We start from the raw sequence: 461373 nt of genomic DNA on the forward strand, positions 1-461373 counted from the left end.
GCTTGTATCAAGGCTTGAGCCGACGCGGGCAAAGCCGCCGGGCATGATGGTCCAGCCGTTCTCGGTGCGTGCCGCGTAGACGCGCAAGGTGATGGGACGTGGCTGCAATTTACCATCGACATAGACCGGCGCGGTCGAGAGTTGCACCTGTTCCTGACCGACGTAATTGGCCCCATTGGCGCGGATGCGTTCGATCAGGCGCGCCTTTTCGTCGGGCGGGATGGTCGAACCCAGCTTGGTGCCGCGCAGATCGTCAAAGGGCAGGTTGGTCGCAAAGGCAGGGCCGATCATCAGATCGTCGAAATTGTCGATGACCTGCTGCTGCTCGCCGGGCTGACCGCACCACCAGGTGGCGATTTCGGGCAGCAGCAGCGGCGTGTCGAGCAGTTTGCGCGAAAGGCGTGGCATGAAGGCTGCCAGAGCGCGGGTTTCCAGCAGGCCGGTACCCAGCGCATTGATCATCGATATCGACCCCTGCCGCAAGGCCTCGACCATGCCGGGCGTGCCAATGCGACTGTCATAACGCAGTTCGAGCGGGTCAACGAAAGAGGCGTCCATGCGGCGCCAGAGGGCGCTGACCGGCATCGGCCCCGCAACCGTGCGAACCATGACCTTGCCGTCCTGAACGATCAGGTCTTCGCCTTCGAGCAGGACCAGACCAAGATAGCGGGCGATATAGGCGTGTTCGAAATAGGTTTCGTTAAGCTGGCCTGGGGTGAGGATGCCCACCCAACCACCATCGCGCTTGGCATCGGCAAACAGCATGTCGCGGAAATCGCGGAAGAAGCCAGCCAGCCGCTGCACGTTCATATTGGCGTAGATGTCGCTCAGCGCATGAGTGGTGGCGACACGGTTCTCCAACGCAAAACCGGCGCCGGAAGGCGCCTGGGTCCGATCGCCAAGTACCCACCAGGCACCATCAGGACCGCGCCCGAGTTCGAAGGCGCAGAAGTGCAGATAATGACCACTGGCTGGTTTGACACCGACCAGCGGGCGCAGGAATTCGCTGTTCTGTGCAACCAGTTCGGGCGGCAGCAGGCCCTGCTGGACGAGATTGTTGTCGCCATAGATATCGGCGACGACCATTTCGAGCAGTTCGGCGCGCTGGATGAGGCCGGTGCTGATGCGTTCCCAATCAGCTTCGTCGATCAGCAACGGGACATGGGCCAACGGCCAATCGCGTTCCTTGGATTCTGCGCCATCATAGGTGCGATAAAACACCCCTGCATCGCGCAGATACTGGTCAGCACGTTCAAAGCGGGCGCTGAGTTCTTCCGCCCCCAGAGCATCAAACGCGGCCATCAATTCGGCCCAGCCCGGCCGGATATTGCCGGCCGGATCGATCATTTCGTCGGGGACACCCGGGCGCAGCTGGTAGTCAGCAATAATGCTGGGGCCTGCTGCGGGCGCGTCGGGCTCTTGGTCTGTCATGGTCATGGGTTACCAGAAGCGCGGCGGCCGACGCAGGTCAAGCGTCAACGGGAATTCGTCCGCAGGCTTTTCGGCGCGGAAGTCGAAGCCGCCTGCGGTGTAATTCTGCGGCAGGAAGCGCGCCAGACGGCGGGCTTCGGCTTCATTGCCATTGACGGGGAAGGTGTCGTAGCTGCGGCCGCCGGGATGGGCGACATGATAGACGCAGCCGCCAACGGGTCGCTGGGTCCACAGATCAAAGATATCAAACACCAGCGGCGTGTTGACCGGCAGGGCAGGGTGCAGGCCTGAGGCCGGCTGCCACGCCTTGAAGCGCACACCGGCCACGCTGACGCCCTCGGTCTGGGTGGGGCGCAGTGGCACAGGACGTTGATTGCAGGTGACGGCATAGCGATCGGGGTTAAGCCCTTCGAGCTTGACCTGCAGGCGCTCCACCGAGCTGTCAACGAAGCGGACGGTACCGCCAATGGCGCCCTGCTCACCCATGACGTGCCAAGGCTCAAGCGCCTGACGCAGTTCGAGCTTCATGCCCTCGTATTCGACCTCACCGCAGAACGGGAAGCGGAATTCGAGCTGGGCGGCGAACCAGGCGGGATCGATCTTGAAGCCGTGGCGATCCAAGTCCGCGATGACGTCGAGGAAATCCTGCCAGACGTAATGGGGCAGCATGAAGCGATCATGCAGCGTAGTGCCCCAGCGGGTAAAACCACCATCAAGCGGGTTGGTCCAGTAGCGTGCGATGATGGCTCTGACGAGAACTTGCTGGGCCAGTGCCATGCGGGCATTGGGCGGCATCTCGAAACCGCGGAATTCGACTAGGCCAAGACGGCCGGTCGGGCCATCGGGCGAGAACAGCTTGTCGATGCAGATTTCAGAACGATGGGTGTTGCCGGTGACATCTACTAGCAAATTGCGGAACAGCCGATCAACTAGCCAAGGCAGCGGTGCGGGCTGACCCGATTGCGGGTGCGGCACCTGCGACATGGCGATTTCGAGTTCGTAGAGGCTGTCATGTCGCGCCTCGTCAAACCGCGGGGCCTGACTGGTCGGTCCAATAAACAGGCCCGAGAACAGGTAGCTCATGGCCGGGTGCCGCTGCCAATGCAGCACCAGCGACTTGAGCAGATCGGGCCGGCGCAGGAAGGGGCTGTCATCGGGTGTGGCGCCACCGACAACGACGTGATTACCGCCGCCGGTGCCGGTGTGGCGACCATCGATCATGAACTTGTCAGCACCCAAACGGGACTGGCGGGCCTCTTCATAGATCGCGGTGGTGGTAGCGACGCAGTCGTCCCAGCTTGAAGCGGGGTGAATATTGACCTCGATGACGCCGGGATCGGGCGCCACGCGGATGACGTTGAGGCGTGGGTCATGTGGGGGCGCATAGCCCTCCAGGTGAACCGGCTGGCCGACATGTCGGGCGGCAGCCTCAACGGCGGTGATCAGTTCGAGATAGTCCTCGAGCCGTTCGACCGGGGGCAGGAAGACGCACAGGCGATGATCGCGAATTTCGGCGGTGACGGCGGTGCGTACTTCGCCCTCGATCTCGCTGATTTCCTGTTCGGTCCGGTCCTGTTGTTCGGTCGCGGCAGTGAAATCGGCGGTGGTCTGGGCGCGTGGATCAGCCTCAAGGCCTGTCTTCTGGCGCGCCAGAATTTCCTCTGGATCGGGCAGGGCGCCGCGCGGCGCGCCGGGGTCCTGGGCCACAACATGGGGATAGCTGGTGGCATCGATATGCTTGAGCGAGCTGAGCGGCAGGCGATAGCCGGCCGGGCTGTCACCGGGTGCCAGAAACAACTTGCCCCGCCGGGTCTTCCAGACTTCGGTCAGCCATGGGCTGGAGGCCGCTGCATTCCAGCGCTGGATGGGCAGGACGTAACCAGTGGGGTTGGTCAGGCCGCGTTCAAACACCTTGGCGATGCGCGAGCGGGCCTCTGGATCGGCTAGCTCGGAATTGGCTGGATCGACGTTCTCGGGCAGGTTGGCTTCCTTGAGCAGCCACTCGCCGGGATCCTCATAGGCCTCGGCGATGGTTTCGCCGGTGAGGCCGAGATTCTTCGCAAAGCTGTCGAGAAATTTGCGGGCATCTTCATGCGTGGCATCGGTTTTGACGCCTTCGCGGGCGATGAGCTTTTCGTCAGACCAGATCGGCTTGCCGTCCAGCCGCCAATAGAGCGAGAAGGTCCAGCGCGGCAGCGTCTCGCCGGGGTACCACTTGCCCTGTCCATAATGCAGCATGCCGTTGGGGGCAAAGCGCTCGCGCAGGCGACGGATCAGATCGTCGGCCAGGATGCGCTTGGTGGGGCCGACGGCGCCGGTGTTCCACTCATCGGCTTCGAAGTCATCAATAGACACAAAGGTCGGCTCGCCGCCCATGGTCAGGCGGACGTCGTTATCGGCGAGCACCTGATCGACCTGATGGCCGAGCGCATCAAGTTCTTCCCAGCTCTCATCGGAAAAAGGCTTGGTGATGCGCGGATGCTCGGCGACCCGGTCGACGCGCATGTCGAAGTCGAATTCGACTTCAGCATAGGAAGCGGTGCCCGAGATCGGCGCTGCATTGCGGTAGTGCGGGGTGGCGGCCAGGGGAACGTGGCTTTCGCCAGTCAGCAGGCCCGAGGTTGGGTCAAGACCGACCCAGCCCGCGCCGGGCAGGTAGACCTCGCACCAGGCGTGCAGATCGGTGAAATCGTGATCGGTCCCCGCAGGGCCATCCAGCGAGACCAGATCGGGCTTGAGCTGAATGAGGTAGCCGGAAACGAAACGCGCAGCGAAGCCGAGATTGCGCAATACCTGCACCAGCAGCCAGCTGGAGTCGCGGCAGCTCCCCTTGGCATTGGCCAGGGTTTCCTCGGGTGTCCAGACGCCGGTTTCCATGCGCACGACATAGGCGAGGTGCTGCTGAATACTGGCATTGATGCCGGTGACAAAGTTCACCGTGTTCATCGGTGTCTTGTCGATGCCGTCGATGAATTTTTGCAGCAGTGGGCCGACCGGCTCGGGTTGCATATAGATGGACAGATCGGGGCGGATGTCCTGAGGATATTCGAACGGGAATATCTCGGCGCTTTCTTCGACAAAGAAATCGAAGGGATTGTAGACCGTCATGTCGGCCACCAGATCGACTTCGATCTTGAGCTCGGTGACAGGCTCGGGAAAGACGATGCGGGTCAGGAAATTGCCATAGGGGTCCTGCTGCATATTGACGAAATGCAGGGACGGCGAGACCTTGAGCGAATAGCTCAATACCTTGGTCTTTGAGTGCGACGCCGGCTGCAGCCTGATGATCTGCGGCTGCAGATAGACCGGACGGTCATACTTGTAGTGAGTCAGGTGATAAACGGCGGCTTTGATCGACATGCGCGTGCGTCGCTCTCTTCAGGCCACAAAACAGATTGGCAGCCTATCGAGTGTAGCGACGGACCGCCAGCACGCATCTTGCAGATCAGACCATCGTGTCGATGATCTGTCTTTGGCGCAGCATTTCGAGGAATATCCGGTAGTCCTTGTCAAATTGCGGCCGGGCTGCCGCTTCGGGCGTACGGGAGCGGCCTCCCTGCTGCATGGCCGCGCATGCCTGATCAAGGCTGGGATAGAGACCTGCTGCGGTGGCGGCGACCATTGCCATGCCCAGCAGCGTCGCGTCCTTGGCGGCCGATTCCACGACGGTGCAGCCCGTTGCGTCTGCATAGAGCTCCATCAGAATGGCATTCTTGGTATGGCCGCCGGTGACATGGAGCGTGTCGATGGCGTAGCCGCGCGTATTCAAAGTCTCCAGAATATGGCGCACGCCCAGGGCAATGGAGACACAAGTGCGCCAATAGAGCCGACAGAGCGAGTCGAAATCGCTGTCCAGGGTCAGGCCAGAGATAACCCCCAGCGCGAAGGGATCGCCCAGCGGCGAGCGGTTGCCGTGAAAGTCTGGCAGCACATGGAGGCGATCGGAAAGTGCCAGCCCCTCGCTCTGGCGCAGTTGCATAATGCGGCTGGCGATGGCGCTGTGCATTGTTGAATCTGGTTCCCCCCCGGCGCTGTGCAGGCGAATGATGTGATCAAGCAGCGCGCCGGTGGCTGACTGGCCACCTTCATTGAGCCAGACCCCGGGCAGCACCGCCCCAAAATAGGGGCCCCAGACGCCGGAAGTTGGACGATCTTCGGCCGACAGCGCCATGACGCAGCTGGAGGTGCCGGCAATCAGTGCGAGGTGGCGGTCGATGGTGTCGACATCCCGGGTGAAGGCGCCCAGCACGCCCAAGGCGCCGGCATGGGCGTCGATCAAGCCGGCACCGACATGGCAGGCGGTGGTCAGGCCGAGATCGGCGGCGGCAGTTGGGGTGAGTGCGCCCAGATCGGCACCAACGGGACTGGCCTGATCGGGCAAGCACGCTTTTTCCAGCAGATCCTCTAGGCCGATGCGGGCTAGAAAATCGGCCTGCCAGCTGGGGGTCTTGTGGGCCAGATAGGTCCATTTGCAGGTCAGGGTTGATTGCGAGCGCGCCTGGGAGCCTGTGGCTTTCCAAGAGAGAAAGTCGGCCAGATCGAACATCATGCCGGCGCGGGCCCAGGTCTGTGGCAGATGGCGCTTGAGCCACATCAACTTGGGGGCTTCCATTTCGGGCGACATGACGCCACCAGCAAAATTGAGCACTTCATGGCCGGTGCGGGTGCATTCATCGGCCTGACTGAGTGCGCGGTGGTCCAGCCAGACAATGGTGTCCCAGCGATCGTCGCCGCTGGTCGAAACGGTCAGCGGGTGCCCCTGAGCGTCGCGAACCACAAGCGAACAGGTTGCGTCAAAGCCCAGCCCGACGACCTGTTCCGGCCTGGCCTCCGCAATGGCCATGGCCTGGCGGACAGCAGCACAAACGGCTTTCCAGATCTGTTCGCTGTCGTGTTCGGCATGGTTGGCATCGGGCCGGTTCATGGCGATCGAATGCTCGGCGCGGCCCAGGAGCACGCCTTCAGGCGTCAGTACGCCTGCTCGGGCACTGCCGGTGCCCACATCTACTGCCACCAAGAGCTTTGTCGTCAAACCTAGCGCGCCCTCTTCTCGGTTCGCAGCGAGCGTACTAGATCGGGAAGGGCATGCATATCGTCGAATATGGCGTCAGGGTGCAACGCGGTAATCGCTGGGCGCAGACCGCCTGGGGTGGCGTGGCTGCCCCCTACATAGCCAAGCACTCGCATGCCCGCGCGCTGTGCAGCGGTGATTCCTGCTGGACTGTCTTCAATCACCAGGCAATTGGCGGGTGCGACGTGCATCTGGCTGGCTGCGTAAAGGAAAAGGTCCGGCGCGGGCTTACCGTTGTCTACCATTGAGGCTGAATAGATATGCCCGGCGAAGTGGGGCAACAGTCCAGTCAGTTCAAGGCTGAGATGAATGCGTTCGGGCATGGATGATGAAGCGACGCAGCATGGTGTCTTGAGCAGATCAAGGACTTCGGGCAGTCCCGGATTGGCCCGCAGGCTCTGGCGGTAAAGCGCGTAGAGGTTGGTCCGCATGGACTGCAAGGCGGACGGGCCGAGAGGAGCGCCGTGATTATCGTGCAGGCTGGCTGATATGGAACTCAGCGAGCGGCCGAGGAAGTCTCGATAGGCATCCTCGGGCGCGATGGTGATGCCCTGCTCGGCAATGGCGTCTACCAGCACCTGCATGGCCAGCGGTTCGCTGTCGACCAACACCCCATCACAATCGAAAATGATCAGATCAATGGGCACCTGTGGGCGGTCTGGATGGGGTAGGGCTGACACGCTGGACCTAGAGGGTTCCGGCCAGATAGTGCTCGAGCGTCGCCTTGGTGCCCGATAACCAGAGGGTGTTCAGGGCGTGGGTGAAATCTTTGACGAAGCTCGTGTTGTTTGCCAGCTCGCCATAGATATCGCTCATGGACAGCCAGGCGCTTGGGTCGGCCTTGGCCAGGCCGGCCTGGGTGTTGAGCCGGTCCCAATTGGGATCATTGGCTTCGATCACTGTGCCGGCATCGGTGGTGCCAAAGCAATAGCGGCACCATAGGGCTGATACCAAGGCCAGGCCCTTGGCAGACTGGCCTGCTGTCACGCGATCCAGGGCAGACGGAATGATGAATTTGGGCTGGCGGTTAGAGCCGTCCAGCGCCAGCCGGCGGGTGGTGTCGGCAATCTTGGGATTGGCGAAGCGACGCTCGCAAAGGGCGAAATAGTCGTCGAGATTGGTATCGGGAACGGGCGGTACAACGGGGATGATTTCGTCGCGTTCGACCTTGGCCAGGAACGCCCCAACCGTGGGGTCTGCCATGGCATCGTGGACGAACTGGATATCGAGCAGGGCCGCAGGATAGGCGATGGTCGCATGTCCGCCATTGAGAATGCGGATCTTCATCAACTCATAGGGGGCGACGTCCGGCACAAACTGCACGCCGACCTTTTCCAGCGCCGGTCGACCGGCAGGGAAGTTGTCCTCGAGCACCCATTGCTTGAAGCTCTCGCAGAAGACAGGCCAATTGTCCTGGATCCCGAAATTGTCTGCGAGCAATTGCGTCTCGCGCGGGGAGGTGGCGGGCGTGATGCGATCGACCATGCCATTGGGGAAGGCAACGTTGTTGCTGACCCAGTCAGCCAGCCCCAGATCGATAAGCTTTGCCATGCCGATCACCGCGTTCTCGGTGACGTGCCCATTGCCGGGAATGTTATCGCAGCTCATCACGGTGAAGGGCACGGTGCCAGCATCCCTGCGGCGCAGCAGGCCGGCCAGGATCAGGCCAAAGGCAGTGCGCGGCGCGGCCATATTGGCAACATCGAAGGCAATGTCGGGATGGGTGGGATCAAACTTCTGGCTGGCCGGGTCGATGTAATAACCGCCCTCGGTGATGGTCAGCGAAACGATACGGATAGCGGGATCGGCCAGCCGCTCAATGACAGCTTCGCTGTCGCCGGGACGCAAATAATCGATCATGGCACCGGTCACCCGGGCGCTGCTGCTATCGGCTTCCTGCTCGACCACAGTGGTCAGCCAGTCCTGTTCAGCCAGCTTCTGGCGCATGGCCTCGTCAGCAGCGCGAACGCCAGCACCCACCAGAGCCCAATCGTGATCGGCACCGGTGGCAAACAGGTCGTCGAGATAGACGGCCTGATGCGCGCGGTGGAAATTGCCGATACCGAAATGGACGATGCCGGCGGTGAGGTCATCCCGACGGTAGCCCGGCACCGATGCCGTGGCAGAAATGGCGTCCAGGGTCTTGGCCGAGAGCTTGGTGGTCATGTGGGTGTCCTAGAGAGCCAGGCCTGCGGCATCAAAGCGGTAGATGCGCGTAGGGTCAGGCGTGAGATAGACGTCGTCGCCATGGCTGAAGGTCTGGTCGCCATCGGTGCGGATGGTCATCAGGCCCAGACCTTCGACCTGCACATGCAGGAAGGTGTCGGAGCCAAGCTGCTCGGCGACCCCTACCTTGCCCTTCCAGGTGTCAGGCGTTGGCTTGGTGGCCAGCTGGAAGTGCTCGGGGCGCACGCCGATGGAGTGGGCGTTGTACTTGGCGGCCTCGGGTCCATCGACGAAGTTCATCTTTGGCGAGCCGATGAAGCCGGCAACGAAGCGGTTGGCCGGCTTCTTGTAGAGATCAAGCGGGCTGCCAAACTGTTCGACATTGCCCGCGTTGAGCACCACGATGCGGTCGGCCATGGTCATTGCCTCGACCTGATCGTGGGTGACGTAGATCATTGTGGTCTTAAGCTGCTGGTGCAGTTCGGTGATCTCAAGGCGCATGTTGACGCGCAGCGCGGCATCGAGATTGGACAGGGGTTCGTCGAACAGGAACGCCTTGGGTTCACGCACAATGGCGCGGCCGATGGCAACGCGTTGACGCTGACCACCCGAAAGCGCGCGCGGGCGGCGATCGAGATAGGATGACAGGTTCAACGTGCGGGCGGCGTATTCGACCTTCTGGTCGATCAGCTCCTTGCTGGCATTGGCCATTTTAAGCGGGAAGGCGATGTTGTCGCGCACTGTCATGTGCGGATAGAGCGCATAGGACTGGAACACCATGGCCAAACCCCGGCGCGCTGGTGGCGCCTTGGTCATGTCGACGCCATCGAGCAGGATGGAGCCGCTGGAGGTGTCCTCAAGGCCGGCGATCAGGCGCAGCAGGGTGGACTTGCCGCAACCGGATGGGCCGACAAAGACGACGAACTCGCCTTCTTTGATCTCCAGCGAAATGTCCGGAATGATCTCGACTTCACCGAAGGACTTGTTGACGTGTTCGAGTGTTATGGAACCCATTTTTCTAGTCCTTACTTTACAGCGCCGAAGGTGAGACCGCGGACGAGTTGTTTCTGGCTGAACCAGCCCATGAGGAGGATTGGCGCGATGGCCAACAGGGAGGCAGCCGATAGCTTGGCCAGGAACAGACCCTGCGGAGAAGAGAATGAAGAGATGAAGGCTGTCAGTGTGCCTGCGCGGCCCGAGGTCAGCGTGATGGTCCAGAAGGCTTCGTTCCAAGCCAGGATGACGTTGAGCAGCAGTGTCGAGGCAATGCCGGGGACAGCCATGGGCACCAGCACATGGACAATCTCGTTCCAGAGTTCAGCGCCATCCATCCGGGCGGCTTCGAGGATATCGACCGGGATTTCCTTGAAGTAGGTGTAGAGCATCCAGATGATGATCGGCAGGTTGATCAGCGTCATGATGATGGTCAGACCGTGCACGGTGTCGAGCAGGCGCAGATCGCGGAAAATAAGATAGATGGGGATCAGCACGCCGACGGCGGGCATCATCTTGGTGGATAGCATCCACATCAAGACGTCCTTGGTGCGCTTGGTGGGTGCAAAGGCCATGGCCCAGGCTGCAGGGACGCCGATGACCAGGCCCAGCAGGGTTGAGCCGACCGACACCAGGATCGAATTGATGGCGTGCTTGAAGTAGTCCGAGCGATCCTGAACGTCGACGAAGTTTTCCAGCGTGAAATTCTGCGGGAAGAAGGTCGGGGTCGAGGCAATCGCCTCAGCCTCGGTCTTGAAGGCCGTCAGGATTGTCCACAGGATCGGCGCGAACAACAGGAGCGCGACGGTCCATGCGGCGATGGTGAAGCCAATCTTGGTGGGAACAGAAGCGGTGCGTGCCATGATTGAGCTCCCTTACGCGTCGAGGTTCTTGCCAACCGCACGCATCAGGAAGATGGCGACGATATTGGCGATGATGACGGCGACCACGCCACCGGCAGAACCGGCGCCGATGTCGTTGCTCAAGATACCGGTGCGGAACACCAGGAAGGCGATATTGGTCGAGGCGTAGCCTGGCCCGCCGCCAGTGGTGACGCGGATTTCAGCGAAGATGCCGAGCAGGAAGATTGTCTGGATCAGGATCACGATGGTGATCGAGCGGGCCATGTGCGGCATGATGATATAGTAGAAGCGGTTGATGGCGTTGGCGCCATCCATCTCGGCGGCTTCGCGCTGCTCTTCGGAGAGCGACTGCAGGGCCGTGAGCAGGATCAGGGTCGCAAAGGGGAGCCACTGCCAGGCAACGATGACGATGACCGAGAACAGCGGATACTGGTTGAACCAGTCGACCGGCTGCAGACCAAAAAACTCGTAGAGATGGGCCAGCATGCCGTAGCCGGGATGCATGAAGCCATTCTTCCAGATCAAGGCAGCCACTGGCGGCATGACGAAGAAGGGCGAGATCACGATGATGCGCAGAATGCCCTGGCCCCAGAGCGGTTGATCCAGCAAGAGGGCCAGAAACGTGCCGCCGATCACCGTGATCAGCAAGACCCCGCCGACCAGGATCAGCGTATTGAGCAGGGACTGCATGAAACTGGGGTCGCCAATGACATAAGCGTAGTTCGCCCAGCCCGCAAAGCCGGTCATCATCGGGTTGATCAGGCTGTAGTTCTGGAAAGAGAACCAGATCGTCATGGCAAGTGGAACAGCCATCCAGAGCAAGAGCACGATGACGGCTGGGGCCATCATGATGCGGGAGAGCGTTCGGGTTTGGGCGGTGGCCATTGCTTCCTCCAGTGGCCAGATCCGTCTGGCCGGGTCTTTGAAATCAGACCCCAAGGTGAACTTGCCGGTGATCGGCTCTGCAAGCTCACCATGGCGTCTCATGTCATGGTGATGTCAGCGTCAGTTTCGGGGCAGCCTCGGCAATTGAGGGGCGCCGTCCGCCTGAGGGCGGTTGGTGCAGCCGGGCGCCGAAGCGTCCGACTGCATGGAGGTCGGGAGGGGAACCGACTTACTTGATGTAGCCTGCGCGGGTCATGTCGCGGGTCGCTGCGTCCTGCGCCTGGGCCAAGGCATCATCTGCCGACATCTGACCAGCCAGCGAGGCTGAGAAGATCTGGCCGATATTGGTGGCGATACCCGCAAATTCGGGGATGGCCACAAACTGCACGCCGACATAGGGGACCGGCTTGACGGTCGGGTTGGTCGGATCAGCAGAGTTGATGGAGTCCAGCGTCATCTTGGCGAATGGCGCGGCTGCCTGGTACTCAGCGTTTTCGTACAGCGAGGTGCGGGTGCCGGGAGGCACGTTCGCCCAGCCTTCGTTAGCTGCGACAGTGGCGAGATAGTCCTTATTGGTGGCCCAATTGATGAACTTCTCTGCTGCCTCTGGGTTCTGGCTGCTGGTGGGAACGGCCAGCGACCATGCCCAGAGCCAGTTGCCGCGCTTGCCCAGACCATTATCGGGTGCAAGAGCGAAGCCAACCTGATCGGCGACAGTGGAATCTGCACCGGTCACGAAGGAGGCAGCAACGGTGGCGTCGATCCACATGCCGCACTTGCCCTGCTGGAACAGGGTCAGGTTTTCGTTAAAGCCATTGGAGGATGCGCCGGCGGGGCCCGCGTCATTCATGATCGAGAGATAGGTGTCGAGCGTGGCTTTCCACTCGGGCTGATCAAACTGGGGTGTCCAGTTTTCGTCGAACCAGCGGGCGCCAAAGGAGTTGGACATGGCAGTCAGGAAGGCCATGTTCTCGCCCCAGCCGGCCTTGCCGCGCAGGCAGATGCCGTTGATGTCATTGTCGCGGTCGGTCATGGCACGGGCGGCTTCGCCGATGAATTCCCAGGTGGGGGCATCGGGCATGGTCAGGCCGGCTTTTTCCATCAGGTCCTTGCGATACATCACCATCGAGCTTTCGCCATAGAATGGTGCCGCATAGAGGTGGCCATCGAGCGAGAGACCGCCGCGGATGGCTGGCAGCAGATCATCGACATCGTAATCAGCATCGGCGCTCAGGCCATCAAGTGGCACCAGCCAGCCCTGCTTGGCCCAGATCGGCGCTTCGTAGGTGCCGATGGTCATCACGTCATACTGGCCACCATTGGTGGCGATGTCGGTGGTGACGTTCTGGCGCAGGGTGTTCTCTTCGAGAACAACCCAGTTCAGATCAATACCGGTCTCTTCGGTGAAGGCAGAGGAGAGACCCTGCATGCGGATCATATCGCCATTGTTCACGGTGGCGATGGTGAGGGTTTCAGCGGAGGCTGAGGTCACGAGTGCGACGCTGAGTGCGCCGACGAGAATAGGTGTCAATTTCATTGGTTTTCCTCCCAGTGAGATAGGCGGGCATTTGTCCCGGCTGTGAGCAAATACTCACACATTATGCGGCAGAGTCAAGCGTGCTATGCGTAAATCGCCTAGCAATCGTGCGGCAGGGTATAGGTAAAAATGGCCTATTTTATCGCGTTTTCAGCGCGTTAGAGGTGTTTCAGCAGGCCTTCTGCGGTACGTTCATCAGTTATCAAGCCGTTAACCAGTCGCCGGTTGAGTGTGGCGTGAATGCCGGGCAATTTACGCGCGCCCATGGCGATTGCCACCACCAGAGAGCCTTCTCTCGATGGAATCGGTGCCGACGCAACGCGCTCATTGGTGAGCCCTTCGATCAGCTTGCCCTGGGCATCGAAACACCAACCGCAGATTTCGCCGACCGCGCCGGCCTTCTGCAATTCCCTGAGTTCTGCATCAGTAATGAAGCCGTCCACATAGAGTGGGGCGTCGGGGCCGATATCGCCGATGCCGACAAAGGTAACGTCGGCCTGGGCGGCCAGAGACAGTGTTTCGCGGATCATGGGCTGCTGGTGCAGCAGCTCGCGCTCGCGCGCAGAGGAGGCGATCACCGGCAAGGGCATGGGAAAGCTGCGGGCCTTGACCGCATCGGCCATGTTGAAAATCACGTTGTAATAGGCGGCCGAACCGTCGGGCGCGATATTGCCGGTCAGTGACACCACCTTGTGATGCGGGCAATCCATGGGCATGAGCTGCTCTACTGCCGCCTTGAGCGTGCGGCCGGTGCCAATGCCCATCACGACGGGGTCTGCGCGCTTGAGCCAGCGTTCGATCTCGGCAGCGGTGGCTTCGGCCAACCCGATGGTGGAGGAGTCGCTATTGGGGTCGGAGGGGACCACTTCGACCAGATCCAGGGCAAAACGCGATTTGAGACGGCTGGCCAGATCCATGCAACGACCAATGGGGTGATCAAGCCGCACCTTGATCAGTCCTTCGCTGACCGAGAGCGAAACCAGACGCTGTGCGGCCTGCCGGGAGATGCCCAGCTGGGTGGCGATCTCTTCCTGCGTGTTGCCGGCGACATAGTATAGCCAGCCGGCCCGTGCTGCGTCATCCAGACGATTGCTGGAGGTGTCTACTCTTTGCGCCATTAGTGGTCCTGCATCGTGTGTCCGGATTATTCGGCGATGCGCGGGCTGGCCGCAAGCCTTTATGACGGATCGCTTGGCCGCAGCGCCAATTGGCTGAGTGCAACACGGATATCGCGCTCGGTATCCTTGATGTGCACCCGCATCGCTTCGGCAGCAGTGCGACCGTTGCCGGCCTTGATGCAATCAAGGATGCGTTGATGCGCCTCAATGGTGTCATGCAGGGTGTGTCCGCGCTTCTCATGGCCGCGACGGCTGATGAAGAAGCCCTCGCGCAGCGGCTGTGACATTGCCTCGAACAGAAACCCCAGAATGCGGTTGCCACTGGCCAGAGCGACAGCTTCGTGAAAACCGACATCATGGGTGTGAAAGCCTAGTTCCTGAGCGTGCGTCATGGGTTCGCCGCGCACGCCGACAGTGTCGCGCATGCCCTGGAGTTCGCTTTCTATTGCAGCAATGGCCGCGCGTGAGGCGCGCTTGGCCGCCAGGGTGGCCGACTGCACTTCGAGCGAAAGGCGGATCTCCACCAGATCGAACAGCCCCTTGGGGTCATAGCGGATCACAGAGGTCAGGAAGTCGCCAAAGGCGGCGCCGTCGGGTTCGCGCACCACGGCCTTGCGGCCGCGCGCCAACTCGAGCAATCCACGCCCCTCAAGCAGCTTGACCGCCTCGCGAATGGTGAGCCGGCTCACCGCGTAGCGGGTGGCCAGTTCAGCTTCGCTGGGCAGGCTGGAGCCTGGGGCCAGTTCTGCCAGAATCATGCGTGCCAGATCGTCGGCAACAGCGCTGGCCGCTGTCGGCTGATCGACACGTGTGTCGCCGTCCGTCGTACTCACTTCCCCTCCAAGGTATCTGATACCTTTGCATAAAACGATGTCGCTTTGCGATCTTTTTCGTCAGATTTTGCCTTAGGCGAGACCAGAATAACCAGTGTCATGGCGAACTGCAATCGCCGTGGTGCGGCGTTATAATTAATATTCGACAATCGAAAAAAATGAGGGCAAGGGTCAAAGTTGCTTTACAAGGCTTGTCTGACTGTCTTAGGTTCTGCGCCGTGGGCTTGGGAGGGCCCTGACGGCAATCGCCGTCGTGCAGGAGGACTCCATGCAGTACAGACAGACCGTGCACCTTCGGGTGCCTGAATGGTCAGCTCTGGCCGCTGCGTCGGGTTCGAACTCGTTCGCGAGCCAAGTGCAAACCTGGCGCGCGCATGGCCTCAAGGCCTCTCCTCTGACGACCATCCAAAGCTTCTGAACTCGAATTATAAAAGGGAGTCGAGACGTGAAGATTTTCAAGACGCTTGCCACCGTACTGGCAGTCGGCGCAATGGCGCTGAGTGCATCTACCGCGGTGTTCGCACAGGACAAAGGTGCCATCGGCATCGCCATGCCAACCCAGTCTTCGCTGCGTTGGATTTCGGACGGCAATGAACTCAAGGCCGCTCTCGAAGGCAAGGGCTACTCGGTCGATCTGCAGTATGCAGAAGACGATATCCCGAACCAGCTGGCTCAGATCGAAAACATGATCACCAAGGGCGTCACCGCTCTGGTCATCGCATCGATCGACGGCACCACGCTGAGCGCCGTGCTGCAGCAGGCTGCTGATGCCGGCATCAAGGTTGTCGCGTATGACCGCCTGATCCGCGACAGCGGCAATGTCGACTACTACACCACGTTCGACAACTTCCAGGTTGGCGTTCTGCAGGCCAACTCGATCCTCAAGGGGCTGGGTTATCCCGAGAATGAAGGCCCGTTCAATGTTGAGCTGTTCGGCGGTTCGCCAGACGACAACAACGCGTTCTTCTTCTATGACGGCGCAATGAGCGTGTTCCAGCCGCTGATCGATGACGGCACCCTGGTGGTGAAGTCGGGCCAGATGGGCATGGAAACTGTTGGTACCCTGCGTTGGGACGGTGCTGTTGCACAGGCTCGCATGGACAACGTGCTGTCGGCCAACTACTCGGACGGTTCGCGCGTCGATGCAGTTCTGTCGCCATATGATGGCCTGAGCCGCGGTATCATCTCGTCGCTGCGCGGCGTTGGCTACGGTTCGGACGATCTGGCTTGGCCAATCATCTCGGGTCAGGACGCCGAGGCTCCTTCGGTCAAGGCAATCATCGCCGGCGAGCAGTACTCGACCGTTTACAAGGACACGCGTGAACTGGCCAAGGTCACTGCTGATCTGGTCGACACCATCCTTGAAGGCGGTACCCCAGAAGGCCTCGACACCACCACCTATGACAATGGCGTCAAGGTGATCCCGTCGATCCTGCTGACACCCTATGAAGTTGACGTGAACAACTACCAGGAACTGGTTGTTGACTCCGGCTACCTCAAGGCTGAAGACCTGCAGTAAGCCAAGGTTTACGCCAATTGGGCTCCGCGGCAACGCGGGGCCCTTTCCCGTCACCGGGAGATGGCGCTTGCGAGCGACGCCCGGGTGAACACGAGAAAGCAGTCCATGACCAAAACCATTCTGGAGATGCGCGGCATCACCAAGACCTTCCCCGGCGTCAAGGCGCTGTCGGACGTCAATCTGGACGTCCGCGAAGCCGAGATCCACGCAATCGTTGGCGAGAACGGGGCCGGAAAATCGACCTTGATGAAGGTGCTCAGCGGGGTTTATCCGGTGGGCAGCTATGATGGCAAAATCATCTACAAGGGCGAAGAACAGCACTTCAAGACGATTGCCGACAGCGAAGCCAAGGGCATCGTGATCATCCATCAGGAACTGGCGCTAGTGCCGCTGTTGTCGATTGCCGAGAATATTTTTCTGGGCAATGAGCAGGCCAAAGGCGGCGTGATCGACTGGGATGAGACCCGCGGTGGTGCGCGCAAGCTGTTGGGCATGGTGGGTCTGAGCGAAGATCCCGATACGCTGGTGACCAATATCGGCGTGGGCAAGCAGCAGCTGGTGGAAATCGCCAAGGCGCTGTCCAAAGAGGTCAAGCTGCTGATCCTGGATGAGCCAACGGCCAGCCTGTCGGAGAAGGACAGCGCGGCGTTGCTCGACCTGCTGATGGAATTCCGCAAGCAGGGCATCACCTCGATCCTGATCAGCCACAAGCTCAACGAGATTTCCAAGGTGGCCGACCGCATCACCGTGATCCGCGACGGGCGCGTCATCGAGACCATGAACACCGAAGAGATTTCCGAAAGCCGGATCATCACCTCAATGGTGGGCCGGTCGCTCGATGATCGCTATCCGGCGCGTGTGCCGCAGATCGGTGAGACGGTGTTCGAGGTCAAGAACTGGAACGTGTTTCATCCGCTGCACCGTGATCGTCAGATCATCCGCAATATCGACCTGAACGTTCGCAAGGGCGAAGTGGTGGGCATTGCCGGGCTGATGGGCTCGGGCCGCACCGAATTTGCCATGAGTGTGTTCGGCAAGTCGTATGGCCAGAAGATCAGCGGCGAGGTCTATCTGCACGGCAAAAAGGTGGATGTGTCCACCGTCGAAAAGGCCGTCGCGCAAGGACTGGCCTATGCTACCGAAGATCGCAAGACCTATGGTCTGAACCTGATCGATCACATCAAGCACAATACGACGCTGGCCAATCTGGGCGGCATCTCCAAGATGGGCGTCATCGACGATATGGCGGAGATGGACGCGGCCAATGAATACCGACGCAAGACCAATATCCGTTCATCGAGCGTGTATCAGGTCACCGGCAATCTGAGCGGCGGCAATCAGCAGAAGGTGGTGCTCAGCAAATGGCTGTTTGCCAATCCGGACGTGCTGATCCTGGACGAGCCGACACGCGGTATCGATGTCGGCGCCAAATACGAAATCTACACCATCATCAATGATCTGGCGGCGCAGGGTAAGGCGGTTCTGGTGATCTCTTCGGAGATGCCCGAACTGCTTGGCATCACTGACCGCCTCTACGTTATGAACGAAGGCCAGATCGTGGGCGAAATGCCGACGGGCGACGCCAATCAAGAACATATTATGCGTGCGATTGTTCGCGCGGAAGGGAAGGCATCATGAGCACCGAAACCGCCCCGTCGGGCGCGACACCGACCGGCGAGCAGCCAAAAATCCAGGTACTTTCCGTCTGGGGCGCACTGAAATCCAACATGCGCGATTATGGCCTGCTGGCGGCACTGATCCTGATCATGCTGTTCTTCCAGTATTTTACCAATGGCGTGCTGTTCAAGCCGGTCAATCTGACCAATATCATCCTGCAGAACAGCTACATCATCGTGATGGCGCTGGGCATGTTGCTGGTCATCGTGGCCGGCCATATCGATCTGTCGGTGGGTTCGGTATCGGGCTTTGTCGGCGCGCTGGCAGCCATGCTGATGGTGGGCTGGAACTTCCCGCCGGAGCTGGCTTTTCTGGCCAATCCGTTCGTCGCAGGCGCCATCTGTATCGTGGTCGGCGCCTCTATTGGCGCGGCGCAGGGCTACCTGATCGCCTATCACAAGATCCCGGCCTTCATCGTGACGCTAGCCGGCATGCTGATCTTCAAGGGTCTGGCTCTGGCCATTCTGGGCGGCAAGTCGGTTGGTCCGTTCCCGGCTGAATTTCAGCTGCTTTCGGCAGGCTTCATTCCCGATCCAATCGGGTCACTGACGCTGATCGAGAAGGCCGAAGGCGTGCAGCCACTGGTGCTGCATTCTACCACCATGGTGCTGGCGATCGTGGGCATCGTGACCATGATCGTGATGTCCATCCTGGGCCGCAAGCGCCGTATGGCGCGCGGTTACGAGAGCGAGCCATTTGCGTTGTTCGTGGCCAAGAATGTCGTGATTACGGCGCTGGTGCTGTTCTTCAGCTATATGCTGGCGTCCTATCGTGGCTTGCCCAATGTGCTGGTGGTGATGGCGATCCTGATCGCTGTATTCGTGTTCGTGACCAAGCGGATGACCTTTGGTCGCCGTATCTACGCGCTGGGTGGCAATCTCAAGGCGGCGTCGCTGTCGGGCATCAAGACCGAGCGGATGACCTTCTACGTGTTCGCCATCATGGGGGCGCTGGCCGCTCTGGCGGGCATGATCTATGCGGCGCGTCTGAACTCAGCCACTCCCAAAGCTGGTCAGGGCCTTGAGCTCGACGTGATTGCGGCCGTGTTCATCGGCGGTGCCTCGGCGCTGGGCGGTGTGGGCGCGGTGGCTGGAGCGGTGATCGGCGCGTTCATCATGGGCGTGATGAACAACGGCATGTCGATCATGGGCGTGAATATCGATTGGCAGCAGATGATCAAGGGCGTGGTGCTGCTGGCAGCTGTGTTCTTCGATCTCTACAACAAGAAGCGCGCTGGCTAGGGTCCAGCCCGAGCGTGAAGACAATGGCCGTCGGGGTAACCCGGCGGCCTTTTTTTTCTAGCGTTGGTGGCCGCTCCGGCCAGTCGGGTTGTTGTTGAAGTCGCCAGACGAAAGACCTATTTGAGGCTCATGCCAGCCAAAAAAGCCATTGTCCCAGCACTGACCAGAGAGTGGACGCTGCCGCCGGCTGCAACGCTTGGCTCGTCCGTGCGCACCAAGGGCATTTTGCTTGAGGTCCGTGCCCAACTGCCATTGGCCTTGAAAAAGGCGGTGGATGTGCGGGGAGCCGAGCTTATCCTGAGCATGCCCAAGACGGCAGCGGACGACTTCAAGGCGGTGTCGGCAGTGGTGTCCAAGACGCTGGTGGGTATTGAGAACCTGCCGGTCATTCCGCGCGAAATACAGGATATCCTGACCATCTCGCCGACGGAGCGGCACCGCTGGCTCAAGGATGGTCGCCTGCACAGCGCGGGGACCCGTACGGTCAAGCTGCGTGGGCGCGCCAAGAAGATCACCTTTCATGTGTTTGATCCCCGCCACGTCGAGGATGTGCTGGATCGCGATCTGATCGCTGTCTGGCGCGAGGATGATGCGGAGACGGCAGCCGAGAACAGGCGGCGGGCGGCGGGCAAGCGGGCGCTGGCACGGGTCGAGAAAACCCGCAGCAAGGCAGCGCCCGTTGCTGATGATGGTCCCGAGGATGCGGGGCGTCACAAGCTCAAGGGCTGGGCCGAGTTCGAGCGCGACGGTCTGTTGCGCTGACCGGTCGTCAAGACCGGCTGTTACTTCTCTATTTCAGCATCGTCGCGACCGCCCCACTCGGTCCATGAGCCGTCATAAACGGCGACCGATCGAGCGCCGGCCAGTTCAGCGGCAAGGGCCAGGGTTGCGGCCGTTATCCCCGAGCCGCAGCTGGTGATCAGCGGCTTGTCCAAAGCGATGTCGCGCTCGGCGAACAGGGTGGCCAATTGCTCGGGCGATTTCATCTGTCCCGCTTCGGTCAGCAGGCTGACCGGCAGGTTCGACGAGCCGGGGATATGCCCGGCGCGCAGGCCCTTGCGGGGCTCGGGGACTTCGGCGTGAAAGCGCTGGGCAGGGCGGGCATCGGCAATCTGGCTGGCGCCATCCTGGCTGCGGGCGCGCACGGTATCAAAATCCGCGACGCGATCCGCGTCGAAGCTGGTATGGAATTTCTGCTTGGGACGGGCGACCAGTCCGATTTCGGTGGGGCGCTTTTCAGCGCGCCATTGCGGGCCGCCGCCCGAGAGAATCCGCACGTTCTGGGCCCCCATGGTCTTGAAAGTCCACCAGACACGCGGGGCCGAGAACAGGCCTATCTCGTCATAGATGACAATGGTCATGGTCTCGGAGATGCCCAGTGCGCCGACCATGTGGGCGAAGTCGGCCGGCGCGGGCAGCATGTGTGGCAGGGGGCTGTCGGTATCGGCGACGCCGTCGATATCGAAGAACACCGCGCCGGGAATATGGCCGGCCAGATAGTCGGCCTGGGCGTTGCGCGCGGCATTGGGCATGTGCCAGCTGCCATCAAGCACCACCAGATTGGGGTCGCTCAGATGGGCTGCCAGCCAGTCAGTGGTGACGAAAGGGTTGTCCACGGCCAGTCCTCGTAGTTTGGCAGGAAGATGAGCCCGCCAGAGCGCGAGGTCAAATGCCTAATTGGCCAGCACCAGCAAGTCCTTGCTGGCGAGGCTGATGGTGATCGCCTCGCCGCGCTTGGGCGGGGCGGAGCGTTGATCGTTAAACGTGTCCAGGCTGACAATGTTGCTTCCCAGGGCGACACGGATGCGGATTACCGAGCCCAGGAAGGTGACGTCGGAGACGGTGCCTGTCAGCGTTACATCATTGCCCTCGCGGGCGCCAATGGTGAGCACTTCGGGGCGAACTGTCAGCACACTGTTAGCATTGAGCGCCACATCTGATGGCAGATCGGGCACGGTGAGGGGCTGACCGTCAATGGTAACGGTCTTGCTGGCCGGATCGGTGACGACAACATCGAGATTGTTGAGGTGTCCCACGAAGGTGGCGACGAAACGGGTGGCCGGCTTGTTGTAGATCTCGTGCGGCGCGCCGAGCTGTTCGATATGGCCGGCATTCATCACCACGATGCGATCGGAGATCGACAGCGCCTCTTCCTGATCATGGGTGACGAAGACGGTGGTGATGCCCAGATCGAGCTGGATGGCGCGGATCTCTTCGCGCAGCGACACGCGGATCTTGGCGTCGAGGGCGGAGAGCGGCTCATCGAGCAACAACATGCGCGGGCGCGGGGCAATGGCGCGGGCGAGGGCAACACGCTGCTGCTGTCCGCCGCTCATCTCATAGGGGTAGCGCTTTTCGAAGCCCGGCAGACCGATCAGCTTGAGCATTTCATCGACGCGGGCGCGTCGTTCCTCGCGCGGGACGCCAGCGATCTTGAGACCGAAGCCGATATTGTCGCCGACATTGAGATTGGGGAACAGGGCATAGGCCTGGAACACCATGCCGAGCTGGCGCTGATTGGGCTTAAGCGTGGTGATGTCCTGCCCATCAATGGTGATGCTGCCCGAGGTGGGCGTCTCAAAGCCGGCGATCATGCGCAGAATGGTGGTCTTGCCGCAGCCCGAGGGCCCCAGCAGAGAGATGAACTCACCCTGGGCAAAGGAGAAGTCGACGGATTTGACCACGGTGTTGGCGCCGTAGGTCTTGGTGAGGCCGGAGACCTTGAGAAAATCAGATGCCATAATCAATCGGTCCTGGCGGAAGTGCGGGGGGCGAAGCGGCCAAGCACGTTGATCATGCCCATGGCACCCCAGGTGAGGATAAAGGAAATAATCGCCAAAGCCGCTGGCTCATAGGCGCGGTTGGCGCCGATATTCTGCAGATAGGGGCCAAAGGCCGGGCGGTTGAGCAGGCTGGCAATGACGAATTCGCCGATGACGATAGCGAAGGTCAGGAAGGCGCCTGAGAGCACGGCCACCAGAATGTTGGGCAGGATGATCTGGCCAATGATCTGGAATGTATTGGCACCAGCGATCTGGGCGGCCTCGGTCAGGGTCTGCACATCGATGGTGCGCATGCCCGTATCGACGGCGCGATAGGTATAGGGCAGGGCCAGCGCGACATAGGCGAAGGTGAGCAGGATGTCGGTGCCCAGCGCACTGCCGGTGAAGGGGATGATCGAGCTGGAATTGTAGAGCCGCAGATAGCCATAGACCAGGATGATGGCGGGGATGATCAGGGGCAGCAGGGTGAAGAATTCCATGAAGGGGCGCAGCCAGGGCATGCGCAGCCGCACGAAATAGACGGCAGGCACGACAATGAGAATGCCCACCAGGATGGAGAATACCCCGATCATCACCGAATAGCTGAAGGTGGCCTGAAAGTTGGGATCGGAGAACACCGAGGCGTAGCTGTCAAAGCTGTAATAGCCGCGGCGCATGCGCAGCGAAAATTCAAAGGTGGCAACCAGTGGCACCACGAAATAGGCGGCACCCATGAGAAAGACGACCCAGGCCCAGAAGCGGTTCTGTTTCATTTCATCCACCTTTCGGCGCGGGCCGAGATGACCAGATAGAGCACATTGGCCAGCGCGGTGATCACCACCATGCCCAGCGCCAGCGCAGCGCCCAGGCCGGGGTTCTGCAGCGCGTCGCCCCGGATCTGGGCGTAGAGCAGGATGGGCACGATGTTGAGCGAGGAGCCGGTCAGGCCGTAGGCGGTGGCGATGGCGCCAAAGGCATTGGCGAAGAGCAGCGAGACGGTGCCCAGAAAACTGGGCCAGAGGATGGGCAGACCGATATAGCGCCAGAACTGCCAGGGCTGGGCGCCCAGGCTGGCGGCAGCTTCGCTCCACTCCTTTTTGAGCCCGTCAATGGCGGGCGCGATGATCAGGATCATCAGCGGGATCTGGAAATAGAGATAGGTCAGCGTCAGGCCCCAGAAGCTGAGCAGGTTGAAGCCGGCGCGATAGATGTCGATGCCGAAGACCGTCTTGGCGATGATGGTGACCAGTCCCAGCCGACCCAGAGTGGCGATGAAGGCAAAGGCTAGCGGCACGCCCGCAAAATTGGAGGCGACGCCCGAAAAGGTCATGATGGCCGAGCGCAGCGGGGCGGGCAGGCGACCGCGAATAATGGCCAGGGCAATGGCCAGGCCGGCCAGTGCACCAATGATCGAGGAGGCGCCGGCAACGCGGATCGAAATCCAGTAGGCGGCCATGATCTGGTCGGTGAACAGGCCCAGGATATTGTCGAATGTGAACTCGCCATCGCGGCCGATAAAGGCGCCACCCAGCAAATACAGCGTGGGCAGGACGAGGAACATCAATCCGAAAAGGATGAAGGGCGCGACGCCCAGGAATTCCCAGGAGAAGCGACGGCGCGGTTTGGCGGCGATCACGTCGGTCATGTCTGGCTATCGCTCCCAGAGTGCGCACATGCGTGCCGGAAACGCGATCAATTCCCCCTGATGGGGAAAGAGGAAGGGAGCACCGCCCCCTTCCTGCGCGTCAATCTATCGGATCTATTCGACGTTGGCGCCGACGACCGAATCCCACTGGCTGGTGATCACTTCCTTGGCAGCGTTCTGCTGTTCAATGGAGGGGAACACGGCCTTTTCGTAGGCTGCGGCTGGTGGCAGTGCGTCGAGCATTTCCTGCGGAATTGCACCCTTGGCGGCCAGGTCGTTGAAGCGGATCGGGTGGCAGTAGCCAGCCAACCAGCCGAGCTGGCCTTCGTCGGAGTAGAGGTATTCCATCCAGAGCTTGGCAGCGTTTGGATGCGGCGCGTAGGCGGAGATGGCCTGAACATAAACGCCGGCCACGACGCCATTCTGAGGAACGACGATCTCGGCGAGCGGATTGCCTTCAAAGCTGTCGCGCCAGGCGAGCAGATTGTAGTCCCAGGCAACCACGATCGGGGTGGTGCCCTGAGCCAGCGAAGCTGCCTTGCCGATGACGGGAACGAAATTGCCCTTGGCATTGAGATCGCCAAAGAACTTCAGACCCGCTTCAGCAGCGCCATCAGCATCGGCACCGGAGGCCAGACCAGCGGCATAAACCGACTGGATAGCCTGGGCGGATGCGCGTGGATCGCCAGCAAGCGCGACAGCATTGGCGTATTCGTCATTGGCCAGATCGGCCCAGTCGGTTGGCGAGGTGTCCAGAATGTCCTTATTCACCAGCATGGCCATCACGCCATAATAGTCGCCATACCAGTAGCCATCGGCATCCTTGGCATCGTCAGGGATCGTGTCCCAGGTCGAGACCTTGTAGGGCTGGATCAGGCCATCGGCCTTGGCGGCAGGACCAAAGGACAGGCCGACGTCGATCACGTCAGGTGCCTGTGGACCCATATTGCCCTGATTGGCCTTGATGGCTTCGATTTCGTCGGCAGAGCCCGCATCGGGGTTCAGTTCGTTGACGGTAATGCCGGGGTATTTTGCCTTGAAGCCGGCGATCACATCGCCATAGGCACACCAGTTGTGCGGCAGGGCGATGGTGGTCAGCTGGCCTTCTTCCTTGGCGGCTTCATAGAGCGCGTCAAGGTCGACCTGGGCAAAGGCGGGGGCAGAAACGGCAAGCACGGCAAGCACCGAGACGGATGCGCCGAGCGATTTCTTGATGGACATGTTCAGTCTCCCTGAAAAGTCGTACGTCGACACTCTTTGATGAGCATCGCGACGGACCGGGTGGGAGTAGTAAGGCCACATGACAAGGCGATGACGGCCCGATCAGCTCTGCTGATCCATCATCAGACGGACCGTTACAGTGCTGTCTTGCTGAAATTGCCTCCCTCGTGTGCCCATGCGCCCCCTCCGGCCGCATTTGTGACAGTGCGCTATTGTGACAGTTTCGTCCAGATGGTCAAAAATTGGATTTGCGGACTGTGGAATATCGGTTCGGGCGCAAGTGTCGAGACGCATTGAGGAAATTGGCAGCAGGCAAAACAAGAGTGGCGCTGCACATTAGAATGCTTCTAAGTTATTGATTTGTCGTTTGATTTTGTAACCTGACTTTGATAGTCCGCTTTCAAGTTCAACCTCAGGAGGATCAGCCATGATCTCGACCGGTGTCCGCACCCTGCGCAGCCTTGCCATCGCCCTTACCCTATCGGTGGCCCCCGTCGCAGCCTATGCCGCCGCGCCTGCAGAGGCCGATGTGCTCGCCAATTACGCCGATCTGGCGCTGGCGGGCTATGAGGATTCGCTGAGCACGGCCAAGGCGCTGGACGCGGCGATCGATGCGCTGATCGCTGATCCGAGCGCCGCCAATCTGGATGCCGCCAAGGATGCCTGGAAGGCCGCCCGCATTCCCTATCAGCAGACCGAGGCGTTCCGCTTCGGCAACCCGATCGTCGATGAGTGGGAAGGGCGCGTGAATGCCTGGCCGCTGGACGAGGGCCTGATCGACTATGTCGACGCCTCCTACGGCACCGAGAGCGACAGCAATGCGCTTTATGTGGCCAATGTCATCGCCAATCCCAAGATTTCCATTGATGGCGAAGAGCTCGATGCCACCGACATCACACCCGCGCTGCTGCAGGAACATCTGCAGGAAGCGGCCGGCGTGGAATCCAATGTGGCGACGGGCTATCACGCCATCGAATTCCTGCTGTGGGGGCAGGATCTGAACGGCACGGACGCTGGTGCCGGGGCGCGTGAGTACACCGATTACTCAACCGCCGAGCACGCCGATCGTCGTGCAGCCTATCTCAAGGCGGCCTCGAGCCTGCTGGTATCGGACCTTGAGGAGATGGTGGCCAACTGGACCGCTGATGGTGCCGCGCGCGCGGCGCTGCCCGATCTGGGGATTTCGGCGATCCTGACCGGCATGGGCTCGCTCAGCTTTGGCGAAGTGGCCGGCGAGCGCATGAAGCTGGGCCTGTTGCTGCATGATCCGGAAGAAGAGCATGACTGCTTCTCGGACAATACCCATGCGTCCCATCTCAACGACGCCGTGGGCATTCAGAATGTCTATCTGGGCAAATATACCCGCGTGGACGGTTCGGTGGTTGAAGGCCCTGCGCTGGCCAGCGTGATTGCCGACCATGACGCCGAACTGGACGCTGAAATCCAGGCCTTGCTGGCCGATACCGTGGCCAAGATGCAGGCGATGGCTGACCGCGCTGAAGCGGGCGAAGCCTATGACCAGCAGATTGGCGAAGGCAATGCCGAGGGCAATGCGGTGGTGCAGGCAGCCATTGACGGGCTGATCGCCCAGACGCGTGGCATTGAGCGCGCCGTGGCGCTGCTCGAGCTGGGCGATGCGGTGACCATTGAGGATAGCGACAGCCTGAGCAATCCGGACGCAGTGTTCGAATAAATCCAACCTGCCATTGGCAGTCCAATGACAGGCCGCGGCGTCTTTTACGACGTCGCGGCCATTTGAGTTCTTGCAGCAAAACGGCTAGTCAACGCGCCATGAAAACACCTCTGAGCATCGCCCTGATTGTCCTGCTGGCGAGCGGTGTCGCCCTGGCGGAAGATGCCGGGGTGCGCAGCGATCTGACGCCGGAGGATCTGGCGCGCGTGCAGCGGGTGACGGCACCGACGACGGATTTCTCCAAGGCGGAGAATTTCGAGGCCAAGCCGGCGGGCAAGGGCACCACGACGTTTGCTGCAAATGCAGACTCGTTCAGCCATTTTCTGGACAATCTCAGCTTTGAACAGGAAGGCCAGTTCAAGCTGGGCAATGCGCTGTTCCGCAAGATCTGGGTGAGCTCGCCCAGTTCAACCCAGGCGTCGGACGGGCTGGGGCCGCTGTTCAATGCGCGGGGATGCCAGAGCTGCCATATCAAGGACGGGCGGGGGCATCCCCCGTTTGAAGGGCAGGCCGAGAATGTCTCGATGTTCTTGCGCCTGTCGGTGCCGCCGGGCGAACATGATACCCGCGAGGGGATCGACGGGGTGTATGCCGGGGAGGTGGGTGACCCCACCTATGGCGGGCAGCTGCAGGATTTTGCCGTACCGGGCCTGATGGGCGAAGGGCGCATGGTGATCGATTATAGCGATCTGCCGGTGACGCTGGGCGATGGCAGCGTGGTGACGCTGCGGGCGCCGACATATTCGGTGGCCGATCTCAATTACGGGCCGATGGCCGAGAATGTGATGCTGTCGCCGCGGCTGGCCAATCCGATGATAGGGCTGGGGCTGGTAGAGGCCATTCCAGCGCAGGACATTCTGGCCCATGCCGATCCGCAGGATGCGGACGGGGACGGAATTTCAGGGCGCGCCAACTGGACGATCGAGCCGGCCAGCCAGTCCGTGATGCTGGGACGGTTTGGCTGGAAGGCGGGCAAGGCCACCATTGCCAGCCAGTCGGCAGCGGCCTTTGCCGGCGATATCGGGATTTCCTCGCCGCTGGTGAATACCCCGTTTGGCGATTGCACCGAGAACCAGCCCGAATGTCTGGCCATGCCCACGGGCGAGCAGGCGCGGCTGGGACCCAGCGAAGCGCCCGATCCGGTGATGGCGCTGGTGACGTTTTATTCGCAGACGCTGGGGGTTCCCGAGCGGCGCGATGTGGACGCGCCCAATGTGCTGGCCGGCAAGCAGGCGTTTTACGCGGCGGGCTGCGCCAGCTGCCACATGCCCAAATTCGTGACCAGCCGCGATGCGGAAAACCCGGCGCACCGGTTTCAGCTGATCTGGCCGTATTCGGATTTCCTGCTGCATGATATGGGCGAAGGGCTGGCCGACCACCGGCCCGAGGGCATGGCGGATGGCTTTGAGTGGCGCACGCCGCCGCTATGGGGCATCGGGCTGACCGAGACGGTTTCGGGGCACAGCTTTTTCCTGCATGATGGTCGGGCCCGCAATCTGACCGAAGCCATTCTGTGGCATGGCGGAGAAGCGCAGGCGGCACGCGATGCGTTTGCCGCCCTGTCACCGGCCACGCGTGACGACCTGTTGAGTTTCCTGGGATCCCTGTAAATGCGCATATTGCTGATCGCCGTGATGATGCTGGCTCTGGGCGGGGGCGCGCAGGGGCAGTCGCTGCCCAAGCCGATGGCGGCGGAGGCCGTGTTGCGCGCGGCGGTGGTCGATGTGATCCGGCCCAGCGTGATCCGGTTCGATGCGGTCAGTCGCGGGCTTAAAAGCGCCGTCGGTTCGCTGTGTGCGGAGCCGGATGCGGACGGGCTGGCGATCGCCAGGCAGGAATTCGGCCAGGTAGTTGTGGCCTATGGCAAGGTCGATTTCCTGCGCCTTGGTCCGCTGATGGAAGACAATCGTGCGGACCGGCTGTTCTTCTGGCCGGATCGCCGCGGCATCGGGCTCAAGCAAGTGCAGGCCATTCTGGCGGAGCAGGATGCGCTGGCGACCGACCTTGCGGGCCTGAAGGCCAAAAGCGTGGCCGTGCAGGGGCTGGGGGCCCTGGAATTTGTGCTGTTCGGCACCGGATCGGAAAGCCTGAGTGGCGCAGAGGGGGCGTTTCGCTGTGCCTATGGCAGCGCGATTGCCGCCAATATTGCGGAGATCGCCAAGGCGCTGGTGGCGGGCTGGTATCTGCCCAATGGCGTGGCCGACCGGCTGCAGGCGCCGCGGGCGGAGTATGCCGACTACCGCTCCAATATCGAGGCGCTCGAAGAGATTGTCGGGCTGGTAGCACATGGCAGCGAGGCGCTGCGCGACAAGCATCTCAAGCCCTTTATGGCCAGCGCGGAAAAGGCGGCAGCGCCCAAGCTGGCCGCATTCTGGCGCTCGGGGCTGACGATGGACTTTGTACGCGCCAATATCGAGGGCATGCGAGCGCTGGTGGCGCTGTCGGGCGTGGCGCGGGCGGTGGGCGAGAAGGATCAGGGGCTCGACAACACGATCGACTTTGAATTCCGCAATGCGATCCGGGCGCTGGATCTGGTAACGCTGCCGGTGGCTGAGGCAGTGGCCGATGACAAGCAGGCCAAGGCGCTTGATTATCTGGTGTTGGTGACGGGCTCGCTGCAGGGGATTGTGGGTGAGCAATTGTCGGCGGCGCTGGGGCTGAGTGTCGGGTTTTCGGCACTGGATGGCGACTGATCATGTGGCAGCGGCGGGCATTTTTGCAGGCGGCGGGTGCGGGCTTTGCCGCCAGTCTGATGCCGCGGCAAAGTCTGGCGCTGGAGCGCACGGCACTGGTGTTTGCCAGCGCGGTGCAGACGGCCAAGGGGCGCTATGGGGCCGTACTGCTGGGCGAGGCAGGCGAGCTGATTGCCAGCATTGATCTGCCCGACCGGGGGCATGATGTAACGATCAGCCGGGCGGCGGGGCGCGGGGTGGTTTTTGCGCGACAGCCGGGGACCTTTGCGGTGGTGTTTGACCCGGCGGGGCAGGAAGCGCCGCTGACGCTGACCAGCGTGACGGGGCGGCACTTTTTCGGGCACGGCGTGTTCTCGCCCGATGGCAGGCTGCTCTATGCCACCGAGAGCGATTTCGACGCCGCGCAGGGCGTGGTGGGGATTTATGACGCCACCGATGGCTATCGGCGGCTGGGCGAGTTTCCGACCCATGGCACCGGCCCGCATGAAATGCTGCTGATGCCCGACGGGGTGACGCTGGTGGTAGCCAATGGCGGGATCGAGACCCATCCCGATTATGGCCGGAGCGAGCTCAATATCGAGACCATGGACCCCTCAGTTGTGTTCATCGACCGACGCGATGGCGCGCTGGTGGGCCAGTTGCGGCTGGATGGTGGCCTGCATCAGCTTTCGATCCGGCATATGGCGATCGATGCGCGCAGCCGGGTGTGGTTTGGCTGCCAGTATAAGGGGGCACCGAGCCAGAGCCCGCAGCTGGTCGGCTATGCCAGCATGGACGGGGTCATCAAGCTGATCAACTTGCCCAATGATACGCTCCGTGACCTGCGCAATTATGTGGGCTCGGTGGCGGCCTCGGCCGATGGCAATACCATTGCAATTTCCTCGCCTGAGGGTGATCTGCTGGTGGCGATTGATGCCGATGCAGGGCAGCCCAGACTGGTGCAGGCCCTGCGCAGCGGTTGCGGGCTGGCAGCGGACGGCGCCGGCTTTGTGGCCAGCAGCGGCATGGGCGAGTTGATCGGTGTCGGTGAGAATGAACGCGCGCCGCAACACTATGATTTCCAGTTCGACAACCACATGCTGCGGGTGTGAGGCTGATGGCGGGGCGTATTCTGCCATGACGCTGGATACGCTGCGCGATGCCATCACCCAGGCCCTGGGCGCACCATCGCCATTGACCGCCATTGCCGGGGGCGACGAGTCTGCGGCCTATGGATTTGATTGTAACGGGCAGGCGTTCATTGCGCGGGTGTCTGCGTCGGCACGGGGTTTTCGAAAAGACCGGCTGATCCAGCAACGCTATGGTGGGGTTCTGCCTATTCCGGTGATCCGCGCGATTGTGCCCCTGGGGCAAGCGGAATGGCTCTGCATATCCGAGCGCGCCGAGGGCACGACGCTGCAAGACACAGAGGCGGCCGATGTGGCCCGCGCATGTGCGGGCGTTGCCGCCGTGTTGCGCGATATCGGGAGCATCGACATGGCGGATGCTGGCGGTTTTGGATGGCTTGATCAGGCGGGCAGGGCGCAGATGCCGAACTGGCGCCATTTTCTGGGCGCTGTGGCGGACCCGGTCCACTATGACTGGGCCCGCATTGCGGACCGGGGGCCGGCAGGCAAACCTGACGCGCTCCTGGCACGGCTGCAGGAACTGGCGGCGCATTGCCCGGAGAAAGCCTGCCTGGTGCATGGCGATTTCGGCTCCAGCAATGTGCTGTGTGCCGACGGCAACGTGACCGCTGTGATCGACTGGTCAGAAGCGCTGGTGGGTGACCCGCTCTATGATGTGGCCAATCTGGTGTTCTGGCGCGGCTGGCTCGATTGCATGGAGCAGCAGGCGCAGTTCTATGAACAATACGCCCCCGCCGCATTGGGCGACCCTGATGTGCTGGATTGCTACATGCTGCGGATCGGGCTGCAGCGCCTGTTCGAAGCGGTGCGCGAGGGTGACCGCAAAGTCGCCGACTGGTTGCTGGCGCGGTGCGTGGCTATTGCGGGCTGAGACCCAGCTTCAGCCCGTCAGATTGGCGCGGGGCCGGTGCTTTCGCGCAGGACCAGTTCGACGGGCCAGAGCTCGTGAATGTCGGCGGCCGGTTTGCCGCTGAGGATCTGCAGGATGAGTTCGGCGATACGTACACCGGCCTGATTGATCGAGGAGCGGGTGGTGGACATGGTGGGGTACATGTTGTCGGCGTTGAGATAGGGAAAGACGTCGTCATGGGCGATCAGGGAAATATCCTTGCCCAGTACCAGTCCGGCTTGGCGGATGGCGCGGAAAACCCCGAGCGCTGTCATCATTGATCCTGCCAGAAACGCTGTGGGGCGGGGCGTCTGAGCGAGCAGGTCATGAGCGGTACGGAAGGCGATTTCGTCGCTGAACACGCTATTGCTCATCAAGGCCGGATCGGGCGTGATGCCGCGCGCCGCCAGAGCCTTGCGATAGCCGGTCTCGCGATGCACGGCGAAGGTGCGATCCTTGATGCCGTTGAGCAGAGCGATGCGGCGGTGACCCAGATCCAGCAAATGGCTGGTGGCGCGTTCCATGGCACCGGCATTGTCGATGTCGAACCAGGCCAGAGGCGTCCCAATATCAGTGCGGCCATGGAGCACGAAGGGAATGCCGAGCTGGAGCAACAGTTTGGCGCGCTCATCGTGCAGGGTCGGGGAGTGCAGAATGATCGCGTCGACCTTCTGGCTGGCGGCTATGCGGCGATAGGCGGCAACCTCATCCTGATAGGACTGAACGGTGGTGACGATGATATCCATTTCTTCTTCGGCCAACCGTCCGCCGACGCCACTGAGAAACTCGCTGGTGTGGGGTCCGAATTCGGATGAGCCGCGCAGCACCATGCCGATTGCGCCAGCGCGGCCGGTGGCCAGCCGCAGGGCATTGGCGTTGGGGCGGTAGCCCAGCCGGGCTGCGGTTTCTGCAACGCGTAGCCGGGTGGCTTCATTGACCTCTGGATAGCCATTGAGCGCACGGCTGACAGTGGTCTGTGACAGGCCGAGATGCTCGGCCAAATCTTTCAGTCTCATAAGCGTTCATGGCTCTCGGCACAGGCGCGATTGCAGAAGAGCGCCTTGTCTGGCACATTGATCCAACAGCCTGTGTCGCGAGCAGCTGACCTGCGGAGTCAAGCAGATCGGCTTTCTCCTCCTGCTTTATTCAAAGCGATTTCAAATTTTCACGCAAGGGCACAGTTTGCGCTGGTGGGTGGCTATACAGCCAGTTTAACGTTGCAAAGGCCCAATTTGCTGCTGTGCGAGGAAGATCGCGAAAAACGCTGGTTTTTGCCAATCTGTATCGATTGCAAACGTCATATGCCGATGCTAGGTCAGTTGTGCGCTTGACTCAGAATGGGCGCTCTGTTTGTTTTTTGGTTCAAAGCGCTTTGAGATTTCTGGCCAGTCCGGCCGTATAATCGGGTGCTTGTCGGGAGGACGAGGCAATCCAGCTGACGCATCGCGCGTCGGCCGCCTTGGTATTGCCTCCCGATCATTCTGCTACTTGGGAGGAAATCCTATGAAATTCAATATGATGGCAACGGCAATGCTGCTCGGCGTCTCGCTGGCAGCAACCAATGTCCAAGCTCAGGAACTGATGTTCCCAAAGGGCGAAGGCGCGTTTAGCTGGAGCGCTCTGGAGGAGTTTGCCGCAGCTCATGGCGATCTGTCCGGCGATACGCTGACGATCTGGGGTCCCTGGCGCGAAGGCGGCGATCAGGAGATGTTCCAGAGCGTTCTGGCCTATTTTGAAGATGCCACCGGCGTGACGGTGAAATACGCATCCTCAGAAAACTATGAGCAGCAGGCACAGATCGATGCCGCCGCTGGTTCATCGGCAAACATCACCATCCTGCCACAGCCTGGTCTGCTGGCTGACATGGCCTCCAAGGGCTATCTGGTGCCGCTGTCGGCCGAGGTTCAGGCCCGCGTCGAGTCCGAGCACGCTGCTGGTTCCTCGTTCGTGTCGCTTGGCACATACAAGGATGCGGCTGGCGCAGACGAATTCTACGCCATTCCCTACAAGTCCGATCTGAAGTCGCTGGTGTGGTATTCGCCAGATAACTTCGCTGATGCCGGCTATGACTTGCCGCAGAGCTATGAAGACCTCAAGGCCCTGACCGAGCAGATCGTTGCCGATGGCGGCACGCCCTGGTGCATTGGTCTGGGTTCAGGCGGCGCCACCGGCTGGCCAGCGACCGACTGGGTCGAAGACATCATGCTGCGCATCAACACCCCCGAAGATTATGACGCATGGGTCAGCAATGACCTCAAGTTCAATGATCCAAAGGTGATTGCTGCGCTCGACGAATTCGGCTGGTTCGCCAAGACCGAAGACTATGTCGATGGTGGCGTTGCTGCTGTCGGAACCACCGATTTCCGTGAAAGCCCACTGGGTCTGTTTGCAGTGCCGCCGGCCTGCTACATGCACCATCAGGCTTCGTTCATCCCATCCTTCTTCCCAGAAGGCACCGAGCTGGGCGTTGATGCGGACTTCTTCTACTTCCCCGCTTCGACCGAGCGTGATCTGGGCAAGCCAGTTCTGGGTGCTGGCACCCTGGCTGTCGTGACCAAGGACTCGCCCGCAGCTCAGGCGTTCATCGACTTCCTGATGAACCCGATCTCGAACGAGGTCTGGATGGCTCAGTCGGGCTTCCTGTCCACGCTCAAGGCTGCCAATGTCGACACCTACGCCAATGACACCCTCAAGGGCGAAGGCGAAATCCTGCTCAATGCAACCACGTTCCGTTTCGACGGTTCGGATCTGATGCCAGGTGCCATCGGTGCCGGTAGCTTCTGGACCGGCATGGTGGACTTCGTGGGCGGCAAGTCGGCGCAGGAAGTTGGTGACGAAATCCAGGCCAGCTGGGACGCGATCAAGTAGTTCAGCTATAAAGCTGAAGCAGGGACCGGCGGCACGCCGCCGGTCCCACCCAAAAGAATTCAATGGGGAGGACGGCACGTGGGCGATGTGCTGCAGCAGATTTTTGGCGCCGCAATTGCGATCGCCGTGGCGCTTGCCGCCTGTGTCGCCTATTTCTGGGGCACCAACTGGCTCCTGGACCGGTTCCTCAATTCAGACAATGTAACTGGCGCAGACGTGACGCGTCGCGACAAGCTTCGCGACAGCATCCGGCCCTGGCTGTTCCTGCTGCCGGCATTGTTGTTCCTGTCGGTCTATCTGGTTTACCCGGTGTTCGAGACGCTGCGGCTGAGCCTGCTGGACAAGACCGGGCGCAATTTCGTTGGCTTCGACAATTATATCTGGGCGCTGTCGGACGGCAATTTCCAGCGCTCGGTGCTCAACAACGCCATGTGGCTGATCGTGGTGCCCTCGCTGGCAACAGCGTTTGGCCTGGTGATCGCCGTGCTGGCGGACAAGCTTTGGTGGGGCAATCTGGCCAAGTCGCTGGTGTTCATGCCCATGGCCATCTCGTTTGTCGGCGCCTCGGTGATCTGGCGGTTCGTCTATGACTATCGCGGCGAAGGCGATGTACAGATTGGTCTGCTCAACGCCATCGTCACCGGGTTCGGCCTACCGCCGCAGGCCTGGATCACCATTCCGTTCTGGAATTCGGTGTTCCTGATGATCATTCTGGTGTGGATCCAGACCGGCTTTGCCATGGTGATCCTGTCCGCAGCGCTGCGCGGTATTCCCGAGGAAACGCTGGAGGCCGCCCGCATCGATGGTGCCAGTGACATCCGGATCTTTTTCGACATCATGATCCCGCAGATCATGGGCACCATCGTTGTGGTGTGGACCACCATCACCATCGTGGTGCTCAAGGTGTTCGACATCATCTTCGCGATGACCAATGGCCAGTGGGACACCGAGGTGCTGGCCAATTTCATGTTCAAGTGGATGTTCGTGAACTTTGACTATGGCCGAGGCTCGGCCATCGCCGTGGTGATCATGCTGGCCGTGCTGCCGATCATGATCTGGAACATTCGACGCGCCAATGCAGAGCAGGGGACACGATAATGACCGCTGTCGCCGAAAACACCGAACTGACGCGCGCAACCACAAGCCGGCCGAACTGGCTGCGCAAGATCAAGATGGGTCGCCTGCTGACCCATTTCATGCTGCTGTTTCTGGTGGCGCTGTGGACCCTGCCGACCGTGGGGCTGCTGGTCTCGTCGCTGCGCGACAAGGATCAGCTGGCCGTTTCGGGCTGGTGGACCGCCATGAGCGCGTCGGAATCGCTGGGCGTGACCCGGATCGGCACCGCCGCGGATCAGGTGGCCGAAGGCGGCCAGTTCGTGATCAGCGGCAATGTGTTCGGTAGCGATACCAACAAGCAGCTGGGCGGGTTTGGCCTGAGCAATAGCGAGCCAGCGGCCACCGAGCCGGGCGGCAGCATGGAGATGAAAGAGGGCGGCACCATTACCGTTGCTGCCGATGGCAGCTTCAACTGGACCTCACCGAGCGAATTCACCCATACGCGCGGGCCGCGCATCTTCTATCTGGCGCAAATCGCGCCGCGCTTTACGCTCGACAATTACTACGAGGTGCTGACGTCCAACGGGGTGTGGCGCAGCTTCGTCAACTCGTTCACCGTCACCATTCCGGCCACGATCATTCCGATCCTGATTGCGGCGTTCGCCGCCTATGCCCTGGCGTGGATGCGGTTCCCGTTCCGCGGGTTCATCGTGGCGCTGGTGGTGGGGCTGCTGGTGGTGCCGCTGCAGATGTCGCTGATACCGCTGCTGACGCTCTACAACCAGCTGGCGCAGATGTTCGGGGCCGAGGATGGCAAGACCTATCTGGGGATATGGCTGGCCCACACCGCGTTCGGCCTGCCGCTGGCGATCTATCTGCTGCGCAATTACATGGTCGGGCTGCCCAAGGAGATCATGGAATCTGCCCGCATTGATGGCGCATCGCACTTCAAGATTTTCACCGGCATGATCCTGCCGCTGAGCTTTCCGGCGCTGGCGTCGTTCTCGATCTTCCAGTTCCTGTGGGTGTGGAATGATCTGCTGGTGGCCATGGTGTTCCTGGGGGCGCAACAGGATCGACTGGTGCTCACCGGCAAGCTGGTGAGCCTGCTCGGCTCGCGCGGCAATAACTGGGAAATCCTCACGGCTGGCGCGTTCATCACCATTGTGGTGCCGCTGATCGTGTTCTTTGCGCTGCAGCGCTACTTCGTCCGCGGGTTGCTGGCGGGTTCGGTCAAGTAAGTCGGGCAAACGGCCTGCAACTGCCCATTGGCGGTTCAATGAAGAAAGAAGAGCGGATCGTGACAAACCTCAAGCTCACCGACCTCAGCAAGCGTTACGGCCAAGTTGAGGTGCTCAAGCACATCAATCTCGACATCAAGTCGGGCGAGTTCATGGTGTTTGTCGGCCCCTCGGGCTGCGGCAAGTCCACGCTGTTGCGCTGCATTGCCGGGCTCGAAGAGATCACGGGCGGCACGCTGGAGATCGAAGGAGAGGTGGTCAATGATCGCGCGCCGTCCAAGCGCGGCATCGCCATGGTGTTCCAGAGCTATGCGCTGTATCCGCACATGACGGTTTACGACAACATGGCCTATGCGCTCAAAATCGCCAATGCGCACAAGGACGAGATCGAGACCAAGGTGGCGGCCGCCGCCGAGCAGCTGCAGCTGACACCCTATCTGCAGCGTCTGCCGGGCCAGCTTTCGGGCGGTCAGCGCCAGCGTGTCGCCATTGGTCGCGCCATTGTGCGCGATCCCAAGGTGTTCCTGTTTGACGAGCCGCTATCGAACCTGGACGCCGCGCTGCGTGTGGCGACCCGCATCCAGATCGCCAAGCTGCACGAGACCATGGTCAAGACTACCATGATCTACGTGACCCATGACCAGGTTGAAGCCATGACGCTGGCTGACCGGATCTGTGTGCTGCGCGATGGCCGGATCGAACAGGTCGGCACCCCGCTCGAGCTTTACGAGCAGCCGCAATCGCTGTTCGTGGCCGGCTTTATCGGCTCGCCCAAGATGAATTTGATCGAGGGCGACAAGGCCAAGCCATTCAACGCCCATACCGTCGGCGTGCGCAGCGAGCACATGACGGTTTCGCCCGATAGTGGCACCTGGAGCGGTACGGTGATCCATACCGAAAATCTGGGCTCGGACAGCTATGTCTATATCGACATGGGGCAGGAAGATCCGGTGGTGGTGCGGGTCGACGGGTCGACCAAATATCGCAGCGGCGACACGATCCACTTCTCACCAGTGGACGACAAAATCCATCGCTTCGACACCAATGGCAAGCCGATCAGCTGAGGCCGCCAGCCAAAGGCCGCGCGGGCATTTCCGGGCCCTGAGCGGGGCGGGAGCGGCGGCAGCGCGTTTATCAAGAGCGGTACAGGTCAGCCCTGTGCCGCTCTTTTGGTATCGGGGTCTTGCTGCGGGCTGAGTGGGTGTGCGGGATTGATCATCCCACCGGAAACTGGATTACGCGCGCGAATCCAAAGCGGTTTCAAATTCTCGGTTCGGCCAGCGGATGCGCTACAAGGTTTTGAGGTGCGTACATCATGGAGCGCACTATCCCCAGGCAGACGCAGAATTCTGATGCCCCCTAACACTTTGAAATACCTTATATAAACTCCCGCGCTGCGATTGTGGTGTCGGCAGTACTTTGTCAGGATGCTTGACAGATTTTGGACGCTCTGCTTCTTTTTGTCCAAAGCGCTTTGAAAACGCCGGCGAAACAGCTGCGGAGAGTGCTTTTGAGGGAGGAGAAGCGGGATGGGGCCAGCGCAATGCGCTGGCTGCAACTGCGCGCTTTCCCGAAAACTGCTTCATTCGGGAGGACTATTTATGAAAATCAACAAACTGCTCGTTGGCCTTTTGACCAGCGTCACGCTCGTCATGGGCTCGGCCCAGGCAGCCGAATTGTCCATGGTGTCGGGCGATACCGGCAATGGGCTGGCGTTTCTGCGCACCCAGCTTGACCGCTTCGAAGCGGAAACCGGCAACACCGTAACCATCGTGCCAATGCCCTCTTCGACCTCTGACCAGTTCGGTCAGTATCGTCTGTGGCTGGCCGCCGGCAATGCCGATATCGACGTGTATCAGACCGATGTGATCTGGGCGCCGCAATTGGCCGATCAGTTTCTGGACCTGACCGATGCGGCCAAGGACGTGGTGGCTGATCACTTCCCATCGATCATCGAGTCGCAGACCGTTGACGGCAAGCTGGTCGCCATGCCCGCCTTCACCGATGCGCCTGCGCTGTACTACCGCAAGGACCTGCTGGAAAAATACAACAAGCCCGTGCCCACGACCTGGGACGAAATGGCTGCTACCGCTCAGGAAATCATGGATGCCGAGCGCGCAGCCGGTGCCAGTGAAATGTACGGCTTTGTGTTCCAGGGCAATGCCTATGAAGGCCTGACCTGCGATGCGCTTGAGTGGGTTGTGTCCAATGGCGGCGGCCAGATCGTGGAGCCCGATGGCACCATTTCGATCAACAACGCACAGGCAGCTGCCGCGATTGAGCGCGCTGCCAGCTGGATCGGCACCATCTCGCCAGAAGGCAATCTGGCCTATCAGGAAGAAGAAAGCCGTGGCGTTTGGCAGCTAGGCAACGCCGTGTTCATGCGCAACTGGCCCTATGCCTATCAGCTGGGCAATGGCGACGATTCGGCTGTGAAGGGCCTGTTCGACGTCGCACCTCTGCCCATGGGTGACGGCGAAGGCGCCCGCTCGGCGGCAACGCTGGGTGGCTGGAACGTGGCGGTGTCGAAGTACTCGCCTGATCCTGAAGAAGCCATCAAGCTGGCTCTGTTCCTGTCCTCTCCAGAGGTGCAGAAGGAACGTGCCATCAACCAGTCCAACCTGCCCACCATCGTTTCGCTCTATGACGATGCCGACGTTGCCGCTGCCCAGCCGATCATTCCGAGCTGGAAAGAGGTTTTCCTCAATGCAGTGCCCCGTCCCTCGGCGCCTACCAAGGTGAAGTACAACGAGGTTTCCTCGCTGTTCTGGAGCGCTGTGCATGACACGCTTTCGGGCAATGGCTCGGCTGCCGAGAACCTCGAAATTCTCGAAGCTGATCTGAGCGAGCTCAAGGGCGACGCCTGGTAAGACCTCCCAAACCTGCAGGGCGGACGACGGGTCGTGCCGTTGCCCGCCCTGGCCAAAAAAAGCAAGAGGGGAGAGCATTAATGGCGAGCGATATGGTGGCGAGCGGTCCCGTCGTGGTGGTCAAGGGCCGAACGGAGCTCAGCAAGCAACGGCTGACGGCGGCGCGCTGGTTTCTGCTGCCGATGCTGGCGGCGCTGTGCGTGGTGGCGGGATGGCCTCTGCTGCGCTCGATCTATTTCTCCTTCACCGACGCCTCGCTGACAGATCTGTATGGCGCCGAGTTCATCGGTTTTGGCAATTACCTGCGCTGGACGACGCTCGATAGCGGCAAGACCATCTATCGCGGCCTGCTGGTGGATGGCGCGTGGTGGAATGCTGTGTGGAACACGCTGCGCTTCGCATTCTGGTCGGTGAGCTTTGAAGCCGTGCTCGGCATGATCGTGGCGCTGGTTCTCAATGCCGAATTCAAGGGGCGCGGCATTGTGCGTGCGGCCATTCTTATTCCATGGGCGATCCCCACCATCGTATCGGCCAAGATGTGGGCCTGGATGCTGAACGACCAGTTCGGCATCCTCAATGATCTGGGCCTGCGGCTGGGTCTGCTCAGCCAGAAGGTGGCCTGGACCGCCAGTGCTGATACGGCAATGACCGCCGTGCTGATCGTCGACATCTGGAAAACCACGCCGTTCATGGCGCTGCTGATCCTGGCCGGGCTGCAAATGATACCCAAGGATATCTATGAGGCCGCCGACCTGGACGGGGTGCATCCGGTCAAGCAGTTCTTTGCCATCACCCTGCCGTTGGTGCGGCCCGCGCTAATGGTGGCGATCATCTTCCGCCTTCTCGACGCGCTGCGCATTTTCGATCTGATCTATGTGCTGACGCCCAACAGTTCGGCGACCAAGACCATGAGCGTGCTGGCGCGCGAAAACCTGTTCGATTTCGACAAGTTTGCCTACGGCTCGGCGCAATCGACGTTGCTGTTCCTGATCATCGCGATCCTGACCGTATTGTATATCTGGCTGGGCAAGGTCCGGTTTGACGGGGGAGACCGCTAATGGGCGCGACATTCGATCTGTGGAAGCTCACCAAGACGGTGGCCTTCTACGCGCTGGTGGTGGTCATCGTGGTGGTCTCGGTCTTCCCATTTTACTACGCCATCCTGACCAGCTTCAAATCGGGCACCGACATCTTCCGGGTGACCTATTGGCCGGTCTCGTTCAGTCTTGAGAACTATACGGCGGTGCTTAATCAGGGCAGCTTTCCACGCAATCTGCTCAACTCCGTGTTTGTGGCTTCGGTCACGGTAATGCTGGCGCTGTTTCTGGCAGTCACGGCCGCCTTTGCGCTCAGCCGCGTGCGGTTCCGCGGGCGGGGCTTCTTGCTGATGGTCATTCTGGCGGTGTCGATGTTCCCCCAGATCGCCGTATTGGCAGGGCTGTTCGAGGTGATCCGGGCACTGGGCATCTACAATACGCCCTGGGCTTTGATCTTCAGCTACACCATCTTCACGCTACCCTTCACGGTGTGGGTGCTGACCACCTTCATGCGGGATCTACCGATCGAGATCGAGGAAGCGGCCATTGTCGACGGCGCCAGTCCTTGGGTCATCATTACCCGCGTGTTCATGCCGCTGATGTGGCCGGCGCTGGTGACCACGGGCCTGCTGGCCTTTATCGGCGCGTGGAATGAGTTCCTGTTCGCACTGACCTTCACTTCATCGAACGAGACACGCACCGTACCAGTGGCCATCGCGCTGCTCTCGGGCGGTTCGCAATACGAAATTCCCTGGGGGATCATCATGGCCGCGTCGGTGATCGTCACCGTGCCTCTGGTGTTCCTGGTGCTGGTGTTCCAGCGCAAGATTGTCAGCGGTCTGACCGCTGGCGGCGTCAAAGGTTAAGGAGCAAAACTCATGGCAAGCATCGAGCTTCGCAATATTCGCAAGGCCTTTGGCGCAGTTGAGGTGATCAAGGGCGTCGATCTGGAAGTCCGCAAGGGCGAGTTCATGGTGTTTGTCGGCCCCTCGGGGTGTGGCAAGTCCACCTTGTTGCGGCTGATCTCGGGGCTGGAGGACATCACCTCTGGCGAGATGCTGTTCGATGGCAAGGTGGTCAATGCGCTGGCGCCGTCCAAGCGCGGCATCGCCATGGTGTTCCAGAGCTACGCGCTTTACCCGCACATGACGGTTTACGACAACATGGCGTTCGGGCTGACGCTGGAAAAGGGTCAGACCAAGGACGCCATTCGCCAGCGGGTGGAAAAGGCAGCGGAGATGCTGCAGATCACGCCCTATCTGGACCGGTTGCCCAAGCAACTCTCGGGCGGGCAGCGGCAGCGCGTGGCGATCGGGCGCGCGATCACGCGCGACCCCAAGGTGTTCCTGTTCGACGAGCCGCTGTCCAATCTGGATGCGGCGTTGCGTGTGGCGACCCGCATCGAGATCGCCAAGCTGCACGAGGAAATGGACAACGTCACCATGATCTATGTGACGCATGATCAGGTCGAGGCGATGACGCTTGCGGATCGGATCTGTGTGCTGCGTGATGGGCTGATCGAGCAGGTGGGGTCGCCCATGGAGCTTTATGAAAAGCCCAATTCGGTGTTTGTGGCCGGGTTTATCGGCTCACCGAAGATGAATTTCATTTCGGGCGACAAGGCTGCGGCATTCGACGCCCACACAGTGGGTATTCGCGGCGAGCATTTGACCATCGTGCCTGAAAATGGCACGTGGTCAGGCAAGGTCATCCACAGGGAAAACCTGGGTGCTGACAGCTATGTCTACCTTGAAATGGGGACCGAAGAGCCGATTGTGGTGCGTCTTGATGGCGCCAATGACTACAAGAGCGGCGATGTGGTGCACATCTCGCCGGTCGCCGAGCGGATCCACCGCTTTGACGCGGCCGGCAAACCGATCGCCTAAAAGCTGATAATCTGCAGGGGGCGTCAAACTCTGGTCATCCGGAGCGCTCACTGCATCACTGTCGATCAGGCTGCGCCCCGTACTCCCTGCGGTGCCGGTCCGGTCGATCTAGCATGCCAACAGATTGTCGTGTCGCGCCTGTCTGCGACACCATCAAAGGAGAATTCCCATGGCTATCCGCACACTGGTCTGGGGCGAGAACGTCCACGAACAGAAGAACAAGGTCGTTGCTGACAATTATCCCGAGGGGATGCACAACCAGATTGCCAAGCTGCTGGCCAGCGACAGCAATATCGTGACCAAGACCACCACACTGCAGGAGCCTGAACATGGCTGCACCGTGGAGGCGCTGGCTGAAACCGATGTGCTGATCTGGTGGGGGCATGCCGCCCATGGCGATGTGGCCGACGAAATCGTCGAGCGGATTGCCCAGCGGGTCTGGGAAGGCATGGGGCTGATCGTGCTGCATTCGGGGCATTTCTCGAAGATCTTCAAGCGCCTGATGGGCTCGCCCTGCGCGCTGCACTGGCGCGAAGCGGGCGAGCGCGAGCGGCTGTGGGTAACCACGCCGGGTCATCCGATCGCCAAGGGCCTGCCAGCGTTTTTCGAGCTGGAAATGGAAGAGATGTATGGCGAGCCCTTCAGCGTGCCAGAGCCGCTCGAAACGGTGTTCGTCAGCTGGTTCCAGGGTGGTGAGGTGTTCCGCAGCGGACTGACCTATCGTCGGGGCGCAGGCAATATCTTCTACTTCCGCCCGGGGCACGAAACCTATCCGACCTATCACGATGACACGGTCGGCCTGGTGCTGCGCAATGCGGTGAACTGGGCGTATAACTCAAGCCAGCATCCCGAGCTGCTCGATGCCCCCAACACACCGGTGGATCAGGCACTCGAAAAGATCGAAGAGCGCGGGCCCAAGCTGCATCACGACGGCGAAGAAGGCTTCAAATAGGGCAATGCCGATGTCCAGGTGAGACAGCCCGAGCGGGCTATGGCCCGCGCGGCGGTGCACTCCCGGTTTGGTGAGGGTGAGCCCTCTACACGAACCTGACCGGGATATCGGCCCTTTGATGTGCGCCACGCAGAAGTGGATGGCACACCCGTACGCCGGGCCAAAAAACTCTGAGGATGTCATGTTGGCCTGCGCCGGCATGACATCGACAACAACTCCTAAGAGAGGTGACCGTGGGGTCGCCGAAGGATCAAGAATATGCGTCTGCTCATTCTGGGGACTGGTGGCATGGCCAACACCCATGCCAAGCACTTTGCTGCCATTGACGGGGTGACCCTGGTTGGCGGGGTGGATGTGGACCCGGCACGGGTCGAGGCGTTCAATCTGGTGCATGGCATTGAACGCGGCTTCGGCTCGCTGGATGCGGCCATTGCCTGGGGCCAGTTTGACGCCATTGCCAATGTGACGCCTGACTCGATCCATCACCCGACCACCATGGCGGCGCTGCGGGCGGGCAAGCATGTGTTCTGCGAGAAGCCGCTGGCGACCGATCATACCAAGGCCATGGAAATGACCGAACTGGCCGAGCAGATGGGCCTGATCAACATGGTCAACCTGACCTATCGCAATGTCAGCCAGCTGCAAAAGGCGCGCGAGATCGTGCAGTCCGGCGCGGTGGGCAAGGTCAAGCATTTCGAGGCCAGCTATCTGCAGAGCTGGCTGGTATCCAAGGCCTGGGGCGACTGGCGCACTGAAAGCCAGTGGCTGTGGCGGCTATCGAAAAAGCATGGCTCGAACGGCGTGCTGGGTGATATCGGCGTGCATATTCTGGACTTTGCGGCCTTTGGTGCGGGTAGCGATTTCTCCAAGGTCTTCTGCCGGCTCGAAACCTTCGACAAGGCCGAAAACAACCGGATTGGCGAATATGACCTGGATGCCAATGACAGCTTCGCCATGACGGCGCAGCTCGAGAACGGGGCGCTGGGCGTGATCCATGCCACGCGCTGGGCGACCGGGCATTTCAATGAATTGCGGTTGCGGGTTTATGGCGAGCTGGGCTCGGTAGAAGTGCAGCACCGCCATGACTGGAGCAAGCTGCTAACCTGTCTAGGCGACGATGCGGAAACCGGCGCCTGGACAGAAGTGGCTGTGGATCCGGTGCCAACCAATTACATGCGCTTTGTCGATGCGGTGCGGGCGGGCAAGAATGACGAGCCCAGTTTCCGCCACGCGACCAATATCCAGACCGTGCTGGATCTGGCGACCGCGTCTGACCGCGATCGGCTGGAGCTGAAGGTCTAGACCCACCGCGTCAAGCGGTGGTTCAGGCAAGAAAAAACCCCGGCCGGAAGGCCGGGGTTTCCCGTTTTAGGGTGATGATCGCTTAGGCGCGGTCATCGACATAAACGGTGACCGAACCATCGGCCTGGCTGTGCACGGCGACAACGTCGTCAGCAGCATAGCCCTGGGCTTCCAGCTTGGCCTTGATGGCGGCATTGCCGTCAATATTGTCGTGCAGCGTAGCTGCGCCTTCGGCATTGGCCGCGATGGCGCTGTCGATGCCAGCAGCTTCGGTGGCTGCGTCGCCTTCAAGTGAAGACAGCAGGACGATATTGACCTGGGCTTCATCGGTGATCGCGCTGAGGTCGACATCTGCCGAACCGGAGATAGCCGCGGTCACCGAGGCGTAGCTGTGATCAGCCGCATCGGCAGCGGTGCTCATGGCATTGGTCGATGCGTTGGCATCAGCACCGACAGTTGCGTCCGCACCGGCATCGCCAGCTGGGGTTTCAACGTTGACGCCGGCGCCAGCATCGACACCGACAGCTGCATCCTGTGCCAGAGCAGGCAGGGCGCTTGCGGACATCAGGGCTGCAATGGTGGTTGCGAGAATGGTCTTGTTCATTTGGTCTCTCCTAAGGTGGGTTATGCCCCCCACTTGGACAGTCGAGACAATGATGAACGGCGACGTTGGTTGCAGGAATTTCGATCACGAAATGAAAAATGTCAGGCACATTTTTGCCATAGTGTGCATCTTGTAACCCGTTGCACGCGTTCCAAATAATACGGGTACACAAGAGGAAGCGTCACTATGGGAATACTCTGGGCCATCATCGTTGGTTTTCTTGCCGGTCTGATCGCCAAATGGATCACGCCGGGCGACAACAAGCCGAGCGGGTTCATCCTGACCACCGTGCTGGGTATTGTCGGCTCGCTGCTGGCGACCTGGCTGGGGCAGGCCATTGGCTGGTATGGCGCCGGTGATGGCGCTGGTTTCATCGCCTCGATCGTGGGGGCGGTGATCATCTTGCTGGTCTGGACGCAGTTGGCGCGTCGCTAGGCATCAGCAGGCTGAACAGGTTGCAGTAAAAAGGGCGCCCGATGGGCGCCCTTCGTGTTTGCAACTGAAGGATCGGATCAGTTGACGATGGTGATACGGCCATCGGTCATTGGCGTGTACTCGCCGCCGAGCTTGGCGATGTAGTCGGCCAGGACCTGCTCAAGTGGTGGGCCAAAGTCGTATGGGTTGTCGCCCGAAGCGAAGGTGCCGTAACCGTCGCCGCCGCCACGCATGTAGTTGTTGGTGACCACGGTATAGGTGGCGTCTTCATCGATCGGCGCGTAGCTGTCGCCCGAACCAACCATGACGTCACTGATGCGTTCGCCAGCGGCATTGGTCAGGGTGGCGGTGTATTTCAGACCGGCAACCTGTGGGAAGCGACCTGCACCGTTTTCGACATCGCTGACGCCGTTTTCGAGCGCTTCGATGACGTCTGCACCGCTGATCTGCACGGTTGCCAGCGTGTTGGAGAATGGCAGCACGGTGACGACTTCACCCATGGTGATTTCGCCTTCGTCGATGGAGGCACGCAGTCCGCCGCCGTTCTGGATGGCGATGGATGCGCCCTGACCCGAAGCGCGATCAAGCATGGCGTCGGCGACGAGATTGCCCATGGTGCATTCCATGGCGCGGCAGACATCGCGTGAGCCTTCAATCGGGGTGGTGGTGGTGCCGATGACCACGTTCATGGCTTCAGCAATCGGGGCTGCCAGTTCGGCGAGCTGACCCTTGAAGTCTTCATTGCCGGTGACCGAGGCGTCGATCAGGTAGGGTTCGCCTTCAGCCTTGGTGACAACGCCGTTGTCGTCCCAGGTGATGGCGATATCGCCCAGATGCTTGCCATACTGGTTGGCCTGAACCACGGCGACTTCAATGCCGTCTGGATTGGTGACCATTGTGGGGTAGGGGCCAGCGGCGTTTTCATCGGTATTGGAGAGCAGTGTGTGGCTGTGGCCACCCACGATCACGTCGACCAGTGGCAGGGCTGCTGCCAGATCCATGTCGACGGTGTAGCCGATGTGGCTGAGCACGATGATCTTGTTGACGCCAGCGGCGTCGAGCGCTTCGGAGGCACCGCGGACATACTGGATGATGTCGGTGAACTCGACATCATCGCCGGGCGAGGAAATGTCGGGGGTATCTTCGGTGGTGGCGCCGATGATGCCGATCTTTTCGCCGCCAACTTCAACGACGATGGAGCCCTTGATCTTGCCAGCAAGGTTTTCATCGCGGGTGACGTCGAAATTGCCGCCAATGATGGGGAATTCGGCTGCCTCGATAAACTTCATGAATTCAGCGGGACCGTCGTCGAATTCGTGGTTGCCGGTGGCAACGACGTCAAAACCCATCTGATTGAAGAAGTCCGAGACCACCTTGGACTTGTAGGTGGTGTAGTAGAGCGAGCCCTGGAAATTGTCGCCGGCCGACAGCAGCAGGCTGTTGCCGTCTGCATATTTGGCGCGGGTGTCATCGATGATGGTCTTGAGGCGCGCGATACCGCCAAAGCATTCGCCAGCCGCATCGTCCTCGGCATTACAGTCCGCGTCGTATTTGGAGATCGGGTCGAAGCGGGAGTGGAAGTCGTTGATATGGAGGATATTCAGCGTGAAATCCGCGTGGGCAACGCTGGAAAATCCAGCGCAGAGGGTAAGCGCCGTAGCGCCGAGAAGTAGTTTTTTCATCCCTGTTATCCTTGTTTGCTTGACGGCCATTCTGTCCCGCAGCGGTGCGCGCTGACCCTGGAGCGATGTGCCATCGGGTCGGTGCGGTCCAGCCACGTCGAGCAATGAGTTAACCAGTCTTTTGTGACAGTGAAAAGTGGACCTTTTGGTCAAATGTCATGGTTTGCATGCATTCGTGTGACTTCAGGTTTTTTCAACCATGGCGCAAAACAGTGTTAGGCCGTAACGCAGGCTAAAGGCAGCGGCGCCCATAATGGGGCCTGACGCCAACCAGAACGGATCAAACAAACCCATGAGTGCGGCCCTTGAGAGCCTGATGCGCGATGTACCCCGTCCGGCCCAGAGTCGGCACGACTGGCTTGGCGTGTTCAGTTTTGTCGGCGTTGGTGCGGGTGGGGCGCTGGCCTTTGTGGTGCTGTCGAGCGTGGCGATCTGGATGCAGACCGGGCTGGCCGACTGGCTGGTCAACACGCTGAGCTATGCGGTGCTGATCCTGCCGGTCTATCTGATGCATCACCGCTATTCATTTGGATCGGATGCCGCGCATCGCCAGGCGCTGCCGCGCTATCTGGCCGTGCAAGCCATGGCGCTGGTGCTGGCGGCCATGTTTTCCTACGGCGCGCTGAACATTGTGGGACTGCCCACGGTACTGGCCTCGATTGTGGTGGTGGTGCTGACCGCAGCGGTCAATTATGTGGTGCTGCGCAGCTGGGCTTTCGCACAAGATCGGGCCGGCATTGCATTGGCAATGTAGGACTGGGGTTTCAATACCAGTTCAGTCAGGTATTCTCCGCGACGTTTGATTTGCGGGAGTATGCGGCATGAAGACTGCTTTGATTGTTTATGGCGGCTGGTCGGGTCACGATCCCGAGGAGTGCGCCGCCATTTATCGGCGCTGGCTGCATGAGGATGGCTTCTCGGTGCGCACAGCCACTGAAACCAGCGCATTTGCTGACCCATCCATTCATGACCTGTCGCTGATCGTGCCGATTTTCACGATGAGCAAGATCGAAAAGGAAGAGGTCGCCAACCTCACCAAGGCGGTCCAGAACGGCGTCGGACTGGCCGGCCATCATGGCGGCATGAGCGATGCGTTCCGCGAGTCGGTGGACTATCAGTTCATGATTGGCGGCCAGTGGGTGGCGCATCCGGGCGATATCATCGACTACACCGTCGATGTTGCCGATGCGGCGGACCCGGTGATGGAGGGGATCAAGTCGTTCCCCTACAATTCCGAGCAATATTACATGCATGTCGACCCGGCCATTCATGTGCTGGCGACGACCACGTTCAATGGCGAGCATGCGCCGTGGATTGATGGTGTGGTGATGCCCGTGGTGTGGAAGCATCTGTATGGCAAGGGCCGGGTATTCCATTCGACGCTGGGCCACCGCGCCAAGGAATTCGAGAACCGCGAAATGGCAACCATGATGCGCCGTGGCATGAACTGGGCCGCGCGCGAGGGCTAATGCCCCCAATAGCGTTGCAGCAATGAAAAAGCCCCCGGCGCGATCCGGGGGCTTTTGTTTTTGTCGGCGTGCACTACCAGCGCAGCAGGAAACGGCCGAGCAGCGCACCCAGACCGGCCACCACGGCAATGCCCAGCGTGTACCAGAGGGCCAGGAACATCACGCCGTTCTCGCCGCAGGCGAAGGAATAGATCCACGCGCCGGTGCCGCCAGCAAACAGGCCAGCGGCCAGACCGGCCAGTGTCGGGTTGGCAGGCGCGAGGCGGCGCAGGGCCATCAGCAGGGCGACAAGCACGGGCACTGACAGCGCGACAATGCGCCAGGGGCAGACCAGCGAGGTGCCGCCGATCACCAGCGGCATCATTTCGTCGGGCTCGGCGCCCGCCAGTTGCACGATGGCGGCAATGAAGACGCCCAGCAGCAGCAGCGGGGCGGCCAGCCAAGGCCAGCGAATGGCGCCATCGGGGCGCGACAATGCGAGCGTTGCCACGCCACCCAGCACAGCCAGGGCCAGCGTATAGCCGAACTTGGTCCAGAAGATCATTGTGCCCGGTGCCGTGGCGATATCGGCTCGGGTGCCCAACCAGGCGAGCATGGCGATGGCCGCCACCACGCCACTGGCCATGACGGCACCCACGACAAGACGGGGCAGGGCGTTGTGCCGGACGGGCTTGAGGTCGCTCGAGAGGCGGTCGATCAGCTCGTCAGTCATTTCTCGCCTCCCGAAAACCGGGAAACCAGCGATTTGAGGCCGCGGTGGATGGAGACCTTGGCGGCCGTTTCGGTAATGCCATGATGCGCGGCGGCTTCGGCAATGGTGGCGCCTTGCACCCGCGTGCGGCGAATGAGGTCGCTGGTGCGCTCGGGCACGGCGTCGAGCACGACGTCAAGATCGCGTTTGGCGGTCGCATCGGCATGGTCATCATGGGCAAAAATGGGGGCATCGTCCTCAAGCGGTACGGTCAGCCGGATGGACTGGCGGCGCACGTGATCGACAAATTTGTGGTGCGCCACGGCATGCAGCCAGGCGGTGAACGGACGGGTGCGGTCATAGGTCATGCGGCGGGTATGGATAGCGAGCAGTGTTTCTTGCACGAGATCCTCCGCGTGCGAGGCGAAAGCGGGGGTGAGCCGCCGGGTGAAATAGGGACGCAGGTGGCGGCCAAGATCGGCCAGCAGCGCGCGATATGCCGCCGCGTCGCCGTCCAGCGATGCGAGCATCAGTTCTCGCAAACGCGTCTCGGTCGGATCAGTCTGCATCGTTCACTCATTCGCTCCGTGCAGCCATATGGTTACATGGCAGCGAACACGTTTGGAACGCCCAATCGCCGATCACGAGCCCGTGATCGGGTAACGCAGACCCAAAGCGCCGCGAATAGCAGGGCATGGACACGCCGATAGGTGGGGCTCAGGACAACAAATGCACCGGCAAAGCCGTAACATCTGCGTGTTAATCGTCATTTGCCCTGCGCAGACCCGTTACTCATAATGCACAGGATCTGGTCCGGGATCGATTTGGGGAAGAGATGGCTGACACAACAGACGAGCCGGCTGCCAAAGGGCCGCTGATCTATCGCCAGTCGATCTGGACCCGGGGTACGCACTGGATCTGGGCAATCTGCCTGTTTTTCCTGCTGCTGAGCGGGCTGCAGATCTTCAACGCACATCCCACGCTCTATATCGGGCAGCAATCGGGCTTTGCGTTCGACAATGCCATTCTTGATATCGGAGCGGTCAATACGCCCGAGGGGCCGCGCGGACGGACCACTGTGTTCGGCCGCGAGTTTGACACCACCGGCGTGCTGGGCATGAGCGGCACGGCCGAGCGTCCGGCCTTTGTCGGCTTTCCCGGTGCGGTGACGATACCTTCGTTCCGCGATCTGGCGACCGGACGCGTGGTGCATTTCTTTTTTGCCTGGGTGTTCGTGGCGACGATGTTCGTGTGGTTCCTGGCCAGCTTCATCAACGGCCATATCAAGCGCGATATTCTGGTGCGGCCGCGCGATCTGGCCGCGGTGCCGCGCGATGTGGCCGACCACGCCACACTCAAATTCAAACATGGGCGAACATACGGCCCGCTGCAGCGTATTTCGTATTTCGGGGTGTTCTTCATCCTGTTCCCGCTGATCGTGCTGACCGGGCTGACGATGAGTCCCACCATGGATGCTGGATGGCCCTGGCTGCTGGATATCTTCGGGGGGCGGCAGACAGCCCGCACCATCCATTTCGGCGTGATGGTGCTGCTGGTGACGTTTTTTATCGTGCATATCATCATGGTTGTGGCCGCCGGGCCGATCAACGAGCTGCGCTCGATGATCACCGGCTGGTATCGCGCCAGCCCGGGGACACCGGGAAGTGAAGGAGACAAGCCATGAGCGGCATCATCACGCGGCGTAACTTCCTGCGCGGCACGGCTGTGGCCGGGTCGGGGCTGGTTCTGGCTGGCTGTAACCAGTTCGACTTTCTGGGCTCCAAGGAGAACCAGGTGCGCCAGGTGATGGAGCAGGCCAATGTGCTCACCTATAACGTGCAGCGGGCCTTGGTCGGGGATCAGGCGCTGGCGCGCGAATATTCGGCCAGCGAAATCCGGCAGGGTCAGCGGCCCAACGGGTCCACTGATCCGACCACGGCGGAATACCGGTTCCTGCGGGCGCAGGATTTTGCCAATTACAAGCTCAAGATCACCGGGATGGTGGAGCAGCCGCTCGAGTTCACACTGGATGAATTGCGCAACATGCCGGCGCGCAGCCAGATTACCCGACATGACTGCGTGGAAGGCTGGAGCTGCATTGCCAAATGGACCGGCACCCAACTCGGCCCGATCCTGGACATGGCGCGGGTAAAATCGGGCGCGCGCTTCGCCGTCTATCACTGCTTTGACAATATCCAGCGGACGCTGACCGGCGACATTCTCTATTATGAAAGCTCGGATCTGGTGGACGCCTATCACCCGCAGACCATTCTGAGCTACGGGCTGAACGATCAGGTGTTGCCGGTGGCCAATGGGGCACCCATTCGCCTGCGTATCGAGCGGGCGCTGGGCTACAAGCAGCCGAAATATCTGCACACGATCGAACTGGTTGATGATCTGTCGAGCTTCGGCAAGGGCAAGGGCGGCTACTGGCCCGATGTCGGCTATGACTGGTATGGCGGGATCTGAGGATTTCGGCCGCCACAGGCCTAGCCGCGCGCTGCCAGAGTGATGGCGCAAAGACGTTGGTGCGGTACCTGCGTCGTCAAACGCAGCCCCGCCATGCGGTGGCCGGGGGCGAATAGACTTGCTATTTCAGGCCTGTTGGCCCATATCAGCTTCATCGTCGCAGCTGCAACCACGTGTTGAGCACATAGACCAGCGACGGACTTCACTTCTTATCCCCTTGCGGTGAGCGGCGAAGTCAGCCCGGAAACAATTTGTCCGGGTTCGAGCCAGCACCCGCGCGATACCCCCAATTTATCGCCCGATTGCATCTGTTGACCCGCCATTCGCATGTGTGAATGGCGACACGCGCGCTGCAGTGTTCTGCGCGCGTCGCAGCGCCAATCCGGCGCAGAAAGACATGTTCTTTGAACGACTTTATTTCTCTGGGCCTTCCTGAACTCCTGACCGACAGCCTGACTGCGGCCGGGTTCACCACGCCCACCAAAATCCAGACCCAGGCCATCCCCAAGCTGCTTGAAGGTCGCGACATGATGGGCATTGCCCAGACCGGTTCGGGCAAGACGGCTGCTTTTGGCCTGCCCATTCTGGCTGGCCTGCTGACCCTGAACGGTCGCCCGCGTCCGCTGACCACCCGCGCGCTCATTCTCGCTCCAACGCGTGAACTGGCCGTGCAGATCGACGAAGCCATCCGCAAGTTCGCCGGCACCAAGATGAAGCTCGATACCGTGCTGCTGCTTGGCGGCGTGTCGCGCTACCACCAGGTCAAGCGCCTCGAGCGCGGCGTTGATATCGTTGTAGCGACCCCTGGTCGCCTCAAGGATCTGATGGATGACGGCAAGATCAAGCTGGCGGAAACCCGCTGGCTGGTGCTCGACGAAGCCGACCGGATGCTCGATATGGGCTTTATCGCTCCTGTGCGCGCCGTCGCCAAGGCCATCGGCCATCGTCGCCACACCATGATGTTCTCTGCCACCATGGCCCCTGAAGTGGCCGATCTGGCCAAGTCACTGCTGAACGAGCCCGTTCGCGTTGATGCTTCGGTTGCCGGCTCCACCGTGGTCAAGATTGACCAGCGCGTGATCCTGTCGGGCTCCAAGGCCAAGCGTGGCGTGCTCAATGAGCTGCTGGCCAACGAAGAAGAAGCCATGGAGCGCGTGATCATCTTCTCGCGCACCAAGCATGGCGCCGACCGGGTTGCCAAGAACCTCGAGATTGACGGCCACAAGGCTGCAGCGATCCACGGCAATAAGAGCCAGAACGCCCGCCAGGCAGCCCTGAAGGGCTTTTCCAGCGGCGATGTCCGTATTCTGGTGGCGACCGATATCGCGGCCCGCGGCATTGACGTTCCCGGCATCACCCATGTGGTGAATTACGAACTGCCAGACGATCCGGAAAATTATGTGCACCGTATTGGCCGTACTGGCCGTAACGGCGCATCGGGTCAGGCGATCACCCTGTGTGATGGCACCGAGCGCGGCAAGCTGCGCGATGTCGAGCGCCTGATCCGCCGCACATTGCCCTATACCGGCGATCTGCATCTGGCCAATGACACCGGCGTGGTGGAAGCACCGCGCTCGGCCTACAAGAAGCCTTCGGGTGGCCGTCCGGGTCCGCGTTCGAACAAGAACCCGCGCAAGGCGCCGGGTGATCGTCGTTCGCCAGCCGAGCGTCGTCCCTTTGCCGAGTTCGGCAAAGAAGGCGGTGGCCAGGCCCAGCCGCATCGTCAGCCAAGCGATACCCCGCGCAGCCGTCCGGCTGCCGAGGGGCAGCGCACCCGTCCAGCGGGTGAAGGCCAGCGTTCGCGTCCAGCGGGTGAAGGCCAGCGTTCGCGCGGTGGTGATGTGGCGCGTACGCGCCCGGATCACGCCCAGCCAGGCCGTGGCGTTCGCCGCGACATGGAAACGGGCAAGCCCATGGGTGCCAAGCCCGTCGGCGGCAAGCCCAAGCAGCGCTGGGGCAAGTCACAGAAAGACGCAGGTCGCGTTAGCCGTAGCAACGGCTAAGCACTGCAGGAATTGACAAAGGGCGGCCTCTGGCCGCCCTTTTTCTTTGTCGGGAGGGACGGATGACAAAAATCGCAATTATTGGACCGGGTGCGCTGGGCGGCACGATCGCGGGCTGGCTCTGCCAGAATGCGGCGCATGAGGTGATCGTGTGCGCGCGGACGCCGCTGGTCGATCTGCGGGTGGAGACGCCGGTGGGTACGCTGAATGCAGCGCCCCAGGTGCTGATCGATCCGGCGCCGGCGCAACCGGTTGACTGGGTGCTGGTGCTGACAAAGACCTATGATGTGGCAGCGGCCAAAGTCTGGCTCGACTCCCTGGTGGGGCCGGGCACGCGGGTGGCAGTGCTGCAGAACGGGGTTGAGCATGTGAGCCGGTTTGCCGCGCTGCTGCCGGGACAGGCCATCGTACCGGCGGTGGTGGATATACCGGCCAGCCGTTCCGCGCCCGGCCGCATGATCCAGCAGCGCCTGGGCAGCATCGTGGTGCCCGAGGGTGACGATGGTGCTGACTTCGTCGGTCTGTTTGGTGAAACCAAAATTGATGTCTCGGCAGTGGCGGACTGGAATTCGCGCGCCTGGGGCAAGCTTTGCCTGAACTGTGCAGGCGCGGTGGCGGCGCTGACACAGCGCTCGACCGGGCCGGTGTGGAATGATGATCTTGAAGTGCTGGTGCGCGGGCTGGTCAGCGAGTGCGCTGCGGTGGCGCGGGCCGAGGGCGCGGTGATCCCCGACAGTCTGATTGAAGGCGTTATCGAGGGCGCCCGCAACGCGCCTGAAGGCGCGGGCAATTCGATGTCGGTGGATCGCTTTGCCGGGCGGCAGATGGAGCTTGATGCCCGTAACGGCGTGATTGTGCGGCTAGGCAAAAAGCACGGCATCGCAACGCCGATCAATGCCTTGTTCGTCACCTTGCTGGCCGCCTCGGGCAGTCCCTGGGTGACCTGATCACGGCAAAAAGGCAGCGTTGACGCTGGCTTCTTTCATGTGCCGTCTGGCGGACGTTTTCAGATATTTTTGATCGTCGGTGTCATGGCGGCGGCGCTGCTGGCGCAGGCCGACGGACGCTGTGGCCGGTTGCCGGGGCGCGATTGCTGCCACCAAGTGAAAATCCGACTGCAGTGCTGGCGGTGGATCAGTCCCCACGACCATGGCAAGTCCTCGTGCGGGCGCGCCGAGCGTTCGGCTCGCCGATATTGCTGAACCTTGCATAACCCCGTAGCGCCCCGATGGGGCGTTACAAGGCCGTGATCCGGATGACCATGTGGCAAGGTCAGGCGACCGAGGACACGTAGAGAATGTCACGTGTGGCCGAACTGAGCCGTTCATCGGATGGGGTCAGACGTTCGAGGAAGCTGTGCGACCAGTTGTCGACGCTGTGCTTGTGGGCGGCGGCCATCAGGGTTTCCCAGCGCGCGATACGTTCCTTGAGCGGCATGTCGAGCGCCATGCGCAGGGCCTCGGCGGTCTCGTCGGTATCGAACGGGTTGACCAGAATGGCGTCGTCGAAGATTTCGGCGGCACCGGCAAAGCGCGACAGGATCAGCACGCCGGGGTTTTCAGGGTCCTGCGAGGCGACAAATTCGTGGGCCACCAGATTCATGCCGTCGCGCAGCGGGGTCACCAGTCCAACGCGGGCAAGGCGATAGAGCCCGGCCAGGCTGGGTTGGCCATAGGCACGTTTGACATAGGTGAGCGGGGACCAGTCGGGCTCGGCAAAACGGCCCATAACGCGACCGCAAATGGCGTCGAGCGCGTCACTGGTTTCCTGATATTCCTTGATGCTGTCGCGCGATGGCGGCGCAATCTGCATCATGTGGACAGAGCGGCGGAAATGGGCGTCGTTGGAGAGCAGCTTCTCATAGGCTTCGACGCGTTGCGGCAGTCCCTTGGAATAATCGAGGCGATCAACACCCAGGATCAGGCGCTGGTCGGGCAGTACGCGTTCGACGCGGCGGATCATCTTGGTCGCGGCTGGGCTGACGGCCATTTTGGCAAAGGCGTCGGGGTCGGAGCCAATGGGGAAGGCGCCGGTTTCACTGCGGGTGAAGTCGACCGATTTGAGCGGATTGCCGGAGATCGAGGAAGGCGACTGGTGATCGGCAAACTCGGTGAATGCCGAGACGTCGCGATTGGCCTGCATGCCCACCAGATCGTAGCGCGACAGGTCGCGCATCAGCTCATTATGGTGCGGAATGGCGTAGAGCGCATCCGTGGTGGGGAAAGGAATGTGCAGATAAAAGCCGATCCGGTTGCGCGCGCCCAGATTGCGCAATTCGCTGGCCAGCGGGATCAGGTGATAGTCGTGCACCCAGATGATGTCATCGGGTTTGAGCAGGGGTAGCAGGGCGCGGGCGAACTGCTGATTGACCGCGCGATAGCCTTCATACCAATGGCCTTCAATGGTCGCCAGATCGAGCCGGAGATGGAAGCTGGGCCAGAGGATCGAATTGGAAAAGCCGGCATAATAGGCGTGGTGATCGGAGCGGGTGAGATCAATCTGGGCGACGGAGAGGCCATCGATGTCTTCAAAGCGGGCTTCAGTGGAGGGGGCGTCCACGAGCTTGCCTGACCATCCGAACCAGAAACCTTCGCGCTCGGCCAGGGTCTTGCGCAGGGCCACGGCCAAGCCGCCGGCCGCCGGGCCCTTGCCAGGTGTACGGTTCGAAACAACGATCAGTCTACTCATGCAGTGCCCCCAGGCGTCGTTCAGTCGTTCAGTGTTTGGGTGAAAACTCGCGGTCGCGTGCGGCGATGTCGCCCAGTCCCTGCAGCAGGGCGCGGACCGAAACCACATCGGCAATGCGCATACGGGCTGCGGTGTCCCCATCGCCCAGCTTGATGCCTACGCCACCCAGGTCCTGAGCGGCGATGAAGCCATCCTCGTCGGTCACGTCGTCGCCGATGAAGATGGGCGTGCGGCCGATAAAGGGTTCCTCGCGCATGAAGGCGCGCAGCGCCTCGCCCTTGGAGACGCCGCGCGGGCGGGCTTCAAGCACCATCTTGCCGGGTACCAGGGTGAAGTGTTCATTGTCGGCGACGGCGTCCTGCATGGCGTGGCGGACGACATCTTCGAGCTCGGGCGCCTGTCGGAAATGCAGCGCGACCGCGCCTTCCTTGGTTTCCATGATGAGATCTGGATGGGCCTGGATCAGTGGCTCGATGGCGCGGGCGATCGCCTCGGCGCCAGAAAGAGACGCGGGGTCAATCTCTTCAACCACGCCATCGGCCCGACGGCGCTGGGTGCCATGCGCACCAGCGATCGGCAGAATCAGCGGTGAGAGGAATTTGTCGATATCGGCGATCTCGCGGCCGGTGAGCACGGCGAAAGCGCTGTTCATCTCGCGGGCGGTCTGCTCGATCTGATGAGCGAGAGATTCAGGCACATCAATGCCATCAGGAGTTTCCGCCAATTCGACGAGCGTGCCATCAAAATCGGTGAAAATGGCCAGCTGCGGGGCAGTTGTGACGTCGGTGGTGTCTGTCTGCGGCATTGATGGGCCTCATTGGGACGTATTCGCTACGGTAACGCATAGGTGAGCATTTGGTTCGCGATAAGGCGGCGCCAGGCTCACATGGCAGTCATGCACAATGGACTGTTCTGAACGCGATCTGAATGACGCATTGGTACCGCGTTCAATAGCCGACGGTATCATGAGGCCAGACTGCAATGCCAATTCTGCCTGTAACCGGATTGAACAGGATGTCCCAGATCGGTCTGACCGTGATGTTTGCGCTGGCGCTGAGCCTGCTGACGTTCGCCGCATCCTTTGCCGATGCGCCGCGCAGCGAGTTCATGCCTGAGCTGTCCACGCAGCCCTGAGTGATCAGGCCAGCGGAATGCCGCTGGCACCCTTGTCCTTCTGATAGATCGCCGACAGTTCGCCATAGAGCGCGCTGATGTCGTCGAACCGTCCCACCAGCGCTTCGCGATGATCGCGATCAAGCCCGGCGATCAGCTGGGCGATGCTGTGGCTGGTCCAATAGTGATTGGCGCGGTTGTAGAGCGGACGGTCAGGCGAGACGGTGCCGGTTTCCGGCTCGGGAACGGCATAGACCGCCTTGAGGATGGCGATGTCGTGGGGAATGGCGAAGCTGTCGCGCGTGTCCTGGTAGCTGAACAGATAATAGAAATTGTCAAAGCCCGACCAGGTAATGCCCGACAGGCAGAGCGAGCAGGGCTCATGGGTGGCCAGAAAGATGCAGTCCTTGACGTCGGGGCGCTGGTCCTCGGGCAGTTCGAAGAAGCGCTTGATGGCGTGCATTTCGCCATGCCAGAGCGGGTTTTCGATCTCGTTATTGGTCTCGGCGATGACCACCGAAAGATCGGATTTGCGCAGGATGGCCGCGCCGAACAGCTTGTTGCCATGGGTAACAGCCTGCCGGGTGAGCGGGGCGATGTCGCGTTCGATGACGTCGAGCAGGCGGTCGACAAGGGCAGCGGTGGTCATGGCTTTGGCCGTTCATTGGCTTGGGGATGGCGCACCAGATGGGGGACATCGAAATGGTGTTCCTGAAGATTATTGCCGTCGCCACCACGATCAACCACCAGGAAATCGGCTGCCTGCTCGAGGGGCGTGAGCACGCCGTGCCAGGTGTTCATGGCGATATTGACGCCCTGGCCGGGCCGGGTGATGAAAGCGCGTGGCATATCGGGCGTGCCCGACAGATCGCCGGCGACAATGACCAGAAACGGTTTGTCGCCCAGCGGATAGAAGGCCTGACTGCCCAACGGGTGGCGTTCGACCATGCGCAGTGTCAGGGGCAGGTCATAGGGCTTGCCGCGAAAGATCGAGATGAGCGGGCGGGGCCGGACGCCACCAAGCTCGACTTCTGCCAGATCGTGGTAGCGCTCGGTCATGCCATTGTTGATGGGATAGTGCTCGGCACCATCAAGTTCGATGACCTGACCAAAGGGGGCAAAACTCTCGGCAGTGAGCGGCTCGATCAGAATGGTGCTCATGGTCTAAAGGCCCAGCTTCATGTGCCGGTTGACGTCCTTGTAGAGCAGGTAGCGGAAGCGCTCCGGCCCGGCATAGCAGGCCTGGGGACAAAAGGCGCGCAGCCACATGAAGTCGCCGGCTTCGACTTCCACCCAATCGCGGTTGAGGCGATAGACGGCCTTGCCTTCAAGCACATAGAGGCCGTGCTCCATGACATGGGTTTCCTCGAACGGAATGACCGCGCCGGGCTCAAGGGTGACGATATTGACGTGCATGTCGTGGCGCAGATCGTCGGGTTCGACAAAGCGGGTGGTGCCCCAGCGCTCCCTGGTGTCGGCCATCCAGCGGATGGGCTGCTCGTTTTCATTGGTGACAAAGGCGGTGGGCTTGGCGATGCCCTCAACGGCTTCGTAACGCTTGCGCACCCAATGGAAGCGGGTGGGCTCGTGGCCCTTGTTGAGCAGGCTCCAATCGCTGCCGGGCGGCAGGAAGGCATAGCCGCCTGGGCTCAGCGTATGGGTGGTGCCAGCAATGGTCAGGCTGGCCTCGCCCGCCACGACGAACAGCACGCCCTCGGCCTCGGGATTGGGCTCGGGGCGGTCGCTGCCGCCACCGGGCAGCACTTCAACAATGTATTGCGAGAAAGTTTCGGCAAAGCCGGTCATGGGGCGGGCAATCACCCAGGCGCGGGTGTCGCTCCAATGGGGCAGGAAGCTGGTGACGATGTCGCGCATCACCCCGTGCGGGATCAGGGCATAGGCTTCGGTGAAAACGGCCCTGCCGGTGTGCAGCGCTGCCTGGGGTGGCAGGCCGGCACTGGGTGAAGCGTAGCTTGGAGTGTCCATTGTCGTTGTGGCCTGATCTCGAAAACGGGTACCAGCAAGGCTGGTCGGATTGGTGATGAAACTGGCAGGTCCGGCGCGCGGTGGCTAGGCGGTCTGTCGCACATCGCTGGTGACGGTGCCCGCCGCGTGAATCTCGGCCTCGTGACTGGGCTCGCGCCAGGTTTCCGCCGTGCCGGCATTGTACCACTCGATCAGCGCGGGCAGCGCCAGCAGGCGCGCGGCGTACTCGTTGGCAGGCTGGCTCAGGGTGAGGCCGTAGGTTTGCAGACGCAGCGCCACGGGGGCGTAGAAGGCGTCGGCGGCGGTGAAGTTTTCACCCGCGAGGTAGGGTCCACCGAATTCGGACAGGCCCTGGCTCCAGATTTCATCAATACGATCGAGATCAGCCTGCAGGGCCGGGGTGACCGCGTTGAGCTGCACGCGTACGCCGCAATTCATGGTGCACACGTCACGCAGGGCCGAGAAGCCGGAATGCATTTCGGCGCAGATGGCGCGGGCAAAGGCGCGCGCGGCCTTGTCGGATGGCCAGAGTTGGGGGTGATCTTCGGCGACGTATTCAACAATGGCCAGCGAGTCCCAGACGCGGGTATCGCCATCGACCAGCAGCGGAACCCGGCCGGTGGGCGAGAAGGCGCGAAACTTGTCGTGGCTGCCATGGTCGACAAAGGGCTGCAATTGCTCGGTGAAGGGAATGTCGAGCACGCGCAGTGCCAGCCAGGGGCGCAGCGACCAGGATGAGTAATTCTTGTTGCCGATGATGAGCGTGTACATGGCCGGGCCCCCGGAATTGAAGATTGGTGTGGTCGCCTGAACTGGCTAGGGCAGGATCGCCTTGAGGCGCAAGAGCGCAATGCGCTCGACCTGCGCGCAGGCGGTGGCGAATTCGGCTTCGGCGCTGTTCTTGAGCCGGGTTTCGAAGGCCGCCAGGATCGATTCCTTGGTATTGTCGCGCACCGCGATGATGAAGGGGAAGCCGAACTTGTCCACATAGGCGGTGTTGAGCATGGTGAAGCGCTGGCGTTCGCCATCGGTGAGCGCATCGAGCCCCACCGAAGCCTGTTCGGCGGTGGATTCGGCTGTCAGCCGCTGGGCCGCGGCGAGTTTGCCGGCCAGATCGGGGTGGGCGTTCAGAACGGCCAGACGCTCCTGTTCGCTGGCCATACGGAACTGGCAGCGCAGGGCGAAATGCAGGCCGATGGCGGTGTCATTGGCGGGAGCGAGTTCACCTTCCCAGGCGCGCTCGGCAATCCAGGGCGAGTGCTCGAAAATCGAGCCATAGCGCTGCACGAAGTCGTTCTTGTCGAGCTGGGACGGGATCACCTCGGGGGCGATATAGGGGTGTTCGGTCGCCCAGTGCTTGGCAATGGCGAGGCGGGTGGGGACCCAGACCTTGTCGAAGGTCTTGATGTAATCAACGAATTTCCTGAGGCCCTGGAAGCGGCCGGGCTGGCCCACCAGACGGCAATGCAGACCCAGGCTCATCATCTTGGGGCTGCCGGCCTGTCCCTCGGCATAGAGGCAGTCAAAGCTGTCCTTGAGGAACTGGAAATATTCCTCGCCATTGTCAAAACCGGGCGCGGTGACAAAGCGCATGTCGTTGGCGCTCAGCGTATAGGGGATGATCAACTGCGGCTTGTCCTGATGCACGCGCCAATAGGGCAGGTCATCATCATAGGTGTCCGAGATATAGGCAAAGCTGCCCGTTTCGGAGACCAGATCAATGGTGTTGAGGCTGGAGCGGCCGGTGTACCAGCCGCGCGGCGGCGCGCCCGTGGCGATGGTGTGCAGGCGGATCGCTTCGGCGATCTGGGCGCGTTCCTCGTCGGGCGGCATATCCTTGTGCTGCACCCATTTCAGACCATGGCTGGCGATTTCCCAGCCGGCCTCCTGCATGGCGGCCAACTGGGCTGGGGCGCGCATCAGGGCGGTGGCGACGCCATAGATGGTGACGGGCAGGTCTGCCTCGGTAAACAGGCGGTGCAGCCGCCAGAAGCCGGCGCGGGCGCCATACTCGTACATCGATTCCACATTGGCGTGGCGCTGGCCCGGCCATGGGGCGGCGCCGAGGACGTCAGCGAGGAAGGCTTCGGAGGCATCATCGCCGTGCAGGATATTGTTTTCGCCACCCTCCTCATAGTTGAGCACAAACTGTACCGCGACATGGGCGCCGCCGGGCCAATTGGCATATGGCGGGGTGGGGCCGTGGCCGTGCATGTCGCGAGGGTAACGCATGGATAGGGTGCTTTCGTCTGACTGATCTGGCGATAGTATGGGCTTGTCCGCAGCGATCAAGATGCACAAAAATGGACCAGATGGTAAAAAATGAGCATTGCGGATCGGCGGCGATGCGCTAGTCTCGGCGCGGGGACGACAAACGGAGCAGCAGAAATGGCGGGAAGTGGTCGCCTTACCACACACGTATTGGACACGATGCACGGCACGCCGGCGCGCGGCATGCGGATCGAATTGCACTATGTTCATGGCGATCATACGCACCATATTGCCGATAGCTATACCAATGCCGATGGCCGGGTGGATCAGCCCTTGCTGGAAGGCGAGCAATTCCAGATGGGCGAGTTCGAAATCCGCTTCCATGTCGGGCAGTTTTTCGAGCGCCTGGATGTCGGGGTCGAGAACCCGTTCTTGAACGTGGTACCGATCCGTTTCACCATCAGTGAAGACAAGCACTACCACGTGCCGCTGCTGGTCAGCCCATTTGCCTATTCAACCTATCGGGGGAGCTAGGGCATGACCGCTGTTTCGGGCGCCATTCGCTTCATCCTCAATGATGAGGAAATCAGCCTCACCGATATCAAGACCGATGCGACGCTATTGGACTGGCTGCGGCTGGAGCGGCGGCTGCGTGGCTCCAAGGAAGGTTGCGCCGAGGGCGATTGCGGGGCCTGCACGGTGCTGGTTGGCCGGGTGATGGGCGATGAGATCATCTATGACTCGGTGACCTCATGCATCCGTTTCATGGGCAGCCTGCACGGCACCCATGTGGTGACGATTGAACATTTGCGAGGCGAGAACGGCAATCTGCATCCAGTGCAGCAGGCCATGGTGGATCACCATGGCAGCCAGTGTGGCTTCTGCACGCCGGGCTTTGTGATGAGCCTTTACGGACTGTGGATGCGCACGCCTGATCCGAGCCAGGGCGCCATTGAAAAGGCGTTGCAGGGCAATCTGTGCCGTTGCACCGGCTATGCGCCCATCGTGCGGGCGGGCAAGGCCATGTCGAGCTATGGTCTGCCGCAGGGCGATCCGCTGCTGGCCGAGCGCATTGCGCTCAAAGGTCAAATCAAGGCCATTCTGGATGGCAGCCGGGTCGAGCTGGGCGCGGGCGATCAGCGCATTATCGTGCCCGCGACGCTGGACGATTTTGCCGAAGTTTACGCAGCCAATCCCGAAGCGACGATTGTTGCCGGCTCGACCGATGTGGGGCTGTGGGTGACCAAGTTCATGCGGCCTATCGGCCCGGTGATCTTCATCGGCCATCTACCCGAACTCAAGGCCATTGCCGACAATGCCAGCGAAGTGCGGTTTTATGCCGGGGTGAGCTATTCGGAAGCGCTGCCGGTGCTGGCCGAGAATTTCCCTGATCTGGGCGAGATGTGGAGCCGGGTTGCGGGCGAGCAGATCCGCAACATGGGCACTATTGGCGGCAATATCGCCAATGGCTCGCCCATTGGTGACACGCCGCCGCCGTTCATTGCGCTGGGTGCCAAGCTGACACTGCGCCGGGGCAGTCATCGCCGCGAGATCAAGCTGGAAGACTTTTTCATCGCCTATGGCAAGCAGGACCGGCAGCCCGGCGAGTTCGTCGAGAGCGTGACGGTGCCGCTGCTGCCGGCGGGCGAGAAGTTTGCCGCCTACAAGATCTCCAAGCGGCGCGAGGAAGATATATCGACGCTGTGCGGTGCGTTCCGGGTGTTTGTCAGCGATGGCGGCACTGTAGGTATGGCACGCATCGCCTTTGGCGGCATGGCGGCAACACCCAAGCGCGCCAAGGCAGTCGAGGCGGCGCTGGTGGGCAAGCCCTGGACGCAGGACACGATTGACGCGGCTGTCTCGGCCTTCGCCGAGGACTATCAGCCGATCTCGGACATGCGGGCGAGTGCTGATTATCGTCTGCTGACCGCGCAGAACCTGCTCAAGCGGTTCTTTCTGGAAACGACCGGAAACGGTCAGCGTCTGCGGCGGGAGGTGGCATGAACAAGCACGAGACACCCATCACGCTGAGCACAGTGCATAGCGACATCAAGCACGATAGCGGGCCCAAGCACGTTACCGGCACGGCCGAATATATCGATGACATGGTCGAGCCGGCGGGCACCATGCACGCCTATCTGGGGCTTTCGACCAATCCGCATGCCCAGATCGTCGGCATGGATTTTTCCGCGACCCTGGCGGCGCCGGGCGTTCTTGGCGTGCTCACAGCAGCCGATGTTCCGGGCGACAATGATGTCAGCTCCAACCACAGCCATGACGAACCGCTGTTTCCCGTCGATACCGTGCATTTCTGGGGCCAGCCGCTATTTGCGGTGATTGCCGAGACACGCGATCAGGCGCGCCGGGCGGCGCATCTGGCCAAGGTAGAATACAAGGATCTGCCGTTTGCCACCAATGTGCGTGACGCGCAGGCAGCCGGCGGCACGCTGGTGACGCCGCCACTCAAGCTGGAACGCGGCGATGTCGCTGCCGGGATGGCGGGCGCACCGCGTCGGGTCAAGGGCAGTATCGAGATCGGCGGGCAGGACCATTTCTATCTCGAAGGCCATATTGCCCTGGCCGTGCCGGGGGAAGATGAAGACGTCACGGTGTTTTCCTCGACCCAGCATCCTACCGAAGTGCAGGTGATGGTGGCGCAGGTGCTGGGTATTCGCCTGCATGCGGTGACGGTCAATGTGCGGCGCATGGGCGGCGGCTTTGGCGGCAAGGAAACCCAGAGCAATCTGTTTGCCTGCGTGGCTGCGATGGCGGCCAAGAAATGGAACCGTGCCTGCAAGATCCGGCCGGACCGCGATGACGACATGACGGCCACCGGCAAGCGGCACGACTTCGTGGTCGATTACGATGTCGGCTATGACGACAGTGGCAAGATCCATGCGGTCGAAGCCGTCTATGGCGCGCGCGCCGGATTCTCGTCGGACCTGTCGGGGCCGGTGACGGACCGGGCGCTGTTCCACGCTGACAATGCCTACTGGTATCCGGCAGTGCGGGTACGCAGTGAGCCGCTCTATACCAATACGGTTTCCAACACCGCGTTTCGTGGCTTCGGTGGCCCGCAGGGCATGATGGCCGCCGAGCGCTGGATCGAAGATATTGCCTATGATCTGGGGCGCGATCCGCTGGAGATACGCAAGGCCAATTTCTACGGCACCGACACCGACAATGTGACGCCCTATCACCAGACGGTGCAGGACAATATCGTCCACCGGGTGGTCGAGGAGATCGAGGCAAGCTCGGACTATCAGGCGCGGCGCGCGGCGATCCTCAAGTACAATGCCGGCAGTCCGATCCTGAAAAAGGGCATCGCGCTGACTCCGGTCAAATTCGGCATCTCGTTCACGGCCACCTGGTACAATCAGGCCGGCGCGCTGGTGCATGTCTACAAGGATGGCTCTATCCATCTCAGCCATGGTGGCACCGAAATGGGGCAGGGGCTCTATATCAAGGTGGCACAGGTGCTGGCCGATGCCTTCGGCGTCGGGCTGGGCGTGGTCAAGATCATGGGCACCAGCACGGGCAAGGTGCCCAACACCTCCGCCACCGCAGCGTCATCGGGGTCGGACCTCAATGGCATGGCAGCCTTTGACGCGGCGCGGCAGATCAAGGAGCGGCTGGTGGTCCATGCCGCCAAGCTCTACCAGTGCAGCGAAGCGGCAGTGGAGTGGGTGCCCGGTGGCATTCAGGCAGCGGACAAGTTCGTGCCTTTCGCCGAACTGGCGGCCTCGGCCTATATGAACCGGGTACAACTGTCGGCAACCGGGTTCTATCAGGTGCCCAAGATCCACTGGGACCGGGCCACCGGGCGCGGTCACCCGTTCTACTATTTCGCCTATGGTGCTTCGGTCAGCGAAGTCACGATCGACACGCTGACGGGGGAATACACGGTGGACCGTGTGGATATCCTGCATGACGTGGGCCGCTCGCTCAATCCGGCCATCGATATGGGCCAGATCGAAGGTGGCTTCATTCAGGGCATGGGCTGGCTGACCAGTGAAGAGCTGGTGTGGGACGATAAGGGCCAACTGCGCACCAAGGCGCCGTCGACATACAAGATCCCGCTGGCCAGCGACGTGCCGCCGGTATTCAACGTCAAACTGGCCGAATGGTCGGTCAATGCCGAGCCGACCATTGGGCGCTCCAAGGCCGTGGGCGAGCCGCCCTTCATGCTGGCCATGAGTGTGGTTGAAGCGCTCTCGATGGCGGTGGCCAGCGTGGCCGATTACACAATCGCGCCGCGACTGGATACGCCGGTGACGCCCGAACGCGTGCTGATGGGTTGCGAGCGGCTCAAGCGGGAGGCGCGCAGGTGAGGGTGTCTTGCGCGCTCCGTGCCGTACCCCCTTCTAGCCTCCCCCTGACAGGGGGAGGGACCGTTCCGCGACTAACCCATGATCTCATCACGGCCACAGATCGGCTCCTCCCCCTGTCAGGGGGAGGTTGGGAGGGGGTGCCTGCCCCATGAACCGCACCACCGAACTCGCTACCTTCTTTTCCACTAATCCGCACGCCATCGTCTGCGAGCTGACATCCGTGCGTGGCTCAAGCCCGCGCGCGCAGGGGACATTCATGCTGGTGGGCCAGTCGGGGCTGTTCGGCACGATCGGGGGCGGCGCGCTCGAATATATGGTGATCGAGCATGCGCGGCGGCTGATCGCGTCGGGTCGGGCCGAGGAAGCCATGGACGTGCCGCTGGGTCCTGAAATTGGTCAATGTTGCGGCGGTCGGGTCGGGGTCAGCCTGCGCCATGTCGATGCAGCGCAGCGTGCGGTACTCAGTGCGCAGGTCGATGCAGAAGACGCGGCGCTGCCGCATGTCTATGTGTTTGGCGCGGGCCATGTCGGTCGGGCGCTGGCGCAGATACTGGCCTTGCTGCCGGTGCAGGTGATGGTGATCGACACACGGCGCGAAGAGCTTGAACTGCTGCCTGCCCATATCAATGCCAAGGCGGTGGCGATGCCAGAATCGGTGGTGCGCAGCGCGCCACAGGGCAGCAGTTTTGTCATTTTGACCCACGATCACGCGCTGGATTTCCTGATCGCGCAGGAAGCGCTGGCACGCACGGACAGCCCCTATGTCGGCATGGTGGGATCGCGCACCAAGCGGGCGCGGTTTTCCAGCTGGTATGTGGGCGAGGGCGGCGATGCCATGGCGCTGGACCGGCTGGTGCTGCCGATTGGCCAGCAGGGCCTTGGGGATAAGCGTCCCGAAGTTATCGCGGCACTGGCGGCAGCGGAAATTATGGTACACATTGGGCAACGGGAAGCTGAAACTGAGCGCGCGAACGCCCCTGAGCCATTGGGGGTGGTGAATGGACGCTAGTATGCCGCATCGGCTGGTATTGACCGGTATCACCAAGCGCTTTCCGGGCGTTCTGGCGAATGACAATGTGACCTTCTCGGTTGAGCCCGGCGAAATCCATGCGCTGCTCGGCGAAAATGGCGCCGGTAAATCCACTCTCGTCAAAATGATCTACGGGATCATGCAGCCCGATGCCGGTGAGATTGCCTGGGATGGTGCGCCGGTGACCGTGGCCAGCCCAAAGGCGGCCCGCAAGCTGGGCATCGGCATGGTGTTTCAGCATTTTTCGCTGTTTGAAGCGCTGACGGTGCTGGAGAACATTGCGCTGGGCATGGATGCCAAGATTCCGGCCCGCGAGCTTGAAGCGCGCATCCGCGAGGTGATGAGCAAATACGGGCTGCTGCTCGACCCGCATCGCACGGTGGCGACGCTGTCGGTGGGTGAGCGTCAGCGCATCGAAATCGTGCGCGCCCTGCTGCTCGACCCCAAGCTGCTGATCATGGATGAACCAACTTCGGTGCTGACACCGCAGGAAGTCGAGCAATTGTTCGATGTGCTGCGCAAGCTGGCGGCACAGGGTTGCTCGATTCTGTACATTTCCCACAAGCTGCACGAGATCAAAGCGCTGTGCGATACAGCGACCATTCTGCGCGGCGGCAAGCTGGTTGATACGTGCGATCCCAAGCAGGAAACCTCGCGCTCGATGGCCGAAAAAATGATCGGTGCCGGGCTCAAGGATATCGTTCGGGTCGCCGACCGCGAGCTTGGGGCGCCCAAGCTGGTGGTGTCCAAGCTGTCCACTATCAAGACAGGGCATTTTGATGTGCCGGTCGATGATGTGAGTTTTACCGTGCGGGCCGGGGAAATCTTCGGCATTGCCGGTGTGGCGGGCAATGGGCAGAACGCCCTGCTTGATGCGCTTTCGGGCGAAGTGCGCAGCGATGACAGCCAGAGCGTGACCATTGACGGATTTCCGCTGGGCCTGCTCGATACCACGGGGCGCCGCAAATACGGGCTGTGTGCGGTGCCCGAAGAGCGCAATGGTCATGCGGCGGTGGGCGATTTTTCGCTCTCGGATAATACGGTACTGACGGCGCGCGACCGGCTGGGCATGGTGGTGCTGGGGCTGATCAATTCGGGTGCAGCCAAGACCTATACCGGCAAGGTGATCGCCGAATTCGCCGTCAAGGCGCTGGGCCCGGCCTCGATGGCGGGCTCGCTGTCGGGCGGCAATCTGCAGAAATACATAATGGGTCGCGAGATCCTGCAAAAACCCACGGTGCTGGTGGTCAGTCAGCCGACATGGGGGGTCGATGCCGGGGCGGCGGCCGCCATTCATCAGGCGCTGGTTGATCTGGCGGCGGCTGGCTCGGCCATTGTGGTGATCAGTCAGGATCTCGACGAGCTGCGGGCGCTCTGCGATACGCTGGCCGTGATCAATATGGGGCGCCTGTCGCCGGCCAAGCCGAATGCGGAGATGAGCGTGGAAGAGATCGGCCTGCTGATGGGTGGCGTGCACGGGGCTATGGAGGCGCAGAATGCTATTCCGGCTTGAGAAACGCTCCGAACCCTCCAAATTCATGCTTTACGCCACACCCGTGGCGGCGGTGCTGCTCACCATGGTGGTGGGCGCGATCATCTTCTCGCTGATCGGCTTTGACGGGCTGGGTGCGGTGCGCGAAATCTTCTTCACGCCCTTGACCAATTCGTACAAATGGCAGGACCTCGGGGTCAAAGCCGCGCCGCTGATCATTATCGGTGTCGGGCTGTCGATCTGCTACCGGGCAAATGTGTGGAACATTGGCGCCGAAGGGCAATATGTGATGGGCGGGCTGGCCGCAACATGGGTGGCGCTGGCGACCTATGGCATGACCGGCTGGTGGATCCTGCCGCTGATGTTTGTGGCCGGTGTTGCCGGTGGCGCAGCCTATGCGGCGATCCCGGCACTGCTCAAGACGCGGCTGGGCGTCAATGAAATCCTGACCAGCCTGATGCTGACTTATGCCTCGGTGCAACTGATCTATTATCTGGTGCGCGCGCCCTGGAAGGACCCCATGGGCATGGGCTTTCCGCAGACCCGGATCTTTTCGGAAGCAGCCCGACTGCCCTTCATCATTCCCCAGACCATCGTGCATCTGGGCGTGCCGATCGCCATTGTGGTGGCGCTGGTGGCCTGGTTCATCATGACCCGCTCGGTGTTCGGCTATCGCATGCGCGTGGTCGGGGCGGCGCCACACGCGGCTCGCTATGGCGGTTTTTCCGAGAACAAGACCATCTGGTTGGCGCTGCTGGTCAGTGGTGGGTTGGCTGGGATGGCCGGCATGCTTGAAGTGGCGGGTCCGTTCCAGCGCATGGTGCCGGGCTTCCCGACCAATTACGGTTTCACCGCTATCATCGTGGCGTTTCTGGGCCGGCTCAATCCGCTGGGGGTGATCTTTGCCGGCATCGTGATGGCGATCACCTTTGTTGGCGGCGAGGTGGCGCAGACCACCATTGGCCTGTCCAGTTCGGCCACAGGCGTGTTCCAGGCCATGATGCTGTTCTTCCTGCTGGCAGGAGACATTCTGGTGCGCTACCGCATCAAGCGGGTGGCACCGGCAAAGGAGGCGCAGGCATGACCAACGAGCTGATCATCGCCATCATCGTCACTGTTGTGGGTGCATCCACGCCGATCCTGATTGCCGCGCTTGGCGAGCTGGTGGTGGAAAAGGCCGGCGTGCTCAATCTGGGCGTTGAAGGCATGATGCTGGTGGGCGCGATCACGGCGTTTGTCGTGGTGTTCCTGACCGGCAATCATTACCTCGCCATTCTGCTGGCCGCCGCGGCGGGCGTGGCAACATCGTTGATATTCGGATTGCTGACGCTGAGCCTGTCAGCCAATCAGACGGCAACGGGACTGGCGCTGACGATTTTTGGCACCGGCTTTTCAGCGCTGGCGGGGCAGGGCTACAGCGCCAAGCCGGTCACGCTGCTGGGACCGCTATTTCCAACCGAGATAGCGACGCATCCGGTGTGGCGCGTGCTGTTTGGCTATTCGGCGCTGGTGTATTTCGCGTTGGTCATGGTCGTCGCCGTGTGGTGGTTCCTCAAAAAGAGCCGCAGCGGGCTGATCCTGCGCGCGGTGGGCGAGAATGATCATTCTGCCCATTCCATCGGCTATTCGGTGATCGGCGTGCGCTATCTGGCGGTTGCCTATGGCGGGGCCATGGCCGGCATTGCCGGGGCCTGTTTCCCGCTGCTGCTGACCCCGCAATGGGCTGACCGGATGACGGCGGGCCGCGGCTGGATTGCAGTGGCGCTGGTGGTTTTCGCGTCCTGGAAGCCATTCCGGCTGCTGGCGGGCGCCTATCTGTTCGGTCTGGTGATGACCATGGAGCTCTACGCCAAGGCTGGCGGCGGCCCCCTCAGCGCCATTCCATCCGAGCTATGGGCCGCGCTGCCCTATCTCGCAACTATCGTCGTGCTGGTGTTGATCTCCATTCGGCGCGATGCTTCCACCAATGCACCGGCCTGCCTCGGCAAGCCGTTCTTGCCCAGCAATTGAGGGTCACGGACATGACGCTCGATCAACCAAGAAAAGTTCTTCAGGAGAGACAGATGACAATCACTCGTCGCAATATTCTCAAGATCGGTGGCGCTGCCGCCGCTCTGCCACTGCTGGGTTCGCGCGCCTTTGCGCAGACCGAGCCACTCAAGGTCGGCTTCGTGCTGATCGGCACGGTCAACGACAATGGCTGGAACTTCGGCCATGCCGAAGGCGCCAAGTACATGAAGGAAATGCTGGGCGATGCCGTCGCCGAGCCAACCATCGTGGAAAACGTGCCTGAGGGTCCTGACTGCGAACGCGTACTGCGCGAACTGGCCCAGTCGGGCCACAAGCTGATCTTTGCAACCAGCTTCGGCTATGGCGACTACGTCATCAAGGTTGCCCAGCAGTTCCCCGACGTGAAGTTCGAGCACGCCACCGGCTACCAGCGTTCGGACAATGTCGCGACCTACAATGCACGTTTCCATGAAGGCCGTGCGGTGTGCGGCACCATTGCCGGTCACCTGTCGCAGACCGGCAAGGCTGGCTATATCGGTTCGTTCCCGATCCCTGAAGTTGTTCTGGGCATCAACTCGTTCGTGCTGGCTGCCCGCAAGGTGAACCCAGACTTCGAAATTACCCCGATCTACATCTCGACCTGGAACGACCCGGCCAAGGAAGCCGATGCGGCCCGCGCCATGATCGATCAGGGCATTGACGTGATTGCCCAGCACACTGACGGCCCAGCGGCCCTGCAGGTCGCTGAAGAGCGCGGCATTGTCGGCGGTTTCGGCCAGGGTGCCGACATGAGCGCATTCGCGCCCAAGGCGCAGCTGACCTCGATCATCGACCATTGGGGTCCGCATTATCAGGATGCTGCTGAAGCCGTGATCGCCGGCACCTGGGAAACCGGTGACCGTTGGCCTGGCCTGAAGGAAGGCGAAGTGCAGATCGGGCCATACAATGAGTCGATCCCCGCTGACGTCGTTGCCGCCGCCGAAGCCATCAAGAACGGCCAGATCGATGGTTCGTTCAACATCTTCACCGGCCCGATCAATGATCACACCGGTGTCGAGCGCGTGCCGGCTGGCGTGACCATGACCGATGGCGAGCTGCTGAGCATGGACTGGTATGTCGAAGGCGTGAACCCGCCCGCATAAGGTCTGCTTGCAAGAGCATTGAGAGGGGCGGGTTCGAGCCCGCCCCTTTTTCACGAATGAACAGGTGATCGAATGGGCGATTTTGCGATTTTTTACGAGTGGCTGATGTTTGCCGTGCGCTGGCTGCACGTGATCACGGCTATCGCCTGGATCGGCTCATCGTTCTATTTCATTGCGCTTGATCTGGGCCTGCGCAAAACCCCGAGCCTGCCGCCACTGGCGCATGGCGAGGAGTGGCAGGTGCATGGCGGTGGCTTTTATCACATCCAGAAATATCTGGTGGCGCCGGACTTCCTGCCCGAGCATCTGACGTGGTTCAAATGGGAGAGCTACTGGACCTGGTTCTCCGGCTTCATGCTGCTGGTGCTGGTCTATTATGTCGGTGCGGACCTCTATCTCGTCGACCGGACCGTGCTGGACGTGCCCGCCTGGCAAGCCATCGGGCTGTCACTGGCGTCGATCGGGCTGGGCTGGGCGCTGTATGACGGGTTGTGCAAGTCGCCGATTGGTCAGTCGACCACGGGGCTGATGCTGGTGTTGTTCGCCATTCTGGTGGCGATGAGCTGGGGCTATACCCAGCTGTTTACCGGGCGCGCTGCCATGCTGCATATGGGGGTGTTCACCGCCACCATCATGACTGCCAATGTGGTGATGATCATCATCCCCAATCAGCGCATCGTGGTAGGCGATCTCAAGGCGGGCCGGGTGCCCGATGCCAAATATGGCAAGATCGCCAAGCAGCGCAGCCTGCATAACAACTACCTGACGCTGCCGGTGATCTTCTTTATGCTGAGCAGCCACTATCCGCTGGCCTTTGCCACGCAGTGGAACTGGATCATCGCGTCGCTGATCTTTCTGGTGGGCGTGGTCATCCGGCACTATTTCAACACGCGCCATGCCCGCAAGGGCAATCCGCACTGGACCTGGGCGGTGGCGGTGGCGCTGTTTCTGGTCATCGCCTGGCTGTCGAGCGGGCCCAAACTGCCAGGCATGGCGGGAGAGGAGGTGGCGTCCCGGGCGGCCGAGAGCTTTCTCAGTGCCAGCCATTTCGAGGCTGCCAGCCTGACCGTGCAGACCCGCTGCGCTATGTGCCATACGGCTGAACCGGCCTGGCCCGGCGTGTCGCAGGCGCCCAAGAACGTGATCCTGGACAATGACATCGCCATTGCCAATCACGCCAAGGATATCGCCATGCAGGCGGGCTACGCCCATGCCATGCCGCCGGGCAATGTCAGCGAAATGACGGTTGAAGAACGCGCGCTGCTGGTGGCGTGGTTCCGCGAGGGTTCCGGGCAATGAGCGTGACCATTCTGCGCGGCCGCGTGCTGAGTTTCCTCAGCGAGCCGCAGGGGCTCGATGATACGGCCAGCTATCGCTATCTCGAAGACGGGGCAATCAGCATTGTCGATGGCAAGATCGTGGCCGTTGAGGATTTTGACTCTGCTGCAGTTGGCGATGCGGTGGTGATCGATCATCGCCCGCATCTGATCATGCCGGGCTTTATTGATACCCATCTGCATTACGTGCAGAGCCAGATGATCGCCTCCTATGCCGGCTCGCTGCTGGAATGGCTGAACACCTACACCTTTGTGGAAGAGCAGAAGTTCAGCCAGCAGGGGCATGCGAGTGCGGTCGCCAGCGCGTTTTATGACGAGCTGATCCGGCAGGGGACGACCACGGCGGTAGCCTATTGCTCAAGCGCGCCAGCATCGGTGGATGCCTATTTCGCCGAAGCCGAAAAGCGCAACATGCTGATGATTGGCGGCAAGGTGATGATGGATCGCAATGCGCCCGAAGCGCTGTGTGACACCGCCCAGTCCAGCTATGACGACACCAGGACCCTCATCGCACGCTGGCATGGCCGGGGTCGGGGCCTCTATGCCATCTCGCCGCGCTTTGCCATAACCTCGACGCCCGAGCAGATGGCGGCGGCGCAGAGTTTGGTTGCCGAGCATCCTGAGTGCTACGTGCAGACCCATCTGAGCGAAAACGACGCCGAGATCACGCTGTCGATGCAGCTCTATCCGGATGCGCCGGACTATACCGGCATTTATCAGGATTACGGCCTGCTCGGCCCCAAAACGCTGCTGGGTCACTGCATCCACCTCAATCGTCGCGAAACCGGGGTGCTGGCCGAAACCGGTTCGGTCGCCGTGTTCTGTCCGACCTCGAACCTGTTCCTGGGCTCGGGACTGTTTGACCACCAGCGGCTGAGCCAGCACGGTGTGCGCATTGGCGTGGCCACCGATATTGGCGGCGGCACCAGCTTTTCCATGTTGCGCACGCTCGATGAGGGCTACAAGATCCTGCAGTTGCGCGGGCAGCGGCTGACGCCATTCAACTCGTTTTACATGATGACACTGGGCAATGCCCGGGCACTGTCGCTGGAAGGCACGATCGGCACCATCGCGCCGGGCTGCTCGGCCGATCTGGTGGTGCTTGATTCGGCGGCAACGCCGGCCATGGCGCTGCGCATGCAGACGGCAACGCAATTGGTTGAAGAGCTGTTCCTGCTGCAGACATTGGGGGATGACCGGGCAATTGCGGAGGTCTATGTCGCTGGCGCACAGGCGAAGTCGACTATAGGTGGGTTGTGAGCGGCGCGTCCTTGGCCTAAATCTCTGGCAATTCAGGAAGGACACAACCTCATGAGCGACTACCAGACAAAATCCGGCCTCTCGGTTCATTCTCTGCTGGTCGACTTTGTCGAGAAAGAGGTCCTTCCTGGCCTCGAGGTCAGCGCTGAGCAGTTCTGGAGCGGCTTTGCCGGCATGGTTGCCGAGCATGCGCCGACCAATGCGAGCCTGCTGGCCAAGCGCGATGCCATGCAGAGCCAGATCGATGACTGGCATCACAAATATGGGCCGGTCTCGAGCAATCCGCAGGGCTATGAATTCTTCCTGCGCGATATCGGCTATCTGGTGCCCGAGCCTGCCGACTTCACCATCGAGACCGGGGGGCTGGACCCCGAGATCACCACGCTGTGCGGCCCGCAGCTGGTGGTGCCGGTTTCCAATGCCCGCTATGCCCTGAACGCTGCCAATGCGCGCTGGGGCAGCCTGTATGATGCCTTTTACGGCACCGACGTCATTAGCCGTCAGGGCGACATTGCGCCGGGCAAGAGTTATAATCCGGCGCGCGGTGCGGCGGTGGTCGACAAGGCCGCCAGCTTTCTGGACAACACATTTCCGCTCAGCGCCGGCAGCCATCGCGATGTGACTGCCTATAGCGTGGTCGAGGCAGGGGACAGTGCCAGCCTTGAGATCACCACGGCTGCGGGGACAACCGCGCTCAAGGATGCCGCGGCATTTGTGGGTCACGCCACCAATGGCGGCAAGTTCGAGATCGTGCTGCGCCATAATGGCCTGCATGTTATCCTGGTGATCGACAAGGGCAGTGTGATCGGGGGAACGCATGCGGCGGGCCTGAGCGACGTGATCATGGAATCGGCGCTGACCACCATTCAGGACTGCGAAGATTCCGTGGCGGCGGTGGATGCCGAGGACAAGGTTGGCGTTTATCGCAACTGGCTGGGCCTGATGAACGGCACGCTGCAGGACACCTTCGAGAAGGGCGGCAAGCAGGTTACCCGCAAGCTCAAGCAGGACGGTGTCTATACCGCGCCTGATGGCAGCGAACTGGTGCTCAAGGGCCGGGCGCTGCTGCTGGTGCGCAATGTGGGTCATCTGATGACCACCGATGCCGTGCTGCTCGATGGCAAGCCGATTGGCGAAGGGCTGATGGATGCGGCCGTCACCGTGCTCTGCGCCATGCAGGACAAGGTGAACAGCCGCACCGGGGCGGTCTATATCGTCAAGCCCAAGATGCATGGGCCTGAGGAAGTGGCCTTCGCCTGCGCGATCTTTGGCTCGGTTGAAAAGATGCTGGGGCTGGCTCCCAACACCGTCAAGATCGGCATCATGGATGAGGAGCGCCGGACCTCGGCCAACCTCAAGGCGGCGATCTATGAAGCGCGCCAGCGTGTGTTTTTCATCAATACCGGCTTCCTTGATCGTACGGGCGATGAAATTCACACCGCCATGGAAGCGGGCCCGGTGCTGCGTAAGGACGAGATCAAGAACGAGCGCTGGATCGCCTCCTATGAGGATCGCAATGTGCTGATCGGTCTGGCCTGCGGCCTTTCGGGTCGGGCGCAGATCGGCAAGGGCATGTGGGCGCGCCCCGACGACATGGCGGCGATGATGGAGGCCAAGGGTGGCCATCCCAATTCGGGCGCCAATACCGCCTGGGTGCCAAGCCCGACAGCGGCGACGCTGCATGCGCTGCATTATCACCAGATCGACGTGTTTGCTGCCCAGCATCGCCGGCACAATGAAGCCGTGCCCGGTTTGACCGCGCTGTTCTCCATGCCGGTACAGGCGCCGTTTGCGCTGAGCCGTGAAGAGATCACCCGCGAACTGGAAAACAATGCGCAGGGCATTCTGGGCTATGTGGTGCGCTGGGTGCAGCAGGGCGTGGGCTGTTCCAAGGTGCCTGACATCAACAATGTCGGGCTGATGGAAGACCGGGCGACCTGCCGGATTTCATCGCAGGCGGTGGCCAACTGGCTGCGCCATGGGCTGGTCAGCCGCGACGAGGTTACCGCCACGTTTGAGCGTATGGCGACGGTTGTCGACAAGCAGAATGAGAGCGATCCATTGTATCGGCCAATGGCGGAGAATTTTCAGTCCGTCGCCTTCCGGGCGGCGCTGGATCTGGCGCTGCATGGCGCCGACCAGCCCAGCGGCTATACCGAGCCGCTGCTGCATGCCGCGCGCCGCAAGGTCAAGGTGCGCGACAAGAGCTAACTGGCGAGACGATCGCGGTCAGCTGACGAAGTCGAACTTGTCGACGTCGAACAGGCCGCGATCGGTCATCTTGAGATGCGGGATAACCGGCAGGGCGAGGAACGCTACCTGCAGGAAGGGCTCGGGCAGTACGCAGTCGAGCGCCAGGGCTGCGTCACGCAGAATGTGCAGATCGTGCGAGACGGTCTCGAAGGGCTCAAGGCTCATCAGGCCGGCAATCGGCAGGGCCAGCTCGGCGGTGACCTTGCCGCCATCGGCCACGGCAAAGCCGCCGCCGAGTTCGATCAGGCGGTTGACCGCCACGGCCATGTCCTCGTCATTGGCCCCCACCACTGTGATGTTGTGGCTGTCATGCCCCACCGATGAGGCGATGGCGCCGCGCTTGAGACCGAAACCGGTGACGAAGCTGCGGCCAATATTGCCGTTCTTGCCATGCCGTTCGATCACCGCGACCTTGATGACATCGGCGTTCAGATCGGGCTGCAGGCCGCGCTCGGTGCTGGCCAGCGTGGCTTCCTCGCGGAATGTCAGGATCAGCCCGGGGCGCACGCCGATCACCGGGGTGCTGTTCTGGCCGGGACGGGGTTCGGCAATGAAGCTGTCGGCGGTAACCGGGGTGGCCTTCATCGAGCTCAGCCCCACCGCCGCGACAGGCGCGCGGGCATCGAACAGTTCGGGGACCACGAGGCGGCCGCCGGTGACGACATCGGAAACCGTGCATTCCTCGAGACTGTCGAGCAGGGCGATGTCGGCGCGCCAGCCCGAGGCGAGCAGGCCGCGATCGGTCAAACCGAAGATGCGCGCGGCCGAATGGCTGGCGGCGCGGTAAACGTGGTGCAGAGGACGCCCCATGGCAATCAGCCGGCGGATAGAGCTGTCGAGATGACCTTCTTCGGCGATGTCGAGCGGATTGCGATCATCGGTGCACAGCGCCACGAAGCTGGAGGTGTTTTCGTCGAGCACTTCGGCCAGAGCCTTGAGGTCCTTTGAGACGGAGCCTTCGCGGATCAGAATGGCCATGCCCTTGGCGAGCTTTTCACGCGCCTCGGCAGCGCTGGTGGCTTCGTGGTCGGTGCGGATGGCGGCGGCGAGATAGCCATTGAGTGCGGTGCCCAAGAGCAAAGGCGCATGGCCGTCAATATGGCCGCCCTGGAAGGCAACCAGCTTGGCCAGGATGCCCGGATCGGCATTGAGCACGCCGGGGAAGTTCATCATTTCGGCCAGCCCGATGACCTTGGGATGGTCGCGGAAGGGTTCAAGATCCTCGATCTCGAGCGCGGCGCCAGAGGTTTCAAAACCCGTGGCAGGGACGCAGGAGGACAGGTTGATGCGCACATCCATCACCGTCTGCTCGGCGCTGTCGAGGAAATAGCGAATGCCTTCGGCACCCAGCACATTGGCAATTTCATGGGGGTCGCAGATCACGGTGGTGACGCCATAGGGCAGCACGCAGCGATCAAATTCCAGGGGAGTGACCAGCGAGGATTCGATATGCAGGTGGGTGTCGATAAAGCCGGGCACGGCGTAGCGACCGGCGCCCTCGATCACCGTATTGCCCTCATAGCTGGCATGAGTGCCCACAATCCGGTCTTCAACGATAGCGATATCGGTGGTGGTCTCCGCGCCGGTGATGACGTCGAGCAGGCGCACATTCTTGATCACCACATCGGCCGGGATCTTGCCCTGGCCAGCCATAATCATGCGGGTGAGAGTGTCAGCGGTGGTCATCAAGTCATCCTGGTGTTTGGTCTGGTGCCGAGAGTCGGCGCGTGCCGAGCCCGCGTCAAGTGCCGCCGGGGAACCCCTGGCGGTCAAGCTGCGTTGGTTGGGGTAGTGTAATGGAGCCCAGCATGGAAACCTATGATCCCAAAAAGACCCAAACCGAAGTGCGTCAGGCCAGTCCGCGCAGCATGAACCTGCGTGTGCTGGTCGGCTCGCTGATCGGCGTGGTCGTGCTGTTTGCGATCATCTATGCGGTCTATACGCTGACCCAGTCCAACCCAACTTAGGCAGGGGTCTGTCCGTCCCCAAGCCGGGAGATCAGGCCGCCCCGCGGGCGATCATGGCGTCACCAACGCGGGCCTGCAATCGCTGGGGCGTATCTTCGGCAGCTCTGTCGCCAGCGTGGACGCAGTAGCGGTTACGACCGCCCGCTTTGGCTCGATAGAGTGCATCGTCGGCGCGGGTGACCAGCTCATTCTCGCTGCGGGCGTGATCGGGCGCGGTCACGATACCGATGCTGACCCCGATTTCGGCGACATTGTCACCCAGATGATAGGGCGCGCGTACCGCGCTTAGAATGCGGTTGGCCAGACCGGTCGCGTCCTCGGCGCTGGTGATGCCGGTCTGCAGAATGGCGAATTCATCGCCGCCCAGCCGGACCAGTGTGTCGGTGGGGCGCAGCACCGTGATGATGCGGCTGGCGACCTGGCGCAGCAGTTCATCGCCCGCTTCGTGACCATAATTGTCATTGACCTGTTTGAAGCGGTCGAGATCAAGCGCCAGCAGCGCCAGACATGGCGCGGTGTGTTCCATGGTACGGAATGCGCTATCGAGGCGGTCGCGGAACAACGCGCGATTGCCCAGGCCGGTCAGCGGATCATGCAGTGCGCGATGCTGCGCGTCGGCGCGCTCGGCGTGCAGTTGATCGCTGGCGCTGAGCAGGTTGCGCAGGAGCAGGCCGATGATCAGTGTCAGTACAAGCAGGGCAGCACCCAATGCGGGCAGGGTGTCGCTCAGAATGCTCTCGCCTGGCCGGTCGGGTAGCCATTTAAGCCAGACGGCAGGTTCACCCTGCGCGTTGTTCAGGGCAATCGCGGCTTCGTGGGTGGCAAGAGTGCCGTCGTCATCGAAGCGGACGCCGGAGAGCAGATAGCGGTCGGCCAGGTCATTGGCCACAGTGGCATCGAGCATTGTAACCGCGACATAGAGGGGCTCCATGCCGGGAGCGGCATTGAGATTGTGGTCTTCGGCCACAAGCGGGGCGACGCTGAGAATTGCCGGCTGTCCGTCGACCAACCCGATGTCGGTCTGGACCGGCGGGGCTTCGCGATTGCCGGCCTTGTAAGCGGACAGGGCAGCCTGCCTTTCTTCGGTGCGCAGTGCCTGGATAAGAGGGCTGATCAGCGGCTGTATGGCAGCGAAGGATGTTGGGGTAATCTCGCCGCCATCGCGCATGGCAAAGAAGGGGTTGAGATCGGGGTCGAGCACATAAATCCGGCTCTGGTGGTAATAGTCGAAGCCTTCAGTGCCGAATTCTTCGGCGAACCACTCGGTATCGCCATCCTGATAGGCGATCAGCGCTTCGTCCCAGGCCGCAAGGTCGGTCTGCGCGTAGCCCGCTTCTAGGACGCGATCGTGGAGCGCCAGTTGCAGCAATGTGGACTGACGGGTCAACATGGCATCGTCGGTGTGATCAATCGAGAGCAGGACAAAACCCGCAACCGCGCCAACGGTGACCAGAAAGGCCAGCGCAATAGGTCCCACCACATTGCGCAGATATCGCCATGTCGAAATCTTCGGTGCTGACACGCAACAGTCCCCCAATTGTCTGGGAGACAGTTTGCACGGGGGCGCTTAGCAGGGGATGAACCTGCCTTAAATTCCGTAGTCGCGGTTAATGAGAGTTTGCGGTTGCGCTTAGCGCGCGGCGTTGTTTGCGACTGATGAGCGCGTTTTCGGGCGCGGCAAAGATCTCTGTGATCTTTTGGGCAGGCACGCCGCCCGAAAACAGGAAGCCCTGCAGCGTATTGCAGCCCAGCTGGCCCAGAATGGTCGCCTGTTCTTCGGTCTCCACACCTTCGGCCGTAACTTCGAGCTCCATGGCGTGGGCCAGGCTGACAATGGCCTGGGTGATGGCCACCGAGACGTGGCCCTCGGAAAGCTGGCTGACAAAGGAGCGGTCGATCTTGATGCGATCAACGGGATAGCGCTTGAGATAGCTCAGAGAAGAGTAGCCGGTACCAAAGTCATCAAGGGCGATGTGAATTCCGGCCGTTCGGAAGGTGCGCAGATTCTGCGAAGAGATATGCTCATCATCAAGCAGGATGGATTCGGTGATCTCAAGTTCCAGATCCAGCGGGCGCATGCCGGTCTGGTGCAGGATATCGAAGACCTGGTGGGAGAAGCGCGGATTGCGCAACTGGGTCGGAGAGATATTGACCGCAACGGTGCGACCGGGAACCGTGGCACCCAACTCGCAGGCGCGGCGCAGCACGACATCGCCCAGTGCTTCGATCAGCCCGGTGTTCTCGGCCACGGGAATGAAGCGCGCGGGCGAGATCTGACCGTATTTGGGGTGGTACCAGCGCGACAGGGCCTCGGCGCCAACGACCTTGCGGCTCTGCTGGTCCACCAGTGGCTGGAACACTACCGAAAGCTGGTCGTCGCGGCACAGGGCCTCGCGCAGTTCAGCTTCGATGGTGTGCTGCAATTGCAGCAATTCGTTCATGTGCTCTTCGTAGACCACGGCACGGTTGCGGCCGCCGGCCTTGGCTTCGTACAGCGCGATATCGGCCTTGCGCACCAACTCGCTTGGCTCAGCCTGAATCCCCCGGGTCATGACAATGCCGATGCTGGCGCCGACATGGGCCTTGAAGCGGTTCAGGGTGAACGGGCGGCGGATCGATTCAATGACCCGGCCGGAAATCTCCATCACGTCTATCGGGCGATCGTGATTGACTGAAAGCACCGCGAATTCGTCGCCACCGAGGCGTGCAATCATGGTGTTGGGGCCAAAAATGGCGCGCAGGCGATCACCAACCGCGCAGATCAGTTCATCACCCGCCTGATGTCCGAGCGTGTCATTGACCTGTTTGAAGCGGTCCAGATCGAGCATGAACAGGCTGATATGGGCTGTCTCATTGTCAGGATTTGCCAGTTCGCGCACCAGATTGCCGTCAAAGCTCATGCGGTTGGGCAAGCCCGTCAGCTGATCATGGGCGGCCTGATGTTCGGCGAGGCGCCGCCCGGCTTCCAGCGCGGCCGAGGAGCGGCGCAGTTGGGTGAGCAGCAGAGAGATCATGATTGCGGCGATGATGAAGGCGGCCGCCATGGCGGGGCCGGTCTGGTGCAGCATGACCATGCCAGGGCGTTCGCGCGTCCATTCGAAGAAGGCGACGAAGCGACCGCTGGAATTGAGGATGGGGTGCACGGCACGGTCGGGGTCATTGCTCTGCACCAGCGTGAAGCTGCCGCCGGCAAACAGATAATCGCGGTTGAACTGCTTTGCCGTGGCCTGATCGAGAAACTTGACGGCCAGCAGCACGGGTTCAGTGCCCTGGGGCTGGGTGAGGGCGCCGGTGTCGGACACGATGGTCATGGCCGTCATGATCGCGGGTTCACCGCTGACGATGCCGTAATCGCTGACAAACCGTGCTGTGCCGGGGGCGCCGGGCCTTTGGGGCGCTGGGCGGATGGCCCGGAGCCTGTCGAGCAGGGGAAGGATGGATGGCGCCAATGGCGACATCGCCTGGGGCGTGCGCGAAACCCCCTCGGTCATCACGTAGAGCGGGTCGTCCTTGCCATCGAAGATGACAACGGCGTCGTGGCCATAGAAATCGTGCAGCCAGACACCAAGGTTGCTGGCCACCCAGGTCTGGTTGAAGGCCAGGCGTGTATTGATGATGGCGTCGTCCCACACGGCCACGCTGGTCAGTTCGCGCTCCATGGTTTCCCGTTGGCTTTCAATGACCTGGGCTGCCATGGCGCTTTGGCGTTCGAGCGCGCGCTGATCGATATTGTTGGTGGACCACACAACGAAGGCCAGCACCGAGGCTGCCGTAATCACGAGCGCCAGTACCACTGGCAAAAGCACAGCGGCGGAGAACTGCCAGCGGTCTCTGGTCGACGTCTTCTGGTGCATATAATAACGGCATCTGACGCGGGAATGTCGACCTTAGCCGCGGGGGCATTGAGGACTAGTTACCGGATCCGAATTTTTTCTGATGCCTGCCAGCTATTTGTCAGGCCTAGGAATTTTCCTTGAAGAGCACTTCGCGGTCCTGGGTAAAATTGGCCAATAGGGGCAGGCAGGCCCCGCCAATTTCGCGGGCGCCAAAGCCAATGGTCCCCTCGGCGATGGTGAAGGGCGCCAGACCTTGCAGGTCGAAGGCCTGGGTAGCATCACGCGTCGCCTGAACCAGCCGCTGACGTACGGCGGGCGGGAAGGCGCCATCTATCACCACACTGCGGAAGTCGATGATGGACACGGCGCTGACGGCGGCAATCGCCAGGCTCTGGGCAGCATCGTGGATCCAATGGTCCAGCGCCGGGCCGATATCGCCCCACTCGCTGGGGTCACGCCAAAGCACTGCAGGGTCACGACCTTGCTCCGTCAGCCGGTCGGCGAGCACGTAGATCGAGGCGCTGCGCAACAATTGCTGGAAGCCGCCGCCCGGCGCGGGTACGGGCAGGGGGGCGATGGCGCCGCCATAGCCGGTGCGGCCGGGAAACAGGTGGCTGTTGAGCACCACGCCGCCCCCGATGAACGAGCCCAGAAAGACATAGAGGAAATCGTCGCCATGCTGGCCATTGCCCAGCACCAGTTCGGCGGCGCAGGCGGCAGTGCCGTCATTGTGAAAATAGACCGGCCAGTGGCTGATGGCTGCGATCTCGGCGCGAATGTCGGCCTTGCGCCAGGCCGCCAGCACATCGGCAGGCGCGCCAAGCTGGGATTCCCAGTTCCACAATTCGAAGGGGGAAGCGATGCCGAAACCGGCAATGCGCTGCTGATCGGTTGGGCTCAGCGTGCTGGTGAGTTCATCAATGCCGCGCTGGGTCAGTGCCAGCATGATCTCGGGGGTCGGATAGGGATGAGGGTAGTGAATGCGGCCCAGAACCGTACCGACAAAATCCATCAGCACAATGTCGGAGCTGCGGCGACCGACCTTGAGACCGAGAAAGAACGCCCCGCGCGGGTTGAGCGCATAGGGAACCAGCGGCTGGCCGACCTTGCCCCGAAGGGGGTCGAGGCGTAGCAGGATGCCATCGGCCTCCAGCGCATTGACGATGGTGGAAATGGTCTGCGGCGACAGACCGGTGCGGCGGGCGATGTCGGCCTTGGGCAGACTGCCATGGCGGCGCACCAGCGAGAGGACAAGGCGCTCATTATAGAGGCGGACGCCCGTCTGGTTGGTGCCTCGGCTCAACTGATCTGACCCAACCCCACGGGTCACTGCACTCACCATCCCAAATGGCCTTTCGTTAAGATTTGACGTTTGGCGTCCATCTGCCATGAGCGGCAACGGCGCTGAAAATGCAATCGATTTCATAAGCTTGATAGCCAGCAATACCGTCAAATGAGGGCAAGTAGCTTCGACTGTCAATTAATAAATCAATTGGATTAACTTATTGACAGCCGGTTCTGGTTGTCGGCATATGGCCAGCAAGGACGGCCCAAAACAACGAGCTGGCCGTTTGGAGGAGGGGGTGTGAGACCGGTGCAGCCGGTCATGTCCCCGCGCAATATTTGAGGAGGACTACGCCGTGACTCATTTCAAGAAGACGCTTCTGCTTGGTGCAGCTGCCATCACCCTGATGTCGGCTTCGGCCCCTGTCATGGCCGCTGATCTGGCTTGCCTGATTACCAAGAACAACACCAACCCCTTCTTTGTGAAGATGAAGGAAGGCGCGGAGGCTGCCGCCACGGCAGCCGGGCTCGATTTCAAGGCTTATGCCGGTGAAAAGGACGGCGATGCCTCGCCACAGCTGACCGCCATCGAGAACTGCGTGCTGGCTGGTGCCAAGGGTATTCTGATCACCCCGTCCAATGACTCGGTTGGTCCGCTGCTCAAGGAAGCCCGTGATGCTGGCGTTCTCGTGATTGCACTCGATACGCCGCTGGCTGATCCAGAGGCGCAGGACATGACCTTTGCCACTGACAATTTCGAAGCTGGTCTGCTGATCGGCAAATGGGCCGCGGCGACGCTGGGTGATGCTGCCGCCGATGCCAAGATCGGCATGCTCGACATCAACAAGGATAACATCTCGGTCGACGTGGCGCGCGATACCGGCTTCCTGGTGGGTTTCGGCATTGACGTGCCAGACCTGACCGTGATGGGTTCGGAAACCGATCCGCGGGTCATCGGGCACGAAATCTCCGGTGCCAATCCGGAAGGCGGCGTGATGTCGGTGGAAAACCTGCTGGCCAAAGAACCAGACATGAATGTGGTCTACACCATCAATGAACCCGCCGCCGAAGGCGCCTATCAGGCGTTGACCAAGGCCGGCAAGTCCGACGTTCTGGTGGTTTCGGTTGACGGTGGTTGCCCCGGTATTGCCAGCGTGAAGGCCGGCGTGATCGGTGCCACAAGCCAGCAATATCCGCTGCTGATGGCATCCAAGGGCATTGAGGCCATCGTCGCCTATGCCAAGGATGGCACCAAGCCCGTGGCATCTGAAGGCCTGAGCTTCTTCAATACGGGTGTGAACCTGGTCACCGACCATCCGGTCGAAGGTGTGCCCTCGATCGACTCCGACAAGGGTATGGAGCTCTGCTGGGGCTAATCGCAGACCAAGGAACGCGCAGAACCGGAGGGTGGCGGCACCGCCGCCCTCGATCTGCGGTGTTACGTGCAGCGTTTCGGCATTTTCAGGGAGGGCACAGCATGAGCAAAGACGGCTCGCCTACCAAAACAATTTCAGACTTCGAGGCCGGTCTGGCCAAGGCTGACGCCAATGTGGCCAGCTTTGCCAAGGATGACCGCAACCTGTTCTACATGATGCGCGGTTTTCTGCGGGCCCACCCCACAACCATTCCCACGCTGGTGCTGATCGTCAGTGTGATAGCCTTTGGCATTATCGCGCCGCGCTTCCTGACGCCGCTGGCACTGTCGACTGTGCTGCAGCAGGTAACGGTGACCGGTATTATCGCGATTGCCCAGACGCTGATCATCCTGACCGCCGGCATCGACCTGTCGGTTGGTGCGGTGCTGGTGGTGACCTCGCTGATCATGGGCAATCTGGCAGTCCATATGGGTGTGCCACTGCCGTTTGCGGTGATTATCGGCATGTTCTTTGGGGCGCTTATGGGCTGGCTCAACGGTGTGCTGGTGGCCGTGATCAAACTACCGCCCTTCATCGTGACGCTGGGCACGCTGTCGATCTTTACCGCGCTCAAGCTGTGGTATTCGGGCTCTGAATCGGTGCGCAATGCGGACATCGTCGAGAAAGCACCGGGCCTGTTATGGTTTGGCGAGGCGTTCCGCTTTGGCGGGGCCAAGCTGACCTATGGCAGTATCTCGCTTGTCGTGGTGGCCGTGCTGGTCTGGTTCCTGCTCAACCGGACTGCCTGGGGGCGCCATGTGCACGCCATTGGCGATGATCCCGATGCAGCACGGCTCTCAGGTATCCGCACAAGGCGCACACTGATCTCGGTCTATGTGCTGGCGGGCGCAATCTGCGGCTTTGCCGGCTGGGTGGCCATTGGTCGCGTGGGTTCGGTTTCGCCAATCTCGTTTGAAACGGTCAATCTGGGATCGATCACGGCCGTGGTGATTGGCGGCACCTCGCTGTTTGGTGGGCGTGCCTCGATCATGGGATCGGTGCTCGGTGCCCTGATTGTGGGCGTGTTCAATACCGGCCTGTCGCTGGCCGGGGTGGATGATTACTGGCAATTGTTTGCTGCGGGCACTCTGGTGATCATCGCAGTGGCTCTGGATCAATGGCTGCGGAGGGCATCGCAATGAGTGAAATCCAGCCAATCATCAAGGCGCGTGGGCTACTCAAGCGCTATGGCACCGTGGTGGCCCTGAACGGCGCTGACTTTGATCTCTATCCCGGCGAAATTCTCGCCGTGATCGGTGATAATGGTGCGGGTAAATCGACGATGGTCAAAGCCATTAGCGGGGCCGTCATCCCCGACCATGGCGTGATTGAAATGGAGGGAAAGCCCGTCCATTTCCGCTCTCCCGAGGATGCGCGCAAGGCAGGTATCGAGACGGTGTACCAGAATCTGGCGCTGTCGCCGGCGCTGTCGATTGCCGACAACATGTTCCTGGGCCGAGAAGTGCGCAAGCCGGGCTTCCTGGGCAATGTGCTGCGGATGATGGACCGCAAGCACATGCAGAGCTTCGCCCGCGAAAAGCTCAGCGAGCTTGGGTTGATGACCGTTCAGGACATAAGTCAGGCGGTTGAGACCCTCTCGGGTGGCCAGCGGCAGGGTGTTGCGGTGGCGCGTGCGGCGGCCTTTGGCTCCAAGATCATCGTACTTGATGAACCGACGGCCGCGCTGGGCGTCAAGGAATCCCGCCGGGTGCTTGAACTGATCCAGGAAGTACGCTCGCGCGGCATCCCGATCATTCTGATCAGCCACAACATGCCGCATGTGTTCGAGGTCGCTGACCGCATCCACATTCACCGGCTGGGCAAGCGGATCGCGGTGATCAATCCCAAGGACTACACAATGTCTGATGCGGTAGCGATCATGACCGGCGCCATGGAGCCGCCTGAAGGTGCTGCGCCCCCCAAGCATTTCGTGGAGCCATAACACGCGATTGCCGCCTTCGCTCGAGCGCTGCAATACGATAGAACAAGGGGGTCGCCGTGCATCGCATTGGCGGCCCTTAATTCGCGATGTCCCAGGAAGTTGAACATGAGCAAAGTCCGCGCCCTCGTCCTTGAACAGCAGCACAAGCTGGCGCTGCGCGACATCGAACTGCCGCTCGATGTCGGGCCCGGCATGGTCAAGATCGCCATCCACACGGTGGGCGTATGCGGCTCCGATGTGCACTATTACACCCATGGCCGGATCGGGCCCTTTGTGGTCAACGAACCCATGGTGCTGGGGCATGAGGCCGCCGGGGTGGTCAGTGAGGTCGGCCCAGGCGTGACCCATCTCAAGGTGGGCGACCGGGTCTGCATGGAGCCGGGCATTCCCGATCCCAATTCGCGCGCCAGTCGGTTGGGCATGTATAATATTGACCCTGCCGTCAGCTTTTGGGCAACGCCACCCGTGCATGGCGTGTTGACGCCTGAAGTGGTGCATCCGGCCAATTACACCTTCAAGCTGCCCGATCATGTCAGCTTTGCCGAAGGCGCCATGGTGGAGCCGTTTGCGGTGGGGATGCAGGCCGCGACCAAGGCCCGGATCACGCCCGGCGATACGGCCGTGGTGCTGGGCGCCGGCCCGATTGGCACCATGGTGGCGCTGGCAGCGCTGGCGGGTGGCTGTGCGCGGGTGATCGTCGCCGATCTGGCGCAGCCCAAGCTCGACATTGCGGCGCAGTATCAGGGTGTTATTCCGGTCAATATTTCGGAAAACAACATTGTCGAAGCGGTCAGCGCACTGACTGAGGGCTGGGGCGCCGATGTGGTGTTCGAGTGCTCGGGGTCACCCCATGCCTGGAAGACCATTGTCGACCTGCCGCGTCCCGGTGGGGCTATTGTGGTGGTTGGGCTGCCCGTTGAGCCGACACAGGTTGATATTGCCAGCGCCTCAATCAAGGAATTGCGGATCGAAAGCGTGTTTCGCTACGCGCACCAGTATGACCGGGCCATTGCCCTGATTGCCTCGGGCAAGGTGGACCTCAAGCCGCTGATCTCGGAAACTTTCGACTTTGACGATTCAATCGCTGCGTTTGACCGGGCCGTGGAAGCGCGGCCAACCGATGTGAAGCTGCAGATCCGGGTGGCCCAGTAGCAGCTAGTTCGAGCGGGAGGAAACAGCATGGACTTGAATTTGCGCGACAAGGTGGCAGTCGTTACGGGCGGCACGGTGGGGATCGGATTGGCGGTGGCCCAAGGCCTGGCCGCTGAAGGCGTCAATCTGGTGTTGGTTGGCCGTGACAAGGAGCGGGCCGACGACGCGGCGGTTCGGGTGGCGCAGGAATTCGACATTATCGCCACGGCCATTGCTGCAGATGTGGCGACAGCCGAAGGCTGCGACGCGGTCATCTATGGCACCAAGCAGGCATTTGGCGGGGCCGATATCCTGATCAACAATGCCGGTACGGGATCGAATGAGACCATTGCCGAGGCCGATGACGCCAAATGGCAGTATTACTGGGACCTGCATGTGATGGCCGCAGTGCGGCTGGCGCGCGGGCTGGTGCCCACCATGAAGACGCGGGGCGGTGGCGTGGTACTGCACAATGCCTCGATCTGCGCGGTGCAGCCGCTATGGTATGAGCCGATCTACAACACCACCAAGGCCGCGCTGATGATGTTCTCCAAGAACCTGGCCAATGAGGTGGTGGGCGACAATATCCGCGTCAACACGGTCAATCCGGGGCTGGTGCTGACGCCGGACTGGATCAAGACCGCCAAGCAGATCGCCGGCGAGGATGGCTGGGAAGCCCATCTGCAGGAAGTAGCCAATGAGGCTGGCGGCATGAAGCGGTTCGCTTCGCCCGAGGAACTGGCAAACTTCTTTGTCTTCATGTGTTCGGACAAGGCGAGCTATTCGACCGGCTCGACCTATTTCGTGGATGGCGGGTGGCTGCAGACCGTCTGATGCTGCCCGAAACAGGCTCGGTTCTGGGCATTGATGTCGGCTGGTCGCTCAAGAGCGCGTCCAGCGGCATTTGCCGGCTGGACTGGGATGGCCAGAGCATTGGCTGGACGTTGCAGCATTTCAGCGGCGATCCCGATATCCGCCGCGCCACAATCAGTGCGGTCAGCGATGGCCGCAGACTGCTGGCGGTGGGGCTGGATGGACCGTTTCGCGGTGATCTGGCGGTGATTGATCGCTATCGGCAGGCCGAACGGGTTCTCAGCCAGAGGGCGATTGCCAGTCGCGTCAGCCAGCCGGGTTCATCGCGCAGCCCGGTGGGTCGCCTGCTTAATCACCATACCAATGCGTTTGCGGGGCTATTGATCGCCGATGGCCTGACAGCACGCGCCAGCCATCGTCATGCCGTACATGAACTGGCGCTGTTCGAGGCATTTCCGACCAGCTTTCTGGGGCTGATGCTGGAGGATGTCGAAAAGGGCGAACGGCAACAGCGCTCCGATCGCTATTTTATTGCTCTGGTGGCCAATGGTGGGTTGGAGCGTCTGTTGACCCATCACCTGCCCGGCCGGCGGCTGGCGGGCGATCTGGCGAATGTGCGCAATCACGACGAGCGGGCAGCGCTGGTCTGTGCGATCACCGCATTGGGGGTGGCACGGGCCGACTACCTCACCGTGGGTGATGCGGATGGCTGGATCATGCTGCCACCGCGCGCATTCATCGCCAGTTGGGCCCAGCCCATCGTGGCCGATTGGAACCATGGCTGAGCCCGTGGGGTTTGACCACAGCGTCAAAACTCAGGGAGCCCCGGCATGGATATCGGCAATGACTTTGGATATGTGCAGACCTATCTGCCCCAGCACATCATCGGCATCCGTCTGCTGATCGCAGCGATTTTTGGCGCCATGATCGGGTTTGAACGCGAGTGGCACACTTCAGCGGCCGGGCTGCGCACCCACATTCTGGTCGCCGTGGCTGCGGCCCTGTTCACCATTCTGACCTTTGAAATCTATCACACCCTGCCAGCGGGCGGAGACGCCAAGGCGGACCCGATCCGCGCCATCGAAGCGGTGACGGCGGGCATCGCTTTCCTGGGCGCCGGGGCGATCTTTCGCAGCGGCGGGAGCGTGCAGGGGCTGACAACAGGTGCCGGCATGTGGCTGGCCGGCGCGGTGGGGATGGCAACGGCGCTGGGTTATTACGCAATTTCGGCAGGCATTGCGGTGCTGGCTATTCTGGTGCTGGCTGCGATGCGCGCGCTGTCGCACCGCGTGGTGGGTGCGCGCGGTGACAAAGCCCCCGACACCGAGGGTGAGCAGGCGCGCTAGCAGAAAATTTTAGAAAAGCATGGGTCTTGCGAATGGGGCCGCGGGGAGAACCAGGGTTTGCGGTCTGGCGCCCGAGGGACAAACGCCTGACCAATCCTGTTTCTCCCCCCGTGCGCGCGCGACCGGGAGGTGTCGCGCTCGCGCCCCCTGTACCTGCCCCCTTGGAGTAGGGCCGGCACCCCCTCTCAGCTTGCGGTACAAGCAATCTGAGCGGGCAACTAGTGGCCGGAGGGACGCCTGGGAATGCAGGGCGGTTCGTAAACCGTCTTGCAGCGTCCCTCCCGACCTAGGCATGCAACCTGTGGACGCAGGAGTTACATGCCAACAGCAACCGGGCGCTGTGTGTGCGCCCAGAATTCAACAATGTCGCCAGCAACGCGCCGATAGGCGTCGCGATCAGCGTGGCGGACGAAAACGGCCGAGGCGCCACTTTCAAGCAAGGCGCGGCGCTTGGTTTCTTCAAGCAGCGGCGCAAGCACTATTAGGGGAACGCCGTTCTGCCGAATGAGATGCTCAATGGCTTCCAGAAATTCCAGATTGGCGTCGCTATGGGTCTTGAGGTCGACAATGATCAGTGCCGGACGCGCCGCGGCGGGATCGCTCAGCACGGCCTTGACGCGCAGAAAAGCCGCGCTCGCATCGCCGTAGCACTGAACGCCAGGGGCACTGTGGGCTACCAGCGTCCGCGTCAGCAGATGGGCCGAGTGCTCATCGTCATCAATCAACGCGACAAACGATGCATAATCCACAGAGTCGTTCACTGCTCACCTCAAGTTCCGTTCAACACCGGATAGGCAAATGAAATATCGAGACCGGTCCGCATCAGCGCACAGATCCTGAAGTTCAAACTGGGTGGTCAATATGTCTCGGACGGGGCCTAGCCGGCTGAGAACGTGTCACATAGATGACGGTGACGATGCCGGTATGATCGACGCAATCGCGTGCGGCTAGGCAACCTCACGTAAATTCGATGTAACTTGGGGGTTGTATTTTACATGTAACACGCGGCAATCTGAGGCCTCATCTGGAGGTCTTGTTGTCTGTTCCGACGCCGCAGCGCGAACCAATACTGGCTTCTCTTGAGCGACTGCTTGCGTGGCCAGAAATTGCGCGCTCGCAACAGTTAGCGCGGTTCCTCGAATATATCGTGCAACGCACACTGGCGGGCGACGAAGCGTCCATCAAGGCCTATTCGATCGCGGTGGATGTGCTGGGCCGGTCGGCCGATTTCGACCCCCAATCGGACCCCATTGTGCGGGTGCAAGCACGACGTCTGCGCGGCCTGCTGGATGAGTATTATCGTGGCCCCGGCAGTGCCGATCCGGTTCGAATCGGATTGCCTGTGGGGCGTTATGTTCCAGAGTTCAGCCCACTGGAGGATGCTGTAGCGGCCAATGGTGGCGCGGCTGTGACCCCCGTCACCCAAGATGAGGATATTGAGGACAGCGAGGACGATGCCAAGCCGGGGCGTCGGGCCCGTGCCCTTGGCGGGGTGACCCTGTCCTGGTTCGCGCTCGTGGTGATCCTGCTGGCGATGGCCGTGGCCAGTTTTGCCTTCATGACATTCGGGCCGATTTCTCCGCGACGCGAGGCGGTGATCACCGGACCACGACAGCCCAGCGTCACTGTCATCGAATTTCAGAACCTGACCGGACCCGACAATGGCGCGCCCAAGGTCGCGGGACTGGCCATCGAACTGGTCACCGACCTCGATCAGTTTGATGATCTTGATGTGCGCTATGGCGGTGGCGGCGATGTCAGTATTACGGTCGCTGATGGTGAGGGCAGTGACTACGTGCTGAGCGGTATCGTGCGGCGCGACGGGGCACTGGTGCAGTACAGCGCCATTCTGACCGACAGCACTGTTGGTGTCGTGGTCTGGAATCACACCATTGCCGTGCCGACAGCGAGTGCTTCCGATGTGGGGGTTCTCGATGACGTGTCGCGGCGGCTCAGCCTCATTCTGGGCAGCCCGCGCGGCCCCATGCACATCAAGGCCCGCGAAGCGCTGGCGCAAAGCCCGAACCTGAATGGTGGCGGCAATCTCTATCTATGTCGCATGCTGTTCAGCAGCTATCGCGAAACCGGCATGGCGGTGGACGCGGCCTATACCGACAAATGCCTGGCAAGCCTGCCGTCAAGCGAGCGGGAGACCGCCGTCGGGCTGGCCATCGCGGGCAGCCTACTTGCCGAACAGGGCATTGGGGCTAGCGAAGTGCCCAAAAGTCGCGATGACCGGCTGCGTCAGGCCGAAGCCCAGCTGGACCGAGCCATCAGCCTGTCGCCGGTCAGCGCCTTTATCTGGGAGGAGCACGCGCGCCTGCGGCTCGAAATGGGGCAGATTGATCGGGCGCGCGCCGATTATGGCTCGGCCATCCAGCTCAATCCGGCCAATGGTGATGCGCTGGCCGGTTATGCCCGCGTGCTGGCCTTTGGCGGGCAGGCAGCGCAGGCCGAGATCCTGTCGACCGATGCGGTGGAGGGCACGCCCAATCCGCCAGACTGGTATTTTGGTGTCCCGGCGCTGCTGGCGCTGCGCTCCGGCAATTTCGAGCAGGCCATAGAGCACGCGGGGCGCTATGCGCAGGTCGATCACGAACTGGGGCCGATCCTGGCCATTCTGGCCGGGCAGCGCGCCGGAGATGGTGAGATCGTCAATCGCTATCTTGCGCAGGTGCTTGATGTCTCCAGCTTCCGCACCGTCGGGGTGCTGCCCCGCTTGCGCGAGCGGGTGCAGGATGTGGCGCTGCTCGAGCAGATTAGGGGATCGCTGACTGCTGCCGGGGTACCCCCTCAGGCGCTGAACGGCCCCTTCTAGTCGGTACCGGGGCGCGGTTCTTGCCATGGCCGGAAAATTTCTCAACAATTGGTGGTGACACGAGGGGGACAAGTCGCATGCCCGATTTTGCTATTCGATGGTGCCTGATGGTTGCGGGCATGGTGCTGGTCCTGTTGCCGGGCACGGCGGCTGCGCAGTTGCACATGTGCAATGAGACGCCGGAGCTGCGCAGCTTTGCCATTGGCTACAAGGACGGGGCCGACTGGACTTCGGAGGGCTGGTGGTCTGTGGCACCGGGTGAATGCAAGACGGTGCGCGGTCAAGCCCTGCGCCACGCCTATTTCTACTATCGGGCGACGGCAGGTGGTGCCTTCAAGGGGCAGGGTTACAAATTCTGCACCAGCCCCGATCCCTTCACCATTGTGGGAGACAGTGATTGCGAAAGCCGCGGCTATGCGCGCGATGATTTCTCCCAGATCGAGATTGGCACGGCGAGCGAGTTCACCTTTACGCTGACCGCACCAGCCCCGGCGGCAGCGTCGAAGGATGCGCAGAGCAATGCAGCACCCATTGCGCCCGTCGCCTTATCGCAGGAACCGTGGGGCATGGTGATGTATGAGCCGTCGGATCTACCCGTCGCTGTCGCCCGGTTCGGGGATCAACTGGGCTGTGATCTGGGGGAGGCCATGCCGGCCTGGGGCGGACAGGGGATTGGTCTGGCCGATGGCAGCGAGATCTATCTGGTGCCGTGCCACAATGCCGATATCAATGTTGAACACTTCATGGCCATGCGCCCGGCCGGCATGAGCAGCTTCCGGCTCTATGAATTCGAAAGCCCGCCCGGCGATAATCTGGACAATCACCTGCTGATCTCGAGTGCCTTTTTCGATGCCGGCACCATGACGATTAGTGGCACGATGGCTTATGGACCCGATGGGGATTGCGGGCTGTTCGAGCGACACCAATATGTCGCGCAGGGCGATTATTTCGAGCTGGTGGAGCAGCGCGAGAAGGTGGCGTGCGACGGCCAGTATGATCTGCCCGAAAGCTATCCGCTACGCTGGACCATTGATGAAATGGGCGGCTGAGGCGGCGCCTAGTGGGCCGCTGATTTGGAGAACAGATTGATCACCAGCACGCCCGAGAGGATCAGCCCCATGCCTATCATGGCGGGCAGATCCAGCGTCTGGCCATGCACGAAATAGGCAATCAGTGCGATCAGCACGATGCCGGTGCCCGACCAGATCGCGTAGCCGATGCCCACCGGGATGGTCTGCAGGGCCAGCGAGAAGAAATAGAACGTGATGGCATAGCCAATCACCACAACCAGGGTCGGCACCAGTTCGGTGAAACCGTTCGACGCCCGCAGGAACGAGGTCGCCACAACCTCTCCGACAATGGCGATGGCCAGCAGAACGCCGCCGTTCATGCCGGGGTCTCGGCGAACAGCGCCTTGGCCAGGGCGACAAAGCGGTCGCCGCGCTCCTCGAAATTCTTGAACTGGTTGTAGGAGGGTGCGCCTGGCGACAGGATCACTGCGTCAAAGGCATCCTTGTGGGCGACGAGCGCCTTCATTGCCGCTTCGAGATCGGGCGGGGTCAGCACGGTGATCTCGGGGGCGGCCCTGGCGGTGGCCGTCGCCAGGCGTTCGCCCGTCACCGGCAGGCAAGCCAGCATGGTGACGCCATAACCTGCCAGGCGTTCTGCAAGATCGCCATAATCCTGTGCCCGCTCATGGCCGCCGGCGATCAGCGCCAGACGGCGACCGGGATAGGCTGCCAGCGCTGCCTTGGTCGCCTCGGGGGTGGTGGAGATGGAGTCGTCGACAAAGGTCATGCCGCCGAGTTTGTGCTCCTCAAGCCGATGGGGCAGGGGCGTGAAGGCGCGGATGCCATCAACGATGCCATCCAGCGTTGCCCCGGCAGCGAGCGCGATCTGAGCGGCTAGCAGGGCATTGTCGAGGTTGTGGGCGCCGCGCAGGCGTGACCGGGCTGCGGCAGACTCCACGGCGAGCTGTTCGTCACTGGTCAGATCGCGCAGCAGGCGTCGATGGTCGCGCGTGGCCTTGGCCACCAGGGCATTGCCCTTGGCGCCAGCACCCAGCGCCACGGGGAAGCCGCCATCGCGGTCAATCAGGTGCAGCTTGTCGGCATAATAGCGTTCGACGCTGCCATGCCAGTCGACATGCTCGGGATACAGATTGGTCACCGCCGCGATGTCGGGCAGGAAATTCATGTCGGCTGTCTGGTAGCTGGAAAGCTCGAAGATCACCACGGCGTGCTTGTCGGCGATGTCGAGTGGCGCCAGCCCCACATTGCCTGCCAGCCCGGCATCGATGCGCGAACGGGTCAGCATCAGATGGAGCAGGGTTGCCGTAGTCGATTTGCCCTTGGTGCCGGTAATGGCGATGACCGTGCGTCCATCGCGGTAGGTATGGCCCCACAGGTTGAGATTGGAGGTGACGGCGATGCCGGCGTCGCGGGCAATGTCAAACACGGGCTTGTAGCGCGAAACGCCGGGGCTCTTGATGATGTCACCAAAGCGGTGGGCGCGGATGGCGTCCTTGATGTCCTCAGGCGCCATGAAAGCGGTATCGGGGATATCGGCTGTGCCGCTATCGACGGTGACGAACACCTTGAGGTCGGGCTGAACGGCCTTGAGAAAGGCCCGGGTGGAGAGGGCTTCGCGGCCTGCGCCGTAAATCAGGACGGGTTCTTCAAACAGCATAGGCGGCGACCTTGGCGGCGAGCGCTGGGGGAATGTGGTGATCGTGGCTGTCCGTCAGGCACTCGGCCATGGCTGCCTGCAATTTGGGTTCGCCATACTGGGCCAGCAGATCGGCCTTGATGGCGCGCACCACAGCGGCCTGATGCCAGTCGGCATGGCGGGTCAGCGTATACAGGCATGCCGCGGCTTCAAGGATTTCGCCAACGCATTCCCATGGCTTCTGGCCGGCCAGTCCGGCCAGTTCGCGGAACGAGGCTTCGTTGGCAGGATTGTGGAGCAGATCCTTGCCGAAGATCGAAAGGAGGCGATCCTTGGCCATGAAGGGGGCAAAGATCAGGAAGACGAAATGGCATTTGGGGCATTCGCCGCACCAGAGCGGGCCGTCATTGCCGGTCAGACGGAAATTGCGGTTGCAGCTGGAAAACACGTGGTCGAACTTGTCTTCGTGGGTAAACAGCGAAGCGATGCGGGCTTCCGAATAGGGGCGCAGCAGGGAAAAATACTTCAGGGCGCCGCCGGTGGCATTGGCCAGCACGTCGGCAATCAGCAGCTCGAAACCGAGCGATTTGGAATATTGGTGATTGGTCTCGCGACCGTCGAACTCGACATTGCCTTCGCTGGCCGAGCGCTCGTTGGACAGGACGATCTGGTTGTAGCCAAACAGCAGAGAGCACAGCGCGGCGATCATCGAGTTGATCGCGGTCGAGGGCACGTGGCCGTTGTAATAGCCGGGCTGGCTGCCCAGACGGATCATCTCGGCATCAAGCGTGCGGGTGACATAGACCGGCGGGGTGCCGATGGTCTCGACCGATGTCAGGATGGGGCCCTTGGGATTGACCGCGAATGGGGTGAAGCTGACTCCGGTATGGGACAGCAGATCGACGCTGACCAGGGAATCCTTGCCGCCACCAATGGGCAGCAGGGTGCGGTCGGGCAGGTCGAGCGCCGGCAGTCTTTCCACCGGATCGACGGGGGCGTTGATAGTTAGTTTGCCGAAGCGAGGCAGATCGTTGCGAGCGTAGAATTCGCCCAGCCCGTTTTCATAGACGTCGATGGCAAAGGCGCGCTCAGCCTCGGACAGGGCAATTTCGGGCGCGGCGATCTCGAACGGCGCCTTGAGCTTGAAATAGCTCACGCCAAGCACAAATCCGGTCAGATCAAGCAGCTTGAGGAAGTTGGGGCTGGTGGCCGCGGCGCTATCGGCGCCAGCGGGCATGTCGAGGGTTTCGACGAAGTGCAGACCGCCCAGAGCATAGCTGAAACGGGCCTGGCCGGTGGCGGGGTCGAAGGTGGGGCGCTCGATAAGAAACTGATCAGTCAAAGCTGGACACTCGGCGGGGCTGACTTGGTTAGCCATCATATAGGTGATTTGCGCCCCCGAAGGGAGAGGAATGGCGGATCACGACATGTCGAACTTGTCTGTGCTCATCCGTCGTGACGTTATGAAGGAGCATGGTGCTCCCGCAACACGGAGAAATTGAGATGCGCGTTATGGTTTTTGTCAAAGCCACTACCGATAGTGAAGCCGAAGAAACCCCGGCACCCAGCGCGGAATTGCTTGAAGCAATGGGGCGGTACAACAATGAACTGGTCGATGCAGGCATTTTGCTGGCCGGCGATGGGCTCAAGCCGTCAAAGCACGGCAAGCGTGTGGCCTTTGACGGGGCCAGCCGTACCGTGATCGACGGGCCATTCGCCGAAACCAAGGAATTGGTGGCCGGTTACTGGCTGTGGCAGGTGCGCGACATGGATCATGCGCTTGAATGGGTCAAGCGTTGCCCCAACCCCATGCCGGGTCCCAGTGAGATTGAAATTCGCCCCCTTTACGAGATGAGCGATTTCGAGGCGACCATGTCGCCCGAGGCGGCGTCCCTGCACGAAGGGGCACGCAGCAAGCTGGGTAACTAGCAGATACGCATCTGCAGGCGCATGACGATTTCGGTGCCCAGACGCTGAAAGCCGAATTCGCGCATGGTGCAGGTCCAGCCATCACCGGCCCGCTCGATCCGGAACAGATTGTAGCGGGCTGGATCGTCCAGCGTGCCGCCCTGTGCGGCGCTGGCAGCGGCGACGCCGACCACGGGCACTTCGCCCTTATTGCCCGGAATGGAGTGGATTGAGGAGCGATGGGTATGGCCGTGCAGGATCAGCTCGGCGCCATGCTCGGCAATCACTTCGCGGAACAGTTTGTGACCCTTGAGGCCAAATGAGGGATGCTGCAGCTCGGGATTGGGCGGATGATGGATCAGCACGGTGCGGAAATAGTCCGCCTCGCCCATGACGCGCAAAATCCGGCCCAGCCGCTCGGCCTGGGCTTCGTCGAAGCGGCCGATGGCCAGGAATGGCCGGGTCGGCACTGCGCTTGAGCAGGAGATGACAGCCAGCTCACCAATCCGGCGGACAAAGGGAAAGTCGCCATCATCGAGCGTTTCGCCCTTGAGGTATTCGCCCCAGACCTTCTGTGCCGATTCCAGCGCACCGGGCACATAGGCGTCGTGATTGCCCGGGCAGACGGCGACCTTGTCGGCTGCGCCGAGCGCGTTCAGCCAGTCGCCGGCGCGCTCGATTTCAGCGGGCAGGGCCAGATTGACCAGATCGCCGGTGACAGCGGTGAAGTCAGCTTTCTGGGCCTGCAGATGGCGCACCAGAGCCGCCAGTGTCTCGCTGTTGAGCTCGTCGTGCCGCTTCAGCTTCCAGTTCAGATAGCCGGTGATGCGTTTACCCAACAGGTCGCGCCAGCCCACCTGGGGCATGGGGGAGAGGTGGATATCGGAGATGTGGGCAAGATTGATCATTGCGGGCGTAATGCCAGAACGAAGCTGGCAAGAAAATGCTCAATCGCCTCGAGCGTGAATTTTGTCATGATCAAGACTCTGCTACCCATGCGGCAAAAGGAGTTCTCCCGATGCAGATGAATCGCTTCCAGCGGGTGCGTGCCAAGGTGTTTTTGACGCTCAAGGGCATCTGGCACCGGCTGACAGTGGGCGCTCGTGTGATGCTGGTGGATGGCGACAAGGTTTTCCTTATTCGCCACACCTATGTGCCGGGCTGGCAGTTTCCGGGCGGCGGGGTTGATCCCGGCGAAACCGTGGAAGCAGCGGCACGACGCGAGGTCGAGGAAGAAACCGGCTATCGCGTGACGGGTGAAATGGCGCTGCAGCATATCTTTCACAATACCAGCACGGTGACCGATCGCGACCATGTGGCGTTTTACGTCGCCACCCAGTTCGAGCAGGCCTTTGTGTTCAAACCCAACCGCGAAATTGCCGAAGCGAGGTGGTTCGACCGCCGGGCGCTGCCTGAAAAGGTCACGCCCGCCACCTCGCAGCGGATCGACGAGTATTTCGACAAAGTGCCGCGCCGCGACGTCTGGGGCTACTGACCCAGCCGCGGCGCGTGCTCTTCCAGGCTAGTCGAGGAAGGGGAGTTCCGGTCCGATCGGGATGATACGGGTCGGGTTGATGGTGATGTGGCTCCAGTAATAATGCGTGCGGATATGGTCGAGATCGACTGTTTCCTTGACGCCGGGCACCTCGTAGAGCGCCTTGAGATAGTGCGAGATGTTCTTGTAGTCGGCAATGCGCTGGCGATTGCACTTGAAGTGGCCGACATAGACCGCATCGAACCGCACCAGTGTGGTGAACAGGCGCCAATCGGCCTCGGTGACGGTGTCGCCCGTCAGGTATGAGGTCTCGCCCAGAATGGCTTCTACCCAGTCCAGTGATTCAAACAGCTTGGCGACCGCCCCGTCATAGGCTTCCTGGGTAGTCGCAAAGCCGGCTTTGTAGACGCCATTGTTGATGTCATCATAGACGCGGGCATTGATCGGATCGATCGTGGCCTGCAGCGCTTCGGGGTAATAATCATCGGTGTTGCCGGTCAGCTCGTTGAAGGCCGAGTTGAACATGCGGATGATTTCGGAGCTTTCATTGGAAACAATGGTGCCGGTCTGCTTGTCCCACAGCACGGGCACGGTCACGCGGCCGGTATAGTCCGGCACGGCGTGGGTGTAGACCTGCCAGAGCTTTTCCTTGTCGAACAGGTGATCGCCGGTGGAGCCATTGGCCTTATCGAAGGTCCAGCCGGTCTCGTCGGCCATTTTATGGGCGACGACCGACACCGAGATCAGGTCTTCCAGATTCTTCAGCTTGCGGAAGATCAGGGTGCGGTGGGCCCAGGGGCAGGCCAGCGACACATAGAGGTGGTAGCGCCCCGCCTCGGCCTTGAAACCGCCTTCGCCCGAGGGACCGGCGGCGCCGTCAGCGGTTACCCAGTTACGGAAGCCCGCCTGGCTGCGTTCGAACTTACCACCGGTCTTTTTGGTGTCGTACCACTGGCTGGACCATTTGCCGTCAATCAACTGTCCCATGGGGCGAGCCTTTCCGTCATGTTCTCGACGTTTTGCTGGCGTGAACTTCCAGCTGTCATTTGCGTTGACTGACACATACGCGCTGGGCGCGCGAACGATAAGAGCGCAATGGCGTAACGAAGCGTTGTGTATTTTGAACACAGACTCGGTGCGGGTCTCGGTTTTTGCAGGGTCTGCCGATGAGTTTTTGTTTACGTCCAATCGCGGCGATGCTAATGCGGAATCTCGGCGTGGAGGCGCCCAGGATGGCGAAAGTATTGCAGGTAGTTCGACGACCGTAACGGGTCCTTTGAATCGGTGCTCAGACGAGCGCCGGGTTTGTACTACGCATTGCTTTGTCGGGTCTTGATATGTCCTCTCCTTCTGCGCCTCCGGCTGCGGCCGACCCTGCCTCCCCCAACGCTGTCCGGGTACCTACGGTGCGTGCCGCGACACGCGCGGGAGACTCTGATTTCATTGATGAACTGCAGGCCATTGCCTTTGGCCCGGGCCGGTTTGCGCGCACGGCGTTTCGCATTCGCGAGCGGTTTCCCATTGATATGAGCCTGAGCCTGATTGCCGAGGTGGACGGTACGCCGTGTGGCTCGGTTTGGATGACCCCGATCTCGATTGGCGGCATCAATGGCTATATGCTGGGGCCACTGGCCACCCATCCCGATTTCCGCAAGCTGGGCGCGGGCAAGCTGCTGGCCCGTGAAGTGACCGCGCGCACGCTGGCCCGGGGCGAAGGCAGTTTCGTCATGCTGGTGGGTGACCGCGACTATTACTGCCCGTTGGGCTGGGAGCCGACCACGCTGGGCAATATCGAATTTCCCGGTCCGGTTGATCCCGAGCGGGTGCTGCTGTTTGCGGCCGACAAGAGCCTGGCGCAAACGCTGGCGGGTCCCATCGAAGCGTTTATCGAGGACTGAGTCCGACCGTCAGCATGTTGACCAACAGGTCAAACAGTGTGGACCGGCCAAGGGCTGGTGCTCTAAGCTGGCTTTTTCGACGACGTATCCGGTGTTTGCTTGCCCCCCGACAATACCATTATCGACCGCCTGACGACGCGCCTGCTGTTGTCGCCGCCCGCGCTGCCGGCTGCGCATATGCTGACGCCTGACTGGGCGCCGTCGCGGCCCTTTGAGCGTCCGCCGGTTCCCGCGGCGGTGCTGATTGCGCTGGTGCGGCGGCCCGAGGGGTTCACTGTGCTCTATACCGAGCGCTCGCCAGACCTGCGGGCGCATTCGGGGCAGGTGGCGTTTCCCGGGGGCAAGGTTGATGCTGGCGATGATGATGTCGCTGCCGCCGCGCTGCGCGAAGCCTATGAGGAGGTGGGCATGGCGCGCAGCGATGCGCGGGTAATGGGGTTCATGCAGCCCTATTTCACCGGCACCAACTATCTGATCACGCCGGTGGTGGCGGTGGTTGAGCCAAGCGGGCCCTTTGTGCCCAATCCGGGTGAGGTGCATTCGGTGTTCGAGGTGCCGCTGCAGCGCATCCTGCGGCCCGAGAGCTATGGGCAATTCCGTATCAAGCGGGATGGCAAGGAGCACCGCACCTGGCAGATCGACCATGACGGTCATCGTATATGGGGAATCACGGCCAATATCACCCGCCAGTTCCGCGATATTGCCACCAGCGAGGCCGTGCCATGAGCGTTGAGGCTCTCAGGAGCGCCGAATGGCTGGTGCGTGCTGAAACCCAGGCGATCTTTGCCGCACTGGACGGGGCGCAGGGGCGCACCCGCGCGGTGGGCGGGGTGGTGCGCGACACCATTGTGGACCGGCAACGGCCCAATCCCGATATCGATCTGGCGACCGAATTGCTGCCCGAAGCGGTGGTGGCCCGCGCAAAGGCTGCCGGCATTGCCTGCTACCCCACGGGGATCGAGCATGGCACGGTGACGCTCAAGCTGGGCGAAACGCTGGCCGAGGTCACGACACTGCGCCGAGATGTGGAGACCAATGGCCGGCACGCGGTGGTGGCCTTCGGTACCGATTGGGGCGTGGACGCCAGCCGCCGTGATTTTACGCTCAATGCGCTTTATTGCGGGCCGGACGGCGTGCTGTTTGACCCGCTGGGCGGGATCGAGGATGCGCTGGCCGGGCGGGTCCGCTTCATTGGCGAGGCGGGCCAGCGGATCGCCGAGGATGGCCTGCGCGTCTATCGCTTCTTCCGGTTTTCAGCCAGCCATGGCGGCCAGCAGTTTGATCCCGATGGGGTGGCGGCCTGCGCGGCTGCGGCCGAGCAGTTGTCGCATTTGTCGCGCGAGCGGGTGGGCAGTGAGATCATGCGCATGCTGGACCTGCCGCAGGTGGCACTGACACTGTTGCTGATGGCTGAAGCGGGCCTGTTGCGCTTTGCTGATAGCGCTGCACGCGCACTGGTCGCCTATGAAACCATGGGCGGGCAATCGGCGATCTCGCGGCTGGCACTGCTGGCTGGTGACGGGCTGGGCGCGGCGCAGGATGCGTGGCGCCTGTCCAAGGACACGATTGCGCAGGCGCAAAAGGTGCTTTCAGCGGCGGCTTTGCTGGCCAAGGAGCATGTGGGCGAGGCTGCTTACCGTTTTGGCGAACATGCTGTCGAAGGACTGGCGGTGACCGCGGCCCGCGATGGCTGGGGTCAGGCGCGGCTTGCCGAAACCGCGCGGGCGCTTGCGGGCACGGTCGTGCCGCCGTTTCCAGTCAATGGACGCGATCTAACCGGCCTCGGCATGTCACCGGGACCGGAGATGGGTAACTCACTGGCGCGCCTAGAACGCGCCTGGATCGACAGTGGCTTTGTGCTGGGCAAGCGCGAGCTGCTGGCGCTCGTCCAACTTTAGGGTCTGGGGGCTAGTGCTTGGTGGCGCTCTTGGCGTCGGTGTCCACGATGCGCTCCTTGATCCGTTCGATCATGTCGGGCCGCACTTCGGTTTCCCCGTGCAATGTGCGCAGGTTATCGACGGCCTTTCGGACCACTTCTGCCTCGCTTTCCGCTTCGGCATGCCAGGTGGCACCTGGAATCAACGAGCCGGATTCAAATCGTTTCATGATTTCCTCCTAGGTTCGACTAAGTCGAAGAAACGCGTCAAAGTGCTGGAAGTTCCAATCATATTGCCACAATCAGCGTGCTTTTTCTGTCACAAGGCCGTGGTTTATCTGTAGGTTGCAGCCAAGACGGTGAGGAGTACCCGAGCAGCATGCGCGCAGGCTTGTGGAACAAGATACGGAACAATCTGTGGCCCCGCATGGGTATGCGGCGCTATAGCGCCTATCTGCGCAAGCGGGTGATGCGGCTCTCAGCCAGCCCCCATGCCATTGCTGCCGGGGTGGCATCGGGCGCGGCAGTCTCGATGTTTCCCCTGATCGGCCTGCATTTCTTTCTCGGTTTTGTGCTGGCCTTTGCCACGCGCGGCAACATGATTGCTGCCGCGATTGGCACAGTCTGGGGCAATCCGCTCACCTTCCCGCTGTTCTTTGCCGCCTCTTACGCCGTTGGCGACTGGCTGACGGGTGGCGGTGGCGTGAGTGTTTCCGAAGGCAAGCAATTGCAGGCGACCGGTGAACAGCTCAGCAATGGCCTGTTTTCCGAAGGCTTCCACGCCATCTGGCCGACCTTCAAGACCATGATGATCGGCGGTCTGCCGCTCGCCATTCTGGTGTTTGGGGTGTTTTACGTTGTGGTCCGCCTGGTGGTGACACGCTTCCGTGCCATGCGGCAGGCCCGACTGGCCCGCAAGCGTCCGGTGCAGCCCAAGACCACTCAGTCGTCAACAAACTCGCCGATCTGACTGAGCCCTTCGAGCCAGGTGCCGCCATGCTGGCGGATGACCTGACGGGGCAATATGCCGGTTTGATCGGCCAGTTCCTGCGCCAGAACCTGCGAATGGGTGACGATCCACACCTGGGTGCGTTGGGCGGCGCGTGCGATGATCCGCGCCAGGGCCGGCAGCATGTCGGGATGCAGGCTGGTCTCGGGCTCGTTCAAAGCGACCAGCGGGGGCAGGCGGTAGGCCAGCAGGGCGCCCATCAAGGCGAGAAACTGCAACGTGCCGTCCGATAGCTCATTGGCGGCAAAGGCGCGCTTGGGCATATCGGCAAACCGCATTGCAAAGCTGGCGAAGCGCTCCGGGATGGGGACCTCAAGCGTGGCGCCGGGGAAGGCGTGGTCGATCGCCTCATCAAGATCGACACTGTCCTGGCGAATATGGCGCAGCGTGGCAAACACGGCGGCGAGATTGGCCCCATTGGCGTCAAGCATCGGCGCGGTGACCGCCCGGGCCGGCTGGCGCAGAGGCGAGCCTGCATCGGTGCGGAAGCCATGATAGAAACGCCAGGCGGCAATGACTTCGCGCACCCGATCGATTTCGGGATAGCCGCGCAGTTCGGCCAGCGCAGTTTCGCTGGAGAGCAGAACGTTGTCGGCCTGAATGCGGGCACCGGCCGGGTCGCGAACCCAGATGGCCGGTCCCTTGCGCTCCATCAGCGGGACAGGACGACGGCCCATCAGGGTCAGCGTTTCGCGCTTGACCATGGCTTCGAGTGAGAAGGCCGCATCCACCTTGGTGGGAAAACCCGGCTCGATTTCATAGCTGCATGCGGGGCCATCGCCATCGGGGTCGATACTGTCCAGACCGATGCGCAGGCTGAGCCGAGGTTGTTCATGAGTTTTGCGCTCGCCGGCCCACATCACCGAGGCCAGCCCGCCCTCGCGGGCAATCTCCTGAGCGAACTCGCCGGTCGCCGCGGCGCGGACCAGTTCAAGCGCGCGGTAGAGATTGGTCTTGCCGACGCCATTGGCGCCAACAAGAACCGAGAGCTGGCGAACAGGAAAGCCGATGGTGCGGATCGACCGGAAATTGGTGAAATGAAGGTCGGTCAGCACCATCGCAGCACTCTCAGGGCCAGCGGACTTCTGGCGGCATGGATGACAGGATCGAATTCACATTGCCGCCGGTCTTAAGCCCGAAGGTCGTGCCCCGGTCATAGAGCAGGTTGAATTCGACATAGCGGCCGCGGCGGATCAGCTGTTCGTTGCGATCCTCTGGGGTCCAGGGCGTTTCGAAATTGCGACGGACCAGTTCCGGGTAGATGCCGGCGAAGGCTTCGCCCACGGCCTTGGTGAAGTCGAAATCGGCATCCCAGTCACCGGTATTGTGGTGATCGTAGAAAATGCCGCCCGTGCCGCGGTGCTCATTGCGGTGGGGCAGGAAGAAGTAGTCGTCGCACCATTGCTTGTAGCGATCATAGTCGACGCCGGGGCGGTCGATGCAGGCGGCGCGCATGGCGGCGTGGAAATCCAGTGTGTCGACATCGTCCTGGGTGCGGCGACGGTCGAGCACCGGGGTCAGGTCGGCGCCGCCGCCAAACCACTGCTTGCCGGTGACGATCATGCGCGTGTTCATGTGCACGGCGGGGACGTGCGGATTGCAGGGGTGCACGATCAGCGAAATGCCAGAACTCCAGAACTGGGCGCCCGCTTCGGTGCCCGGCATCTGCTTGGCGAAATCTTCTGAGAACTCGCCATGCACGGTCGAGATGTGCACGCCGGCCTTCTCGAAAACCCGGCCGTGCAACATGCTCATCTCGCCACCGCCGCCGGCAGCGCGATCCCAGGGGGTGCGCTCGAACTTGCCCGGCGGCGGATCGGCATTGGGGCCGCTGACCTGGGTCTCAATGGCTTCGAACTCGGCGCAGATGCGGTCGCGCAGGGCGCGGAACCAGGTTTGCGCGGTGATCTTCTTGTCTTCGATATCGGGGGGAAGTGTCATGGTGTCCGTGAAATGAACCGTCATTGTAGTCCTGTAAACCCGTCTGTCTGCCTTTTTGCTTCGCCCAAAATAAGCGTTGCAGCGAGCGCGACATTGATCGAGCGCAAACCAGCCCGCATTGGTATGCGCAAAGCCAGATCGACGACATCGGCAACGGCGTCAGGCACACCAGCGCTTTCGCGACCCACCATGATGATATCATCGGGCGTAAATCGGGCTGCATAGGCCGAGGTTTCGCTCTTGGTGGTCAGCAGGACAAGCCGGCGGTTTTCCGCACGGCGCCAATCATCGAACTGGGTCCAGCTATTGTGTTCGCGCACCACGGCATGATCGAGATAGTCCAGACCGGCGCGGGCCAGCGTTTTGGGCGAAAACACGAATCCGGTGGGGTGGATGACATGAATGGTTGTCTGCAGACAGGCGCATAGCCGGATCAGCGTACCGGTATTGTTGGCGATGTCAGGTTGATAGAGGGCAAGTTCGACCGGCATCACAATCCCCAGCACGCGAGCGTGGCACAATGCCCGCGATTGCGGGCCTTTGCTGGGTATAGTGTCGCAGTTGGGGGCTGTCACGGTGCGGATCACTGGACAAGCGGATGGGACAGTGCAAAAAGACCGCAACTGACGGGCCGCTTGAGGGTGGTTGGCTGGTGATTCCGCGTATGCGTAATCTGCACCGCCGCTACCGGCCGCGTCTGATGTGATAGTACGGGGAACGGACCTTGGCCACGGAAGCTCAACATTCAACGACACGGCGGGATTTCCTGTTCGTCGCAACCGGCGCAGTGGCAGGCGTTGGTGCTGCGGCAACGGTGTGGCCGCTGATCAATCAGATGAACCCAGATGCCTCGACCTTGGCACTGGCCAGCATCGAGTTTGATATCTCCAACATTCCCGAAGGGCAGTCGGTAACGATTCTCTGGCGCGGTCTTCCGGTGTTTGTCCGGCACCGTACGCCAGCTGAGATTGCCGAAGCCCAGGCGGTTCCGCTGTCGGATCTCAAGGATCCAGCGACCGATGAAGAGCGCACCAAGGAAGGCCACGAGCAGTGGCTGATCATGATCGCCAACTGCACCCATCTCGGTTGCGTTCCGGTCGGTGACTCGGGTGATTTTGATGGCTGGTTCTGCCCATGCCATGGCTCGCACTACGATACAGCCGGCCGCATTCGCAAAGGCCCCGCGCCAAGCAATCTGGTATTGCCGCCTTATGAATTTCTCAGCGATACGCTGGTCCAGATCGGTTAGCAGGGAGCTCCGCGATGTCTGAACATTCGACTTACACGCCCGGCTCCGGTCTCGAGAAATGGCTCGATGAACGTCTGCCGATCATCCGGTTCTCCAAAGAGCACCTGATGGACTTCCCCACCCCGAAGAACCTGAACTATTTCTGGACCTTCGGCGCAATTCTGGTGATGTGCCTGGGTATCCAGATCGTCACCGGCGTTATTCTGGCGATGCACTACACGCCAAATGTCGCCATGGCGTTCGACTCCGTCGAGCACATCCGTCGTGACGTCAATGGCGGCCGCATGATCCAGTCGTTCCACGCTGTGGGCGCCTCGATGTTCTTTGCTGCCGTCTACATCCACATCTTCCGTGGCATGTATTTCGGTTCCTACAAGGCGCCCCGCGAGATCCTGTGGATCCTGGGCGTGCTGATCTTCGTGCTGATGATGGCGACCGCCTTCATGGGCTACGTGCTGCCATGGGGCCAGATGTCTGGCTGGGCTGCGACCGTGATCACCAACATCTTTGCCGCTATCCCAGTTATCGGCACGCCGTTGCTGGAACTGCTGCGCGGTGGTTTCTCGGTGGGTAACCCCACGCTGAACCGCTTCTTCTCGCTGCACTACCTGCTGCCGTTCGTGATTGCCGCCGTCGTGGCGCTGCATATCTGGGCGCTGCACGTGCCGGGCAATAACAACCCGACCGGTGTTGACGTGAAGAGCAGCCGCGACACGCTTCCCTTCCATCCGTACTACACGATGAAGGACGCGTTCGGCATGGTGCTGTTCCTGATCCCGTTTGCCTGGTTCGCGTTCTTCGCGCCCGACATTCTGGGTCATCCGGATAACTACATCCAGTTCAACAGCCAGGTGACGCCTGCTCATATCGTGCCCGAATGGTACTTCCTGCCATTCTACGCGATCCTGCGCGCCATCGACTTCAACATCCTGTTCATCGATTCCAAGCTTGGTGGCGTGATCTTCTTCGGCGGCTCGATCGTGATCCTGTTCCTGCTGCCCTGGCTGGATACCTCCAAGGTGCGTTCGGGCAATTTCCGCCCAATGTTCAAGTGGTTCTACTGGTTGTTCGTGGTGAACTTCGTTGCGCTGACCTATCTGGGCGCGGCGCCGGCCGAGGGCATCTATGTGGTGCTGGCCAAGCTCTGCACGGCGTACTACTTCATCCACTTCATCGTCATCCTGCCTGTGCTTAGCCGCATCGAGAAGCCTCGGCCCCTGCCGACCAGCATCTCGGAAAGCGTGCTTGCCAAGTCGCACGCGTAAGGGAAGGGCAGGAAACATGTTCAATAGAAAAACGCTCCTGGCCACTCTGGCTATCGTTGCCGGCCTCGCCGGTCTGCCAGCCCAGGCTGCAGAAGACGTGATCCACATCGAAAAGCAGAGCTGGAGCTTTGCGGGCATTTTCGGCACCTATGACGAAAACCAGCTTCAGCGCGGTTTTCAGGTGTTCCGCGAAGTCTGTGCCAGCTGCCACGGCGCACGCCTGATCGCGTTCCGCAATCTGGCTGAAGAGGGCGGTCCATCGTTCTCCGAAGAGCAGGTCAAGGCACTTGCCGCCGAATACGAAGTCAACGATCCGGCAGCTGAGGGCGGTACCCGCACAGCGGTTGCAGCCGACCGCTGGCCATCGCCATTTGATACCGAGCAGGACGCTCGTGATGCCAATGGTGGCGCATTGCCCCCGGACTTCTCGGTGCTGGCCAAGGCCCGCGGCGTGCATGACGCCTTCCCGTTCTGGGTATTCAACTACTTCACCGGCTATTCGGAAGGCGGCCCGGATTATATCCACGGCCTGCTCACCGGCTACGAGGAAGAAGCGCCTGAGCACTTCGAACTGCCAGAAGGCAAGTACTACAACCACGCCTTCCCCGGCCACGCGATCGGTATGGCCCCGCCACTGGCGGACGGTCTGCTGAGCTATACGGTTGCCGAAGGCCAGGCTGCTGTGCCCGAAACGGTTGACCAGTACGCCACCGACGTTGCCGCATTCATGATGTGGATGGCCGAGCCGCACCTGGCCGGGCGCAAGCAGACCGGTTTTGTGGTGCTGCTGTTCCTGGTGCTGTTTGCCGGTCTGATGTACGGCACCAAGCGCAAGATCTGGGAAGGTATCGAGCACTAGTTGTTCGACACACCCGAAACGAATTCAAAGGGCCCCAATGGGGCCCTTTGTCGTTTGAGGATGTTCACATTGTCCGCAGGGCCTTGCGATTTTCTTCGCGGGCGGCAATATGGAATGGATCGGTCAGCCAGTTCGGGGGGAGTTCAGATGTCAGCTATTCGTCTTGCAGCCACCGTTGTCGGCGCGGCCATCAGTCTGAGCCGCAATCCTGCTGTGCGCGCCGGCATTGTCGCTGTCGCCAGCAATCCCAAGGCGCGCGAGACAGCCATCAATATCACCCGCTCGGCGGCCTATAATGCGGGCGTTGTCGCCCGGCACGTGGTTGGTCGCCGCCTACCTTAAGTTTCCCACTATCCCAGGTATGCCATGTCGCTCGACCTCAAGGCCCTCGTGCGCACGATTCCGGACTATCCCAAGAAGGGTATCCTGTTTCGTGACATCACCACGCTGATCGAGCATCCGGAGGGGTTCAAACAGAGCGTCGAGCAGATCGCCGAGCGCTACCGTGGGCAGGGTTTCACCCATGTCGCGGGCATTGAAGCGCGCGGCTTCATCTTCGGCGCTGGCGTGGCCATCGCAATGGGTGTGGGCTTTGTGCCGGTGCGCAAGAAGGGCAAGTTGCCCGGCGAGACAATCGGGCAGAACTACGCGCTCGAATATGGCGTGGACACCATCGAAATTCATGCCGATGTGCTGGGCGCCGGCAACAAGGTTCTGCTGGTCGATGACCTGATCGCCACGGGCGGCACGGCCATTGCGGCCGTGGGCCTGTTGCGGCGCACCGGGGCGACGGTCGAGGACGCGGCCTTTGTGATCGACCTGCCCGAAATTGGCGGGGCCGCCAAGCTTGAGGCGGAAGGCGTCACGGTCAATGCACTGATGGCCTTTGAGGGCCACTGAGGCCGGGCCATACGGACGAGAAAAAAGGGCGCCCATCGGGCGCCCTTTTGTTTTAGCTGTCGGTGCGATTGGTCTCGGGCACCGGCTCGATACCCATGTCGGGCTCGTTGCGGGTCTTGTAGAGCGAGTAGAGCACGCCGCCGCCCAGAATGCCCACCGTGACCACCAGCGAGAGCAGGGTGTCGATCTTGATGCCCAGGGGCACCAGGAAGATCTTGATACCCACCAGCACCAGAATGATGGCCAGCGAGGTCTGCAGATAGCGGAAGCGGTTCATGGCCGCTGCCAGGGCGAAGTAGAGTGCGCGCAGGCCCAAAATGGCGAAAATGTTGGAAGTGTAGACAATGAAGGTGTCCTGGGTGACCGCGAAGACGGCGGGCACGGAGTCCACGGCAAACACCAGATCGACGAATTCCACCATGATCAGCGCCACAGCCAGCGGCGTCAGCCAGAGTACGGTCTTGCCGGTCTTGGGGTGGGGCAGGCGCGCGGTAAAGTCGTGGCCGCGCAATTCCTTGGTGATACGGAAATGGGTGGTCAGGAACTTGAATACCGGGTTGCGCTCGATATGGGGTTCGTCGTCCTGGTGGCGGAACATGCGAATGCCGGTGAACACCAGAAAGGCGCCGAACAGGAACAGGATCCAGCTGTACTGATAGACCAGTGCAGCGCCCAGGCCGATCAGGATGGCGCGCAGCACCACCACGCCGATAATGCCCCAGAACAGCACGCGGTGCTGATAGATGCGGGGAATGGACAGGAAGGTGAAGATCGAGGCGATGACAAACATGTTGTCCATCGCCAGCGACTGCTCGATCACATAGGCCGTGTAGAATTCAAGGCCCGATTCAGCGCCGCGCTGCCACCAGACCCAGCCACCAAAGGCCATCGCTATGGCGACATAAAAGCCATACAGGCTCAGGCTTTCGCGCGCGCCGATCTCATGTTCATCCCGATGCAGGATGCCCAGATCAAAGACCAGCAGGCCGATAACGATCGCGACAAACGCGACCCAGAAATATACGGGTGTACCGAGAAATTCACCCATCAGGGCGCTAAGCAGCGTTTCCATCGCCGGACCATCTCCATGTTCGTTTGGAGTGGCTCCGACATCACGACAGCATGCGTTGCTATCGCCAGAGGGGCCCGGCGCCACAGGGGGGATTTAGTGCATCCGCCCAGCAATTCAAGCCCTGAGATGTAAAAAGGTTCAAATCAGCGTGGCGTGCACAGCATGACGATGGCTTCGGTGGTTTCGAGCTGGATGGCCGCACCGAAGCTTGGATCGGGGATGACCCGTCCAGCGGTGATGTTGCGGGCGGTCTTGAGGCCTCCATCATTGAAGCCGACACCATTCTCGTAGCCGGTAATGGTGCCGGTCCCCGAACTGGGATCGCCCGGCGTTGTCGAGGCAAAGCCGTAGACATTGCCATAAATGGTCAGAATGCCCGCCTTGGCGCTGGTGGTGTCGCGACAGCCCCAATTGCCCTCAAAGCTCTGGGCGAGCGTGGGCGTTGCGGTCAGGGCGGTGAGGGCAGCGATAAGGGCGATTCGGCGCATGGGCACACAGTGCCGGGCCGTGGCCCGGCTTTCAAGCGCGGCGTTTGAGCAAGGGCCCCACAATGGGCAGTTTGCTAAGGGCGAGCATGATCTTGAGCTTGAGCGGCATCTTGTAGTCGCGCAATTTCGAGAAGCCGACCAGATCGGCGCGATAGACCAGTTCGCCGTGCTGGTTGAGAGCGGTCAGCTTGTTGAACAGCAGCCCCCAGCCGGGAATGGAGTTCGAGGCGCGCTTGTCGGTGACCACCAGTTCATAGCTGACCGTATCGCCGGGGCGCACCGGGACCTTGAAGTCCATGGAGTTGACGCCGGGAGAAGGCCCCGAGACGCCGGGTTCAAGCCCCATCGCGCGCAGGCGCTCCTCTTCGGCAAACAGGGTGTCCACCATCAGGCGATGGCCGACGCTGACCGTGTGCCAGCCGCTGGCGACCAGCCCGCCGAAATGGCTGTGCTTGGCGGCCTCGGCGTCGAGGTGGAAATATTGCGGATCATAGAGCGTGGCGAAGCGGACAATCTCGTCGGCGTCAAAGGTGTGACTGCCGAGCGGGAAGACCTCGTCGATGATGATATCCTCAAACCAGCGGGTCATGCGGCAACTCCGGGTGTGCGGGTATCAACCAGATTGGCCAGACGCATGCTCATCACCGACGCGCCCTTCTGATTGCGGACATCGAAATCGAGTGTGACGATGCCCCATTGCGGATGGCTCTCGGAGCGGCGCAGGTCGACAATGGTCACCGTGCCGCCAATGGTGTCGTCGACCATGACCGGATTTTTCCACTTCAGATCGGAAAAACCGAGCCCGCCCGCCGAGGCGATCGTGCTCAAGAAGCTGTCCACCAGCATGCGCAGACTGAGCCCGCCGGTCTGCCAGCCACTGGAGGCGAGACCTCCGAGCAGGCTGGCCTTGGCGGCCTTTTCATCGAGATGAAAGGGGAAGGGGTCGAACTCGGTGGCAAAGGTGATGATCATCGCCTTGGTCACTTTGGTGTGGCCCAGATCGATCACCTCGCCAATGGCGAGATCCTCAAAATGGCGGCGGTCTTTGGTGACAGGATTGGTCATTTGCTTGCCCTATACGTCAACGTTCGTTTACCGCCTTTTCTTGTGGCAAGGCAACCCGGTTATCATGCGCCGACCGCCAGTCGCTGGGTGCGGCGCCAGGCCAGCGGGGGCATGCCGCGCTTGCGACGGAAGGTCTTGGCCAGATAGTTTGCGTCAGCAAAGCCGGTGGCGCCCGCAATGGCGCCCACGCTCATGTCGGTGGCGAGCAGCAGTCGTTCAATACGCTCGATACGCCGGCTGAGGACAAAATCGGAGGGGGAGCTTCCAGTCGCCTGGCTGAACTGGCGCACAAAATGAGCGCGGCTCATTTCGGCGATCAGGGCAAGCCGCTCGACCTGCAGCGGTTTAGTCAGATTGGCCTCGATATGGCCAACAACCCGGGCAATGGCAGGGGGCAGGGCCTGCGCAGGGGCGGCATTGGCCGCGAAGACGCCGTCATGCAGCGCCGCCATGGCCGCATAGGTGGCGCTGGAGGCTTCGCCGGGGGTGATGTCGGGGCGATCGATCAGGATCAGGCAGGCCGCTGCCAGTCGATCAATGACCGGGCCGGGCAGGGTGGAGACCGGCCCGGCCGCGTCGATGATCTCGCGGGCCAGCCGCAATGCTTCGCGCCCGTTGAGCACCATCCAGAAATACTGCCAGTGCTGGCCGCGTTCGAGCCAGTAGCGATGGGCATGGGGCAGGCTGAGCACCATGGTCTGGCCCGGCGTCAGCCGGTAATGGGTGCCCGCGAAGTCGAGCCGCCCCTCTCCCTCCAGCGTGTGCTGAATGACGATGAAAGGCGCGTCGCCACGCTGCTGGCCATCCCAGGAATAAACCTCGTTGAACCGCTGTTCATAGCCGGCGCCAATGGCCATGCAATGCAGCGGCACGGCGCTCTTGGGCAGCGTCAGGCCGCGCACCTTATGGCCATATTCAATCAGTTCAGTGAGCACAAAATTACCCGCAATCGCACAAGCTTTCTCTATCAGAAAAGTGTTCGCAGAGCTAGCAATGAAGGCAAGAAGACGCCATTGCGGATCACGCGGGGAGGATATTCATGTCATTCAAAGTTACCGTCATCGGGGCCGGCTCGATCGGCTTCACCAAGACGCTTATTTCGGATCTGCTCAAGGTGCCTGAATTTGTCGGCTGCGAGTTCGCCCTGACCGATATCAATCCGGCCAATCTGGATATGGTCAGACAGGTCATTGAGACCATCGTGTCGGTGAACAAGCTGCCAGCCAAGGTGACGGCGACCACCGACCGCCGGGCGGCGATCACCGGCGCGCGCTACATCATGAGCTGCGTTCGGGTGGGTGGGCTTGAGGCGTTTGCCAGCGATATTTCAATCCCGCTCAAATATGGCGTGGACCAGTGCGTGGGCGACACGATCTGTGCGGGCGGCATTCTCTATGGTCAGCGCAATATTCCGGTGATCCTTGATTTCTGCAAGGACATCCGTGAGGTGGCCGAGCCCGGTGCCCTGTTCCTGAACTATGCCAACCCAATGGCGATGAACACCTGGGCTGCCGAAGCCTATGGCGGGGTCAATGTTGTGGGTTTGTGCCACGGCGTGCAGCATGGCGCCTCCCAGATCGCCAAGGTGCTGGGCATTGAAGAGCACGAACTCGACTATGTGTGCGCGGGTATCAATCACCAGACCTGGTACACCGAAATTCGCGCCAAGGGCCGCACGGTCGAGGCTGACGAACTGCTCGCCGGCTTTGAGGCGCACCCGGTCTATTCCAGGCAGGAAAAGGTGCGGATCGACGTGCTCAAGCGTTTCGGGTTCTATTCCACCGAGTCCAACGGGCATCTGAGTGAATATCTGCCATGGTATCGCAAGCGGCCCGAGGAAATCAGCCGCTGGATCGACATGAGCGACTGGATCCACGGCGAGACGGGCGGCTATCTGCGCTACTCGACCGAGCGTCGCAACTGGTTTGAAACCGATTTTCCGATGTTCAAGGAACAGGCCAACAAGCCGCTGAGTGAGCACAAGCGCACCAGCGAGCATGCCAGCCACATCATCGAGGCCATCGAAACCGGCCGGGTCTATCGCGGTCACTTCAACCGCCGCAATAACGGCATCATCACCAATCTGCCTGATGATGCGATCATTGAGAGCCCGGGCTATGTCGACCGCTTCGGTATCAACATGATTGAGGGGATCACGCTGCCGACGGCCTGCGCGGCGACCTGCTCGGTGTCGGTCTCGGTACAGCGGCTGTCGGTCGAGGCTGCGATGACAGGCAATGTCGATACGCTCAAGCTGGCCGTGCTGCACGATCCGCTGGTGGGGGCCATCTGCACACCCGACGAAGTGTGGGCCATGGTAGACGAAATGCTCGTAGCGCAGGCGGAGTGGTTGCCTCAATATGCCCATGCGGTTCCTGCTGCCAAGGCGCGTGTGGCCAAGTCGACAGTCAAGACGCGGGACTGGGATGGCGCTGCGCGCAGGCGGGTGCGCTCGGTTGAGGAACTGCGTGAAGTTACCGGCGGGCATCACTGAAGGTTGATGATGCCTTCCTCCCGAAAACGGACGCCCTTGTGGCGTCCGTTTTTCGTTTTTTGTGGCACGAAATCTTGTGGCCGCAGGCATTGCATGGGATGAGTTCGCAGCGACTGCCACTCAGGCGAGCCTGAAAGGACGTGCGGTCGGGTCGCGCCGTCAGACTATGCTGTCCAAAAATGCGCTCTACGAGCAGCGGACTTTGAAAATTTCCATGCTGGCCACCGTCGTGGGGGCCACACTCAGCATTGTCTTTGGCCTGTGGGCCGCTTCGCGTTCTATTGTCTTTGATGGTTTTTACGAGCTGATCGACGCGGTCATGACGGCCATGGCACTGCTGGTCGTGCGGCTGATCGCGCGCGGCAATGATGACCGGTTCCAGTTTGGCTATTGGCACCTGGAAACCATCATGGCGCTGCTGAACGGCTCGATCCTGCTGTTTGCCTGCATCTACGCGTTCATCGACGGGCTCAGCGGCATTCTGGCGGGCGGTCGTGTCGTGCAATACGGCTTTGGCGCGATCTTCGTGTCGGTCACCGGGCTGGGCAGTTTCGTGATGTATCTGATCACTGCCAAGGCGGCGCGGCAGACCCGCTCGCAGCTGCTGCATATCGACTCGCGCTCGTGGTTGATGGGGGCCTTGCTCAGCCTGGGCCTGACCATCAGCTTTGCCAGCGCCTGGCTGTTGTCGCATAGCGATGAAGCTGCGCTGACTGCCTATGTCGATCCGGCCATTCTGATGGTGATTGCCGTGGTGTTGGCGCCGTTCCCGGTGCGCACCGTGATGCGGGCGGGGCGGGAGTTTCTGATCATCGCTCCCAGCGGGCTGAACGAGCAGGTGCATGCGATTGTCGAGGCCGTGGCAGCCAGGCACGGCTTTATCGATCACAGCTCTTATGTGCGCCAGTTCGGGCGCCAGCAGTTCATCGAGATCGGATTGGTGGCGGCCTCTGGCAGCGATACGCGCTCATTTGATGAGCTTGATGCCATTCGCAATGAGATCGCAGCGGGTCTGGGACGTTCGGGGCCGGGCTATTGGCTGTCGGTGGATTTTACCGCCGACAAGAGCTGGCTGTAAAAGCGTTCCGGCCCCGCAGTTTGCACTGCGAGGCCAGATCGGGGAGGAAAGCTTAGGCGACGCGCTGTTTGCGCGGACCCTGGGTCCAGTCGGGCAGCCAGGTACCGTGGGCCTCGATCAGATCATCGACCACGTTCCAGATCTGCTCGAGATCAAGCTCGGCTGCGGTGTGCGGATCCATCATGGCGGCATGATAGATGTGCTCGCGTTTTTCTTCCATCAGCGCCCGGACGGTGAGTTCCTGCACGTTGATATTGGTGCGCATCAGGGCGGTCAGTTGCGGCGGCAATTCACCGATATAGGTGGGCTGCAGGCCATTGTCGTCGACCAGGCATGGCACTTCGACCGCGGCATTGTTGGGCAGGCTGGTGATGACGCCGTTATTGCGCAGATTGCCGTAGATCACCGAAGGCTCGCCGGTCCAGACCGAGTTGACGATGGAGGAGGCGTATTCCTTGGACTGGGCCACCTCGATGCGGTCGGCTTTGCGATAGTCCTCGGAGGTCTTCTTCCACTTGGCGATCTGCTCGATGCAACGCTTGGGATATTCGTCGAGCGGAATGCCGAATTTCTCGATCAGGTCCTCGCGGCCTTCCTTGATGAAATAGGGCGTGTATTCGGCGAAGTGCTCGGAGCTTTCGGTGACGAAATAGCCCAGCCGCGTCATCATCTCATAGCGCACCTTGTTGGGGCAGCGCGGGTTCCAGCCGGGCTTGGGCGCACGGCCTTCGGCATAGGCGCGGTGCAGCTCGGGATAGAGATCCTTGTAGGAGCCGTCGGCCTGACGGTGCTCGAACTTGAGATAGAAGGCCATGTGGTTGATGCCGGCCGAGCGGTAGCGGATTTCCTCGTAGGGAATGTTGAGGTCGTGGGCCAGTTCCATGGCCGTGCCCTGCACGGAGTGGCAGAGGCCGACCTGCTTGATGGTGGGGTATTTCTCGGCAATGGCCCAGGTGTTGATGGCCATCGGGTTGACGTATTGCAGCATGATCGCGTCGGGTGCGACCTGCAGCATGTCTTCGCAGATGCTCCACAGATGGGGCACGGTACGCAGCCCGCGCATGATGCCGCCCACGCCCAGCGTATCGGCAATGGTCTGGCGCAGATTGTACTTTTTGGGCACATCGAAATCGATGACCGTGGACGGCTCATAGCCGCCGATCTGGAAGCAGACGACGACGAAATTGGTGCCATCAAGCGCCTGGCGCTGGTCGGCGAAGGTCTCGACAGTGGCTGACACGCCCAATGTGGCAATCAGCTTTTTGGCGATGATTTCGCTCTCTTCGAGCCGGGTGGGGTTGATGTCCATCAGGCGGATGGTGGCACCAGCCAGAGCGGGGCGCTGCAAAATATCGCCCACGATGTTTTTCATGAACACGGCCGAACCGGCGCCGATGAAAGTGATTTTTGGATTTGCCATGAAGGAATGCTCCGAGAGGTTAGGCGGCAATTTCGAATGCGGCGCGGACGAGCCGGGCCGTATATTCGGTTTGGGGGGTGGTCAAGACGTCGGCCACCGGCCCCTGTTCGACGATCTGGCCATTCTGCATCACCATGACGCGGTGGCAGAGGGCGCGAACGACTTTGAGGTCGTGGCTGATGAAGAGGTAGCTGAGGCCTTTTTCGTCCTGCAGCTTGCGCAGCAGATCGATGATCTGGGCCTGAACCGACAGATCAAGCGCTGAGGTGGGTTCATCGAGCAGGATGAATTCGGGCTCCAGCGCAATGGCCCGGGCAATGGCGATACGCTGGCGCTGGCCGCCGGAAAACTCATGCGGGAAGCGGTTCAGGATGGTGTCGGGCATGCCCGCATCGACCAGGGCCTGGCGCACGCGGTCGACCCGTTCGCGGGTATTGGCGCCGATGTGATTGACGATCAGCCCTTCCTCGATGATCTGGCGGATCGACATGCGCGGGTTCAGGCTGGCGAAAGGGTCCTGGAACACGATCTGCATGCGGCTGCGCAGCGGGCGCATGCCATTGCGGTCCTTGTCGTGAATGGGCTCGCCATCAAAGAAGATCTGCCCGCCCTGATTGCCGATCAGCCGGATCAGCGCCTGGCCGAAGGTGGTCTTGCCCGATCCGCTTTCACCGACAATGCCCAGGGTTTCGTGGCGCATCAGGGTGATGTCGAGATTGTCGACGGCCTTGAGCTCGAAGAAGTCGGGCTTGAAGAAGCCGCCGCGCTTGAGCGTGAAGCTGACCTTGACGTTCTTGCCTTCGAGCACCGTTTCGTGGGCACCTTCGACCAGCGGCAGGGCCGTGCCCTTGGGCTCGGATGCCAGCAAATGCCGGGTATAGGCATGCTGGGGATTGGCAAACAGCGCCTCGGTGGCATTGTGCTCCTGCACCCGGCCATTCTGCATCACATAGACGTAGTCGGAAAACTGGCGAACAATGGTCAGGTCATGGGTGATCAGGATCACCGCCATGCCGTATTTGTCCTTGAGCCCGTCGATCAGGTGCAGGATCTGGGCCTGCACGGTGACGTCGAGCGCGGTGGTGGGTTCGTCGGCAATCAGCACATCGGGGCGATTGGCCAGGGCCATGGCGATCATGACGCGCTGGCGCTGCCCGCCCGAGAGCTGGTGCGGATAATTGTTCAGGCGTGCCTTGGGTTCGGGGATCTGCACTTCCTCGAGCAGGGCCTCGGCCTTTTTCATGGCGTCGGCACGGCTCATGCGGTTGTGCAGATGGATGATCTCGCACAGCTGCTGGCCGATGGTATAGACCGGGTTGAGCGAGCTCATGGGCTCCTGGAAGATCATCGCCAGATCATTGCCGCGCAGCTTGCGCATGCCGCGATCGTCCATGGTCACGATGTTCTTGCCCGACAGGGTGATCTGGGTCTCGGGCAGGATCGTGGCGCGCTTGGTCAGCAGCTTCATCAGCGTGCGGGCGGTGACGGATTTGCCCGAGCCGCTCTCGCCGACCAGCGCGATGGTCTCGCCCTTGTGCAGCTGGAAGGAAACGTCGCGCACGGCGTTGACGGTGCCGCCCTCGACCTTGAAATTGACGCCGATATTGCGGGCATCCAAAATCAGTTCGCGGCCGTGGTCACCCAGATCGTGGCGTTCATCGGCAACAGGCGTGAAGTGGTTTTCGCTCATGAGCCTGCTCCTCAATAGGGGTCGATGGCGTCGCGCAGACCGTCGCCCAGCGCATTGAATGCGAAGACGGTGATCAGCACGAAGATGACGGGGCTCAGGATCCAGGGGTAGGAACCGATGACCGAGAAGGTGCCGGTATCCTGCAGCATCAGGCCCCATGAGATCAGCGGGGGTTTGACTGCAAAGCCCAGGAAACCCAGGAAGCTCTCAAGCAGCACCACGGTGGGCACCGCCAGGGTGATCGAGACGATGATGTGGCTGAGCACGTTGGGCAGGATGTGGCGGGTGATGATGCGGCTATCGGTGGCGCCCACGGCGATCGCCGCGCGAACATAATCGATGCGTGCCAGCGACAGGGTCTTGCTGCGCACTTCGCGGCTCAGCTGCGCCCAGCCCAGCACCGCCATGACAAAGATCACGAAGGTGAGGAACACGTTGGAGGGTGCAGTCACCGGGATCAGTGAGGTCAGGGCGAGATAGAGCGGCAATTGGGGGAAAGCGAGGACGAACTCGACGAAGCGCTGCACCCAGTTGTCGAGCCTGCCGCCAATATAGCCCGAGGTGATGCCCACCAGGGTGCCCACAATGGTGGTGATGGTGACCACGGCCAGAGCGATCATCAGCGAGATACGCGAACCGATTATGCCGCGCGAGAGGATGTCGCGCCCAAACTTGTCGGTGCCCAGCAGCTGGATTGGGCGTCCATCGGTGGAGCCGAAGAAGTGGATATTGGCCGGAATGAACCAGAGCAATCTGTACTCGTGACCGGTGACGAAGAAACCGGTCGGGGTCGGATTGTCCTTTTCCAGACCCGTCAGGGGCTGGAAGGTGATGGGGTCGAATTCGCCGGTATCGCCGATCGGATAAACCCATGGGACCAGGCTGAAATTGCCATCCGGGTCCTCAAAGGCAACGACGTCGGGCTGGGCAAAGGGAAGGTTGGGCTCCTTGGGGTCCATGGGCGCAAAGAAGTCGGCGAACACCGAGACCACCAGCAGGGTGATGACCAGCACCAAACCGATCATGCCCATGGTGGAGCGGCGGAAACGGCGCCAGACCAGCGTGGCATAGCCTTCGCTGCCCGCACCGAAGCGGGTGAGCACAGGTGGCTGTTCGATGGCTTCATCGGCGCCGGTTGGCATGGGGCCGCCGCCGGCGTCAGGTGGCAATGGAATGGAAGAGCGGGTTTCAGTCTTGGTCATTCTGCTGCTCCCCCCAGGCGAACGCGCGGATCAAGGGCGACCAGCAGGATATCGGAAATGATATTGCCGATGATCAGGGTGACGGCCAGCACCAGCATGAAGGTGGCTGTGACGAACACGTCGCCCACGCCCATGGATCCGACAATGGCGGGGCCCACAGTGGCCAGACCGAAGACGATGGCCACTTCGATTTCGCCGGTGAGCATGTAGGGCAGTACCACGCCCTGATAGGCGACCAGCGGGTGCAGGGCATTGGGCACGGCGTGCTTCATGATCACTGCGGATTCAGGCAGACCCTTGGCGCGGGCGGTCTCGACATACTGGCTGTTGAGCACGTCGAGCAGATTGGCCCGCATGACGCGCATATTGTAGGCCAGCCCGCCAAAGGTGGCGATGAAGATCACCGGCCAGATGTGCTGCAGCAGATTGACGAACTTGTCCCAGCTCCAGGGCGCGCCGCCATATTTGGCCGAGAAGAACATGCCGACTTCCGAAACATTGAGCCGGAAGACGAGGAAATACAGAATGATGATGGCCAGCAGGAAGCGGGGGATGGTCATGCCCAGAAAGGAGATGATGCCCAGCCCGGTATCGACCCAGCTATACTGGCGGGTGGCGGCGATGATGCCCAGGCCGATGCCGAGCACCGAGGCCAGGATATGGCAGGTCAGCGCCAGCATGATGGTGGCGGGCAGCCGCTCGGCGACCACGTTGCCCACAGGCTTGTTGTAGTACAGCGAGTGACCGAAATCGAAGCGGGTGACGATGCCGGTGATCCAGCGGAAATACTGCACGACGAGCGGATCGTTGAGCCCATTGGCCTCGCGATAGATCTCGGCCTGGGCCTCAGCCAGATCAGGCTGCACGCCGCCCTGATTGATCAGCATGGAGCGGATATAGTCCGCATAGTCGCCCGGAGGCGCCTGGATGATGGCGAAGGTCACCACGCTGAGCAGGATCAGCAGGGGGATCGCGCCCAGAATTCGCATGGAAAGAAATCGGATCATGGCCGCAAGCCTTTATCGAGGGAGGCAGGGGGACGGGTCCCCCTGCCGGAGTTCAATGCACGAAGAATGGACTACATCGCGCCGTCCGAACCGGGCGCGCCCGGCAGGGTCTCAGGATGCAGCTCGTGATCGCCCTGCTTGTCCTCAGGCACATACACACGCTCGCGGATGATGTTGTCTTCGGCCCAGTTGAACATGAAGATCGGGGCACCTGCCGGGATATTGGCAAAGCGCTTGTTGATGATCAGGGCGCCTGGGTATTGGGTCAGACCCACCGTGTAGACATTCTCGGTGTACAGCTTCTGGTAGGTCTTCATCAGCTCGGCGCGTTCGGCGGCGTCGGAGGTGTTGATGAAGGCATTGACCGTATCGACCAGCTCGGCCTCGAAGGGCAGCAGATCAACCGAGCCATCGGTTCCGGCGCGGTGGAAGTAGCTGGTGCGCGGACCGGTTGGGGCGAGTGCTGCGGTACCCTGCACCACCGAGACCAGTTCACTGCCCTGACGGCGCACGTGCCAGTCGAACTGACCGGATTCCTGCATGTCGTCACGGGCGGTGCCCTGCTGGAAGTTGGCAATCACACGCAGACCAAGCGGCTCCATCATGGCGATGACGCCTTCAGCGAGGCTGGTGTCAGTGCCATAATCGGTGTTGGCCAGCAGCGTGATTTCCACGTCATCCCCACCTTCGGGGAAGTTGCGGATGCCATTGCCGTCCGTATCGGTCAGGCCCAGGCCGTCGAGCAGTTCGCCGGCAGCTTCGAGATTGTACGGATAGTAGGTGGTGGACGCCTTGTCGTAATAGGCGGTACCGGCATAGAGGCCGCCGGGATAGATGGCGGTGAACGGACCACGCACCAGGGAGTCGCCCAGACGCTGACGATCAACGGCGATCGAGATTGCCTTGCGGAAATCGAGATTGCGGTTGAGTTCGCGCACGGACTGAGCGCGGTCATCGGGTTCGCCCCAGCCATTGGCTGACAGGTTCATCTCAAGTGTGTAGCCGATGGTGCGGGCACCAAACTGCAGGCGGGCTGGTGCGGTGTCTTCAGCAGAGCGCTTGAGGGCTTCCACGAAGCTTTCAGCCTGTTCGAGGTTGGAGAAATCGCCCGAACCGGCCACGGCCTGAACGTCACGATCGGCCCATGTCGACAGGCGATAGTGCATTTCGTTGAGGTAAGGCAGCTGATTGCCGGCCTCGTCGACCTTCCAGTAATAGGGGTTGCGGCGCATCACCACGATATCGTCGGGGCGGTACTCAACCGGCACCCAGGCACCCATCACCGGAATGTTCATATATTCGGGCGGGAAGGCGTTCTTGTACTGCTCATAGGTGTTGTCGGAATAATTCGGATGCTCTGGCCGCAGGATATGGGCCGGGCCGGGGCAGAACGTGCCATAGGCCATGGCGTACAGGTACTGCTCCGGGCGGGATTCCTGGAATGTCCACTTGATGGTGTAGTCATCTACCGCTTCGAGCGTGGTGCCGGGACCAAAGGTTTCCGGCGTTGCGCCATTGAGCGGGGAGACGTTGGAATCGAGCACATTGTCGTTCCAGTAGAACATCACGTCGTCAGAGGTGAAGGGCTCGCCATCCGACCATTTTGCGCCTTCGATCAGGTGCATGGTCAGCTCATGGCCGTCTTCGGACCATTCCCAGCTCTTGGCCAGATTGGGCAGTGGCGACAGTTCGTCCGCCTTGACCTCAAACAGCGGACCAGTGCGGGTCAGACACTCTGACATGCCGATATCAATGCCGCCCCAGCCCTGGGACTGACCACCGATATAGTTCCAGCCTTCAGGCCGCCCGCCAATGACATGGCGCATGGTGTCGCCGTAAACGCCCGTGCCGTCGGGCATGTTGGCGGTCTTGTAGACCATGGGCTCCTTGGGCAGGCGCTCGGCGACGGGCGGCAGGGTGCCGGCATCGACATATTTCGAGGTGACCCAGGCAGGCTCGTGATATTCGGGCAGCGCCTTGTATTCGAGAATGTCAGAAATGCTGACGAAGACCGGTTCGCTCTGTGCTGCGAATGCCGGGGGATCGGGCAGTTCGCCCGTCAGGTCCTGGGCCTGTACCGCCATCAGCGAGACGCCCAGCATCAGTCCAGCCCCACCAAGGGCCATTGCATGTTTTCTCATAAGACCTCCTACGGCAGGGGGCTGGCATTGATTGCCGGCGCCGGACGCTCCCTTCCGACTTCTTCCTCTGCTCGGCCAAAAGCGTACGCCTTGCCAGATGTGAAGCAATCCGGAATGATAGAGACTTATTCCGGTTTCCTAAGAAGTGCGCTGATAAGTATGACTGTTGATATTGCCGTACGTACGCCAAATCCGCGTGAGCGCGCGCCGCGACCGACCCCGCGTCCGGATCGCAGCTTCTACGCCTCGGGCAAAGCGTTCGGGCGGTTTGGCATCCGTTCATTTCCCCCGCAGATCATGCCCTATGCCCATACCCACGGGCATATCGAGTTCAACTGGCTGACCCAGGGCAGCATGGATTATGTGTTCGATGGCGGGGCAGTTTCGGTGCAGGCGGGGCGGCTGGTGGCCTTCTGGGCCGGCATTCCCCATCAGACCATCGGCCTGAGCCCGGATAGCGCGGAAGGTCGTCAGCTCAATATCTACCTGCCCATGGATGCTTTTCTGGAGATGCCGCAGCTGGGCCGGCTGACGGAAACCCTGATGGGCGGTGGGGTCATTCAGCTCAATCCCGATTGCATTGGCCTGGAAACGCTGGACCGCTGGCATCAGGACTATCGTAGCGGCAATGCCTTGCGGACCGAGATCGTGCGGGCCGAGATCGGTACCATGTTCCGTCGGGCCGCCATCACCGGCTGGGACACGCTGCTGCCGGCATGGGTGGAGGGGGCTGGGTCGCGCACCCGCACCGGGTCACCCGTGCGCTATGTGGTGCGCATGGTGCGCCATATCGTGGAGAACATCACCGATCCGCTCAGCGCTGACAGTATTGCCAAGGTGGTGGGGCTGCACCCCAATTACGCCATCAACCTGTTCACCAAGGTGATGCATATCTCGGTGCAGAAATTCGTCATCCGCATGCGCCTGATCCGCGCCCGTAGCCTGCTGTTCGACGGCAGCCTGTCGATCGCCAATGTCGCCTTCCAGTCGGGCTTTGTGAGCCAGACCCAGTTCTACGAACACTTCCGCAAGGCCTATGGCATGACCCCAAGCCAGATGCGCAAGGATACCATTGAGGGCTAGTGCGGCGTCAGGACGTAGCGGTGGGTGGCGTATTCTTCGGTGAGCTTCTCAAAACCCAGATGCACATAGAAGGCAAAGGCTGCCTCGGGCGCATTGGTGTTGAGATAGTCGAAATTGCGGGCCGCATCGTGCTGGATCGCGGCAATCAGGCGCTGCCCGATGCCCTGCTTGCGATGATCCTCGGCAACATAGAGATAGCGGACGCGGCCAGCGCGCAGATGGGGATCGTAGGGATCCACATTGCGCCCGCAGGTTCCCACCAGCGTGTCGCCGTCCCAGGCCCCCAGCATGATCTCGCCGGGGCGCGCAAAGACATTGGCGCCGGAGCGCCAATTCTCCTGGAAGTGGACCAGCATGAGATGCCCGCCCGCTTTGCTTTCAGCCAGAAGCCGACTGAAACCAGCCGCGTCAGGCGCGACTGGCGCGAGCGTGAACACCGTTAGGTATTGAACTTGAACAGCATGACGTCGCCATCCTTGACGACGTATTCCTTGCCTTCATCGCGGGCCTTGCCCGCTTCCTTGGCCGGGACTTCACCCCCCAGGGTGACGAAGTCGTCAAAGGCGATGGTCTGGGCACGGATAAAGCCGCGTTCAAAATCGGAGTGGATGACGCCGGCAGCGGCCGGAGCCTTGTCGCCCTTGTGGATGGTCCAGGCGCGTGATTCCTTGGGGCCGACCGTGAAATAGGTCTGCAGGCCGAGCAGGTCGTAGGCTTCGCGGATCAGGCGGTTGAGGCCAGCCTCATCCAGTCCCAGCGATTCGAGATATTCAGCGCCTTCCTCGTCGGGCAGCTGGGCGAGCTGGGATTCGATCTCGGCGGAGATCACCACCACACCGGCGTCGTGCGCCTTGGCGTAGTCCTCGACCAGCTTGCTCATCGCATTGCCGCTGGCGGCCGAGCCTTCGTCGACATTGCAGACATAAAGCGCGGGCTTTGATGTCAGCAGCTGCAGTTCCTGGAAGGCCTTTTCTTCCTCGGCATCGCGCTTGACGAAGCGGGCGGACTTGCCGTCGCGCAGCAGGGCCAGCGAGCGGTCGACCAGCTCAAGGGTGATCTTGGCATCCTTGTCGCCCTGCTTGGCCTTCTTTTCGAGGCCATTGCGGCGCTTTTCGAGGCTTTCCAGATCCGCCAGCATCAGCTCGGTCTCGACCACTTCGGCGTCCGCGAGCGGGTCGACCTTGTTGGAGACGTGGATGACATTGCCGTCTTCAAAGCAGCGCAGCACATAGGCGATGGCGTCGCATTCGCGGATATTGGCGAGGAACTGGTTGCCCAGGCCTTCGCCCTGGCTGGCACCCTTCACCAGACCGGCGATGTCGACAAAGCTCATGCGGGCGGGCAGGACGTTGATCGACTTGCCGATCTCGGCGAGCTTGTAGAGCCGCGGATCGGGCACCGAGACTTCGCCCACATTGGGTTCAATGGTGCAGAACGGGAAATTGGCGGCCTGGGCGGCAGCGGTGCGCGTGAGCGCATTGAAGAGGGTCGACTTGCCGACGTTCGGCAGACCGACGATGCCCATCTTGAAACCCATGGGGAAAGCTCCGGAATTTGTTAGCCTTCACTTCGTTCGGATGGGCAAAGATGTCAATGCATAGCGGCGTGCCGCTATTGGGCGCTGATGGGCCAAGACCGCTTGTCGGATCGGCCAATGCGCCCTATTAACGCTAACATTCTAGTTCTTCCCACCACACTATCGTCGGAGGTGCCGCATGGCCCTTTTCCTCAATCTGGTCATTCTGGCCGCCCTGATCGCCGCTTTTGCGTGGTGGTATTACCGCGGTCGTCATATGGGCGCGTTCAAGCCCGCCTTCGGTTCGGCGCCTGAAATTCCCAAGGCCAAGCCGCAGGGCGCCATGCCCATGCTGAAAATGCCGACCGCCAAGGGCTGGGCGCCGGGTGAAAAGCCGATCGCTGCGCCTGGTCTGAAGGTCACGCCCTTTGCGACCAATCTCAAGCATCCGCGCTGGGCCTATGTGTTGCCCAATGGCGACGTGCTGGTGGCCGAGTCGTCCTCGCTGCCTTCCACGGTAAGCAATATTCGCGACTATGCGATGAACCGCGTGATGAGCCGCGCCGGGGCCACGCGCCCCAGCGCCAACCAGATCACCCTGCTGCGCGACGCCGATGGCGATGGCGTACCGGAAATCCGCGAGGTCTTCCTCAAGGATCTCAGCCAGCCCTTCGGCATGGCTCTGGTGGGCGATCAGCTCTACATCGGCAATACCGACAGCGTGATGGCCTTCCCCTATGAGACGGGCCAGACCAGGATCACCGCGCCCGGCCGCAAGCTGATGGAAATGAAGCCCGGTGGCCACTGGACGCGCAATCTGCTCGCCAATGCCGATGGCACCAAGCTCTATGTGGCTGTCGGCTCGCAGAGCAATATTGGCGAGAATGGTCTGGAGGCCGAAGAAGGCCGCGCCTGCATTTTCGAACTTGATCTGGTCACCGAGAAGCACCGTGAATTTGCCGGCGGCCTGCGCAATCCGGTTGGCATGGCCTGGGAGCCGACCAATGGCTTGCTGTGGACCGTGGTCAATGAACGCGACGGGCTGGGCGATGAAACCCCGCCTGATTACCTGACCTCGGTCAAGGATGGCGGCTTTTATGGCTGGCCCTTCAGCTATTGGGGCCAGACTGTTGATGATCGCGTGCCCCAGAACCCGGCCAAGGTGGCCAGCGCCAGTGCGCCCGATTATGCGCTGGGCGGTCACACGGCCTCGCTGGGCCTGTGCTGGTTGCCCGAGAACACGCTGCCAGGCCTGCCTGCGGGCATGGTGATTGGTCAGCATGGCTCGTGGAACCGCTCCAAGCTGAGCGGCTACAAGTTCATTCTGGTGCCATTTGCAGATGGTCACCCCCAGGGTGCGCCGATTGATCTGTTGACCGGGTTCCTGGCCGATGACGAGAAGTTCTCGCGCGGTCGCCCTGTCGGCGTGGCGCTGGCCAAGGATGGCGCGCTGCTGGCGGTTGACGATGTCGGCGATGCTGTCTGGCGTGTGACTGCCGGCTGATCGAGCTGCCTGACATGTTGAATTCGCGGCGCGTCAGTTTCGACTGGCGCGCCGTTTGTTTTTTCAGTCGCCCTTGAACAGCTTTTTGAGCATGTCGGCCATCGGGCCCGATTTGGGCACTGCCGCCTGCGGGGCGGCCTGACGCGCCTGTCGCACATGGCTCTGGGCCTTGGGTGCGGATTTCGGCTCGGCCTGGGGCGCAGCCTTCGCCTCGGCTTTGGGGGGCGGCTCCTGATTGGCCTGGATCGCCAGGGCCAGCTTGTTCATGAAGCCGGCATCATCGCCCTTGATGAGCAGGTCGACATGCTTGCCAATGGCGTCGAGCAGCGGATCGAGCCAGTTCTGGTCCGCCTTGGCGAAATCGCCCAACACGTGGTGGGTGACGTATTCCTTGCCCGGATGACCAATGCCAAGCCGGACGCGCTTGTAGTTAACCCCGATCTGGGGGTCGATGGAGCGCAGGCCGTTATGGCCGCCATTGCCGCCACCAATCTTGACCCGCACCTTGCCCGGCGCCAGATCGAGCTCGTCATAGAGCACGATGACGTCGGCGGGATCGATCTTGTAGAATTTGGCAACCTGCTGAACGCTGTCGCCCGAGCGGTTCATGAAGGTCTGCGGCTTGAGCAGAATAACCTTCTCGCCGCCGATATTGCCCTCGGCAAGGCTGCCGGAGTGCTTGGAGCGAAACTGGGTAATGGAATGGGCGCGTGCTATCGCGTCGAGCGCCATGAAGCCGATATTGTGGCGGTTACCCTGATACTGGTTGCCCGGATTGCCCAGGCCGACAAGCAGTTTCATCACTCACTCCAGAAAACGAAAGAGGCGACCCGAAGGCCGCCTCGAACTTGTAGCAGAAAGTCAGCGGGACGATTACTCGGCCTCAGCTTCGCCTGCAGCATCTTCGGATTCTTCAGCGCCGTCATCGCCAGCGGACTTCAGAGCCGATGGAGCAACGATGGTGGCGATGGTGAAATCGCGATCGGTGATGGTCGGCGTCACGTTCTTGGGCAGGGTCACTGCCGAGATGTGAACCGAGTCGCCGATATCGAAACCGGTCATGTCGACGGTGATCTCTTCAGGGATCGCGTCGGCAGGAGCCGAGACTTCAACGGTGTGGCGCACAACATTGAGTGTGCCGCCGCGCTTGAGGCCCGGGCTGGCTTCTTCGTTGATGAAGTTCACGTGCACCTGAACGGTCAGGCGAGTGCCCTTGCCAACGCGCAGGAAGTCGACGTGGATCGGGAAGTCCTTGACGGGATCAAGCTGGTAATCGCGCGGGATCACGGTGTGCTTGGTGCCGTCCACATCCAGCTCGAGGACGTGGGAGAGGAAACCGCCAGCGTAGATGAACTTGTGCGCATCTTTGTAAGCGAGGGAGACGGTAACAGGAGCCTTCTTGTCACCGTAGATAACTGCAGGAACGAGTCCCTGACGACGCAGTTCGCGAGCGGCCCCCTTGCCAACTCCGTCACGCGCCTGTGCCTTGAGCACTTTAGCTTCAGCCATGGAAATATCCATTCTGGTTGGTGTATGCGTCACTACAACAGCATACGCGCCCGTCCTCCAGGGGTGACGAGCGCTTCATGGCGGCGGCTATAGCCCAAAGCGGGACCCTGAGCAAGCAGGAACGCTGGTTTGCCGCGTGTTTGAGTCAGATAGGAGCGCTTGGCGAGCGCTTTAGTCGAACAGGCTCGAAACGCTCTGTTCGCTGGCTGTGCGGGCAATGGCTTCGCCGATCAGCGGGGCAATGGCGAGCCGGCGGATATTGCCGGCCTGACGCTGGGCTTCGGTCTCTTCAATGGAATCGGTGACCACCAGTTCCTTGAGCTTGGAGGCACCGATGCGCTCGGAAGCACCATCGGAGAGAACGCCGTGGGTGATATAGGCCGAGACTTCCTTGGCGCCTGCCTTGAGCAGCGCCTCGGCCGCATTGTCCAGCGTGCCGCCACTGTCGACGATGTCATCGATCAGAATACAGGCCTGGCCCGACACGTCACCAATGATGTTCATCACCTCGGAGACGCCAGCACGCGGGCGGCGCTTGTCGACGATGGCCAGATTGGCGCCGATACGACCGGCAACATTGCGAGCGCGTACCACACCGCCAACGTCAGGCGAAACGATCATGACGTTCTTGACGTCGTAATTGTCCTGAATGTCGCGCACCATGACGGGTGCAGCGGTCAGATTGTCGGTGGGGATATCGAAAAAGCCTTGGATCTGGCTGGCATGCAGATCAAGTGTCAGCACGCGGTTGGCACCGGCCTGGGTAATCAGATTGGACACCAGCTTGGCCGAGATGGGGGTGCGCGGCGCCGATTTGCGGTCTTGGCGAGCATAGCCAAAATAGGGGATCACTGCGGTGATGCGGCGCGCTGATGAGCGGCGCAGCGCATCGGTCAGGATCAGCAATTCCATCAGGTTGTCATTGGCGGGAAAGCTGGTCGACTGCAGGATGAAAGCGTCTTCGCCGCGCACATTCTCATGCACCTCGACATAGACTTCCTTGTCCGCAAAGCGCTTGACCGTACAGTCTGTCAGCGGGAGCTCAAGATAGCTGGCAATAGCCTGGGCGAGGGCCCGGTTCGAGTTGCCGGTCACCAGCTTCATGGGCGCGATCCTGTCTCAACCGACCTCCGGGATCGAGGCCTTCCAGTTTCGCGGGCAGCTTTAGCGAGTCCATCCCGGACTCGCAACGCCGCAATTGGTCGATAGGTAAAGATTTACGTCAGACCGATGACGGCGATCTGTCGTCCGGTCTTGATCCCATGATGTGTGGCGTGGCGATGGGAGAAATATCGGGCCGGGTCACCATAGGTGCAGCTGCCCACCCTATCGATAGTTTGAACGCCCGCAGCACTTAGGCAATCGGCGACAAATCCGGGCAGGTCGAAATGCTCCACGCCCCCTTCGGGCACGAAGATGCGGTTGCCGGCGCTGGGGTAAAGGGCCAGCAGATCGGCAGCAAATTGTGGGCCGACCTCGTAATTGGGTCCCGAAATGGTCGGGCCGATGGCGGCGACAATGCGCTCGGGTTGTGCACCAAGCGCTACCATGGCGGCGATTGTGGCCTCGGCAATGCCATTGGCCGCGCCCTTCCACCCGGCATGGGTGGCGCCAATGATCCTGGCCTGTGCATCGGCAAACAGGATCGGGGTGCAGTCGGCCGTCAATATGCCCAGCAACAGGCCGGGCCGGTCGGTGACCATGGCGTCAGCTTCCACGATCTCCTCGGCCGCCAGCGGGGCGGCTACAACATGCACATCGGCGGTATGGGTCTGCTTGAGAATGACCAGATTGGGCGGCTCATAGCCCATGGAGGTCGCAACACCGGCGCGATTGGCGGTGACGTTGGCTTCGTCATCCCCCGTCGTGAACGAGACGTTGTTGCTGGCATAAGCGTCTGTTGAAACGCCCCCGGCACGGCCAAAAAAGCCGTGCCGGATTGTTCCCAGCGCAGAGCTGGTTTCAAACGGGATCGGCATTATTCGAATCCGGGTGGCTGCAGGCCGGGGCTGGCAGCGCAGAAGGCCTTGAACAGGGTGCCCATCTGGTCGGGGCCGATCAGCCGGTCCCGGGCCGCAGCCAGATCGTCGGCAGAACCCGGATTAGCCGCGATCAGGGCGCTGGTGCGCTCCTTGATGCCCATGCGGCTGAGGAACTGGCCCTGGCTTGCCAGCGGCTGGATGGCGAGGCCGGCCTTGGCCGCCACGGTGCCGAGCGCCTCGAAATCGACATGGGCCGACAGGTCCACTTCGCCGGGCGCGTCCAGTACGTCGGCAAACTGGTGGCGACGCACGCCCTGCAGGGTTTCGCCAGTCTGGGTGCGCGCATAGCCATAGTCGATGGCCAGGATCGCGCCGCCCTGGGTGGAAATGGTGCTTGCGAGCCGGTTCATCACCTCACCGCTGGCCAGGCCCACTTCGAGCACGGCATTGATTTCGGCGTCTCCCAAAATTTCGGGCATGGCCGAAGCCGGGATGGGGGTGGGGTTCAGCCCAAAGACGCGGCGACCATTATTGGTGCCGATCATGCGCTCGTGCCAGCCATCGGTGTCGCGCACGAACTGGCGGATAGGCAGAGCGTCAAAGAACTCATTGGCGATCACCAGCAGCGGGCCGGGGCCCACCTTGTCGAAGCCATCGATCCATTTGGCGCCATAGGGTTCCAGCCGGGCATTCTGTTCCGCGATCAGGGCAGGATTGGTTTCGAACAGGCGCAGGTCCAGCCCATCGCGAAAGCCTTCGGCGCGACAGGCGACGCGCAGGATGTCGGCCATCAGCGTGCCGCGGCCGGGCCCGAGTTCGAGCAGGGTGAACTCTTTGGGACTGCCCATTTGCTGCCAGAGATTGACGAAGAAGAAGCCGATCAGTTCGCCGAACATCTGGCTGATTTCGGGGGCGGTGACAAAGTCACCTGCCGCACCCAGCGGATCGTCGGTCTTGTAATAGCCCTTGGTGGGGTGCGTCAGGCACAGGCCCATATAGGTGGCTACCGACATCGGTCCGGTGGTGCGGATCTGCATGTCGATGATTTCGGACAGCGATGGGGATTGTTGTTCAGTCATGATCAGGCTCGCAATGCGTTTTGCTTGCGCGTCGTTGCAAAGGCCACAAGACCGATGCCGCCGAGCACCAGTGGCAGGCTGAGCACCATGCCCATGGTCAGCCAGCCACCAAAGAGATAGCCGATCTGCGCGTCGGGCAGGCGGACAAATTCGACAGCGATGCGCGACAGGCCGTAGCCGATGCCAAAGACACCCGCGACCAGGCCGGGGCGGCGCAGGCTGTAGAACACATGGGTGAAGACGCGGATGACCAGGAACAGCAGCAGGCCTTCGAGCGCAGCCTCATAAAGCTGGCTGGGATGGCGCGGCACCTGTTCGGGGTCGGTTGGAAAGATGACGCCCCAGGGCAGGGCGGTGGGCGCACCATAGAGTTCGGCATTGATGAAGTTGGCAATGCGTACCAGGAAGATGCCAATGGTGCTGACCGAGGCGATCAGATCGAGCGCGCTGAGCCAGTTGCCGTGCTTGGAGCGGGTGAACAGGATGGCCGCCAGCATCAGCCCCAGCATGCCGCCATGATAGGACATGCCGCCATCAAGCGTGTTGAGCATCTGGGTCGGGTTTTCCAGATAGAAAGGCAGATTGTAGAACAGCACATAGCCCACGCGCCCGCCGACCACGATCGAGAGCATGGTCCAGAAGGCAAAGTCCCAGATATCGGCTGCCTTGAAGGGCGGCTCGCCCTTGTGCCAGAGCCGGGTATTGGCCAGCATCAGATAGCCATAGCAGGCACCCAGACCGGTGCCGAACAGATAGCCCAGGGCATACCAGCGGACCGCGAAAGGACCGATGGCAAAGGCGATAGGATCAATATTGGGAAAGGGCACGCGCGGCTCCTGCGGCAATCGGCCGGACCATTGCCGCTTCGGCCTCTCTGGTCAAGTGAGCAGCCATCACCTAAGTATCAAGTCAAACAGGCCAACCGAATGGGTGTGCAATGAACCAGAGCAACAAGATCTTTGATGGCCTCGGGCGCGTTATGAACGAAGCCGCCGGTGTCGCTGATGGTGTTCGCCGCGAAGCTGAAACCGTGGTCAAGTCGCAGGTGCAGCGGCTGGTAGCCGATATGGATCTGGTAAAGCGCGAGGATTTCGATGCCCTGCGCGAGCTGGTCCAGATCCAGGGCGAAGAGATCGATGCCCTGCGCCAGCAGATCGCCAGCCTCAAGGGCGGCGCCAAAGCCAAATAGGGTTCGCAGCTTCGCTGCCGGAATGATGTGTACAGAGGCGCGCGGTCACCCTTGTGTGATTGCGCGCTTTTTCGTTTCACGCTCCGCAATCGGGGCGTGTCGGGCGCTGCCGCGGCGCGGGGTGCGCATGCCTGCTTCATTCTGGGGCAGAAAGAGCGGTTGATCCGGCCTCGATGTTAACAGTCTGTTAACGCTAAGGCACCGATCATCATCCACAAGAGAATGTCGTCTGCTGACTGCGTCGCGTGCCCTGAATCAGTTGTCACGTGTACGTTGAATTCATCAGGACGATTCGTAAGCCCTTGTGCGTGCAAACAGTTCCCTGAGTATCCCATATTTGCCGGCCCACTGGGCAGCATGCCTTCTTACTACGCGTTGCCAGGACGGAAGACGTCAATGTCACTCATCCAAGTCGAGCTCGATCGCAATGTTCACCCGGTGGACATCATTGAGCATATCGCCTCGATCAACGACTGGACCTTTGAGCGTCAGGATGCCGACGAGATCTCCATTTCTGTGCGAGGCGGTTGGAGCGATTACCATGTCTCGTTCAACTGGATGGAGGATCTGGAAAGCCTGCACATCGCCAGCGCGTTCGATCTCAAGGTGCCCGAAGGGCGTCGCGCTGAGGTCAAGCAGTTGATTTCGCTGATCAATGAGCAGTTGTGGATTGGCCATTTCGATATCTGGAACAAGGAAGGCGTGGTGCTGTTCCGCAATTCGCATCTGCTGACAGGGGGCGCCGATGTGTCGCCCCAGCAATGCGAAGCGCTGCTGCGCTCGGCGACCGATAGCTGCGATCTATACTATCAGGCGTTCCAGTTCGTGGTCTGGGCGGGCAAGACAGCCGCCGATGCCCTGAGCCATGTGATGTTTGAAACGGTCGGTGAAGCATGAACGCCGCACTGAGCAAAATTGGCCCCGTCATGCTGGTTGGTGCCGGCAAGATGGGCGTTGCCCTGGCGCGTGGCTGGCTTGATGCCGGGCTGCCGCCCAACAATCTGATTATCGTGCACCCGCGGCCCGGCGAGGCGCTGCTGGATCTGGCTGAGGATTACGGGCTGACGCTGAACAGCGAAGCGAGCGGTCTGACCCCAAATGTCCTGGTGGTCGGGGTCAAGCCGCAGGTGATGGACGAGGTGCTTGAATCTCTGGCGCCGGTGATTGCACCACACACGCTGGTGGTGTCGATCGCGGCCGGGATCGATCTGGCGCGTCTGGCCAGCAAGGCCGGCACACAGCGGGTCATGCGTACCATGCCCAATACACCGGTACAGGTGCGCAAGGGCATTACCGGGGTGGTTCCCGGGCCAGACGTGACGGCCGAGGATCGCGTGTCGATGGACGCGCTGCTGTCGGCGTCGGGGATGGTTGTCTGGCTTGAGAACGAAGCCCAGCTTGATGGTCTGACTGCGGTGTCGGGTTCCGGTCCCGCCTATATATTCCATATGGTTGAAGCGCTGGCGGCCGCCGGCAAGCGGCAGGGGCTTCCTGATGAGATTGCCGAGCAGCTAGCACGAGGCACCGTCATCGGCGCTGCCGCACTGATGGATGCCGGTACGCTGTCACCGACCGTGCTGCGCGAGAATGTCACCTCGCCCAAGGGCGCCACAGCGGCAGGGCTGGCTGTGCTGATGGGCGAGCCTGGTCTGACTGATCTGATGGACCGTACGGTGAGCGCTACCCGCCAGCGCACCGAAGAGTTGGGCCGCATCTAGACCGCATTGAACCAGTCATGAAAAAGGGCGCGTCACCTCCAAGCAGACGCGCCCTTTTTCCTATTCATCGCCTAGTGATCAGGCTGATGTCAGCTCGTCGGCTGCGGACTTGCCCGTCCGCTTGTCCTTGACGATTTCGTAGTTCACCTTCTGGCCTTCATCCAGGCCGTTCAAACCAGAACGTTGCACAGCTGAGATGTGGACGAACACGTCCGCCCCGCCTTCGTCCGGTTGAATGAAGCCATAGCCTTTTTGGCCGTTGAACCACTTTACGGTGCCAGTTGCCATGATGCGCGTTCCCTCGTGCAGTCTGCTGTAGGCGGGTTCGTCCACTATTGGCCGAGACCCTTAGTGATATCGAGTATCGGAAATTGACGTCAGCAGAGGCGAATGAGACTTCGCGTAATCAGATCAGTCGGCCGCAATATTCGATGCTCGGGAGCTTAGCGCCAAAATATGGTCTGTTCAATATCTGTATAGGTATGACAAATAGCCCGGCGGGAACACTGTTCTCGTCAGGTGGGTACGGCGTATCGTCAAGTATTTGCACCAAATTTTCGCAATCTGGTGCTGGTGCGCTATGGGTTAGGCATCCGGTCTGACCGGACGCTTGTCCTTGGCACCGTGTCACCACCCAGCATCGTCGCGCTGAACCTGACACCTGATGATAGCGGAAAAGGGAGACGCTGGAACGTTGAACTCAAAGCCGCGGGTGGCGTTGCGGTGATCGGGCCGCTTGCATTTCTGACGAAATGGGTGCAAATCCCCGCGCGCCGGGCGATTTGGGCCGGTAACCCTTCAGAGATCACATCGTCTTGACCAAGACGTCTTATTCTTCTGGCGATGCCATCGCCGATCGCCGTGCTGGCTATGCACGCATGCTGGCCGAAGATGGCGAGCTTGCGGCCGCCGCAGAGGTTATGCAGCAGGCTCTCGAACTGGCGCCGAACTGGGCCGCCGGATGGGATGTTCTCGGCGATTACTTTGACCGGCTGGGACGAACCGCGGAGGCTATATCGGCGTGGCGCCATCTGGAGGCGCTCGACGATAGTGGCCAGTTTGGCGCCCGTCTGAAGCTTGCGGTGCATGGCGCCGGGCCGGCTGGCGAAGGGACGGCGATCAGCTATGTCGAGGCGTTGTTTGATCAGTATGCACCCAAATTCGAGAAGTCGTTGGTTGGCAAGCTGGGCTATCGCGTGCCTGAAATGCTTGATGCACTTGTTGTCGAGGAGATGGCGCGGCTGGGCATTGCCCGGTTTGAGCGCGGTCTTGATCTTGGGTGTGGCACCGGCCTGATGGGCCAGAAGCTCCGTGACAAGGTGGGCTATCTCGAAGGGATCGATATTTCGGCGGCCATGATCGCCGAAACGGCTCGCAAGAAGATCTACGACAATCTCGACAAGGCCGAGCTCGTAGCAGCGCTCAGTGCGCGCCAGGCCGAGTCCGATCTGGTGACTGCGGCAGACGTTTTCATCTATTGCGGGGCACTTGAGCCGGTTCTGGCCGCGCTGGTGCCCGCCTTGTTGCCGGGTGGGCTGGTTGCATTTTCCCTGGAAGCCCATGACGGCGACGAAGCCGTGTTTCTGCGGCCATCGGTGCGCTACGCACATGGCGTGGACGCAACCCAGACAGCAGTCATAGCTTCAGGACTGCAATTGTTGCGGTTCGAGACAGTGGTGTTGCGTATGGATCGAGGTGCACCGATCAACGGCATGCTTGTCGTGGCGCGCAAGCCTGAAGTCGTGGCATTGGCGGCCAATGACGGCGCGGGTACTGACGGCGATGTCGCAGCCTAGACGGTAGGCAGGGGTGGGCGGATGCCGCTAAGCTGGCGGTATGCTCAACTGGAACCTGCCATGACTTCGATCCGCTTTGATTTTCGCTCCGACACCGTGACCAGACCATCGGCGGCCATGCGCCAGGCGATGGCAGAGGCCGAGGTGGGCGATGATGTGTTCGGCGATGATCCTACGGTCAAACAGCTGGAACTCCGCATGGCAGCGATGCTGGGCAAGGATGCGGCGCTGTTCGTGCCCTCGGGCACGCAATCCAATTTGCTGGCATTGATGAGCCATTGTGGCCGCGGCGACGAGTTCATCGCCGGGCAGGATGCGCATTGCTACAGACATGAAGCAGGTGGTGCTGCAGTGCTGGGCTCGATCCAGCCTCAGCCCATTGAGCATCAGGCCGACGGCACGATGGATCTGGACGCCATCGAGGCGGCGATCAAGGCCGATGACCATCACTACGCCACAACGCGGGTGATCGCGCTGGAGAACACGTTTGGCGGTAAGGTCTTGCCGGTCGGCTATATGGGGCAGGTTGCCGATATTGCCCGACGCCACGACCTGGGTCTGCATCTGGATGGCGCGCGGGCGTTCAATGCCTGTGTGGCGCTTGGCATGGATATCGCTGCGTTTGCGGCGCCGTTCGACAGTGTCTCGATCTGTCTGTCCAAGGGGCTCGGCGCGCCGGTGGGTTCAGTGTTGGTCGGGCGGCAGGAGCTGATCGATACCGCACGACGGCACCGCAAGATGCTGGGTGGCGGGATGCGGCAGTCGGGCATACTGGCAGCGGCTGGACTTTATGCGCTCGATCACAATGTCGACCGACTGGCCGAGGACCATCGCCGCGCACGAACGCTGGCCGCCGGGCTTGCCGCGTATCCCGCGCTGACGGTTACCATGCCCGACACCAATATCGTGTTTGTCGATGCCGATGCTGCGCTTGGTCAGCGCTTTACCGAGTTTTTGGGCCGACACGGCGTTGGCATTACTGGCCTTTATGGCAATCAGCGCTGGGTGACCCATCTTGATGTTGACGATGAGGCCGTCGAGAGCGCGCTTACCCAGGTTGGGGCGTTCTTTGATGCTGAAGCGGGCAGTGCATTTGTCGGCTAGATCGGAAAAGAGTCAGGGCATCGCTTGTGTAGCGACGCCCTGAGAGTTCTAGTCGGCGAAGTAGCTCTGCAGGGAGCGCACGGTGAGATTGCCGCCCCGGAAGGCCACGATGCCTTCAACGGCAGCCAAGGCTCCGTCAATGGTGGTGTAGTAAGGGATCTTGGCGAACAGGGCGGTCCGACGGATATCGCGACTGTCGCTGATCGACTTCATGCCGTCAGTGGTGTTGACCACCAGCTGTACGCCACCATTTTTCATGGAGTCCACGATGTGCGGACGGCCCTCGAGCACCTTGTTGATCTTGGTGGCGGCAATGTTGTTGTCGACCAGATAGCGCTGCGTGCCGCCGGTCGCCAGAATGGTGAAGCCGGCTTCGACGAGATGGCGCGCCATGTCGACGATCAGTTCCTTGTCGCTATCACGTACCGAAATGAAGGCCGTGCCGCTCAGAGGCACCTTGGAGCCGGCACCCATTTGCGACTTGGCGAAGGCCATGGCGAAGCTGGTGTCGAGGCCGATGACTTCACCAGTCGACTTCATTTCAGGGCCGAGTACGGTATCGACGCCGGGGAAGCGATTGAACGGGAACACGGCTTCCTTGACGGCGATATGCTTGAAGGTCTTTTCCACCAGGCCAAAGCTGGCCAGGCTCTCGCCGGCCATGATGCGGCTGGCAATCTTGGCGATGGGCTGGCCGATAACCTTGGCGACGAAAGGCACGGTGCGGCTTGCGCGCGGATTGACTTCGAGCAGGTAGATGACGCCGTCCTTGAGCGCGTACTGCACATTCATCAGGCCGCCGACCTTGAGCGCGAAAGCCAGTTCGGTGGTCTGACGCTTGAGTTCGGCCATCACTTCGGGGCTCAGATGCTGCGGTGGTAGCGAGCAGGCGGAGTCGCCGGAGTGAATGCCAGCCTCTTCGATGTGCTCCATGATGCCAGCGACGAAGACGTCCTTGCCATCGCACAGGGCATCGACGTCAATTTCTGTGGCGCCGGAGAGATAGGCATCAAACAGCAATGGGTTGTCGGACAGGACCGAGTTGATCTGGCCGGTCTTGTCATTGGGGTAGCGCTGAAGAATGTGCGGAGGCACCAGACCCGTCAGCGTATCCTGCACATAGCGTTCGAACTCGTTGGCCGAGTGTACGATGGCCATGGCGCGGCCGCCCAGCACGTAGCTGGGGCGGATCACCAGCGGATAGCCCAGACGTTCTGCAACCAGACGCGCCTGTTCCAGGCTGTAGGCAATCCCGTTCTTGGGCTGGGTCAGTTCAAGCTTGTTGAGCAGCTTCATGAACTGGTCGCGGTCTTCGGCCAGATCGATTGCATCGGGCTGGGTGCCCAGGATCGGCACGCCGGCCTTCTGGACGGCTTCGGCCAGGTTCAGCGGGGTCTGACCGCCGAACTGAACGATCACGCCATGCAGCGTGCCGTTCTGTTTTTCTGTTTCGAGGATTTCGATGACGTCTTCTTCCGTCAGCGGCTCGAAATAGAGGCGGTCGGAAGTGTCATAGTCCGTCGAGACAGTCTCGGGATTGCAGTTGACCATGATGGTCTCATAGCCCGCATCGGCCAATGCGAAGGCGGCGTGGCAGCAGCAATAGTCGAACTCGATGCCCTGACCGATACGGTTTGGACCGCCGCCTAGGATAACCACTTTCTTGCGGTCGGTGGGGCGGGATTCATCGGCCACCGCGCCAGCGAATGGCGCTTCATAGGTCGAGTACATATAGGCTGTGGGCGAGGCGAATTCGGCAGCCGAGGTGTCGATACGTTTGAAGACGGGGCGTACCGAGAGCGACTGGCGCAGCTTGCGGACATCGGAGGCCTTGAGGTTGGCCAACTGGGCTAGACGCGCATCGGAGAAGCCCATGGCCTTGAGCGAGCGCAGGTTCTCTGTGTCCTGTGGCAGGCCGAATTCGCGCACCTTGTTCTCGGTGTCGACGATGCCCTTCATCTGCTCGAGGAACCAAGGGTCAATCTTGCAGGCGTCGTGGATGTCTTCAAGGCTCATACCGAGGCGCATGGCTTCGGCGACATGCAGCAGACGGTCTGGCGTCGGCGTGCCGAGCGCTGCCTTGATGGCATTCTTGTCTTCGCCTTCACCCAGGCCGGGAATGCCGATTTCGTTCAGACCGGTCAGGCCGGTTTCAAGCGAGCGCAGCGCCTTTTGCAGGCTCTCCTGGAAGGTGCGGCCGATGGCCATGGCCTCGCCCACCGACTTCATGGCGGTGGTCAGGCGGTTGTCGGCGCCGGGGAATTTTTCGAAGGCAAAACGCGGGATCTTGACCACGACATAGTCGATCGATGGCTCGAACGAGGCGGGGGTCATGCCGCCGGTGATGTCGTTGTCCAATTCATCAAGCGTGTAACCCACGGCCAGACGCGCAGCCACCTTGGCGATGGGGAAGCCGGTGGCTTTAGATGCCAGAGCAGAGGAGCGAGACACGCGCGGGTTCATCTCGATCACCACCATGCGGCCATCGGCCGGGTTGATGCCGAACTGCACATTTGAGCCGCCGGTCTCGACGCCGATCTCGCGCAGCACAGCCAGGCTGGCATCGCGCATGATCTGGTATTCCTTGTCAGTCAGCGTCAGGGCTGGCGCGACAGTGATGGAGTCACCGGTGTGAACGCCCATGGGATCGATGTTCTCGATCGAGCAGATGATGATGCAGTTGTCGTTCTTGTCGCGAACGACCTCCATTTCGTACTCTTTCCAGCCGAGTACGCTTTCCTCAACCAGAACCTCATTGGTCGGCGAGGCATCAATGCCGCTCTCGCAGATATTGAGGTATTCTTCGCGGTTATAAGCGATGCCGCCACCGGTGCCGCCCAAGGTAAAGCTGGGGCGAATAATGCAAGGCAGGCCGATCACTTCGAGGGCCTGAAGGGCCTCGATGGTATTGTGTGCGAGCATGGAGCGGGGTGTTTCGAGCCCGATCTTCTTCATGGCGTCGCGGAACAGTTCGCGGTCTTCAGCCTTGTCGATAGCTTCGGCAGTCGCGCCGATCATCTCGACATTGTACTTTTCGAGGATGCCCATCTTGCGCAGCGAGAGCGCGCAGTTCAGTGCGGTCTGACCGCCCATGGTGGGCAGCAGCGCGTCGGGGCGCTCCTTCTCGATGATCTTGGCGACCACTTCGGGGGTGATCGGTTCCATATAGGTGGCGTCGGCCAGATCGGGGTCGGTCATGATCGTGGCCGGATTGGAGTTCACCAGAATGATCCGGTAGCCCTCTTCCTTGAGCGCCTTGCACGCCTGAGTGCCCGAATAGTCGAACTCACATGCCTGACCAATAATGATCGGACCCGCACCGATAATGAGGATCGATTTGATGTCGGTACGTTTTGGCATGGTGCTCGCTCGGCTCTAGGACGCAGGGGCCGGGCGAGGCAGAATCACCCGGGCTCAGGCCACCCGCACCACTTGGGCACAACAACTTGACGTTGCGACGCATGGGGAAGGCTTGGACGGGGTGGTTAAGTGGGCTGTCTAATGGAGATGACCAAGAAAGGGAAGGGGGCGCGGCGATTGAATGGGGAAGGTTTCCTTATCGCGCTTGCGCGGAGCGGTTCGGCGTAGCCATGCCCGGCCCTGGCGCGGCATCATGCTCACCCCAGCATCTCCACCAAGACATCGAACACCAGGCGGATCCTGCGGCTGGTATGGAGTTCGCGATGAGTGGTGAGCCAGATGGGCGCGGGGATCGGGGTGAAGGTGGGGAGGACCATTTCGACATCAGGCGTGCGGTCAGCGATCATCTTGCCCATCAGGCCGATACCCAGACCCTCACGCACCAATTGCCAGGCGATGGCGGCACTACTGGTTTGCCAGCCAAAATTGTCGCTGGTCACCGGCAGGCCGCGCGCGGTGAGTTCGGGGAGCAGGTCCCCCGCATTGGCAAAGCCAATGAAGCGGGCGTCTCGCACATCGGCAAAGTCAGTGGGGCGCCCATAGCGGTCGAGATAGCTCGTGGCTGCGTATAGATGGGCGCTGAAATCAGGGCATTGGTGCGAGATCAGTTCGGGCTGGGTGGGCGCGACATGGCGAATGGCGATATCAGCTTCACGGCGCATCAGGTCGCTGATCGAGTTCGACGCGACGATTTCGATTTGCAGCTTGGGCGCGAGTTTTTGCAAGCGCTTGAACACGTCGGGCAGCACATAGGTGGCAATTACGTCCATGGCGGCGATGCGCACAAGGCCATCGACCGACTGAGACTGCCCCGAAGCGGCCAGTGACAAGCCATGCGCTGCCTGCCCCATGGCCCGGACCGATACCAGCAGTTCCTGTCCGGCCCCTGTCAGGGAAAGCGATCGGCCGATCCGTTCGAACAGCAGTACCCCCAGATCGGCTTCCAAGGCGGCAACCTGACGGCTCAATGTCGGCTGGGTCAGGCCGAGCGTGCGGGCGGCAGCGGACAGCGAACCTTGTTCAACCGTGGTCAAAAAGGCGCGAATATGATTCCAGTCCGGCATCGGCATTGGGTCGTTCATGCATGAATGTATAAGCCGGCTGCAAATTTTGGCAATTCACCGCATTCTGCGAATATGCGAGCTTGCCGATGGTCAGCGTCAAAGCGAGTGGAGTGGTTATGGGTGATCCTAGTCGGTTCTGGAACAAAATGGCCGAGCGCTATGCGCGTCAGCCCATCGGCGACGAAGCGGCCTATCAGCACAAACTCAAAACCACGCAGCGCTACTTTCATCCAGAGATGGTGCTGATGGAGTTTGGCTGCGGCACGGGCAGCACGGCCATAACGCACGCACCATTGGTCAAGCATGTCAGGGCTACCGATTTCTCTGAAGCAATGATTGCCATTGCGCAGGACAAGGCTGTCGCTGCGGGCGTCAGCAATATCGACTTCGAGGTAGCCGCCATTGATACAATGCCTGTTGTACCCGAAGCCTATGACATGGTTCTGGGGCTGAGCATCCTCCATTTGCTGGAAGATCGGGATGCCGCGCTCAACAAGGTGTTTGCCATGCTCAAACCAGGCGGGCTGTTCGTGTCGAGCACAGTCTGTATCGGCGACACCATGGCGTTCTTCAAGTTTGTCGGGCCGATCGGCAAGGCGATGGGACTACTGCCGCATCTGGATGTGATGACCAAGGTCGACTTGATCGAGAGCCAGCATCGCGCTGGATTCATCATTGAGGAGGAATACCAGCCCGGCAAGGGCAAAGCGGTGTTCCTGGTGGCGCGCAAGCCTGGCTAGAGAGTTAGCGATACGACCTCTGGTCTGATTGAACGGGCACCCGTTCCGGGACTACGCAATAGCGAAATCAACGCCATGGACACCGCTGCCATTCTGGTTGGGCGGGGATCTGGCACATCAACGAAAAATGGGAGTGACCATAACAGTTTGGCGATCTGCAACGAATACACCGGCTGTTAAGCATAGAGCGCCGATAGTGCGACTGGCGGAGTCACTTTTGGGCTCCAAGACAGATGTCGCGGGTTTGTCGGGCGATTTCAGCGGCGTTGGCTGAAGTGGCTATTGATGAATTATCAAAGCGGAAGTTCGGTGCATGCGCCTCATTATTGGTATCATTGTTGTCTTTGGTTGCGTTTTCGGTGGTTACGCGGCGCTGGGCGGACATCTTGAAGTCCTGTGGCAGCCTTGGGAATTCGTGATCATTCTTGGTGCTGCCATCGGGGCATTCATCATTGGCAATACCGGCCCGATCATCAAGGGCACCATGGGCGCCATGGGCACGTTGATCAAAGGTTCCAAGTACAACAAGGCGGCGTATGTCGAACTGCTGGGCATGCAGTTCGCGCTCTACAAGCTGGTGCAGGCCAAGGGTATTCTGGCGCTTGAGCCGCATATCGAAAACCCGCATGAGTCAACGCTGTTCGCCCGGTTCCCTACCTTCGCCGGCAATCATCACGCAGTGGAATTCGTCTGCGACTACCTGCGTATGGTGACGCTGGGCTCCAACAATGTGCACGAGATGGAAGCATTGATGGATGAGGAACTCGAAACCCATCATCAGGAACAGCATCGATTGATCGGCGCTGTTCAGGCGCTGGCCGACGGTACCCCCGCTCTCGGCATCGTGGCCGCTGTGCTTGGCGTGATCAAGACCATGGGCTCCATCGCCGAGCCCCCCGAAGTGCTGGGTCACATGATTGGTGGCGCTCTGGTGGGTACGTTCTTTGGCGTGTTCGTGGCCTATGGTTTTTTTGGTCCGATGGCTCAGTCGCTCAAGAATATCTACGAGTCTGAATCGAAATACTTCCTGTCGCTGAAGGCCGGCATGTTGGCCCACATTTCCGGGCAGGTGCCCGTGATGGCCGTGGAGTTCGCCCGCAAGGCACTGATGTCCGAGGATCGGCCCAGCTTTGCCGAGATCGACGAAGTCGTCTCTAACATGCCTGCGGCAACCTAAGTCTGAGAGCGTTCCAGAATCATGGCCGGTTACGATCAGCCCATCATCATCAAGAAGGTCAAGAAGGCCGCCCATGGTCACCATGGCGGCGCCTGGAAGATTGCTTATGCCGACTTTGTGACGGCGATGATGGCCTTCTTCCTGTTGCTCTGGCTGATCAGCATGACCACGCCCGAGCAAAAAGAAGGTCTGGCTGACTATTTCGCACCGGCCAATGTGTCGCTGTCGACCAGCGGGTCGGGCGGCATGATGGGTGGCACTGCACTGGATACCAGCGGTGCCAAGATGGCCGGTTCGGCCATTGAGGGCATGCGTGATGTGACCATCGCGCCGGAAGCACAAAGCCATGGCGCGCCCAGCTCGGATAATGGTGGGCGCGACGGCGTTCAGGGCGATGAAGCAGCTCTGGATGGCAAGGCCAATGCCGAGCTCAAGGCCGAGAATGAACGTGAGTTCCACAGTGCCGCTGCCAGTATTCGGCAGGCCTGGCAGGAGCTGCCTGATATCACCAATGTTCAGGACAATCTGCTGCTCGAAATTGACGAAGAAGGCCTGAACATCCAGATCGTAGATCAGTCCGGTCGTCCAATGTTCCCCGAGGGCTCGAAATATCCGACCGAGGAGGCGCGGCAGGCCATTGCTGCACTCGGTCCCATCCTGCAGAAACTGTCTAACCAGATCACCATTTCGGGCCACACCGCCGCCGGTGGGACCTATAGTAATCCCCGATACAGCGCGTGGGAGCTATCGAGTGACCGAGCCAATGTGGTGCGGGCATTGCTGGGTGAGTTCGGCCTGTCTGATGATCGCATCAACGCAGTCACTGGCAAGTCGACAGTAGACCCGTTTTTCCCCAATGACCCTTATCAGGCTGCCAATGAGCGCATCAAGATAACCGTGCTCAACGAACCGCCGCCAGTGCCCAGCAATATGGGCTTTTAGGCGCCACTATTCTTCAGGTTCGGTGGTGAACAGCAGGGGGAAGCCCTGACTGCGGGCGAGTTCGGTTGCCCGGTTGGCCTTCTCTTCGGCGATCTCTTTTGTGAACACTGCCACCACGCACGCCCCCTTGGTGTGTGCGGTCAGCATAATGACGGCCGCCTGGGCTTCGGGCACACGGAATTCAGCCTTGAGCAGGCGCACCACAAACTCGCGTGGTGTGAAATCGTCATTGACCAAAATGACCTTGTGCAAAGGCCGCTTTGCGGTCTTGGGAACGCTTTTGATGCGAGGCTTGGTGCCGGTCTCAGCCATGTGCTCTCCTCGACGTGGCGCCGGTCCTGCGTATCGGTTGTGGAACGCGAGGCCATGATGGGCCGTTGTGCATGTAGCGTCAAAAGGAGGCATGTTCATGCTCAAACTTCTCATCTTGCTCATCATCATCGCCGCAGTGTCGGGCCTGCTCGGGTTTTCCGGCCTGGCAGCGGGTGCAGCTTTTCTGGCCAAGATCGTCTTTGGCATCATGCTTGTCGGTATCGTCATTGTGCTGGCAATGGCCTTTCTGGGGCTCGCAGCGCTCAGCTAGAGCTTTAGCTTGAAGCCTTCATGCGTCGCCACAAAGCCCAATCTGGCGTAGAAGCGGTGGGCGTCCGACCGGACCTTGTTTGAGGTAAGCTGGACGCTGCCGCAGCCAGCTTGGCGGCATTGGGCAATTGTCCACTCCACCATGGCCTTGCCATATCCGCTGCCCCTGTGGTCGGCACGGACGTGTACGTTTTCCAGCATTCCGCGCTTCATGCCCAAATTGGGCAAGCCGGGGATGTAGCTGATCTGCAGCGTGCCGACGATCTCACCATCAATTTCAGCCACGATCAGCCGATGACTGGGGTCTGCGGTGATTTCGTCGAATGCGGATCGATAGCGCGGGTCGCTGAAATTGGTAGGGTGCAAAGGCGGTGTGTTGGCGCCGCGCGCGTCACCAGCGTGGCTGAGCGTCAGCATCACTGGAATATCGTCGGGCGTGGCGTCGCGAAGCTGTAACGTGCTCATGGGCATCCCAGTTGGTAAGATCAGCGCCGTTTTGGGCTGATCAGTTTCGCCAGACAGAGTACCAAAACTGCGATGAAAGCAGGGCCGAGAGCAAGCCAGGAGCCGGCAGCCAGCAGAGCGCCAGTGGCGGCCCACATGATGGAAGCAAACGCCTCGCTAAGCGTGGCTGCCCGCGACGCGACCTGTCGCCTGCGAAACATTGAACGCTTGGCGACCACGCGAAACCAAAGCTGGATGGCGGTGGCAGAACCGGCCGACAACATGGCGCATATTGCCGCAATCAGAGCCATGCGGGGCGAGGCGAAGGCTAGCAACAACAAAAGCGGGGCCAGCACCAGTGCGATGACGATCAGTACCGCCTCAATCTTTGCGATCAGCACGGTGCCTGGTGTCACGGGCGCCGTGACAACCAGATCGTGAGCGTCCTCTCCCGATATTGCGAGCCAGGCCAGACCTCCGGCGAGTTGGCCTGAGGCCATGACCAGTACCGGGACAACCACGACGAATGCACCGGCGCTGTTGCCAAAATTCATCCAGAGCAGTAGCGCCGGCGGCACCAGATAGAGGATCTGCATCAGCGTCTGCGACATCAACCAAGGGTCGCGCTGCAACAGGCGCCATTCCTTGCGACGCAGGGTCTGACGCGTGGTGGCAGGCTTGAAGCTATGGCGCGATGGTCGGCGCTGGCTCCGTATGTGGCTGAGACCCGCTGCCGAAATGGCGTGATGGCCATAGCTCGAGGCCGTCAGGACGATCATCATGATGAGCGCACCAACACCAACAGCGAGCAAAGTGGTCAGCGAAAGCGGATCGCCAAGCAGGGCATGCGCAGGCAGCCAGAATGGACTGTCGGCTGCGGGCGCTGCTGCAATGAGTTCTGCGGACTGCAGCAGGGTAAAGCGGGACATGTTGCCATAATAAATAATTGCGGCCGCCTGGACGCCGATGACAAACCCTGCGCCAACGACAGCGGCCACGATCTGGGCAATCAGGCGGGTCCGCTTGGGGCCAACAAACTGGAACAATGCCATGGTTATCGCCAGCGAGATCGCCGTTGCCAAAGCACCCAGAGCCGCGACGACCGCATAGGCGGCCAGCCAATGAGCGCCGTCGAGAATGGCCAGCATGTTGATCAACGGGCTGGCGAGCATGCCGGTCAGCGCCATGGTTGTCAGCGCGACCGCAGCGGTGCGTATGGTGAAGAGGCGTTGGGAAGAGGCGGGCGAGGAGAGGATCAGATCCAGATCCGATCGCGCGTAATAGACGCGAGTGATCGATTCCAACGCCTGGGAGAGCATCACCGTCCAGAACAGCAGCCCAGTTCCCGTGACCAGGACCAGCGTGCCCTTGTCGAGCATAATGCCGGTTTTCACCCAAGGTGCGACGAAGCCGAAGGCCAGCAGATGCAGCAGGAGCATGACGATCACTAGAAAAATGGCAAGACCGATGCCGCGGGCGCGGCGACCGCCGGTCATCAGGGCGTGCCACTCGCGCCATGCAAGAGTGAGCTCGTGGCGGGCAAACCATGGCAGGGAAGCGGGCGCCATGGTCATGCGGCGGCGCTACCTTGGGCGACCAAGTCGAGAAAGATATCTTCGAGACTGGACTCACGACCAATGCGGGTGCGCAGTTCGGCCAGTGTTCCTTCAGCGATCAGTTTGCCATTGGTGATGACGCCGATGCGTTCGGCCATGCGTTCGGCGACTTCAAGGATGTGGGTGGTCATGATGACGGTAATGCCGTCGCGAACCTTGCCGAGCAGCACGTCCTTGACCTGGCGAGCCGAGCCGGCATCGAGCCCAGTCAGCGGTTCGTCCAGAATTATCAGCTTGGGGTCGTGCACCAGCGCTCCGGCCAGGGCGACCTTTTGCATCATGCCTTTGGAGAAGCCGCCGCACAGCTCGTTCGCATGAGGGCGCAAGCCGAGCCAATCGATCAGCTCATCGGCCTTGGTGCGGGCTGCAGTAGCGTCGATCTGCCAGAGCCCGGCGACGAATTCGAGGTATTCCAGCGGGGTGAGCCGGTCATAGACCATGGGCTCGTCGGACACCCATGCGACGATGCGTTTGGCGGCAATCGGGTCCTGCAGGGTGTTGATGCCAAAGATCTCGATTTTGCCAGCATCGGGTCGCAGCAGCCCCGCAACCATGCGCAGAATGGTGGTCTTGCCGGCCCCATTGGGTCCGAGCAGGGCGTAGAACTCTCCGGCGCGGACGGTCAGGTCCAGTGCATTGACGACGGGGCGGTCAAAGCTCTTGGTCAGGCTGGTGATGGCAAGGGCAGGGGCGGTCATCAAGGGTATCCGGCTGAGGGTTGGCCTGAGCCTAGTCCCAGAGCCCTTTCACCGTGGTGAATCCCAAAAGCCAAAACGCGAAGTTTTGTACAGGTCAGCGGTGCGGCGGAACCGCATCGGGGCACGGGCCGTTGTTATGGCAATCAAGAATGGAGATTTGATCATGGCACCGGTTGAACGAGAGACAGTGGTTGTGAACCGTGGCGGCGGCGGTGGGGCGATCATCGCTATCGTCCTTGCCCTGCTGATCATCGTGGGCGGGTACTTCCTGTTCTTCAACGGAAATGGTGGCAGTGGCTCGGTCGATGTCGACGTGCCAGCCGTCAATGTCGATGTGGTACCAGACGGGCAGTAAGCCCGGCCCCATCCTCGCGATCAAGAGCGCTCTCTGAGGAGGGCGCTCTTTTGTTTTAGGCAAGGCGATCAACCAATTGGCGCGGTGGTTGGGCTGCTTCAGCGCCGGATCTATCGGTCCGTTGCGCCAGTGTGCCACCGAAGCGCACTGCTTCGTCCTCAATTGGCGCAAGACCTTTTGGCGCTCGAGGGTCGATGAATTTCCTGGCGTCCGATACGTCGTCGCAATTGCGGCAGACATATCCGTTGACGTTGATCGGTCGTGGGTAGTCAGAGCTGATGGCCATGCTGCCTCGCGAAGACTTCTCCAGTCTATTCGCACCGCCATCATCAGACGTTACTGCTGCCGGGTCGACGACCCGACAGCGGTAGATTTATGGTTAGTCAAAAGTTTAGACGACGGTCAGTCTGACGTCGATATTGCCGCGTGTGGCATTGGAATAGGGGCAAACCTGATGTGCCTTCTCGACCAGTGCAACTGCCGCATCGTGCTCGACGCCCGGCAAGGTGATCTTGAGTTCAACGGCGATACCATAGCCCACACCTTCAGCCAGTTCGCCGAAGTCGACAGCCGCATCGATGCTGGTCTCGTCGGCGATCTTGACCTTTTCGCCTCGGGCGACGGCCTTCAATGCGCCTAGGAAGCAGGCGGAATAACCTGCGGCAAAGAGCTGCTCCGGATTGGTGCCGGGTCCGCCATTCCCGCCCATTTCCTTAGGCGTGTCGAGGGTGACAGAAAGGCGCTCGTCATTGGTTTTGCTCGTGCCCGTGCGGCCGCCCGTGGAGGTGGCGTGAGCGGTATAGATGGCAGACTTGATCATGGGATGGCTTCCTTTGAAGGTGAAATCGGTCCCGTTTAGATAGTGTGCAAGTTAATTGTGCGCAATAGATAAATTCGTGCTAGTTTGAAACTGTGTTCAACCGGTGATCCCCATGGCGCTTCAGCAAGACCCCCTCAAACTCGATTCCATGCTGTGCTTTGCCGTTTACGCGGCAGGGCATGCATTTACGCGTTTTTACAAACCGCGGCTGGATGGGCTAGGGCTGACCTATCCGCAATATCTGGTGTTCCTGGTACTCTGGGAAGCGGATGGTCTCACGGTCAAAGGGCTCGGGGATAAGTTGTTCCTGGATTCAGGGACGATCACGCCACTGGTCAAACGCCTTGAGGGGCGTGGCTTGGTGCGGCGAGAGCGCGATGAGAACGACGAGCGGCAGGTGCGTGTGTTTCTGACCACCGAAGGCCGGGCACTGCGCGAGAAGGCTCTGGCCATTCCGCTGGCAGTCGGGGCGGCGCTGGATGGCGAGCGCGAGGCCATTGATACGCTCCGCGACGGACTGCATCGCTTGCGGGAACGTCTTGACGGTGATCTGGGCGTCTAGCGCAGGCCGACGGGGTCGACCATGCCGGAGGAGCAGCCGCCAGATGCGGGGCTCGCGGCTGCGAGCAGGGCTGACAGGTCATCGGGCCCATTGATCGTGCCTGTCAGAGCAATGGTAAGTTCGGTGATGATGGTGCGGTTGCCGTCAGCTGCGCAGTCCATGCTGACACGCTCGCCAGAGCCGGGACCAAAGGCCTGATCGAAAGCGGTGCGGATCTGGCGCAAGGTGACCTTCTTGCCGATATTGGCCGCGAAAAGCTCGGCAACCGCAGAAGTGTTGATGGCCAGGAGCAGATCGAGGGAGTCGGCGAAGTATTCTTCCTGCGAGGTGCCATAGCAGGTGCCGTGCTTGGTCCATTCGTGGCGGTCCAGCGCGGACATGGTGCCGGGCATTGCCGTGTCGAGATCGCGGCGAAGGCCATCGCTCAGGGGGATGGCGGGGAGGTCGCGCCAGCGGCCGTTCTGGCTGGCCCATTGATCGTCGCGCGAGACATCACAGTACTCGTTGTTGCGCGGCTGGGGCCACAGACCGTGCAGGGTGAAGTGAGTTGCTTCAAAACTGTCTGTGGTCTGGCTCCCGCATTCGGGTTTGCCCGAACTGATTTCGCAGAAGGCAGGTTGCCAGTTGATGGCCAGCACATATTGCGTACCGCGATAGGCCGGGGCGGTGGTGCCAGCGGTGTGCCCGGTTGCCTGACTGCCCGCAGCGCCTGAGCGACTGCCACACTCGATCGCGACCCAGCGCTGCTTGGGCTGCGCGTCGGGCACGATGATCCAGTAATGCGTGGCGCGGTCTGCATTGGCGGCGAGTAGTTCGTAGGCGTTGCCGGGGTGGGTGAGGATATTGCCCGGATTGGTCTGTTTGCGGATCGACTGCAGCGCGAGGCAGGCCTGGTTGGCAGTGAAGGTGCCGGTCAGGGGCACTTCGGCGCGTGCAGGTGTCACCAACAGCGTCAGCAATACCAACAGCAGCAAGCGGGCCATATGTTGTCTCCGTCAAAAGCAATGAGGGAGCCATAGCGGCCCCCTCACCAAATTGCCATGCGTCAGGCCCTAAAGGGTGATGCGGTACAGCCCGAAGCCGTCCTGGTTGGTTTCGCCCGTGGCCTCAATCTTGATAGCGCTGACGTCGTCAACCAGATCGGCCGCCTTGGGTCCGGTGGCAAACAGCACCGTGGTGCCGTCCATCGGGGCGAGCGACCAATTGCTGTCGGCCTTTGGATTGATTGTGCCTTTTTCGACGATGTAGCGGACGATGATGTCACGATTGGTGTCTGGGCCCTTGAAGACAATCACATCCTGGCCGATGCCGGGGAATGTGCCGCCGCCACCGGCGCGATAATTATTGGTCGCGACGACAAACTTGGCGGCCGGATCGATGGGCTTTCCATCAAACATCAGGTCGACAATGCGGCTGGCGTCGGGATTGGGCTCTTCCTTCCCATCCGGCGAAAAGCGCGATGGTTGGCTGAGATCGATCTTGTAGGTGACGCCGTCGATCACATCGAAATTGTAGGACGGGAAGTCGTTGTTGATCAGCTCGGCATCAACCGCGCCGGGCTCGATCTGATTAAAGATGCCGGCCGAACGCTCCAGCCAGTTCTTGACGTCAGCACCGGTAATGACCACGGCCTGAATGGTGTTGGGGTACAGGTAGAGATCGGCCACATTCTTGATGGCCACCGGGCCGACCGGAACGTCGGTGTAGTAGTCCGGACCACCACGACCACCAGCCTTGAAGGGGGCTGCGGCCGAGAGGATGGGCAGCCCTTCCCACTCGGTGCCCTTCATCATCTGGGTGATGTACCAGGTCTGGGCCTGGCTGACAATCTGTACCGACGGATCATCGGCAACGAGCGCGAAGTAGGAGAATAGCGGGGCGGCGGTTTCGCCTACGGCGCGGCGGATATAGTCGAGGGTTTCGGTGTGCTCAGCTTCCGCGGCGGCGACGACCTCGGCATCGTCCTCGACCAGTGGATTGACCTTGCCATCGACACGCTCGGAGATTGGACGCGCCTCGGAGGTGTGCGAGACAATGACCCATTTGCCGTCGGCATCCTGCTCAAGCAGCAGATCGATCAGGCCCATATGGCTGCCCCAGAAGCCGGCCATGACGGCAGGCTTGCCATTGAGCGTGCCCGCTTCTGTGTCGGCGCCTTCAAGGCCCTGATAATCGGGGCCGGGAAAGACGCGATGATGATGGCCGGTCAGCACAACGTCGATGCCATCAACGGCGGCCAGCTGCAGCGAGGCGTTCTCGGCGCCGGGCCCCTGATCGGCATCAATACCGGAATGTGACAGGGCGACAATGATGTCGGCACCCTCTTCGCGCATTTTGGGGATGTAGGCCTGAGCCGTCTCAATGATGTCGCGCGTATTGACCTTGCCGCTGAGATGGGTGGCGTCCCATGTCATGATCTGGGGCGGCAGGAAGCCGATCAGGCCAACCTTGATGGTCTTGGTGGCACCAGAGCCGTCGGTCAGCTCCTTATCCACGATCATATAGGGCTTGATGTAGGTATCGTCGCTGAGCGGGTCTGCGGCCAGCTCGCCGCGCACGAGATTGGCTGAAACGAAGGGGAACTGCGCGCCTTGGAGGGCCTTGTCGAGATATTCCAGACCGTAGTTGAACTCGTGATTGCCGAGCGTTGCGGCTTCATAACCTAGCGTGTTCATGGCGGCGATGACGGGGTGCACATTGCCGTCGAGGCCCTTTTCATAGGCCATGTAATCGCCCATCGGGTTGCCCTGGATGATGTCACCATTGTCGATGAGCATGGAGTTGCCAGCCTCAGCACGGATCGACTCGATGATCGATGCGGTGCGGGTCAGGCCCATCGTGTTGTTGGGGGCGTCCGCATAATAGTCATAGGCGAATACCGCGACGTGCAGGTCGGTGGTTTCAAGAATGCGCAAATGGGCCTGATTGGCCTGGGCCATAGCGGCGAAGGGGTGCATGGCGGCGAGGGCTCCTACGCTCGCCGAACCAGCGAGGAATGTGCGCCGCGAAATCTTGGGCAAGAAATTCATTGATCGTCTCCCTGAAGCGTTCACGTGATGAACTGGACATTTCGGGGGCGTAGCGCTCCCGAAAACCGGCGCAATGTCCGGCGCGTGGCGCTCCCGAAGGAGCGAGCATGCTCATGCCGCCCTGAGGTGACGCTTGAATGACGGCTGGAGGGTGACGGTATGGATTTTTGATCACCCGGTCAATTTGTGACAGCGGCCAGGCGTCGGGGTTGTGCGGCCCGCTGAGCCACCCCTGATGGCATGGGAGGGCGATCGGCATTGGACGCGCAATTCGCGGGGAGGTGGAACTGTTTGCATTGCGGCCCCTTGTTGCTAGGAAGAATGCTCAACGGGAGATGAGACCACCATGAAATGGCGCGGCCGGCAGCAGAGCTCCAATATTGACGACCGTCGCGGCCAGGGTGGCGGCGGATTTGGTGGCAGCCCGTTTGGACGAAGCAGTGGGGGTGGGTTCCGTATGCCCACCGGTGGCGGTCGGGGTGGTCGCGGCGGCATCGGCAGCCTGATCGGCATTATTGCCGTGTTGGGTATCATCTGGCTGGTGACGGGGCAGAACCCTGTCGACATGTTGATGGGGAACGCCAGCACGTCGTCCAGTTCATCGGCTCAGGCATCCGCGAGCGGCGAACCTTCCGAAATGCGCGACTTTGTCGGCGTCGTGGTCAAGGAAACCGAAGACTTGTGGGGCGAGGTTTTCGCTGCACAAAATCAGGATTACCCGGAGCCGACCGTGGTGCTTTTTACCGATCAGGTGAACACCGCCTGCGGCGCGGCCGATTCGCGGACCGGGCCATTTTACTGCCCCGGCGATCAGAAAGTTTACATCGATCTGAGCTTTTACGACCAGTTGCGTGACCAGTTCGGAGCGCCGGGGGATTTTGCCCAGGCCTATGTGCTGGCCCATGAAGTGGGGCACCACATTCAGAACATCACGGGCGTGCTGCCCGAGTTCAACCGTCGCCGCGCCAGCCTGAGCCAGGAAGAAGCCAATGCCTATTCGGTGCGGGTCGAGCTGCAGGCGGATTGCTATGCGGGCGTTTGGGCCAATTACGCCGGCCAGGAAGACCTGCTGGACAATGGCGATATTGAAGAGGCGCTGAACGCGGCTAACCAGATTGGCGATGATACGCTGCAAAAGCGCATGCAGGGCTATGCGGTGCCCAAGACGTTCAATCACGGTACTTCGGCGCAGCGAAAAACCTGGTTTGAGCGCGGCTATCGTTCTGGCAATCCCGGAGATTGTGATACGTTCTCGGGCAATGTGTAACGATACGAACTGACGGGCGGAACAGTGCTGGGAATACCTGATAGCGTAATGCCGCATGTGCGGCGCTTTGGCTTTTCGGGGGTGTTTGCCGTCGGCGTGGTGGTGGTGATGGTGTTCGGGATCAACCCGATCACCGTACTGACCGGACAAGTTGCCGAGCCCTTGCCCTATACGCCCCTCAGCGCCCTTGCGGACCTTGAGACAGGCAAAGCAACGCCGGAAGATCTGGTGGATGCCGTATCGCGCGAGACCAATGGTTTCTGGGAGCGTGGCTTTCGCAGCGCAGCAGCCTTCTATCCGCCGGTGTCGCTGAGCATGGTTGAAAGCAGCCGCGAGCTGGGCTGCGGCTTGTCGGGATCAAGCATCGGGACGTTCTACTGCCCACAGAACAGCACGATCTACGTCGATATGGCCGCCTATGCGGATCTGGTCGCGGCTTATCCCGCGCAGGGACATCTGGCGCAGATCTATCTGATCGGGCTGGCCTATGGTCACCACGTTCAGAACGCCCAGGATCTGTTCGAGACTGTTAGCGCGCCTGGCCTTTCGGCAGAGGCGCGTGTGGTGCTCGAACAGCGTATGAGCGCACAGGCCGCCTGCTATACGGGAGCGTCGACCAAATGGGCTGGGCTCGACCTGCTGCTCGACGATGCGGCAACCGCCAACGCGATCGCGTCGGGGCTTGCTGGCGGTGGTGATGTCACCCGGGTGCCTTCGCGTGCTGAGATGGCGTTGCCCCGCGATTTCGCGCCAGCACCCGCAGCGTTCAACAAGGCGTGGTTTGACGCTGGCTATGCCATTCCCGCCATCGGCACCTGTCGGCTGGAAAAGATCGGGCTGCCAGACTGAGCGAACGGGTGGACACGAGCGGCGTGACGAGCGATAGCGCTGCGGTCATCCCTCCTGTTCGAGCAGAGTGTTCATGATCCCGCGTCTCCTGCACTTCACCTGGAAGACCTCCGAGCTGCCCCGCGAAATGGCAGACTATTATGCCAAATGGCAGGCGTTGCATCCGGGTTGGGACATCCGGCTGTGGACTGATGACAGCATGCGCGCCTTCGTGGCGGAGAGCTATCCCGCGCTTCTGGCCACCTATGACAGCTATCCAAAAATGATCCAGCGGGCGGATGCGTTTCGCTATCTGGTGCTGGGAAAACTGGGCGGGATCTATGCCGATCTCGATGTGGAGCCGTTTGAGGCAGTAACGCTCCTGCTTGAGCATGAGGCGTTTGTCGGGATCGAGCCGCTGGAACATGTCTTTCCTGATCGCATCCATCAAGGGGTGCCGCTGCTGTTCACCAATGCCTTTATGGGCTCGGTGCCCGACCACCCGCTGTGGCGCACAATCATTGCCGAACTGCCCAAGCTGGTGGGGCTGGAGACTTTCTATGCCACCGGGCCCTCAATGGTAACGGCGATGCTGCTGCGGCTGGAGCGTTCGCAGCGCCCTGTGTTTCTGTTGCCTGAGGTGTGGTCGCCGCTGCTGTCGAATGGCAAACGGACGCGGACTGATGCGCTGGTCCGCGAGATGGTTGGCGAACTGGGTACGGTAATTGGCGCAGAAGCAGGGCGACTGGTGTCGCACAAGTGGATGACCACCTGGGTGCCGTGGCATATGCGGGCCAACCGTCTGGTTGAGGTGTTGCAGGTACCCACGACCATCAAATGGTGGCTGCGGAAGCAGCAGCACCGTGCCCTGGCGGCCACGGTCATACCTGATCCGATTGAACCCTATTTTGAGCAGTCGCTCGTCCCGATAGCTGAGCGGCCTCACATACATATTGCGGTTCGGCTGGGAGAGTTGCCGCCGGCGCCCGAACTGGAGCGGGCAATTGCGGCGCTGGAGTATCCGCGAGACAAGTTGTCGGTGCGGTATTTCACGGAGGCACAAGCCGGCGGGCTCAATGCTATGCTGGCGGCGCGACCGGATGAGGCCGAATTTGTGCTGTTGGTGGACGGCGGTGTTCGTGATGTGCCGACCGACGCGCTGCTGCGCATGCTGGCCGCGCGGCAGCCTGTGGTAGCGGCGAGTTGCGTGGATGGCCAAGGGCAGAATGCCGATCCGCAGCTATTCCGCTACCGCCATGGAGGCAGCTTCAAGGTGCTCTACAAGGATGGTGGCGCTGAGGGAGCGCTGCGGCGTGATCCGGAGCATCGCGCTTATCTCAATGAGCAGAAGGTATTCACCATGCTGCCGCTGGATGGGGTGGGGGAGAGCTTTGTGCTGCTGCGCCGCGATGCTCTGGAAGCGGGCGTGGGCTTTGCCGAGACGCCGTACAAGCTTCATCTGGGCGCGGAAGCGCTGGGCATCAGGGCGCGCGACCTCGGGTTTGAGGTAGCGGGGTTGCCGCAGCTCGAAGTGGTGCGGCAGCGCTAAAAGAAAAGGCGCCTCGCGGCGCCCTTTCGAATTGATCCATCAGGCCGCTGGCGCAGCGTGCTCGGGCTTTGGCTCGAGACCCTTCTGGGCGCGGACGTGATTGAGGAAGCGCGTGAACAGATAGTGGCTGTCACGCGGGCCGGGGCTAGCCTCGGGGTGATACTGCACCGAAAAGATCGGCTTGCCATCAACGCTCAGGCCCGCATTGGACTGGTCGAACAGCGAGATGTGCGTCTCGCTAATGCCCTTGGGCAGACTGGCCTTGTCCACAGCAAAGCCATGGTTCATCGAGGTGATTTCCACCTTGCCGGTGGTCAGGTCCTTGACCGGATGATTGGCGCCGTGGTGGCCCTGATGCATCTTTGATGTGGTGGCGCCCAGCGCCAGACCCAGCAGCTGATGCCCCAGGCAGATACCAAAGACCGGCTTGCCGGTTTCCATCAGCGTCTGAATGGTGGGCACGGCATATTTGCCGGTCGCGGCTGGATCGCCGGGGCCGTTGGACAGGAAAATCCCATCTGGATTGTGCGCCATGACTTCTTCAGCGGTCGCAGTCGCGGGGACAACGGTTACCTTGGCGCCCTGATCGGCCAGGCAGCGCAGGATGTTGCGCTTGGCGCCGAAGTCGATAGCCACGACGTGGAACTCAGGTTCATCGAGCGTGCCGTAGCCCTTGTCCCACACCCAGCTGGTCTGGTCCCAGTGATAGGTCTGGGCCGTGGTGACTTCCTTGGCCAGATCGAGACCTTCAAGACCGGGAAAGGCCTTGAGTTCGGCTGCAATGGACGGCTCGTCAAACTGGCCGTCGCCGGCATGGGCGATGACGCCATTGGGCATGCCATGCTCGCGGATGCGGGCAGTCAACTCGCGGGTGTCGATGCCGGTGATGCCGATAATGTTGCGCTTCTTGAGCCAGGCATCGAGCTTCTCAGCGGCACGATAGTTGGACGGGTTGGTAATATCGGCCTTGAGCACAACGCCGCGGACGCCGGACAGCGCGGCCATGTTGACCGTCTCGATGTCTTCGTCATTGGAGCCGACATTGCCGATATGAGGGAAAGTGAAGGTGATGATCTGTCCGGCATAGGACGGATCGGTCAGCACTTCCTGATAGCCGGTCATGGCGGTATTGAAGCAGACTTCGCCAGCGGCGTGGCCGATGGCCCCGATTCCGCGGCCTTCCAGGCGCGTACCGTCTGCGAGGATCAGAACTGCGGTCGCGGGGGATTGCTGCCAGCCGGTCACGGTGGGCCTCCAAAATTGTTTTCAGGTGCTCGCGCAGCCAAACCGGAAAAGCTTCCGACTTTCCTGACCACGCGTCCGACGATGTCGATTGAGGCCTCCTATTAGAAGCCTGATCGCGGTGGCGCAAGTGGCGGCGCGGTTTGAATGTGCCTATATGGGAGCAGAAACAGTCACAACAAGAGGATCAGGCCCCATGCGCGAAGAGTTCAGCGAAGGTCTCAAGACGGCGCTCAAAGCCCGCGATCAGCGCCGCACCGCGACGCTTCGGGCCATTACGTCTGCAATCAAGGACAAGGATATCGCAATCCGGCAGGAGAATCGCGGCCCCGCCACCAATGACGAGATTCTGACGATCGTTCAGAAAATGGTGAAGCAGCGCGAAGAGAGCTTCGCCATTTACGCCCAGGCGGGCCGGGCTGATCTGGCGACGGTAGAAAAAGAAGAGATCGATATTCTCAACGAGTTTCTGCCCAAGGGACTGAGCGAGGCAGAGGTCGATGCTGCCATCGTGGCAGCGATTGCCGCGACCGGTGCTGAGGGCCCAAAGGACATGGGCAAGGTCATCGGTCAGCTCAAGGCTGACTATCCTGGACGGATCGACTTCGGCAAGGCCAGCGGCAAGGTACGGGCGGCTCTGGCCGGGTGATCAGGCGACGCTGCGCGCGAGGCTGCCGGCGACGCGGTTTCGGCCCTGGCGTTTGGCTTTGTAGAGGGCGGTATCGGCGCGGTTGAGTACGACCGAGAAGGTTTCGCCCGCCATGGCAATGGCGACCCCGGCGCTGACGGTGGCGGGGAAACTCTCGGCCAGCAGCCGCGCCGGGTGCTGATCGAAATCTTCGCGAATGCGCTCGGCGATGGCGCGTGCTTCCTCGATACTCATCTTGGGCAGGACGGCGCAGAACTCCTCGCCGCCGATCCTTGCAATCACGTCGTTCTTGCGAACGCCGCGCTGCATGATGTTGCCGAAATGCTGGATGACGGCATCACCGGCACCATGTCCCTGCTGATCGTTGATCTGCTTAAAATGGTCGATGTCGAACATCAGCACCGCAGTCTGTTCAGGCAGCTCTCCGAGACTAAAGCGATCAAACAGGGCGCGCCGGTTGAGCAGACCCGTCATGGCATCGGTCTGCGCCTCGTCGCGGTGTCGCCGGGTGACGCGTGACTGGTTCAGTGTGAGACCAAGGGCGCCCAGACCGGTCAGGCCTATAATTGCCATGATGGAATTGAAACGCTCTGCCCAGTTGTTCGGGGGGGCTGACAGCACGAGATTGCCTTCGACAACCAGCGCGATGGCGCAGGCTAAGAACGACAGGCTGGTCAAGCCGAAGAGCACGACCGACACGATCATCTGAAGCGGGGATTCGCGTCTGGCCTGCCAGAAATAGCGCCCCGAAAGGGCGATGAAGACGGCGCACCAAATGTTCAGAAGAGCTGTTGCCGGGCCGGACCAGCCGAGCACAAAGGTGAGATTGGTGCTGAACATGGCAGCCAGCCAAAGCAGCAGGGTTGGCGTTCGGCGCTGACTGGCCGTGGCGAACTGAAACGACCCCAGATGGATCAGTGCCATGCCGCTGAGCAGCGGCGAGAACGCGCCGATCTGGAGGGCAGTGTCATAACGACCATCGCGCAGTCCCAGCACGGCCAGGGCCACCACCACAAAGGCCATGCCGGCGGCCCAGCTCATCAGATAGTTGTCCTCACGCGCATTGAGCCAGCTGATCAGCAAGGCGATCATCAGGGCCGCGCTGGAGAAAGCAATGGCAATAAGCAAAGTGGCGTTGTCTATCACTGCGCGTCCCTCTAGTGGCCATAGGCCTCGCCAGTCATCACGTAATGCGTGATTGGAGCGAAAGAGACACGGGCAAATGACTAAATCGTTAGCATTGACCGTAAGTTGGCACGAATTCACTCAGCAGGTTGAGGTGCCTGGACGGTGGAGCGCAGCTCGAGCCAATGTGATGTGATGGCCACCAGTGTCGCCAAGACGAGAGCGCCAGCGCCGAGCAAGGGCAGGGCCCGGTAGCCATAGCCGTTCTCCAGAGCCGCTGCGCCCAGGACAGCACCAATGGCGATACCGATATTGAAGCCGGTGGGAATGAGCGAGGATGCCAGATTTGGTGCATCGCCTGCCCACGCCAGAATACGGGACTGCACCGGCGATCCAAAGGCAAAGTTGACGCCACCCCAGAGTACCACTGTGACGGCCATGGCTAGCGGATAGGGGCTGACAAGATGCAGGGCGGTAAAAGCCACGACCTGCAGGGCCAAAATGGTGATGAGCGAGGGCATGAGCTTCCAGTCGGCAAGCCGACCACCGATAAACACGCCGATTGTCGAGCCCACCCCATACAATAGCAGGATCCAGGGCACGGTGTTGACGTCCAGCCCTGTGACTTCACGCAGCAGCGGGGCGATATAGGTGAACAGGCTGTACTGGCCGATCATCACCAGAATGACGATGATCAGCGATGTGACGATCTGCTGGCGCCAGAGCGCCTTGACTTCGCGCCGAAAGCTGCCAGTGGTGGCCGAGGCACCCGCAGTGCGGGGCAGGGCGACGGCAGTGATGAGCGTGGCCACCAGCCCTAGGGCACCGACGGCCCAGAACGTTGCGCGCCAGCCCAGGGCATTGCCGATGGCCGTGCCACCCGGCACGCCCAGAATGTTGGAGACGGTCAGGCCTGAGAGGATCAGGGCGACGGCAAAGCCGCGCTTGTCCTTGGGAACAAGGCTGACCGCAACAATGGCAGCGATGCCGAAATAGGTGCCATGGGCGAATGAGACGATGACGCGCGCGGCCATCAACAATTCAAAGCTTGGGGCCAGGGCACACAAGATCTGGCCCAGGGTGAACACGATGCCGAGCGCCAGAATCAGTGGTTTGCGGGCGATCTTCTTGGTCGCCACGGCCAACAAGGGACCACCGATGGCGATGCCGATGGCGTAGCCAGTAATCAAATATCCTGCGACGGGAATAGTGACGCCAAGCCCGGTGGCCACTTCGGGCAAAACGCCCGCAATAACGAATTCAGCCGTGCCAAAGGCGAAGGCGGCCAGAAACAGGGCAATCAGGGGCAAGAACATGGCGCATGACCGCCAAAAGGCGGGCCTCGGTTGAAGCCATCTCAAACCACAGGCCAGCACATGCGGCAATCAACAAATTGCTCGTGCGCCTATAGAAAAGCTGCAACGATCAATGCTTGGCAATGGCGCTGGCTCGGCTACAGTTGAGCGCGGGACAAACAGCTTTTCGGCTTGGGAGGCACATATGACGGTATCGGATGACACGAGAAGGCGCTTTGCGCTGGCGACTGCCCTGCGGGGTATTTTCATGCTGCTGGCAGGGCTATACGCGGTGATATGGCCGACGGAAGCACTGACCATTCTGGTGCTGGCTGGCGGCATCCTGCTGTTGATTGATGGCGTGCTGGGACTGTGGAGCCTGACATTCGGTGGTGGCAAGAGCGGTAATTACTGGTTTGACGTGGTGTCGAACGCGCTCTCGCTGGTTCTGGGCATCTTGATCCTGATCAGCCCGCTGCTGGCAACGATCTTCACCGTGACTTTCATGGCAACGCTGGTGGGTATTGCCGCGCTGGTGGTGGGGATCATGCAGATCGTAGTGATCACGCGCGAACGAGAACATTATGCGCGGATCTGGCCGGTGGTGTTGTCGGGCGTTTCCTATGTGCTGCTGGGGCTGGTGTTTCTGTTCTTTCCGCTGCTCAGTGCCTCGATTGGGGTGATCTTTGGCGGTGTGCTGTTGATCATGTTCTCGTTTGGCCTGTTTGGCTGGGCCTGGCGGCTGTATCAGCGCAGCAAGGCTGGTTGATCCATGGCGAACGGGTTGGCTCCTGGCCGGTGGACCGCGGCGCGGGCGAACGCATGGTATGACCAATTGCCATGGCTGGTGGGCGCCAATTTTGTGCCCTCGACAGCGTCCAATCCCCTCGAGATGTGGCAGGCGGAAACTTTCAGCCCCGCAGTGATCAAGCGCGAGCTCGAATGGGCAGCGGGTATTGGTATGAACACGATGCGTGTGTTCCTGCATGACCTGCTGTGGCAGTGCGATCAGGACGCGTTCACCGACCGGATCAGGCACTACCTCGATATCGCGGACAGCCTGGGCATCAGCACCATGCTGGTACTGTTCGACTCGGTCTGGAACCCTGACGTGAGGCTGGGGGCGCAACCAGAGCCGGTGCCGGCGGTGCACAATTCGCAATGGGTACAAGGGCCAGGACGTGCTCTGGCCGACCCAAGCCAGTATGGTCGACTTCAGGACTATGTTGAGGGTGTGGTCGGCACGTTTGCCAATGATGAGCGGGTGCTGGTGTGGGACGTATGGAACGAGCCCAGCAATCTCAATGGCGGGCGCTTTGACGAACTGGACAATAAAGTAGAGCTCGTCAGCCAATTGCTGCCGCAGGTTTTTGACTGGGCGCGCAATGCCGGGCCGAGCCAGCCGCTGACCTCGGGTGTCTGGACCGGTCGAACGCTCTATGACGATCCTCATGCGCGCATCCAGATCGAGAATTCCGACGTCGTGAGTTTTCACGACTATCAGGTGCCGGAGCGTTTTGAGACCAAGCTGCGGGAGTTGCCCAGGGACCGGCCTCTGTTCCTGACCGAGTTCATGGCGCGCACGCCGGGCAGCACGTTCGAGGGCATCCTGCCGATCGCCAAACGGGAGCGAATCGCCAGCTATTGCTGGGGACTCGTAGCCGGACGGTCGCAGACGCTCTATCCATGGGATAGCTGGACCCGGTCCTATCTGGATGCGCCGCCTGACCCGTGGTTCCACGATGTGTTCCACACGGATGGCAAGCCCTACCGTGCCGAGGAAACCGCATTGCTGCGGCAGATCACCGGGCGCGGCCAGCCAGACTGATCAGCGATAGACGACGGCGATGCCGGCGACGCTGTCGTCCTGCCGATAGATTTTTGCGGTACCGGGCACGCTCAGTTCAATATTGCCAAAACCGTCCCAGCGCGGCACCAGATCGGCATCGGCGCCAATGGAGACAAAGCTCGCCGCATCTTCGGGGACGCTGTCGCCCGCCGGGATCAGGGCTGCCTGGGTGTTGGGGCCGGTATCGGGACCGCAGGTGCGCGAGAAGACCACCAGATCAAAAGCGCCGTCTGGCGCCGTCAGTCGAAGGGTTTCAATGGTGCTGCACGAGGGCAGAAACCCGGCGGTCAGCCAGAGCAGGGCACCCACCAGCAACGCAGGCAGGGTGGTGAACAGCACCAGATGGCGAAATCGAAACTTGTTGGTGATGGCCACTAAAATGTCCATGCTGTGGATAAGATCATGGCCCGTGACTCGGACCCTGGGAATGCTTATCTAACACCTCATGCGCTTTTCCGATCAGTTTCTGGATGAGATCCGTCAACGCCTGCCGATAACGCAGGTGGTGGGCGAACATGTCATGTGGGACAAGCGCAAAAGCCAGCCGGGCAAGGGCGACATGTGGGCCTGCTGCCCGTTTCATGGCGAAAAAAGCCCCAGCTTCCATGCTGATGATCGGCGCGGAATCTATCACTGCTTTGGCTGTGGGGTGTCGGGCGATCATTTCCGGTTCCTGACCGAAAAGGCCGGTTTGAGCTTTCCCGAGGCCGTCGAACGACTGGCCGAGATGGCTGGTGTGCCGATGCCAGCGCGCGATGAGCGCCAGGAAAAGCGGGCCGCCGAGCGCAAGTCGCTGACCGATGTGATGGAGCTGGCGACCAAGTATTTCGAGGCCGCGCTGAGCCACAATATCGGGGCGCGGGCACGCGGCTATCTGCTGGAGCGTGGCGTGTCGGCTCAGAGTCAGTCGCGGTTTCGGATCGGTTTTGCGCCTGATAGTCGCAACGGGCTCAAGGAACATCTGGCAGCCAATGGCGCGTCGGCGCAGGACATGATCGACACCGGGCTGGTGGCGGTGCGTGAGAATGACCCGATGCCCTATGATCGGTTCCGCAACCGGGTGATGTTCCCGATCACCGATTTCCGCGGCAAGGTGATCGCCTTTGGCGGGCGGGCACTGTCGGCCGATGTGCCGGCCAAGTATCTCAACTCGCCCGAGACTGAACTGTTTCACAAGCGCCAGACGCTCTATAACGGCCAGACCGCGCGGCAGGCAGCACGCGATGGCGGCACGGTGGTGGTGGTCGAAGGCTATCTCGATGTGATCGCGGCGGTGGCGGCGGGCTTTGAAGGCACCGTGGCGCCGCTGGGTACCGCGCTGACTGAAGAGCATCTGCAATTGCTGTGGCGGATGAGCCCGGACCCCGTGCTGTGTTTTGACGGTGACAAAGCGGGGCAGAAGGCCGCCGAGCGTTCCGCTGATATGGTGATCCCGCATCTCAAGCCGGGCTTTACGGTGCGGATCGCGACGCTGCCCGAGGGGCAGGACCCCGATGATCTGATCAAGTCGCAGGGGCGTGGGGCCTTTGCCGATGTGCTGGACCGGGCGCGCAGCCTGTCCGATGTGATCTGGAGCATGGAAACTGGCGGGTTGGTGCCCGAAACGCCCGAGGCGCGGGCTGCCTTGCAGGCGCGACTGCGGGAGCGCGCCAATTCGATTCAGGATTCGTCGGTGCGGTTTCACTATTCGCAGGCGTTTGACGAGAAGCTGCGGGCGTTTCTGGCACCGGTGCGTCAGAACCGGTTCGAACCGCGCAATGGTCAGCAGCGCTATGGTCAAAGCGGTGCCTATGGCTATCCTGGCCGGGGGACGCCCAAGCTGGTGGTGTCCGATACGCTGCGCAATTCGCGCCTGCTCAAGCCAGGCTCGGTGGCGGATGCGACCCCCCGCGAGGCTGCGATCATCCTCAGCCTGGTCAATCACCCCGCACTGGTGGAAGACAGTTTTGAGCCGCTCGCCAATCTGGACTTCGAGACGCCGGCTGCCCAAAAGGTGATGAGCGAGATTCTCAGTCTTGTGGTGCGCCACCATGATATCTCGGCCGATGATCTACGGGCGGCGCTGGGGGTTCGGGGACACGGTCCCGCTATCGCCCGTATGGCGGATGTGCTGGCGCGACAGGGGGTCTGGCAGATTGCTTCAGAGATCGCTCTGGCTGATGCCCAGACCGGATTGAGTCATGCCTTGGCCTTGCATAACAAGAAAGTTCAGCTAAATAGAGAGCTTAAAGCAGCCGAAGCAGCGCTGGGCGAAGACCCGAGCGAAGAAACCTTTGAAAGGCTGCGAGACATCAAGAACCAGATTACCACTGTCGATGGCACAGAGGCATTGATCGAAGGATTTGGTTCGTTATCGGGGCGCGCGACACGCAGTTTTTAGAGATTTTCTCTAAAAGCGGGCGCGTACGCGCGATTTCGCATATGATTTGTGCGAAGTTTCGAGGCGGACCAGGTCACAAAAGGCGTAACGCCTGAGTGACTGACCTTTACCTTGCTTTGAGGTGTCACCACTTAAAGCCTTATTCGGACCCGAGCGCTGACGGGTTCCGACGGAGTACCAGATGGCCACCAAGGCAGCTACCAAAACGACCAAAGACAATGAGAAGCCGGAATCCGGCGCCCCCGAGGCGACGACAAACGATAGCCCGCTTCTCGATCTTTCCGATGCCGCGGTCAAAAAGCTCATCAAAGTCGCCAAGAAACGCGGCTATGTGACCTATGAAGAGCTGAATGCAGTGATGCCTTCAGACGAGGTCAGCTCCGAGCAGATCGAAGATTTCATGTCGATGTTCTCGGACATGGGCATCAATGTCGTCGATGAAGACGAGGTCGAAGAGACCGAAGTCGAAAAAGACGAAGAAGATCAGGGCCAGGAAGTTGCTCCCGCCACCGGGACGGCTGTCGCGAGCACATCGAACGCCAAGTCCGGTTCAGACCGTACCGACGATCCGGTGCGCATGTATCTGCGCGAAATGGGCTCGGTCGAACTGCTCAGCCGCGAGGGCGAAATTGCCATCGCCAAGCGCATCGAGGCTGGTCGCGAGACCATGATCGAAGGGCTGTGTGAGAGCCCGCTGACCTTCCAGGCCATCATTATCTGGCGCGACCAGCTCGCCGAAGGCGAAATTCTGCTGCGCGACATTATCGATCTTGAAGCTACCTATGCTGGTCCGGACGCCAAGCAGGCCGCGCCTGTGCCGGACATGGCAACGCTGATTGCGCCGAAGTCGGCTGAAGCGACGGCCGAGAAGATCAAGGCCGCAACACCGCGCCGCTCGACCAACGAGAATGGCGAGTATGTGCCGGAAGAGCCCAAGGCTCCCGAAGATCCAGCACCCGATGATGATGACGATGAGTTCGAAAACGCGCTGTCGCTGTCGGCGATGGAAGCCGAGCTCAAGCCACAGGTCGTTGAGACGTTTGATCGGATCGCTACCGCTTATGGCAAGATGCGCGAAATCCAAGACCGCAATGCGCAGGATCTGGGTGCTGTCGTCAGCGATGCCGACCGCAAGAAGATCGACGGTTTCCGTGCCGAAGTGATTGCCGATGTGAAGTCGCTGGCGCTCAACAATGGCCGTATCGAAAATCTGGTCGAGCAGCTTTACGACATCAACAAGCGTCTGGTGAAGCTTGAGGGTCGTCTGCTGCGCCTGGCAGAGAGCTATGGCGTCAAGCGCGAGAAATTCCTCGAGAGCTATTATGGCCAGGAAGTGAACCCGGCCTGGGAAGCCAATCTTGCTGATTTCGATGGCAAGGGCTGGGGCGAGTTTGCCAAGCGCGAAGTCGACACCATCCGCGAAATCCGTGGTGATGTGGCGACGCTGGCGACTGAAGCCGGTCTGAACATCGGCGAGTATCGCCGCATTGTGCACAAGGTTCAGAAGGGCGAGCGCGAAGCTGCAATCGCCAAGAAGGAAATGGTGGAAGCCAACCTTCGTCTGGTGATCTCGATTGCCAAGAAATACACGAACCGCGGTCTGCAGTTCCTGGATCTGATTCAGGAAGGCAATATCGGCCTGATGAAGGCCGTCGATAAGTTCGAATATCGTCGCGGTTACAAGTTCTCGACCTATGCGACCTGGTGGATCCGCCAGGCAATCACCCGTTCGATCGCCGATCAGGCGCGCACTATTCGTATTCCTGTGCACATGATCGAGACGATCAACAAGATCGTGCGGACATCGCGTCAGATGCTGCATGAAATCGGTCGCGAGCCGACTCCTGAGGAGCTCAGCGAAAAGCTGCAGATGCCTTTGGACAAGGTTCGCAAGGTGCTCAAGATTGCCAAGGAGCCAATCTCGCTCGAAACGCCGATCGGCGACGAGGAAGATTCGAATCTGGGCGATTTCATTCAGGACGTGAATGCGACCCAGCCCATCGACGCGGCGATCCAGAGCAATTTGCGTGAAACCACGACCCGTGTGCTGGCCTCGCTGACACCACGCGAAGAGCGCGTGCTGCGCATGCGCTTCGGCATCGGTATGAACACTGACCATACGCTCGAAGAAGTCGGCCAGCAGTTCTCGGTGACCCGCGAGCGCATTCGTCAGATTGAGGCCAAGGCATTGCGCAAGCTCAAGCACCCCAGCAGGAGCCGCAAGCTTCGCAGCTTCCTGGACAACTAATCTGTGAGGGCCGCGAAAGCGGCCCTTGTCTTTGGTGTGCGAATTGCCGCTGGCGGTATGGTCGGATAGGTTGCGCGAATCTAACGGGGAAGAGTTTGCGCTGATGCAGCAAGGCAGTACTGAACCAGCCAAACGCCTCAAAGTCAGTGCGATCAGGGCCATCGTCCCGTTCAAACTAGTGGTAAGCTTTACCGATGGCTCATCGGGGACGTTTGATGCGGCGCCGATGATCGGGGAACGCGGTGAAGGCACCGAGCCCTTGCGTGACCGACGCTTTTTCGGTTCGGTTGAACTGGCCAATGGCGTGCCAACCTGGCCGAACCACTTCGATATCTCGCCAGACTGGCTGCGCGAGGAAATGGAAAAACGCGGCGAATTGCGATTGCCGCTGCCGGTGCGCCACAGGCGCTGATCTGGCTGCAAGAGGAGACGAAACCATGTCGTTCTGGAAAAATCTGTTTGGCGGTGGTGCATCCAGTGCCGAGCCTGCCGGCGACAAGGTGCTGGGCGAAGAAGGCCATAAGGGCTTTCTGATCAAGGCCATTGAAATGAAGGCCGGCAGTGAATTGCAGCTGGCCGGGACCATCGAGAAAGAGATCGATGGCGAACTCAAGACGTATCGTTTTGTCCGTGCCGATCGCATGACCTCGCGTGATGATCTTGTCGCTCTGGCGCTGTCCAAGGGCAAACAGATCATCGACGAGCAGGGCGAGCAGATCTTTAATTAAGCCGACCACCGCAGAAATTTTGGCGCAGATGCCCAGTCCTGCGGACCGCAAGGTTCGCGGGTGGCTCTGCCCCGCACAGGAGTAAAGACCATGGCCAGAAAGCCCACCGCGCGCAGCGAATTCGTGATGTTTGACGTCGTCTATGAAGACGGCAGCCAGCGCTCCAACCGCAAGGTTGATGCCAGCCTGCTGGGTGGCCTGGACGGGGATGAACCCGCCAAGGCCGCGATCGAAGAGCAGGATCGCGCCATTTCCGAGAAGTCGGGCATGCCGCCGCTTGAGATCAAGTCGCTCAAGCGCTCGGGGAAGTAGTTCCCAACGCCTTGTCCACGGCCGGTTTGACGACGGTGCCGTAAAGCTCGATGGCTTTCATGACCTTGTCATGGGGCAGGGTACCGACGCTGAGCTGCAGGCCGAAGCGGTCGTGTTTGAACCATTCGTGCTGGGCGAGGATCTTGTCGATGATCTGCTGCGGCGACCCCATGAAATAGGCGCCTTCGGGAGCTGCACCTGCCTCGAACTGGGCGCGCGTTGTGGGTGGCCAGCCGCGTTCCTTGCCAATGCGGTTCATTGCTTCGCTATGGGCTGGATACGCCATATCACGTGCGTCCTGGCTGTCAGCGGCAATGAAGCCGTGTGAGCTGATGCCAACGGGCAGCACAGTGACGTCGCGACCCACCTTGGTGGCTGTTTCACGATAGAAATCGACCAGTGGCGCAAACTGGCGTGGCTGGCCACCAATGATAGCGATCATCAGGGGCAGGCCGTGATAGGCCGCCCGGGCCACAGAATTGGGTGTGCCGCCAACCGCGATCCAGAGTGGAATGGGTTGTTGAACGGGCACCGGATAGACCGCGATGCCAGGAATAGGCTTGGTGTGTTCTGTGCCCTCCCAGGTGACAGGACCACCCTGTCGTAGCTTGAGCAGCAGATCGAGCTTTTCTTCAAACAGGGCGTCATAATCGTTCAAATCAAGCCCGAAGAGCGGAAAGCTCTCGATGAATGAGCCGCGCCCGGCCATGATCTCGGCCCGACCATTGCTGAGAAGATCGAGCGTGGCGAACTGCTGATAGACGCGGATCGGGTCTTCGGAGCTCAGAACCGTGACGGCAGTGGAAAGCCGGATTGATTTGGTGCGCGCGGCTGCGGCAGCCAGAATGGTCAGTGGTGCCGATGCGACGAAGTCCGGGCGGTGGTGTTCGCCAAGGCCGTAAAATGACAGGCCGAGCTGGTCGGCCAGTTCAACTTCCTCAAGCAGATCTGCGAGCCGTTCGGCCGGACTTTGCAGCGCGCCGCCGTTGAGTGGATCGGGTGTATTTTCAGCAAAGGAATAAAGGCCAAGTTCCATGATGCACCTGTTGCGTTGGCGACAGACATGGTCGCCACGGTTGGGCGTATCAAGAACGCACAGCGGTGTAACTACCCCTGCGCCGGGCACGAAAAAGGCCCCGGTGGAAACCGGGGCCAGGGGTGCTGGCGAGCGGGGGGACGACTGCGCCAGCGAGGGAGGAAGACTATTTACTGAGCAGGTGCGGCGACTGGATCAGTCGTTGCTGCTGGTTCGGCTGGTGCTGCTGGAGCAGCAACGCCATCAGCCGGTGCGGCTTCGGTGGCTGGTGCCTGGGCAGCAGGTGCCTCGACGGCTGGAGCTGTTTCGGTCATTGGCGCAGGGGCCATTGCCGGATCAGCCGGTGCTTCAACGGCAGGTGCAGTGTTCACATCCACCGTGGTTGCCGGACCGGAATTGGCCGAGAAGACCAGGTAGCCGATGGCCAGCAGAGCCAAGGCAACGATAATGCCGACGAACCAGCCGGTGCCGTTGCTTTCGCGGGTATAGACGGTGCGGTTGCCGTCATTGGTATAGACTGTGTCGCGTTCGGGATAAGCCATGATGTCGATCCTTGTTTGAACCTATGGCAGAAAAACGCGGGGTAATTACTTTCGTTCCCGAGGCTGTGATCACGGATTTCAAGTTTATTGAAAATCGTAATTCGCGTTAAATTTCAGCTGGATAGTGAGCGCCATTGGTTTCCTGGGCGCAGCGTGCCGCGCCCAGACTGACTTTGTTTGCCTGTATTTGGACATATTTGAGGGCGCGGTGTCCCGAAAAGGCCGATCAGTGCGGCTGTCGGGCTTCGGCAGCCTTGTGAATTTCTTCGACCAGGCCCGGCTCAAGACCCAGCTTGGTGGCCAGCGCATCAAGATAGGCCCGCTCGGCTGCGGTATCGGCGGTGATCGCCACGAGCGATGCGGCATAGATCTCGGCGGCGTGCTCGGGGGTGTCGGCACGGGCAACCACCGCATTGATATCGAGCGGGGTTGATAGCTCGTCAAACACCCAGGCCTTTTCTTCCGAAGAGAGCGGCATCGCTTCGAGTCGGGTAAAGATGGCTTCCTTCTCATCGGCATCAATGCGGCCATCGGCTTTAGGGGCCGAGATCATGGCGCGCACCAGCGTCTTGCCGAGTTGTTCTTGTGCATCAACATCCGCGGCTGGTGGGATGAAGGCATCGGGCGAGGATGGGGCTGGCGCGGCGGGTCTGGAATTCTGATGGTTCTGCCAGGCGCTATAAGCAAGCCCTCCCAGAGCAGCCATGGCGCCAAGCTTGGCCGTGTTGCCGGCCAGCTTTCCCAGTTTTCCGCCGCTGAGCAACATGCCTGCGGCCAGCCCGGCTGCGCCCGTCATGGCAGTTTTCTGCACATTCCTGTCGGTCTGAAGGGCTTTGACGATCTGGTCGATGTTGAACATGGCTACTCCCTTGGTTTTGTTCGAGATGGGGAATGATGGGTGTGATCGCAAGCGCGACGGAATGACGCTTGAGATGATGGGTGACAAAAAAAGGGCCAGGCAAATTGCCCGACCCTGATCGTGTTCGGTGTGGCGTTGAACGTTATCTGTTGGCGACGGTAATCAGCGGCGTGATGCGGCGGATCGTGACGCGACGGTTGGAGCGCTCAGCCGCTTCGGTACGGATCTTGAGGTAGCGCTCGCCATAGCCCTGTGTCGCCAGGTTTTCAGGTGGGACGCCATAGAAGTCGGTCAAGATACGGGCGACTGTGGCGGCGCGCAGATCAGACAGCTGCAGGTTGGAGATTTCCGAACCCACCGCGTCAGTGTGGCCTTCAATCAGGAAGGTCTCGCTAGGATTGTTGTCGAGCAGCTGCAGCATGGCGTTGGCCACATTGGAGAGTGCCCCAACCTGATCGCGGCTGATGGTAGCGGCGCCGGTGTCGAAGGTCAGGCCGCCGACTTCGAGCTTGCGCACGCTGTCACGAACGCGGGCGGAGCGCTTGACCTCGTCAATCGAATAAAGACGGGCAACCTGCTCGACCGGTGGCTGGCCAAAGAAGACTTCGACTTCCTGCTCGTTGGCGTATTCGGCATCAAGCACGTAGTCCTGAACCGGGATGTTCAGACGCAGTGGAGGCAGATCGCGACCTGGATCGCGCCATTCGATGAGATCGTTGTCGTAGCGCTCATCGAAATAGGCCAGGATGTATTCACGGCCATCGGGATCAATGCGCGAGCGACGCAGGACGTCGCCATTTCGGTTACGGACGGTGACAATCTGGGTGCCATCGGGACGCGTGATGGTTTCGCGGACCCGGCCATTGCTCAGGGTTTCGTAGTAGATCTCGTCCTGCTGCGGATTGTAAAAGCGGTCGGTATCCTGACCCACCGAGTTCACGATCAGCTGGGTGCCAACCTGAAAGATCATCTGGGTGATGGCCTGACCGGGGTCGAGCGGCTGAATGGGGGTATTGGCAGACTGGCCAGTGGCCACATCAGCAGACTGTTCGGTCGACACGTTGTTCTGCTGCTGGCCGATATTGGCACCAGTATTGTCGATGTTGGTCGTGTTGTTGTTGGTAACGGTGGTCTGGTTGATGATCGTCACGTTCTGCGGCGTGGACTGCTGTTCAACGGCATTGGCCTGGACCGCCTGGCCTTCTTCAGCAGAGACCGGCTGGACGGCTTCCATGGTCTGGAAGCGCGATTGGGCGCTGGCATCGCTGGTTGGGGCAGGTTCGGCAGCGGGTGCGGGTTCAGCCGAAGCTTCGCCTTCAACGGGCTGCTCAGGGTCCTTGGCGCTATCAAGCACGGGAGCAACCTGCTCCTGGGTCACGCCTTCGGGCAGGGTTTCGATTACTTCAGCGGGCTGTTCCACTGGCGCAGCAGGCTCGGCCTGTGCAGCGGGTTCAGCAGGCGCGTCCATCTTGGGAACTGCTGCCAGTTCAAGGCCATAATTGGCCAGGCAAGCAGTCACGTCGTCCATGCCGGCTTCAGCACACAGCGCAGTGATGTTCTGCTTGGCAGTGTCCATCTGAGCACGTGCGGCGGCCTCGTCGCCACCCGACATCATGTCGGCGATAGCGGCGTTGTAGACGTCAACTTCTGCCTGCAACTGGGCAGCGATATCGACAGTGGCCTCGATGGGGGCGGGCTGTTCAGCCGGTGCAGGCGCAGCGGCGGACGCCGGTTCAGCCGCTGGCTGTTCCATGGCAGGCTCAGCTTCAGCTGCGGGCGCAGGCTCCGCGGCTGGGGCAGGCTCTGCAGCAGGGGCCGGCTCAGCTTGAGCAGCTGGCGCTGGCTCAGCTTCCATAGCCGGTGCGGGCTCTGGAGCCGGTTCAGCGGCGGGTTCAGGTGCTGGATCAGCAGCAGGCTCAGCCTCCTCAGCAGGAGCGGCCTGCTCAGCCGGGGCAGCTTCTACCGATGCTGGTTCTACCGCAGGAGCGGCAGCGGGCTCAGCGGACATGCTGGCCTCAACTTCGGCCACGCATTCTTCAATGCTTGTGTAGCCTGCCACGATACAGGCTTCAGTGAAGGAGCCTTCAGCGGCGGCGAGGGCATCGGCGTCGCCAGATTGCTGGGCGGCCACATAGGCCTGATAGGCGGCGACAAGGTCACCATCCTGTGCGCGTACGGTGAGCGGCAGCAAGGCCATCAGGCCGATGCTGGTGCCGGTCAGGAGCCAGTTTTTGAGGCGCATTGTTTTTCCTTTAATACGATAGGCGATTGAGCCAAGCATCGTGGCAGCGGCCTGAACGCAGTCTGAACGGCGTTTGAGCGATGCCACGTGCTGATTTGTTCCCCGCAGGCCCACAACGCCTGGCTTTTGGCATGGTTCCCCCATTGGCTCGTGCCATCACAGGCGCGCCGATCATGGCGCGATTGCGGCGGACTGGACGGATTGATGTGCGACTGTGCTACTGGGCATGGCGATTTTCGTGCTAGGGCGGGGGCATGCAACAAGCCATTGATACGCTGATCATTCCGACACAGGGCTCGGGTCTCTATGAATTCACGCAATCGGTCGCGCAATTCGTACACAAGAACGACGTGGCGACGGGACTGCTGACGGTGTTTGTGCGGCATACGTCGTGCTCGCTGCTGATCCAGGAGAATGCTGACGACGACGTCAAAACCGATCTGGATGGCTTCTTTGCGCGGCTGGCGCCCGAGGGCATGGACTGGCTGGTGCACACCACTGAAGGGCCTGACGACATGCCGGCCCATATCAAGGCGGCGCTGACGCAGACCTCGATCGGTGTGCCTATCAGCAATGGGGTGCCTGTGTTCGGCACCTGGCAGGGAATTTATTTATTCGAGCATCGTCGTCGGTCGCATCGGCGCGAGGTGGTGCTGCACATGATTGGAGACAGGTAATGGATTTGGTGGCCCAATACTGGCCGTTCGTGGTCGGTCTGATGATCACCGGGGTATGCTCGGGCATCGCCGCGGGATTGCTGGGCATTGGGGGCGGCGCGATCATCGTGCCTGCACTGTCCACGGCCCTGTCGCTGATGGGCTATGACGGCGACGTGGTGCAGCATGTGGCTGTGGGAACGTCGCTGGCCATCATTATTCCGACCGGCATTGTCAGTGCCCGCTCGCACTACAAGCGTGGGGCACTCGATATCGCCACGCTCAAGCTATGGGTGCCGTTCATTGTAGCCGGCACGTTCATTGGCGGGCTGGTGGCGGGCTATTTTTCGGGCAATGTGCTGCGTATCGTGTTCGCCTTCATGGCCTTCCTGATTGCCGCCAACATCATCTTTGCGTTCCAAACCAGGCTTATGGGACATCTGAAGGGCTCGGCGCTGACGCATCGCATCTCGGCCTCGGTGGTGGGGTTCATTTCGGCGCTGATGGGAATCGGTGGCGGTTCGCTGAGCGTGCCGACACTGGTGGCCTTTGGCGCGACCATGCATGCAGCGGTGGGCACCTCGGCGGCCATTGGCGTGGCAATCGCGGTTTCGGGCACGCTGGGCTTTGCGATTTCAGGCTGGGGCGCCGAAGGGCTGCCACCGCTGAGCCTGGGCTATATCAACCTGGTGGCGATGCTGCTGGTGGCGGCGCTGGCGGCCGTGTTCGCGCCGATGGGCGCGGCATTGGCGCACAAGCTCAATCAGCAGACGCTGAAATATGTCTTTGCCGGATTTCTGGTGCTGGTCGGCCTGAACATGCTGTGGAAGGTGCTGGCCGGCTAGAAGAAGGTTGGTGGGGACGGGTGACTACGATGGTCCGTCCCCACCGCCCAAGCCCCCTCAAAGAGGGGTATTGGAACGTTTATTTGCTGGTGCAGCGAGTTCCCACTGGACGCTGACATTGATGGCAAAGCTCAATTCGCCGCCTTCGACTGGCACTTTGGCGGCGTCGGCCATCTCGGATCGGGCATACATGGGGTAGGGCTGGGGCTCATTGAACCCCTTGGTCTCGGAAATCGAGATAATCTCTTCAAGCGCGCCACCAGCGGCACCGGCATAGAGTTCAGCCTTGGCGCGGGCATCGGCAAAGGCTGCCTTGCGTGCTTCGTTGTAGAGATCAGCCGGATCGGCCACCGAGAAGGTGACGCCATTGATTGTGTTGGCGCCCACTGTCACGGACTTGTCGAGAATTTCGCCCAGCGTTTCGAGATCACGGACCGCTACCGTCACCGAATTGCTGACCTGATAGCCATTGATCTTGGGGGGCAGCGAATAGCCATTGGCATCGCGGGCGTCGGAATAGACGTAGTTTGGGTTGACCGAAAAGCCCGAGGTCTGGATGTCGCGGGCTTCGATGCCGAATTCCTTGAGGGTGGCAATCAGGTCGGTCATGGCAGCGGTATTGGCGTCGAGCGCCTCACGCGCGGTGGCGCCCTGCGTGGTGACACCGGAGCTGATCATCGCCATGTCGGGTGCTGCGGCGACTTCGCCACGGCCATCAATCGAGATCGTGCCAGCATAGGCTGGCAGAGCCAGACCGGCGAGCAGGGCGAAGGGAACGAGGGCAGCAAGGTGACGCATATGAAAACTCCATGAGCTGATCGGGGGGACTACTCCCCAGCCATTGCGTCAGTATTGCGGCACGGATGAACCGGAGTTGAACACTTCTGTGGACGAGTGTTCACAACTGGCATCGCCAAAAGTATGACTTATTACTAAGGTAGCGCTTGCGCGGCCCGGCTCGGGTGGAGTAGTCACGGCCCTAACATTTTAGGGGGCAGCAAGGTGAGCAACATGGACTATCCGAACGGCATTCTGGTGGGGCGCGCTCATGTGCCCGGACATGCCCATCCGCGGATTGTCACAGTGCGTGGCGAGGAATTGTTCGACATCACCGCACCCGGGATGGCTACGGTACGCGATATCGCCGAAAGCGGCCGCGCTGCAGACCATGTGCGCACGGCGCCGGGCGTGTCGCTGGGCAAGGCCAAGGCCGTGCTGGCCAATAGTGTGGCTGCTGCCACCGATGCGAAATTTCCTAGTCTGCTGTCTCCGATTGATCTGCAGGCCATCAAGGCCTCGGGCGTTACCTTTGTGGTGTCGCTGCTGGAAAGAGTAATCGAAGAACAGGCCCGCGGGGATAACTCCCGTGCCGATGCGCTGCGCACCGAAATCCTCGATCTGATCGGCATGGACCTCAGCGAACTGGTTCCCGGTTCGGAAGCGGCGATGAAGGTGAAGGCGGCGCTGATCGAAAAGGGCGTGTGGAGCCAGTATCTGGAAGTTGGTATCGGCCCGGATGCGGAAATCTTCACCAAGGGTCAGCCGATGAGTTCGGTGGGATATGGCGCTGAAGTGGGGCTTCACCCTGCTTCGAGCTGGAACAATCCCGAGCCAGAAGTGGCGCTGCTGGTGACCAGCACCGGTGCCATCATCGGCGCGACACTGGGCAATGACGTCAATCTGCGCGACGTGGAAGGCCGCTCGGCGCTGTTGCTGGGCAAGGCCAAGGACAATAATGCTTCGGCGTCGCTGGGGCCGTTCGTCCGCCTGTTCGACGGGACGTTCACGCTCGAGACCATCAAGAACAGCGAAATAGCACTGCGGGTTGAAGGCGAGGATGGCTTCGTGCTTGAAGGACACTCCTCGATGAACCAGATTTCGCGGACGCCGGAGTCGCTGGTTGCAGCGACGCTGGGGACGCACCATCAATATCCGGACGGGCTGGTGCTGTATCTGGGCACCATGTTCGCGCCAGTGAAGGATCGCGACGGCGCCGGCAAGGGGTTCACCCACAAGCTCGGCGATGTCGTTTCGATCTCGACAGAAAGCCTGGGAACCCTGTCTAACAGGGTGAACCTGTCAACCAAATGTCCGCCCTGGACCTATGGCAGCAGCCATCTGCTGCGCGACCTGGCCAAGGCAGACCTCCTTTAGACCCCACCCGAAAGGCATCAATAATGGCTGAATTGCACAAGAACCTCATCAACGGGGAATGGGTTGGCGCGGATGGCGCCGAGAACATCAACCCCTCCAATATCAAGGAAGTGGTGGGCGTCTATGCCCGCGCGACCGCCGAAGACACCAAGCAGGCCATCGCTGCAGCCAAGGCGGCTTTCCCTGCATGGTCGCGCTCGGGCATTCTGCAGCGTCACGCCATCCTGAGCAAAGCCAGCCAGGAAATCCTGGAGCGCAAGGCCGAGCTGGGCGAGTTGCTCAGCCGCGAAGAAGGCAAGACCTTGCCTGAAGCCATCGGCGAAGTGACGCGCGCAGCGCAGATCTTTGATTTCTTTGCTGGTGAAGTGCTGCGCCTTGCTGGCGAAGTGCTGCCAAGCGTGCGTCCCGGCGTTGGTGTGGAAATCACCCGCGAGCCAATCGGCGTGATCGGCATCATCACCCCTTGGAACTTCCCGATTGCCATTCCGACCTGGAAAATGGCGCCAGCGCTTGCCTACGGCAATACCGTGGTGATCAAGCCTGCCGATCTGGTGCCGGGCTCGACCTGGGCGATTGTCGACATTCTCAAGCGCGCTGGCCTGCCTGATGGCGTGCTCAACCTTGTGATGGGCAAGGGTTCGGTCGTTGGCCAGACCATGCTCGACAGCAAGGACGTGACCGCGATCACTTTCACCGGCTCGGTTGGTACCGGCAAGCGCGTTGCAGCAGCCTCGATCGAGGTTGGCCGCAAGTTCCAGCTCGAAATGGGCGGCAAGAACCCGACCATCGTGCTCGACGACGCCGACCTCAAGGTGGCCGTCGAAACCGTGGCGCAGTCGGCCTTCTTCTCAACTGGTCAGCGTTGCACCGCGTCATCGCGCGTGATCGTGACCGAAGGCATCCACGACGCATTTGTCGATGCCCTGTGCGAGCGCACCAAGAACCTGCGTGTCGGCGATGCCCTGGCCAAGGACACCGAAATCGGCCCTGTGGTCGATCCGGGCCAGCTCAAGCAGGACATGGACTACATCGAAATCGGTCAGTCCGAAGGCGCGACGCTGCGCGTGGGCGGCAATCGGGTCAATGCGGCAACGGAAGGCTACTTCCTGCAGCCAGCGCTGTTCACCGACGCCACCAACGACATGCGCATCAGCCGCGAAGAGATCTTCGGGCCGGTGGCCTCGGTCATTCGCGCCAAGGACTATGATGAAGCGCTGGCCATGGCCAATGACACCGAGTTCGGTCTGTCGGCCGGTATCGTGACCACCTCGCTGAAATACGCCACCGACTTCAAGCGCAATTCCGAAGCCGGCATGGTGATGGTCAATGTGCCCACCGCTGGCGTGGACTTCCACGTGCCATTTGGTGGTCGCAAGGGCTCTAGCTATGGCCCACGCGAGCAGGGCAAGTACGCGGCCGAGTTCTTCACCGTGGTCAAGACGGCCTATATCGCCGCCGGCTAATCGCCATTGCGGTTTTAGAACGACCAGCCCTCGCAGCATCACGCTGTGGGGGCTTTTTGCTAGGCTATCGACGCTGGGTCAGTGCCATGCCAGCCAGAATGAGCACCACACCCAGGCTGCTGGCCCAGAGCGTGGTGGGGACATTGCGCAGCAGATCGAGCGCGACGCCGGAAACCATCTGGCCGCTAATGACCAACAGGGCCGTGTTGGCTGCGCCGATGCGGGCGATCAGCCAGCTGCCGGCAGCCACGAAGACAACGCCGATGGGGCCGCCCACATAGGCATGCCAGGGCGCGTCAGCGGCGCCGGGCGGGACCAGCCCGCCAATGATGAGCCCCAGCACGCTGAGGGCGACAAAGCCCACCAGATGGTTCCAGAACGAGGCAATAAGCGGGGCGGTCGACAGGGCAAGTCGACCGTTGATCTGGCGGCTGAGGCTGACCAGTGCCCCGGCGGTCAGGGCAAAGAAGATGGGCAGAATCATGCGCCCCTCCCGAACAGGATGATCAGGGCGCTACCGGCGACAATCAAAGCCAGCGCCGCCATATCACGGGCCGTGGGGCGGCGGCGGGGCATGCCGAACAGCCCCCAGCGATCGGCGGCCAAGCTGAATACCACCTGACCGGCCAGACCCAGCGCCAAGGTGCCGGACAGGGCCAGGGCAGAGTTGACGGTGGTGGAGGTGAGGATGACGGTGAGCGCTCCGGAAATGCCGCCCAGATAGGCCCAGAGCGGCGCCTTGCCGGCCGTGGTTGGTGCGCGGGGGCGGCGATAGAGTACGGCAAGCATGATGATGGCGGCCACGGTGCCGGTGCCATGGGCGGCCCAGGAGGAAAATAGCGGGTTGCCATAATGGGCCAGCTGGCCGTTGAACAGGACCATCAAGGTGAGCAGGCCGCCGGAGAGGAAGGCGGCCAGCACATGAAGCGGATTGAGCCGCTGGGTGGTGGTAGTCATGCAAGGTCCGAATCGTGGTGAGGCGTGGCCAAAACTAGCATGCCTGATCCGGTTCAATGCACGTTGACAGCCCGCGCCATGGCCTGACGACCGAGCAGTTGGCAAAGCTTGAAAATGCCCAGCTCGATCTGGGCCTCGTCGGCCAGCGAAAAGCTTAGCCGCAGGGTGTTTCGACCCGTGCCGTCGGGGAAGAAGGCGCCGCCGGGCACAAAGGCGATGTCTTCGCGAATAGCCTGCGAGAGCAGGGCACTGGCGTCGATGTGCTCGGGCAATTCGAGCCAGATGAACATGCCGCCATCAGGCTTTTTCCAGCGCACGGCGGTGGGAGCATAGCGCTCCAGCGCGGCCAGCATGGCATCGCGCCGTGCGCGATAGACGCTGCGAATGGCGGTTACCTGCGCGTCATAGCTGCTGGTGGCGACATGGTGCATGACCATCTGGTTGACGGTTGAGGTGTGCAGATCCGCGCTCTGCTTGAGCATGGCAAGTTTGCGGATCAGGGCTGTGGGGCCGCAGACCCAACCAATGCGCAGGCCGGGTGACAGTGTCTTGGAAAAGGTACCGCAATAGAGCGTGCGGGTAGCCTCGATAGAGCCATTGGCGGCATCGAGTGCGGCAATGGCGGGCAGGGCCTCGCCATCGTAGCGCAGGGCCGAGTAGGCGGCGTCTTCGACGACGATGGCATTGAGTGCGCTGGCCTGTTCGAGCGCTTGCTGGCGGGCATTGCGGCTCATGGTGAGGCCTGTCGGATTGGCGAAATCGGGCACCAGATAGAGCAGGCGCGGGGCGTCGTCGCCCAGCGGATGGGGGGTGTCGAGTGCGGCAAAGCGGGGCTGGTAGGCGGAAAAGGCCTGCACGGCGCCCAGATAGGTGGGGCGGGCGGTGACTACGGCGCTGCCGGGATCGATCAGTAATTTGCCAATCAGATCAAGCGCCTGCTGGGAGCCAGTGGTGATCAGGATGTTGTCTGCCGTGGCCGGTACGCCCTGGGACTGCATATGGCTGGCCAGCCACTGGCGCAGCGGCGCGTAGCCTTCGGTGGTGGAGTATTGCAGCGCTTCGCGCGCCACCTGGGGGCCGCCAAATGCTTCGTGGCAGGCGGCCTGAAAAGCGGCGAGATTGAATAGCGCCGGGTCCGGAATGCCGCCCGCAAAGGAAATCATCGACGGCTTGCCGACCAGCTTGAGCAGCTCGCGGATTTCGGAAGCCTTGAGGGTCTGGGCGCGTGTGGCGAGGCGAAAAGCGGGCTGGGTCATTTGTACCATCCGTCAGTGATATGACTGATACAATCACTTCATTATTGTTATGTCAACTGTATTGACCTTGTTGCGAGGAGGCCGTAGGAATCACCCTCGGATACGGTGCTGTATCCGCCGCTGTGCTGGCGGTTTCGATGTCGGGGCGGGGTTTTCAACATTGTAACACTGCCTGTGTGGGCGGGGATTGGGAGACGGCGATGAGTTTTGTATCGGAATATGCAGTGGCGGCGCCTGCAGTTGCCGTGGCGCATTTTGGCCAGCGGCTGGCGCTAGAGACCGACTGCGCTGATGTGCAGGCGTGCCTGGCGGCTGGCGATGTGGATTTTGTGCTGCTCCATGTGGTGGGCTCGGATGCAACCTTTGCCCGCCGGCATGTGCCGGGTGCCCTGCATCTGCCGCATCGCCAGATCAGTGCTGAACGGATGGCGCAATGGCCTGCAGACACGCTGTTTGTGGTGTATTGCGCGGGGCCGCACTGCAATGGTGCTGACCAGGCAGCGTTAAAGCTGGCGCGGCTGGGACTTCCGGTCAAGCTGATGATTGGCGGACTGACAGGCTGGGCCGATGAGGGTTTTGCCTTTGAGAGTGCCGTCGAGGCGGTATGACAGGTCGGGTCAACTGGTTGACAGACTGTGCACACTGAGCCTCGTCCCGGGGCCGATTGTGCTGCGGTTTGGGGCGCATGGACAATGGCAGTGGCGGGTATGATAGTATCAGCATAATGAGTGATGCAATATCAGAAAACAGCAATACAATGCAGCTTGATGATAGTAACCTGCCGCTGCATGAGCGGCTGGCCAATGCCGTCGAGGCGGCGATAGCGACCGGGCAGTTCCAGACAGGGTCACGCCTGCCAACCCACCGGCAATTGGCACAGCAGTTTTCGGTATCGATTGGCAGCGTGACGCGGGCGATTGATACGTTGAGTGCCCGCGGCGTGGTACGCGGCGAGATCGGGCGCGGCACGTTCGTGCTCGAGCAGGGCGATAGCGATGATGGTGGTGTGGTGGACCTGACGGTCAACGCACCGCCGCCCGTGGTGCCGCTGGCGCGGTTGAACGAAGCGAGCCTGATGGCCAATCGACAGGCGCTGGGGTTGGCTCATGGCGGCTATGTCGACCCCAGTGGGACCGAGCGGCAGCGCGCCGTGATCGCTGACTGGCTGAGCCAGAGCCGGACCGCGCTGAAGGCCGATGATATCCTGTTGTGCAACGGGGCCCAGCAGGGGCTACATCTGGCCTTTGCCGTGCTGCAGCCGCGCTCCAACATCATCCTGACAGAAACGGCAACATTCCCCGGCGCCCTGGCGGCGGCGGCCAATCTGGGGATGAGCATGGCGCCGGTGGCCATTGATGATGAAGGCATGTTGCCCACCGCACTGGCACAGGCGCTGGAAACCAGCGGTGCGCGGATCATCTATACAACGCCGGTGTGCCAGAACCCTCTGGGGTTTGAAACGGGGCCAGCGCGGCGGCGCGAACTGGCGACAATCGCCCGGCGCTATGACGCGATGATCATCGAGGATGATATTTACGGAGTCTATGCGGCCAAGGGGCGACTGACCTATCGCGAGCTGGCGCCCGAGCGGGTGTTTTATGTCACCAGCCTGTCCAAGAGCGTGACGCCGCTGGTACGCGAAGGGGTGATCGCGCCGCCGCCCGAACTGATGGCGGCCGTGCGCAAGCGGTTGCGGGCCGAATGCTGGGGGTTACCGCCCTATATTGGCGAACTGGCCGCCGCGATGATCGAGACGGGACTGGCGGGCGACGCCGCATCGGCCCTGCGCGAAGAGGCCCGCGCGCGCGTGGCGCTGACCCAGGATTTGCTGGGACTGGGTGCTGTGCCGATGCCCGATGGCGCACCGCATGTGTGGCTGGCCATGGACCCTCTCAAGGCCGAGCAGTTCGCCCGCCGCGCCAGCGAAGCCGGGGTGCGCATCACCCCGCCTTCGGCCACCCAGGTCGGCGAGGCGCCGGTGAGCGGGGTGCGGCTCTGCATCATGGCCCCCGCTGCCCGCGCCACACTGACCCGGGCTCTCAAGATCATTGCCGGTATACTGGGCAGTGACGAGGATGTGGTGGTTTAAGGGTGCGGCGGCTGGAGCCGCGCTGCAACCTAGTGTTCACGGCGTGGCTGGCTTCAGCGACCACCGCAATTCGGCGCACAGCATTGGCTTTGTTTCGCTGATAATCGACGCGGCATAAAACCGCTCTTGGGTGGGTGTCCATTGGAAGGGACCGGCGCCCGTCAGGTGCGGATAATGAGCAGCGGAGTGCCTAAACGTCGTCCGGCGGTTGTTCAGACGCACTTCCCGGCGTTTTTCCGCCCAGAGCGTCGCGCAATTCCAGAGTGATTTCGGCAAGCTCGCGTGCCTTTTCCGGACCGATTGCGTTCTCAATGACATCGTCAATGGCGCGCCAGGCCGCGCGAATCTGATCGAGCAGGTCACTGCCCTTTTTCGACAGTCTGAGCGTGTTGCTGCGAATGTCGTGGCGATCGACTTCGCGCGTGATGAAACCGGCCGCCACCAGCCGTGCCGTCATGGTGCTCATGCTGGCCGGGGAGACATCGAAGGCCCGGGCAAGTTCGACCTGCGACGCGCGGCTCATTCTGGCGAGAGCATCGAGGATGCGTGCCTGTCGCGGCTTGATGCCAAGCGGAGCAAGCTGATGATGGAGGCGGTCCTCGATGAGGTCTGCGGAATGCAGCAGATAGTGCAGGCGAAGGCTGTCTGATTGCATGGGTATAGTTAGTATGCTAACTGTCACGTAACGGCAAGAGGGGCGCGGGGTGCAATCGGCGCGCGGTGTCCGGCCTTCAATATACAGGAGACGGCTTACTTTCGTGAGCTTCCTGGCCACTGCTCTGCGAATTTGGAACATCATGCAAAAAACCAACCAAGCGATCCGTACTCTACTGCTTGCTGGCGCGTTCACGACGCCCGGTATTGCCGCCGCGCACAGCGACATGGCCAGCTTCGACGCCGCCATATTCGTCGAGCAGCCGGTCACCGTGGAGTGCATGCTGGACAGTGGCGCTGCCGCGAGTTGTCACGAGTTCACGGTGCGCTATTTGCCTGAGGGTCTCGAAATTGGACCATTTTGTCCTGTGACCCTGGACGACGTCGGGGGCATCTGGGAATGGACCGGCGAGAATGGCGGGCTGTACAGCGTTGACGCCGCTTTCCTGCATATGCTCGATGATCTGGGCTATCGCTTCTTTGACGATGACGGCACCGTCCATGTGGTGGATATCGCGACCGAGCAACCAAGTGTCGATCATGCCTGCATCAATGTCTCGGCCGACGAGACTGTCACCATCACCATGCGCCTTCCGGTCGATCCGGTCATGGCAGAAACCCCAACTGCTCTGGGCGTGGTTGGCAAGGTCGGCGTCGCGCTTGATGGCGTGCCGATCTTCTCGGATGCACCCAGCATCCAGCAGACTGGCCATATGCCCGCGCTTGACACCTGTGGCGGCCATATCGATCCCGGCGGCTGGTATCACTGGCACGCCACCTCGACCGATATCGACACGGTCTTTGAAGCCGAAGACGTGGCGGCCCAGTGCGGCCTGGAACAGGACAGCGCCGCCCTGTTCGGATATGCCTTTGATGGCTTCCCGATGTATGGCAGCGCCGAGGCCGATGGATCTTCCCCGGTAGCGCTCGATGACTGCAATGGCCATGTCGGGGTGACGGCGCTGGGCGAGACCTATCACTACCATTCTTCCAAGGAATTTCCGAACCTGCCGGCCTGTCTGGTTGGCGTTCAGGCGCAGGACAATTTCTCGACTACGGCAAGTGCCGGGGTCGGCGCGACCCAGGCTGGTGAGGGCGGTCGCAACGAGCCGCCACGTCCAACCGATGGTGGCCAGGGCGGGGCGCCTGCCGGCCTTGACGCGGCAGCTGCAACGCTGGGGATCACCACCGAGGCGCTGATGGATGCCCTGGGAGACGCCCAGGGCGGTCGCCCTGATCTGGCCGCAGCTGCAGCAACTCTTGGTATTACCGAAGGCGAGCTGAGTGCCGCCCTGCCAGCGCCGCCTATGCAGTAGATGGCCGCTGAGCCGTGTATGCGGTTGTGGGGGTGTCGAACAAAGCATCGATCAGCAGAACGTTAGGACACAGGATATGAAGATCGCCATTGTCGCCATTGCTGGCTGGATCGCCGCGACAGCGCCGGGCCTTGCCCAGACTCAGAGCCAGGCTGATCGTCTCGAGGAGATCGCCCAGTTCTTTGCTGGTGCCGATATCGTCTCGGGGCCGTCAGTTGTGGACTGCACCTTGTCAGGCGGAACCAAAACCACCTGCTTTCAGCTCACCGTGACGACCGATCCGCAGACCTACACGCCCGGCCCGTGGTGCCCGAGCAACATCTCCCAGGACGCGTCACATGGCGGCATCTGGCTGGAAGATGGCGAAGTGCACGACGTCGACGGTGCCTTTATTGCCAATCTGGCCGAATTCTATGGCGATACCGACTGGCAGTTGTTCGATGCGCAGACGGGTGACATCAATTTTACCGGCACACTGGCATCGTGTGAGGCCGCTGCGCGTCCCGATGTCGATGCGGCCTATAATAATTACTGCGTGCAGTGCCTGCCCGAATACATGCCTGATGATGCGAGCGTGACCTATGTCATTCCGCTCGATCCGCAGCCAGCGGCACGGGCGTCGCAGACCGGCATGTCAGGCTCCGGCATCGCCTATAACGGCATTCGTCTGGATGGGCCTGCGCCTGTCGACGCGATCCTGGATGCGCACACCATCGCGCCATTCGACGATTGTGGGGGCCATGTCAATTTGCATGTCGGCTACCACTATCATGCCGTCACGACTTGTCTGGATGCGTCACCGGCAACCACGGGGCCGGTGTCTGCCGACGCCGCCGCGGAGCACGGCATGCAGATCGGGCTGGCCATGGATGGCTACCAGATATTTTCGCATCTGATGGGTGATGGCAGCGATCCGGCCGATCTGGACGCGTGCAACGGTCATCAGGCTGACAATGCGTCTTACCACTATCATGCAGGCGAAGCAGGCTCGAACGCTATTCTGGCCTGCCTGATGGCAGAAGCCGGTTGCGTTAGTGAGGACGCTGATGCGGCGTGCGATGCGTCGGCGCGACCCGGGCGACCGTAGTCGTTGATCTTACCCGGATGAGGGCTGGCGGTTGAGGGAGCCCTGGAATCCGCGCCGGTTTCTGCGCGTCAGGATTGGTTGATACGATCTCCCGTCTGAGGTATGATGTACGTACCTCATTTTTGTTGTGTCCCCAGAATCCCAGGCGGGCTCAGAAGGGCGTGAGGGGTGGGGGAGGTATCAAGATGACGTCGTTCGAGATCAAGCCTGAGAGCGTCATTGCAGACGAGCAGTCGCTTCGGAAGCTGTTTTCCGAGACGCATGAGCTGGCTGTTCAGAAGCAACAGGGCGCGCTCGACGCGCACGCCCAAGCGTTTATTCGGCGTTCGCCGTTCATTTGCATAGGCACCCAGAACCTGGTGGGACAGGCCGATGTCAGCCCGCGCGGGGATCCGGTTGGCTTTGTCAAAATCCTCGATAAACACACGCTCGCGATACCAGACCGGCCCGGCAATAACCGGCTCGATAGCCTGGTCAATATACTCGAGAATCCGCGCGTCGGCCTGTTGTTCATCATCCCGGGATTCGACGATACCTTGCGCGTGAACGGGCACGGCGTTCTGGTGACCGATCCCGACGTCCTGGAGGGCATGACCGTCAATGGCCGCCCGCCCAAACTGGCGATCATGGTCAAGGTGGATGAGGTCTTTCTGCATTGCGCCAAAGCCTTTCGGCGCGCGCAATTGTGGAACCCGGAGCACTTCCAGAACCGCTCGGACATGCCGTCGCTGATCAAAATGATCCTAGACCAGTCCAGCGGCGCGCCCAGCGACGCAACCGAGCAGCGCAAGCTCGATGATGACCTAGAGGAGGACTACAAGCGCACCCTGTATTGACTGGCGGGGCTGTGCTGCCGCCCGTCCGGTTGGCAGCTGGTCATGATGGGGCATCTGCATCAGTCAATGCGGCCTGGTTGAGGTAACTGCGGCACATCTGGGCCAGTTGATCGCGGACATCATTTTCAAGGCCTGCCGGGAGGCGACGTTCGAAGACGTTGCGGACGGTGCCGAAAATCACCGCCAAAAGCGTGGTGTTGACCAACGACAGATCGGCGAAGCGGACATCGGGGGCCGTGCAGAACATGGCGATGGTGGCGGTATCGACGCGCTGCGCGAAAGCGGCGATCAGGGCGTCATTGTCGAGTTCAACCGCGGCGCGATAAAGGGCGCGGGTGACGTCGCTGCGCTCGGTCTTGGCGGCCCAGTAAGTGTTCACCAGAGCATCGACCATTTCAGCGATGGGGACGCCTGCGTGCCGGCTGCAGGTTGTCTCGATCCTGTCAGCGACCATGTCGAGATAGCGCTCGTTGAGGGCGTAGAGCAGCGCCTGCTTGTGGGGGAAGTACTGATACATGGTGCCCACAGATACACCTGCACGGTCGGCGACGCGGGTGGTGGTCAGGCGGTTGAGACCCTGGGCCAGCAAAACCTGAATAGTGGCTTCGAAAATGGCGTCGAGCGTGACCATCGAGCGCGCCTGAAGCGGCTTTTTGCGGGCAGCCAGATGGCCCGGAGTGGTGGTGGCCATATGCGAATCCTCAAGATGAATGATCCTTCATATAATCGGCTGCATCAGCAGAACAATGTGAAAGATTACGCATGACCAACACGCAACGCATTGCGCTTGTGACCGGCGCCAATAAGGGGATCGGGTTTGAAATTGCCCGCCAGCTCAAGGCGGCGGGTGTCACCATTATCGTAGGCGCCCGCAATGGTGAACGTGGCGAGACGGCGGCTACAGCGCTGTCGAGCGCGGATGAGCAGGTCGCGTTCATCCAGATCGATGTGACGGACGCCGCCAGCATTGGGGCCGCTGCCGCCGAGATCGAGGTCCGGCACGGCCGGCTGGACATCCTGATCAACAATGCCGGGATCGTCGACGCGGCAGACGGCCCGCCCAGCGTGTCGGATATCGATGCGGTGAGACGGCTGATGGAGACCAATTTCATCGGCGCGCTGAGCGTGACCCAGGCCATGCTGCCGCTCTTGCGCAGGGCGCCGGCCGCCCGGATCGTCAACCTGTCCACGACATTGGGTTCGCTGACGATCAATGGCGACCCCAGCTCGCCTTATTATGAGGCCCGGCTGATTGGCTACAACGCTTCGAAAGCGGCGCTGAACATGCTGAGCGTGCAACTGGCCGCAGAGCTGGCGGGAAGCGGGATCGCGGTCAATGCGGTGGCGCCGGGCTATGTCAAAACCGACCTGACGGGGCATGCCGGATATATGAGCGCTGAAGAGGGCGCCAGGCTGCCGGTGCAATATGCCTTGTTGGGTGCAGATGCGGTCTCCGGGCGCTTTGTGGCGCCAGACGGGGAAACACCCTGGTAGGAGCGGGCTGATCCAGATGGGCGGGTGGTGGCTGCCCGTTCAGGCTTGCGCGGCGGGCCTTGGCTCGTTTTCGACGCGGTGCTCGAAATCAGCCAGGGCCATGGGTCGACCGTAAAGATAGCCCTGGAACTGGGTGCAGCCGGCCTGAGCGAGCAGGGTATGCTGTTCCATTGTTTCGACGCCTTCGGCCAGCACGTCGTGATCGAGATCGTGGCCGATGCGGATGACGTTCTTGACCAGCGAGGTGCTCTGGCTGGTGCTGGCGGCATCCTGGACAAAGCCGCGGTCAATCTTGATTTGCTGGATGGGCAGCCGGCGCAGATAGGACAGGGACGAAAAGCCGGTGCCGAAATCATCGAGCGAGATGGTGATGCCCAGCGCGCGCAGGCGGTGGAGGCGGGCGATCACCAGCTCCATATCGGTGACCAGAATGCTCTCGGTCAGTTCAAGGATCAGCTGACGCGGGTTGGCGCGGGTCTTGACCAGCGTGTCGCGCACAAAATTCTCGAAATCGGCATGCATGAGCTGGCTGGCGCTGACATTGACCGACAGGGTGAGGTGCCGGAACTGGGGAATTTTGCCCCATTGCGCCAGGGTGTAGCAGCCTTTTTCGAGCACCCAGCCGCCAATGGCGATCATCAGGCCAAGCTTTTCGGCCTGCGGGATGAACTCGATCGGCGATACCGTGCCGCGTTGCGGGCTGTTCCAGCGCAATAGCGCCTCGGCGCCAATGGTGGCGCGGGCCAGATCGACCTGTGGCTGGAAAACCAGCTGGAACTCGTCATTCCACAGCGCGGCCATCAGATCGCGGCTGAACCTGTCCTTGCGGACAAACTCGGCCTGCATGGCATGGACGCTGGCTGCCAGCAGCGTGGTGGCGAAGATTGCATTGGCCCAGGTGCCGCCCACGCGCAGCGTGTCGGGCATGGTGAGGACATAGGGGGAGGCCAGCGGTGCGCTGGCGAGAACGACAAAGGCCAAAAGGCACAGGCCGATCAGGGCGAGCTGGATGCGCGAATTCTCGCGCTGGTAATTGAGATAGCCCAGAGCGGCGATCAACAGCAGATAGAGATGGCTGACGCGGGGAGCGTCGGCAGTGGGAACATTGAGCACCAGGCCCATGATGATGGCGATGAGCATCAGGGCGGCCTGAGCGGCCAGAAGGCCGAAGGTGAGATGGCCACGCCGGATCAAGCCATAGATGGCCAGCCCGGTGGCAATGATGGCGATGTCCAGCGCCACCACGCCCCACCAGCCGATGACCGCAAAGACTACGGCCCAGCCCAGACCAATGGCCGCATGGCCAGCGAGCCATAGCGATAGGCAACGACCATTCGGGTTGAATAGTGGCTGCTGGCTGCCGAAGAGGGGCCTAGCGCTGATCTTGCCATACATGCTCCGAGCGCGGCATCAGGTGACGCCATGGTGCACGATAGCGGCGGCGTTGTTAAGAACACGTGTGCCGGCCTGCGCTGTGGCGGGGAGGTTCTGCCTGGTATGCGCATCAATCGACGCCGGATATGGAACGAGCATTGGCCCGGTTCGTTGGTGTGCTCACGGTTGCAGCATTCGGCCCCGCGTCGTTGCGCCAAGCGACTGAACTCCCCTGATGACAAGAGGTAACAAGCCGATGAAAATTCTCATGGTTCTGACGTCGCACGACCAGCTGGGCGACACGGGAAAGAAGACCGGCTTCTGGCTCGAAGAATTTGCAGCGCCCTATTACGTGTTCAAGGATGCGGGCGCCGAGGTTACGCTGGCGTCGCCCAAGGGCGGGCAGCCGCCGATTGATCCATCCAGCGATGCGGAAGACGCCCAGACCGAAGCAACCAAGCGCTTCAAGGGGGATACTGCGGCGCAGCAGGATCTGGCCCACACCACCACGCTGGCGGATGTTTCGGCCGATGGTTTTGACGCGATCTTTTACCCGGGCGGCCATGGTCCGCTGTGGGATCTGGCCGAGAATGCCCATAGCAAGGCGCTGATTGAAGCCTTTGCCGGCAGTGACCGCCCCGTGGGGGCTGTGTGCCATGCCCCCGCCGTGTTCCGGCATACCCAAGGCCAGGACGGAAAGCCTCTGGTATCGGGCAAGACGGTGACCGGTTTCACCAATACGGAAGAAGAAGCGGCCGGCCTGACCAAGGTGGTGCCATTTCTGGTCGAAGACATGCTCAAGGCCAATGGCGGTGAGTACCAGAAGGGCGCTGACTGGGCCTCGTTCGTGGTGACCGACGGCAAGCTGGTGACCGGGCAGAACCCGGCTTCATCAGAAGAAGCCGCACGCAAGCTGCTGGGCCTGCTGGGCTAGACGCAATCGGGGAGGCCGGATGACGGCCTCCCCGTTGTTAATGAGACGCTGTTAGAGCGCGCCCTGATACTCGCCGCGCGCCGGGTAGTCGGTCTTGATGGCGAAATCGAGTGCGGAGACCAACTCGGCGAAGTGCGGGCGCACGAAGGGCATGGTCTGGACCGAGCCATAATACAGCGTCTGGCCGGGCGAAACCAGGAACAGGCCGGGTTCGGAAAACAGGGCTGGTTCTTCGATGTCGATCGAGGTCTTGCCGCGCGAGGTCGAGATATAGAGGCCCCATTCGCGGGCCTTTTCCAATGACAGTCCGTAGCCGATCTGCAGCTTGCTGGCGCCGATCTTGTCGGCCATTGCGCGGGCGCGTTCCTCGGTATCGGTGCTCAGGGCGATAACCGAAACGCCGCGCTCGGCGAAGTCGTCGATGCGGGATTCCAGATCCTTGAGGTAGTTGGCGCAGATGGGGCAGTGCAGGCCGCGATAAAAGCAGACGACCGTACCGCGTTCGCCCTGCGCCTCGGAGAGGTTGAAAACCCCGTTGCCCAAGGTCTGGACGGAGAGGTCAGGGGTTTTCTGGCGGGGCATCAGCATGGGCAGTCTCCTTGAAGGGGTTATAGCTTGCCATGGTGATAGCCGATGTTATGATATGAAAAATCCGAAAAAACAGATCGAAACGCCGAATGCAGCCTCTGGATCGTCTATCCGCCCTGATGGCGCGGTTTGAACTGAGTGTCACGGCAACCGAGATTGCCCAAGGCAATCTGCTGGTGCTGGCAGATGCCCAATCGGGCTGCGCAATGCGACTGATCCTGCGGGCGAGCGGTAGCGTGGCCGGGTTCGATACTGGTGGTCAGAGCGTATTGCTGAGCGCCCGGGTGGATTGGGGCGGTACCGATAATCCCCTGCTGACCGCCTTGCCCGAGACATTGGAACACGCACTGTGCGACGACGATGAAATCAAGCTGCTGACCCGGTTGCTGGTGGACGAGCACAAGGGGGCGCGCTGCGGCTCCAAATCGGTGATCAATCGTCTGGGCGAGGTGCTGGTGGTGCGCCTGCTGCGCCGCCAACTGGAAGCGGGCAGCCTGCGTGTTGGATTGCTGGGCGGGCTGGCCGACAAGCGGCTGAGCCGCGCTATCGTGGCCATGCATGAGCGGCCCGAGCGGGTGTGGAGCGTAGATGATCTGGCCGAGATTGCCGGGCTATCAGTCAGCCGGTTTGCGCAATTGTTCAAGGCCGCCGTCGGGCAGAGCCCGCTGAGCTATCTGCGCAAATGGCGTCTGGTGCTGGCCAAGCAGGACATTGAGCGCGGTGACCGGGTATCGAGTACGGCGTTGCGCTATGGCTATGGCTCGTCGGAAGCCATGAGCCGGGCGTTTTACCAGCAATACAGGATCAAGCCGGTGGCCCTGCGCAAGCAGATGGCCGAGGGGCCGGCGCGGCCTTAGCCGGGACCAACGCGGCGCGGTTTTGACAAAACCGTGTGTAGCGCGCTGTCTGGCACGATCCGACATTGACATGTTTCTATGTGCACTTTAATGCATGCATTAATGAAGTCGATGACCTTGAGGGCGTGATTGCAATGGGAATGACGAAGACAGTTGTATCGATCGAGGGCGAGAGCTTTTTGGTCAATGGCAAGGTGCTGCATCAGGGGCAGAGCTATAGGGGCCACAGCATTGAGGGCCTGTTGTTCAATTCGCGCATGGCCAATGCCATGTCGGACGATGAGAACCCCAGCACGCGCGGCGTGTGGGCCTATCTCGATGGTCCGTTTTCGGCCGAGCGCAATGTCAGCGAGTTCATCGCCCAGCTGCCCGAATACAATCGGCACGGGCTCGATGCGGTATGCATCAACATGCAGGGCGGCAGCCCGCAGGGTTATAGCTGGGTGCAGCCCTGGGAAATCACGGCGTTCAACGCCGATGGTTCGATCAAGCCAGCCTGGCTGGAGCGTCTGGACCAGATCATCACCGCCTGTGACGAACTGGGCATGGTTGTGGTGCTGGGTCTGTTCTACTGGAAGCAGACGCGCGTCTTCAAAGACGAGGACGCGGTCAAGGCAGCGGTCACCAATACGGTCGACTGGCTGGCCGAGCGCGGCGCGCGCAATGTGATCATGGAAATCGGCAATGAGGTCGACCTCAAGTTCGCCCATGAGATCATTGAGGCGGCGCGTGGCGATGAGCTGATCAAGCTGGCGCAGTCGCATTCCGAAGGGCGGTTTGACACGCCGGCCAAGCGCCTGCTGGTCAGCACCAGCCTGGCATTCCCCAACCAGCCGACTGATGCGCACATGGCCTGCGCCGACTTCCTGTTGCTGCATGGCAATGCCACGCACCACCCTGACAGCGTGCGCCTGCTGGTGTCGCGCTACCGGGCGAACCCGGCCTATCGCGGCCAGCCGCTGGTGTTCAACGAAGACGACCATTTCGATTTCGACAAGAGCGACAACAACATGCTGGCAGCCATCGAGATGCATGCTGGCTGGGGCTATTTCGACTACCGCATGAGCCGCGAAAACTACGAATATGGCTATCAGTCGCTGCCCGTGGACTGGTCGATCTCGACCGACCGCAAGAAGGGGTTCTTCAACCTGCTCAAGCAGGTCACCGGCAAGTAGGCTGAAGCATCTGTCATGGCCTATGTCGTTGTCGTTGATCTGACACTTGCGCCCCAGCATCGGGGGGATTTCATGCCCCTGATGCTGGCCAATGCCGCAGCCTCGCTCGCCCATGAGCCCGGCTGTCGGCAGTTTGATGTCTGTGTGTCCGTGCAGGACGCCAATAGCGTGCTGCTCTACGAAGTCTATGACAGCGCCGCCGCTTTCCAGACACATCTGGAAAGCCCGCATTTCCAGAGTTTTGACCAGAATAGTGCCGCCATGGTGACCCACAAGAGCGTGCGCAGCTACCTGTTGCCGGATACATCGGCGGCAGGCGCATGAGGCTGGGGGTCATTGCCGACGATTTTACCGGCGCCAGCGACATTGCCAATGTCATTGCCCGGACCAGCGGGGATGGACGGGCATTGCGGGTGGCGCAATATTTCGCGCTGCCCCAGCAACCTGCCGATGATGCCGTCGATGTTGGCGTCGTCTCGCTGAAGTTCCGCTCCTTGCCGGCTCAAGAGGCGGTCGCGCAGGCGCTGTCTGCACTGAAGTGGCTGCAGGCGCAGGGCGCAAGCCAGATCATCTACAAATACTGTTCGACTTTTGACTCCACACCGGCAGGCAATATCGGCCCGGTGGGGGAGGCACTGGCGGCAGCGCTGCAGGTCAAGGGTGTTGTGGCCTGTCCGGCGTTTCCGCAAACCGGGCGCACGGTCTATCAGGGCCATCTGTTCGTGCAGGGAAAATTGCTGCATGAATCGGGTCTTGAGAACCATCCGTTGAACCCGATGACCGATGCGTATCTGCCGCGCTGGCTGGCGCAGCAGACGCAAAGCCCGGTGGGGTTGATTGATCGTTCCAAGATCGTTGCGGGGGCGGCGGCAGTTGCGGCGGCCCTGGGTCAGGCCGCAGCGGAAGGGCAGGTGCTGGTCATCGCCGATGCCATTGATGATGGCGATCTGGAGGTGCTGGCGCAGGCGGTGGCTGACGCGCCCCTGGTCACAGGCGGTTCGGCAATCGCGGCGGGTCTGGCGCGGGCGCATATCAGGGCCGGTGGCGGCAAGCCGAGCGGCACGCTGGGCGTGGGCATCCAAGGTCCTGCCGTGGTCCTGGCGGGCAGCTGCTCGCGCGCAACACGAGAACAGGTCGCGCAATTCAGCGCAGACCATCCTGCATTGCTTGTTGAGGCCGCCGCGCTGATGGGCGGGCGGATCACGCCCGAAGATGCGTTGGCCTTTGTGAAGGCCCAGGGCGATCGGACCCCGATCATCTATTCTTCAGTAGCGCCCGATCTGCTCAAGCAGGTGCAGACACAGTTTGGCGGCGCAGTGCTGGCCGAGCGGCTGGATCGTTTCTTTGCCGATACGGCGCGGCTTGTGGTGGCCAATGGCGTGCGGCGGCTGGTGGTCGCGGGTGGTGAGACCTCGGGGGCGGTTGCGTCCAGTCTGGTGCTCACCGATGTCGAGATTGGACCCGAAATAGCGCCCGGCGTACCGGTACTGGTGGCGCAGGGTGAAACGCCGCTTGCTCTGGCGCTCAAGTCGGGCAATTTTGGCACCGCCGATTTCTTCGCACGAGCGCTCGATCTGATGGCGCACCCAGAATAGGATCCGAGATGAGCCAAGCCGAGCTACGAGCGCAGATTGTCGAGTTGTCGCGCTCCCTGTTTGAGCGTGGCTATTCCGTGGGCTCGTCGGGCAATATCAGCGTGGCAGTTGAGGGGGGCGGCTTTCTGGTGACGCCAACCAATAGCTGCCTGGGTCGGCTTGATGCAGACGCGATCTCGCTGCTCGACGCGGACTGGCACCATATCGGAGGCGATGCGCCATCCAAGGAAGTGTTTCTGCACCGCGCCTTTTACGAATCCCGGCCCGGTACGGGTGCGGTGGTGCATCTGCATTCGACCTATGCCACGGCGCTATCGTGTCTGAGTGATACCGACCCGGCCAACTGCATTCCGCCGATCACACCCTATGTGGTGATGCGCGTGGGGACGGTGCGAATGGTGGATTACGCCATGCCGGGTGACCCGGTGACCGGCGATCTTATTCGCGGGCTCGATGGACAGGCGGCAGCGGTTCTGCTGGCCAATCATGGACCCGTGGTGGCTGGTGCCAATCTGACAGCGGCGGTCTATGCGGCCGAAGAGCTGGAGGAAACGGCCAAGCTGGTGTTTCTGATGCGTGGTCTGGCATCACGTCAGTTGACGGCCGAGCAGGTGGCGGCGCTGAACGCGCGGTTCAAGCGCTAGGCTAGATCTGGGTCAGTCCGAGCCGTTCAAGCAATTCGACCAGCATCTTGCCGGCACGCCGCCGATGCTCTTCGTGGATGGCGCGGGCTTCCTGCGGTTTGCCATCGATTATGGCCTGCACCATGGCCTCGTGCTCACGGTTGGAGTCGGTGGGGGTGGGCCGCAGGCGCAAGGTGAGCAGACGGGCGCGATGGGCCTGATCCCATAGCTGGGCGACCATCTGGATCAGGCGCTGATTGCCGCTCAATTCGACCAGGGTGAGGTGGAACCGCTCATCGGCAGCAGCCCAGGCCTGCAGGTCTTCCTGCTCAAGCGCCTTGTCCATGTCGCGGACGGGAGCCTGCAGGGCCGAAATCTGGCGATTGCTGAGGCCCCGCTGCGCCACGGCTTCGGCGGCGGCGCCTTCCAGGGCCGTCATGATTTCATAGATGTCGCGCATGTCATCGGCGGAAATCGGCAGCACGCGCATGCCGTGTCGCGGCCGGATTTCGACAATGCCTTCCTGACGCAGGCGCACCATGGCCTCGCGCACAGGGGTGCGGCTCATGTTCAGCCGGGCAGCTGCTTCGAGCTCAAGCATCTGTGCGCCGGCAGGCAGGGTGCCATCCAGAATGAGCTGCTTGAGCTGCACATAGGCCTGATCAGCCTGACTGCTGCGATCCGCCGGCTTACCGGGGGCGTCAGGCCGCAAAGACGGCGATCGTTCGGCCTTGCTGATCTGACTCATAGACGGCGTCCTCTATCCGGAGATTGTTCAAGTATGCGGCGGCCAGGTTTACAGGAGGCAAATCGCTCAACAGGCTATCTACAACTGCGCGTTGTAACCGAAACACGCAGTCACCGCCAAAATCTTCGTCGCGCCAAGTGTAAGGCAGCGGCTGGGACTGGTTGGTGCCCAGTCTGCGAATACTGATTTCACCGTCGCCATTCAAAGCAATACTGCCGTGCTCGGCCTCGATCAGCATTTCGCCCATGGTCAGCCGGCGGTTTTCCGCAGGGTGATCGGACAGGCGGTTGGCGTCCAGGGTGGCGAGTACGCCATTGTCCATTTCGAGCACGACCAGCCCGGCATCCTCGCCGGCAATGACCGGATTGAGGCGCCGCAGCTTGGCCGAGACCGTGCGGACCTCACCGAACAGGAAGCGGAACACATCGACAATGTGAATGCCGGTTTCGTGGACCATGAAGCGCTTCATATCGCGGAAATAGGGCTGGCGGGCGAGATAGGCATCGGGGCCGCCACCATCGCCCGGGCGCAGCCGGAAGGTGGCGCTGAACACGGCGCCGAGCTCGCCGCTGGCCAGCAGCATGCTGATGGCGTGATACCAGGGCTGGAAGCGGAAATTCTCGTGTACGATCAGCTTGATGTCGGCGGCGCGGGCGATCTCCACGGCCTGTTCAGCGGTGGCCAGATCGCCGCAGAAGGGCTTTTGGCAGATGACGTTGATACCGCGTGCTGCGGCAGCCTTGATGGCCCGCAGATGCACGGCCGGGGGCGCGATGACATCGAGCAGGTCGATTGTCACATTGTCGAGCATGGCGTCGAGCTGGTCGTAGGCCTGCTCGATCTCGAACTGCCCGGCTGTCTGTTGGGCGAGCGCTGCATCGCGGTCGCAGGTTGCGACCAGCGTGACTTGAGGTATCCGCCGCCAGGCGCGGTGGTGAAACTGGCTGAAATAGCCATTGCCCAGCGTGGCGACCCGCAGCTTTTGCGTCATGCGTGTTCCTGTTCCAATGCGGCTTCGACTGCGTCGGCAATGGCTGATGTGCCATCCTTGCCGCCGATTTCATAGGGCGCAAGGCCAGCCTGGAAGGCGCGGTCGACGGCATCACGCAATTGGCGGCCGGCAGCAAGTGCGGCGGGGTTGGTGTAGCGGGTGCCCAGCCATTCGAGCATCATGGCGCCCGACAGGATGGCCGCGGTGGGGTTGGCCATGCCCTTGCCGGCGATATCGGGAGCCGAGCCATGGCTAGGCTGGAACACGGCATTGTTGATGCCGATATCGGCGGAGGGTGCAAAGCCCATGCCGCCCATCAGGCCCGCTCCCAGATCGGACAGGATGTCGCCGAACATGTTCTCGGTGACCATGACGTCAAAGGCCCATGGCTTCTTGATCATGTTGAGGGCGGTGGCGTCGACATAGGCGTGTTCCACCGCGATGTCAGAGAAGCCGGCATGGCGTTCATCGAAGATCTTGCGGAAGAAGGCGAGGCTGGCAAACACATTGGCCTTGTCGACGCAGGTCAGGCGACCGGGGGTGCCGGCCTTCTTGCGCTCGCGGGTATAGGCAAAGGCGAAGTCGAACAATTGCTCGCAGATGGCGCGGGTAATCACCATGGTATCGCGGGCTTCGCGATCATCGATCACGACGCCTTCATTGCGCAGGGCGAACAGGCCTTCAACCGATTCGCGGATGAGCACGAAATCGATATCGGCGCCGCGTGCATCGCTGAGTGCACTGGGAATGCCGGGAATGGAGCGGATCGGCCGCACACCGGCAAAAAGCTGAAATTCGGTGCGCAGGTCAAGCTGGGGCGCGATTTCGGTACCGTCGGGATAGCGCAGTTCGGGCCAGCCCATGGCGCCCAGCAGGATAGCGTCGGCGCTGCGGCAGCTGTCCATGGTGGCGTCGGGCAGGGCTTCGCCGGTCTTTTGATAGTGCAGGGCACCCGCATCGCAGTGTTTGAAGCCCAGCGTGAAGCTGTCCGAGCGCGATGCCAGTTGTTCAAGGAGCCGGACGGTCGGCGCGATAACCTCGACACCAATCCCGTCGCCGGGGAGAACTGCAATCTCGAAATGTGTCTTGGTCGTCATGTTCTGTCCAACGCTGAAAGAAGGGGGCCGATGTCGTCCCCGTAATGAATCGGCGGCAGTCCCCTGACGGGCGTGTCTGTCGCGATGATGCGGTCGCCCAGAAGGCAACCAAGGAAAGCGGTGCGCATGTCCGGGCCGCCAAAGGCGAGCGAGGAAATGTTGCGCAGGGTTCTGGCGGGTGAGCCGTCCAGGTGTGGACGCGCCATGCGGTGGTTCTGGAAGGCGTCCTCAACCGTGGCGAGGTGGTCGGGGTCGCTCTCCTCGAGCATGCGCTCGACGCCCTCTGGTGCGACCCGGATAACGCGATTGGAGACGATGCTGGTGATCCACAGCCCGCCGGTTTGATCGAGGACCAGACCATCGGGGAAGTCACCGGGGCCCAGCTGCGCCATGGTCTGCGGATCAGAGAGGGTGGCATCGGCCCCTACTGCAAAACGGGTGACGCGGCGGGCGAAGGTCTCATTTACATAGGCAAAGGCGCCATCAGCCGAGAAAGCCAGCTCATTGGTATAGCCCAGGCCATCGGCAACAATGCGGGCAGCCCCATTCTCGATGACCGCGATAAAGCCGGTATTGGCGTCGGGGCGATAGTCATCGGCGCGCGGCACCTTGCGCGTGGAAACAGTGAACCAGATGCGGTCGGCGCCGTCGCGGATGACGAAATTGGCCGGGGGCAGGGGCACGCCATCGATGTGGGTGCATAGCGCTTCGCTGCTGCCATCGGGGAACAGGCGGAATATGCCGCCGGTCTCGGCGCCCAAATGGGCGACCAGAAAGCTGCCGCCGGGTTCGAGCGCAATGCCGTTGGGGCGCAGCTCGATTGGACTATCGGCGAATTGCACGCGACGCACGCTATCGTCAGCATCGACAATGGCCACACCACCGGCACCCTGCCAGTCCGAACAGAACAGTAGCCCTGACTGGTGGCTCAGCACGCATTCAGGCCGGACCAGGCCGGTTCCGTATGTGCGGGTTATATTGAGGCGGCCAGTGAGCACGATCAGTCCTGAATTGCGGTTTCAATAACGTATGCATAAACACAAAGGCAGGGGCGTGCAAGCTGAACATTTTTGTAGGATTTTGACGCTGGTGGGGCGTGTCTCTCTAGAAAATGTCCTTAAATTACAAATGGTTAATCTGTATTTGCGGTCCCAGACGTTTGTATGACAACTGTCTTGACGCGCACAATAATGAATGCATTAATGCGGCATGTTGGCCTGTGAGGCTGCGTGGGGTCGATTGTGACCCGCCGCCCGCCACATGGCAAAAATGCCAATTCTGAGGGAGGAAACCAATGTTTGATTTTACCAGTGGCAAGCCTGCGAAGGGACGCAGTCTGCAGCGCCTCAAGCTTGCCTTGATGTCGTCGGCCCTGCTGGGTCTGGCGGCAAGTTCTGCCGCTACGGCACAGAATATCTCATTCTGGACACAGCCGCAGGGCGAACTGCTCGGCTACCAGGATCTGTTTGGCGAATTCGCCAGTGAGTTCAAGGCTGAATCCGGTGTTGATGTCTCGGTCGAGGTCATCAACTGGGGCGTGGCCTTCAATACCTGGCTGACCGTTGCCCAGGGCGGCGCGGCACCTGACTGCGCCGATATGTACTGGCTGCATTCCTATTCGGGTATCGGCGGCGACAAGTACGGTCCGATGCCGATCAATGAATACCGCGATCAGTGGCCAAATCTGGAAGATGAGTTCTATCCGGGCAGCCTGCAGGATGTGCAGTGGGCCGGCGATTTCTACGGTATTCCCTGGCGCGTCGATATCCGGCCCCAGATGTACAATACCGAGATGTTTGCCGAAGCTGGTCTGAGCGCAGCGCCAGACACCTGGGCTGAAATCGTCGAGATGGCCAAGGCACTGACGGTGCGCGACGACAATGGCAATGTAACCCGCTGGGGTTTCTCGGCTGGTCCGAACAATCCAGCCCAGACCCTGCTTCCCTATTACTGGCAGGCTGGTGGCGCGATTCTGAGCGAAGACGGCACCCAGGCCAATATCGATAATGAAGCGATGCGCACGGCGCTGAAGTTCCTGCAGGACCTGGTCTGGGAACACGAAGTGATGTCGCCGGAATCCTTCGAGAAGGGCGTCGACCCTCTGGACGGCTTTGCATCGGGCACGGTGGCCATGGTTGGCAGCACTCCGATCGCCTGGGCATCGCAGATGGAGCGGGAATATCCCGAGCTCGATGGCAAGTGGGCGATGGCGATCAATGCCATGGGTCCGGTCAATCGCGACTCCTATAGTGGCGCCGGTTACTGGGGCGTGCTGCGTGGCACCGAGAATGTCGACGCCTGCGTGGACTGGATCAAGTTCCTATCGCGCGAAGAAAACATGCAGCGTCTGAGCGAATTCAGCGGTGCAGCCAGCCCGCGTCGTGCGGTGATGTCATCGCCATCATGGTCTGACAGCCAGTGGAAGGTTGCTGCAGCCGAAACGCTCGACTATGGCCACACTTCCCAGCATGCGACCTCGGTGTGGGGCGCGCTCGCCTCTCCAGAGCCCGGCGCTGTGATCTATGATCTGGTGTATTCCACCGTGATCGTGCGCGAAGATATCGACGCTGCTGTCGAACAGGCTCAGGCTCGGCTGCAGGAAGAACTCGATCGGGCCAATCGCCCACAGTGATCCTCCCAGGGCTGGCGCGGTCATGCCGCGCCAGCCCATTTGACTGACACGAAGTGACGGATCGCGCTGATGAATCGCCAGAAACTCGTCTTTTGCTACCTCATGGTGACCCCGGCGCTGCTGCTGACGGCGGTCCTTGGCATCTATCCCATGGTCTTCTCGCTCTGGATGGGCTTTGTCGAATACGACCTGCTGCGCATCCAGGACTTCGGGACCCCCTTTGTCGGTCTCGACAATTACATTCATGTGTTTTCCGATCCCAAATTCGTGCAGACGGTGGTCAATACCGTGCTGTTCACCGGCATTGCCGCCGGCGGGGTGGTGGTGATCGGCCTGCTGGTATCGCAGGTGCTCAATGCCGAGTTCCGGGGGCGCACCGCGTTGCGCATGCTGTTCTGCGTGCCCTGGTTTGTGCCGCCCGCTGTGGCGTCGGCGATCTGGATGTGGCTGCTCAATACCGAACGCAGCCCGATCAATTTCCTGCTTCAGGACATGGGCCTGACCACGGGCAACATCAAATTCCTGACAGATCCAACGACCTGGGGGCCGTTCAGCATTCCCATGCTGGCGATTTCAGCGGTGCGTATCTGGAACGGTCTGCCATTCGCGATCATCTTTCTGCTGGCCGCGCTGCAGTCGATCCCCAAGAGCCTGTATGAAGCCGCCGAAATGGATGGCGCCACGCTGCTGCAACGCTTCTGGTTCGTGACGCTGCCCATGTTGCGTCCGGTGCTCGTGATCCTGATCACGCTGCTGGTGATCGGTGGGCTGGGATCGTTTGAAATCAACTACATCATGACCGGTGGCGGGCCGCAGAACCTGACCAACATCATGGCGGTCTATTCCTATCAGCAGGGCTTCTCGTTCTTCCGCTTCGACCTGGCGTCGGCGGCGAGCGGGGTGATCCTGATCCTGACCGGGTTTGTCTGCGTGTTCTACATCCGCGAACAGGTCAAGAGAGCTCAATAATGACCGCTGCCATCGTCGACCTTCGCCGCCGTATCAGCAATATGGCCCCATCGGATCTGCTCACGCGCTTCGTCGTGCTGGTCATCTCGACCGCTGTGCTGATCTATGTGCTGATGCCCGTGTTCTGGATGCTCAAGAGCTCGTTCCAGACCACGGCGGAAATCCGCGCCATGCCGCCCGTATGGTTGCCCAGCGCGCCGTCCTTTGACCCCTATGTCACAGCCAACAAGCTGATCCCGGTCTGGCGCTATCTGGCCAATTCGCTGTTCGTGTCGGTCACCGCTGCGGTGATCTCCACGGCGATAGCAGCGTCAGCGGCCTATGTGCTGGCGCGGTTCCGGTTTCCCGGCGCTACGCTCATTCTGGTGCTGATCCTGCTGACCAATCTGATCCCGCAGATCACCCGCGTGTTTCCGATCTATTTCTTCATTCAGGATCTCAAGCTGATCAACACCTATGCCGGGCTCATTCTGGCCTATGTCAGCTTCTCGGTGCCCTTTGCCGTGTTGCTGTTGCGCGGCTATTTTGAAACCAGCGCGCCGCCAGAACTGGAAGAAGCGGCCATGATCGACGGGTGCAGCCATTTCTCGGCATTCTGGCGCGTGATCATTCCGGTGTCGCTGCCCGGTATTGCCGCGGTTGCCATCTTCACCTTCCTCAATGCCTGGAACGACTTTTTGTGGGCCAGCCTGCTGCTCAGCGATGGTGCGCTCAAGACCATTCAGGTGGGTATCGGCGACTTTGCCTCTGAAGGCGGCGGTGTGCAGTACATGAACGCGTTCATGGCCGCCTGTGTGGTGACCACAATTCCAGCGCTGATCCTATTTGTGTTGATGCAACGCTGGCTGGTCGGCGGGCTGACCGCCGGTTCGGTAAAGAGCTGACGCCTTTTTGGGCAATGGACTGACGAAGCAACCGTTGAGGCGGTTGAACAAGGAACTGAAAATGGCTGCGATTGAAATCCGCGACGTCAAGAAATCCTATGGATCCGCGCAGGTTCTGCACGGTGTCTCCATCGATATTGCTGACGGCGAGTTCGTCATTCTGGTGGGCCCTTCAGGTTGCGGCAAGTCGACCCTGTTGCGCATGGTGGCCGGGCTTGAAAGCATTACCGGCGGCGAAGTGGCGATCGATGACAAGGTGGTCAACGATCTGCCGCCCAAGCAGCGCGACATCGCCATGGTGTTCCAGTCCTATGCGCTGTACCCGCATATGGATGTGGCCGAAAACATGGCGTTTTCACTCAAGCTGGCCAAACGGCCAAAAGCCGAGATTGAACAGAAGGTCAATGCGGCGGCGGAAATCCTGGGGCTCAAGCCCTTGCTCAAGCGGCGGCCGGCCCATCTGTCGGGCGGGCAGCGGCAGCGCGTGGCGATGGGCCGCGCGATCGTGCGCGACCCCAAAGTGTTCCTGTTTGACGAACCGCTGAGCAATCTGGATGCGCAATTGCGCGTGCAGATGCGCACCGAGATCAAGGACCTGCATCGCCGGCTCAAGACCACCATTGTCTATGTCACGCACGACCAGATCGAAGCGATGACCATGGCTGACCGCATCGTGGTGATGAACCAGGGACGGGTGGAGCAGTATGGCACCCCGCTCGAGCTGTTTGACCGGCCAGCCAATCTGTTTGTGGCGCGCTTTATCGGTTCCCCCTCGATGAATTTGGTGGACTGCACGCTGGACGCAGCAAGTGCCGCCCCGACGCTGCGCACGGCTGGCGGCATGCGGGTGGCAATACCAAAGGAACGGGCCGACACGCTCGGTACCACGGATCTGGTGCTGGGTGTGCGCCCGGAAAATCTGAAGGTGGTGCAGGCCGATGATCCGGCGGCTTTTGCAGCCGAGGTGATGGCTGTCGAGCCAACCGGTTCGGAGGTCATGCTCAGCGTCGCCGCGGGCGAGGACCATCTGCTGCTGCTGCTGCGGGAACGCTCGTCGCTGCAGGTCGGTGACACTGTGCACCTCAGTGTCGATCCGGACCATGTGCATGTGTTTGATCGGCAGACGTCCCAGCGCCTGGACTTCTGACCGGCGACCAGACAGCAACCGGCTATTTTTCAGGCCGCTGGCACGGGCATCCGCCCTGCCGGCGGCCTTTGTGTTTGGGGGGCTGCGCCGCCAACGAAAAATCCCCGCGCCTAGTGGGGCGCGGGGACCAATGGTGTGGAGCGGCAGCGCTTGCTAGATGAGCTTTTTGCGCAGGGTTGAGGACACCACTTCCCCGAAGATCACCAGAGCGAGTATGGTCAGCAGGACCATTGAGACTTCCTGCCACTGGAACGTGTCGATCGCCCCCTGCAGGATGACGCCGATACCGCCCGCGCCAACCAGTCCCAGCACGGTGGATTCGCGCAGATTGATGTCCCAGCGCAGGATGCTGATGGCGAAGAAGGCAGGGGCGACCTGAGGAACAACGCCATAGAGAACCACCTTGAAGGGTGAGGCGCCGCAGGCCTGGAGGGCCTCGATGGGCGCTGGGTCAATCTCCTCGATGGCCTCGCCGAGCAATTTGCCGAGGAAGCCGATCGAGCGGAACATGATGGCGATGATACCCGCAACAATGCCCGGTCCGAAGATGGCCACGAACAGTAGCGCCCAGATGATGGTGTTCACCGACCGTGATGACACCACGATAAACCGCCCCACCCAGAGGAAAAACCGGTTGGGCGTGGTGTTCTGCGCCGAAATATAGGCAACGGGCAGGGACAGGAACACGGCAAGGAACGTGGCGATGGTGGCGGTGTTGATGGTCTGCCAGATCGCCTCGAGGATTGAGGGCAGGTTGGTGGGATCAGGCGGGATCATGCGATCGAACAGATCGATGAGCTGGATGGGGGCATCCCAGACCCATTCCCAGATCACATCAATGCTGCCAAAAGCCCAGACGACGATCAGGGTGACACTGAGAAAGGCCGCGTAGCGCTTGAACCGCTGCATCGGGGTAAAGCGGGCCCAGCTGTCCATGGTGTTTTGAGTATTCATGACATACGCTTTCTGATCACGCCGCTGAACGCTTCTGAAATCAGAATGGCGCCGACAATCACCATGGTGATCGCGAGGGCGAAATCGTAGTCATAACGGCCGAATGCATTGGCCAGGGTGGCGCCAATGCCGCCGGCACCGACAATGCCGATCACCGCGGACGCCCGCAGATTGCTGTCGAGCTGGTAGATACCCAGGCCCACCAGACGTGGCATGATTTGCGGCAGGATGGCGTAGACCATGGTTGAGAGGAACGGTGCGCCGACGGCGCGCATGGCCTCGACCTGACCAAAGTCAATTTCCTCGATCCGCTCTGCCAGCAGTTTGGCGACGAAACCAATCGAATAGACGACCAGGGTCAAGGCTCCGGCCAGAGGGCCGAAGCCCACGGCTTTGACGAAGATGATCGCGACGATCACGGGGTGGAAACTGCGGGCCAGAATGATGATGCCGCGCCCCAGATAATAGATCGGGCGGGGCGAAATGTTGCGGGCCGCCATGAAGGCCAGCGGCACGGAGGTGATCAGGCCGCCCGCGGTGGCGAGAATGGCGATCTTGAGGCTTTCCATGAAGCCGCTGAACAACAGGCCGGAACGCTCAAAGCTGGGGGGGAATGCCCCGCTAAAGATGCGCCCAGCGGCCTCCATCCCCTTGGCTGTGCGCTCCCAGTCGATGGGCAGGGTGGCAAGGGTCAGCACGAAATAGGTCAGCGCGACAGCGTAGATGCCGTAGCGCAATGCGGCCGTCTTGATGAGTGGCGGTTTGCGCCAGTGACTGACTTTTGCCGTCATGCCACTGCACCGATTTCCTGACGATCCTCAGAGGGCGTGCCAGCGTAGATTTCATCCATCTGGGCGGCGTCCAGGGCCGCTGGAACGTCATCAAAGATGATCCGGCCATAGCGCATGCCGACGATGCGGTCGCTATATTCCTTGGCTTCGGTCACATTGTGGATGTTGATGATAACCGGCAGGTTGAGTTCGTGGGCGAGATCACGCAGCAGGGACATGATCTGCTCGGAGGTCTTGGGGTCCAGCGACGCGGTTGGCTCGTCGGCCAGCAGGATTTCGGGGCGCTGCATCAGGGCGCGGACAACACCGACGCGTTGACGCTCGCCACCGGACAATTCATCGGCGCGCTTATTGGCGTATTGGGCAATGCCGACGCGCTCCATCAGCTCGAAGGCGCGCTCGATATCGGCCTTGGGATATCGGCGGGTGAAGGCGGCCCAGGTGGAGATATAGCCCAACCGGCCGGACTGTACATTTTCCATGACGGTGAGACGATCGACCAGGTTGAAGCCCTGGAACACCATGCCAATGCGCCGCCGCGCTGCCCGCAATTCGCGCGTTTTCAGCGTGGTGAAATCGGTGCCGTTCAGGACAATCGATCCTGATGTCGGTTCAACCAGTCGGTTCACACAGCGCAGCAGTGTGCTCTTGCCAGCGCCAGACGAGCCGATGATCGACATGATCTGTTCGCCCTGCACCGACAGGTTCAAGTCCTTGAGGACCGGCGAACCCTTGCCGTAGCGCTTCACGAGATTCTTGATTTCAAGCATGTTGCCTCTCAGACCCCAATGTCGCCCCTGCCCGAAAGCAGGAGCGGCACGGGGGGAGTTCGTTATTCTGCTGCGAGACCCTGAGGCGTGTATTCCACGCCATTGGATGCCTGGATCTGACGGATGACAGCCCACTGATCCTGATAGGTGATCGGGATGAACTTGCTCACGCCGTCAAATTCATCGCCCAGCACGGTGCCTTCGAAATCGAAGGTGAAGAAGGCTTCCTTGATCTTTTCGACAAGGGCCGGATCGAGGTCATGGGCAACGTTGAACGAGGTTGTGGGGAATGGGTCGCTTTCCCAGATCTTGCGCACGTCAGCGGTGTCATACAGGCCACGCTCGGCCATACGGTCAACCACTTCGGAGGCAACTGGCGCCGCGTCGTAATCGCCGGCAACAACGCCGAGCATCGACTGGTCATGCGAGCCAGAATAGACCACTTCGTAGTCTTCATCAGGGGTCACGCCAAGCGCGGGGAACAGGGCGCGTGGGGCCTGGTTGCCCGAATTGGAGGTTGGCGAGGTGTGCGCCACGCGCTTGCCGGCAAGATCGGCAACGGTCTTGATCTCGGAATCGGCCTGGGTGAACACCTGCAGACGATAGCCAAACTGGCCGTCTTCAGCGCCCATGATGGCAAATGGCACGGCGCCGGCAAGGTTCACGGCGAATGGGGTCGGACCGGTCGAAAAGCCTGCAATATGCAGACGGCCGGAGCGCATGGCTTCAACTTCGGCCGAGTTGGACTGCACGGCAAAGAACTGCACATCCTTGCCGGTGGTGGCCGCCAGATGTTCGATGAAGGGTTCCCAGATGTCAGCATAAACAGCGGGGTCTTCAACCGGCGTATAGGCGAACACCAGTGTGTTGGGGTCATTCAATTCGGCAGGATCTGTTGGGGTATCGGCCACCAGATCGCCATTGGCGTCGCAATAGAGTGTGTCGAGATCACCCCGTTGTGCGCAGTCTTCAGCGGCCATCGCCGAAACACTGCCCATGGCAAAAATACCAGCGGCCATCGCGGCGCGCGTCATCATCGCTTTCATAACTCTCTCCCTTTGGATGTTGTCGCCGAAGGATAGTTTCCTCCAACCCCGGCGACAGCAATGAGACAAGCTTGGCGCAGCGGGGCAGCGATAGCGAGGACGGCTGTGTTAACGGAATATTACAGAGGCCGGATTTGCGTTAACAGTGTTACGGGCGCCCCTTCGCCGATCGAATTTGCCGTATAGAGGCGGTCCGGCATCGTGGTGCCGGATGAGGTCTCTGGGAGGGGATTGGACATTGGCTGAGGCTTTCAAGAGTGGCGAGAAGCCGCCGGTCATTGCGATTGTGGATGACGATCGCGAGGTCAGCGAGACGCTGTCGGCACTGCTCAAGGAGAGTGGTTTTGAGCCGATCGTTTGCGCCAGCAGCGCCGAATTCCTCGCGCTTGGTGATCCGCCGCCGGTTGATCTGGCGCTGATCGATCTGTGGTTGCGCGGTGAATCCGGGCTGAACCTGGCGGTTCATATCGGCAAGCTATATGCGCTGCCGATCGTCATGCTGACCGGGGTTGGCGACGAAAGCGACAAGATCATTGGGCTGGAAACCGGCGCCGACGACTATCTGATGAAGCCGTTCAATCCGCGCGAACTGGTGGCGCGCATTCGCGCTGTTCTGAGGCGCTACGGCCATGGGCTGACCCGCGCGCCATTGTCGCCGGAACACACGGTGGGCTTTGGTGACAAGCGGATTGATCTGCATGGCCGGTTGTTGCTCGATAGTGCCGGACATGAAATTCCGCTGACCAATGGCGAATACCGGCTGCTGGAGTATTTCGTGCGCAATCCGGCGCGGGTGATCTCGCGACCGGAGCTGCTGTCCGAACTGGGATCGGACATGGAGCGCTATGTCGACCGCACGATTGACGTGCTGATCCTGCGTCTGCGCCGCAAGATCGAGAAGACGCCATCCAAGCCCGTGCATCTGCAGACGCGTCGTTCGCAGGGCTATTTCTTTCAGCTGGACGAGACCTAGCGGCATGTTTGGGCGGTTGGACAATCTCAGCGTCAGGTTTCGGCTGTCAGCCGCGATTGTCATTCTGTGCGTTGTCGCGCTGGTGATCTCGGCAATCAGCCTGCTGACCCTGCGCAATGCAGAGAACTGGCTCGAGACCATCCACCGCGAAACGCTAGCGGAGGTGTCGAGCGCACTGGAGTTGTCACGCGGCGCGGCCAATCTCGCCACAGCGGCGCCGTTCCTGCTGACGGTTCAACTGCCGTTCCAGCTGCAGGTGGAAGCCGATCAGATCGTGCAGACCATTGCTGACCTTGAGGCAATGGCGGGTAATGATGCCAGTCTGGCATTGCCACTGGCCCGCATGCGAGCAGCCATCTCCAATCTTGTTCGGGTGTCCTCGCCGCAGAGCACGCTGCAGGCCGACATCACCCGGATCGACCGCGATCTGGTGCGGCTGCAGAGCCGGTTTACGCGACAGGCCAATTCGGGTGATGGCAGCCTAGCGGAGCGGCTCGCCCGGGCCCAGCTGATGCAGCTGACCAGCGCGGCGCAAAGCGTGGCGCGCGCCAATGCGCTGATCGAGGTGGGCGAATTCAGCCGCCAGTTCACCAATGGCCGCAAGGCGGTGACGCTGCCCGATACGGTTGCGGCGGGGCTGGCCGAGATCGACGCCGTTCTGGCCAGTGGATCCGCACATTTGTTTGTGCTCCAGCATCAGGCCCTGACTGCGGCACTGGATGCCGAAAACGCACTGTTCCGCATTCGCCAGCTATCCGATCAGGTCACGTCCTATGCCGCGCAGAAGGTCGAAGACGCCGAAGAGCGCCTGCGCCTTGCCCGGACGCAGACCACACAGAACCTGGCCATTGCGCAGCAAGCGGTGACCATTCTGGCGCTGTTCAGTGCCGTTGTGGCAATCCTGTCGGCGCTGTTCGTGTCGCGCTATGTCGCGGTGAATCTGCGGCTGATTGCCAATGGGATGCACCGGCTGGCAGCGGGCGACCACAAATCGGACCTGATCCGCAATACGCAATCGCAGGACGAGATTGGCCAGCTGTTTGATGCCTTCGGGGTGTTTCGCGACAATGCCCAGAAGCTGGAGCGGCGGACGGCAGAGATCAGGCGGCAGAACACGCTGTTTGCCAATGTGTTTCGCAACATCAAGGACGGGGTCGCCATTCTGTCACAAGCGGGCACGATCGAGGCCGAGAACGGCAAGGTGCGCGAGTTGCTGCGCCTGCCCGACACGGCAGCGACACAGGGCATGTCGATGCAGGATCGCATTGCCCAGTCGGCGTTTTCTCGGCAGACCGACGGCGTCGACCGCGCCGGGTTTGACGAATATGTCGATGCCGCGGGGCATGTGCTCGAAATCCGCCAGTCGCAACTCCCCGATGGGCGGTCAGTGTGGCTGCTATCGGAAACCACCGAACGCAAGCGGATCGACGAGCGGCTGGAGGAAATCAGACGGGTGGAAACGCTGGGCAAGGTGACCGGCGAAGTGGCCCATGATTTCGGTAATATCCTGTCGACGATCTCGGGCAATCTGCATCTGCTTGAAACGGCATCTGCGAGCGCAGCGCCGGCGCATCTGAACCGGATCAGGACGGCGGTGGATCTGGGTGTGTCGCTGACCGAGCGGCTGGTGGCGTTTGCACGCAAGCAACATCTCGAGCCCGAGGTGATCGAAATCGGCGCGCTGGTCGAAGGAATGGTCGATCTGTTGAGCATCGCCTTGCCCGAAGAGATCAGCCTGACGCTGGATCTGAGCCCGGCGCCGGTATCGGTGCGGCTGGACCCGGGGCAGTTGGAAAGCGCGATCCTGAATCTGTGCGTCAATGCCGGTCAGGCCATTTCGGGCGCGGGCCATATCGCCATCGCGGTCTATCGGGAGGGCGATCAGCAGGTGATCCTGTCGATCAGCGATGACGGGGCGGGGATGACGCCCGAGACCAAGCGGCGGGCGTCCGAGCCGTTCTATTCAGCTCGCCCGAACGGAGATGGTACCGGCCTTGGGTTGTCGATGGTCTATGGTTTTGTGGCGCAGTCGGGCGGGTCCATGCAGATTGAATCCGAGCTTGGGGCCGGCACCCAGATCATCCTGCGGTTTCCGATCCACCAGTCAGCAAGCGCTGAACTGCCCAGGTTCAGCGGGCGCGCGCTTGTGGTGGACGATACCGCCAATGCTGCTGTCTCGGTGGCAGCGACGCTTGCGGGACTGGGGTTTGATACCCTGACAGCGACACAGTTTGGTCAGGGGCGAGACCTGATCGAGAATACGCCTGATCTGGCGCTGATCCTGACGGACCTCAATCTGGATCACGGGCAGTCGGGTGTTGAGCTGATTGCGCAGACGCTGGAGCTGCACCCGGGTTCGCTGGCTATCCTGATGTCGTCCCGGCTGCCAGAGACGGTTCCTTTCCAGGCGCAATATCCGGGGCGGGTAGCGATGCTGGCCAAGCCGATTGTCGGCGACCAACTGGCGGATGCAGTCACGGCGCTGGAGCAGGCCGACAAGGATAGCCTTGGCGCTGAGTGAATAGGCGGCGGTTCAGAGCAGGGTGGTGGCGCGGGCGTTGTCGAGTGCGACCACTGTGTCGATGGCGGCGGCAGCGGCATCGGGGGCGCCTTTTTCGATCGCGGCGACCAGCTCGGTCAGCGCGGCCAGGGTGGCGCGGGCGTAATCGTTGCGGGTGGTGTCATCGAGCGATTTCAGGGCGAGCGCCAAAGTCAGTTCCACAATGCCGGTTACTGAACGGAGCAGGGCATTGCCTGCGCTTTCGGCAACGGCACGATGGATCTCCAGACTTGAAAGACCGAGTGCTTCAAGATTGCCGTCGGCCAGTTCCATCTGATGCAGCCAGTATTTCATCAGCCGCACATGTTCCGCCGTGCGGCGCTCTGCTGCCAGACGCACGGCGCGGGCTTCGAGCGCGCTGCGCACATCGAACAGGCTTTCAAAGAAGCGCGCATCGGGCTTGGCGTAAAAGTGCCAGGACAGGACCTGCGGATCAAAAAAGCTCCAGCGATTGGAGGGGGTCACACGGGTGCCTACCTTGGGGCGGGCTTCAACCATGCCCTTGGCTTCGAGCGTCTTGAGAGCCTCACGCAGCACGGTGCGGGAAACGCCATAGGTTTCCATCATCACCGCATCGCTGGCCAGCACCGAGCCAACGGGAAATTGGCCAGTGACAATGCCATGGCCAATCTCGTTGATGACGAATGTGTGGAAGTTGCGCGCAGCGGGTCGCCCGGACAGTGAGCGAATAAGGCTGCCAGCTTCGATCATACTAGGCTTTCTCGGACGATTTCCCTCCGGGAGCGGAGGCCGCAAATATGATCCGCTGCAGTACGATGAACAAGAACAGCAGGACACCAATGACAATTTTGGTCCACCAACTCGACAGCGTGCCGTCAAAGATGATGTAGGTCTGGACCAGCCCCAGCAACATCACACCGACAAAGGTGCCCAGCACGAAGCCGTAGCCCCCGGTCAGCAAGGTGCCGCCAATCACCACCGCGCTGATGGCGTCGAGTTCAACGCCGACGGCGGCTAGTGGGTAGCCTGCAGAGGTGTAGAGCGAAAACACGATTCCCGCCAAGGCAGCCAGCATGCTTGAGAGCATATAGATCAGCACTGTGGTCTGCGCCACCGGGACGCCCATCAGCGATGCGGATACCGGGTTGCCACCCAGGGCATAGACGTAGGAGCCGAACTTGGTGCGGTGGGCAAGCAGGGCGCCGCCGAGGAACACCACGATCATCAGCATGCCGATGAAGCTGAGGCGACCGCCGCCGGGCAGGCGGATCATGAGATCGCCCAGCGTGTCGTAGAAGTCGTGGTGGATCGGCACGGAATCCTGGGTGATTACCGATGCGCCACCGCGGGCCAGGAACATGCCGGCCAGGGTGACAATGAACGCGGGCACCTGCAGATAATGGATGATGAAGCCCATGGCGGCGCCAAACAGACCCGCGACGCCCAGAGCGATGACGAAGGCCGCCAGCGGATGAAAGCCCAACCAGTTGATCAGCACCGCAATCAGCACGCCGGTAAAACCGATGACCGACCCTACCGAGAGGTCAATGCCGCCCGAGATGATGACAAAGGTCATGCCCACGGCCGCGATGCCCAGAAAGGCATTATCGGTCAGAAAATTGCCCAGCACTCGGGTGGAGAGCATGTTGGGGAACTGCACCACGCTGAGCGCATAGGCAATGATGAAGATGACGGCGGTGGCCGCCAGGGGGCGCAGACTGCGTTTCATCGTGAAGCCGCCTTGGTGATGGTGGGGCGACGACGCCGGAAGGGCAATGTCACATAGGGCGACTGGATCAGCAGGATCAGGATGATCATGCCGGCCTTGACGATCAGATTGAATTCGGGCGGGAAGCCGGACACCAGAATGCCCGTATTCATGGCCTGAATAATCAAGGCGCCAATCACGGCCAGCGGTATGGAGAAGCGTCCGCCAAGTAGCGAGGTGCCGCCAATGACCACTGCCAGAATGGCATCGAGTTCGAGCCAGAGGCCGGAATTGTTGGCGTCTGCGCCCCGGATATCAGCGGCCACCACAATGCCCGCGACCGCCGCACAAAAGCCCGAAGTGGTATAGACCAGCATGAGCAGCATGCGGCTGCGAATGCCCGCCAGAGACGCGGCAGCGCGATTGACGCCAATGGCCTGGATGAACAGGCCGATGGCGGTCTTGCGCACGAGCAGGGTGACCAGCACCATCAGGGCCAGCGCAATCACCGCTGCCATGGGGAAACCAAGCAGGGACCCCGTGCCCAGGAAGATCAAGGCCGGATCGTTGAAGGTGACGATGGAGCCTTCGGTGATCAGCTGGGCAATGCCGCGACCGGCCACCATCAATACCAGTGTGGCAACGATGGGCTGGATGTCGAGCACGGCGACCAGAAAACCGTTCCAAAGGCCGCACAGCATGCCGACCGAGAGGGCTGCGATGACGGCAATGGGTGTTGGGTAACCGGCTACGACCATGGTGGCGGCGACAGCACCGCACACCGCCATGATGGCCCCGACCGAGAGGTCCACGCCCTTGGTGGCGATCACCCCGGTCATGCCGATGGCCAGAATGGCGACCGGCGCGCCGCGATTGAGCACGTCGACAATGCTGCCGAAGAAGCGGCCGTCCTGCCAGGTGACATTGAAGAAATTGGGAAACAGCAGCCAGTTGATCAGCAATACGCCGATCAGCGCCATGACCTGTGGATTGGCCAGACGGCCGGGCGAGAGCCGCTTCATGAGACCACCTCATCGGGGTTGTTGGCGATGGCCTGCACGATCACGCCGGGATTGATGTTCTTGCCGCGCAATTCGGCAACTACTTCGCGATCGCGCATCACCACGATGCGCGAGGAGTAGGCCACGACCTCATCGAGCTCGGAGGAGATGACGAGCATGGCCATGCCATCATCGCGCAGCCGGTTAATGGTGCGCACGATTTCGGCGTGCGCGCCGACATCGATGCCGCGGGTGGGCTCATCCAGAATGAGGAAGGCGGGGTCGGTGGCCAGCCAGCGCGAAAGGATGACCTTTTGCTGATTGCCGCCCGAGAGCAGTTTGACCGGCATATCGAGCGAGGCCGCCCGGATATCCATAGATTCCCCGAACTTGCCGGCAATTTCGAGCTGTTCGTCGCGGTTGAGGGCGCGGAACCAGCCCAGCTTGCCCTGAAGCGCGATGATGATGTTTTCACGGACCGACAGGTCGCCAAAAATGCCCTCGGCCTTGCGATCTTCGGGGCAGAAGCCAAAGCTCTGGCCGATGGCGTCGGTCGTATTCTGAATGCTGGCTGCCGCGCCGTTGATGCGCAGGCTGCCCTGATCGGCCGGGTCGGCGCCAAACATGGTGCGGGCCATTTCGGTGCGGCCGGAGCCCAGCAGGCCCGCCACACCCACGACCTCGCCTTTATGGATGGTAAGATCGAAAGGATGCACGGCACGCTTGCGACCATAGCCCTTGAATTCGAGCAGGACTTCATTGGTAGGGTTTACGAGCTCGACATCGGTGGCGCCGCTAAAGGCAATGTCCTTGCCCAGCATGAGGCGGACAACATCGGTCCGGCTGACCGAATCCAGCTGACGGGTTTCTACCAGCTGGCCATTGCGCAACACGGTCACCTGATCGGCAATGGCAAAGACCTGATCGAGAAAATGGGTAATGAAGACGATGGCCAGACCGTCGCGCTTGAGGTCGGCAATGACCTCGAACAGGCGCTCGACTTCGTTGCGATCAAGGCTTGCTGTGGGTTCGTCCAGGATCAGCACCTTACCCGAAAGGGCAACCGCGCGGGCAATGGCCACGATCTGCTGGACGGCCACGGAATGGCCGCCGAGTTCGCTGCCGGGATCAAGATCAAGTCCATAGCGGGCCAGTAGCAGCCGGGCGTCGGCCTCCATCTTGCGGTGATCCACCAGACCAAACCGGGTTGGCTGGTGCCCCAGATAGAGGTTTTCGGCCACCGACCGGTTGGGCAGCAGGTTGACCTCCTGATAGACCGTGCCGATGCCGTGCGTCTGGGCGTGCAAGGGGTTCTCGAGTACGGCCGGGACACCGTCGACCAGCACCTGGCCACCATCAGGCTGGTAAGCGCCGGTGAGGATCTTGATCAGGGTGGATTTGCCGGCGCCGTTCTCGCCCAGCAGGGCATGCACCTGGCCGGGACGAACCCCGAAATCAACGGAATCAAGCGCGGTGTGACCGCCGAAAATCTTGGTGACGCCGCGTGCTTGAAGCACGTATTGGCCCTCGGTCATGCCGGTCTCCCCCAGGTCTCGCGCCGCCGTTCCGGCTGTGTCGCGAAGCAAGTCCCGCCAGCGTGAGCCGGCGGGACAGATGTGTCAGGTCTGATTAGTAGCCCAGACCCTTGCGGGTGTCATATTCACCCTGTGGGTTGTCGGCAGGGGTGTAGAGCTTGGACTCGGTGATGATGAACTTCTCGGGCGCCGTGCCATCGGCAAGATAGGCAGAGAGGGCATCAAAAGCGGGTCCGGCCATGTTGGGTGTCAGCTCAACAGTGGCGTTGGCTTCACCAGCAACCATGGCAGCGAAGATATCTGGAACGGCGTCAATCGAGACGACCTTGATATCGGTGCCGGGCTTGAGGCCGGCGTCCTTGATCGCCTGAATGGCGCCAACAGCCATGTCATCATTGTGGGCATAGACGGCGCAGATATCGGCGCCACCGTTTTCAGCCTTGATGAAGCCTTCCATGACTTCCTTGCCCTTGGAACGGGTAAAGTCGCCGGTCTGGCTGCGGGCGATGGTCAGATTGTCATGACCGGCGAGCGCTTCTTCAAAGCCCTGCTTGCGATTGATGGCCGGGGTGGAGCCCACGGTTCCCTGCAACTCGACGACCTTACAGTCGGCGTCGCCCACCGCATCGACCAGCCACTGGCCAGCAACGCGACCTTCCTTGATCTGATCTGATGCAACCGAGGTGAGATAGAGATCTTCAGGCGCGTCCACGCCGCGATCGAGCAGAATGACGGGGATTTCGGCTTCCTTGGCTTCAGTCAGCACGTCGTCCCAGCCGGTGGCCACGACCGGCGCAACCATGATGGCATCAACGCCCTGGGCAATGAAGCCGCGGATCGCCTTGATCTGGTTTTCCTGCTTCTGTTGTGCGTCGGCAAATTTGAGATCAATGCCGCGCTCTTCGGCCTGCTGCTTGGTGACCGAGGTCTCGGCAGCGCGCCAACCCGATTCCGAGCCGATCTGGCTGAAGCCGACAGTGAGGCCGTTCAGATTGTCCTGAGCGATGGCGACAGATGTCAAAGCGGTAGCGAGGCTTGCCGCGATGGCAAGCTTGGAAATGATGTTCACGATGTCCTCCCAAAAATGATCGCAGCGGTGTGTTCACCTGCGGCGATGAAAGGACGCTATATAAAGTACTATTATATGTAAAGATGGAATCGAGGCCAGTGCCCGCGGGTAGCTTCCAGGTCGGGCTAGACCAAGTGTTGGTCGATTAACTCGTTGAAAAGAGGCAGGAAATCCACATGAACCAGGCCAGGTTTGACGGGCTGGTCGGTAGCGAGATGGTGTGGGTGTCTCAAATTTTTCTGAACCGTTACCCCTGAATTTGTCGCTGCTGGCCCTCAGAGCGAAGGGGCCTTTACCGCAAAGCCGGGTCCGCGGGGCGAAGGCGCGCGGCACCTGTCGCCAACGTCGCAAAAGACAGATGCGGCTCAATTTCTGGACCGCGGATCAATCAATCACCTCCAGGGCCAAGATGGCAGATTGCGCCGAATTTCCTCTATTCGTTGGTCCAAGAATATCAAAAACGCTGAAATTCGCGAGAATATGAAGGAATTTGACTCTTAATCGGGAGTAATTTATCTATTTGTCCAACAAATAGGAGCGACGTGCGTGAGTGCATCAAAGAGCAATGCCAATGCCGCCGACAGGGACGCCACGGCCAGCGGCGTGTCCGATGCCGTCATCCGCTCCTCGTCCCACTCCGCGGTGGACGAGATGGTGCTCAATATTCGCGGTCTGATTTCGAGTGAGGGGCTGGGTGTTGGCGACAATCTGCCAACAGAGCGCGAGCTGTGCGAGCGTTTCTCCTCAAGCCGCAATACGGTGCGCGAGGCGATGCGCATTCTCAAAGCCTACGGCATCGTGTCGGTGCGCCCCAAAGTGGGTGCAACGATCATTGATGACCGGATGGAGCGCGCGCTCGACCTGTTCTCATTCAATACGCTGGAAGTGTCGCGCGACACGTTCGCCGATATTCAGGGCTTTCGCGGTCTGCTCGAAGTGTCCTCGGTCGATCTGCTGTTCGAGAAGGTCAATGCGGCCGATATCGCGGCATTGCGGGCTGCCAATGAAGAGCTGAAGAAGGCCGAACTGGCGCTGGATGCGTCCGAAGCTGACTTCCGGTTTCATACGCGGCTGATCCAGATCATGGACAACAAGGCCATGCTGGACGTGTACAAAATCATGAAGCCAGTGATCCTGCGCATCATGCTGCGCGGCAAGACCCGGCACACCTTCTCGACCGCGACGTTTGAAGAGCACAACGAGATCGTGGATGCGCTCGAGAAGCGGGACGGCACTGCCTACCAGTACAAGATGAAAACGCATTTGGAAGCGGGCTTCAGGCATTTCAGCGCCTAGGGGCGCGGAGCAATCTGCCGTGGTGCGGGGAGGCAACACGGCAAGACAGGTTTGATGACCACCTCAGGTGGCGTCAACACAAGGTGCACTCAGGCACCAAGGGAGGAACCTATGAAACTCAATACATTTATCGCCGCGAGTGTGACCAGCTTGATGCTGTCGACAAGCGCATCGGTGGCGGCGCCAGCGGTTGTGGCCGGTCCGGGCGTTGATCCGGGCTGCTTTGCGCCCTGGGACGCGGAGACAAGCTTTTTCCAGTGGCCAGCCAAGCAGGGCCCCTACAAGGTCGCCATCGTGAATGGCTTTGTCGGCAATGGCTGGCGCATCCAGATGATCAAGACCGCCAAGGCCTTTGCAGAAGATCCGTCGATGAAGGACAAGCTGGCTGAATTCAAGGTTGTCTCGACCGGGACGGATGCGGCCACCCAGTTGGGCGCGATTGAGGACTTCATCAACCAGGGCTTTGACGCCATCGTGACGATCGCGGTGTCTCCCGAGGGCTTTGACCGGGTAATCAAGCTTGCCGACCGACAGGACGTCGTGATCGTCCCGTTCGACAATGTGCTCGATACCGACGCGGTGATGCAGATCAATGAGGACCAGCTGGCGATGGGCCGGACCTGGGCGCAGTTTGTCCTCGATCAACTCGCCGAGGACGGCAAGACTTCGGGCAAGGTGCTTGAAGTGCGCGGGCTGGCCGGCAATTCTGTGGACCGGGACCGTTCTATCGGCATCAACGCCGTTCTGGATGAGTCCGGTGGTGACTGGGAGCGCGTCTCGGTTGTTGGTAACTGGGACGATGGGACCGCTCAGAAGGTCGTGGCCGACGCCATCGCTGTCCACGGCAGCTTTGACGCCATTCTGGCTCAAGGCGGGACAACGGGCGTGGTTCAGGCGATGCTGGATGCTGGGCACCCGATGGTGCCAGTTGCTGGCGAGTCCGAAAATGGCTTCCGCAAGCTGATGGCCGAGCACTCGGCCGAAGGGCTTAAGGGTATCTCGATTGGCCAGTCGCCAGGTCTTGTTGCCATTGCGATGAAGGCAGCGGTGTCGGCGCTGGAAGGCAATGTGATGCCACAGCTGATTTCGGTGCCCTTGCCTGTGGCAACCTATGATGAGCTCGAGGATGGCGTGAACTATTGGTCGGATCTGCCCGACAATTTCTTCACGGTGAACGAGTTCCCGGCCTGTGGCGTGAACATTACCGGCCCGTCGATCATGGCGCAGAGCGAAGCAGACGCGACCTAGTTGTTGCTCCCGTCAGCCAAACAGGGCGCGCGGGTATCCCGGGTGAAGGCAGCGTTTGGCGCTGCCTTCACCTCACGAGCGGCAAGCGATTGTCGCCGCCAGCCGAGACCAGTCTCATCTACCGTTCCGGCCGCCTGTCGCAGCCGGGAAATGGGAGCGCGCATTGACGTCCAGTGACCAGTTTGACCAGCCCATCGTACAATTGAGTGGCGTATCGAAATACTTCTCGGGCGCGCGGGCGCTGGAAGGTGTCGATTTTGCCTGCCGCAGGGGCAGTACGCACGCCATTCTGGGGGAGAATGGTGCGGGTAAATCGACCCTGATCAAGATCATGTCGGGCGTGCTGCGGCCCGATACCGGCCGTTTGCTGGTCAACGGCAATGCAGTTCATTTTGCTTCGCCGTCCGAAGCGGCAAGAGCGGGGGTGGTCTGCATCTTCCAGGAATTGTCGCTGGTTCCTGATCTGAGTGTGGCCGACAATATTTCGATCTCCGATCCTCCCCGGCGCTTCGGCATGATCGATGCTCGCGCGCAGCGGCGTCGCGCCGAAGCGCTACTGGCCCGCATCAAGTGTGAGGATGTTGATCCCAACGCGCTGGTGCGCGATCTCAGCCTGTCGCGGCGCCAGATGGTGGAGATCGCCAAGGCGCTGGGCAAAAATCCCCAGGTGCTGATCCTTGATGAGGCCACATCGGCACTGACCAGTCGCGATGTTCAAACGGTCTATGACCTGCTGGCGGAGCTCAAGGCAGACAATGTTGCGAGCCTGTTTATCTCTCATCGCATGAACGAGGTGGAAGCGCTGTGTGACACGCTTTCGGTGTTCCGCAATGGCAGCCATGTCGAGACCTTTGCCAAAGGCGCGAAGTCTGATCGTGATATCGTGTGCTTGATGATCGGACGCGATGTCGAGGCGCAGTTTCCGCCCAAGCCTGCCGCCAAAGAGCATGCGCCGTGCCTGAGCATTGAAGAGCTCAAATGGGAAAACCGGCTGAATGGGGTGAACCTGAGCGTCGGTGCTGGCGAGATCGTTGGGCTTGGCGGGCTGGATGGTCAGGGACAAAAGGAATTGCTGCTGGCGCTGTTCGGTGTGCTGCGCGGCGTGCAGGGCACGGTGAACGCTGGCGGGAGTATCGATATTCCCAACTCACCCGCCGCATCGAAATCGGGGCAGGCCCGCATTGCGCTGGTGCCCGAAGATCGCAAGACCGAAGGGCTGATGCTGCCAATGTCGATTGCCGACAATCTGCTGGCGGCTTCCTATGACAAGATCTCCAGCGGCCCGTTCATCAATCCCGCGCTTGAGAGACAGGCCGTGGCTGACGGCGTCTCCAAGCTGCAGATCAAGATCGGCCAATCCAAAGACGCGGTGGCCACGCTGTCGGGCGGCAATCAGCAAAAGGTGGTGATCGCCAAGTGGCTGATGACCGATCCGGACATCATCCTGCTCAATGACCCGACGCGGGGCATCGATGTCGGGACCAAGCAGGAAATCTACAAGTTGATGCGTGACCTCGCCGATGCGGGCAAGGCGATCCTGTTCTACTCAACCGACTATGCCGAACTGATCGGGTGCTGTGACCGTGTGGCGGTGATGTATGACGGCGCCATTCTGACGGAGTTGCGCGGAGAGGCAATCACCGAAGAGGCCATTGTTGCCGCTGCCCTCAACATTGATACGGGAGCCGCAGCATGAGCGATTTCACCCGCGCCCTGGCTGCCAATGTCCGCCAGAACCGAGGCTTCTTTGGCGCCCTGATCCTGCTGTCGGTTCTCTATATCACCTATAATTTCATGCATCCGCGCGGCTTCTCCACGGCGGTGCTGGTGCAAAATGCCAATGAAGTTGTGGCCATCGCGTTTGTGGCCATGGCGCAGACATTGCCGGTGTTGCTGGGCGGGCTTGATCTGTCGGTCGGCGCCGTGATGACGCTGGCGGCGTGCATTGCCTCCGAACTGGTGCATGGTTCGCCGGCTCAGATCATGCTGGGGATGGTCATCACGCTGATGTCAGGCGCTGCCTTCGGCCTGATGAACGGGCTGATCATTGTCTATGGGCGTTTGCAGCCAATTATCGCCACGCTGGCGACCGGGGCGATCGCGATGGGGCTGGCGCTGTTCATCCGGCCCAATCCGGGTGGGAATGTCGATAGTGACCTGAACTGGGCGATGACCAATTCGCTGTGGGATTTTGTCGACACCTATAAGCTGTTTGATCCGGATGCGGGCTGGTTTCAACCGCTGGCCTGGATCCCGGTGCCTTTCATCTTTCTGTTCGGTATCGCGGCGGCCACCTGGATACCGTTTCGTCGCTCGGTGACCGGGCGCACGGTCTATGCCATCGGCTCATCGGAAGGCGCTGCCTTCATGTCGGGCCTGCCGCTCAACCGCGCCAAGATCGCTGCGTTCACGCTGGGCGGGTTCTTTGCAGCCTGTGGCGGGCTTTATCTGGCCATTCAGACCTCGTCGGGCAATGCCGATATCACTCAGGCGGGCACCTATACGCTGAACTCGATTGCGGCGGTGGTGCTGGGTGGCACGTCGCTGATGGGGGGCGTGGGCAGCGCCATCGGTTCACTGGTCGGCGCACTCATCCTGCGCGTGATTTCGTTCTACTTCCGCATCGTTTCCATTGATCCGCTGCTGCAGCCGCTGGTGGAGGGTATCGTTCTGCTCGCCGCTGTCAGTCTGGGCGCCATCAGAACGCTGCGGGTCAAAAACCGCCTCGACCTCTTTCGATAGGTGATATCTTGCAGTCTCTTTTCTCGCGCATAAGCCCAGACAGCAGGCCATCGGTCATTGCCTCTGGTTTCATTGTCGTCATCCTGCTGGTTGGCACGGTCTACACGTTAATGACTCAGGGTACGGCGCCGCTGCTATCGCCCAATTACATGCTGCAACAACTGCAGACCGGTGCGTTTCTCGGTATTGTGGCGGCCGGCATGATGATGGTCATTCTGCTGGGCCATATCGATCTGAGCATACCGTGGACACTGACCGCGGCGGCGATGATGGCGACCACTGTCGGTGGCGATCTGGCGATACCAACCGCGATCGGCGTAGGCGTTGCGGTGGGGCTGGCCAATGGCATCGGTGTGGCCTATCTGCGCATTCCATCAATGATCTTCACGCTGGGCATCGACTCGGTTCTGCGCGGCCTGATGGTGGCCCATACCGGCGGCTTTGCGCCGCCCGATCAGGCCACGCCGCTGATGCGGTTTCTGGCTGCCGACAAGGTTCTGGGCATTCCCGTGGCGATCTTCGTGTGGGCGCTGGTTTCGGTCGTGATCGCCTTTATTCTGAAGCGTACCAGCTTTGGGCGATCGGTTTATGCCACGGGCAATCGTGAAGCCGCCGCCTATCTGTCGGGCATCAATACGCGATGGGTGATCATCGGCGCCTTCGTGATTTCGGGGGTATGCGCGGCGCTGGCCGGGGTGTTGCTGGCCGGATATTCGGCCAAGGCCTATCAGGGAATGGGCAATGCGTTTCTGTTGCCGTCAATCGCGGCGGTGGTGCTGGGTGGTACCCGCATTCTGGGCGGGCAGGGGCGTTATACCGGCACGATTATCGGCGTTGTGCTGATCGTACTGCTCAACTCGGTGCTCTCGATCATGCAGATGCCCGAGGCCGGCCGGCAGGTGATCTATGGCTCGGTGATCGTCGGCATGTTGCTGGTGTATGGCCGGGGCCAGAAGGTCGTTTCCTAGGCTGTCAGAAAACCCCCTCTATGCAGAGGACGCCCGCAGGGTTCAGGACAGGTCGGCTTCGTCGAGGTCTTCGATGAAATAGTGCGGCCACAGGGTGCGGAATGCCTCCATGTCGGGTTTGAGCTTGCTGAGGTGCTCGTCCATCAGTGCCACGGCGGTATCAGCGTCGCCCCTGGACATTGCCGCGACAATGGCGCCGTGCTCCTGCACCACGAGCAACATGCGCCCTTGCTGAGGCAGGGTGAGCCAGCGATAGCGATCGATATGGACTTTGACCTGCTGGATCAGTGTCCACAGGCTGGGGTATTTGCCGATCTGGGCAAAGGCGGCGTGGAAGGCTTCATCGGCGTGGTGGAAAGCCTTGATGTCACCGGCGTCGGCATGGCGCTGCTGCTCGGTCAGATTGATCTCGAGCTGGGCGAAGTATTGCGGGTTCGCCTGTGCGGTCGCTGCCCGAACAGTGGCGGCTTCGAGGGCGCGCCGCGCCATCATCGCTTCGCGTACCAAAGAGAGCCGAATGCGCGAGACGAAGGTGCCCGACTGGGGGACGACATCGACCAGCCCCTCTTCGCTTAGCCGCAAAATGGCCTCGCGCACCGGGGTGCGGCTGACACCGTAGCGCTGGGCCAGATCCTGCTCGGACAGGGCGGTGCCGGGGGGCAGATCCAGGCCACTGATGGCAGCGCGCAGATCGGCATAGATGATTTCAGAGTTTTTCTGGCGGGGGCGGGGACGCCGTTCGGCCAGTACTGGCGGAGCGGTGTTCGGCGCGCGCGGCTTGCGAGGCTTCTTCATACTGCGGCGGTGTGCCGTTCCCCTTCATTGCCCGGGACGTTTTGCCGGTGGCATGTCGCACACCCCTGGCCGGTTCGGCCATCCCTGCCTTGCGTGCCGGGTGCAAGTGCTATAACCCTTAACAACATTAGCTTGTATACAAGGTAATTGAATTGTGGCCGGCGGGCAACGACCCGGCTTGGTCCAAAAGGGAGGAAGACTATGTTTGGCAAGACCATTCGCAGCATTGCTGTGGCTGCAGGCATTATGGGCGTCGCCATGAGCGGTGCACTGGCCGCTGATTTGCGCTGGGCGCACGTTTATGAAGAAGGCTCGTCCTATCACAAATGGGCTGTCTGGGCCGCTGACGAGATCAAGGCCAAGACCGATGGCCGGGTCAATATCACTATTTTCCCCGCATCCTCGCTGGGCAATGAATCCGATATCAATGAAGGCCTGGGCATTGGCTCGGTCGACATGATTTATACCGGCCCGAACTTCGCCGAGCGCGATTACGGCCCGATCGCCATCTCCGACTATCCTTTCATGCTCAAGAATTACGATCACTGGGCAGCCTATCGCGACAGCGATCTGTTCAAGGATCTGTCGGCTGGCTATCTCGACGCCACCGGCAATACGGTCATGGCCATCACCTGGTATGGCTATCGCCACGTGACGTCGAACTTCCCGATCACCAAGCCTGAAGACATGAAGGGTCTAAAAATCCGCGTGCCGGATTCGCCACTCATGCTGATGTTCCCCAATGCCGTTGGCGCCAATCCGACGCCAATCGCCTTCGCAGAAGTCTATCTGGCACTGCAGCAGGGCGTGGTGGATGCGCAGGAAAACCCCCTGCCGACCATCCAGTTCAAGAAGTTCTATGAAGTGCAGTCCAACATCAATCTGACCGGCCATATCGGCAATTCGCTGATCATCGTGATCGCCGCTTCGGCCATGGATCAGATCGGCGACGACGCCGAGACTGTCCGTGCTGTGCTGCAGGAAGCGACAGCCAAGAGCTCCGAAGAAATCCGTCAGTCCGAGGTTGATCTGGTGCAGTGGTTTGTCGACGAAGGCATCACCATCAATGAGGTGGACAAGCAGGCGTTCCAGGACGCGCTGATGCCCATCATCACCGATCCATCCAAGGTGCCTTACACCATGGAACAGTTCGAGCGCATGCAGGCGCTGGCTCAGTAATACTGCGCAATTGGTGAGGGGGAGGCCAATTTGAACGAGGACAAACAACAAACCGAGGCTGGGCGCGCTGATGGCGCGCCCGAGCCGATCCTGTTTGAAGACCAGGAAGTCTCCATCGCCGATCTGCGCTGGATCGATGCCCCCGGCATCCTGGTCTTTTGGGTCCTGGCCATCGTGGTGTTTCTACAATTCTTCACCCGCTATGTGCTCAATGACTCGCTGGCCTGGACCGAAGAAGCCGCACGCTATCTGTTGGTGCTGCTGTGTTTTTTGGGCTCCATAAGTGTCGTCCGGCGCGGCTCGCACATCATGCTTGAGTTCGTGATCCGAAAGATGCCGCCCCGCATTTCCAAAGCCATGGCCGTGACCGCCGAGGCGATTACACTGGGCTTTTTCGCCAGCATGACCTGGATCGGCTATGAGCTGATCCTCAAGACCAAGCAGAAAATGGTTACGGTGCCCATTCCCAAGGCCTGGATCTACACCGTCTGCGTGGTCGCGCTGGGCCTGATGACGGTCTATTCGGCGATCTGGCTCTGGCGCAAATGGCACAGCACGCCTGCGCAGATCATCGCCAATTTTGATGCTTCCCTGAACACCGACTGATCTGGAACATTTGCAATGACCATCCTGATGATGATCCTGATGCTGTTCGTGCTGATGCTGGTGGGTGTGCCGGTGGCTGTTTCGCTGGCCCTGTCGTCGCTGGTATTTGTGACCTTTAACGGCCTGCCGCCGATGATCGTGCTGGCCAATATGGTCAATGGTATCAACTCGTTTCCGCTGATCGCGGTGCCGTTCTTTATTCTGGCGGGCAATCTGATGAACAGCGCGGGGATCACCTCGCGCATCTTTGCCTTTGCCCGCGCGACCGTGGGCTGGATGCATGGCGGTCTGGGCCACGTCAATGTCGGCGCCAGCGTGATTTTTGCGGGCATGTCTGGGGCGGCTGTGGCCGATGCCGGCGGGCTGGGCAATATCGAAATCAAGGCCATGCGCGACGCCGGCTATGACACCGATTTTGCCGTGGGTATCACTGCGGCCTCATCGACCATCGGCCCGATCATCCCGCCCTCGCTGCCCCTGGTGATCTATGGCGTGATGGCGGATACCTCAATCGGCCAGCTGTTTGCTGCCGGACTGGTGCCGGGTCTGCTGATGGCCATTTCGCTGATGCTGATGGTGGCCTGGTTCGCCCGCCGCCGGAATTATCCGCGCGATGCGCGCTTCAACCTGGGCCGCTTCGGCAATAGCCTGCTGCATGCCATCATGCCGTTGATGACGCCCGTGATCATTATCGGCGGTATTATTGGTGGTCTGTTCACCCCGACCGAAGCCGCTATCGGGGCCGTGGCCTATGCCATGTTCCTGGGCGTGGTGGTGTATCGAACGCTGGATTTCAAAACGATCATGCGGGTGTCCATGGATACGGTGGAAACCACCGCGGCCATCATGCTGATCGTGGCGGCATCGACCATTTTTGCCTGGATACTGACCGCCAATCAGGTGGCCCTGAACTTTTCGCAGGGGCTGCTGGCGGTGACTGACAACAAGGTCTTGCTGCTGCTGTTGATCACGTTGATCGTGCTGGTCATTGGCTGCTTTATGGAGACCATCGCCGCCATCACCATTCTCACCCCGGTGCTGCTGCCGGTGGCGGTCAGCCTGGGCATCGATCCGGTACATTTCGGCATTATCATGATCCTGAACCTGATGATCGGCCTTTTGACGCCCCCGGTGGGCATGGTGCTCTATGTGCTCTCAAAAGTGGCCAACGTGCCGTTTGAGCGCTGCGTGACGGCGACGGCGCCATTTCTGATCCCGCTGGTCACTGTGCTGTTGCTGCTGACCTTCGTGCCCGAGATCACCATGTGGCTACCCACGCTGTTGTATCGCTGAGACCAATGAAAAAACAAAAGCCGCCGCGTCACTGCGGCGGCTTTTTGCGGCCAGATACTGTCCAGCCGCCGCGGCAGCCTGCCCGCGTAAACCATAACTGGAGCTTGCTCAGACTCCGCTGCCAACACGCGTTAAGGTTTCGTCAACCATATCTGCGAGGGTGCCATGCGCGTTCCATCTGCCGGCCAACCACTTGATGAACGTCGCATCGTGCGTGAAGGCTATCGTCTCGCGGAGCGCCTGCTGGCGGATTACCGCGACCCGCCAGGAATGCTTGAGACAGTCAGCATATGGTTGGCCAGTTCTCGACAGGCACTGCTCGGACTGTATCGCGACCATATCAGGAACTAGATCGCCACCGATGCTTACCTGCTGCGACCCCACGTGACAGCCTCATGGGGTCCGGCAACGCCAATGATAACGTTCCGCAGTAGAATGTAACAAAGACTTCATGGTTTGGGAGGATCATGACTTCGGACGCGACAGAGACGGATGCTCATGCCCGATGCTGTGATAAACGCGCGGGGGCATGATCGCGGGGGTCACGGACGATGCAGCAAAACGCGACGCACAAAGCCACGGGAGCTCGGCCGGCGCGCTGGTCCATCGGACCCAAGTTCATCTCGCTCAAGAACAAGATCATCGCACTGACCTGCGTCACGGCTTTGCTCAGCGCTGTGGTGGTGGGGGGCGTCGGCTATTATCGCATCGAGAAGATTGTGCTCGATACAGCGGTGCAGAAGCTGGCGGGCGAAACCCGGCTGATGGCGCAGCGGTTCAAGTTCTCTTACGACCAGATGAAGAGCGACGCTCAGGTCCTGTCGCAGACGCCACCGATCAAGGGTATTCTGCGTAGCGTCGACAATGACGGGCTGGATCCACTGGATGGCTCGACGCAAGAGGCGTGGAGCGCCCGTCTGGGAAGCATATTTGCGTCGATGATGGCGGCGCGACCGCACTATGTTCAACTGCGCTATATCGGTGTTGCTGATTTCGGCCGCGAACTCGTACGCGTCAATCGCCTGCCGGCGGGATTGGAATATGTAAAGGCACCAGACCTGCAGCAAAAGGCGATGGAACCCTATTTCATTGCTGGGGTGCAAACTCCGAGCAAAACGGTGCACTTTTCCGAGGTCAGCTATAACCGCGAGCGGGGCTCGCTGGATGTGTCGCTGGTGCCGACGGTAAGGACCGTATTGCCGGTCTTCGGACCCGAAGGCGCGGTCTTCGGGATGATCGTGATCAATGCCAATTACGCTGAAATGCTGCGTCCTGCGCTGCTAGAGATCGCCCCGCAGGACAATACCTTCGTGGTCAATAGCGCGGGTGACTATCTCGAGCACAAGAAGGACGGCACGATTGGCAAGTTCGAGTTCCACGATGCCTATTCGGTGTCACCGCCCAGCTTTATTACCGAAATTTCGCAGACCAACGCGAATGAGAAGCTGTTCACCACCGATAACGCTGTTTCCTATTTTGTTCGGTTGAACATAGATCCGCAAAATCCCGAGGCGTTTCTAGGGGTTGTGTCGCGAGTGCCATATGACGAGTTGATGGCGGCCGCGATCGATACGCGTACGGTGAGCCTGGTGTCAGGAGCTCTGCTGATCCTGGGGTGCCTGGTCGCTTCGCTGGTGGTGGCGCGCTGGTTTACCGAACCACTGAAAAGAATGACGGCTGAGATCAAGCATTCGGCGGGACACCATACGCTGGAGAACCTGCCACTGGATCGCGGCGACGAGATTGGCGATCTGGCGCGGGCGTTTGACCAGAAGGCGCGCGATCTGGCGACCAATGAAGCCAAGCTGACGGCTATCGTCGACAATACCGTGGATGGTCTGATCACCATTGATGCGCGTGGACATGTCGAAACCTTCAATCGGGCCTGCGAGGACATCTTCGGCTATGAGGCCGAGGAGGTCATTGGTCGCAACGTCAAGATGCTGATGCCGGCGCCCTATCACGACGAGCATGACGGCTATCTCAAGAATTATCACGGCACTGGCGAGCGCAAGGTGATCGGTATCGGACGCGAGGTGGAAGGGCGGCGCAAGGACGGCAGCATTTTCCCGCTCGATCTTTCGGTGAGCCAAGTCAATATTGGTGACCGCACCATCTATAGCGGTATCGTGCGCGACATTTCCGAGCGCAAGCAGATGGAGAGAATGAAGGATGAATTCATCTCCACCGTCAATCACGAGCTGCGCACGCCACTGACATCGATCCAGGGATCGCTGGGGCTGCTGATGGCCATGCCCGGCAAGGCCACCGATGAACGGACCCGGAAGCTGCTGCAATTGTCGTATGACAATTGCCAGCGACTGTCCCGGCTGGTCAACGACATCCTGGATATGGAGAAGATCGCGGCTGGCAAGTTGGAGTATCAGCTCGAAGTGGTTGAGGTTTGCCAGCTGGTTGCCGATATCGTGGAGCGGCAGCAATCATTCGCCGAGAAGCATGATGTCAGCTTCGCGGTGGACTTCGCGGTGCCCAAGGTATTCGTCAATCTGGACCAGGATCGGTTCGATCAGGCGCTGGTCAATCTGCTTTCCAACGCTGCCAAATTCTCGGCGCCAGGCGATAGTGTCGAGATCGGGGTGGCCATGGACGCCGCCGCAAACGTGATCATTTCAGTGCGCGATTATGGGCCGGGGATACCCGAAGCGTTTCGCAGCAAGATCTTTGGCAAATTCGCGCAGGCCGATGGCTCGGCAAGCCGGGTCAATGAAGGCAGCGGCTTGGGTCTGAACATCACCAAAAAGATCATCGAGGCCTTTGACGGGGTCGTCGAATACCAGACCGAAGAAGGGGTGGGCACAGTGTTCACCTTCGTGCTGCCGGCCTGTCCGCCCCAAAAAATGAGAGCCTGACCGTGTCCGAGACGCTCACAAAGCTGCTCTATGTTGAAGACGATGACAGCATTGCTCAGGTGGTGGTGATTACGCTTGAGGAACTCGGGGGCTTTACGGTCAAGCACTGCGATAGCGGAGCCAAGGCGATCGACAGTGTTGTCGCCTACGCACCGCAACTGATCCTGATGGATGTAATGATGCCGCGGATGAGCGGGCCGGAAACTCTCGAACAGTTCAGCCAGATGCCCGCTGCCAGGGACATCCCGGTGATCTTCATGACGGCCAAGGCGCAGACCCATGAGCAGGAGGCCTATCGCGCGCTGGGCGCAATAGGGGTGATCGTCAAGCCGTTCGATCCGATGACCCTGTCAGATCAGATCGTGGCGCTGTGGCAGGCCCACAGAGCGGGCTGATCGGCAGCCAGATCAGGACCCGAACTTGTTCCGCGCCGGGATCATGCGGGCCAGGGTGCCGTCCTTGCGGACATACTGATTCCACAGGGCTGCCGCCACATGGCCAGCAATCATGACGACCAGAGCAATGTTGAGCGCCCAGTGCACCCGGCCAAGATCAGCCACGGCGTTGAAAGTCATGCCGCCAGTGACAGCCATGGCCAGCAGCACGGCATAAAGGCCATTGTGCATCAGACTGGACAGGCGGGCGGCCAGGGCGGGGGTGCCGGGCGCATGATCAGGAACGCCGCGGCGGATACGCAGTACAATGCGCGTGACGACAGCCAGAAAGATCAGGCTGCCCGAGGCCACATGGGCATAGGCCATCACCATACCCAGTGTGCCGACGCTTTCACCGCGCTCGAAGGCCTGCATGGCCTCAACGATGAATTCGTGAAAAGCAATCTGGAAGATCACGCCGAGAACGACGACCCAGTGGAGCGCAATCTGGGCCTTGGAGTAGTTCGACACGTGCTTGACCATTGAGCTGATCCTTTGGTGTGAGGGCGCCGACTATGGGGCAGTTACGATCGTAAAAGAAGTGCCGCTCGGGTCGATCATCTGGATGCCGTCAGGAAGAATGTCGGCACCAGAGAGCGTGGCGGCCTGCGCCACCAGACGCGGCTCGACGGCGCGTAGCGTGTAGCCAGTCAGGCGTGCCGAATTGGTGGGCGCCGGGGGAATGTCGGTACCCTGCCAGGTATTGAGGGCGATGCGGTGGGTATAACTGCCGCCCGCGCCCAGATCGGCGAGACCCATCTGGGGCAGATGGAGATTGGGCGCAAAGCCCAGCCCGGCGTAGAACTCGATGGCGGCCTGAAGATCGGCCACGGTGAAATGCAGGTGGGCAATGGTAGCGTCGTCGGCAATGGGTCGGTCGATGTCGCCTTTGCGTAGGCTCAGTTCGTGCCCGGCATGGAGCGGTTCACGCGCCGAGTGGGGATTGCCGTACGCATCAAAGAGCTCGAATTTATTGGTCGAGGTTCCAAAGCGGCCAAAGCGCTCGGGGGTTTCAAAGGCGATTTCGATGCCGATCCCATCGGGATCCTGCAAATAGATGGCCTTGGACATCAGGTGGTCGACCAGCGATATGCGCACGCGCCGGTAGAGCAGGCGGGTCAGGAGCCGCGAGAACTCACCCTGATCAGGGACGCCGATGGCCACATGATAGAGGCCGGTATGGCCGCCTTGCGCCGGGATTTGGGCACCCGCGCGCAGCACGACCAGGGTTTGCTGCTGGGTGCCCAGCGCGACGCCGTCATGCTGGTCACGTACTACAAGACCCAGATTGTCGGTCCAGAAGGTCGTGGCGCGGTCCAGATTGGTGACCTGTAGTTCAATGGCGCCATAGCTGAAAAGCTCAGGAGCACCTTGGGTCTGGCGGGCGAGGTCGAGCGCTGCGGTCTGCATGATTATGGTCCAGTGCAATAAAGGGTGCGGCGGCGTGGTCCCGCCGCCCACGGTCGGCTGTCAGGCGCGTGGTGCGATTGGCGCCTTGCGGGTGCGGCCCCAGGCAACAAACAGGGCAATGGCCAGCAGCACCAGGTTCATCGGCACAACCGAGAATTCGCCGCGGGTCAGATGAACGCCAATTGCGAGTGCCTGAATGACGCTGAAACCAAGGGCTGCCAGCGGTGTCAGCAGTGGCAATATGCGGGTGAGCGCTGGCAGGAGGACGCCGATGGCGCCAGCCAGTTCGGCAAAGCCGATAAAGCGGACGAGGGCGAGAGGGGCATCGAGGGTCCAGCCCATGCCCATCTGGGCAAGGGCCTCGATGGGGGTGAAGGCGTGCATGTAGCCCGACATGCCAAACATGCCTGCCAAGGCAATCTGGCCAACCCAAAGGCCAATAGTCCAACCGCGGCCATTCGAGGCTGATACAGTGTTTTCGAAAGTCATTGTCTGTCTCCTGGATACGCCCTGAATGGGCTTAAGTGGTGAGGTCACTATCCATCTTTCCCATTCATTGATCATCGTGGTAATTGTTGATCCTATCTTTCCTGAAAGGAAATGATCATGGACACGTTGACCAGCCTGCGGGTGTTCGTGGCTGTCGCCGATTTACGAAGTTTTTCGGCAGCTTCGGCGCGCCTGGAGATGTCCGCGGCGATGACCAGCAAGCATGTGCAAGCGCTGGAGCGCCGGGTGGGCGCACGACTGCTCAATCGCAACAGCCGCAATGTGGGGCTGACCGAAGCCGGGGTCACCTATCTGGCCAGCGTGCGGGTCATGCTGGATGGGCTGGATGATGTGGAGGCGCGGATCGGTGATGCGACGGTGGTGCCGCGGGGTGATTTGAAGATCAGCCTGCCGGTGTGGATGGCCAATGCGCGGTTCGTGGCTGCACTGGCGGAATATCAGCGCACCTATACTGAGGTCGTGCTCGACCTCGATCTGGAAGGGCGCATGGTTAATATGGTCGAAGAAGGGTTCGATCTGGCCCTGCGCGGTGCCCGTATGCTGGATGAGGGTCTGATTGCGCGCAAGCTGACCGATATTGGCTTCCATCTCGTCGCCAGTTCGGAATTGCTCGAGCGCGTCGGGCGGCCTGAAAAGCTGCAGGATTTGGTGGGCATGCCGTTATTGGCCTACGGCCCGGTGGCAGGTTCGGGTCTGGTGCCGTTCGAACAGAACGGAGAAACGGTCGAGGTGCGGTTTGTACCGGTCATGCGCAGTGCCAATGAGACCATGCTGCTGGAGGCTGCGCGGGCGGGCATGGGCTTTGCCATCTCACCGGACCTGATGATCGACCAGGACCTGAAACAGGGCTCGCTGGAGCGAGTGTTGCCCGAGCAGGTCCGGCTGACCGGGCCGCTTTATGCGGTCTATCCCAATCGCAGCTATCTACCGGCCAAGGTGCGCACTTTCCTTGATCACATGGTGGCCAAGGGCGTGTTCGCCTAGCGGCTCAGCGACGGCGTTTGCGGAAGGAGGCGTCGGGGGTGCCGGTGAAGCAGCCGAGGACATGCGGATAGGTCTGGGTGACCACATAGCCATAGACACCGTCCTGAACCATGCCGTTGCAGGCATCCAGATCGCCAAGGCCTTCGACATATTCCCAATCGTCAATGAAGGTGCCGTCATGGGTGCCGCCGGGGCCGCCGCTACGTTCTCCGGTCTTGAGGCGGTAGCTGGTGGTAGCAGCGCGGATGGTGCCATTGTCGCTGATGTAGCTGCCGAAAATGGGAAAGCCGTCGGCAGAAAAGCCGATTACCGGCGAGGCCTGGGTTGGGTTGTCCTGCTCGAACAGGGCCATGGGGTTGCCGTGATAATGGTAAGTGCCATCGGGTTGGGTGTGGGCATTGTGTTCGTCGGCGCCGAAATTGCTGGAGCCGCCCATCGGATCGTAGCGATAGGGCGCTTTGATGTCGTTGCAGCCGATATTGCCATCGCCGACGCCAAAGCATCCGGCGGCGAGCAGGTCGAGCTTGACCCCGTTGAGGAAGACCGCGTTGTCGTACATCAGGCTGAGCGGTGTGGGACTGGCGGCCGCAGCAGGATTGGCGGGGATGGTGTAGGTCTGGTTCTGCGTGCTGAAACGTGTGGCGAAGCGGCCCGTAGCGTTAAAATCGTGGTTGGGCACGGCATTGGAGGCGATGGTGCAGGTGGTTTCGTTAGCCATGATCTCGATGGCAGCGTCGAAGGTCTGTCTATTCTGTATGTCGGTGGCCTGTGCCGAATAGGTATTGGCGTAACCCAGACAATTGGCCGATCGCTCGGTCAAGAGCGCATTGGTGATCTCTTCATGCCCCGACGCACTTCCCATGCCTGTTGTCAGGGTCAGCATCGCCAGTACTGCGACGGCGCCGCGACAGGCAAGGGGCTGAGTTGTGCGCATGGGAGATCTCCTGATTGAGTCAGTCTGGATGCCACCAAGGCGCCTGGCAAGAGCGCCTTGGTGTGGGTACTCAGCCGTCGGGCAGGGTCTTGATGACGGCGGTCAGTTGTTCGTGGGCGAGGCCCTGCTGGATAGCGGCAGCGAAGCGGGCGCGGACCTGTTCGGATACCGGGGCGTGAGCAGGTCCACCGGCCGCGCTGACGGCATAGCCGAGGTCCTTTTCGACCAGTTCGACTGGAAAGAGCGGTGGTGTATCGCCCTTGAGCATGAGTTCGCCAGCGACGCGGGCTGCAGGAGAGCAGGCGGGGGTGGCGCCTATGATGGCAAGACAACTAGCCGCATCGAGGCCCTGGCGGGGCAGCATGCTGACCAGTTCGGCCATGACAGCAGTCTGGGTGGCGTAGAGCGTATTGACGGCAAGCTTTATGGCCATAGCAGCGCCGTCGGGACCGGCGGGGTGAATGGTGCCGCCCATGGCGGACAGAATTGGCTTTGCCCGCGCCAGAGCTTCATCGGTGCCGCCGGCAAAGAAAATGAGACTGCCCGCTTCGGCCTGAGGGCGCGAACCGGCCACAGGGGCGTCCATGAACTGCAGACCATGCCTGGTTGCCACATCTGCCAGATGGCGGAGGTGCTCAAGGCTGAGCGTAGAGCACTCAATGGCCAGCGCAGACTTGTCCATGCCGGCAAAGACGCCGGTTTGAGGATCTGTCCACACTTGCGCCGAGGCTGCGTCGTCGCGCAACATGGTGAGCACAAATTCCGCGCCCCGAGCAGCGTCGTGTGGGGTGGCCGAAATATTGGCACCCTTTTCGGCCAAAGGCGCGCAACGGGCAGCGGTCCTGTTCCAGACCGTGACCGCGTGCCCCGCGTCGAGGAGGTTCGCGGCCATGCGCGTGCCCATGGCGCCAAGGCCAAGAAAAGCAATATTGGCCATCAAAGTGCCTCCGCATAATTCTGCGGGAACAAGGCGCGCATGGTGTCCTCATCGAAAGCCTGTTTGACACTGAGATGATCACCAGCGTGCCGAGCTCTGTCGGCGGCTGGGCGCGCGTTGATGGTTGCGCACCAGCGGGTCAAGGCGGGCCAACGATGCCCGCCATCTTCCCCATATACCAAGCCATTACGCACGGCAAAATCGACCCAACCCCAGGCCGCCATGTCAGCGATTGTGTAGTCAGACCCGGCTAGCCACGGGGTCAGTGTCAGGTGCTTGTCCAGCACGGAGAAATGGCGTTCCAGTTCGCGCGCGTAGCGGTTGGTGGCGTAAGCGCTGTCGGTGTGAATGTTGAGGAAATGAAATGCCTGACCACAAAACGGGCCCAGGCCCGACGCGACAAACATCAGCCAGGAGAGCATTTGGGGGCGTGACCTGGCGTCGCCGTTGAACTGCTCCGCCCGGTCAGCCAGCCAGAGCAGTATGGCCGTTGAATCAAAGATGACCACGTCACCCTCAATAATGGCCGGGACTTTGCCATTGGGGTTGATGCGGCGAAACTCGGGTGTGTGCTGGGCGCCATCCCAGATGTCGGTGGCGACCACCTCATAGGGGTGTGCGAGTTCTTCGAGGAGCAGGGCGACTTTCGTCGGGTTTGGTGTGTTGTGATAAAATAGCTTGAGCATGTGAACCTCCTTGCAAGGTAGGTCACATTGATGGATTATTCCGCTGACAAGCTGTAGGTGGGTATTTCTGCTATGACTTATCTGGTTTTCAGATGAATGACCGACTGCTGGCGTTGCGCGTGTTCTGCCGCGTCGCCCGTCTGGGAAGCTTTTCGCAGGCGGGTCGTGCTTTGAATCTGTCGCAGTCATCGACATCGCGGATCGTGTCGGAACTGGAGCGTGAGCTGGGCGTGACGCTACTAACGCGCACGACGCGGGCGGTTGCGTTGACTGAAGCGGGTGCCGACTATCTGGAACGGGCAGAGCGCATCCTGGATGCGATGGAGGAGGCCGACCATGCTGTGCGGGGCGATGGGCGGCTGACCGGGCGGCTGCGTATCGGACTGTCGAGCAGCTTTGGTCTGCGCAAGGTGGTGCCGAGACTGGCTGAATTCATGGCGCGCCATGAAACACTGACAGTAGATCTGGCTGTTTCGGACAGCCATCAGGACCTGGTCAGCGAGGGGATCGACATTGCGTTTCGCCTGGGCGCGCTGGTCGACAGCACTACGCTGGTTCGCAAACTGGGCGAGACGCCGCGCATTCTGGCGGCCTCGCCGGACTATCTTGCGTCCCGTCCGACGATTGTCACGCCGCATGATCTGGCAGCGCATGAATTGATCGTGGGGCCGGGCGTCGTGCCGCAGGAGCTGAACTTTCAGTGCGGTGGCGAGAGAATAACCATCCGTGCTTCGGGCCGTACGACCTGCATCGCCAATGAAGGCGCGACTGCCGCGGCACGAGCCGGGCTGGGGATAACCGTATCCTCTATCTGGGGTGTTGAGGCCGAGATCGCGAGCGGACAACTGGTGCAGGTGCTGGCGGGATGGCACGTGGGCAATGTCGCGCTGCATGCGGTGTTTCCTCCCGGGCGCCAACCCAGACCGGCGGCACGAGCGCTTGCCGATCTGTTCGTCGGGCAGCGCCTCTAGGGTTGTATTGGAGTGAGTCAGACACCCACGCCTGGTGACGTGATGTGCTTGTCAAACAAGCGTGGCTGGCTCAAGACAGGGGGTCTTCGTTCTGCTGCTGAGGAGCCAAAATGCCCGATAGACCGTCCATGCTGGCGCCGTTTCGGCATGAGACGTTCCGCCTGCTGTGGATTGCCACGCTGATGAGCAATCTGGGTGGGCTGGTGCAGTCGGTGGGTGCCGGCTGGATGATGACCACGCTGACGGACAGCCACAATATGGTGGCGCTGGTGCAGGCCTCAACGACACTGCCGATCATGATCTTTTCGATCGCTGCGGGGGCACTGGCGGACAATTTTGACCGGCGCATCGTGATGATCATTGCCCAGAGTGGGATGGCAGTGGTCTCGCTGCTGCTGGCAGTTCTCGCCTTTATGGGGCTGATGAGCCCATGGCTGCTGCTGGGGCTGACCTTTCTGATCGGGGCTGGGACAGCGTTGTTCAATCCCTCCTGGCAGGCCTCGATGGGCGATATCGTGCCGCGCAGCGATCTGGCGGGCGCGGTAACGCTGAATGCCATGGGTTTCAATATGATGCGCAGCATCGGCCCGGCGGTGGGCGGGCTGATCGTGGCGCTGGCGGGGGCGGCGGCGGCGTTCGCACTCAATGCCGTGACCTATGTGCCGCTGATCTTCTCGTTGCTGCGCTGGAAGCCGGAGCGGCCGCCGAACCGGTTGCCGCGCGAGGATTTCGGTAGCGCCATTCTGGCAGGCATTCGTTACGTGTCGCTGTCGCCCAACTTAACCACAGTGCTGTTTCGCAGCTTTTTGTTTGGTCTGTCTGCCATCGTCGTGCTGGCGCTGCTGCCATCAGTGGCGGACGAATATGTCGGCGGCGGTGCGCTGGTCTATGGCACGCTGCTGGGCAGTTTCGGGGTAGGGGCGATTGGGGGGGCGTTCATCAATGGCCGGGTGCGCGAGCGCTATAGCAATGAGTGGATCGTGCGGTTTGCCTGTGTCGGCTTCGCGTTGAGTTGCGTGGGGCTTGGGTTCAGCCGTGATGTATTTCTCAGCCATATCGTGCTGCTGCCAGCGGGTGCCTGCTGGGTGCTGACGATGAGCCTGTTCAATGTATCGATACAGCTGTCATCGCCGCGCTGGGTGGTTGGGCGTGCCCTGTCGCTGTATCAGACGGCAACATTTGGCGGCATGGCAATGGGCAGCTGGCTGTGGGGCATCAACGCTGATGCGGTGGGGTTGGACTGGTCACTGGCGACGGCGGCGCTGGTTCTACTGGTCTGCGCGCTGGTGGGGTTCAGGCTGCCGCTGCCACAGTTTGAATCGCGCGACCTCAATCCGCTCAACACCTTTAACGAGCCGGTGCTGCGGCTGGATCTGACGCCACGCAGCGGGCCAATCATGGTGATGGTGGATTATCGTATAGCCCAAGAGGACATCCCGCAGTTTCTGGCGCTGATGACCGAGCGGCGCAAGGTGCGGTTGCGGGACGGGGCGCGGCAATGGGCGCTACTGCGTGATCTCGAGTTGCCCGATCTTTGGGTCGAGAGTTACCACGTGCCGACCTGGGTAGATTATGTGCGGCACAATCTGCGGCGCACCAAGGCGGATGCGGAGAACTTTCAAGCACTGCGGACTTTGCATCAGGGCGATGCGCCGCCGCGCGTGCACCGGATGATCGAGCGGCAGACGGTGCCACTGGATGACGAGACGCCGTTGCGGGGCACGCCGGAAGTCTAGGAATCTAGGCAACAAATCGACACCCCTCGGGTTTGACCTGAGGGGATCGTGCTTGCGGGCAAAGGGATAGTGTAGAGCCCTCGGGTCAGGCCCGAGGGCGACGCGCAGTGGCTGGCTGCCTGCTTCAAGCGACCTGGGCGAAGCGTTCGTCGAAGGCGTAGCCGGCCCCGCGCACGGTGCGGATGGGGTCGGTTTCGCGGCCACGATTGATGGCGCGGCGGAGGCGGCCGATATGGACGTCCACGGTGCGTTCATCGACATAGACGTCGTTGCCCCAGACGCCGTCGAGCAATTGCTCGCGTGAATAGACCCGGCCGGGATGGCGCATCAGATATTCAAGCAGGCGGTATTCGGTGGGCCCCAGATGCACGTCGCGCGCGGCGCGGCGGACACGATGGGTGGTGCGGTCGAGTTCGAGATCGCCAACCTTGAGGGCGGCCGTGACCAGATTAGGGTTGGCGCGGCGCAGCAGGGCATGGATGCGGGCGACCAGTTCGGGGACCGAGAAGGGTTTGACCACGTAGTCATCGGCGCCGGTGGCCAGACCGCGGACGCGCTCTTCTTCCTCACCGCGGGCGGTGAGCATGATGATCGGGACGCGGGCGGTTTCCTCACGGGCGCGCAGGCGGCGGCACAGCTCGATGCCTGAGATTTCGGGCAGCATCCAATCGAGCAGGATCAAATCGGGCAGCTTGTCCTGAATGGCGTGGGTGGCTTCGTCACCGGTTTCAGCGGTGACGACGCGAAAGCCTTCGGCCTCAAGATTGTAGCGCAGCAGGATGGCGATATCGCCTTCGTCTTCGACTACGAGGATGGTGGCGGGCATTGCTTGCTCCGGTCGTTCTTGCACCACGCCTGGGTGCGAGTGGCTCCACCCTTCAGCCTCCCCCATCAAGGGGAGGTGCAGTGCGGTGGATATATCTGGATCAGGCCTTGATCTGGGTGCGCTGCAGTTCCTCGACATCGCTCGAGAGCTGCTTGCCGGTCTGCAGGTAATAGGCACGTTCAGCAATATTGGTGGCGTGGTCGCCGATGCGTTCCAGGCTCTTGGCGCAGAACAGCAGATGGGTGCAGGGCGTGATGTTGCGTGGATCTTCCATCATGTAGGTGAGCAGTTCGCGGAACAGCGAGGTGTACATGGCGTCCACCTCGTCATCGCGGTTGCACACCTGAATGGCGCCTTCGGCATCGCGGCTGGAGTAGGCGTCCAGCGATTCCTTGATCTGGCGCAGCACCAGTGCGGTCATGTTGCGCACGCCATTGTAGAAGGTGGGCTGCAGGTTCAGCCCCTCGATCTTGAGCGAGCGGCGGGCAAGCTGCTTGGCCATGTCGCCGACGCGTTCAAGATCGGAAGCAACGTGAATGGCCGTGATGATGGAGCGCAGATCGGACGCCATGGGCTGGCGGCGGGCGATCATGGAAACGGCCATATCGTCGATCTTGCGCTGCATGTCGTCAATGCGCTGATCGGCGATGATGGTCAGATCGGCCAGTTCGCGATCGAGCTTGAGCAGGGCCTTGGTGCCGTTTTCGATGGCGACTTCGACCTGGCCACCCATCTCGGCGATGGTCTGGGCGAGGGCGACAAGTTCGTCATTGTAGGAAGAGACGATATGTTCGGGGGCCATGGTGTTCCTCTGGACCTGTGACGTGGCGCGACCGGCCCGCAAAAACCGGACGCCAGAGCGGGTGGGGCGCCGGACTAGCCGATGCGGCCCATGATGTAGTCCTGGGTCTGTTTGTGGACCGGGTTGGTGAAGATGTCTTCGGTGACGCCTTCCTCAATCAGGTTGCCCAGGTGGAAGAAAGCCGTGCGCTGGCTGACGCGGGCGGCCTGCTGCATGGAGTGGGTGACGATCACAATGGTGTAGTTTTCACGCAATTCATCGATCAGCTCTTCGATGATGGCGGTGGCGATGGGATCAAGTGCCGAGCAGGGCTCGTCCATCAGGATCACTTCAGGGCCAACCGCAATGGCGCGGGCGATGCACAGGCGCTGCTGCTGACCACCGGACAGGCCGGTGCCTGGCTCATTGAGGCGATCCTTGACCTCTTCGAACAGGCCCGCCTTGCGCAGGGACGACACCACGATTTCATCAAGGTCGGTCTTGGATTTGGCGATGCCGTGGATCTTGGGACCGTAGGCGACGTTCTCATAAATCGATTTGGGGAACGGGTTGGGCTTCTGGAAAACCATGCCGACGCGGGCGCGCAGTTCCACGACGTCCAGATTGGGATCGTAAATATCGTCGCCATCAAGCTTGATGGTGCCGCCGACGCGGGCCCCCTCAATGGTGTCGTTCATGCGGTTGATGCAGCGCAGAAAGGTCGACTTGCCGCAGCCCGATGGGCCGATGAAGGAGGTGACGGCACGATCGGGGATATCGATCGAGATACCGTGCAGGGCCTGTTTGGCGCCGTAGTGGACCGTCACATCGCGGGCGGTGAGACGGATGGGGCGCTCGAGGGCATCGGTGGGGTTCATGGTGCTGTTCACTGATTGCTGAGTCATCTTAACCTTGCCGGCGACCATATCCATTTGTGCGTTCTCCAGTTCGGTCATGCGCGACGCTCGAGGCGCGTGCGCAGGAAGATTGCGACTGCGTTGAGAAGGATCATCATGCCGAGCAGCACCATAATGGCAGCAGAGGTGCGCGCTTCAAAGAAGTTCCGGTTTTCATTGCCCTGCCAGAGGAAGATCTGCACCGGCAGTGCGGTGGCCTGATCCATCGGTGAGCCGGGAATAGAGGCGACGAAGGCGTTCATTCCGATCAGCAGCAGGGGCGCGGTTTCGCCGAGCGCCTGCGCCACGCCAATGATGGTGGCGGTCAGGATGGAGGGGAAGGTGACCGGCAGCACGTGATGGAACACCATCTGGGTTCTGGAGGCCCCAAGACCGAGCGCGGCCTGACGCAAGGCTGGCGAGACCGCCTGCAAGGCTGCGCGGGTAGCAATGATGATCGTGGGCAGGGTCATCAGGGTGAGCACCAGGCCACCCACAAGCGGCGCTGACAGGGGCAGGTGGAAGTAGTTGATGAACACTGCGGCGCCGAGCAGACCGAAGACAATGGAAGGCACCGCGGCCAGATTGTTGATATTGACCTCGATGAGATCGGTGAGCCGCGACTTGGGCGCGAACTCTTCGAGATAGATGGCGCTGGCGACACCGATGGGCACAGCCAGGCAGATCACCACCAACATCATGTAGAGCGAGCCCATAAAGGCACCCGCCAGACCGGCTGAGGCGGGCGCAGCGCGGCTGTCGACATTGGTGAACAGGCCCCAGGCAAAATCCTGGGTGATGGCGCCATTGTCGACCAGAATGTCGACGAGATCGCGGACCGGTGCAGAAAGCTGCTGGCGCGCATCGGGCAGGTCGCGATCGATATTGCCCTTGACCCAGTTATCGACATTGGCCGAGGCGAGCAGACTGAAATCCTTTGACTGACCCAGCAGGCTCGGATCAGCCACGAATGCCTCGCGCACGACGTGGCGCGCATTGGTTTCGGGGATGGTCAGGATGTCCTTGCTGGATATCTCAAAGCCCGCCGGCGCGGCTTCGGTCATGGCGGCTGCAATGACCTTGTTCCAGTTCAGCATGGCGACATTGCGCTGCCATTTGAGCAGGACAGCATTGTAGTCGGCATCGGACTGGCCGGCTTCCTGAACGGGTTCTGGATCGACCTTGATGATGGCGGGATCAAACGTGACCGTGAGATGCAGCGATGCCTGATGGAAGGCGGGAATGCCCTTGCGCATCACATCGGTGAACAGCAGGGCCACAAAGCCCAGCGCCGCGCAAATGGCGACAATGCCCAGGACCCGGAAGATCTGTTCGTTGAGATGACGACGGCGCAGACCGGCGCGGATCAGCTTGGTGCGTTCGCTGGCCTGCTTGCGGCCGGGAGCCTGTTGATCGGTCATTATTCGTACTGCTCCCGGAAGCGGCGGACGATGTAGAGCGCCACGATATTGAGAAGAAGGGTCATGACGAAAAGGGTCAGACCCAGTGCGAAGGCGACCAGCGATTGCGGGCCGGCAAAATCGGTGTCGCCGGTGAGCTGGTTGACGATGGACACGGTGATGGTCGAGATCGGCTCAAGCGGGGTGCCGCGCAGGACCGGGCTGTTGCCAGCGGCAAGTACCACGATCATGGTTTCGCCAATGGCGCGGCTGACTGCCAGCAGGAAGGCGCCGACAATGCCGGGCAGGGCAGCGGGCAACAGCACGTTGCGAATGGTTTCGGACTGGGTAGCCCCCAGACCATAGGAGCCATCGCGCATGGCCAGCGGCACCTGGTTGAGGATGTCGTCGCTGAGCGAGGAAATGAAGGGAATAATCATGATCCCCATGACCAGACCGGCGGTCAGGGCACTGGTGGCCGAGATATCCAGCCCCACCATATCACCAAGGCCGGCCAGAAACGGGCCAACCGTGACCAGAGCGAAGAAGCCATAGACGATGGTGGGGATGCCGGCGAGAATTTCGATGACCGGCTTGATGATGGCGCGCATGCGGCGCGGTGCATATTGCGAGAGATAGATTGCCGTCATCAGCCCGATGGGAACAGCCACCAATGAGGCGATGGTGGCGACCCACAGCGTGCCGGTGAGCAGGGGCAGCAGGCCATAGGAGCCATAATCGAGCGTCTCGGTGGTCGAGAATTTAGGATTCCAGACCGTACCGAAGAAGTAGTCGACCGGATTGATGAAGGAGAAAAACCGGATCGCCTCGGTGAGCAGGGAGACCACGATGCCCACAGTGGTCATGATGGCCACGGCCGAGCAGAACATCAGCAGGCCGGTGACCACCACTTCCACAGTATTGCGGGCGCGCAGGCGGGCATTGATGCGGGCGCGGGCGACCAGCAGGGCGACAATGGCGGTACCCGCAGCGGCAGCGACTATGGCCAGGAAGGTGATGAACTGGAAAGAGCGCAGTGCGTCGGCAGCGCTTTGTTCGTAGGGCGCAATGTCGCCAGCCACGCCATAGTCGGAGGCGAGTGCACCAATGCGCTGAACGGCGGCGTTCAGGCCACTCTGATCAAAGCCGGCCAGAATGTCGGTGGGGAGCTGGGAGATGATGTAGGCGCGGGTGATGCCCTGTCCCAGCCAGGCCCACAGGCCCAGAATTATCAGCGCGGGGACAAGGGTCCAGATCGCGACCAGAGCGCCATGATATTGCGGACGGGAGTGAACCTTGACGCCGTTGATGGGCGCTGTCGCCAGAGCGCGGCTTTTGGACCAGCCGGTCTGATAGGCAAGGCCAAGCAGGACGAGGAGAAGGCCGGCGATAATCAGCGAATTCATTGGCGCTCTCCATGCCGTTGGAAAGAGGTGGGCCGCACCAGAAGGTGCGGCCCGGATCGGGTGGTCTTACATACCGGCTTCGAAAGCAGCCAGCACTTCAGCGGTCTTTTCTTCTGGCTGCGGGATCAGGCCAGCGGCTTCAAGGGTGCCGCCATTGCCCGAGATCGCATCGGAGAGGAAGAACTGAACATATTCCTCGATGCCGGGGATGACGCCGATGTGCTGACCCTTGACGTAGAAGAACAGCGGACGCGACACAGGATACTCACCAGCGGCAACGCTTTCGAGCGATGGGGTGACGCCATCAACGGTCGCAACCTTAAGGGTGTCGCGGTTCTGTTCGTAGAAGGACAGGCCAAACACGCCGACCGTGTCGGGGTTGGAGGTCAGGCGTGCCAGGGTTTCGGTGTAGTCGCCGGCGATTTCGACGACAACGTCCTGACGCAGGGTTTCGCAAGCGTCTTCAGCGTGACCTTCTGGCAGACCGGCTGCTTCACAACCGATATTGACGACCTTCTCCTGGAACACTTCGCGGGTGCCGTGATTGGAGCCCGGGATAGCCAGAGCGATCGTCTGATCGGGGAGCGATGCGTCGATCTGGTTCCAGTTGGTGTATGGATTATCGACCATTTCGCCATCGACAGGCACCTGGGCGGCGATTGCCTTGTAGACAAACAGCGGGGTCAGGGCGAAGTCAGCCTTTTCAGCGGAGGAGGCAAACACGATGCCGTCAAAGCCGAACTGGATTTCGCGGATGTCGGTAACGCCGGCAGCGGCGCAGGCTTCCTTCTCGGAATCCTTGATCTGACGCGATGCATTGGCGATGTCGATCGTGTTCTCACCAACGCCTTCGCAGAACTGCTTCAGGCCGCCACTGGAGCCGCCCGAGCCAACAACAGGGGTGTTGAATTCTGGGAAGACGGCGCCGAACTCTTCAGCCACGATCGAGGCGAAGGGCAGTACGGTGGACGAACCGGCGATCTGGATAGTGTCGCGCGACTGGGCGAAAGCGACGGGGGTGCCGAATGCGGCAAGCGCGATAACAGCAGCGCTGGCGAATAGTGCGGTCTTCATGGGGAGTTCCCTTTCGGAATTCAGTTCAAACCTGGCTGGCCACTCCGGAAGGTTATTCCCCGGTGCCGCCCTTTGACGAGGCAGACCATATTGAGCGCGTGCGACAGTTTTATTGCGCTTACGTGACGCGTTTATGACAGGCTAAGTAGCTGAAAACAAATAGAAATGCTCAGAACAAGTGGCTGAGCGCGTTGCTCGACAAGAGCGGATTGTGACACCGATGCCGGCGCGGCCGCAGACTCGGTGGGGGGCGCGGTGCAGGTGTGAGCGCAGATGCTAGCGCTGCTGTGTGACAGTCAGATCATCGTAAAGGCGCGCCAATGCCCGCTGGCGTCAGCGCAGCAGGGGGCGCACTTCGGACTGTACCTTGCGCATCAAAGGCAGGAAATTGGCGATCATGTGCGAGGTCGAGGCGCGGGCGCTTTGCGCGCCGATATTGAGGGCGGCGACAGTCTGGCCCTGGGTATTGAACAGCGGCACGGCGATGGAACACAGGCCCAGTTCGAGTTCTTCATCAATCACGGCGAAGCCCTGCGCTGCGATGACCGCCAGTTCAGTGGTAATGGCGGCGCGGTCGGCCTTGGTCTTGGCGGTATAGGCGATCAATTCGGATCGATCGAGAATATCGCTGGCGACATTGGCGGGCAGCGCAGCCAGCATAATGCGGCCCATGGAGGTGCAATAGGCTGGCAGGTGCGCGCCTGCGCCCAGATTGATCGACATGACGCGGCGATGGGCTGCACGGGCAATATAGAGGATCTCGGTATTGTCGAGCACCGCCGCGGACGAGGATTCGTGGATCTGCGCGGAGAGTTCATCAAGAAAGGGCTGGATCAGCCGCGGTAGCGGGGTGGCAGCGAGATAGGAATGACCGAGGTTGAGAATGCGCGGCGTCAGGCGGAAAAACTTTCCGTCATAGCTGGCGTAGCCAAGGTGGTGCAGGGTGAGCAGGCAGCGGCGGGCGGTGGCGCGTTCCAGGCCGGTTCGATGCGCTACATTGGTGATGGACAGGCTGGCATGTTCCTCATCAAAACACTCAATGACCGCCAAGCCATTAACCAGACCATTGATGATATCGCCGTCGCGCATGGTTGCCCCGTGACCGGTTAGCTCACTGTGTTCGTGGCCAGTGCCGTCATCACCGCGTTGGGCGCAAGACGAACATGTAGCGCAGGGCGCACATTAGGCGTTGGGTCGGGTCCGGGCAATGTGATTGTGTGCTGCATGCGCCGCGGGGAAGGGCGCGCGGACGGCGGCGCTAGTCGTAAAGTCCAATTCCCTCTTGCCTGTCGCTGTCACCCTGATATGAGGCCCATGGGGCCTATAGCTCAATGGTTAGAGCCGACCGCTCATAACGGTCTGGTTCCAGGTTCGAGTCCTGGTGGGCCCACCACTTATCCATGCATGATTGAGACCCCTGGAGCCGACGGCCCTAGGCGGATAGGCGCATAGGGGCGTCGGCTTTGCTTTGGGCCGATGGTGCGGGCAGGCGAAGGGCAGCCACGAGGTTGCGGTATTCGTGGCGGGCGTTGACGTGGGACATGGATGGCGCGCTGCCGAGCAGATCGGCGTCGAGGGGATCAAACACCGTCATGCCGATTGGAAAGAGCGAGCGGAAAATCACCCGCTCGGCAATGCCATCGGCAACGCGGCAACCCAGGCGGTCGGCCACACGTTCGATAGCGCTCTGGACTTGGCTGGCATTGCGTGAGCCCAGATTGGAAATGCGATTGCGCACCAAAACCCAGTCCGTGCTCGAGCCGGTATCGGCCAGACGTTCTGCCCGGGCGCGCTGCACGTTGCGCGAATAGGGGCTGGTCTCGATCGGCTCGCCGGTGACGCTGTCGAGCCGAACCAGTACGTCCAGATCGATCATGCTGTCATTGATCGGGGTCACCAAGGTATCGGCATAGCCGTGGGCCAGACGCGCCAGATTGCCATCGAAGCCGGGCGTGTCGATAACGATGTAGTCGACTTCATCGCGCAGGCCAGCGATCGCCTTGGTGAAGATTTCGAGTTCCGTACGCTGGTTCTCGCGGATCGAGTCACCCCAGGCTGTGGGGAGATGCACATGCTTGGGCATTGGCACCTGATGGCCGGTCGCTTCGACCGTAGCGCGGCGATTACGGACATAGCGGGTCAGGGTCTGCTGGCGGCTATCGACGTCGATGGTGGCGACGCGATGACCCTGATGCAACAGATAGACGGCCAGATGCAGCGCCGTGGTCGATTTGCCCGACCCTCCCTTTTCATTGCCTACCGCAATGATGTGCGCGCCGGTCTGCACCATGTTCGTCTCTCCAAATCAGAAACTGATCCCTGATGTCCATGAAGTGATGTCATGGTTAACAAGGCCCTAAGATTGGCGCGTTCAGGTGGTTCTGGGTCGGTGTTTTCGACAGATTTGCGGGGGCAGTGCTGCTCGCGCGCTATTGTGTGACCCAGGCGGTCCAGCGCGGCCGTGGCGTGGGCGCGCTGCCCATGGTCTTGCAACTGCCATAGGTGTGAAAGGTCTGCCGCTGCGCATTGATGGTGAGGGGAACACTACCCAGCAGCACGCGAATGGTGGCGATGTCTTCGGCGAGCATCTCAATACCAGAGATCTGCACCTGATGGACCTGACAACGCCCCTGCGCCCAGTGACGTGCGGCCGTTTCGGCGGATTGCTCAAGTTCGGACAATCCCGGATCGCCTTTGTAGGCGGGCAGGTAGATGTCGTTGCGCGCCACCATGGCAAGGAAGTCGGGGACTGCAGCGGGGGTTAGTCGCCCATAGCGCTGGCGATCAGGCATGACGATGACCGAGGGGGCGAAATGGCAGCCGCCGATATGCGTGCATTGCAGCACGTCCAGACCGAAGGCGGGCGCGGCCGCAGAGAGCGCCTTGAAAACCGGAAAACCGAAGCGCGCGCAGCAGGCGTCGGTCTTGGCGTCGGTGCAACACAGGATGACCCGACGGGGCAGGGCAGTGCCACCCATTGGCAAGCCTGCATGCCAGCGGCCCACGAGTTCAGCAGCGTGATTCTGGTCGCGCGGTACAATGCTGGTCGCATCTGGAAAAGATATCAGTTCGAGCGCTGTGCCGTCGCCGGCATCGACAAGGCCGATATAGCTGTCGGGGGCCGACGCGGCGGTCATGGCCAGCCGCAGGGGCGCCTCGATGTCAACGCTTTCAAAGCGGGGGCGGCGCCACTTGCCCTTGGGCCAGCGGATGAACAAGTGGCGCGCCGCCAAGGCTGCGGTGCCCGCAAGAGGCTCGCCGCAGGCAATGGCGTGATCGGTGCAAAAGCGGTGCATCTGAACCTAGTCAGCCTGCGCGGGCAGGGTGACATCGTAGATGTCGGCGATTTCGTCGAGCATCATATAGGCGCTGTAGATGCCACCGCCGAGGTTCCAGCTCAGTTCGCGGACGCGCGTGGCCTTGCCCGCTTCTGTGGCGTCCAGCTGCAGGAAGAGTGGGTCGTTCAGCCATTCGCCCAGATTGGCCATCGATTCCGCATTGTCGTCGTCTGGCGCGAAGTAGAAGATGCGGTCTGCGTCCATCTCGGGAATACGCTCCTTGCCGATCTGCACGAAAGTATCCTCGCTGCGCTGCAAGGCGGGGCGCTGAAAACCGACCAGATCAAGCACCACTCCGGCAAAGGAGTGGTCGGAATAGATGCGGGTGCGGCCGGGTGCAAAGCGCACGAGGGAGACTTCCTCGTTCACTCCGTCACCAATCGCTTCGCCAAGCGCGGCAGCACGGTCCTTGAATGCGGCGACATTTGCCTGGGCCTTGTCGCCAAGGCCAACGGCCTGCCCGTAAAACGCATAGTTTTCGAGCCATTGAGGCCCGATGGTTGCCGACAGGATTGTCGGCGCAATGGCGGAAAGCTGTTCGTAGACCTTCTCGTGGCGAAACACCGTCCCGATGATGATGTCGGGCTCAAGCGATGCCAGTACTTCAAGATTGATGGCGGTTTCGGTGCCCAGAGAAACCGTGTCGGCCAGCTGGTCAGCCAGATGTGGATAGAACGGGTTGCCTTGCCATGACTGGGCGGCACCCACAGGCACCACGCCAAGATGCAACAGCGCTTCTGTGCCCTCATTGGTCAGGATGGCGACGCGCACCGGTGCGTCGGGCACCTCGGTAACACCCATGGCATGGGTAATTTCACGCGCCTGTGTCGGCACGATCAGGGTAAGCGCTAAAAGCGCTACGGCGAGCAGAGGATTGGTCATGACTGGCTTTCACAGGATTGATGGGCCGCCGGGGCGGCCCATGCTGGCTAGCGGGTGGCGGGCAGTTCGTAGATGCGCTCGACGTCGTCGAGCAGCAGATTGGCCGCCAAATAGCCACCGGCGGTGTTCCACACAGCGTCGTCAACGGCATAGGCCTTGTCAGCCTTGACCACATCCAGGTTCAGCCAAAGCGGGTCGCTGGTCCAATCAGCAGCCTGGCTGTTGCCCTCACCGTCGCCGGTTTCATAGACGTAGTAGAACAGGCGATCGCCTTCGAGCTCGGGGATGCGTTCCTTGCCGATTGCGTCGGCGAACTCGGGCTTGTCCTGGGTGGCAGGGCGGGCAAAGCCGATTTCTCCAAGGATCAGACCGGCAAAGGTATCCTTGTAGTAGATGCGGGTGAGCGATGGCATGAAGCGGCCGAGCGAGACTTCTTCTTGGAGCGCGGGACCCGCCGCTTCTGCAATCTTGTGAACGCGTGCGTCGAATGCATCGAGGGCAGCCTTGCCCTCGTCACCCTTGCTGACGGCATCGGTGTAGAGCGCCATGTTGATCTTCCAGTCGCCACGCAGACGTTCTGACATGACGGTGGGGGCGATGGCGGATAACTGATCGTAGATCTTCTCCTGGCGGGTCTTGTTGCCCACGATCAGGTCTGGCTGGAGCGCGGCGATGGTTTCCAGATTAACCGCCGATTCTTCACCTACGACGGTCACATCGGCCATGTCGGCGGCAATGTGGGCGTACCAGGGATCGCCCAACCAGGAGCGGACGGCGCCAACGGGTGTGATCCCGACCGCCAACAGGGCTTCGGTGCCCTCATTGGTCAGAACGACGATGCGCTGTGGACTGTCTGGGACATCGGTGGTGCCCATGGCGTGGGTGATTTCGCGAGCAAAGGCGGGCTGGACCAGAGCCAGGCTGGCCAGCGCGATGCTGCGCAGAACGGTACGGCGAAAAAGCTTCATGATTCATCTCAAACTTGACATGCGGTGTCATAAAATGGTCTTCGGAAGCAGCAGAAGTCAACCTGACTTTGAAAATCATATTTACGAGACTCGCTCTGACCAGTTTTTCGTCAACCCCGGTGCCGTCGCAGCGGCCCCTGCCATTTGCACGGGTCTGCGTCGGTCTGATTGCGGTGTTGCTTGGTGCCATGGCACTGAGCATCACGGTGGGCTATCGCATCTATGGCCCGCTGCAGGTATGGCAGGCCCTGTTCGCTTTTGACGGCTCAGAAGCGGCTACGGTGATCAGCACACTACGCCTGCCGCGGGCGGTGATCGCGCCTCTGGTTGGCGCGGGGCTGGGTATTGCCGGGGTGCAGGTGCAGACCCTTTCGCGCAATCGCATCGCGTCGCCCGACACGCTAGGGCTCAATGCCGGCGCATCTTTGGCCGTCGTGGTCGCCAGCACGGTTTTTGGCGTTGGTTCCCTGATGGGGCTGTCACTGACGGCGGCATTGGGCGCCCTGGTCACCAGCCTTGTGGTGTTTGCCATAGCGGCCGGTGCCGGCGGGCTGTCGCCAATCCGTATCGTGCTGATCGGGGTGACCATTGCCGGGCTGGGGCAGTCGATCGTGCAGATCATCCTGACCACCAATGAGGCGCAGTTGCAGAACCTGCTGTTCTGGCTGGCGGGATCGTTCGTTGACCGTCCGATGAGCCTGGCCATCAATGGTGGCCCGTTTATCGTGATTGGCGTCGCCATGGCCCTGGCTTTGGCGCGCCCGCTTGATGCCATGCAGGCCGATGACGAAACGGCAAGCGGGTTGGGCGTGCCGGTGACGCTGGTGCGGATTGGCTGCTTTGTCTCGGTATCACTGCTGACCGGCGCCTCTGTCGCCATGGCCGGGCCTGTCAGCTTTGTGGGACTGGTCGTGCCGCATGCGGCGCGCCGATTGGTAGGGCTGCGCCATGGTCGCCAGATCATTGCCGCGGGTTTGTTTGGCGCCATTTATGCGACGCTGGCCGATGTGGCGGCACGCTTTGTGATTTTTCCGGTGGAAGCGCCCGTTGGCGCCATTACTGCAGTTGTTGGCGGCATTGTGCTGGTCATTCTGCTGCGCAGGAGGGCGGCATGAGCGCTCTGAACACCTCGCTCTTTAAAGCGCGCACGCCTGTCGCGCTGGCGATCATGGTGTGTGCCTTCGCGCTACTGGCCCTGAGCGGCGTTGCGTTTGGCTCCAGCTGGATCCCGATGGACCAGGTGGCATCGGTCATTCTGGGGGCGGGCGAGAAGACCCAACGGCTCATCGTGCTGCAATTGCGTCTGCCGCGCGTGGTGATCGCAGCGCTGGCCGGCGGTGGCATGGCTGTTGCGGGCTACCTGCTTCAGAAGGTGACCCGCAATGCACTGGCATCGCCAAGCGTGCTGGGCGTAATCGACGGGGCGGCACTTGGCGTGGTGCTGTTTCTGGCGCTGCTGTCCAATGAGTCCAACACCCTCATCATCCCGATTGGCTACCAGCCGCTGGCGGCGCTGGCCGGGGCAGTGCTGGGCATCACCCTGGTATTCTTGCTCAGCGGTCGCCAGTCGAGTTCGGCGGTGCGGCTGTTGTTGTTCGGTATCGCCATGGCGGCGGTGTTCAAGGCGATGGTCATGGTGCTGATCCTGATCGGCCCGATTTATCGCGCCAGCCAGGCATCGCGCTGGCTGGCCGGGTCAGTCAATGAGATCAACTGGAGCGAAATCCAGATTACGCTGGTGATGCTGGTGCCCTTGCTCGTTATGGCAGTATTGGCAGCGCGCAAAATGCCGCCCGCTGATCTAGATGAGGTATCGGCGCGCAGCATCGGGCTCAATCTGCCGGTGTTTCGTATCGTGATCTTTGCCCTTGCCGCCGGACTGACGGCTGTGTCGGTGGCGTTTGTCGGGGGTGTCGGCTTCATCGGTCTGATGGCGCCGCATCTGGCGCGCCTGATGGTAGGCCGCAATGTCTATGCCGGTCTGCTGGGCAGCTTCCTGCTCGGCGCAATCATGCTGGTCGGCGCCGATCTGATCGTGCGCGTGCTGTTCAGTCCCGTGGAAGTGCCTGCAGGCACCGTGACGGCGGTTATCGGCGCCCCCTATTTTCTCTTTCTTTTGATGAGTAGACAACGCCATGACGGATAGCCCGGCCATTGTCATCGACGCCCTGAGCCTGGGCTATGGCAGCGCCAGCGTGCTTGATACGCTCTCGCTGAGTATTCCGCGGGGCAAGATTACCGTGCTGGCCGGCCCCAATGGGTGCGGCAAGTCCACATTGCTGCGCGCGATCCGGCGCCTGCATAAACCCAGCGACGGTCGTATCCTGCTCGAGACGACAGACATCGCCAAGCTTGGCGAGCGCATGCTGGCGCGGCAGATCGGGCTGTTGGCGCAAAGCCCTTCGGCCCCCGACGACATGACAGTCGAAGAACTGGTGCGGCTTGGTCGCTATCCGCACCAATCCATGCTGCAGCCCTGGAGCCCCGATGATACGCGGGCGTTTGAAGCGGCGATGGCGGGCACTGGGGTCGCTCATTTGCGACACCGCCATCTCGGATCGCTCTCGGGCGGGCAGTTGCAGCGTGTGTGGATCGCGATGGTGCTGGCACAGGAAACCGAAATCGTTTGTCTGGATGAGCCAGTGAACCATCTGGACATGTCGCACCAGCTTGATTGTCTCGACCTGGTGCGTCAGCTCAACTCGGCATTCGGGCGCACGATCGTGCTGGTGCTACACGACCTCAATCTGGCCGCGCGCTATGCTGACCAGTTGGTGTTCCTGCGCGACGGTGCCGTCGCGGCCACCGGAAAGCCGGAAGAGCTGATGACCCAGGAACTGATCGCCCGCGTATTCGATGTCGACGCCATGATCATCACCGACCCCGCCTATGGCCGGCCGCTATGCATCCCTCTTAACACGCGCGAACGTGTGATCGGGGCGTGATTGGCCCTGGTCAGTACGCTGCGGCGTGCGCCAGCGGAGAGGATAAGGTCAGCATCAGGATTTTGACATCCAGCCCGAGTGACCAGTTTTCAGCATAGGCAATGTCATGGGATATGCGGCCATCAAGCTGAGACTGGCTGATGATCTCGCCACGAAATCCGTTGACTTGAGCCCACCCGGTAATGCCCGGCTTGATGCGCTGGCGCTGTGCGTACTGCGCAAAGCGGCGGCTGAGTTCGGCATCATGCGAGATAGCGTGTGGGCGAGGGCCCACCATGCTCATGTCGCCGCGCAGCACATTGAGCAATTGGGGCAGCTCATCAATACTGGAGCGACGCAGGAAGCGACCCAAACGCGTGATGCGGCTGTCACCGGCTATGGCGGGGGTCATTGCGCGGCCATCCTCGGTTACCGTCATGGAGCGGAACTTGAGAATGTAGAAGCTCTTGCCGTTGAAGCCGCGGCGTTCCTGACGGAACAGGATCGGTCCGGGGCTGGTAATCCTGACAAGCAGAGCAGTGCCTAGAATTATGGGTCCGAACAACACCAACGCAATGATCGCAGCGACGATGTCCAAGGTGCGCTTGATCATACGGTCGCCGTCAGTGAGCGGCTTACGCATCACCCGAACGGCGTTGCCCGGTCCGATCGAAAGAACATCGAGGTATCTCTCGTCCTGACGCTGGGGCGCGAATGCGACGTTTATGGCAAAGGGCCTGCACGCCTGCATCAGAGCCGAAGTGGTCGGGGATCCGACGGGACCATCGAGAAACAGGACATGATCGCAGCGGCGCTCGACACAGATTTTGACGAAGTCATCAAAGCCGGCGGCTGAGGTGTTTTCACTGTCGTGTTCAAGAGCCCGGGTCGCAACCACCTGGGCACCTTGTTGCCAAATGCGGGCGTCTCGCTCGAACCGGCGGATCGAGTCGGCGTTGCCAACAAGTGCAGTGCGGTCAATCTGGAACTGTCCGGCGCTCATCATGGTACGCACGCGAGCGTAGAGGGCCCAGCGCACGATCATCAGAAGCGCGGCACCGATCAGAAGCCACTGCCAGGTCTGAGGCGTTGGGCTAATGAACTCTCCCGTGATCAGCAGGCTGCAAAGCCAAACTACTGCGACCGCAATTGCCCAGTGCGTGGCGGCGGCCAGAAGGTTGGGACGAGACTGGCTTGAGGCGAGCGCACGCTCGGAAGAGGCATGGGAAAATGCACCGTAAAGCACAGCCATCAGGGGCAGTGCCAGCGCGGCGGCGCGACCTTCAGATATTAGTGGGTCGGTCATCAGCAATGAGATGGCGAGGGCGATTGCCGCGGCAACGACACCTTCAAAGGCTGCCAGAGCATAGCCAAAATAAACTCGACTAGGGATCTTGAAACGGCGCCGACGCCGAAGTTCAGCATTTCTGGTTGTGACGCTGTCTTGATACATCGGCGGCCTCATCCCTTAAGAGCCCGTTAACCGTAGCAGGCTGGCGAGGGGTGGGCACTTGCAGACTGTGGGCGAGGTTAACGTGAGAACTTTAGAGAAATTGTCTGTTTTCAGATGTTTAGTCTGCGCTTGAGCAGGCGCTTTGAAAGCTGGGTCCTGCGTCTGTGGATAAGTCTGTTGGTACTTTGTTCATCGTCGCGGCCAGCAAAGGCACGCTTGGGTGACGAGCGATCGTGCACGTGATGGGGTCGGCAAACACGGCGCTCAGTTCGATCCTGACGACTGCCATCGCGACTGAGTGTGAATTTCGTGTCGGGTGCTTTCCCGACTGTCCCGGCCTCGCTGACTTTCTTGCGCATAGCCAAAACCTGTCGCGGCGAACCGGCCATTGAGCGTGGTGGTGAGAGCGGTCGAAACCGAGCAGCGCGCGGCTAGGGGTTCGGCCCGCTCAGGCAGTTTCCTGGATAATGTCGCGTCAATTTTCGCGGGTGCGGGAGCGCCCCTAGCTCAAAAGCGCTTCATAACGGTCCGCAATCAAATCGATATCGAAATCCTTGGCGCGTTGTCTCAGGGCCTGGCGATCTGTTGGCCGATCCATCATGCTGGCCATGGCTTTGGCGAGCGCCTGTGTATCCCCCACAGGCACCAACGCGCCATAGAGTCCATCGCCCAGAATCTCGCGTGGCCCATAAGGGGCGTCGGTGGATATAACGGGTACGCCTTCAGCCATGGCTTCAATGAGCACGTTGCCAAAGCCTTCGCTGGTTGAAGACAGGACGAACATGTCCGCTGCCTTGTAGCAATCCGTCAAATCATTGACGTAACCGGGCAGCAGCACGCTCTGTCCGATGCCAAGTGCGTCGGCCTGATTGCGCAGGTCCGCCGCCAAGGGGCCTTCCCCAAATATCACCAGCCGAGCCTCGTGCGTTTGCCGCAATCGGGCGAAGGCCGCAATCAGTGTCTTGTGATCTTTGACCGGGACCAATCGGCCTGCGGTCGCAATGACGGTAGCTTTGCCCATCGCCGCAAGATCGGTTTGCCAGCGATCATCGACCGATGGCTTGCTCTGTTTTGGGGGCAGTGGATTGTTGATGATGGCGATGCGTTGCCTGTCAAAACCACGGGCCTCCAGGTCCTGGCCTATGCCTTGGGAGACCGCGATGGCCTTGCTGGCCCGGCTACGCACCAGATCAGACAAGGTGACGGCCAGGTTGGCGCCAAAGGTCGTTGATGGCAGGCCGGCTGCCGCGTGGAAACTGGGGAAGAACCTCGCCCTGCTGGCTGACAGTCTCAACGCCATGGAAATGGCGAGATTGGCAAATTCGGGGGCAGAGAAAACCGCGTCTGGCCGGTGTCGGCGGAAGAACAGCGCGGATTGAAAAATGCCCCGGATCGTGCCGATCTTGCCATAGCCTTCACCGTGGATCGGCAGGTCGAGCGACACCAGGCTGACTGCGGGCGAGAGCAGTGTGGCATTAGGGCCGTCAGCGTTCCAGGTGAAGAGCGTCACCTTATGACCGCGCCCTGCAAGGGCGTTCGCCATCAGCGTAAAGACGCGTTCAGAGCCACCGCCCCGCAGGCTGGCCGTGTGGAAGACGACGCGTTTACCCACCGCTATTGCGGTGCTGTTTGTGCGGCAGGTGGGTTGCGCATATCGCGCCAAATCCCGACGCAAACGGCGATCACCATCCCCAAGAAGAGTCCAAGGAAGCCACCAATGCCCATCACGAGGACCGTGCGTGGCGGCCACGAACGTCCTTTGGGTGGCACAGCAGTGGAGATGACGCGCACGTTGGTCGTATCAATCTGTTCACGCTCGGTGATCTGCCGCGCCCGCGACAGGAAGCTCTCGTAGATTACTGTTTTGGATGTTGCGTCACGCTCGAGTTCGCGCAGTTGAACCTGCAGGTCGTTGTCGGTGAAGACAGCGCTGGTGAGGTTAGCGCTCTCTGCGGTCAGGGCAGCGAGGTTAGTCTCGGCGTCATCCAGCGCGGTCTTGGCCGATGCTACAGCGCGATCGATTTCAGTGCGGATCTGGGTTTGCACGGCGTCCAGTTCCGCAGTCAGGCCCACGATGGTCGGGTGGCGAGGGCCGAGCAGCATTGACTGCGACAGGAGCTGTTGCTGCAGAGCGCCTGCGCGATCGCGCAGGGCGGGCAGGCTGGTAGCGGCTGTGCCCGTCGACGGGTTGGCCTGTGCGCCAGCGGCGGCGAGCGCATCATAGGTGGTGCGGGCTTCAATGACACGCGCCTGTGCGGCGACGACCTGAGCATTGAGGGCGTTCATGGTCTGGGTGCTGACCAGTTGCCCGTCACCCGACATTGCAAGTTTGTTTTCGCGGCGGAAGGTCTGGACCCTCTCCTCGGCAGCCTGCACATCGGTCTTGAGTTCATCAAGGCGGTTATCAAGTGACGTGGCGGCGCGAGACGCCCCGTCCGCCTCGGCTTCGGCGAGTTCATCACGGAACGCCTGAACGATGCCAGCCGAAATGGCGATGGCCTTGTCGGTGGATTCCGAGGATACCATCAGACTTGCCACGAAGGATTTCTCGTCCGACTTGGTGGCAACGCGTTCGCTCAGCGCGCGGACTGCTATTACCGAGGGATCTTCAGTGCTGGCACTGGCAGTACCGCCGCCAGAAAAGTTTGGCAGGGAAAACAGCGGTGGCGTGGTGTCGTAAAACTCGGTGTCATTAACCAGGTCCAGATCGGCGACTACACGTGTCAGGACGTTGCGCGAGGTCAGTACCCGCAGCTTGCTGCCAGCGATGAGCAGTTGGCCATCAACCTGACCAGGCTGGGAAAATACATCCCCTTCGACTACCTGAAGATTGGCGGGATCGATCATGATGTCAGTGGTCACGGTGTAGCGTGGCTTGCTTAGCACCGCAAAAGCGCCGCCCAGGACAGTGCCAATGATGGCCAGAATTGCTGTCAGTATCAGACCATTACGCAGCCATACAAAGAGGCGTCCGAAATCAAGTTCGAGAAAATCACCGATCTTGTCGAGCGTCACTGTATTTGGTGTGCTGGGGGCTTGCGCCGTGTTTGCGGGGGCCGGCGCGCGCCAATTCTGTTCGCCCCCGAGCCGCGCGTAAGCGCGAGCACCGGTGCGGCGATCGGACGGTGGGGCAATGTCGGCCATGGCGTTAACGCCTCGTTTTCCAGAGTGACATAGTGTTAAGACCTTATACAGCATGCCCGTCAGGTCGCTGCCGGAATGACCTTTTTTGGTTAAGCGGGGGCCAGACATGCCAATGTCAGGTGAACATGTGAACGACACGGCCGCTGGCGCCAACCAGACTATGCCGCCCGCGATACGCCGGCAGAATGCCCTGACCCTGCTGCTTGTGCTGGGCACCGCGCTGGCACTGGCGGTGCGGATCAACATCTCACCGATGATGATGAACCAGGTGATGGATTATACCGAAGAGGGAGGTGCCTTTTACGAGAAGCTCCACTTCGGCACCTATATGATCCTGCTCATGCTGCCGATCACCCTGTTCAGCCAACCCATCCGGCTCTGGGGCGACGAGATCGACCGTTTCAAGGTGCTGATCTGGTATTGTCTGGCCATGCTGGCATTTGTTGTCCTGCTATTCATCACGGGACGACCGGGGTCGTCAGTGTTCATCATTGATACCTATCTTGTTGCGGGTGCAGCCGGGCTAATCGCGCTGGCGCTTGGGGGGGGTGCGAGGCGTCTTCTGGGTGAGATCGTCCTGGTGATGCTGATTGCGAGTGCGGTTATCGGGATCGGAGAAGCGATCACCCAAGTACGGCTACTGCCATCCGATCTCGTGGAAGACAGCTTCCGACCTCTCGGGCTGTCGGAACACCCGCTGGCGCTCGGTGCCCTGTGTGCTACCGCCGTAGGCTTCGTGGTGCTGGCGCGCTGGCGTGTTTGGGTCCGCGTCCTCCTTATACTTGTGCTGCTTATTGGGTGCGCAGCTGCGGGGGCGCGCTTTGCGCTGTTGCTGACTGTTGCCGAAATTCTAGGGCTGCTGATCTTCGTGCCCTGGCCGGGTCTTTCGCCACGGCAATCTCGGCGTGCCAAGGTCGGTGTGCTGCTCGTGACGTTGATCGGCGGCGCACTCATGTTTGCCGTGCTGGCGGGTGGGGGGCTGCTGGGTCGTTTCAGCGACACGCTGTTTGATGAGAATTTCTACGCGCGGCTGACCGTATATCAGGCGTTCTGGTTGGTCGGCTGGCAGGAGCTGGTGTTCGGCATGCCGCCAGCAGACCTGCTGGCGCTGGTCAACAACGAGCTCAATCTGCCGTTTATTGAAAGCGCACAGGTGGTGATCGGTCTGACCTTCGGTATTCCGCTCGCCTTGGCGTTCACCTGGGTCGTCTGCTGGATCATGCTGAGGTTGTTGCGCGGTGCGCCACTGGTCGCCTGGATCGCGACAGGGACGTTCCTGCTCGCCGCGTTGTCGAACAATACCATGTCCGCCAAGCAGCCGGTTTTAACGGTCGTCTTCATACTATTGATCGCCTTCGGCATACCGCGGCAAAAAGTAGAAACCAGCTAGCCCGCGCTATCGATTACCTCAATCGAACCAGTCCGATTTAGGGTGTGAATTCCCTTGCGGTGCCATGCCTTTCCGGGCTGGACAGGTACAGGCTCTGCAAACAACACGGCGTCATCGTCGACCCGCAGCAGTTCCATCAGGCCCAAGCCACCGCCATAGGTTTTCTGGCCATTCTGGACCGGCAGGAAAGTGCGGCCGTCACAATCGATAAAGGCGCCGCCAGGGCGCGCGGCGGCGCTATCGATGGCAATCGGGTTGAGTTTGTGCGGGCTCCAAGGACCGCGCAATGTCGGGGCGGAAAATACAACCATGGTGTCTGACGGACTCCCGGCGCCACGCCTTTCGGTGCCGAACAGCCAAAACTGGCCGTCGCGGTGAAGCAGGGTTGCGTCGTTAATATCCCTGTCTGCTATCAGGATGGTGTCCTGCACCCAATGATCCGGGAATGAACTGGCTCGATATAGAACAAGCCGTCGAGCACCACCGCTTTCGGGAAGCATGAACGTCTCGCCGTCATGCCGGAAAACCTGAGGATATGAGAGGTGGTAGGGCTCCTCGAGCACGCAGCGCGGCACGCTGGCCTGACCGTCGCGGGCAATCTTGGCAACCGAAATTACACCCTTGCCGGTCGCATAAGGGTACTCCTCGACGAACAGAAATTCCTCGCCCTTATGCTCGACGACGAAGGGGTCGGCATAGAAGCGCTGTCCATCGTCGGCCAGGGTGGTGAATTCGGGCCCATCCACCAATGTGGTTGTGGCAATGCCAGCATGTTGCACGGTCCGATAGGCTACCTGCCAGTAGAACGGACGCCTGGTGCTGAGCCTTTCCAAGGCGCGAGTGGCTGCAGCGCGAGTGAGGCTCGGCAAGTAGTGGCGCCAAAATCCCACAACAGGGAATGACGGCGCCGGCGGCTCCAAGGGTGTCAACGCGTCAGCAAAGAAACGCGCCACGCTTTGCTCAAGCAATGAAATGGCTCCCGATAGGACGTCATCGCTAGCGCGGCTCAACCAAAGCCAATCTGAGAGCATTGGGCGGGCGACCCCGACAGTCTGGCCATCCAGAGTTGTGGTCAGGACTGGCTGGACTTTATTGGCCAGCATTTGGGTCAGACCATCGGCAAAATCAGGCTGCCCCTCAAAGGTCACGCGCAGCGCCGGGGCGGATGCGACGCCGAGACGTCCTGATAGGTCGATGACCAGTTTCGCGGCGGTCGGATCTTGTGATGGGGCGGGCGGGGTCACCTTTGTTGCCAAACATTTGCCGAAGCGCAGGCTCTCAAGGGCGAGTATCGGGTCAGGCGTGTGGCGCGATCTGCCAGGGACGTCGACGTGTTGGATATCAATGAGATGTCCTGCAGATGTGAGGCGTTCCAACAGGTTAACCTGCCAGAGCCGCGTTTCCTCGCGGCTCAATATAATTACAATTTTATTCAAATTGTTCGAAGTATTCACTCGCATAACGGATTTTTCTTCGTTATTTCCCTCTGAATCAATGATTTAGATGAAACAAAGTAAACGGGCGAGCGAGTTAACCATGCGTAAATAGTTCACATTCAACTGCTGGCTATCACGATATAGGTGGTTGGCGGTAAAGGATTCTTGCCGCGACTTCGGCGAGGACGGCCATGAATTTCATATCGCAGCCATTTCTGGAAAAGAAGAAGCTTCTGATTGTGTTTGGGACACGGCCGGAAGCATTGAAGTGCTTCCCCGTGGCCCGTGCGGCGTTGGCCCGTCCCGATTTGGTCACCGAAATTTGCGTAACCGCCCAACATCGCGAAATGGTCGACCAGGTCATCAAGTTGACGGGCATGCCGGTCCACTATGATTTGGATGCCATGCGGCCGGGGCAAAGTCTGTTCGATGTGACCAACAAGGTCCTGGTCGGCATGGAGACTGTGCTGGAGCAATCCAAACCTGACATCGTAATGGTGCAGGGCGATACCACGACAGCCATGGCTGCAGCGCTTGCAGCGTTCTACAAGCGTATCCCCGTTGCACATGTCGAGGCTGGGCTGCGTAGCCACAATATAGACTCGCCATTTCCGGAAGAGTTGAACAGGCGGATCGCTGGTGACATCGCCACCTGGCACTTTGCGCCGACAACGGAGGCGCGCGCCAATCTGCTGGCGGAAGGCAAGGACGCCGGCCGCATCTTTGTGACCGGAAACACGGTGATCGACACGCTGCTGCATTTTTCAGATCAGGTCGACACCGACAAATCGATGAATGCCGGACTCGCGGCAGGTTTCCCGTTTCTGGAAGTTGGCAAAAAGTTGATTCTGGTGACGGGCCACCGTCGCGAGAATCATGAGGGGGGCATTGAACGGATCTGTACCGCGCTCAAGGTCCTGGCGACGCGCGGCGACGTGCAAATTGTCTATCCGGTCCACCCCAATCCCAATGTGCGCCGCGTTGTCGAAGCGCAACTGGGCGGTGTTCCCAGTGTATTCCTCATTGAGCCGCAGGACTATCTGCCGTTTCTGTATCTGCAGAAGCAGAGCTATCTGGTGCTGACCGATAGCGGCGGTGTGCAGGAAGAGGCCCCCTCACTGGGCAAGCCCGTGCTTGTGCTGCGCGACAATACTGAACGCCCCGAGGGTGTTGCGGCGGGCACAGCACGCCTGGTCGGCACGCAGGTCGATCTGATCCTCTCCAATGCAAACCGTCTGCTTGATGACCCGGCGGCCTATCGCGGGATGTCAGAGCAACACAATCCCTACGGGGATGGACGAGCGAGCGCTCGTATTCTTGAGGAGCTTTTGCGCTATGACTGACATTCGTACCGTTTCGGTCATCGGGATGGGCTATATCGGCCTTCCAACTTGCGCCATCTTCGCCAAAAGCGGGTTGGATGTGCTCGGTGTCGACGTCAACGAGGACGTGGTTGCCAAGGTCAATCGGGGCGAGATCCATATCGTCGAGCCCGAGCTGGATGGCTTGATCCAGAAAATGGTCGAAACCGGCAAACTCAAGGCGTATTCGAAGCCGCAGCCAGCCGATGCACATATTATCGCTGTGCCTACGCCGTTCGCGGATGATCACACTCCTGATCTCAGCTTTGTCATGGCTGCAGCGCGCAGCCTGGCGCCGGTCCTCAAGCGTGGCGATCTGATAATTCTGGAGTCGACGTCACCAGTTGGCACGACCCGTAATATGACCATGCTGCTGGCCGAACTGCGGCCGGATTTGAAGTTTCCGCATCTGTTTGGCGAAGACGCCGACGTACTGGTCGCGTATTCACCAGAGCGCGTTCTGCCTGGAAAGGTGCTCAGCGAACTTGTGGACAATGATCGCTCCATAGGCGGATTGTCCAATGCTTCGGCACAGCGTGCGGTCGGGCTTTATACCAGTTTTGTTGCAGGCGACCTCTACATCACCAGCGCGGAAAGCGCTGAACTGGTCAAACTCACGGAAAACGCGTTCCGCGACGTAAATATCGGTTTCGCCAATGAGCTCTCAGGCGTTTGCCAGCAGCTCGGGCTCAATGTCTGGGAAGTCATCGAGCTGGCCAACAAGCACCCTCGCGTCAACATCCTCAATCCTGGACCAGGTGTGGGCGGTCACTGTATTGCGGTCGACCCCTATTTCATCATCAACGCGGTCCCCGACAGCACGGCGATGATGCAGACGGCCCGGCGGATCAATTCCGATCGTCCACACAGCGTCGTTCGAGACGTGGAAATGCTTCTGGACCCCCACAAGGCGCAGACCATTGCCTGCCTGGGGTTGAGCTTCAAGCCCAATATCGACGATATGCGCGAAAGCCCCGCCGTCGATGTGGTCCGGCTGCTGACGGAATTGCCCAATGTACGGATCCTTGCAGCTGAACCACATGCCAAGGAATTGCCCAAACCACTGCAGGGTATCGGCGTGGAATTCACGGATGCCCTGACGGCAATCGACCAAGCCGACATTGTCGTATTGCTGGTCGATCATCGTCATTTCAGCCTGATTGATCCCGCAGCGCTTACTGAGAAGAAGCTGGTGGATACGCGTGGGCTCTGGACCTGGCGCAAAGCGCGCCGGACCGATGCCCGCATTGAGGGGCGCAACAGCATGACGCGGCCTCGCCGCCGCAGCACAGACAAGGCAGCCTAAATATGGAGTTTGACGACTGGTCCACCCACCCCTTGCTGGCGGATCGGCGCCGGGGATTTCTGGGCGCGCCAATGCACGATCTGAGCATGGCGGAGACGCTGGACCTAGCCGATGAAGCCATGCGGACGCACCGTCCATTGCTGCACACCGTGGTCAATGTCGCCAAGCTGGTGAACATGGGCAAGAACGCTGAACTGCGTGAGGATGTCTCCACCGCCGACGTCATCAATGTCGACGGGGCAGGCGTGCTGTGGGGGGCGCGCCTACTGGGCGTTGCGCTGAATGAACGCGTGGCCGGTGTGGACGTGATGACAGAGATGTTTGCGCTGTGTGCCCGCAAGGCCTATCGACCCTTCCTGTTCGGTGCAGAGCAAAACGTACTGGATGCCGTTCGGGCGACCCTCGCGCGCGATTATCCCACACTGGAGATTGCCGGCTTACAAAACGGGTATTTCGATCAGGGTGAAGAAGCTGGCATTGTTGCCACTATCAATGCTTCAGGCGCTGACTGTCTGTTTGTCGCGCTGCCGACGCCTCAAAAGGAGCGTTTCCTCAAGCGACATCGTGAGGCGCTGCTGCCCAGCTTTGTGATGGGGGTGGGCGGAAGCTTTGACGTCTATGGGGGCAAGGTTTCCCGCGCGCCCGTTTTCATCCAACGTGCTGGCCTGGAATGGCTGTTTCGGGTTGCTCAGGAGCCGCGGCGCTTGTGGCGTCGGTACTACGAGACCAATACGGCCTACATAGCACTGCTTTGGCGAGAATTTCAGCAGGCTCGGCGCAATCCGCCTGCGCTTTAGGCGATGCCGAGGCGCCTGCATGCACGCTGGGCGAGGGCCCGGGTTTCAGTCGGGTGGATCAGCCCATTAAGCGCCAGGAACGTGAGACCACCAACCACCGCCCCGACTGCCAGCTGAACGAGGTCGGGGGCTTGCGCAAAAGCGACGCTGGACAGTTTTGCTGTCACGCCCGTTATGGCTGCGATCCCTATCGAGAAGCTGATGTCGCGCAGCGGGAAGGGGATTGCTGTCAGCTTCTGACTGATGGCAGCGCAGACCGCGAGGCTTGATAATGTGCCGCCGGCCAGAGCCAGCGCGGCGCCGGCTTCTGCCATAGTCGGGATCAGTAGTAGCGACAGTCCGATAGTGCCAATTGACCCGGCGCCATTTGCCCAAACCAGCAGCCACGGCTTCTTGTGAGCGTGCACAACCGCGCCGTAGACGAAGCTGGTAAGGTTGGCGCACAAGACGGAAAAAGCAATGACTAGAAACAGTTGGTCGACATGGCCGTGATACTGCACGGGCAATACCACGCTGGTAATTTCGGGGCCCAGGGCCACCAGAAGGGCCGCTACCGGCAAACACAGCCGGATCATCAGCGCCATGAGATTGGATAGCAGCGCTGCCGCGGATGCGGGTCCTTCAGAGTCGAACCTGCCAACGATTTCGGGGAATGCGCCCATATTGATGGCATTGGCGACCATATCGATTGGCTGGCGGGCCAAGGCATAGGCGGCAGCAAAGATCGCGACGGAACCTGCATTATAGTAGGCGTTCAGAAAGAGCCGCTCGGCATTGTTCAGCCCGAACCCCACCAGAGCAATGACAATGAGGGGCACGCCAAAGGCGAAGAACTCGCGTTGGCTGAAGCGAGCAGGGCCCGCAACAACCTTGCTCCAGGCAATGGTGCCCGCAATGAGTCCGGCGATCAGGACACCCAGACTGGAACCGAGCGAGATCGACAGGAAAGAGCCAGGCAAGACGTAGATGGCCAGGAGCGGCAACGCCAATTGCAGAACTGCCCGCAGAAATTCGAGCATACTGTACGTTGAATGGCGTTGCTGCATTTGCAGTATGGTCAGCGCAAATCGGCCAATTGCGCCAGCGATCAGATAACCGCCAACAGCCAAGGCAAACTCGATCCAGCGATCAGGCGCGACCAGTGTTGATGCCGCTGCGGATACAGCCAGCGCTAATAATGTGGTCAAGACCATGACACGCGCGGCCAGAAACAGGCTGCCTCGGCTAACGTCCTTCTTGCCACCCAGTCGGAGCAATGAGATCCGCAACCAATTGGTCACGGCAACGTCGGTCATTTCGCCGATCGTTACTACCAGCGTGAGGAGGCCAAACTCCGTCTGGTCGATCAAGCGGGTCGCTACGGCAATCAGCAGCAATGCGGACATTCGCGTCAGCAAGATCGCAGGCGCATAGATGAGCGTTGAACGTAGGAGCAAAAGCGCGTTTCCGGAAGTTCGGTTTGTTCAGGCTTAGCGCTCCGCTACTGGAGGGACCAGCATAAAACCCACATAGCGTGAACGCGGGCAATTTGATCAAACGCTGTGCGCGTAAACCTTCCCGACATCCTTTGCTTTTGTGTTGTGCCTGACTGGGCTAACCAAGAGCATCATGCTGCAACGCCCCACCGTCAAACCAACCGTTCACGTCATGGTCGCCACGCCCTCTGCCGCAACCGGACAGGGCGGTGTTGATCGCGTCATGGCGACTCTGAAGGCCCAATTGGCGCGCGAGGACAGGCCCGAAGTCCGCGCTCAGTTTGTGGCAAGCCGGGGGGCGGGGTCGGTCCTCCTCTCACCGTTCTACGCGCTGTTTTTTTGTTTGCGGATGATTGCTGCGCGCCTGAGGGGAAGAGTCGATGTGGTTCACATCAATCTTGCTAGCGACGGCAGCACCTATCGCAAGCTGGTGATTGCCAACTGCGCGCGCCTAATGGCCATTCCATATGTTCTGCACCTTCATGGTGCGGAGTACCAAGAGTTCTGGGAAGGTACGGGCGGACTGTTGAGCCGCTCAATTGAGAACATGTTTGAGCGTGCTGCCCAGGTGGTGGTGCTTGGCAGCGTGTGGCGCCAATTCATCGCCGGCCGTGCCCCTGGCGTTGCCGACAAAATCACCATCATTGCCAATGCGACGGGAGTGCCGGCGCTTGCACAGAGGGGCGGTGGCGAGAGCGTCCATATTCTGTTTCTGGGCCGGATTGGAGAGCGCAAGGGTGTGCCGCAACTGCTGGCCGCGCTGAGCGCGATGGCTGAAGATGAGCGCTGGCGAGCAACGGTTGCCGGTGACGGATCCGTTGATGCTGCGCGCAATCAGGCCGCTTCGTTGGGGCTATCGCAACGCGTTGCTTTTCCGGGCTGGGTTGGCCCAACAGAAGTGGCACAGTTGATTGCTTCAGCTGATATTCTTGTCCTTCCCTCGTTTGCGGAGAACCTTCCAGTATCGGTGATCGAGGGAATGGCGGCGGGTCTAGCAGTTGTCGCCACGCCGGTGGGCGCAGTGACAGATATCATTGTGGACGAAAAGACTGGGCTACTGGTGCCGCCGGGCGATGTCGGGGCTTTGGCCCTGGCCTTGAGCCGGCTGGTCAGCGATCCGGAACTGCGCGCCGAACTGGGTAAGAATGCGCGGATGTTTCACCGACAGCAACTGGATCTGGCGCCATTTGCGCAGGCCATCTGCGAGGTCTGGATTGCAGCGGTGCGCACGAAGATCGCGAGGGAGAAATGAGCTGGCTGGATCGCGCCCGCGGAGCATATGTCCGCAGTCCGAAATTTTTGCGGCAAGGCCTTCGTCCGCTCATGGGGCTAGTGCCGGCAAAGCTCAAATTCGGCCGAACGTACCTGCGGGAGCGTGAGAGGGTTGCACGGGCTGAAGCAGATCCGAAGTTTGCGGCTGAGGCGCAATTGGCCGCCTTACGTGCGCTATTTGCCAAAGCGCAGGCCGGCAGCCCTTTCTACCGAGACCTCATTGCCCGCACGTTTGGCGCTGAGTTTAATGCAGATGTGCTTGAGCTGGCCGATCTGAGCAAGATGCCCATCTTTGACAAGGTGGCACTGCGTTCTGCCGGCAAGGACGCACTTGCGGTGCCGCTGAGTGACGTGGATTGGGGCGAAACAAGTGGGTCAAATGCCGAAACGCCGTTCGGCTTTTATCTCGACAAGGATCGCAGCACTCGTGAGATGGCCTATGTCTACGATGTGTGGTCGCGCATCGGGTTTTCCGAAAACGATGCGCGGGTCTGTTTGCGGGGCTTTGCACTGGACCCCAATGGTCGCAAAATCCATGACTGGGACCCCGCGCTGCGCGAGATGCGCCTTTCAGTCTATCCTTTGACCGAGCAAGACGCTGCGCAATATCTCGATCTGATCGATGCTCGCGGTCTGCAGTATATTTATGGGTATCCGTCTGCGATTGAACTGTTTTGTCGGCAGATGCGGGTGCTTGGCCGCACCCCCAAACGACCGATCAAGGGCATTATGCCTATCTCCGAACCAATATTCGACCACCAGCGCAGCTTCATCATCCAGACATTGGGCAATCCCCAGTTCTCCTGTTTTTATGGCCTGAGCGAGAAGGTGTTGTTCGCGGCAGAAGTTGCGGGTGCGCCGGGTGTGTACGAATTCAACCCGATCTATGGGCTTGCGGAGCTGGTCGATGAAGCGGGTGATCCTGTAACCGAGTTCGGCAAGGAAGGACGCCTGATTGGGACCGGCTTTCTGTCCACAGGCATGCCCTTCATTCGCTATGAGACGGGGGATTATGCGCGACTTGTCCAACTGCCTAATGCCAGCAATGGTCAGAGAATGCAGGTTTGCGATCTGACGCCGCGCCGAAAGCCCAATTATCTCGTCACTGATGAGGGGACGCGCGTGGTCACCACCGACCTAACGCCGGAAGATCCGCGGTTTTTTGCGGGGATATCAGAGTTCCAGTTTTATCAGGATACACCGGGGGACGTGGTGATCCGCTACGTCACAACGGGAGAAGGCGGGCCGGAAGATGCGGCGCGTATGGCGGCCGACCTCACGCGTACCAGTCAGAACCGATTGCGTTTCAGACCGCAGCCTGTATCGCAGATAGTATCGGGTCGTAGCGGGAAACGCGCGTTCATTGACCAACGGCTCGATATTGGTCGCTATTGAGCGGGAGGCATGCCCAGCGAATGTAGCATCTGGGTATCTGGCATGGCGGGTCCGATCGGCAAGATCACAGACATGCCATAGGGATTTGAATACTCCCACACCGACCAGGCAAATCCGTAGGTTTCGGCCTGCTGGCGGACGGCTGCGAGGTAGCGAAGCCGGTCAGCGTTGAAGGCCCCCATGCGACCATCGGGTGTCATCAGAATGGTGCCGAATTCGCCCATGAACAAACGCGATTCGGCGATGTCGTTGTCCTGCGCCCAGTCGACCGCTTCACCTATGCGTGCTTCAAGCTGGGTCTGTCCCCAGCCTTCAAGAAAGTACTGGGCGGCAGTGGCCTGAAACATGATCATGTTACTGGCCTTCCGCGCGAGGTCGACGCCGGCCGCGTCCATATGGGCGCGCAGTGTTTCCATTGCCAGATCGAGGTTTCCGGCAGAAGAGGGCCATGGCAGTCCGGCGCTAAAGTCCTCGGGGGCTTCAGCACGCTGATGCGTGAAACTGTGAGGCTCGTACATGTGGAAGCTGTAGAGCAGGTTCGGGTCGTCAAACGAAGGGTCAAGGTCAGTCAACCCGGTGATGCTGCCGCCACAAGCGCCGGTCGCTATCACGGTCAGTCTGGTACTGATTGCCCGGATGTCGGCCACGGTATCGGCCATGATCTGCTGCCAATCCCCGGTCCCGCTGTCGTCGCAAGGATAGTAGGCTGGCTCATTGTAGGGCTCCAATGCGACATTTTCCGTGCCGACATCAACTAGCATCGCGGCCACATCGGTCACCATTGCCCGATAGGTAGCGACGCCCTCACTACCGGAGCCGCCATAAATCATCTCCATTCCGTATCGGGGTATCTGGCTGACGCCGTGGAGGTTGAAGACGACCTTGAGCCCTGAAGCGGTGACCGTGCGAACGGCTGACGCCAGAATGCTCAGAGCTTCCTCTCGAAATGCCCCCTCAGTGGCCAAGAGCGGACCCGGGTCGACGGTGAGACGGACGAAGTCAAAACCCATTGCGTGGATGCGTTCGAACTGGTCTCCCGGCGGCCAGTCGCTGAGCGGGCGCGCCCCCGCCAGCCATTCCTCCTGGTCGCGATAGGGGGGCCAGCGATAGGTGCCATCTGCAGTGACGGGCGCCCAATTGAGCCAATCGTGCACGCCCACGCCGCGGGCGAGTTGAAGCGGCTCTGCCCGGCTGAAGCCCGTCAGCGCAATACTTGCGATCAACACCAACCCAACACGTTTCATGGCTGCACTCCCGTGGACCTCGCGTGATGTTAACCCATGACTGCGAAAACGTAGCGCCGATGACGCAGATTTCTGGGCTTTTGGTGTATGACGGTTGAAACACCGGACATCCGATGACGCTATCCTGGTACATCAATCGCCTGCGCAGCATGGACGCCGCCGAGATACTGCATCGGGTGGTCGAGAAGAGCCGTAAGTTCACTTCAAGGCACCTCCATCAGGGATGGTCGCGATACAAGGGCGCGCGCCTACATCCGGTAATGCCAAGGTTGAAAGGGCGGGTCCTTGCGGCCACGCCAGCGCAGCGACAGGCAATCACGCAAGCTGCCAGTGACATTTTGGCGGGCCATTATTCGGCACTGGGAGCCAACTGGCCCCAACGCCCAGCCGACATAGGATTTTCTGCCGATCTATGGCGGCTTGATCCAATAACGCAAACCCATTGGCCCAAAAGCGACCAGTATGCTTTCGCGATCGATTACCGTCATCGCAGCGGCAGGGGCGATATCAAATACGTTTGGGAAATCAACAGGCTGCAGTTCCTGCCCGTTCTGGCGGCGCAGCATGTGCTGGAAGAGGATGCCCAGAGTCTGGACACGATCGAGACCGTTCTCACAAGCTGGTACGAGGCAAACCCGCCTTTTGGCGGCGTCGGTTGGGCGTCAGGGATTGAGGTCGCACTGCGCGCGATCAGCATCATTCTGACGCTGAGTTTGATCGGAGATCGACTAAGTTCTGGTGTGCGAGAGAAAGCGGGAGACATCCTATCGGCTAGCGCTTTCTGGCTACCGCGGTTTCCCTCCCATTTCTCCTCGGCCAACAATCATTTGGTAGCGGAGCTGGCAGGTGAAGTTCTGATAGAGCGGGCATTGGGGAGAAGCACTGGGCGGGCCAGGACGCATCTGCTGGGTGAACTTGAAAAGCAGATTCTGCCTGATGGCGCAGGTGCCGAGCAAACGCCAACCTATGCTGCCTTTACTGCAGAACTGGTCCTGACTGCTGCAATGGCTGAGCGGGAAGCGGGCACAGAACTGCCCGCCAGAGCGCTGGAGAGGCTGCGAGCGTTTGCTGATTTTATCGGCTGGATCGGCCTCAATGGGGAATATGGCGACAATGATGAAGGGCGCGTTGTGAGCCTTGGCGAGGAAGCCAGTTATCCGGCCTCAGTTGCCTCGGCCATTGCCAGTTTTGTGGATCGCAAAAGCGGTTGGTATCGCGCTGACGACTTCCGGGCTCTGGTGTTTGGCCGTCCGGCGGATGTATTCTCGCCACTTGATGGGTTGCGGGTTTTTTCTGCTGGCGGTCTCTCTGTGTGGCGTGGAGAGATGGCGAACCACGCAGCAGTGTTGCGCTTCGATCATGGGCCTTTGGGTTATTTGTCGATCGCCGCGCATGGCCATGCTGACGCTCTGGCCATTACTCTGGAGGTTGATGGGCAGCCGGTACTGGTTGATCCGGGGACGTATCTCTATGGGTCAGGCGGGGCGTGGCGAGACTGGTTCCGGTCGACACCTGCCCACAATACGCTCAACCTTGGTCAGCAGAGCCAGAGTGTCATGTCCGGGGCGTTCAATTGGTCACACAAGGCCAGAGCTTGGCTTGTCGAGAGCCACACCGGTACGGATTGGTCACTGATCGCCGAACATAATGGCTATGAACGCCGGTTCGACGCGCGACACCGCCGCGAGGTGCTGCGAGATGGTCAGGCGATAGTCATTACTGACCGACTGATCGGTACGCCGCAGCAGGCCGAGATTGTTTTTCAGCTGGCGCCTGGGCTGGTTAGCCAACAGGTTGGAAAGGTAGTGACAGTGAGCCGTGGTGGCCTGGCATTGCTGCGAATTGAGCTGCCCAATGATGCCATTACTATCCAGTCAGGTGGGGATGCACCGGGGCAGGGTGGCTGGGTTTCGCAGGGCTTCGGCGTGAAGGTGCCGGCAGCGCGAATTTGCTGGCGTGGCGAGGTCGATAGCGCCGGTGTTCAATCCTTTCTGCGTGTTCTCGACCATTAACTAAGCTTTAGTAATTAAGGGGTCTTGGACCGTCTGATCTGGCATTGAGAACGGGTCACAAGTGGTGTTCAAACACCGCCTGTCGATGTCCTGCAAAGCCATTCGGGAGACGGTGTTGAAATGATCAATGAGTTCCTTGCCAAGGTGATGGACAAGCTCACCGTCGAGAATTTGGCCACTGCCGGTTTGTTGCTCCTCACGGCACTAGGGAGTGCGTTGTGGGCCTATTGGCGTACGGTCGAAAAGAAGTCTTTTGCCGACTTCTTCGAGTTCGCCCTTCCCAAAGAGGTAATCCTACATCCATCGGCGCGCGCAGACGCACTTTTCTGGATCACCAAGCGGTTGCTGATGCCATTTCTGCTCATTCCATCGGGTGTGATCTTCGTTTCCGCTGTCGCGTTCGCCACCAATCAGGGACTCGGCGCGCTGCTGGACATTCATGCGCCGGTACTGGGCGATGCCCCCGGACCTGTCGTGGTCATCGTCTTCACGATCACCATGCTGCTAGCCTATGACATATCCTACTATCTGTACCACGCAGCCCAGCACCGGTTTCCGGTGCTTTGGGAGTTGCACAAGGTTCACCACTCAGCCGAAGTCATGGTGGGAATAACCAAGGACCGCGTGCATCCCTTGGACGATCTGATGAACCGTATGTGGGACGGTGTCATCCCCGGCATTGCCTTTGGTATCTGGACCCTGGTCGCGCTGGACCCGGTCGAGGTGACCATTTTTGGCATTAATGTCTATGTGATCCGCAACATTCTGATGATGGATTTTGTTCGTCACACCCATCTCAAGATATCGTTTGGACCGCTGAACAATGTCGTGTTGTGCCCGCACTGGCACCAGTTGCATCATAGTGTCGATCCGCGGCACTACGACAAGAATTACGGCCTGCTGTTTTCATTCTGGGACCGGATGTTCGGCACTCTGTACGTCCCCGAGCCGGACGAGGAATTCAAGTTCGGGCTGATGGATCGTGATGCTCATGAATACCAGTCGTTATTCGGTCTCTACATCCTACCGCTCAAAAAGATGGGCAGGGTCATTTTCCGTCGCTTCCGGCGCCCACGCGCTGAAGCTCCGATCAAGGGCGGTCAGCCGTGAATTTGCATGCGCCGAACGGGCTGGTTCGCGCTGAAACCATCGAGGTCGTGACCGAGGCTGCGCGGCTGGCTGAGATCGGCCCTGCCTGGGATGCTTTGTGGTCTCGGGCCGACGGGCTGATATTTCAGAGCCATGCATGGATTTCTGGCTGGTGGCACAATCTTTCGGATGTTGATCTTTGTGAGTTGCGCATCGGTATGGTCTGGAATGGGGACCGACTTGAAGCCATCATGCCACTCTGTGTGCAGAAACGGCGCGGGCTTCGGTTCCTTGAATGGGCGGCCAACAGCTATAGCGACTATGAAGATGTCCTTGTCGCGCCGGGATATGCGCCAGAAGCACTACACGTGTTGTGGGACCAACTGACCGCATCGGGCGGCTTTGACATTGCCCTGATCAATCGCCTTTTGCCTACGGCCCAGATGCAGGCGATGTCCGGGCGTGGCGCGGTGGTCCGACTCGTCCCCAACCATCGCAGCGAAATCAGTCACCGGGTGAGCGGCGAGTGGACCACAGGAAACGCCTGGTTTGAAAGCCAGTCAAAGAAACCTCGCCAGAACTACCGGCGTGGCAAAAAGTCCATGGCAGAGCTGGGGGATTTGCGTTTTCGCCTGCTTGATGCGGACGAAGCGGTAGAACCTGTGCTGGAACGTCTGTCAGCGCTGAAGCGACAGTGGATGGATGCTCGTGGGCACAGCTCTGCTTTGTTTGAGGCCGGAGACAAGACGCTCTCTGCGTTGGTCGACGCCATGGCGCAGGCTGGTGTGTTGCGCATCTTCGTTCTCGAACTCGATGGATTGATCGTCGCGATCTCGGTCAATTTCGTACAACACCGTAGTCTAATGGCCTTTGTCACAACCTATGATCCGGCGTTCGAACGCCTTTCGCCTGGCACGCTGTTGATGAACGACTACATTATGTGGGCGTTTGAAAATGGATACCATGTAGTGGATTTCCTATGCGGTGCTGAGGCGTTCAAGTCGCGTTTTGCTACTCAGGCCGTGCGTCTGAGCACGCTTATAGCTCCAGGATCACTTCTGGGGCGCGGGGTTCTCCTGGGCGATATGGTCCGGCACAGGATCGCGAAGTGGCGGGCGCATCGTTCACTCACAAAAGACGATGGATCAGGCACAGCCTAACAGGATTCTCGCACCTCTACTGAGCTTGCCAGCCAATGGTCAGGGTGTGCCCGGCATAGGTGCTGCGCCAGATCTGATCCGGTTTTATTGTTGCCGGCGTCGGGGACTGTTCGAGCACCAAGGTGCGATCCGGCGTTGCCCGCGTGAACCGGATTCGATTGGTGTCAGTGGCTACTTCAGCTCGGGCGTTGGCGAAAAAGCCGTGTTCGATATTTCTTAGCTTCAGCAGGGTGCGGGTCAGCCGTGCCTTGTCGCCGGCAAAGCCGGTAGTTTCGGCGACGCTCTCAAGCTTTGACCAGTCGACCGGCAAGCGGCTGTCGGGGTCGGTCAAGGTGTAGTAGGGCGCCTCGCAGCCCCGGTAAATATCGGGAAAGCCCGGCATCAAGCACTTCAAGGCGAGTTGAGTGAGGCTCAGGGCATCTCCCGTCGCAAGCAGGACATCAAGCTCAACGGGCCGGGTGTCTCGCCAGTGTTCACAAAGCGCAGCAGCGAAGTCGATGGCCGGGTTTTCTATGGCGTCGACCGGTCGCGTCCAAAACGTAGTCTGCTTGGCTTCGCGCATCGCCTTGCGAATATGCTCGGCGAGCCGCTGCTGCAATGCGTGCGGCTCAGCACCCCAGATGGCAAGGGTGGATTGGGCGATGTACCACTGCCATGCCGGTGTGACGGCGTCCTCTGGGGCCAACTGACGCGCCTGTTGAACCAGATGCGCAAACTCTGCCGGGTGATGGCTGATCGCGACCAGTCGCGTGCGGGCATCTTCGGAGCGTTTTGTGTCGTGACTTGACGTGAGATTCATGTCCGATGGACGATGCGCAGCCAGGAAAATGTTCGCTTCTGCGTCAGTGACGGTGATGTCATCAGGCTCTGCACCAACCTCATTGCCCGCCAGAAAGCGCGTCCAGCGGAAGCCTGCGGTGTCTTCCTGCGCCTTGGCCAGCAAGGCACCTGAAACCTGTTGGAAGCGCAGAGCAAACGCCCGGTGTTCCCCATTGGCTGGCGTTAGCATGTGCTGAATGAGGTGATCGAGAACGCGGGGTGAGCGCAGGGTGGGGCGGGCTTTATCGGCAATGTCCCCAAGCAATTGGCGATCCTGCGGATTGGCGCCCTTATCGTCGATATAGGTGCGATAGCGCGACATGCCGGTGAGCAGGGCGATTACTGCCTCTCGTAGACTCTCGGGGCCCGCTTCGACGTCGGGATCATCAGCCAAAGCTGCGGTACCTAGTGCGATGAGCTGATGCAGTTCGGCAGCAAGTTCGTTGAACAAAATGTCAGTCTTGGCCTGCGATAGCGCCGTCGAAAAATCCTCACTGATGGCTGTTGATTGGCGCCATGCATCATCCAGCGTGTCGATGGCATCTGGATGGGTCAACAGGCGCGCGAGCAGGCGGCCTGCTTCATAGCCGGTGGTTCCTGCGGTCGGCCAGTTCTCGGGGAGGCTCTCCTGTCCGACCAGGATTTTTTCGACCCAAATTGGGGTATCAGGCAGTTTCCGGGCCAGTCGGTCGAGATAGGATTTGGGGTCGACCAGGCCGTCGATATGGTCGACCCGTAAACCATCGACGTAGCCGGACTTGACCAAGTCGACAATCAGGCTGTGGGTGTCGCGGAAGACTTCAGCGTCCTCTACGCGCATGCCGATCAGGCCTGTTACGTTGAAGAAGCGACGATGGGTGATGCTGTCGCGCTCGGTTTCCCAATGGCGGAGCCGCCAATGCTGGAGCGCGTGTAGGGCCAGGAGATCCTCGGTCGACGAGGCCTGTTGTGGCCCATCAGCGGCCAAGGGGATTTTGACGTCGTCGAACACCCAGCTTCCATGTTGGGCCGAGAAACGACCTGCATTAAGCATGGCTGCAAAGGGCTCGGGCAAGAAGGGCAGCGCCAAAGGTCCCACTGACCAGTTGATGTCGAAATGCGACGCGTAGCGGCTGGCCTGCCCGTTCTGCAAGACGTCGCGCAGCCAAGGATTTTCCAGGCTGAATGCGGTGTGATTGGGTACGATGTCGAGAATGATGCCAAGTCCACTAGCGTGTGCGGCATTTGCTAGGTCTTGGAAGCCGTCACGGCCACCTAGAGTTGCCTCGATCACGGTGGGGTTGATGACATCATAGCCGTGAGTGGAGCCAGCGTTGGCCGCAAATATGGGCGACAGGTAAAGGTGCGAAATACCCAGTTTGCAGAAGTAATCGAGCTGGCTCTGTATATCAGCAAAACGCGTGCCTCCGCGCATCTGGATGCGGTAGGTCGCGGTCGGGGCTGGGTCAATCATTGCAGACCGCCTATGGAAAAATGTTGAGGGCTAGGAGGCGGACTTTGAATACGGCCTGGCTGATCATGCGCCGTGGACAACGAGATGCCAAACGCGGCATCAGAGGTTCAACCACTCGCTTGCCGTTTGAGCCAGTGCATGGTCAGCGTCTCCTCTTCGTCGAGCCCGGTTGGCGGCTGCTTTATGCGTCGGTTGCCCAATTCTCTCCTCAGCGTGTCCGCTGACCATGATGTGGGGATTTGCGGGTGAATATAGCACTTGCGGCAGATGGTGCGCGTGTTGCCCAGATGATTGGCCACCTGATCAATCAATGCGTTGGCGGTAATAGTCTGCTCGCGTTTCGTTTGCGGCAAAGGCGCCTTGCCAAAAAGGGATAGAGCCCGGGTGGTGCCACCCCACGTACGGAAATATTTGGCGGTGAAATCCCCGCCGATTACCTCCCGTATATAGGCATTGACGTCCTGAGACTGCACGGTATGTCGGTCGCCGTCCGGGTCGAGGTATTGAAACAGGTTCTGGCCTGGCAGGTCCTGTGTCCTGCGAACCAGCCGCGCCATGCGACGATCGATCAGGTCAATGTTCCAGCTTTTGCCGGCCTTGCCGCGAAAGACGAAGCGAAGCTTGTCGCCCTCAATATTGACGTGACGGTCCCGGAGGGTAGTGAGCCCAAAACTTTTATTGTCGCGGGAGTAGGCGGCATTTCCGATACGGATCATGGTGTGATCGAGTAGCCAGACCACTGAGGCGACGACGCGCTCCTGTGACAGGTTGCGACGGCGAAGATCGGTTTCCACCCTGGCTCTGAGGTCAGGAAGGGCGCGGGCAAACTCGGCCAGGCCGGCAAATTTGGCTTCATCTCGGACCTCGGTCCAGCGCGGGTGGTAGCGATATTGCTTGCGGCCACGCGCATCGTAACCTGTCGCCTGCAGGTGCCCTGATGGTTCCGGGCAAATCCAGACATTGGTCCATGCTGGCGGAATGCCTAACGCCTGGATGCGCTCAACAGTGCCCGGATCTGTGATGCTGTCGCCAGCCGCATCGCGGTACTGAAAGCCCTTGCCACGGCGACGGCGAGAGAAGCCATCACTCTCATCGGATGTATAGGCCAGTGACGCGATGGCGGCATGATCATGCGGTCTTGGCAGCAAATTGGTCGACGTGGATGAGATTGTCATCTGTGGGCCTGAGCAGCGTGAGCCACGACTTAATCCAGCAGGCGGGCTGAAGTTCCACCGGAGCAGGCTTGGGGCGATGACTTTACGGTGTTCGTCAGCGAACGGCGCTCAGAGCGTCGCCAATGGCGCGGCGCAGTTCAGCGATGCCGGTGTGGACATGGCGGCTTGGGTGAACGCGATTGGTGAGGAGAGACCATGCGCGCTGGTTCTCGAAATCGATCCATAGGCCCGTGCCAGTGAAGCCGGTGTGACCGATGGTTGCCGGGGACGTACGGTCGCCGCCGGACCAGCCGACATGCGCGCGCTCCCAGCCATGGGTGCGTGTGTCGGAAAGGGGCTGACGCATTAGACCCACGATCGGATGCTCGGTCTGAGCGCGACGGAGCCATTCCTGGGCCTGGTTCATGACCGCGGTGATGGGGCCGAACAGACCGGCATGTCCGCCTCCCTCAAGAGCCGCGCAGTTTTCGTCGTGAACTTCACCACACAGGATACGCTGTCGCCATGGGCAGTATTCAGTCGCGGCGGCGTGTTGCGGGTCGGCCGCAAAGGCAAAGCCCGGACCGGGGTCCTGGGCGCGTATCGGCTTGCCCTCTAGACGTTCAAGGGCGATGCCGAGCAGGATGAAATTGATATCTGAATATCCCGCAGCACCAGCAGGCCAATCACGCTGCAGGACGAAATGTCGAAGCAGCTGCGGTTCCAGACCATAGGTGTAGAGCGGAAACACACCGGGAAAGGCCGTCTGGTGCCCGAGACACTGGCGGAACGTGATCTGTCGTTGCCACGCATCGGGCACCTGTTGGTGCAGATCCGGAATGACAGATGTGAGGGGGGCATCAAGATCGATCCGGCCCGCGTGATGCAGGGCCAGAATGCGCGGTGTGGTAAAGAGTACCTTGGTCAGCGAGGCAAGGTCGAACCAGGTATCAAGCTGCATCTCCCGCTTGTCGGGCTTTAGTGCCGCCATGCCGGTTGCGCGCGCGGTGCAACCGAGTTTGAGATCGGTCACGCCTAGCACACCGCCGGGGATCCGGCCGTTATCGACGGCGCTCTCGAGCAGGGTGAAGGCGCTGTCGAACTGCTGTTGCAGTTCGCCGTCGCAGTGTTGAGGCTGTTTGGTGGCCATGGCGTGTTGACTGGTCAGCCAGCCAATTTGGGATGGGTTTCCCCGGCCGCGCGGCGTAGAAATCCGTCTGCTTCGAGCAGTGCGGATTCGGCCGCGGGGCGCTCCATGCCAGTCAACGCCATCAGGATCGCCAATTTTACATTGTACTCACTGAGCTCCAGGTAGTGCTCTGCCTGGTCGGGCGTGCAGCCAGTGGCCTCGACGAGAATTCGGGTAGCACGCGCGGCCAGCTTCTGATTGCTGACCGAAAGATCCACCATCAGGTTTTGGTAGGTCTTGCCCATGCGGATCATGCTTGCTGTCGTCAGCATGTTGAGGATGAGCTTTTGTGCCGTTCCGGATTTGAGACGCGTCGAGCCGGTGACGGCCTCGGGGCCGACGACCGGGGAAATGGCAATGTCAGCAAGCCGGGCAATGGCGGAGTCGGGGTTGCAGGACAGCGCCACCGTAGTGGCCCCTACCTGACTGGCATAGTTCAGCCCGCCGATGACGTATGGCGTGCGGCCGCTGACGGCGATGCCGACAACGACGTCCTTGTCGGTAAGATTGACGCGCTGCAAATCCTGGCGGCCTTCATCAGGGCTGTCTTCGGCGCCTTCAATAGGGAAGCGCAGGGCGCGGTCGCCACCTGCGATCAAGCCTACCACCATGCCCTGCGGCACGCCAAAAGTGGGCGGGCACTCCGATGCATCGAGTACACCCAACCGTCCGCTGGTGCCGGCCCCCATATAGATCAGACGACCGCCGGCCTTGAACGCCTCGACTATACGATCAACGGCTATGGCCGTTTCGGGCAGGACTTTTTCGACCGCGGCGGGTACGCCCCGATCCTGTGCGTTCATGGCATCGAGAATCTGCCGGCTCGACATCAGATCGATCTGCATGGTGTCGGAATTGCGCGATTCCGAGACAAGGTGTCCCAGTTCCGCAATGAGGGCGCTTTTTGCCATTTGTCATCACTCACTATTCGCGCAGATGCTAGAAGTGAGTATTCCATATGTCAACGAAACATGGAATAATATATTCCGAAATTATTCTGGTTGTTAGATGGGCGCTACGCCCATTGGGCCTGTCGGGCGGCAAATGAAGATGTTGCTGATGGATGGACGCAGCCAGGTGCGCTAAGTCGGGATTGAGCGTTGTGTTTGTGCCTGCTGTGAAGTCGTGGAGCCAGAAATGTCGATTCTGAAAATCCTTGCTGCCCAGCTCGAGGCCATGACACAGGCGGATCGGCAGATCGGGCAGTTCATCATTGATAATCCCGAGCGCATGCTGGGACTTTCTTCAGCAGAGTTGGCCAAGGCGACTGGGCGTAGCCAGTCCAGCGTCGTCAAGTTCAGCCAGAAGCTGGGTTATGGCGGTTATCAGCAGCTCAAGCTGGCGGTCAGCAAGGCCAAGGCGCAGGAGTGGCAGGCGCCCGCTGGTATCATTCACGGCACGATTGACGCCAGCGACAGCTATATGACGATCATGCAAAAGTTGATTGGCAGCAAGCTGCTGTCGATGCGCGAGACCTCGGCAGCCAACTGGGAGCAAACCATCGACCAGGCCCTTGATATTCTGGTTCAGGCCCGGCGTATCCAGCTTGCAGGTGTCGGCGCGTCCTCTCTGGTGGCGCGCGATTTCTCGTACAAATTGCTCAAGTTGGGACGGACGGTGCTGCTGGACAGCGACAATCATATCCAGATCGCCAATGTCTCGACGCTCAACACTTCGGATCTGCTGGTGGCGTTGTCCTATTCGGGCACCAGCATGGAAATCGTGAAGATCGCAGAATTGGCAAAGGCGCGGGGCGCGACCGTCATCTCCATTACCGGACTGCAGCCCAACCCCTTGCTCGATATTGCAGATATCAATCTCTATACCGTGGCTGATGAGGAGCGGGTTCGCTCGTCGGCGATCACATCGCGTGATGCCCAATTGATGCTGATTGATCTGCTGTTCATCCTGTTGCTGCGACGCCAGGAAGACTCACACGACTACATCCATCGCAGTGAAGCCGCCGTGACGGTCCTCAAGGCCTGACCCGACGGTTTAGGTGGGCTGTTTGCGCTTATGGCGTTGACGTTCGATTGTGATCATATATTCTTGACATGGCAAATTATTGGAATTTAGTATTCCAAAATTGGCGGCTCGCATTTGGGCGGTCAGTGTGGTGGCGTGCTGCGCGTCCCCCAATAATTCGGAGAAGGCATCTTGGCTCAACTATCGCTCCGCGGCATCAAGAAGCGCTTCAATGACACGGATGTGTTGCACGGCATTGATCTCGAGATCGGCGATCGCGAGTTCGTCGTGTTTGTGGGGCCCTCGGGGTGTGGCAAGTCGACCCTGTTGCGTCTGATTGCCGGGCTCGACCCGATTTCTGACGGCGAGTTCGTGCTCAATGGCCGGCAGATGAACGATGTGCATCCGTCCCAGCGGGGCATTGCCATGGTGTTCCAGTCCTATGCGCTTTATCCGCATATGGACGTGTATGAGAATATGGCCTTCGGCGCGCGCCTGATGGGACTGACCAAGGACGAGGTCGAGGCGCGGATTGCCGAGGCTGCGCGAATGTTGCGGCTCAACGAACTGCTCAAGCGTAAACCGCGCGAGCTTTCCGGCGGGCAACGACAGCGCGTTGCTATCGGCCGCGCCCTGGTGCGCAAGCCGGAAGTGTTTTTGCTTGATGAACCACTGAGCAATCTTGACGCCGCGCTGCGGTCTGAAGTGCGTCTGGAAATTGCCCGGCTGCACCGCCAGATTGGCGGCACGATGATCTATGTGACCCATGATCAGGTCGAGGCCATGACGCTGGCCGACCGGATCGTGGTGATGAATCTTGGCCGCATCGAACAGGTCGGCACGCCACGCGAGCTCTATGAGACGCCGGCAAATGTGTTTGTCGCCAGCTTTATTGGTTCTCCAAAGATGTCGCTGGTCGATGTGCAGCGCACAGGCAATCAGTTGGTGATTGATGGCGGCGAGAGCCTGAGCGTCGACGAACTGCCCGCAGGCGGCGATGGTCCGCTCAAAATCGGGGTGCGACCCGACGCCTGGCAATTGAGCCGTGATCTGAGCAGCCCGGGCGTGTCGGCCAGCGTGGTCTATACCGAATATCTGGGTGAGAACGCTTTTGTTTACGTGCGGCTGCCCGAGGGCACGCTGGTCGGTGTGCGCACTGCCCCCAACGATATTTATGAGCCCGATGTTGCCGTTCGTCTGAACTGCGAGGGCGCCGCGATACATTACTTTTCCGCCGAGGATGGCCGACGGTTACCCGTCTAAGACGCGGGCATGATCATCCGAACAACCAATACGAAACAGGAGAGGACTAGCACAATGCGAGCAAATACCATGCGCATCGGCCTGGCTCTGGCAGCTGCGGTTATCGCCAGCCCAAGTCTGGCCCAGGATCTGACGTTCTGGAGCTGGCGGCAGGAGGACAAGGCTCAGTACGAGAGCTTTATCGATACTTTCGAAGCGGCCAACCCAGGTATCACGGTCAATTTCGAGACCTTCGAAGCTACCAATTACAACACCATTCTGGCGACAGCTCTGGCTGGTGGTACTGGCCCCGACCTGATGATGGTTCGCGCCTATGGCGGTTTGGAAAACGTTGCAACGTCGGGCTACCTTGAGGCACTGACCACCGACGCCATTCCAGCGCTGGCCGATTTCCCTGAAGCAGCGCTGGCCGCGGAATCGGTGCGTGCCGATGGCAAGCTTTACGCTGTGCCATTTGCGTCCCAGACCATGCTGGTTGTGTACAACAAGCAGATCTTCGCTGATCTTGGCTTGTCTGAACCTCAGACCTGGGACGAGATGATGGCCGCCGCTGAGGCCGTCAAAGACGCCGGCATGTTCGCCTTTGCCAATGGCACAGCAACCGCCTGGCAGAATGAAACCATCGTTTCGGCGCTGACGTCTTCAATCATCGGCAAGGATTTCTATGAGGACCTGGCTGCCGGCAATGCCGACTTCACCGATGCACGCTATGTCGAAGCACTGACCAAGCTCAAGGAAGTCAGCGCGTACTTCCCGGACGGTTTTGTCGGTCTGGATTATGCATCAAGCCAGCAGCTGTTCAGCTCGGGCATGGCGGCGATGTTTGCCGGTGGGTCGTTCGAGCTTGCCAACTTCATGGGTCAGAACCCCGATCTGGATCTTGGCGTGTTCGCAGCGCCCGGTCTGTCGGCTGACGATGAAAAGCTGGTTGGCGTCTTCTATGATGGTGGCTACGCTGCCAATGCTGCTGGCGAAAACAAGGAAGCTTCGATGAAGTTCCTGAACTTCCTCGCGAGCCAGGAATTCGGGCAGGCTTTCGCCAATTCGCTCAACAACATTTCGCCTATCCCCAATGTCAGCTTCGACAATGCCCTGCTGCAGGAAGTTGCCGACCTCAACAAGTCGTCGATCCCCTACATCATGCTGGTGCATTTCCGCTTCGGTGAGCCTTCCGGTTCCGTGCTGCTGCAGTCGGAAGTGCAGAAGCTGATGGCTGATCAGGTCACGCCTGAAGAGATCGGCGTTGCACTGACCGAAGGTCTGGCGACCTGGTACGAACCGTTCCAGAAGTAAGTCTGGTTTTTCACAACTCGCCCTCTCCCCGCGTGGGGGAGGGCATATGCCCTCACTGGAGCTGCAGCGAATATGCCCAAACTGCGCATGACCGGACGTGGACTGTGGATCACGGCGTTGATCGTCCCGCCAATGGCGTTCGTCGCGCTGTTCGTTGTTTATCCAATTGTGTCGGCCTTCACCTTTGCCTTTTTTGACTGGCAGGGCCTGTTGCGCGGCGAGTTTGTCGGGCTGGCCAATTTCCACCAGGTCCTGTTCGTCGAGCCTTATGCCAGCTGGACCCGCAACGCATTCGCGCACAATATTCAGGTGTTTATTGCCCTGATGGTGCTGCAGAACGGGCTGGGATTCTTTCTCGCCTATGCGCTGTGGCGCGAGCTGCCCGGCGCCCGTTTTCACCGCGTCGCAGTTTTCCTGCCGGTAGTGCTGTCGACCATCATCGTCGGCTATCTGTTCAAGCTGTTCATGCACCCGCTTTTCGGGGTGTTCAACATTACGCTGCGCGGGGTCGGGCTGCCGGAACTGGCGCAGCCCTGGCTGGGTCAGGAATCCACGGCGCTATGGGGACTGATCATTGCCAATGCCTGGCACATGCTCGGCTTTCCCACGCTGGTATTCCTGGCTGGCATGCAGCGCATTCCCACCGAAATGCTCGATGCCGTGCGCATGGAGACGCGCAGCGAATGGGTCAAGATCACCAAGATCGTCTGGCCGCTGGTGGCGCCGAGTGCCACGGTGGTGTTCGTGCTGCTGTTTGTGGGCGCTTTCAACTGGTTCGAGCTCCCCTACATCATGGCCGGGCTGGATGGTTCGCCCTATGGCTCGACTGACGTGCTGGGGCTGTATTTCTACCGCACGGCGTTCGGCAATGTGTCGTCCGGCCAACAGGACTTCGGCCTGGGTAGTGCGCTTGCCGTGCTGATCTTCATCTTCATCGCCGCTGTTGCCAGTGTGGTCACCGTCCGACTGCGTGCCCGGGAGATCCAGCTATGAGCGTGGCAGCCACCAATTATCAGGACCGCAAGGGCATTCTGGGGATGTTGGGCCGCGACGGCCTGATCCAGATCATTCTTGTGGCCAACACGTTCATCATGCTGGTGCCGATCCTGATCATGGTGTTCTCGGCCTTCAAATCGACGCCGGAGATATTCAAGTCACCATTCAGCGTGCCGGATTTCGGCAATCTGGTGAATTTCATCAAGATTTGGACGCAGACCAATTTCCTGCGCTATCTGTTCAACTCATTCGTGGTGACTGGTGCCTCGATGGCGTTGATCCTGACGCTGGGCACAATGGCCGCCTATGCGCTGGCTCGCTACCGGTTCTGGGGCGCTGGCTTCATACTGATGTTCTTTATTGCCGGGCTGACATTACCACTCAAACTGGCCATCATCCCGCTGTTCATGTTGATGCGCGATCTGGGTATTCTGAACAACCAGTTGTCGCTGATCTTCGTCTATACGGCGATGGGTCTGCCATCGACCGTGTTCATCATGACCGGCTTTATCCGCACGCTGCCCAATGAACTTGAAGATGCGGCGCGAATGGATGGGGCGAGCGAAGCGCGTATCATGTGGTCGATCATGCTGCCGCTGGTTCGGCCCGCGATGGTGATTGCCGGCATCCAGAATGTGGTGCCGATCTGGAACGACTTTTTCTTCCCGCTGGTGTTTATCCAGAACGATGCGCTCAAGACGTTGCCACAGGGTCTGACGACGTTCATGGGCGAGTACACCACCGACTGGGGTGTGTTGTTTGCTGGGCTGACGCTCTCAGCAGCACCGATCATCCTGATCTATATTGTGCTTTCCAAGCAGTTCATTTCTGGCATGACTTCCGGCGCCATCAAATGACAATCAGCCTGCCTCGCGGGTTGATCGTCTCCTGCCAGGCGCGGGCCGACAACCCCCTGCATGGTCCTGCCTTCATGGGGGCGATGGCTCTGGCTGCGCGCGATGGCGGCGCCGTGGCTATCCGCGCGAACGGACCGGACGACATCGCCGCGGTCAAGGCGGCGGGCCTGCCCGTAATCGGCATTCACAAAATCTTCTCGGATGAATACCCGGTTTACATCACGCCCAGCTTTGCTGCTGCCGAGGCCGTGGTGGCTGCTGGCGCAGATATTGTCGGGCTCGATTGCACCACACGGCCGCGCGATGGTGTGCCGGCACTGGCACTGATCCGCCGCATCCGACAAGAACTGGCGGTTCCAGTGTTCGCTGACGTGTCCAATCTGGAAGAGGCGCGAGCGGCTACCGATTGCGGCGCTACCTATATTGCGACCACGCTGTCGGGCTATACTGCGGCAACCCAATCAGCAAATCAGGAGCCTGATCTGGCCCTCGTTGAAGCCCTTGCGACCCGCTTGCCGATACCGGTTATTGCCGAGGGGCGCTACAACACGCCAGCGCTGGTGCGGCACGCATTTGAAGCAGGAGCCCACGCCGTAGTGGTAGGGACCATGATCACCAATCCGCGTGAAATAACCCGCCAGTTCGTCGCCGCCGGTGTGCCGGCGTGAGCCGATTGGTGCATCTGGGTATTGACGTTGGCGGTACTGCCAGCCGCTGGGTGGCCTGTGACCAGGACGGCGCGATCATTGCGCGGGGGCAGGCAAATGGTGCTACCGGGCACTTGTTCAGTCCGACGGAGCGGGAGCGACTTACTCGTGCCTTTTCCACGATTGCCGGGGCGCTCGTTGCGCAGGGGCTCGCGGCTGAATTCGTAACTGTTGGCCTGACGGGGTACGGGGCGGCAGTGTTTGGGCAGATGACCCAATTGGTGACTGACAGCTTTGGCGTTAGTAGCCAGCATAGCCTCATCGCCGATGACATGACGTTGACCTATGCCGGGATATTCGCGCCCGGTGAGGGGCATTTGGTATCCGCAGGGACCGGCTCGATTGGCCTTCATATCGGTGCTGATGGGCGTTACGTGCGCGTGGGCGGACGCGGCATACTGATTGATGATGCGGGGTCGGGCAGCTGGATTGCGCTCCGCGCCCTGGACCAGCTCTATCGGTGTCTTGATCACACTGGCTCGTTTGCCGATATGTCGGTACTGGCCAATGCGGTCTTTGCCATTATCGGTTCAGACGACTGGCATGCGGTGCGCCAGTTTGTTTATGGCAATGATCGGGGGGTGATCGGCACGCTGGCGGTGGCCGTTGGCAAAGCGGCCGAGCAGGGCGATGACGCGGCGCTGAGTATTTTGAGTGACGCCGGGTCAGAGCTAGCGCAGTTGGCACATGCGCTGATTGCTCGCGCGCAGAAGTGCCCGATCGCACTGGTCGGGGGCGTACTCACGCTGCATCCCAGCATCGGCGAACAGGTGGCGCGCGCGCTAGTCGGGTTTGAGGTCCGACAGGTCAGTGCGGATGCGGCTCTTTCGGCTGCAAGACTGCCTCTTGAAGAGCAGGGGATGTGGGCGCAGGTGCTGGCGGCTAAATCGGCCTTGGGATGACGGCGTGATCTGAACTTCGGTCTGTACTGCGGATCTCAAAGCCTGCGGCCCGCACGCCGGGCGCGGGCCGTCGAGCGAATTCAAGGAACCTGATGGCAGACTATTGCCACCCCCCTTGTTGTCAGCTCAGCCAGAGTTGGAACAGCAAACCCGACAGCAATGAGCCGGACAGGGCAAAGGCCACGTAGAGCGCAAATACCGGACGACGGGCGAGGGCCCAGACCGCTATGGCTGCGGGAAGCGAGGTAATGCCGCCAGCGACGAGAAAGGCCAAGCCGGCGCCGGGCGCCATGCCCTGCTCAATCAAGCCCGACACCAGCGGCAAGGCTGCATACCCATTCAGGTAGGCCGGCACTCCGACCAAGGTCGCGATAGCAATCGATCCAATGCCATTGCTGCCAACGGTAGTGATGATCCACTCAGCGGGGACGAAGGCGACCATCAGGCTCTCAAGGACGAAGGCCAGTGCGAGCCACTTGAACAGGAACAGGGCAGTCTTAAGTGCTTCACGCCCAAATTTCTGGCGACGCGCCGGGTCGCGCCAGAACGCCCAAGCCACAGGTTTAGGGGTGCGCACGGAAGATGCGCCGCAACCACCGTTGCCCACTCCCTCGCGCAAAGGGTTGGCGAGAGCACCGCTGTGCGTGAGCGTCAGCGTTGCGTAGCCACCGAGCAGGCCGATGCCAATTGCCGAGAGGGTCTTGGCAATCGCGAACTCCCAGCCGAGCACGCCCGCGGTCAAAGCGAACATTGCGGGATCTATCACAGGTGAGGCGAGCCAGAACGCCATAACCGCGGAGAGCGGCACGCCCATGGCCAGCAGGGCTGCAATCAGGGGAATGACCCCACAGGAGCAGAATGGTGACAGGCCACCAAAGGCTGCTGCCACTGCGATCATCAAAATAGGTGAGCCGGTGAAAGCTCGTGCGATGAGATTATCGGCACCGCTGGCGCCCGCATACGCCGCCAAGGCAATGGAGGCGATCAAGTACGGTGCTGTTTGGACAAGCGCGTCGACCGTGAACTGCAGGCTCTCCAGCCCCTGAGTCGGGTCAAGCACCGCTGTCATTGCAAGGATGAGTGCCGTGGCGAGCCACACGCGCTGCTGAGACCAGAGATTGGCGAGCATGCTACTGCCTGAGCCAAGAGGGATATCAGTCATGATTATGTACCTAGTTTAATGGTTATATTTAGACAAAAAAAGCGGTTGGGGACCGTCAGGCGACGTCGACTTTGCGGATCGCCACGCCATGGCAGCACTCATCGGTCAGAAACCCGAGCGTGCGGGTCATCGCGTCGAAATTGACAGTATTGATGATCTCGCGACCGCGGCGCTCCTGATTAACCAGGCCGGCGGTGACCAAGGCACGCAGATGGTGCGCAAGGGTAGAGAGTGGCAGGCTGGTGTGAAGGGCAATGTCGCCGACGATCAAACCGTCATTGCCTGCCCGGACCAAGAGGCGGAAGACGTCCAGTCGGGCAGGGTGGCCAAGCGCGGCCAAAGCGCGAGCGGTGTTTTCTGTGCGTGGATCAGCTTTCAACATGAGAGAAAACATAACCGTATTTCTGGTTATGTCAATTTGTTTCGCTAATGACACCGCGTCTGCCTAACGTGTCTGGGCAATGCCTTGAAGCTGACCGGCGAATTCGCGGTCGATCAGTTGTTCGAGAGGCTCGGGCCGGTGCATCAAAAAGCCCTGTCCAAAGCGAACGCCCATTTCGCTGAGAATGTTCAGGTCCTGGGGGCTCTCGATCTTCTCGGCGACGACATCGTAGCCCATGTTGTGGGCAATCGTGCTGATGGCCGCAACGATCTCGCGGTCAAATTGCTGGGTTGTCAGATTCTGGATGAACGAACCATCGATCTTGATGGTATCGACTGGAAAGCGGCGCAGATATTCGAAAGAACTCAGGCCCGTGCCGAAGTCGTCGAGACTGACGCGGCAGCCACTGGCACGAGCGGCGCGAACAAAGCGCTCTGCAGCTTCAAAATTGGTGAAAGCCGCCGTTTCGGTAATTTCGAAGACGACATTGCCGCGATAGACGCCGTGGTCCGAAATCACCTGATCAATGGTTTCCCACAACGCAGGGTCGCTCAGGGTTTGAGCCGACAGATTGAAGGCCAGCGACAGTCCGCCTCGGAATTGCATGGTGTGACCGTGGCGCTGGAGCGCGGTCTGGATAATCCAGCGATCCAGTGGTGCAGCCATGCCGAAGCGCTCGGCGGCCGGAATGAATTCAGCGGGACTGATCATCTGACCAGATCTGGTGCGCATGCGGGCGAGGACTTCAACATGCCCTGAGCAGACCCATGGGTCGCGAATGAAACGGAGTTCCTGGCCGTAGAGCTGAAGACGACCTTCAGCGCGGGCGTCGGCGATGTCGGCGACGATGCGTGCAGCGGTAAGGCCGGAGGTCGCCGTCTCCCCCAAGCGAGAGAAGAAGGCGTATTGATTGCGCCCTGACGATTTGGCCCGATAGCAGGCGTCATCAGCAAATGCCAAGGCGTCGGCGGGTGCGGTTTGGCTATCGTGGATGAGTGCGACGCCAATGCTGGCGCCCAGATTACGATGGGCGGTTGATATGCCCAAATCGGCGTTCTGGATCGTGCGAAGCAGGTTAGCAGCGATCGCGTCAGCGGCGTCGAAATCACCGGTGTCGAGAATGATAGCGAACTCGTCACCGCCGAGGCGTGCGACAATTGTGTCTTGGGGCAAGCCGTCGCGCAGTGCTGCGCCGATGGTCTGGAGTGCCATGTCGCCGGCGGCGTGTCCGGCGAAGTCATTGAGCCCCTTGAAGTAGTCCAGATCGATATAGATCACGGTGATGGGCTGGACATCTGCCTGCGCGATGTGTTCGCGCAGCTTTGCGTCGAAGGCGGAGCGATTGAGCAGCCCGGTCAGGGCGTCATGATTGGCTGCAAAGGACAGCGCTTTCTGCTGTTTTTGCTGCTCGGTGACGTCCTGAAAGGTATAGACACTACCCAGATGTGTGCCATCGGCGGCGCGGATGGCGCTTGCCGTCCAGCGCACCGAGAAATCGTCGAGATCCGCTCTGACGACATCGGCCGTCTGCGTGCCGGTCTGGGTGCCAAAGACAGCGGAGAGCGGCACCTGGGTCTGGGTAATACGTACCTGCGACAGGCTCAGGCCGATCAACTGGCTCTGTGGGCGGCCAATAAGCCTGGCGGCAGCCGGGTTGACGAAGGTAATGACGCCGCCGGTGTCAGTGCTAAGGACTGCGTCGCTGATCGAACTCAGGGTGACCCTCAGCTTTTCCTTTTCCATATTGAGCGCGTCGGCGGCCCATACTTCTTCGGATACGTCACGAATTGTGCCTAGGATCGAGCCTGGGGTACCGGGATCTGGCACAAAGATGGTGCGCGTTTCCATGTGCCGGATCGAGCCGTCCTTGAGAACGATGCGGTAGCGGATGGCAGATGGGGTATCACCCTCAGGCTTGAGCGCATGTGCTGCTTCGGCGTTTTCCTTGTCCTCAGGGTGCAAAAATGAGTGCCAGATTTTGGCCTCAAGTGGTGCTGGCAATGCAGGCATGCCGAACATCTGGCGTGTGCGGTCGTCCCAATGGCTGACGCCCGATGCCAAGTCATAAGACCACATGCCAGTGACACTGGCTTCGAGCACCAGATCATAGCTGCGATTGACCTGCTCAAGGGCGCGTTCGACATTTTTGAGAGAAGAGATATCGGTCTGAACACCGACCATGCGGGTCGGTTCACCGGCGGCGTTGCGCTCAATGATACCGCCACGGTCGAGGACCCAGACCCAATGACCCCGCTTGTGCCTCAGGCGCAGTTCGGTCTCGATGGCGTCGGTTTCGCCGGCCAGATGACGGTTGCCGCTTTCCAGAGCCCGGTCGCGGTCATCGGGATGCGTAATGCGCAGCCACAACTCGCTGTCCTGTTCGAGGTCACCCCGTGCGTAGCCGAGCATTTCGAACCAGGTGTCGGAATAGGTGCACTCGCCTGTCACCAAATTCCAGTCCCACACACCCAGCCGCGCGCGGTGGAGGGCGTGCTCCCAAATGTGTTGTCCGGCGGTAAGCGTGGATTCAGAGGCGGGCATAGGGGGTAGTCCGACGTCGGTAGTTCGGATCACTGTAACTTCCGGGGCAGAAGAGATTGTTAACGGATGGAACCCAATCCGCCTTTGCTGCGTTTCGAAATTAGAGGTTGTGGGGCAATCCAAAAAGCAATGGTCGGTGCTGACGTGATGATGGTGACGTCAGGGAACCGGCTGTTGGCCCGGTAAGCTGGCGTCAACGGCGGGTATCGAGCTCAGGTCCTCGTGCTGCGAAAGCGGGGCGGATCGCTTCAAGGACGATTGTGGCTCTGACCCGAAATGTGGTTAGGTCGCCGCCAGTGTGAGGGACGAGTTGATTACTGCATTGGATCGTAGTGGTTCCAGGCTTGGATTGCATCGCGCTGCAACAGCCATGGTTGTGGCGTTGGTTGCATTCATTGCAATCGGCTCAGGGTATCTTTTCTGGAAAACCTATAGCGACGCGGAAGCCCGTATTCGCAGCCAGACGGAGTCTGGGGCGCAGGTGGTGGCTGCCAATATCGGTTGGGCTCTGGAGACGGCCCATCAATTGCTGCGCCGCGTCGACGACTCGCTGGGAGACGACATTCGCGTTCCGCTGCCGGAGGCCGCGAGCAAGCTTACGGAAGCCACCGTCGCATTGCCGGGTGAGGTGAAGGTCTATGTGGTTGACGTCGATGGCGCCACGCCACTGACAACCGATCCCGATTTCAAGCCGATCGATGTGCGGGATCGCGAGTATTTCTCGGCAGTAGCAAACGGGGCGCCTTGGCACACCTCCTCGCTGATGGTCAGCCGCCTCAATGGACAACAGATATTTACGGTCAGCAAACGCATCGAGCGCAACGGCGTGTTCGCGGGCGCGGCCATTTTATCGTTCAGCTCAGACCTGATGCAGGCAGTGTGGGACTCGCTCGATATTGATGATCGTTCAACGGTGGCATTGTTCCGCGATGACGGTCAGTTGGTATCGCGTTATCCGCTGGCTGATGGGCCGCTTGATCTGCGCGCCCATGTCCTTTTCACGGAGTATCTCGAAGAAGCGCCATCGGGCACTTACGAAAACATTTCGGCCATAGACGGCCAGCACCGCGTGGTTGGCTATCGCCGCATTGGCAGCACCAATCTGGTAGCGCTGGCATCGATCAGCCGCGACGCGGCATTCTCAGCGCTGAACAGGGCGACGTTTTCACTTTTGGCGCTCGCTATTCCCGCTGGGCTAGGGCTGCTGTTCGCCGGCTTCTGGGTGTATCGACTACTGCAGCGTGACCGCCAGCAGTTGGAAATCGAAGCGGAGTTCCAAAGCGTTGCTGAGGCAATGCCGAACCATGTCTGGACGGCCAAGCCAAATGGTGAGCTCGACTGGTTCAATTCGGGAATCTACAGCTTTAGCGGTTTAAAATATGACGATCTGGTGGGTAGTGGCTGGGTGCAAATCGTGCACCCTGACGATCTGCCCAGCGTCGCCCGGAACTGGCAGAAGGCGCTGGACGCTGGTGTACTCTATGAGTCCGAGTTCCGTATTCGGGAGGCTAGTGGCCGATACCTCTGGTATCTCGTCCGCGCCGTCCCGCTCCGCAACAGCAAGGGGCAGGTGGAGCGCTGGATTGGCACCAATACAGATATCAATGCTCAAAAGACCTCGACACAAGCTCTGGCCGAAAGCGAGACACGGCTGCGACTGGCGATTGACGCTGGACAGATGGCGGTTTGGGACCTTGATACGGAATCCGGCGTCATCACACCTTCAGCTGCATTGAACCAGCTCTATGGCTTTGCCGAAGACGCAATGCCGAGCACCGAGGAATACCTGTCGCGCTATGCGCCGGGTGAGCGCGAGCGCGTGGCTCAGGCGGCGGCAGACGCCAAGGACAATGGCGAAAACGAGCTGGAAGTGGAGGTGCGACACCTCTGGCCTGACGGTACGGAAAAATGGCTGTTGATCCGCGCTCAACTGAGCCTGCCCGATGACGACAAGCGGATTGTTGGGGTGGTCATCGACATTACCGAACGTCGCTCGGTTGAGGAGGCGCTGATGCGCAGCGAGCGGCGCTTCCGCCTCTCGCAGCAGGCGGCAGGGATTGCCTCTTTGGAGTTGGACATACCCACCGGGATGGTTCTGGGCTCGGATCGCTTCTGGGAGATCTGGGGGCTCGAACGTCGTGAAAGCATCCATATCAGTGCGCTTGAAGCTATCGTGGTTCCCGAGCACAGCGATGTTCGATCGACGGAAGATACGCGTCAGTCCGGCACTGCCCAACCCAATGTCGAGTACCGTATAAAACGCCCCGATACAGGCGAGATTCGTTGGTTGTCGCGCCATATCGAGTTTGTCCACGACGGCATGGGCAAGCCGATCAAGATGTACGGCATCATGCAGGACATCACCGATGAAAAGGAGGCTCAGGCTCGCCAGCAGATGCTGACGCACGAGCTTGAGCACCGTATCAAGAATATTCTCGCAATGGTGTCTGCCATTGCATCACGCACACTGCGCAATACAGACCTGGAGACGGCGCGTGTGTCATTTACCGAGCGGCTGCAGGCGCTGGCCACTGCACACGACATTCTGACAAGCACCAAGTGGACGACGGCGTCGATTGGTGACGTCGTGAATGCCACCATCGTTCCTCTGCCGGGCGAGCAAATCCAAGCGAGCGGCCCGTCGGTCATGTTGCAGCCCAAGGCGGCTCTCTCGTTGGCGCTCGCCATTAACGAACTCGGTACAAATGCATTGAAATATGGGGCGCTTTCGGTGCCTCATGGACAGGTGAATATCCAGTGGAGCGTTCAGAACCTCAATGGCCAAAAAATGCTGACATGGCGTTGGGCCGAGAGCGGTGGACCAGCTGTGGAAGAACCAACGCGGAACGGATTCGGATCTTTCCTCGTTACACGCGTATTGGGTGGTGACTTTGGTGGTACGGCCACCTTGGGTTACCTGCCCGCAGGGGTAGTTTGCGAACTGACAGCGCCCCTGGATAACGGCCAAGTGGCAGGAATGCACCAATGACAAAAATGTCCGGCGGCGTTGTGCTCGTTGTAGAAGACGAAGCCCTTCTCTTGTTCTCGATTGCCGATGAGTTACGGGATCTGGGTTTTGATGTCCTTGAGGCACGTAATGCAGATGAGGCTCTGTCGCGCCTGGAAGCGCACGACGAGATTGCCGCGGTTTTCACTGACATTGATATGCCAGGTTCAATGGACGGCCTTCAACTGACCGCCCTGATCGATACGCGCTGGCCATTGATGAAGGTTGTCGTCACTTCGGGCAAGAAGCTGCCAGACAGCTCTGCGATGCCGGAGCGCGCGCAGTTCTTGTCCAAGCCTTATGCTATTGAGGACGTGGCACGGGCCATCGCCTGAAGTTCACCAGCAGCTAGTGCTGGAAGACGACCAGTCCTGCTGCGGTAGCCATCATCGCGCCGGCCGTCTTGTTGAGACGGCCCAAGGCACGCTCACTGCGGAACATCTCACGCGCTGCCGAAGCGAGCCAGGCGTACCCACAGCCGATCAACAGCAGCACAATCACGACAATGGCGGTCAGTTCCCCGAACGCAACAGGGTTCATCTGGTCAAGCGGTATCACTGTGGGCAGGATTGCCAAGTAGAACACAATGGTCTTGGGGTTACCCATTGTCAGCGAAAAGCCGGCCAGAAAGGTCTTGAGCCAAGCCTCGTTCTTGGGCTTCATCTGCTCGGCGCCGGGGCGAGCAGTCCAGAATTTATAGGCAATATAGAGCAGGTATGCCGCACCGGCCCAGCGGATCAGCACGAAGACCGGGCCAAACAGCGTGGCGATGGTTGCCAAACCGAAGACAGCAAAGACGAAATAGACCAGGTCACCTGCCAGGATGCCCAACACCATTGGGAATGCGCCCTTGAACCCGCCACCGAGTGCGCGGGCCACCACAGCGGCGACGCCCGGGCCTGGAACCAGCACCGCGATGGCATAGGCGATTGTGAAGGTCAGAAGGGTGAAGGGTTCCATGGTGTCCGCCGTGAATTTGTGGCGCACACTAGCGGTTCGCCTAGAGCCGGGCAATCTGCCTCAAGGCAGCCGTGCAAGCCGGTCGAACAGAAGCGCATAAAAGCCATCGGCGTCGCCGTTGCGGATAAAGTTCACATTCCTGTCACGGTGGGTGACATGCCAATAGTCGACAACGGTCATACCCATGGTCAGTTCGCTGGCGACCTCGATCTCGACATTGCATTGGCGGCCGGAAAACAGTTCCGGGCAAAGCAGCCAGGCAATGACCGTAGGGTCATGCAAGGGCGCGCCCGTCCAGCCATATTTGGCCAGATCGAAAGTCTCCGAGAAAGTGAGCATAGCGTGGGCCGCCTTGGCGCTGTCGTTTCCGATGGCGAGCATAGCGGCCAGCCGATCTGGCGTTGACTGGATCTGGTGAGTGACGTCGAGGGGCAGCATGGTAATGGGCGCGCCGCAACGCAGCACAATGTCCGCGGCTTCCGGGTCGACATAGATGTTGAATTCGGCGGCTGGGGTGATGTTGCCAACCTCGAAGTAGGCGCCACCCATCATGACGATCTCGGCGATGCGCTCGGCAATCGCGGGCTGCTTTATCAGGGCCATTGCAATATTGGTGAGTGGCCCAAGCGTGCACAGGGTAATGGTTCCCGGTTCAGCAGCCATCAGGGTGTCGATTATGTAGTCCACCCCGTGCTGCTCCTGCAGCGGCACGGTGGGTTCGGGCAAGTCGGGGCCGTCGAGGCCAGTAACTCCATGGACATGCTCTGCGGTCACGAGTGCGCGCCGAATTGGGCGGGAGCAGCCAGCGTAGACCGGAATATCGGTGCGACCGGCGAGCGCAACAATCTTGCGCGCGTTGTTGGCATTGTGGTGCAGCCCCACATTGCCCGCGACGGCGACAATACCGAGAACGTCCAGTTCCTCTGGAGATGCCAGCGTCAGGAGGATGGCGACGGCATCGTCCTGGCCGGGATCGGTGTCGATGATGATTTTACGTGACATGGAGAACCTAAAGCAGTGCGGGATCGGTCGATCGCGTGCGAGTCGATTGAATTTGGGGGACACTAACGACTTGGCTCAGTGCGGTCGACAGCGCTGATGTTGGCGGCAACGGAACATTTGTCGCAGCGTGGCGTTGAAGAGCGTTGAGGCTTTGAACCACGGACATAAAATGGCACGCAGTGCGCGGCGACCGGCGTCGGACGAGATGAGCGAAAGCCAGTTTGAGCGGATTATGGGCAATGCGGCCCGAGTCTCGCTGGTCCTCATTGGCTTTCTGGCGCTGCTATTTGCGCTCAAGGCGGGACAAGTTTTTCTTGCTCCCATCACCCTCGCCATTGTAGTTGGCTTGATGTTCGGTCCAGTGGCTGACCGGGTCGAGCAATTCGGCGTCCCTCCCGCCATTTCTGCCGCCATCGTCGTACTCATGCTGCTCAGCGTGATCGCCGCCGGCACTTTCCTGTTTGCCGTTCCGTTGTCGGAATGGGTCGCGCGGGCGCCGATGATCTGGAACAAGCTGCAATTGCAGCTCGACAATCTGCAGGGGCCTCTTGAAACGCTGGGCAATATCCAGGAGCAGATTTCCTCGGTCTTCGCCAGTGACAAGGCCATGGCTGTGACTGTTGAAGATGGTGGTGAGATGATCGGGATGGCGCTGATTGCGCCAGCCATTCTGGCTCAGGTGCTGATCTTTCTAGCCAGCCTCTACTTTTTTGTAGCAACCCGCGACCATGTGCGCATTTCGGTACTTTCATTGTGCGTGAGCCGGCGGATGCGCTGGCGGACTGCTCATGTGTTCCGTGATGTGGAAGCCAAGGTTAGCCGCTTCCTGTTGTCGATCACCTTCATCAACTTCTGCGTCGGTTGTGCCGTATCGCTGGCCATGTGGGCCATTGGCATGCCCTCACCCATTCTCTGGGGGGCGATGGCGGCAGTGCTCAACTACATACCCTATGTCGGGCAGGGCGTGATGGTGTTGGTCCTGCTCTCCGTGGGATTGGGTACCCAGACGAGCCTTGAAGGCATTTTGCTGCCCGTCGGCTGTTATGTTGCCATCAACTTTGTTGAAGGACAGATTGTTACACCGCACTTTATTGGTCGGACGATGACACTGAACCCGTTCATCATTTTCCTTTCTATTACTTTCTGGTTGTGGGCATGGGGACCGGTAGGCGGGCTGGTCGCTGTCCCTACGCTGTTGATCGCGACCTCCATGCTCCATCACTTGCTGCCCAGCAAACCCATGGTACCGAGCAAACCAATCGGGCGTTCCGCCAATATGTCGGAACGGCAGCGTTTGTTGGCCAATACGGCACAAGCCATTCGCGAACAGGCAGACGAGGCAAAGGCAGAAGAGAAAAACGAAAAGCGCAAGAACGAACGCTTCGAGCCACCCGAAGGGACAGCGCCCAGTGGCTTAGAGACGCCAGCGTAAGTCTGCCCTGCACCCTCCATGCTTGACGTGACCGCTGCGCTGTGGCGGAACAGTCCGCAGTGGACGGGCGGGAGAGATTATCGTGGCGGCTGAAGAGATTGGACACGCAGCGGCAGCTCATGGCGTCGATCTGATCCCCGTGGTTGCGCTATTGGGCGCGGCGGTGATTGCCGTGCCGCTGTTCAAGCGGCTGGGTCTGGGCTCGGTGCTGGGCTATTTGGCAGCGGGTCTGATGCTGGGCCCCTCTGGCTTCGGGCTGATCAGCGATCCGGAATCAGTGCTCACCATCGCCGAACTGGGCGTGGTCATGTTCCTGTTCATTATCGGTCTGGAAATGGAGCCCGCCAAGCTCTGGGCCCTGCGAAAACAGATCTTTGGTCTCGGCGTCTTGCAGGTTGCAATCAGTGGCGCTTTGCTCACGGGGGCCGGGGTATTGCTCGGCTTCGCGCCGATGGTGGCCTTCGTATTCGGCATGGGTTTTGTCCTCACATCAACGGCCATTGTGATGCAGGTATTGGGCGAGCGTGGAGAACTGGCCAGCCCCGGTGGGCAGCGCATGGTCTCGATTCTGCTGCTTGAAGACCTTGCCATCGTCCCGCTGCTCGCACTGGTTGCCTTGCTTGCCCCTACCTCGGGGGAAGAGGTGGGTGTGATCAGCCGCTTACTCACTGTCGCTGCACCCATTGGTGCTGTGCTGCTGCTCATTTTTGTCGGCCGTCGGATCATGAACCCGTTCTTTGGGGTCATGGCATCGAGCAAATTGCGCGAAGTGATGACGGCTGCGGCCCTGCTGGTGGTTCTGGGCGCCGCCCTGCTTTTCCAGGCGGTCGGCCTGTCGATGGCAATGGGAGCATTTCTGGCGGGTGTTCTGTTGTCAACATCGAGTTTTCGGCATCAGCTGGAGGCTGACGTCGAGCCGTTCCGAGGCATTTTACTGGGCTTGTTCTTTCTGGCGGTGGGCATGTCGCTGGATGTGGCCGTGGTGATGAGCAGCTGGCAGATCATCGCCCTGAGTGTTGTGGCCTACATGGTGATCAAGGGGGCGGCAATCTACGCGATTGCACGCCTATTGAAGTCCAGTCATGCCGAAGCGCTGGAGCGTGCCGTGTTGATGGGGCAGGGCGGTGAATTTGCTTTCGTGCTCTATACCACCGCCGCGGCTGCCGGCCTGATTGATGGGCCGACCAATGCGATTTTTACAGCGACGGTTATCATTTCCATGGTGCTGACCCCCTGTCTGATGATCGGGCTACGCTACGCGCTACCCAAGCCGGAGCAATCGATGGAGGGGGTTGAGACCGTCAATGGTCTGGCGGAACGTATTCTGGTGATCGGCTTCGGTCGATTTGGCCAGATTGCCAGTCAGACCCTGCTTGGGCAGGGGCACAATCTGTCGATCATCGATAACGACACAGACATGATCCGGGTCGCAGCCCAGTTCGGCTTCAAAGTCTATTATGGCGATGGCACGCGCCTTGATATCCTGCGTGCCTCCGGGGCGGCTAATGTCGACCTCGTGCTGATCTGTGTCGACGACAAATCGGCCGCCAACCAGATTGCCGCAATGTTCCGAGACGAGTTCCCCTTGGTCAAGGTGATGGCACGTGCCTATGACCGCGGTCATGCCATCGAGCTGGTGAAGCTCGGTGTCGACTATCAGCTGCGCGAATTGTTCGAATCTGCAGTTGTGTTTGGCGCGCAGGCCATCCGTGCGCTGGGTGCGAGCGAGGCCGATATCGAAACCGTGGTGCAGGGCGTGCGTGAGCGCGACGCGTTGCGGTTCAAGGCGCAATTGTTCGACAATGTCAGTGCCGTCGATGCAGCCCATGACCTGTTGTTGCGCAACGCCGCAGAACAGGCGCGTGAAGGTGGGATCGAGGTCGACGCCAATGCGGTGGAAGACACCGTCAACAAGATCACCCATCCTGCGCCTCCAGCATAGATGCCCCGCAGCGCGAAGGGGGTTTCGCCTGCTCAATTTAAGTGCAAGACTAAGTTGTCTGAGGGGATATCATCGTTATGAAATCTGGATTGCGACATGCCGCAACAGCCGATCGTTTACGACGCCCCTACGCCGGAACCACGTGCAACTTCCGTTGAAGCGATTCAATCGGAAATCCTTGAAAGACTGATCTATTCAGTCGGCAAGGATCCTATCGTTGCCCGGCCACATGACTGGCTTGCCGCAACGATTCTAACGGTGCGTGACCGCGTGATGGATCGCTGGATGGAGTCCTCTCGCGAGACGTGGCGGACCTCACACAAGCGCGTCTACTATCTCAGTCTCGAGTTTCTGATCGGCCGCCTGATGCGGGACGCGATGAGCAATGTCGGGTTGATGGAGCCTGTGCGCGACGCGCTCAGGAACCTCAACGTCGATCTGGGCGATCTGATTGATCTGGAGCCTGACGCAGCGCTGGGCAATGGCGGCCTTGGTCGGCTGGCGGCGTGTTTTCTGGAGTCGATGTCGACGGTCAAAATCCCGGCCTACGGTTATGGCATTCGCTATGTGCACGGGCTGTTCCGGCAGGAGATGAGCGAAGGCTGGCAGGTCGAGCTGCCCGAGGAATGGCTGGCGCACGGCAATCCGTGGGAATTCGAGCGACGCGAAAGTGCTTATGAAGTTGGGTTCGGCGGCTATGTGGAGCCCGTGACCGATCCTGACGGCACAGTGCGCCAGGAATGGCGGCCCAATGATCACTTGCTGGCAGTGGCGTTCGACACTCCGATTGTGGGCTGGCGCGGCGCCCGGGTGAATACGCTGCGGCTGTGGAGCGCGCAGCCTATCGATCCGATCCTGCTCGACAAGTTCAATTCTGGCGACCATATCGGCGCGCTTGAAGAAAGCGCCAAGGCTGAAGCCATTACCCGTGTGCTCTATCCGGCAGATTCGACAGCAGCTGGTCAGGAATTGCGACTGCGTCAGGAGTTCTTCTTCTCCTCGGCATCCCTGCAGGACATCGTGCGGCGGCACTTGCAGCAATATGGCGATCTGGGCTCGCTGGCCGACAAGGTCGCCATTCAGCTCAATGACACCCATCCGGCAATTTCCATTGCCGAACTGATGCGCATTCTGGTCGATGATAACGGCATGGAATGGGCCCCGGCATGGAAGTTGTGCCGCGGTACCTTCGGCTACACCAATCACACGCTTTTGCCTGAAGCGCTCGAAAGCTGGCCGGTAGCGTTGCTGGAGCGTCTGCTGCCGCGTCACATGCAGATTGTGTATCAGATCAATGCGGATGTGCTGGCGGATGCGCGCGGCCGGGCCAAATTCACCGATGCCCAGGTCGCCAATGTGTCGCTGATCGACGAGGCCGGCGGCCGACGGGTGCGGATGGGGCAGTTGGCGTTTGTCGGCTCGCACTCGATTAACGGTGTGTCGGCGTTGCACACCGAGTTGATGAAGCAGACCGTGTTCTCGGACCTGCACAAGCTTTACCCGGACCGGATCAACAACAAGACCAACGGTATTACGCCCCGGCGCTGGCTTATGCAGTGCAATCCCGGGCTGACGCAATTGGTCAGCGATACGATCGGACCAGCGTTTCTGGACGATATCGATCTGCTCAAAGATCTCGATGCCTACGCCGAAGACGCAACTTTCCAGGCGCAGTTTGCCGCTGTGAAGCTGGAAAACAAGGAACGCCTGGCCAAGCTGATCAAGGATCGTCTGGGCATCAAAGTGTCGCCAGACGCCATGTTCGATGTGCAGATCAAGCGCATCCACGAGTATAAGCGTCAGCTGCTCAACATTATTCAAGCTGTTGCGCTATATGACGAAATTCGCGCACATCCGGAACGGGACTGGGTGCCACGCGTTAAGATCTTCGCTGGCAAGGCGGCGCCGGGTTACTGGAACGCCAAGCTCATCATCAAGCTGATCAACGACGTTGCCAAGGTGATTAACAACGATCCTGCGGTGCGTGGATTGCTCAAGGTAGTGTTCCTGCCCAATTACAATGTGAGCCTTGCGGAGGTCATCGTGCCGGCGGCCGATCTGAGCGAACAGATTTCGACAGCTGGCATGGAAGCCTCTGGCACAGGCAACATGAAATTCATGGCCAATGGTGCCATTACCATCGGCACGATGGACGGGGCCAATGTGGAAATGCACAAGGAAGTCGGCGCCGACAACATCGTTATTTTTGGTCTAACCACTGAAGAGGTTGAGGTGAAGCGGGGCGAGGGCGAAGTGCCGCGCGACTCGATTGATGCGTCGCCGCGCTTGCAGGAAGCGCTGGAATCGATCGCCACCGGGGTCTTCTCCCCGGATGATCCGAACCGCTATCGCGATCTGATCGGCGGACTTTACGATCATGACTGGTTCATGGTGGCGCGGGATTTCGACGCCTATGCTACGGCGCAAGCGGAAGTAGACGCCATCTGGGCGGACAAGGCGCGCTGGAATGCTATGGCGATCCGAAATACGGCGCGGGTGGGTTTTTTCTCTTCGGATCGGACGATCCGGCAGTACGCCCATGATATCTGGGATGTGGCGGTGCCTGAAGAATGACGATTTGCAGCGGGCGAAAACTGACACGCAAGATCAGGCCTGCTGAGTGTTTTGGTTTTGGCGGAGCAGCCGAATTTCCGGGTGCCGCCGTCGGGGGAGCGTGCGTGTGACCAAAGAAGACTGGCAAGCCGATGTACGGGAAGTGGAGGCTGTCGTCAGTGGGCGGCATCCCAACCCGTTTGGGTTTTTGGGCCTGCATGAAGTCAACGGCCAATGGGTGCTCCGGGCATTCGTTCCGCACGCGGAGATGCTGAGTGCATTCACGCTGGATGACACGGCGCTGGGTCACATGATCCCGCGGCACCCCGGTGGATTTTTCGAAGCGAAGGTTTCGATCAGTAAACGCCAACCGATCCGCTACCATGCCAAAAATGCTGGCGGTGAGTGGGACGTGTATGACGCCTATTCGTTCGGGCCGGTGCTGGGCCCCATGGACGACTACTATATGGGCGAAGGCAACCATTTGCGGCTGTTCGACAAGCTCGGCGCCCATGAGATGGAATTTGAGGGCATTCACGGCACGCATTTCGCAGTTTGGGCGCCCAACGCGCAGCGCGTCAGTGTGGTTGGACCTTTCAACGAATGGGACGGCCGGCGCAATCCAATGCGCAACCGCTTCGAAAACGGCATCTGGGAAGTCTTCATTCCCGTTCTGGGAACCGGCACGCTCTACAAGTACGAGATTGTCGGACCTGACGGGGTAACGCAGCCACTGAAGGCCGATCCTTTCGCGCGCCAGTCTGAAATGCGGCCCAAAACAGCCTCAATAGTGCCTGATCCGACACCCTTTACCTGGACAGATGAGAAGTATCTCGAAGAGCGTGCCACCCGCGATTGGCGGCGGACGCCAATGTCGATCTATGAGGTTCATCTGGGCAGTTGGCGCCGTCGACCTGATGGCGGCTTTCTGAGCTACGACCAGCTGGCTGAGCAGTTGGTGCCTTATGCTGCAGACATGGGATACACCCATATCGAGCTGCTGCCGATCAGCGAGCACCCCTATGATCCGAGCTGGGGCTACCAGCCGACCGGGCTCTATGCGCCGACCGCGCGGTTTGGCGATCCGGCGGGTTTTGCACGTTTCGTTGACGCTGCCCATGAAGCCGGGCTGGGGGTGATCCTGGACTGGGTGCCCGCGCACTTCCCGACCGACGCACACGGCCTGTCGAACTTCGACGGTACCGCTCTTTATGAGCACGCCGACCCTCGACAGGGGTTCCACCCGGACTGGAATACGGCGATTTACAATTTCGGCCGCAAGGAGGTTGTCAGCTTCCTGCTCAACAATGCGTTGTATTGGCTGGAGAAGTTCCACATCGACGGGCTGCGCGTGGATGCGGTGGCATCGATGCTTTACCTCGACTATTCGCGCCAACAGGGCGAATGGGTGCCGAATAAATTTGGCGGCAATGAAAATCTGGAGGCCGTCGAATTCCTGCGTCGGGTCAATACTGAAGCGTATCGCCTGCATCCAGGTACCTTCATGATTGCCGAGGAATCCACATCGTGGCCAGGGGTCAGCAAGCCGGTCGATGCCGGTGGGCTGGGCTTCGGCTTCAAGTGGAATATGGGCTTCATGAACGACACCCTGCGCTTCATGAGCCGCGAGACGATCCATCGAAAATATCATCACAGCGACATGACCTTCGGAACGGTCTACGCGTTCTCGGAGAACTTTGTGCTGCCGCTGAGCCATGACGAAGTGGTGCATGGCAAGGGGTCGCTGCTCGAAAAAATGCCAGGCGATGACTGGCAAAAATTTGCCAATCTGCGCGCCTATTTTGCCTTCATGTGGGGGCATCCCGGCAAGAAGCTGCTGTTCATGGGCCAGGAGTTTGCGCAGCGCGATGAGTGGGCGGAAGCCAAGTCACTTGACTGGTATCTGCTTGATGCGGGGATGCATGAAGGCATTCGGCGGCTAATCTCGGACCTTAATCTTGCCTATCGCGAATTGCCGGCGTTGCATGAGCGCGACTGCGAGCCAGAAGGTTTTGAGTGGGTGATCGGGAACGATCACGGCAATTCGGTATTGGCATGGTTGCGCAAGGCACCGGGCAGTGACCCGATCATGGTGGTCTCCAATTTCACGCCAGTGCCACGCTCGGGATATAAGATTCCGATGCCGATGGCGGGTAAGTGGGTTGAGCGGATCAACACGGATGCGGGTTGGTATGCTGGCTCCAACACCGGGAACCAGGGTGCTGTCGTAGCCAAGGCGGTCGAAGGGCAGCACTGGCCGGCTGAGGCCGAACTCTATCTGCCGCCGCTTTCGACGCTGTTCTTGAAGTTTGAGTCGGTCTAGGTCGGCCAAGTCTAAATACGTCCCGGAAAACGGGCATTTGTGGAGGGTTAGAAAATGGCAGACTACAGGGCACCATCGCCGCTGGCCCGCGAGGCCATGGCCTATGTACTGGCTGGTGGACGCGGTACGCGGTTGATGGAACTGACCGATCGGCGCGCCAAGCCGGCGGTGTATTTCGGGGGCAAGTCCCGCATCATCGACTTCGCACTAAGTAATGCCATCAATTCGGGTATTCGACGTATCTCCGTTGCCACGCAATACCAGGCGCATAGCCTGATCCGCCACATGTCGCGCGGCTGGAACTTCCTGCGACCCGAGCGCAACGAGAGCTTTGACGTGCTGCCAGCCAGCCAGCGGGTACGCGAAGACATGTGGTATGCCGGCACTGCAGACGCCGTGTACCAGAACATGGATATCATCGAAGATTCGGGCGCGCGGTATATCGTCATTCTGGCGGGCGACCACATCTACAAGATGGACTACGAAATCATGCTGCGGCAGCACGTCGATACTGGCGCTGACGTGACCATTGGTTGTCTGGAAGTGCCACGGATGGAAGCCGTCGGCTTCGGTGTGATGCATGTCGACGGGCGAGATCGCGTCGTTGATTTCGTCGAGAAACCTAAAGACCCACCGGGCATTCCGGACAAGCCGGACATGGCGCTGGCATCGATGGGTATCTATGTGTTCGAAACCCGGTTCCTGATGGAGCAGTTGCGGCGCGATGCGGCTACCGAAGGCTCCAACCGCGACTTTGGCAAGGATATCATTCCCTATATCGTCAAGAACGGTACCGCCTGGGCACATCGGTTCCCGCGCTCCTGCGTGCGGTCAAGCAATGAAGAAGTCAGCTACTGGCGCGACGTCGGCACGATTGATGCCTATTGGAAAGCGTCGATCGATCTGACCGACATCAAGCCGCAGCTCGATCTTTATGACCGCGACTGGCCGATCTGGACCTATGCGGAGATCACGCCGCCAGCCAAGTTCGTGCATGATTTTGATGGCCGAAGGGGGTCGGCGGTGAACTCGCTTGTCTCGGGCGACTGTATCGTGTCGGGCGGCCACCTGAACCGAACGCTGCTTTCGACCGGATCACGCGTGCACTCCTACTCAGTGCTCGAAGAGGCGGTGGTGTTGCCGCATGTGGATATTGGCCGCAATGTCCGGCTGCGCAAGGTGGTCGTTGATCGCGGCGTCAATATTCCCGAAGGGCTGGTTGTCGGTGAAGATCCCGAATTCGACGCCAAGTGGTTCCGCCGCAGCGATGAGGGTGTGACACTGATTACCCAGGCTATGGTCAACAAATATCTGGCTGGACGATGATTGAAGTTCTCTCGGTAGCTTCCGAGGTTTATCCGCTGATCAAGACCGGGGGGCTCGCCGATGTGGCGGGCGCCCTGCCTGGCGCCCTTACCAGCCATAGCGTGAGCATGCGCACGCTAATCCCGGGCTATCCATCGGTGATGGAAAAGCTCAGTGGTGGCCGCGTGGTCAAGGAACTGGACGACCTGTTTGGCGTGCCGGCCAAGCTGATCGCGGCGCGCGTTGAAGGGCTCGACGTAATCGTCATCGACGCGCCGGTGCTCTATGATCGACCAGGCAATCCCTATGTCAGCCCGGATGGCTGGGACTGGCCGGACAACTGGAAACGTTTCGCAGCCCTGGGATGGGTCGCGGCCGAGTTGGCCATGGGGCTCGTCGAGGGCTATCGACCGCAGGTCCTGCACTGCCATGACTGGCAGGCGGGACTGGCACCTGCCTATATCAAGTTTAGTGCCAGTCCGGACATCAAGACCGTGATGACGATCCATAACATCGCGTTCAAGGGTTTTTTCAGCGCCGACATATTCGGGCAGTTGCGCCTGCCGCCTGAGGCATTCGGTGTCGGTGGCGTGGAGTATTATGGCGGCGTTTCGTTCCTCAAATCGGGAATGGAATGCGCTGATTACGTCACCACTGTCAGCCCAAACTACGCCGATGAAATACGCACGCCGCAGTTCGGCATGGGGCTTGAAGGGCTGCTCAATGGCCGCGCCGAAACTGTCAGCGGGATACTGAACGGCATCGACCTGACCGCTTGGGACCCCACGACCGACAAGGCGCTGGCGCAGAACTTTTCTGCCAATACGATCAATTTGAGGCAGGCGAACAAGCAGGCCGTCGTCGAGAAATTCGGACTTGATGGCGTGGATGGGCCGCTATTCTGTGTGGTCAGTCGATTGACCGACCAGAAGGGCATGGACCTGCTGTTGCAGGTGGTGGACGGTCTGGTCGATCTGGGCGGCCGTCTGGCTGTTCTGGGCTCAGGCGAAGGCTATCTTGAAGACGGCTTCCGGCATCAGAGCGCACTGCATCCGGGCAAGGTCAGCATTTTTAATGGCTACGACGAAGACCTGAGCCATCTAATGCAGGGCGGCGCGGATGCGATTGTTATCCCATCGCGGTTTGAACCCTGCGGTCTAACGCAGCTATACGGTCTGCGCTACGGTTGCGTGCCTGTGGTGAGCCGGATCGGTGGCCTTGCCGATACCGTTATCGACGCCAATCCTGCAGCCCTGGCTGCGGAAGTTGCGACCGGGGTGGTGTTTGACCCCAACAGTGCGCAGGCGCTGTATGACGCTATTCGCAAGACGGTGTCGTTGTATGGCGACAGTAAGATCTGGAAGAAAATTCAGCGTCGCGGCATGAAGGCGGACGTCTCCTGGGAAACCAGCGCGGCGCGCTATGCCGACCTTTACGCCAGCATTACCGGGCTCAAGAACAATGATGATTCAGACCATTAAGACGACGCCGTATGGCGATCAGAAACCTGGCACATCGGGCCTGCGCAAGCGGGTCACCGTGTATCAGCAGCCCCACTATGTCGAAAACTACCTGCAGGCGATCTTCGACAGCCTCGAGGGCTTTGATGGACAGACGCTTGTCATCGGCGGTGATGGTCGGTTCTACAATGATGTGGCTATCCAGACGGCTATCCGCATGGCGGCCGCCAACGGCTTTGGTCGGGTGCTGGTGGGGCAGGGTGGTCTGCTGTCGACCCCGGCCGCCAGCCATGTGATCCGCCACCACAAGGCGTATGGCGGGCTGGTGCTGTCAGCGAGCCACAATCCAGGCGGCCCTGATGGCGATTTTGGAATCAAGTACAATATTGGCAATGGCGGTCCGGCGCCCGAGCGGATTACTGACGCGGCGTATGAGCGCACCAAGGTCATCGATACCTATAAGACCATCGACGCGCCCGATGTGGCACTGGATCAGATCGGCACGCAGCATTCGGGCGAGATGGTGGTCGAGGTAATCGACCCGGTGGCGGATTACGCCGCGTTGATGGAGACCCTGTTCGACTTCGATGCAATCCGAGCGCTGTTCGCTTCGGGGTTCCGCATGACGTTTGACGCCATGAACGCCATCACCGGCCCCTATGCCCATGCCATCCTTGAGGACAAGCTGGGCGCGCCCAAGGGGACGGTTAAGAACGGCACCCCTCTGCCCGACTTCGGGCAAGGGCATCCCGATCCTAACCTGGTCTACTGCAAGGACATGTTTGACCTGATGATGACACCCGATGGTCCTGATTTCGGGGCCGCTTCGGATGGCGACGGCGACCGCAATCTGATTATCGGCAAGAACCGGTTTGTGACGCCGTCGGACTCATTGGCTCTGCTTGCTGCCAACGCGCATCTGGCGCCTGGTTACAAGTCTGGGATCGCCGGTATCGCGCGGTCCATGCCGACCAGTGCTGCAGCGGATCGGGTTGCCGATAAGCTCGGTATCGAGATGCACGAAACGCCGACAGGCTGGAAGTTCTTTGGCAATCTGCTGGACGCGGGTCGCGTGACCATCTGTGGTGAAGAGAGCGCTGGTACGGGGTCGGATCACGTCCGCGAAAAGGACGGCCTGTGGGCAGTACTGCTGTGGCTCAATATTGTTGCGGTGCGCAAGCAGGGTGTGGACGAGATCGTTCGCGAGCACTGGGCGACCTTCGGGCGTAACTATTATACGCGCCACGACTACGAAGAAGTCGATGCGACCATTGCGGGCAAATTGGTGGATGATTTGCGCGCGCAATTGCCGAGCCTGCCCGGCAAGAACTTCGGCGAAGACCTACAGGTCGCCTATGCTGACGACTTTAAATATCTCGACCCCGTAGATGGATCGACCAGCGCCAAACAAGGCGTTCGTATAGGTTTCACCGATGGCTCTCGAATAGTGTTAAGACTTTCTGGAACCGGCACGGTCGGCGCCACGTTGCGGCTCTATCTGGAACGCTATGAGGCAGCCGATGGACGACACGATCTCGAGACCCAAACCGCCCTTGAACCCCTTATCGGGCTCTCTGAACAGCTCGCCGGGATCAAGCAGCGCACCGGGCGCAAGGATCCAAGCGTCATCACTTAATATCGGAAATCCAATGAAACCCATGCTTGTCCCCAATGGGGGCAGTATCGCCCATCTCGGTGCCACCATCACTGAACAGGGCATCAATTTTGCCGTCTATTCGGAAACTGCCACCAATATCTGGGTGTCGATCTACGACGAACAAGATCAGGAGACAGATCGCTTCGAACTGGACGTCCATCAGGACAATATCCGCGCCGGACTGGTTTCAGGACTGACAGCGGGCACCCGCTACGGGCTACGCGCCGATGGCGAATACAATCCTGATCAAGGTCTATTTTTTGATCCGATGAAGCTATTGGTCGATCCCTATGCCAAGCGGCTGGATCGGACTTTCGTTCGGTCGCCGCGGTTGCGGCTGGACCGAGCGGAGGCGGTAGATACCGGGCCGCTGATCCCCAAGGCAATCGTGGTGGGTGATACTGGGGAAGCCATCATGCCGCGCAAGAAGGCGCCTGGCATGTTCTATGAGATGAATGTGCGTGGCTTTACCATGCGCCACCCCAGTGTTCAGGGCCCGTTGCGTGGCACGATTGCTGGCCTGACGACACAACGCGTTATCGACCACCTAAAGTATATTGGCGTCGACACGCTGCAATTGATGCCCACGGCCGCGTGGATCGACGAAGGACATCTGCCCGAGCTCGGCCTGACCAATGCCTGGGGATACAACCCCGTTGCGTACTCGGCAATTGATCCGCGGTTGGCGCCACGCGGGCCGCATGAATTGCGGCACATGACCGATCTCTATCGCAAGAACGGCATCTCGGTGATCCTTGATGTAGTCTACAATCACACAGGCGAAAGCGACGCCAACGGACCGATGCTCAGCCTGATGGGGCTGGACGCCAAGACCTATTATCGTTTCGTGGAAGTCGACGGGAAGCAGCACCTGGTCAATGATACCGGTACCGGCAATACGCTGCGGTGCGATCATCCCGCCACCCAGCGTCTTATTATCGACAGCCTGCGCTACTGGGTAGAAGAGATGGGCGTTTCCGGTTTCCGCTTTGATTTGGCGACCGTTCTGGCGCGCGATCCGGGCTTCAATCCCAATGCGGAAATGCTCGAGAAGATCAAGGCTGACCCCGTGCTTAGCCAGTGCATTCTGGTCGCAGAACCGTGGGACCCAGGTCCGGGTGGCTATGCGTTGGGTCAGTTCGGGAAGGAATTCAAGGAGCACAACGACACCTATCGTGACGAGGTGCGCGAATTCTGGCGCGGTGAAGACGGCAAGATCGGTGCGCTGGCTGGCAAGGTTGCCGGTTCCGCAGAGATATTTGACTCTGCCGGTCGCAAGCCCAGCCATGGTGTGAATATGCTGGCGGTTCACGACGGGTTCACACTGCGCGATCTGGTGAGCTACACCGACAAGCATAATGAAGCCAATGGCGAGGAAAACCGCGACGGCCACAGCCATAACGCCTCGTGGAATTGTGGCGTTGAAGGCGAGACTGAAGACGAGGCGATCAACATCGCGCGCAAGCGTGATGTGCGAGCCCTGCTCGCAACGCTGTTTCTGTCACGTGGCGTCCCATTGCTGCAGCAGGGCGATGAGATGTATCGCACGCAACAGGGCAATAATAACGCCTATGCGCAGGACAATGAAATCACGTGGCTGGACTGGGAAAATGGCGACGGCGAACTGGTCGACTTCGTCGCAGCGATGAACAAGTTCCGCAAGGAACATCCCGCGCTCACTCACGATCACTTCCTGACAGGTCAGGAAAAGAGCGGTGTGCGAGATGTGGTCTGGTTGCACCCGGATGGCCGCGAAATGAGCGAAGAAGACTGGCAAGCTTCTGGTGGCTCGGTGCTGGGGATGCAATTGCGCAACAAAGAGGACGAAGTCCTTGTGTGGTTCAATCGTCGCTCGGAGCCCGTGGTGGCCCGATTGCCCGAAGGCGAATGGGCTGTCGGCATTGAGTCCGACAATACCGCGCAGTCTGCTCTTGCCGATGGCACGGTAACGCTGACGCCGCGGTCGGTTCTGGCCTTGGTACGCCCCGCAGCAGAAACATGATTGTTGCCCAGCTCAGCGATATTCACGCTGATGGCTCAAGCGCAGCGCTCGATCGTCTTGACCGGGTGCTGGCCTGGCTAAAAACCATAGCGCCTGATGCGATCATTGTTAGCGGTGATCTGGCCGAATATGACCATGATGCCAGCTATCACGCCATCCACACACGGTTGGCTGCGACCGGGTCCCCCTATTTCGTGGTGCCGGGCAATGTTGATGATCATCATGCGCTTTATCAGACGTTTGGTCAGCAAATGGGCTGGGGCGGCGCGCGGCCGTTCAACAGTGTCGGTTTGGTGGGTAACGGGCTCCGGGTTATCGGCCTGGATGTGACGGTTGCTGGCGCGCACCATGGGGACGCTGCGCCGGTGCTCGACTGGCTTGAGGAGGAACTCAATAGCGGTGGTCCACCGGCGCTGATTTTTCAGCATCAACACCCTTTCTTGTGCGGCATTGACGGCAAAGATCACAATATCTGCAGGAACGGGGACAGGTTGGCTGGTGTTATCAACCAAGCCAAAGACCAAGTGCTTGGGCTGACCTGCGGGCATGTCCACCGGCCGATGTTCACACGCTTTGCAGGGTTGCCTGCAACGATGTCTCCCTCAGTGGCGCGGGCCAATCGGCTCAAGCTGGATGGCAGGGAACCTGCGGTCAGCGATCCGCCCGGAATGATGCTGCACCACTGGCACGCAGACGCTCTGGTCAGCCACGTCGTGATGGTGAGCTAATCAATTCTATACCACCGTCATGCCCATGCGGCGGTAAAGGGCAATCGCATGCGTATTCTCGGCCATCACCTTGAGGTCGCAGCTATAGACGCCGCGTTGCCAGAAGCTCCAGAAAGTCTGCTGCAATAGCGTCTCGCCAATCCCCCTGCCTCGCCACGCTGGGACGACAGCGAGATCCTTGATGAAGCCGCTGGTCCAACACTGAGCAATGCCGATAGGCTGACCCCCATCGTCGGCTGCGATAAATACCAGTTCCGGATCGAACTCGCTGTCGCCATTGAGCTGGGGCCACCACGTTCCAAATGAGGCGATTTCGCCCATGCCAGCAGAATAGGCTTCAGTCAGGATCGCGTGCAGGACCTCCGGATCGGTCTGCGCCAGTGACATTTGACGGGTTGGCGCTGCCCACACAGCTGGTTGCTGAGCCCGAGCGAGATCTTTTCTCAGGCGTAACACGCTGTCCATGCAGCCTCCCATCAGTTGACGCAGCTATGTACTACTCGGCGGCTTGCACGTCGGTCAGTCCGCCTGCCTTTTCGATGAAGGCGATAATCTGGTCGAGGCTTTCATGACGCAGTAAATCGGTGAAGACATAAGGACGTCCTTCGCGCACCTTTTGGGTATCTGCTTCCATAACTCCAAGGCTGGCGCCGACATAAGGCGCCAGATCGGTGTGCGTGATGATCAGCAGGTCAGAGCGCGAAATTGCGGGGCCACCTTTGCGCGGGATTTTTTCGCCCTGAGCGACCGAAATGACATAGAGGGTAATGTCGGCCAGGTCTGGTGAAAATGTTGCGGCGAGGTTATCGCCACCGCTTTCGATCAGGATGATGTCGAGATCGGGGAACTTGCTGTTCAGATCGTCGATAGCCGCCAGATTGAGCGAAGCATCCTCGCGGATGGCGGTATGCGGACAGCCACCAGTTTCCACGCCGACAATGCGATCTTCCGAGATGGCCTGTGCACGTGACAGGATCAGGGCGTCTTCACGGGTGTAGATATCGTTGGTGACCACCGCCATGGAGTAGCGGTCCCGCATGGCTTTGAGCAGGTTCTCACACAGGGTGGTCTTACCCGAACCGACGGGGCCGCCAATACCAATGCGCAGGGGACCGTTCAGGGATTTCATAGCAGCCTCATGATGACGAGTGTCAGAAAGCCTGCGCCGAGCATCAGGCAGAGCGGGGAGTAAACGCGACGGTCATTGAACCGGAAGCTGGGTTCAGGGGTCTTGTCTGCCCACCAGGCCGTATAACCAAGGGCGCCGCGGACGAGGAATACTGCTGCCAATGGCAATCCGAGCAGTGTTAGGGGGAATCCGCCGCTGTCGTGGTCGGCCAGGGCCAGCGCAAGTATGCCGGCGAGCAGTGTGGCAATGGCCACGGCTAGGGATGCCATTTTGGGCGGCATGCGCTCAATGTCACGAAAGCCGGCTACGGTCTGGGCCAACAATTTCTCATTGCGGATAGGCCAGGTTTGGCCAACGGACCAGATGAAATGGGCGACCGAGACGGCCAGCAGGGCGATGAACATCAGGGCAGCGATCAGCATGCTCATGAACGAAAAATCCTCGTTGTCTGCGTTTCGTGGGCCATTTGAGCAATATCAGCGGCGTATGCCACTGCGCCAATATCATCGCGTGCGGCATGCTGGCACAGCGTGGCCATGCTGGCGATAATCGGCTCGAGGGTGGCCATGATGGAGAGGCCATCGGTCTGTCCAATGGGCACCAGCCGGACGGCGACTGAGATCTGGCTGTGCACGGTGGCCGTGAGATAGCCAAGCAGCGTGGCCTCGAGATTTATGGCGTGGCCTGCAGCGATAGCGCCCACCGCTATAGGGTATGGACAGGGGTGTGGCAGGTTGTCGAGCACTGGAGTAGGCCATGCCTTTGCGGCGGCAGCGAAAGCGGCGCCGGTAGTGGTGGTTTCCTCGTGCCTTTCACGTGCCGGGGTTAAAGCCAGGCAGAGGTCTGCCAATTCCTGCAACTCGGCAGCATCGGACGCCGCGCGATGGGCATGGGCCAGCAGAATGGCGTCGGTGCGCAAACCGCCATGGGCGAGAACGCCCTCTACCCATTGCTCGGTGGTGCCACGGTCGTGCACAACGCCGTTGGCTATTGCGGTTTCCAAACCCGCAGACCAGGCGAAGGCCCCCACGGGAAAGGCCGGTGAAAGCCAGGTTAGCAGTTTTTGCAGGTCGGAATGGGCTGTCATCGGGCGAGGAGCGCGTGGCCGGTATCGGCATGGCTGTGATAGGCGCCGTGTTCGGCGAAAAACGGTTCGGTGACATCAGTGATGTCGGCGCCAAGTCCCTCCAGCATGGTCTTGAGCACATGATCGCGCTTGATCAGGATGCGGGCCTCTTCGAGCTGGGCCGAGGTATGGCGATTGCCGATATGCCAGGCCAGACGGACCAGATGGGCTGGTGAGCTGGCGCGGATTTGGTAAAGCAGCTCTGGCGCGGCCAAAATGGCGATGATGCGACCATCTTCCAGTTCAAGCGCCCCATTATGTTCAAGGGTGACTGTGGCAGGGAAATCGACCATCACCTCGGTGCCTTCTGCACAGGTCAGCAATTTGCGGCGCAGACGTCGCTCGTCATGGGCGAGAGTTATGCTGTCGATTGGTGCGCCGCGGTCGTGACTGGCGGGCAGGTGCGAAACGGCACGGAGCATAGGGTATTCCTCGGGACGGACCCGGTTTTCAAAGGCTTCCCAACCTTGGCTGGCACCCTAGCGGGTCACGCGTTGATATAGAAGAGCCTGGTGATCCAAGAGAGCTGATAAGCGAGGTGCAGTAGCACGATACCGAGATGAATTTTGCGATCGGCTGTCCAGACGGCGACGCCGCACAGGACTAAACCAACAGGCACCTGAACGTAATAATGGAGCCCGAAAAGCTCCCAATTAGTGGGTCCCTTGAGCAAGGAGTCGATGATGTCAAAAACGAAAGTGGCAGCGAACAGGCCAAAGAACCAGCCGCGTCGCTTCATGAAGAAATCTTCGTAGCCATCATACTCGTAGATCGGGTCTGGAAACAGCAAGGTGGCGAGCAGGAACAGCACGATGGTGTAGACGATCAGAAAAAAGAAGATGCCGAAATGCCAATCGGTGAGCTGAAACAGCGCAAATTGCCACCACCAGAAGTGGATCAGTTCGAGCAGGATCGAGCCAACCCAGAGCAGGTGAATGCTCGACAAGCTGGCGCGATTGGGATGCTGTACCAGCCCGGCTACCCCCATCAGCAGTCGGGTTATCGCAAGGCCGATGACCATGCCCATAACGATTCGGATATGGGGGAATAGTTCGGGGGTGAACGGGGCTTCCATGGATTAGGGGATATCGTTGACTTCGGTGCAGGTGAGAACGGGTTCGGCGTCCTCCGGCATGGTGGCGTCGTAGAGCGCAGCTTCGGCGCCCTTGGTCCACCACACCCATTTGCCGGCCGCATATCGCGCGCCAGAGCCCGAGATCACCGCTGCCATGACCATCGGCTCGGGTTCATCGGCCAGTGGCACAATGGCCAAAAAGTTCGGTGCAGCATTGAGATAGACAACCCTGGTGAACGCTTCGGTAGCGCAGTCATAGCGCACCACGCGCTGTTCAAATTCGCCGGACTGCGTGGTGATGGTCAGTTCGAGACTGGTCTGGGTTGCCAGAGCGGCGCCAGGCAGTAGCAGGGACGCGGTGACGGCGGCGGTAATGAATCGAGCTGACATGACGTGTTCTCCATTTCGGGCGCAGGCGTATCGGCAGCGAGGTTCAGATGGTGTCGACGTGGTCGGGATGGATGATCTCTACACGTGTGGAGAGAACATAGGGTTTGATCGCTTCGCTGAAGGTGGCGATATGGGGCGCTGCCAGATGGCGGTCAAATGTTTCGCGGCTGTCCCATTGTTCAAGACAAACCAGCCGATCTGGGTCTGTGACGCTGGCGTGCAGATCGTAGAGCAGGCAGCCAGGTTCACGCCGCGCTGTATCAATAGCGATATAGGCCGCAGCAACAAAGGCTTCGATGGTTCCCGGCCGAATGCGGAACGTTGCGGCGACGTATATCAAGCCTGATCTCCAATGCGATCCTGAGGCGTTAGTCTGACACTGCCGGCGGCGCCAGACTAGGTAGGGGGATAACAAAAGCGGCGTGCCTGCCAAAATGGTTTGACACTATCCGGCACGCGTCATGAGATAGAGCATGCCGGGGATGGGTCTGTCCCGCTCCTGGCGAATAGGATGTGAGAGCCGCTCGCGAATGGCGAAGCCATGATTGTCCGCCTGTCGTTCAACGTAACGCTGGGGATGCGCAAAGCGACCGCTTGAGCGCAAGACGATTTCCTCGCCCGGTTCGTCCTCTACCGAAAAAACGAAGAGGCCTTTGGCCCCAAGAATCTTCGCAACACTGGCGAATGTGGCTTCCAGTGGCCCGACATAGACGAAGACATCGGCTGCCGTGACCAAATCATAGGGGCCGGCCAGTGCATTGTCGGTAGCCAGAATGTCGCGCGTGTCGCCGGTGCGCAAATGGCGATAGATGCCTCTTTCATGCGCCTTGCGGGTCATTTTGGGGGCGATGTCGATACCGTCCATAGTCGTTACGACGTTCGCGAGCGTCGCGCCGACCAAACCCGTGCCGCACCCTAGATCAAGCATGGTTTTGAAGGGCCCGCGGTCGGCCAGCAAGTCTGCGATGACCTGAGGAATGCGATAGCCCAGCGTATCGGTGAGATGGCCGTCAAACTGATCGGCATAGGTGTCGAACAGGTCCGCCACGTAGCCTGCCGCGCGCCTGTCGGCCTGCCCGGAGAGGGCTGCGAGCATATGGGCGGCGTAGCGATCATAAGGGACGATGGCGAGGGCCGTGGCGAAGCTTTGTCTGGCCAGGTCAGTCTCGCCCAGATCCAGCTGTGCCTTGCCAAGGCCGCGCCAGGCCGCACTTTCCTTGGGTCGCAGCCCCAGCGCCTGCTCAAACAACGCCTTGGCGTCGGCAGGCTGATTGTCGCTCAGACACGCTTCGCCGCGCCTGAGCAGGCTTTCGGCCGATTGTTCTGTCGACATTGTCAGGTCTCCGCAGCGGCCCGTGCTCGGTTGGTCGCTCGCTTGCAACGCTGACTAGAACAGAAAATAGCGCTGCGCCATGGGCAACTCGGTGGCAGGTTCGCAGGTGAGCAATTCACCATCAGCGCGCACCTCATAGGTTTCGGGGTCGACGGCTATCTCGGGCGTCGCCGAATTGTGGACCATGGCAGCTTTGCCGATACCGCTTCGCGTGTTGCTCACAGGCAGCAGCTGCTTGTCGATCCCCAGCTTGTCGCGCAGGCCATCATCATAGGCGGCCTGGGAGACAAACGTGACAGAGGAGCGCGTCAGAAGCTTGCCGAACGACGCGAACATAGGGCGATAGTGCATGGGCTGGGGCGTGGGGATCGACGCATTCGGATCACCCATGGGCGCTGCAGCAATCGAGCCGCCCAGCAGGATCATCTCGGGCTTCACCCCGAAAAAGGCCGGGTGCCACAATACAAGGTCGGCGCGTTTGCCAACGGCGATGGAGCCGATATGCTGGCTCATGCCGTGCGCGATGGCTGGATTGATGGTGTATTTGGCAATGTAGCGTTTGACGCGGAAATTGTCGTTCTCGCCGCTTTCCTCAGACAGGCGTCCGCGCTGGCGCTTCATCTTGTCGGCCGTCTGCCAGGTACGGATCAGCACTTCGCCCACCCGCCCCATGGCTTGGCTATCCGAAGAAATCACCGACAGTGCCCCCATATCGTGAAGGATGTCCTCGGCGGCGATGGTCTCCTTGCGAATGCGGCTTTCAGCAAAAGCCACATCCTCAGGGATCGACTGGTCAAGGTGGTGGCAGACCATGAGCATGTCGAGATGCTCGGCAATGGTATTGACCGTGTAGGGGCGCGTCGGATTGGTCGAGGAGGGGATAACGTTGGGAAGCCCTGCAACGCGCAAAATATCGGGCGCATGGCCGCCACCGGCGCCTTCGGTGTGGAAGGCGTGGATGGTTCGGCCCTTGAAGGCGGCGATGGTGTCTTCGACAAAACCGCTCTCATTGAGCGTGTCGGTGTGGATCATCACCTGCACGTCGTAGTCATCGGCTACGCTAAGGCAATTGTCGATCGCGGCGGGCGTGGTGCCCCAGTCCTCGTGCAATTTGAGGCAGGAAGCACCAGCCAGTACCATTTCAGCAAGCGGCGCGGGCATGGATGCATTGCCCTTGCCGGCCAAAGCCAGGTTCATCGGAAAGCCGTCAAAACTCTCGATCATGCGCTGGATGTGCCAAGCGCCGGTACAAGTGGTCGCCAGTGTCCCGTGAGCGGGGCCGCTGCCGCCGCCCAACATGGTAGTGACGCCGCTCATCAGCGCTTCTTCGATCTGCTGGGGGGCGATGAAATGAATATGGGCGTCCATGCCCCCGGCGGTCAGGATGCGTCCTTCCCCGGCGATAGCCTCGGTGGAGGGGCCGATGATGATGTTGACGCCGGGCTGGGTATCGGGATTGCCTGCCTTGCCGATGGCCGCGATCTTGCCGTCCTTGAGTCCGACGTCTGCCTTGTAGATGCCGGTCGCGTCGACAATCAGGGCATTGGTGATCACCGTATCAACGGCACCTTCTGCACGGGTGCGCTGACTCTGGCCCATGCCGTCGCGTATGACCTTGCCGCCACCAAATTTCACCTCTTCGCCATAGGTGGTGAAGTCGTTCTCCACCTCAATGAACAGCTCGGTATCGGCCAGGCGAACCTTGTCGCCGGTGGTTGGGCCATACATGTCGGCATAGGTGGCGCGCGAGATACGAGCGGGCATGGTGTCCTCGTTCAGATGCAGCCCTAGCTGGGCTTGGCTTGAGTTCGATAATTCTTGAGTGCGGCTTCGATTACCTGATCGAGCAGGGCCGCGCCGGCCTTGGTGGTGTCCTGCTGGGCATTGGTGGAAGCCAGCGACAGGGCAAGAGCCTGCAGCGCATATGCGTGACGCCCCTTTTCTGCGTGGACTGAGCTATTGCCTTCGGCGTCAATCTGCTGGAGGAGGGCAATGATGTCGGCATCGGTCAGGGTCGATTTAAAACCGGCCCAGCTCTGGGTATCTCGAATGGTGCATAGACGATCGGCACCAGAGCCGAGCAGGAACATGGCTTCGCCGTCATCCATGCCAGCGGAGTGCAGGTCGGAAACGACGGCGGTCAGTTCGGCGAGTAGTTCGGTTTCAGCTTCGGTGGTCATGATTGGCTCCATGGGTCTGTTGCGCGCCCTTTTATGGGCATTTGCGGCATCCGCACAGAGTTAGTCGAGCTTCCCCATAATTTGCTGTCGAAAGCCGAAAACGGCGCGATCTCCGCTCAGGGGGATCAGGCGAACTTCACGGGCCTGACCAGGCTCGAAACGCACAGCGGTTCCTGCAGCGATGTCGAGCCGCATGCCGCGGGCCTTTTCACGATCAAAAGACAGCCCCGCATTGGCTTCAAAGAAGTGGTAGTGCGAGCCGATCTGTACTGGGCGGTCTCCGGTGTTGGAAACCTCCAAGGTGATCTGGGCTGCACCAACATTAAGTTCGATATCGCCCGGCTGGGTGATGATTTCGCCTGGGATCATGATGGCCTACCGGATGGGTTCGTGAACGGTGACGAGCTTGGTGCCGTCTGGGAAGGTCGCTTCGACCTGAATGTCGTGGATCATCTCGGCTATGCCGTCCATGACCTGTGCCCGCGTGATGATGTGAGCGCCTGCTTCCATCAATTCCGCGACGGGACGGCCATCGCGGGCGCCCTCGACAACGAAATCTGTGATTAGCGCAATTGCTTCTGGATGGTTGAGCTTGACGCCACGCTCGAGGCGTTTGCGGGCCACTATGGCAGCCATGGCGATCAGCAGTTTGTCTTTTTCACGCGGTGTCAGGTTCATGGCGGGTCCTATAGATGCCAGAGGCGAGGCAATGTGCCGGCGCCAGAGAGCTCAGCCAGAATTGGAACGATCAGGCGCCGTAGCGCAAGACCTGTTTGAGCCAAAGCGCGCACAACTAGGCGTTCCCCATTCGCGCTGGCGGCAATACGACCATCCGTAGGGAGGACTTCGCGCAGGCGCGCCAAGGCGATCGCACCGGCGTCGGCATTGGGCGCGACATGCAGCACAGTGGCAAAAGCCCGCTTACCGGCCAGTAGCGACAGTCCAGCGCGTTCCGCAACAGTGCCGTCCAAGCGGGTGGCTTCAGCGTGGAGCAGTCTGCCACTGCGTCGGACGCGCCAATTGTCGCGCAGCTGGGCATCAAGTGCTAGTTCACCCATTGCGTCGCGACCCAGAAGGATAGCTTCCACGGCAGTCAGGCTGGCGCCAGCGGCCAGATCGATATTGATGCGCCGGTCGAGCTGGCTGCTAGCGAACAAGATCGTTTCCTGTGGCAGCCAGTCGAGATGGGCATTCTTGCCGACATTGAGAGTAGTGCGGACGGTAGCGGGGCCGCCCAGCGATCGGTAGATGCGTTCGCACGCCTGCGTGGTCAACACCGCTTTGCCATTGTCAGCGATATCCGCGGTCCAGTCCATCTGATCGCCGCCGGTCAGGCCTCCAGCGGTGTTGATCAACACTGCTTCGAGTGCATTGCTATGGGTGTGAGGCAGGCGGATCTTGGCGCAGCCATCCTGATAGAGACGATTGATACGGGTGACGTTGTCACCCTGTTTTGTGCTGAGGCGACCGGCGCCACGAGCACGTTGCATCGTATGATGAAAAACGTGATCAGGTGAAATGGATTGTGCAGCAACCAAACTCATATCCGCGCATTTCCCCATCGAGCCAACGCTCTACGACCATAATAAATTAAAGGCTGATAGATATGCGTTTCACCAATATTATTTCCGCTGCTACTCTTGCTGTTGCTCTTGGCGTATCTGGCGCTGCTACGGCGGCTACACTTGTCGGCAACGTGACTGTTACTGACATTGATCTTCCTCGCGTTCAGGCAATGTGTGACCAGATGGTCAGCGCTACTGCCGATGCTGTGGGCGAAGATCTCAGCGAGAACACTGCCAACGATGTCGCGTCCACCGACAGCGACGCCAAGGGCATCGATGATATCACGCTTCAGGACTGCATCGACGCTGGCCTGCTGCCAGAAGACACCGAAGTTCCAGAAATTGAAGTGACGAACTAGTAGCGATACCATTGGTATTGTATGCGCCCGGCTTCGGCCGGGCGTTTCCTGTTTCTAGACCATCAAATGGCGGCGGACATCGGGCAGATCGAGATCGCTGGCGGGGCCGGCGTGCTGGATTTCACCGCGATCCATAACATAGATATCGTCGGCGATTTCCCGGCAGAAGTCGAGGAACTGCTCGACCAACAGAATGGTCATGCCTTTCTCGTCCCGCAGGAATTGAAGGGCCCGACCGATGTCCTTGATGATGGACGGCTGAATGCCTTCAGTCGGCTCGTCGAGCACCAGAACCTTGGGGCGGGTGACGAGTGCGCGGCCAATGGCCAACTGCTGCTGTTGTCCTCCAGAGAGGTCGCCACCGCGCCGGCCCAGCATGGATTTGAGCACCGGAAATAGTTCGAAGATGTATTCAGGGATGTTACGGTCAGAGCGTTTTAGACCCGCAAACCCAGTTTCAAGGTTCTCGCGTACCGTGAGCAGGGGAAATATCTCGCGTCCCTGAGGAACATAACCAATGCCCATACGCGCCCGTTTGTAGGGCGGGGATTTGCGCAGGACGGCATCGCCGAAGCGGATGTCTCCAGCGGAGATATTGTGCACGCCGGTGACGGCGCGCAGTGTCGATGACTTGCCCACGCCATTGCGGCCCAGGACAGCGGTGATACGTCCCGGCTTGCACTCAATGGAAACAGATTTAAGCGCCTGCGCCGCGCCGTAGTGCAGGTCGATCGTGTCGATGGAAAGCGCGGTGCTCATCGTCCCAGATACCTCTCGATGACAACCGGATTGGCGCTGACCTGATCAAGTGTGCCCTCCGCCAGAACCGAGCCCTCGGCGAGGCATGTGACACGCGAGCCAAGCTCACGCACAAAGCTCATATCGTGTTCGACCACTACTACCGAGCGGGTTTTGGCAATTTCGCGCAGCAGTTTAGCCGTTTCGACGGTCTCGGCGTCCGTCATGCCCGCCACCGGTTCGTCGACCAGAAGCAGCTTGGGGTCCTGAGCCAACAGCATGCCAATTTCGAGCCACTGTTTCTGGCCATGGCTAAGGTCGGCAGCCAGTTCATCCTTACGTGGGAGCAGGCGGACCGTTTCGAGAATTTCCGTGATGCGCGCAATATCGGGATCGTCAGCGCTGTAGAACAGTGTAGCAAAGACACCGCGGGGCTTTTTCAAGGCCATCTCGATATTGTCCCAGACTGTCTGGCTTTCGAATACCGTCGGTTTCTGAAACTTGCGACCAATGCCCAGATTGGCAATGGCGGCCTCGTCGAGCTTGGTCAGATCGGTGCGGCCGTCAAACAGTACCTGGCCATCATCGGGGCGGGTCTTGCCGGTGATGATGTCCATCATAGTGGTCTTGCCCGCGCCATTAGGGCCGATTATCGCCAGCATTTCAGCGGGGTGGACGATGATGGACAGATTGTTGATGGCCTTGAAGCCATCAAAGGCCACTGAGACGCCGTCGAGATAGAGCATGGTGTCAGAATTTTCGGCAGTTCCAGCCATGACTTACTCCGCCGGCTTGGGTTCGGGGTCGACGCCAGCTTCGACCTGCATGGGGGTGGGTGCATCGCGGTCGTGCTGTTCGCGCTTGGTCGTGGCCGCGCGATATTGGCCGATCAGGCCGACAATACCCTTTGGTAGAAACAGCGTGGTGACGACAAACAGTGCGCCCAGGGCAAACAGCCAGTACTCGGGAAATGCACCGGTGAAATAGGATTTGCCGACATTGACCAGAATGCCGCCCAGGATGGGGCCGACAATGGTCCCGCGACCGCCCACGGCAGTCCAGATGACCACTTCAATGGAATTGGCAGGCTCGAATTCGGAAGGGTTGATGATGCCGACCTGGGGTACGTAAAGTGCCCCGGCAATGCCGGCGATGATCGCCGAAACGACAAAGGCGAAGAGTTTGACGTATTCGACGCGATAGCCAAGGAAGCGGGTGCGGCTTTCTGCGTCACGCACGGCGACCATGACCTTGCCGAGCTTGGAATTGACGATCATTGAACAGACCAGGACGGCAAGGGCCAGCGCAATTGCGGACGCCGCAAACAGCGCTGAGCGGGTGCCGGTATCCTGCACGGAGGCGCCCAGAATGTCCTTGAAATCGGTCAGGCCGTTATTGCCGCCGAAGCCCATATCGTTGCGGAAAAAGGCCAGCAGCAGGGCATAGGTCATGGCCTGGGTGATGATGGAAAGATAGACGCCGGTTACGCGGCTGCGGAAGGCCAGAAAACCGAAGACAAAGGCGAGCAGGCCGGGGACCACGATAACCATCAGCATGGCGAACCAGAAATTGTCCATGCCGTACCAATACCAGGGCAGCTCCTTCCAGTTCAGGAAGACCATGAAGTCAGGCAGGATCGGATTGGCATAGACGCCGCGGGTGCCGATCTGGCGCATCAGATACATGCCCATGGCGTAGCCGCCGATGGCAAAGAAGGCGCCGTGGCCCAGCGAGAGAATGCCGCAATAGCCCCAGACCAGATCCAGCGCGAGGGCCAGCATGGCAAAAGTCAGGTACTTGCCGAGCAGGGGAATGGCATAATTGGGCAGATGCAGCGGATGCCCGTCAGGTAGCACCAGATTTGACAGGGGCACCAGAATTGCTACCAGCAGAAGAATGGCAACCAGCCAAATGGCCTTCTTGTCCAGAGCGCGGAACAGAGCCTGGGTAATCATGCTTCGACAGACCTTCCCTTGAGCGCGAAGAGCCCGCGGGGACGGCGCTGAATGAACAGGATGATGAGAACAAGAATGATGATCTTGCCCAGCACTGCGCCCGCATAGGGCTCAATGAACTTGTTGGCGATACCCAGCGTCAGCGCGCCGACAAAGGTGCCCCACAGATTGCCCACCCCGCCAAAGACCACAACCATGAAGCTGTCGATGATGTAGCCCTGACCCAGATTGGGCGAGACATTGCCGATCTGGCTGAGGGCTACGCCGGCCAGACCCGCTACGCCCGAGCCCAAACCAAAGGTCAGTGCATCGACCAGCGGCGTGCGGATGCCCATGGCCGAAGCCATGCGCCGGTTCTGGGTGACGGCCCGCATATGGAGGCCGATGGCTGTGTATTTGAGCACCAGCAAGAGGGCGGCGAAGACCATGGCGGCGAAAATCACGATGTAGAAGCGGTTCCAGGTGATGGCGAGGCCGCCCAGATCGAAGGAGCCTGACATCCAGGTCGGGTTGCCGACTTCGCGGATATTGGCGCTGAAAATGGTCTGCACGCCCTGCTGGATGATCAGCGACAGGCCCCAGGTGGCCAACAGAGTTTCAAGTGGACGGCCATAGAGAAAGCGAATGACACCGCGTTCAATGATGATGCCGATCAGACCGGTGACGAGAAAGGCCAGGGGAAGGGCAATGGCCAGTGACCAGTCAAAAAGGCCAGGATAATTCTGGCGAATTATCTCCTGCACCACAAATGTGGTGTAGGCGCCGAGCATGACCATTTCGCCATGGGCCATGTTGATAACGCCCATCACACCGAAGGTGATGGCCAGTCCAATAGCCGCGAGCAGCAGTACCGAGCCCAGCGAGACACCAAACCAGACGTTTTGGGCAACATCCCACGCAGCCTGATCGCGGGCCAACCCTTCAAGGGCGGCGGCAATGGCGGGCTGCACTTCGGCTGGTGCGCCTGCTTGCGCGGTGGTCAGCATGTTGAGTGCGTCACGCCCGCCAATGGCGCGCACTGTCGGCACCGCGGCTTGCCAGTCCTCCAGCGTTGCGTTGGGCGATTTAAGAATGATGGCAGCCCGGGCCTGTCGCATGACACGCTCGATGTCTGTGCTGGTTTCGGCGGCGATCGCGCTATCGAGCAGTTCGAGATTGTCGGGATCCGCATCGCGCAGGATGGACTGCGCAGCAGCGAGGCGGACATCATTTTTCTGGCTGAGCAGGGTCATCTGACCGATGGCGGTGCGCAATGTGCGGCGCAGGCTGTTGTTGACCTTTACCTTGTCGAGCTTGACGTCCGCCAGGGTTGGCAGTTCTTCGCCGGTGACCGGATCGGAGCGAACACCTTTGCCACCAGACTGCGCAGTGAAGACGGTCTTGCCGGTGGCTTCATCAACATAAAGTTCGCCTTCAAGCAGAACCCGAAGGACCGGGACGGCTCGGGGATCACCACTGGCAACAAGCGCATCGATTGCGGTGGCGCGGTCTTTGAAGCTGCCCGGTGCCAAGGCATCGATCAGCGGTGTCAGCTCGGCGTCAGCGATCTGCGCCTGTGCACCTGATGAAATTCCAAGGGAAAGAACAAGGAAGAGCGCGATCGTCCGGAGTAATCTGATTGCGTTCATCGTTGGCCTCTGGCGTCTCGTTCGGGGGTGGACGAGGGCGGTCAAGCCGCCCTCGCCAATGGTGTGGGACTGGCGGTTACATCGCCGTGGCGCCACACATCTCGGTTTCGGTGTTGTAGTTGCCGCACGAGATTGGTGCAGTCCAATCGGCTTCGATCATCTTGGATTCGGGTAGGAAGTCGGACCAGGCATCGCCGGGGACAAGTTCGCTTTCCGAGACGACTTCGAACTGGCCGTCAGCCTGAATTTCACCGATCAGAACAGGCTTGGTCAGGTGATGATTGGGCAGCATGGTAGCGATGCCACCGGTCAGGTTCGGGGTTTCCAGGCCAATGATGGAGTCCAGAACGGCATCGGTATCGGTGGTTCCGGCCTTTTCGACAGCCTGAACCCAGAGGTTAAAGCCGATGACGGTAGCTTCCATTGGGTCGTTGGTGACCTTGTCGGCATCGTTCATGAAGGTCTGCCAGGCAGAGATGAACTCTTCATTTTCAGGGGTGTCGACGGACTGGAAGTAGTTCCAAGCTGCCAGATGGCCCACCAGTGGGGTGGTGTCGAATCCAGCGAGTTCTTCTTCGCCAACGGAGAAGGCCACGACCGGAATGTCCTCGGCCTTGATGCCCTGATTGGCGAGTTCCTTGTAGAATGGCACGTTGGCGTCACCATTGATGGTGGAGACAACGGCAGTCTTCTTGCCGGTCGAGCCGAAGGTCTTGATGTCGGACACGATGGTCTGCCAATCGGAGTGACCGAATGGCGTGTAGTTGATCATAATATCTTCTTTGGCCACGCCCTTGTCCATGAGGTACTGCTCAAGGATCTTGTTGGTGGTCTGCGGATAGACGTAGTCAGTACCGGCCAGCACCCAGCGCTCCACGCCTTCGCTTTCCATCAGGTAGTCGACAGCAGGGATTGCCTGCTGGTTGGGAGCGGCGCCGGTGTAGAATACGTTGCGCTGGCTCTCTTCGCCTTCGTACTGCACGGGGTAGAACAAGATCGAGTTCAGCTCTTCAAAGACGGGCAGAACCGATTTGCGCGATGATGACGTCCAGCAGCCGAACACGGCTGCAACGCCGTTCACTTCGATCAGTTCACGCGCCTTTTCGGCAAACAGCGGCCAGTCTGAGGCAGGATCAACGACGACGGCTTCAAGCTGCTTGCCCAGGAGGCCGCCCTTCTTGTTCTGCTCGTCGATCAAGAACAGCATGGTGTCCTTGAGCGTGGTCTCGGAGATCGCCATCGTGCCCGAAAGCGAATGCAGGACGCCGACCTTGATGGTCTCGTCCTGTGCGAATGCGGGAACCGTGGCCGTCATGGAAAGGCTGCCGGCCATGGCCGCAGCAAGCAGAGCGCTCTTGGCGCCGAAGTTCTTCATGTGATCGTCCCTCTATGCAAATTGAGCCCCAAGCCACCAAGGGAGGCGCTTGTTGGGGGGACTGTGGGACAGTTTGTTAACGGGGCCCTATACGTCGATTGACGTAGCTGCGGCTCTGGTGTCTGCGCATTGGTCTCGCAAAAGGCTCAAAAACCTAGTGTTTCCAAGCAATACCGTGCTAACAAGCATGTGCCGATTTATTGTGCGGTCGACGAAACTGATTAACAACTAGACGGTTCATGGCGCGTCAACGCATCATTCCCATCCGCCGCGAGTATAACCGTTGGGTCGCAAACCAGACCCTCGAGGACTATGCGCTGCGCTTCACCGCCAAGTCGGCGCGCCGATTTTCCAACGATCGGATCTCGCAGACGGCCATTGGTGCCATCTCGTTCCTGGCACTGGAGGCAATTGGTGGCGCCATTACGCTGAGCTACGGGACCACCAACGCCATCATCGCCATTGTGGTGGCGTCACTTGCCATCCTGCTGATTGGCTTGCCAATCGCGCGCTATGCGACAAGGCACGGTGTTGATGTCGACCTGCTGACGCGCGGCGCCAGTTTTGGCTACATCGGTTCGACGATCACCTCCCTGATCTATGCCAGCTTTACTTTCATCCTGTTCGCCATTGAAGCCTCGATCATGTCGAGCGCGCTGCAACTGGCGTTCGGAATCCCGCTGTGGCTGGGATACATAATCAGCGCCGTGGTCGTCATACCCTTGGTGACGCACGGTGTTCAGATGATCAGTCGGTTTCAACTGATAACCCAGCCAGTCTGGGTCGTGCTCAACATCCTGCCGTTCTTCTTCATAGCCTTTCTTGACTGGGACAAGTTCGATCTGTGGCGCAGCTTTGCGGGTCTGGGTGCGCCGGAGGGCGTCGCTGGCAGCATCGCGCCGTTCGACCTGGCCAAGTTTGGGGCGGCTTCAGCCGTCATCCTGGCGCTGATGACGCAGATTGGCGAACAGGTCGACTTCCTGCGTTTTCTGCCCGCAGAAGGCGTCAGCAAGTGGCGACACAAGGTGGCAATCTTTCTTGCAGGCGCTGGTTGGGTAGTTGTCGGCGCGCCGAAACTGCTGGCTGGCTCGTTCCTCGCGTACCTAGCCCTTTCGAGCGGGGTATCACCCGAGCATGCGTCCGAGCCCGGTCACATGTATGCGGTGGCTTTCGGCTACATGGTACCCAACGAGTTCATGGCGCTGATGCTGATGGCCGTTTTCGTGGTGATTAGCCAGCTCAAGATCAACGTGATGAATGCCTATGCCGGCTCGCTGGCTTGGTCGAACTTCTTTTCACGTTTGACCCACAGCCATCCGGGGCGGGTTGTCTGGCTGCTGTTCAATGTCGCAATTGCGCTTCTGTTGATGGAATTGGGCATTTATCGGCTGCTCGAGGAAACCCTGGGTATCTTTTCCATCATCGCGATGGCCTGGCTGTGCTCTATCTCGGCAGATCTGTTCGTGAACAAACCGCTTGGCCTTGCCCCGCCCGGCATCGAGTTTAAAAGGGCGCATCTCTACGACATCAACCCGGTCGGTGTTGGCTCAATGCTGCTGGCCACGACTATTGCGTTGATGGCCCATTTTGGACTGTTTGGAGAGACTGCTGCAGCCCTTTCATCCTATGTGGCGCTGGTTGTGGCCTTTGTCGCCTCGCCGACGATCGCATGGGCAACCAAGGGCAAATACTATCTGGCACGGAAGCCCCGCAAGCAGTGGCAGACGCTGGATTCGGTCACCTGTTCGATTTGCCAGCATCCTTTTGAGCCCGAGGACATGGCTTGGTGTCCTGCCTATGCGGCGCCGATCTGCTCGCTTTGCTGCTCTCTGGACGCGCGCTGCCACGATATGTGCAAACCGCACGCGCATTTTCGGGCCCAGACCCACGCCGTGGCAGCCAGCATTCTGCCTGAGTGGGCCATCGCCAAACTGCAAACCCGACTTGGGCGCTACAGCATTTCCATGGCCATTGCGGTCGCAATGCTGGGTGGTGCGCTCTGGCTTATCTATTATTTCGCGGCTGGCGCTGCGCCACATACCGCCGATGTTGTGGGAGGCACGCTGGCGGTGGTGTTCTTTGTGTTCGCCGTTACCGCAGGCATTATCACCTGGTTTCTTGTGCTGGCCCATGACAGTCGCCTCGTGGCCGAAGAAGAAAGCTCACGCCAGAATACGCTGCTTCTCAAGGAGATCGACGCGCATTCACGCACCGATGCTGCCTTGCAGCGTGCCAAAGAAAAGGCAGAAGCCGCCAATCAGGCCAAGAGCCGCTATGTTGTGGGCTTGAGCCATGAACTGCGGACGCCGCTCAACGCGGTGATGGGTTATGCGCAGGTGCTTGAGAGGGATGCGGGCCTGCCGGAAAATCGGCGTGGCTCGGTACAGATCATTCGGCGCAGCGCCGAACACCTATCGGGCTTGATCGATGGGTTGCTCGACATTTCCAAAATCGAGGCAGGACGCCTGCAGGTTTACTCCAACGAGATCAACATCCAGGACTTTCTCGATCAGATCGTTGACATGTTCAGTCTGCAAGCCAAGGCCAAAGGCTTGGAATTCCGCCACGAGCGCGCGCGCGCCTTGCCCACACATGTGCGCACCGACGAAAAACGTCTGCGGCAGATCCTGGTGAACCTTCTCTCGAACGCCATCAAATTCACCAATGAGGGTCATGTCAGCTTCAAAGTGGAGTACCGCAACCAGGTGGCCAATTTCGTCGTCGAAGATAGCGGTACGGGCATTGCAGCTGGCGATATCGAGCACGTCTTTGAGCCCTTCGTACGCGGTGAGGCCGAGCGAAACCGGTTCGTGCCGGGTCTCGGGCTGGGTTTGACCATTACTAAGCTGCTTACCGAGACGCTGGGGGGTGAAATATCACTGACCAGCACCATTGACGTTGGAACGCGGTTTCAGGCGCGGTTGATGCTGAGCAAGGTGGAGCGACCACAGGCGGCACATGCCGATATTCGGCGCGTTGTTGGCTACAAGGGGCCTTCTCGAACGGTCATGGTGGTGGACGACAATGCAGACCATCGAGATCTTGTCCGAGAAATGCTCTCGCCTCTCGGCTTCGTGGTCCTGTCAGTCAAGGATGGGTCCGGTTGCCTGCAGGGCATTGAGGCGCACAGACCGGATGTCTATTTTCTCGATATCCGCATGCCCGGCATGAATGGATGGGAGCTCGCGCAAGCCTTGCGGGATCGTGCTGTCGTTGCGCCGATCATAATGCTATCGGCGAATATCGGCGATGGTGCTGGGCCCACCAACTCAGATGCAGGCCACACAGATACTCTGGCCAAGCCGTTTGAGCTCAATCAGTTGCTGGAAAAACTGGCGGCGCATCTGGCGCTGGAGTGGGATTACGCCGAGCAGGCTGTTGCAGCGTCCGAGAATGGTGCTTCGAAACTGCTGTCGCCGGGCGCTGAACACTTGCGCGAACTGGTCAGTCTGGGGCAAATCGGGCATGTGCGTGGAATCGAGGCCAAGCTAAGTGAGCTGGCGCGCGATGCGGCCAACAGGCCGCTGGTGGATGCATTGTCGGCGCACCTGGCCGCCTTCGATTTCGAAAGTTATGCCGAACTCATTGAGCGGGTGAGCCATGAGCCGGATTGAAAAGGATCAGGACATCGTCCTGCTGGTCGACGACTCCCCGGAGTCGCTCGGTTTCCTGACTGAGGCGCTCGAGCAATCCGGGGTCACTGTACTGGTGGCCCGCAGTGGCGAAACAGCGTTGAACATTGCCGTGCGCGTCGCGCCCGATGTGGTATTGATGGATGCTGTGATGCCGGGCCTGGATGGGTTTGAAACCTGTCGGCGGCTCAAGGCCATGGCAACGCTTACCCATGTGCCGGTGATTTTCATGACCGGGCTGACCGAGACCGAGCATATCGTACATGCGCTCGAAAGCGGCGGCGTTGATTACCTCTCCAAGCCGATCAATGTTGACGAATTGCGTGCTCGCATAAGGGTGCATCTGGCCAATGCTCGGCGGGCGCAAAGTGCGCGGATTGCGCTTGACGCCGCGGGGCGGCATCTGGTGGCGTTCGGTCGTGATGGAGTCGTATTGTGGTCGACGCCACAAAGCACGCGATTGCTGGAGCAATCGGGGGTGGACGTGCGGGGGTCTGATGAAATGTCGGCCCGTTTTCTGGCATGGCTTCTGCAGCGCGGCGATGATCTGGCTCCCGGTAGCGGATTTGAACTCGCTTTGGCAGGTGCGCCAGAGCTTCAGTACGCGTTTCTCGGGGTTGTTGGTGGCGACGAATACCTGTTCCGTCTGGCCCGTGCGCAGGCTGAAGGTCAGGAGGACGTCCTGCGGCAGCAGTTTGGTTTGACCCTGCGCGAGAGTGATGTCTTGCTGTGGATCTCACGCGGTAAATCGAACCGGGATATCGGCGATATCCTTGGGCTCAGCCCCCGCACAGTGAACAAGCACCTCGAGCAGGTTTATACCAAGCTGGGCGTAGAGAACCGGGCCTCGGCGGCGATCAAGGCAATTCAGGCCTTGCAGGCCCTGTTTGAACTCTAGACTGCGCCGCGATCGCGTTTCCGGTCTCGCCAAAAACATCGATCACATATTTTTCTAGCCGGAACGCTTCTGCCCAACACCCGTTGTTCGAACAACCCTCGCGGCCACTATCTGCTGCGGGAGACGATCTTGGTGTCGGCACAAATAGGCACCAGATGGTCCGTAGGTCGCTGTGGAGGCTGACGCTCCTTTGCAGCGACCTCGGTGGGGCGCGAAACTTCGGTTTCGTGCCCTTTTTTGCGTTGTACAAATGGGCCTCGGGTGGAGCGTCCCTGACAATGGCGGACTAAGTGCATGCGGCTGATCAGCGCCCCAGCTCAAGCGTAGCGCCTGCCCAAAATCCCAGCGCATTGCACATAAAATACTCACAATATCTTTTAGGCTAATTTATGTGCGATTTTTCTTGCGCGCATGCACACACTGCGCTTGTGTTCGGGCATCATCACCCAGGGGACGTACACATGCTCAATCGCAGACTTCTCATTTCCACATTCGCCGTTGCCTTTGCCGGATTGTCGGCGCTGCCGGCGGTGGCGCAGACAGCGATCAAGTTTACACTCGACTGGAAGTATGAGGGGCCAGCCGCCGGCTTCCTGCTGGCGCTGGACAAGGGGTACTTCAAGGATGAAGGCCTCGACGTCACCATTGATAGCGGGAATGGCTCTGTCGATGCCATTCCGCGCGTCGCTACGGGTGCCTATCAGATGGGTTTCGGCGACATCAATTCAGTCATCAAGTTTCTCGATGAGGACCCTGCGCAGCCGGTCAAGGCCGTGATGATGGTCTATGAAAAGCCGGTCTTTGCCGTGGTCGGGCGCAAGTCGCTTGGTGTTACCGAGGATCCGAAGTCTCTTGAAGGCAAGAAGCTGGGTGCGCCGCCACCGGACGGTGCGTTCGCCCAGTGGCCGGCCTTTGTCGAAGCTGCCGGAATCGATACGGCGACGATCGCCATAGAGTCCATCGGCTTCCCCGTCCGCGAACCCATGCTGGCGTCGGGTGATGTGGATGCGGTGTTCGGTTTCGCCTTCTCGGTGATCCTCAACCTGAAAGCCAATGGTGTTCCAGACGAGGATATTGCGACCATCCTGTTCGCCGACAATGGGCTGAACCTTTATGGCAATGCCGTGCTGGTCAACGAAGATTTCGCCGCAGAAAACCCAGAGGCTGTGAAGGGTTTCCTACGCGCTCTGATCAAGGGCTTTTCCGACGCGGTTGCAGACCCTGCCGCCGGCGTGGAGGCTGTGCTGGCACGCAATGAGATTCTCAACAGCGACATCGAACTGGAGCGGCTTGAAATGGCCAATTCGATGAATATCAAGACGCCCTATGTGATCGAAAACGGCTTTGGCGATGTCGACATGGCGCGTCTTGCAGCATCTATCGACACGCTGAAAATCTCGATGGGGCTGACTGGGGCAGTCGCGGCAGACGATGTGTTTGACGCTCAGTACCTGCCACCTGCTGCAGAGCGCATGCTGCCCTAAGCCCTAATTCAAGCAACGGCCCGGGCGGTGACGTCCGGGTTAATTTTTTCGGGGAGGCCGAGGATGGCTCTGGTCAGTATCGACAATGTGGACATGCGCTATGGCGGCCCAGGCGGGACGCTGGCGGTCAGTGGGTTGACCATGCGGATTGAACGTGGCGATTTCGTCGCGGTGGTCGGGCCTTCTGGTTGCGGCAAGTCCACGTTGATGAAATTGGTAACCGGGCTGCATGTCCCCCAGGAGGGGACGGTAATTGTTGCGGGCCACCAGGTGACCAGGCCGGTCTCCATTGTCGGTATGGCTTTCCAGAACCCCACCATGCTGCCCTGGCGGACAACGCTGGAAAACGTGCTTCTGCCACTCGAGATCGTCGAGAAGCACAGGCACCGCTTGCGCGCCCACAAAAAGGAATACGTCGAAAAGGCAGAACACCTGCTTGAAACTGTGGGACTCAAAGGGTTTGGCGAGAAATTTCCCTGGCAGTTGTCTGGCGGAATGCAGCAAAGGGCCAATCTATGTCGGGCGCTGATCCATGAGCCGGAATTGCTAATGCTGGACGAGCCGTTCGGCGCGCTCGATGCCTTTACACGCGAAGAGTTGTGGTGCGTCATTCGCGACCTGCACGCTGCCCAGGATGTGACGATTGTGCTCGTTACCCACGATCTGCGGGAATCAGTATTCCTGGCCGACAAGGTACTGGTCATGAGCGCGCGTCCGGGGCGCGTGGTTGCAGAACACGAAGTGCCGTTCACGCGGCCGCGTCAGCTCGATATTCTTTATGACAAGGCGTTCAACGACATGGTGCAAGCGCTGCACGGTGAGATTGCCACGGCGAGGGCCGCAGCATGACCAATATCGAGAGCGCCACTGCCAACGCCACCCTGCCGCCACCCAAGAGCTTTAACATCAACTGGCTGGTGCTGGCGCCGTGGCTCTACACTATTGCCCTGTTTGTGGTCTGGGAGATTGTGGTCAGATCGATGGGTATCTCCCAAACAATCCTGCCAGCGCCGAGCCGAATTGCCGAAGCGATCGTGCAGTATTGGTCCCCGATCTGGAAGAACTCACTGCAGACTCTCTACACGACCGTGCTTGGTTTTCTGATTGCTGTAATTGCCGGCCTGGGGCTTGGGTTGTTCATTGGCTGGTCCAAGGCGATCTATGCCGGGCTCTACCCGATCATGATCGGCTTCAATGCTATTCCCAAGGTGGCATTGGTGCCCATTCTGGTAATCTGGTTCGGTATCGGGACGGTGCCGGCGGTGCTGACCGCCTTCCTGATTTCGTTCTTTCCCATCGTGGTCAATGTGGCCACAGGTCTGGCGACAATCGAACCGGAGACAGAAGACGTGCTGCGCGCGCTTGGCGCCAAGAAACTCGACATCATGCTCAAGGTCGGCATTCCGCGCTCGATGCCATATTTCTTCGGCTCGCTGAAGATCGCCATCACACTGGCGTTTGTCGGTTCGGTGGTGTCGGAAACCGTCGCCTCCAATTCGGGCCTGGGCAATATGATGAGTTCGGCGCAGAGCCAGTTCAATGTGCCGCTGGTGTTCGCGGGACTCATGATGCTCGCCGTCGAGGGCATCGCAATGTATGCTCTCATGGCCTGGATCGAAAGGCGCATGACCGGCTGGGCCCATCGCTCGACGATGTCTAACTAAGAGGGGCCGTCAGGTTGAGGCGTTCGAGCGTGCCGCGGTCCGCCGGGTCCACCATGCTGACCAGGAAATCCGTCACGGTCTTGCGTGCTTCTTCTGGCAGGCTGGCAATGGCGTCGTTGATCCGGCTGGCCTGTGTTGCGGACAGGGTTGAGAACAGCTCACGCCCCTTTTCGGTGGCGTAAAGCAGGCGCTGGCGGCGGTCCGATCGGCCGGTTTTCTGTTCTACGTAGCCATTGTCGATCAACTGGCGCAGCACGCGGGCCAGGCTCTGCTTGGTGATCTTGAGTATATCAAGCAGGTCAGCCACGGGCATGCCCGGCCGAAGGCATACAAAATACAGCACGCGGTGGTGTGCGCGACCGAAGCCCTGATTGCCCAACATGGCGTCTGCATCGCCGGTAAAGTCGCGATAGGCAAAGAAGAACAGCCCCATGATGTCGAGCGGGAGGGGCTCCCCATCCGGACCTGCGTAATTTATGTCAGTCATGTTGACATTTTTTTGGTACGCTGCCATTGTCTTCCCATCAGGACGCCGTTCTGTCTTATCCCTCAGCCTTTGTGGTTTGCCAAGGCCTTGGAGCTCGGGCATGATTGGCGCCAATCAGGCAGCTGAAGCGGCGCCTGCACAGTAATTTTCGGGAGACAACGATGGCCGGCGTGCCGATGGACCAGCGTGAAGGCTGGATCTGGTTTGATGGCGAGTTCAAACCGTGGAAAGACGCGAAGATTCACGTGCTGACACATGGGCTGCATTATGCCAGCTCGGTGTTCGAGGGCGAGCGGGCCTATGGCGGCGAAATCTTCAAGTCGCGGGAGCATTCGGAGCGGTTGATCCGGTCAGCTGCGACGCTGGACATGAACATGCCCTGGAGCGTCGATCAGATCGAGGAGGCCAAACGGGCCGTTCTGGAAAAGAACGGTCTGGTTGATGCCTATGTGCGCCCCGTGGTGTGGCGCGGCTCGGAAGAGCTCAGCGTACCGGCGCGTAACAACACCATCCATTTTGCGATCGCAGCATGGGTCTGGCCGAGCTACTTCTCGGTCGAGGAGAAGCTCAAAGGCATCCGCCTGGAGTGGAGCAAGTGGAAGCGTCCGTCACCAGAGACGATTCCGTCGTCGGCCAAGGCCGCAGGCCTGTACATGATCTGTACGTTGAGCAAGGACGCGGCCATGGCCAATGGTTATGCCGACGCGCTGATGCTGGACTATCGCGGCTATGTTGCCGAGGCGACCGGCGCCAATGTGTTCTTCATCAAGGGCAAGGATATCACGACGCCCACGCCTGACTGTTTCCTGGACGGCATTACCCGCCGCACATTGATCGAGCTGGCCAAACAGCACGGCTACTCTATCACCGAGCGTCACATCAAGCCTGAGGAACTCGATCAGTTTGACGAGTGCTTCCTGACCGGTACCGCTGCAGAGGTGACACCGGTCAGCGAGATCGGGCAGTTCCGCTTCAAGCCTGCTGAAGGCTGCCGTACGCTGATTGATGCCTATGCAAAGGCCGTGCAGCCCAAGCGCGCTGCCGCCGAATAGGTTTTTGATACCTGTATGGAAAAAGCCGGGCCATTGTGCCCGGCTTTTTGTTGTTGGTGCGGTTCGGCCTATGCGGTTTGGGCGGTCCACTGCAGGATCTCGGCCATAACCTGCTTGAGCGCCCCGTCCAGGCCGCCAATGGCAGCAGCAGCAGGGTCAATGGCAGCGGCCTGAGTGGCCGAGAAGCTCTTGCTGGCGAAGATCATGCCGCGACGTTCATCCACCAGTTTGGCGTTGATCCGGACGGTAGCCAGATTGCCATTGGCGGCGTCGATTTCGAAGGCCTGCAGTTCGGTGGCCAGTGTGACGTCGACCCGCAACTGATCGTCTGGGCGACCAATATTGGGGAAGTTCGATGCTTCAAAGGTCTGCAGCAGACGCGTCTGCACAAGCCGGGGCAGGGTATCGGACAATTGCGCATCAGGCAGATAGCTGAGCACATTGCCGACATCGCGCACGACCACGCGCTGCGAGTCATAGGTCTGAACCGTCTTGGGCAGGGTGATGACCACCACTCGCGACGAGCGCCTGCGCATGGGGACCAGGCTCGCGCTGCTCAGATCAAAAGTCACCGGCGGCGCTCCTGCGAGACAGCCGGTCAGCGTGAGCGCCATGGCGGACGCGCCTAGGGCCATAAATGTGCGTCGTGTGGTGGACATCGGCCCTACCTCTTGTTGTAGTCGCGGACGGTTTCCCCGCCAAAAATAAGACCCTGTGGGTTGCTTTCAAGGTTGCGCACCACGCGGTCAAGCCGCGCCAGTGTCGCCCGAGCCTCTTCGGCAAGGGCAGCATAACCGGGTAACCCGCTGGAGGTGAAATTGTTCAACCCGACTGCAATGCTGGCGGTGCTGGTATTGAGCTGATCGGCCAGTTGACGGATCGAGACCGCGGCATCGCCGATCTGAGCAAACAGGCCTTCGCCTTCGGCATTGTTGACCGAGCCGTCGACCTTTTCGAGGATCTCATCAACCTTGGTGGCCGAACCCACGAGCGAATTGGAAATCTCGGTCAGGTTGGCGACGATAGAGTCGACATTGGTCGCGTTGTCGCCAAGCTTGGTGGCGAAATCATCGACATTGCCCAGAACACGGCTGACCATTGCCGGGTCAATCTCGGCGGCGACCTGATTGATCTTGACCACAGCGGGATCGAGATTGGCCACCATTGTCGTGATCCCTTCCGCCAGCGTGCCGGTCGCAGCGAACAGGCTGTCGATCTGCTCGGAATTGCGGGCGAGGCTGTCGGTAAATGTGGTGATGTCATCCACGACAGTGGCGACCTTTTCAGGTGGCAGCGCAGCCAGAATGTCCTTGAGTTCAGCGGTCACAGTGCTGATCTCGCTGGAGAAGGTATTGGCATTGGCAACAATGCGGGTGACCGCTTCGGGATCAATGGCAGCAGTTACGGCGTCGATGCGATCAACACTGGTCGACAGCGTAGCACTCATTTTCGTGATGTCGTCAGACAGGGTCGATGCTGCGGCGAAGAACTCATCCACCTTGCCGGAATTGCGCGAGAGCGTCTCGCTGAACTCGGCGACATTGTCGACAACCTGCGTAACCTTTTCGGGCGGAATAGCGGCGGTCAGCTCACCGAGCTTGCTGGAGAGCGCACCGATCTGTTCAGCCATCGGACCCACTTGCTTGCCCGCCTCGGCTATGGTCGCAAGCGCGTCTTTGACGCCATCGGCATTGGCCGCCAGCGCATCGCTGAAAGTGGCGACATTGCTGATGGTTTCGTTGAGCTTCTCGTCATTGGTGTCGAGGAAGCCATTCAGGCGGTCCACGGCGGTGGCCGTGCCATTGATCGTTGTTGAGAGGCCGTCGAGGATGGACTGGAAGTCGGAAACCTTGGCGTACAGCGTGGGGACATTGCGGCCGGGCTCGGTCGGTGGGTCGCCTGCACTGGCCGTGCCACCCGACAATTGCAGCGAGCCCACGCCGGTCAGGCCCTGAAAGCCCATCAAGGCCTTGGTATCAGCCTTGATCGGGATCGCCGCATCGATTTCCATGCGGGCAATGACGCGATTGATGTCATCAGGGTCTAGCGTAACGGTTTTGACCTGACCCACCTTGATGCCGTTGAACTGAACCTCGGTGCCCGCACTCAGACCCGAGACAGTGCCCGTGAAGATCACCTCATAGGTCGCAGTCTGGGTATTGCTGGAGGGGCCGGCAAACCAGTACACAAAGCCAAACAAGGCAACCAGAACGGCGGTGGCTATGACCCCGACTACGGCATAATTTGCTTTGTTTTCCATGGTTAGCCTTCGAGGTTGTGGGCGCGGGGGCCGTGGAAATAATCCCTGAGCCAAGGCTCGGAGGCAGCACGCATTTCGCTCAGTGTCCCAGCCTTGAGCAGCTTGCCGTTTGCGAGCGCGACAATGCGGTCACAGGCGACTTCCAGGCTGTCCAGATCGTGGGTCACCATAAGCACTGACAGACCCAGCGTATTGCTCAATGTGACAATCAACTCGTCAAATTTTCCGGCGCCGATCGGATCGAGGCCGGCGGTTGGCTCGTCGAGAAACAGAATTTTGGGATCAAGCGCCAGAGAGCGCGCCAATGCGGCGCGCTTGATCATGCCACCCGATAACTGGGTTGGATAGGTGTAGGCGGCGCTGGCAGGCAGCCCGACCAGATCGATCTTCATTCGCGCGACCTCGCGGCGGAGCTTGGGCGACAGATCAAGGTGCTCGCGCATGGGGAATTCGATGTTTTCCAGCACGTTGAGCGAGGAGAACAATGCGCCCTGCTGGAACAGAACACCCCAGTCCCGGCGGATGGTCTCTCGTTCGCGCACGGACAGTTCAGAGAACGGACGGCCGAAGACTGTGATGTCACCGCGGCGGTGGGGGATGAGCCCAGCCATCGCGCGCATGGTGACGGTCTTGCCCGAACCGGACGGTCCGATCAGGCCGAGGATTTCGCCACTGCGCAGCTCAAAGTTCAGACCATTGATGATGATTGTGCTGCCAAAGCCCACAACGAGATCGTTGACCTGCATGGCGGCGGGGACGGGGAGGGTGGAGGTGTTTTCCATCGCTAGAACCCGATCGCAGCAAAGAAGATGGCGAACAAGCCGTCGGCCACGATCACCACAAAGATGGATTTGACCACCGAAGAGGTGGTGCGGCGCCCCAACGACTCCGACGAGCCCTGTACTTTCATGCCCTCGACTGAGGCGATCAGGCCGATCAGCAGGCCCATGAAGGGGGATTTGAGCAGTCCAACGGCAACGCTGGTGATGGTCATGGCGTCTTGAAGGCGAATGACGAAGACCTCGATCGGGATTCCGCCGTAGGCCTTGGCAACCAGAATGGCGCCTGCCAGACCGGCCATTGACCCGACAAAGGCCAGAAGGGGTAAGCCCACGATCAGAGCAAGCGCGCGCGGCAGCAGCAAGGCCTGATAGGGATCAACGCCCATGACCCGCAGCGCATCAAATTCCTCGCGGATACGCATCGAACCGATTTCGGCTGTGATGGCAGAGCCTGAACGGCCAGCGACCATGATAGCGGCAAGCAGCACGCCGATCTCGCGGAACATCAGAATGGCGGCGAGATCGACCACCAGAATGGCGGCACCGAAATTGCGCAATTGCAGAATGGTCTGCTGTGTGATGATGGCGCCCACCACCAGCGAGATCAGCGCCACGATTGGAATGGCGCGCAGAATGATCTGTTCAAACTGTTCAACAAAACTGGCGAGGCGCAGCGGGGACTGAAAGGTTGCGGTGCGCCAGAAAGCCCCGATCAGATGACCCTGGGTGGCATTGACACTGACAACGTCCTTGCTGGCGTCGATAACGGTTCGGCCCAGGGCGATGAAGGGAGCGATCAGAAAATTGTCGGTATGCTGGGGTGGCAAATCGGCAGGTTCATATTCATCGATTCGCGCCAGCAGCGTCTGGTGCTTCGAGGACGCGCCAACAAAGCTGCCAGCGCCAGCAGCACCATGACGACGTAACTGCGTGAGCAACCAGGCGCCCGTTGTGTCGAGCATGCCGATACGTGCTATGTCTATATCAACACTGGTGTTTCCGGGGATCGATGGCGTGAGGCCAGCAACTTCGAGCTCCAGGGCACGTGCATTTGCTGACGTCCAATCACCCGAACAACGGATTGTCGGATCCGCCCCGCGCGTTTCGTCTAACTCGATATACCGACCCATCGGACCTGCAGTGCCACAACTTATGAGCGGACTATTAACACGTTCCGCCTGGATTTGGCATGCCCTGTTGCAGTGGGTGCGCCGAGTATAGTGGCGCTAGTCCCAGCGGGCCCGGGCCGTGTCGTCGTCGGCCCTGGGGGCAACCCACTGCGTACCACCGGGGCCGGTTTCCTGTTTCCAGAACGGGGCATCGGTTTTCAGATAATCCATGAGAAACTGGGCGCTCTCAAAGGCCGCTGTGCGGTGGGGCGACAGTGTCATGACCTGCACGATGGGGTCGCCTGGTTGCAGCGTGCCATAGCGGTGAATGATGCTGGCGGCGCACAATTCGAACCGCTGCATTGCTTCACCGAGAATGGCACTGAGCTGATTGATGGCCAGTTCGGGATAGCATTCAAGTGTCAGGCTTGTGATGGGCGCGTCGGGTGTCGAACGAACCAGGCCTGTAAAGCTGACAGCGGCCCCGGCACCATCGCCAGCGGCCAGGAACGTGTTGGTTTCGGCGCCGGGATCGAACGCTTGGGTGGTGACGCGCACGCTCATCATCAGCCGCCGGTCATGGGCGGGAAAAACGCGACGGTACTGGCGCCAGCCAATGGCGTTTCGTGCGGTACCAGTTTGGCATCAACAGCAGATTTGATCAGGCTGCGTTTGGCAACGGCGTGGGCAAAGGCTTCGTCGCGTTCAGCCAGCCAGTCGATCAGATCGCCTACCGTGGCGACGCTATCGGGCGGGCTGACCTCTTCGCTGCCCCTATTGAGGCGCTCGCGGAGCCAGGCGAAGTAGAGGATCTTCATCTCGCATCACCTGACAGGTGTGGCCAGCTGGCGCGAAGATAGTCCCAACCCGTCCAGAGCGTCAGGGCGCCGGCGAGCCAGAGCAGCACATCGCTGAGCAGGCCAAACCCGGGAACAATGCGTTCAAACAGCACAATGGAGAGTGCTATCAACTGAACGGTGGTCTTCCATTTGGCCAGTTGGCTGACAGGCAGCACGATCTTGGTATTACCAAGGAATTCACGCAGGCCGGAGATGAAAAATTCCCGGAACAGAATGGCGCAGACCGGGATCATATCCCAGCCCGACAGGCTGCCATCCCAAGCCAGTACGGCGATCATGATACCCACCAGCAGTTTGTCTGCGATGGGGTCAAGCATACGGCCCAAGGGCGAATACTGGTCCCAGGCGCGGGCGAGGTAGCCATCGAGCCAGTCGCTGGCTGCCGCCAGCACGAAAAGGATCAGCGCAATCAGGCGCAGGATCAGATCACCATCCATCACCAGAATGGCAATGGGGATAATCGCCAGGATGCGCGCAATGGTGATCAGGTTAGGGACGAGGAGCAGCGGGTTTTTGGCCATGGATTGACAGAACAGTTTTGCTGGTAAGGGGTCAAGAGTGAGTTCGTCAGTAGCGATGGCCATTTTAACCTCCCCCCGTGGGGGGAGGATTAGTGCGGCTAGGCGATTGGCGATATTGCCTTATGCGACACGCTGCTTGGTGGCGGCGCGCCGGGCCGCTACCGCCTCGGCGAGGGTTTCCAGCGCTGTTACGGTAGTGTCCCAATCGATGCAGCCATCGGTGATAGACTGACCGTAGACGAGTTCACGGCCGTCAACGAGATCCTGACGGCCGGCCACGAGGTTGGATTCAACCATGACCCCAATAATGCGGCGATCACCGGCGGCCATCTGGGTGCCGATATCGGCCAGAACGGCTGGTTGGTTTTCGGGCTTCTTGGATGAATTGGCGTGGCTGGCATCAATCATGATGGTAGCGGGCAGCCCGGCCTTGTTGGCTGCCTGGGCTGCGGCCTCGACACTGTCCGCATCGAAGTTGGTGGTCTTGCCGCCGCGCAGGATGATGTGGCAATCGGCATTGCCGGTGGTGGCGGCAATGGCGGAGCGCCCCGATTTGGTGACGGCCAGGAAATGGTGGGGCTGACTGGCCGAGGCTACAGCGTCCAGGGCAATCTTGACATTGCCATCGGTACCATTCTTGAAGCCGACCGGGCAGGACAGGCCCGAGGCCAGTTCGCGGTGGATCTGGCTTTCGGTGGTGCGGGCACCAATGGCGGCCCAACTGACCAGATCGGCGATGTATTGCGGGGTGGTCATGTCGAGGAATTCGCAGGCCGCGGGCAGGCCCAGATTGGCGATATCGAGGAGCAGAGCGCGGGCTGTGTGCAGGCCGTTATCGATGTCGAAGCTGCCATCGAGATTGGGGTCGTTGATCAAGCCCTTCCAGCCCACAGTGGTGCGGGGCTTTTCGAAATAGACACGCATGATGATCTCAAGCCGGTCGCCCAGGGTGTCACGCAGCGCGCTGAGGCGCTTGGCGTAATCCAGCGCCGCGGCGGGATCGTGGATGGAGCAGGGCCCGACCACGACCGCAAGGCGATCATCGGCGCCAGTGAGAATGTTGTGGAAGGCGTGACGAGCGCTGATGACGGTGCGCGTGGCTGCATCGGTGCGCGGATGCTGGCGCATCACCTCGATGGGGGTGGTGAGTTCCTTGATGGCGCTGATACGCAGGTCATCGGTGGTCTTGAGCATTGGTGGTCTCCTCGGGAATTTCGGGTGAGGCGGCCAACAAAAAAGCCGCCTCGTATGGGGGCGGCTGGCTTCGGGTTCGGTCGTATCCTGGAAGGATCAGATCAAGCGCGCGGTAGCCTCCGCCGAGAGCGGATAGCTAAACCAAAACGAAAAAGTGGCTGCGGTGCGGATCATGAGGGAAGTTGTAGCGTGGGTTCCGCTGACTGTCGACTACTACTTTAGCCGCCCGCGCCCTGATAATTGCGCAGGACCAGGCGCTGCGCATAGACGTCAAAGTTGTCGCGACTCAGGATAATCTGAACGCGTGGGCCCCAATTATGGTCCCTGGAGGTTTCGTCATCAAACCCCAGCAGTTCAGAGCCAGAGCCGATCAACGCCGCGGTGTGACGCAAATCGGGTGCCGTTTCGGCCAGCCAAGGGCGAACAATATCGGTGTAGAAGCGCCGTGATAGTTCGATCCCCTGCATGCCTTCGCCTCCCCAGCGCTGGTGGAAGCTTATGGCCCGGCAGGGATATTTGGAAGGGCGGGCACGGCGCGGATGGCATGGCGCTATAGTCTGACGACATCGCCTTGGAAGTGATCAGTCCGACCATCCCTGGCGCATCAGAGTATAGGCAAACGAGGCTGTCCAGCCGATCAGTGCGAAGCCGTTCAGCGCCTCAATGCCTGAAACGATGCGCATTGCGCCTAGAGGGTAGATATCGCCGACGCCCAGCGTGGTGTAGCTCATCATGGAGAAATAGAAATGGTCCAGCGGGCTGCCCTGTGTCTCGCCAGCCAGTGAGCCCATGCCGAGCCAGCTGTCCATCGCATAGAATGCAAAAGCGTAGAGCGCTACCGAGAGCATCTGCGCTGCCGTCACACTGGCCATGCCGACCAGCACGCCAGCGCGTCGCGGTAACCCGCTCCCATCAAGGATGCTCCGTGCCGCCAACATGGACTGGTAGTGGATCAGTACCGAAACGGCCATGATCGCGAAGGCGCCAATGGTGGCGATAACAATTTCCATGCCGGTGCTCCGTGTTTTTCACAGGAGGCAATGAGGCAGGCGGTGGTCCGTTCCCTCAGGATCGGCATCGGCGCAGCGTGCGTATCAGCTGGCGCGGTTGAAGTGATCGTAGATCAGCTGCGCCATGGCGCTGGAAATGCCGGGTACGGCTTCGAGATCGGTCAGGCTGGCGCGGCCGACGGCCTTGGCGGAGCCGAAATGGTTGAGAAGGCTGCGTTTGCGGGTGGGGCCGATGCCTTCGATCTCGTCGAGCGGATTGGAAATCTGCTCTTTCTTGCGCTTGGCGCGGTGGGTGCCGATGGCGAAGCGATGGGCTTCGTCGCGCAGGCGCTGGACGTAATAGAGCACCGGATCGCGATGGGGCAGCATGAAGGCCTCGCGGCCCTCCATGAAGAATTTCTCACGGCCGGCGTCGCGTTCCTCACCCTTGGCGATGCCAATAAAAGTCACCTCCTTGGGCAGGTTCATTTCAGCGATAACGCCACGCACGGCGCTCATCTGGCCGGCGCCGCCGTCGATAAAGACGACATCGGGCCAGTCGGGCATGCCGGTGGCCTCGTCCTCGGCGTCGCTGTCGCTGTCATTGGTCAAGCGCGTGAAGCGGCGCGTCAGGACTTCGCGCATCATGCCGAAATCGTCGCCGGCGGTGATGTCGGATTTTATGTTGAAGGTGCGGTAGTGCCTTTTGGAAAAGCCTTCTTCGCCGGCCACGACCATGGCGCCGACCATGTTGGTGCCCGAGATGTGGGAGTTGTCGTAGGTTTCAATGCGGCGGGGCACGCTATCGAGGCCAAAGGTCTCGGCGACGCCTTCGAGCAGGGTGCGGTTGGTGGCGCCTTCGGCGAGCTGGCGGCCGAGGGCTTCGCGGGCATTGTTGAGAGCGTGGTTGAGCAGGTCGCGCTTTTCGCCCCGCTTGGGCACTTCGATGGCGACCTTGCGACCGGCGCGGCTGGAGAGTGCTTCGCCCATCAGTTCGGGCTCGGCCAGTTCGTGACTGATCAGCACCAGGCGGGCCGGGGTGCGGTTTTCGTAGAACTGGGCGATGAAGGCTTCGAGCACGTCGGCGTCGCTGAGACTGGAATCGGCGCGTGGTCGATAGGGGTAATTGCCCCAGTTCTGGAAGGCGCGGAAGAAGAAGACCTGCACGCAGAACTGGCCGCCTTCGTGGTGGATGGCGAAGACGTCGGCTTCTTCGACGGATTTGGCGGTGGCGTCGCCCTGGGACTGGACCAGGGCCAGGGCGCCGAGGCGGTCCCGGATCAGGGCGGCGCGCTCGAAATCGAGGTTTTCGGCGGCCTGTTCCATGTCGGCCTGCAAATGGTCGCGGACCTTTTGCGATTTGCCGGAGAGGAACTGGCGGGCATCTTCGACCAGCTCGGCGTAGCCCTCAAGCGAGATTTCGCGGGTGCAGGGGGCGGCGCAGCGCTTGATCTGATGCTGCAGGCACGGGCGGGTGCGGGCAGCATAAAAGCTGTCCGAACAATTGCGGAGCAGAAACGCCTTTTGCAGGCTGGCGATGGTGCGCGCGACGGCGGTGGCTGAGGCAAAGGGGCCGTAATAATTGCCCTTGCGACGACGGGTACCGCGATGCTTGGTCAACTCGGGGGCCTCGTGGTCACCGGTGATCAGGATATAGGGGAAGCTCTTGTCGTCGCGCAGCAGCACATTGAAGCGCGGCTTGAGGCGCTTGATCAGATTGGCCTCGAGCAGCAGGGCCTCGGATTCGGTCTCGGTGCGCACGAATTCCATGCTGACCGTGGCTGCGATCATGCGCTGCAGACGCACTTCTAGCGCCTCAGGTCGGGTGTAATTGGTGACGCGAGCCTTGAGATTACGGGCCTTGCCGACATACATCACCGCGCCCTGCGCATCGAGCATGCGATAGACGCCGGGGGCGGCGGGCAGGGTTCGAACAAAGGCCCGGATTACCTCATGGCCGCTGGGCAGGGGCGTGCTGTCGTCGGTCATGAGCGGGGAGTCGGGCCACGGCGTTCGGGGTGTTCGAGGTGTTCGCCACCATCGAGTGCCAGCATCTGGCCGGTCATGGATTTGGCGGCGAGCAGCATCAGCACACCATCGGCGATATCCTCGGGCCCCGCATTGCGTTGCAGAGGCAGACCCTGAACGCTGGATTCGAACTGAGCCTGGCTTTGACGCGAATGGGGCAGGACCGGGCCGGGACCGATGGCGTTGACGCGGATGGTCGGGGCCAGGGTCTGGGCCATGGTCCGGGTGGCAGCCCAGAGTACGGATTTGGACAGGGTGTAGCTGAAATAGGCGGGCGAGGTGTGCAGAACGCGCTCATCGATGATGTTGACGATATTGCCGAGGCTGCCAGCGGGGTGCTGAGCGGCGAAGTCGCGGGCCAGAAAAACCGGCGCTTCGGCATGAATGGCGAAATGGCTATCCCAGAGCGCTTCGTCAAGATCGTACAGGCTATCGGGGTCAAAGACCGAGGCATTGTTGATCAGCACCGAGAGGGGACCAAAGGGTGCGGCGGCTTTGGCGATCAGCCCGGCGCGGTGGGGGCGGTCCATCAGGTCAGCCTGAACAATGGCGGCGGTGCCGCCGGCAGCCGTGATGTCTGCCTGCACCTGACCGGCGCCATCGGCATCGCGGTTATAATGGATGATCACGGCATGGCCGGCGCGCGACAGCGCCTTGGCGATGGCGGCGCCGATGCGGTCACCAGCGCCGGTGACAAGCGCGACGGAAAGAGCTGAGGGTGAAGTGGACTGATTAATCATGCTGGGAACTGGGACCTGATGGGCGGACCATAGGCCGCTTTGGCTGGAGTCTTCAACGTGCTGGATGGGATGAGCTGGGGGCAATTGGCGCGTCAGCCTGCCTCCGGTGTGCTGACAGCGTGTGGCAGCAGCGCTGTCCTTTTGTTGCGCAACCTTCGGGCATAGGCTGCTGGAGTCGCTGCAGGGCAGGAGGCACTGCGGGGCGGACGCAGATATCCTTGGGGGAACATACAGTGGAAGCGATCATCTCGATTCTGGTGCAATTGGTGGCCGGCGGTGCAGGCGGCAATGTGGTGGGGCAACTCGCCAAATCGCTGAGCCTGGGCACGGCAGGCAATTCGGTCGTCGGTGCAGTTGGCGGCATGGCGGCCACATGGCTGGCGGGAATGATCCCCGGGCTGGATGGCCTGGTGGGTGCGGCAGCGGGCATGGCTGGTGACGCGGCAGGCGCTGCGGACATGGCTGGCGGAATTGATTTCGGCGCACTGGCCGGTCAGGGCGTTACCGGTCTGGTTGGCGGCGGCGTGCTGACGGCGATTGCGGGTCTGGTCAAGTCGCAGATGGCCAAGGACTGAACTTTGCGATAGCGCTTTGGCGTCCCGGTTCGCAAGTGAATCGGGACGTTTCTCAAGCAGGCGTAACATCTTACCATGTCCCTTTCCGCCATTGACGACAGGGCCGATAATGTCGGTCGGGCTATTGCTCTGACACTGTTCACCATTGCGGTGTTCGGGATACAGGACGCTATTTCCAAGCATCTGGTGCAGACCTATTCGCCGTTTCAGGTGACGATGATGCGCTATTGGGGCTTTGCCGCCTTCGCACTTTATATCGTGTCGCGACAGGCTGGGTTGCGTCAGGCGCTGTCGTCCAAGGTGCCGCTTTGGCAATTGCTGCGCGGCTCGCTGCTTATTATCGAGATCTGTATCTTTGCGCTGGCGCTGCAGACGGTGCCGCTGGGCGAGTTGCAGGCGATCTCGCTGGTCTATCCGCTGCTGGTGACGCTGTTCTCGATCCCGCTGCTGGGTGAGAAGGTTGGCGTGTTCCGCTTTGTGGCGGTGGGCGTAGGATTTGCCGGTGCGCTGATCATCGTGCGACCCGGAGGGTTGCCGCTGGACTGGGGTGTCGGCTTTGCAATGATCGCGGCGGTGCTCTATTCGCTTTATATCGTGCTGACCCGCAAAGTCAGCCAATACGACAAGGCGCCGACCAGCCTGGCCTATACCGGCATTATCGGGCTGGTGCTGTCGAGCGGCGTGGGTATTTTCTTCTGGCAGCCGATGGCCTGGCCGGATGTTGCGCTGGTGGTCACGATGATGATCACAACGTGTCTGGGCCATGGGGTAATGATCTATGCGCTGTCGCTGGCACCGGCGAGCACGGTGCAGCCATTCAACTATTTTGCACTGCCCTGGGCGATCGTGCTGAGCATGGTGGTGTTCGGCCACTACATCGACCCGATATCGCTGCTTGGTGCGGGAATCGTGGTTGCGGCGGGCCTAGTGGTGATGGCCCGCGAGCGGATCAAGCGCGTCAGAATTGTTGACGGCCCGATCCTGCCCGGGCGGGAGTAATCAGGCGAACATCTTGGAAATCCAGACGCCACCAGCGGCGCTGACGCCTGTGAGGAAAGTGCCCCAGACCATGTCGACCGCTGCAACCGTTGGGGTGAAGCCCTTCATGGTCGACAAATTCGTCAGGTCGTAGGTGCCATAGGCAACAAAGCCGAGCAGGGCACCGAGCATGAGGGCCTTGAGCACATCACCTTCGGCGGGTGCGGCGACCAGGGCAACAACGCCGACCAGATAGGCGAGGTAGAATAGCCCTGCGATCATCAGATTGGGATTGGGCAGCAGGATGTCGCCAATCTCGCGCTGATAGAAGCCCTTGCCCATGGTGGAGAGCCAGACGAAGTCGAGCGGGAAGAAGATCAGCGCGCAGGCGCCGTACAGGATCAAGTATTTGGTCATGAGAGCGGCTCCTTGCAGCAGGTTAGACTTGTTACGCAGCGTGGTGGTTGCAGGATCACTGTCATTGGCAGGCCTGCCCTTGAAGTCTGCGCCGGGGGAGGGCATGTCAGGGTGCACATGGAGGGAATAGTATGATCTGGCTGCTGGAAATCGGGTTGGTGTTGCTGCTGGTGGGTGGTGGCTGGACCTATCTGACACGCGGCAAGCGCGGTAGCGACAAGGATTCGCTGACCATGCGCCGGGTTGATGCCTATATCGAGACGATCCGGCGCGAGCGCAGCAACAAGGAACTGGCGGCGATGAGCGATACCGAATTGCGCGATCTGCTGCATTCGGGGGCGCACAATATGCGCGTGGCCGGGGAGCGGAAGAACTGGGCGCTGCTGGGGGCTGGCGGGGTAACGCTGTTTTCAGCGGTCATTGCGGCCAACCAGGACGGGATGCGGGGCTTCGCCGTTGCGATGGTGGTTGGCGCGCTGGTGATCTACGGGCTCAATGAATATCTGGTGCGCCGACTGCGTGCGCCATTGGAGCAGCGCGGGATTGATGTCGACCGCATCAAAGTCGAATAGAAAGCGCCGCCCCGTGGGGCGGCGTTGTCGTTTCGATCAGTTGCCGATGCAGAAGTAGCCGTTGGGACCATTGACGCAGACGCTGCTATTGCTGCGTGGATAGGTCGGGGCGGGGCGCGGTGTCCAGCGTGGCTCGTCGCGAGGATCCCAGCGTGGGGTGCGGTCCCACCGACCGCGGTCGCGATCCCGGTCATGGCCCCAATCACGGTCGTTCCAGCCGTCATAGCCACTGCGCGAGAGGTAATTGGCCGATACCCAGCCATCTGCGCCGCGCTTTTCGACAAAGCACCAGCCACTGCGGCACTGCTGCACATCGACCTGCTCGCCCCGACGCAAGGTGTCGACGACCCGGTAGTGCGTAGATGGTCCCGAGCGGACATTGACGTTGCTGGTTGCGTAGGCCGATGCCGCGGACGCTGCGGCAGTGGTTGCCACGAGTGCCAGGACCGCGAGGCCGCCTGCCATGAGTTTGTTGCTCAGAGCCATTGTTGATCTCCTTATCCCTGTTGGGCATTGAATGCCTGTGAGGACAGAAGACACCAGTGCGCCTGAACCCAAGCTGAATGGCTTGTTGTGTGCAGCTAGAACGTTAGCAGATCGACGAAGCGCTTGAGGCGGTCGCCCAGCTTCTTGCGCTGCTTGGTCTTGAGCTCGCCCATCAGGGCTTCTTCAAGCTGGGCCCAGTGATCGGCCAGTCCGTTGCGGATGCGCACGCCGCGTTCGCTTAGCGCAACGCCAGCAGCGAGTTCTGGACCAACGGCCTGCCGGGTGATCAGACCCCGCTCAGTCAGGCGCGCCAGACGGTCGGTCAAACCGGCCTCGGACAGCCCCAGCTCGGCTGCCAGCTCGGTTTCGGTGCGCCCCGACCGACCCAGTTCAAACAGGATGGCGTCGTCGCCCGGCTCGAGGCCGCGCTCTGAGAGCGGCAGCAGCAAGGCGCGGTGGGCGAGCTGGCCCGCCTGGATGAGCCGGTAAAGTGTTGAACGGGATGAGGGCTTGGACATAGTTGGGAAAATAGTCCGAACTCCTTGTGCGCGTCGATTGAGGTTACACTCTATCGTTAATCGTGGAAGGACCAAGGCCGGTTATTGTTCACCTCACGCAGGTGAGTTATGACTTGATTGCAATGATCTGGTGAACGGAATGCCATGACGCAGGACCTCGCACGCATCCGGGCTTTCGTTCAAGTCTTTGATTCAGGTGGTTTTTCTGCAGCGGCGCGGCAGCACGGCCGGTCAAAGGCGCTGCTCAGCAAATATGTGACGGACCTGGAGGACTATCTTGGGGTCCGACTGATGAACCGGACCACGCGCAAGCTCAGTTTGACCGAAGCGGGCGAGGGATATTACCGCGAAGCCAGTGCGCTGCTGCAGCAGCTTGATGATCTGGACGCCACCATTACTGACCAGACCGCCGAGCCGCGGGGCTTGTTGCGGGTCTCGGCCCCACGCAATTTTGGCGAAGATTCATTGGCACCAGCCATCTTTGAGTATCTGCGCAAGTTTCCCAAAGTGACGCTCGATCTGCGGCTGGAAGACCGCTATGTCGATCTGGTGGATGAGGGGATTGATGTCGCGTTGCGCATCTCCACACTTGCGGACTCCTCACTGATTGCCCGCAAGATTTCCGACATGCATGTGATTGTCGGCGGTGCGCCTAGTCTGCTTGAGGCTCATGGCACACCCAAGCACCCTGAAGACCTGCGGCATATGCCCTGCATTATCGATGTGAATTTGCAGGGTCAGTCGAACTGGCGCTTCGTGGATGAGGGCAAGACCATATCAGTGCCGGTGAATGGACCGCTGCGGGTCAATTCCCCATTGGCCGCGCGCAAGGCTGCCGTACTGGGCCTCGGATTTGTCGTATTGCCATCCTATCTGGCCGAACCAGCGGTAGCCTCGGGCGAACTGGTGCCGGTACTGGCGGATTTTCTGCCAACCGGACAGACGCTGCAGGCAGTTTATCCGCACAGGCGACATCTGGCGGGAAAGGTGCGGGCCCTGATTGACCATCTGGTCGAGTGGTTCCAGACCCACCCCATCCATTAGGGACGACACGTGAACCTCAAGACTTTCGGTCGCGCGCTTGCTGGCGCTGCTCTGGGCGTTGTAGCCCTGTCCCTGCCGGCGCTGGCACATCCACACATTTTGATCGACGCCAAGGTGGCGATCACGTTTGACGATAGCGGTGCGGTGGCGGGGCTTCACTATGACTGGACCTTTGATACGGCATTTTCGGCCTGGGTCATCCAGGGGCTCGATACCAATGACGATCGGGAAACCAGCCCCGAGGAACTGCAGGAACTGGCCGACGAGAATCTGGCGGGGCTGGCCGATTTTGGCTTCTACACCTATGCCGGTGATATTGCTGACCCGATGGTGTTCACGCCGATGGGCGACCAGCGCATGGTCTATGCGGATGGGCGCACCACGCTGAGCTATTCACTGAGCGCCGACACGCCCTATCCGGCAGGCGGGCGATTTGAGCTGGGCGTTTACGATCCGGAATATTATGTGGCCATTACCGTCTCTGATGCCACTGACGTGACGCTGGTCAATGCACCCGCTGGCTGTGCCGTCGTGGTTGAGCCGCCAAAGGAAATGTCAGATGAACTGGTGCAGCGGCTGAGTGCGCTGGGCACTGAAGTTACTGAATTGCCACCCGACCTTGCCGCAGCGACCCGCGGCACACAGGGGTTGATCGTGGTGGACTGCACCGGGGCCGAGATTGCAGCACCGGCCACGGCTGTGGAAGCCACCAAGGCCGTCGCCCAGGCCAAGCCGACGACACCTTTCGGCGGCCCGCCAGCCGAGGTGGGACTGAACATGCCACGCACTGGCTTTTTTGGCTGGTTATCGACGCAGCAGCGCCATTTCTATGGGGCCATCACGACCTCGCTGGATGCGCTGCGCACAGACTGGACTGCATTCTGGGTGCTGGGTGGCCTCAGCTTTGTGTATGGCATTCTGCATGCTGCCGGACCGGGGCATGGCAAAGTGGTGATTTCATCCTATGTGCTGGCCAACGAGACGCAGTTGCGGCGTGGCGTAGCGCTCAGCGTGCTCTCGGCGATGATGCAGTCGCTGGTCGCGGTCGTGTTTGTGCTGATCGCCGCTGGGTTGCTGGGCATGACCAGCCTGGCAATGAGCGATGCGGCCAACTGGATCGGAATTGCCTCCTACGCCATGGTAGCTCTGCTGGGCGTGTGGCTGATTGCACGCAAGTTGTTTGGCTGGGGGCATAACCATGGCCACCATCATGCGGCCTCCAGTGCGGACATGGCGCGCAAGGCGCGGGCGCATCTGCATGACCACGACCACTGCCATACGAATGGGCACGGGCATGGCAATCACAGCCACGATCACGATCATGAGGGGCATGTACATGTGGTGACACCAGCCGCGACCAGTGGCAGTTGGCGCGAGCAATTGGGCGTGGTGCTGGCTGTCGGCTTGCGCCCCTGTTCCGGAGCGTTGGTAGTTCTTGTGTTTGCGCTGTCGCAGGGCGTGCTGGCCGCCGGTATTGCGGCGGTGTTCCTGATGGGAGCGGGGACGGCGATTACGGTCGCCGTGCTGGCCACGCTGGCGGTAACGGCCAAGGGGTTGGCGCAGCGGATCGGCGGTGCGGATAATCCGCTGACGGCGTCAATCATGTGGTGGTTTGAACTGTTCGGTGCTGTGGCAGTGCTGGCGTTCGGCGTGGTTCTACTGCTGGCCAGTCTCTAGCTGGACGCATCCGGATCACCTCAGATGGCGCGACCCATCGCCGCCTTGCGGAGTTGGGCGGAGACGCTATGGTGACCAAAAGCCTAGAACCCTTCCAAACTGGCGCTCATGTCCGATCACCTGCCGCCTGCCCATCCGCCCGTCAAAGAACAGAAAATCGGTGTCCTGCTGCTCAATCTGGGCACACCTGACGCTACCGATTACTGGAGCGTGCGACGTTATCTCAAGGAATTCCTCAGCGATCCGCGCGTCATCGAGACGCCGAAATGGCTGTGGTGGCCGCTGCTCAATCTGGTGATCCTGTCGGTACGACCGCAAAAGAGCGGCCATGCCTATGCACAGATCTGGGACAAGGAAGAAAACGCCAGCCCGCTATTGGTGATTACCAGAAAGCAGACGGCTGCGCTGGCCGAGCGGATGGCGGGCCACGATAATGTCGTGGTGGACTTTGCCATGCGCTATGGCAATCCATCGACCAAGAGCGTGCTGGAGAAGATGCAGGCTGAAGGCTGCACCAAGATCCTGCTGGTGCCGCTCTACCCGCAGAATTCGGCGACCACTACCGCGACGGCCAATGACAAGGCATTCGACGTGCTCAAGACCATGCGCCGCCAGCCAGCGGTGCGCACCATGCCAGCCTATTTCGAAGACCCCAAATATATTGAGACGCTAGGTAATTCGATCCGCGATGGCGTCGCGGCGCTGGATTTCGAGCCCGACCTCGTGATCACCAGTTATCACGGCATGCCGGTGACGTATCTCGAACGCGGCGATGTCTATCATTGCCAGTGCTACAAGACGACACGTCTGGTGCAGGAGTATCTGGGCTGGCCCAAGGACAAGCTGATGGTAACGTTCCAGTCGCGCTTTGGCCCCACCAAGTGGCTCGAACCTTATACCGACAAAACCCTCGAAGCGCTGCCGGGCAAGGGGGTAAAGAAGGTTGCCATTCTGGCCCCGGCGTTCTCGGCTGACTGCATCGAGACGCTGGAGGAAATTTCCATGGAAGGGCGCGATACCTTCCTCGAAGCCGGCGGCGAGAACTTCGCCTATATCCCGTGCCTGAATGACAGCGCGGGCGGCATGGACATGATCGAGGACATGGTGCGACGTGAACTGGCCGGCTGGCTCTAGCCGGCGGCCTTGCTCTCGCCAATGATGGCCTTGACCTCGTTCTCGACGATATCAAGCATCTGATTGACGGTGGCGACCGCCTTGTCGGCGTCGCCGGCAACGACCGCATCAGCAAGATCGCGGTGGATCGGGAATGAGCTCAGGCCGAAATCGTCAGCACCAAACGGCGAGGCGCCGCCGCGCTCCAGCGCGTGGTCTAGGTTGACCAGGATCTGCCCATACATGGGGTTGCCAGACGCATCATAGATGGCGCCGTGGAAGGCGTGATCGGCCTTGCGCCAGGGACGCCCGGCATCGACTTCAAGCAGCAGGGCGTCGCAAAGCTCGGATATTTGCTGGCGCTGGGCTGGGGTGGCGGCCAGGGTCGCCTTGCGCACCACGTCGTTCTCCAGCGTGCGGCGAATTTCCATCAGGCGCAGCAGGGCTTCGCCTTCCAGCCGGACCATGGTGGGCACCAGACCGCGCGATGTCTGGACGCGGGCGGACAGATAGGTGCCATCGCCACGGCGGCGCCTGATGATGCCCAGGCCTTCCCAGCGATTGAGCGCCTCGCGAATGGTGGACCGACCGACGCCGAGCGTTGCGGCCAGCGAGACTTCGGGCGGCAGGCGATCGCCGATCTTGAGACCGGAGCGTTCGACCATGTCAGCAAGCGCGTCCAGCACAGCAACGCCACGCGTCCGGGTTTCCAGCGGCTCAAGATAGCTCAGGGCACTCTGTCTCACGGCGCCTGATCCTCCCGGCGTGTGCAATCAACAGCCCCACACATCACAATTTTCCTGATTTGTCAGCCTTGTGATGCCGCTCGTGGCGCAGCCGCGCCCTTGAGATCGAGCAATTCACTCAGCGCGCCTATCAGCAAATCCATCTGCGGTTTGGAATTGTAGCCCTGCACCGACAGGCGACAAATGCAGGTGTCCTTCCATCTAAAGACCGGGATTTCAATGTTGTAGCGCTCAATCAGATCAAGCTTTAGCTGGTCGACGTCACAATCGGGGATGGGCATGGCGACCATTTGCGGGGCGCAGAAGGCAGCGCTGCTGAGCGGGGTGAGCCCGGTCATCTGCGCGAGGCGGTGGGCGGTGTCCTGCGCCAAGGCCTGGCAATGGGCCTGCACGTCGCTCCAGCCATTGGCGCGCCGGAAATCGATGGCGGCCGGCACGGTGAGCCAGGCGGACGGATCGCGCGTACCCTGCATCTCAAGCTCGTCGATAAAGGGCGAGTTGCCAAATGCACCCTTGGCGCCGGGCTCCTTGGAGTGCTCGGTCCAGCCGTGGCTGACGACCAGCGGATTGATCATGCCCTGTACACTGGGCCGGGTGTGCAGGAAGGCTGAGCCCTTGGGGGTCATCATCCATTTGTGACAATTGCCGGCATAGAAGTCGGCGCCAAGCTCATCGAGCGCCAGCGGAATGTGCCCAGGTGTGTGGGCGCCATCAATCACGCTCCAGATCCCGCGCTTGCGCGCTTCGGCAATGGCGTTCTCGATCGGAAAGAGCAGGGCGGTGGGCGAGGTGATGTGGCTGAGGAACAGCACGCGGGTGCGCTCGGTCATGCCGCCGATGATGGCCTTGGTAAACTGGCTCTCAGAGGTAAGCGGCAACGGGATATCGACCACCACGATCTCGGCACCGGTGCGGCGGGCGACGTAGGCCCAGGTCTTTTCGAGGGCTGAGTACTCGTGATCGGTGGTAAGGATCTGATCGCCGGGTTTGAGATCAAGCGACTGGGCAACGATGTTCAGCCCCAGCGTGGCATTGGTCAGCCCGACGATATTTTCCTGGGTGGTGCCCAGTTCGGCGGCCAGCGCGATGCGGGGCACCCGCATGGTCTCGGTCAACTCGCGACCGAGGAACTCCACTGGCTGGGCTTCGAGCTCGCGCTGCCAGCGCTGATAGGTCTCAAAGACCGGGCGGGGGCAGGCGCCGAAGGAGCCGTGATTGAGGAAAACGACATCCTCACGGAGGAGGAATTGCCGCGCAAGATTTTCGGACACGTCAACGGCCTTTCAAAGTCGGATCAAGCGCATCGCGCAGTCCGTCGCCAAACAGGGTGGTCGCCAGCACGGTGATGGCGAGTGCGGCGGTGGGGAACAAAGCGAGGTGCCAATAGAAGAACATGAAATCGATGCCCTCATTGATCATCTGGCCCCAGGTGGGGGTGGGCGGTGGCACACCAATGCCCAGAAAGCTCAGGCTGGCTTCGAGCATCATGGCCAGAGGAATGGCCAGCACGAAGCCAACGATGATGGGGGAGATCGAATTGGGAATGAGATGGCGGCGGATGATGTACCAGGGCGAGGCGCCCAGGGCCTGCGCAGCGCGGACGAATTCCTTTTCGCGGAAGGCCTTGATCTGGGCCCGGACAAGCAGGCAGACCTGCACCCAGCCGAACAGCGCAGCAATCAGCACGATGGTGAAATAGCCGCCGCGGGTCAGCGCGCCGAGCAGCATGGCGGCCAGCAGCGGCGGGACTACCGAGAACAGCTCGATGATGCGCATGATGAACCAGTCGGTCTTGCCGCCAAAATAGCCGGCCAGCGCGCCCAGCGGGATGCCGATGACGACACTGAAAAGGGCGGCGGTAAAGCCGATGGTCAGCGATACGCGGGCGCCATAGACGATGCGGGTATAGAAATCACGCCCCAGGCTATCGACGCCGAACCAGTGTTCAGCAGAGGGGAAGGCCAGCGCCTCGGTGAGAAAGAGCTGGGCTTCGGGCGGCGCCGGGGTGATCAGCGGGGCAAAGATCGCCATCAGGATCAGGATGGCGAGGATGACGCCTGCGGTGATAGCGGCCTTGTTGCCAGAAAAACGTTGCCAGGCGAACCAGAGGGGGCTGCGCTGGCGATAGGCTGGGGTTGGCGTGACGGTCATGGGCTCAGTGGTCATTGGCCGCCTCCCACGCGGATGCGGGGATTGATCAGGGCGTAGACAACGTCAGAGATCAGATAGGCGATGCAGTACATGAAGGTGATCATGAGCATCAGCGCCATCTCCAGCGGATAGTCGCGGTTTTCAATCGACGAGACGAAATAGGCGCCCAGGCCCGGCACGCGGAACATGGCTTCGACAAAGATCGAGCCGGTGGCGGTGCCGATGAACATGGGCAGGAAAACGGTGACCAGCGGGATCGCCGAATTGCGCAGGACGTGCTGGAAGATGATGCGGCGCTCGGTGAGACCCTTGGCGCGCAGCACGGTGACAAAGGGACGGTTGAGCGTGTCCAGCATGGCTGAGCGGGTGTAGCGCGCATAGGTGGCCAGCGGGATGGCCGCATAGGCAATGATGGGCAGGATCCAGCGCTCGGGCTTGCCCCAGCCACTGGCGGGGAGCCAGTTGAGCCAGACTGCGAAGACCAGAATGAGCAGCATGGATGTGACGAAGACCGGGATGGTCAGGCCGAGCGTGGCCAGGGTCGAGGCGAAGTAATCGATCCAGGTATTGCGGTTGAGCGCGGCGGCCATGCCTAGCAGGATACCAAGCGGCGCGCCGATCAGCACACCGAGACCGCCGAGCACCAGGCTGGGGACCCAGGCGCGGGAGAGCAACTGGGTGACGGTCTCGCCGGGGCTCTGATAGGGTACGCCAAAGTCGAAATGCAAGACACCCCACATATAGCGGAAGTACTGCACATAAAGCGGCTGATCGAGGCCAAGCTGGGCCATCATCTTGTCCCGCACAGCCTGGGAGACGGGCATGTCATTGCCATCAAAGGGCCCGCCGGGAATGGCGTGCATCATGAAAAAGATGATGAGCGAGACGACGATGAAGGTGACTGCGACCGAGACGAGGCGGCGGAGGATGTAGGTTAGCATTGGGGAGCTCCCGCCGTTGCGTCGCGCATGCTGCTCCACCCCCTTCTTTGCCCCTCAGGCACAGCCTTTGTGGCCTTCTTGCTCAAATTGCTCCACAGGAGCGGTTTGCCCCTGCGGGGCGCGGCGAACTCCCCCATCAAGGGGGAGGTACAGATCGCGCTACGGGCAATAGCTGGCTGCATCCACTTAACGGCACCTCCTCCAGGATGGGGGAGGCTGGCAGGGGGCGACTTCGCAAAACTCATTGCAGGCTCCCTCATGCCGTCACCAGCGCTTCGACGCGGTGGTGGGGGGCGATGGTGACGAGTTGCGGGGTATCGGCCGGGGTGGCGCCAGTCTGGATTGTGGTGAAACGCGGGGTGGCAGCAGCCAGTTGTTCGGCGCTCAGAAAGCTGCGCTCGCGGCGGTCACGTGGGTTATCAACCGGGATCGCGTCGAGTAGAGCGCGGGTATAGGGGTGCTGCGGGTTGGCAAAGATGGCTTCGGTCGGAGCCTCCTCGACGATGCGGCCGCGATACATGACGACGACGCTATCGGTCAGGGATTTGACGGTCGACAGATCGTGGCTGATGAACAGCATTGAGAGGCCCATTTCGGCCTGCAGTTCCTTGAGCAGGCCGATGATCTGGGCCTTGACGGTGACGTCGAGCGCCGAGGTTGGTTCGTCGGCAACCAGCACGGTGGGGCCAAGGATCAGGGCGCGGGCGATGGCCACGCGCTGGCGCTGGCCGCCCGACAGCTCGTGCGAATAGCGGGAGCCGAAATTGCGTGGCAGGCCCACGCGTTCGAGCCAGTCCAACGCCTTCTCGGTCTGTTCTCGGGTTGTGCCGATGCCGTGGATATGGAGCGGCTCGGCGATGATCTGGCTGAGTGTCATCATCGGATCGAGCGCGGAATAGCTGTCCTGAAAGACGATCTGCATGCGACGGCGAAACGCCTTGAGTTCAGCTGGACCCATGGTGGAGATGTCGGCGCCATCGACCAGTATCTGGCCGCTGCTGGGTTCGGTCAGGCGCATGGCCATCATGCCGGTGGTGGTTTTGCCCGAACCTGACTCGCCAACCAGGCCGACGATGCGGTTGCGCGGCAGCACAATGTCGAGCGGGCGTACCGCGTGGAAATCGGACTGGCTGGTGCGCAGGCCGGCGCGGCGGCTGACGCGGTAGGTCTTGGCCAAACCGCGAAGTTCCAACGCTGGTGCCGCGCCTTCGGTGGCGTCGCCCGATGGATCGAAACTGGCCTTGAGGCTGGCAAGCAGGGTTTTGGTGTAAGCGTGCTGGGGGGCGTCAAAGATCTGCGCGACGCTGCCCTGTTCCATGACTTCGCCATTGTACATGACCAAGACGCGATCAACGGTTTCGGCGATGACGCCGAGATCATGGGTGATCATGATCAGGGCCATGCCGAATTCGGCCTGCACTTTCTTGATCAACTGCAGGATCTGCGCCTGGATGGTGACGTCCAGCGCGGTCGTGGGTTCGTCGGCGATCAGCACTTTGGGGCGGCAGGAGAGCGCCATGGCGATCATGGCACGCTGCAGCATGCCGCCGGAAAGCTGGTGCGGGTAATAGTTGAGGACGTCGCGCGCATTCTTGATCTCGACGCGCAGCAGGAGATGTTCGGCTTCAGCAAGCGCATCGCGCTTTGAGAGCGTGCGATGCGCCTGGATGGTCTCGCAAATCTGGTGGCCTATGGTGAACACCGGGTCGAAGGCGGTCATGGGATCCTGAAAGATCATTGCCGCGGAACGACCGCGCAGGCGAACGAGATCTTCCTTGTTGGCCTTGAGGACGTCGACGCCGTCAAGCTTGATGGTGGTAGCGCTGACCCTGGCGGTGGCCGGCAGCAGGCGCATCAGTGCGCTGCAACTGACCGATTTGCCGGAGCCGGATTCCCCGACAATGCCCAGGCTTTCGCCCTCGTTGACCACAAAGCTGACGCCGCGCACGGCATCGACTTGGCCGCCATACTGGCTGAAGCTGACCCTGAGGTTTTCAATTTCGACGAGGGGCATGGGCTGGCCTTGCTGGGGAGAAAAACGCTCCCTGGCCTTGGAGTACCAGGGAGCGAAGTTTTGGATCGGAACTACTGCTTTGTCAGGTGCGTGAAGAAGTAGTGGGCCAGACGATCCAATGGGGTGAAGCCGAGTTCGTTCGGCGTTGCTGCATCGCCGCCGAGTTCATCGGAAATCACGGCGATGGTAATCGGGTGCACGAGCGGCACGATCGAGGCATTGTCGATCAGGACCTGTTCGGCCTGTGCATAGAGATCAAGACGCTCTTCCCAGACCGGGTTGGAGTCGGCCTCGGCAACCAGCTTGTCATAGGCATCGACATGGTGGCTGTGGCGGCCGCCATTGTAGAAGATGCCGTAGAAGTTAGACGGATCGAGATAGTCGTACTCGTAGGGCGCGATGAAGATGTTGTTCTCCTTGTTGAGGAGACCCTGCATCCAGTCCTGACCGGGGAGCACGCGGATGTTCATGGTCACGCCCAGAACTTCCTTGAACTCGGCCTGCAGATACTGCGCCATGGCCGGGATGATGGCGCCGTTATAGCCGCCTTCTTCGCGATACCAGATTTCAATCTCAGGGAAGCCATCGCCGCCGGGGAAGCCAGCTGCTGCCATGTGTTCGGCTGCCTGTTCGGGATCAAAGACAGCCTCAGCGGCGACCTCTTCATTGTAGCCAGGATAGCCGGGCGGCAGGATAGAGCCGGCGGGGATGGCAATGTCCTTGAGTACGGTTGAGGTCAGTTCAGCGCGATCAACGGCGTAGTAGAAGGCCTTGCGGACATCAACATTGTTGAAGGGCTCTGAGTCCATGTCGAACGAAATGTAAGACGTGGCGAAGACGGCGTTCTTGCGGATGCCATCGGGATAGCGCTGCTCAGCGACCGGCACCTGACCGGTATTTAGGAACGAGTAATCGGCGTCGCCGGCCAGGAAGGCGGGCAGGCCGACTTCAGGTGCGCCCAGAGTTGGATCAATCTCGAGACGATCGATCTGCGCCTGCCATGGTCCGGTGTAGGTGTCGGACTTCGTCAGCACGACTGAGTTGTTGGACTTTTCCCAGCTCTCGAGATCAAAGGGACCCGAGGTGACGACGGTGTCGACATTGAGAGCCCAGTCATCGCCAAGTTCATCGACCACGTGCTTGGGCACGGGATACCAGAGACTGGTGACCGATGGCAGATAGGGCTTGGGCGCGTTGGTGGTGACTTCGATGGTCAGGTCATCAACCGCCTTGAGACCCAGGGTGGAAACGTCAGCGGTACCCTCGGTGACTTCCTTCCAATTCTTGATGCCGCCAGCAAAGTCCCAGTACCAGGCAAAATCGTAGCCCGAGGTCGCGGCGCGGGTGAGGGCGAAGACATAGTCCTCGGCGGTCAGTGGCTCGCCATCGGACCAGACCAGACCGGGGCGCAGCTTGAAGGTCCAGGTCAGACCATCCTCGGACTGGCTCCAGCTCTCAGCCGCCATGGGCGTGAGTTTGAAGTCCTTGTCAAAGGTGGCGATCGGCACCTGCAGCACTTCGGCAAAAGTGGCGCGGGCATAGACCGTCTTCATGTAGTCCATATAGGTGCCGGTGGTGGACTGACCGGGCGCGACGATAGTGGTTTGAGCCATGGTCGGTACGGTCAAAGCCGTCGCAACAGCCAGTGCCCCGGCGATTTTCAAAAGTGTTTTCATAGCAAGACTCCCTCCTTGCAGAGCCAGATTTCGGACGTTCCCTCGGTGCCGGTCGCGTTGGCGCGGCCGGTCTTTTCGTTGCGCAGCCGGGCTGCGATCGACAGATACGAATTCCCCTCGAAATCTGCCCAATGACATATGTCTGACAAATGAAGGCGGGCTTGGCAAGTCGATCTGTGGATAGCGGGTCCATTTCTGCGGCAATCATTAGGAATGCCGCAGAAACAGGCCGGATCAGGTTCAGTGTCGCGCGCGGCTGAAGCTGCGGGCGGCGGTTTCGATGGCTCGGGCGCCGATGCCAAAATGGGCGTAGAGATCGTTGACCGTGCCGGTCTGGCCGAAGTGCTCGACACCCAGGGTGACGGTGCGGTGGCCCAAAACGCTACCCAACCAGCCCAGTGTGGCGGGGTGGGCGTCGATAGCGGTAATCAGGCCAGCAGTGTGGGGGATGTCGGCAAGCAGGTTTTCGATGTGGCTGCGGGCATCGTCATCGCCATGCAGGCGCGCGCGCTGGGCGGCATGCCAGCCGGCGTTGAGCCGGTCGGCAGAGGTCACGGCGAGTACGGCGACGTTACGGCGGTCGCCACCGATGGCGGCCGCGGCGGCGATGGCTTCGTTGGCCAGCACCCCCTGATAGGCGATGACGGTGTCGCATTCGGGGGTGGGGGCCTTGAGCCAGTAGGCACCACGGATGATGTCGTCGGCCAGGGGCTTGGCCATATCGCGCGGGGGCTGCTCGATAGTACGGGTGGACAGGCGCAGATAGACCGAGCCGCCGGTGACGTCACGCGGCCAGTCGGCCAGATCGGGGCGGGCATCGCCCGCGCGTTGCATGTAGTCGAAGGCCCAATCCATGATGACCGAGAGTTCGTCGGCAAAGGCTGGCTCGAAGCTGGCGAGGCCGTCCTGCGACATGCCGATCAGCGGGGAGGCGATTGACTGGTGGGCACCGCCTTCGCCAGCAAGCGAGACGCCCGACGGCGTGCCGATCAGCAGGAAGCGGGCATCCTGGTAGCAGGCATAGTTCAGTGCATCGAGGCCGCGGGAAATGAAGGGGTCGTAGAGCGTGCCGATGGGCAGCAGGCGTTCGCCGAACAGGGAGTGGCTGAGACCGGCTGCGCCAAGGGCGAGGAACAGGTTCATCTCGGCAATGCCGAGTTCGAGGTGCTGGCCCTCGGGGGTGAAGCGCCATTTCTGGGCGCTGGGAATGGCTTCCTTTTGGAAGATGTCGACCATTTCGCTCTTGGCGTAGAGATTGCGACGGTTCACCCAGGTGCCCAGATTGGTCGAGACGGTGACGTCGGGCGAGGTGGTGATGATGCGCCGGGCCAGATCGCTATCGGTCTTGGCGATGGCGTCGAGCACCATGCCAAATGCAGTTTGAGTGGAAGTGGCGCCAGTGCCGACAAACTGCGGGCCGATGGTGGCGACGGCGGGCGAGGTGTGGCGGCGGCTCTGAGTGGTGTTGAAAGGGACCTCGGCGAGGAAGGTTTCGATGGCGGCGGGATCGTGCATGCCTTCGAACTTGTCCCATTCATGGCCCTCCCGGACATTCATGGACTGGCGCAGGCTATCGATCTGGGCGCCGGTCATCTGGCCGGCGTGGTTGTCCTTGTGGCCGGCCAGCGGGGTGGCCCAGCCCTTGACGGTATAGGCGATAAACACGGTCGGTTTGTCGCTGCCGGCGGCCTCGAACTGTTCGAGCAGGGAGGCGGTGCAATGGCCCCCCAGATTGCCCATCAGATCGGCCAGTTCGGCATCGCTGCGGCGGGCGATGAGCGCCGAGAGGTCGCCCTGATCGCCGATTTCGTCATTGAGGCGCTCGCGCCAGGCAGCGCCGCCACGGAACATCAGCGCCGAGTAGATGGCGTTGGGGGCGGCGTCGATCCAGGCCTTGAGCTTGTCGCCGCCGGCTTCAGCGAATGCGGCGCGCTGCAGGGCGCCGTATTTGAGGGTGACGATGTTCCAGTCGAAGGCGCGGAAGATGGCTTCGATGCGGTCATAGAGGCCTTCGCGGACGACGCCGTCCAGGCTCTGGCGGTTGTAGTCGATGACCCACCAGGTGTTGCGCAGACCGTGCTTCCAGCCTTCGAGCAGGCATTCATAGACATTGCCTTCGTCGAGCTCGGCATCGCCAACCAGGGCCACCATGCGGCCTTCGGGGCGCGATGTATCTGCCCAGGGCTTGGCGCGGACATAATCCTGGATCAGCGAGGCGAATGCGGTGAAGGCGACGCCGAGGCCTACCGAGCCGGTGGAGATGTCGACGTCGTCGGTGTCCTTGGTGCGGCTGGGATAGGACTGGGCGCCGCCAAAGGCGCGGAAATTCTCGAGCTTTTCCAGGGTCTGCTTGCCGAACAGGTACTGGATGGCGTGAAAGACCGGGGAGGCGTGGGGTTTGACGGCGACGCGGTCTTCGGGTCTGAGCACGCCGAAATAGAGGGCGGCCATGATGGCGGCCATGCTGGCGGAGCTGGCCTGGTGGCCGCCGACCTTGACCCCATCGGTATTGGGCCGGATGTGGTTGGCGTGGTGGATCATCCAGTTGGAGAGCCAGAGCGCCTTTTTGGTGAGCGCGGCAATGGTTTGAGTCCGGTCCATATTTCCCTCCACAGAATATGTCTGACATTGCACCTTGCCGCGCGGTGGTTCTTGTCTATTCTGGCCCCGATGGGGATAAGTTGCGCATGTTATGCGCAGATATGGAGAGAAAATTGGCGGAAACTGCCAAAACGCCATTGAGCGCCGTGGACCGCAAGATCCTGGGTGCGCTGCAGGAAGATGGCCGGATGACCATCCAGGCCATTGCCGACCGGGTGGGGCTGTCGGCATCGCCCTGCCTGCGCAGGATACGCCAGATGGAGCAGGCGGGGATTATTTCTGGATACAGCGCCAGCGTGGACCAGAAAGCGGTTGGCCTGCCGGTGTCGGTGTTCATTTCAATCAAGCTGGAACGGCAGCGGGCGGCAGAGCTGGATGCGTTCAGCGCGGCGATTGATCGCTGGCCCGAGGTGATGGAGTGCTATCTGATGACCGGGCAGTTCGATTTCCTGCTGCGCGTGGTGTGCGCGGATCTCCAAGCCTATGAGCAGTTTTTGCGCGAACGGCTGACCCAGATCGCCGGCGTCGCCTCGATCGAGAGCAGTTTTTCGCTGGGGCAGGTCAAGCAGTCGCGGGTGCTGCCGCTGTAGGACAGCACCCGCGCCTTTCTCGCTGAGGCCCCCCAGCCCGGCCCTCCCCACAAGGGGGAGGGAGCGACAGGGGAGTGCCTTGCGCGGGTTGATCAGAGGTCGACCTTGGCGTTTTCGCCCATATCGGGGGCGTCGCCGGTGACGGCGGCATAAGCCATCTTGGCCAGCGCGACAGCCTGATTGGGGCTGTCCCAGAGTTCGCCATCTTCGGGGATGACGGTGAGCAGGCGGATGGATGGATCGGTGGCATCGTCCCACCAGGCCTTGTCCCAGTCGCTCCATAGTTCGGTGATCTTGGCGCGGTCATTGCTCAGTTTGGCCTTGCCCGACACCACTGCATATTTGTGGCCACCATTATCGACCCAGGTCATGGAGACGAAGGGGTATTTGTCGACCTGTTCGTTCTTGTGGCCGGATTCATCGACCAGGAAATGCACGGCATGTTCGTCGCGACGCGGGCGGGCCGAGAGGGGACGGCTACGCTGGCGCTCACCATCCCAGGTGGTGAACATGCAGATGTCGATCTTGTCGGCGAGTTCCCAGATGCGGTCCTGCACCTCGGCGGGAGTTTTTTCATTGTCGTGATGGGGTTTGACCATTGTGGTGGCCTCCTTTGCTGTTGGGAGGCAAACGGTCGAGGCGGGCAGCGGTTGCGCGCGATATTTTTGCGTTTGGAGTGATCCAGCGCGCCGGGCGCGGGTTCAATCGAATGGCGATTGCAGATCGTCCCAAGCGGGCGCGGCTTCCTTGAGTGGATCGAAACCGGCATTGTCGGGCAGCAGGGTCTGGGGATCGGCGGACAGATTGCTCAGGCCCGCCGCGGCAATCCAGCCCAGGCCACGGATGAGGCACCATGTGTCCTCGCCGGGCGCGGGGGCAATGAAGCCAGCGGCTTCGCCGGTGCAATGCTCAATGGTGACGGTGGCGCCGGTGGGCGGGTGGCCGGTGATCTCGGCGCTCGCCTCGGGGCTGGCATGGGCCGATGGGGTGCCGCTGATCGTGGCGGTGCGGGCTGCATGCGCCGAAGTGGCGAGCAGCAGCAGGGTGGCGATGAGGGTGATCGGGCCGAGGCGCATGGCGGCATTTGCACTGCCATGAGGGTCAAAGGCAAGGCCCCCTCAACCGGCCGCTATGGGCGCGGTGAGGGCGGCTGCCATTTGTGTGGGCGTCAGCTGCGCTTGACGGGGCAGGTGGAGATGCCCAGCAGCATATAGAGCGGGCAGGTGCCGACAATGCCGGTGATCAGCGGCACCAGGCCAATCAGGGCCAACCAGCGCCAGCCGGCATCGGGGAAGACGAAGAAGGCGACAAGCAGCGCCAGTCCGACGACGACGCGCAGCACGCGATCGATAGTGCTTTCATTGGTCTTGAACATGGCGGCTCTCCTGTTGTGTTGGCACCAGCCTAGCAGAGCGGGGCGGCGGGGGATTTGATTTGGGACAAAGACCGCGGCGCGCTGGCACGCGCCAGGAACGGCACTCGCCAGGACGGCACGCACCAATAACGCCACGCGCGAAGGGGGCGCTGGCGGGACACGGGTTACGGGCGGCCGATGACTCGACCTGGAAAATAGTGTGGCTGGAGCCAAAGGGCCGCCCGTCACGAACCGGTTTTGTGCGAGGGGTGGTTCAGCCTGCGCCGGTATTTCAGACGCGACTGCCACTTGCCCCACTGGATGGCGCCCCATCCCCCGGCCCCTCCCGCCCAGCCCTGCGTGGGGACTGGTGACTGGCGGGAACCCCAACAGCGTGCCACAGGTGACCGGGGGCGGGGATAAGTTGGGCGCAAAAACCCCGGCGCGTGGCGCGGTGCCGGGGTTTTGTGCGGGTTTCAGGCGTGCATGGGGGGCGGGGCCGCGTCGGTCAGATGCGCATAGCGTTGCTCAAAGGCCTGACAGGCCACGATCAGCCGCGTCACCATCAGGGCAATATCGGCATTGGTGAGGGGATTGATCGGGTTGATCAGCCGGAAACTGGGCAGGCCGGGCTCGTGCCGATAGAGCTTGTTGGCGGCGCGCATCACGTCATTGAGGCTGCGCCGCCCGTTCTCGCCCAGCGTACCGGCGGGCTTGGCCACCCGCAGCAGATAGTTGAGCGCGGCGACTTCGCGCGCCAGGCGGGAATGGGCATGAATGGCACGGCGGCCCAGTCGGGGCAGGGGATCGGACATGGCTGGTTTCTCCAAAAAGGGGATGAAACCGGCAAGGATAGCAGCGGTGGACGGGGCGGGGATATGTTTGGGGGGCGGGTGCAGCGGAAGAAAACTCCGTTTTGTTGCTCTGGCGAGTCTCTGCGAACCCGCCGCGGCCCAGGGTGCCCTCGTCTAGCGGCGATTGGCTCAATTACCGGGCTGTACCAGCGTGGAATAGTGCTGTTGTATGCAGCTGAATTTGTGCTCAGTTGATATTCCGGAATACATTTGTAACTCTACGACGTAATATTTTTAGGTAAGTCGAACAAAATATGATCTGTACTCACTGCGGCAACGAAGTGCCGTCGCATAGACGGGATTGTCCAAGTTGTGGAGAGGACAACGGATTTCCAAACGTCCGGCTTAGTCAATTGCAACCAGAAGTTACAGCACTCGCAACAAGGTATGCTTCCGCACTCGTGTCTGCGGACGCGCGAGGTGCTAAGAGCATATTGCTCAGGTTTGAGGCGGCGGTCGCCACATCAAAAGTCGTCATTTCGCGCCCTCTAGGTATTATTCAGGGTTTGATCGACGATACGCGACAGAGCTATGTCAGCTTTCAAAAGCAGGTTAGTGCTGGACTTCGCAGTCCCGCCGACAACATATATGACCAAGTGCGTCAGCAGTATGAGAGTGCCTTATACCCGCACTTCTCCGGAGAGATTATATTCGGTTCTCTAACGCTAAGCGGTCGAGGCATCACGCCATATGGCCCGTATGCAATGGTTTTGAGAACTGAGATGATTAAACGCAGAACAACCGTGTTTGAGGAGAACCCTCATAAATTTATCTCCAAGCACCGGCTGCTTGGAAACGAGCCTCTCAGCGCGGGTTATCGCGCTGATTGGGAAGGCAGATCGCGGCTAGCTGCAACAAAGTTGCAACCCGACCTAACACCGAATACATCAGAAGAGGACTTTCCTGGGATCCTTCAGAAGGATGTCGGAGACACAGGCGAAGGCGATTTCATTGAGGCACATATCTACGGCAGCATCAATCGAAACGCGATTGAAAGCGTTGTCGGACCAAAGCCAAAGGTTAGGGCTGATCGTATTATTTGGGACGCTGTTGTCCAGCGTCTCAATAATGCCGGAATAGAAGCGCGAACGATATGATTGAAGCTTACATCTCAGGCCAAGCTGCTAGGGTGGCCTTTGTCCAAGGCGATGAATTTAGCTACATTGACGCGGACAATCCCAAGTATGAAGTCAAGATATTGGCTCATCAGCTAGCTTACGTTTTTGCGGATGCAACGGATGTCGAGCGGGTTTTATTAAGGCGGAAAGAAGATTCCTATACACCGTTGCTTCAGCGATACAACATTGACCGGGCGTTGCACATGGTTGATGTTGCGTTGGATCGAGAGCTAAGCGAAGAGTTGCGGCATGCAGCAGCTGAAACATTTGTTGAGCTCACTGAGGACAATACCGTTCTCGTTGCTGTTAAGAACGTTCTATATGCGCGCCCGATATCTTCAGATCACATAGACGCTGCCCGGGCCGATACGTTATCTAGTATACACAGTTTCAATGATCTTCTCACTGATCTGACGCAGTCCAGAGTTTTGTCGCATAAGGTTGTGGCATCCTTTGAGCGCGCGTCAAAGAATATGGAGAAAGACACAAAATCTCAGATTTGGGCGACGGCCGTATATGCAGGGCTCTTTAGAGAGCTTGTTCTGGCAGGGATTGATGCTGTCAAAATTAATGCAGCAGTTTTTCACTGCTACACAGTTCTGTCTAAGTTTCCAAACGGCAGGGGCTTCGTGAAGGAGTGGGTCAGGGACTTGACCGTTCCGCTTGATAGATCCGCTATGGTCAACACTCCAGAGCCTGATATCCGTCGCGGACCTGAGCACGTGCAATGGTCCGCCAGGGTAGCCTCTCCTCATGAGATGTATTCGGCAGTGCTTGGACGACAAGATTCAATATTGGAGCACCTTCGTGCTGGTGATGTAGGTCAAGCGCGCCACTTCGCAGACCAATTGGTTCAATGGCAGTTGCATAACTCCGACAGTTCGTTTGCCTCTATGTCCTTGTCAAAGCTTGCATCGGAGGCTCGACGTCTCAAGCAGAGATCGGTGGAGTTGGAGTGGGCAAAAAGCGCAATAGAGTTGAACCCGGTCGACGCCATCGCGGTGTCGTTGCTGGCTGATACATATCTTGACCTGTTCCGTCTCCGCGAAGCTGAAGAGTCATTCCGAAATGCAATTGCTTTGGGGCAGCGTGAGTTCGGTCGTGTAGGTGTGGCGCGGACTTGGCGAGCGGCGGGAAAGCTAGAAGAAGCCTACAATGAGCTCCTTGAAATTGTGGCAGAATTTCAGGACAGCGACAGTATATTTCACGGCTGGATGATTGCGGCTGAGATAGCAAGAGAGCGCGGCGAGCCCGTCGAGGCATTGCGGCTTTATGAGGACGCACTTGTTGCATTTCCTGGAGAAGCGCAGCTTTGGTATGGAAAGGGGTCGGCGTTGCGAGATTTGCGTGAAACCGAGGCCGCGGCAGAATGGCTGACGCGAACGGTTCGCACCTTTCCTCAAGACCCCACTCCGTTGTGTATTCTAGCTGAGGTCTATCGAGATGCGGGCCGATACAATCAGTCTCTGGACACATACAAAGTAGCTAGGAGTTCCTTTCCGCAGTCTGCCGTTGTCCGAAGCGGTATGGCTGAGGTCTTGATCAAGATGGGTCAGGTTGAAGAGGCCCTCAGAATCTATTCTGAGGCAAAGCGTGATTTCCCAAATGAGTCGGTGATTTTCTGCGGATACGCTGAATGCCTGAGGAATAAGGGTGACCTTGAGATGTCTTTGGTGGCATATGAAGAAGCTGTATCTCGATTTCCTTTGGACTTAACTTCGAGAGGTGGTCGGGCAAATGTCCTAAAGGTTATGGGACGCCACCAAGATGCCATAAACGCCTACGATCTTAACATTCGGGACTTTCCATTTGACTTGGTTTCGATGTCAAATCGAGCCAACTTGTTGCGTTTGCTGGGCAGGTATACAGACGCAGTGGACGCTTATGATCTGCTGCTTGAACGGAGACCCGATTATCTCCGTGCTAGGTACGCTAAGGCGGCTATCCTCGCGGCTTCGGGGGATTTTTCTGCTGCGTTTGAGTTACTGCCCAATACACAGCCAGTTACGGACGATGATTGGTTCGCGTATCACGTTCGTGGAATGCTCAATTTGCGGATGAATGAGATTGGTGAGGCCACTCGGATATTTGCGTGGGGGAAAGAGCAGGCGCCGTTTGGTCGGCGGGAGCAGTTTGATCGATCATGGGCTGTAGCAAGGATGAGGGAAAAGGATTTTTCCGTCGCAGCGCGTCACTTGCAGCACAATGGTGATACCTTAGAGTTGCTCCTAAGGGCGCGGTGCTTATTTGAGTTGGGCGAGCTTAAGCAGGCAGGCCTCATATTGGAGGCGGCAAATGACAATAGTTATCCTACTGTCGTTCTATATAGAGACGAATTGAAACGCCTTGTGTCGGGATTCTCACCAACCTTACCTGCTAATCAACTTTCAGACGCAGAGGCCGAACTGTTGCTCCAAGCTGCCTAGAATTCATAAAGTAGCAATCTAGTTCACCTCGCCTTCCAGCGTATCCAGCTCCATCTCCCGCAACCGTTTGACTTCGTCGCGGAGCCGCGCGGCCTTTTCGAATTCCAGATTGGTCGCGGCTTCGCGCATCTGGGCTTCCATGTCCTTGATGACGGCGGCGAGGTTGGCGCCGACATGGGTGACTTCCTTGCCGTCCTTGCCCTTGCCAATGGAGATGGTGACGTGGTCGCGCTCATCGACGCTGTCGACAATGTCGTGAATATTGGAGCGCACCGACTGGGGCGTGATGCCGTGTTCGGTGTTGTAGGCGATCTGCTTTTCGCGGCGGCGGCTGGTTTCGGCCAAAGCGCGTTCCATCGAGCCGGTGATCTTGTCGGCATAGAGCACGACCTTGCCATCGACGTTACGCGCGGCGCGGCCAATGGTCTGGATGAGGGAGGTTTCTGAGCGCAGGAAGCCTTCCTTGTCAGCATCCAGAATGGCGACGAAGCCGCATTCGGGAATGTCGAGGCCTTCGCGCAGCAGGTTGATGCCCACCAGCACGTCGAAGGCGCCCAGACGCAGATCGCGAATGATCTCGATGCGCTCGATGGTGTCGACATCGGAGTGCATGTAGCGCACGCGAATGCCCTGCTCGTGCAGATATTCGGTGAGATCCTCTGCCATCTTCTTGGTCAGGACGGTGAGCAGGGTGCGGTAGCCGGCCTTGTTGACCTGGCGGATTTCATCGACCACGTCATCGACCTGGGCCTTGGCGGGGCGGATTTCGACCGGGGGATCGATCAGCCCGGTGGGGCGAATGACCTGTTCGGCAAACACGCCACCGGTCTGCTCCATTTCCCAGCTGCCGGGGGTGGCCGAGACATAGACCGATTGCGGCCGCATGGCGTTCCACTCTTCAAAGCGCAGCGGGCGATTGTCCATGCAGCTGGGCAGGCGGAAGCCATATTCGGCCAGGGTGGCCTTGCGGCGCAGATCGCCGCGATACATGGCGCCGAGCTGGCCGATGGTGACGTGGCTTTCGTCGACGAACACCAGGGCATTGTCGGGCAGGTATTCAAACAGGGTTGGTGGTGGCTCGCCCGGCTTGCGGCCCGAGAAGTAGCGCGAATAGTTCTCGATGCCGGCGCAGGAGCCGGTGGCTTCCATCATTTCGAGATCGAACAGTGTGCGCTGTTCAAGCCGCTGGGCCTCGAGGAAACGGCCACCGCCATTGAGCTCCTGCAGCCGGGCATTGAGCTCGGCGCGGATCAGCTTGATGGCCTGGTTCATGGTGGTGCGCGGCGTCACGTGGTGGGAATTGGCGAAGACGCGAATGAAGGTGAGATCGGCGCTCTTCTTGCCGGTCAGGGGATCGAATTCGGTAATCGACTCGATCTCGTTGCCGAACAGGGACACGCGCCAGGCCGCCGCTTCATAGTGGGCCGGGAAGATTTCGACGGTATCGCCGCGCACGCGGAAGGTGCCGCGCACGAAGCCGGTATCGCCGCGCTTGTATTGCAGGGCCACCAGCTTGGCGAGCAACTCGCGCTGGTCGATCTTCTCGCCCTTCTGCACGTCGATGGTCATGGCGGTGTAGTCTTCGACCGAGCCAATGCCGTAAATGCACGAGACCGAGGAGACGATGATGACGTCATTGCGCTCGAGGATCGCGCGCGTGGCCGAGTGGCGCATGCGGTCGATCTGCTCGTTAATGGTGGATTCCTTCTCGATATAGGTATCGGTGCGCGGGACGTAGGCCTCGGGCTGGTAGTAGTCGTAATAGGATACGAAATACTCGACCGCATTGTCGGGAAAGAAGGATTTGAACTCGCCATAGAGCTGGGCGGCCAGGGTCTTGTTGGGCGCCAGGATCAGGGCGGGGCGATTGGTGCGGGCGATGACCTGGGCGGCGGTGAAGGTCTTGCCCGAGCCGGTGACGCCGAGCAGCACCTGATCGGTCTCGCCATTGTTAACGCCCTCGACCAGTTCGGCAATGGCGGTGGGCTGATCGCCGCGCGGCTCATAGGGGGTGACCATGCGGAAGGGCTGGCCGCCGCGCTTGAGCCTGGACTCGGCCTTGTGCGGCACCCAGGGAGAGCTGCCTTCGACTTCCTTGCGGCCATGCAGGATGATCTGTTCAAGCGCCTTGACGGTGGCGGTAACGCCTACGGCGGCGCCCTCGACGGTCCTGGAGGACCCCGATTTGGACTTGGCGCTAGACAGGGCGGAGCGCAGCTTGCCCTCGATTTCGGGATCGCCACTGGCCGAGACGCCCGAGGAGGGAACGTGGCCAAAGCCGGCCTGGGGGGCCTCGCCCATGCCCTCGAAATCGACGCGGTCGACGGAATTGATCTTGGTTTTAGACGATTTGGCGGCCATGCCGGTGACGGTGTCATGGCTGGATTTGGTAGTGCGGCGCTTTTCCAGCGCGGTCTTCTTTTTGGCGGCGTCCTTAAGCGCCTTTTCGGCATCCAGACGCACCTGCTCGGCATCGGCGGCGACCTTCTGGTCGGCCCGATCCAGCGCGCGCTTATTGCGCATGCGCTCGGCATAGAGCGGCTTGGAAGCCGCGATATCCTCGGCCTTCTCGATCTCGCCGAGGAAGTCGTCGATGGAGAAGTCAGCTTTGCCGGGGCGGGCGGATTTATCGGCCATAGAAGAAAACACCGTGCGTTAGCTCTGTCGCGCTGCCGGAAACCGGGGCTTCCGCCTGTCAGGCGCGCTCAAGGGGAGGCGATTAACATGGGGAACGATGCGCACAGATGCAATGTTCCCCGCAGACTATCGCGTCTCCACCACGGAAGAAACAGGGGCTGCTGACAGGGCGTGGCAGTAGCGGGTGACCCAAAGCGGGGCATGCTGCGTAACAGGTTGAACGCTCAGCAATTTCGAGAAGACCGATGAGCCGCGACAATCAACGTATTGCCACTGTGCTGACCCTGGCGGGGATCACGCCGATCTGGATTCTGCTGGCGCTGCGCCCGCTGGTTTTTGTCGACACGCTGGCCTTTGCGGCGCTGGGTTATGGCGCGGTGATCGCCAGCTTTGTGTGCGGCGTGCATTGGGGCCTGTTCATGGCCCGCTATCGGGTGATGCCATTCAATCTGCTGGTGACCAGCAATGTCGGGGCACTGGCGGCCTGGGCCATGCTGCTGCTGGGACAGGTATCGCTGCCGACCGGGTTTGTCGGGCTGGCCCTGGTGCTGGCGGGATTGCTGGCGCTGGATTGGCGACTGGTGCAGCGCGGCGGGATTGCGCCCTGGTTCTGGCGTCTGCGCTGGATGGCGACTGCCGGGCTAGGGCTGGGATTATTGGTTTGGGGAATAAGCATATGAGCCGGATTGCGATTATCGGGGCCGGTATTGGCGGGCTGACGCTGGGGCAGGCGCTGGCCAGCCAGCATGATGTGGTGGTGTTCGAGAAGGGCCGCGGCGTGGGCGGGCGCATGGCGACGCGCTATGCTGATGGCTTCGCCTTTGACCACGGTGCACAGTATTTTACGGTACGCGATCCGCGTTTTGCGGCACTGGTGCAGCCCTTGATTGCGAGCGGTGCGGTGGCGCCGTGGGAGGGCAAGATCGCCCGCATTGCCGGCGATGGGATGATGAGCACGGCGGACCCGCACGATATCCATTATGTCGGCATGCCCAATATGAACAGTCTGGCCAAGGCGCTGGCGGCCAATGTCAGCGTGCGCACCGGGGTGGACGTGGCGCCGCTGGGTGCGCGGCAGGGCGAAGGCTGGGTGCTCAGCGATATTGATGGGGTGGCGCTGGGCGTATTTGACTGGGTGATTTCAACCACGACGCCGCATCAGACGGTCGCGCTGTTTGCCGATCATGCGCCCGCCGATGGTCCACTGCGCCGTGCGACCATGCTGCCATGTTATGCGCTGATGCTGGGGTTCGGTCGGGCAATCGAGCGGCCATGGGTCTTGGCGCGTGTTGCTGATAGCGCCATTGAGCTGGTGGCGCTCAATTCGAGCAAGCCCGGCCGTGACGCCAGCAAGGGCACGCTGGTGGCGCATTCCACCAGCGCCTGGGCAGCGGCCCATCTGGGGGATGATCCGGCCGATATCCAGACGGCGCTGGAGCGAGCGGTGGCCGCCGCAATCTGGTTGGACCCGGCGACAGCGCGCTTCCGCACCGCGCACCGGTGGAAATCGGCACGGCTGCGCCAGGACAATAGTGAGCCGCCCTTTGTCGACCGCGCGCGCGGCCTGGCGGCCAGCGGGGACTGGACGACAGGCAGCCGGGTGGAGAATGTGGTGCTCAGCGCGCTGGATCTGGCGGCTGCAATCGGGGCCTCAAAATAGCGCCTCAAAGTAACTCTGGGGTTGGTGAGGCCGCCTCCAGATCGCCTATGTAGTCCTACTGATTTCCTTTTCCGCCAAAAGCATACTGACTGTTCCCGGCCTGTTTAGAAGCTGGAGGTGGGGCAGTGACGGCGACACGAGACGCTCTGAAATCTGACAATTACGCGGATCGAATTGGCAAGATATTGCCTGCAGAGCTGACGGCAACCTATCTACCGCTGCGCGTGCTGGCGGAGACGATGAGTGTCTCTGCATATTACCTGTTTTCTCTGGCGCTGATCCTCGCGGCTTTCTTCTTTTTCCTGGCGCGGCACCTCATCAAACTCGCCACGCTGAGAAACCGGACACTTTATTGTCTGACGTTTCTCGTCTGGGTCGTCGCCATCGATACCGAAAGGCTGGTTCTGGAGGTGTTTCAGGCACCTGTCGGCAACGTCAGCAACCTGATGTTCCTGGTATCTGGTCTGGGCACCGTGTGGAGTTTTGCGGTGCCCTACATGATGGAGGAGCGGTCGTGAAACCGTCGATGATGTTGGTGGCAATACTGATCGCTTTAATGGCTAGCCTGCAGCCCAGTTTTGCGCGGTGCACAGGTCCCGAAGACTACAGGCAAGCCGAAGTTCTAAGGGAAACTGCGTTCCTGCGAACAGGGTTTGGTACGCTTGCGCTCCGGTATTACTCGGATCGTGTGTTGTCATTGCAGGGTGGCGGGTGTTTCGACGTCTCCAAGTTCAGGTTCAGCGGCTTGCGGTTTGAGTTAAATTCAACTGCTCATGACGGGCCAGCCTATTTTGCTGCCGCCGTGACGCGCACATTTCCAAGTAAGAGCACAGATGGTGGTGGACACGAGCTGAAGGTTCGGCGCAACGCCAGCAGCGCCGACCGTTCAGATAAGTGGCTTCGGGTCACCGATGGGGAAGAGCAGACAGAGGCAGGCATCCAGCTGAACGGGAGTGAGTTCAGCGTCTTGCGGTCATCTTGGGATGCAGTGGTGCTCGACGAGGTTTCCGACTTGCGCGAAGCGGATCTGACGGACCTTCCCGGGGTCGGTTCGTGGCATGCGGTGTTGGGTGTGCTTGATGGGCGACGCTCTGCCCAAGTGAACATCCCCGTGGTGGCAAACACCCGGATCGGCATAAACGAGCTGATCAGGGATATTGATAGTCTGGTGGGTGAGCAGGGAGGACCGACATACACCAAGGTCTATCTGCACAAATTTCTGACATCGCCGCATCCCAGCCTGAATACGCCAATCCTGCAGCCGGGCATCGCCGAGTGCATGTATATTACGTTCGGCATTGGCGGGCTGCCTGACATGAGCCTATCTGACAGTCTGACGACCATAGTATTGAAGCTGGACGACGTGGATTGCTAGCTGGCGGATCCGGTGGGCGCTCATCTAACGCAGTGCCCTGAGCGCATTGAGGATGACGGCGACGTCGATGACCTCCTGCAGCAGCGCGCCTTGCACGGGTGGCAGATAGCCCAGGGCGGCGGCAATCATGGCTGCAAGGGACAGGCCCAGGCCGACAACAACGCTTTCAAGCGCGATGCGGCGGGTGCGTTTGGCGATGGTGACGGCCTTGGCCAGCGGGGCCAGGGCGTCGACCAGCAGGACGATGCCAGCGGCTTCCGAAGAGGCGGCGGCGCCGCGGGCACCCATGGCGACGCCCACATCGGCAAGGGCCAGAGCGGGCGCGTCATTGATGCCGTCACCGACCATCATAACCTTGGCATTATTGGCTTTTTCGCGCCGCAGAATGGCGACCTTGTCTTCGGGGTGCAGACCGCCGACGGAAAAATCAACGCCAAGATCGGTGCCGACGGCCTGGGCGATGTCGTCGCGATCGCCCGAAGCCAGAATGATGCGGGTGAGACCGGCAGCGCGCAGGGCGTCAAGGGATTGGCGCGCGTCGGGGCGAATGCGGTCCTGCAGGACAATCAGGCCAAAGGGTCGGCCATCTACGGCAATGGCAACCGTCATCGCATCAACGGGCAGATCGGTGGTCAGCGGGTCAAAGCTACCGCCGGTCAACTGGGCGATGACATAGCTGCGGCTGCCCACGGCTGTGGTGCGATCGTCGATCTGACCGTGCAGACCTTCGCCGGCGGTTTCAACGACATTGGTGGGCGGCGAGAGGGTGAGTTTGCGGGCGGCGGCAGCCTGTAGCAGAGCGGCGGCGACGACGTGGCCGGAGGCCTGATCGAGGCTGGCGGCGCGGCGCAGCACATCGTCTTGGGTGATGCCGGGCATGGGGCGGATTTCGGTGACTTCGGCCTGCCCGCCGGTGAGGGTGCCGGTCTTGTCGAGCACGGCGGTACGCACATCGGCCAGCGCTTCGAGCATGCCGCCATTCTTGACCAGAACGCCGATGCGGGCGGTGCGCGACATGCCCGAAATGATGGCGACGGGTACAGCCAAGATGAGCGGGCAGGGCGTGGCAACGACCAGCACGGCAAGGGCACGGAGATGGTCGCCGCTAAAGGCCCAGGCCGCGCCGGCCAAGATAACGGTGAGCAGCAGGAAGCCCATGGCGTATCGGTCGGCCATGCGGGCCATGGGCGCCTTGCTGGACTGGGCTGCCTCAACCAGGCGGACAATACCGGCATAGGTGCTTTCGGCCGCGGGGCGGCTGGCAACCAGATCAAAGGGCGCGCCGATCAGGGTCGAGCCGCTGAGGGCTTCTGCGCCATCGGCCAAGTGGACGGGAATGGATTCGCCGGTGAGCGCGGACATGTCGAGTTCGGCCTGTTCGGCGGCGACATGACCATCCACCGGCAGGACTTCGCCGTGGCGGATCAGCAGCCGATCGCCGGGACTGATGGCGGTGATGTCGATTTCATGCAGCCTGGTGCCGTCATAGCGCATGGCGGTGCGGGCGACGCGACCGAGCAGGGCGGTCATTTCCTGGCGGGCGCGGCCAGCAGCAAAGGTTTCGAGCAACTGGCCGCCCGAATACATCAGCGCAACCACATTGCCGGCCAGCGGCTCGCCAAAGGCCAGGGCCGCAGACATGGACAGGGCCGCCACGACATCGAGGCCGACATCGCCGCGGCGCAGCGTGATGATGATCTGCCAGAGCAGACCTGCCAGAACAGGGGTCGTGCCCAGGGTCCATGCAAGGTCGGCATTGGTGCCAAAGCCGGTAAACCAGAGCGCGGTGCCGATGCTCAGTCCCGTCAGCGCGATGGCGAGCAGAACGGTGTCATAATGCTGGCGGAGCAGATGTGTCAGACGCGAAATGGGTCCATCTCCTGTGGCGCGGACGGGCGTTATCGGAGCAGACTAGCATGGTGGTGAAGCGCGTTATGTGACTTGAATCAAGCAAGGCGCACAGGGCGAAAAGATGCGGGCGATGTGCCCGCATCGCGATTGCGGCGTCAGTGACGCGCGGGCATCCAGACGATCCAGGCGAAGATCAGTACGCCCAGGAAGGTGACCATGGAGCTGGCGGCAACGATGGGTTCAACCGCGGGATTGCCCGAGAGCAGCAGATAGAGCGAGATGCCCATGACGATGACGCCGGCAGTGTAGATGAAGAACTGGATTACAGGCAGGCGACCGACCGCCTTGGCCGGGTTCAGGGCAAAATAGCCGCCGAACAGGGCGCTGGTAACCCAGCCGAGCAGGTTGATATGGGCATGGGCACCGGCAACGGCATGGTTGCCGCTGATCGACATGTGCAGGCCCAGTGCAATGCCGGCAATCAGAAACACGATCGCGGCGCGGAAAAAATACTCGGATATGCGTGGCATTTGGTCCCCCCAAAGCTGCGGGTGCGCCCGTGTCCCTCACGGATGCTGGCCCGTTGCGTTGGCGAGATTATGCCTCAATTTCCCTTGTGACCAGCGGGTTGCTCATGCGGCTGGAACCGCCTTGCGACGGGGTGCCAGGAACAGGGTTTCGAGCAGGGCCAGCAGGCAGATGGCGATCACTGCGGCGGTGGTGCTGAGCACGACGCGCTGAATAATCACCTCGAAGGCGTCGCGATTGGTGAAGCTGGACATCACGATGATGGCGGTGACCGAGCAGGCGAACTGATAGGTGACTGCCGAGCGCGCGCCATCGAACATCCTGGCGGTGAAGTAGAGCGTCATCAGCGTCATGGCGGCGACCAGCATGGGCCAGTGCGGCATGAAGCGATAGGCAAGCAGAACGACGATGGCCACGGCGGCGCCGATCAGCGTGGCCGAAATGCGGGCGACAGCTTCGCGACGGCGCATGGTGTGGTCGGTCTGGCCGAGCACATAGGCCACCATGACGGGCATGATGATCAGATTGGTGTCGGCGGTGGCATAGCAATAGAGCAGGACCGGGGCAAAGATGGCGGTGCGCAAGGCCAGATCCAGCAGGGGCCTGTCGGTCTGGTGCGGATCGGTCAGCGGCACATGGATATGGGTGGTGCGCGGCGGAAAGATCAGATTGAGCACGATGATGATGACTGCCAGCATGGCGCCGGACATGGCCATGCTGTCGCGCATGGCGATGAGCATCTGATCGCTGGTGACGGCGGCAATCGACAGCACGGCGGGGATCAGGATGACGATGACGCCGCCCAGACTGCCGCGAAACACCATCAGGGCCAGACCCAGCGCGCTGAAGGCGATGAACATGGCGGTGAACAGCAAGGGCTCGCCCACCGTTGCGGCGGCCAGCCAGCTGATGATCCAGGCCAGGACCGGAATGATCAATGGCAGGGCGGCGCGCTTGAGATCAAAGGCGCCGCGCTGACCCGAGAGCAGGGCCAGGGCAAAGGCGGCGGGCAGCATGGGCACGGACACACCCATGGGTTCGGCCAGCACCACGGCCAGGCCGACGCCGAGCGCGGTGCGCACGGCGAAATTGGGATCCTGACGGCGATCTACTTTGGTGAGCTGTTCCATTGGCGGTGCCTCAGTTCAGGCCAGCAAGCCAGGATTTGACCTGCATCAGGCCCTTGGCAATGGTGGCGGTCAGCCCCGTGGTGCCATCGGCATAGATGGTGATGCTGGCTTCCGAGCCGAGGCGCAGATTGGTGGGCAGGGTTTCGTCATCAAGGGTGATGCGCACGGGGATCTTGCGGGCAGGGGGGAACCAGCGGGTGTCGTTGCTGGACTGGGCCAGCCCGCCGACGCTGTTGCGACCGGCACTGATGCCCCAGGCGATGGATTCGACCCTGCCGTCGAAGATCTGGCCGGGGGCCGCTTCGAAGATCACCTGGACGGGATCGCCGGGTTCGACATTGACCAGTTGGTTCTCGCGGAAATCGCCGATCAGCGCCTGGGTGCTGGGATCGATGAAGGTCATGGCTGCCTGACCGGCAGCAGCGAACTGGCCGGTGGCCAGCGAAAGATTGGTGATGTAGCCATCCACGGGGGCCAGCACGGTGGTGTTGTCGAGCGCGAAGCGGGCCTTTTCGACGGCGGCGGTGGCGCTGCGCAGTTGCGGGTTGGCTTCGCCGGATGGGCCGGCCTGCGCCTTGGCGCGGGCGAGATCGGCCTGGGCTGCATTGATGGCGGCCTGGGCGCTGTCGTAATCGGCATTGGCCTGATCGAACTTGGCGCTGGCAATGGTGCCCTTGGCGAACAGCTCGATGGCGCGGTCGCGGGCCTGGGTGGCGCTGGTGGCCTGCACCTTGATGCGCTCAAGCTGGGCCTCGGCAGCGGCCACCGCTGCATCGGTGGCGCCAAGGCTCTGCAGCACCTGATCATGCTGAGCCTGGGCCTGGGCCAGATCCATCTGGAAGGTGGTGTCATCAATGGTGAAGAGGGGCTGGCCGGCGTCGACACGGGCATTGTCCTGCACCAGAACGGCGCTGACCGGGCCGGAAATGCGGGGCGAGATCTGGGTGACCAGCGCGGTGATGGAGGCGCCGCTGGCAAAAGGAGTGCTGCGGTCGGCCATGGGATACCAGATGGCCAGGCCTGCCAGAATCGCCACCACGACCAGACCGGCCCGGGCCGCAGGATTGCCGGTTCTGGCGGTCGGCTGGGCCGGGGTCGGGGCTTGCTTGGGCAGGGCGGGAACGGTTGGTTCGGCGGTCATATCGGTCATCGGGGCGCCTGTGCAGAATGAATTGGTCGGCCGCATATAGCGCTGTTGATATAACTCTACAATAGAGCTATATGGTTTTAGAGTGAAAAATTCGTGAGCTGGAGAGACAGCGTGACCGAGCAACGGGCGATCGAGACGAGCACCAGTGACCTGATGCAGAAGCTGCTGCTGGAAGTGCAGCGATTCGACCGCATGACGGCGGACGAAATCGGCATCAATGCCACTGACCTGTTGTGTCTGGTGTGGGTGGAGCGGGCCGAGCAGCCGGTTTCAGCCAAGGCGCTGTCGGGGTTTCTGGGGATTTCCACCGGCTCGACAACGGCGCTGATCGACCGGCTGGAAAAGCGCAAGCTGCTCAAGCGGGCGCGACACCCCACCGATCGTCGCGGCATTACCCTGCAGCCCGGTCCGGCGGTGGCGCGGCCCGAGATCGTGGCGGTGCGTGCGCAATACCGCAATCTGATGACACAGGCCTGGTCCGGGTTTAGCGAGGCCGAGTTGCTGGTGGTGCAGCGCTTCCTGCTGGCAACCATCGCGGCGATGGGCGAACAGATTGGCGCCGATACTGTGCCGTCTGCAAGGGCGCAAGATGAATGAGCCTTGCCAAGGCCACAGTTTCCTGTGATAAAGCCATACGTTTTCAGCCTAAGTCGGCTGCCCTGATACCGGTTCTGCCGGTCGTGGCTACCCTCTCTCTCGTGCGAACGTGCTATCCGGCCGGCATGCTGCCACCGGACAACTGCTCGTCCGCATGCGACACGAGCCTACTATCAGGATACAAATCTATGTCCACCATCACCGGTACCGTCAAGTTCTTCAATGCAACCAAGGGCTTCGGCTTTATTTCGCCTGAAGATGGCGGCAAGGACGCCTTCGTTCACGTTTCCGCTGTTCAGCGTTCGGGCCTGCAGGGCCTGTATGAAAACGACAAGGTGACCTACGAGCTCGAAACCGGCCGCGACGGCAAGGTCTCGGCTACGAACCTGACCCTGCTCTAGTTCTTACTAGACAGTCCCGAAGGCTACCGTGATGTTGAAAACACGGTAGCCTTTGGTTTGTCTGGAAGCAGAAACGCCGCCCTTGGGGGCGGCGTTTTGCGTTTGAAGGGGCTTTTCAGACTGCCGCCCAAACAAAAGGCGCCCACCGGAGTGGACGCCCTTGCTGCATGGGATGTTGGAGGCGCTTAGCGGATACGCACCGAGACGATGTAATCATCGAAGTCACCCAGCGAGGAGGCGCTGGTGGCATAGGTGCGGCAGTTGCGATAGCTGGTGTCAGAACATACCTGAACACTCAGACCATCGGGGTTCTCGATCGAGGAGATGCGGTCGGCCCAGCTGCCCAGATTGCGGCTGCCCTGGCCTTCTTCGAGGCAGAAGCTCTGACCGCGATAGCGGCTGTATTCAAAAAAGCAGACTTCGCCATAGGTTGGTTCGACCACTACGGGGGGACGTTCAGGGCGCTGTGGCGTCTGGCTGCCGCCAACACCGAAATTGACGGTGGGGCCATCGGGGCCGATCTGGAAGCCGAACGAAATGCCGGGCTGGGTCGGATTGACCGTGCCGCCGCTGCCGGTGGTCAGGTAGTTGGCCGAAACCCAGCCATCGGGGCCGGATTTTTCAATGTAGCACCACGAGCCACGGCACTGCTGCACATCGACGCGCTCGCCGCGGCGTGCGGTATCGACAACGCTGTAATTTGTACCAGGACCGGAGCGGACATTGACATTGGTGGTCACCGTGCCGGGCGCGGCATTGGCGGCGGGCAGGAAGACCACAAGGGCTGTCGTCGCGACGGCGACACCAGTGGCAATATTGAGCAGCATCTTGCGTGTATGTCGGTTCATTTCGGTGCCTCCGCAGTGCGCCCCACCGGTTCCCGTCATCGGGTTAACGCAGGCGGGCGCCACATTAGTATTTGCTTAAGAAACGGTGGGGGGAAGATAAAAGTTCCCCGCCGGGTGAATTCGTCGAATCCGTGTCGGGACTTAGCGCTGTTGCCAAGGCACGACCCGACCCGGCCGATGGACCCTAATGACCACAGGCTAGCTGAACGCTGGCTGAACGGAATTTACGTCTTGGTAAGACTTAACTGTTGATCGGGCGCTTGCTGCCGTCTTCGCCCAGCGAGACATAGACAAAGCGACCATCGGTGACCTTGACCCGCTCATCGAGGCGATTGCGGCGGGCCCAGGCTTCGATCCCCACGGTGATGGAGGTAGTGCCGACACGCTCGATGGTGGTGTAGACGCACAGCACGTCGCCGACCTTGACCGGTGCGATGAAGGTCATGCCTTCGACGGCAACGGTGACAACGCGGCCCTTGGAGCGTTCGACCGCTGCGATCGCACCGGCAATATCCATCTGGCTCATCACCCAACCGCCGAAAATGTCACCGGCCGGATTGGTATCGCCGGGCATGGCCAGGGTGCGGATGGTCAGGGCGCCAAGGGGCTCCTCATTCGAAGCGGTCAGGCTGGTCACGTCGCAGGTCCTTTCGCTGGCCAACGGCCGATGGCCTCTTCCCAATGCTTGCGGCACAGCGAGATATAGACCGATTTTTCGATGGAGACCTGATCGCCCTGATCCAGAACGCGGCCGTCTGCGCTTTGACGCGCGACCATGGTGGCCTTGGCGCCGCATTCGCAGATGGTGCGAATTTCCCGCAAGACGTCGGCAATGGCAAGCAATTGCAGGGAGCCGGGGAACAGCTTGCCCTGAAAATCGGTGCGCAGGCCAAAGCACATGACGGGGATCTTCAGCCGGTCGCTGACGCGGGCGAGTTGCCAGACCTGATCGGCGGTGAGGAACTGGGCCTCATCGACAAAGACGCAATCGACCTTGCCCACCTCAAGCTGCTCGCGAATGTCCTGATAAAGGTCGTCTTCTGCCGAATAGAGTTCGGCTGGCTCGGAAATGCCGATGCGCGAGGAAATCAGACCAATGCCGTTCTCGACGTAGAGCGAGGACGTATAGAGCAGCGGTCGCATGCCGCGCTCACGGTAGTTGTACGCCGCCTGCAGCAGCAAGGTGGACTTGCCGGCATTCATTGCGGCATAGGAGAAATACAGCTTGGCCATTGCGGGCAGGGTTCTCGCAGGTTGCGGCGTTGTCTGCCTAGGCAATAGACTGTGGCCGCGTGCGCTAGAAGCGCCGAGGCCAAACATCAACAGTTCATTGCGAGGCGAGAATGCCCGAAATCTCCATTCGCCCCGCGCAGGCGCGCGACGCCGAGGCGCTCAAAGATCTGCTGCACCGGTCCTGGCGTACGCATTGGGGCCCCCATGTCAGCGCCCCATCAAGAGAGCGGTTCGAACGCGAACTGCCAGCGAATGACTATGTGGATGAGTTCGTGTCGCACATGCAGGTGGCGGTGCGTGGTCATGACATCGTTGGCATGTACCATCTCGAAGGCGATTATCTGCACGCCATCCATGTCGCTGCCGATCAGATCGGCAGCGGGGTAGGCCGAGTGCTGATGGCAGCAGCCGAGGAGGGCGGCGCCCGCCGGCTCGAGGTGCGGGCTTTCAACGCGCGCGCGCGTCAGTTTTATGCTGCGCGTGGCTGGCAGGAGGTCGATCGGGCGGACGCAACGGAGATGGGCACTCCGGTCGTTACCATTAACATGGCGCGGCCCCAGGCAAAAAAAAGGCCGCCACAGGGGCGGCCCAAACCGATCTGATCGGCACAGAGAGCTGGGGTTGGCGGCCACACTCTCCAAAAGGCCGGGCGCGACGTTGGGGAACGTGGGGCGCGGCACGTCCGGGCCTATGGGGATAGAGCCGGGACACTTGTCAGGCTATTGGGCACGCATGACGGGCGTATGACGGCCATGTTCAGCTGGGGTTCAGCCGGGCAAAACCATTATGGGGACGGACCCATGGAATTGAGGAGATCAATTATGGTGCGAAACATGTTCGGCGTTGCGGCCAGCCTGATGATGTTGGCCAGTAGCGCGGGGGCGGCCCATGCATCGCCCAATGGCGTGTGGGAGCTGGAGTCGCGCGATACCCGTATCCAGCTAGCGCTGTGTGGAGACGGCACGCAGCTCTGTGGCACCTTGGTCTGGTTGTCTGATGTCGACTATAACGAGCAGTACAAACCGTTTCTCAATGCCCCGGTGGCCAATGGGATCAAGCAGACAAGTCCCAATCGCTGGAAGGGCGCCATGCAGTTGTTCGGTTACAAGATGACGGGCACGATCACCCAGCGCAGCGAAACGCAGATGACCTTGCAGGGCTGTGCATTCCTGGTGGTCTGCAAGAGCTATGAAATGTTCAAGTACAGCGAATGATGACAGCTCGGGGGTTTCGTTGCCTGGCGGCGATCGGTGTTGCCAGTCTGCTCAGTGTCCCGACGGCGCTGGCGGCCTCGCCAGTGGGCATCTGGGAAATCGAGATGCGGGATTCCCGCTATAGCGTGGAATTGTGCGGGGCAGCGGGCACTGCGCTGTGCGGCACGCTGATCTGGCTGGGGAATGGGGCCGACAGTCCGGACAATCTGCCCTATCTCAATACGTTGATGATCGACCACGCGCCGCAGACGGGCCCCAATACATGGAAGGGCGACCTGCATATTTACGGGCAGTCGGCAGCCGGGACGATCACCCAGGTCAGCGAAGATCAGATCACGCTGCGTGGCTGCGTGTTCGGCATTATCTGCAAGACCTACCAGATGTACCGGATGGCCGATTAGCGCCGGTTAGTTGGTATTGCGCGGGATGTGCATGCGGCGGCGCTCCCAGAGCGGGGGCAGGGCCTCGACTGCCAGAATGGCGGCAAAGATCAGCGCGGCACCGGCATAACCGATGACCGGCAGGCGCTCGCCCAGGATCAGCGCACCGCCCAGTGCAGCAAACAGGCTCTCGGCAGACAGGATGATGGCGGCATTGGCGGGTGGCACATATTGCTGGCCGATGGCCTGGAAGGTGAAGGCCACAGCCGTTGAGAGAATGCCGGTATAGACCAGTTCCATCCACCCGGCCTGGATGTCGGCGAGATTGGGCTGCTCGAATACAAAGGCCAACGCCACCCCAATGCATCCGGCGATCAGGAAACTGATGGCGGACACGAAAATGGGCAGGCCGGTCGCACGGGCGGTCAGCCCGAGCAGGATCACATGCAGCGCCCAGAATACTGCACCAATCACCATCAGGCCATCGCCGCCATTGAAGCTGTCCAGGCCACCGCCATTGAGGAAATAGATGCCCAGCAATGCCATGGGCACGCAGACATAGATGATGGCGTGGGGGCGGGTGCGGAACAGCACAAAGCCCAGAAAGGGCACGAAGAAAACATAGAGCCCGGTGAGGAAGCCCGCATTGGTGACGGTGGTGTAGATCAGCCCGACCTGCTGGAGCGCCGAGCCCAGGAAGAACACCAGGCTGACGCCGATGATCAGCCACCAGTGTTGTGCATTGAGCGGTTCAACGCGCTTGCTGCGACCGCGTTCAAACAGCAGCGCCACGGGCAGCACAGCCAGGCCGCCAATGATGTAGCGCAGACCCGAAAAGGTCAGCGGCCCCATGGAGTCCATGGCTGACTTCTGGGCGATGAATGCCAGACCCCACAAAATGGTGCAGGTGAGCAGGAACAGGGTGGCGACGGGGCGGGACATGGGTTGGCTTTGTGTCTGGAGTTTTTTGAAGGTCAGGTGGCCCCTCGCTTGTAGCGAGTGGCGGCAGTGAACGGATCGGTTTGGGCCTGGGGTTCACCGCCTCCGGGCCTTCCCCCATCAAGGGGAAGGTGCTGTCTGGCGGGAGCAGGCGGTCCAACCCATTTCGGCCCGCTTGGAGGCCGGTGATGGCAGATGGGTTTTGCTATTTCAGCTCAGCGTCAAGGGCGGTGATGAGCTGATTGATTTCAGCGGGGGTGGTGTAGTGCGTGAAGGAGAGACGCAGCACGCCGTGATTGGGTTCGATGCCCAGGGCCTGCATCAGACGCCAGGCATAGAAGTGACCACCACCGGCCATGACGCCGTGATTGGCCAGGCGGGCCGCGACGGCGGCGCCGGGTTCATCAAGCAGCAGGGCGATGGTGGGAGCGCGCAGTTCCGGATCGGCGGGGCCGATGATGCGCACCGTGTTTTTCTGGCGCAGGTAATCGAGCAGCGGGGCAGACAGGGCGACTTCCTGGGCGCGCATGGCGGCATGGGCGCGGCGGAAGGCGTTGTCGCCGGGCACGCTGTTGCCGGCAATCTCGGCGACGGTTTCGAGGTAATCGGCAATGCCCGAAGATGCGGCGATCTGGGCATGGTCAGGACCCGCCGGAGTCAGGCGATAGCGTGGCTTGGCGTCATTGAAGAAGTGGCCCTGATTGGGCAGCGCCATGGCCAGTTCGGGCCGAACGGCCATGATGCCCTGATGGGGGCCGAAAACCTTGTAGGCGGAGAAGAAATAGATATCGACGCCGAGCGCGGCCAGATCGGGCAGACCGTGGGGGGCATAGCTAACGCCATCAATGATGGTGCGCGCGCCAACGGCCTTGGCGCGGGCGGCGATCTCGGCCACCGGGTTGATTTCGCCGACGACATTGGAGCAGTGCGGCGCGGCGACGAAGCGGACTTTGGCGTCGAGCAGGGCATCAAGTGCGTCCAGCGAGAGGCGACCGGTCTGGCTGTCGACGGCCCATTCGCGCACTTCAATGCCCAGGCTGGCCAGTTTGCGCCAGGCGCCGGTATTGGCCTCGTGATCCTGATTGGTGACGATGATGGCGTCGCCGGACTGGAAATGCTCGCCGAAGGCCTTGCCCAGCACATAGGTGTTGATCGAGGAAGATGGGCCGAAATGGATCCAGTCGCTCGAGACATTGAGCGCCTGGGCGATGCGCTCGAAGCTGAGATCCATGGCTGCGCCAGCGGCCTGGGAGGCCGGGTAAAAGCCATAGGGCTGCAGCTTGGTGGCGCGATAATAGTGATCGAGCTTGGTCAGCACAGCCTGGGCGGTATAGGAGCCGCCGGCGTTCTCGAAAAAGGCCTGCCCCTGCAGGGACGGTTCGGAAAAAGCGGGGAACTGCGCGCGAATGCGGGCCGGGTCGAGAGGCAGGGAGGTCATGAGGCTGATCCAGTCGGAGTGTCCCCGATTGGTAGAGCAAGGTTTGACAAAAGCAAACCCCGGCTGTTGAGAGCCGGGGTTCGTCCACCGCTCGGGGCGCGAGGGTGGAAAGGTGCGGTGTCCGATTGCATGGCAGCTGGACATCGCGAGGCCGGCTGCACCCGCCCGAAGTGGGGCGCAGCCGATTTGGCTTAGCCGCCGTTGCGCTGGCCGCGATCACCGCCGCCGTGGCGCTGACCCTGTTCGTGCTGGCCGCCCTTGCCCATCTGGCCTTTACCCATGCCACCACGCTCGCCGCGCTGTGGGGCCAGTTCGGCCTTCTGCTCATCGGTGAGGCTGTCGAAGAAGGCGGTCATGGAAGGCTGGACAGATTCAAGCGCTGCCAGCTGAGCCGACTGGGCGGCTATGCGGTTCTGCATCATTTCGGACATGTCGGGACGCTCGGCATTTTCGCCAGTGGCAGGGGCTGCGGGGCGCAGGCCCTCGACGGCTGTCGAGAAGCTGGCAGCTGCAGCGAGCGCTTCGGTCTTGAAGGTATCAAACAGCGCCTGCTGCTCGGGGGTCATGTCGATTGCGTGGCTGAGACGGACCAGGGCGATCTCGACGCCTTCGGCACCGTGCTCAAAGCCAATCATGCCGCCGGGACCGCGCTGGCCACCCTGGCGCTGACCATCACGCTGGCGCAACTGGGCCATGTCGCCCTTGCCCTGAGCCTGCTCGGTCGCAGCAGGGGCTGCTGGTGCAGCAGCAGTCTGGGCGAAGGATGGTGCGATGGCCGAGAGGCCAACAGCGGCAGTCATCAGGGCAACGATGGCAGTGGTCTGGAGATTCTTCATAATGAGGTTTTCCTTTGCATGGGACCCGGAACGTTGTCCGGTGTGAAAGGAACCTAGCTTCTGTCACCTCTTCGGTAGATTGCGGCCATATGAACAGTTGGTCACCTTGGTAAGGTGGCCGCATTGATCAGCGGGGGCGCCAGCCGAGCAGGCGCATGGCGTTGAGGGTCACAAGGACAGTGGCGCCGGTATCGGCCAGGATGGCGGGCCACAGACCGGTAATGCCGGCAATTGTGGTGATGAGGAAGACCACCTTGAGCCCCAGCGCCACCGAAATGTTCTGCCAGATATTGGTCATGGTGGCGCGCGACAGGCCGATCATGTCGGCAATGTCGGTGACCCGGCCATGCAGGATGGCGGCGTCAGCGGTTTCCAGCGCAACGTCGGTGCCGCCGCCCATGGCAATGCCGATATCGGCAGCCGCCAGAGCCGGAGCATCGTTGATGCCATCGCCAATCTTGGCGACGATCTGACCGCTGGCCTGAAGGTCACGGACGATGGTCTGCTTGTCCTGCGGCATCAGATCGGCGCGTACGGTGATGCCCAGATCAGCCCCGATGGCAGCGGCAGTACGGGCGTTGTCGCCGGTCAACATGATGACGTCAACATTGATCTGTTTGAGGGCGTCCAAGCCCGCCCTGGCATCTGCGCGTGGCTCGTCGCGCATGGCGATGACGCCAGCGATTTCATCACCGGCCAGCAGGACGGAGACGGTTTTCCCGGCGTCGGTATAGCGGTTGATCAGCGTGTCCAGCTCGGGCGTGAAAGCGACGCGCTGGGCCGCCGCGACGGCTGAGCCGAGGAAAATTTCCTCGCCGCCAACACGGGCGGATAGCCCCTTGCCGGGAATGGCGTGGGCAGCAGCGCTGGGGGGCACGGGAACGCCGTCAGCCTTGGCGCGCGCAAGGATGGCCAGCGCCAAAGGATGGCTGGAGCCGGTTTCGAGCGCCGCGGCGAGCGAGAGGATTCTGGGCAGTGGGCGGGCGACGGGGTGGATATCGGTGACCTGGGGTTTGCCCTGGGTCAGGGTGCCCGTCTTGTCGAGGGCAACGGTGGTGATGGTGTGCAGGCGTTCGAGCACGGCGCCGCCCTTGAGCAGCAGGCCACGGCGGGCACCGGCCGATAGCGCGGCGGCGATGGCTGCCGGGGTCGAGATCACCAGCGCGCAGGGGCAGCCGATAAGCAGGATGGCCAGACCCTTATAGACCCATTCGCTCCAGGACTGTCCCAGCACCAATGGCGGGAGGGTGGCGACCAGTGCGCCAACGACCAGTACGCCGGGGGTGTAATAGCGCGAGAAATCATCGATGAAGCGGGCGGTGGGGGCTTTGGATTCCTGGGCCTCCTCGACCAGCTGGACAACGCGGGCAATGGTGTTGTCGCTGGCCGTGGCGGTGACGCGGATGTGCAGAACGGCATCGGTATTGATGGTGCCGGCAAATACCGCGTCGCCGGGCTGCTTGGTTTTGGGGACGCTCTCGCCTGTGACAGGGGCCTCGTCGATGGCGCTCTGGCCCTGGGTGATGGTGCCGTCCGCGGGGATGCGATCGCCAGGGCGGACCATGATGATGGCGTTGAGCGCCAGACTGGCGGCGGCCACTTCGGTGGTGCTGTCGCCATCGACCAGCAGGGCCGTCTTGGGGACCAGATCAGCCAGTCCCTTGATCGAGGCGCGGGCGCGGCTGGCGGCGACGCCTTCGAGCACTTCGCCAATCAGGAAGAGCAGCACCACCATGGCGGCTTCTTCGGTGGCGCCGATAATCACCGCCCCGATGGCGGCGATGGTCATCAGTGTTTCAATGGAGAAGGGACTGCCGGTCATGGCGCCGGCAATGGCGCGCCGACCGACCGGGATCAGACCGACCAGCAGTGCGAGCAGAAATGCCTCGTGCCCAATATCGGGGACGACCATGCCCACCAGCCAGGCGGCGAGCATGGCAATGCCGCAGGTCAGGGCCAGAATGGCCTTGGGGGTCTTCCACCATGGGCCGTCGCCGAGCTCGAAATGGTCATGGCCGCGGGGGTGGTCGTGACCACCAGATGCATCGCTGGCGGCGGTCGCGCCATCGGGCGCCAGGGAATAGCCAAGCGGCTTGATGGCCCGCTGGATGGCGGCAAAGGGAACGTCGTCATGGGTGACGTTGAGCGTGCCAGCGGTATAGCTGGCACCGACTTCGGAAACGCCGGGGACGCGACTGACGGCGTTTTCGATCTTGGTGGCACAGGCGCCGCAATCCATACCGCCCACGCGGTATCTGGTTCTGGTTGCCTGTGTCATGTCGTGTCCTTTCAGTCTGTTGATAGGGACAAGCTAGCTTCTATAGCCACTAGAGGAGCAAGGCCAAAAGAACAGGTATTTCGCGTCTGAATGCGAGAGCGCGCCGCCCCTTGAGGAGCGGCGCGCTGGGATTGGTTGCAGCGGCAATGCGGGAGGCTATTCGGTCGGCGTGCGCAGCTGGAAACCGGTAATGCCTACAGCAACATTAATGCCGGTCTGGCCCTGTACGCTGAGGGGCTGCAGCATGAAGCCATCGTTGGAGCCGCCAACCAGCACATTCGCACCGGCGCCCAGCCCGAGCGACACCTCAGCGCTGGCGCCGACATACTGGCCCGCCAGCGAGCCGGATGAGTAGGCGTCGGTGCTCGGCGCCAGTACCAGCCACTGGATAACTGATTCCTCGGTAAAGCCGACGTCGAGGCCGACCTTGTTGACCTTGCCGTAATAAACATCGACCGGTTCGGCGGCTTCGGAATCATAGAAGCTGCAGACGGCATCCTTTGAGGAGCCGATGATCAGGCCAATGCCACCTTCGACGGTGCATTCAAGACGGCCGATCTCGACCTTTTCCTGAGCGTGGGCGGCTGTCGAGAACAGGGCCGTGGCGGCAAGTGCTGTTGCAGTAATCAGTTTCATGTGGGTACTCCTTGGTGAACCCAACTCGGTGGGCGGCGCACAGGTTCCCCATTGGCCGCATGACAGGAGTAGCGACATGGCATTTCCCATTGGCGAGCTTTCGCGACAGACCGCTGTGAAGGTGCCCACTATTCGCTATTACGAGCAGATCGGACTGCTGCCCGAAGCACCGCGCAGCGAAGGCAATCGGCGGCTCTATGGGCAGGCAGAGGTGGAGCGGCTGCGGTTTATCCGGCATTCGCGTGAACTGGGTTTTGAGATCGAGGACATACGTGAACTGCTCAGCATGGCCGCGCAACCGCAATCGTCGTGCCATCAGGTCGACAGCATCGCCAATAACCATCTGGCAGAAATTGATCGCCGCATCGCCAGCCTGACCAAGCTCAAGGCCGAGCTGAGCCGGATGATCGATGAGTGCGGGCATGGCCGGGTATGCGATTGCCGGATCATCGAAGCGCTGGCCGATCACAGCCATTGTTTGACCGACCACTAAGGCTCAGGCGTAGGCGACCCAGCCGCGAAAGCTCAGCCCGACATAGAACAGGGTGACATCGGAAAAGCCGGCCTGACGCAGCATGGCCTCATCGTCCTCAGGCGAGAGGATGGAAAGCTTGCTGGCGAAGGTCTGTTTGGCGTCTTCCAGATTGGCCGGCGCCTTGCCGCCAAAGGCCAGGTGTCGGGCGATCCATTGCGAGCGCGCCGGCTCGGTCTGGGCAAAGCTGATATGGGCGACAATCAGGGGCGCGCCCGGCACCAACCGGCTGCGCATCGCCTGCAGCGTGGCGAGGCGCTGATCGCGCGGCACAAAGTGCAGGGTGAGCAGGCATACCGCGCCGTCGAAGGGGCCGGGCGGCGCTGTGTCGATATAGCCCTTGTGCAGCTGGATGCGGGCGGCATGCGGTTGGGTGATCTGCTCCGCCAGCCGCACCATATCGGCCGAAGGATCAACGCCGTCAAAAGTCCAGCCGGCGTGATCATCGCCCAGGGCCTTGAGCTCCAGGCCGCCGCCGGCGCCCAGGACGAGCACACGCCCCTTGGCAGGAACGCGCTCGGCCAGCAGCATGGACGTCATGCGGTGCAGCCCCTCAAAGCCCGGCACCTGTCGCGGCGGGCCTTCGACATAGGTTTGCGCGTGTGTTGCACCAAAGGCTGTGGTGGCGTTATGGGAGGTTTCGGGTTTCATGTAACTTTGTTTGTTACATATTGTGTGTGCCTGTCAAGGCCAGTGTGGCGATGCGGCCACGCACAAAAAAGGCAGCGCTCGAAAGCGCTGCCTGAAAACTCCTGGATGTCGAAAGGCGCTACTGGGCCGCGACTTCGCCGACCGGGGCAGGGGTGTGACGCGCCAGGGCGCGGATAACCTGCTTGGCGGTGATTGAGCCGATCTGCACGCCGTTCTCGTCCTGAACGCCGACCCATTCATGTTCGGCGAACAGCGGCAGCACGTCCTCGCAACGGGCGTCGCGGGGAACCAGCACGTCGCAAGGCTCGCCGGGGCCCTTGGTCATGATCGAGCGCACATGGATGGCGCGCGCCTTGTTCACTTCGCGCACGAACTCTTCGATGTGTTCATTGGCGGGACGCAGCACGATGTCTTCGGGCTTGCCTTCCTGCTGCAGGGCGCCGTCCTTGAGAACGGCGATACGATCACCGATCTTGAGGGCCTCGTCGAAATCGTGGGTGATGAACAGGATGGTCTTGCCCAGTGATTTCTGCAGCTCGATGAGCTGATCCTGCATGCCCGAACGAATGAGCGGATCAAGCGCCGAGAAAGCCTCATCCATCAGGATGATGTCGGTATCCATGGCGAGCGCACGGGCCAGGCCCACACGCTGCTGCTGGCCACCCGAGAGCTGGCGCGGCTGGCTCTGCTCATAGCCGGCCAGACCAACGGTTTCGATCCACTTGGAAGCCGTGGCGAGACGTTCTTCCTTGCCGACGCCGCGGACCTCAAGGCCATAGGCGACATTGTCGATGACCGAGCGGTGCGGCAGCAGGCCGAACTTCTGGAACACCATGGCAATCTGGGTGCGGCGGAAAGTGCGCAGCTCGTCCAGATTCATCTTCATCACGTCCACGCCATTGACGATGATCTCGCCCGCCGTGGGGTCGATCAGCCGGTTGACGTGGCGGATAAGGGTCGACTTGCCGGAACCCGACAGGCCCATGACCACGAAGATCTGGCCCTTGGCGACGTCGAGCGAGACATTGTCGAGACCGACAACGTGGTTGGTCTCGGCCTGCACTTCGGACTTGGATTTGCCGGACTGCAGCAGGGCGAGCGCCGTTTGGGGATCGTCACCAAAGATCTTGGTGACGCCGCGCATGGCGATAGCGAGTTCGGGTGTGTTGGTTGCTTCAGACATCTAGCGCGCCTCCGCCAGGCCGATACGGGCCTGCAATTGTTTGCCGAATGCCTGGGTGACACGGTCAAAGATGATGGCCAGAGCCACAATGCCCAGACCAGCGAACAGGCCGCGGCTGACTTCGAGACGACCAATGCCCTGCAGCACCTGATAGCCAAGGCCACCGGCACCAATCATGGAGGCGATCACCACCATGGACAGTGCCATCATCGTGGTCTGGTTCACGCCGGCCAGAATGGTAGGCAAGGCGAGCGGGATCTGCACGCCGAACAGACGCTGGCTTGGATTGGTACCAAAAGCGCGGCTGGCTTCCATGACGGCCGGATCAACCGAGCGCAGACCCAGATCGGTCAGGCGCACCAGAGGTGGGGAGGCATAGACGATGGTGGCGATCAGCGCCGGGATCTTGCCAGGGCCAAAGATCATCACGGTCGGGATGAGATAGACGAAGCTGGGCAGCGTCTGCATCAGATCGAGCAGCGGCGTGATGGATTTGCGCACGTTGAGCGAGCGGGACATCCACACACCCACGGGAATGGCAATGACGATGGCGGTCAGCGTGGCCGCGATCATCAGGGCCATGGTGGCCATGGCATCTTCCCAAAGCTCCATAACGCCCAGGAACATCAGGGCGAAGAAGACCACGGTTGGCAGCTGCCAGCGGCGCGTGGCGAGCCAGGCGATACCCACCAGGATCACCGTGATCAGCCACCATGGAGTGGCCAACAGCAGGTTTTCAATGGACTTGAGCAACATCAGCAGCGGGTAGGCCGCGGCCTCGAATTCATCGCCCCAATTGCGCACGACCCAGTTCAGGGCGTCGTCAATCGAGCGGCGGAGCGGCTTGGTATTTACGATTTCTGGGAACACGGCTTTTCTCTCTCGTGTGGAGGAACGGCGCGGGATGCCGGAAGGCGTAATGGACGCGTTCGGGCATCACGCGGAAAACGGCCGGGTCGTAACCCAGCCGTCAAATTACGTGATCTTAGCGAAACCTACTAGAGGCTTGCGTTGACCTTCTCGGCGACTTCAGCCGGAACCCACTTGGTCCACACGTCCTGCTTGGTGCGCAGGAAGTTTTCGGCAGTTGCCTCGGCGTCAGCCTGGTTCTCATCACCATACACCAGCAGCTCGCTGATTTCGGCGTTGGTCAGGCCGGTCTTGGAGAAGTACTCGGCAATGGCCGGTGCTTCTTCAGGCAGCCAGGCGGCAGCGCCGATGACAGCAGGCGACGATGGATAAGCGGTCTTGCCGGCTGGCTTGTCGCAATCCGCGTCGGTGTTGCAGGCATAGATGTCCTTGTCGGCGGGACCCATGTCGAGCATCACAGCGTCATACTTGCCCAGGATCGATGTTGGACCCCAGTAGTAGAACAGGATGGGTTCTTCGCGCGTGAAAGCACGGGCGATCGAGGCATCCAGTGCGCCGCCCGAACCGGGCGAGAACAGGTTCCAGGTGTCTTCCATCTCGTAGGCTTCAAACAGGGCCGAGGTCGAGATCTCGCAAGCCCAGCCTGGAGGGCAGGAATAGAGGCGGCCCTTGCTGGGCTCTTCTGGATCCTGGAAAATCTCCGGGTGATCAACCACGTCCTGCACGGTCACGAGCTCGGGGTGAGCTTCCTGCGTGTAGCCGGGGATGAACCAGCCTTCGACAGTGCCGTCGGTGATGGCCAGGGACAGTTCAACGACGACGCCGTCTTCCTTGCCCTTGTTCCAAGGCTCTTCCATGGCGCTGGTCCACAGCTCCGGCGCAACAGCCGGGGTGCCGCGAGTCATCATGGAAGAAGAGGTTGGGACGGTATCGCCAGTGACGATCTCGACGTTACAGCCGAAGCCTTCTTCGAGAATGGTGGCGTGAATGTGGGCCAAGGCAGCCGCGGACGGCCAGGTCATCTCGGCGATATCGATCGTGCGATCCGTGTCGCAAGCGACAGCATCCTGAGCAAAAGCAGGCGAAGAAGCGGCAGCCATGAGGGCAACAGCAATCGCGGCGGCAGCGCCACCGGTTTTCAGCATCATGTGGATATTCTCCATGTTATAGGCGTTGCCCAACGATAACGACCCAGTAGATGGGTGTCAAATTCGCAGTTACTTTGTATGCTGCTGTAATATCCAAGAAAATTCGGCAATCAGTCTGTTGATTTGCACTGTCTTACGTCTGTGTTGGTGTGATTTTGTCGTGCTTGCTGATGTATTTGGTCTGAACGGGGATTGCGCGGAAGAAAAAGAATTCTCAAAACTGCCGCAAGGTGCGAAATTCGCCGGAATCCCGGATGATTGCGGCAGGTTTGTGCTGCGCGATCTGCGACGGGCTAGACTTGGCAGGTGACTTGGCAGGTGACTGGCGGGCATAATGGCGCTCCAAGAGGCGGTGAAGCGTGTTGCCGATGCATCACATGCCCGCAAAGGCTGCCACATTGTTGCCACGGACTTGCGAGTCGGCGCGAGACTGTGCAAAAAGCCCGCAGTCAATTTGGACCCGGTGCAACTCCGGGTGGCTCTTCCGGCCGCCAATCCGCCGGACATACCAGTAACTACGCTCACCCCGACAGCGAGCCCGCAACAGGGCTTTGCCGTATAGAGACGTCTGGACCGTATATATGACATTTATCGAATCGTTTCGCCGTGACTGGCTTTCCAACATCCGCGGTGATGTGCTGGCCGGCATCGTCGTTGCCCTGGCACTGATCCCCGAAGCCATCGGCTTTTCTCTTATTGCCGGCGTCGACCCCAAGGTGGGGCTGTATGCCTCGTTCTCGATTGCCATGATCATTTCGATCACCGGTGGTCGTCCTGGCATGATCTCGGCGGCTACTGCCGCCACTGCCGTGCTGATGGTCAGCCTGGTGCGTGACCACGGCCTGCAATACCTGCTGGCCGCCACCATTCTGGCTGGCGTCATCCAGGTGCTGGCCGGCTATGCGCGGGTTGGCTACATCATGCGCTTCGTATCGCGCTCGGTGCTGACCGGCTTCGTGAACGCGCTGGCGATCCTGATCTTCATGGCGCAATTGCCCGAGATCGTAGGGATGCCATGGGAGACCTATGCGATGATTGCGCTGGGTCTGGCGATCATCTATCTGTTCCCGCGCATCAACAAGACCATCCCCTCGCCACTGGTGTGCATCATCGTGCTGACCATTCTGGCGGTGCTGCTCAAGATCGATGTGCGCTCGGTGGGTGATCTGGGTGAACTGCCCTCGACGCTGCCGACCTTCCTGATCCCCGATGTGCCGTATAATCTCGACACGCTGATGATCATCCTGCCCTATTCGATCGGCGTCGCCGCCGTCGGTCTGCTGGAAAGCCTGCTGACCGCATCAATCGTTGATCAGATGACCGACACCAAGAGCGACAAGAACCGCGAGTCGGTTGGTCAGGGCATTGCCAACTTCTTCACCGGCTTCCTTGGCGGCATGGCCGGTTGCGCCATGATCGGCCAGTCGGTGATCAATGTGCGTTCAGGCGGCCGCGGTCGGTTGTCGACCTTCACGGCCGGTGCGTTCCTGCTGTTCCTGCTCATGGTGCTGGGCGACTGGGTCGGGATCATTCCGATGCCGGCGCTGGTGGCGATCATGATCATGGTGTCGATCGGCACGTTCAGCTGGACCTCGCTGAATGATATGCGCAAGCATCCCCGGCGTTCGAGCCTGGTGATGGTGGCCACGGTGGTGACCGTCGTGGGCACCCATAATCTGGCGCTGGGCGTTGGCGTAGGCGTGCTGCTCTCGGGCATCTTCTTTGCCTGGAAGGTCTCACAGATCTTCCGCGTGTCGTCGCAACTGACCGCTGATGGTCGCGAACGTGACTATGTGATCGAAGGCCAGGTGTTTTTCGCCTCGGCCGAGGATTTCCTCGACGCGATGGACTTCAAGGAAGATCTGGACCGCGTGCGGATCGATGTCACCAAGGCCCATATCTGGGATCTGACAGGCGTCAATGCCGTTGACACTGCCGTGCTCAAGTTCCGCCGTGAAGGCGTGGAAGTGGAACTGGTCGGCATGAACGATGCCAGCGCCACGATCATGGACAATCTGGCCCAGCATGATGAGCCAAACGCCATGGAAAAGGTGCTGGGCCACTAGGCCCGCATCTCACCTGTCGCGCCGGTTTCGGGTCCCGCTCTGGCGGGGCCCGTTTTATTTGGCGGATGCCAGCGTTTCGAGCCGCGCGATAGCGTTGGCAATGCCGGTTTCGGCGCGGATTCGGGTGCCGAGGGCTGCCGCATTGTGGCGCATGGCTGGTGCGTCCATGGCCTGAAGAGCCGATGCGACATGTTCGGCGGTCAGACGTTTGCGGTCGAGGGGTGGCGGGCTGACGCCGAGATTGTGGAGGCGGCTGGCCCAGAAGGGTTGATCGCCGAAAAAGGGGCAGATGGTGGTGGGCTTGCCGGCGCGCAGGGCCGCTGCCGTGGTGCCTGCGCCGCCGTGGTGCATGGTGGCGCTGACATGGGCAAAGAGCCGGTCATGCGGGGCGGCATCGAGAATGTGGATGTGGTCGGGTGCCGTTGAGGCGCTGAGCGCGCCGCCACCGGTGGCGAGCAGGCCTCGCTTGCCGGCGCGGGCCAGACCGTCGATAATCGCCTTGGTAAAGCGTTCGGGATCGATGCCGGGCATGCTGCCAAAGCCGACATAGACGGGCGCGTCGCCAGCAGCGAGGAAACGCTGCAGGGCATCGGGCATAACCCAGTCGGGCGTATCGAGAAACCAGTAGCCCGAAACCAGCACGTCATCGCCCCAATCGGCAGGCTTGGGCACGACGCGGGGGCTATAGGCATAAAGGGTGGCATCGGGCCCTTTGTGCGCGGTCTTGGCGGGCAGGCCCAGAACGTCCTGTCGCCATTGGCGCTGCAACTTGCCGAACAGCACATTGGCACTTTTGGTGGCCAGCAGGTGGCTGGCCCAGTTGAGCGGCCCCAGATTGGCCACCGGAATGAGCGGGCTGGGCCAGGCGGCTGTGGGCGTGAAACCGGGTAGGGGGCAGGCCAGTACGCAGAGCACGCCGAGCTTTTCGGCCATGTGCGGCGAGGCCATGGATTTGGGATGGTGGATAATCAGATCGGGGCCGAAATCGGCAATCGCCTGACCTTCAATTTCGAGCACCTGCCTGACCAATGGCCCAACCTGGCGCAGCAGATTGATGCTGCCCGAAATGGCCTTGCCACCCAAGGCCTGCTTGCCGGCCCTGGAATCAATCAGGGCGAGGAATTCGGCGGGCAACGAAACAAAGGGAATGCCCAGTTCGGCCGCCATGGCGGAAAACTGGTCGGGCGCAACCAGTTGAACAAGGTGGCCACGCCCCTGCAGCGCCAGCGCCAGGGCGCAATAGGGCTGGACATCACCGCGGCTGCCCAAGGTCTGGATGGTGATACGCATATTGGCTCCGTCACATCCGCCGACCTGTCTGTCGGTGGGTGACATATAAGCCCTTGTCGCGCGCTGCCAATGGCCCTGGGCTAGCTGGCGATGTACTCGCGCAACTCGGCTGCCTCGCGCTCGGCCTCTTCGATCTTGTGTTTGACAACGTCGCCAATCGAGATGATGCCGATCAACTGGTCGTTTTCAATCACCGGCATATGACGGATGCGGCGCTGGGTCATGCGCTCCATGACTTCGGCGATCGGTGTGGCGGCCGTGCAGGTCACCACACCGCGCGTCATGCAGTCCATGATCGGCAGCGCCATGGCGTGGGCCGGATTGCCACCCAGACGACGCACGATATCGCGTTCGGAGAGAATGCCGGCAATGGCGCCTGCCGTGCCGGTGATGACCACTGCGCCGATATTGTTGGCGTTGAGCAGAGCCACGGCATCGGCCAGGGTGCCGGTCTCAGAAAGGGTATGCACCTGCGCACCCTTGGTTTGAAGGATAGTGTCGACAAGCATCGTTCGGTCCTCCTGTAATCAAAGTCTGGACCTGTGCGCGGCGCGGGGCAATAGGCGCTTGGTCTAAACACCTGACAAAAGAAAAGGGCCAGCGCGAGGCTGGCCCAGTCGTCAAGGTCGGGAGAAATTGGAGGTCAGCCCTCGTTGTGGCCGGGGGACCAGTAGCGCCGCACGGGCTTGCGCGCCGGGGCGTGGGCCGGGAGGGTGCCGCGCAAGGCAAATCGCGCGACTTCAAACAGCATGGCAAGGACAAGCAAGGTCAGCGGGATCATGAAAACCATGACCTGGGTATCGGGCTGGGTGGCCAGTGAGGCCGCATTTGCCGGTGAAACGCCAGCCAGAACCGCAGCAAGTGTGCCGCCGGCAATCATGGCCGCCGAGACGATGGCGTAGAGGCTGAAACTTTTTAGCTTGGGAGACGTAGCTTTTTGCATGGGATCAACGTCGTTCCTTGTCTTCGCAGTGGGCCTAATAGGCCATGTGAATGCGGTTCGAGTTTGTGTCGAATGGGGTCAGGCGCGTACCATTTGAAGGCAGAACTGTGGCAATGCAGGCTGTCGACCCCCACAAGAGGAGGCTTTAATGCGTATCTCCGTGGCTTTGGTTTTAGTGCTGGCATCGCTGATGCCCAGCGTGGCGCAAGATGACCAGGTGCCCTGGCAAAGCACGGTGACCGGCCAGATCGAGGCGTTTCGCGCCGAGGACGGTGCGGCCGCGTTGGCGCTGGCGGGTGAAGGTTTTCGGGAGCAGTTTGAAGGCCAACCAGAGGCGTTCTATGCCGCCATTGTGCTCAGCGGGTATCAGCCTGTGGTGCAGTCGCGCTCGCACAGCTTTGGCAAATTTACCCGGGTCAGTGAGACAGTGGTGGCGCAGGCGGTGCTGCTGGTCGGGCCCGATCAGGGGCTTTATGAGGCGCTCTATCAGCTGAGCAATGAGCCCGGTGAGGGCTGGCGCGTGCTTGGTGTCGCGCTGCGCAAACAGCCGGGCATCGGAATCTAGCGCATCCGCTTGCCGTCACGGCGGGCAGCCCCTATCACTGCGTCCGGGTTTTCCGGGAGGCGATAGAAATGGGTTTCTTGTCCGACGCACTGGCACGCGTGGCGCCATCGGCAACGGTGGCGATCAGCCAGAAGGCGCGTACCATGGCTCAGGAAGGGCGCGACATCATCGCGCTCTCGGCCGGGGAGCCGGATTTCGACACGCCCCAGCATGTGCGCGATGCCGCAACGGCCGCGATGAACGCAGGCAAGACGCGCTACACCAATGTCGATGGCATCCCTGAACTCAAGGAAGCGGTTGCGGCCAAGTTCCGGCGCGATAACGGGCTTGATGTGACCGCAGCGGATTGCTTCGTGTCCTCGGGCGGCAAGCAGATCATCTTCAATGCGATGCTGGCCACGCTCAATCCGGGCGATGAGGTCGTGGTGCCGGTGCCCTATTGGGTGAGCTATCCCGAAATCGTGCGGCTATGCGGCGCCGAACCAGTGTTTGCAGTGGCGGATGCCTCGACTGGGTTCAAGCTGTCGCCTGAGGCCCTGGAGGCGGCGATCACGCCCCAGACGAAATGGCTGATCCTGAACACGCCGTCCAATCCCACCGGGGCCGCCTATAGCGCGGCGGAACTCAAGGCTTTGGCTGCGGTGCTGTTGCGGCACCCGCATGTGCATATTCTGACTGACGATATCTATGAAGTGCTGGTCTATGATGGCGGCAGTTTCGCCACCATTGCGCAGGTGGAGCCCAAGCTGCAGCCGCGCACACTGACCATGAACGGGGTCTCGAAATCACACGCCATGACCGGCTGGCGTATCGGCTATTGCACGGGGCCCAAGCCATTGCTTGCGGCCATGACCAAGCTGCAGAGCCAGTCGACCACCAATCCGAGTTCGATCTCGCAATGGGCAGCAGTGGAAGCCCTGAACGGACCGCAGGGTTTTCTGGCCGAATGGCGCGACGTGTTTCAGGCACGGCGCGATCTGGTGGTGGCCGGGCTTAACGCCAATACCGGGCTCGACTGCCTGACGCCGGCGGGCGCTTTCTATGTCTTCCCCTCGTGTCAGCGCCTTTTGGGCAAGACCAGTGCGGGTGGGGCGGTGCTGGTCACGGACGAGGATTTCGTCATGGCCCTGCTCGAAGAGACTGGCGTGGCGCTTGTGCATGGCACCGCCTTTGGCTTGCCGGGGCATTTCCGGCTGAGTTATGCCGCGAGCAATGCCGAACTGGAAGAGGCGGTCAAACGCATCCAGCAGTTCTGCGCGGGGATCCACTGACCAACCGGCTAGCCCCTATTTGGAGCCCATGAAACTGAGGAAGCTGGTGGCTGAGCCACCCGCTTCGGCGAACATCTGGGTCAGCTTGGAGGTGGATTCGTAGCTGGCGACAGCGGCCTGATAGAAATCATCGCTCCAGCCGGCGGCCTGGCGCTCCTCGACGCTCATTGAGGAGAACATCGAGATGATGTTCTGGCTGAAGGCGGTTGGGTCGCTGGAATTGGCGGCATTCTGGAACCCGGCCAACAGCGCCGCGCCGCTCTTGTCGCGCAGAATGGAGGCAGCCTCGTCGGTTTCGGCTGTGGTGAACTTGCTGTCGGTGTTCAGGGCGATGGCGGACAGTGTGCGGCTGGGAAAGCCGGACATGTCGATATAGCTGCCCATTGTGGTTTTGCTGTTGAAGGTGGGCGCCTTGCCCGCCGCGATGGCATCGGCATAGAGCGCGTCGAGTGACTGCCGCGCGCTGCTGGCGACATCGGCGATGTCCTGCTGCTGCATGGCCTGGCCCGTATTGACCAGCGCCAGATAGAGCTGCACCGGATCCTGATCGCCGGTATCGGGCAGGGATTTGGGATCGCTCTGGAGCTGCTTGAGCCCCTCGGTGACGGCGGCGCGACCGGCAATCCAGTCTGCGCCAGCTTTCTCTTCGGACCCAAGGCTATCGAGATATTGCGCAGCCGCTTTGTACAGCGCGGTGAAATTGCCGGTGACCTGTGCCACGCCGGCCGGGCCAGACATGGCGTTTTCGAAGCGGCGCTGCATTTCAAGCCCGGCGGCGGCCTGGGCATCTGCATCGAAGCTGTCATCGCTGGCCATGGCGAACAGCTCGCGCTGGTTTAGGCCCGACAGGTCGATGGCCAGCTTGCCGTCTTCGAGGGGGGAGGTGCGTTCGGCCTCTTCAAGCAGACTGGCCAGCCTGGCGTGGGTGTCGGCCAGCACGGTGGCGAAGTCCTTGGTCGCCAGGGCGGCCTGGGCGGCGCTAGAGAGGGTTATGGCGGTGGCGGCCTGCTCGGTAACGCTGGGCACTACAGACGCGCTGGTGGCTGCCGCGTAGGCGCTGCTGGCCGCATTGGACTGGCTGGTGGCCAGGTTGAGATAGCTGGTGCTGGGATAGGGGGCGCTGATGGCAACCATTCTGGGCTCCTGCAATCGGTATGCGGAACACCATGCAATCCACGTGCCGAAGAAAAGGCAATTGAATCAATTGCCTTTTGACAGCCATCGGCGCCAGGGCGGCAGAAACTGCCGGTTGGCGGGCAATAATGTCTGGAATGAAAAGGCCCCGCCCGAGGGGAGGGCAGGGCCCGACGGTCATCAGCCGAAGCGTCTGACCTTGGAGGTGCGGCACCACCACGATTGCCGCAATTCTTGTGGGCTCAATATCGGCTAGCGGGCCTTGCCGCACAAACGCGCAATGGGAAGTGCTGCCATGCAGATTGACGGACGGAGCAAGGGGGTGCACGGGACAAAAAAAGGGCCCCAACCGAAGTTGGGGCCAATGATAGGGCCGAAGCCAAATCTGAAGTAGGGCCCTGCGCAAGGGAGGAGGATATGCGCCGGACCAGTGAACTAAGCTGCGGGAGGAGGATGCAGCTTTCGTTCGTGTCGCCTAAACGCGGGTCCGAGGGAGGAGGATACGGAGCGGCGTCGCCAGCGACAGGTACACATATAGATTTTGACCGACTGGTCAGCAATGCATAGGTCAGCATGTCTGCCATGCATTCTGCACAGCGACATGTTGTCAATCGCCGGGCGGCCTAGAACACGGCCAGATATTTGAGCAGCGAGATAATGCCGATCACGATCACCACGATCTGCAGGATCTGCCGCAGGCGAGCCTCGATAGGCAGGCGCTGGACGAGCCAGAGAATAAGAACGATCACCAGGAAGGTGATCAGAATGCCGACAAGAACAGATGTGCCCACGATAATCTCCAAAGCAGCGCTTGGTGCGCGAGCAGTAACGTGGCTGTGAACGCTTTGGTTGCATGGCGAGGCCGTGCCGGGCGCTGCATGCATTGGGCAATGCCGGGCGCATGGCAAAAAAAAGCCCCGTCCGAAGACGGGGTCGATGATAGGGCCGAAGCCAAATCGAAAGTGGGGCAGAGGCAAGGGAGGAGGATATGCGCTCTGCCAGTGAACCTTGATCGAGGGAGGAGGATACGATCTCGGTCCGATGTCGCGATACTTGTTCCGAGGGAGGAGGATACGGAACGCGCCTCAGCGACGCCCTCCTTATGAACTCTACCGGATTGGTCGGCAATCCAGTCTGCGTCATGTCTGCCATGCAGTTTTGCACAGGCTGGGCAAAAAAATGTGGCCCCGCTCGAGGGGAGAGCGGAGCCACATGTTTGCGGAAACGAATTCCCGCAAGGAGGGAACGCACGGGGCGCAAGGGAGGAGGAGAAGCGCCCGCGGTGCTGGGATCGATATAGGGGGATGGCGGCTGCTCAACAATCAGGCAGAGCGTATATTAGCTATGCATTGGCTGCATATTGAATTGGAAAAATCCAACCGAATCAATGCGAAAGCCCGATTTCCTGTGGCGGATCTTAGGGCGCGCTTTGTAAGCAGTGGCGCGCTTTTTAAGGCGTTTGCAGGTTCTCAATGGTTTCGGCAAGCGTGCCGAGATGCTCGATCCGGGCGTAGCGCGGCTGGTCGCGCGGTTCTTCCGCGCGCTCGTAGGACCAGGTCAGATCATGGGGCACATAGATGGCAAAGGCACCCGCAGCGAGAGCGGGCAGGATGTCGGAGCGCAGCGAATTGCCGACCATGACCGTGTGCTCGGGCCCCTCGGTGTGTTGGGCAAAAATTCGCGCATAGGTCTTGGGGCTCTTGTCCGAGACGATTTCGATGGCAGCGAAATAGTCGGCCAGACCGGAAGCCGCCAGCTTGCGCTCCTGATCGAACAGATCGCCCTTGGTCACCAGGATCAGCCGGTGGGTGCGGTGGACCTGTTCAAGCGCGGCATCGACATAGGGCAGGGTTTGAACGGGATAGCTGAGTAGTTCGCGACCCGCGGCCAGAATTTCGGCGATGACCGAACCGGGCACACGATGATCGGTCACCTTCAGCGCCGTCTCGATCATGGACAGCGTATAGCCCTTGGCGCCAAAGCCGTAGTGCTGCAGATCGCGGCTCACCGAGGCGATCAGGCGGTCGTTGAGGTCAGGCGCATCGGTGTAGTCGCGCAGCAGATCGGCAAAGCGCTGTTCGGTCAGCCGAAAATACTGCTCGTTCTGCCAGAGCGTATCGTTGGCATCGAGCGCGATGGTGGTAATGCGCGCCATGGCAGGCTGGCTAGAAGCTCCACTCGCGGGCCTTGGCGACAAGGAAGTCGCGGAAGACGCCGACGCGCTTGGAGTTCTTCAGGGCCGGGGGATAGACGAAGAACGCCTCATAGGCTGGCAGTTCGGTCTCGGCCAGCACCTGCACCAGTCCGTCTTCCTCTTCGGTGACGTAGTCGGGCAGCATGGCGATACCGATGCCGGCGCGGCAGGCCTGCATCATGCCGTAGATGGCGTTCACCTTGAGCGAGGCGCGGCGCGGGCTGGAATCAGTGCGCCCCATGCGCTCGAGGAAGTTGATGTCGCCCAGATAGGAGGGCACAGGCTCGCCAAAGCTGACAATGCGGTGTTCATCGAGCTGCTCGGCGCTGGTGGGCATGCCGAACTCTTCGATATAGCCCTTGGAGGCGTAGAAGTGGTTGTGCACGGTGAACAGCTTGCGCTGGATCATCTCGGACTGGTTGGGGCGATGCAGGCGGATGGCCACATCGGCCTCGCGCATGGCCAGATCGAGCTCGGAATCGTTGAGGCGGATTTCGAGCTGGATCAGCGGATAGAGCTTGAGGAATTCATCGAGCCGGGAGCTGAGCCAGGTCGAGCCAATACCCACCGTTGTGGTGACCACCAGCGGGCCGGTGGGCGTGTCCTGACTTTCGGACATCTGGGTTTCGACCTGCTGCAGTTCCCAGTGCATGCGATGGGCGGTGCGGAACAGCTGCTCGCCCACTTCGGTCAGCACCAGCCCGCGCGCATGGCGGATGAAGAGCTTGAGGCCCAGATCGTCTTCCAGGGCGGAGATCTGTCGGCTGACGGCCGACTGGCTCATGCCCAGCTTTTCAGCGGCGTGCGTGAAACTGCCCGACTCGGCGGCGGTGTGGAAAATCCGGAGTTTGTCCCAGTCGAGCATATCTGTTGACGCTTTCTATTTGGGTCGTCGGTCGCGCTACTCCGCCGCTTCGGCGAGTTCGTGTTCGGCCAGAAAACGTTCCGCTTCAAGAGCGGCCATGCAGCCCATGCCTGCGGCGGTGACGGCCTGACGATAGACATCGTCGGTCACATCGCCAGCGGCAAAGACGCCGGGGATATTGGTTTCGGTGGTGCCAGGCTTAACCTGGAGATAGCCACCGGGCTTCATGTCCAGCTTGCCGGCAAAGATCGAGGTCGCGGGGGCATGGCCGATGGCAATGAAAATGCCATCGATGGGCTGTTCATAAGTGGTGTTGTTGGTGCGATCGCGCAGAGTGACCGTGTTGACCGATGGCGGCATGGCCGAACCGCCGATTTCGGCGATCTCGGTATTCCAGCGCACTTCGATCTTGGGGTTCTTGAACAGGCGGTCCTGCAGGATGCGCTCGGCACGGAACTCGTCGCGGCGATGCACGACGATAACCTTGGAGGCAAAATTGGTCAGGAACAGCGCTTCTTCGACCGCGGTATTGCCGCCGCCGACCACAAGCACTTCCTTGTTGCGATAAAAGAAGCCATCGCAGGTGGCGCAGGCGGATACGCCAAAGCCCTGGAATTTCTCTTCGCTGGGCAGGCCCAGCCATTTGGCCTGGGCGCCGGTAGCGATGATGACACTGTCGGCAGTGTAAATCTCGCCATCGTGGCCGGTCAGCACGAAGGGGCGCTTGTCGAAATCAACATGGGTGATGATGTCGCTGACAAAGCGCGTGCCGACATGCTCGGCCTGGGCCTTCATCTGGTCCATCAACCAGGGGCCCTGAATGACGTCGGCAAAGCCGGGATAGTTTTCCACATCGGTGGTGATGGTCAGTTGGCCACCGGGCTGCAGGCCCTGGATCATGACGGGCTCAAGCATGGCGCGCGCAGCATAGATTGCTGCGGTGTATCCAGCCGGGCCAGACCCGATGATGACGACTTTGGCGTGCATCGTGACGCTCTCCGACAATTGGGGGTTCTCCCTCGGCCGTTACGTTAAAGGCCGAAGTCGTACTCTTTCAAGGCAAACCGTTCTCCCAACAGGCTCATGCCTGTGGAACCGACCGAAATGTCACACCCAAATGGGCAAATGCCCAGTCATGGGGCGTCAGACATACTTGATCTTGAGGATTTCAAAGCTGCGTGCCCCACCGGGAGCGGCGACTTCAAACGAATCGCCTTCCGACTTGCCGATCATGGCGCGGGCGATGGGCGAGGAAATCGAGATGCGGCCCGCCGAAGCGTCGGCTTCGGGGTCGCCGACGACCTGATAGGTTTTCTCTTCCTCGGTGTCCTCATCAATATAGGTCACGGTGGCGCCGAACTTGACGCTGGTGCCTGAAACCTTGGACACATCGATGATATCGGCGAGCGCCAGAATGGTCTCGAGTTCCTTGATGCGGCCCTCGTTGAGGCTCTGCTGTTCCTTGGCCGCATGGTATTCGGCGTTTTCGGACAGATCGCCATGAGCGCGCGCTTCCGAGATCGCCTCGACAATGCGACGGCGCTCAGTGGCGGTGCGGTGCTCATATTCGGCGGCAAGGGCTTTCTGGCCACCAACCGTCATCGGGATCTTTTCCATTCTCGTCGCCTCCATCGGCACGGCAGTAAATAGCTTCCACCCCAGCCAAAATCCGTTCGGCCTGCGCTTCACGATAAGTTTTAGGGGAGAGAGACCTCAAATTGCCCGGCTGCCGCGTTGCGGTCAAGCCGGTGTGCGTATGAACGTGGTTATGTCCACACGCGCTTTCAAGCACCATCTCTTCTCGCAGAAAGGCCAGATCATGCAAGCCCTCGTTCCAGCCCTCGCCATTTCGCTGCTTATTGTGCCGGTTGGCGCAGCCCAGGAGGTGCAATCGAGCGCCGGAGTGCTGAGCGCCACCGTGCTCAGCGAAGGGCTGGATCACCCGTGGGCGCTGGCGTTTCTGCCCGATGGGCGCTTGTTGGTGACCGAGCGCAGCGGGCAATTGCTCGTGATCGACGATGGGGTGATCAGTGGCCCGATTGCCGGCACGCCCGATGTTTATAACCAGGGGCAGGGTGGCCTGCTCGATGTGGCGCTGGCGCCAGACTTCGCCGAGAGTGGCAAGATCTATCTCACATTTGCCGAAAAAGCCGGCGATGCGGGGCTGCAGCGCGGGCAGGGCACCGCCGTGATGGTGGCCCGGCTGGTGCTGGAGGGGGATGCCGGCCGGCTGGAGGACCAGCAGGTGATTTTCCGCATGAACAAATTTACCACCACCAACAGGCATTTCGGTTCGCGCGTTGTGGTCGGCAACGACGGCAATCTGTTCGTGACGCTGGGCGAACGCGGTGAGCAGGACCGGGCGCAGGACTTTGGCGATCTGGCCGGCGGCGTAGCGCGCATTGGTCCTGATGGTTCAGTGCCGACGGACAATCCCCAACTGGACGGCTGGGCGCCGGAGCTGTGGAGCAAGGGACACCGCAATCCGCAGGGCGCGACGCTACGCGCGGATGGTCAATTGTTCACGGTCGAGCACGGGGCACGCGGCGGTGATGAGCTCAACAACCCGCAGCCCGGCGCCAATTATGGTTGGCCGGTGATCACCTATGGCGAGGATTATTCCGGCCTGCCCATCGGGGTGGGGACCGAAAAGGAAGGGCTGGAGCAGCCATTGTTCTATTGGGACCCGTCCATTTCCCCCTCGGGGCTGGATTTCTATGACGGCGACCTGCTGGCGGGCTGGCAGGGCGACCTGCTCACTGGCGGACTGAGCGGGCAGGTGCTGGTGCGGCTTGATGTCGAGGGCGACACCATTGTGGGCGAGGAACGCCTGTTTGCCGGGCAGCTGGGCCGGGTGCGCGATGTGAAGGTGGGTCCCGATGGCGCGATCTATCTGATCACTGATGAAGATAATGGCCGGTTGATCCGGGTGGCACCAAGCGGGCAATGAAACGCGTGTTGGTCGATCTGACAGATTGACGACGGCAAGGCTTGCGCCGGCGCGGGCGCGACCTGACAATGGCAGTTCAGCAAGCGGAGCCGCATCGTGAGTGAAACCAGCCCTATCGTTGGTGGTGGACCCAAAAAGGTCCTCTATACCCTGGCCACCATTGGCCGCATGGGGGTGGGCAAGGCTGCCAAGGCGTTGACCGCCAAGAATGCCTGCAAAGCCTGTGCCTATGGCATGGGCGGACAGCGTGGCGGCATGACCAATGAACTCGATGAGTTTCCTTCGGTTTGCAACAAGTCCGTCCAGGCTCAATCGACAGATATCCAGCCCGCCATTCCCGACGCGATCTTTGCGCATAGCCTGGCCGATCTGCAGGAGCTGACGGGCAAGGAAATGGAGCATCTGGGCCGGTTGGGCACGCCGCTGTTCAAGGCCGAGGGGGCTGACCGGTTCACGCCGGTGGATTGGGATTTCGCCATTGCCCGTGCGGCGCAGAAGCTGGCGGCGGCAGATCCGCAGCGCAGCTTTTTCTACTCGTCCGGGCGTTCGTCCAATGAGGCGGGTTTTCTGTTTCAATTGCTGGCGCGGGCCTATGGCACCAATAACGTCAACAACTGCTCGTATTATTGCCATCAGGCGACCAGCGAGGGGCTGGCCACAACCATTGGCAAGGGCACATCCAGCGTCGAGCTGGAGGATCTGACCGGCGCCGATCTGATCTTTGTGATCGGGGCCAATCCGTCATCGAACCATCCGCGCTTCATCCACATGCTCAAGAACTGCCGCGAGCGGGGCGGGCAGGTGATCGTGATCAACCCGGCCAAGGAGCCGGGGCTGGTCAAGTTCGCGGTGCCCAAATCGCCCAGTTCGATGCTCAAGGGCGGCAGCGAGATCGCATCGGACTATGTGCAGCCGCGGATCGGCTCGGACATCGCGCTGATGAAGGGCATTGCCAAGGCGGTGCTGGAGCTGGGGCTGGAGGACCGCGACTTTATCGCCAGCCATGCCAGCGGGTTTGAGGCGTTTGCAGCGGATCTCAATGGTCTGAGTTGGGACGGGATCAGTGCAGCGTGCGGGATCAGTGCCAAGGAGATCGGGCATATCGCGCGGCAATATGGGCGCTCCAAGCACGCGGTGTTTGCCTGGGGCATGGGGATGACCCACCACATTCATGGCGTGGCGAATGTGGAAGCCATCGCCAATCTGGCGATGCTGCGCGGCATGGTGGGCAAACGCTTTGCCGGGCTGTTGCCGCTGCGCGGGCACTCCAATGTGCAGGGGATTGGCACGATTGGCGTCAAGCCGGTGCTGGCCAGGGATGTGCTGGCCAAGATGGAGGCGGCTTTCGGCGTCGGCTTTCCCGATGAGCGCGGCATGGACACCATGGCCTGCCTCAAGGCGGCTGAGGCGGGTAGCATCGACAATGCGGTGATCATGGGTGGCAATCTGTGGGCAGCGACGCCCGATACGGCCTTTGCCAGCCGAGCCATGGAAGCCATCGGCTTCAAACTGTTTCTGACCACCACGCTCAATAGGGGGCATGTACATGGGCTGGGCGATGGTGAGGTGCTGGTGCTGCCGGTGACCGCGCGTGACGAGGAGTGGGAGCCGACCACGCAGGAGTCGATGTTCAACTATGTGCGGCTGAGCGATGGCGGGATTCGGCGGCTGGAGAATGTGCGCCCCGAGAGCTGGATATTGGGGGCGCTGGGGGCGCAACTGCTGCCCAATTCGCCGATCGATTTCAAGGCGTTCAGCGGCCACTCCAAGGTCCGCGATGCAATCGCGACCATTGTGCCGGGCATGGAAGAGCTGGCCGATATCGACGTGGCCAAGCGCGAATTCCATATCAAGAGCCGGGTGATGCACACGCCAGAATTCGGCACGGTGGACGGCAAGGCGCATTTCGTTGTGACGCCGCTGCCGGCAGCTACCGCGGCGCAACTGAGCCTGGCGACAGTGCGCAGCGAGGGGCAGTTCAACACCATTATTTATGAGGAAAAGGACAGCTATCGCGGTGGTGCGGGGCGCGATGCGGTGTTTCTGAATGCTGATGACATGGCCGGGTTCGGCGTGCGCGAGGGGCAGGTGGTGACGATTGCCTCCGATGCCGGCCGGATGCGGGCGGTGGCACGGGCGTTCGATCTGCCGCGCGGCAGCGCCATGGCCTATTATCCTGAAGCCAATGTACTGGTTGGGACCGAAGTCGACCCGCGCAGCAAGACACCGGCGTTCAAATCGGTGAGCGTGCGGCTGGAACTGGACGGGGCGAGCGCATGAGCGCGACGGGTTTTCCGCAGGCGACACTGGATTTTCTGAGCGGCATTGCCGCCCATAACGAGAAGGCCTGGTTTGACGAGAATCGCGCGCTGTATGAAGCCGGGTATGTCGCGGCAGGGCGCGCTTTTGTCGAAGAAATGGGGCCACGGCTCAAGGCGTTGTCGCCGAGCGTACAGTTCGCGGCCAAGGTCAATGGCTCGCAGTCGCGGATCAATCGCGATGTGCGCTTTTCAAAGGACAAGCGGCCTTACAAGACACATCTGGATCTGTGGTTCTGGCATGGCGAAAAGCGCAGCTGGGACTGTCCGGGCTTCTGGTTTCGCCTGACGCCGGATGGGGTGCATCTGGGATGCGGCCTGCATGGCATGGGCAAGGAAACGCTGGAATCATTCCGCCATTCGATCGTGCTGCCGCGCTCCGGCAAGGCGCTGGTGGCGGCGGTCGAGGCGGTACGGGCCAATGGTGATTACGAGATTGGCGAAAAGACGCGCAAGCGGCTGCCACGCGGTTTCGAGGCGCCCGAGGAGCGTGCGGAATTCCTGCTCTATGAAGGGCTGACGGCGGGCACATCATTGCCCGCCAGCGCAGCGCTGGAAGCCGATTTCGCCGATATCTGCATGAGCCATTTCACCGCCACCTGGCCGGTGGGCAAATGGCTGCTCGACGAGGTTGCGACGGGCGCCTGAGCCTTAGTCCTGCAGCGGATAGGCGACATAGGCGAAGCGCTGACTGTCAGGCGCCCATGAGTTGACGTTGATCGTGCCCTGACCGCCGAAGAAGGCGATGATGTCGCGCTTGTCGGCGCCATCGGGGCGCATGAAGCGCAGGATGACATCCTTGTCGGCAGGGTGGCCCTGGGTGTCGGGTGGGTAGCTGATATAGACGACCGAGGCGCCATCGGGCGACAGGTGCGGGAACCAGTTGACCCGTTCGTCATCGGTCAATTGCTCGACATTGCTGCCATCGGCCGCCATACGGAAGCACTGGGCGTGGCCGGGCGAAGTTCGCTCGGAGTTGAAGTAGATCCACTGACCGTCCGGGGAATATTCGGGGCCATCATGGGGCGCGTCGAGATCGGTGAGGCGTGTGTCGGGGCCGCCAGCGGTGGGGATGGTGAAGATGTTGATCCGGCGCGTGCCGTTGGGCGCTTCGACGGCGACATAGGCCAGTGTGTCGCCATCGGGGCTGATGCCGTGCAGATAATAATGGTGCGGGGTGGTGTGCGTGTTGGAGACGCGGCGCGGCGTGCCGCCGGTGATCGGCACGGCGTAGAGATGACCATCATCAGAGCTTACATAGACGGTCTGGCCATCGGGGGAGAGCACGTGATCATTGTTGAGATCGCGCAGATCGCCGGTTTCGATCCGTTCCGGGGTGCCGCCGGTCGCGGCGATGCGCCAGAGTTCGCCGCCGGCGTTGAACACCAGCGTGTTGCCATCGGGCGTCCAGTTGGGCGCCTCGATCACTTCATTGGCGGTGAAGATCACCGTTCGGTCGGTGCCGTCCGCCTTGATGATGGTCAGTTCGGCGCGCTGGCCGGGCTGCAGGGCACGCCCGCGACGGGTGAATTTCGGATTGGTCAAGGTGATCTCCCAGGCAGCCAGAAGGCGCAAAGCCGATTTGTATTAGCGATAATCCACTGGCGTTGTTAGAGCGGCGGTGCCGGCTTGGCAAGGCCCGTGCAGCCCGCACTCAGGAAGCGGGCTGTGGTCCCATCTGCAGGATGGCGGGCTGAGCTGTCAGCAATTTCCGAGCGACCGTCTTGATGTCCGCCACACTGACCGCGTTGATCAGTTCGGCGCGGCGGGCGATGTAGTCGATGCCCAGAGCGCGCAATTGCAGACCGACCAGCGTGTTGGCGATGGCCGAGGACGAGCTGAGCTCATTGATGGCGTAGGAGCCGATCAGGTATTTCTTGGCAGCGGCGAGTTCGTCTTCGGTGGGGCCGCTGGCGGCCATGTCGGCCACGACCTGCTTGATGACGTCGAGTGTTTCCCCGGCGCGATCAGCCCGGGTGGCGGTGGAAATCACCAGCGCCTGACTGTGCGCCATATTGTTGAGTGCGGCACTAATGCCATAGGTCAGGCCACGCTTTTCGCGCACTTCGGTGGTCAGGCGCGAGCCGAAGGTATCGCCGCCCAAAATCTGGGTCATCAGATAGGCTGCTAGATAGTCCGGATCATCGCGCTCAAGGCTGGGATAGGCCATGAAGATCGAGGTCTGTGGCAGATCGTAGTCGACGCGCAGGTCCTGGCCCAGCTTGGGCGCAATGTCGGCGATATCGGTCAGATCGGGTTGCTCGGGCAGGGTGCCGAACAGGGTGTCGAGCATGGCCGTGGCAGCCTCGGCGTCGATGGCGCCGACAATGCCGACATGCAGGTTCTGTCGGGCGAACAGCCTGGTGTGCATGGCGCGCAGATCCTGGGCGGTCAGGCCTGCCAGCGTTTCAAGCGTGCCTTCGCTGCGGCGGGCATAGGGATGGTCGCCATAAAGCGCGGTGGCCCATTGGCGCTGCGCGGCGGTGCCAGGGTTCTGCGCTGCGGCGTTGATGCCGGTGACCAGTTGGGCGCGCATGCGATCGATCGGGTTCTGGTCAAAGCGTGGTTCTTCGATCGCCAGCTTGAGCAGGGCCACGGCTTCGTCGCGCTGGTCGGCCAGCATGCGCATGGAGCCATAGAATGCGTCAGTGTCGGCGGCAAAGCCCATCTCGGCCCCTGCGTCATCAAGCGCGATCTGGAAGGCCTCGCTGTCGAGATCACCAGCGCCTTCGTCGAACAGGGTGGTGAGCAGGGTCGTCAGCCCTTCCTTGCCGATGGGGTCCTGGGTGGTGCCGCCCTCAAAGGCAAAGCGGATGGTGACAATGGGCACGGCGTAGTCTTCGACCAGCCAGGCCTTGATGCCCTTGGGGGAGGTGATGTCCTGAAACACCACTTCGGCTTGGGCGGGCAGGGTGGCGAGCAGCAGGGCGCAACTGGTGGCGATGGCCGCAAGGGTGCGGCGGAGCGGAGGCAGAAGGGTCATGGTGTTATTGCGCTCCGGTTGCGGGCGGCAGCAGATAGCTGGTCACGGCTTTTGAGGGATCGAGATACTTGCTGGCGACCGCCTGAACCTGTTCGGGTGTGACGGCGCGAATGCGCTCGGGCCATTGCTCGATGTCTTCCACGCTGCCGCCGCTGGCCAGGGCATTGCCATACATCTGGGCCATGTTCTGCTGGGCATCGCGGGCAAAGATCAGGCCGCGCCGATAGCGTGCCTTGGCCCGGTCGAGCTCCTGATCGCTGATGCCCTCGGTGATCAGCCGGGTCAGTTGCGTATCCATGGCGGCCTCGACCTCGGCTAGGGTATGCTGGCCCTGCGGGGCGCCATAAATGGAGAAACCGCTGGGGTCATAGGCACCGCCATCATAGCCCGCGCCCGCCTGCGCGGCGATGCCGGATTTGACCACGACCTCCTGATAGAACCGGCTGCGGCTGCTGCCACCGAGAATTTCCGAGAGCAGGTCGAGCGCTTCAGCTTCGCCGGGCTCGGCGGTGCGATAGGTGGGAACCACCCAGGCGCGCAGGAAGCTGGGGATGCCGACGCGCGGATCGTGCAGTGTGACGCTGGCGCTGGTGTTGCGCTCGGGCTCGGACGGGCGGACGCGGGGTGGCAGGTCGGGACCGCGTTCAACCTTGCCATAGGTCTGTTCGGCCAGGGTGCGTACGGTTTCGGGCTCCACATCACCGGCCACAACGAGCACGGCATTGTTGGGGGCATAATACTGATCGTAAAAGCGGGCGGCGTCAGCCCGGTTGAGCTGTTCCATCTCGTGCATCCAGCCAATGGTGGGGATGCCATAGGGGTGGTTCTGGTACAGCGTTGCGGTGAACTCTTCGCTCAGCAGCGACTGAGCGCTGCTCTCGACACGCTGGCGACGTTCTTCAAGCACCACGTCGCGTTCGGACCCAATCACCTCTTCACTAAGCACCAGGCCGCGCATGCGGTCGGCTTCGAAATCCATCATGTCCGCCAGTGCCTCGGGGGGCACGGTTTCGAAATAGGCGGTGACGTCGGCCGTGGTGAAGGCGTTCAGATTGCCGCCGAGTTCGGTGACGGCGGCATCCAGTTCGCCAGCGGGGTGGCGTTCGGTGCCCTTGAACATCAGATGCTCAAAGAAATGGGCGATGCCGGACTTGCCTGCTGGCTCGTCGGCACTACCCACCTTGTACCAGACCATATGGGTGACCACCGGTGCCCGATGATCGGGGATCACCACGACCTCCAGCCCGTTGTCGAGGCTGAAATGGGCGACGGCGTTCTGGGGCGATGTCGCCGGCTGTGCGGGCGTTTGCTGCGCGAAGGCTGAGGGAATCAGCAGCGCAGCGCCGCAAAAGGCCAGGGCGAGTTTGATGGTCATCGGCACATCCGGTGTTGTAGGCGCGTGGGGGCGGTCGGGAAACCGCCGGGCGGGGCGCAATATTGGTTGGCGCGGTGAGGTAATGGGATGGATGCGGCGAGAGTGCGGCGGCATGTTGCTCTCGGCCGCGCCATCCCCTACATACGGCACAAAATCTCCCATTGCCGAGGACAGCGCCACATGGCACGCCAATTCATCTATCACATGGACGGAATGTCCAAAGCCTATGCCGGCGGCAAGAAGGTTTTGGACAATATCCGCCTCTCCTTCTACCCCGATGCCAAGATCGGTGTGCTGGGCCCCAACGGGTCGGGCAAGTCGACCCTGCTCAAGATCATGGCCGGCATCGACAAGGAATTCCAGGGCGAAGCCTGGGTCGCTGACGGCGCCAAGATCGGCTATCTGAGCCAGGAACCCGAGCTTGATCCGGCGCTGAACGTGCTGGGCAATGTGATGACGGGCGTCAAAGAGAAGAAGGCCATTGTCGATCGTTACAACGAACTGATGATGGACTATTCCGACGAGACCGCCGATGAGGCCAGCAAGCTGCAGGACCAGATCGACGCGGAAAACCTGTGGGATCTGGAAAGCCAGGTCGAGGTGGCCATGGAAGCGCTGGGCTGCCCTCCCGGCGATGCCGATGTGACCAAGCTGTCAGGCGGCGAACGCCGCCGCGTGGCGCTGTGCGCGCTGCTGCTGAGCAAGCCCGACCTGTTGCTGCTCGATGAGCCAACCAACCATCTGGACGCCGAGACCACGGCCTGGCTGGAACGCCACCTGCGTGAATTCGCGGGTGCCGTGCTGATCATCACCCATGACCGCTACTTCCTCGACAATGTGACGGGCTGGATCCTGGAGCTCGATCGCGGTCGTGGCGTGCCGTATGAAGGCAATTACTCGGCCTATCTGACAGCCAAGGCAAAGCGCTTTGCGCAGGAAAAGAGCGAAGACGCAGCGCGCGCCAAGGTGCTGGAACGCGAACGCGAATGGATGGGCCAGAGCCCACAGGCGCGGCAGTCCAAGTCCAAGGCGCGTCTGAAATCCTACGAAGAACTGGTCAAGGTCAACGAGGCCCGTACGCAGTCCTCGACGGCGCAGATCGTTATTCCGGCTGGCGAGCGGCTGGGCAATAACGTGATTGATATCGAAGGGCTGTCCAAGTCCTATGGCGACCGCCTGCTGATCGACAATCTCAGCTTCAAAGTGCCACCGGGCGGCATTGTGGGGATCATCGGTCCCAATGGCGCGGGCAAGACCACGCTGTTCCGCATGATGACCGGGCAGGAGACGCCAGACACCGGCACGGTGACCGTCGCCGAGACCGTCAAGATGGGCTATGTCGACCAGAGCCGCGACAGCCTTGATCCCAACAAGACCGTCTGGGAAGAAATCTCGGAAGGCGATGAAATCCTGTTGCTGGGCAAGCGCGAAGTGAATTCGCGTGCCTATACGTCCTCGTTCAACTTCAAGGGTGGCGATCAGCAGCAGAAGGTCGGCAATCTCTCGGGTGGTCAGCGCAATCGCGTGCATCTGGCCAAGATGCTCAAGAGCGGCTCGAACGTGCTGCTGCTCGATGAGCCCACCAACGATCTGGACACCGAGACCCTGGCCGCGCTGGAAGAGGCGCTCGAGGAATTCGCCGGCTGCGCCATCATCATCAGCCATGATCGCATGTTCCTTGACCGTCTGGCCACGCACATGCTGGCGTTTGAGGGCAACAGCCACGTGGAATGGTTCGAAGGCAACTTTGCCGACTATGAAGCTGACAAGATCCGTCGCCTGGGCGCGGATGCGGTCAACCCAAAGCGCGCGACATACAAGCCGCTGACGCGTTAAGACGATGACTTTGAGCGGGCACAGCGCCCGCTCTTTGCTGTGGGGGCAATATGAGACTTGTAGTGGCCGGCCTGGTTTGGGCCGTTTTGGCTGGTGTTGCGGTGGCCGAACCGGCGCAATGCACGGTGACTGGGTTCGGGACGTATGATTGCGAACTGTCGCGCGACGGCGGCGGGCTAACCTTCGGCTTGCCCGATGGTCAGGTGTTTGCCTTTGCCCTGGTGGGTGAGGGCGAAGGGCTGGGCTATCTGACGCCGGTAGATGCCGGGGCGGGCACCTATCCGGTCGAACTCGGTCTGATGACGGCTGCGGTGGATGCGCCGGGTTGCTGGGTAGGCGGCAAGGACGATTTCTCGTTCTGTGCGCTGGTCGCCCAATAATGAGCGCCGATCTGCCGGAGGCCTTCGAGCCGTTCGCGCTTGAAGTGGGCGGCGCCACTCTGGCAGGGGTGGAAACCGGCGAAGGCTTGCCGGTGGTGTTTCTGCATGCCGGGGTCTGCGACAAGCGGATGTGGGCCCGGCAGATGGTCGCGGTTGCCGATATTGGTTGGCACGCGATTGCCTATGACCGGCGCGGCTATGGTGAGACCACCAGCCCCGACGAAGCCTTCAACCATGTTGATGATCTTGAAGCGCTGCTCGAAGCGCTCGATATCCATGCCGCGGTGTTTGTCGGTTGTTCGCTGGGCGGTGGTCTGGCGCTGGATTTCGCGCTGCGCCATCCCGGTCGGGTGATTGGTCTGGTGCTGATCGGCACGTCGGTCACCGGCGCGCCGTGGAATTCGACTGAAGCCGAAGCCATGATCGAGGCGGCCGAAGAGGACGCGTTCGAGCGCGGCGATCTGGAGATGCTCAACAAGGTTCAGGCCCATGAATGGCTCGACGGGCCGCGTGGGCAGAGCGGCCGGGTCGGGGGAGAAGCGCGCAAGCTGTTCCTCGAGATGAACGCGCTGGCGCTGAGCAAACCGGACCTGTCGCAGGACGAACAGCGACCCAGCGCCTGGCACCGAATGAGTGAAGTCGCCGCGCCCAGCCTGCTGCTGGTGGGGGATCAGGATTTCACCACACTGATCGACCGGCACGAATATCTGTCCGAAGAAATGCCGAACGCCTTTGCCGCCGTGCTCGAGGATGTGGCGCATATTCCGAGCCTGGAGCGGCCCGATCTGGTCAATTCCATGATCCTGCAGTTTCTTGACGCGATCGAGGGCAGCGGCAGCGCAGAAGATGACGACGAGTCAGACATTTAGCCTGCGGTATGGGTTCCCGTTGGAGCCCTTCCTCGCACGCTGATTCAACATATTGAGAAGCCGATTCAACTGCGTGGCGCGTTGAATCGGCTTTTCTGTTTAGTGCGTTGATTTATCGAGGCAATCAGAGGGCGATGACGCCGTTGAGATGCTGGGTCAGTTGCGCGGTGGGCAGATTGGTCAGATCCTTGTCCAGTTCGGCCATCACGGTCTTTTTGACATTGGGCGAGATGGCCTTGCGGATGTCGCCCAGGGCGATCGGAGCGGCAACGATGATCAGCCGGTCAAAGGCACCGTCCTGCAATTTGCGGTCGAGATTGGTGGCCAGTGATTTGACGAATTCGGTCTCACGATGTTCCACCGGATCGGTGCGGGGCTCCATGGCGCTGCGGCCTGAACCGCTCGAGGAGAAGCTGCGGCCAGGCTTGTCGGCCTGAATGTCCTGCGCCTGCATGTTGGGCATGGCCCAATCCTGTCCCTGAACCTGCTGAAGTCCCTTGCCCGGCCCGGTGTTCTCGAGAACTCGGGCCTGCGCGCCGTCTGCAATCAATACCCAGGTGACAGTTTTCTTCATGATGAACTCCTGCTGGTGGATCGTCGGATTGGCATGTGCCTGCAGGCATCGAGATGCCTGCACACCAAAGGTCGGCCCCTGCACCTGGCTTTGCAAGATGGCAGGGAGCACAAACTTGGATCGGGTGATGCTGCGGCTCAATTCGGGCGAGTGTTTGAACGACAGTGCTTTTTTATGCCGCGCTGGCGCGGCGGGTATCGCGGATCACGCTGGCGATGCGCTCAAAGGTCGGCCCAAACGGGGTGGCTTCGCGCCAGACCAGACGGAGCAGGCGCTCGGCGCCGGGGGTGCCCAATTGGTGGATAGCGATGCGCGCATCGGTTGCTTCCTTGCGCACAGCGATCTGGGGCAGCAGCGTAACGCCCTGACCATTGGCGACGAATTCGACGATGGTGGAGAGCGAGGTGGCCGCAAAGGTGCGCGGGCCCGTATCGCTCTCCAGCCGACAGGCGGCAATGGTCTGGTCGCGAAAGCAATGGCCTTCATCGAGCAGCAGGATGCGCTCGGGTGACAGGCCATTGAGCGAGGCAGGTTCGGCGGTAACCTCGCTGCGGCTGGTGGCCAGCACGAAGCGATCTTCGAACAAGGGGGCACTGATCAGGCGGGGGCCCCTGTCGGGCGGGTCGGTGGCGATCAGGGCAATGTCGATGCTGCCATCAACCAGACCGGCGAGCAGGGCATCGGTGCGGTTCTCGCTGACGGTGAAATCGAGCTTGGGCAGGCTGGCCTGCAGCGCCGGGAAGATTTCGGGCAGCAGATAGGGCGCCACGGTGGGGATCAGGCCGAAGCGGATGGCGCGTTCGGGCCGCCCGGCATGGCCCATGGCAAAGCCGGCAAGTGCGTCGGCGCCTTCGAGCAGGGTGCGGGCGCGCGCGACAAATTCACTGCCGAACGGGGTAAGTCGCGCGCCGCCCTTGAGCCGATCAAACAAGGGGGTGCCGCAGAGCGTCTCGACGGCGGCGATTTGCTGGCTCAAGGCGGGCTGGCTGATATTGCAAGCGGCGGCCGCCCGGCCAAAATGGCCGGTATCGGCGACGGCAGCGACATAGCGCATCTGTTTGAGAGTGAAGTTCATGATAGGTGCAGCTTATCATAGTTAGTGGATCAATCAATTTGCCTAATGGACATGGCTGCGTCACAAAGCTGATCAAAGTTTAGAACGGTTACAGGGAGCGCCACATGACCGAAACAACTTCTTCCAGCGCGGGCGAATGCCCAGTTGCACACGGCCAGTCCGGTGACGGCGGTCGCAAGGGCGGCGGCGCCCGCCGCAATCGTGACTGGTGGCCCAAGCAGCTTGACGTCCAGGTCCTGCACAACAACTCTGCGTTGTCCGACCCGCTCGGCCCCGAGTTCAGTTATGCCGAAGCGTTCAAGACGCTTGATCTCGAAGCGGTCAAGAAAGACCTGCATGCGCTGATGACCGACTCGCAGGATTGGTGGCCAGCCGACTTTGGCCATTATGGCGGCCTGTTCATCCGCATGGCCTGGCACAGCGCGGGCACCTATCGCATCACCGATGGTCGTGGCGGCGCCGGGGCTGGGCAGCAGCGCTTTGCGCCGCTCAATAGCTGGCCTGACAATGCCAATCTGGACAAGGCGCGTCGGCTGATCTGGCCGATCAAGCAGAAGTACGGCAACAAGCTGTCCTGGGCCGATCTGATGGTGCTCACGGGCAATGTCGCGCTGGAGTCGATGGGCTTCAAGACTTTCGGCTTTGCCGGCGGTCGCGCCGATGTGTGGGAGCCAGAGGAGCTGTACTGGGGCCCTGAAGGAACCTGGCTGGGTGACGAGCGCTATAGCGGCGAGCGCCAGCTGTCCGAGCCACTGGGCGCGGTGCAGATGGGTCTGATCTACGTCAATCCCGAAGGCCCGAACGGCAATCCGGATGCGCTGGCATCGGCTCGCGACATTCGCGAGACCTTTGCCCGCATGGCAATGAATGACGAAGAGACCGTGGCGCTGATCGCTGGCGGTCACACCTTCGGCAAGACCCATGGCGCGGGCGATCCGTCGCTGATCGGTCCCGAGCCCGAGGGCGAAGATCTGTCCAAGCAGGGTTTTGGCTGGACCAGCACGCATGGAAGCGGCATGGGCGCCGACGCCATTACAGGTGGTCCCGAAGTGACCTGGTCGCAGACGCCGACGCAGTGGAGCAACCACTTCTTTGACAATCTGTTCGGCTATGAGTGGGAGCTGACCGAGAGCCCCGCTGGCGCCAAGCAGTGGGTGGCCAAGAACGCCGAGCCATCCGTGCCCGACGCGTTTGATCCGAACAAGAAGAAGCTGCCGACCATGCTGACCTCGGATCTGGCCCTGCGCGTTGATCCTGCCTACGAAAAGATCTCGCGTCGCTTCTACGAGAATCCGGACGAGTTCGCCGATGCGTTCGCGCGTGCCTGGTTCAAGCTGACCCACCGCGATATGGGCCCCAAGGTGCGCTATCTGGGCCCTGAAGTGCCATCCGAAGAGCTGATCTGGCAGGACCCGATCCCCGCCGTTGATCACGAGTTGATCAATGACAGCGATATTGCCGCGCTCAAATCCAAGGTGCTGGCCAGCGGTCTGTCGATTGCCGAGCTGGTCTCGACCGCCTGGGCATCGGCCTCGACTTTCCGGGGTTCGGACAAACGCGGTGGTGCCAATGGTGCCCGCGTTCGGCTGGCGCCGCAGAAGGATTGGGAGGTCAACCAGCCTGCCCAGCTGGGCAAGGTGCTGGCCGCGCTCGAGGCGATCCAGCAGGACTTCAATGGTGCGCAGACTGGCAACAAGAAGGTTTCGCTGGCCGATCTGATCGTGCTGGCCGGCAGTGCCGCTGTCGAACAGGCAGCCAAGGCGGCCGGGATTGCAGCGGATGTGCCGGTCACGGTTGGCCGCATGGATGCTTCGCAGGAGCAGACTGATGCGCATTCGTTCGAGGCGCTCAAGCCACGGGCGGACGGTTTCCGCAATTATCTGAGCGGTCGCCAGTTCATGGAGCCCGAAGAATCGCTGGTCGACAAGGCGCAGTTGCTGCGTTTGACAGCACCCGAGATGACGGTGCTGGTGGGTGGTCTGCGTGTGCTGGGTGCCAATTACGACAATGCCCAGCATGGCGTGTTCACCAATAATCCGGGCACGCTGACCAATGACTTCTTCCTCAACCTGCTCGATATGGGCACGCGGTGGGAGCCAAAGGCCGATGAAGACGGGATCTATGAAGGGTTCGACCGCAAGTCGGGCGAAGCCAAGTGGACCGGTACGCGTGTCGATCTGATCTTTGGGTCGCACTCGCAACTGCGTGCCGTGGCTGAAGTCTACGCCCAGTTCGATGCGCGCGAAAAATTCGCCAAGGATTTCGTCGCCGCCTGGACCAAGGTGATGAACGCCGATCTGTTCGTGAACTAGGCGTTCGGGGGCAGCGCAGGCTGTCTGGACACGACCCCAACCAAATCAGCCCCGGCCGGGAAACCTGCCGGGGCTCTTTGCGCGCCCCGTGCAGACCGTTACAATTTGAATCAATAGCGGGGCTCGGACTTCAGTGCCTGCAAAAGATGAGAGTCCATCGTCGCAGTGTTATTGACGGCAGAAGCCGGGAGACTGACGATGAGCGAGCTTGATCAAGGGCAGCGGGCGTTTTCGAGCTTTCGGGTTCTGAATGGCGAAGGCAACCACTCCGAGCGCGAAGACCTGTTCCGCAATATGGCTGAGCTGTTCAGCTATGTTTCGGACCGGTGCGATGATGAGCAGGTCGCCCAGTATGACGAAGTGCTGTGTCAGCTCGCCGAATTTGTCGAGATTGAAGCGCGGGCCCATGTCGCCAGCCTTCTGGCGCCGCTTGACCGGGCGCCGGGTACGGTGGTGGTCAAGCTGGCCAATGACGACATTGAAGTCGCCAGGCCGCTGCTGCAGTTCTCCAAGGTACTTTCCGATGATGATCTTATCGACATCATCACCCATCAATCCGACCAGCATCGCGAAGCCATTGCCAGCCGCCACAAGGTAGCTGAGCGGGTTGGTGATGCCATTGTCGACCATGGCCAGACCGGCTCGGTGGTGCGTCTGGTGCGCAATACCAATGCCGAGTTGCACAAGGCGACGCTGGAAAAGCTGGTTGAGCGCGCGGCCAAGGATGTCGAGATCGCTGCCGATCTGCGTGGTCGCACCGATATCGACTGGGCTTCGCTGCGTGGTGAAATTGACGATGTCGCCTCCAAGGTGCTCGAAACACTGGGCGAGATGAACCGTGGCGTCGATCCGGTCACGGTCGGCAAGGTCAATGCGGTCGTCTATAACCGCATGCGCAACCGCGCCGGCTTCTCGTCGACTGAGTGGAAGGTGGCCTATAATCAGGTCAAGGCGCTGAGCGATCGCAAGCAACTCAATGAGCGTGCCCTGGCGCGGTTTGCCCGGTTTGGCTACGGCCATCACTCGGCCGCAGCGCTGACCGTGATCCTGCAGGTGAAGCCCGAAGTGTTCGTCAAATGGCTCGCCAGCCAGGACTATGTGGCCATGACCATCGCCCTGCGGGCAGCGGGTCTGGCGCCCGACCTGTTCGAGGCGATCTTTGCGACCATGCCGTGGCGCGATCTGCCCACGACGCAGGACACCAAGATGGTGGTGAGCCGGTTCGAGGCCATTGAGCGCGAAGAAGCGGCCAATATCTTTGAGCTGTGGCGCGCGCATTCGTTCCGCAAGCGGGCCGCCACCGAAGAGCGTATGGCCGCCAGCGCCTAGTTTCACTGTCCCCATGCACGGACATAACTTCACCCCCGGGCTTGCCTGGGGGTGATTTGTTTTCAACACGATAGCGGTTGATCGCAATTCCCGCTGGACCTGCCCCGCAAACCGGATATAAAGACATCTTTATATCTTTGCGAGGGTGCGTTGGCTGAGTTGTCGGAACTGGTTGGGGTGTTGAAGGCGGCGGGTGAGGGGACCCGGGTGCGCCTATTGGCATTGCTGGCTGATGGCGACCATTCGGTCAAGGACCTTACCGAAATCCTCAAGCAGAGCCAGCCGCGCGTGTCGCGCCACCTCAAGCTGTTGGCGGATGCCGGACTGGTGCGGCGCAATGCTGAAGGCGCCTGGGCCTATTACGGGCTGGCTCAGGATGGCGATGGTGCCGATCTGGCCCGCTGGCTGATCGCCCGGCTCGATGATGCCGATGGGGATCGTCGCCGCGATATCGAACGGCAGGCAGCCGTGCGTGCCAGTCAGCAGGCGCAGGCCAACGAATATTTCGACACTGTGGCCAGCAGCTGGGATCTGCTCAAGACGCTGCAGGTGCCTGAGGAGGCGGTGGAGTCGGCGGTGGTCGCGGCGCTCGATGGCCGACAGGTCGATACCCTGATTGATCTGGGTACCGGCACGGGGCGCATGCTTGAAGTGCTCGCCGATCGCTACAAGCGCGGCGTGGGGCTCGATTCCAGCCGCGAGATGCTGGCCGTTGCCCGCGCCCGGCTGGGCAGTGCGGGCATTGGCCATGCGCAGGTGCGGCTTGGCGATATTGGCGATCTGGATGTGTCGGTGGGACTGGCCGATGTGGTGGTGATCCACCAGGTGCTGCACTATTTCGACGATCCGGGCCGCATGCTGGCGCAGGCGCGACGCCTGCTCAAGCCGGGCGGCGACATGCTCATCGTGGACTTCGCCCCGCATGATCTGGAGTTTTTGCGCAGCGAGCATGCGCATCGGCGGCTGGGGCTGTCGGACGAACAAATGCGCGGCTGGGCGATGGCGGCCGGGCTGAGCGTGCAGAGCGCGCAGGAATTCCCCAGCGAGAACACTGAACGTGGCTTGACGGTCTGCCTCTGGCGCCTCAGCGACAAGACCTGAACGGAGCAAGTTTGATGATCGACGATAATGTGCGGGCCAGTCGGCAGACCGCGGATCAGCGCCCGGAACTGCAGATCTCGTTTGAGTTTTTTCCGCCCAAGAATGACGCAATGGAAGAGCGCTTCTGGGACAGCGTGCACAAGCTGGCGCCACTCAAGCCGCGCTTTGTCTCGGTGACTTATGGCGCTGGCGGTACCACCCGCGAGCGGACACTGCGCATGGTCAGCTCGATCAAGAAAGATACCGGTGTGGATGCGGCGGCGCACTTGACCTGCGTCGGCGCCTCGCGCGACGAAGTGGACGCGGTGGTGCGCGGCTATCAAGCGGCGGGCATCAACCGCATTGTCGCGCTGCGTGGCGATCCACCAGAGGGCGTTGGCCAGCCGTTCACGCCTCATCCGGAAGGCTATCAGAATGCCGCCGATCTGGTGGCAGGCATTCGGCGCATTGGAGATTTCGATATTTCGGTCGCCGCCTATCCCGAAAAGCACCCGCAAAGCGAAAGCTGGGACGTCGAGATCGACAATCTCAAGCGCAAGCTGGATGGTGGTGCCGACCGCGCCATCACGCAGATGTTCTTCTCCAATGGCGACTACCTGCGCTATCTCGAGCGGGCGCGGGCTGCGGGTATTACCGCGCCGATCGTGCCAGGCATCCAGCCGATCCACAGCTTCAAGCAGATTTCCAGTTTTGCGGGTCGCTGCGGGACCTCAATTCCAGCGTGGCTGGCTGAGCGGTTTGACGGGCTTGATGACGAGCCCGAGACCCATGCGCTGGTGGCATCGGCCGTTGCAGCAGAGCAGGTTACCGAGCTGCTGGATGAGGGCGTGACCGAGTTCCACATCTATACCCATAACCGCTCGCCACTGGCTCTGGCGCTGGCGCGTATTCTGGGACGTCGTCCTGTGGCCTGAGTGCCCTTGCTTTGGCGGCAAGGCGGTGGCATGAAGCCGCCGCCCGCCGGTTTTACGGTCTGAAAAGCGTCATTCAGACCCGGTTCAGATGACGGGCTGCATTGAGACAGTGTGGCGCCTTCATAAAATGGCCACGAAACCGCGCTCCTTCACCGCTAGGGGCGAACCGCATTACGGGACGTAACAGCATGCAGATCGATCGTCGCATTACCAATGGCCTGGCCTGGGCCGGGGTGGTTCTGGTTATCGGTATTCCGGTGGCTGACGTGGTCAGCGCCCAGTTTATGGCAGAGCGTACGCCAGGCGCGCAGGTTGCGGCATTGGCGCCCGAGCCCGCAGTGCCGGCGCCTGTGGCACCGCAACCTGCTACACGGCCGGTGGCCGAAATTGCGGCAAAGCCGACCCCTGTGGCCCCGGTTACGCCAGCCAAGCCTGCTACGCCTGCCGTGGTGGCCACGACAGCCAAGAGCGGCGATGTGGTCGATGGCTATCTGAGCACCGGCAAGCCGCTGCCCAGCTATATTACCGGTGGGGACAGCGCGGCGCCGCGCGTGCAGGAGAAAGCACCTGCCGAGGCACCGCTGGTGATTGACGCCGAGATCGATCCGATTGACGTGGCGGCGCTGCCGCCAGCGCGGGTTGCCCCGATGCCAATGCCGCTCTCGATGCGGCCAGAGCCGCGCAGCACCGCCACGGTGACCTATACCAATAACGCGCCGCAGGTGGTCATTCCAGCCAGCGTGACGCCGCCTGCAGCGGTCACGGCACGCGATCTGGAAGACTGGGAAAGCGGGCCGCTATCGGAATTTCTGGCAAAGCGTCAGGCGGCCGGTCAGGTGGACCCCGGCTATGATCCCGATGGGTTCTTTCTTGATGAGGGCCCCAACCGGGCACGGCAAAGAGATCGCCTGATTGGACCGGCAGACGAATTCTATTTCCCGTTTGCCAACTAGCGTAGATCGGCCATGCGTGTGTGGCGGTGGACCCGGCGGTCGGGACCGGTTATTGTTAGTAACCTAGTCGCGCCGGACCCTGTCCGTCCGTGACATTCACGAAAGGCGATGCCCCCGTGTTGCAGTGCCTGCGCAAAGCCGAAGTAAAATCCCAGATGTGGCAGCGGCTGTCGGACTTTGTCGGTTCGTTCAGTCAGCGCACCGGTCTGGCCGGATCGCTGATCAATGCGCTCGACCCCGATACCTGGTTGCCGGGTGGGCGCGATGCGGCGTTTACGCTGGCCCTGATCGCGCTGGCGGCCAAGATGGCGGTCTCGGATGGCATTGTCACGGCTTCCGAAGAGCGCGCCTTCCGCGCTACCGCAGAAATCGCCGAGGGCAATGAAGAGGCCGTGCAGCGGGTGTTCAACCTGGCCAAGCAGGATGTGGCGGGGTTTGATACCTATGCGCGCAAGGTCCGGCGCTTTTTTGCCGATAGTCCTGAAACGCTGGAGCATGTGCTCGACAGCCTGTTCTTCATCGCCACTGCCGATGGCGTGGTGCATCCGGCCGAGCTGGACTATCTGAAGTCGGTCAGCGACATTTTCGGGTTTGACGAGGTGCGCTTCGAGCAGATGGCCAGCCAGCATGTCCGGCTTGAAGCGGGGGTGGACCCCTATGCCGTGCTGGGGCTGTCGCCCAATGCGCCCGATCACGAGGTCAAGCGGGTCTATCGCCTGCTGGTATCCGAGCATCATCCCGACCGGCTGATTGCCCGTGGTGTACCCGAAGAACTGATCGATGTGGCCACGGCCCGGATGAAGTCGATCAACCTGGCCTATCAGGCGCTGACCAAGCCGGTGGCGCAGCCGCTGCTGACCTCGGCCTAGACCGCTGACTTGACGGGGTGGCCCATACCTCTCTACACCACGCCAGCCAGTTGACCGGGTGGCCGCTGGCAGTGGGGTAACCTGCTGCTGGAGGAAAGTCCGGGCTCCATCGAAACACGGTGCCGGTTAATGGCCGGCGAGGGCGACCTCAGGGAAAGTGCCACAGAAAGTATACCGCCGTGCCTCGGCACGGTAAGGGTGAAAGGGTGCGGTAAGAGCGCACCGGGTGTCCAGCAATGGAGACCGCACGGTAAACCCCACCGGGAGCAAGACCAAATAGGGATGACGCGGGGTTTCGACCCCAGCCGGTTTTGAGGCCAGATCATCCGGGTTGGTTGCACGAGGCGTCTGGTAACAGGCGTCGCAGATGAATGGTCACCACGTACGCGCCTTCGGGCACGTGCCCTACAGAACCCGGCTTATAGGTCAACTGGCGTTTACCTTCTGATCGGAATACGCGGCCTGCGCATGTCAGGGTTCCCGCCGCGCCTCTTGCGTGTTGGCGGCAGGCTGGCTACATGAGCGCCTTCGCATTCCGCCGTACTTCCTGGCGGGCACACGCTTCAAAGAGTTCGGTACGCGCGATGCCCCTGGCTACCCCCTATTATCTGATCGACGAAACCGCACTGGCGCGCAATCTGGCGCGGATCGACCAGCTGCGCGCTGCCTCGGGCGCCAAATGCCTGCTGGCGCTGAAGTGCTTTGCCACCTGGTCGACCTTTGCGCAGATCTCCCCGCACATGGATGGCACGACCTCGTCCTCGCTGAATGAAGTGCGGCTGGGCCGCGAAAAGTTCGGCGGCGAAACCCATGCCTATTCGGTGGCCTATTCGGATGGCGAGATCGACGATGTGATCAGCCATGCCGACAAGATCATCTTCAATTCGGCCAATCAGCTTGAGCGGTTCGCAGCCAAGGCAAGTCATCTGCCGATCGGGCTGCGGGTCAATCCGGGCGTCAGCCATTCCCATTTCGATCTGGCCGACCCGGCGCGCCCCTTTAGCCGGTTGGGCGAAACCGAGCTGGCGCGCATTGAAAGCGTGATGGATCGCGTCAGCGGCTTCATGCTGCACTGCAATTGCGAGAATGACTCGGTCAGTGCGTTTTCGGCGCTGCTTGACCAGATCGAAGAGCGGCTTGGCGCTCTGCTGACTCGGCTGGACTGGGTCAGCCTGGGGGGCGGTATTCACTTCACCAAGGAGGGCTACCCGATCGATCAGCTGGCCGGGCGGCTCAAGGCGTTTGCCGAGAAGTTTGGCGTACAGGTGTATCTTGAGCCCGGCGATACCGTGGTGACCGATACCACCACGCTTGAAGTCAGCGTGCTCGACATCATTGAGAACGGCAAGCCCGTTGCTATCGTCGACAGCGCCGTGGAGGCGCACATGCTCGACCTGCTGGTCTATCGCGAGAGCGCCAATGTGGCACCCAATGCGGGGCCGCACAGCTATTTCGTGGCGGGCAAATCCTGTCTAGCCGGTGATGTGTTCGGGGAGTTCAGCTTCCCCGCGCCGCTGGCCATTGGTGACCGCATCTCCCTGCTCAATGCGGGGGGGTATACAATGGTCAAGAAGAACTGGTTCAATGGGGTGGGCATGCCGGCCATCGCCATTCGCCGCCAGAATGGCCATATCGAGACCATACGGGCCTTCGATTATGCCGACTACGTCGCCAGCCTTTCCTGAGAAAGCGCTGATCCTATTCCCCTTGAAAAGGTGTTTCGTGCCAATTGAAAAAGAACGTTTTGATCATCGGTGCCGGAGGTGTGGCGCAGGTCGCCGCCTTTAAAGCTGCAATGCACAACGACGTGCTGGGGGACATCCATATTGCCTCCCGCACCGTCTCGAAATGCGAGGCGATCATCGCCGGCATTCTGGACAAAAAGGCGCTCAAGCGCCCGGGCGTTCTGGCCGCCCACGCCCTGGACGCGCTCGATGTCGCGGCCACCAAGGCACTGATCGCCCAGACCAAGAGCCAGATTGTCATCAATGCCGGCTCGGCTTTTCTGAACATGAGCGTGTTGCAGGCCTGCGTGGAAACCGGGGCTGCCTATATCGACACGGCCATTCACGAAGAGCCCGGCAAGATCTGCGAAACGCCACCCTGGTATGGCAATTACGAGTGGAAACACCGCGACAGCTGCGAGCGCAAGGGCGTCACCGCCATTCTGGGTGCCGGCTTTGATCCCGGTGTGGTCAATGCCTATGCGGCGATGGCGGCCCGGCACTATTTCGACTCCATCGCCAGCATCGATATCATCGACGTCAATGCGGGCAGCCATGGACGCTATTTCGCGACCAATTTCGATCCCGAGATCAATTTCCGCGAATTCACCGGCACGGTGTGGAGCTGGCAGAACAGCCAGTGGACCGCCAATGCGATGTTCGAGGTCAACCGAACCGACGATCTGCCGGTGGTGGGCAACCACACTACCTATCTGACCGGCCATGACGAAATCCACTCGCTCTCGGCCAATCTGGATGTGCCCGATATCCGGTTCTGGATGGGTTTTGGCGAGCACTACATCAATGTGTTCACGGTGCTCAAGAACCTTGGCCTGCTGTCCGAGCAGCCGGTGACCACTGCCGAGGGCGTCGAGATTGTGCCGCTCAAGGTGGTCAAGGCGGTGCTGCCCGATCCGGTGTCGCTGGCGCCCGATTATGCCGGCAAGACTTTTATCGGCGATCTGATCGTTGGCGAGCGCGACGGCGAAGCGGCGGAGCTGCTGGTCTACAATATCTGTGACCACGAAGAGACCTATGCCGAGACCAATAGCCAGGCGATCTCCTATACGGCCGGCGTGCCGGTGGTGGCCGCCGCGATCCTGATCGCCAAGGGCGTATGGGATTGCCACCACATGGCCAATATCGAAGAGTTGCCACCGCTGCCCTTCATCGAACTGATCGGTGAGATGGGCCTGCCCACCCGCCTGCGCGACGCCAAGGGCGACCGCGCGTTCGATCCGGCCGAGTTCCGCACCGAACGGCAAAAGACCAAGTCCCGCGCCTGAGGCGGGGCAGGGTTCAGTGCATGATGAAGCGGCCGGGGGAAACCCCGGCCGTTTTTTTGTTTCTGGATCTACTTTTGAAACAAGGACTTAGTGCCCGACGTGTCGTCTTTGTCCGACGTTAAGGCGTTTTTTTACGACTTAATATATGAAATAGTTGACATGGTGTCGGTTTAGACATACATAGAGGCCAACTTACATGACACTAAGGTGGGCAAGATGATGTCGTACAAAGAGATGATGGCCGGTGTGCAATTGGCTGGAGTGGCGCTGGTCGTGGGCTGGCTGGGTTGGGATGCGGCCAATGGCGGGCTGGTGGATGCCAGCGCGGCCAGCGTGGCCGTCAAGATGCTGTGGGCCGTTGGCGGGCTGGTGGTCTTCAATATTGTCGGGGCGATCCTGGCGACGATTGTCATTTCGATCATCCAGCGCAGCGAATTCAGGGATGAGCCAAGTGACGAGCGCGATGCGTCGATTTCGGCGCGCAGCCAGCGCAATAGCGGCTTTGCCACCTCGATTGCGGCAGCGCTGCTGCTGATCCCGCTGGCCATGGGCGCTGACGTGACGCTGGCGGTTTACGGGCTGTTCTTTGCGCCGCTGCTGGGCGGCACCGTCAATGCCATTTCCGAGCTCGTCTATTACCGGATCGGCTGACACCATGGGTAAGGGACAGCCAAGCATCACCAACACAATCCGCACGCTGCGCTTTCATGCCGGGGAAATGACCCAGGCAGCGCTGGCGGAAAAGGTCGGGGTGACGCGCCAGACCATCGTGGCCATCGAGCAGGGTCGCTATTCGCCCTCGCTGGAGGTGGCCTTCCGGATCGCGGCAGCCTTCGCGGTGCCGCTGGATCAGGTGTTTCAGTGGGCGCCGCCAGATGGACCTGCGGCCTAGGGCCGAACCGACACAGATATTGAGAAGAGTCAGAACCATGAAAGCTGCAATGCAGAGCCGCTATGGCGGCCCCGAGGTTATTGAAGTGCGCGACATCGCCAAGCCGGTGCCGCAGGAGGATGAAATTCTGGTGCGGGTGGTCGCCACCACGGTGACGCTCGCTGACAGCGCCTTCCGCAAGGCCGATCCGGTGATCATCCGGCTGTTTGGCGGATTGTTCCGGCCCAGAATGACCATTCTGGGCGATGCGATTGCCGGCGTGGTCGATGCGGTGGGCAGCAAGGTAACGCGGTTCAAGATCGGCGATGCAGTCTATGGCTCGGTGGGGCCCAATCTTGGCGGCATGGCAGAATACGTCCGGGTCAAGCAGGACGGTGCCATAGTGCTTGCGCCTGACGGCGTCGAACTCGCGCCGCTGGCCGGGCTGGCCTCGGGCTATCTGACGGCCATGCCGTTCATCCGCGATGAGGGGCAGGTGAGACCCGGCAGCAAGGTGCTGATCAACGGCGCTGCGGGCAGCATTGGCGCGGTGGCGGTGCAACTTGCCAAGCATTTCGGAGCCGAAGTGACGGCCGTCGTCAGCGGGCGCAACGCCGAGATGGTGCAGGCGCTGGGGGCGGATCACGTGATTGACCGGACCCGGCGTGATTTCACCACGGCGCGCGCGGCCTATGACGTGATCTTTGACGCGGTGGGCAAGTCGAGTTTTGCCAAAAGCCGCGATGCGCTCAAGGCTGACGGGATCTATCTGAGCACAGTGATGAGCTTTGGCATTCTGTGGGACATGCTGGCCACCCGCAAGGGGCCCAAGCGCGCCAAGCTGGCCACTACGGGTCTGCGGCCTGAGGCTGACAAGCTCAAGGATCTCGAAGTACTCAATGATCTTCTGGCAGCGGGCGCAGTGCGGCCGGTGATTGATCGCCGCTTCGCGCTGGCCGCGATTGTCGAGGCGCATCGCTATGTCGATAGCGAAACCAAGGCCGGTGATGTTCTGGTGACGATGTGAATTGGCGCCGGAGCGCGCATGGGAAACAGAATCTTAAACGTCGTGGGTCAAAGTAAGCTCTAGTGTACCAACCGGCATGTTGCGCCGGCACGCGGAGTAGTGGCCTTTATGGGCAAGCGTTCCATGCCCGATACCAGTTCCCAGGCTGGCCCGCATGTCCCCGTCCTGCTGGACGAGGTTCTGGCGGCGTTCGACCCCATCGCAGGCAAGCGGATTGTCGACGGCACCTTTGGCGCTGGCGGCTATTCGCGCGCCATGCTGGAGGCAGGTGCCACCGTTATCGCCATTGACCGCGATCCCAGTGTGCAGCCGTTTGCCGATGCGCTGAGCGTCGAATTTGACGATCGGTTCTTCTTTGTGCCGGGAACCTTCTCCCAGCTCGACAGCCTTGCCGCCGACCATGGCCCGATTGACGGCGTGGTGCTCGATATCGGCGTGTCGTCCATGCAGCTCGATCAGGCCGAGCGCGGCTTTTCCTTCATGCGCGATGGGCCACTCGACATGCGCATGAGCGGTAGCGGTGAGAGCGCAGCCGATCTGGTCAACGCGCTGGAAACCGAGCAATTGGCTAATCTGCTCTATGCTTTTGGTGAAGAGCGCAAATCGCGCCGCATCGCCCAGTTCATCGTGGCGGCGCGCGAAACCAAGCCCATCGAAACGACGCTGGAGCTGGCCCGCATCATTGAAAAATCCATCGGTCGCAAGCCGGGCGATGCGCATCCGGCGACGCGCTCGTTTCAGGCGCTGCGGATCGCCGTCAATGCCGAGTTCGACCAGCTGGTCGAAGCGCTGTTTGCTGCCGAGCGTCTGCTCGATGAGGGTGGGCGGCTGGTGGTGGTGAGCTTTCATTCGCTCGAAGACCGCATCGTCAAACGCTTCTTTGATCCCGAAAAGGGCGGTCCGTCGCAATCGCGACACATGCCGCAGGTGCAGACCGAAGCACGGCGCTGGGTCGAGGTGGCCAAGGCTCGCAAGGCCGGCGAAGCCGAACTGAGCGGCAATCCACGGGCGCGCTCGGCCGTGTTGCGGGCCGCGACGCGTTCGGATGCTGACAGTCGTCCCGTCAAGTTTGATGGTCTGGGTGTTCCCAAGGTGCGTGAAGCATGATCCGCAGCCTCAACATCATCCTGATCTTTACCAGCGTGTTCATGCTGGCAGGCGTCTATGCGCTCAAATTCTCCATCGAGAACACGGCCAGCGAACGCACGGCGCTGATCGCCCAGATCGATGCGCAGGAGGGCGATCTGTCGCTGCTCAAGGCCGATGAGGCGGTGCTCAACCAGCCCGGCCATATCGAGCCGATCATTCAGCGGCATGCTGCAGCACTGGGCGTGGAGCCGGTCAAGCAGGAGCAGTTCGGCGCTTTTGCCGATCTGCCCATGCGTCCGGTCAAGCCCAACAGCGCCGCCATGGATTCCCTGTTCACCGCGCTTGAAGCCGGTATCGACCCGATCGACGCGATCCTGGAACTGGAGGGCATCGAATAATGGCGATCACCGCAGACGGTCACGGCCCAACCATTGCCCTTGATGGCGCGCGCAAGGTGCGCGGCAATCTCACCCAGGCCCGTATTCGTTGGATGATCCTGGCGCTGGTGCTGGGCTTTGGTCTGGTGGGCGGGCGGCTGATCCAGCTGGGGCTGGTTGAAACCGACTCCACCATTGAAGGTCAGGCGCGCGACGTCATTACTGCCACGCGGCCACCGATCCTGGATCGCAATGGTCTGGAAATGGCGGTCGATATCCGGGTGCCGTCGCTGTTTGCCGAGCCGCGCCGGATCATCGATGTCGAAGAAGCCGTGCGCAAGCTGCGTACCGTGCTGCCTGATCTGAGCGAGGACTGGTTGCGCGACCGGTTGACCGGCGATCAGGGTTTCGTCTGGGTGCAGCGCGAGCTGTCGCCAGCCATTCAGGACCGGGTGATGCGGCTGGGTATTCCCGGGATTGATTTCATCACCGAGTCCAAGCGCTTTTATCCGGGCATGAGCGAAGCCTCCCACATTCTGGGTTCGACCAATATCGACAATCAGGGCATTGCCGGCATTGAGCGCCACATGGATGGCGAGGACGTCGCACTGTTGCAGGATCTGGGTCTGGCGCGCGGCAATGCGCTGGCGCCGGTGGAACTGAGCGTGGACATGCGGGTGCAGCATGTCATGCACGAGCAATTGCTCAATGCCATGGAGCGCTATTCGGCGATCGCGGCGGCCGGGGTGATGGTGGATATCTATACCGGCGAGGTCATCGCGCTGGCATCGGTGCCTGATTTCAACCCCAATGAGCCAGCGACCGCACTGGTCAAGGACAGCTTCAACCGCATCACGGCGGGCATTTTCGAGCCAGGCTCGATCTTCAAGACGGTCACCATGGCGGGGGCGCTCGACAGCGGTTCGGTCAAGATTACCGATGATTTCGATGCGCGCTTCGGCATTCGCTTTGGCCGTTACACGATCGACGATTTCCACGGCAAGCACCGGGTTCTCAGCCTGCCGGAGGTGTATAAATACTCCTCCAATATCGGCACGATCCGCATCATGCAGGCCATGGGCAAGGATAATTTCCGGGATTTCCTGACCCGCATGGGCTTTGATACGCGCGTGCCGTTCGAACTGCCCGAGATGCGGTTGCCCAGCGTGCCCAAGGAACTCTCCGAAGTGGGGGCCGCCACGGCCTCGTTCGGCCATGGCCTGTCGGTGTCGCCGCTGCACATGGTCACCGCCTACGCGGCCTTTGTGAACGGCGGTAATTACATCGCCCCAACACTTTACAAGCGTGATGCCGCCGAGGCGCAGGCGCTGTATCGGCCCGTGCTCAAGCCCGAGACCAGCGCCCAGATCCGTTACCTGATGCGGCTCAATGCGCTGGAGGGTTCGGGCAGCCAGATGAACAAGGAAGCCCAGGGCTATCGCGTGGGCGGCAAGACCGGCACGGCCGAAAAGGTCGTGGACGGCAAGTACTCGTCCAGCAAGGTTACCAATTTCTTTGGATCGGCTTTCCCTCTTGATAACCCGCGCTATGCAATGGTGATCATGGTGGATGAGCCCAAGGCCGAAAATGCGCAGACGGGCTCTACCGCTGGCTGGAACGCCGGCATGGTCACCGGCCGTATTGTACAACGCGTTGCCCCGATGCTGGGTATTGCACCTGATTTCGCCGAGGTTCTCGATGAGAATCTCGTTCCAAAAATACTCCGATAGATCGATCCAGAAGGGTTTGTCCCAGTGTCACTTAGCGTAACGCAACTGCTCGAAGGCTCCGGTGCCCGCCCCAAAAAGGGCCTGGGCGCAGTCTTTGGGCTCAATTCAGACAGTCGGCGCATCGAGCCGGGTGACATCTTCTTTGCCCTGCCGGGCCTGAATGTGCATGGCAACCAGTTTGTCGATGACGCGGTCAAGCGCGGCGCGCTCGCCGTGATCACCGATACCGCACCGGTCGGCGATCCGGGCGTTCCGGTGATCGTGGTCAAGGATGTACGGGCCTCCTACGCCCGCGCGGCCTCCCGCGTATTCGAGCCGCAGCCCGAAATCACCGTTGCGGTCACCGGCACCAATGGCAAGACCTCGGTCGCTTCGTTTGTGCGCCAGATCTGGACCTATGCCGGCATCCCTTCGGCGAGCGTCGGAACGCTGGGCGTCGAGACCGCCAACCGTCTGATCCAGGGCAGCCTGACAACGCCGGATTCGCGCACGCTGCACCAGTCGATGCGCGCGCTCAAGGCGCAGGGCATTGATCATGTGGCACTGGAAGCCTCAAGCCACGGGCTGGATCAGCGGCGTCTGGACGGCATGCATTTTGAAGCCGTGGCCTTCACCAATCTCAGCCACGACCATCTCGACTATCACGCCGACATGGATGAATACCGCAACGCCAAGCTGCGCCTTTTCACCGACCTGCTGGTCGATAGTGGTCCGGCCGTGGTCAATGTTGATGATCCTGAATATGAGCCGTTCATGTTCGCCGCGCTCAGCGCCGGCGCGACGCTGCTGACCGTGGGTCGCGAAGGCGCCTATATCGAGGTGCTCTCGATCGAGCCCGAGGGCTATGGCCAGCGCGTTGAAGTGCGTCATGTCGGCGAAAAGCTCAGCTTCCATCTGCCGCTGACCGGCGAGTTCCAGGTCTCCAACGCCATTGTGGCGGCGGCGCTGGCCATGTCGAGCGGCGTGGACAAATCCGACGCCTTCCCGGCACTGAGCGAACTCGTCGGCGCCAAGGGCCGACTGGAATTGGTGGCCGAGCATAATGGCGCGGCGATCTTTATCGATTATTCCCACAAGCCGGTGGCGCTCGAAACGGCGCTGAACGTGCTGCGCCCCTATGCGACGGGCAAGCTGCGCGTGGTGTTCGGCGCTGGTGGCGACCGCGACAAGGCCAAGCGCCCGATGATGGGCGAAGTGGCGCATCGCCTTGCTGACGATCTGATCGTCACCGACGATAATCCGCGCACCGAGGACGCCAAGAAGATCCGGGCCGAGATCATGGCCGCGGCCAAGGGTGCCAAGGAAATCGGCGATCGGCGTGAAGCGATCACCACTGCCATCAAGTCGCTCAAAAAAGGTGATGTGCTGCTCATTGCAGGCAAGGGCCACGAGGATTACCAGATCATCGGGACCACCAAACATCACTTCTCCGACCATGAGGTCGTGGCGGAGGCAATCAAGGGGCTGTAATGCCGACACTGTTCACGGTCGACGAGGTTTTGGCCGCCACGCAAGGGCAGGCCGAAGGGCTGACCGGAACCCCGTTTGGTGCGGTCTCCATCGATTCCCGCGAACTGGGCCCCGATGCCCTGTTCGTCGCCATCAAGGGCGACCGTTTTGACGGGCATGACTTTGTCGATCAGGCGCTGAACAACGGCGCTGCTGCCGCGCTGGTCAGCCGGGGCAGTGGCGACCGGCGCATCGTGGTCGATGACGCGCTTGAGGGCCTGCGCGATCTGGCGCGGGCGGCAAGGGCGCGCAGCCGGGCGATCATCGTGGGTGTGACCGGCAGTGTGGGCAAGACCACCACCAAGGAAGCGATCCGCACGGTGTTCGAGGACGCGGCGGAAACCCACGCCTCGATCAAGAGCTTCAACAATCACTGGGGTGTGCCGCTAATGCTGGCGCGCCTGCCCGAAAGCGCGCAGTTCGGCGTGTTCGAAATGGGCATGAGCGGACCCTATGAAATCCGGCCGCTGTCGCAATTGGTGCGGCCCCATATCGCGGTGATCACCACGGTGGCCGCGGCGCATCTGGAGGCTTTCGGCTCGCTGGATGGCATTGCCCGGGCCAAGGCCGAAATCTTTGCCGGCATTGAGCCGGGGGGCACGGCGGTGCTCAATGCCGATCATCCACAGTTGAATGTGCTGCTCGAGCAGGCGCGGGCCGATGGCATCGGCAATATCGTCACCTATGGTGAGGCGCGCGGTACGGACTGGCAGATTCTGGAGATCGAGACGGCCGCTGACAAGAGCTTTGCCACCATTGTGCATAACGATGAACGCCATGCTCTGGTGCTCAACGTGCCGGGCCGCCATATGGTGGCCAATGCCACTGCAGCACTCGCCGTGGCCTATCAGGCGGGTGTGGAAATCGATGTGGCGCTGCGGGCGCTGGCCGGGTTCGGCCTGCAGGCGGGCAGGGGGCAGCGGCGGCTGCTCGGCCCTGCCGAAAAGCCAGTGCTGCTGATTGACGAAAGCTACAATGCCAATACCGCCTCGATGCGTGCGGCGCTTGATGTGTTCGCGGCCCAGCAGGCCCCCGGCGGACGCAAGGTGGTGGTGCTGGGCGACATGCTTGAGCTGGGCGCGCAGTCCGCAGCGCTGCATGCGGGGCTGCGCGATGCGGTGCTCGCCTCTGGCGCCGAGCGTATCTATCTGGTGGGGCAGGAGGTGGCCGCGCTGGCCGACGCGCTGGGCCGGAGCCGTGTGACTGCACACACACACAGTGCCGCGGAGATGGCACCCATTCTGCGCAATGACCTTGCCTATGGCGACGCAGTTATGGTCAAAGGGTCCAACGGCGTGGGGCTGTCGGATATTGTCGACAAGATCGGTCAGCAGTTCGAAAGCCACTGACCCCAGCCATTCAGGACGCTGTCTTTCATGTTGTACTTCCTCGGCCAGTTGGGCGATTCACTCACGGCCTTCAACGTCTTTCGCTACATCACCTTCCGCACGGCCGGGGCGGTTATCACCGCGCTGTTCTTCGTGTTCATGTTTGGTCCGGGGATGATTGCCCTGTTGCGGCTCAAGCAGGGCAAGGGCCAGCCGATCCGTGAAGACGGGCCCGCCGGGCACCTGCTGACCAAGAAGGGCACGCCCACCATGGGCGGGCTGATGATCCTGTCGGGCGCGGTGTTCTCGACCTTGCTATGGGCCAATCTGGGCAATGGCTATGTCTGGGTGGTGCTGTTCGTGACGCTGGGCTTTGGCGCCATCGGCTTTTACGACGACTATCTCAAGGTCAAGCGGATGAGCCATCAGGGCTTTGGCAGCAAGCAGCGCCTGCTGCTTGAAGCGCTGATTGCCTGTATTGCCGCCTTTGCGATTTCGCAGCTCAATTCGGGTGTGTACGGCACCGCGCTGCTGTTTCCCTTCGTCAAGGATCTGGCCTTCAATCTGGGTTATTTCTATATCCTGTTCGGCGGCTTCGTGGTCGTGGCTGCCGGCAATTCGGTGAACCTGACCGATGGTCTGGATGGTCTGGCCATTGTCCCGGTAATGGTCGCTGCTGCCTGTTTCGCGCTGATCGCCTATCTGGTGGGTAGCGTCAATTTCTCGGACTATCTGCTGCTCAACTATGTCCCCGGCACAGGGGAACTCTCGGTGGTCTGCGGGGCGCTGATTGGCGCGGGGCTGGGCTTTTTGTGGTTCAACGCTCCACCTGCGCAGATCTTCATGGGCGATACCGGCTCGCTCGCCCTGGGCGGTGCGCTGGGCTCGATTGCCGTGGCGACCAAGCATGAAATCGTGCTGGCCATCATTGGCGGTCTGTTCGTGCTCGAGACAGTCTCGGTTATCGTGCAGGTGGTCTCGTTCCGGCTGACCGGCAAGCGCGTGTTCCGCATGGCGCCGATCCATCACCATTTCGAGCATCTGGGCTGGACTGAAAGCCAGGTGGTAATCCGGTTCTGGATCATCAGCTTCGTGCTGGCCCTGATCGGCCTGAGCACCCTCAAGCTGCGCTAAAAGGCTCGCGTGGTGCGACAGAGTCGCAAAACGCAAGAACGATTGGGAAATCGGTAACCATCGGCCTGCTACAATTCGATATAGTTTGTATCGAGTAGTCCGGCTTTCCCATGATGTTTTCCCGTGCCGATAAGACGCCTTTGGCGGAATGGTGGTGGTCGATAGACCGGGAGCTGCTGGGCGGTCTGGTCCTGTTGCTCACCTGCGGCATGGTGCTCAGCTTTGCCGCGAGCCCGCCAGTAGCCGAACGCATTGGCCTGTCGGAGTGGCATTTCGTGCTGCGTCACGCCATGTTCTGCGCCATCGCGCTGCCAGTCATGCTGGCGACTTCGCTCCTCAATCATCGTCAGGCACGCTTCGTCGCGCTGGCCACGCTGGTGGTCAGTGTGCTGCTGCTGTGGGCGACGCTGCGGTTTGGCACCGAGGTCAAGGGCGCGCGGCGCTGGATGTCGTTTGCCGGACAGTCGATCCAGCCGTCCGAATTCGTCAAGCCGGCCTTTGCCGTGCTCAGCGCCTGGCTGTTTTCGGAATCCATGATCCACCGCAACGTGCCAGGAAAGGCGCTGGCCACCGGCATCATGCTGGTGATCGTAGTAGGCCTGCTGCTGCAGCCCGATATCGGGCAGACCGCGCTGGTGCTGGGGACCTGGGCCGTGCTGCTGTTTCTCAGCGGCATTTCCTGGTTCATCATTTTCGGACTGGCGGGCGTGGCCGGGGTGCTGCTGTTTGGCGCCTACATGTTCTTCCCGCATTTTTCCAAGCGCATCGATACCTTCCTGAACCCTGATGGGGGCGGCAATACCTATCAGATCGACCGTGCGCTGCAGTCGCTGCTTGAAGGCGGCTGGTTCGGGCGCGGGCCCGGTGAATCGATCGCCAAGAAGCTGATCCCCGACGCCCATGCCGACTATGTGTTCTCGGCAGCGGCCGGTGAATTCGGCATTCTGTTCTGTCTGGTGCTGGTGTCGCTGATCGCGTTTATCGTGTTGCGGGCCATGATGGGCGCCCAGCGCCAGAGCAGCCTGTTCTCCCGCCTTGCTGCGTCCACATTGGCCATCCAGTTTGCCATGCAGTCCGGCATCAATCTGGCTGTGAACCTGAACCTGATCCCGCCCAAGGGCATGACGCTGCCATTTGTTTCCTATGGCGGTACGTCGATGATCGCGGTGGCGTTCGGCATGGGTCTGATGCTGGCCTTTACACGCATCAAGCCCGAGGAACGCATGGCCACCGGAATTCCAAGCTTCAAAAGCGCCATTGCGCCACTGGCGCCTGCAGAATGAAGAAATTTGTCTTGATGGCCGGCGGCACGGGTGGACACCTGTTTCCCGCCATGGCGCTGGCGCAGGAGCTGGGACGGCGCGGCCATGTGGTCGAACTGATGACCGACCACCGGGTGGATTCCTATGGTGGGGATTTCCCGGCCAGCGCGGTTCACATCGTGCCATCGGCAACACCATCGCTGCGCAATCCGGTCAAGTTCGTCACTGGCGGGCTGGTCATCCTGCGCGGTATCGCCGTGGCCTGGAGCAAGCTGCGCAAGAGCAAGCCCGACTGCGTGGTCGGCTTTGGCGGTTATCCGACATTCCCGCCCTTTCTGGCAGCGAATTTTCTGGGCATTCCGGGCATCCTGCACGAGCAGAACGCCGTGATGGGCCGGGCCAACCGGGCCCTGGTACGGTTCGCTGATATTCTGGCTATGAGTTTTGCCAAGACCAAATTCGCCGATGGGCAGTCGCTCGAACAGGTGCTGACCGGCAATCCGGTGCGGGACCGGGTGCGGGCGGTGGCCGGCGAGCCCTATCCCGAACTGATCCCCAAGGGACCGATCCATATCGTGGTGTTCGGCGGCAGCCAGGGCGCCAAGGCGCTCTCCGATATCGTGCCCTCTGCCATCGCGGCCTTGCCCGATGGGCTGCGGCACCGGGTTCAGATCGTGCAGCAATGCCGGGCCGAGGATCTCGACCGGGTCGCTGAGGCCTATCGCAGGGCCAAGATCAATGTCGAACTGGCCGCCTTCATCAGCGACCTGCCCGAGCGCATCGCGCGCGCCCATCTGGTGATCGGACGTTCGGGTGCTTCCACGATCGCCGAGCTGACCGTGCTGGGCCGTCCGGCCATTCTGGTGCCGCTGCCCGGCGCCATCGATGCTGATCAGAAGAACAATGCCATGGTGATGGAAGCGGCTGGTGGCGCCTGGATCGCCGAGCAGGCCACGCTGTCGCCGCAATCGCTTGGCACTCGGCTCACAGACCTGTTATCCGAGCCGTCAAAACTCACACAAGCCGCCGCCGCTGCCCGTTCGCTGGGTCAGCCGCGCGCTGTCGAGAAGCTGGCGGACGTCGCCGAAATGCTCTCGGGCAAGACCGTACTGGAACACAATCTATGAAAATGCCTCGCAATATCGGCCCCGTCCATTTCATTGGTATTGGCGGCATCGGCATGAGTGGCATCGCCGAAATCCTGCACAACCAGGGCTATACCGTGCAGGGCTCGGACGCCTCGGCCAATCCCAATGTGCAGCGCCTGCGCGATATGGGCATCAAGGTCGAGATTGGTCAGAGCGGCGACAACCTGGGCGCCGCCGAAGTGGTCGTGGTGTCTTCGGCCATCCGCAAGGACAATCCCGAGCTGGTGGCGGCACGTGCCCGCCAGTTGCCGATCGTGCGCCGGGCCGAGATGCTGGCCGAGATCATGCGTTTCAAGACTGCCATTGCCATTGGTGGCACCCATGGCAAGACCACCACCACAACGCTGGTGGCCGCGCTGCTCGATGCGGGCAATCTTGATCCGACGGTGATCAATGGCGGCATCATCAATGCCTATGGCACCAATGCCCGCCTGGGCGCTGGCGAGTGGATGGTGGTGGAAGCCGATGAAAGCGACGGCACCTTCGTCAAGCTGCCCGCCGATGTCGCCGTGGTTACCAATATCGACCCCGAACATCTGGACCATTATGGCAGCTTCGAGGGTGTGCAGAAGGCATTTCACCAGTTCGTCGAGAACGTGCCGTTCTACGGCTTTGCGGTGATGTGTCTGGATCATCCCGAAGTGCAGGCCCTGGTCGGCGAGATCAAGGATCGCCGGGTCATCACCTATGGCCAGAACCCGCAGGCCGATGTGCGGCTGGTGGATCTCGAAACCATTGATGGCGTGAGCCATTTTTCGATCGAAATCCGCGACCGCATCCGCATGACGCAATTGCGTATCGATGGGCTCGAACTGCCTATGCCGGGCGTGCACAATGCGCTCAATGCCACGGCCGCCATTGCCGTGGCCGATCAGTTGCACGTGCCGGCCGAGGCGATCCGCACCGGCCTCAAGGGCTTTACCGGCGTCAAGCGCCGCTTCACCCGCACCGGTGTGGTCGGTGGCGTCACCATTATCGACGATTATGGCCATCACCCTGTCGAGATAACCGCCGCGCTCAAGGCTGCGCGGGAGTCGACACGGCGCGATGTGATCGCCGTGGTGCAACCGCACCGCTATAGCCGCCTCAAGGATCTGTTCGACGATTTCTCGGCCTGCTTCAACGATGCCGATACGGTGATTGTCGCGCCGGTTTATGCCGCCGGTGAGCAGCCTATCGAGGGCGTGACGCATGAAGAACTGGTCAACCGCATCCTGTCACGTGGTCACCGCGATGCGCGGGTGATTGATCGTCCTGAGGCGTTGGCGCCGCTGCTGGCCAGCCGGGTGGCAGATGGCGATTATGTCGTGTGTCTGGGCGCAGGCAATATCACGCAATGGGCGGCCACGCTGCCCGGCGAGTTGGCGGCCCTGATGAGCGAGGAGGTCAAGTGAGCTTTCCCGATCTCATTCCCGCGTTTCAGCCCTGGATTGCCGAAGTCCGCGGCCGGTTGATCCCCAACCAACTGCTCAGCGAAATCACCTGGTTCCGCGTTGGTGGGCCGGCGCAGCTGTTTTTTACGCCCGCTGACGAAGCCGACCTGGCGTTCTTTTTGAAGAACCTGCCCGCCGATATCCGGGTGACGGTGATCGGGCTGGGCTCGAACCTGCTGATCCGCGATGGCGGCCTTGATGGCGTGGTCATCCGGCTTTCGGGCAAGGCCTTTGGCCAGGTCGAGGTGCTGGAGGATCACAAGATCCGCGTCGGTACCTCGCTGCCGGACGTCAAGGTGGCCACAGCGGCGGCCGAAGCCGGCATTGACGGGTTGACCTTTTATCGCGGCATTCCCGGCGGCATCGGCGGGGCGCTCTACATGAATGCAGGCTGCTATGGCACCGAGACGCGCGACCGCATGGTCGAACTGCGCGCCGTGACGCGGCAGGGCGAGATCATCACGCTGACCAATGCCGATATGGACTACCATTATCGCAAGTCGAATGGCCCTCGTGGGGCGGTGTTCGTCTCGGCGGTCTATCAGGGCTTTGGCGGCGACCGCGAAGAGATCCTGAGCCGGATGCGCGAGATTACCGAAAAGCGCGAATCCAGCCAGCCGACCAAGGCCAAGACAGGCGGTTCGACCTTCAAGAACCCCGAAGGCCATTCAAGCTGGAAGCTGGTAGATGCCGCTGGTGGCCGTGGTCTGCGGGTGGGTGGCGCCCAGATGAGCGAACTGCATGCCAACTTCCTGCTCAATGTCGATAACGCAACGGCCCATGACATCGAAACGCTGGGTGAAACGGTGCGCAACAAGGTGCGCGCCAGTTCCGGCATCGAGCTGAAATGGGAAATCCGCCGCATGGGTCATTTCGAACCCGGCAGGGAAGTCCGCGAGTTTCTCGACGGCGATGTCTTCACGGGGGCGGTCTAGCCATGAGCAAACATGTCGCCGTGCTGATGGGGGGCTGGTCCAACGAACGCCCTGTTTCGCTTGCCTCGGGCCGGGAATGCGCCGCTGCACTGCGTCGGGCGGGCTATCAGGTCACCGAAGTCGATGTCGGGCGCGACATTGCCAGTGTGCTGAGCGAACTCAAGCCTGATGTGGCGTTCAATGCGCTGCATGGCCCCTTTGGCGAAAGCGGCATGATGCAAGGCGTGCTGGAGCTGCTGGGCATTCCCTATACCCATTCGGGCGTGCTGGCGTCGGCGCTGGCCATGGACAAGCATCAGGCCAAGATCGCCATGAAGGCGGCCGGCGTGCCGGTGACCGATCACGTTATCGTGTCACGCGCCGAAGCCGGACGCGCCCATGTGATGCCGCCACCCTATGTGATCAAGCCGATCGCTGATGGTTCGAGCTTTGGCGTGTTCATCGTCAAGGGCGATACCAGCCATCCGCCACAGGAAATTCTGCGCGAAGACTGGAATTCGGGCGAAGAGCTGATGGTGGAGCGCTATATTCCGGGGCGCGAACTGACGTGTTCGGTGATGGGCGATGTGGCGCTTGGCGTCACCGAAATCGTCATTCCGCAGGGCTTCTACAACTATGAAGCCAAATACGCCAAAGGCGGCTCAACCCATATTATTCCGGCTCAGCTGCAACCGAAAATTTACGACAAAGTGCAAAAACTGAGCCTTGCCGCGCATGCGGCGCTCGGCTGCCGCGGCGTGACCCGGTGTGATTTCCGCTACAATGACGCGGCCGGCGAGGATGGGGAACTGGTCTGTCTGGAGATCAATACCCAGCCTGGCATGACCGAGACATCGCTGGTGCCCGAGCAGGCTGTGCATGCCGGACACTCCTTTGAAGAATTAGTCGCCTGGATGGTGGAGGACGCGAGTTGCAACAGGTAAAAAGCGAGACCTTTCTCGCTGGTGCGCGGATCGTGGATCCCCGTGCATTGCCCGTGCCTGTCCGCTCCTCCCGCCGCAAGTTCATCAACAATCTCGGCCGTGTCTGGGTGCTGCATGGCGCCCTGATCAAGCGTGGGCTGACCGTCGCGGCCGCTCTTGCTGGCCTGCTGGCCCTCTATCAACTACGCGAACCCATCGCCCATGGTGGCCTGGTTCTGGTGGAAGTGGCGCAGGGCCGCTTCGCCGATGCCGGTCTGGCGATTGGCGAAATCTCGATTACCGGTCAGGCACTGACCAGCGAACAGGCGATCTTTGATGCGCTGGGCGTTGAGCCGCACACCTCCACGGTGGCGTTCGATGTCGAAGCCGCGCGGCAGCGGATTGCCGAACTGCCGGCCATTGCCACCGTGAGCGTGCGCAAGATCTATCCTGGCGATCTGTCCATCACGCTGACCGAAAAGACCCCGGTGGCGCGCTGGCGCGTAGATGGCATCACCTTTGTGGTTGATGCCAGTGGCGAACAGATCGGCGAGGATCGGGGCGCCTATGGCGATCTGCCGCTGGTGGTGGGCGATGGCGCCAATGATGATGCCATGGTGATGATCCGGGCGCTCGATCAATATCCCACCCTCAAGGATGGTCTGGTGGCGCTGTCGCGTATCGCGGACCGCCGCTGGGACATGATCTATGACACCGGCCTGCGCGTGCAATTGCCCGAACTGGGCGTTGCCGGCGCGCTGCGCCACCTGGTCGGCTATCAGGCCGATTATCAATTGCTCGACCGCGACGTCTCGGTGATCGACCTGCGGGTCGCCGGGCTCGTGGCTGTGCGTCCCACCCAATCTGACGAAGAAGCCGACGACCAATGATGAGTGATGCCATGACATCCCGGTTGCGCCCCGTGCAGCCCGGCAAGACGACGCTGGTGGCGGTGCTCGACATCGGCTCGACCAAGGTGTGCTGCGTGATCGCGCGTCTGACCCCGCGTGCCGAGGGCAAGGCGCTCAAGGGGCGCTCGCATCAGGCGCAGGTGATCGGCTTCGGCTATGGCCCCTCGGCTGGCGTCAAGAGCGGCGTAGTCACCGATATCGAAAAGGCCGAGCAGACCATCCGCTCGGTGGTGGGCATGGCTGAACGCTCGGCGGGGCTGACGCTGGAGTCGGTGATCGTCAATGTCACCGCGGGCCGCCTGGGTTCGGAAACATTCTCGGCGGCGGTGTCGCTGGATGGTCAGGAAGTCGAAAAGGCCGACATCCGCCGCGTGCTGCGGGCGGTCAATGAGCGCTCGGTACGCCCGGAGCGATCGATCATTCACGCGCTACCGATTGGTTACGCGATCGACGGCCAGAAGGGCATTCGCGATCCCAAGGGGATGGTGGGTGACAAGCTGGGCGTCGATGTTGCCGTGGTCAGCTCGGAGACGCTGGCGATGCGCAATCTCGAACTGGTGCTGCATCGGTGCCATCTGCAGATCGAAGCGCTGATCGCCACGCCTTATGCATCGGGTCTGTCCACGCTGGTGGATGACGAGGCCAAGCTGGGCGTGGCCTGCATTGATTTTGGCGGCGCCACCACCACGGTTTCGGTCTTTAATGAAGGCCATCTGGTCTATGCCGATGCCATCGCCATTGGTGGCCACCATCTGACGCTCGATATTGCCCGCCAGCTATCGGTCAGCGTGGCCGATGCCGAACGGCTCAAGACATTCTACGGCTCGGTGCTGCCCGGTCAGGCTGATGAGCGCGACATGATCCCGATCCAGCCGGTGGGCGCCAGCCATGATGAGGCGCCGGGGCAGGTGGCCCGTTCGGTGCTGACGCGCATCATGCGCCCGCGCATCGAGGAAATTCTGACGGCCATTCGCGACCGCATGCAGGCTACCGGCATGATGGATGTGTGTGGGCGTCGCTTTGTGCTGACGGGCGGGGCCAGTGAAATGACCGGCCTGCCCGAAGTGGCGCGCCGCACGCTGGCGCGCAATGTGCGCACCGGCCGCCCGATGGGCGTTGCCGGCCTGCCCGAAATGGCCAAGGGCGCTGCCTTTGCGACCGTTACCGGCATGCTGGTCTATCCGCAGGTCTGCGCCAAGGAGTATTCCGAGCCGCGCGGCAGCCACAAGCTGACCGGCACGGACGGCTATTTCGCCCGCGTCGGCAACTGGTTGCGCACCAGCTTCTAGCGCCTAGTTTCCGGCATATGCCTGTTCAAGATCGGCGATGATCAGCTTGGTCATCTTGAACATCGCCTCGGTGGCGCGCTGGGCCCCGGCGGGGTCTGCGCCGCCAATTGTGCCGGCAAGCTGGTCGGGCACGACCTGCCAGCTCAACCCGAACCGGTCCTTGCACCAGCCACACTGGCCTGGTGAGCCGCCCCCACTGGTCAGCGTATCCCAAAAATAGTCGACTTCGTCCTGATCGCGGCAGCCGATGACGAAGGAGACCGCCTCACTGAAGGTGAATTGCGGGCCGCCATTGAGCAGCATGAAGCGGTGACCTTCGAGTTCGATCTCGGCAATCGCGGTGGGGGTATGCGCATCGCGGCGTACCCGCCGCAGGATTTTGGCGCTCTTGAAGGTGCTGGTATAAAATTCGATGGCGTCATCGATGCGATTGTCGAACCACAGGCACGTCATGATGTCGGTCATGGTGGTCTCCTTTGATCCCGTCGGGGGCAGGGCGAGAATTTGCCAAATTTCTTTTTTGCGGCAGTCGGATCGCCTCACTGAGTCACGCGGGCAGGATATGCCGGAGCCAGCGTGGTTAACAGTGGTTCAATCGGTAACCAATCGGAGTCGCATTTTGCGATCACGTTAACACCGGTGGGACAATTGTTAGGAGGGAGTTAACGTTTGACGGGGTAAATGTTTACCAACACCGCCACTATGAGGCCATTCATGACCATCAACCTCACCATCCCGGATATCCAGGAGTTGAAGCCCCGTATCACCGTCTTTGGTTGTGGTGGTGCCGGCGGCAACGCCGTCAACAACATGATCGAGTCCGGTCTTGATGGCGTGGACTTCGTTGTTGCCAATACCGATGCGCAGGCCCTGGCCTTGTCCAAGGCGCAGCGCATCATCCAGCTGGGCGTCGGTGTTACCGAAGGCCTGGGCGCCGGTTCGCACCCAGAAGTGGGTCGCGCGGCAGCCGAAGAGAGCTGGGACGAGATCAATGATCACCTGTCGGGCTCGCATATGGTGTTCATCACCGCGGGCATGGGCGGCGGTACCGGTACCGGTGCGGCTCCCGTGGTGGCCCGCGCAGCGCGCGAGCAGGGCATCCTGACCGTTGGTGTTGTCACCAAGCCATTCAATTTCGAAGGCAATCGACGTGCCCGTCTGGCCGAAGATGGCATTGACGAGCTGCACCGCCATGTCGATACGCTGATCGTCATTCCCAATCAGAACCTGTTCCGCGTGGCCAATGAAAAGACCACCTTTGCCGACGCGTTTGCGATGGCCGACCAGGTGCTGTTCTCGGGCGTGGCCTGCATTACCGATCTGATGGTCAAGGAAGGCCTGATCAACCTCGATTTCGCCGACGTGCGCGCCGTAATGCGCGGCATGGGCAAGGCGATGATGGGTACCGGCGAAGCATCGGGCGAAGATCGTGCCCGCCACGCCGCCGAAGCTGCCATTGCCAACCCACTGCTCGACGATGTGTCGATGCACGGCGCTCGCGGCCTGCTGATCTCGATCACCGGTGGTCCGGATCTGACACTGTATGAAGTCGATGAAGCTGCCAGCCGCATCCGCGAAGAAGTCGATGTGGACTGCAACATCATTCTGGGCGCGACCTATGACCCAAGCCTGACGGGCACGCTGCGCGTGTCGGTTGTGGCCACGGGAACGGATGCGACCATGGTGCAGGCTCTTGAGCCCGCCAAGCCACATGCTTCGCGCACCCCACTTGAAGTGCGCCGCCATGTGCCGGTCGAGCCAAGCCGCACAGGTACTGAGCGCGCTGCCATCGCTTCGCCCGTGACTGTGCCCGAGCAGGTCGAGCATCAGGTTGAAGCCGCTGTGGCCGAAGCCTTCTCGTTTAACGACATCACCCCCAGCACCCCGGCTGAAGCCGAAGATGATGGCGTGATGGTCGAACCCTATATCCCCGCTGCCGCTGTTGCGCCGCAGGAAGACGACGAGCCCGTGATGGCCGCCGACTCACCTGTACCAAGCGCATATGTGCCCTCGCATGCCGTTCACCCCGAAGGTCAGCGCCGCATGCCGCGTACCGAGGAGCTTCCGGTTGTTGCGCGACGGACACAGGAACCAGCGGAACGTGCTGATGCAGAGCCTCGCAATGCGCGTGCGCTGTTCAAGCGTCTGGCGTCAAATGTTGGTCTTAACCTGGGCCAGCCAGAGGCGCCCCAGAAGAGCGAACCAGCCTATTCCGCCGCCGATGACAATGCCGCTCGCAGCGCCATAGAGGCCGGTGGCGCAAGGGCTTCGCGGGTTGCTGCCCCAACCGAGGGTGCCCATGGCAATCTCGACAATCATGCCCGCCAGCCTGCTGCGGCACCCCAGAAAGAGAGCCTGGAAATTCCAGCTTTCCTGCGCAATCACGGTTAGTTGGTTCCCCCGGGAATCTTGAAACATTGCTCGGTGCGGCTTCCGCACCGAGTTTTTTTTGGCTAGTACAAGCCGTGGGCAAACGCGGCTTGGGGTCGGAGTAATTCCAGTATGCAAAAACTGAACACGCGCCAGCGTACCCTCGCGGCTGCGATCGACTTCTCCGGCTACGGTGTCCACAGCGGTCAACCCGTCAACCTGACAATCAGTCCAGCAGCGGCCGATAGCGGCTTCCTGATCTGCCGCACGCTTGAGAACGGCACCACGACCGTGCCGGTGCAGGTGCATTTTTCGCGGGTCAGCCGAACCACGCTGTGCACGACGCTCGATCTGGGTGACAGCGTCAGCGTTGCCACCATCGAACATGTGACCTCTGCCCTCAGCGGAATGGGCGTCGACAATGCGCTCATTACCATTGATGGCAGTGAATGCCCGATCCTGGATGGCAGTGCCCGTCCGTTCGCCGAGGCAATCTTGGCGACAGGTCTGGAAATCCAGCCCGCGCACCGCAAGTTTCTCAAGATCATGCGCGCCGTTACCGTGCGCAACAATGACGCCTTTGCCGCGCTTGAGCCCTATAATGGCCGCTCGCTCGATCTCGAGATCGATTTTGATAGCAAGGTCATTGGTCGCCAGCGGATGATCTTCGACTGGACGCCGCGTCGCTATTACGACGATGTCTCGCGCGCCCGCACATTCGGCTTTGCCCGTGATGCCAAGATCCTCCGGCAAGCTGGCTATGCGCTGGGCTCGAGCCTGGATAATTCGATCACCGTGCACGAGGATCGTATCCTCAACCCGGGTGGGCTGCGTTACGAAGACGAGTTCGTTCGCCACAAGCTGCTTGATGCCATTGGCGATCTGTCGCTGGGCGGTCTGCCGATCTGGGGCCGTTTCCGTTCCTATAAGGGCGGGCACGCGCTCAACGCGCATGTGTTGACCGGTCTCTTTTCCAGTGAAGCCAATTATGAGATAGTCAGCGCCGATGATCTGCCGCTGGAGTTCCAGGCGTTCGATGAGCAGCCTGAGGGTCTGACGGTCAATCATTATCTGCGCTCGGTGCGCTAGGCTGTTCCAGCCAGCGTGGCCTGCGCCACAGTTTTGATCTATTTACTGAATAGGCCGCATGCAGTGCGGTTTTCGTATGAAAGACGGGGCAATTCGTGACAGTTGAAGCTTTTGGTGGTCTCACCAGCCGGGCCGCCCGGTTCCTGACGATTGCTCTGGTGACGGCGGTTCTGGCCGGTTGCTCCCTGTTCGGACCTTCCAAGGTCAAGGAAGAGCCAATCATTCCTGCCGCAACGCTGTATCAGAAGGCGTTGGACGACATGGACCGGCAGTATTTCCAGACGGCTATCAAGTCGCTGGAACAGCTTGATCGCCAGCATCCACGCGATCCGCTGACTGAAAAGTCCAAGCTGATGCAGGTTTTCGCGAACTATCGCGCCAACCAGCTCGATGAGGCCATTCTGGCAGCAGACCGCTATCTGGCGGTCTATCCCAATGGCAAGGACGCGCCCTACGTGATGTACCTCAAGGGCAATTCCTATTTTGCCCAGATCAAGGACATCACGCGCGACCAGCAGCTCTCTGCTGACGCCATCGAAACCTACCAGCTGTTGATTTCAAACTATCCACGGTCCGAATACGCCAAGGATGCCAAGGAAAAGCTGCTGATTGCCTATGATCAGCTGGCGGGCAAGGAAATGTCGGTTGGCCGCTATTATCTGGGCAATGGCCAGTATACGGCTGCAATCAACCGCTTCCGCGTTGTGGTGGAAACCTGGCAGACCTCGACCCATATCGAGGAAGCGCTGTATCGCTTGACCGAAGCCTATCTGTCGCTTGGTCTGACCAATGAAGCCATGACTGCTGCCGCTGTGCTGGGCCACAACTACCCATCGAGCAGCTGGTACAAGGAAGCCTTTGCGCTGCTGGGAAAGCAGGGTCTGGCACCCGCCGTCAATAATGGCAGCTGGCTGGCCGGCCTGCGCAACTAGGCGCTACAAGATTTTGTTGCTAGTTTGTTCCGGGGCGCTATGATGCGCCCCGGTTCGTTTGTGTAACAGGCGGGCTTCGGCAACGCTGGCGTGACCGCCTTCCTGTGCGAAAGCGGGATTGATGGTTTCGCAGGAACGCTGCCGGGATGATAACCTGCCTGGTGTAACGCGCTGGCCTGATGCCACCGACCACGCAATCTGGGATAACACCGCGCATGCTGAACGCGCTCTCGGTTCGCAACATCGTCCTTATCGACCAGCTTGATCTGGCTCTCGACGCCGGCATGACCGTGCTGACCGGCGAGACCGGTGCGGGCAAGTCCATCCTGCTCGACGCGCTGACGCTGGCGCTGGGCGGCCGCGGTGACGCATCGCTGGTGCGCAGCGGTCAGGAGAGCGGGCAGGTGGTTGCTGTGCTGCAACTGGCGGCGGACCATCCGGCGCGCACCGCCTTGCGCGACAATGCCATTCCCGATGACGAAGACATCATTCTGCGTCGCGTACAGTTTGCCGATGGGCGCACGCGGGCCTTCATCAATGATCAGCCGGTCTCGGCGGCGCTGTTGCAGCGTGTGGGAAGCCAGATCGTGGAAATCCATGGTCAGCATGATGACCGCGCGCTGGTCGATGTGGCGACCCACAGGGCGGCGCTCGATGCTTTCGGCGAACTGGAAGGCGCCGCTGGCAAGGTTCGTGACGCCTGGGAGGGCGTGAGCGCCGCGCAAGAGGCTGTGGCCGCACAAAAGGCTTTGGTGGCCGAGGCGCTGGCCGCTGAGGAATATGCCCGCCATACCGTTGACGAACTGGGCAAGCTCAAGCCGCAGGTGGGCGAAGAGGACGAGCTGGCAGCGCGGCGGACGCATTTGCAGCAGGTCGAGCGGTCGGCCTCAGATGTCGGCGAGATCGACGACATGCTCAATGGCCCGAACGCACCGGCACCGGCGCTGGCCAGCCTGATGCGTCGGTTGATGCGCAAGATTGACGGTGGTTCGAGCCTGTTCCAGCCTATCGTGGACAGCATCGACGCCTCGCTGACCAGTCTGGACCACACCAGCGATGCGCTCGAAGAGCTCAAACGCTCCATGGCCTATGATCCGGCCGAGCTGGAGGATGTCGAAGAGCGGCTGTTCGCGCTGCGCGCTGCGGCCCGCAAGCACCAGACCAGCTGCGACGGGCTGATCGAGGTGCTGGAGAAATACACCGCTGATCTGGAAACGCTGCAGAGCGGGGAGACCCGACTGGTGGCGCTGCAAGCGGCAGAAGCCAGGGCGCTCGAAAGCTATCGCAAGCTGGCGGGCACGCTGAGCGCTGGCCGCGCCAAGGCCGCCAAGGCGCTGGGCAAGGCGGTCGGCGCCGAGCTGCCCGATCTCAAACTGGGTTCGGCCAGGTTCATCGTTGATCATCAGATCGAGGAGAGCCGGATTGCCGCCTCCGGGTTCGATCAGATCGCCTTTCATGTGCAGACCAATCCGGGCACGGCGGCGGGCCCCTTGCTCAAGGTGGCCTCGGGCGGCGAGCTCAGCCGGTTCCTGCTGGCGCTCAAGGTGGTGCTGGCCGACCGGGGTTCTGCGCCCGTGCTGATCTTTGACGAAATCGACACCGGTGTGGGTGGCGCGGTTGCCGACGCCATTGGCCGGCGTCTGGCGCGGCTGGCGGGCAAGGTGCAGGTGCTTTCAGTGACCCATGCCCCCCAGGTTGCCGCGCGCGCCCAGCGCCATCTGCTGATCGAAAAGCAGATGGTCAAGGAAGGCGCCTTCATGCGCACCCATGTCAAACCGCTCGACACTGCCGCCCGGCAGGAAGAAGTGGCACGCATGCTGGCGGGGGCGGAAATCACCGATGAAGCGCGGGCTGCTGCCAGTAAGCTCTTGAGCGCGGTGGGGTAGGGTGAAGTGCCCCCACCTAACCTCCCCCTGATAGGGGGAGGGACGGGCCCGGTGGTCTTCAATGCTCGTGCCCAATCTCAATTCTGTCCCTCCCCCTATCAGGGGGAGGTTAGGTGGGGGTAATATCCAGCCATCTCTGCGTCCCTTGCGTTTTTCTGAGACTTCCATGACCGAATTGTCCGCAAAATACGTCGAAACGCTGTCCGAGGACGAGGCCAAGGCTGAATTGCAGCGGCTGGCCGAGGCCATTGCGGCCGCCGATATCGCCTATCACCAGAACGACAAGCCCGAAATCAGCGACGGGGATTACGACGCGCTGCGCCGCCGCAATGACGCTATCGAGCAGCGTTTTCCAGCGCTCGTGGTGCAGAACGGGCCGTCGGTTGCTGTCGGTGCTGCGGTTGCCGAGGGGTTTGCCAAGGTGCGGCATGGCATTGCCATGCTCAGTCTGGGCAATGCTTTTGAAGACGATGATGTGGTCGACTTCGTCGGTCGCGCCAAGGGTTTCTTCCAGAAGGACCTGCTGCGCGATCCCGCGATGAAGCTCTATTTCACCGCCGAGCCCAAGATCGATGGCCTGTCGGCCTCGCTGCGCTATGAAGATGGCGTGTTCGTGCGCGGCGCAACCCGGGGCGACGGCACCGAGGGTGAAGACATCACTGCCAATCTGCGCACCATTGGCGATATTCCCGAAAAGCTGAAGGGGTCGGGCTGGCCGACGGTGATCGAAATCCGCGGCGAGGTCTATATGACTCATGCCGAGTTCCAGCGGCTCAAGGCGCATTCGGCAAAGTTTGGTGGGCAGGACTACGTCAATCCGCGTAACACGGCTGCCGGCTCATTGCGCCAGAAGAACCCAGAGATCACCGCCAGCCGCAATCTCAATTTCTTTGCCTATGCCTGGGGCATCGCCGAAAATTCTGCCGGACAGCCGCAGGCGCCTGCGGAGACGCAGAGCGAAGCGGTCGCCAAGTTCAAGAAATGGGGCTTTGCCACCAATCCGCTGATGATCCGTACCGATTCAACGGACGAACTGCTGGCCCATTACCGCGAGATCGAGGCACAGCGCGCCACGCTGGGCTACGACATTGATGGCGTGGTCTATAAGCTGGACCGGCTCGACCTGCAGCAGCGCTGGGGCTTTGTTGCGCGCGCGCCACGCTGGGCCATCGCCCACAAGTTCCCGGCTGAGCAGGCCACCACAATCCTGACCGGTATCGACATTCAGGTGGGCCGCACCGGGGCGCTGACGCCGGTGGCGCGACTGGCGCCGGTCACCGTGGGCGGTGTGGTGGTCGAGAATGCCACGCTGCACAATGAGGACTATATCAAGGGTCTGGGCAATGATGGCGAGCCGATCCGCAATGGGGTGGATCTGCGCGTCGGCGATACGGTGATCGTCCAGCGCGCCGGTGACGTTATCCCGCAGATCGTTGATGTGGTGCTCGACAAGCGCCCGCAAGACGCCGTGCCCTTCGTCTTTCCCGAGACCTGTCCGGTGTGCGGTTCGCCCGCCGTGCGCGAGGTCAATGAAAAGACCGGCAAGGTGGATTCCAAGCGCCGCTGTACCGGGGAACTGGTGTGTCCCGCCCAAGCCATTGAAAAGCTCAAGCATTTCGTGGCCCGCGATGCCCTTGATATTGATGGGCTGGGCGACCGGCAGGTGACCCTCTTCTACGAAGAGGGCCGCATTGCCCGTCCGGCCGATATCTTCACGCTCAAGGCGCGCGACGAGCGCTCGATGAAAAAGCTCAAGGATGTAGACGGTTTTGGCGCGACCTCGGTCAAGAAGCTGTTCGACGCCATCGATGCGCGGCGCGCGCCGGAGCTGGATCGTTTCATCTATGCGCTGGGCATTCGCCATGTCGGGGAAACCACCGCAGCGCTGCTGGCCAGGACTTTCACCAGCATGGATGAATTCCGCCGCGTCGCGATCGAGGCCACCCATGCCGAGGGCGACAAGCACGCCGTGTTCCCCGAAATCAACGGCATTGGCGATACGGTGCGCAGCTCGGTGATGGGGTTCTTCGCCAATGATCGCAACATTCAGGCACTCGATGATCTGCTGGCCGAGGTCAAGCCGCAGGACTACATCGTCACCGTGTCGGCCGATAGCGTGGTGGCGGGCAAGACGGTGGTGTTCACCGGCTCGCTCGAAAAAATGACACGATCGGAAGCCAAGGCTATGGCCGAGCGGCTGGGCGCCAAGGTGGCCGGCTCGATTTCGGCGCAGACCGATATTCTGGTGGCTGGCCCCGGTGCAGGGTCCAAGCTGAAAAAGGCTGAAGAACTCGGTGTCGAGGTAATCAGCGAAGATGAGTGGTTCGAACGCGTCCAACAATAGCGCGGGTGCCACGGGGGAGAGCGTGATGCGAATTTCGGGCCTAATGGCGGCAGCGCTGATGCTGCCTGTTGCGGCTTCGGCCAGCGAGACGGGCCAGCTTCTCACCAGCCATCTCTATGCCGGCACGCTCGGCGAAGGGCAGGCGGCTCTGGTCGCTGGCAAGGACGCCGGGGAGGCCGAGGCCTGTTTTGGCTGGTCGATGCTGCAACTGGCCGCCTCGTTCGAAGGGCTGGCACAGGACTTATACCGCTATGGCGCGACCACGCCGGGCACACCGGCGGCCGCCATGCTGCTGGGCGTGGGCATGGTAGAGGATGCTGTTCCCGCCAATCCCGATCCCGAAGCGCTCAGCTATGCCGCGCTGCGCAGCGTTATCGGTGATTTCCGCGACGACATCGCGCTGGCCCAGATCAGTTTTGAATGCGGCGGTGATGCCAATGCCACTTATGTGGTGCCGGTTGACGTGCTGGCGGCACGCATTGATTTCAATGGTGACGGGCAAACCAGCGACGGCGAAACGCTGGGCGCATTTCTGGCGCCCTTGCTGGGTGAATTCGAGGAGATGCCTGCCGCGCCCGCGCTGGACGAGAAATCCAAGTCCAAGGGTGTCGCTGCGGCGCCGGATAGCACAGTGGGGTTTGATACCGCTGATGCCATCTGGCTGGCCGGCTACACCCAGGTGATCAAGTTGCAGCTCGATCTTGTGCTGGCGCATGACTTCGAGGATTTCTTCAATGCCTATCTGCATCGGGTGTTTCCGCTGTCCGGTCTGCCCATGCAGGACTATTCCCAAGGTGGCTTCCTGCTGATGGACCCTGACAGCGATGCAGGCATTGCCGATATCATTGCGGCCATCCACACGCTGAATTTTCCGGTGATCGACAAGCCGCTGCTGGCCAGCATTCCGGCTCAGCTCAAGCATGTTACAGCGCTGTCACGACAGAACTGGGATTTGATCCTGGCTGAAACGGACGATGATCGCGAATTGCTGCCCGGACCGACCCAGAGCTCGCTGTTTGGCGCGGCCGAGGTGAATGCGGAGATGGTGGCAGCGTGGCGCGAAACGCTCGATGTGCTCGACCAGGTGTTTGACGGGCAATTGCTGGTGCCCCATTGGCGCTTTGCCCAGGGGTTCGATCTCAAGGCCTATTTCGAAACCGCCGAGCGCACCGATCTGGTGATGCTGCTGACCGGGCAGGGCGCCTTGCCCTATCTCAAGGACGGCCCCATCGCCGACGCCGACAGCTTTGCGGCGGCCAATACGGCCTTTGGTGATGCCTTCTTCAACTACGCTTTCTGGTTCAATTGAGCCTTCGCGTCGGCTGGCCGCCGGCGCGCTTGTAACACACCGCATTGACCGTTCTGGCCGCCCGCATAGCGCGAGCGCGCAGCGGCTGTGCCGATCCTGTGGAGACGAATATGCGCCTTGCTGTCCTTGCTGCCAGCCTGTTTCTAGCCTTGAGCAGTGTTGCTGCCGCCCAGCCCTTCGAGACGCCCGAAGCGCTGCTTGAGGCATTCTACAAGCCTTATCTGGATGGTGACTTTTCGGTTGATGACGCCGTGTTCCGCTCGGCGGGTCTTCAGGCGCTGTATGATGCAGACGCCGAGAACACCCCGGAAGGTGAAATGGGTGCGCTGGGCTTTGATCCCTATATCGATGCCCAGGATTTTGAGCTAAGCGCGCTTCATATCGATACCCCTGCGATCTCGGGCGGCTACGCCACAGTGGTTGTGACCTTCAGCAATTTCGGTGCGCGGCGCAGCCTGAGCTACGAGCTGGTGCAGGAAGCCGATGGCTGGAAGATCGACGACGTGGTCTCGAGTAATGCCGATAATCCCTACCGCCTTAGCGACATCTTTGCCGGGGCCGCGCAATAGGGGCCAGATTGCCCAATGGTAATGCTGTGCCGCCTTTTGGTCATGGCGTGATCACAGTTGTGCCGTGTGCCGTCACTACCCATATGGCGGGACACAGGGAGAGCATGCATGCGTACAGGGCTATTGGTGATGATTGCGGCGGGACTGGCCATGGTGCTGCCAGCGACAGCCGCGGACCGGTTTGACGACCCCAAGGCGCTGGTGGCGGCGATCTACGCCGAGTATCAGCCGGGCGCGCTGGCCAGCGAGCCGACAGCCTATTATTCGCGCCGGCTGCAATCGGTGTTCGATCAGGCGCTGGAAAACAGGATGTTCGCCAATGATGCGGCGATTTCCGGCGCCGAGTTCAAGCCGGCCGAGATGTTCAATCCCTTTCTGCCTGATGTCAGCGCGCTGCTGTTTGATCTGACCATTGGCGAGCCATTGATGATTGGCGACCGCGCCGTGGTCAGTGTCAGCTACCACAATTTCGATCACCCCCGACTGCTCAGCATCGCCACGGTGCGCGAGGATGGCGGCTGGAAAGTCGATGATGTAGCGGCCCTGGGCAGCGACGAGAACTGGCTGCTCAGCTGGGCGCTGACCTATGATCCGCTAGGGTTCTGAGCGGGCGGAGTTTTCTTTGCGGTTGCGACACCCCTCCCGGCCTCCCCCATCAGGGGAAAGGCCGGGAGGGTGACTGTCATTCTTTGATAGCGAGGTGACACCCAGCCGCTAAAGCGCTGCGGTCGCCGTCTGCAGCCAGTTGCGCACCGTCGCATCGACCTTGGGGCCGATCTCTTCGAACACCCGCTGGTGATAGGCGTTGAGCCAGTCGCGCTCGGCCGGGCTGAGCAGCGTTACCTCGATCAGGCGCCGGTCGATGGGGGCCAGGGTCAGGGTCTCGAAGTCGTAAAACCCGGCAAAGCTGCTGTCCTGCACGATGATCAGGTTCTCGATGCGGATGCCATATTCACCGGCCTTGTAATAGCCGGGCTCGTTGGAAAGCACATTGCCGGCCGCCAGTGGAGTGGGGTAGCGCGAGGCGATGCCGATGGGTCCCTCATGCACGCCCAGATAGGCGCCGACGCCGTGGCCGGTGCCGTGATTGTAGGTGACGCCATCCTGCCAGAGAAACTGGCGGGCCAGAATATCGAGCTGAGCGCCGCTGGTGCCCTTGGGGAAGCGGGCCTGGGTGATGGCGATCATGCCCTTGAGCACGCGGGTGAAGCGGTCGCGCTGTTCGGGCGTGGTGGGTCCCGTCGAGAGCGTGCGGGTGATGTCTGTGGTGCCCGAGAGGTATTGCGCCCCGCTATCGACCAGCATGATCTCCCCGGGCTTGAGCGTGCGGTCGGTCTTGGTGGTCACCCGGTAATGCACGATGGCGCCATTGGGGCCGGCGCCCGAAATGGTGTCGAAGCTGGCATCGACGCAGGTTTCCTCTTCACGCCGGAATGCTTCGAGCGCGGTGACAATGCTGATCTCGGTCAGCCCGCCCTTGGGCGCGGTGGCGTCGAACCAGGCCAGGAACTTGGCCAGCGCCACGCCGTCCAGAGTATGGGCTTCGCGCATGCCGGCCAGTTCAGCATCGTTCTTGACCGCCTTGGGCAGCAACACCGGATCGCGCTTTTCGAGCAGCTTGGCGCCAGCCTCGCGCAGCGTGGTTGCAATAGCGGCCGGGGCGGTGCTGGGGTCGATCAATACGGTCTTGCCCGCACTGCCCAAACCGGCCAGATCACGGGTCAGCGTGTCGGTCGTGGCAATGTGGGCCACGCCCTTCAGCGTCGTTCTGAGGTCATTGGTGATCTTGGCGGCATCGAGATAAAGCGTTGGCTGCCCGCTGCGTGGCACAATGGCAAAGCCGAGCACGAAGGGCGTGTTCGGCACATCGCGCCCGCGCATGTTGAGCAGCCAGCAGATCGACTCGGGCAGGGTCAGCACGCCGGCGTCAGCCTTGTCGGTTCCAAGGCTGGCCTGAATGGCAATGATCTTTTCACCAGCGCTTTGGCCGGCCCGGTTGTGTCCGAGAAATTCGATCGGGCTGACCGGCGCGCCGGGGCGGTCGCTCCAGATCGCGTCGACCAGATTGGCGTGAGGCACGATGGTGCAATGCTCGCCCAGCTGTTCGCTCAGACTGCGCACCTCGCCGGGCGTGTGCAGCCAGGGGTCATAGGCCAGCGTCCCGCCCTTGGGCACATAGCTGGACAGATCCGGGGAATAGCCCGCGCCGAGCCATTCGTGGATGTCCACCTTGTCGGTATCGGTCTGGGCCGGGGCCTGCAGGGTATAGCGGCTATCAACGAACAGTCCCGCCTTGTCGGGGCCGACAATGGCCATGCCGGCCGAGCCGGTGAAGCCGGTGACATAGGCCAGCCGTGCGTCGCCAGCGGGGACCGACTCGCCGCGATGGGCGTCGGCACGCGGAATCAGGAAGGCGTCCACCCCGGCCTTGGTCATGGCGGCGCGCAGGGCATCCAGCCGGGGGGCGACATTGGCGGGGTCCACCTTTTCCTCAAAGCTCTGAAACACGGCGGGCGGAAAGCTGGAGGCGGTCATCAAGAAGGTCCTTGGGGCGGGAGTATCCAATAGCGGAGTGCGCTCCGGTCATGGCTGGCTTGAGCGATCAGGGCATAGCAAATCGCGCAGGAAAGCCTAACTTAGTGTCAGAACACAGGAGAGCAAATATGAGCAACGAGAAGAATTTCTTCGTCCGCACCGTCGAAGCCATGGTTGCCAGCCGCGAACGTTCCGCACAGCGTTATGTTGCGCGCTACCAGCGTGATCTGGGCCTGGGCAAAGACGAATTCACCAAGCGTTAATCAGGCCTGCACGCCTTGCAGGGGTGCTGTGCCAATTTGGGCCTAACTGAACGCTTCGGGTTGGCCTAGATAGACTGCGACGACGGCAAAAGACCGCGTCAAAGTGCATGGAGATGACGATGACTGAGAGCAAGAACGATTTTCGCAAGACACTGGGTTCGGTTATCGATGCCCGTGGTCGCGAAACGAGCCGCCAGGTCAGCTATCGCATGCAGCACCAGCTGATCGGCGCATTCACCAAGCGCCCGTAAGGCCGCTGCAGTTTACTGCTGACGATCTGACGATCCCCGGAGCCTGCTTCGGGGATTTTGCTTTGTCTGGATAGTGTCGCACTTTGGCGCATGCGGCGCCGCTCGATGTGCGCAGTGTGTGCACCAGTTCGTGCCAACTGCGCTCACCGATGCGGTGGCGCCGCTACTTCATTTCCAGCATCAGCGTGGTCCATTCCTTGCGCTGCAATTTCTGGGTCAGGGTCATGCCCTGGCGGGCATAGGCGTTGATCACGCCGCGCGCCTGATGCTGCAAGATGCCCGACAGGATAATGGTTGCGCCCTTCTGGGCCGCCCGGCCAACCGAGGGTGCCAGCGCCATGAGCGGACCGGCCAGAATATTGGCTACGATCAGATCATAGGGGCCGTTCTGGGCGATGGTCGGGTTGGTCATGCCGGTGGCTTCCACCGCGATGATCAGCTTGCCCACGCCGTTCTGCTCGGCATTGGCGATGGTGGTGGTCACCGAAATGGGGTCGATATCGCTGGCGATCACCGGGCTCTTGGTGCGCTTGGCCAAGGCGATGGCGAGCACGCCCGTGCCGGTGCCAACATCGATCATGTGGCGCGGCTTCTTGCGCTTGAGCAGCATGTTGATGGCTTCAAGGCAGCCGGTTGTGGTTTCGTGGTGACCGGTACCAAAGGCCTGTGCCGCATCGATTTTCATCGCTGTCAGGCCGCCGGGGACCGGGCCGGTTTCATGGCTGCCATAAACATAGAACCCGCCGGCGCTGACCGGAGCCAGACCCTCAAGTGATTTGGCTACCCAGTTGAAATCCGGATCAATTGGCGAAACAGAAAAATCAACTTTGCCACCAAGGGTCTGGCGCGCCAGTTCAACAAATGATTCAAGGTCGGGCGGGCTATCGCAGGTGGCCTCGAAGAACCATTCGCCGGTCTCTTCATTCTCGTGGGCCGAGGCCGTCAGTGCCAGATCATCCCGTTCCATGACCGCATCGACCAGTGCATAGGCCTGATCCTTGGTGAGCGGGGCGGAGAGCTGATCGACGGACATGGCAATATTCCCTTGGTTTGTGCCTTGTTGCGCCATCGGCCCACGGGCGTCAATCCGAGTTGTCCCCAATGTGCATGTCTCGTGCTAGTTTTAATCAGAACGCACACGGGAGTCGGCGATGTATGGATTGATGGGCAGGATGC

The 461373-nt window shown here is 60.9% G+C and carries 434 protein-coding genes, 1 tRNA gene, 1 other RNA gene and 1 other annotated feature (2 of these 437 running past the window's edge); of the genes, 223 read left to right on the top strand and 213 right to left on the bottom strand.

What is annotated here, in order from left to right; genetic code table 11:
• The 11 genes from KD146_RS01640 to KD146_RS01690 all read right to left on the bottom strand — a co-directional run.
• Positions 1-1437: the 5' portion of a circularly permuted type 2 ATP-grasp protein gene (locus KD146_RS01640; RefSeq protein WP_212657017.1), read on the bottom strand. Its footprint begins 972 nt before the window's first position; only the first 1437 of its 2409 coding nucleotides appear in the window; it begins with the start codon at positions 1435-1437; its stop codon lies beyond the left edge, outside the window.
• A 3-nt stretch (positions 1438-1440) separates the two neighbouring features.
• On the bottom strand, positions 1441-4791 hold the full coding sequence (locus KD146_RS01645) for a transglutaminase family protein (protein ID WP_212657018.1): 3351 nt from the start codon (positions 4789-4791) through the stop codon (positions 1441-1443).
• An 85-nt stretch (positions 4792-4876) separates the two neighbouring features.
• Positions 4877-6463, bottom strand: a complete 1587-nt coding sequence (locus tag KD146_RS01650; RefSeq protein WP_212657019.1) for an FGGY-family carbohydrate kinase — start codon at positions 6461-6463, stop codon at positions 4877-4879.
• Positions 6464-6465: 2 nt separating this feature from the next.
• Positions 6466-7182 (bottom strand): HAD family hydrolase, encoded by a 717-nt coding sequence (locus tag KD146_RS01655; RefSeq protein WP_345790724.1) that lies wholly within the window; start codon positions 7180-7182, stop codon positions 6466-6468.
• Between the two features lie 7 nt (positions 7183-7189).
• Positions 7190-8668, bottom strand: a complete 1479-nt coding sequence (locus tag KD146_RS01660) for a mannitol dehydrogenase family protein (protein WP_212657020.1) — start codon at positions 8666-8668, stop codon at positions 7190-7192.
• A gap of 9 nt (positions 8669-8677) precedes the next feature.
• Positions 8678-9682: an ABC transporter ATP-binding protein gene (locus tag KD146_RS01665; RefSeq protein WP_212657021.1), complete on the bottom strand. Its 1005-nt coding sequence runs from the start codon at positions 9680-9682 to the stop codon at positions 8678-8680.
• A gap of 11 nt (positions 9683-9693) precedes the next feature.
• Complete coding sequence (locus KD146_RS01670; protein WP_212657022.1) at positions 9694-10524, bottom strand: carbohydrate ABC transporter permease; 831 nt, start codon at positions 10522-10524, stop codon at positions 9694-9696.
• A gap of 12 nt (positions 10525-10536) precedes the next feature.
• A complete protein-coding gene (locus tag KD146_RS01675) occupies positions 10537-11409 on the bottom strand; it encodes a carbohydrate ABC transporter permease (protein ID WP_212657023.1) in 873 nt (290 codons plus the stop codon).
• A gap of 229 nt (positions 11410-11638) precedes the next feature.
• Positions 11639-12946, bottom strand: a complete 1308-nt coding sequence (locus tag KD146_RS01680; RefSeq protein WP_212657024.1) for an ABC transporter substrate-binding protein — start codon at positions 12944-12946, stop codon at positions 11639-11641.
• A gap of 158 nt (positions 12947-13104) precedes the next feature.
• The gene (locus KD146_RS01685) at positions 13105-14064 is read right to left on the bottom strand and encodes a sugar-binding transcriptional regulator (protein WP_212657025.1); all 960 of its coding nucleotides are present in this window, start codon (positions 14062-14064) and stop codon (positions 13105-13107) included.
• 59 nt (positions 14065-14123) lie between these two features.
• Complete coding sequence (locus KD146_RS01690; protein WP_212657026.1) at positions 14124-14897, bottom strand: FadR/GntR family transcriptional regulator; 774 nt, start codon at positions 14895-14897, stop codon at positions 14124-14126.
• Between the two features lie 445 nt (positions 14898-15342).
• Here KD146_RS01690 and chvE point away from each other — a divergent pair, with 445 nt between their 5' ends.
• From chvE to KD146_RS01710, 4 genes are all read left to right on the top strand, one after another.
• The gene (chvE, locus tag KD146_RS01695; RefSeq protein ID WP_269371073.1) at positions 15343-16416 is read left to right on the top strand and encodes a multiple monosaccharide ABC transporter substrate-binding protein; all 1074 of its coding nucleotides are present in this window, start codon (positions 15343-15345) and stop codon (positions 16414-16416) included.
• Between the two features lie 105 nt (positions 16417-16521).
• Positions 16522-18054, top strand: a complete 1533-nt coding sequence (mmsA, locus tag KD146_RS01700) for a multiple monosaccharide ABC transporter ATP-binding protein (protein WP_212657027.1) — start codon at positions 16522-16524, stop codon at positions 18052-18054.
• Complete coding sequence (mmsB, locus tag KD146_RS01705) at positions 18051-19334, top strand: multiple monosaccharide ABC transporter permease (protein ID WP_212657028.1); 1284 nt, start codon at positions 18051-18053, stop codon at positions 19332-19334. Before mmsA ends, mmsB begins: the two co-directional genes overlap by 4 nt.
• A 129-nt stretch (positions 19335-19463) precedes the next feature.
• The gene (locus tag KD146_RS01710; protein ID WP_212657029.1) at positions 19464-20096 is read left to right on the top strand and encodes a hypothetical protein; all 633 of its coding nucleotides are present in this window, start codon (positions 19464-19466) and stop codon (positions 20094-20096) included.
• A gap of 20 nt (positions 20097-20116) precedes the next feature.
• On the opposite strand, the gene sseA is transcribed toward KD146_RS01710, so the two are convergent.
• The 5 genes from sseA to KD146_RS01735 form a co-directional block, all read right to left on the bottom strand.
• Positions 20117-20950: a 3-mercaptopyruvate sulfurtransferase gene (gene sseA / locus KD146_RS01715; RefSeq protein WP_345790725.1), complete on the bottom strand. Its 834-nt coding sequence runs from the start codon at positions 20948-20950 to the stop codon at positions 20117-20119.
• Positions 20951-21007: 57 nt separating this feature from the next.
• A complete protein-coding gene (locus KD146_RS01720; protein ID WP_212657030.1) occupies positions 21008-22075 on the bottom strand; it encodes an ABC transporter ATP-binding protein in 1068 nt (355 codons plus the stop codon).
• Positions 22076-22077: 2 nt separating this feature from the next.
• Positions 22078-22869: an ABC transporter permease gene (locus tag KD146_RS01725; RefSeq protein WP_212657031.1), complete on the bottom strand. Its 792-nt coding sequence runs from the start codon at positions 22867-22869 to the stop codon at positions 22078-22080.
• Positions 22866-23741 carry an ABC transporter permease gene (locus KD146_RS01730; RefSeq protein WP_212657032.1) on the bottom strand — a complete coding sequence of 292 codons (876 nt, stop codon included), beginning with the start codon at positions 23739-23741 and terminating at the stop codon, positions 22866-22868. Before KD146_RS01730 ends, KD146_RS01725 begins: the two co-directional genes overlap by 4 nt.
• A gap of 114 nt (positions 23742-23855) precedes the next feature.
• A complete protein-coding gene (locus KD146_RS01735; RefSeq protein ID WP_212657033.1) occupies positions 23856-24962 on the bottom strand; it encodes an ABC transporter substrate-binding protein in 1107 nt (368 codons plus the stop codon).
• 427 nt (positions 24963-25389) lie between these two features.
• On the opposite strand from KD146_RS01735, the gene KD146_RS01740 reads away from it, so the two are divergent.
• From KD146_RS01740 to KD146_RS01760, 5 genes are all read left to right on the top strand, one after another.
• Entirely contained in the window at positions 25390-26655 is a 1266-nt protein-coding gene (locus KD146_RS01740; protein ID WP_212657034.1) for an imelysin family protein, read from the top strand.
• A gap of 98 nt (positions 26656-26753) precedes the next feature.
• Entirely contained in the window at positions 26754-28265 is a 1512-nt protein-coding gene (locus KD146_RS01745; protein WP_212657035.1) for a di-heme oxidoreductase family protein, read from the top strand.
• A complete protein-coding gene (locus KD146_RS01750) occupies positions 28266-29348 on the top strand; it encodes an imelysin family protein (RefSeq protein WP_212657036.1) in 1083 nt (360 codons plus the stop codon). It abuts the gene before it with no gap.
• A gap of 2 nt (positions 29349-29350) precedes the next feature.
• Positions 29351-30439 (top strand): DUF1513 domain-containing protein, encoded by a 1089-nt coding sequence (locus KD146_RS01755; protein ID WP_212657037.1) that lies wholly within the window; start codon positions 29351-29353, stop codon positions 30437-30439.
• 25 nt (positions 30440-30464) lie between these two features.
• Complete coding sequence (locus KD146_RS01760) at positions 30465-31346, top strand: phosphotransferase family protein (RefSeq protein ID WP_212657038.1); 882 nt, start codon at positions 30465-30467, stop codon at positions 31344-31346.
• A gap of 17 nt (positions 31347-31363) precedes the next feature.
• Here the strand turns inward: KD146_RS01760 and KD146_RS01765 are convergent, their stop codons facing one another.
• Positions 31364-32380, bottom strand: coding sequence for a substrate-binding domain-containing protein (locus KD146_RS01765; RefSeq protein ID WP_212657039.1), 1017 nt, complete (start codon positions 32378-32380; stop codon positions 31364-31366).
• A gap of 502 nt (positions 32381-32882) precedes the next feature.
• Between KD146_RS01765 and KD146_RS01770 the strand changes: the two genes are divergently transcribed.
• The 10 genes from KD146_RS01770 to KD146_RS01815 all read left to right on the top strand — a co-directional run bounded on the left by KD146_RS01770 (position 32883) and on the right by KD146_RS01815 (position 44576).
• Positions 32883-34232, top strand: coding sequence for an ABC transporter substrate-binding protein (locus KD146_RS01770; RefSeq protein ID WP_212659069.1), 1350 nt, complete (start codon positions 32883-32885; stop codon positions 34230-34232).
• Between the two features lie 90 nt (positions 34233-34322).
• Complete coding sequence (locus tag KD146_RS01775) at positions 34323-35330, top strand: carbohydrate ABC transporter permease (RefSeq protein ID WP_249327697.1); 1008 nt, start codon at positions 34323-34325, stop codon at positions 35328-35330.
• Positions 35331-35404: 74 nt separating this feature from the next.
• Positions 35405-36529, top strand: a complete 1125-nt coding sequence (locus KD146_RS01780; protein ID WP_249327698.1) for a carbohydrate ABC transporter permease — start codon at positions 35405-35407, stop codon at positions 36527-36529.
• A 59-nt stretch (positions 36530-36588) separates the two neighbouring features.
• Entirely contained in the window at positions 36589-37593 is a 1005-nt protein-coding gene (locus KD146_RS01785; protein WP_345790806.1) for an ABC transporter ATP-binding protein, read from the top strand.
• 537 nt (positions 37594-38130) lie between these two features.
• Positions 38131-39399 carry an ABC transporter substrate-binding protein gene (locus KD146_RS01790; protein ID WP_212657042.1) on the top strand — a complete coding sequence of 423 codons (1269 nt, stop codon included), beginning with the start codon at positions 38131-38133 and terminating at the stop codon, positions 39397-39399.
• 92 nt (positions 39400-39491) lie between these two features.
• Positions 39492-40457 (top strand): carbohydrate ABC transporter permease, encoded by a 966-nt coding sequence (locus tag KD146_RS01795; protein WP_212659071.1) that lies wholly within the window; start codon positions 39492-39494, stop codon positions 40455-40457.
• On the top strand, positions 40457-41302 hold the full coding sequence (locus KD146_RS01800; protein WP_212657043.1) for a carbohydrate ABC transporter permease: 846 nt from the start codon (positions 40457-40459) through the stop codon (positions 41300-41302). The genes KD146_RS01795 and KD146_RS01800 overlap by 1 nt, the downstream gene beginning before the upstream one ends.
• 12 nt (positions 41303-41314) lie before the next feature.
• The gene (locus KD146_RS01805) at positions 41315-42322 is read left to right on the top strand and encodes an ABC transporter ATP-binding protein (protein ID WP_212657044.1); all 1008 of its coding nucleotides are present in this window, start codon (positions 41315-41317) and stop codon (positions 42320-42322) included.
• A gap of 169 nt (positions 42323-42491) precedes the next feature.
• A complete protein-coding gene (locus tag KD146_RS01810) occupies positions 42492-43274 on the top strand; it encodes a ThuA domain-containing protein (protein ID WP_212657045.1) in 783 nt (260 codons plus the stop codon).
• Between the two features lie 258 nt (positions 43275-43532).
• Entirely contained in the window at positions 43533-44576 is a 1044-nt protein-coding gene (locus tag KD146_RS01815; RefSeq protein ID WP_212657046.1) for a Gfo/Idh/MocA family protein, read from the top strand.
• Positions 44577-44658: 82 nt separating this feature from the next.
• Here the strand turns inward: KD146_RS01815 and KD146_RS01820 are convergent, their stop codons facing one another.
• Positions 44659-45180, bottom strand: coding sequence for a hypothetical protein (locus KD146_RS01820; RefSeq protein ID WP_212657047.1), 522 nt, complete (start codon positions 45178-45180; stop codon positions 44659-44661).
• Positions 45181-45366: 186 nt separating this feature from the next.
• Between KD146_RS01820 and KD146_RS01825 the strand changes: the two genes are divergently transcribed.
• The gene (locus KD146_RS01825; RefSeq protein WP_212657048.1) at positions 45367-45615 is read left to right on the top strand and encodes a GlsB/YeaQ/YmgE family stress response membrane protein; all 249 of its coding nucleotides are present in this window, start codon (positions 45367-45369) and stop codon (positions 45613-45615) included.
• Between the two features lie 77 nt (positions 45616-45692).
• Here KD146_RS01825 and KD146_RS01830 read toward each other — a convergent pair whose 3' ends face one another.
• Positions 45693-47297, bottom strand: a complete 1605-nt coding sequence (locus KD146_RS01830) for a bifunctional metallophosphatase/5'-nucleotidase (RefSeq protein WP_212657049.1) — start codon at positions 47295-47297, stop codon at positions 45693-45695.
• A 292-nt stretch (positions 47298-47589) separates the two neighbouring features.
• Between KD146_RS01830 and KD146_RS01835 the strand changes: the two genes are divergently transcribed.
• Positions 47590-48051, top strand: a complete 462-nt coding sequence (locus tag KD146_RS01835; protein WP_212657050.1) for a GtrA family protein — start codon at positions 47590-47592, stop codon at positions 48049-48051.
• A 67-nt stretch (positions 48052-48118) separates the two neighbouring features.
• Entirely contained in the window at positions 48119-48766 is a 648-nt protein-coding gene (locus KD146_RS01840; protein ID WP_212657051.1) for a ThuA domain-containing protein, read from the top strand.
• A gap of 73 nt (positions 48767-48839) precedes the next feature.
• Here the strand turns inward: KD146_RS01840 and KD146_RS01845 are convergent, their stop codons facing one another.
• Both KD146_RS01845 and KD146_RS01850 read right to left on the bottom strand, forming a co-directional pair.
• A complete protein-coding gene (locus KD146_RS01845) occupies positions 48840-49478 on the bottom strand; it encodes an NrsF family protein (protein ID WP_212657052.1) in 639 nt (212 codons plus the stop codon).
• Positions 49475-50026, bottom strand: a complete 552-nt coding sequence (locus KD146_RS01850; protein ID WP_249327553.1) for a sigma-70 family RNA polymerase sigma factor — start codon at positions 50024-50026, stop codon at positions 49475-49477. The genes KD146_RS01845 and KD146_RS01850 overlap by 4 nt, the downstream gene beginning before the upstream one ends.
• A gap of 266 nt (positions 50027-50292) precedes the next feature.
• Between KD146_RS01850 and KD146_RS01855 the strand changes: the two genes are divergently transcribed.
• The 4 genes from KD146_RS01855 (at position 50293) to KD146_RS01870 (ending at position 54876) form a co-directional block, all read left to right on the top strand.
• On the top strand, positions 50293-51141 hold the full coding sequence (locus KD146_RS01855) for a cytochrome b/b6 domain-containing protein (protein WP_212657053.1): 849 nt from the start codon (positions 50293-50295) through the stop codon (positions 51139-51141).
• Positions 51138-51926, top strand: coding sequence for a molybdopterin-dependent oxidoreductase (locus KD146_RS01860; RefSeq protein ID WP_212657054.1), 789 nt, complete (start codon positions 51138-51140; stop codon positions 51924-51926). The genes KD146_RS01855 and KD146_RS01860 overlap by 4 nt, the downstream gene beginning before the upstream one ends.
• Before the next feature lie 404 nt (positions 51927-52330).
• A complete protein-coding gene (locus KD146_RS01865) occupies positions 52331-53929 on the top strand; it encodes a DEAD/DEAH box helicase (protein ID WP_249327554.1) in 1599 nt (532 codons plus the stop codon).
• A 62-nt stretch (positions 53930-53991) separates the two neighbouring features.
• The gene (locus KD146_RS01870; RefSeq protein ID WP_212657056.1) at positions 53992-54876 is read left to right on the top strand and encodes a 2-dehydropantoate 2-reductase; all 885 of its coding nucleotides are present in this window, start codon (positions 53992-53994) and stop codon (positions 54874-54876) included.
• Here KD146_RS01870 and KD146_RS01875 read toward each other — a convergent pair whose 3' ends face one another.
• The 8 genes from KD146_RS01875 to puuE all read right to left on the bottom strand — a co-directional run bounded on the left by KD146_RS01875 (position 54877) and on the right by puuE (position 61948).
• Positions 54877-55080, bottom strand: a complete 204-nt coding sequence (locus KD146_RS01875) for a hypothetical protein (protein WP_212657057.1) — start codon at positions 55078-55080, stop codon at positions 54877-54879. It lies immediately after the preceding gene.
• Positions 55081-55201: 121 nt separating this feature from the next.
• Positions 55202-56617 (bottom strand): alpha,alpha-trehalose-phosphate synthase (UDP-forming), encoded by a 1416-nt coding sequence (locus tag KD146_RS01880; RefSeq protein ID WP_212657058.1) that lies wholly within the window; start codon positions 56615-56617, stop codon positions 55202-55204.
• A 28-nt stretch (positions 56618-56645) separates the two neighbouring features.
• A complete protein-coding gene (gene otsB / locus KD146_RS01885; RefSeq protein ID WP_212657059.1) occupies positions 56646-57422 on the bottom strand; it encodes a trehalose-phosphatase in 777 nt (258 codons plus the stop codon).
• Positions 57423-57755: 333 nt separating this feature from the next.
• On the bottom strand, positions 57756-58379 hold the full coding sequence (locus KD146_RS01890; RefSeq protein ID WP_212657060.1) for a nucleoside deaminase: 624 nt from the start codon (positions 58377-58379) through the stop codon (positions 57756-57758).
• A complete protein-coding gene (locus tag KD146_RS01895; protein ID WP_212657061.1) occupies positions 58376-58891 on the bottom strand; it encodes an ureidoglycolate lyase in 516 nt (171 codons plus the stop codon). Before KD146_RS01895 ends, KD146_RS01890 begins: the two co-directional genes overlap by 4 nt.
• Positions 58892-58894: 3 nt before the next feature.
• Positions 58895-59716, bottom strand: a complete 822-nt coding sequence (locus tag KD146_RS01900; protein ID WP_212657062.1) for a bifunctional allantoicase/(S)-ureidoglycine aminohydrolase — start codon at positions 59714-59716, stop codon at positions 58895-58897.
• A gap of 84 nt (positions 59717-59800) precedes the next feature.
• Positions 59801-60487, bottom strand: a complete 687-nt coding sequence (locus KD146_RS01905) for a glutathione S-transferase family protein (protein WP_212657063.1) — start codon at positions 60485-60487, stop codon at positions 59801-59803.
• A 45-nt stretch (positions 60488-60532) separates the two neighbouring features.
• Entirely contained in the window at positions 60533-61948 is a 1416-nt protein-coding gene (gene puuE, locus KD146_RS01910; RefSeq protein ID WP_212657064.1) for an allantoinase PuuE, read from the bottom strand.
• Positions 61949-62104: 156 nt separating this feature from the next.
• Between puuE and uraH the strand changes: the two genes are divergently transcribed.
• From uraH to KD146_RS01965, 11 genes are all read left to right on the top strand, one after another.
• On the top strand, positions 62105-62461 hold the full coding sequence (gene uraH / locus KD146_RS01915; protein WP_212657065.1) for a hydroxyisourate hydrolase: 357 nt from the start codon (positions 62105-62107) through the stop codon (positions 62459-62461).
• A 3-nt stretch (positions 62462-62464) separates the two neighbouring features.
• The gene (gene xdhA, locus KD146_RS01920) at positions 62465-63931 is read left to right on the top strand and encodes a xanthine dehydrogenase small subunit (RefSeq protein ID WP_212657066.1); all 1467 of its coding nucleotides are present in this window, start codon (positions 62465-62467) and stop codon (positions 63929-63931) included.
• Positions 63928-66258: a xanthine dehydrogenase molybdopterin binding subunit gene (gene xdhB, locus KD146_RS01925; RefSeq protein ID WP_212657067.1), complete on the top strand. Its 2331-nt coding sequence runs from the start codon at positions 63928-63930 to the stop codon at positions 66256-66258. Before xdhA ends, xdhB begins: the two co-directional genes overlap by 4 nt.
• A gap of 148 nt (positions 66259-66406) precedes the next feature.
• Complete coding sequence (xdhC, locus tag KD146_RS01930; RefSeq protein WP_212657068.1) at positions 66407-67267, top strand: xanthine dehydrogenase accessory protein XdhC; 861 nt, start codon at positions 66407-66409, stop codon at positions 67265-67267.
• Positions 67257-68801, top strand: a complete 1545-nt coding sequence (locus tag KD146_RS01935; RefSeq protein WP_249327555.1) for an ABC transporter ATP-binding protein — start codon at positions 67257-67259, stop codon at positions 68799-68801. The genes xdhC and KD146_RS01935 overlap by 11 nt, the downstream gene beginning before the upstream one ends.
• Positions 68785-69864 (top strand): ABC transporter permease, encoded by a 1080-nt coding sequence (locus KD146_RS01940; RefSeq protein WP_212657069.1) that lies wholly within the window; start codon positions 68785-68787, stop codon positions 69862-69864. The genes KD146_RS01935 and KD146_RS01940 overlap by 17 nt, the downstream gene beginning before the upstream one ends.
• Positions 69861-70790, top strand: coding sequence for an ABC transporter permease (locus tag KD146_RS01945; protein WP_212657070.1), 930 nt, complete (start codon positions 69861-69863; stop codon positions 70788-70790). The genes KD146_RS01940 and KD146_RS01945 overlap by 4 nt, the downstream gene beginning before the upstream one ends.
• A 53-nt stretch (positions 70791-70843) precedes the next feature.
• Positions 70844-71932, top strand: coding sequence for a BMP family ABC transporter substrate-binding protein (locus KD146_RS01950; protein WP_212657071.1), 1089 nt, complete (start codon positions 70844-70846; stop codon positions 71930-71932).
• A gap of 72 nt (positions 71933-72004) precedes the next feature.
• Positions 72005-73231 carry a urate hydroxylase PuuD gene (locus KD146_RS01955; protein WP_212657072.1) on the top strand — a complete coding sequence of 409 codons (1227 nt, stop codon included), beginning with the start codon at positions 72005-72007 and terminating at the stop codon, positions 73229-73231.
• On the top strand, positions 73228-74529 hold the full coding sequence (gene guaD, locus KD146_RS01960; RefSeq protein WP_212657073.1) for a guanine deaminase: 1302 nt from the start codon (positions 73228-73230) through the stop codon (positions 74527-74529). The genes KD146_RS01955 and guaD overlap by 4 nt, the downstream gene beginning before the upstream one ends.
• A gap of 51 nt (positions 74530-74580) precedes the next feature.
• Complete coding sequence (locus KD146_RS01965; protein WP_212657074.1) at positions 74581-76740, top strand: malate synthase G; 2160 nt, start codon at positions 74581-74583, stop codon at positions 76738-76740.
• 18 nt (positions 76741-76758) lie between these two features.
• On the opposite strand, the gene ade is transcribed toward KD146_RS01965, so the two are convergent.
• Positions 76759-78468 carry an adenine deaminase gene (ade, locus tag KD146_RS01970; RefSeq protein ID WP_212657075.1) on the bottom strand — a complete coding sequence of 570 codons (1710 nt, stop codon included), beginning with the start codon at positions 78466-78468 and terminating at the stop codon, positions 76759-76761.
• 122 nt (positions 78469-78590) lie between these two features.
• Here ade and KD146_RS01975 point away from each other — a divergent pair, with 122 nt between their 5' ends.
• The gene (locus KD146_RS01975) at positions 78591-78749 is read left to right on the top strand and encodes a hypothetical protein (protein ID WP_212657076.1); all 159 of its coding nucleotides are present in this window, start codon (positions 78591-78593) and stop codon (positions 78747-78749) included.
• Between the two features lie 31 nt (positions 78750-78780).
• On the opposite strand, the gene KD146_RS01980 is transcribed toward KD146_RS01975, so the two are convergent.
• From KD146_RS01980 to KD146_RS01990, 3 genes are all read right to left on the bottom strand, one after another.
• Positions 78781-80271, bottom strand: a complete 1491-nt coding sequence (locus tag KD146_RS01980) for a diguanylate cyclase domain-containing protein (RefSeq protein WP_212657077.1) — start codon at positions 80269-80271, stop codon at positions 78781-78783.
• An 85-nt stretch (positions 80272-80356) separates the two neighbouring features.
• Positions 80357-82603, bottom strand: coding sequence for a putative bifunctional diguanylate cyclase/phosphodiesterase (locus tag KD146_RS01985; RefSeq protein ID WP_212657078.1), 2247 nt, complete (start codon positions 82601-82603; stop codon positions 80357-80359).
• 106 nt (positions 82604-82709) lie between these two features.
• A complete protein-coding gene (locus KD146_RS01990) occupies positions 82710-83927 on the bottom strand; it encodes an ROK family transcriptional regulator (protein ID WP_212657079.1) in 1218 nt (405 codons plus the stop codon).
• 349 nt (positions 83928-84276) lie between these two features.
• On the opposite strand from KD146_RS01990, the gene KD146_RS01995 reads away from it, so the two are divergent.
• The 7 genes from KD146_RS01995 (at position 84277) to KD146_RS02025 (ending at position 90516) form a co-directional block, all read left to right on the top strand.
• Complete coding sequence (locus KD146_RS01995; RefSeq protein ID WP_212659074.1) at positions 84277-85245, top strand: substrate-binding domain-containing protein; 969 nt, start codon at positions 84277-84279, stop codon at positions 85243-85245.
• A 101-nt stretch (positions 85246-85346) separates the two neighbouring features.
• The gene (locus tag KD146_RS02000) at positions 85347-86426 is read left to right on the top strand and encodes an ABC transporter permease (protein WP_212657080.1); all 1080 of its coding nucleotides are present in this window, start codon (positions 85347-85349) and stop codon (positions 86424-86426) included.
• A complete protein-coding gene (locus KD146_RS02005) occupies positions 86423-87226 on the top strand; it encodes an ATP-binding cassette domain-containing protein (RefSeq protein ID WP_212657081.1) in 804 nt (267 codons plus the stop codon). Before KD146_RS02000 ends, KD146_RS02005 begins: the two co-directional genes overlap by 4 nt.
• A gap of 105 nt (positions 87227-87331) precedes the next feature.
• Positions 87332-88378, top strand: a complete 1047-nt coding sequence (locus KD146_RS02010) for an NAD(P)-dependent alcohol dehydrogenase (RefSeq protein ID WP_212657082.1) — start codon at positions 87332-87334, stop codon at positions 88376-88378.
• Positions 88379-88405: 27 nt separating this feature from the next.
• Positions 88406-89191 (top strand): SDR family NAD(P)-dependent oxidoreductase, encoded by a 786-nt coding sequence (locus tag KD146_RS02015; protein WP_212657083.1) that lies wholly within the window; start codon positions 88406-88408, stop codon positions 89189-89191.
• Complete coding sequence (locus KD146_RS02020) at positions 89173-89955, top strand: hypothetical protein (protein ID WP_212657084.1); 783 nt, start codon at positions 89173-89175, stop codon at positions 89953-89955. Before KD146_RS02015 ends, KD146_RS02020 begins: the two co-directional genes overlap by 19 nt.
• Before the next feature lie 45 nt (positions 89956-90000).
• Positions 90001-90516: an MgtC/SapB family protein gene (locus KD146_RS02025; protein WP_212657085.1), complete on the top strand. Its 516-nt coding sequence runs from the start codon at positions 90001-90003 to the stop codon at positions 90514-90516.
• A 314-nt stretch (positions 90517-90830) separates the two neighbouring features.
• Here KD146_RS02025 and KD146_RS02030 read toward each other — a convergent pair whose 3' ends face one another.
• Positions 90831-91277, bottom strand: coding sequence for an ANTAR domain-containing protein (locus tag KD146_RS02030; protein WP_212657086.1), 447 nt, complete (start codon positions 91275-91277; stop codon positions 90831-90833).
• Positions 91278-91663: 386 nt separating this feature from the next.
• On the opposite strand from KD146_RS02030, the gene KD146_RS18430 reads away from it, so the two are divergent.
• Positions 91664-93334: a tetratricopeptide repeat protein gene (locus KD146_RS18430; RefSeq protein ID WP_212657087.1), complete on the top strand. Its 1671-nt coding sequence runs from the start codon at positions 91664-91666 to the stop codon at positions 93332-93334.
• A 77-nt stretch (positions 93335-93411) separates the two neighbouring features.
• Entirely contained in the window at positions 93412-94383 is a 972-nt protein-coding gene (locus tag KD146_RS02040; protein ID WP_212657088.1) for a DUF1036 domain-containing protein, read from the top strand.
• 8 nt (positions 94384-94391) lie between these two features.
• On the opposite strand, the gene KD146_RS02045 is transcribed toward KD146_RS02040, so the two are convergent.
• Genes KD146_RS02045 through KD146_RS02055 form a run of 3 tightly spaced genes read right to left on the bottom strand, consistent with a single transcriptional unit; the run spans position 94392 to position 97343 of the window.
• A complete protein-coding gene (locus KD146_RS02045; protein ID WP_212657089.1) occupies positions 94392-94724 on the bottom strand; it encodes an SMR family transporter in 333 nt (110 codons plus the stop codon).
• Positions 94721-96022, bottom strand: a complete 1302-nt coding sequence (murD, locus tag KD146_RS02050) for a UDP-N-acetylmuramoyl-L-alanine--D-glutamate ligase (protein ID WP_212657090.1) — start codon at positions 96020-96022, stop codon at positions 94721-94723. The genes KD146_RS02045 and murD overlap by 4 nt, the downstream gene beginning before the upstream one ends.
• Entirely contained in the window at positions 96012-97343 is a 1332-nt protein-coding gene (locus KD146_RS02055) for a MurL-like N-terminal domain-containing (protein ID WP_212657091.1), read from the bottom strand. The genes murD and KD146_RS02055 overlap by 11 nt, the downstream gene beginning before the upstream one ends.
• 161 nt (positions 97344-97504) lie before the next feature.
• On the opposite strand from KD146_RS02055, the gene KD146_RS02060 reads away from it, so the two are divergent.
• Positions 97505-97930 carry a YciI family protein gene (locus KD146_RS02060; RefSeq protein WP_212657092.1) on the top strand — a complete coding sequence of 142 codons (426 nt, stop codon included), beginning with the start codon at positions 97505-97507 and terminating at the stop codon, positions 97928-97930.
• Here the strand turns inward: KD146_RS02060 and KD146_RS02065 are convergent.
• Complete coding sequence (locus KD146_RS02065) at positions 97927-98817, bottom strand: metallophosphoesterase family protein (protein ID WP_212657093.1); 891 nt, start codon at positions 98815-98817, stop codon at positions 97927-97929. The genes KD146_RS02060 and KD146_RS02065 overlap by 4 nt on opposite strands.
• Positions 98818-98927: 110 nt before the next feature.
• Between KD146_RS02065 and KD146_RS02070 the strand changes: the two genes are divergently transcribed.
• On the top strand, positions 98928-99404 hold the full coding sequence (locus KD146_RS02070; RefSeq protein ID WP_212657094.1) for an NUDIX domain-containing protein: 477 nt from the start codon (positions 98928-98930) through the stop codon (positions 99402-99404).
• A gap of 27 nt (positions 99405-99431) precedes the next feature.
• Here the strand turns inward: KD146_RS02070 and KD146_RS02075 are convergent, their stop codons facing one another.
• Positions 99432-100391: a glutathione S-transferase family protein gene (locus tag KD146_RS02075; RefSeq protein WP_212657095.1), complete on the bottom strand. Its 960-nt coding sequence runs from the start codon at positions 100389-100391 to the stop codon at positions 99432-99434.
• 419 nt (positions 100392-100810) lie between these two features.
• Between KD146_RS02075 and KD146_RS02080 the strand changes: the two genes are divergently transcribed.
• The 3 genes from KD146_RS02080 (at position 100811) to KD146_RS02090 (ending at position 103200) form a co-directional block, all read left to right on the top strand.
• On the top strand, positions 100811-101302 hold the full coding sequence (locus tag KD146_RS02080; RefSeq protein WP_345790726.1) for a GNAT family N-acetyltransferase: 492 nt from the start codon (positions 100811-100813) through the stop codon (positions 101300-101302).
• Between the two features lie 99 nt (positions 101303-101401).
• Positions 101402-102028, top strand: coding sequence for a CoA pyrophosphatase (locus KD146_RS02085; protein ID WP_212657097.1), 627 nt, complete (start codon positions 101402-101404; stop codon positions 102026-102028).
• A complete protein-coding gene (locus tag KD146_RS02090; protein WP_212657098.1) occupies positions 102025-103200 on the top strand; it encodes a CCA tRNA nucleotidyltransferase in 1176 nt (391 codons plus the stop codon). Before KD146_RS02085 ends, KD146_RS02090 begins: the two co-directional genes overlap by 4 nt.
• Before the next feature lie 10 nt (positions 103201-103210).
• Here KD146_RS02090 and KD146_RS02095 read toward each other — a convergent pair whose 3' ends face one another.
• Complete coding sequence (locus KD146_RS02095; RefSeq protein WP_212657099.1) at positions 103211-103408, bottom strand: DUF1059 domain-containing protein; 198 nt, start codon at positions 103406-103408, stop codon at positions 103211-103213.
• Positions 103409-103557: 149 nt separating this feature from the next.
• On the opposite strand from KD146_RS02095, the gene KD146_RS02100 reads away from it, so the two are divergent.
• Positions 103558-104148: a DUF2062 domain-containing protein gene (locus tag KD146_RS02100; RefSeq protein WP_212657100.1), complete on the top strand. Its 591-nt coding sequence runs from the start codon at positions 103558-103560 to the stop codon at positions 104146-104148.
• On the opposite strand, the gene KD146_RS02105 is transcribed toward KD146_RS02100, so the two are convergent.
• The 3 genes from KD146_RS02105 to KD146_RS02115 are packed head-to-tail and all read right to left on the bottom strand — an operon-like array spanning position 104121 to position 106619.
• Positions 104121-105245 carry an AAA family ATPase gene (locus KD146_RS02105; RefSeq protein WP_212657101.1) on the bottom strand — a complete coding sequence of 375 codons (1125 nt, stop codon included), beginning with the start codon at positions 105243-105245 and terminating at the stop codon, positions 104121-104123. The two genes, KD146_RS02100 and KD146_RS02105, sit on opposite strands and share 28 nt — an antisense overlap.
• A gap of 10 nt (positions 105246-105255) precedes the next feature.
• Positions 105256-106152 (bottom strand): oxygen-dependent coproporphyrinogen oxidase, encoded by an 897-nt coding sequence (gene hemF / locus KD146_RS02110; RefSeq protein WP_212657102.1) that lies wholly within the window; start codon positions 106150-106152, stop codon positions 105256-105258.
• Positions 106149-106619, bottom strand: a complete 471-nt coding sequence (locus tag KD146_RS02115; protein WP_212657103.1) for a tRNA (cytidine(34)-2'-O)-methyltransferase — start codon at positions 106617-106619, stop codon at positions 106149-106151. Before KD146_RS02115 ends, hemF begins: the two co-directional genes overlap by 4 nt.
• A 233-nt stretch (positions 106620-106852) precedes the next feature.
• On the opposite strand from KD146_RS02115, the gene petA reads away from it, so the two are divergent.
• The 5 genes from petA to KD146_RS02140 all read left to right on the top strand — a co-directional run bounded on the left by petA (position 106853) and on the right by KD146_RS02140 (position 110401).
• Positions 106853-107377 carry a ubiquinol-cytochrome c reductase iron-sulfur subunit gene (gene petA, locus KD146_RS02120; RefSeq protein WP_212657104.1) on the top strand — a complete coding sequence of 175 codons (525 nt, stop codon included), beginning with the start codon at positions 106853-106855 and terminating at the stop codon, positions 107375-107377.
• Positions 107378-107391: 14 nt separating this feature from the next.
• Positions 107392-108642, top strand: coding sequence for a cytochrome b (locus KD146_RS02125; RefSeq protein WP_212657105.1), 1251 nt, complete (start codon positions 107392-107394; stop codon positions 108640-108642).
• Positions 108643-108658: 16 nt separating this feature from the next.
• Positions 108659-109501 (top strand): cytochrome c1, encoded by an 843-nt coding sequence (locus KD146_RS02130; RefSeq protein WP_212657106.1) that lies wholly within the window; start codon positions 108659-108661, stop codon positions 109499-109501.
• 147 nt (positions 109502-109648) lie between these two features.
• Complete coding sequence (locus KD146_RS02135) at positions 109649-109843, top strand: hypothetical protein (RefSeq protein ID WP_212657107.1); 195 nt, start codon at positions 109649-109651, stop codon at positions 109841-109843.
• Positions 109844-109867: 24 nt separating this feature from the next.
• Positions 109868-110401: an adenine phosphoribosyltransferase gene (locus KD146_RS02140; protein WP_212657108.1), complete on the top strand. Its 534-nt coding sequence runs from the start codon at positions 109868-109870 to the stop codon at positions 110399-110401.
• A 52-nt stretch (positions 110402-110453) separates the two neighbouring features.
• On the opposite strand, the gene KD146_RS02145 is transcribed toward KD146_RS02140, so the two are convergent.
• The 5 genes from KD146_RS02145 to KD146_RS02165 form a co-directional block, all read right to left on the bottom strand.
• A complete protein-coding gene (locus KD146_RS02145; protein WP_212657109.1) occupies positions 110454-111473 on the bottom strand; it encodes a TerC family protein in 1020 nt (339 codons plus the stop codon).
• A gap of 143 nt (positions 111474-111616) precedes the next feature.
• On the bottom strand, positions 111617-111961 hold the full coding sequence (locus KD146_RS02150; RefSeq protein ID WP_212657110.1) for a hypothetical protein: 345 nt from the start codon (positions 111959-111961) through the stop codon (positions 111617-111619).
• Positions 111962-111992: 31 nt separating this feature from the next.
• The gene (locus tag KD146_RS02155; protein WP_212657111.1) at positions 111993-112550 is read right to left on the bottom strand and encodes a MaoC family dehydratase; all 558 of its coding nucleotides are present in this window, start codon (positions 112548-112550) and stop codon (positions 111993-111995) included.
• The gene (locus KD146_RS02160; protein WP_212657112.1) at positions 112547-113026 is read right to left on the bottom strand and encodes a MaoC family dehydratase; all 480 of its coding nucleotides are present in this window, start codon (positions 113024-113026) and stop codon (positions 112547-112549) included. The genes KD146_RS02155 and KD146_RS02160 overlap by 4 nt, the downstream gene beginning before the upstream one ends.
• A gap of 62 nt (positions 113027-113088) precedes the next feature.
• Positions 113089-113961, bottom strand: a complete 873-nt coding sequence (locus tag KD146_RS02165; RefSeq protein ID WP_212657113.1) for an AraC family transcriptional regulator — start codon at positions 113959-113961, stop codon at positions 113089-113091.
• Between the two features lie 104 nt (positions 113962-114065).
• Here KD146_RS02165 and melA (KD146_RS02170) point away from each other — a divergent pair, with 104 nt between their 5' ends.
• Together melA (KD146_RS02170) and KD146_RS02175 are read left to right on the top strand one after the other, a co-directional pair.
• Entirely contained in the window at positions 114066-115520 is a 1455-nt protein-coding gene (gene melA, locus KD146_RS02170) for an alpha-glucosidase/alpha-galactosidase (RefSeq protein ID WP_212657114.1), read from the top strand.
• A 214-nt stretch (positions 115521-115734) separates the two neighbouring features.
• Complete coding sequence (locus KD146_RS02175; RefSeq protein WP_212657115.1) at positions 115735-116598, top strand: cation diffusion facilitator family transporter; 864 nt, start codon at positions 115735-115737, stop codon at positions 116596-116598.
• Positions 116599-116650: 52 nt separating this feature from the next.
• Here KD146_RS02175 and melA (KD146_RS02180) read toward each other — a convergent pair whose 3' ends face one another.
• The 5 genes from melA (KD146_RS02180) to KD146_RS02200 form a co-directional block, all read right to left on the bottom strand.
• On the bottom strand, positions 116651-118018 hold the full coding sequence (gene melA / locus KD146_RS02180; protein WP_212657116.1) for an alpha-glucosidase/alpha-galactosidase: 1368 nt from the start codon (positions 118016-118018) through the stop codon (positions 116651-116653).
• A gap of 19 nt (positions 118019-118037) precedes the next feature.
• Positions 118038-119708, bottom strand: a complete 1671-nt coding sequence (locus KD146_RS02185) for an ABC transporter ATP-binding protein (RefSeq protein WP_212657117.1) — start codon at positions 119706-119708, stop codon at positions 118038-118040.
• A gap of 11 nt (positions 119709-119719) precedes the next feature.
• Positions 119720-120850 (bottom strand): ABC transporter permease, encoded by a 1131-nt coding sequence (locus KD146_RS02190; RefSeq protein WP_212659075.1) that lies wholly within the window; start codon positions 120848-120850, stop codon positions 119720-119722.
• Between the two features lie 56 nt (positions 120851-120906).
• Positions 120907-121917, bottom strand: a complete 1011-nt coding sequence (locus KD146_RS02195; RefSeq protein ID WP_212657118.1) for an ABC transporter permease — start codon at positions 121915-121917, stop codon at positions 120907-120909.
• Between the two features lie 71 nt (positions 121918-121988).
• Positions 121989-124058, bottom strand: coding sequence for an ABC transporter substrate-binding protein (locus KD146_RS02200; RefSeq protein ID WP_212657119.1), 2070 nt, complete (start codon positions 124056-124058; stop codon positions 121989-121991).
• A gap of 159 nt (positions 124059-124217) precedes the next feature.
• On the opposite strand from KD146_RS02200, the gene KD146_RS02205 reads away from it, so the two are divergent.
• Positions 124218-125141, top strand: a complete 924-nt coding sequence (locus tag KD146_RS02205) for a helix-turn-helix domain-containing protein (protein ID WP_212657120.1) — start codon at positions 124218-124220, stop codon at positions 125139-125141.
• Here the strand turns inward: KD146_RS02205 and KD146_RS02210 are convergent.
• Both KD146_RS02210 and ychF read right to left on the bottom strand, forming a co-directional pair.
• The gene (locus tag KD146_RS02210; protein WP_212657121.1) at positions 125138-125497 is read right to left on the bottom strand and encodes a GNAT family N-acetyltransferase; all 360 of its coding nucleotides are present in this window, start codon (positions 125495-125497) and stop codon (positions 125138-125140) included. The two genes, KD146_RS02205 and KD146_RS02210, sit on opposite strands and share 4 nt — an antisense overlap.
• 83 nt (positions 125498-125580) lie before the next feature.
• A complete protein-coding gene (ychF, locus tag KD146_RS02215) occupies positions 125581-126678 on the bottom strand; it encodes a redox-regulated ATPase YchF (RefSeq protein WP_212657122.1) in 1098 nt (365 codons plus the stop codon).
• Positions 126679-126856: 178 nt separating this feature from the next.
• Between ychF and KD146_RS02220 the strand changes: the two genes are divergently transcribed.
• On the top strand, positions 126857-128161 hold the full coding sequence (locus KD146_RS02220; RefSeq protein WP_212657123.1) for a PQQ-dependent sugar dehydrogenase: 1305 nt from the start codon (positions 126857-126859) through the stop codon (positions 128159-128161).
• A 63-nt stretch (positions 128162-128224) separates the two neighbouring features.
• On the opposite strand, the gene pth is transcribed toward KD146_RS02220, so the two are convergent.
• From pth to lgt, 6 genes are all read right to left on the bottom strand, one after another.
• Positions 128225-128962, bottom strand: coding sequence for an aminoacyl-tRNA hydrolase (gene pth / locus KD146_RS02225; RefSeq protein WP_212657124.1), 738 nt, complete (start codon positions 128960-128962; stop codon positions 128225-128227).
• 72 nt (positions 128963-129034) lie between these two features.
• Positions 129035-129670 (bottom strand): 50S ribosomal protein L25/general stress protein Ctc, encoded by a 636-nt coding sequence (locus tag KD146_RS02230; RefSeq protein WP_212657125.1) that lies wholly within the window; start codon positions 129668-129670, stop codon positions 129035-129037.
• A gap of 171 nt (positions 129671-129841) precedes the next feature.
• Positions 129842-130774 (bottom strand): ribose-phosphate pyrophosphokinase, encoded by a 933-nt coding sequence (locus KD146_RS02235; RefSeq protein ID WP_249327556.1) that lies wholly within the window; start codon positions 130772-130774, stop codon positions 129842-129844.
• Between the two features lie 113 nt (positions 130775-130887).
• Entirely contained in the window at positions 130888-131649 is a 762-nt protein-coding gene (pgeF, locus tag KD146_RS02240) for a peptidoglycan editing factor PgeF (RefSeq protein ID WP_212657126.1), read from the bottom strand.
• On the bottom strand, positions 131649-132731 hold the full coding sequence (locus KD146_RS02245) for a class I SAM-dependent methyltransferase (protein WP_212657127.1): 1083 nt from the start codon (positions 132729-132731) through the stop codon (positions 131649-131651). The genes pgeF and KD146_RS02245 overlap by 1 nt, the downstream gene beginning before the upstream one ends.
• Positions 132732-132733: 2 nt before the next feature.
• Entirely contained in the window at positions 132734-133558 is an 825-nt protein-coding gene (lgt, locus tag KD146_RS02250; RefSeq protein ID WP_345790727.1) for a prolipoprotein diacylglyceryl transferase, read from the bottom strand.
• Positions 133559-133668: 110 nt separating this feature from the next.
• Here lgt and KD146_RS02255 point away from each other — a divergent pair, with 110 nt between their 5' ends.
• The 3 genes from KD146_RS02255 to proC all read left to right on the top strand — a co-directional run bounded on the left by KD146_RS02255 (position 133669) and on the right by proC (position 135638).
• Positions 133669-133920, top strand: a complete 252-nt coding sequence (locus tag KD146_RS02255) for an accessory factor UbiK family protein (RefSeq protein ID WP_212657129.1) — start codon at positions 133669-133671, stop codon at positions 133918-133920.
• Between the two features lie 396 nt (positions 133921-134316).
• The gene (locus tag KD146_RS02260; protein ID WP_212657130.1) at positions 134317-134817 is read left to right on the top strand and encodes a type III secretion system chaperone family protein; all 501 of its coding nucleotides are present in this window, start codon (positions 134317-134319) and stop codon (positions 134815-134817) included.
• Positions 134814-135638 carry a pyrroline-5-carboxylate reductase gene (proC, locus tag KD146_RS02265; RefSeq protein WP_212657131.1) on the top strand — a complete coding sequence of 275 codons (825 nt, stop codon included), beginning with the start codon at positions 134814-134816 and terminating at the stop codon, positions 135636-135638. The genes KD146_RS02260 and proC overlap by 4 nt, the downstream gene beginning before the upstream one ends.
• A gap of 78 nt (positions 135639-135716) precedes the next feature.
• Here proC and KD146_RS02270 read toward each other — a convergent pair whose 3' ends face one another.
• Positions 135717-135926 carry a cold-shock protein gene (locus tag KD146_RS02270; RefSeq protein WP_193335005.1) on the bottom strand — a complete coding sequence of 70 codons (210 nt, stop codon included), beginning with the start codon at positions 135924-135926 and terminating at the stop codon, positions 135717-135719.
• A 527-nt stretch (positions 135927-136453) separates the two neighbouring features.
• Here KD146_RS02270 and KD146_RS02275 point away from each other — a divergent pair.
• A complete protein-coding gene (locus tag KD146_RS02275; protein ID WP_249327557.1) occupies positions 136454-137434 on the top strand; it encodes a class I SAM-dependent DNA methyltransferase in 981 nt (326 codons plus the stop codon).
• Between the two features lie 60 nt (positions 137435-137494).
• Positions 137495-138538, top strand: a complete 1044-nt coding sequence (ltaE, locus tag KD146_RS02280; protein WP_212657132.1) for a low-specificity L-threonine aldolase — start codon at positions 137495-137497, stop codon at positions 138536-138538.
• Positions 138539-138586: 48 nt separating this feature from the next.
• Here ltaE and carB read toward each other — a convergent pair whose 3' ends face one another.
• Positions 138587-141898 carry a carbamoyl-phosphate synthase large subunit gene (carB, locus tag KD146_RS02285; RefSeq protein ID WP_212657133.1) on the bottom strand — a complete coding sequence of 1104 codons (3312 nt, stop codon included), beginning with the start codon at positions 141896-141898 and terminating at the stop codon, positions 138587-138589.
• Between the two features lie 257 nt (positions 141899-142155).
• On the bottom strand, positions 142156-143040 hold the full coding sequence (locus KD146_RS02290) for a LysR family transcriptional regulator (protein ID WP_212657134.1): 885 nt from the start codon (positions 143038-143040) through the stop codon (positions 142156-142158).
• 98 nt (positions 143041-143138) lie between these two features.
• Here KD146_RS02290 and KD146_RS02295 point away from each other — a divergent pair, with 98 nt between their 5' ends.
• The 3 genes from KD146_RS02295 (at position 143139) to KD146_RS02305 (ending at position 145881) form a co-directional block, all read left to right on the top strand.
• Positions 143139-143762, top strand: a complete 624-nt coding sequence (locus tag KD146_RS02295) for a class I SAM-dependent methyltransferase (protein WP_212657135.1) — start codon at positions 143139-143141, stop codon at positions 143760-143762.
• Between the two features lie 313 nt (positions 143763-144075).
• A complete protein-coding gene (motA, locus tag KD146_RS02300; RefSeq protein WP_212657136.1) occupies positions 144076-144939 on the top strand; it encodes a flagellar motor stator protein MotA in 864 nt (287 codons plus the stop codon).
• 21 nt (positions 144940-144960) lie between these two features.
• A complete protein-coding gene (locus KD146_RS02305; RefSeq protein WP_212657137.1) occupies positions 144961-145881 on the top strand; it encodes a flagellar motor protein MotB in 921 nt (306 codons plus the stop codon).
• A 6-nt stretch (positions 145882-145887) separates the two neighbouring features.
• Here the strand turns inward: KD146_RS02305 and clpS are convergent, their stop codons facing one another.
• Positions 145888-146193 carry an ATP-dependent Clp protease adapter ClpS gene (gene clpS / locus KD146_RS02310; RefSeq protein ID WP_212657138.1) on the bottom strand — a complete coding sequence of 102 codons (306 nt, stop codon included), beginning with the start codon at positions 146191-146193 and terminating at the stop codon, positions 145888-145890.
• A 97-nt stretch (positions 146194-146290) separates the two neighbouring features.
• Between clpS and KD146_RS02315 the strand changes: the two genes are divergently transcribed.
• On the top strand, positions 146291-146464 hold the full coding sequence (locus KD146_RS02315) for a DUF1328 family protein (RefSeq protein WP_212657139.1): 174 nt from the start codon (positions 146291-146293) through the stop codon (positions 146462-146464).
• Here the strand turns inward: KD146_RS02315 and KD146_RS02320 are convergent.
• The 3 genes from KD146_RS02320 to KD146_RS02330 all read right to left on the bottom strand — a co-directional run bounded on the left by KD146_RS02320 (position 146461) and on the right by KD146_RS02330 (position 149221).
• Positions 146461-146880: a GNAT family N-acetyltransferase gene (locus tag KD146_RS02320; RefSeq protein WP_249327703.1), complete on the bottom strand. Its 420-nt coding sequence runs from the start codon at positions 146878-146880 to the stop codon at positions 146461-146463. The two genes, KD146_RS02315 and KD146_RS02320, sit on opposite strands and share 4 nt — an antisense overlap.
• 68 nt (positions 146881-146948) lie before the next feature.
• A complete protein-coding gene (locus KD146_RS02325) occupies positions 146949-148481 on the bottom strand; it encodes a permease (RefSeq protein WP_249327558.1) in 1533 nt (510 codons plus the stop codon).
• A complete protein-coding gene (locus KD146_RS02330) occupies positions 148478-149221 on the bottom strand; it encodes an ABC transporter ATP-binding protein (RefSeq protein ID WP_212657140.1) in 744 nt (247 codons plus the stop codon). The genes KD146_RS02325 and KD146_RS02330 overlap by 4 nt, the downstream gene beginning before the upstream one ends.
• Positions 149222-149384: 163 nt before the next feature.
• Here KD146_RS02330 and KD146_RS02335 point away from each other — a divergent pair, with 163 nt between their 5' ends.
• A complete protein-coding gene (locus KD146_RS02335) occupies positions 149385-149576 on the top strand; it encodes a hypothetical protein (protein ID WP_249327559.1) in 192 nt (63 codons plus the stop codon).
• Positions 149577-149967: 391 nt separating this feature from the next.
• Here KD146_RS02335 and KD146_RS02340 read toward each other — a convergent pair whose 3' ends face one another.
• Positions 149968-150396, bottom strand: a complete 429-nt coding sequence (locus KD146_RS02340) for an organic hydroperoxide resistance protein (protein WP_212657141.1) — start codon at positions 150394-150396, stop codon at positions 149968-149970.
• 112 nt (positions 150397-150508) lie between these two features.
• Between KD146_RS02340 and KD146_RS02345 the strand changes: the two genes are divergently transcribed.
• Positions 150509-150958: a MarR family winged helix-turn-helix transcriptional regulator gene (locus tag KD146_RS02345; RefSeq protein ID WP_212657142.1), complete on the top strand. Its 450-nt coding sequence runs from the start codon at positions 150509-150511 to the stop codon at positions 150956-150958.
• Here the strand turns inward: KD146_RS02345 and KD146_RS02350 are convergent.
• Together KD146_RS02350 and KD146_RS02355 are read right to left on the bottom strand one after the other, a co-directional pair.
• On the bottom strand, positions 150955-151941 hold the full coding sequence (locus KD146_RS02350) for a ribonuclease T2 family protein (RefSeq protein WP_212657143.1): 987 nt from the start codon (positions 151939-151941) through the stop codon (positions 150955-150957). The genes KD146_RS02345 and KD146_RS02350 overlap by 4 nt on opposite strands.
• Positions 151942-152010: 69 nt before the next feature.
• Complete coding sequence (locus tag KD146_RS02355; protein WP_212657144.1) at positions 152011-153987, bottom strand: bifunctional 2',3'-cyclic-nucleotide 2'-phosphodiesterase/3'-nucleotidase; 1977 nt, start codon at positions 153985-153987, stop codon at positions 152011-152013.
• Positions 153988-154333: 346 nt separating this feature from the next.
• Here KD146_RS02355 and ypfJ point away from each other — a divergent pair, with 346 nt between their 5' ends.
• The 3 genes from ypfJ to KD146_RS02370 all read left to right on the top strand — a co-directional run bounded on the left by ypfJ (position 154334) and on the right by KD146_RS02370 (position 157631).
• Positions 154334-155254, top strand: coding sequence for a KPN_02809 family neutral zinc metallopeptidase (gene ypfJ / locus KD146_RS02360; RefSeq protein WP_212657145.1), 921 nt, complete (start codon positions 154334-154336; stop codon positions 155252-155254).
• A gap of 48 nt (positions 155255-155302) precedes the next feature.
• The gene (locus KD146_RS02365; protein ID WP_212657146.1) at positions 155303-156103 is read left to right on the top strand and encodes a neutral zinc metallopeptidase; all 801 of its coding nucleotides are present in this window, start codon (positions 155303-155305) and stop codon (positions 156101-156103) included.
• A 73-nt stretch (positions 156104-156176) separates the two neighbouring features.
• Positions 156177-157631 (top strand): glycosyltransferase family 32 protein, encoded by a 1455-nt coding sequence (locus KD146_RS02370; protein WP_212657147.1) that lies wholly within the window; start codon positions 156177-156179, stop codon positions 157629-157631.
• 39 nt (positions 157632-157670) lie between these two features.
• Here the strand turns inward: KD146_RS02370 and carA are convergent, their stop codons facing one another.
• Positions 157671-158876 (bottom strand): glutamine-hydrolyzing carbamoyl-phosphate synthase small subunit, encoded by a 1206-nt coding sequence (gene carA / locus KD146_RS02375; protein ID WP_212657148.1) that lies wholly within the window; start codon positions 158874-158876, stop codon positions 157671-157673.
• Between the two features lie 193 nt (positions 158877-159069).
• On the opposite strand from carA, the gene KD146_RS02380 reads away from it, so the two are divergent.
• The gene (locus KD146_RS02380) at positions 159070-159522 is read left to right on the top strand and encodes a GatB/YqeY domain-containing protein (protein ID WP_212657149.1); all 453 of its coding nucleotides are present in this window, start codon (positions 159070-159072) and stop codon (positions 159520-159522) included.
• On the opposite strand, the gene KD146_RS18435 is transcribed toward KD146_RS02380, so the two are convergent.
• Entirely contained in the window at positions 159523-160668 is a 1146-nt protein-coding gene (locus KD146_RS18435) for a GGDEF domain-containing protein (RefSeq protein ID WP_212657150.1), read from the bottom strand.
• Between the two features lie 116 nt (positions 160669-160784).
• Entirely contained in the window at positions 160785-161963 is a 1179-nt protein-coding gene (locus KD146_RS02390) for an MFS transporter (protein WP_212657151.1), read from the bottom strand.
• A gap of 184 nt (positions 161964-162147) precedes the next feature.
• Between KD146_RS02390 and KD146_RS02395 the strand changes: the two genes are divergently transcribed.
• Both KD146_RS02395 and KD146_RS02400 read left to right on the top strand, forming a co-directional pair.
• Complete coding sequence (locus KD146_RS02395; RefSeq protein WP_212657152.1) at positions 162148-162711, top strand: HdeD family acid-resistance protein; 564 nt, start codon at positions 162148-162150, stop codon at positions 162709-162711.
• A gap of 3 nt (positions 162712-162714) precedes the next feature.
• Positions 162715-163770, top strand: a complete 1056-nt coding sequence (locus KD146_RS02400) for a cellulase family glycosylhydrolase (protein WP_212657153.1) — start codon at positions 162715-162717, stop codon at positions 163768-163770.
• Here the strand turns inward: KD146_RS02400 and KD146_RS02405 are convergent, their stop codons facing one another.
• On the bottom strand, positions 163771-164166 hold the full coding sequence (locus KD146_RS02405; protein ID WP_212657154.1) for a hypothetical protein: 396 nt from the start codon (positions 164164-164166) through the stop codon (positions 163771-163773).
• Positions 164167-164236: 70 nt separating this feature from the next.
• On the opposite strand from KD146_RS02405, the gene dnaG reads away from it, so the two are divergent.
• The 5 genes from dnaG (at position 164237) to KD146_RS02430 (ending at position 169459) form a co-directional block, all read left to right on the top strand.
• Complete coding sequence (gene dnaG, locus KD146_RS02410; RefSeq protein ID WP_212657155.1) at positions 164237-166171, top strand: DNA primase; 1935 nt, start codon at positions 164237-164239, stop codon at positions 166169-166171.
• A gap of 181 nt (positions 166172-166352) precedes the next feature.
• On the top strand, positions 166353-168419 hold the full coding sequence (gene rpoD, locus KD146_RS02415; protein ID WP_212657156.1) for an RNA polymerase sigma factor RpoD: 2067 nt from the start codon (positions 166353-166355) through the stop codon (positions 168417-168419).
• A gap of 103 nt (positions 168420-168522) precedes the next feature.
• Positions 168523-168831 carry a DUF2442 domain-containing protein gene (locus KD146_RS02420; RefSeq protein ID WP_212657157.1) on the top strand — a complete coding sequence of 103 codons (309 nt, stop codon included), beginning with the start codon at positions 168523-168525 and terminating at the stop codon, positions 168829-168831.
• 25 nt (positions 168832-168856) lie between these two features.
• Positions 168857-169147, top strand: a complete 291-nt coding sequence (locus KD146_RS02425) for an HlyU family transcriptional regulator (RefSeq protein WP_212657158.1) — start codon at positions 168857-168859, stop codon at positions 169145-169147.
• Positions 169148-169237: 90 nt separating this feature from the next.
• Entirely contained in the window at positions 169238-169459 is a 222-nt protein-coding gene (locus KD146_RS02430) for a hypothetical protein (protein ID WP_212657159.1), read from the top strand.
• Here KD146_RS02430 and KD146_RS02435 read toward each other — a convergent pair.
• The 4 genes from KD146_RS02435 to KD146_RS02450 form a co-directional block, all read right to left on the bottom strand.
• Positions 169440-170495: an LLM class flavin-dependent oxidoreductase gene (locus KD146_RS02435; protein ID WP_212657160.1), complete on the bottom strand. Its 1056-nt coding sequence runs from the start codon at positions 170493-170495 to the stop codon at positions 169440-169442. The genes KD146_RS02430 and KD146_RS02435 overlap by 20 nt on opposite strands.
• Positions 170496-170665: 170 nt before the next feature.
• The gene (locus KD146_RS18155; protein WP_249327856.1) at positions 170666-171037 is read right to left on the bottom strand and encodes a hypothetical protein; all 372 of its coding nucleotides are present in this window, start codon (positions 171035-171037) and stop codon (positions 170666-170668) included.
• A 226-nt stretch (positions 171038-171263) separates the two neighbouring features.
• Positions 171264-171896 carry a tellurite resistance TerB family protein gene (locus tag KD146_RS02445; RefSeq protein ID WP_212657161.1) on the bottom strand — a complete coding sequence of 211 codons (633 nt, stop codon included), beginning with the start codon at positions 171894-171896 and terminating at the stop codon, positions 171264-171266.
• Between the two features lie 142 nt (positions 171897-172038).
• The gene (locus KD146_RS02450) at positions 172039-174138 is read right to left on the bottom strand and encodes an OmpA family protein (protein ID WP_212657162.1); all 2100 of its coding nucleotides are present in this window, start codon (positions 174136-174138) and stop codon (positions 172039-172041) included.
• A 254-nt stretch (positions 174139-174392) separates the two neighbouring features.
• Between KD146_RS02450 and KD146_RS02455 the strand changes: the two genes are divergently transcribed.
• Positions 174393-174815 carry a secondary thiamine-phosphate synthase enzyme YjbQ gene (locus KD146_RS02455; RefSeq protein WP_212657163.1) on the top strand — a complete coding sequence of 141 codons (423 nt, stop codon included), beginning with the start codon at positions 174393-174395 and terminating at the stop codon, positions 174813-174815.
• Entirely contained in the window at positions 174815-175639 is an 825-nt protein-coding gene (locus KD146_RS02460) for a sulfite exporter TauE/SafE family protein (protein WP_212657164.1), read from the top strand. Before KD146_RS02455 ends, KD146_RS02460 begins: the two co-directional genes overlap by 1 nt.
• Positions 175640-175696: 57 nt before the next feature.
• On the opposite strand, the gene KD146_RS02465 is transcribed toward KD146_RS02460, so the two are convergent.
• On the bottom strand, positions 175697-176437 hold the full coding sequence (locus KD146_RS02465) for an SIMPL domain-containing protein (RefSeq protein WP_212657165.1): 741 nt from the start codon (positions 176435-176437) through the stop codon (positions 175697-175699).
• Positions 176438-176650: 213 nt separating this feature from the next.
• Between KD146_RS02465 and KD146_RS02470 the strand changes: the two genes are divergently transcribed.
• Together KD146_RS02470 and KD146_RS02475 are read left to right on the top strand one after the other, a co-directional pair.
• Positions 176651-177793, top strand: a complete 1143-nt coding sequence (locus KD146_RS02470) for a fumarylacetoacetate hydrolase family protein (protein WP_212657166.1) — start codon at positions 176651-176653, stop codon at positions 177791-177793.
• 23 nt (positions 177794-177816) lie between these two features.
• Positions 177817-179256, top strand: coding sequence for an aldehyde dehydrogenase family protein (locus tag KD146_RS02475; protein ID WP_212657167.1), 1440 nt, complete (start codon positions 177817-177819; stop codon positions 179254-179256).
• Positions 179257-179320: 64 nt separating this feature from the next.
• Here the strand turns inward: KD146_RS02475 and KD146_RS02480 are convergent, their stop codons facing one another.
• From KD146_RS02480 to KD146_RS02490, 3 genes are read right to left on the bottom strand one after another with little or no spacing between them, the layout of a single operon-like run.
• Positions 179321-179740, bottom strand: coding sequence for a DMT family transporter (locus KD146_RS02480; protein WP_212657168.1), 420 nt, complete (start codon positions 179738-179740; stop codon positions 179321-179323).
• Complete coding sequence (locus KD146_RS02485; protein WP_212657169.1) at positions 179737-180213, bottom strand: DMT family transporter; 477 nt, start codon at positions 180211-180213, stop codon at positions 179737-179739. Before KD146_RS02485 ends, KD146_RS02480 begins: the two co-directional genes overlap by 4 nt.
• Before the next feature lie 53 nt (positions 180214-180266).
• Positions 180267-181469, bottom strand: a complete 1203-nt coding sequence (locus KD146_RS02490; protein ID WP_212657170.1) for an aminotransferase-like domain-containing protein — start codon at positions 181467-181469, stop codon at positions 180267-180269.
• Between the two features lie 200 nt (positions 181470-181669).
• Between KD146_RS02490 and KD146_RS02495 the strand changes: the two genes are divergently transcribed.
• Complete coding sequence (locus tag KD146_RS02495) at positions 181670-182077, top strand: rhodanese-like domain-containing protein (RefSeq protein WP_212657171.1); 408 nt, start codon at positions 181670-181672, stop codon at positions 182075-182077.
• Positions 182078-182226: 149 nt separating this feature from the next.
• On the top strand, positions 182227-183558 hold the full coding sequence (locus tag KD146_RS02500) for an aminotransferase-like domain-containing protein (protein WP_212657172.1): 1332 nt from the start codon (positions 182227-182229) through the stop codon (positions 183556-183558).
• A 190-nt stretch (positions 183559-183748) separates the two neighbouring features.
• Here KD146_RS02500 and KD146_RS02505 read toward each other — a convergent pair whose 3' ends face one another.
• Positions 183749-184213 carry a MarR family winged helix-turn-helix transcriptional regulator gene (locus KD146_RS02505; RefSeq protein WP_212657173.1) on the bottom strand — a complete coding sequence of 155 codons (465 nt, stop codon included), beginning with the start codon at positions 184211-184213 and terminating at the stop codon, positions 183749-183751.
• Positions 184214-184355: 142 nt separating this feature from the next.
• Here KD146_RS02505 and KD146_RS02510 point away from each other — a divergent pair, with 142 nt between their 5' ends.
• The 3 genes from KD146_RS02510 (at position 184356) to KD146_RS02520 (ending at position 187451) form a co-directional block, all read left to right on the top strand.
• Positions 184356-185528, top strand: coding sequence for a YHYH protein (locus tag KD146_RS02510; RefSeq protein ID WP_212657174.1), 1173 nt, complete (start codon positions 184356-184358; stop codon positions 185526-185528).
• A 76-nt stretch (positions 185529-185604) separates the two neighbouring features.
• Positions 185605-186615, top strand: coding sequence for a YHYH protein (locus KD146_RS02515; protein WP_212657175.1), 1011 nt, complete (start codon positions 185605-185607; stop codon positions 186613-186615).
• A 185-nt stretch (positions 186616-186800) separates the two neighbouring features.
• Entirely contained in the window at positions 186801-187451 is a 651-nt protein-coding gene (locus KD146_RS02520; RefSeq protein WP_212657176.1) for a pyridoxamine 5'-phosphate oxidase family protein, read from the top strand.
• Positions 187452-187491: 40 nt separating this feature from the next.
• Here KD146_RS02520 and KD146_RS02525 read toward each other — a convergent pair whose 3' ends face one another.
• Positions 187492-188142: a TetR/AcrR family transcriptional regulator gene (locus tag KD146_RS02525; protein ID WP_212657177.1), complete on the bottom strand. Its 651-nt coding sequence runs from the start codon at positions 188140-188142 to the stop codon at positions 187492-187494.
• Positions 188143-188213: 71 nt separating this feature from the next.
• Between KD146_RS02525 and KD146_RS02530 the strand changes: the two genes are divergently transcribed.
• Positions 188214-188945: an SDR family oxidoreductase gene (locus KD146_RS02530; RefSeq protein WP_212657178.1), complete on the top strand. Its 732-nt coding sequence runs from the start codon at positions 188214-188216 to the stop codon at positions 188943-188945.
• A 39-nt stretch (positions 188946-188984) separates the two neighbouring features.
• Here KD146_RS02530 and KD146_RS02535 read toward each other — a convergent pair whose 3' ends face one another.
• Entirely contained in the window at positions 188985-190340 is a 1356-nt protein-coding gene (locus KD146_RS02535; RefSeq protein WP_212657179.1) for a putative bifunctional diguanylate cyclase/phosphodiesterase, read from the bottom strand.
• 235 nt (positions 190341-190575) lie between these two features.
• On the opposite strand from KD146_RS02535, the gene KD146_RS02540 reads away from it, so the two are divergent.
• Positions 190576-191253: a type 1 glutamine amidotransferase domain-containing protein gene (locus KD146_RS02540; protein ID WP_212657180.1), complete on the top strand. Its 678-nt coding sequence runs from the start codon at positions 190576-190578 to the stop codon at positions 191251-191253.
• Between the two features lie 51 nt (positions 191254-191304).
• Here the strand turns inward: KD146_RS02540 and KD146_RS02545 are convergent, their stop codons facing one another.
• Positions 191305-191841, bottom strand: coding sequence for a peroxiredoxin-like family protein (locus tag KD146_RS02545; protein ID WP_212657181.1), 537 nt, complete (start codon positions 191839-191841; stop codon positions 191305-191307).
• An 89-nt stretch (positions 191842-191930) separates the two neighbouring features.
• Between KD146_RS02545 and KD146_RS02550 the strand changes: the two genes are divergently transcribed.
• The 5 genes from KD146_RS02550 to otnC all read left to right on the top strand — a co-directional run bounded on the left by KD146_RS02550 (position 191931) and on the right by otnC (position 196112).
• Entirely contained in the window at positions 191931-192698 is a 768-nt protein-coding gene (locus KD146_RS02550; RefSeq protein WP_249327560.1) for a helix-turn-helix domain-containing protein, read from the top strand.
• A gap of 140 nt (positions 192699-192838) precedes the next feature.
• Complete coding sequence (locus KD146_RS02555) at positions 192839-193873, top strand: cellulase family glycosylhydrolase (RefSeq protein ID WP_212657182.1); 1035 nt, start codon at positions 192839-192841, stop codon at positions 193871-193873.
• Between the two features lie 15 nt (positions 193874-193888).
• Positions 193889-194197: a putative quinol monooxygenase gene (locus tag KD146_RS02560; protein ID WP_212657183.1), complete on the top strand. Its 309-nt coding sequence runs from the start codon at positions 193889-193891 to the stop codon at positions 194195-194197.
• Positions 194194-195468: a 3-oxo-tetronate kinase gene (gene otnK / locus KD146_RS02565; RefSeq protein ID WP_212657184.1), complete on the top strand. Its 1275-nt coding sequence runs from the start codon at positions 194194-194196 to the stop codon at positions 195466-195468. Before KD146_RS02560 ends, otnK begins: the two co-directional genes overlap by 4 nt.
• A gap of 8 nt (positions 195469-195476) precedes the next feature.
• Positions 195477-196112 carry a 3-oxo-tetronate 4-phosphate decarboxylase gene (otnC, locus tag KD146_RS02570; protein WP_212657185.1) on the top strand — a complete coding sequence of 212 codons (636 nt, stop codon included), beginning with the start codon at positions 195477-195479 and terminating at the stop codon, positions 196110-196112.
• 1 nt (position 196113) lies between these two features.
• Here the strand turns inward: otnC and KD146_RS02575 are convergent, their stop codons facing one another.
• Genes KD146_RS02575 through KD146_RS02590 form a run of 4 tightly spaced genes read right to left on the bottom strand, consistent with a single transcriptional unit; the run spans position 196114 to position 199925 of the window.
• A complete protein-coding gene (locus KD146_RS02575) occupies positions 196114-196839 on the bottom strand; it encodes a GntR family transcriptional regulator (protein ID WP_212657186.1) in 726 nt (241 codons plus the stop codon).
• The gene (locus KD146_RS02580) at positions 196793-197830 is read right to left on the bottom strand and encodes a Gfo/Idh/MocA family protein (protein WP_212657187.1); all 1038 of its coding nucleotides are present in this window, start codon (positions 197828-197830) and stop codon (positions 196793-196795) included. Before KD146_RS02580 ends, KD146_RS02575 begins: the two co-directional genes overlap by 47 nt.
• On the bottom strand, positions 197827-198927 hold the full coding sequence (locus KD146_RS02585; protein ID WP_212657188.1) for an isocitrate/isopropylmalate dehydrogenase family protein: 1101 nt from the start codon (positions 198925-198927) through the stop codon (positions 197827-197829). Before KD146_RS02585 ends, KD146_RS02580 begins: the two co-directional genes overlap by 4 nt.
• Positions 198924-199925, bottom strand: coding sequence for an SMP-30/gluconolactonase/LRE family protein (locus tag KD146_RS02590; protein WP_212657189.1), 1002 nt, complete (start codon positions 199923-199925; stop codon positions 198924-198926). The genes KD146_RS02585 and KD146_RS02590 overlap by 4 nt, the downstream gene beginning before the upstream one ends.
• Positions 199926-200221: 296 nt before the next feature.
• Between KD146_RS02590 and KD146_RS02595 the strand changes: the two genes are divergently transcribed.
• From KD146_RS02595 to KD146_RS02610, 4 genes are all read left to right on the top strand, one after another.
• Complete coding sequence (locus KD146_RS02595) at positions 200222-201559, top strand: extracellular solute-binding protein (protein ID WP_212657190.1); 1338 nt, start codon at positions 200222-200224, stop codon at positions 201557-201559.
• A gap of 69 nt (positions 201560-201628) precedes the next feature.
• Positions 201629-202528 carry a carbohydrate ABC transporter permease gene (locus KD146_RS02600; protein WP_212657191.1) on the top strand — a complete coding sequence of 300 codons (900 nt, stop codon included), beginning with the start codon at positions 201629-201631 and terminating at the stop codon, positions 202526-202528.
• Complete coding sequence (locus tag KD146_RS02605; RefSeq protein WP_212657192.1) at positions 202528-203412, top strand: carbohydrate ABC transporter permease; 885 nt, start codon at positions 202528-202530, stop codon at positions 203410-203412. Before KD146_RS02600 ends, KD146_RS02605 begins: the two co-directional genes overlap by 1 nt.
• Positions 203413-203473: 61 nt before the next feature.
• A complete protein-coding gene (locus tag KD146_RS02610) occupies positions 203474-204559 on the top strand; it encodes an ABC transporter ATP-binding protein (protein ID WP_212657193.1) in 1086 nt (361 codons plus the stop codon).
• 153 nt (positions 204560-204712) lie between these two features.
• Here KD146_RS02610 and phnE (KD146_RS02615) read toward each other — a convergent pair whose 3' ends face one another.
• The 4 genes from phnE (KD146_RS02615) to phnD all read right to left on the bottom strand — a co-directional run bounded on the left by phnE (KD146_RS02615) (position 204713) and on the right by phnD (position 208120).
• Positions 204713-205513, bottom strand: coding sequence for a phosphonate ABC transporter, permease protein PhnE (phnE, locus tag KD146_RS02615; RefSeq protein WP_212657194.1), 801 nt, complete (start codon positions 205511-205513; stop codon positions 204713-204715).
• Positions 205510-206304, bottom strand: a complete 795-nt coding sequence (phnE, locus tag KD146_RS02620) for a phosphonate ABC transporter, permease protein PhnE (RefSeq protein ID WP_212657195.1) — start codon at positions 206302-206304, stop codon at positions 205510-205512. Before phnE (KD146_RS02620) ends, phnE (KD146_RS02615) begins: the two co-directional genes overlap by 4 nt.
• Positions 206301-207074: a phosphonate ABC transporter ATP-binding protein gene (gene phnC, locus KD146_RS02625; protein WP_212657196.1), complete on the bottom strand. Its 774-nt coding sequence runs from the start codon at positions 207072-207074 to the stop codon at positions 206301-206303. The genes phnE (KD146_RS02620) and phnC overlap by 4 nt, the downstream gene beginning before the upstream one ends.
• Before the next feature lie 62 nt (positions 207075-207136).
• The gene (gene phnD, locus KD146_RS02630; protein WP_212657197.1) at positions 207137-208120 is read right to left on the bottom strand and encodes a phosphate/phosphite/phosphonate ABC transporter substrate-binding protein; all 984 of its coding nucleotides are present in this window, start codon (positions 208118-208120) and stop codon (positions 207137-207139) included.
• Between the two features lie 238 nt (positions 208121-208358).
• Between phnD and KD146_RS02635 the strand changes: the two genes are divergently transcribed.
• Together KD146_RS02635 and KD146_RS02640 are read left to right on the top strand one after the other, a co-directional pair.
• Positions 208359-209093: a winged helix-turn-helix domain-containing protein gene (locus KD146_RS02635; protein WP_249327561.1), complete on the top strand. Its 735-nt coding sequence runs from the start codon at positions 208359-208361 to the stop codon at positions 209091-209093.
• Positions 209094-209097: 4 nt separating this feature from the next.
• Positions 209098-211614: an ATP-binding protein gene (locus tag KD146_RS02640; protein WP_212657199.1), complete on the top strand. Its 2517-nt coding sequence runs from the start codon at positions 209098-209100 to the stop codon at positions 211612-211614.
• Between the two features lie 12 nt (positions 211615-211626).
• Here KD146_RS02640 and KD146_RS02645 read toward each other — a convergent pair whose 3' ends face one another.
• The 5 genes from KD146_RS02645 to ytfQ all read right to left on the bottom strand — a co-directional run bounded on the left by KD146_RS02645 (position 211627) and on the right by ytfQ (position 216903).
• On the bottom strand, positions 211627-212364 hold the full coding sequence (locus KD146_RS02645) for a FadR/GntR family transcriptional regulator (RefSeq protein WP_212657200.1): 738 nt from the start codon (positions 212362-212364) through the stop codon (positions 211627-211629).
• A gap of 1 nt (position 212365) precedes the next feature.
• Entirely contained in the window at positions 212366-213343 is a 978-nt protein-coding gene (gene yjfF, locus KD146_RS02650; RefSeq protein WP_212657201.1) for a galactofuranose ABC transporter, permease protein YjfF, read from the bottom strand.
• Entirely contained in the window at positions 213340-214344 is a 1005-nt protein-coding gene (locus KD146_RS02655) for an ABC transporter permease (protein WP_212657202.1), read from the bottom strand. Before KD146_RS02655 ends, yjfF begins: the two co-directional genes overlap by 4 nt.
• Positions 214341-215858: a sugar ABC transporter ATP-binding protein gene (locus KD146_RS02660; protein WP_212657203.1), complete on the bottom strand. Its 1518-nt coding sequence runs from the start codon at positions 215856-215858 to the stop codon at positions 214341-214343. Before KD146_RS02660 ends, KD146_RS02655 begins: the two co-directional genes overlap by 4 nt.
• A gap of 94 nt (positions 215859-215952) precedes the next feature.
• On the bottom strand, positions 215953-216903 hold the full coding sequence (gene ytfQ, locus KD146_RS02665; RefSeq protein WP_427857076.1) for a galactofuranose ABC transporter, galactofuranose-binding protein YtfQ: 951 nt from the start codon (positions 216901-216903) through the stop codon (positions 215953-215955).
• 570 nt (positions 216904-217473) lie between these two features.
• Here ytfQ and KD146_RS02670 point away from each other — a divergent pair.
• From KD146_RS02670 to KD146_RS02690, 5 genes are all read left to right on the top strand, one after another.
• Entirely contained in the window at positions 217474-218223 is a 750-nt protein-coding gene (locus tag KD146_RS02670; RefSeq protein WP_212657204.1) for a FadR/GntR family transcriptional regulator, read from the top strand.
• 111 nt (positions 218224-218334) lie between these two features.
• Positions 218335-219471 carry a sugar ABC transporter substrate-binding protein gene (locus KD146_RS02675; RefSeq protein WP_212657205.1) on the top strand — a complete coding sequence of 379 codons (1137 nt, stop codon included), beginning with the start codon at positions 218335-218337 and terminating at the stop codon, positions 219469-219471.
• 163 nt (positions 219472-219634) lie between these two features.
• Entirely contained in the window at positions 219635-221167 is a 1533-nt protein-coding gene (locus KD146_RS02680; RefSeq protein ID WP_212657206.1) for a sugar ABC transporter ATP-binding protein, read from the top strand.
• Entirely contained in the window at positions 221164-222213 is a 1050-nt protein-coding gene (locus KD146_RS02685) for an ABC transporter permease (protein ID WP_212657207.1), read from the top strand. The genes KD146_RS02680 and KD146_RS02685 overlap by 4 nt, the downstream gene beginning before the upstream one ends.
• Before the next feature lie 8 nt (positions 222214-222221).
• Positions 222222-223181 carry an ABC transporter permease gene (locus KD146_RS02690; RefSeq protein WP_249327562.1) on the top strand — a complete coding sequence of 320 codons (960 nt, stop codon included), beginning with the start codon at positions 222222-222224 and terminating at the stop codon, positions 223179-223181.
• Between the two features lie 42 nt (positions 223182-223223).
• Here the strand turns inward: KD146_RS02690 and KD146_RS02695 are convergent, their stop codons facing one another.
• Positions 223224-223976, bottom strand: a complete 753-nt coding sequence (locus tag KD146_RS02695) for a GntR family transcriptional regulator (protein ID WP_212657208.1) — start codon at positions 223974-223976, stop codon at positions 223224-223226.
• Positions 223977-224177: 201 nt separating this feature from the next.
• On the opposite strand from KD146_RS02695, the gene KD146_RS02700 reads away from it, so the two are divergent.
• The 6 genes from KD146_RS02700 to KD146_RS02725 all read left to right on the top strand — a co-directional run bounded on the left by KD146_RS02700 (position 224178) and on the right by KD146_RS02725 (position 230319).
• A complete protein-coding gene (locus KD146_RS02700) occupies positions 224178-225155 on the top strand; it encodes a sialic acid TRAP transporter substrate-binding protein SiaP (RefSeq protein ID WP_212657209.1) in 978 nt (325 codons plus the stop codon).
• Between the two features lie 30 nt (positions 225156-225185).
• Positions 225186-225761, top strand: coding sequence for a TRAP transporter small permease (locus KD146_RS02705; protein WP_212657210.1), 576 nt, complete (start codon positions 225186-225188; stop codon positions 225759-225761).
• Between the two features lie 15 nt (positions 225762-225776).
• Positions 225777-227054, top strand: coding sequence for a TRAP transporter large permease (locus tag KD146_RS02710; RefSeq protein ID WP_212657211.1), 1278 nt, complete (start codon positions 225777-225779; stop codon positions 227052-227054).
• Between the two features lie 165 nt (positions 227055-227219).
• Positions 227220-227405, top strand: coding sequence for a hypothetical protein (locus KD146_RS02715; RefSeq protein WP_212657212.1), 186 nt, complete (start codon positions 227220-227222; stop codon positions 227403-227405).
• A 200-nt stretch (positions 227406-227605) separates the two neighbouring features.
• The gene (locus KD146_RS02720) at positions 227606-229924 is read left to right on the top strand and encodes a PAS domain S-box protein (RefSeq protein WP_212657213.1); all 2319 of its coding nucleotides are present in this window, start codon (positions 227606-227608) and stop codon (positions 229922-229924) included.
• Positions 229925-229926: 2 nt separating this feature from the next.
• On the top strand, positions 229927-230319 hold the full coding sequence (locus KD146_RS02725; protein ID WP_212657214.1) for a response regulator: 393 nt from the start codon (positions 229927-229929) through the stop codon (positions 230317-230319).
• A gap of 12 nt (positions 230320-230331) precedes the next feature.
• Here KD146_RS02725 and KD146_RS02730 read toward each other — a convergent pair whose 3' ends face one another.
• From KD146_RS02730 to KD146_RS02740, 3 genes are read right to left on the bottom strand one after another with little or no spacing between them, the layout of a single operon-like run.
• Positions 230332-230841 (bottom strand): cytochrome b, encoded by a 510-nt coding sequence (locus tag KD146_RS02730; protein ID WP_212657215.1) that lies wholly within the window; start codon positions 230839-230841, stop codon positions 230332-230334.
• Between the two features lie 30 nt (positions 230842-230871).
• Positions 230872-231768, bottom strand: a complete 897-nt coding sequence (locus tag KD146_RS02735) for a VOC family protein (RefSeq protein ID WP_212657216.1) — start codon at positions 231766-231768, stop codon at positions 230872-230874.
• A gap of 60 nt (positions 231769-231828) precedes the next feature.
• On the bottom strand, positions 231829-232257 hold the full coding sequence (locus KD146_RS02740) for a DoxX family protein (RefSeq protein WP_212657217.1): 429 nt from the start codon (positions 232255-232257) through the stop codon (positions 231829-231831).
• Positions 232258-232374: 117 nt separating this feature from the next.
• Between KD146_RS02740 and KD146_RS02745 the strand changes: the two genes are divergently transcribed.
• Entirely contained in the window at positions 232375-233262 is an 888-nt protein-coding gene (locus KD146_RS02745; RefSeq protein WP_212657218.1) for a LysR family transcriptional regulator, read from the top strand.
• A 4-nt stretch (positions 233263-233266) separates the two neighbouring features.
• Here the strand turns inward: KD146_RS02745 and KD146_RS02750 are convergent, their stop codons facing one another.
• The 3 genes from KD146_RS02750 to KD146_RS02760 form a co-directional block, all read right to left on the bottom strand.
• A complete protein-coding gene (locus KD146_RS02750) occupies positions 233267-234196 on the bottom strand; it encodes a YHYH protein (RefSeq protein ID WP_212657219.1) in 930 nt (309 codons plus the stop codon).
• Positions 234197-234266: 70 nt separating this feature from the next.
• Positions 234267-235133 (bottom strand): NAD(P)-dependent oxidoreductase, encoded by an 867-nt coding sequence (locus tag KD146_RS02755; protein WP_212657220.1) that lies wholly within the window; start codon positions 235131-235133, stop codon positions 234267-234269.
• Positions 235133-235819 (bottom strand): glutathione S-transferase family protein, encoded by a 687-nt coding sequence (locus tag KD146_RS02760; RefSeq protein WP_212657221.1) that lies wholly within the window; start codon positions 235817-235819, stop codon positions 235133-235135. The genes KD146_RS02755 and KD146_RS02760 overlap by 1 nt, the downstream gene beginning before the upstream one ends.
• 92 nt (positions 235820-235911) lie before the next feature.
• On the opposite strand from KD146_RS02760, the gene KD146_RS02765 reads away from it, so the two are divergent.
• Together KD146_RS02765 and KD146_RS02770 are read left to right on the top strand one after the other, a co-directional pair.
• Positions 235912-236790: a LysR family transcriptional regulator gene (locus KD146_RS02765; RefSeq protein ID WP_212657222.1), complete on the top strand. Its 879-nt coding sequence runs from the start codon at positions 235912-235914 to the stop codon at positions 236788-236790.
• Positions 236791-236900: 110 nt separating this feature from the next.
• Positions 236901-238526: an MFS transporter gene (locus KD146_RS02770; protein WP_212657223.1), complete on the top strand. Its 1626-nt coding sequence runs from the start codon at positions 236901-236903 to the stop codon at positions 238524-238526.
• A gap of 124 nt (positions 238527-238650) precedes the next feature.
• Here KD146_RS02770 and phoB read toward each other — a convergent pair whose 3' ends face one another.
• The 7 genes from phoB to KD146_RS02805 all read right to left on the bottom strand — a co-directional run bounded on the left by phoB (position 238651) and on the right by KD146_RS02805 (position 245998).
• On the bottom strand, positions 238651-239352 hold the full coding sequence (gene phoB, locus KD146_RS02775) for a phosphate regulon transcriptional regulator PhoB (RefSeq protein WP_212657224.1): 702 nt from the start codon (positions 239350-239352) through the stop codon (positions 238651-238653).
• Between the two features lie 100 nt (positions 239353-239452).
• Positions 239453-240154, bottom strand: a complete 702-nt coding sequence (phoU, locus tag KD146_RS02780) for a phosphate signaling complex protein PhoU (protein WP_212657225.1) — start codon at positions 240152-240154, stop codon at positions 239453-239455.
• Positions 240155-240228: 74 nt separating this feature from the next.
• Positions 240229-241011 carry a phosphate ABC transporter ATP-binding protein PstB gene (gene pstB, locus KD146_RS02785; RefSeq protein WP_249327711.1) on the bottom strand — a complete coding sequence of 261 codons (783 nt, stop codon included), beginning with the start codon at positions 241009-241011 and terminating at the stop codon, positions 240229-240231.
• Positions 241012-241085: 74 nt separating this feature from the next.
• Positions 241086-242450, bottom strand: a complete 1365-nt coding sequence (gene pstA / locus KD146_RS02790) for a phosphate ABC transporter permease PstA (protein WP_212657226.1) — start codon at positions 242448-242450, stop codon at positions 241086-241088.
• Positions 242450-243835, bottom strand: coding sequence for a phosphate ABC transporter permease subunit PstC (gene pstC / locus KD146_RS02795; protein ID WP_212657227.1), 1386 nt, complete (start codon positions 243833-243835; stop codon positions 242450-242452). Before pstC ends, pstA begins: the two co-directional genes overlap by 1 nt.
• Before the next feature lie 66 nt (positions 243836-243901).
• A complete protein-coding gene (locus tag KD146_RS02800) occupies positions 243902-244909 on the bottom strand; it encodes a substrate-binding domain-containing protein (protein WP_212657228.1) in 1008 nt (335 codons plus the stop codon).
• Between the two features lie 333 nt (positions 244910-245242).
• The gene (locus KD146_RS02805; RefSeq protein WP_212657229.1) at positions 245243-245998 is read right to left on the bottom strand and encodes an IclR family transcriptional regulator domain-containing protein; all 756 of its coding nucleotides are present in this window, start codon (positions 245996-245998) and stop codon (positions 245243-245245) included.
• A 228-nt stretch (positions 245999-246226) separates the two neighbouring features.
• Here KD146_RS02805 and KD146_RS02810 point away from each other — a divergent pair.
• Positions 246227-246302: transfer RNA gene (locus KD146_RS02810), tRNA-Ile, on the top strand.
• Between the two features lie 39 nt (positions 246303-246341).
• On the opposite strand, the gene KD146_RS02815 is transcribed toward KD146_RS02810, so the two are convergent.
• The 4 genes from KD146_RS02815 to KD146_RS02830 all read right to left on the bottom strand — a co-directional run bounded on the left by KD146_RS02815 (position 246342) and on the right by KD146_RS02830 (position 250097).
• Positions 246342-247199: a division plane positioning ATPase MipZ gene (locus KD146_RS02815; RefSeq protein ID WP_212657230.1), complete on the bottom strand. Its 858-nt coding sequence runs from the start codon at positions 247197-247199 to the stop codon at positions 246342-246344.
• A gap of 139 nt (positions 247200-247338) precedes the next feature.
• A complete protein-coding gene (locus KD146_RS02820) occupies positions 247339-248205 on the bottom strand; it encodes a sucrase ferredoxin (RefSeq protein WP_212657231.1) in 867 nt (288 codons plus the stop codon).
• A 6-nt stretch (positions 248206-248211) separates the two neighbouring features.
• Entirely contained in the window at positions 248212-249129 is a 918-nt protein-coding gene (locus tag KD146_RS02825) for an ABC transporter substrate-binding protein (RefSeq protein ID WP_212657232.1), read from the bottom strand.
• 47 nt (positions 249130-249176) lie between these two features.
• Positions 249177-250097 (bottom strand): ABC transporter substrate-binding protein, encoded by a 921-nt coding sequence (locus KD146_RS02830; RefSeq protein WP_212657233.1) that lies wholly within the window; start codon positions 250095-250097, stop codon positions 249177-249179.
• 188 nt (positions 250098-250285) lie between these two features.
• Between KD146_RS02830 and KD146_RS02835 the strand changes: the two genes are divergently transcribed.
• From KD146_RS02835 to KD146_RS02845, 3 genes are read left to right on the top strand one after another with little or no spacing between them, the layout of a single operon-like run.
• Complete coding sequence (locus KD146_RS02835) at positions 250286-251212, top strand: FecCD family ABC transporter permease (RefSeq protein WP_212657234.1); 927 nt, start codon at positions 250286-250288, stop codon at positions 251210-251212.
• Positions 251209-252243 (top strand): FecCD family ABC transporter permease, encoded by a 1035-nt coding sequence (locus KD146_RS02840; protein ID WP_212657235.1) that lies wholly within the window; start codon positions 251209-251211, stop codon positions 252241-252243. The genes KD146_RS02835 and KD146_RS02840 overlap by 4 nt, the downstream gene beginning before the upstream one ends.
• Positions 252233-253042, top strand: a complete 810-nt coding sequence (locus KD146_RS02845) for an ABC transporter ATP-binding protein (RefSeq protein ID WP_212657236.1) — start codon at positions 252233-252235, stop codon at positions 253040-253042. Before KD146_RS02840 ends, KD146_RS02845 begins: the two co-directional genes overlap by 11 nt.
• A 10-nt stretch (positions 253043-253052) precedes the next feature.
• On the opposite strand, the gene KD146_RS02850 is transcribed toward KD146_RS02845, so the two are convergent.
• From KD146_RS02850 to KD146_RS02860, 3 genes are all read right to left on the bottom strand, one after another.
• Positions 253053-254474: a sugar transferase gene (locus tag KD146_RS02850; protein ID WP_212657237.1), complete on the bottom strand. Its 1422-nt coding sequence runs from the start codon at positions 254472-254474 to the stop codon at positions 253053-253055.
• A gap of 502 nt (positions 254475-254976) precedes the next feature.
• The gene (locus tag KD146_RS02855; protein ID WP_212657238.1) at positions 254977-256086 is read right to left on the bottom strand and encodes a glycosyltransferase; all 1110 of its coding nucleotides are present in this window, start codon (positions 256084-256086) and stop codon (positions 254977-254979) included.
• Between the two features lie 2 nt (positions 256087-256088).
• Entirely contained in the window at positions 256089-257618 is a 1530-nt protein-coding gene (locus KD146_RS02860) for a GumC family protein (protein WP_212657239.1), read from the bottom strand.
• A 205-nt stretch (positions 257619-257823) separates the two neighbouring features.
• Between KD146_RS02860 and KD146_RS02865 the strand changes: the two genes are divergently transcribed.
• The gene (locus KD146_RS02865) at positions 257824-259008 is read left to right on the top strand and encodes a VpsF family polysaccharide biosynthesis protein (RefSeq protein WP_345790731.1); all 1185 of its coding nucleotides are present in this window, start codon (positions 257824-257826) and stop codon (positions 259006-259008) included.
• Here KD146_RS02865 and KD146_RS02870 read toward each other — a convergent pair.
• Complete coding sequence (locus KD146_RS02870) at positions 259005-260468, bottom strand: glucosamine inositolphosphorylceramide transferase family protein (protein WP_212657241.1); 1464 nt, start codon at positions 260466-260468, stop codon at positions 259005-259007. The two genes, KD146_RS02865 and KD146_RS02870, sit on opposite strands and share 4 nt — an antisense overlap.
• A gap of 167 nt (positions 260469-260635) precedes the next feature.
• Between KD146_RS02870 and wecB the strand changes: the two genes are divergently transcribed.
• Genes wecB through KD146_RS02885 form a run of 3 tightly spaced genes read left to right on the top strand, consistent with a single transcriptional unit; the run spans position 260636 to position 263908 of the window.
• Entirely contained in the window at positions 260636-261787 is a 1152-nt protein-coding gene (wecB, locus tag KD146_RS02875) for a non-hydrolyzing UDP-N-acetylglucosamine 2-epimerase (RefSeq protein ID WP_212657242.1), read from the top strand.
• A complete protein-coding gene (gene wecC, locus KD146_RS02880) occupies positions 261780-263111 on the top strand; it encodes a UDP-N-acetyl-D-mannosamine dehydrogenase (protein ID WP_212657243.1) in 1332 nt (443 codons plus the stop codon). The genes wecB and wecC overlap by 8 nt, the downstream gene beginning before the upstream one ends.
• 2 nt (positions 263112-263113) lie before the next feature.
• Positions 263114-263908: a WecB/TagA/CpsF family glycosyltransferase gene (locus KD146_RS02885; protein ID WP_212657244.1), complete on the top strand. Its 795-nt coding sequence runs from the start codon at positions 263114-263116 to the stop codon at positions 263906-263908.
• On the opposite strand, the gene KD146_RS02890 is transcribed toward KD146_RS02885, so the two are convergent.
• A complete protein-coding gene (locus KD146_RS02890) occupies positions 263905-265344 on the bottom strand; it encodes a lipopolysaccharide biosynthesis protein (protein ID WP_212657245.1) in 1440 nt (479 codons plus the stop codon). The genes KD146_RS02885 and KD146_RS02890 overlap by 4 nt on opposite strands.
• Before the next feature lie 172 nt (positions 265345-265516).
• Here KD146_RS02890 and KD146_RS02895 point away from each other — a divergent pair, with 172 nt between their 5' ends.
• Both KD146_RS02895 and KD146_RS02900 read left to right on the top strand, forming a co-directional pair.
• A complete protein-coding gene (locus KD146_RS02895) occupies positions 265517-266635 on the top strand; it encodes a glycosyltransferase family 4 protein (protein ID WP_212657246.1) in 1119 nt (372 codons plus the stop codon).
• Positions 266632-268050, top strand: coding sequence for a phenylacetate--CoA ligase family protein (locus KD146_RS02900; protein WP_212657247.1), 1419 nt, complete (start codon positions 266632-266634; stop codon positions 268048-268050). The genes KD146_RS02895 and KD146_RS02900 overlap by 4 nt, the downstream gene beginning before the upstream one ends.
• Here the strand turns inward: KD146_RS02900 and KD146_RS02905 are convergent.
• Positions 268044-269294, bottom strand: coding sequence for a glycoside hydrolase family 5 protein (locus tag KD146_RS02905; protein ID WP_212657248.1), 1251 nt, complete (start codon positions 269292-269294; stop codon positions 268044-268046). The two genes, KD146_RS02900 and KD146_RS02905, sit on opposite strands and share 7 nt — an antisense overlap.
• Before the next feature lie 113 nt (positions 269295-269407).
• Here KD146_RS02905 and KD146_RS02910 point away from each other — a divergent pair, with 113 nt between their 5' ends.
• From KD146_RS02910 to KD146_RS02920, 3 genes are all read left to right on the top strand, one after another.
• On the top strand, positions 269408-271306 hold the full coding sequence (locus KD146_RS02910; RefSeq protein WP_212657249.1) for a heparinase II/III family protein: 1899 nt from the start codon (positions 269408-269410) through the stop codon (positions 271304-271306).
• A gap of 120 nt (positions 271307-271426) precedes the next feature.
• Entirely contained in the window at positions 271427-272416 is a 990-nt protein-coding gene (locus KD146_RS02915) for a sterol desaturase family protein (RefSeq protein ID WP_212657250.1), read from the top strand.
• On the top strand, positions 272413-273555 hold the full coding sequence (locus KD146_RS02920) for a GNAT family N-acetyltransferase (protein WP_212657251.1): 1143 nt from the start codon (positions 272413-272415) through the stop codon (positions 273553-273555). Before KD146_RS02915 ends, KD146_RS02920 begins: the two co-directional genes overlap by 4 nt.
• 16 nt (positions 273556-273571) lie before the next feature.
• On the opposite strand, the gene treY is transcribed toward KD146_RS02920, so the two are convergent.
• The 4 genes from treY to murQ form a co-directional block, all read right to left on the bottom strand.
• Positions 273572-275827, bottom strand: coding sequence for a malto-oligosyltrehalose synthase (treY, locus tag KD146_RS02925; RefSeq protein WP_212657252.1), 2256 nt, complete (start codon positions 275825-275827; stop codon positions 273572-273574).
• Between the two features lie 107 nt (positions 275828-275934).
• Positions 275935-277002 carry a DNA topoisomerase IB gene (locus KD146_RS02930; RefSeq protein ID WP_212657253.1) on the bottom strand — a complete coding sequence of 356 codons (1068 nt, stop codon included), beginning with the start codon at positions 277000-277002 and terminating at the stop codon, positions 275935-275937.
• A 94-nt stretch (positions 277003-277096) separates the two neighbouring features.
• Positions 277097-278131 carry a serine hydrolase domain-containing protein gene (locus KD146_RS02935; RefSeq protein ID WP_212657254.1) on the bottom strand — a complete coding sequence of 345 codons (1035 nt, stop codon included), beginning with the start codon at positions 278129-278131 and terminating at the stop codon, positions 277097-277099.
• A gap of 14 nt (positions 278132-278145) precedes the next feature.
• Positions 278146-279081 carry an N-acetylmuramic acid 6-phosphate etherase gene (gene murQ, locus KD146_RS02940; protein ID WP_212657255.1) on the bottom strand — a complete coding sequence of 312 codons (936 nt, stop codon included), beginning with the start codon at positions 279079-279081 and terminating at the stop codon, positions 278146-278148.
• A gap of 226 nt (positions 279082-279307) precedes the next feature.
• Between murQ and KD146_RS02945 the strand changes: the two genes are divergently transcribed.
• From KD146_RS02945 to KD146_RS02975, 7 genes are all read left to right on the top strand, one after another.
• Positions 279308-280156 carry a MurR/RpiR family transcriptional regulator gene (locus KD146_RS02945; RefSeq protein WP_212657256.1) on the top strand — a complete coding sequence of 283 codons (849 nt, stop codon included), beginning with the start codon at positions 279308-279310 and terminating at the stop codon, positions 280154-280156.
• Positions 280157-280327: 171 nt separating this feature from the next.
• Positions 280328-281398, top strand: a complete 1071-nt coding sequence (locus tag KD146_RS02950; protein ID WP_212657257.1) for an ABC transporter ATP-binding protein — start codon at positions 280328-280330, stop codon at positions 281396-281398.
• A 54-nt stretch (positions 281399-281452) separates the two neighbouring features.
• Positions 281453-282691: an extracellular solute-binding protein gene (locus KD146_RS02955; protein ID WP_212657258.1), complete on the top strand. Its 1239-nt coding sequence runs from the start codon at positions 281453-281455 to the stop codon at positions 282689-282691.
• Positions 282692-282763: 72 nt separating this feature from the next.
• On the top strand, positions 282764-283684 hold the full coding sequence (locus tag KD146_RS02960) for a carbohydrate ABC transporter permease (protein ID WP_212657259.1): 921 nt from the start codon (positions 282764-282766) through the stop codon (positions 283682-283684).
• Entirely contained in the window at positions 283681-284544 is an 864-nt protein-coding gene (locus KD146_RS02965; RefSeq protein WP_212657260.1) for a carbohydrate ABC transporter permease, read from the top strand. The genes KD146_RS02960 and KD146_RS02965 overlap by 4 nt, the downstream gene beginning before the upstream one ends.
• A complete protein-coding gene (locus tag KD146_RS02970) occupies positions 284541-285212 on the top strand; it encodes an N-acetylmannosamine-6-phosphate 2-epimerase (protein ID WP_212657261.1) in 672 nt (223 codons plus the stop codon). The genes KD146_RS02965 and KD146_RS02970 overlap by 4 nt, the downstream gene beginning before the upstream one ends.
• Positions 285209-286153 (top strand): N-acetylglucosamine kinase, encoded by a 945-nt coding sequence (locus tag KD146_RS02975; protein WP_212657262.1) that lies wholly within the window; start codon positions 285209-285211, stop codon positions 286151-286153. The genes KD146_RS02970 and KD146_RS02975 overlap by 4 nt, the downstream gene beginning before the upstream one ends.
• Positions 286154-286274: 121 nt before the next feature.
• On the opposite strand, the gene KD146_RS02980 is transcribed toward KD146_RS02975, so the two are convergent.
• The 3 genes from KD146_RS02980 to KD146_RS02990 form a co-directional block, all read right to left on the bottom strand.
• A complete protein-coding gene (locus KD146_RS02980) occupies positions 286275-287282 on the bottom strand; it encodes a permease (RefSeq protein WP_212657263.1) in 1008 nt (335 codons plus the stop codon).
• An 88-nt stretch (positions 287283-287370) separates the two neighbouring features.
• Positions 287371-287709: an ArsR/SmtB family transcription factor gene (locus KD146_RS02985; RefSeq protein ID WP_345790808.1), complete on the bottom strand. Its 339-nt coding sequence runs from the start codon at positions 287707-287709 to the stop codon at positions 287371-287373.
• A 51-nt stretch (positions 287710-287760) separates the two neighbouring features.
• The gene (locus KD146_RS02990; RefSeq protein WP_212657264.1) at positions 287761-290238 is read right to left on the bottom strand and encodes an EAL domain-containing protein; all 2478 of its coding nucleotides are present in this window, start codon (positions 290236-290238) and stop codon (positions 287761-287763) included.
• 310 nt (positions 290239-290548) lie between these two features.
• Between KD146_RS02990 and KD146_RS02995 the strand changes: the two genes are divergently transcribed.
• Positions 290549-293227 (top strand): PAS domain-containing protein, encoded by a 2679-nt coding sequence (locus KD146_RS02995; RefSeq protein WP_212657265.1) that lies wholly within the window; start codon positions 290549-290551, stop codon positions 293225-293227.
• Positions 293224-293580 carry a response regulator gene (locus tag KD146_RS03000; protein WP_249327564.1) on the top strand — a complete coding sequence of 119 codons (357 nt, stop codon included), beginning with the start codon at positions 293224-293226 and terminating at the stop codon, positions 293578-293580. Before KD146_RS02995 ends, KD146_RS03000 begins: the two co-directional genes overlap by 4 nt.
• Before the next feature lie 13 nt (positions 293581-293593).
• On the opposite strand, the gene KD146_RS03005 is transcribed toward KD146_RS03000, so the two are convergent.
• Together KD146_RS03005 and KD146_RS03010 are read right to left on the bottom strand one after the other, a co-directional pair.
• Positions 293594-294205: a LysE family translocator gene (locus KD146_RS03005; protein WP_212657266.1), complete on the bottom strand. Its 612-nt coding sequence runs from the start codon at positions 294203-294205 to the stop codon at positions 293594-293596.
• 60 nt (positions 294206-294265) lie between these two features.
• Positions 294266-295207: a nucleoside hydrolase gene (locus KD146_RS03010; RefSeq protein WP_212657267.1), complete on the bottom strand. Its 942-nt coding sequence runs from the start codon at positions 295205-295207 to the stop codon at positions 294266-294268.
• A 169-nt stretch (positions 295208-295376) separates the two neighbouring features.
• Here KD146_RS03010 and KD146_RS03015 point away from each other — a divergent pair, with 169 nt between their 5' ends.
• From KD146_RS03015 to KD146_RS03055, 9 genes are all read left to right on the top strand, one after another.
• Positions 295377-296639 carry an AI-2E family transporter gene (locus tag KD146_RS03015; protein WP_212657268.1) on the top strand — a complete coding sequence of 421 codons (1263 nt, stop codon included), beginning with the start codon at positions 295377-295379 and terminating at the stop codon, positions 296637-296639.
• Positions 296640-296721: 82 nt separating this feature from the next.
• A complete protein-coding gene (locus KD146_RS03020; RefSeq protein ID WP_345790733.1) occupies positions 296722-298581 on the top strand; it encodes a monovalent cation:proton antiporter-2 (CPA2) family protein in 1860 nt (619 codons plus the stop codon).
• 96 nt (positions 298582-298677) lie between these two features.
• Positions 298678-301155 carry a glycogen/starch/alpha-glucan phosphorylase gene (locus KD146_RS03025; protein ID WP_212657269.1) on the top strand — a complete coding sequence of 826 codons (2478 nt, stop codon included), beginning with the start codon at positions 298678-298680 and terminating at the stop codon, positions 301153-301155.
• A gap of 106 nt (positions 301156-301261) precedes the next feature.
• Complete coding sequence (glgB, locus tag KD146_RS03030) at positions 301262-303457, top strand: 1,4-alpha-glucan branching protein GlgB (protein WP_345790734.1); 2196 nt, start codon at positions 301262-301264, stop codon at positions 303455-303457.
• A 54-nt stretch (positions 303458-303511) separates the two neighbouring features.
• Entirely contained in the window at positions 303512-304783 is a 1272-nt protein-coding gene (gene glgC / locus KD146_RS03035) for a glucose-1-phosphate adenylyltransferase (RefSeq protein WP_212657271.1), read from the top strand.
• A complete protein-coding gene (glgA, locus tag KD146_RS03040; protein WP_212659088.1) occupies positions 304783-306243 on the top strand; it encodes a glycogen synthase GlgA in 1461 nt (486 codons plus the stop codon). The genes glgC and glgA overlap by 1 nt, the downstream gene beginning before the upstream one ends.
• Complete coding sequence (locus KD146_RS03045; protein ID WP_212657272.1) at positions 306224-307858, top strand: alpha-D-glucose phosphate-specific phosphoglucomutase; 1635 nt, start codon at positions 306224-306226, stop codon at positions 307856-307858. The genes glgA and KD146_RS03045 overlap by 20 nt, the downstream gene beginning before the upstream one ends.
• Before the next feature lie 13 nt (positions 307859-307871).
• Positions 307872-309881, top strand: a complete 2010-nt coding sequence (gene glgX / locus KD146_RS03050) for a glycogen debranching protein GlgX (RefSeq protein WP_249327566.1) — start codon at positions 307872-307874, stop codon at positions 309879-309881.
• Positions 309878-310609, top strand: coding sequence for a metallophosphoesterase (locus KD146_RS03055; RefSeq protein WP_212657273.1), 732 nt, complete (start codon positions 309878-309880; stop codon positions 310607-310609). The genes glgX and KD146_RS03055 overlap by 4 nt, the downstream gene beginning before the upstream one ends.
• Before the next feature lie 6 nt (positions 310610-310615).
• Here the strand turns inward: KD146_RS03055 and KD146_RS03060 are convergent, their stop codons facing one another.
• The 14 genes from KD146_RS03060 to KD146_RS03125 all read right to left on the bottom strand — a co-directional run bounded on the left by KD146_RS03060 (position 310616) and on the right by KD146_RS03125 (position 319332).
• Positions 310616-310996 carry a GNAT family N-acetyltransferase gene (locus tag KD146_RS03060; RefSeq protein WP_212657274.1) on the bottom strand — a complete coding sequence of 127 codons (381 nt, stop codon included), beginning with the start codon at positions 310994-310996 and terminating at the stop codon, positions 310616-310618.
• 109 nt (positions 310997-311105) lie between these two features.
• On the bottom strand, positions 311106-311738 hold the full coding sequence (gene ureG / locus KD146_RS03065; protein WP_212657275.1) for an urease accessory protein UreG: 633 nt from the start codon (positions 311736-311738) through the stop codon (positions 311106-311108).
• Positions 311735-312166 carry a DUF3995 domain-containing protein gene (locus KD146_RS03070; protein WP_212657276.1) on the bottom strand — a complete coding sequence of 144 codons (432 nt, stop codon included), beginning with the start codon at positions 312164-312166 and terminating at the stop codon, positions 311735-311737. Before KD146_RS03070 ends, ureG begins: the two co-directional genes overlap by 4 nt.
• Positions 312163-312825 (bottom strand): urease accessory protein UreF, encoded by a 663-nt coding sequence (locus tag KD146_RS03075; protein WP_212657277.1) that lies wholly within the window; start codon positions 312823-312825, stop codon positions 312163-312165. Before KD146_RS03075 ends, KD146_RS03070 begins: the two co-directional genes overlap by 4 nt.
• Entirely contained in the window at positions 312822-313286 is a 465-nt protein-coding gene (locus KD146_RS03080) for an urease accessory protein UreE (RefSeq protein ID WP_212657278.1), read from the bottom strand. Before KD146_RS03080 ends, KD146_RS03075 begins: the two co-directional genes overlap by 4 nt.
• A gap of 65 nt (positions 313287-313351) precedes the next feature.
• Positions 313352-313939: a hypothetical protein gene (locus KD146_RS03085; RefSeq protein WP_212657279.1), complete on the bottom strand. Its 588-nt coding sequence runs from the start codon at positions 313937-313939 to the stop codon at positions 313352-313354.
• Between the two features lie 3 nt (positions 313940-313942).
• Positions 313943-314329, bottom strand: a complete 387-nt coding sequence (locus tag KD146_RS03090) for an MliC family protein (protein ID WP_212657280.1) — start codon at positions 314327-314329, stop codon at positions 313943-313945.
• Positions 314330-314372: 43 nt separating this feature from the next.
• Positions 314373-314669, bottom strand: a complete 297-nt coding sequence (locus KD146_RS03095) for a putative quinol monooxygenase (protein ID WP_212657281.1) — start codon at positions 314667-314669, stop codon at positions 314373-314375.
• Positions 314670-314774: 105 nt separating this feature from the next.
• Positions 314775-315662, bottom strand: a complete 888-nt coding sequence (locus tag KD146_RS03100) for a class I SAM-dependent DNA methyltransferase (protein ID WP_212657282.1) — start codon at positions 315660-315662, stop codon at positions 314775-314777.
• Positions 315663-315716: 54 nt separating this feature from the next.
• Positions 315717-317426, bottom strand: a complete 1710-nt coding sequence (ureC, locus tag KD146_RS03105; protein WP_212657283.1) for an urease subunit alpha — start codon at positions 317424-317426, stop codon at positions 315717-315719.
• Positions 317427-317449: 23 nt separating this feature from the next.
• A complete protein-coding gene (locus KD146_RS03110) occupies positions 317450-317842 on the bottom strand; it encodes a hypothetical protein (protein WP_212657284.1) in 393 nt (130 codons plus the stop codon).
• Between the two features lie 60 nt (positions 317843-317902).
• A complete protein-coding gene (locus KD146_RS03115; RefSeq protein ID WP_212657285.1) occupies positions 317903-318211 on the bottom strand; it encodes an urease subunit beta in 309 nt (102 codons plus the stop codon).
• Positions 318212-318217: 6 nt separating this feature from the next.
• Positions 318218-318520, bottom strand: coding sequence for an urease subunit gamma (locus KD146_RS03120; RefSeq protein WP_212657286.1), 303 nt, complete (start codon positions 318518-318520; stop codon positions 318218-318220).
• Between the two features lie 8 nt (positions 318521-318528).
• The gene (locus KD146_RS03125; protein ID WP_249327567.1) at positions 318529-319332 is read right to left on the bottom strand and encodes an urease accessory protein UreD; all 804 of its coding nucleotides are present in this window, start codon (positions 319330-319332) and stop codon (positions 318529-318531) included.
• Positions 319333-319448: 116 nt separating this feature from the next.
• On the opposite strand from KD146_RS03125, the gene KD146_RS03130 reads away from it, so the two are divergent.
• Positions 319449-319766 (top strand): hypothetical protein, encoded by a 318-nt coding sequence (locus KD146_RS03130; protein WP_212657288.1) that lies wholly within the window; start codon positions 319449-319451, stop codon positions 319764-319766.
• A 54-nt stretch (positions 319767-319820) separates the two neighbouring features.
• Here KD146_RS03130 and urtE read toward each other — a convergent pair whose 3' ends face one another.
• The 5 genes from urtE to urtA form a co-directional block, all read right to left on the bottom strand.
• Positions 319821-320525, bottom strand: coding sequence for an urea ABC transporter ATP-binding subunit UrtE (gene urtE / locus KD146_RS03135; protein ID WP_212657289.1), 705 nt, complete (start codon positions 320523-320525; stop codon positions 319821-319823).
• Positions 320522-321280 carry an urea ABC transporter ATP-binding protein UrtD gene (gene urtD, locus KD146_RS03140; protein ID WP_212657290.1) on the bottom strand — a complete coding sequence of 253 codons (759 nt, stop codon included), beginning with the start codon at positions 321278-321280 and terminating at the stop codon, positions 320522-320524. The genes urtE and urtD overlap by 4 nt, the downstream gene beginning before the upstream one ends.
• A gap of 3 nt (positions 321281-321283) precedes the next feature.
• Positions 321284-322459: an urea ABC transporter permease subunit UrtC gene (gene urtC, locus KD146_RS03145; protein ID WP_212657291.1), complete on the bottom strand. Its 1176-nt coding sequence runs from the start codon at positions 322457-322459 to the stop codon at positions 321284-321286.
• The gene (urtB, locus tag KD146_RS03150; RefSeq protein WP_212657292.1) at positions 322456-324087 is read right to left on the bottom strand and encodes an urea ABC transporter permease subunit UrtB; all 1632 of its coding nucleotides are present in this window, start codon (positions 324085-324087) and stop codon (positions 322456-322458) included. The genes urtC and urtB overlap by 4 nt, the downstream gene beginning before the upstream one ends.
• Before the next feature lie 76 nt (positions 324088-324163).
• The gene (urtA, locus tag KD146_RS03155) at positions 324164-325462 is read right to left on the bottom strand and encodes an urea ABC transporter substrate-binding protein (protein WP_212657293.1); all 1299 of its coding nucleotides are present in this window, start codon (positions 325460-325462) and stop codon (positions 324164-324166) included.
• A gap of 239 nt (positions 325463-325701) precedes the next feature.
• On the opposite strand from urtA, the gene KD146_RS03160 reads away from it, so the two are divergent.
• From KD146_RS03160 to KD146_RS03180, 5 genes are all read left to right on the top strand, one after another.
• Positions 325702-329076, top strand: coding sequence for a hybrid sensor histidine kinase/response regulator (locus KD146_RS03160; protein WP_212657294.1), 3375 nt, complete (start codon positions 325702-325704; stop codon positions 329074-329076).
• The gene (locus tag KD146_RS03165; protein WP_212657295.1) at positions 329063-329992 is read left to right on the top strand and encodes a response regulator transcription factor; all 930 of its coding nucleotides are present in this window, start codon (positions 329063-329065) and stop codon (positions 329990-329992) included. The genes KD146_RS03160 and KD146_RS03165 overlap by 14 nt, the downstream gene beginning before the upstream one ends.
• A 461-nt stretch (positions 329993-330453) precedes the next feature.
• Complete coding sequence (locus tag KD146_RS03170; protein ID WP_212657296.1) at positions 330454-331476, top strand: ABC transporter substrate-binding protein; 1023 nt, start codon at positions 330454-330456, stop codon at positions 331474-331476.
• Positions 331477-331569: 93 nt separating this feature from the next.
• The gene (locus KD146_RS03175) at positions 331570-332325 is read left to right on the top strand and encodes an ABC transporter ATP-binding protein (protein ID WP_212659090.1); all 756 of its coding nucleotides are present in this window, start codon (positions 331570-331572) and stop codon (positions 332323-332325) included.
• Positions 332322-333140 carry an ABC transporter permease gene (locus tag KD146_RS03180; RefSeq protein WP_212657297.1) on the top strand — a complete coding sequence of 273 codons (819 nt, stop codon included), beginning with the start codon at positions 332322-332324 and terminating at the stop codon, positions 333138-333140. The genes KD146_RS03175 and KD146_RS03180 overlap by 4 nt, the downstream gene beginning before the upstream one ends.
• Here the strand turns inward: KD146_RS03180 and KD146_RS03185 are convergent.
• A complete protein-coding gene (locus KD146_RS03185) occupies positions 333133-333627 on the bottom strand; it encodes a MarR family winged helix-turn-helix transcriptional regulator (protein ID WP_249327568.1) in 495 nt (164 codons plus the stop codon). The two genes, KD146_RS03180 and KD146_RS03185, sit on opposite strands and share 8 nt — an antisense overlap.
• A 161-nt stretch (positions 333628-333788) precedes the next feature.
• Here KD146_RS03185 and KD146_RS03190 point away from each other — a divergent pair, with 161 nt between their 5' ends.
• Complete coding sequence (locus KD146_RS03190) at positions 333789-334679, top strand: branched-chain amino acid aminotransferase (RefSeq protein WP_212657298.1); 891 nt, start codon at positions 333789-333791, stop codon at positions 334677-334679.
• Positions 334680-334747: 68 nt separating this feature from the next.
• Here the strand turns inward: KD146_RS03190 and KD146_RS03195 are convergent, their stop codons facing one another.
• The 12 genes from KD146_RS03195 to KD146_RS03250 form a co-directional block, all read right to left on the bottom strand.
• Entirely contained in the window at positions 334748-335293 is a 546-nt protein-coding gene (locus KD146_RS03195; protein WP_212657299.1) for an ABC-type transport auxiliary lipoprotein family protein, read from the bottom strand.
• A 50-nt stretch (positions 335294-335343) separates the two neighbouring features.
• Positions 335344-336939 (bottom strand): MlaD family protein, encoded by a 1596-nt coding sequence (locus tag KD146_RS03200; RefSeq protein WP_212657300.1) that lies wholly within the window; start codon positions 336937-336939, stop codon positions 335344-335346.
• Positions 336940-336941: 2 nt separating this feature from the next.
• Positions 336942-337721, bottom strand: coding sequence for an ABC transporter ATP-binding protein (locus tag KD146_RS03205; protein ID WP_212657301.1), 780 nt, complete (start codon positions 337719-337721; stop codon positions 336942-336944).
• Positions 337722-337723: 2 nt separating this feature from the next.
• Positions 337724-338683, bottom strand: coding sequence for an MlaE family ABC transporter permease (locus tag KD146_RS03210; RefSeq protein ID WP_212657302.1), 960 nt, complete (start codon positions 338681-338683; stop codon positions 337724-337726).
• Positions 338684-338947: 264 nt separating this feature from the next.
• A complete protein-coding gene (locus KD146_RS03215) occupies positions 338948-339394 on the bottom strand; it encodes a molybdenum cofactor biosynthesis protein MoaE (RefSeq protein WP_212657303.1) in 447 nt (148 codons plus the stop codon).
• A gap of 2 nt (positions 339395-339396) precedes the next feature.
• On the bottom strand, positions 339397-339648 hold the full coding sequence (gene moaD, locus KD146_RS03220; RefSeq protein WP_212657304.1) for a molybdopterin converting factor subunit 1: 252 nt from the start codon (positions 339646-339648) through the stop codon (positions 339397-339399).
• A complete protein-coding gene (gene pgsA, locus KD146_RS03225) occupies positions 339645-340274 on the bottom strand; it encodes a CDP-diacylglycerol--glycerol-3-phosphate 3-phosphatidyltransferase (protein WP_345790736.1) in 630 nt (209 codons plus the stop codon). The genes moaD and pgsA overlap by 4 nt, the downstream gene beginning before the upstream one ends.
• Before the next feature lie 57 nt (positions 340275-340331).
• Entirely contained in the window at positions 340332-341405 is a 1074-nt protein-coding gene (locus KD146_RS03230; RefSeq protein ID WP_212657305.1) for a 3-deoxy-7-phosphoheptulonate synthase, read from the bottom strand.
• Between the two features lie 218 nt (positions 341406-341623).
• A complete protein-coding gene (locus KD146_RS03235) occupies positions 341624-341872 on the bottom strand; it encodes a hypothetical protein (protein WP_249327569.1) in 249 nt (82 codons plus the stop codon).
• 114 nt (positions 341873-341986) lie between these two features.
• On the bottom strand, positions 341987-342415 hold the full coding sequence (locus tag KD146_RS03240) for a potassium channel family protein (RefSeq protein WP_212657306.1): 429 nt from the start codon (positions 342413-342415) through the stop codon (positions 341987-341989).
• Positions 342416-342499: 84 nt separating this feature from the next.
• A complete protein-coding gene (gene uvrC, locus KD146_RS03245; protein ID WP_212657307.1) occupies positions 342500-344383 on the bottom strand; it encodes an excinuclease ABC subunit UvrC in 1884 nt (627 codons plus the stop codon).
• Positions 344380-345162 (bottom strand): SDR family oxidoreductase, encoded by a 783-nt coding sequence (locus KD146_RS03250; RefSeq protein ID WP_212657308.1) that lies wholly within the window; start codon positions 345160-345162, stop codon positions 344380-344382. Before KD146_RS03250 ends, uvrC begins: the two co-directional genes overlap by 4 nt.
• A 233-nt stretch (positions 345163-345395) precedes the next feature.
• Between KD146_RS03250 and KD146_RS03255 the strand changes: the two genes are divergently transcribed.
• Together KD146_RS03255 and KD146_RS03260 are read left to right on the top strand one after the other, a co-directional pair.
• On the top strand, positions 345396-345737 hold the full coding sequence (locus KD146_RS03255; RefSeq protein WP_212657309.1) for a hypothetical protein: 342 nt from the start codon (positions 345396-345398) through the stop codon (positions 345735-345737).
• Between the two features lie 75 nt (positions 345738-345812).
• On the top strand, positions 345813-346736 hold the full coding sequence (locus KD146_RS03260; RefSeq protein ID WP_212657310.1) for a DMT family transporter: 924 nt from the start codon (positions 345813-345815) through the stop codon (positions 346734-346736).
• On the opposite strand, the gene KD146_RS03265 is transcribed toward KD146_RS03260, so the two are convergent.
• Positions 346737-347132 (bottom strand): DUF2177 family protein, encoded by a 396-nt coding sequence (locus KD146_RS03265; protein ID WP_212657311.1) that lies wholly within the window; start codon positions 347130-347132, stop codon positions 346737-346739.
• Between the two features lie 131 nt (positions 347133-347263).
• On the opposite strand from KD146_RS03265, the gene KD146_RS03270 reads away from it, so the two are divergent.
• A complete protein-coding gene (locus tag KD146_RS03270) occupies positions 347264-347704 on the top strand; it encodes a hypothetical protein (RefSeq protein ID WP_212657312.1) in 441 nt (146 codons plus the stop codon).
• A gap of 36 nt (positions 347705-347740) precedes the next feature.
• Here KD146_RS03270 and KD146_RS03275 read toward each other — a convergent pair whose 3' ends face one another.
• Both KD146_RS03275 and KD146_RS03280 read right to left on the bottom strand, forming a co-directional pair.
• Complete coding sequence (locus KD146_RS03275) at positions 347741-348190, bottom strand: SH3 domain-containing protein (protein ID WP_212657313.1); 450 nt, start codon at positions 348188-348190, stop codon at positions 347741-347743.
• A gap of 95 nt (positions 348191-348285) precedes the next feature.
• On the bottom strand, positions 348286-348708 hold the full coding sequence (locus KD146_RS03280) for a MarR family transcriptional regulator (RefSeq protein ID WP_212657314.1): 423 nt from the start codon (positions 348706-348708) through the stop codon (positions 348286-348288).
• A gap of 144 nt (positions 348709-348852) precedes the next feature.
• On the opposite strand from KD146_RS03280, the gene KD146_RS03285 reads away from it, so the two are divergent.
• From KD146_RS03285 to hemH, 3 genes are all read left to right on the top strand, one after another.
• Positions 348853-349752 (top strand): LysR family transcriptional regulator, encoded by a 900-nt coding sequence (locus KD146_RS03285; RefSeq protein ID WP_212657315.1) that lies wholly within the window; start codon positions 348853-348855, stop codon positions 349750-349752.
• Positions 349753-349761: 9 nt separating this feature from the next.
• On the top strand, positions 349762-351429 hold the full coding sequence (locus KD146_RS03290) for a HoxN/HupN/NixA family nickel/cobalt transporter (RefSeq protein ID WP_212657316.1): 1668 nt from the start codon (positions 349762-349764) through the stop codon (positions 351427-351429).
• A 108-nt stretch (positions 351430-351537) separates the two neighbouring features.
• The gene (gene hemH / locus KD146_RS03295; RefSeq protein ID WP_212657317.1) at positions 351538-352563 is read left to right on the top strand and encodes a ferrochelatase; all 1026 of its coding nucleotides are present in this window, start codon (positions 351538-351540) and stop codon (positions 352561-352563) included.
• Here the strand turns inward: hemH and KD146_RS03300 are convergent.
• The 7 genes from KD146_RS03300 to KD146_RS03330 all read right to left on the bottom strand — a co-directional run bounded on the left by KD146_RS03300 (position 352560) and on the right by KD146_RS03330 (position 362671).
• Positions 352560-353288 carry a FadR/GntR family transcriptional regulator gene (locus KD146_RS03300; protein ID WP_212657318.1) on the bottom strand — a complete coding sequence of 243 codons (729 nt, stop codon included), beginning with the start codon at positions 353286-353288 and terminating at the stop codon, positions 352560-352562. The two genes, hemH and KD146_RS03300, sit on opposite strands and share 4 nt — an antisense overlap.
• Positions 353289-353350: 62 nt before the next feature.
• Positions 353351-354559 (bottom strand): aminotransferase class V-fold PLP-dependent enzyme, encoded by a 1209-nt coding sequence (locus KD146_RS03305; RefSeq protein ID WP_212657319.1) that lies wholly within the window; start codon positions 354557-354559, stop codon positions 353351-353353.
• A gap of 1 nt (position 354560) precedes the next feature.
• Positions 354561-355454, bottom strand: coding sequence for an ABC transporter permease (locus KD146_RS03310; RefSeq protein WP_212657320.1), 894 nt, complete (start codon positions 355452-355454; stop codon positions 354561-354563).
• Positions 355451-356380, bottom strand: a complete 930-nt coding sequence (locus tag KD146_RS03315; RefSeq protein WP_212657321.1) for an ABC transporter permease — start codon at positions 356378-356380, stop codon at positions 355451-355453. The genes KD146_RS03310 and KD146_RS03315 overlap by 4 nt, the downstream gene beginning before the upstream one ends.
• A gap of 256 nt (positions 356381-356636) precedes the next feature.
• A complete protein-coding gene (locus KD146_RS03320) occupies positions 356637-358394 on the bottom strand; it encodes an ABC transporter ATP-binding protein (RefSeq protein ID WP_212657322.1) in 1758 nt (585 codons plus the stop codon).
• Positions 358395-358465: 71 nt separating this feature from the next.
• Complete coding sequence (locus KD146_RS03325; protein WP_212657323.1) at positions 358466-360070, bottom strand: peptide ABC transporter substrate-binding protein; 1605 nt, start codon at positions 360068-360070, stop codon at positions 358466-358468.
• Positions 360071-360310: 240 nt separating this feature from the next.
• A complete protein-coding gene (locus KD146_RS03330; protein WP_212657324.1) occupies positions 360311-362671 on the bottom strand; it encodes a transketolase in 2361 nt (786 codons plus the stop codon).
• Positions 362672-362784: 113 nt separating this feature from the next.
• Here KD146_RS03330 and KD146_RS03335 point away from each other — a divergent pair, with 113 nt between their 5' ends.
• Positions 362785-363261: an Lrp/AsnC family transcriptional regulator gene (locus tag KD146_RS03335; RefSeq protein ID WP_282558793.1), complete on the top strand. Its 477-nt coding sequence runs from the start codon at positions 362785-362787 to the stop codon at positions 363259-363261.
• A gap of 92 nt (positions 363262-363353) precedes the next feature.
• On the opposite strand, the gene KD146_RS03340 is transcribed toward KD146_RS03335, so the two are convergent.
• The 4 genes from KD146_RS03340 to KD146_RS03355 all read right to left on the bottom strand — a co-directional run bounded on the left by KD146_RS03340 (position 363354) and on the right by KD146_RS03355 (position 365430).
• Positions 363354-363860, bottom strand: coding sequence for a pyridoxamine 5'-phosphate oxidase family protein (locus tag KD146_RS03340; RefSeq protein ID WP_212657326.1), 507 nt, complete (start codon positions 363858-363860; stop codon positions 363354-363356).
• A gap of 102 nt (positions 363861-363962) precedes the next feature.
• Positions 363963-364337 carry a hypothetical protein gene (locus KD146_RS03345; RefSeq protein ID WP_212657327.1) on the bottom strand — a complete coding sequence of 125 codons (375 nt, stop codon included), beginning with the start codon at positions 364335-364337 and terminating at the stop codon, positions 363963-363965.
• Positions 364338-364429: 92 nt separating this feature from the next.
• Entirely contained in the window at positions 364430-364636 is a 207-nt protein-coding gene (locus tag KD146_RS03350; RefSeq protein WP_212657328.1) for a YgaP family membrane protein, read from the bottom strand.
• A 455-nt stretch (positions 364637-365091) separates the two neighbouring features.
• The gene (locus KD146_RS03355) at positions 365092-365430 is read right to left on the bottom strand and encodes a hypothetical protein (protein ID WP_212657329.1); all 339 of its coding nucleotides are present in this window, start codon (positions 365428-365430) and stop codon (positions 365092-365094) included.
• A gap of 473 nt (positions 365431-365903) precedes the next feature.
• On the opposite strand from KD146_RS03355, the gene KD146_RS03360 reads away from it, so the two are divergent.
• Both KD146_RS03360 and KD146_RS03365 read left to right on the top strand, forming a co-directional pair.
• Positions 365904-366566 carry a hypothetical protein gene (locus KD146_RS03360; RefSeq protein ID WP_212657330.1) on the top strand — a complete coding sequence of 221 codons (663 nt, stop codon included), beginning with the start codon at positions 365904-365906 and terminating at the stop codon, positions 366564-366566.
• Positions 366563-369013: a tetratricopeptide repeat protein gene (locus KD146_RS03365; RefSeq protein ID WP_212657331.1), complete on the top strand. Its 2451-nt coding sequence runs from the start codon at positions 366563-366565 to the stop codon at positions 369011-369013. The genes KD146_RS03360 and KD146_RS03365 overlap by 4 nt, the downstream gene beginning before the upstream one ends.
• Before the next feature lie 18 nt (positions 369014-369031).
• Here the strand turns inward: KD146_RS03365 and uvrB are convergent, their stop codons facing one another.
• Positions 369032-371374, bottom strand: coding sequence for an excinuclease ABC subunit UvrB (gene uvrB / locus KD146_RS03370; protein ID WP_427857077.1), 2343 nt, complete (start codon positions 371372-371374; stop codon positions 369032-369034).
• 521 nt (positions 371375-371895) lie between these two features.
• Between uvrB and KD146_RS03375 the strand changes: the two genes are divergently transcribed.
• The 4 genes from KD146_RS03375 to KD146_RS03390 all read left to right on the top strand — a co-directional run bounded on the left by KD146_RS03375 (position 371896) and on the right by KD146_RS03390 (position 374685).
• Positions 371896-372330, top strand: a complete 435-nt coding sequence (locus tag KD146_RS03375; protein ID WP_212657333.1) for a DUF3429 domain-containing protein — start codon at positions 371896-371898, stop codon at positions 372328-372330.
• Positions 372327-373310: an NAD(P)/FAD-dependent oxidoreductase gene (locus KD146_RS03380; RefSeq protein ID WP_212657334.1), complete on the top strand. Its 984-nt coding sequence runs from the start codon at positions 372327-372329 to the stop codon at positions 373308-373310. The genes KD146_RS03375 and KD146_RS03380 overlap by 4 nt, the downstream gene beginning before the upstream one ends.
• Before the next feature lie 125 nt (positions 373311-373435).
• Positions 373436-373828 carry a hypothetical protein gene (locus KD146_RS03385; RefSeq protein WP_212657335.1) on the top strand — a complete coding sequence of 131 codons (393 nt, stop codon included), beginning with the start codon at positions 373436-373438 and terminating at the stop codon, positions 373826-373828.
• Positions 373825-374685 (top strand): hypothetical protein, encoded by an 861-nt coding sequence (locus KD146_RS03390; protein ID WP_212657336.1) that lies wholly within the window; start codon positions 373825-373827, stop codon positions 374683-374685. Before KD146_RS03385 ends, KD146_RS03390 begins: the two co-directional genes overlap by 4 nt.
• Before the next feature lie 24 nt (positions 374686-374709).
• Here KD146_RS03390 and KD146_RS03395 read toward each other — a convergent pair whose 3' ends face one another.
• From KD146_RS03395 to KD146_RS03410, 4 genes are all read right to left on the bottom strand, one after another.
• Positions 374710-376587 carry a heavy metal translocating P-type ATPase gene (locus KD146_RS03395; protein WP_427857078.1) on the bottom strand — a complete coding sequence of 626 codons (1878 nt, stop codon included), beginning with the start codon at positions 376585-376587 and terminating at the stop codon, positions 374710-374712.
• A 104-nt stretch (positions 376588-376691) separates the two neighbouring features.
• Positions 376692-377066, bottom strand: a complete 375-nt coding sequence (locus KD146_RS03400) for a hypothetical protein (protein WP_212657337.1) — start codon at positions 377064-377066, stop codon at positions 376692-376694.
• 102 nt (positions 377067-377168) lie between these two features.
• Positions 377169-378194: an FUSC family protein gene (locus KD146_RS03405; protein WP_212657338.1), complete on the bottom strand. Its 1026-nt coding sequence runs from the start codon at positions 378192-378194 to the stop codon at positions 377169-377171.
• 10 nt (positions 378195-378204) lie between these two features.
• The gene (locus tag KD146_RS03410; protein WP_212657339.1) at positions 378205-379344 is read right to left on the bottom strand and encodes an HlyD family secretion protein; all 1140 of its coding nucleotides are present in this window, start codon (positions 379342-379344) and stop codon (positions 378205-378207) included.
• Between the two features lie 111 nt (positions 379345-379455).
• Here KD146_RS03410 and KD146_RS03415 point away from each other — a divergent pair, with 111 nt between their 5' ends.
• Positions 379456-379941, top strand: coding sequence for a MarR family winged helix-turn-helix transcriptional regulator (locus tag KD146_RS03415; protein ID WP_212657340.1), 486 nt, complete (start codon positions 379456-379458; stop codon positions 379939-379941).
• Positions 379942-380129: 188 nt separating this feature from the next.
• Complete coding sequence (locus KD146_RS03420; RefSeq protein ID WP_137152574.1) at positions 380130-380342, top strand: cold-shock protein; 213 nt, start codon at positions 380130-380132, stop codon at positions 380340-380342.
• A gap of 185 nt (positions 380343-380527) precedes the next feature.
• Here the strand turns inward: KD146_RS03420 and KD146_RS03425 are convergent, their stop codons facing one another.
• The 3 genes from KD146_RS03425 to KD146_RS03435 form a co-directional block, all read right to left on the bottom strand.
• Positions 380528-381190, bottom strand: a complete 663-nt coding sequence (locus KD146_RS03425) for an SH3 domain-containing protein (protein WP_212657341.1) — start codon at positions 381188-381190, stop codon at positions 380528-380530.
• A gap of 241 nt (positions 381191-381431) precedes the next feature.
• Entirely contained in the window at positions 381432-381764 is a 333-nt protein-coding gene (locus KD146_RS03430) for an acyl-CoA thioesterase (RefSeq protein WP_212659094.1), read from the bottom strand.
• Between the two features lie 59 nt (positions 381765-381823).
• Complete coding sequence (locus tag KD146_RS03435) at positions 381824-382423, bottom strand: thymidine kinase (protein ID WP_212657342.1); 600 nt, start codon at positions 382421-382423, stop codon at positions 381824-381826.
• A gap of 110 nt (positions 382424-382533) precedes the next feature.
• Here KD146_RS03435 and KD146_RS03440 point away from each other — a divergent pair, with 110 nt between their 5' ends.
• The 3 genes from KD146_RS03440 to KD146_RS03450 all read left to right on the top strand — a co-directional run bounded on the left by KD146_RS03440 (position 382534) and on the right by KD146_RS03450 (position 384038).
• A complete protein-coding gene (locus KD146_RS03440; protein ID WP_212657343.1) occupies positions 382534-383025 on the top strand; it encodes a GNAT family N-acetyltransferase in 492 nt (163 codons plus the stop codon).
• A 219-nt stretch (positions 383026-383244) separates the two neighbouring features.
• Positions 383245-383637 (top strand): DUF2147 domain-containing protein, encoded by a 393-nt coding sequence (locus KD146_RS03445; RefSeq protein WP_212657344.1) that lies wholly within the window; start codon positions 383245-383247, stop codon positions 383635-383637.
• Positions 383634-384038 (top strand): DUF2147 domain-containing protein, encoded by a 405-nt coding sequence (locus KD146_RS03450; protein WP_212657345.1) that lies wholly within the window; start codon positions 383634-383636, stop codon positions 384036-384038. Before KD146_RS03445 ends, KD146_RS03450 begins: the two co-directional genes overlap by 4 nt.
• A gap of 6 nt (positions 384039-384044) precedes the next feature.
• Here KD146_RS03450 and KD146_RS03455 read toward each other — a convergent pair whose 3' ends face one another.
• The 5 genes from KD146_RS03455 to KD146_RS03475 form a co-directional block, all read right to left on the bottom strand.
• On the bottom strand, positions 384045-384959 hold the full coding sequence (locus KD146_RS03455) for a DMT family transporter (protein ID WP_212657346.1): 915 nt from the start codon (positions 384957-384959) through the stop codon (positions 384045-384047).
• Between the two features lie 202 nt (positions 384960-385161).
• Positions 385162-386394, bottom strand: a complete 1233-nt coding sequence (locus tag KD146_RS03460) for an aminotransferase class V-fold PLP-dependent enzyme (protein WP_212657347.1) — start codon at positions 386392-386394, stop codon at positions 385162-385164.
• Between the two features lie 191 nt (positions 386395-386585).
• Positions 386586-387230 carry a Spy/CpxP family protein refolding chaperone gene (locus KD146_RS03465; protein ID WP_212657348.1) on the bottom strand — a complete coding sequence of 215 codons (645 nt, stop codon included), beginning with the start codon at positions 387228-387230 and terminating at the stop codon, positions 386586-386588.
• Between the two features lie 127 nt (positions 387231-387357).
• The gene (locus KD146_RS03470; RefSeq protein WP_212657349.1) at positions 387358-389508 is read right to left on the bottom strand and encodes a heavy metal translocating P-type ATPase; all 2151 of its coding nucleotides are present in this window, start codon (positions 389506-389508) and stop codon (positions 387358-387360) included.
• A gap of 156 nt (positions 389509-389664) precedes the next feature.
• On the bottom strand, positions 389665-390144 hold the full coding sequence (locus tag KD146_RS03475; protein ID WP_212657350.1) for a DUF992 domain-containing protein: 480 nt from the start codon (positions 390142-390144) through the stop codon (positions 389665-389667).
• 76 nt (positions 390145-390220) lie between these two features.
• Here KD146_RS03475 and KD146_RS03480 point away from each other — a divergent pair, with 76 nt between their 5' ends.
• Positions 390221-390637 carry a MerR family transcriptional regulator gene (locus tag KD146_RS03480; protein ID WP_212657351.1) on the top strand — a complete coding sequence of 139 codons (417 nt, stop codon included), beginning with the start codon at positions 390221-390223 and terminating at the stop codon, positions 390635-390637.
• A 3-nt stretch (positions 390638-390640) separates the two neighbouring features.
• Here KD146_RS03480 and KD146_RS03485 read toward each other — a convergent pair whose 3' ends face one another.
• The 4 genes from KD146_RS03485 to KD146_RS03500 form a co-directional block, all read right to left on the bottom strand.
• Positions 390641-391327, bottom strand: coding sequence for a class I SAM-dependent methyltransferase (locus KD146_RS03485; protein ID WP_212657352.1), 687 nt, complete (start codon positions 391325-391327; stop codon positions 390641-390643).
• 118 nt (positions 391328-391445) lie between these two features.
• Positions 391446-392510 carry a quaternary amine ABC transporter ATP-binding protein gene (locus KD146_RS03490; RefSeq protein ID WP_212657353.1) on the bottom strand — a complete coding sequence of 355 codons (1065 nt, stop codon included), beginning with the start codon at positions 392508-392510 and terminating at the stop codon, positions 391446-391448.
• Positions 392511-393380 (bottom strand): ABC transporter permease, encoded by an 870-nt coding sequence (locus KD146_RS03495; protein ID WP_212657354.1) that lies wholly within the window; start codon positions 393378-393380, stop codon positions 392511-392513.
• Between the two features lie 128 nt (positions 393381-393508).
• On the bottom strand, positions 393509-394528 hold the full coding sequence (locus KD146_RS03500; RefSeq protein ID WP_212657355.1) for an ABC transporter substrate-binding protein: 1020 nt from the start codon (positions 394526-394528) through the stop codon (positions 393509-393511).
• A gap of 453 nt (positions 394529-394981) precedes the next feature.
• Positions 394982-395037: a sequence feature (sul1 is cis-regulatory element that is thought to sense ions involved in sulfur or methionine metabolism; They are found in Alphaproteobacteria), on the top strand.
• Between the two features lie 72 nt (positions 395038-395109).
• Between KD146_RS03500 and KD146_RS03505 the strand changes: the two genes are divergently transcribed.
• Positions 395110-396594 (top strand): SulP family inorganic anion transporter, encoded by a 1485-nt coding sequence (locus KD146_RS03505; protein WP_212657356.1) that lies wholly within the window; start codon positions 395110-395112, stop codon positions 396592-396594.
• Positions 396595-396648: 54 nt separating this feature from the next.
• On the opposite strand, the gene KD146_RS03510 is transcribed toward KD146_RS03505, so the two are convergent.
• The 3 genes from KD146_RS03510 to KD146_RS03520 form a co-directional block, all read right to left on the bottom strand.
• Entirely contained in the window at positions 396649-397884 is a 1236-nt protein-coding gene (locus KD146_RS03510; protein WP_212657357.1) for a glycosyltransferase, read from the bottom strand.
• An 80-nt stretch (positions 397885-397964) separates the two neighbouring features.
• Positions 397965-398393, bottom strand: a complete 429-nt coding sequence (locus tag KD146_RS03515) for a CBS domain-containing protein (RefSeq protein WP_212657358.1) — start codon at positions 398391-398393, stop codon at positions 397965-397967.
• A gap of 134 nt (positions 398394-398527) precedes the next feature.
• Positions 398528-398827 carry a hypothetical protein gene (locus tag KD146_RS03520; RefSeq protein WP_212657359.1) on the bottom strand — a complete coding sequence of 100 codons (300 nt, stop codon included), beginning with the start codon at positions 398825-398827 and terminating at the stop codon, positions 398528-398530.
• 148 nt (positions 398828-398975) lie between these two features.
• Here KD146_RS03520 and KD146_RS03525 point away from each other — a divergent pair, with 148 nt between their 5' ends.
• Both KD146_RS03525 and KD146_RS03530 read left to right on the top strand, forming a co-directional pair.
• Positions 398976-399392, top strand: coding sequence for a DUF4864 domain-containing protein (locus tag KD146_RS03525; protein ID WP_212657360.1), 417 nt, complete (start codon positions 398976-398978; stop codon positions 399390-399392).
• A 68-nt stretch (positions 399393-399460) separates the two neighbouring features.
• Positions 399461-400663: a pyridoxal phosphate-dependent aminotransferase gene (locus tag KD146_RS03530; RefSeq protein ID WP_212657361.1), complete on the top strand. Its 1203-nt coding sequence runs from the start codon at positions 399461-399463 to the stop codon at positions 400661-400663.
• Between the two features lie 15 nt (positions 400664-400678).
• Here the strand turns inward: KD146_RS03530 and KD146_RS03535 are convergent, their stop codons facing one another.
• Positions 400679-401797: a hypothetical protein gene (locus tag KD146_RS03535; RefSeq protein ID WP_212657362.1), complete on the bottom strand. Its 1119-nt coding sequence runs from the start codon at positions 401795-401797 to the stop codon at positions 400679-400681.
• Here KD146_RS03535 and KD146_RS03540 point away from each other — a divergent pair.
• Positions 401787-402053 (top strand): hypothetical protein, encoded by a 267-nt coding sequence (locus tag KD146_RS03540; protein ID WP_212657363.1) that lies wholly within the window; start codon positions 401787-401789, stop codon positions 402051-402053. The genes KD146_RS03535 and KD146_RS03540 overlap by 11 nt on opposite strands.
• A gap of 367 nt (positions 402054-402420) precedes the next feature.
• Here KD146_RS03540 and KD146_RS03545 read toward each other — a convergent pair whose 3' ends face one another.
• From KD146_RS03545 to greA, 5 genes are all read right to left on the bottom strand, one after another.
• Positions 402421-402588, bottom strand: coding sequence for a Thivi_2564 family membrane protein (locus tag KD146_RS03545; protein WP_212657364.1), 168 nt, complete (start codon positions 402586-402588; stop codon positions 402421-402423).
• A gap of 659 nt (positions 402589-403247) precedes the next feature.
• Entirely contained in the window at positions 403248-403952 is a 705-nt protein-coding gene (locus KD146_RS03550; protein WP_212657365.1) for an HAD family hydrolase, read from the bottom strand.
• Between the two features lie 10 nt (positions 403953-403962).
• Positions 403963-404856 (bottom strand): LysR family transcriptional regulator, encoded by an 894-nt coding sequence (locus tag KD146_RS03555; protein ID WP_212657366.1) that lies wholly within the window; start codon positions 404854-404856, stop codon positions 403963-403965.
• A gap of 36 nt (positions 404857-404892) precedes the next feature.
• Positions 404893-405843, bottom strand: a complete 951-nt coding sequence (trxB, locus tag KD146_RS03560; protein WP_212657367.1) for a thioredoxin-disulfide reductase — start codon at positions 405841-405843, stop codon at positions 404893-404895.
• Positions 405844-405999: 156 nt separating this feature from the next.
• Positions 406000-406473: a transcription elongation factor GreA gene (greA, locus tag KD146_RS03565; protein ID WP_212657368.1), complete on the bottom strand. Its 474-nt coding sequence runs from the start codon at positions 406471-406473 to the stop codon at positions 406000-406002.
• 151 nt (positions 406474-406624) lie between these two features.
• Between greA and KD146_RS03570 the strand changes: the two genes are divergently transcribed.
• The 3 genes from KD146_RS03570 (at position 406625) to KD146_RS03580 (ending at position 410772) form a co-directional block, all read left to right on the top strand.
• Positions 406625-407806, top strand: coding sequence for a PQQ-dependent sugar dehydrogenase (locus KD146_RS03570; protein ID WP_249327572.1), 1182 nt, complete (start codon positions 406625-406627; stop codon positions 407804-407806).
• A gap of 96 nt (positions 407807-407902) precedes the next feature.
• Entirely contained in the window at positions 407903-410086 is a 2184-nt protein-coding gene (locus KD146_RS03575; RefSeq protein ID WP_345790740.1) for an FdhF/YdeP family oxidoreductase, read from the top strand.
• The gene (locus tag KD146_RS03580; RefSeq protein WP_212657369.1) at positions 410083-410772 is read left to right on the top strand and encodes a DUF2461 domain-containing protein; all 690 of its coding nucleotides are present in this window, start codon (positions 410083-410085) and stop codon (positions 410770-410772) included. Before KD146_RS03575 ends, KD146_RS03580 begins: the two co-directional genes overlap by 4 nt.
• A gap of 3 nt (positions 410773-410775) precedes the next feature.
• Here KD146_RS03580 and KD146_RS03585 read toward each other — a convergent pair whose 3' ends face one another.
• The 3 genes from KD146_RS03585 to KD146_RS03595 all read right to left on the bottom strand — a co-directional run bounded on the left by KD146_RS03585 (position 410776) and on the right by KD146_RS03595 (position 414482).
• Positions 410776-411669 (bottom strand): TolB family protein, encoded by an 894-nt coding sequence (locus KD146_RS03585; protein ID WP_212657370.1) that lies wholly within the window; start codon positions 411667-411669, stop codon positions 410776-410778.
• A 109-nt stretch (positions 411670-411778) separates the two neighbouring features.
• A complete protein-coding gene (locus KD146_RS03590; protein ID WP_212657371.1) occupies positions 411779-413107 on the bottom strand; it encodes a M16 family metallopeptidase in 1329 nt (442 codons plus the stop codon).
• 4 nt (positions 413108-413111) lie between these two features.
• Positions 413112-414482 (bottom strand): M16 family metallopeptidase, encoded by a 1371-nt coding sequence (locus KD146_RS03595; RefSeq protein WP_212657372.1) that lies wholly within the window; start codon positions 414480-414482, stop codon positions 413112-413114.
• Positions 414483-414662: 180 nt separating this feature from the next.
• On the opposite strand from KD146_RS03595, the gene ettA reads away from it, so the two are divergent.
• The 3 genes from ettA (at position 414663) to KD146_RS03610 (ending at position 417567) form a co-directional block, all read left to right on the top strand.
• The gene (ettA, locus tag KD146_RS03600) at positions 414663-416318 is read left to right on the top strand and encodes an energy-dependent translational throttle protein EttA (protein WP_212657373.1); all 1656 of its coding nucleotides are present in this window, start codon (positions 414663-414665) and stop codon (positions 416316-416318) included.
• Between the two features lie 62 nt (positions 416319-416380).
• Positions 416381-416698, top strand: coding sequence for a hypothetical protein (locus KD146_RS03605; RefSeq protein WP_212657374.1), 318 nt, complete (start codon positions 416381-416383; stop codon positions 416696-416698).
• Positions 416698-417567: an alpha/beta fold hydrolase gene (locus KD146_RS03610; RefSeq protein WP_212657375.1), complete on the top strand. Its 870-nt coding sequence runs from the start codon at positions 416698-416700 to the stop codon at positions 417565-417567. Before KD146_RS03605 ends, KD146_RS03610 begins: the two co-directional genes overlap by 1 nt.
• Before the next feature lie 124 nt (positions 417568-417691).
• Here the strand turns inward: KD146_RS03610 and KD146_RS03615 are convergent, their stop codons facing one another.
• Together KD146_RS03615 and KD146_RS03620 are read right to left on the bottom strand one after the other, a co-directional pair.
• Entirely contained in the window at positions 417692-418141 is a 450-nt protein-coding gene (locus tag KD146_RS03615; protein WP_212657376.1) for a host attachment protein, read from the bottom strand.
• 172 nt (positions 418142-418313) lie between these two features.
• Positions 418314-419216: a hydrogen peroxide-inducible genes activator gene (locus tag KD146_RS03620; protein WP_212657377.1), complete on the bottom strand. Its 903-nt coding sequence runs from the start codon at positions 419214-419216 to the stop codon at positions 418314-418316.
• Positions 419217-419320: 104 nt separating this feature from the next.
• On the opposite strand from KD146_RS03620, the gene katG reads away from it, so the two are divergent.
• The 25 genes from katG (at position 419321) to ftsA (ending at position 446649) form a co-directional block, all read left to right on the top strand.
• A complete protein-coding gene (katG, locus tag KD146_RS03625; protein ID WP_212657378.1) occupies positions 419321-421528 on the top strand; it encodes a catalase/peroxidase HPI in 2208 nt (735 codons plus the stop codon).
• A 198-nt stretch (positions 421529-421726) separates the two neighbouring features.
• Positions 421727-422857 (top strand): DUF2336 domain-containing protein, encoded by a 1131-nt coding sequence (locus KD146_RS03630; protein WP_212657379.1) that lies wholly within the window; start codon positions 421727-421729, stop codon positions 422855-422857.
• Positions 422858-423007: 150 nt separating this feature from the next.
• Positions 423008-423958 (top strand): ArsR/SmtB family transcription factor, encoded by a 951-nt coding sequence (locus KD146_RS03635; RefSeq protein ID WP_212657380.1) that lies wholly within the window; start codon positions 423008-423010, stop codon positions 423956-423958.
• 14 nt (positions 423959-423972) lie between these two features.
• The gene (metF, locus tag KD146_RS03640) at positions 423973-424872 is read left to right on the top strand and encodes a methylenetetrahydrofolate reductase [NAD(P)H] (RefSeq protein ID WP_212657381.1); all 900 of its coding nucleotides are present in this window, start codon (positions 423973-423975) and stop codon (positions 424870-424872) included.
• 188 nt (positions 424873-425060) lie between these two features.
• On the top strand, positions 425061-425825 hold the full coding sequence (locus KD146_RS03645) for a hypothetical protein (RefSeq protein ID WP_212657382.1): 765 nt from the start codon (positions 425061-425063) through the stop codon (positions 425823-425825).
• A gap of 89 nt (positions 425826-425914) precedes the next feature.
• On the top strand, positions 425915-426694 hold the full coding sequence (locus KD146_RS03650) for a TerB family tellurite resistance protein (RefSeq protein WP_269369136.1): 780 nt from the start codon (positions 425915-425917) through the stop codon (positions 426692-426694).
• A gap of 46 nt (positions 426695-426740) precedes the next feature.
• An RNA gene (gene rnpB / locus KD146_RS03655) (RNase P RNA component class A) lies at positions 426741-427132 on the top strand.
• Between the two features lie 146 nt (positions 427133-427278).
• On the top strand, positions 427279-428379 hold the full coding sequence (gene nspC / locus KD146_RS03660) for a carboxynorspermidine decarboxylase (RefSeq protein WP_212657383.1): 1101 nt from the start codon (positions 427279-427281) through the stop codon (positions 428377-428379).
• Positions 428380-428423: 44 nt separating this feature from the next.
• Positions 428424-429704 carry a saccharopine dehydrogenase family protein gene (locus tag KD146_RS03665; protein WP_212657384.1) on the top strand — a complete coding sequence of 427 codons (1281 nt, stop codon included), beginning with the start codon at positions 428424-428426 and terminating at the stop codon, positions 429702-429704.
• A 216-nt stretch (positions 429705-429920) separates the two neighbouring features.
• Positions 429921-430355 (top strand): hypothetical protein, encoded by a 435-nt coding sequence (locus tag KD146_RS03670; RefSeq protein ID WP_212657385.1) that lies wholly within the window; start codon positions 429921-429923, stop codon positions 430353-430355.
• Between the two features lie 4 nt (positions 430356-430359).
• Complete coding sequence (locus KD146_RS03675) at positions 430360-430596, top strand: helix-turn-helix transcriptional regulator (RefSeq protein ID WP_212657386.1); 237 nt, start codon at positions 430360-430362, stop codon at positions 430594-430596.
• A gap of 37 nt (positions 430597-430633) precedes the next feature.
• Positions 430634-431602 carry an NAD(P)-dependent alcohol dehydrogenase gene (locus KD146_RS03680; RefSeq protein WP_212657387.1) on the top strand — a complete coding sequence of 323 codons (969 nt, stop codon included), beginning with the start codon at positions 430634-430636 and terminating at the stop codon, positions 431600-431602.
• 108 nt (positions 431603-431710) lie between these two features.
• The gene (gene rsmH / locus KD146_RS03685) at positions 431711-432709 is read left to right on the top strand and encodes a 16S rRNA (cytosine(1402)-N(4))-methyltransferase RsmH (RefSeq protein WP_212657388.1); all 999 of its coding nucleotides are present in this window, start codon (positions 431711-431713) and stop codon (positions 432707-432709) included.
• Entirely contained in the window at positions 432706-433089 is a 384-nt protein-coding gene (gene ftsL, locus KD146_RS03690) for a cell division protein FtsL (RefSeq protein WP_212657389.1), read from the top strand. The genes rsmH and ftsL overlap by 4 nt, the downstream gene beginning before the upstream one ends.
• The gene (locus tag KD146_RS03695) at positions 433089-434798 is read left to right on the top strand and encodes a peptidoglycan D,D-transpeptidase FtsI family protein (RefSeq protein WP_212657390.1); all 1710 of its coding nucleotides are present in this window, start codon (positions 433089-433091) and stop codon (positions 434796-434798) included. The genes ftsL and KD146_RS03695 overlap by 1 nt, the downstream gene beginning before the upstream one ends.
• A gap of 24 nt (positions 434799-434822) precedes the next feature.
• Complete coding sequence (locus tag KD146_RS03700) at positions 434823-436268, top strand: UDP-N-acetylmuramoyl-L-alanyl-D-glutamate--2,6-diaminopimelate ligase (RefSeq protein WP_282221780.1); 1446 nt, start codon at positions 434823-434825, stop codon at positions 436266-436268.
• The gene (locus tag KD146_RS03705; protein ID WP_212657391.1) at positions 436268-437656 is read left to right on the top strand and encodes a UDP-N-acetylmuramoyl-tripeptide--D-alanyl-D-alanine ligase; all 1389 of its coding nucleotides are present in this window, start codon (positions 436268-436270) and stop codon (positions 437654-437656) included. The genes KD146_RS03700 and KD146_RS03705 overlap by 1 nt, the downstream gene beginning before the upstream one ends.
• 27 nt (positions 437657-437683) lie before the next feature.
• The gene (gene mraY, locus KD146_RS03710) at positions 437684-438769 is read left to right on the top strand and encodes a phospho-N-acetylmuramoyl-pentapeptide-transferase (protein ID WP_212657392.1); all 1086 of its coding nucleotides are present in this window, start codon (positions 437684-437686) and stop codon (positions 438767-438769) included.
• Between the two features lie 113 nt (positions 438770-438882).
• On the top strand, positions 438883-440052 hold the full coding sequence (locus KD146_RS03715; protein WP_212659099.1) for an FtsW/RodA/SpoVE family cell cycle protein: 1170 nt from the start codon (positions 438883-438885) through the stop codon (positions 440050-440052).
• Complete coding sequence (murG, locus tag KD146_RS03720) at positions 440049-441158, top strand: undecaprenyldiphospho-muramoylpentapeptide beta-N-acetylglucosaminyltransferase (protein ID WP_212657393.1); 1110 nt, start codon at positions 440049-440051, stop codon at positions 441156-441158. The genes KD146_RS03715 and murG overlap by 4 nt, the downstream gene beginning before the upstream one ends.
• The gene (gene murC, locus KD146_RS03725) at positions 441155-442573 is read left to right on the top strand and encodes a UDP-N-acetylmuramate--L-alanine ligase (RefSeq protein WP_212657394.1); all 1419 of its coding nucleotides are present in this window, start codon (positions 441155-441157) and stop codon (positions 442571-442573) included. Before murG ends, murC begins: the two co-directional genes overlap by 4 nt.
• Positions 442570-443547, top strand: coding sequence for a UDP-N-acetylmuramate dehydrogenase (gene murB, locus KD146_RS03730; protein ID WP_345790741.1), 978 nt, complete (start codon positions 442570-442572; stop codon positions 443545-443547). Before murC ends, murB begins: the two co-directional genes overlap by 4 nt.
• Positions 443548-443549: 2 nt before the next feature.
• The gene (locus KD146_RS03735; RefSeq protein WP_212657396.1) at positions 443550-444470 is read left to right on the top strand and encodes a D-alanine--D-alanine ligase; all 921 of its coding nucleotides are present in this window, start codon (positions 443550-443552) and stop codon (positions 444468-444470) included.
• On the top strand, positions 444458-445339 hold the full coding sequence (locus KD146_RS03740) for a cell division protein FtsQ/DivIB (protein ID WP_212657397.1): 882 nt from the start codon (positions 444458-444460) through the stop codon (positions 445337-445339). Before KD146_RS03735 ends, KD146_RS03740 begins: the two co-directional genes overlap by 13 nt.
• A gap of 11 nt (positions 445340-445350) precedes the next feature.
• The gene (ftsA, locus tag KD146_RS03745; RefSeq protein ID WP_249327573.1) at positions 445351-446649 is read left to right on the top strand and encodes a cell division protein FtsA; all 1299 of its coding nucleotides are present in this window, start codon (positions 445351-445353) and stop codon (positions 446647-446649) included.
• A 3-nt stretch (positions 446650-446652) separates the two neighbouring features.
• Here the strand turns inward: ftsA and KD146_RS03750 are convergent, their stop codons facing one another.
• Positions 446653-447114: a VOC family protein gene (locus KD146_RS03750; protein ID WP_212657399.1), complete on the bottom strand. Its 462-nt coding sequence runs from the start codon at positions 447112-447114 to the stop codon at positions 446653-446655.
• A 249-nt stretch (positions 447115-447363) separates the two neighbouring features.
• Between KD146_RS03750 and ftsZ the strand changes: the two genes are divergently transcribed.
• The 8 genes from ftsZ to KD146_RS03790 all read left to right on the top strand — a co-directional run bounded on the left by ftsZ (position 447364) and on the right by KD146_RS03790 (position 457754).
• Entirely contained in the window at positions 447364-449040 is a 1677-nt protein-coding gene (gene ftsZ / locus KD146_RS03755; protein ID WP_212657400.1) for a cell division protein FtsZ, read from the top strand.
• A gap of 111 nt (positions 449041-449151) precedes the next feature.
• Positions 449152-450108: a UDP-3-O-acyl-N-acetylglucosamine deacetylase gene (gene lpxC, locus KD146_RS03760; protein ID WP_212657401.1), complete on the top strand. Its 957-nt coding sequence runs from the start codon at positions 449152-449154 to the stop codon at positions 450106-450108.
• Positions 450109-450203: 95 nt separating this feature from the next.
• Complete coding sequence (locus KD146_RS03765) at positions 450204-451040, top strand: outer membrane protein assembly factor BamD (protein WP_269369167.1); 837 nt, start codon at positions 450204-450206, stop codon at positions 451038-451040.
• 215 nt (positions 451041-451255) lie between these two features.
• A complete protein-coding gene (gene recN, locus KD146_RS03770; RefSeq protein WP_212657402.1) occupies positions 451256-452926 on the top strand; it encodes a DNA repair protein RecN in 1671 nt (556 codons plus the stop codon).
• A 175-nt stretch (positions 452927-453101) separates the two neighbouring features.
• Positions 453102-455270, top strand: coding sequence for an NAD-dependent DNA ligase LigA (ligA, locus tag KD146_RS03775; RefSeq protein WP_212659101.1), 2169 nt, complete (start codon positions 453102-453104; stop codon positions 455268-455270).
• The gene (locus KD146_RS03780; RefSeq protein ID WP_212657403.1) at positions 455242-456579 is read left to right on the top strand and encodes a hypothetical protein; all 1338 of its coding nucleotides are present in this window, start codon (positions 455242-455244) and stop codon (positions 456577-456579) included. The genes ligA and KD146_RS03780 overlap by 29 nt, the downstream gene beginning before the upstream one ends.
• 110 nt (positions 456580-456689) lie before the next feature.
• Entirely contained in the window at positions 456690-457148 is a 459-nt protein-coding gene (locus tag KD146_RS03785; RefSeq protein ID WP_212657404.1) for a DUF3828 domain-containing protein, read from the top strand.
• Between the two features lie 108 nt (positions 457149-457256).
• Positions 457257-457754, top strand: a complete 498-nt coding sequence (locus KD146_RS03790; protein ID WP_212657405.1) for a hypothetical protein — start codon at positions 457257-457259, stop codon at positions 457752-457754.
• A gap of 108 nt (positions 457755-457862) precedes the next feature.
• Here the strand turns inward: KD146_RS03790 and KD146_RS03795 are convergent, their stop codons facing one another.
• Positions 457863-459683 (bottom strand): aminopeptidase P family protein, encoded by a 1821-nt coding sequence (locus KD146_RS03795; RefSeq protein ID WP_212657406.1) that lies wholly within the window; start codon positions 459681-459683, stop codon positions 457863-457865.
• 128 nt (positions 459684-459811) lie between these two features.
• On the opposite strand from KD146_RS03795, the gene KD146_RS18315 reads away from it, so the two are divergent.
• Together KD146_RS18315 and KD146_RS18320 are read left to right on the top strand one after the other, a co-directional pair.
• Positions 459812-459946: a hypothetical protein gene (locus KD146_RS18315; protein WP_269369174.1), complete on the top strand. Its 135-nt coding sequence runs from the start codon at positions 459812-459814 to the stop codon at positions 459944-459946.
• Positions 459947-460065: 119 nt separating this feature from the next.
• Positions 460066-460197 carry a hypothetical protein gene (locus KD146_RS18320; protein ID WP_269369176.1) on the top strand — a complete coding sequence of 44 codons (132 nt, stop codon included), beginning with the start codon at positions 460066-460068 and terminating at the stop codon, positions 460195-460197.
• Positions 460198-460360: 163 nt separating this feature from the next.
• Here KD146_RS18320 and KD146_RS03800 read toward each other — a convergent pair whose 3' ends face one another.
• Positions 460361-461230, bottom strand: coding sequence for a 50S ribosomal protein L11 methyltransferase (locus KD146_RS03800; RefSeq protein WP_212657407.1), 870 nt, complete (start codon positions 461228-461230; stop codon positions 460361-460363).
• Between the two features lie 118 nt (positions 461231-461348).
• Between KD146_RS03800 and KD146_RS03805 the strand changes: the two genes are divergently transcribed.
• Positions 461349-461373: the 5' portion of a putative quinol monooxygenase gene (locus KD146_RS03805; protein ID WP_212657408.1), read on the top strand. 266 nt of this gene lie beyond the right edge of the window; the window shows 25 of its 291 coding nt (coding positions 1-25); the start codon lies at positions 461349-461351; the stop codon falls past the right edge of the window.

The organism is Devosia litorisediminis, assembly GCF_018334155.1.
GTDB classification, from domain to species: Bacteria; Pseudomonadota; Alphaproteobacteria; order Rhizobiales; family Devosiaceae; genus Devosia; species Devosia litorisediminis.

Coding starts and splice junctions, on each gene's coding strand:
- KD146_RS01645 (WP_212657018.1), bottom strand. CDS start 4,791: ATGTCGATCAAAGCCGCCGTTTATCACCTGACTCACTACAAGTATGAC.
- KD146_RS01660 (WP_212657020.1), bottom strand. CDS start 8,668: ATGACCACCAAGCTCTCGGCCAAGACCCTGGACGCCATTTCTGCCACG.
- KD146_RS01665 (WP_212657021.1), bottom strand. CDS start 9,682: ATGGGTTCCATAACACTCGAACACGTCAACAAGTCCTTCGGTGAAGTC.
- KD146_RS01670 (WP_212657022.1), bottom strand. CDS start 10,524: ATGGCACGCACCGCTTCTGTTCCCACCAAGATTGGCTTCACCATCGCC.
- KD146_RS01675 (WP_212657023.1), bottom strand. CDS start 11,409: ATGGCCACCGCCCAAACCCGAACGCTCTCCCGCATCATGATGGCCCCA.
- KD146_RS01680 (WP_212657024.1), bottom strand. CDS start 12,946: ATGAAATTGACACCTATTCTCGTCGGCGCACTCAGCGTCGCACTCGTG.
- KD146_RS01685 (WP_212657025.1), bottom strand. CDS start 14,064: ATGGCGCAAAGAGTAGACACCTCCAGCAATCGTCTGGATGACGCAGCA.
- mmsA (WP_212657027.1), top strand. CDS start 16,522: ATGACCAAAACCATTCTGGAGATGCGCGGCATCACCAAGACCTTCCCC.
- mmsB (WP_212657028.1), top strand. CDS start 18,051: ATGAGCACCGAAACCGCCCCGTCGGGCGCGACACCGACCGGCGAGCAG.
- KD146_RS01710 (WP_212657029.1), top strand. CDS start 19,464: ATGCCAGCCAAAAAAGCCATTGTCCCAGCACTGACCAGAGAGTGGACG.
- KD146_RS01720 (WP_212657030.1), bottom strand. CDS start 22,075: ATGGCATCTGATTTTCTCAAGGTCTCCGGCCTCACCAAGACCTACGGC.
- KD146_RS01725 (WP_212657031.1), bottom strand. CDS start 22,869: ATGAAACAGAACCGCTTCTGGGCCTGGGTCGTCTTTCTCATGGGTGCC.
- KD146_RS01730 (WP_212657032.1), bottom strand. CDS start 23,741: ATGACCGACGTGATCGCCGCCAAACCGCGCCGTCGCTTCTCCTGGGAA.
- KD146_RS01735 (WP_212657033.1), bottom strand. CDS start 24,962: ATGTCCATCAAGAAATCGCTCGGCGCATCCGTCTCGGTGCTTGCCGTG.
- KD146_RS01740 (WP_212657034.1), top strand. CDS start 25,390: ATGATCTCGACCGGTGTCCGCACCCTGCGCAGCCTTGCCATCGCCCTT.
- KD146_RS01745 (WP_212657035.1), top strand. CDS start 26,754: ATGAAAACACCTCTGAGCATCGCCCTGATTGTCCTGCTGGCGAGCGGT.
- KD146_RS01750 (WP_212657036.1), top strand. CDS start 28,266: ATGCGCATATTGCTGATCGCCGTGATGATGCTGGCTCTGGGCGGGGGC.
- KD146_RS01755 (WP_212657037.1), top strand. CDS start 29,351: ATGTGGCAGCGGCGGGCATTTTTGCAGGCGGCGGGTGCGGGCTTTGCC.
- KD146_RS01760 (WP_212657038.1), top strand. CDS start 30,465: ATGACGCTGGATACGCTGCGCGATGCCATCACCCAGGCCCTGGGCGCA.
- KD146_RS01765 (WP_212657039.1), bottom strand. CDS start 32,380: ATGAGACTGAAAGATTTGGCCGAGCATCTCGGCCTGTCACAGACCACT.
- KD146_RS01770 (WP_212659069.1), top strand. CDS start 32,883: ATGGCAACGGCAATGCTGCTCGGCGTCTCGCTGGCAGCAACCAATGTC.
- KD146_RS01780 (WP_249327698.1), top strand. CDS start 35,405: ATGGGTCGCCTGCTGACCCATTTCATGCTGCTGTTTCTGGTGGCGCTG.
- KD146_RS01790 (WP_212657042.1), top strand. CDS start 38,131: ATGAAAATCAACAAACTGCTCGTTGGCCTTTTGACCAGCGTCACGCTC.
- KD146_RS01795 (WP_212659071.1), top strand. CDS start 39,492: ATGGTGGCGAGCGGTCCCGTCGTGGTGGTCAAGGGCCGAACGGAGCTC.
- KD146_RS01800 (WP_212657043.1), top strand. CDS start 40,457: ATGGGCGCGACATTCGATCTGTGGAAGCTCACCAAGACGGTGGCCTTC.
- KD146_RS01805 (WP_212657044.1), top strand. CDS start 41,315: ATGGCAAGCATCGAGCTTCGCAATATTCGCAAGGCCTTTGGCGCAGTT.
- KD146_RS01810 (WP_212657045.1), top strand. CDS start 42,492: ATGGCTATCCGCACACTGGTCTGGGGCGAGAACGTCCACGAACAGAAG.
- KD146_RS01815 (WP_212657046.1), top strand. CDS start 43,533: ATGCGTCTGCTCATTCTGGGGACTGGTGGCATGGCCAACACCCATGCC.
- KD146_RS01820 (WP_212657047.1), bottom strand. CDS start 45,180: ATGAACAAGACCATTCTCGCAACCACCATTGCAGCCCTGATGTCCGCA.
- KD146_RS01825 (WP_212657048.1), top strand. CDS start 45,367: ATGGGAATACTCTGGGCCATCATCGTTGGTTTTCTTGCCGGTCTGATC.
- KD146_RS01830 (WP_212657049.1), bottom strand. CDS start 47,297: ATGAAAAAACTACTTCTCGGCGCTACGGCGCTTACCCTCTGCGCTGGA.
- KD146_RS01835 (WP_212657050.1), top strand. CDS start 47,590: ATGAGTGCGGCCCTTGAGAGCCTGATGCGCGATGTACCCCGTCCGGCC.
- KD146_RS01840 (WP_212657051.1), top strand. CDS start 48,119: ATGAAGACTGCTTTGATTGTTTATGGCGGCTGGTCGGGTCACGATCCC.
- KD146_RS01845 (WP_212657052.1), bottom strand. CDS start 49,478: ATGACTGACGAGCTGATCGACCGCCTCTCGAGCGACCTCAAGCCCGTC.
- KD146_RS01850 (WP_249327553.1), bottom strand. CDS start 50,026: ATGCAGACTGATCCGACCGAGACGCGTTTGCGAGAACTGATGCTCGCA.
- KD146_RS01855 (WP_212657053.1), top strand. CDS start 50,293: ATGGCTGACACAACAGACGAGCCGGCTGCCAAAGGGCCGCTGATCTAT.
- KD146_RS01860 (WP_212657054.1), top strand. CDS start 51,138: ATGAGCGGCATCATCACGCGGCGTAACTTCCTGCGCGGCACGGCTGTG.
- KD146_RS01870 (WP_212657056.1), top strand. CDS start 53,992: ATGACAAAAATCGCAATTATTGGACCGGGTGCGCTGGGCGGCACGATC.
- KD146_RS01875 (WP_212657057.1), bottom strand. CDS start 55,080: ATGGTCGTGGGGACTGATCCACCGCCAGCACTGCAGTCGGATTTTCAC.
- KD146_RS01880 (WP_212657058.1), bottom strand. CDS start 56,617: ATGAGTAGACTGATCGTTGTTTCGAACCGTACACCTGGCAAGGGCCCG.
- otsB (WP_212657059.1), bottom strand. CDS start 57,422: ATGCCGCAGACAGACACCACCGACGTCACAACTGCCCCGCAGCTGGCC.
- KD146_RS01890 (WP_212657060.1), bottom strand. CDS start 58,379: ATGACCACCGCTGCCCTTGTCGACCGCCTGCTCGACGTCATCGAACGC.
- KD146_RS01895 (WP_212657061.1), bottom strand. CDS start 58,891: ATGAGCACCATTCTGATCGAGCCGCTCACTGCCGAGAGTTTTGCCCCC.
- KD146_RS01900 (WP_212657062.1), bottom strand. CDS start 59,716: ATGGACACTCCAAGCTACGCTTCACCCAGTGCCGGCCTGCCACCCCAG.
- KD146_RS01905 (WP_212657063.1), bottom strand. CDS start 60,487: ATGTACACGCTCATCATCGGCAACAAGAATTACTCATCCTGGTCGCTG.
- puuE (WP_212657064.1), bottom strand. CDS start 61,948: ATGCGTTACCCTCGCGACATGCACGGCCACGGCCCCACCCCGCCATAT.
- uraH (WP_212657065.1), top strand. CDS start 62,105: ATGGCGGGAAGTGGTCGCCTTACCACACACGTATTGGACACGATGCAC.
- xdhA (WP_212657066.1), top strand. CDS start 62,465: ATGACCGCTGTTTCGGGCGCCATTCGCTTCATCCTCAATGATGAGGAA.
- xdhB (WP_212657067.1), top strand. CDS start 63,928: ATGAACAAGCACGAGACACCCATCACGCTGAGCACAGTGCATAGCGAC.
- xdhC (WP_212657068.1), top strand. CDS start 66,407: ATGAACCGCACCACCGAACTCGCTACCTTCTTTTCCACTAATCCGCAC.
- KD146_RS01935 (WP_249327555.1), top strand. CDS start 67,257: ATGGACGCTAGTATGCCGCATCGGCTGGTATTGACCGGTATCACCAAG.
- KD146_RS01940 (WP_212657069.1), top strand. CDS start 68,785: ATGCTATTCCGGCTTGAGAAACGCTCCGAACCCTCCAAATTCATGCTT.
- KD146_RS01945 (WP_212657070.1), top strand. CDS start 69,861: ATGACCAACGAGCTGATCATCGCCATCATCGTCACTGTTGTGGGTGCA.
- KD146_RS01950 (WP_212657071.1), top strand. CDS start 70,844: ATGACAATCACTCGTCGCAATATTCTCAAGATCGGTGGCGCTGCCGCC.
- KD146_RS01955 (WP_212657072.1), top strand. CDS start 72,005: ATGGGCGATTTTGCGATTTTTTACGAGTGGCTGATGTTTGCCGTGCGC.
- guaD (WP_212657073.1), top strand. CDS start 73,228: ATGAGCGTGACCATTCTGCGCGGCCGCGTGCTGAGTTTCCTCAGCGAG.
- KD146_RS01965 (WP_212657074.1), top strand. CDS start 74,581: ATGAGCGACTACCAGACAAAATCCGGCCTCTCGGTTCATTCTCTGCTG.
- ade (WP_212657075.1), bottom strand. CDS start 78,468: ATGACCACCGCTGACACTCTCACCCGCATGATTATGGCTGGCCAGGGC.
- KD146_RS01975 (WP_212657076.1), top strand. CDS start 78,591: ATGGAAACCTATGATCCCAAAAAGACCCAAACCGAAGTGCGTCAGGCC.
- KD146_RS01985 (WP_212657078.1), bottom strand. CDS start 82,603: ATGCACCAGAAGACGTCGACCAGAGACCGCTGGCAGTTCTCCGCCGCT.
- KD146_RS01990 (WP_212657079.1), bottom strand. CDS start 83,927: ATGGTGAGTGCAGTGACCCGTGGGGTTGGGTCAGATCAGTTGAGCCGA.
- KD146_RS01995 (WP_212659074.1), top strand. CDS start 84,277: ATGTCGGCTTCGGCCCCTGTCATGGCCGCTGATCTGGCTTGCCTGATT.
- KD146_RS02000 (WP_212657080.1), top strand. CDS start 85,347: ATGAGCAAAGACGGCTCGCCTACCAAAACAATTTCAGACTTCGAGGCC.
- KD146_RS02005 (WP_212657081.1), top strand. CDS start 86,423: ATGAGTGAAATCCAGCCAATCATCAAGGCGCGTGGGCTACTCAAGCGC.
- KD146_RS02010 (WP_212657082.1), top strand. CDS start 87,332: ATGAGCAAAGTCCGCGCCCTCGTCCTTGAACAGCAGCACAAGCTGGCG.
- KD146_RS02015 (WP_212657083.1), top strand. CDS start 88,406: ATGGACTTGAATTTGCGCGACAAGGTGGCAGTCGTTACGGGCGGCACG.
- KD146_RS02025 (WP_212657085.1), top strand. CDS start 90,001: ATGGATATCGGCAATGACTTTGGATATGTGCAGACCTATCTGCCCCAG.
- KD146_RS02040 (WP_212657088.1), top strand. CDS start 93,412: ATGCCCGATTTTGCTATTCGATGGTGCCTGATGGTTGCGGGCATGGTG.
- KD146_RS02045 (WP_212657089.1), bottom strand. CDS start 94,724: ATGAACGGCGGCGTTCTGCTGGCCATCGCCATTGTCGGAGAGGTTGTG.
- murD (WP_212657090.1), bottom strand. CDS start 96,022: ATGCTGTTTGAAGAACCCGTCCTGATTTACGGCGCAGGCCGCGAAGCC.
- KD146_RS02060 (WP_212657092.1), top strand. CDS start 97,505: ATGCGCGTTATGGTTTTTGTCAAAGCCACTACCGATAGTGAAGCCGAA.
- KD146_RS02065 (WP_212657093.1), bottom strand. CDS start 98,817: ATGATCAATCTTGCCCACATCTCCGATATCCACCTCTCCCCCATGCCC.
- KD146_RS02070 (WP_212657094.1), top strand. CDS start 98,928: ATGCAGATGAATCGCTTCCAGCGGGTGCGTGCCAAGGTGTTTTTGACG.
- KD146_RS02075 (WP_212657095.1), bottom strand. CDS start 100,391: ATGGGACAGTTGATTGACGGCAAATGGTCCAGCCAGTGGTACGACACC.
- KD146_RS02090 (WP_212657098.1), top strand. CDS start 102,025: ATGAGCGTTGAGGCTCTCAGGAGCGCCGAATGGCTGGTGCGTGCTGAA.
- KD146_RS02095 (WP_212657099.1), bottom strand. CDS start 103,408: ATGAAACGATTTGAATCCGGCTCGTTGATTCCAGGTGCCACCTGGCAT.
- KD146_RS02100 (WP_212657100.1), top strand. CDS start 103,558: ATGCGCGCAGGCTTGTGGAACAAGATACGGAACAATCTGTGGCCCCGC.
- KD146_RS02105 (WP_212657101.1), bottom strand. CDS start 105,245: ATGGTGCTGACCGACCTTCATTTCACCAATTTCCGGTCGATCCGCACC.
- hemF (WP_212657102.1), bottom strand. CDS start 106,152: ATGACGGTTCATTTCACGGACACCATGACACTTCCCCCCGATATCGAA.
- KD146_RS02115 (WP_212657103.1), bottom strand. CDS start 106,619: ATGCCGGTCGAACTTGCCCTCTATCAACCTGACATCGCCAACAATACC.
- KD146_RS02125 (WP_212657105.1), top strand. CDS start 107,392: ATGTCTGAACATTCGACTTACACGCCCGGCTCCGGTCTCGAGAAATGG.
- KD146_RS02130 (WP_212657106.1), top strand. CDS start 108,659: ATGTTCAATAGAAAAACGCTCCTGGCCACTCTGGCTATCGTTGCCGGC.
- KD146_RS02135 (WP_212657107.1), top strand. CDS start 109,649: ATGTCAGCTATTCGTCTTGCAGCCACCGTTGTCGGCGCGGCCATCAGT.
- KD146_RS02140 (WP_212657108.1), top strand. CDS start 109,868: ATGTCGCTCGACCTCAAGGCCCTCGTGCGCACGATTCCGGACTATCCC.
- KD146_RS02145 (WP_212657109.1), bottom strand. CDS start 111,473: ATGGAAACGCTGCTTAGCGCCCTGATGGGTGAATTTCTCGGTACACCC.
- KD146_RS02150 (WP_212657110.1), bottom strand. CDS start 111,961: ATGCGCCGAATCGCCCTTATCGCTGCCCTCACCGCCCTGACCGCAACG.
- KD146_RS02155 (WP_212657111.1), bottom strand. CDS start 112,550: ATGACCCGCTGGTTTGAGGATATCATCATCGACGAGGTCTTCCCGCTC.
- KD146_RS02160 (WP_212657112.1), bottom strand. CDS start 113,026: ATGACCAATCCTGTCACCAAAGACCGCCGCCATTTTGAGGATCTCGCC.
- melA (WP_212657114.1), top strand. CDS start 114,066: ATGTCATTCAAAGTTACCGTCATCGGGGCCGGCTCGATCGGCTTCACC.
- KD146_RS02175 (WP_212657115.1), top strand. CDS start 115,735: ATGCTGGCCACCGTCGTGGGGGCCACACTCAGCATTGTCTTTGGCCTG.
- melA (WP_212657116.1), bottom strand. CDS start 118,018: ATGGCAAATCCAAAAATCACTTTCATCGGCGCCGGTTCGGCCGTGTTC.
- KD146_RS02185 (WP_212657117.1), bottom strand. CDS start 119,708: ATGAGCGAAAACCACTTCACGCCTGTTGCCGATGAACGCCACGATCTG.
- KD146_RS02190 (WP_212659075.1), bottom strand. CDS start 120,850: ATGCCAACCGGCGCCGATGAAGCCATCGAACAGCCACCTGTGCTCACC.
- KD146_RS02195 (WP_212657118.1), bottom strand. CDS start 121,917: ATGATCCGATTTCTTTCCATGCGAATTCTGGGCGCGATCCCCCTGCTG.
- KD146_RS02200 (WP_212657119.1), bottom strand. CDS start 124,058: ATGAGAAAACATGCAATGGCCCTTGGTGGGGCTGGACTGATGCTGGGC.
- KD146_RS02205 (WP_212657120.1), top strand. CDS start 124,218: ATGACTGTTGATATTGCCGTACGTACGCCAAATCCGCGTGAGCGCGCG.
- KD146_RS02210 (WP_212657121.1), bottom strand. CDS start 125,497: ATGCTGGTCCACTTCCAGGAGAATTGGCGCTCCGGCGCCAATGTCTTT.
- ychF (WP_212657122.1), bottom strand. CDS start 126,678: ATGGGTTTCAAGATGGGCATCGTCGGTCTGCCGAACGTCGGCAAGTCG.
- KD146_RS02220 (WP_212657123.1), top strand. CDS start 126,857: ATGGCCCTTTTCCTCAATCTGGTCATTCTGGCCGCCCTGATCGCCGCT.
- pth (WP_212657124.1), bottom strand. CDS start 128,962: ATGAAACTGCTTGTCGGCCTGGGCAATCCGGGCAACCAGTATCAGGGT.
- KD146_RS02230 (WP_212657125.1), bottom strand. CDS start 129,670: ATGGCTGAAGCTAAAGTGCTCAAGGCACAGGCGCGTGACGGAGTTGGC.
- KD146_RS02235 (WP_249327556.1), bottom strand. CDS start 130,774: ATGAAGCTGGTGACCGGCAACTCGAACCGGGCCCTCGCCCAGGCTATT.
- pgeF (WP_212657126.1), bottom strand. CDS start 131,649: ATGCCGATCCCGTTTGAAACCAGCTCTGCGCTGGGAACAATCCGGCAC.
- KD146_RS02245 (WP_212657127.1), bottom strand. CDS start 132,731: ATGACTGAACAACAATCCCCATCGCTGTCCGAAATCATCGACATGCAG.
- KD146_RS02255 (WP_212657129.1), top strand. CDS start 133,669: ATGAACCAGAGCAACAAGATCTTTGATGGCCTCGGGCGCGTTATGAAC.
- KD146_RS02260 (WP_212657130.1), top strand. CDS start 134,317: ATGTCACTCATCCAAGTCGAGCTCGATCGCAATGTTCACCCGGTGGAC.
- proC (WP_212657131.1), top strand. CDS start 134,814: ATGAACGCCGCACTGAGCAAAATTGGCCCCGTCATGCTGGTTGGTGCC.
- KD146_RS02270 (WP_193335005.1), bottom strand. CDS start 135,926: ATGGCAACTGGCACCGTAAAGTGGTTCAACGGCCAAAAAGGCTATGGC.
- ltaE (WP_212657132.1), top strand. CDS start 137,495: ATGACTTCGATCCGCTTTGATTTTCGCTCCGACACCGTGACCAGACCA.
- carB (WP_212657133.1), bottom strand. CDS start 141,898: ATGCCAAAACGTACCGACATCAAATCGATCCTCATTATCGGTGCGGGT.
- KD146_RS02290 (WP_212657134.1), bottom strand. CDS start 143,040: ATGAACGACCCAATGCCGATGCCGGACTGGAATCATATTCGCGCCTTT.
- KD146_RS02295 (WP_212657135.1), top strand. CDS start 143,139: ATGGGTGATCCTAGTCGGTTCTGGAACAAAATGGCCGAGCGCTATGCG.
- motA (WP_212657136.1), top strand. CDS start 144,076: ATGCGCCTCATTATTGGTATCATTGTTGTCTTTGGTTGCGTTTTCGGT.
- KD146_RS02305 (WP_212657137.1), top strand. CDS start 144,961: ATGGCCGGTTACGATCAGCCCATCATCATCAAGAAGGTCAAGAAGGCC.
- clpS (WP_212657138.1), bottom strand. CDS start 146,193: ATGGCTGAGACCGGCACCAAGCCTCGCATCAAAAGCGTTCCCAAGACC.
- KD146_RS02315 (WP_212657139.1), top strand. CDS start 146,291: ATGCTCAAACTTCTCATCTTGCTCATCATCATCGCCGCAGTGTCGGGC.
- KD146_RS02320 (WP_249327703.1), bottom strand. CDS start 146,880: ATGCTGACGCTCAGCCACGCTGGTGACGCGCGCGGCGCCAACACACCG.
- KD146_RS02325 (WP_249327558.1), bottom strand. CDS start 148,481: ATGACCATGGCGCCCGCTTCCCTGCCATGGTTTGCCCGCCACGAGCTC.
- KD146_RS02330 (WP_212657140.1), bottom strand. CDS start 149,221: ATGACCGCCCCTGCCCTTGCCATCACCAGCCTGACCAAGAGCTTTGAC.
- KD146_RS02335 (WP_249327559.1), top strand. CDS start 149,385: ATGGCACCGGTTGAACGAGAGACAGTGGTTGTGAACCGTGGCGGCGGC.
- KD146_RS02340 (WP_212657141.1), bottom strand. CDS start 150,396: ATGATCAAGTCTGCCATCTATACCGCTCACGCCACCTCCACGGGCGGC.
- KD146_RS02345 (WP_212657142.1), top strand. CDS start 150,509: ATGGCGCTTCAGCAAGACCCCCTCAAACTCGATTCCATGCTGTGCTTT.
- KD146_RS02350 (WP_212657143.1), bottom strand. CDS start 151,941: ATGGCCCGCTTGCTGCTGTTGGTATTGCTGACGCTGTTGGTGACACCT.
- KD146_RS02355 (WP_212657144.1), bottom strand. CDS start 153,987: ATGAATTTCTTGCCCAAGATTTCGCGGCGCACATTCCTCGCTGGTTCG.
- ypfJ (WP_212657145.1), top strand. CDS start 154,334: ATGAAATGGCGCGGCCGGCAGCAGAGCTCCAATATTGACGACCGTCGC.
- KD146_RS02365 (WP_212657146.1), top strand. CDS start 155,303: ATGCCGCATGTGCGGCGCTTTGGCTTTTCGGGGGTGTTTGCCGTCGGC.
- KD146_RS02370 (WP_212657147.1), top strand. CDS start 156,177: ATGATCCCGCGTCTCCTGCACTTCACCTGGAAGACCTCCGAGCTGCCC.
- KD146_RS02380 (WP_212657149.1), top strand. CDS start 159,070: ATGCGCGAAGAGTTCAGCGAAGGTCTCAAGACGGCGCTCAAAGCCCGC.
- KD146_RS02390 (WP_212657151.1), bottom strand. CDS start 161,963: ATGTTCTTGCCCCTGATTGCCCTGTTTCTGGCCGCCTTCGCCTTTGGC.
- KD146_RS02395 (WP_212657152.1), top strand. CDS start 162,148: ATGACGGTATCGGATGACACGAGAAGGCGCTTTGCGCTGGCGACTGCC.
- KD146_RS02400 (WP_212657153.1), top strand. CDS start 162,715: ATGGCGAACGGGTTGGCTCCTGGCCGGTGGACCGCGGCGCGGGCGAAC.
- dnaG (WP_212657155.1), top strand. CDS start 164,237: ATGCGCTTTTCCGATCAGTTTCTGGATGAGATCCGTCAACGCCTGCCG.
- rpoD (WP_212657156.1), top strand. CDS start 166,353: ATGGCCACCAAGGCAGCTACCAAAACGACCAAAGACAATGAGAAGCCG.
- KD146_RS02420 (WP_212657157.1), top strand. CDS start 168,523: ATGCAGCAAGGCAGTACTGAACCAGCCAAACGCCTCAAAGTCAGTGCG.
- KD146_RS02425 (WP_212657158.1), top strand. CDS start 168,857: ATGTCGTTCTGGAAAAATCTGTTTGGCGGTGGTGCATCCAGTGCCGAG.
- KD146_RS02430 (WP_212657159.1), top strand. CDS start 169,238: ATGGCCAGAAAGCCCACCGCGCGCAGCGAATTCGTGATGTTTGACGTC.
- KD146_RS02435 (WP_212657160.1), bottom strand. CDS start 170,495: ATGGAACTTGGCCTTTATTCCTTTGCTGAAAATACACCCGATCCACTC.
- KD146_RS18155 (WP_249327856.1), bottom strand. CDS start 171,037: ATGGCTTATCCCGAACGCGACACAGTCTATACCAATGACGGCAACCGC.
- KD146_RS02445 (WP_212657161.1), bottom strand. CDS start 171,896: ATGTTCAACATCGACCAGATCGTCAAAGCCCTTCAGACCGACAGGAAT.
- KD146_RS02450 (WP_212657162.1), bottom strand. CDS start 174,138: ATGCGCCTCAAAAACTGGCTCCTGACCGGCACCAGCATCGGCCTGATG.
- KD146_RS02455 (WP_212657163.1), top strand. CDS start 174,393: ATGCAACAAGCCATTGATACGCTGATCATTCCGACACAGGGCTCGGGT.
- KD146_RS02460 (WP_212657164.1), top strand. CDS start 174,815: ATGGATTTGGTGGCCCAATACTGGCCGTTCGTGGTCGGTCTGATGATC.
- KD146_RS02465 (WP_212657165.1), bottom strand. CDS start 176,437: ATGCGTCACCTTGCTGCCCTCGTTCCCTTCGCCCTGCTCGCCGGTCTG.
- KD146_RS02470 (WP_212657166.1), top strand. CDS start 176,651: ATGGACTATCCGAACGGCATTCTGGTGGGGCGCGCTCATGTGCCCGGA.
- KD146_RS02475 (WP_212657167.1), top strand. CDS start 177,817: ATGGCTGAATTGCACAAGAACCTCATCAACGGGGAATGGGTTGGCGCG.
- KD146_RS02480 (WP_212657168.1), bottom strand. CDS start 179,740: ATGATTCTGCCCATCTTCTTTGCCCTGACCGCCGGGGCACTGGTCAGC.
- KD146_RS02485 (WP_212657169.1), bottom strand. CDS start 180,213: ATGACTACCACCACCCAGCGGCTCAATCCGCTTCATGTGCTGGCCGCC.
- KD146_RS02490 (WP_212657170.1), bottom strand. CDS start 181,469: ATGACCCAGCCCGCTTTTCGCCTCGCCACACGCGCCCAGACCCTCAAG.
- KD146_RS02495 (WP_212657171.1), top strand. CDS start 181,670: ATGAGTTTTGTATCGGAATATGCAGTGGCGGCGCCTGCAGTTGCCGTG.
- KD146_RS02500 (WP_212657172.1), top strand. CDS start 182,227: ATGCAGCTTGATGATAGTAACCTGCCGCTGCATGAGCGGCTGGCCAAT.
- KD146_RS02505 (WP_212657173.1), bottom strand. CDS start 184,213: ATGCAATCAGACAGCCTTCGCCTGCACTATCTGCTGCATTCCGCAGAC.
- KD146_RS02510 (WP_212657174.1), top strand. CDS start 184,356: ATGCAAAAAACCAACCAAGCGATCCGTACTCTACTGCTTGCTGGCGCG.
- KD146_RS02515 (WP_212657175.1), top strand. CDS start 185,605: ATGAAGATCGCCATTGTCGCCATTGCTGGCTGGATCGCCGCGACAGCG.
- KD146_RS02520 (WP_212657176.1), top strand. CDS start 186,801: ATGACGTCGTTCGAGATCAAGCCTGAGAGCGTCATTGCAGACGAGCAG.
- KD146_RS02525 (WP_212657177.1), bottom strand. CDS start 188,142: ATGGCCACCACCACTCCGGGCCATCTGGCTGCCCGCAAAAAGCCGCTT.
- KD146_RS02530 (WP_212657178.1), top strand. CDS start 188,214: ATGACCAACACGCAACGCATTGCGCTTGTGACCGGCGCCAATAAGGGG.
- KD146_RS02535 (WP_212657179.1), bottom strand. CDS start 190,340: ATGTATGGCAAGATCAGCGCTAGGCCCCTCTTCGGCAGCCAGCAGCCA.
- KD146_RS02540 (WP_212657180.1), top strand. CDS start 190,576: ATGAAAATTCTCATGGTTCTGACGTCGCACGACCAGCTGGGCGACACG.
- KD146_RS02545 (WP_212657181.1), bottom strand. CDS start 191,841: ATGCTGATGCCCCGCCAGAAAACCCCTGACCTCTCCGTCCAGACCTTG.
- KD146_RS02550 (WP_249327560.1), top strand. CDS start 191,931: ATGCAGCCTCTGGATCGTCTATCCGCCCTGATGGCGCGGTTTGAACTG.
- KD146_RS02555 (WP_212657182.1), top strand. CDS start 192,839: ATGACGAAGACAGTTGTATCGATCGAGGGCGAGAGCTTTTTGGTCAAT.
- KD146_RS02560 (WP_212657183.1), top strand. CDS start 193,889: ATGGCCTATGTCGTTGTCGTTGATCTGACACTTGCGCCCCAGCATCGG.
- otnK (WP_212657184.1), top strand. CDS start 194,194: ATGAGGCTGGGGGTCATTGCCGACGATTTTACCGGCGCCAGCGACATT.
- otnC (WP_212657185.1), top strand. CDS start 195,477: ATGAGCCAAGCCGAGCTACGAGCGCAGATTGTCGAGTTGTCGCGCTCC.
- KD146_RS02575 (WP_212657186.1), bottom strand. CDS start 196,839: ATGAGTCAGATCAGCAAGGCCGAACGATCGCCGTCTTTGCGGCCTGAC.
- KD146_RS02580 (WP_212657187.1), bottom strand. CDS start 197,830: ATGACGCAAAAGCTGCGGGTCGCCACGCTGGGCAATGGCTATTTCAGC.
- KD146_RS02585 (WP_212657188.1), bottom strand. CDS start 198,927: ATGACGACCAAGACACATTTCGAGATTGCAGTTCTCCCCGGCGACGGG.
- KD146_RS02595 (WP_212657190.1), top strand. CDS start 200,222: ATGTTTGATTTTACCAGTGGCAAGCCTGCGAAGGGACGCAGTCTGCAG.
- KD146_RS02600 (WP_212657191.1), top strand. CDS start 201,629: ATGAATCGCCAGAAACTCGTCTTTTGCTACCTCATGGTGACCCCGGCG.
- KD146_RS02605 (WP_212657192.1), top strand. CDS start 202,528: ATGACCGCTGCCATCGTCGACCTTCGCCGCCGTATCAGCAATATGGCC.
- KD146_RS02610 (WP_212657193.1), top strand. CDS start 203,474: ATGGCTGCGATTGAAATCCGCGACGTCAAGAAATCCTATGGATCCGCG.
- phnE (WP_212657194.1), bottom strand. CDS start 205,513: ATGAATACTCAAAACACCATGGACAGCTGGGCCCGCTTTACCCCGATG.
- phnE (WP_212657195.1), bottom strand. CDS start 206,304: ATGACGGCAAAAGTCAGTCACTGGCGCAAACCGCCACTCATCAAGACG.
- phnC (WP_212657196.1), bottom strand. CDS start 207,074: ATGCTTGAAATCAAGAATCTCGTGAAGCGCTACGGCAAGGGTTCGCCG.
- phnD (WP_212657197.1), bottom strand. CDS start 208,120: ATGAAAGCGATGATGACGCGCGCCGCGATGGCCGCTGGTATTTTTGCC.
- KD146_RS02640 (WP_212657199.1), top strand. CDS start 209,098: ATGTTTGGGCGGTTGGACAATCTCAGCGTCAGGTTTCGGCTGTCAGCC.
- KD146_RS02645 (WP_212657200.1), bottom strand. CDS start 212,364: ATGATCGAAGCTGGCAGCCTTATTCGCTCACTGTCCGGGCGACCCGCT.
- yjfF (WP_212657201.1), bottom strand. CDS start 213,343: ATGAAACGCAGTCTGCGCCCCCTGGCGGCCACCGCCGTCATCTTCATC.
- KD146_RS02655 (WP_212657202.1), bottom strand. CDS start 214,344: ATGAAGCGGCTCTCGCCCGGCCGTCTGGCCAATCCACAGGTCATGGCG.
- KD146_RS02660 (WP_212657203.1), bottom strand. CDS start 215,858: ATGACCGAGGGCCAATACGTGCTTCAAGCACGCGGCGTCACCAAGATT.
- KD146_RS02675 (WP_212657205.1), top strand. CDS start 218,335: ATGAAACTCAATACATTTATCGCCGCGAGTGTGACCAGCTTGATGCTG.
- KD146_RS02685 (WP_212657207.1), top strand. CDS start 221,164: ATGAGCGATTTCACCCGCGCCCTGGCTGCCAATGTCCGCCAGAACCGA.
- KD146_RS02695 (WP_212657208.1), bottom strand. CDS start 223,976: ATGAAGAAGCCTCGCAAGCCGCGCGCGCCGAACACCGCTCCGCCAGTA.
- KD146_RS02700 (WP_212657209.1), top strand. CDS start 224,178: ATGTTTGGCAAGACCATTCGCAGCATTGCTGTGGCTGCAGGCATTATG.
- KD146_RS02710 (WP_212657211.1), top strand. CDS start 225,777: ATGACCATCCTGATGATGATCCTGATGCTGTTCGTGCTGATGCTGGTG.
- KD146_RS02715 (WP_212657212.1), top strand. CDS start 227,220: ATGCGCGTTCCATCTGCCGGCCAACCACTTGATGAACGTCGCATCGTG.
- KD146_RS02720 (WP_212657213.1), top strand. CDS start 227,606: ATGCAGCAAAACGCGACGCACAAAGCCACGGGAGCTCGGCCGGCGCGC.
- KD146_RS02730 (WP_212657215.1), bottom strand. CDS start 230,841: ATGGTCAAGCACGTGTCGAACTACTCCAAGGCCCAGATTGCGCTCCAC.
- KD146_RS02735 (WP_212657216.1), bottom strand. CDS start 231,768: ATGCAGACCGCAGCGCTCGACCTCGCCCGCCAGACCCAAGGTGCTCCT.
- KD146_RS02740 (WP_212657217.1), bottom strand. CDS start 232,257: ATGACTTTCGAAAACACTGTATCAGCCTCGAATGGCCGCGGTTGGACT.
- KD146_RS02745 (WP_212657218.1), top strand. CDS start 232,375: ATGGACACGTTGACCAGCCTGCGGGTGTTCGTGGCTGTCGCCGATTTA.
- KD146_RS02750 (WP_212657219.1), bottom strand. CDS start 234,196: ATGCGCACAACTCAGCCCCTTGCCTGTCGCGGCGCCGTCGCAGTACTG.
- KD146_RS02755 (WP_212657220.1), bottom strand. CDS start 235,133: ATGGCCAATATTGCTTTTCTTGGCCTTGGCGCCATGGGCACGCGCATG.
- KD146_RS02760 (WP_212657221.1), bottom strand. CDS start 235,819: ATGCTCAAGCTATTTTATCACAACACACCAAACCCGACGAAAGTCGCC.
- KD146_RS02765 (WP_212657222.1), top strand. CDS start 235,912: ATGAATGACCGACTGCTGGCGTTGCGCGTGTTCTGCCGCGTCGCCCGT.
- KD146_RS02770 (WP_212657223.1), top strand. CDS start 236,901: ATGCCCGATAGACCGTCCATGCTGGCGCCGTTTCGGCATGAGACGTTC.
- phoB (WP_212657224.1), bottom strand. CDS start 239,352: ATGCCCGCCACCATCCTCGTAGTCGAAGACGAAGGCGATATCGCCATC.
- phoU (WP_212657225.1), bottom strand. CDS start 240,154: ATGGCCCCCGAACATATCGTCTCTTCCTACAATGACGAACTTGTCGCC.
- pstB (WP_249327711.1), bottom strand. CDS start 241,011: ATGAACCCCACCGATGCCCTCGAGCGCCCCATCCGTCTCACCGCCCGC.
- pstA (WP_212657226.1), bottom strand. CDS start 242,450: ATGACCGATCAACAGGCTCCCGGCCGCAAGCAGGCCAGCGAACGCACC.
- pstC (WP_212657227.1), bottom strand. CDS start 243,835: ATGAATTCGCTGATTATCGCCGGCCTTCTCCTCGTCCTGCTTGGCCTT.
- KD146_RS02800 (WP_212657228.1), bottom strand. CDS start 244,909: ATGAAGACCGCACTATTCGCCAGCGCTGCTGTTATCGCGCTTGCCGCA.
- KD146_RS02805 (WP_212657229.1), bottom strand. CDS start 245,998: ATGCGCGACGGCGATATCATCAATGGTCTGGTTAATGGCTTGGCGGTC.
- KD146_RS02815 (WP_212657230.1), bottom strand. CDS start 247,199: ATGGTGCAGACCGGCGCGCACATCATTGCGGTAGGCAATGAAAAGGGA.
- KD146_RS02820 (WP_212657231.1), bottom strand. CDS start 248,205: ATGCACCGCTTTTGCACCGATCACGCCATTGCCTGCGGCGAGCCTCTT.
- KD146_RS02825 (WP_212657232.1), bottom strand. CDS start 249,129: ATGACCAATCCTCTGCTCGCCGTAGCGCTTTTAGCGCTTACCCTGATC.
- KD146_RS02830 (WP_212657233.1), bottom strand. CDS start 250,097: ATGAAGCTTTTTCGCCGTACCGTTCTGCGCAGCATCGCGCTGGCCAGC.
- KD146_RS02835 (WP_212657234.1), top strand. CDS start 250,286: ATGGCACTGAGCATCACGGTGGGCTATCGCATCTATGGCCCGCTGCAG.
- KD146_RS02840 (WP_212657235.1), top strand. CDS start 251,209: ATGAGCGCTCTGAACACCTCGCTCTTTAAAGCGCGCACGCCTGTCGCG.
- KD146_RS02845 (WP_212657236.1), top strand. CDS start 252,233: ATGACGGATAGCCCGGCCATTGTCATCGACGCCCTGAGCCTGGGCTAT.
- KD146_RS02850 (WP_212657237.1), bottom strand. CDS start 254,474: ATGTATCAAGACAGCGTCACAACCAGAAATGCTGAACTTCGGCGTCGG.
- KD146_RS02860 (WP_212657239.1), bottom strand. CDS start 257,618: ATGGCCGACATTGCCCCACCGTCCGATCGCCGCACCGGTGCTCGCGCT.
- KD146_RS02870 (WP_212657241.1), bottom strand. CDS start 260,468: ATGCGAGTGAATACTTCGAACAATTTGAATAAAATTGTAATTATATTG.
- wecB (WP_212657242.1), top strand. CDS start 260,636: ATGAATTTCATATCGCAGCCATTTCTGGAAAAGAAGAAGCTTCTGATT.
- wecC (WP_212657243.1), top strand. CDS start 261,780: ATGACTGACATTCGTACCGTTTCGGTCATCGGGATGGGCTATATCGGC.
- KD146_RS02885 (WP_212657244.1), top strand. CDS start 263,114: ATGGAGTTTGACGACTGGTCCACCCACCCCTTGCTGGCGGATCGGCGC.
- KD146_RS02895 (WP_212657246.1), top strand. CDS start 265,517: ATGCTGCAACGCCCCACCGTCAAACCAACCGTTCACGTCATGGTCGCC.
- KD146_RS02900 (WP_212657247.1), top strand. CDS start 266,632: ATGAGCTGGCTGGATCGCGCCCGCGGAGCATATGTCCGCAGTCCGAAA.
- KD146_RS02905 (WP_212657248.1), bottom strand. CDS start 269,294: ATGAAACGTGTTGGGTTGGTGTTGATCGCAAGTATTGCGCTGACGGGC.
- KD146_RS02910 (WP_212657249.1), top strand. CDS start 269,408: ATGACGCTATCCTGGTACATCAATCGCCTGCGCAGCATGGACGCCGCC.
- KD146_RS02915 (WP_212657250.1), top strand. CDS start 271,427: ATGATCAATGAGTTCCTTGCCAAGGTGATGGACAAGCTCACCGTCGAG.
- treY (WP_212657252.1), bottom strand. CDS start 275,827: ATGATTGACCCAGCCCCGACCGCGACCTACCGCATCCAGATGCGCGGA.
- KD146_RS02930 (WP_212657253.1), bottom strand. CDS start 277,002: ATGACAATCTCATCCACGTCGACCAATTTGCTGCCAAGACCGCATGAT.
- KD146_RS02935 (WP_212657254.1), bottom strand. CDS start 278,131: ATGGCCACCAAACAGCCTCAACACTGCGACGGCGAACTGCAACAGCAG.
- murQ (WP_212657255.1), bottom strand. CDS start 279,081: ATGGCAAAAAGCGCCCTCATTGCGGAACTGGGACACCTTGTCTCGGAA.
- KD146_RS02945 (WP_212657256.1), top strand. CDS start 279,308: ATGTCGATTCTGAAAATCCTTGCTGCCCAGCTCGAGGCCATGACACAG.
- KD146_RS02955 (WP_212657258.1), top strand. CDS start 281,453: ATGCGAGCAAATACCATGCGCATCGGCCTGGCTCTGGCAGCTGCGGTT.
- KD146_RS02960 (WP_212657259.1), top strand. CDS start 282,764: ATGCCCAAACTGCGCATGACCGGACGTGGACTGTGGATCACGGCGTTG.
- KD146_RS02965 (WP_212657260.1), top strand. CDS start 283,681: ATGAGCGTGGCAGCCACCAATTATCAGGACCGCAAGGGCATTCTGGGG.
- KD146_RS02970 (WP_212657261.1), top strand. CDS start 284,541: ATGACAATCAGCCTGCCTCGCGGGTTGATCGTCTCCTGCCAGGCGCGG.
- KD146_RS02980 (WP_212657263.1), bottom strand. CDS start 287,282: ATGCTCGCCAATCTCTGGTCTCAGCAGCGCGTGTGGCTCGCCACGGCA.
- KD146_RS02985 (WP_345790808.1), bottom strand. CDS start 287,709: ATGTTTTCTCTCATGTTGAAAGCTGATCCACGCACAGAAAACACCGCT.
- KD146_RS02990 (WP_212657264.1), bottom strand. CDS start 290,238: ATGCCCGCCTCTGAATCCACGCTTACCGCCGGACAACACATTTGGGAG.
- KD146_RS03000 (WP_249327564.1), top strand. CDS start 293,224: ATGACAAAAATGTCCGGCGGCGTTGTGCTCGTTGTAGAAGACGAAGCC.
- KD146_RS03005 (WP_212657266.1), bottom strand. CDS start 294,205: ATGGAACCCTTCACCCTTCTGACCTTCACAATCGCCTATGCCATCGCG.
- KD146_RS03010 (WP_212657267.1), bottom strand. CDS start 295,207: ATGTCACGTAAAATCATCATCGACACCGATCCCGGCCAGGACGATGCC.
- KD146_RS03015 (WP_212657268.1), top strand. CDS start 295,377: ATGGCACGCAGTGCGCGGCGACCGGCGTCGGACGAGATGAGCGAAAGC.
- KD146_RS03025 (WP_212657269.1), top strand. CDS start 298,678: ATGCCGCAACAGCCGATCGTTTACGACGCCCCTACGCCGGAACCACGT.
- glgC (WP_212657271.1), top strand. CDS start 303,512: ATGGCAGACTACAGGGCACCATCGCCGCTGGCCCGCGAGGCCATGGCC.
- KD146_RS03045 (WP_212657272.1), top strand. CDS start 306,224: ATGATGATTCAGACCATTAAGACGACGCCGTATGGCGATCAGAAACCT.
- glgX (WP_249327566.1), top strand. CDS start 307,872: ATGAAACCCATGCTTGTCCCCAATGGGGGCAGTATCGCCCATCTCGGT.
- KD146_RS03055 (WP_212657273.1), top strand. CDS start 309,878: ATGATTGTTGCCCAGCTCAGCGATATTCACGCTGATGGCTCAAGCGCA.
- KD146_RS03060 (WP_212657274.1), bottom strand. CDS start 310,996: ATGTCACTGGCGCAGACCGATCCGGAGGTCCTGCACGCGATCCTGACT.
- ureG (WP_212657275.1), bottom strand. CDS start 311,738: ATGAAATCCCTGAACGGTCCCCTGCGCATTGGTATTGGCGGCCCCGTC.
- KD146_RS03070 (WP_212657276.1), bottom strand. CDS start 312,166: ATGAGCATGCTGATCGCTGCCCTGATGTTCATCGCCCTGCTGGCCGTC.
- KD146_RS03075 (WP_212657277.1), bottom strand. CDS start 312,825: ATGACAGCCCATTCCGACCTGCAAAAACTGCTAACCTGGCTTTCACCG.
- KD146_RS03080 (WP_212657278.1), bottom strand. CDS start 313,286: ATGCTCCGTGCCGTTTCGCACCTGCCCGCCAGTCACGACCGCGGCGCA.
- KD146_RS03085 (WP_212657279.1), bottom strand. CDS start 313,939: ATGGAAGCCCCGTTCACCCCCGAACTATTCCCCCATATCCGAATCGTT.
- KD146_RS03090 (WP_212657280.1), bottom strand. CDS start 314,329: ATGTCAGCTCGATTCATTACCGCCGCCGTCACCGCGTCCCTGCTACTG.
- KD146_RS03100 (WP_212657282.1), bottom strand. CDS start 315,662: ATGTCGACAGAACAATCGGCCGAAAGCCTGCTCAGGCGCGGCGAAGCG.
- ureC (WP_212657283.1), bottom strand. CDS start 317,426: ATGCCCGCTCGTATCTCGCGCGCCACCTATGCCGACATGTATGGCCCA.
- KD146_RS03110 (WP_212657284.1), bottom strand. CDS start 317,842: ATGACCACCGAAGCTGAAACCGAACTACTCGCCGAACTGACCGCCGTC.
- KD146_RS03115 (WP_212657285.1), bottom strand. CDS start 318,211: ATGATCCCAGGCGAAATCATCACCCAGCCGGGCGATATCGAACTTAAT.
- KD146_RS03120 (WP_212657286.1), bottom strand. CDS start 318,520: ATGAACCTGACACCGCGTGAAAAAGACAAACTGCTGATCGCCATGGCT.
- KD146_RS03125 (WP_249327567.1), bottom strand. CDS start 319,332: ATGCAACGTGCTCGTGGCGCCGGTCGCCTCAGCACAAAACAGGGTGAC.
- KD146_RS03130 (WP_212657288.1), top strand. CDS start 319,449: ATGCGTTTCACCAATATTATTTCCGCTGCTACTCTTGCTGTTGCTCTT.
- urtE (WP_212657289.1), bottom strand. CDS start 320,525: ATGAGCACCGCGCTTTCCATCGACACGATCGACCTGCACTACGGCGCG.
- urtD (WP_212657290.1), bottom strand. CDS start 321,280: ATGGCTGGAACTGCCGAAAATTCTGACACCATGCTCTATCTCGACGGC.
- urtC (WP_212657291.1), bottom strand. CDS start 322,459: ATGATTACCCAGGCTCTGTTCCGCGCTCTGGACAAGAAGGCCATTTGG.
- urtB (WP_212657292.1), bottom strand. CDS start 324,087: ATGAACGCAATCAGATTACTCCGGACGATCGCGCTCTTCCTTGTTCTT.
- urtA (WP_212657293.1), bottom strand. CDS start 325,462: ATGAAGAACTTCGGCGCCAAGAGCGCTCTGCTTGCTGCGGCCATGGCC.
- KD146_RS03160 (WP_212657294.1), top strand. CDS start 325,702: ATGGCGCGTCAACGCATCATTCCCATCCGCCGCGAGTATAACCGTTGG.
- KD146_RS03165 (WP_212657295.1), top strand. CDS start 329,063: ATGAGCCGGATTGAAAAGGATCAGGACATCGTCCTGCTGGTCGACGAC.
- KD146_RS03170 (WP_212657296.1), top strand. CDS start 330,454: ATGCTCAATCGCAGACTTCTCATTTCCACATTCGCCGTTGCCTTTGCC.
- KD146_RS03175 (WP_212659090.1), top strand. CDS start 331,570: ATGCGCTATGGCGGCCCAGGCGGGACGCTGGCGGTCAGTGGGTTGACC.
- KD146_RS03180 (WP_212657297.1), top strand. CDS start 332,322: ATGACCAATATCGAGAGCGCCACTGCCAACGCCACCCTGCCGCCACCC.
- KD146_RS03185 (WP_249327568.1), bottom strand. CDS start 333,627: ATGACTGACATAAATTACGCAGGTCCGGATGGGGAGCCCCTCCCGCTC.
- KD146_RS03190 (WP_212657298.1), top strand. CDS start 333,789: ATGGCCGGCGTGCCGATGGACCAGCGTGAAGGCTGGATCTGGTTTGAT.
- KD146_RS03195 (WP_212657299.1), bottom strand. CDS start 335,293: ATGGCGCTCACGCTGACCGGCTGTCTCGCAGGAGCGCCGCCGGTGACT.
- KD146_RS03200 (WP_212657300.1), bottom strand. CDS start 336,939: ATGGAAAACAAAGCAAATTATGCCGTAGTCGGGGTCATAGCCACCGCC.
- KD146_RS03205 (WP_212657301.1), bottom strand. CDS start 337,721: ATGGAAAACACCTCCACCCTCCCCGTCCCCGCCGCCATGCAGGTCAAC.
- KD146_RS03210 (WP_212657302.1), bottom strand. CDS start 338,683: ATGCTCGACACAACGGGCGCCTGGTTGCTCACGCAGTTACGTCGTCAT.
- KD146_RS03215 (WP_212657303.1), bottom strand. CDS start 339,394: ATGAGCGTGCGCGTCACCACCCAAGCGTTCGATCCCGGCGCCGAAACC.
- moaD (WP_212657304.1), bottom strand. CDS start 339,648: ATGAAGATCCTCTACTTCGCCTGGCTCCGCGAGCGCCTCAATAGGGGC.
- pgsA (WP_345790736.1), bottom strand. CDS start 340,274: ATGGCCATCGCTACTGACGAACTCACTCTTGACCCCTTACCAGCAAAA.
- KD146_RS03230 (WP_212657305.1), bottom strand. CDS start 341,405: ATGCTCAAGACCACCGATGACCTGCGTATCAGCGCCATCAAGGAACTC.
- KD146_RS03235 (WP_249327569.1), bottom strand. CDS start 341,872: ATGCAGGGGATCGAACTATCACGGCGCTTCTACACCGATATTGTTCGC.
- KD146_RS03240 (WP_212657306.1), bottom strand. CDS start 342,415: ATGGAAATTGTTATCGCCACCATTGGCGCCTTCGCGATCATGGCCGTT.
- uvrC (WP_212657307.1), bottom strand. CDS start 344,383: ATGACCGACGACAGCACGCCCCTGCCCAGCGGCCATGAGGTAATCCGG.
- KD146_RS03250 (WP_212657308.1), bottom strand. CDS start 345,162: ATGATTAATCAGTCCACTTCACCCTCAGCTCTTTCCGTCGCGCTTGTC.
- KD146_RS03260 (WP_212657310.1), top strand. CDS start 345,813: ATGTCCCTTTCCGCCATTGACGACAGGGCCGATAATGTCGGTCGGGCT.
- KD146_RS03265 (WP_212657311.1), bottom strand. CDS start 347,132: ATGACCAAATACTTGATCCTGTACGGCGCCTGCGCGCTGATCTTCTTC.
- KD146_RS03270 (WP_212657312.1), top strand. CDS start 347,264: ATGATCTGGCTGCTGGAAATCGGGTTGGTGTTGCTGCTGGTGGGTGGT.
- KD146_RS03275 (WP_212657313.1), bottom strand. CDS start 348,190: ATGGCTCTGAGCAACAAACTCATGGCAGGCGGCCTCGCGGTCCTGGCA.
- KD146_RS03280 (WP_212657314.1), bottom strand. CDS start 348,708: ATGTCCAAGCCCTCATCCCGTTCAACACTTTACCGGCTCATCCAGGCG.
- KD146_RS03285 (WP_212657315.1), top strand. CDS start 348,853: ATGACGCAGGACCTCGCACGCATCCGGGCTTTCGTTCAAGTCTTTGAT.
- hemH (WP_212657317.1), top strand. CDS start 351,538: ATGTCCGATCACCTGCCGCCTGCCCATCCGCCCGTCAAAGAACAGAAA.
- KD146_RS03310 (WP_212657320.1), bottom strand. CDS start 355,454: ATGACCACTGAGCCCATGACCGTCACGCCAACCCCAGCCTATCGCCAG.
- KD146_RS03315 (WP_212657321.1), bottom strand. CDS start 356,380: ATGCTAACCTACATCCTCCGCCGCCTCGTCTCGGTCGCAGTCACCTTC.
- KD146_RS03320 (WP_212657322.1), bottom strand. CDS start 358,394: ATGCCCCTCGTCGAAATTGAAAACCTCAGGGTCAGCTTCAGCCAGTAT.
- KD146_RS03325 (WP_212657323.1), bottom strand. CDS start 360,070: ATGAAAACACTTTTGAAAATCGCCGGGGCACTGGCTGTTGCGACGGCT.
- KD146_RS03330 (WP_212657324.1), bottom strand. CDS start 362,671: ATGGACCGGACTCAAACCATTGCCGCGCTCACCAAAAAGGCGCTCTGG.
- KD146_RS03340 (WP_212657326.1), bottom strand. CDS start 363,860: ATGGTCAAACCCCATCACGACAATGAAAAAACTCCCGCCGAGGTGCAG.
- KD146_RS03345 (WP_212657327.1), bottom strand. CDS start 364,337: ATGCGCCTCGGCCCGATCACCCTCATCGCCACCCTGCTGCTGCTCGCC.
- KD146_RS03350 (WP_212657328.1), bottom strand. CDS start 364,636: ATGTTCAAGACCAATGAAAGCACTATCGATCGCGTGCTGCGCGTCGTC.
- KD146_RS03355 (WP_212657329.1), bottom strand. CDS start 365,430: ATGTCCGATCCCCTGCCCCGACTGGGCCGCCGTGCCATTCATGCCCAT.
- KD146_RS03365 (WP_212657331.1), top strand. CDS start 366,563: ATGATTGAAGCTTACATCTCAGGCCAAGCTGCTAGGGTGGCCTTTGTC.
- uvrB (WP_427857077.1), bottom strand. CDS start 371,374: ATGGCCGCCAAATCGTCTAAAACCAAGATCAATTCCGTCGACCGCGTC.
- KD146_RS03375 (WP_212657333.1), top strand. CDS start 371,896: ATGAGCCGCGACAATCAACGTATTGCCACTGTGCTGACCCTGGCGGGG.
- KD146_RS03380 (WP_212657334.1), top strand. CDS start 372,327: ATGAGCCGGATTGCGATTATCGGGGCCGGTATTGGCGGGCTGACGCTG.
- KD146_RS03400 (WP_212657337.1), bottom strand. CDS start 377,066: ATGCCACGCATATCCGAGTATTTTTTCCGCGCCGCGATCGTGTTTCTG.
- KD146_RS03405 (WP_212657338.1), bottom strand. CDS start 378,194: ATGGAACAGCTCACCAAAGTAGATCGCCGTCAGGATCCCAATTTCGCC.
- KD146_RS03410 (WP_212657339.1), bottom strand. CDS start 379,344: ATGACCGATATGACCGCCGAACCAACCGTTCCCGCCCTGCCCAAGCAA.
- KD146_RS03420 (WP_137152574.1), top strand. CDS start 380,130: ATGTCCACCATCACCGGTACCGTCAAGTTCTTCAATGCAACCAAGGGC.
- KD146_RS03425 (WP_212657341.1), bottom strand. CDS start 381,190: ATGAACCGACATACACGCAAGATGCTGCTCAATATTGCCACTGGTGTC.
- KD146_RS03430 (WP_212659094.1), bottom strand. CDS start 381,764: ATGCCCGGCGATACCAATCCGGCCGGTGACATTTTCGGCGGTTGGGTG.
- KD146_RS03435 (WP_212657342.1), bottom strand. CDS start 382,423: ATGGCCAAGCTGTATTTCTCCTATGCCGCAATGAATGCCGGCAAGTCC.
- KD146_RS03440 (WP_212657343.1), top strand. CDS start 382,534: ATGCCCGAAATCTCCATTCGCCCCGCGCAGGCGCGCGACGCCGAGGCG.
- KD146_RS03445 (WP_212657344.1), top strand. CDS start 383,245: ATGGTGCGAAACATGTTCGGCGTTGCGGCCAGCCTGATGATGTTGGCC.
- KD146_RS03450 (WP_212657345.1), top strand. CDS start 383,634: ATGATGACAGCTCGGGGGTTTCGTTGCCTGGCGGCGATCGGTGTTGCC.
- KD146_RS03455 (WP_212657346.1), bottom strand. CDS start 384,959: ATGTCCCGCCCCGTCGCCACCCTGTTCCTGCTCACCTGCACCATTTTG.
- KD146_RS03460 (WP_212657347.1), bottom strand. CDS start 386,394: ATGACCTCCCTGCCTCTCGACCCGGCCCGCATTCGCGCGCAGTTCCCC.
- KD146_RS03465 (WP_212657348.1), bottom strand. CDS start 387,230: ATGAAGAATCTCCAGACCACTGCCATCGTTGCCCTGATGACTGCCGCT.
- KD146_RS03470 (WP_212657349.1), bottom strand. CDS start 389,508: ATGACACAGGCAACCAGAACCAGATACCGCGTGGGCGGTATGGATTGC.
- KD146_RS03475 (WP_212657350.1), bottom strand. CDS start 390,144: ATGAAACTGATTACTGCAACAGCACTTGCCGCCACGGCCCTGTTCTCG.
- KD146_RS03480 (WP_212657351.1), top strand. CDS start 390,221: ATGGCATTTCCCATTGGCGAGCTTTCGCGACAGACCGCTGTGAAGGTG.
- KD146_RS03485 (WP_212657352.1), bottom strand. CDS start 391,327: ATGAAACCCGAAACCTCCCATAACGCCACCACAGCCTTTGGTGCAACA.
- KD146_RS03490 (WP_212657353.1), bottom strand. CDS start 392,510: ATGTCTGAAGCAACCAACACACCCGAACTCGCTATCGCCATGCGCGGC.
- KD146_RS03500 (WP_212657355.1), bottom strand. CDS start 394,528: ATGATGCTGAAAACCGGTGGCGCTGCCGCCGCGATTGCTGTTGCCCTC.
- KD146_RS03505 (WP_212657356.1), top strand. CDS start 395,110: ATGACATTTATCGAATCGTTTCGCCGTGACTGGCTTTCCAACATCCGC.
- KD146_RS03510 (WP_212657357.1), bottom strand. CDS start 397,884: ATGCGTATCACCATCCAGACCTTGGGCAGCCGCGGTGATGTCCAGCCC.
- KD146_RS03515 (WP_212657358.1), bottom strand. CDS start 398,393: ATGCTTGTCGACACTATCCTTCAAACCAAGGGTGCGCAGGTGCATACC.
- KD146_RS03520 (WP_212657359.1), bottom strand. CDS start 398,827: ATGCAAAAAGCTACGTCTCCCAAGCTAAAAAGTTTCAGCCTCTACGCC.
- KD146_RS03525 (WP_212657360.1), top strand. CDS start 398,976: ATGCGTATCTCCGTGGCTTTGGTTTTAGTGCTGGCATCGCTGATGCCC.
- KD146_RS03530 (WP_212657361.1), top strand. CDS start 399,461: ATGGGTTTCTTGTCCGACGCACTGGCACGCGTGGCGCCATCGGCAACG.
- KD146_RS03540 (WP_212657363.1), top strand. CDS start 401,787: ATGGCAACCATTCTGGGCTCCTGCAATCGGTATGCGGAACACCATGCA.
- KD146_RS03535 (WP_212657362.1), bottom strand. CDS start 401,797: ATGGTTGCCATCAGCGCCCCCTATCCCAGCACCAGCTATCTCAACCTG.
- KD146_RS03550 (WP_212657365.1), bottom strand. CDS start 403,952: ATGGCGCGCATTACCACCATCGCGCTCGATGCCAACGATACGCTCTGG.
- KD146_RS03555 (WP_212657366.1), bottom strand. CDS start 404,856: ATGCTCGACTGGGACAAACTCCGGATTTTCCACACCGCCGCCGAGTCG.
- trxB (WP_212657367.1), bottom strand. CDS start 405,843: ATGCACGCCAAAGTCGTCATCATCGGGTCTGGCCCGGCTGGATACACC.
- greA (WP_212657368.1), bottom strand. CDS start 406,473: ATGGAAAAGATCCCGATGACGGTTGGTGGCCAGAAAGCCCTTGCCGCC.
- KD146_RS03570 (WP_249327572.1), top strand. CDS start 406,625: ATGTCCACACGCGCTTTCAAGCACCATCTCTTCTCGCAGAAAGGCCAG.
- KD146_RS03580 (WP_212657369.1), top strand. CDS start 410,083: ATGAGCGCGACGGGTTTTCCGCAGGCGACACTGGATTTTCTGAGCGGC.
- KD146_RS03590 (WP_212657371.1), bottom strand. CDS start 413,107: ATGACCCTTCTGCCTCCGCTCCGCCGCACCCTTGCGGCCATCGCCACC.
- KD146_RS03595 (WP_212657372.1), bottom strand. CDS start 414,482: ATGACCATCAAACTCGCCCTGGCCTTTTGCGGCGCTGCGCTGCTGATT.
- ettA (WP_212657373.1), top strand. CDS start 414,663: ATGGCACGCCAATTCATCTATCACATGGACGGAATGTCCAAAGCCTAT.
- KD146_RS03610 (WP_212657375.1), top strand. CDS start 416,698: ATGAGCGCCGATCTGCCGGAGGCCTTCGAGCCGTTCGCGCTTGAAGTG.
- KD146_RS03615 (WP_212657376.1), bottom strand. CDS start 418,141: ATGAAGAAAACTGTCACCTGGGTATTGATTGCAGACGGCGCGCAGGCC.
- KD146_RS03620 (WP_212657377.1), bottom strand. CDS start 419,216: ATGAACTTCACTCTCAAACAGATGCGCTATGTCGCTGCCGTCGCCGAT.
- katG (WP_212657378.1), top strand. CDS start 419,321: ATGACCGAAACAACTTCTTCCAGCGCGGGCGAATGCCCAGTTGCACAC.
- KD146_RS03630 (WP_212657379.1), top strand. CDS start 421,727: ATGAGCGAGCTTGATCAAGGGCAGCGGGCGTTTTCGAGCTTTCGGGTT.
- metF (WP_212657381.1), top strand. CDS start 423,973: ATGATCGACGATAATGTGCGGGCCAGTCGGCAGACCGCGGATCAGCGC.
- KD146_RS03645 (WP_212657382.1), top strand. CDS start 425,061: ATGCAGATCGATCGTCGCATTACCAATGGCCTGGCCTGGGCCGGGGTG.
- nspC (WP_212657383.1), top strand. CDS start 427,279: ATGCCCCTGGCTACCCCCTATTATCTGATCGACGAAACCGCACTGGCG.
- KD146_RS03670 (WP_212657385.1), top strand. CDS start 429,921: ATGATGTCGTACAAAGAGATGATGGCCGGTGTGCAATTGGCTGGAGTG.
- KD146_RS03675 (WP_212657386.1), top strand. CDS start 430,360: ATGGGTAAGGGACAGCCAAGCATCACCAACACAATCCGCACGCTGCGC.
- KD146_RS03680 (WP_212657387.1), top strand. CDS start 430,634: ATGAAAGCTGCAATGCAGAGCCGCTATGGCGGCCCCGAGGTTATTGAA.
- rsmH (WP_212657388.1), top strand. CDS start 431,711: ATGGGCAAGCGTTCCATGCCCGATACCAGTTCCCAGGCTGGCCCGCAT.
- ftsL (WP_212657389.1), top strand. CDS start 432,706: ATGATCCGCAGCCTCAACATCATCCTGATCTTTACCAGCGTGTTCATG.
- KD146_RS03695 (WP_212657390.1), top strand. CDS start 433,089: ATGGCGATCACCGCAGACGGTCACGGCCCAACCATTGCCCTTGATGGC.
- KD146_RS03705 (WP_212657391.1), top strand. CDS start 436,268: ATGCCGACACTGTTCACGGTCGACGAGGTTTTGGCCGCCACGCAAGGG.
- mraY (WP_212657392.1), top strand. CDS start 437,684: ATGTTGTACTTCCTCGGCCAGTTGGGCGATTCACTCACGGCCTTCAAC.
- KD146_RS03715 (WP_212659099.1), top strand. CDS start 438,883: ATGTTTTCCCGTGCCGATAAGACGCCTTTGGCGGAATGGTGGTGGTCG.
- murG (WP_212657393.1), top strand. CDS start 440,049: ATGAAGAAATTTGTCTTGATGGCCGGCGGCACGGGTGGACACCTGTTT.
- murC (WP_212657394.1), top strand. CDS start 441,155: ATGAAAATGCCTCGCAATATCGGCCCCGTCCATTTCATTGGTATTGGC.
- KD146_RS03735 (WP_212657396.1), top strand. CDS start 443,550: ATGAGCAAACATGTCGCCGTGCTGATGGGGGGCTGGTCCAACGAACGC.
- ftsA (WP_249327573.1), top strand. CDS start 445,351: ATGACATCCCGGTTGCGCCCCGTGCAGCCCGGCAAGACGACGCTGGTG.
- KD146_RS03750 (WP_212657399.1), bottom strand. CDS start 447,114: ATGACCGACATCATGACGTGCCTGTGGTTCGACAATCGCATCGATGAC.
- ftsZ (WP_212657400.1), top strand. CDS start 447,364: ATGACCATCAACCTCACCATCCCGGATATCCAGGAGTTGAAGCCCCGT.
- lpxC (WP_212657401.1), top strand. CDS start 449,152: ATGCAAAAACTGAACACGCGCCAGCGTACCCTCGCGGCTGCGATCGAC.
- recN (WP_212657402.1), top strand. CDS start 451,256: ATGCTGAACGCGCTCTCGGTTCGCAACATCGTCCTTATCGACCAGCTT.
- KD146_RS03780 (WP_212657403.1), top strand. CDS start 455,242: ATGAGTGGTTCGAACGCGTCCAACAATAGCGCGGGTGCCACGGGGGAG.
- KD146_RS03785 (WP_212657404.1), top strand. CDS start 456,690: ATGCGCCTTGCTGTCCTTGCTGCCAGCCTGTTTCTAGCCTTGAGCAGT.
- KD146_RS03790 (WP_212657405.1), top strand. CDS start 457,257: ATGCGTACAGGGCTATTGGTGATGATTGCGGCGGGACTGGCCATGGTG.
- KD146_RS03795 (WP_212657406.1), bottom strand. CDS start 459,683: ATGACCGCCTCCAGCTTTCCGCCCGCCGTGTTTCAGAGCTTTGAGGAA.
- KD146_RS18315 (WP_269369174.1), top strand. CDS start 459,812: ATGAGCAACGAGAAGAATTTCTTCGTCCGCACCGTCGAAGCCATGGTT.
- KD146_RS18320 (WP_269369176.1), top strand. CDS start 460,066: ATGACTGAGAGCAAGAACGATTTTCGCAAGACACTGGGTTCGGTTATC.
- KD146_RS03800 (WP_212657407.1), bottom strand. CDS start 461,230: ATGTCCGTCGATCAGCTCTCCGCCCCGCTCACCAAGGATCAGGCCTAT.